The sequence below is a fragment of the Flavobacterium cucumis genome, from assembly GCF_900148835.1.
GTDB classification, from domain to species: domain Bacteria; phylum Bacteroidota; class Bacteroidia; order Flavobacteriales; family Flavobacteriaceae; genus Flavobacterium; species Flavobacterium cucumis.
In genome coordinates, this window is sequence record NZ_FRYK01000002.1 from 230687 (window position 1) to 597348 (window position 366662).

Annotated in this window: 334 protein-coding genes, 4 tRNA genes, 2 rRNA genes and 3 pseudogenes (1 of these 343 cut by a window edge); 157 read left to right on the forward strand and 186 right to left on the reverse strand. The window is 33.0% G+C overall.

Annotation, left to right across the window (positions count from 1 at the left end; translation table 11 throughout):
* From secDF to BUE95_RS07105, 8 genes are all read right to left on the reverse strand, one after another.
* Nucleotides 1–2028 carry the 5' portion of a protein translocase subunit SecDF gene (gene secDF / locus BUE95_RS07070; RefSeq protein WP_073582886.1) on the reverse strand. Its footprint begins 894 nt before the window's first position, so 2028 of the gene's 2922 nt are visible here — the first part of the coding sequence; its start codon is at nucleotides 2026–2028; its stop codon lies beyond the left edge, outside the window.
* Between the two features lie 302 nt (nucleotides 2029–2330).
* On the reverse strand, nucleotides 2331–3263 hold the full coding sequence (gene mdh, locus BUE95_RS07075) for a malate dehydrogenase (RefSeq protein ID WP_073582888.1): 933 nt from the start codon (nucleotides 3261–3263) through the stop codon (nucleotides 2331–2333).
* Nucleotides 3264–3382: 119 nt separating this feature from the next.
* Nucleotides 3383–5323, reverse strand: a complete 1941-nt coding sequence (gyrB, locus tag BUE95_RS07080; RefSeq protein ID WP_073582890.1) for a DNA topoisomerase (ATP-hydrolyzing) subunit B — start codon at nucleotides 5321–5323, stop codon at nucleotides 3383–3385.
* A 258-nt stretch (nucleotides 5324–5581) separates the two neighbouring features.
* On the reverse strand, nucleotides 5582–7198 hold the full coding sequence (asnB, locus tag BUE95_RS07085) for an asparagine synthase B (RefSeq protein ID WP_073582892.1): 1617 nt from the start codon (nucleotides 7196–7198) through the stop codon (nucleotides 5582–5584).
* Nucleotides 7199–7433: 235 nt separating this feature from the next.
* Complete coding sequence (locus tag BUE95_RS07090; RefSeq protein ID WP_073582894.1) at nucleotides 7434–7883, reverse strand: GreA/GreB family elongation factor; 450 nt, start codon at nucleotides 7881–7883, stop codon at nucleotides 7434–7436.
* 45 nt (nucleotides 7884–7928) lie between these two features.
* Complete coding sequence (locus BUE95_RS07095; protein ID WP_143165240.1) at nucleotides 7929–8321, reverse strand: hypothetical protein; 393 nt, start codon at nucleotides 8319–8321, stop codon at nucleotides 7929–7931.
* A 169-nt stretch (nucleotides 8322–8490) separates the two neighbouring features.
* Nucleotides 8491–10242, reverse strand: coding sequence for a porin family protein (locus BUE95_RS07100; RefSeq protein WP_073582898.1), 1752 nt, complete (start codon nucleotides 10240–10242; stop codon nucleotides 8491–8493).
* Nucleotides 10243–10301: 59 nt separating this feature from the next.
* Nucleotides 10302–13313, reverse strand: coding sequence for a tetratricopeptide repeat protein (locus tag BUE95_RS07105; protein ID WP_143165241.1), 3012 nt, complete (start codon nucleotides 13311–13313; stop codon nucleotides 10302–10304).
* A gap of 187 nt (nucleotides 13314–13500) precedes the next feature.
* On the opposite strand from BUE95_RS07105, the gene BUE95_RS07110 reads away from it, so the two are divergent.
* The 4 genes from BUE95_RS07110 (at nucleotide 13501) to BUE95_RS07125 (ending at nucleotide 16743) form a co-directional block, all read left to right on the forward strand.
* Nucleotides 13501–14184, forward strand: coding sequence for a cell division ATP-binding protein FtsE (locus BUE95_RS07110; protein WP_073582900.1), 684 nt, complete (start codon nucleotides 13501–13503; stop codon nucleotides 14182–14184).
* Nucleotides 14185–15081 carry a glycosyltransferase family 2 protein gene (locus BUE95_RS07115; protein ID WP_073582902.1) on the forward strand — a complete coding sequence of 299 codons (897 nt, stop codon included), beginning with the start codon at nucleotides 14185–14187 and terminating at the stop codon, nucleotides 15079–15081.
* A 163-nt stretch (nucleotides 15082–15244) separates the two neighbouring features.
* Nucleotides 15245–15805 (forward strand): class I SAM-dependent methyltransferase, encoded by a 561-nt coding sequence (locus BUE95_RS07120; protein WP_234977637.1) that lies wholly within the window; start codon nucleotides 15245–15247, stop codon nucleotides 15803–15805.
* A gap of 2 nt (nucleotides 15806–15807) precedes the next feature.
* The gene (locus tag BUE95_RS07125; protein ID WP_073582908.1) at nucleotides 15808–16743 is read left to right on the forward strand and encodes a glycosyltransferase family 2 protein; all 936 of its coding nucleotides are present in this window, start codon (nucleotides 15808–15810) and stop codon (nucleotides 16741–16743) included.
* On the opposite strand, the gene BUE95_RS07130 is transcribed toward BUE95_RS07125, so the two are convergent.
* Nucleotides 16727–17131, reverse strand: a complete 405-nt coding sequence (locus BUE95_RS07130) for a sugar 3,4-ketoisomerase (protein WP_073582910.1) — start codon at nucleotides 17129–17131, stop codon at nucleotides 16727–16729. The two genes, BUE95_RS07125 and BUE95_RS07130, sit on opposite strands and share 17 nt — an antisense overlap.
* Nucleotides 17121–18185, reverse strand: coding sequence for a glycosyltransferase (locus BUE95_RS07135; protein WP_073582912.1), 1065 nt, complete (start codon nucleotides 18183–18185; stop codon nucleotides 17121–17123). Before BUE95_RS07135 ends, BUE95_RS07130 begins: the two co-directional genes overlap by 11 nt.
* Nucleotides 18186–18238: 53 nt before the next feature.
* On the opposite strand from BUE95_RS07135, the gene BUE95_RS07140 reads away from it, so the two are divergent.
* On the forward strand, nucleotides 18239–19114 hold the full coding sequence (locus tag BUE95_RS07140) for a glycosyltransferase family 2 protein (RefSeq protein WP_073582914.1): 876 nt from the start codon (nucleotides 18239–18241) through the stop codon (nucleotides 19112–19114).
* Here the strand turns inward: BUE95_RS07140 and BUE95_RS07145 are convergent.
* The 4 genes from BUE95_RS07145 to BUE95_RS07160 are packed head-to-tail and all read right to left on the reverse strand — an operon-like array spanning nucleotide 19109 to nucleotide 23380.
* The gene (locus BUE95_RS07145; protein ID WP_073582916.1) at nucleotides 19109–19813 is read right to left on the reverse strand and encodes an acyltransferase; all 705 of its coding nucleotides are present in this window, start codon (nucleotides 19811–19813) and stop codon (nucleotides 19109–19111) included. The genes BUE95_RS07140 and BUE95_RS07145 overlap by 6 nt on opposite strands.
* Nucleotides 19810–21282 carry an oligosaccharide flippase family protein gene (locus BUE95_RS07150; protein ID WP_159433498.1) on the reverse strand — a complete coding sequence of 491 codons (1473 nt, stop codon included), beginning with the start codon at nucleotides 21280–21282 and terminating at the stop codon, nucleotides 19810–19812. The genes BUE95_RS07145 and BUE95_RS07150 overlap by 4 nt, the downstream gene beginning before the upstream one ends.
* Nucleotides 21283–21284: 2 nt before the next feature.
* Nucleotides 21285–22403, reverse strand: coding sequence for a DegT/DnrJ/EryC1/StrS family aminotransferase (locus tag BUE95_RS07155; protein ID WP_073582920.1), 1119 nt, complete (start codon nucleotides 22401–22403; stop codon nucleotides 21285–21287).
* Nucleotides 22400–23380: a GNAT family N-acetyltransferase gene (locus BUE95_RS07160; RefSeq protein WP_073582922.1), complete on the reverse strand. Its 981-nt coding sequence runs from the start codon at nucleotides 23378–23380 to the stop codon at nucleotides 22400–22402. Before BUE95_RS07160 ends, BUE95_RS07155 begins: the two co-directional genes overlap by 4 nt.
* A 109-nt stretch (nucleotides 23381–23489) precedes the next feature.
* On the opposite strand from BUE95_RS07160, the gene BUE95_RS07165 reads away from it, so the two are divergent.
* The 14 genes from BUE95_RS07165 to BUE95_RS13495 all read left to right on the forward strand — a co-directional run bounded on the left by BUE95_RS07165 (nucleotide 23490) and on the right by BUE95_RS13495 (nucleotide 44964).
* Nucleotides 23490–25316 carry a T9SS type B sorting domain-containing protein gene (locus tag BUE95_RS07165; protein ID WP_073582924.1) on the forward strand — a complete coding sequence of 609 codons (1827 nt, stop codon included), beginning with the start codon at nucleotides 23490–23492 and terminating at the stop codon, nucleotides 25314–25316.
* Nucleotides 25317–25415: 99 nt separating this feature from the next.
* Complete coding sequence (locus BUE95_RS07170; protein ID WP_073582926.1) at nucleotides 25416–28445, forward strand: amidohydrolase family protein; 3030 nt, start codon at nucleotides 25416–25418, stop codon at nucleotides 28443–28445.
* 2 nt (nucleotides 28446–28447) lie between these two features.
* Complete coding sequence (locus BUE95_RS07175) at nucleotides 28448–29740, forward strand: amidohydrolase family protein (protein WP_073582928.1); 1293 nt, start codon at nucleotides 28448–28450, stop codon at nucleotides 29738–29740.
* 140 nt (nucleotides 29741–29880) lie between these two features.
* Nucleotides 29881–30675 (forward strand): TrmH family RNA methyltransferase, encoded by a 795-nt coding sequence (locus tag BUE95_RS07180; RefSeq protein ID WP_073582930.1) that lies wholly within the window; start codon nucleotides 29881–29883, stop codon nucleotides 30673–30675.
* A gap of 116 nt (nucleotides 30676–30791) precedes the next feature.
* Nucleotides 30792–33011: a RelA/SpoT family protein gene (locus BUE95_RS07185; RefSeq protein WP_073582932.1), complete on the forward strand. Its 2220-nt coding sequence runs from the start codon at nucleotides 30792–30794 to the stop codon at nucleotides 33009–33011.
* A 223-nt stretch (nucleotides 33012–33234) separates the two neighbouring features.
* Nucleotides 33235–33675, forward strand: coding sequence for a Fur family transcriptional regulator (locus tag BUE95_RS07190; protein WP_073582934.1), 441 nt, complete (start codon nucleotides 33235–33237; stop codon nucleotides 33673–33675).
* A gap of 66 nt (nucleotides 33676–33741) precedes the next feature.
* Nucleotides 33742–35013, forward strand: a complete 1272-nt coding sequence (locus BUE95_RS07195; RefSeq protein ID WP_073583514.1) for an adenylosuccinate synthase — start codon at nucleotides 33742–33744, stop codon at nucleotides 35011–35013.
* Between the two features lie 116 nt (nucleotides 35014–35129).
* On the forward strand, nucleotides 35130–36824 hold the full coding sequence (locus tag BUE95_RS07200; RefSeq protein WP_073583515.1) for an OstA-like protein: 1695 nt from the start codon (nucleotides 35130–35132) through the stop codon (nucleotides 36822–36824).
* Between the two features lie 10 nt (nucleotides 36825–36834).
* Entirely contained in the window at nucleotides 36835–38025 is a 1191-nt protein-coding gene (locus BUE95_RS07205) for an aspartate aminotransferase family protein (RefSeq protein ID WP_073582936.1), read from the forward strand.
* A 171-nt stretch (nucleotides 38026–38196) separates the two neighbouring features.
* Nucleotides 38197–39591: a tetratricopeptide repeat protein gene (locus BUE95_RS07210; protein WP_073582938.1), complete on the forward strand. Its 1395-nt coding sequence runs from the start codon at nucleotides 38197–38199 to the stop codon at nucleotides 39589–39591.
* Nucleotides 39592–39737: 146 nt separating this feature from the next.
* The gene (locus BUE95_RS07215) at nucleotides 39738–40706 is read left to right on the forward strand and encodes a DUF368 domain-containing protein (protein ID WP_073582940.1); all 969 of its coding nucleotides are present in this window, start codon (nucleotides 39738–39740) and stop codon (nucleotides 40704–40706) included.
* Between the two features lie 82 nt (nucleotides 40707–40788).
* Nucleotides 40789–41544 carry a shikimate dehydrogenase family protein gene (locus BUE95_RS07220; protein WP_073582942.1) on the forward strand — a complete coding sequence of 252 codons (756 nt, stop codon included), beginning with the start codon at nucleotides 40789–40791 and terminating at the stop codon, nucleotides 41542–41544.
* 511 nt (nucleotides 41545–42055) lie between these two features.
* Nucleotides 42056–43939, forward strand: a complete 1884-nt coding sequence (locus BUE95_RS07225; RefSeq protein WP_073582944.1) for a DUF349 domain-containing protein — start codon at nucleotides 42056–42058, stop codon at nucleotides 43937–43939.
* A 116-nt stretch (nucleotides 43940–44055) separates the two neighbouring features.
* Entirely contained in the window at nucleotides 44056–44964 is a 909-nt protein-coding gene (locus tag BUE95_RS13495; protein ID WP_234977638.1) for a TIR domain-containing protein, read from the forward strand.
* A gap of 392 nt (nucleotides 44965–45356) precedes the next feature.
* On the opposite strand, the gene BUE95_RS07235 is transcribed toward BUE95_RS13495, so the two are convergent.
* The 4 genes from BUE95_RS07235 to def form a co-directional block, all read right to left on the reverse strand.
* Nucleotides 45357–45644, reverse strand: a complete 288-nt coding sequence (locus tag BUE95_RS07235; RefSeq protein ID WP_073582946.1) for an antibiotic biosynthesis monooxygenase family protein — start codon at nucleotides 45642–45644, stop codon at nucleotides 45357–45359.
* A 166-nt stretch (nucleotides 45645–45810) separates the two neighbouring features.
* Nucleotides 45811–46584, reverse strand: a complete 774-nt coding sequence (gene mazG / locus BUE95_RS07240; RefSeq protein ID WP_073582948.1) for a nucleoside triphosphate pyrophosphohydrolase — start codon at nucleotides 46582–46584, stop codon at nucleotides 45811–45813.
* 134 nt (nucleotides 46585–46718) lie between these two features.
* Nucleotides 46719–47153, reverse strand: coding sequence for a DUF5606 family protein (locus BUE95_RS07245; RefSeq protein WP_073582950.1), 435 nt, complete (start codon nucleotides 47151–47153; stop codon nucleotides 46719–46721).
* A gap of 115 nt (nucleotides 47154–47268) precedes the next feature.
* Entirely contained in the window at nucleotides 47269–47856 is a 588-nt protein-coding gene (gene def / locus BUE95_RS07250) for a peptide deformylase (RefSeq protein WP_073582952.1), read from the reverse strand.
* Between the two features lie 180 nt (nucleotides 47857–48036).
* Between def and BUE95_RS07255 the strand changes: the two genes are divergently transcribed.
* From BUE95_RS07255 to argH, 8 genes are read left to right on the forward strand one after another with little or no spacing between them, the layout of a single operon-like run.
* Complete coding sequence (locus tag BUE95_RS07255) at nucleotides 48037–48618, forward strand: GNAT family N-acetyltransferase (RefSeq protein ID WP_073582954.1); 582 nt, start codon at nucleotides 48037–48039, stop codon at nucleotides 48616–48618.
* The gene (locus BUE95_RS07260; RefSeq protein WP_073582956.1) at nucleotides 48593–49792 is read left to right on the forward strand and encodes an argininosuccinate synthase; all 1200 of its coding nucleotides are present in this window, start codon (nucleotides 48593–48595) and stop codon (nucleotides 49790–49792) included. Before BUE95_RS07255 ends, BUE95_RS07260 begins: the two co-directional genes overlap by 26 nt.
* Before the next feature lie 5 nt (nucleotides 49793–49797).
* On the forward strand, nucleotides 49798–50772 hold the full coding sequence (gene argC, locus BUE95_RS07265; RefSeq protein WP_073582958.1) for an N-acetyl-gamma-glutamyl-phosphate reductase: 975 nt from the start codon (nucleotides 49798–49800) through the stop codon (nucleotides 50770–50772).
* A gap of 10 nt (nucleotides 50773–50782) precedes the next feature.
* On the forward strand, nucleotides 50783–51919 hold the full coding sequence (locus BUE95_RS07270) for an aspartate aminotransferase family protein (RefSeq protein WP_073582960.1): 1137 nt from the start codon (nucleotides 50783–50785) through the stop codon (nucleotides 51917–51919).
* Nucleotides 51920–51921: 2 nt separating this feature from the next.
* A complete protein-coding gene (locus BUE95_RS07275) occupies nucleotides 51922–52881 on the forward strand; it encodes an N-acetylornithine carbamoyltransferase (RefSeq protein WP_073583517.1) in 960 nt (319 codons plus the stop codon).
* The gene (gene argB / locus BUE95_RS07280) at nucleotides 52868–53668 is read left to right on the forward strand and encodes an acetylglutamate kinase (protein WP_073582962.1); all 801 of its coding nucleotides are present in this window, start codon (nucleotides 52868–52870) and stop codon (nucleotides 53666–53668) included. The genes BUE95_RS07275 and argB overlap by 14 nt, the downstream gene beginning before the upstream one ends.
* Nucleotides 53637–54707 carry a M20 family metallo-hydrolase gene (locus BUE95_RS07285; protein ID WP_073582964.1) on the forward strand — a complete coding sequence of 357 codons (1071 nt, stop codon included), beginning with the start codon at nucleotides 53637–53639 and terminating at the stop codon, nucleotides 54705–54707. The genes argB and BUE95_RS07285 overlap by 32 nt, the downstream gene beginning before the upstream one ends.
* Before the next feature lie 2 nt (nucleotides 54708–54709).
* The gene (argH, locus tag BUE95_RS07290) at nucleotides 54710–56020 is read left to right on the forward strand and encodes an argininosuccinate lyase (protein WP_073582966.1); all 1311 of its coding nucleotides are present in this window, start codon (nucleotides 54710–54712) and stop codon (nucleotides 56018–56020) included.
* On the opposite strand, the gene BUE95_RS07295 is transcribed toward argH, so the two are convergent.
* From BUE95_RS07295 to BUE95_RS07305, 3 genes are read right to left on the reverse strand one after another with little or no spacing between them, the layout of a single operon-like run.
* Nucleotides 56017–56493: an Lrp/AsnC family transcriptional regulator gene (locus tag BUE95_RS07295; protein ID WP_073582968.1), complete on the reverse strand. Its 477-nt coding sequence runs from the start codon at nucleotides 56491–56493 to the stop codon at nucleotides 56017–56019. The two genes, argH and BUE95_RS07295, sit on opposite strands and share 4 nt — an antisense overlap.
* Before the next feature lie 31 nt (nucleotides 56494–56524).
* Nucleotides 56525–56935 carry a Holliday junction resolvase RuvX gene (ruvX, locus tag BUE95_RS07300; RefSeq protein WP_073582970.1) on the reverse strand — a complete coding sequence of 137 codons (411 nt, stop codon included), beginning with the start codon at nucleotides 56933–56935 and terminating at the stop codon, nucleotides 56525–56527.
* A gap of 31 nt (nucleotides 56936–56966) precedes the next feature.
* A complete protein-coding gene (locus BUE95_RS07305; protein WP_084530243.1) occupies nucleotides 56967–57818 on the reverse strand; it encodes an META domain-containing protein in 852 nt (283 codons plus the stop codon).
* A 106-nt stretch (nucleotides 57819–57924) separates the two neighbouring features.
* Between BUE95_RS07305 and BUE95_RS07310 the strand changes: the two genes are divergently transcribed.
* The gene (locus BUE95_RS07310; RefSeq protein ID WP_073582972.1) at nucleotides 57925–58740 is read left to right on the forward strand and encodes a 2,3,4,5-tetrahydropyridine-2,6-dicarboxylate N-succinyltransferase; all 816 of its coding nucleotides are present in this window, start codon (nucleotides 57925–57927) and stop codon (nucleotides 58738–58740) included.
* A gap of 20 nt (nucleotides 58741–58760) precedes the next feature.
* On the forward strand, nucleotides 58761–59819 hold the full coding sequence (locus tag BUE95_RS07315) for a glycosyltransferase family 9 protein (RefSeq protein WP_073582974.1): 1059 nt from the start codon (nucleotides 58761–58763) through the stop codon (nucleotides 59817–59819).
* Here the strand turns inward: BUE95_RS07315 and BUE95_RS07320 are convergent.
* The 3 genes from BUE95_RS07320 to BUE95_RS07330 form a co-directional block, all read right to left on the reverse strand.
* The gene (locus tag BUE95_RS07320; protein WP_073582976.1) at nucleotides 59803–60627 is read right to left on the reverse strand and encodes a glycosyltransferase family 2 protein; all 825 of its coding nucleotides are present in this window, start codon (nucleotides 60625–60627) and stop codon (nucleotides 59803–59805) included. The two genes, BUE95_RS07315 and BUE95_RS07320, sit on opposite strands and share 17 nt — an antisense overlap.
* A 99-nt stretch (nucleotides 60628–60726) precedes the next feature.
* Nucleotides 60727–61494 (reverse strand): lipopolysaccharide kinase InaA family protein, encoded by a 768-nt coding sequence (locus tag BUE95_RS07325; RefSeq protein WP_073582978.1) that lies wholly within the window; start codon nucleotides 61492–61494, stop codon nucleotides 60727–60729.
* Nucleotides 61495–61496: 2 nt separating this feature from the next.
* A complete protein-coding gene (locus BUE95_RS07330; RefSeq protein ID WP_073582980.1) occupies nucleotides 61497–62147 on the reverse strand; it encodes a class I SAM-dependent methyltransferase in 651 nt (216 codons plus the stop codon).
* A gap of 96 nt (nucleotides 62148–62243) precedes the next feature.
* Between BUE95_RS07330 and BUE95_RS07335 the strand changes: the two genes are divergently transcribed.
* From BUE95_RS07335 to BUE95_RS07360, 6 genes are all read left to right on the forward strand, one after another.
* Nucleotides 62244–63032 (forward strand): glycosyltransferase family 2 protein, encoded by a 789-nt coding sequence (locus BUE95_RS07335; RefSeq protein ID WP_073582982.1) that lies wholly within the window; start codon nucleotides 62244–62246, stop codon nucleotides 63030–63032.
* Nucleotides 63032–63946, forward strand: coding sequence for a glycosyltransferase family 2 protein (locus BUE95_RS07340; RefSeq protein WP_073582984.1), 915 nt, complete (start codon nucleotides 63032–63034; stop codon nucleotides 63944–63946). The genes BUE95_RS07335 and BUE95_RS07340 overlap by 1 nt, the downstream gene beginning before the upstream one ends.
* A gap of 16 nt (nucleotides 63947–63962) precedes the next feature.
* Nucleotides 63963–64529 carry an L-threonylcarbamoyladenylate synthase gene (locus BUE95_RS07345; protein ID WP_073582986.1) on the forward strand — a complete coding sequence of 189 codons (567 nt, stop codon included), beginning with the start codon at nucleotides 63963–63965 and terminating at the stop codon, nucleotides 64527–64529.
* A gap of 93 nt (nucleotides 64530–64622) precedes the next feature.
* The gene (locus BUE95_RS07350) at nucleotides 64623–66038 is read left to right on the forward strand and encodes a CCA tRNA nucleotidyltransferase (RefSeq protein ID WP_073582988.1); all 1416 of its coding nucleotides are present in this window, start codon (nucleotides 64623–64625) and stop codon (nucleotides 66036–66038) included.
* Between the two features lie 74 nt (nucleotides 66039–66112).
* A complete protein-coding gene (locus BUE95_RS07355; RefSeq protein WP_073582990.1) occupies nucleotides 66113–67132 on the forward strand; it encodes a COX15/CtaA family protein in 1020 nt (339 codons plus the stop codon).
* Nucleotides 67133–67174: 42 nt separating this feature from the next.
* Nucleotides 67175–67945 carry a CDP-alcohol phosphatidyltransferase family protein gene (locus BUE95_RS07360; protein ID WP_073582992.1) on the forward strand — a complete coding sequence of 257 codons (771 nt, stop codon included), beginning with the start codon at nucleotides 67175–67177 and terminating at the stop codon, nucleotides 67943–67945.
* Nucleotides 67946–67999: 54 nt separating this feature from the next.
* Here BUE95_RS07360 and BUE95_RS07365 read toward each other — a convergent pair whose 3' ends face one another.
* The 8 genes from BUE95_RS07365 to BUE95_RS07400 all read right to left on the reverse strand — a co-directional run bounded on the left by BUE95_RS07365 (nucleotide 68000) and on the right by BUE95_RS07400 (nucleotide 74911).
* Nucleotides 68000–68593: a thioredoxin family protein gene (locus tag BUE95_RS07365; protein WP_073582994.1), complete on the reverse strand. Its 594-nt coding sequence runs from the start codon at nucleotides 68591–68593 to the stop codon at nucleotides 68000–68002.
* A gap of 4 nt (nucleotides 68594–68597) precedes the next feature.
* Nucleotides 68598–69086 (reverse strand): TlpA family protein disulfide reductase, encoded by a 489-nt coding sequence (locus BUE95_RS07370; protein ID WP_073582996.1) that lies wholly within the window; start codon nucleotides 69084–69086, stop codon nucleotides 68598–68600.
* Nucleotides 69087–69148: 62 nt separating this feature from the next.
* A complete protein-coding gene (locus tag BUE95_RS07375; protein ID WP_073582998.1) occupies nucleotides 69149–69904 on the reverse strand; it encodes a LytR/AlgR family response regulator transcription factor in 756 nt (251 codons plus the stop codon).
* A gap of 74 nt (nucleotides 69905–69978) precedes the next feature.
* A complete protein-coding gene (locus BUE95_RS07380) occupies nucleotides 69979–70287 on the reverse strand; it encodes a 2TM domain-containing protein (RefSeq protein ID WP_073583000.1) in 309 nt (102 codons plus the stop codon).
* Nucleotides 70288–70341: 54 nt separating this feature from the next.
* On the reverse strand, nucleotides 70342–70638 hold the full coding sequence (locus tag BUE95_RS07385) for a 2TM domain-containing protein (RefSeq protein WP_073583002.1): 297 nt from the start codon (nucleotides 70636–70638) through the stop codon (nucleotides 70342–70344).
* 2 nt (nucleotides 70639–70640) lie between these two features.
* Complete coding sequence (locus tag BUE95_RS07390) at nucleotides 70641–71978, reverse strand: 2TM domain-containing protein (protein WP_073583004.1); 1338 nt, start codon at nucleotides 71976–71978, stop codon at nucleotides 70641–70643.
* 8 nt (nucleotides 71979–71986) lie between these two features.
* On the reverse strand, nucleotides 71987–72607 hold the full coding sequence (locus BUE95_RS07395; protein WP_073583006.1) for a hypothetical protein: 621 nt from the start codon (nucleotides 72605–72607) through the stop codon (nucleotides 71987–71989).
* A 165-nt stretch (nucleotides 72608–72772) separates the two neighbouring features.
* Nucleotides 72773–74911 carry a TonB-dependent receptor gene (locus BUE95_RS07400; protein WP_073583008.1) on the reverse strand — a complete coding sequence of 713 codons (2139 nt, stop codon included), beginning with the start codon at nucleotides 74909–74911 and terminating at the stop codon, nucleotides 72773–72775.
* Between the two features lie 169 nt (nucleotides 74912–75080).
* On the opposite strand from BUE95_RS07400, the gene BUE95_RS07405 reads away from it, so the two are divergent.
* From BUE95_RS07405 to BUE95_RS07470, 14 genes are all read left to right on the forward strand, one after another.
* A complete protein-coding gene (locus BUE95_RS07405; protein WP_073583010.1) occupies nucleotides 75081–76376 on the forward strand; it encodes a chloride channel protein in 1296 nt (431 codons plus the stop codon).
* Nucleotides 76355–76954: an HPP family protein gene (locus BUE95_RS07410; RefSeq protein WP_073583012.1), complete on the forward strand. Its 600-nt coding sequence runs from the start codon at nucleotides 76355–76357 to the stop codon at nucleotides 76952–76954. The genes BUE95_RS07405 and BUE95_RS07410 overlap by 22 nt, the downstream gene beginning before the upstream one ends.
* 27 nt (nucleotides 76955–76981) lie before the next feature.
* Complete coding sequence (locus BUE95_RS07415) at nucleotides 76982–77896, forward strand: glutaminase (protein ID WP_073583014.1); 915 nt, start codon at nucleotides 76982–76984, stop codon at nucleotides 77894–77896.
* A gap of 81 nt (nucleotides 77897–77977) precedes the next feature.
* Nucleotides 77978–78529 carry an IS1096 element passenger TnpR family protein gene (locus BUE95_RS07420; protein ID WP_073583016.1) on the forward strand — a complete coding sequence of 184 codons (552 nt, stop codon included), beginning with the start codon at nucleotides 77978–77980 and terminating at the stop codon, nucleotides 78527–78529.
* Between the two features lie 107 nt (nucleotides 78530–78636).
* Complete coding sequence (locus tag BUE95_RS07425) at nucleotides 78637–79695, forward strand: nucleoid-associated protein (RefSeq protein WP_073583018.1); 1059 nt, start codon at nucleotides 78637–78639, stop codon at nucleotides 79693–79695.
* A gap of 141 nt (nucleotides 79696–79836) precedes the next feature.
* Nucleotides 79837–80496, forward strand: coding sequence for a TetR/AcrR family transcriptional regulator (locus tag BUE95_RS07430; protein ID WP_073583020.1), 660 nt, complete (start codon nucleotides 79837–79839; stop codon nucleotides 80494–80496).
* An 11-nt stretch (nucleotides 80497–80507) separates the two neighbouring features.
* Entirely contained in the window at nucleotides 80508–81818 is a 1311-nt protein-coding gene (locus BUE95_RS07435; protein WP_073583022.1) for an ABC1 kinase family protein, read from the forward strand.
* A 132-nt stretch (nucleotides 81819–81950) separates the two neighbouring features.
* The gene (locus BUE95_RS07440) at nucleotides 81951–82847 is read left to right on the forward strand and encodes an ABC transporter ATP-binding protein (protein ID WP_073583024.1); all 897 of its coding nucleotides are present in this window, start codon (nucleotides 81951–81953) and stop codon (nucleotides 82845–82847) included.
* Nucleotides 82848–82854: 7 nt separating this feature from the next.
* Nucleotides 82855–83706, forward strand: a complete 852-nt coding sequence (locus BUE95_RS07445) for an ABC transporter permease (protein ID WP_073583026.1) — start codon at nucleotides 82855–82857, stop codon at nucleotides 83704–83706.
* 15 nt (nucleotides 83707–83721) lie between these two features.
* Nucleotides 83722–85740, forward strand: a complete 2019-nt coding sequence (locus BUE95_RS07450; RefSeq protein ID WP_073583028.1) for a T9SS type B sorting domain-containing protein — start codon at nucleotides 83722–83724, stop codon at nucleotides 85738–85740.
* A gap of 44 nt (nucleotides 85741–85784) precedes the next feature.
* Complete coding sequence (locus BUE95_RS07455; RefSeq protein ID WP_073583030.1) at nucleotides 85785–86795, forward strand: DHH family phosphoesterase; 1011 nt, start codon at nucleotides 85785–85787, stop codon at nucleotides 86793–86795.
* A 2-nt stretch (nucleotides 86796–86797) separates the two neighbouring features.
* Nucleotides 86798–87358 (forward strand): gliding motility-associated peptidyl-prolyl isomerase GldI, encoded by a 561-nt coding sequence (gene gldI / locus BUE95_RS07460; RefSeq protein ID WP_073583032.1) that lies wholly within the window; start codon nucleotides 86798–86800, stop codon nucleotides 87356–87358.
* A gap of 1 nt (nucleotide 87359) precedes the next feature.
* Nucleotides 87360–88451, forward strand: a complete 1092-nt coding sequence (locus BUE95_RS07465) for a peptidylprolyl isomerase (RefSeq protein WP_073583034.1) — start codon at nucleotides 87360–87362, stop codon at nucleotides 88449–88451.
* Nucleotides 88452–88459: 8 nt separating this feature from the next.
* On the forward strand, nucleotides 88460–89470 hold the full coding sequence (locus tag BUE95_RS07470) for a peptidylprolyl isomerase (protein WP_084530244.1): 1011 nt from the start codon (nucleotides 88460–88462) through the stop codon (nucleotides 89468–89470).
* Nucleotides 89471–89520: 50 nt separating this feature from the next.
* Here the strand turns inward: BUE95_RS07470 and BUE95_RS07475 are convergent, their stop codons facing one another.
* The 6 genes from BUE95_RS07475 to proS form a co-directional block, all read right to left on the reverse strand.
* Nucleotides 89521–89952 carry a hypothetical protein gene (locus BUE95_RS07475; RefSeq protein ID WP_073583036.1) on the reverse strand — a complete coding sequence of 144 codons (432 nt, stop codon included), beginning with the start codon at nucleotides 89950–89952 and terminating at the stop codon, nucleotides 89521–89523.
* A gap of 45 nt (nucleotides 89953–89997) precedes the next feature.
* Nucleotides 89998–91797 carry a translational GTPase TypA gene (gene typA / locus BUE95_RS07480; RefSeq protein ID WP_073583038.1) on the reverse strand — a complete coding sequence of 600 codons (1800 nt, stop codon included), beginning with the start codon at nucleotides 91795–91797 and terminating at the stop codon, nucleotides 89998–90000.
* 144 nt (nucleotides 91798–91941) lie between these two features.
* On the reverse strand, nucleotides 91942–92193 hold the full coding sequence (gene rpsT, locus BUE95_RS07485) for a 30S ribosomal protein S20 (protein ID WP_073583040.1): 252 nt from the start codon (nucleotides 92191–92193) through the stop codon (nucleotides 91942–91944).
* A gap of 156 nt (nucleotides 92194–92349) precedes the next feature.
* Nucleotides 92350–92421: transfer RNA gene (locus tag BUE95_RS07490), tRNA-Glu, on the reverse strand.
* 25 nt (nucleotides 92422–92446) lie between these two features.
* Nucleotides 92447–92518 (reverse strand) — tRNA-Glu (locus tag BUE95_RS07495).
* A gap of 116 nt (nucleotides 92519–92634) precedes the next feature.
* Entirely contained in the window at nucleotides 92635–94113 is a 1479-nt protein-coding gene (proS, locus tag BUE95_RS07500) for a proline--tRNA ligase (RefSeq protein ID WP_073583042.1), read from the reverse strand.
* A 101-nt stretch (nucleotides 94114–94214) separates the two neighbouring features.
* On the opposite strand from proS, the gene BUE95_RS07505 reads away from it, so the two are divergent.
* The 5 genes from BUE95_RS07505 (at nucleotide 94215) to BUE95_RS07525 (ending at nucleotide 98998) form a co-directional block, all read left to right on the forward strand.
* Nucleotides 94215–95231 (forward strand): hypothetical protein, encoded by a 1017-nt coding sequence (locus BUE95_RS07505; protein WP_073583044.1) that lies wholly within the window; start codon nucleotides 94215–94217, stop codon nucleotides 95229–95231.
* 44 nt (nucleotides 95232–95275) lie between these two features.
* The gene (locus BUE95_RS07510) at nucleotides 95276–96823 is read left to right on the forward strand and encodes an OmpP1/FadL family transporter (RefSeq protein ID WP_073583046.1); all 1548 of its coding nucleotides are present in this window, start codon (nucleotides 95276–95278) and stop codon (nucleotides 96821–96823) included.
* 182 nt (nucleotides 96824–97005) lie between these two features.
* The gene (rimO, locus tag BUE95_RS07515) at nucleotides 97006–98310 is read left to right on the forward strand and encodes a 30S ribosomal protein S12 methylthiotransferase RimO (RefSeq protein WP_073583048.1); all 1305 of its coding nucleotides are present in this window, start codon (nucleotides 97006–97008) and stop codon (nucleotides 98308–98310) included.
* A gap of 3 nt (nucleotides 98311–98313) precedes the next feature.
* Complete coding sequence (locus BUE95_RS07520; protein ID WP_073583050.1) at nucleotides 98314–98688, forward strand: hypothetical protein; 375 nt, start codon at nucleotides 98314–98316, stop codon at nucleotides 98686–98688.
* A 73-nt stretch (nucleotides 98689–98761) separates the two neighbouring features.
* Entirely contained in the window at nucleotides 98762–98998 is a 237-nt protein-coding gene (locus BUE95_RS07525) for an HP1242/YdcH family protein (protein ID WP_073583052.1), read from the forward strand.
* A 216-nt stretch (nucleotides 98999–99214) separates the two neighbouring features.
* Here BUE95_RS07525 and BUE95_RS07530 read toward each other — a convergent pair.
* The 6 genes from BUE95_RS07530 to idi all read right to left on the reverse strand — a co-directional run bounded on the left by BUE95_RS07530 (nucleotide 99215) and on the right by idi (nucleotide 102205).
* Nucleotides 99215–99288 (reverse strand) — tRNA-Thr (locus BUE95_RS07530).
* Between the two features lie 75 nt (nucleotides 99289–99363).
* Nucleotides 99364–99633, reverse strand: a complete 270-nt coding sequence (locus BUE95_RS07535; RefSeq protein WP_026724519.1) for a hypothetical protein — start codon at nucleotides 99631–99633, stop codon at nucleotides 99364–99366.
* Nucleotides 99634–99690: 57 nt separating this feature from the next.
* Nucleotides 99691–100650: a type I phosphomannose isomerase catalytic subunit gene (locus BUE95_RS07540; protein ID WP_073583054.1), complete on the reverse strand. Its 960-nt coding sequence runs from the start codon at nucleotides 100648–100650 to the stop codon at nucleotides 99691–99693.
* A gap of 70 nt (nucleotides 100651–100720) precedes the next feature.
* On the reverse strand, nucleotides 100721–101173 hold the full coding sequence (locus BUE95_RS07545; protein WP_073583056.1) for a peroxiredoxin: 453 nt from the start codon (nucleotides 101171–101173) through the stop codon (nucleotides 100721–100723).
* A 1-nt stretch (nucleotide 101174) separates the two neighbouring features.
* A complete protein-coding gene (locus BUE95_RS07550) occupies nucleotides 101175–101585 on the reverse strand; it encodes a 6-pyruvoyl trahydropterin synthase family protein (RefSeq protein WP_073583058.1) in 411 nt (136 codons plus the stop codon).
* 92 nt (nucleotides 101586–101677) lie between these two features.
* Entirely contained in the window at nucleotides 101678–102205 is a 528-nt protein-coding gene (gene idi, locus BUE95_RS07555) for an isopentenyl-diphosphate Delta-isomerase (protein WP_073583060.1), read from the reverse strand.
* Between the two features lie 304 nt (nucleotides 102206–102509).
* Between idi and BUE95_RS07560 the strand changes: the two genes are divergently transcribed.
* A complete protein-coding gene (locus BUE95_RS07560; protein WP_073583062.1) occupies nucleotides 102510–102956 on the forward strand; it encodes a cold-shock protein in 447 nt (148 codons plus the stop codon).
* Nucleotides 102957–103035: 79 nt separating this feature from the next.
* Nucleotides 103036–103926: a phospholipase A gene (locus BUE95_RS07565; protein ID WP_073583064.1), complete on the forward strand. Its 891-nt coding sequence runs from the start codon at nucleotides 103036–103038 to the stop codon at nucleotides 103924–103926.
* A gap of 4 nt (nucleotides 103927–103930) precedes the next feature.
* Here BUE95_RS07565 and BUE95_RS07570 read toward each other — a convergent pair whose 3' ends face one another.
* Nucleotides 103931–105490, reverse strand: coding sequence for an NAD(P)/FAD-dependent oxidoreductase (locus BUE95_RS07570; RefSeq protein WP_073583520.1), 1560 nt, complete (start codon nucleotides 105488–105490; stop codon nucleotides 103931–103933).
* Nucleotides 105491–105515: 25 nt separating this feature from the next.
* Entirely contained in the window at nucleotides 105516–106574 is a 1059-nt protein-coding gene (locus BUE95_RS07575) for a DUF2891 domain-containing protein (RefSeq protein ID WP_073583065.1), read from the reverse strand.
* Between the two features lie 58 nt (nucleotides 106575–106632).
* On the opposite strand from BUE95_RS07575, the gene BUE95_RS07580 reads away from it, so the two are divergent.
* The gene (locus BUE95_RS07580) at nucleotides 106633–106875 is read left to right on the forward strand and encodes a hypothetical protein (RefSeq protein ID WP_073583066.1); all 243 of its coding nucleotides are present in this window, start codon (nucleotides 106633–106635) and stop codon (nucleotides 106873–106875) included.
* A 3-nt stretch (nucleotides 106876–106878) separates the two neighbouring features.
* Entirely contained in the window at nucleotides 106879–107241 is a 363-nt protein-coding gene (locus tag BUE95_RS07585) for a DUF983 domain-containing protein (protein WP_073583067.1), read from the forward strand.
* A 99-nt stretch (nucleotides 107242–107340) separates the two neighbouring features.
* Here the strand turns inward: BUE95_RS07585 and recQ are convergent, their stop codons facing one another.
* On the reverse strand, nucleotides 107341–109536 hold the full coding sequence (recQ, locus tag BUE95_RS07590) for a DNA helicase RecQ (protein WP_073583068.1): 2196 nt from the start codon (nucleotides 109534–109536) through the stop codon (nucleotides 107341–107343).
* Between the two features lie 85 nt (nucleotides 109537–109621).
* On the opposite strand from recQ, the gene BUE95_RS07595 reads away from it, so the two are divergent.
* The 4 genes from BUE95_RS07595 to lptB all read left to right on the forward strand — a co-directional run bounded on the left by BUE95_RS07595 (nucleotide 109622) and on the right by lptB (nucleotide 112726).
* Complete coding sequence (locus BUE95_RS07595; RefSeq protein ID WP_073583069.1) at nucleotides 109622–110587, forward strand: KpsF/GutQ family sugar-phosphate isomerase; 966 nt, start codon at nucleotides 109622–109624, stop codon at nucleotides 110585–110587.
* A complete protein-coding gene (tatC, locus tag BUE95_RS07600) occupies nucleotides 110587–111408 on the forward strand; it encodes a twin-arginine translocase subunit TatC (RefSeq protein ID WP_200778604.1) in 822 nt (273 codons plus the stop codon). Before BUE95_RS07595 ends, tatC begins: the two co-directional genes overlap by 1 nt.
* A gap of 5 nt (nucleotides 111409–111413) precedes the next feature.
* Nucleotides 111414–111764 (forward strand): carboxymuconolactone decarboxylase family protein, encoded by a 351-nt coding sequence (locus tag BUE95_RS07605; protein ID WP_073583070.1) that lies wholly within the window; start codon nucleotides 111414–111416, stop codon nucleotides 111762–111764.
* Nucleotides 111765–111928: 164 nt separating this feature from the next.
* Complete coding sequence (gene lptB, locus BUE95_RS07610; RefSeq protein WP_073583071.1) at nucleotides 111929–112726, forward strand: LPS export ABC transporter ATP-binding protein; 798 nt, start codon at nucleotides 111929–111931, stop codon at nucleotides 112724–112726.
* 210 nt (nucleotides 112727–112936) lie between these two features.
* Here the strand turns inward: lptB and BUE95_RS07615 are convergent, their stop codons facing one another.
* The 4 genes and pseudogenes from BUE95_RS07615 to BUE95_RS07625 all read right to left on the reverse strand — a co-directional run bounded on the left by BUE95_RS07615 (nucleotide 112937) and on the right by BUE95_RS07625 (nucleotide 115269).
* Nucleotides 112937–113788 (reverse strand): glycoside hydrolase family 25 protein, encoded by an 852-nt coding sequence (locus BUE95_RS07615; RefSeq protein ID WP_073583072.1) that lies wholly within the window; start codon nucleotides 113786–113788, stop codon nucleotides 112937–112939.
* Nucleotides 113788–114528: a CDP-alcohol phosphatidyltransferase family protein gene (locus BUE95_RS07620; protein WP_200778605.1), complete on the reverse strand. Its 741-nt coding sequence runs from the start codon at nucleotides 114526–114528 to the stop codon at nucleotides 113788–113790. Before BUE95_RS07620 ends, BUE95_RS07615 begins: the two co-directional genes overlap by 1 nt.
* An 18-nt stretch (nucleotides 114529–114546) precedes the next feature.
* Nucleotides 114547–114699: a hypothetical protein gene (locus BUE95_RS13725; protein WP_178138327.1), complete on the reverse strand. Its 153-nt coding sequence runs from the start codon at nucleotides 114697–114699 to the stop codon at nucleotides 114547–114549.
* Nucleotides 114686–115269: pseudogene (locus tag BUE95_RS07625) on the reverse strand (zeta toxin family protein). Before BUE95_RS07625 ends, BUE95_RS13725 begins: the two are co-directional and overlap by 14 nt.
* Before the next feature lie 136 nt (nucleotides 115270–115405).
* Here BUE95_RS07625 and BUE95_RS07630 point away from each other — a divergent pair.
* Entirely contained in the window at nucleotides 115406–116479 is a 1074-nt protein-coding gene (locus BUE95_RS07630; RefSeq protein ID WP_449403970.1) for a putative type IX sorting system protein PorV2, read from the forward strand.
* A 259-nt stretch (nucleotides 116480–116738) separates the two neighbouring features.
* Nucleotides 116739–117860, forward strand: coding sequence for a lipoprotein N-acyltransferase Lnb domain-containing protein (locus BUE95_RS07635; RefSeq protein WP_073583074.1), 1122 nt, complete (start codon nucleotides 116739–116741; stop codon nucleotides 117858–117860).
* Nucleotides 117861–117894: 34 nt separating this feature from the next.
* Here the strand turns inward: BUE95_RS07635 and BUE95_RS07640 are convergent, their stop codons facing one another.
* The 11 genes from BUE95_RS07640 to BUE95_RS07690 form a co-directional block, all read right to left on the reverse strand.
* Nucleotides 117895–119274: an exopolysaccharide biosynthesis polyprenyl glycosylphosphotransferase gene (locus tag BUE95_RS07640; RefSeq protein ID WP_317041530.1), complete on the reverse strand. Its 1380-nt coding sequence runs from the start codon at nucleotides 119272–119274 to the stop codon at nucleotides 117895–117897.
* Nucleotides 119275–119369: 95 nt separating this feature from the next.
* Nucleotides 119370–120377: a glycosyltransferase family 4 protein gene (locus BUE95_RS07645; RefSeq protein WP_073583524.1), complete on the reverse strand. Its 1008-nt coding sequence runs from the start codon at nucleotides 120375–120377 to the stop codon at nucleotides 119370–119372.
* On the reverse strand, nucleotides 120343–121704 hold the full coding sequence (locus BUE95_RS07650; RefSeq protein WP_073583076.1) for an O-antigen ligase family protein: 1362 nt from the start codon (nucleotides 121702–121704) through the stop codon (nucleotides 120343–120345). The genes BUE95_RS07645 and BUE95_RS07650 overlap by 35 nt, the downstream gene beginning before the upstream one ends.
* The gene (locus BUE95_RS07655; protein WP_084530245.1) at nucleotides 121701–122792 is read right to left on the reverse strand and encodes a glycosyltransferase; all 1092 of its coding nucleotides are present in this window, start codon (nucleotides 122790–122792) and stop codon (nucleotides 121701–121703) included. The genes BUE95_RS07650 and BUE95_RS07655 overlap by 4 nt, the downstream gene beginning before the upstream one ends.
* Nucleotides 122793–122882: 90 nt before the next feature.
* Nucleotides 122883–124037 carry a glycosyltransferase gene (locus BUE95_RS07660; RefSeq protein ID WP_073583078.1) on the reverse strand — a complete coding sequence of 385 codons (1155 nt, stop codon included), beginning with the start codon at nucleotides 124035–124037 and terminating at the stop codon, nucleotides 122883–122885.
* Nucleotides 124038–124095: 58 nt separating this feature from the next.
* On the reverse strand, nucleotides 124096–124647 hold the full coding sequence (locus tag BUE95_RS07665; RefSeq protein WP_073583526.1) for a serine O-acetyltransferase: 552 nt from the start codon (nucleotides 124645–124647) through the stop codon (nucleotides 124096–124098).
* A gap of 68 nt (nucleotides 124648–124715) precedes the next feature.
* Nucleotides 124716–125108 carry a response regulator gene (locus BUE95_RS07670; RefSeq protein ID WP_073583080.1) on the reverse strand — a complete coding sequence of 131 codons (393 nt, stop codon included), beginning with the start codon at nucleotides 125106–125108 and terminating at the stop codon, nucleotides 124716–124718.
* A gap of 25 nt (nucleotides 125109–125133) precedes the next feature.
* On the reverse strand, nucleotides 125134–125889 hold the full coding sequence (locus BUE95_RS07675; RefSeq protein WP_073583082.1) for a LytR/AlgR family response regulator transcription factor: 756 nt from the start codon (nucleotides 125887–125889) through the stop codon (nucleotides 125134–125136).
* A 282-nt stretch (nucleotides 125890–126171) separates the two neighbouring features.
* Complete coding sequence (locus tag BUE95_RS07680; protein WP_073583084.1) at nucleotides 126172–127368, reverse strand: sensor histidine kinase; 1197 nt, start codon at nucleotides 127366–127368, stop codon at nucleotides 126172–126174.
* 237 nt (nucleotides 127369–127605) lie between these two features.
* On the reverse strand, nucleotides 127606–128535 hold the full coding sequence (locus tag BUE95_RS07685) for a PorP/SprF family type IX secretion system membrane protein (protein WP_073583086.1): 930 nt from the start codon (nucleotides 128533–128535) through the stop codon (nucleotides 127606–127608).
* Nucleotides 128536–129299: 764 nt separating this feature from the next.
* Entirely contained in the window at nucleotides 129300–133307 is a 4008-nt protein-coding gene (locus BUE95_RS07690; protein WP_084530247.1) for a T9SS type B sorting domain-containing protein, read from the reverse strand.
* A gap of 413 nt (nucleotides 133308–133720) precedes the next feature.
* Here BUE95_RS07690 and BUE95_RS07695 point away from each other — a divergent pair, with 413 nt between their 5' ends.
* The 5 genes from BUE95_RS07695 to BUE95_RS07720 all read left to right on the forward strand — a co-directional run bounded on the left by BUE95_RS07695 (nucleotide 133721) and on the right by BUE95_RS07720 (nucleotide 141808).
* Complete coding sequence (locus BUE95_RS07695; protein ID WP_073583090.1) at nucleotides 133721–135130, forward strand: PAS domain-containing protein; 1410 nt, start codon at nucleotides 133721–133723, stop codon at nucleotides 135128–135130.
* 27 nt (nucleotides 135131–135157) lie between these two features.
* Nucleotides 135158–139264, forward strand: coding sequence for a PAS domain-containing protein (locus BUE95_RS07700; protein ID WP_073583092.1), 4107 nt, complete (start codon nucleotides 135158–135160; stop codon nucleotides 139262–139264).
* Nucleotides 139261–140865: an ATP-binding protein gene (locus tag BUE95_RS13500; protein WP_084530248.1), complete on the forward strand. Its 1605-nt coding sequence runs from the start codon at nucleotides 139261–139263 to the stop codon at nucleotides 140863–140865. The genes BUE95_RS07700 and BUE95_RS13500 overlap by 4 nt, the downstream gene beginning before the upstream one ends.
* Before the next feature lie 102 nt (nucleotides 140866–140967).
* On the forward strand, nucleotides 140968–141402 hold the full coding sequence (locus BUE95_RS07715; protein WP_073583094.1) for a response regulator: 435 nt from the start codon (nucleotides 140968–140970) through the stop codon (nucleotides 141400–141402).
* 1 nt (nucleotide 141403) lies between these two features.
* Nucleotides 141404–141808 (forward strand): response regulator, encoded by a 405-nt coding sequence (locus BUE95_RS07720; RefSeq protein ID WP_073583096.1) that lies wholly within the window; start codon nucleotides 141404–141406, stop codon nucleotides 141806–141808.
* Nucleotides 141809–141838: 30 nt separating this feature from the next.
* On the opposite strand, the gene BUE95_RS07725 is transcribed toward BUE95_RS07720, so the two are convergent.
* The 8 genes from BUE95_RS07725 to BUE95_RS07755 form a co-directional block, all read right to left on the reverse strand.
* The gene (locus tag BUE95_RS07725; RefSeq protein WP_073583098.1) at nucleotides 141839–142990 is read right to left on the reverse strand and encodes a glycosyltransferase family 4 protein; all 1152 of its coding nucleotides are present in this window, start codon (nucleotides 142988–142990) and stop codon (nucleotides 141839–141841) included.
* A complete protein-coding gene (locus tag BUE95_RS07730; protein ID WP_073583100.1) occupies nucleotides 142991–144370 on the reverse strand; it encodes a hypothetical protein in 1380 nt (459 codons plus the stop codon).
* Nucleotides 144363–145247, reverse strand: coding sequence for a hypothetical protein (locus BUE95_RS07735; protein WP_073583102.1), 885 nt, complete (start codon nucleotides 145245–145247; stop codon nucleotides 144363–144365). Before BUE95_RS07735 ends, BUE95_RS07730 begins: the two co-directional genes overlap by 8 nt.
* Complete coding sequence (locus tag BUE95_RS07740) at nucleotides 145247–146680, reverse strand: MBOAT family O-acyltransferase (RefSeq protein ID WP_073583104.1); 1434 nt, start codon at nucleotides 146678–146680, stop codon at nucleotides 145247–145249. The genes BUE95_RS07735 and BUE95_RS07740 overlap by 1 nt, the downstream gene beginning before the upstream one ends.
* Complete coding sequence (gene neuC / locus BUE95_RS07745; RefSeq protein ID WP_073583106.1) at nucleotides 146681–147805, reverse strand: UDP-N-acetylglucosamine 2-epimerase; 1125 nt, start codon at nucleotides 147803–147805, stop codon at nucleotides 146681–146683.
* A 197-nt stretch (nucleotides 147806–148002) separates the two neighbouring features.
* On the reverse strand, nucleotides 148003–149043 hold the full coding sequence (locus tag BUE95_RS07750) for an N-acetylneuraminate synthase family protein (protein ID WP_073583108.1): 1041 nt from the start codon (nucleotides 149041–149043) through the stop codon (nucleotides 148003–148005).
* 317 nt (nucleotides 149044–149360) lie between these two features.
* Entirely contained in the window at nucleotides 149361–149519 is a 159-nt protein-coding gene (locus tag BUE95_RS13640) for a hypothetical protein (RefSeq protein ID WP_159433499.1), read from the reverse strand.
* Nucleotides 149520–149743: 224 nt separating this feature from the next.
* A complete protein-coding gene (locus tag BUE95_RS07755; protein ID WP_073583110.1) occupies nucleotides 149744–153859 on the reverse strand; it encodes a PAS domain S-box protein in 4116 nt (1371 codons plus the stop codon).
* Between the two features lie 726 nt (nucleotides 153860–154585).
* Here BUE95_RS07755 and BUE95_RS07760 point away from each other — a divergent pair.
* Nucleotides 154586–155329 carry a tyrosine-protein phosphatase gene (locus BUE95_RS07760; RefSeq protein WP_073583528.1) on the forward strand — a complete coding sequence of 248 codons (744 nt, stop codon included), beginning with the start codon at nucleotides 154586–154588 and terminating at the stop codon, nucleotides 155327–155329.
* Between the two features lie 150 nt (nucleotides 155330–155479).
* Here BUE95_RS07760 and BUE95_RS07765 read toward each other — a convergent pair whose 3' ends face one another.
* From BUE95_RS07765 to BUE95_RS07785, 5 genes are all read right to left on the reverse strand, one after another.
* Nucleotides 155480–157840, reverse strand: a complete 2361-nt coding sequence (locus tag BUE95_RS07765) for a GumC family protein (RefSeq protein ID WP_073583112.1) — start codon at nucleotides 157838–157840, stop codon at nucleotides 155480–155482.
* Nucleotide 157841: 1 nt separating this feature from the next.
* Nucleotides 157842–158621 carry a polysaccharide biosynthesis/export family protein gene (locus BUE95_RS07770; RefSeq protein WP_073583114.1) on the reverse strand — a complete coding sequence of 260 codons (780 nt, stop codon included), beginning with the start codon at nucleotides 158619–158621 and terminating at the stop codon, nucleotides 157842–157844.
* Between the two features lie 53 nt (nucleotides 158622–158674).
* A complete protein-coding gene (locus tag BUE95_RS07775; protein ID WP_073583116.1) occupies nucleotides 158675–160627 on the reverse strand; it encodes a polysaccharide biosynthesis protein in 1953 nt (650 codons plus the stop codon).
* A gap of 20 nt (nucleotides 160628–160647) precedes the next feature.
* Nucleotides 160648–161781, reverse strand: coding sequence for a DegT/DnrJ/EryC1/StrS family aminotransferase (locus tag BUE95_RS07780; RefSeq protein ID WP_073583118.1), 1134 nt, complete (start codon nucleotides 161779–161781; stop codon nucleotides 160648–160650).
* Between the two features lie 124 nt (nucleotides 161782–161905).
* Nucleotides 161906–162460, reverse strand: a complete 555-nt coding sequence (locus tag BUE95_RS07785; RefSeq protein WP_234977639.1) for a sugar transferase — start codon at nucleotides 162458–162460, stop codon at nucleotides 161906–161908.
* A 355-nt stretch (nucleotides 162461–162815) separates the two neighbouring features.
* On the opposite strand from BUE95_RS07785, the gene BUE95_RS07790 reads away from it, so the two are divergent.
* Complete coding sequence (locus BUE95_RS07790) at nucleotides 162816–163364, forward strand: DUF3575 domain-containing protein (protein ID WP_073583120.1); 549 nt, start codon at nucleotides 162816–162818, stop codon at nucleotides 163362–163364.
* Between the two features lie 263 nt (nucleotides 163365–163627).
* On the opposite strand, the gene BUE95_RS07795 is transcribed toward BUE95_RS07790, so the two are convergent.
* Nucleotides 163628–164050: a lipocalin family protein gene (locus tag BUE95_RS07795; RefSeq protein ID WP_073583122.1), complete on the reverse strand. Its 423-nt coding sequence runs from the start codon at nucleotides 164048–164050 to the stop codon at nucleotides 163628–163630.
* Nucleotides 164051–164277: 227 nt separating this feature from the next.
* Here BUE95_RS07795 and BUE95_RS07800 point away from each other — a divergent pair, with 227 nt between their 5' ends.
* The 14 genes from BUE95_RS07800 (at nucleotide 164278) to BUE95_RS07855 (ending at nucleotide 174642) form a co-directional block, all read left to right on the forward strand.
* Nucleotides 164278–164619 (forward strand): cupin domain-containing protein, encoded by a 342-nt coding sequence (locus tag BUE95_RS07800; RefSeq protein ID WP_073583124.1) that lies wholly within the window; start codon nucleotides 164278–164280, stop codon nucleotides 164617–164619.
* A gap of 46 nt (nucleotides 164620–164665) precedes the next feature.
* Nucleotides 164666–165226: a helix-turn-helix domain-containing protein gene (locus BUE95_RS07805; RefSeq protein ID WP_073583126.1), complete on the forward strand. Its 561-nt coding sequence runs from the start codon at nucleotides 164666–164668 to the stop codon at nucleotides 165224–165226.
* A 103-nt stretch (nucleotides 165227–165329) separates the two neighbouring features.
* Nucleotides 165330–165875 carry a helix-turn-helix domain-containing protein gene (locus BUE95_RS07810; RefSeq protein WP_073583128.1) on the forward strand — a complete coding sequence of 182 codons (546 nt, stop codon included), beginning with the start codon at nucleotides 165330–165332 and terminating at the stop codon, nucleotides 165873–165875.
* A 325-nt stretch (nucleotides 165876–166200) separates the two neighbouring features.
* Nucleotides 166201–167673 carry an OmpA family protein gene (locus BUE95_RS07815; protein ID WP_073583130.1) on the forward strand — a complete coding sequence of 491 codons (1473 nt, stop codon included), beginning with the start codon at nucleotides 166201–166203 and terminating at the stop codon, nucleotides 167671–167673.
* Nucleotides 167674–167838: 165 nt separating this feature from the next.
* Nucleotides 167839–168531, forward strand: coding sequence for a hypothetical protein (locus BUE95_RS07820; protein ID WP_073583132.1), 693 nt, complete (start codon nucleotides 167839–167841; stop codon nucleotides 168529–168531).
* A gap of 183 nt (nucleotides 168532–168714) precedes the next feature.
* Complete coding sequence (locus BUE95_RS07825; protein WP_073583134.1) at nucleotides 168715–169752, forward strand: glycoside hydrolase family 130 protein; 1038 nt, start codon at nucleotides 168715–168717, stop codon at nucleotides 169750–169752.
* 16 nt (nucleotides 169753–169768) lie between these two features.
* The gene (locus BUE95_RS07830) at nucleotides 169769–172063 is read left to right on the forward strand and encodes a glycosyltransferase (RefSeq protein ID WP_073583136.1); all 2295 of its coding nucleotides are present in this window, start codon (nucleotides 169769–169771) and stop codon (nucleotides 172061–172063) included.
* 11 nt (nucleotides 172064–172074) lie between these two features.
* Nucleotides 172075–172230 carry a hypothetical protein gene (locus BUE95_RS13645; protein ID WP_159433500.1) on the forward strand — a complete coding sequence of 52 codons (156 nt, stop codon included), beginning with the start codon at nucleotides 172075–172077 and terminating at the stop codon, nucleotides 172228–172230.
* A gap of 109 nt (nucleotides 172231–172339) precedes the next feature.
* Nucleotides 172340–172828, forward strand: coding sequence for a hypothetical protein (locus tag BUE95_RS07835; protein WP_073583138.1), 489 nt, complete (start codon nucleotides 172340–172342; stop codon nucleotides 172826–172828).
* Between the two features lie 87 nt (nucleotides 172829–172915).
* Nucleotides 172916–173380 carry a hypothetical protein gene (locus BUE95_RS07840; RefSeq protein ID WP_143165242.1) on the forward strand — a complete coding sequence of 155 codons (465 nt, stop codon included), beginning with the start codon at nucleotides 172916–172918 and terminating at the stop codon, nucleotides 173378–173380.
* Between the two features lie 5 nt (nucleotides 173381–173385).
* On the forward strand, nucleotides 173386–173538 hold the full coding sequence (locus BUE95_RS13560; RefSeq protein WP_143165243.1) for a lmo0937 family membrane protein: 153 nt from the start codon (nucleotides 173386–173388) through the stop codon (nucleotides 173536–173538).
* Between the two features lie 22 nt (nucleotides 173539–173560).
* Complete coding sequence (locus BUE95_RS07845) at nucleotides 173561–173797, forward strand: YtxH domain-containing protein (RefSeq protein ID WP_073583142.1); 237 nt, start codon at nucleotides 173561–173563, stop codon at nucleotides 173795–173797.
* A 6-nt stretch (nucleotides 173798–173803) separates the two neighbouring features.
* Entirely contained in the window at nucleotides 173804–174157 is a 354-nt protein-coding gene (locus BUE95_RS07850; protein WP_073583144.1) for a phage holin family protein, read from the forward strand.
* Nucleotides 174158–174312: 155 nt separating this feature from the next.
* Nucleotides 174313–174642, forward strand: coding sequence for a hypothetical protein (locus tag BUE95_RS07855; protein WP_143165244.1), 330 nt, complete (start codon nucleotides 174313–174315; stop codon nucleotides 174640–174642).
* A gap of 682 nt (nucleotides 174643–175324) precedes the next feature.
* On the opposite strand, the gene BUE95_RS13650 is transcribed toward BUE95_RS07855, so the two are convergent.
* Both BUE95_RS13650 and BUE95_RS07865 read right to left on the reverse strand, forming a co-directional pair.
* Nucleotides 175325–175501, reverse strand: coding sequence for a hypothetical protein (locus BUE95_RS13650; protein ID WP_159433501.1), 177 nt, complete (start codon nucleotides 175499–175501; stop codon nucleotides 175325–175327).
* 209 nt (nucleotides 175502–175710) lie between these two features.
* Nucleotides 175711–176490 carry a LuxR C-terminal-related transcriptional regulator gene (locus BUE95_RS07865; RefSeq protein ID WP_159433502.1) on the reverse strand — a complete coding sequence of 260 codons (780 nt, stop codon included), beginning with the start codon at nucleotides 176488–176490 and terminating at the stop codon, nucleotides 175711–175713.
* Between the two features lie 84 nt (nucleotides 176491–176574).
* Here BUE95_RS07865 and BUE95_RS07870 point away from each other — a divergent pair, with 84 nt between their 5' ends.
* The 12 genes from BUE95_RS07870 to BUE95_RS07925 all read left to right on the forward strand — a co-directional run bounded on the left by BUE95_RS07870 (nucleotide 176575) and on the right by BUE95_RS07925 (nucleotide 188840).
* On the forward strand, nucleotides 176575–177012 hold the full coding sequence (locus BUE95_RS07870) for a hypothetical protein (RefSeq protein WP_073583150.1): 438 nt from the start codon (nucleotides 176575–176577) through the stop codon (nucleotides 177010–177012).
* Between the two features lie 185 nt (nucleotides 177013–177197).
* On the forward strand, nucleotides 177198–177752 hold the full coding sequence (locus BUE95_RS07875; RefSeq protein WP_073583152.1) for a hypothetical protein: 555 nt from the start codon (nucleotides 177198–177200) through the stop codon (nucleotides 177750–177752).
* A gap of 16 nt (nucleotides 177753–177768) precedes the next feature.
* On the forward strand, nucleotides 177769–178851 hold the full coding sequence (locus BUE95_RS07880; protein WP_143165245.1) for a hypothetical protein: 1083 nt from the start codon (nucleotides 177769–177771) through the stop codon (nucleotides 178849–178851).
* Nucleotides 178852–178860: 9 nt separating this feature from the next.
* Entirely contained in the window at nucleotides 178861–180693 is a 1833-nt protein-coding gene (locus tag BUE95_RS07885; RefSeq protein WP_143165246.1) for a hypothetical protein, read from the forward strand.
* Between the two features lie 2 nt (nucleotides 180694–180695).
* On the forward strand, nucleotides 180696–182387 hold the full coding sequence (locus BUE95_RS07890; protein WP_073583158.1) for an MORN repeat-containing protein: 1692 nt from the start codon (nucleotides 180696–180698) through the stop codon (nucleotides 182385–182387).
* A gap of 11 nt (nucleotides 182388–182398) precedes the next feature.
* A complete protein-coding gene (locus BUE95_RS07895) occupies nucleotides 182399–182932 on the forward strand; it encodes a hypothetical protein (protein WP_073583160.1) in 534 nt (177 codons plus the stop codon).
* Entirely contained in the window at nucleotides 182925–183383 is a 459-nt protein-coding gene (locus BUE95_RS07900; protein ID WP_143165247.1) for a hypothetical protein, read from the forward strand. Before BUE95_RS07895 ends, BUE95_RS07900 begins: the two co-directional genes overlap by 8 nt.
* Nucleotides 183384–183827 carry a hypothetical protein gene (locus tag BUE95_RS07905; RefSeq protein WP_073583164.1) on the forward strand — a complete coding sequence of 148 codons (444 nt, stop codon included), beginning with the start codon at nucleotides 183384–183386 and terminating at the stop codon, nucleotides 183825–183827.
* 15 nt (nucleotides 183828–183842) lie between these two features.
* Nucleotides 183843–185231: a T9SS type A sorting domain-containing protein gene (locus tag BUE95_RS07910; protein ID WP_073583166.1), complete on the forward strand. Its 1389-nt coding sequence runs from the start codon at nucleotides 183843–183845 to the stop codon at nucleotides 185229–185231.
* A gap of 157 nt (nucleotides 185232–185388) precedes the next feature.
* Nucleotides 185389–186024, forward strand: coding sequence for a hypothetical protein (locus BUE95_RS07915; protein WP_073583168.1), 636 nt, complete (start codon nucleotides 185389–185391; stop codon nucleotides 186022–186024).
* A 29-nt stretch (nucleotides 186025–186053) separates the two neighbouring features.
* A complete protein-coding gene (locus BUE95_RS07920) occupies nucleotides 186054–188171 on the forward strand; it encodes a tetratricopeptide repeat-containing sensor histidine kinase (RefSeq protein ID WP_073583170.1) in 2118 nt (705 codons plus the stop codon).
* A 36-nt stretch (nucleotides 188172–188207) separates the two neighbouring features.
* A complete protein-coding gene (locus BUE95_RS07925; RefSeq protein WP_073583172.1) occupies nucleotides 188208–188840 on the forward strand; it encodes a response regulator transcription factor in 633 nt (210 codons plus the stop codon).
* Nucleotides 188841–189462: 622 nt separating this feature from the next.
* On the opposite strand, the gene BUE95_RS07930 is transcribed toward BUE95_RS07925, so the two are convergent.
* Genes BUE95_RS07930 through BUE95_RS07940 form a run of 3 tightly spaced genes read right to left on the reverse strand, consistent with a single transcriptional unit; the run spans nucleotide 189463 to nucleotide 196429 of the window.
* The gene (locus BUE95_RS07930; RefSeq protein WP_073583174.1) at nucleotides 189463–192024 is read right to left on the reverse strand and encodes an alpha/beta hydrolase family protein; all 2562 of its coding nucleotides are present in this window, start codon (nucleotides 192022–192024) and stop codon (nucleotides 189463–189465) included.
* Nucleotides 192025–193401 carry a RagB/SusD family nutrient uptake outer membrane protein gene (locus BUE95_RS07935; protein ID WP_073583176.1) on the reverse strand — a complete coding sequence of 459 codons (1377 nt, stop codon included), beginning with the start codon at nucleotides 193399–193401 and terminating at the stop codon, nucleotides 192025–192027. It lies immediately after the preceding gene.
* 19 nt (nucleotides 193402–193420) lie between these two features.
* Nucleotides 193421–196429, reverse strand: coding sequence for a SusC/RagA family TonB-linked outer membrane protein (locus tag BUE95_RS07940; RefSeq protein ID WP_073583178.1), 3009 nt, complete (start codon nucleotides 196427–196429; stop codon nucleotides 193421–193423).
* Between the two features lie 671 nt (nucleotides 196430–197100).
* Here BUE95_RS07940 and BUE95_RS07945 point away from each other — a divergent pair.
* From BUE95_RS07945 to BUE95_RS07975, 7 genes are all read left to right on the forward strand, one after another.
* Nucleotides 197101–197355, forward strand: a complete 255-nt coding sequence (locus tag BUE95_RS07945; RefSeq protein ID WP_073583180.1) for a helix-turn-helix domain-containing protein — start codon at nucleotides 197101–197103, stop codon at nucleotides 197353–197355.
* A gap of 238 nt (nucleotides 197356–197593) precedes the next feature.
* Complete coding sequence (locus BUE95_RS07950) at nucleotides 197594–198145, forward strand: hypothetical protein (protein WP_073583182.1); 552 nt, start codon at nucleotides 197594–197596, stop codon at nucleotides 198143–198145.
* On the forward strand, nucleotides 198142–198690 hold the full coding sequence (locus tag BUE95_RS07955) for a hypothetical protein (protein WP_073583184.1): 549 nt from the start codon (nucleotides 198142–198144) through the stop codon (nucleotides 198688–198690). Before BUE95_RS07950 ends, BUE95_RS07955 begins: the two co-directional genes overlap by 4 nt.
* Before the next feature lie 31 nt (nucleotides 198691–198721).
* Complete coding sequence (locus BUE95_RS07960) at nucleotides 198722–199474, forward strand: DUF2971 domain-containing protein (protein WP_073583186.1); 753 nt, start codon at nucleotides 198722–198724, stop codon at nucleotides 199472–199474.
* A gap of 649 nt (nucleotides 199475–200123) precedes the next feature.
* On the forward strand, nucleotides 200124–201110 hold the full coding sequence (locus tag BUE95_RS07965) for an SMEK domain-containing protein (RefSeq protein ID WP_073583188.1): 987 nt from the start codon (nucleotides 200124–200126) through the stop codon (nucleotides 201108–201110).
* Entirely contained in the window at nucleotides 201107–201337 is a 231-nt protein-coding gene (locus BUE95_RS07970; RefSeq protein ID WP_073583190.1) for an ABC-three component system middle component 6, read from the forward strand. Before BUE95_RS07965 ends, BUE95_RS07970 begins: the two co-directional genes overlap by 4 nt.
* Nucleotides 201312–203027, forward strand: a complete 1716-nt coding sequence (locus BUE95_RS07975) for a DUF2326 domain-containing protein (protein WP_073583192.1) — start codon at nucleotides 201312–201314, stop codon at nucleotides 203025–203027. Before BUE95_RS07970 ends, BUE95_RS07975 begins: the two co-directional genes overlap by 26 nt.
* A 401-nt stretch (nucleotides 203028–203428) precedes the next feature.
* Here BUE95_RS07975 and BUE95_RS07980 read toward each other — a convergent pair whose 3' ends face one another.
* The gene (locus tag BUE95_RS07980) at nucleotides 203429–203785 is read right to left on the reverse strand and encodes a helix-turn-helix domain-containing protein (RefSeq protein WP_073583194.1); all 357 of its coding nucleotides are present in this window, start codon (nucleotides 203783–203785) and stop codon (nucleotides 203429–203431) included.
* A 2-nt stretch (nucleotides 203786–203787) separates the two neighbouring features.
* Nucleotides 203788–204066, reverse strand: coding sequence for a type II toxin-antitoxin system HigB family toxin (locus BUE95_RS07985; protein ID WP_234977640.1), 279 nt, complete (start codon nucleotides 204064–204066; stop codon nucleotides 203788–203790).
* Between the two features lie 846 nt (nucleotides 204067–204912).
* Here BUE95_RS07985 and BUE95_RS07990 point away from each other — a divergent pair.
* The 6 genes from BUE95_RS07990 to BUE95_RS08020 all read left to right on the forward strand — a co-directional run bounded on the left by BUE95_RS07990 (nucleotide 204913) and on the right by BUE95_RS08020 (nucleotide 217356).
* Nucleotides 204913–205671: a T9SS type A sorting domain-containing protein gene (locus BUE95_RS07990; protein ID WP_073583198.1), complete on the forward strand. Its 759-nt coding sequence runs from the start codon at nucleotides 204913–204915 to the stop codon at nucleotides 205669–205671.
* A 651-nt stretch (nucleotides 205672–206322) separates the two neighbouring features.
* Nucleotides 206323–206799 carry a DUF5675 family protein gene (locus BUE95_RS08000; RefSeq protein WP_143165248.1) on the forward strand — a complete coding sequence of 159 codons (477 nt, stop codon included), beginning with the start codon at nucleotides 206323–206325 and terminating at the stop codon, nucleotides 206797–206799.
* 7 nt (nucleotides 206800–206806) lie between these two features.
* Nucleotides 206807–208537: a hypothetical protein gene (locus BUE95_RS08005; RefSeq protein WP_073583204.1), complete on the forward strand. Its 1731-nt coding sequence runs from the start codon at nucleotides 206807–206809 to the stop codon at nucleotides 208535–208537.
* Between the two features lie 403 nt (nucleotides 208538–208940).
* Nucleotides 208941–210599, forward strand: a complete 1659-nt coding sequence (locus BUE95_RS08010) for a T9SS type A sorting domain-containing protein (protein WP_084530250.1) — start codon at nucleotides 208941–208943, stop codon at nucleotides 210597–210599.
* A 1-nt stretch (nucleotide 210600) separates the two neighbouring features.
* Nucleotides 210601–213897 carry an RHS repeat protein gene (locus tag BUE95_RS08015; RefSeq protein WP_073583206.1) on the forward strand — a complete coding sequence of 1099 codons (3297 nt, stop codon included), beginning with the start codon at nucleotides 210601–210603 and terminating at the stop codon, nucleotides 213895–213897.
* Nucleotides 213898–213909: 12 nt separating this feature from the next.
* Entirely contained in the window at nucleotides 213910–217356 is a 3447-nt protein-coding gene (locus BUE95_RS08020; protein ID WP_073583208.1) for a DUF6443 domain-containing protein, read from the forward strand.
* Nucleotides 217357–217930: 574 nt separating this feature from the next.
* On the opposite strand, the gene BUE95_RS08030 is transcribed toward BUE95_RS08020, so the two are convergent.
* Complete coding sequence (locus BUE95_RS08030; protein WP_073583212.1) at nucleotides 217931–218653, reverse strand: hypothetical protein; 723 nt, start codon at nucleotides 218651–218653, stop codon at nucleotides 217931–217933.
* Nucleotides 218654–220044: 1391 nt separating this feature from the next.
* Here BUE95_RS08030 and BUE95_RS08035 point away from each other — a divergent pair.
* The 9 genes from BUE95_RS08035 (at nucleotide 220045) to BUE95_RS08075 (ending at nucleotide 227863) form a co-directional block, all read left to right on the forward strand.
* Complete coding sequence (locus BUE95_RS08035; protein ID WP_073583214.1) at nucleotides 220045–220620, forward strand: tyrosine-type recombinase/integrase; 576 nt, start codon at nucleotides 220045–220047, stop codon at nucleotides 220618–220620.
* Between the two features lie 499 nt (nucleotides 220621–221119).
* Nucleotides 221120–221683: a hypothetical protein gene (locus BUE95_RS08040; RefSeq protein ID WP_073583216.1), complete on the forward strand. Its 564-nt coding sequence runs from the start codon at nucleotides 221120–221122 to the stop codon at nucleotides 221681–221683.
* A 5-nt stretch (nucleotides 221684–221688) separates the two neighbouring features.
* On the forward strand, nucleotides 221689–223359 hold the full coding sequence (locus BUE95_RS08045; RefSeq protein WP_073583218.1) for a P-loop NTPase family protein: 1671 nt from the start codon (nucleotides 221689–221691) through the stop codon (nucleotides 223357–223359).
* Nucleotides 223360–223481: 122 nt separating this feature from the next.
* Nucleotides 223482–224399, forward strand: a complete 918-nt coding sequence (locus BUE95_RS08050) for a tyrosine-type recombinase/integrase (protein WP_073583220.1) — start codon at nucleotides 223482–223484, stop codon at nucleotides 224397–224399.
* A gap of 9 nt (nucleotides 224400–224408) precedes the next feature.
* Nucleotides 224409–225278 (forward strand): tyrosine-type recombinase/integrase, encoded by an 870-nt coding sequence (locus tag BUE95_RS08055; RefSeq protein ID WP_073583222.1) that lies wholly within the window; start codon nucleotides 224409–224411, stop codon nucleotides 225276–225278.
* Between the two features lie 228 nt (nucleotides 225279–225506).
* Nucleotides 225507–225728, forward strand: coding sequence for a DUF2188 domain-containing protein (locus BUE95_RS08060; RefSeq protein WP_073583224.1), 222 nt, complete (start codon nucleotides 225507–225509; stop codon nucleotides 225726–225728).
* Nucleotides 225729–225733: 5 nt separating this feature from the next.
* Nucleotides 225734–226408 carry a hypothetical protein gene (locus tag BUE95_RS08065; protein ID WP_073583226.1) on the forward strand — a complete coding sequence of 225 codons (675 nt, stop codon included), beginning with the start codon at nucleotides 225734–225736 and terminating at the stop codon, nucleotides 226406–226408.
* 212 nt (nucleotides 226409–226620) lie between these two features.
* The gene (locus BUE95_RS13505; RefSeq protein ID WP_234977641.1) at nucleotides 226621–227439 is read left to right on the forward strand and encodes an RHS repeat-associated core domain-containing protein; all 819 of its coding nucleotides are present in this window, start codon (nucleotides 226621–226623) and stop codon (nucleotides 227437–227439) included.
* Nucleotides 227408–227863 (forward strand): hypothetical protein, encoded by a 456-nt coding sequence (locus BUE95_RS08075; protein ID WP_073583228.1) that lies wholly within the window; start codon nucleotides 227408–227410, stop codon nucleotides 227861–227863. The genes BUE95_RS13505 and BUE95_RS08075 overlap by 32 nt, the downstream gene beginning before the upstream one ends.
* Nucleotides 227864–228086: 223 nt before the next feature.
* On the opposite strand, the gene BUE95_RS13655 is transcribed toward BUE95_RS08075, so the two are convergent.
* From BUE95_RS13655 to BUE95_RS08085, 3 genes and pseudogenes are all read right to left on the reverse strand, one after another.
* A complete protein-coding gene (locus tag BUE95_RS13655; RefSeq protein ID WP_159433503.1) occupies nucleotides 228087–228245 on the reverse strand; it encodes a hypothetical protein in 159 nt (52 codons plus the stop codon).
* Nucleotides 228235–228747: pseudogene (locus tag BUE95_RS08080) on the reverse strand (IS3 family transposase); the annotation flags it as partial. The pseudogene BUE95_RS08080 and the gene BUE95_RS13655, both read right to left, overlap by 11 nt.
* A 161-nt stretch (nucleotides 228748–228908) precedes the next feature.
* A complete protein-coding gene (locus tag BUE95_RS08085) occupies nucleotides 228909–229133 on the reverse strand; it encodes a hypothetical protein (protein WP_073583230.1) in 225 nt (74 codons plus the stop codon).
* A gap of 383 nt (nucleotides 229134–229516) precedes the next feature.
* Here BUE95_RS08085 and BUE95_RS08090 point away from each other — a divergent pair, with 383 nt between their 5' ends.
* From BUE95_RS08090 to BUE95_RS08100, 3 genes are read left to right on the forward strand one after another with little or no spacing between them, the layout of a single operon-like run.
* Nucleotides 229517–230410, forward strand: a complete 894-nt coding sequence (locus tag BUE95_RS08090) for a DUF6607 family protein (protein WP_073583232.1) — start codon at nucleotides 229517–229519, stop codon at nucleotides 230408–230410.
* Nucleotides 230410–232482 carry a TonB-dependent receptor plug domain-containing protein gene (locus BUE95_RS08095; RefSeq protein ID WP_073583234.1) on the forward strand — a complete coding sequence of 691 codons (2073 nt, stop codon included), beginning with the start codon at nucleotides 230410–230412 and terminating at the stop codon, nucleotides 232480–232482. The genes BUE95_RS08090 and BUE95_RS08095 overlap by 1 nt, the downstream gene beginning before the upstream one ends.
* 27 nt (nucleotides 232483–232509) lie before the next feature.
* Nucleotides 232510–233136, forward strand: coding sequence for an HmuY family protein (locus tag BUE95_RS08100; RefSeq protein ID WP_073583236.1), 627 nt, complete (start codon nucleotides 232510–232512; stop codon nucleotides 233134–233136).
* A gap of 806 nt (nucleotides 233137–233942) precedes the next feature.
* On the opposite strand, the gene BUE95_RS08105 is transcribed toward BUE95_RS08100, so the two are convergent.
* From BUE95_RS08105 to recR, 24 genes and pseudogenes are all read right to left on the reverse strand, one after another.
* Nucleotides 233943–234209, reverse strand: coding sequence for a hypothetical protein (locus BUE95_RS08105; RefSeq protein WP_073583238.1), 267 nt, complete (start codon nucleotides 234207–234209; stop codon nucleotides 233943–233945).
* A gap of 478 nt (nucleotides 234210–234687) precedes the next feature.
* Nucleotides 234688–235314 (reverse strand): acetyltransferase, encoded by a 627-nt coding sequence (locus BUE95_RS13730; RefSeq protein ID WP_234977645.1) that lies wholly within the window; start codon nucleotides 235312–235314, stop codon nucleotides 234688–234690.
* A pseudogene (locus tag BUE95_RS13735) lies at nucleotides 235294–235893 on the reverse strand (sugar transferase); the annotation flags it as partial. The pseudogene BUE95_RS13735 and the gene BUE95_RS13730, both read right to left, overlap by 21 nt.
* Nucleotides 235893–236924 carry a PDDEXK nuclease domain-containing protein gene (locus BUE95_RS08115; protein WP_073583242.1) on the reverse strand — a complete coding sequence of 344 codons (1032 nt, stop codon included), beginning with the start codon at nucleotides 236922–236924 and terminating at the stop codon, nucleotides 235893–235895. The gene BUE95_RS08115 and the pseudogene BUE95_RS13735, both read right to left, overlap by 1 nt.
* Before the next feature lie 593 nt (nucleotides 236925–237517).
* The gene (locus BUE95_RS08120; RefSeq protein WP_143165249.1) at nucleotides 237518–237706 is read right to left on the reverse strand and encodes a hypothetical protein; all 189 of its coding nucleotides are present in this window, start codon (nucleotides 237704–237706) and stop codon (nucleotides 237518–237520) included.
* Between the two features lie 80 nt (nucleotides 237707–237786).
* A complete protein-coding gene (locus BUE95_RS08125; protein WP_200778606.1) occupies nucleotides 237787–238953 on the reverse strand; it encodes a glycosyltransferase family 4 protein in 1167 nt (388 codons plus the stop codon).
* Nucleotides 238954–239175: 222 nt separating this feature from the next.
* The gene (locus BUE95_RS08130; protein WP_073583246.1) at nucleotides 239176–240225 is read right to left on the reverse strand and encodes an ATP-grasp domain-containing protein; all 1050 of its coding nucleotides are present in this window, start codon (nucleotides 240223–240225) and stop codon (nucleotides 239176–239178) included.
* Nucleotides 240226–240228: 3 nt separating this feature from the next.
* Nucleotides 240229–241368: a CapA family protein gene (locus tag BUE95_RS08135; protein ID WP_073583248.1), complete on the reverse strand. Its 1140-nt coding sequence runs from the start codon at nucleotides 241366–241368 to the stop codon at nucleotides 240229–240231.
* The gene (locus BUE95_RS08140; protein ID WP_073583250.1) at nucleotides 241365–242507 is read right to left on the reverse strand and encodes a glycosyltransferase; all 1143 of its coding nucleotides are present in this window, start codon (nucleotides 242505–242507) and stop codon (nucleotides 241365–241367) included. Before BUE95_RS08140 ends, BUE95_RS08135 begins: the two co-directional genes overlap by 4 nt.
* A complete protein-coding gene (wecB, locus tag BUE95_RS08145; protein WP_073583252.1) occupies nucleotides 242497–243633 on the reverse strand; it encodes a non-hydrolyzing UDP-N-acetylglucosamine 2-epimerase in 1137 nt (378 codons plus the stop codon). The genes BUE95_RS08140 and wecB overlap by 11 nt, the downstream gene beginning before the upstream one ends.
* 31 nt (nucleotides 243634–243664) lie before the next feature.
* Nucleotides 243665–244837: a capsular polysaccharide biosynthesis protein CapF gene (locus tag BUE95_RS08150; protein WP_073583254.1), complete on the reverse strand. Its 1173-nt coding sequence runs from the start codon at nucleotides 244835–244837 to the stop codon at nucleotides 243665–243667.
* Nucleotides 244838–244840: 3 nt separating this feature from the next.
* A complete protein-coding gene (locus tag BUE95_RS08155; protein ID WP_073583256.1) occupies nucleotides 244841–245269 on the reverse strand; it encodes a WxcM-like domain-containing protein in 429 nt (142 codons plus the stop codon).
* A gap of 22 nt (nucleotides 245270–245291) precedes the next feature.
* Nucleotides 245292–246326, reverse strand: a complete 1035-nt coding sequence (locus BUE95_RS08160; protein WP_073583258.1) for a polysaccharide biosynthesis protein — start codon at nucleotides 246324–246326, stop codon at nucleotides 245292–245294.
* Nucleotides 246327–246408: 82 nt separating this feature from the next.
* On the reverse strand, nucleotides 246409–247614 hold the full coding sequence (locus tag BUE95_RS08165) for a glycosyltransferase (protein WP_073583260.1): 1206 nt from the start codon (nucleotides 247612–247614) through the stop codon (nucleotides 246409–246411).
* A complete protein-coding gene (locus BUE95_RS08170; protein WP_073583262.1) occupies nucleotides 247614–248816 on the reverse strand; it encodes a hypothetical protein in 1203 nt (400 codons plus the stop codon). The genes BUE95_RS08165 and BUE95_RS08170 overlap by 1 nt, the downstream gene beginning before the upstream one ends.
* Nucleotides 248797–250140: a lipopolysaccharide biosynthesis protein gene (locus BUE95_RS08175; RefSeq protein WP_073583264.1), complete on the reverse strand. Its 1344-nt coding sequence runs from the start codon at nucleotides 250138–250140 to the stop codon at nucleotides 248797–248799. Before BUE95_RS08175 ends, BUE95_RS08170 begins: the two co-directional genes overlap by 20 nt.
* 224 nt (nucleotides 250141–250364) lie before the next feature.
* Complete coding sequence (locus tag BUE95_RS08180; RefSeq protein ID WP_143165250.1) at nucleotides 250365–251690, reverse strand: nucleotide sugar dehydrogenase; 1326 nt, start codon at nucleotides 251688–251690, stop codon at nucleotides 250365–250367.
* A gap of 932 nt (nucleotides 251691–252622) precedes the next feature.
* Nucleotides 252623–252886: a hypothetical protein gene (locus BUE95_RS08185; RefSeq protein WP_073583266.1), complete on the reverse strand. Its 264-nt coding sequence runs from the start codon at nucleotides 252884–252886 to the stop codon at nucleotides 252623–252625.
* Nucleotides 252887–252942: 56 nt separating this feature from the next.
* Nucleotides 252943–254334: a UDP-glucose 6-dehydrogenase gene (locus BUE95_RS08190; protein ID WP_073583268.1), complete on the reverse strand. Its 1392-nt coding sequence runs from the start codon at nucleotides 254332–254334 to the stop codon at nucleotides 252943–252945.
* A 190-nt stretch (nucleotides 254335–254524) separates the two neighbouring features.
* Nucleotides 254525–254671 (reverse strand): hypothetical protein, encoded by a 147-nt coding sequence (locus BUE95_RS13665; RefSeq protein WP_159433505.1) that lies wholly within the window; start codon nucleotides 254669–254671, stop codon nucleotides 254525–254527.
* Nucleotides 254672–255092: 421 nt separating this feature from the next.
* Nucleotides 255093–256076, reverse strand: a complete 984-nt coding sequence (locus BUE95_RS08200) for an SDR family oxidoreductase (RefSeq protein ID WP_073583272.1) — start codon at nucleotides 256074–256076, stop codon at nucleotides 255093–255095.
* Between the two features lie 7 nt (nucleotides 256077–256083).
* Nucleotides 256084–258531, reverse strand: a complete 2448-nt coding sequence (locus BUE95_RS08205) for a polysaccharide biosynthesis tyrosine autokinase (RefSeq protein WP_073583274.1) — start codon at nucleotides 258529–258531, stop codon at nucleotides 256084–256086.
* 5 nt (nucleotides 258532–258536) lie between these two features.
* Nucleotides 258537–259322: a polysaccharide biosynthesis/export family protein gene (locus BUE95_RS08210; RefSeq protein ID WP_073583276.1), complete on the reverse strand. Its 786-nt coding sequence runs from the start codon at nucleotides 259320–259322 to the stop codon at nucleotides 258537–258539.
* A 140-nt stretch (nucleotides 259323–259462) separates the two neighbouring features.
* Nucleotides 259463–260080 carry a recombination mediator RecR gene (gene recR, locus BUE95_RS08215; protein ID WP_073583278.1) on the reverse strand — a complete coding sequence of 206 codons (618 nt, stop codon included), beginning with the start codon at nucleotides 260078–260080 and terminating at the stop codon, nucleotides 259463–259465.
* Between the two features lie 139 nt (nucleotides 260081–260219).
* Here recR and BUE95_RS08220 point away from each other — a divergent pair, with 139 nt between their 5' ends.
* Nucleotides 260220–261716 (forward strand): sodium:solute symporter, encoded by a 1497-nt coding sequence (locus BUE95_RS08220; RefSeq protein ID WP_073583280.1) that lies wholly within the window; start codon nucleotides 260220–260222, stop codon nucleotides 261714–261716.
* Here BUE95_RS08220 and BUE95_RS08225 read toward each other — a convergent pair.
* Entirely contained in the window at nucleotides 261713–262069 is a 357-nt protein-coding gene (locus BUE95_RS08225) for a CoA-binding protein (RefSeq protein WP_073583282.1), read from the reverse strand. The genes BUE95_RS08220 and BUE95_RS08225 overlap by 4 nt on opposite strands.
* 103 nt (nucleotides 262070–262172) lie before the next feature.
* On the opposite strand from BUE95_RS08225, the gene BUE95_RS08230 reads away from it, so the two are divergent.
* From BUE95_RS08230 to BUE95_RS08240, 3 genes are all read left to right on the forward strand, one after another.
* Nucleotides 262173–262604: a hypothetical protein gene (locus BUE95_RS08230; RefSeq protein WP_073583284.1), complete on the forward strand. Its 432-nt coding sequence runs from the start codon at nucleotides 262173–262175 to the stop codon at nucleotides 262602–262604.
* A 135-nt stretch (nucleotides 262605–262739) separates the two neighbouring features.
* On the forward strand, nucleotides 262740–263363 hold the full coding sequence (locus tag BUE95_RS08235) for a MarC family NAAT transporter (protein WP_073583286.1): 624 nt from the start codon (nucleotides 262740–262742) through the stop codon (nucleotides 263361–263363).
* A gap of 72 nt (nucleotides 263364–263435) precedes the next feature.
* Nucleotides 263436–264857, forward strand: coding sequence for an SDR family oxidoreductase (locus BUE95_RS08240; RefSeq protein WP_073583288.1), 1422 nt, complete (start codon nucleotides 263436–263438; stop codon nucleotides 264855–264857).
* 62 nt (nucleotides 264858–264919) lie between these two features.
* Here the strand turns inward: BUE95_RS08240 and ctlX are convergent, their stop codons facing one another.
* Nucleotides 264920–265855 (reverse strand): citrulline utilization hydrolase CtlX, encoded by a 936-nt coding sequence (gene ctlX, locus BUE95_RS08245; protein ID WP_073583290.1) that lies wholly within the window; start codon nucleotides 265853–265855, stop codon nucleotides 264920–264922.
* Nucleotides 265856–265911: 56 nt separating this feature from the next.
* Nucleotides 265912–266826, reverse strand: coding sequence for a dimethylarginine dimethylaminohydrolase family protein (locus tag BUE95_RS08250; protein WP_073583292.1), 915 nt, complete (start codon nucleotides 266824–266826; stop codon nucleotides 265912–265914).
* Between the two features lie 132 nt (nucleotides 266827–266958).
* Here BUE95_RS08250 and BUE95_RS08255 point away from each other — a divergent pair, with 132 nt between their 5' ends.
* Entirely contained in the window at nucleotides 266959–267324 is a 366-nt protein-coding gene (locus BUE95_RS08255) for a hypothetical protein (protein WP_073583294.1), read from the forward strand.
* Nucleotides 267325–267359: 35 nt separating this feature from the next.
* Here BUE95_RS08255 and BUE95_RS08260 read toward each other — a convergent pair whose 3' ends face one another.
* The 35 genes from BUE95_RS08260 to rpsL form a co-directional block, all read right to left on the reverse strand.
* Nucleotides 267360–268643 (reverse strand): citrate synthase, encoded by a 1284-nt coding sequence (locus BUE95_RS08260; protein WP_073583296.1) that lies wholly within the window; start codon nucleotides 268641–268643, stop codon nucleotides 267360–267362.
* A gap of 209 nt (nucleotides 268644–268852) precedes the next feature.
* Nucleotides 268853–270148, reverse strand: a complete 1296-nt coding sequence (gene eno / locus BUE95_RS08265; RefSeq protein ID WP_073583298.1) for a phosphopyruvate hydratase — start codon at nucleotides 270146–270148, stop codon at nucleotides 268853–268855.
* Nucleotides 270149–270249: 101 nt separating this feature from the next.
* A complete protein-coding gene (gene carA / locus BUE95_RS08270; RefSeq protein WP_073583300.1) occupies nucleotides 270250–271359 on the reverse strand; it encodes a glutamine-hydrolyzing carbamoyl-phosphate synthase small subunit in 1110 nt (369 codons plus the stop codon).
* Nucleotides 271360–271492: 133 nt separating this feature from the next.
* Nucleotides 271493–271978 carry a 50S ribosomal protein L17 gene (gene rplQ, locus BUE95_RS08275; protein ID WP_073583302.1) on the reverse strand — a complete coding sequence of 162 codons (486 nt, stop codon included), beginning with the start codon at nucleotides 271976–271978 and terminating at the stop codon, nucleotides 271493–271495.
* A gap of 60 nt (nucleotides 271979–272038) precedes the next feature.
* Entirely contained in the window at nucleotides 272039–273031 is a 993-nt protein-coding gene (locus tag BUE95_RS08280; RefSeq protein ID WP_073583304.1) for a DNA-directed RNA polymerase subunit alpha, read from the reverse strand.
* A 20-nt stretch (nucleotides 273032–273051) separates the two neighbouring features.
* Complete coding sequence (rpsD, locus tag BUE95_RS08285) at nucleotides 273052–273657, reverse strand: 30S ribosomal protein S4 (RefSeq protein WP_026725624.1); 606 nt, start codon at nucleotides 273655–273657, stop codon at nucleotides 273052–273054.
* A gap of 83 nt (nucleotides 273658–273740) precedes the next feature.
* Complete coding sequence (gene rpsK / locus BUE95_RS08290; protein WP_008254446.1) at nucleotides 273741–274124, reverse strand: 30S ribosomal protein S11; 384 nt, start codon at nucleotides 274122–274124, stop codon at nucleotides 273741–273743.
* A gap of 11 nt (nucleotides 274125–274135) precedes the next feature.
* Entirely contained in the window at nucleotides 274136–274510 is a 375-nt protein-coding gene (rpsM, locus tag BUE95_RS08295; protein WP_073583306.1) for a 30S ribosomal protein S13, read from the reverse strand.
* A gap of 2 nt (nucleotides 274511–274512) precedes the next feature.
* Nucleotides 274513–274629: a type B 50S ribosomal protein L36 gene (ykgO, locus tag BUE95_RS08300; RefSeq protein WP_002987490.1), complete on the reverse strand. Its 117-nt coding sequence runs from the start codon at nucleotides 274627–274629 to the stop codon at nucleotides 274513–274515.
* A 10-nt stretch (nucleotides 274630–274639) separates the two neighbouring features.
* Entirely contained in the window at nucleotides 274640–274855 is a 216-nt protein-coding gene (gene infA / locus BUE95_RS08305; protein ID WP_026725626.1) for a translation initiation factor IF-1, read from the reverse strand.
* A gap of 5 nt (nucleotides 274856–274860) precedes the next feature.
* Nucleotides 274861–276210 carry a preprotein translocase subunit SecY gene (gene secY / locus BUE95_RS08310; RefSeq protein ID WP_073583308.1) on the reverse strand — a complete coding sequence of 450 codons (1350 nt, stop codon included), beginning with the start codon at nucleotides 276208–276210 and terminating at the stop codon, nucleotides 274861–274863.
* 12 nt (nucleotides 276211–276222) lie between these two features.
* Nucleotides 276223–276675 carry a 50S ribosomal protein L15 gene (gene rplO, locus BUE95_RS08315; protein WP_073583310.1) on the reverse strand — a complete coding sequence of 151 codons (453 nt, stop codon included), beginning with the start codon at nucleotides 276673–276675 and terminating at the stop codon, nucleotides 276223–276225.
* Between the two features lie 12 nt (nucleotides 276676–276687).
* A complete protein-coding gene (gene rpmD, locus BUE95_RS08320) occupies nucleotides 276688–276870 on the reverse strand; it encodes a 50S ribosomal protein L30 (RefSeq protein ID WP_026725629.1) in 183 nt (60 codons plus the stop codon).
* A gap of 13 nt (nucleotides 276871–276883) precedes the next feature.
* Nucleotides 276884–277408, reverse strand: coding sequence for a 30S ribosomal protein S5 (rpsE, locus tag BUE95_RS08325; RefSeq protein ID WP_035693159.1), 525 nt, complete (start codon nucleotides 277406–277408; stop codon nucleotides 276884–276886).
* A 6-nt stretch (nucleotides 277409–277414) separates the two neighbouring features.
* Nucleotides 277415–277765, reverse strand: a complete 351-nt coding sequence (gene rplR / locus BUE95_RS08330) for a 50S ribosomal protein L18 (RefSeq protein WP_073583312.1) — start codon at nucleotides 277763–277765, stop codon at nucleotides 277415–277417.
* Nucleotides 277766–277776: 11 nt separating this feature from the next.
* A complete protein-coding gene (gene rplF, locus BUE95_RS08335; RefSeq protein ID WP_073583314.1) occupies nucleotides 277777–278319 on the reverse strand; it encodes a 50S ribosomal protein L6 in 543 nt (180 codons plus the stop codon).
* A gap of 15 nt (nucleotides 278320–278334) precedes the next feature.
* Nucleotides 278335–278733, reverse strand: coding sequence for a 30S ribosomal protein S8 (rpsH, locus tag BUE95_RS08340; RefSeq protein WP_073583316.1), 399 nt, complete (start codon nucleotides 278731–278733; stop codon nucleotides 278335–278337).
* 104 nt (nucleotides 278734–278837) lie between these two features.
* Nucleotides 278838–279107, reverse strand: coding sequence for a 30S ribosomal protein S14 (gene rpsN / locus BUE95_RS08345; RefSeq protein WP_014387709.1), 270 nt, complete (start codon nucleotides 279105–279107; stop codon nucleotides 278838–278840).
* A 3-nt stretch (nucleotides 279108–279110) separates the two neighbouring features.
* A complete protein-coding gene (rplE, locus tag BUE95_RS08350; protein WP_073583318.1) occupies nucleotides 279111–279662 on the reverse strand; it encodes a 50S ribosomal protein L5 in 552 nt (183 codons plus the stop codon).
* A gap of 2 nt (nucleotides 279663–279664) precedes the next feature.
* Nucleotides 279665–279979 carry a 50S ribosomal protein L24 gene (gene rplX / locus BUE95_RS08355; protein ID WP_026725635.1) on the reverse strand — a complete coding sequence of 105 codons (315 nt, stop codon included), beginning with the start codon at nucleotides 279977–279979 and terminating at the stop codon, nucleotides 279665–279667.
* 11 nt (nucleotides 279980–279990) lie between these two features.
* Nucleotides 279991–280359, reverse strand: a complete 369-nt coding sequence (gene rplN / locus BUE95_RS08360; RefSeq protein ID WP_007803649.1) for a 50S ribosomal protein L14 — start codon at nucleotides 280357–280359, stop codon at nucleotides 279991–279993.
* Between the two features lie 2 nt (nucleotides 280360–280361).
* Nucleotides 280362–280619 (reverse strand): 30S ribosomal protein S17, encoded by a 258-nt coding sequence (rpsQ, locus tag BUE95_RS08365; protein WP_026725636.1) that lies wholly within the window; start codon nucleotides 280617–280619, stop codon nucleotides 280362–280364.
* Between the two features lie 18 nt (nucleotides 280620–280637).
* Entirely contained in the window at nucleotides 280638–280829 is a 192-nt protein-coding gene (gene rpmC / locus BUE95_RS08370; RefSeq protein ID WP_073583320.1) for a 50S ribosomal protein L29, read from the reverse strand.
* A gap of 12 nt (nucleotides 280830–280841) precedes the next feature.
* Complete coding sequence (rplP, locus tag BUE95_RS08375) at nucleotides 280842–281261, reverse strand: 50S ribosomal protein L16 (RefSeq protein ID WP_008254483.1); 420 nt, start codon at nucleotides 281259–281261, stop codon at nucleotides 280842–280844.
* A 19-nt stretch (nucleotides 281262–281280) separates the two neighbouring features.
* Nucleotides 281281–282012, reverse strand: a complete 732-nt coding sequence (gene rpsC / locus BUE95_RS08380) for a 30S ribosomal protein S3 (RefSeq protein ID WP_073583322.1) — start codon at nucleotides 282010–282012, stop codon at nucleotides 281281–281283.
* Between the two features lie 8 nt (nucleotides 282013–282020).
* The gene (gene rplV / locus BUE95_RS08385; RefSeq protein WP_073583324.1) at nucleotides 282021–282431 is read right to left on the reverse strand and encodes a 50S ribosomal protein L22; all 411 of its coding nucleotides are present in this window, start codon (nucleotides 282429–282431) and stop codon (nucleotides 282021–282023) included.
* 9 nt (nucleotides 282432–282440) lie between these two features.
* On the reverse strand, nucleotides 282441–282719 hold the full coding sequence (gene rpsS, locus BUE95_RS08390; RefSeq protein WP_073583326.1) for a 30S ribosomal protein S19: 279 nt from the start codon (nucleotides 282717–282719) through the stop codon (nucleotides 282441–282443).
* A 10-nt stretch (nucleotides 282720–282729) separates the two neighbouring features.
* Entirely contained in the window at nucleotides 282730–283554 is an 825-nt protein-coding gene (gene rplB / locus BUE95_RS08395) for a 50S ribosomal protein L2 (RefSeq protein ID WP_073583328.1), read from the reverse strand.
* Between the two features lie 6 nt (nucleotides 283555–283560).
* On the reverse strand, nucleotides 283561–283851 hold the full coding sequence (rplW, locus tag BUE95_RS08400; RefSeq protein ID WP_073583330.1) for a 50S ribosomal protein L23: 291 nt from the start codon (nucleotides 283849–283851) through the stop codon (nucleotides 283561–283563).
* 7 nt (nucleotides 283852–283858) lie between these two features.
* Nucleotides 283859–284488: a 50S ribosomal protein L4 gene (rplD, locus tag BUE95_RS08405; RefSeq protein ID WP_026725642.1), complete on the reverse strand. Its 630-nt coding sequence runs from the start codon at nucleotides 284486–284488 to the stop codon at nucleotides 283859–283861.
* Entirely contained in the window at nucleotides 284488–285105 is a 618-nt protein-coding gene (gene rplC, locus BUE95_RS08410; protein ID WP_073583332.1) for a 50S ribosomal protein L3, read from the reverse strand. Before rplC ends, rplD begins: the two co-directional genes overlap by 1 nt.
* Nucleotides 285106–285340: 235 nt before the next feature.
* Entirely contained in the window at nucleotides 285341–285646 is a 306-nt protein-coding gene (rpsJ, locus tag BUE95_RS08415; protein WP_008254495.1) for a 30S ribosomal protein S10, read from the reverse strand.
* Nucleotides 285647–285657: 11 nt separating this feature from the next.
* Complete coding sequence (fusA, locus tag BUE95_RS08420) at nucleotides 285658–287814, reverse strand: elongation factor G (protein ID WP_073583334.1); 2157 nt, start codon at nucleotides 287812–287814, stop codon at nucleotides 285658–285660.
* A gap of 11 nt (nucleotides 287815–287825) precedes the next feature.
* A complete protein-coding gene (gene rpsG / locus BUE95_RS08425) occupies nucleotides 287826–288302 on the reverse strand; it encodes a 30S ribosomal protein S7 (protein WP_073583337.1) in 477 nt (158 codons plus the stop codon).
* 24 nt (nucleotides 288303–288326) lie between these two features.
* On the reverse strand, nucleotides 288327–288734 hold the full coding sequence (gene rpsL / locus BUE95_RS08430; RefSeq protein WP_026725646.1) for a 30S ribosomal protein S12: 408 nt from the start codon (nucleotides 288732–288734) through the stop codon (nucleotides 288327–288329).
* Nucleotides 288735–288948: 214 nt separating this feature from the next.
* On the opposite strand from rpsL, the gene BUE95_RS08435 reads away from it, so the two are divergent.
* From BUE95_RS08435 to rlmB, 4 genes are all read left to right on the forward strand, one after another.
* Nucleotides 288949–290610, forward strand: coding sequence for a BamA/TamA family outer membrane protein (locus BUE95_RS08435; protein ID WP_073583339.1), 1662 nt, complete (start codon nucleotides 288949–288951; stop codon nucleotides 290608–290610).
* A 73-nt stretch (nucleotides 290611–290683) separates the two neighbouring features.
* Nucleotides 290684–293794: a SusC/RagA family TonB-linked outer membrane protein gene (locus BUE95_RS08440; protein WP_073583341.1), complete on the forward strand. Its 3111-nt coding sequence runs from the start codon at nucleotides 290684–290686 to the stop codon at nucleotides 293792–293794.
* 11 nt (nucleotides 293795–293805) lie between these two features.
* Nucleotides 293806–295347, forward strand: coding sequence for a RagB/SusD family nutrient uptake outer membrane protein (locus tag BUE95_RS08445; RefSeq protein ID WP_073583534.1), 1542 nt, complete (start codon nucleotides 293806–293808; stop codon nucleotides 295345–295347).
* Nucleotides 295348–295425: 78 nt separating this feature from the next.
* The gene (rlmB, locus tag BUE95_RS08450; RefSeq protein ID WP_073583343.1) at nucleotides 295426–296163 is read left to right on the forward strand and encodes a 23S rRNA (guanosine(2251)-2'-O)-methyltransferase RlmB; all 738 of its coding nucleotides are present in this window, start codon (nucleotides 295426–295428) and stop codon (nucleotides 296161–296163) included.
* A gap of 81 nt (nucleotides 296164–296244) precedes the next feature.
* Here the strand turns inward: rlmB and BUE95_RS08455 are convergent, their stop codons facing one another.
* The gene (locus tag BUE95_RS08455) at nucleotides 296245–296997 is read right to left on the reverse strand and encodes a rhomboid family intramembrane serine protease (RefSeq protein ID WP_073583345.1); all 753 of its coding nucleotides are present in this window, start codon (nucleotides 296995–296997) and stop codon (nucleotides 296245–296247) included.
* Between the two features lie 72 nt (nucleotides 296998–297069).
* Here BUE95_RS08455 and BUE95_RS08460 point away from each other — a divergent pair, with 72 nt between their 5' ends.
* Entirely contained in the window at nucleotides 297070–298347 is a 1278-nt protein-coding gene (locus BUE95_RS08460) for a replication-associated recombination protein A (RefSeq protein WP_073583347.1), read from the forward strand.
* A gap of 15 nt (nucleotides 298348–298362) precedes the next feature.
* Here the strand turns inward: BUE95_RS08460 and BUE95_RS08465 are convergent, their stop codons facing one another.
* The 8 genes from BUE95_RS08465 to radC all read right to left on the reverse strand — a co-directional run bounded on the left by BUE95_RS08465 (nucleotide 298363) and on the right by radC (nucleotide 304452).
* Nucleotides 298363–299064: a hypothetical protein gene (locus BUE95_RS08465; RefSeq protein WP_073583349.1), complete on the reverse strand. Its 702-nt coding sequence runs from the start codon at nucleotides 299062–299064 to the stop codon at nucleotides 298363–298365.
* A 2-nt stretch (nucleotides 299065–299066) separates the two neighbouring features.
* A complete protein-coding gene (locus BUE95_RS08470; protein WP_073583351.1) occupies nucleotides 299067–299759 on the reverse strand; it encodes a YjjG family noncanonical pyrimidine nucleotidase in 693 nt (230 codons plus the stop codon).
* Nucleotides 299760–299933: 174 nt separating this feature from the next.
* Nucleotides 299934–300422, reverse strand: a complete 489-nt coding sequence (locus tag BUE95_RS08475; protein ID WP_073583353.1) for a hypothetical protein — start codon at nucleotides 300420–300422, stop codon at nucleotides 299934–299936.
* Nucleotides 300415–301674 carry an ABC transporter permease gene (locus BUE95_RS08480; protein ID WP_073583355.1) on the reverse strand — a complete coding sequence of 420 codons (1260 nt, stop codon included), beginning with the start codon at nucleotides 301672–301674 and terminating at the stop codon, nucleotides 300415–300417. The genes BUE95_RS08475 and BUE95_RS08480 overlap by 8 nt, the downstream gene beginning before the upstream one ends.
* Nucleotides 301671–302300 (reverse strand): ABC transporter ATP-binding protein, encoded by a 630-nt coding sequence (locus BUE95_RS08485; protein ID WP_073583357.1) that lies wholly within the window; start codon nucleotides 302298–302300, stop codon nucleotides 301671–301673. The genes BUE95_RS08480 and BUE95_RS08485 overlap by 4 nt, the downstream gene beginning before the upstream one ends.
* A 114-nt stretch (nucleotides 302301–302414) precedes the next feature.
* Nucleotides 302415–303083 (reverse strand): superoxide dismutase, encoded by a 669-nt coding sequence (locus tag BUE95_RS08490; RefSeq protein ID WP_073583359.1) that lies wholly within the window; start codon nucleotides 303081–303083, stop codon nucleotides 302415–302417.
* A gap of 243 nt (nucleotides 303084–303326) precedes the next feature.
* On the reverse strand, nucleotides 303327–303731 hold the full coding sequence (locus BUE95_RS08495; protein WP_073583361.1) for a GxxExxY protein: 405 nt from the start codon (nucleotides 303729–303731) through the stop codon (nucleotides 303327–303329).
* A gap of 37 nt (nucleotides 303732–303768) precedes the next feature.
* Nucleotides 303769–304452, reverse strand: a complete 684-nt coding sequence (gene radC, locus BUE95_RS08500; RefSeq protein ID WP_073583363.1) for a RadC family protein — start codon at nucleotides 304450–304452, stop codon at nucleotides 303769–303771.
* Nucleotides 304453–304711: 259 nt separating this feature from the next.
* On the opposite strand from radC, the gene BUE95_RS08505 reads away from it, so the two are divergent.
* Entirely contained in the window at nucleotides 304712–305353 is a 642-nt protein-coding gene (locus BUE95_RS08505) for a DUF1287 domain-containing protein (protein WP_073583535.1), read from the forward strand.
* Nucleotides 305354–305417: 64 nt separating this feature from the next.
* On the opposite strand, the gene BUE95_RS08510 is transcribed toward BUE95_RS08505, so the two are convergent.
* Entirely contained in the window at nucleotides 305418–306773 is a 1356-nt protein-coding gene (locus tag BUE95_RS08510; RefSeq protein ID WP_073583365.1) for a UDP-N-acetylmuramate--L-alanine ligase, read from the reverse strand.
* 71 nt (nucleotides 306774–306844) lie between these two features.
* On the reverse strand, nucleotides 306845–307534 hold the full coding sequence (locus BUE95_RS08515; RefSeq protein WP_073583367.1) for a tetratricopeptide repeat protein: 690 nt from the start codon (nucleotides 307532–307534) through the stop codon (nucleotides 306845–306847).
* Nucleotides 307535–307645: 111 nt separating this feature from the next.
* Between BUE95_RS08515 and BUE95_RS08520 the strand changes: the two genes are divergently transcribed.
* Nucleotides 307646–314167 carry an alpha-2-macroglobulin family protein gene (locus BUE95_RS08520; protein WP_073583369.1) on the forward strand — a complete coding sequence of 2174 codons (6522 nt, stop codon included), beginning with the start codon at nucleotides 307646–307648 and terminating at the stop codon, nucleotides 314165–314167.
* A 56-nt stretch (nucleotides 314168–314223) separates the two neighbouring features.
* On the opposite strand, the gene BUE95_RS08525 is transcribed toward BUE95_RS08520, so the two are convergent.
* The 5 genes from BUE95_RS08525 to hpt form a co-directional block, all read right to left on the reverse strand.
* Nucleotides 314224–316371 (reverse strand): S46 family peptidase, encoded by a 2148-nt coding sequence (locus BUE95_RS08525; protein WP_073583371.1) that lies wholly within the window; start codon nucleotides 316369–316371, stop codon nucleotides 314224–314226.
* A gap of 180 nt (nucleotides 316372–316551) precedes the next feature.
* Nucleotides 316552–317562, reverse strand: coding sequence for a GTPase ObgE (gene obgE / locus BUE95_RS08530; protein WP_073583373.1), 1011 nt, complete (start codon nucleotides 317560–317562; stop codon nucleotides 316552–316554).
* Between the two features lie 138 nt (nucleotides 317563–317700).
* Nucleotides 317701–318924: a hemolysin family protein gene (locus tag BUE95_RS08535; RefSeq protein ID WP_234977646.1), complete on the reverse strand. Its 1224-nt coding sequence runs from the start codon at nucleotides 318922–318924 to the stop codon at nucleotides 317701–317703.
* 170 nt (nucleotides 318925–319094) lie between these two features.
* Nucleotides 319095–319667, reverse strand: coding sequence for an adenylate kinase (locus BUE95_RS13800; protein WP_073583377.1), 573 nt, complete (start codon nucleotides 319665–319667; stop codon nucleotides 319095–319097).
* Between the two features lie 51 nt (nucleotides 319668–319718).
* Nucleotides 319719–320249, reverse strand: coding sequence for a hypoxanthine phosphoribosyltransferase (gene hpt / locus BUE95_RS13805; RefSeq protein ID WP_073583379.1), 531 nt, complete (start codon nucleotides 320247–320249; stop codon nucleotides 319719–319721).
* A gap of 109 nt (nucleotides 320250–320358) precedes the next feature.
* On the opposite strand from hpt, the gene BUE95_RS08550 reads away from it, so the two are divergent.
* From BUE95_RS08550 to BUE95_RS08595, 9 genes are all read left to right on the forward strand, one after another.
* On the forward strand, nucleotides 320359–320895 hold the full coding sequence (locus BUE95_RS08550; protein WP_143165251.1) for a hypothetical protein: 537 nt from the start codon (nucleotides 320359–320361) through the stop codon (nucleotides 320893–320895).
* 122 nt (nucleotides 320896–321017) lie between these two features.
* On the forward strand, nucleotides 321018–322196 hold the full coding sequence (locus BUE95_RS08555; protein ID WP_073583536.1) for a 5-(carboxyamino)imidazole ribonucleotide synthase: 1179 nt from the start codon (nucleotides 321018–321020) through the stop codon (nucleotides 322194–322196).
* Nucleotides 322197–322541: 345 nt separating this feature from the next.
* A complete protein-coding gene (purE, locus tag BUE95_RS08560) occupies nucleotides 322542–323024 on the forward strand; it encodes a 5-(carboxyamino)imidazole ribonucleotide mutase (RefSeq protein WP_073583537.1) in 483 nt (160 codons plus the stop codon).
* A 156-nt stretch (nucleotides 323025–323180) separates the two neighbouring features.
* Complete coding sequence (locus tag BUE95_RS08565; RefSeq protein WP_073583383.1) at nucleotides 323181–325205, forward strand: M3 family metallopeptidase; 2025 nt, start codon at nucleotides 323181–323183, stop codon at nucleotides 325203–325205.
* 122 nt (nucleotides 325206–325327) lie between these two features.
* The gene (locus tag BUE95_RS08570) at nucleotides 325328–325831 is read left to right on the forward strand and encodes a GbsR/MarR family transcriptional regulator (RefSeq protein ID WP_073583385.1); all 504 of its coding nucleotides are present in this window, start codon (nucleotides 325328–325330) and stop codon (nucleotides 325829–325831) included.
* Between the two features lie 56 nt (nucleotides 325832–325887).
* A complete protein-coding gene (locus BUE95_RS08575; protein WP_073583387.1) occupies nucleotides 325888–326220 on the forward strand; it encodes a hypothetical protein in 333 nt (110 codons plus the stop codon).
* Between the two features lie 5 nt (nucleotides 326221–326225).
* Nucleotides 326226–326942, forward strand: a complete 717-nt coding sequence (locus tag BUE95_RS08580) for a YqjF family protein (RefSeq protein WP_073583538.1) — start codon at nucleotides 326226–326228, stop codon at nucleotides 326940–326942.
* Nucleotides 326939–327379, forward strand: a complete 441-nt coding sequence (locus BUE95_RS08585) for a hypothetical protein (protein WP_073583389.1) — start codon at nucleotides 326939–326941, stop codon at nucleotides 327377–327379. The genes BUE95_RS08580 and BUE95_RS08585 overlap by 4 nt, the downstream gene beginning before the upstream one ends.
* A 371-nt stretch (nucleotides 327380–327750) precedes the next feature.
* Nucleotides 327751–328236, forward strand: coding sequence for an SRPBCC family protein (locus BUE95_RS08595; protein WP_073583393.1), 486 nt, complete (start codon nucleotides 327751–327753; stop codon nucleotides 328234–328236).
* On the opposite strand, the gene BUE95_RS08600 is transcribed toward BUE95_RS08595, so the two are convergent.
* Nucleotides 328189–329004, reverse strand: a complete 816-nt coding sequence (locus BUE95_RS08600) for a UbiA prenyltransferase family protein (RefSeq protein WP_073583395.1) — start codon at nucleotides 329002–329004, stop codon at nucleotides 328189–328191. The two genes, BUE95_RS08595 and BUE95_RS08600, sit on opposite strands and share 48 nt — an antisense overlap.
* 150 nt (nucleotides 329005–329154) lie before the next feature.
* Between BUE95_RS08600 and gcvP the strand changes: the two genes are divergently transcribed.
* The 10 genes from gcvP (at nucleotide 329155) to BUE95_RS08650 (ending at nucleotide 340453) form a co-directional block, all read left to right on the forward strand.
* Nucleotides 329155–331998, forward strand: coding sequence for an aminomethyl-transferring glycine dehydrogenase (gcvP, locus tag BUE95_RS08605; protein ID WP_073583397.1), 2844 nt, complete (start codon nucleotides 329155–329157; stop codon nucleotides 331996–331998).
* A 128-nt stretch (nucleotides 331999–332126) separates the two neighbouring features.
* Complete coding sequence (locus tag BUE95_RS08610; RefSeq protein WP_073583399.1) at nucleotides 332127–332498, forward strand: group III truncated hemoglobin; 372 nt, start codon at nucleotides 332127–332129, stop codon at nucleotides 332496–332498.
* 134 nt (nucleotides 332499–332632) lie between these two features.
* The gene (locus BUE95_RS08615) at nucleotides 332633–333691 is read left to right on the forward strand and encodes a 3-oxoacyl-ACP synthase III family protein (RefSeq protein ID WP_073583430.1); all 1059 of its coding nucleotides are present in this window, start codon (nucleotides 332633–332635) and stop codon (nucleotides 333689–333691) included.
* A 127-nt stretch (nucleotides 333692–333818) separates the two neighbouring features.
* The gene (locus BUE95_RS08620) at nucleotides 333819–334352 is read left to right on the forward strand and encodes a class I SAM-dependent methyltransferase (RefSeq protein ID WP_073583433.1); all 534 of its coding nucleotides are present in this window, start codon (nucleotides 333819–333821) and stop codon (nucleotides 334350–334352) included.
* 15 nt (nucleotides 334353–334367) lie between these two features.
* Entirely contained in the window at nucleotides 334368–335216 is an 849-nt protein-coding gene (locus tag BUE95_RS08625) for a glycosyltransferase family 2 protein (protein WP_073583540.1), read from the forward strand.
* Nucleotides 335217–335226: 10 nt separating this feature from the next.
* Nucleotides 335227–336141 (forward strand): hypothetical protein, encoded by a 915-nt coding sequence (locus BUE95_RS08630; RefSeq protein ID WP_026725685.1) that lies wholly within the window; start codon nucleotides 335227–335229, stop codon nucleotides 336139–336141.
* Between the two features lie 4 nt (nucleotides 336142–336145).
* Complete coding sequence (locus BUE95_RS08635; protein ID WP_143165253.1) at nucleotides 336146–337159, forward strand: hypothetical protein; 1014 nt, start codon at nucleotides 336146–336148, stop codon at nucleotides 337157–337159.
* A 26-nt stretch (nucleotides 337160–337185) separates the two neighbouring features.
* Nucleotides 337186–338859, forward strand: coding sequence for a S41 family peptidase (locus tag BUE95_RS08640; protein WP_084530253.1), 1674 nt, complete (start codon nucleotides 337186–337188; stop codon nucleotides 338857–338859).
* Between the two features lie 74 nt (nucleotides 338860–338933).
* Nucleotides 338934–339680: an MlaE family ABC transporter permease gene (locus tag BUE95_RS08645; protein WP_073583439.1), complete on the forward strand. Its 747-nt coding sequence runs from the start codon at nucleotides 338934–338936 to the stop codon at nucleotides 339678–339680.
* Nucleotides 339680–340453 (forward strand): ABC transporter ATP-binding protein, encoded by a 774-nt coding sequence (locus BUE95_RS08650; protein ID WP_073583442.1) that lies wholly within the window; start codon nucleotides 339680–339682, stop codon nucleotides 340451–340453. Before BUE95_RS08645 ends, BUE95_RS08650 begins: the two co-directional genes overlap by 1 nt.
* Here BUE95_RS08650 and BUE95_RS08655 read toward each other — a convergent pair.
* The 10 genes from BUE95_RS08655 to porU form a co-directional block, all read right to left on the reverse strand.
* Nucleotides 340443–341765 carry a DUF389 domain-containing protein gene (locus tag BUE95_RS08655; protein ID WP_073583444.1) on the reverse strand — a complete coding sequence of 441 codons (1323 nt, stop codon included), beginning with the start codon at nucleotides 341763–341765 and terminating at the stop codon, nucleotides 340443–340445. The genes BUE95_RS08650 and BUE95_RS08655 overlap by 11 nt on opposite strands.
* A 3-nt stretch (nucleotides 341766–341768) precedes the next feature.
* Nucleotides 341769–342827 carry a mannose-1-phosphate guanylyltransferase gene (locus BUE95_RS08660; RefSeq protein ID WP_073583447.1) on the reverse strand — a complete coding sequence of 353 codons (1059 nt, stop codon included), beginning with the start codon at nucleotides 342825–342827 and terminating at the stop codon, nucleotides 341769–341771.
* Between the two features lie 18 nt (nucleotides 342828–342845).
* Entirely contained in the window at nucleotides 342846–343454 is a 609-nt protein-coding gene (locus tag BUE95_RS08665; RefSeq protein WP_073583449.1) for a SprT-like domain-containing protein, read from the reverse strand.
* Nucleotides 343455–343456: 2 nt separating this feature from the next.
* Nucleotides 343457–344140, reverse strand: coding sequence for an SDR family NAD(P)-dependent oxidoreductase (locus tag BUE95_RS08670; RefSeq protein ID WP_073583452.1), 684 nt, complete (start codon nucleotides 344138–344140; stop codon nucleotides 343457–343459).
* Nucleotides 344130–345095: a M20/M25/M40 family metallo-hydrolase gene (locus BUE95_RS08675; protein WP_073583455.1), complete on the reverse strand. Its 966-nt coding sequence runs from the start codon at nucleotides 345093–345095 to the stop codon at nucleotides 344130–344132. The genes BUE95_RS08670 and BUE95_RS08675 overlap by 11 nt, the downstream gene beginning before the upstream one ends.
* A gap of 72 nt (nucleotides 345096–345167) precedes the next feature.
* Nucleotides 345168–346760, reverse strand: a complete 1593-nt coding sequence (locus tag BUE95_RS08680) for a 2-oxo acid dehydrogenase subunit E2 (protein ID WP_073583458.1) — start codon at nucleotides 346758–346760, stop codon at nucleotides 345168–345170.
* Between the two features lie 5 nt (nucleotides 346761–346765).
* On the reverse strand, nucleotides 346766–347764 hold the full coding sequence (gene pdhA, locus BUE95_RS08685; RefSeq protein WP_073583460.1) for a pyruvate dehydrogenase (acetyl-transferring) E1 component subunit alpha: 999 nt from the start codon (nucleotides 347762–347764) through the stop codon (nucleotides 346766–346768).
* Between the two features lie 160 nt (nucleotides 347765–347924).
* Entirely contained in the window at nucleotides 347925–348404 is a 480-nt protein-coding gene (gene cdd / locus BUE95_RS08690; RefSeq protein ID WP_073583462.1) for a cytidine deaminase, read from the reverse strand.
* A 66-nt stretch (nucleotides 348405–348470) separates the two neighbouring features.
* The gene (gene porV, locus BUE95_RS08695; RefSeq protein WP_073583464.1) at nucleotides 348471–349688 is read right to left on the reverse strand and encodes a type IX secretion system outer membrane channel protein PorV; all 1218 of its coding nucleotides are present in this window, start codon (nucleotides 349686–349688) and stop codon (nucleotides 348471–348473) included.
* A 39-nt stretch (nucleotides 349689–349727) separates the two neighbouring features.
* Entirely contained in the window at nucleotides 349728–353603 is a 3876-nt protein-coding gene (gene porU, locus BUE95_RS08700; RefSeq protein WP_073583466.1) for a type IX secretion system sortase PorU, read from the reverse strand.
* Nucleotides 353604–353813: 210 nt separating this feature from the next.
* On the opposite strand from porU, the gene gldJ reads away from it, so the two are divergent.
* Together gldJ and BUE95_RS08710 are read left to right on the forward strand one after the other, a co-directional pair.
* A complete protein-coding gene (gene gldJ / locus BUE95_RS08705) occupies nucleotides 353814–355517 on the forward strand; it encodes a gliding motility lipoprotein GldJ (RefSeq protein ID WP_073583468.1) in 1704 nt (567 codons plus the stop codon).
* Nucleotides 355518–355600: 83 nt separating this feature from the next.
* A complete protein-coding gene (locus tag BUE95_RS08710) occupies nucleotides 355601–356881 on the forward strand; it encodes a UDP-N-acetylmuramoyl-tripeptide--D-alanyl-D-alanine ligase (RefSeq protein WP_073583470.1) in 1281 nt (426 codons plus the stop codon).
* A 319-nt stretch (nucleotides 356882–357200) separates the two neighbouring features.
* Here the strand turns inward: BUE95_RS08710 and BUE95_RS08715 are convergent.
* From BUE95_RS08715 to BUE95_RS08750, 8 genes are all read right to left on the reverse strand, one after another.
* Nucleotides 357201–357275: transfer RNA gene (locus BUE95_RS08715), tRNA-Val, on the reverse strand.
* Nucleotides 357276–357357: 82 nt separating this feature from the next.
* Complete coding sequence (locus BUE95_RS08720) at nucleotides 357358–358572, reverse strand: bifunctional folylpolyglutamate synthase/dihydrofolate synthase (protein ID WP_073583472.1); 1215 nt, start codon at nucleotides 358570–358572, stop codon at nucleotides 357358–357360.
* A 24-nt stretch (nucleotides 358573–358596) separates the two neighbouring features.
* A complete protein-coding gene (locus tag BUE95_RS08725) occupies nucleotides 358597–359379 on the reverse strand; it encodes an energy transducer TonB (RefSeq protein WP_073583474.1) in 783 nt (260 codons plus the stop codon).
* Nucleotides 359380–359385: 6 nt separating this feature from the next.
* Nucleotides 359386–359781, reverse strand: a complete 396-nt coding sequence (locus tag BUE95_RS08730) for an ExbD/TolR family protein (RefSeq protein WP_073583476.1) — start codon at nucleotides 359779–359781, stop codon at nucleotides 359386–359388.
* Entirely contained in the window at nucleotides 359781–360485 is a 705-nt protein-coding gene (locus BUE95_RS08735; protein ID WP_073583478.1) for a MotA/TolQ/ExbB proton channel family protein, read from the reverse strand. Before BUE95_RS08735 ends, BUE95_RS08730 begins: the two co-directional genes overlap by 1 nt.
* 48 nt (nucleotides 360486–360533) lie before the next feature.
* Complete coding sequence (gene nhaD, locus BUE95_RS08740; protein ID WP_073583480.1) at nucleotides 360534–361901, reverse strand: sodium:proton antiporter NhaD; 1368 nt, start codon at nucleotides 361899–361901, stop codon at nucleotides 360534–360536.
* A gap of 12 nt (nucleotides 361902–361913) precedes the next feature.
* Nucleotides 361914–363140, reverse strand: a complete 1227-nt coding sequence (locus tag BUE95_RS08745; protein WP_073583482.1) for a Glu/Leu/Phe/Val dehydrogenase dimerization domain-containing protein — start codon at nucleotides 363138–363140, stop codon at nucleotides 361914–361916.
* Between the two features lie 88 nt (nucleotides 363141–363228).
* Nucleotides 363229–364290: an anhydro-N-acetylmuramic acid kinase gene (locus BUE95_RS08750; protein ID WP_073583484.1), complete on the reverse strand. Its 1062-nt coding sequence runs from the start codon at nucleotides 364288–364290 to the stop codon at nucleotides 363229–363231.
* 96 nt (nucleotides 364291–364386) lie between these two features.
* On the opposite strand from BUE95_RS08750, the gene BUE95_RS08755 reads away from it, so the two are divergent.
* Together BUE95_RS08755 and BUE95_RS08760 are read left to right on the forward strand one after the other, a co-directional pair.
* On the forward strand, nucleotides 364387–365526 hold the full coding sequence (locus BUE95_RS08755) for an acyl-CoA dehydrogenase (protein WP_073583486.1): 1140 nt from the start codon (nucleotides 364387–364389) through the stop codon (nucleotides 365524–365526).
* A 73-nt stretch (nucleotides 365527–365599) separates the two neighbouring features.
* A complete protein-coding gene (locus BUE95_RS08760) occupies nucleotides 365600–366235 on the forward strand; it encodes an endonuclease III domain-containing protein (protein ID WP_073583488.1) in 636 nt (211 codons plus the stop codon).
* A 92-nt stretch (nucleotides 366236–366327) separates the two neighbouring features.
* Here the strand turns inward: BUE95_RS08760 and rrf are convergent.
* Together rrf and BUE95_RS08770 are read right to left on the reverse strand one after the other, a co-directional pair.
* A 5S ribosomal RNA gene (rrf, locus tag BUE95_RS08765) occupies nucleotides 366328–366437 on the reverse strand.
* Nucleotides 366438–366569: 132 nt separating this feature from the next.
* Nucleotides 366570–366662 (reverse strand): 23S ribosomal RNA (locus BUE95_RS08770); the annotation flags it as partial.

The following is a 366662-nucleotide window of genomic DNA, read 5'->3' on the forward strand; positions in this document are numbered from 1 at the left end:
TAAAGAAAAAATACTAAAAACAACCAAAACAGCAGAAATAGCATACGCAATTTTCTTTTTACCCAAGAAATCAATATTCAAGTTTTTAAACCATTCTTTAGTCAGAGATGTTGAAAAAGTCAAACTTTCATTACGACTTAAACTCCAATCTAAAATCATTCTTGTTACAAATACAGCTGTAAAAACAGAGGTAATAATACCAATTAACAATGTAGTAGCAAAACCTTTTATAGGACCTGTACCAAAAACCAATAAAATAATTGCTGTAATAGCCGTTGTTACGTTGGCATCAACAATAGACGATAAAGCCCCTTTCCATGTAAAAGCATAATCGGTTGCCTCTTGAACACTTCGTCCATTGTCTAATTCTTCTTTAGCTCTTTCAAATATAATTACGTTAGCATCAACTGCCATACCAATTGTCAAAACAATACCTGCGATACCTGGTAAGGTCAATACAGCACCAAAACTAGCTAAAGCACCAAATATGAATAAAATATTAACTAATAAAGCTAAATTAGCATAGAATCCTGATTTTCCGTAATACACCACCATCCACAATAAAACCAAGCCAAATCCAATAACAAAAGATAACATACCGCTATTGATAGCTTCCTTACCTAAAGATGGTCCAACAACATCAGACTGAACAATTTCAGCAGCCGCTGGCAATTTACCTGCTCTCAATATATTAGCTAAATCTTTAGTTTCTTCAATTGTGAAATTTCCAGAAATTTCAGATTGACCACCAGTAATAGCACCTTTACTAACTCCAGGAGCTGAATAAACAATATTATCTAAAACAATAGCAATCGCATTTCCTTGTTGGGAAACAGCACCTGTAATTTGTTCCCATTTTTTCGAACCGTTTCCATTCATCTGCATGGAAACAGCAGGTTTACCAAACTGATCAAATGTATCTTTAGCATCTACAATAACACCTCCACTTAATGGCGCAACGTTATCTCTACTTCCCTTTAACACATATAAATCGGTAATATCTGGATTTTTTTCAGTTGTTTTTCCCCAAACAAACTTAGCATATGACAAATTAGATGGCAATAATGCTTTAACATCTGCTCTTTTCAAATAACCATTAATTACAGCAGTATCTTTAGTACTAAAAGTTGCAATATGAGGGGCTCCTTGTTGCGCTGGCGCTAACATTTTACCTAAGAAAGGACTTAAAGCTGCAGCAGTTGTATCTTTTTTATCTGTCAATAATGAATCAATTCCTGAAGTTTTTACTGGAGCTACTTTTGCAGTTACTTCAGTTTTCTTTAATAATTCATCAGCAGCTAATAAAAACTGACCTACTTCTTCAATTTTATAAGTTTCCCAGAATTCTAATTGAGCTGTTCCTTGTAATAATTTCTTAATACGATCTACATCTTTTGCACCAGGTAATTCAACTAAAATTCTCCCTGAATTTCCTAACAATTGAATATTAGGTTGTGTTACACCAAATTGATCAATACGTTTTCTTAAAACCTCAAATGCACTTTCTACAGATTCTAAAACCTTTTGCTTGATAATTGGCTCAACCTGCTTGTTTGTCATATCAAATTTGATAACATCATCTAAATTTCTGTTACCAAACACATCGACATCAGCTAATTTTAAATTTGAGTTGTTTGCAGCGACAAAAAAAGCGTCTATATAATCCTGATTCCCTTGTTGATTAGCCTTAGCATCAGCTAAAGCTTTGTTAAACGCTGGATTTTTAGTGTTGTTTGCTAATCCTTCAAGAATTTGTTTTACGGAAATTTGAAGAATTACGTTGATTCCGCCTTCTAAATCAAGTCCTTTATTAATTTGGTTATCAACTACCTCTTTATAAGTGTGTCCTAAATACACTTTTTGTTTCCCAATGGAATCCAAATAACGTAACTCTTTTTTAGTATCTCCATTAGCGAATGACTTAGCATCGTTTGCAATACTATTAGCTACAAAGGTAAATGAAAGTTGGTACACACATACCAAGGCAAAGATAATTGCGAAAAATTTAATTAGTCCTCTATTCTGCATTACTCTATAATTTATTATTTTATTTTTATTAAAACGGACAAATATATAATTTACAATAGGATTAAACAATTTTATTTTTGATTAAAATAGCGATTTTAAACAAGTTTCCGCAAAAGCTACTACTATACTCTAATTATGAAACACTTACAATAAGAAAAAGCATATTAAAATTCAAAATTTAATATTAAAAAACAATTAATTTATACGTCAATATTATTATTCTAGCCGTATTTAAAAATAAGAATAACAAAAAAAAACTGCCAATTTCTTGACAGTTTTTCAATTTTATTTTTAATGTAAAATTACAGTACTGATTTCAAATCAGCATTCATATTACGAACTGCTTCTGCACTCTTAGCGAATAACGCTTTTTCAGCATCATTTAATTGCACATCAACAATTTTCTCAACACCGTTTTTACCAATTATACATGGAACTCCCATGCAAATATCCTCTTGTCCGTATTCTCCTTCTAAAAAAACCGAACATGGAATCATACGCTTTTGATCGTTCAAAATACTGTCTACTAAATACGCTACAGAAGCTCCTGGCGCATACCATGCAGAAGTACCCAATAAACCTGTTAAAGTTGCTCCACCTACCATAGTATCAGCCGCTACTTTATCTAACTCAGCTTGAGATAAAAAATTAGAAACAGGCACACCATTATAGGATGCCAAACGAGTTAATGGAATCATAGTAGTATCACCATGTCCTCCAATTACCATCCCCTGAACATCATTAGCTGGTTTATCTAAAGCTTTTGATAAGAAATATTTGAAACGCGAACTATCCAAAGCACCTCCCATACCAATTACTCTGTTCTTAGGCAATCCTGTAGCTTTTAAGGTTAAGTACGTCATTGTATCCATTGGATTAGATACTACAACAATAATTGCATTAGGAGAATGTGTTAAAACATTATCGGCAACCGATTTAACAATTCCTGCATTGATTCCGATTAACTCTTCACGAGTCATTCCTGGTTTTCTTGGAATTCCAGAAGTAATTACTACCACATCACTCCCTGCAGTTTTAGAATAATCTCCAGTTGTTCCGCTTAATTGCGTATTGAATACTGTTGTTGTAGCACATTGCATGATATCCATCGCTTTACCCTCAGCAAAACCTTCTTTGATATCTACTAATACAACTTCGCTAGCGATTCCTCTGTACGAAATAACATCTGCACATGTTGCACCTACGTTACCCGCACCTACTATCGTTACTTTCATTTTTTATTGTGTGTTATATTGAACAATTATATTTTTTACAAATTTATCAAATTAATACTATTTTTTTATCAAAATAATACTAATTTAATATCGGTTTGAAAAAGATCTTCACCAGAAAATTAGGCATCAATTTTTGCGTAAGCAGCATTTTTTTCGATGAACTCTCTACGAGGTGGTACCTCATCACCCATCAACATTGAAAAAACACGATCTGCTTCTGTCAAACTATCTATTGTAACCTGACGCAATGTTCTGTATTCAGGATTTAATGTAGTTTCCCATAATTGTTCAGCATTCATCTCTCCAAGACCTTTATAACGTTGAATTGCGGCACTACCCCCCATTCTTTCATTAGCTATATCACGTTGATCATCATTCCAAGCATACTCCTTTTTATTTCCTTTTTTAACCAAATACAAAGGCGGTGTTGCAATATAAACATGCCCCCCTTCAATTAACTCCTTCATAAATCTGAAGAAGAAAGTTAAAATTAGCGTTGAAATATGAGAACCATCGACATCAGCATCACACATAATCACCACTTTGTGGTAACGTAATTTAGAAAGGTTTAAAGCTTTGCTATCCTCTTCAGTACCAATAGTAACCCCTAAAGCTGTAAAAATATTCCTAATCTCTTCATTTTCAAACACCTTATGTTGCATAGCTTTTTCAACATTCAAAATCTTACCTCTTAACGGCAAAATAGCTTGAAATGCTCTATCACGTCCTTGTTTTGCAGTTCCTCCTGCCGAGTCACCCTCAACAAGGAAAATTTCACATTTTTGTGGGTCTTGCTCAGAACAATCTGACAATTTACCAGGTAATCCACCTCCACCCATTACGGTTTTACGCTGAACCATTTCACGTGCTTTTTTTGCAGCATGACGCGCTTGTGCAGCTAAAATTACTTTTTGAACTATGATTTTGGCATCATTTGGATTCTCTTCCAAATAATTTTCCAACATTTCAGAAACCGCTTGAGATACAGGAGAAACAACTTCTCTATTTCCCAATTTGGTTTTCGTTTGGCCTTCAAATTGAGGCTCTTGAACTTTAACAGATATAATTGCAGTTAATCCTTCACGAAAATCATCACCAGAAATCTCAAATTTCAATTTATCCAACAATCCAGAAGCATCAGCATATTTTTTCAACGTACGCGTTAACCCCATTCGAAAACCTTGTAAATGCGTTCCACCCTCGTGCGTATTGATATTATTTACATATGAAAAAATATTCTCCGAATAACTATCATTATAAATAAGCGCTACTTCAACTGGAATTTCGCTTTTTTCGTTTTCCATTGAAATTACGTGACCAATAATTGGCACACGGTTTCCATCTAAAAACTTAACGAATTCTTTTAAACCCTCTTTCGAATGGAAGGTTTCTGTTCTAGGCTGCCCTTTAACATCGATATCACGTTTATCTGTTAAAGTGATTGTAATGCCCTTATTTAAGAATGAAAGTTCTCGTAAACGAGCCGCTAAAGTATCATATGAATACTCTAAAGTCTGTGTAAAAATAGTACCATCAGGCTTAAAAGTAACGATTGTTCCTCTTTTATCTGTAGTACCAATTTGCTTCACTGGGTAAAGCGCTTTTCCTTTTTCGTATTCTTGTTCGTATACTTTACCTTCTCTGTGAACTGTAGCTCTTAAATGGTCAGAAAGCGCGTTAACACACGATACCCCAACCCCGTGAAGACCTCCAGAAACCTTGTAAGAATCTTTGTCGAACTTACCTCCTGCTCCAATTTTAGTCATTACCACCTCAAGAGCTGAAACACCTTCTTTTTTATGAAGATCAACTGGAATTCCCCGGCCGTTATCTTCAACAGAAACAGAATTATCTTCATTAATTGCTACATAAATGGTATCACAATGTCCCGCTAAAGCCTCATCAATTGAGTTGTCTACCACTTCATAAACTAAATGGTGTAATCCACGAACTCCTGTATCACCAATATACATGGAAGGACGCATTCTTACGTGCTCCATTCCTTCTAACGCCTGAATACTATCTGCTGAATAACTACCTTTCTTATTTTCTTCACTCATAATATTATGCTAAATAAAGTATTTTAATATCAACAAATATAAGGAAATAGATAAAAAGAAGAAATAAAAACCACAGCAACTAATTGTCAAGTTATCAACATTTGTTAATTTTAAACAAAAGTGGCTTAAATCAAATAAAAAACACCTTATTTTTAATTTTTAATATTTTTTTTATTTCCTCAAAACAGAAGAAATAAAAAAAACCTCTTTAAAACGGAATTAAAGAGGTCTTTCAAAACAACAAACCTAATAAAAAAACTAAACCACTTCTTTTTCCAGTGCAATAGACACATCCGCTTTCACATGAGCTGCATTAGCTCTTCCGCTTGGATCTTGGTTTTCCTGCCATTTTGGAATCCATTTGCGAACGGTTTGAGCGGCACTTTCTTGTGGAAAATGCTTATGGAAAATCGTTCTGTAATAAAAAGCCTCTTTTGTAACAGGAGTATTATATGGAAATAAAACTTTTGCATTTTCAAAAGCCTCATCCGTAACTTGGCTTGAACAATAGGCAATTAAAGCATCAATCCAGTTGTAACCTACTCCGTCAGAAAACTGTTCTTTTTGTCGCCATAAAATCTCTTTTGGAAGATACGGTCTTTCTGAGGTATCGAAGGCTTTTCGTAAAATATATTTTTCAATTCCATTATATGCTTTTGGCATCTTTTCTTCTGGTTGAATTTTGATTGCCAAATCCAAAAATGCTTTATCTAAAAACGGCACTCTTGCTTCTAATCCATGGGCCATAGTTGATTTATCGGCGCGAAGTAAATCGGCAGTAAATAACTTTTGAACGCGTTCTATGGTTTCTTTTTGAAAATCCAATACCGATGGCGCATTTCTAAAATACAAATAACCTCCGAAAATTTCATCCGCACCTTCACCTGATAATACCATTTTGATTCCTTTTTCGGTAATCGCTTTCGATAAGAAATACATTGGTGTACTCGCACGAATTGACGTTACGTCATAGGTTTCCAAATGCCAAATCAATTTATCTAAAATTTCAATTCCTTGTTCAACTGTAAAATGAATTTCATGATGTGTGGTTCCAATAAAATCTGCTACTTTTTTTGCTGCTACTAAATCTGGAGCCGAAGCATCTAATCCGATTGAAAACGAATGCAATTCTTGACCACTTCCTTCTAACAATCTTGAAGTGATTGAAGCAATTAAAGAGGAATCTAATCCACCAGAAAGCAATACACCAAAAGGAACATCACACATTAATCGTTTCTCCACCGCTTGCGTCAAACTTGCATTTAAAGCTTGCAAATCTAATTTTTCAACTCCCTTTTCGTATGCTTCCCATTCTGGTTTGTAATATTTTACGAAACCTGTTTTTTCGGTATAATAATGTCCTGGAGGAAAAGTGGAAAACGACTTACATTGGTCGGCAATCACTTTCATTTCGGAAGCAAAATACAACCGTCCTCTTTCGTCCATTCCGTAGTATAAAGGTTTTACACCGAGCGGATCGCGAGCTACAATATAATCGTCACCATCGATAACAACTAAAGCAAAAATCCCGTCCAACATATCACAAAAATCATAGCCAAATTCTTCATACAAATGCACAATAACTTCTGAATCTGAAGTTGTTCTAAACGTGTGATGTTTTAACGTTGTTTCTCTTAACTTTTTGTGATTGTATATTTCACCATTATGAACCATCCAAGCGGAATCGGTTCCTTGAATGGGTTGTTTTCCAGTGTGTAAATCAACAATTGACAAACGTTCGTGCGCCAAAATGTGACCTTTCTCCGTAACATGAATATCACTTTCATCTGGACCACGATGACTCATTCTTTTTGACAATTGTTGCACTAATGTTGCTTCTTTTCCTTTTCCTATAATGGCTAATATTCCGCACATAACTTTTTAGTTTAATTGTTGAAATGTTTAATTGTTTAAGCGAAAGAATTAATTCACTTAATTTGATGAAGCAAAATTGAACATATAAGTTTAAATAATGAACCTTAAAATTAATTTTAGTTATAAATTAAAACTAAAAAATGGTTTTTTAATTAAATTATAAACCTTAAAAGTGGTTTTGAGTTTGTTTTGGTTACAAATCATAAAAAAACCACTCGATTGAGTGGTTTACATTTTATTCAATAGCCTTTATTTGAAATCGATTGGCGTTTATTACAACCTCATCTCCGACACTTTTTCCCATTAATTGACTTCCTAATGGTGATTGCGGAGAAACTGCAATTATGACCTTAGTTTCGAGTTGGATTTTAGGCAAAGCAGCACTAATATAAAATAACATGTCATTGGTTTGAACCAAACTTCCGAGTGCTATTTTAGTGTGAATTGCATCAGCATCAATCTTATCCACAATATTTTTTTGTTCTATGATTTCAGCTAATTTTTGATTGAGTTTTTCTTGTTCTAAATGCATCATAGACAAAGCGGTTTCGTGCTTATCGCCAGCCGAACCTTTCGCATCGTTTTGCGCATCTTGAGCCAAATCGGAAATCATGAAACGCAATTCGCTTATTTTCTCTGATAGTAGGTTTTGATAATGGGACTTTATTTTTTGTTTGAATGTCATGGTTTAAATACAAAATTCGCAAAGAAGGCGCTATTGGTGCGAGGATTATTGTTTTTCATTTTTAAATAATTCTTCAGCTTCTTTTCTTGATTTTTCAAAAATATCTTTCCCAAACTTATCTAAAACTAAATCATTCATAGTCTTAGAATAACATTGAGAATATTCAGTAATTACACAACCTGCATTCTTTGTATCAATACCATATTTATTTTTTGTGTAGTTTCGAATAAAGGCACTTAATTCAGGATTCCTGTCGAAAATTAAACCGTACGAATAACAATTATAAATCCCCTTATCAAAATCAATTTTTGCATGTTCAGTTCCACTCTCACACGTTACTTTTCTCCAAACTATAGAATCACTTGTCTTAGAATTTACATTTTGAGAAAATGACAATCCAAATAGTAGATGAAATGATATGTAAATAAACTTTTTCATAAATTATTTCAGAGATGCTATAACTTCATTGAATCTTCGATTTCAGCATGAACGTTGTTGGAAAACCTAATAAAACCAATTACCCAAATTCAAAATTCGTTGTTCAAAATTGAATATTCAACATTCTTTAACATTGAACAACGAACTTGGAATTTTGAATGTTGAAGTTTTAGAAATCAAACTTATAATTTGCTCCTAGCAACACCTGAATGCCTTGTACTGGGAAATTTGACCAACGGTTGTATTCTTGATTCGCTAAGTTGTTTCCTTTTAAGAAAGCGGTTAACCTTGCGTTGTATTTATAACCAACGTGTGCATTCAAATCGAAATAGCTATCTAAAGTTACTGTTTCTCGAACATAGGAAGGTGTGGGGAATATTAGTTCTTGTTTGGTTATCAAATCTTTTCTTTCGCCTACAAAAAACACATTCGCCCCTGCGTACCATTTTTCATTGATATCAAAATCTATTGTTGAACCAATTTTTAATTGTGGCAAATTCCACGCTTCCGCTTGTGTATCAGTTGAATAATTATTGTAGGTTCCGTTGATTCCAAAAGTTACATTTTTAGAAAAATCGGCTTTCAATTCTCCGAAAATACTCAACGTATTTAAATCGTCATACACAATTCCGAATGAGTTTCCGTAAGCATAACCATTAGTGTTTGTTCCTGTTCCATCAAAACCATTACTTACAAATAAGGCTCTATCTGCCTGATTTTTGTTGGAAGCCCTAACATTGAACGCAACGGAGTTGGCTAATTTTCCTTTCATCCCAACGTAAATATCAAACTTATTATCGGTTGGTGATACAAATAGCGTTGGTGATACAAACGGATTTTGATCAACAAAATCAGCGTATGAATTTTGCTCCAAATCACCTTCTGCACCTGCATAAGCTATTAAAATATCCCCTACTAATTTGTAAGACGCTTTAATATTTGGATAAATGAAAATTTTCCCATCGGTTGCCCCATTTACTTTTGTAGTGGCATAAAAAACACCAACACCTAAATGTACTGACAAATCATCTTGTTGGTATAAAATACTAGGCTTTGTTCCCGCTATTATTGTACTGTATTTTAGTTCCGAATCTTCAGTGTAAGTTCTATTGAAAGTACCTCCAACATAATCTACTATAAAATCAGCTTTTACTTTTTGATTCATCACATCAAAATCAAAATTCGGCTTCACAAAAAAGCGATTTTCTCCTGAATCCAATCCGTCTGAAAAACGCTTGAATTGCATGCTCGCATCATTAAAAATCCCGTCTTTGAAACTCATTTTCCCGCCAAGTGCAATCGTATTATACGTTTGTTTTGAATCGATTCCTGCAATCGTTGGATCGTCAAAGAAAATAGTTGCAGTTGGCAAACCATACCAGTTATAAATTTGATTCTTCACACCCAAATCAACATTCCAACTCATATTGCGCTCACGAACCCCATACGTCACATCTAAACTTGTATTAGCATATTTGTCATCTAAAACCACCCCATCAATTCCTCCTTGAGAAGAAAGATGGCGAAACATTCCACCTACATAATTGCTTCGGCTTAAATTTTGTGTAATGAACAACTCTGCGTTGATAGTTGGATAATTTCCAAAACCTAAAGTTGCATAATTGTTGTATAATTTTTCTTTTTCAGTTTTGTCTACTCCTGCTGCTTTTCCTTTTGCTGGCGTAAATGTTGATGCTACTGGAAAGGAAAAAATATTATACTGAATAGGTTGTTTCTTTTGTTCTTCCCCATCTTCTAAAACAGGTGTTTCTTTTACTTTGAAAGCATCTGAAATAGTAGGTGTATAAGGTTTTACAATATTTACCACTTCCGAACCAATATTTTCATCTTTTACTTGAGCAAAAGAAAATTGGATTCCGAATACGACAAAAAATAAGGCGATTATATTTAATTTCTTCATGTTCTATATTTTTAAATGAGATACTAAAACAAGTTCAGCATGACAATGAAATAAGATTATTAATTTGTGATTGATGAATTGCGTTTTGCTTCTTCTCCTTTGATGAAATCAAGTTCGTTTTGCGCTTCTTCGATAACATCCTTGTACTCTTGAAAGTTTTCAATTACACTTTCTAAAATATAGGTTGCTTGGAAACTATCTTTTAATCCGTAGAAATTTTTCGCCATTATTATCAAGCTTTTTGCACCAAAATATTTATAACCTGAATAATCTTTAGCAATTTTTTGTACCACTACATTAGAAGATTCGTACTTGCCTTCTTTATTTTTAAAATACGCATCGTAATACAAAGCTTCGGCTGCTAATTCTCCTTTTGCGATTTTTTGCAATTTAGCATACGCTTCTTTTGCTTTTGCTTCATCATTGGTCTTTATAGCCGAACGCGCTACTATGATTTGAGCATCACTCTTAATTCTGTCATCTACTTTGTCGTTTTTTAACACTTTATCCGCATACACAACTGCACTTGTAAAATCTTGTTTTTCATAATATGATTTCATCAAGTTTGATTGCGCATACGTTATGTTTTGAGGAAACTCCGCCTCCGTTTCCAAACGCTTCAAAACAGGAATTGCACTATCAAAACTTTTGGTCTTTAAATGTACTTGACACAAACGCGCTAAGGCTTGTTCCGTAAATTCGTTTCTTGATTTAGAGACCACAAACTCATAATGCTTTACTGAATTTGCTTCCAAATTGTCTGCAAAGTACAATTGTGCTAAATAGAAATTTGCTTTCAATGCATGCAATCCGTTTGGAAATTTACTTACATAACTTGTAAACCCAGAAATCGCTTGCTTATTATTGTTTTGCAAATATTGCTTCTCAGCAGAATCGTAAGTATCATTATCTAAATCTGCATCTGAAACTTCAATAAATGACAACGTTTTAACCCAATCGGCATATTGATCTACTTGTCCTTTATCTAGATAAATTAATCGAGCAGATGAGACCGCTTCTACAGATTCTGGAGAATTTGGATATTCTGCTACTACTTTTTTGAACTTTGTTAAAGCTAAATCTACTTTATTAGAATTATAATAAATTAATCCTTGTTTTAAAATCGCTTTTGCAACATAAGAACTCGTTTTATAACTATTAATTAATTTATCGTAAGCAGAAATCCCCTTTTCATTTTGATTTTGATTTACATAGGTATTTCCTAGCTCATACAAAGCATCATCAGCATATTTTGAATTTGGAAAGCTTTTTGAAAATTTTTCTAAATCTTCAATTTTTCGGTCAGGTTTACTTACAAATCCATAACTAATTCCTTTTTGAAAAGCAGCGTAATCGGCATCAACACTCTTGAGATCTATAGCTTTATTATAAGCATCCATGGCTGGCCAATATTTTGCTGCCATGAAATTACAATCCCCAAGTCTCAGATAAGCATCTGTCAAACGAACTCTATCCTCTTTAGAAGATTTGGTGAAAGTGTCAAAATATTGAATTGCATTTTCATATTCTTTTAATTTGAAATACGAATACGCTAAGTTGTAATTCGCGTTCTTGAATTCAGGCGTATTTGAAGCTTCAGCCGAATTTAAAAACTGTTTGAAACTCAATTTTGCATCTTCAAATTGGTCTAAATTGTATTCGGTCTCTGCTTTCCAAAAAGTAGCTCTTGCAGTGAATTTCGCCTCTTTATTTTCGGCTATCGATTTTTTAAATAAGGCGTACGCTCCTTTGTAATCGCCATCAGTGTACAACTCTAAACCTCTGTAAAACGTTACTTTTTGATACGCTAATTTGTTTTCTGGAGATTTACTTTTTTCCAATAAAACCAATGCTTCTTTATAATTTTTAGAAGTAATATATGAACTAATCAACAACGTATTGATTTCCGACTTATAAGGCGTATTTGGATATTTCGCCATATAATCATTCATCACTTCCGGAACCGATTTGTATGGATTTCCGATTTCATAACTTAATTTCGCATAATTCAAATACGCATCTTCTTGAATTTTCAAATCAAATTCCATTTCAGAAGCTGTTTTGAAAGCATTTAAGGCCTGTTGCTTTTTATCGGTTTTTAAATAACTTTCTGCTAAGTGATAATAGGCATTTTGAGCAACTGCATCATTCCCACCAATAATTTTATTGAATTGAGAAATCGCATTTTCATAATCTTTTTGTTGGTAATAGGTGTAACCAAATTGATAAAAATCGGTATTTGTCCATTTTCCTTTTTTCCCTTTGTAATCTAATAAATAGGGAAGTGCTTTGTCGTACTGTTTCAAATTGAAATAACTCTCTCCAATGATTTTCGACAATTCGCTTTTCTCTTCACCTTTTGATTTAGGCATTTGTTCTAAACCTAAATCGATAGCATTTTGAAAATTCCCAAGCTTAAAATTCATATCCGCCTGAAAATATCCCATTTTTTCTTTATACTTATCTTGATCAGACACTTGTTCAAAATATTCATTTGCGCTCTTATAGTCGTCGGTCTCGTAGGACATATAGCCTAAGTAATATTTTGCCTGACTACCAAATGTTTTTGAATTCACAACTTGATTGAAGTATTTCGTAGCTTCCTTGGTGTTTTTGGCAGTAAAATGAGCATACCCTTTTTGAAAATTGTATTTCTCTCTGTCGGCTAGTGACATATTGTTGGAATCTGCCTTGTCAAACCACTCTAAAGCTTTTGGATAGTTCCCTTCATCAAAATAGTAATGTGCCACTTCAATGTAAGCCTGATTGGTTTTAGTACTCGTTGGATAATCTGTTACAAAACTTTCTACCAAAACATCAGCACCCATTTGATTTAAGCGAATAGCGCAATTTGCAATATAATAAGCACAATCCGATGCTACTTCCATGTTATCGGTTGATGATTTAACGTTATCAAACAGAATCTGTGCTGATTGATATTGTTTGTTTTTATACAATTCTAACGCACGATTAAATTCCGTTAATTCATGAGTATATACAGAAGATTGTTGGGCTGTAAGTGTTGCAGAAAAGAACACCAATAAAAAAGAAAGTTTTAAATACTTTATCATTTGATTCGTTATTTATAAGTTCCAAATATAAGGCTTATTGTAAGTAATAACGAAGGTTCTTAACATATTATTGTACACTTTATCGGGTGCCTTTTTCTCCAAACACAGTATTTTTTATTGAATTTCCCTTAAAATTTTGATTCAGAAGCATAAGTTACTACTTTTACGTTTTAAAAATATATTTAATATGTCAGAAGTAGTTCTATCCTTAAAAAACGCAACCATATATCAAGATAAAAACCCTGTATTAACAGATGTAAATATTGAGGTAAAAAATGGAGAATTTTTATATTTAATTGGCAGAACTGGTTCAGGAAAAAGTAGTTTCTTAAAAACCTTATATGCCGATCTAGCCCTAACAGACGGAGAAGGAAGTGTAGTAAACTACGATTTAAAAACATTAAGAGAAAGCGACATCCCTTATTTAAGAAGGAAATTAGGTGTAGTTTTCCAAGATTTCAAATTACTCTCTGATCGAAATGTAAAAGAAAATCTCTTATTTGTATTGAAAGCAACAGGTTGGACTGAAAAAGAAGAGATGGATGTTAAAATTGAAGAAGTTTTAGACAAAGTTGGGATGAAAGGTTTTGCCTTCAAGATGCCACATCAACTATCAGGTGGAGAGCAACAACGTATAGGTATCGCAAGAGCCTTACTTAATGACCCAGAATTGATTTTAGCCGATGAACCTACGGGAAATTTAGATCCGCAAACAAGTGTCGAAATTATGGAAGTACTCCGAAAAATCAACACGAATGGAAAAACTATTTTAATGGCGACGCACGACTATGCTTTGGTTTTAAAATACCCTTCAAAAACATTAAAATTTGAAGGCGGAAAAATGTTTGAAGTAGTTCAAAGAACAGTATAAATGCTATCGGTTTTAATTCCAACATACAATTACAACGTTTATCCTTTAGTTATAGCATTAAAAAGTCAAGCAGATGTATTAGATATCGCTTATGAAATTTTAGTACTAGATGACGGAGGTTCTCTGTATTTAGAAGAAAATCGAAAAATAAATGATTTGGAAAATTGTTTTTTCTTTGAAAACAAAATAAATTCTGGTAGAAGTAAAGTGCGAAATTCATTAAGTAGTAGAGCAAAATTTAATTGGCTATTATTTCTCGATTCAGATACCTTTCCTAAAAATTCAGATTTTATTCGAAAATATATCCAACATATTTCACCTAAAACAGAAGTTATTTATGGTGGTATTGAATATCAAAAGGAAGAACCAGAAAAAAACAAATTGCTTCGATGGGTTTATGGAAAAAAAAGAGAAACCTTATCTGTAAAAAAAAGAAATAAAAACAAATACCTTACTTTTCTAACACTTAATTTCTTGATTAAAAAAAGTGTTTTCAATAGCGTAAAATTTAACGAAAACATCCCAAATCTAAGACATGAAGACACCCTGTTTTCATATGATTTATACCAAAACAACATTCCTATTAATCACATAAAAAATGTTGTAATACATCTTGGATTAGATGACAACATGGTTTTTTTAAAAAAATCAAAAGAATCCATTGAAGGCTTATTTTTTTTACTAAACAAGAATTTAATTGACAACAATTATGTCAAACTTTCAAAATATGGAAGCATTATAATTAATTTACATCTTTCTTTTTTATTGATCTTTTTTTTTAAAATTTTCGAAGTAAAAATTGAACGAAACTTACTATCTAAAAAGCCAAATTTATTTCTATTTGATTTTTATAGATTATGCTACTTTTGTTTACTCAATCAAAAACGACATGTATAATTCGTTAAAAAACAAAATAATACGATTTATTCCTAAAAAAATACTTTTTAGATTTGAACCTTTTTTTAGAAAATGCTTTTCGTTATTTAAAAAAGGAAACAATCATGAATGTATAATTTGTGACTTCAAAGCTTCAAATTGGATAAATTTACCAGATCAAAATATGCTTTGTCCTAATTGCGGAAGTCTTGCAAGAGATAGACGGTTATGGCAAATTTTAAAAAAACACTATATTAAACCTAATATTCAAATTTTAGACTTTTCACCATCAAGAAGCTTGTATCGTAAATGGAAAAAGGAAAAGAATGTCAATCATATTGCATCTGATTTATCAGGTGATTTTATGGCTGATCTTGCTTATGATATCACTCAAATCCCAGAAAAGGATAACCAGTTTGATTTAATTATTTGCTATCATATTTTAGAGCATGTAATTGAAGATCTTAAAGCTATGTGCGAATTATATCGAGTTATAAAAGCTAATGGAACCGTTCTAATTCAAACTCCATTCAAAGAAGGTGAAATTTATGAGGATTATTCTATAACTTCAGAGACCGAACGATTAAACCATTTTGGTCAAGAAGATCATGTTAGAGTTTACTCTGTTGAAGGACTAAAAACAAGATTAGAATCGGTAGGATTTAAGGTAATCGTAAAACGATTTGAGAAAGATGCATATCTAGGGTTTAGCGAGAATGAATTAGTAATTTTAGCTTCAAAATAATTATGCCAAAAATTAGCGTGGTTATACCATTATACAATAAAGAAAATTTCATTAAAGAAACTTTAGATTCAGTCTTACAACAAACGTTTACTGATTTTGAAATAATTATTATAAACGACGGTTCAACAGATAATAGTTTTAAAATTATTTCGCAATTTGTTGATGATAGAATTACACTATACAATCAAGAAAACAAAGGGGTTTCAAAAACCAGAAATGTAGGGATTGAATATGCAAAAAGTGACTTAATTGCTTTCTTAGATGCCGACGATTATTGGTATCCAAATCATTTGGAAGAACTAATTCGACTGCATGAAGATTTCCCAAATTGTGGTATTTATGGGAGTCGATATTTTATGAAAATATCTAGTAATAACATATTAAAAACATCTTATTTACCAGCTGTTTCAAACGATTATAGAGGTGTTCTACCTGATTACTTTTTAGCTAGTTTACGAAGTCGCGTTGGATTAACTTCAGCACTTATGATCCCTAAAAGAATAGTATTGCAATTTGCTTGTTTCAACACTTCATTAAACGGTCACGAAGATTTGGAGCTATTTACAAAAATTGCTATTGAACATCAAGTTGCAGTAACAAATAGCTACACCGTTGAATATAATTTTGCTGTTGAAAACCAATTGTCTAAAATTCAATTCTTACAAAATAGAATTATCAATTTGGATCAATTTTTGGCCATAGAAAAAACCAAACCAAACTTAAAAAAATTCATTGACCTTTACCGTTTAGAATACGCTTTACAATACAGAATAATAGGTGCTTATGATAAATCTAAGCATTTATTAAATCATATTTCAACTAAAACACCTATAAAAGCAAGAATTTTATTTAATCTCCCTCCTTTTCTTTTACGTTTTCTACTAAAAACTAAACGATATTTAAGAAAAAAAGGATTTGATTTTACCGTTTATCATTAAATTTTGATTTTATAAAAGTATCAAAATCTCTTATATAATCTTCTTCTATATATATATCAGAGGCAACTACTAGGCAAACTGCTCCTGATGAAAAATTTTTTAATTCACGCCAAATACCACTTGTAATTAATAAGCCTTCGAATGGTTTATTCAAAGTTACTACTTTCTCGTCATCTCCATCATTTAAAACAACATCAAAACTTCCAGAAAGTGCCACCAATAACTCCTGTTGTTCCTTATGAGAATGCCCTCCTCGTTCAGCACCGCTTGGAACATCATACAAATAATAAACCCGTTTAATTTCATAAGGAATTACATCACTTTCTATTACTGACAAATTCCCTCTAGGATCTTCTATTTTTGGAATATTTATAATCTTAATTTCCATTAATCAGTATTTGCAACCATTGATTTAAAATTTCACTTTCTTGAAACTTCGAAACACTTTCAATAGCATTTTTTTTACACTTTTGATACAAAATAGTATCTTTAACAAATGTATTCATTTTATCAATCAATTCATCAAAATTTTGATTTTCCACTAAGATTCCATTGAAATTATCTTGAATAATTTCGTTTGGCCCACTCTCACAATTAAAAGAAACGACTGGTGTTCCTAAACTTAAAGCTTCCAGAAGAACCATTGGAAAACCTTCATATAAACTGGTTAAAACTAAAAAATGTGCTTGAGAAATATAAGCAATTGGATTTTCATTATAACCAACTAAATGAACAAAATCAGTAAGCTTAAGTGCACTCACTTTAGCCTTTATTTTATTTAATTCTGGACCATTGCCAACAATTACTAAATGAAAATCTTTTTTTGGCAATTCAGATAAGGAATAACTCTCAATTAATTGAAGAAATTGTTTTAATTTAACTAATCGTCCAACAGCAACAATAAACTTAAACGGTATTTCATTTACTTGATTAGTTTCAAATTTAGAAATAGCGTTATAAATAACTTCTGTTTGATTGTAATTGTATTTTTTTTGGATTTTATCATGTATGCCCATAGAAACTGCAATTATTTTGTTCTTGAGAATTTTTGCAGCTATCCACTTATTCGAAGTAAAATATTCCTCTAAATTACTGCTATGAACAGTATAAATAATTTTAGTTTTAGCATAAATATAATTTAAAAACAAGAATTCCATTAGAGGATTAATTCGATAACGAAAATCAATTACTTGTGGTATTTTATTTTTTTTGAGATATAATTTTAATTTAAAATATTTTACAAATTTTGAATACTTACCCAAAACTAACAACTTGCCTGAATACTTATAAGTGAATTTGCTTTCTAATATAATCGTGTGAACTTCAACTCCATTTTCATGCAATAGATTCGTAAGATTTGCAAATACTCGTTCCAAACCACCATCAGCCAACTTATAGCCTATTATGGCTACTTTTATCTGTTTTTTTTGGCCGTTTTCCATTTAGGTTCAATTTGTTTTATAATTTAGCATAAAAATAGATTTAAAAAAACGAAATGCAAAATTTTCCACTAGTAAGTATTATTTGTTTATCATATAACCATGAAGCTTATGTAGTTGAAGCCTTGAATTCTGTTATTAATCAAACCTATCCAAATATTGAATTACTCATCGCAGATGATTGCAGTATCGATTCATCAGCAATTGTGATACAAAATTGGTTAAAAAAACATCCTAACGTATATTTTCAAGCAAATGCTAAGAATTTAGGTAATACAAAAACTTTCAATCAATTAGTAGAAAAAGCTAAGGGCAAATATATAATCGATTTAGCTGCAGACGATCTATTATTACCTGATTGCGTTACAAAACAAGTAACAACTTTTCAAAACACTAAAAATAAAAACCTGGGTGTTGTCTATGGAAATTTAAAAGAAATTGATGAAAATGGTTTTTTTTTAACTGATTATTACACTGAGAAAGACAATCCAAAAAGTGGTAATATTTATGAAATGGTTATCAGTAATGCTACTAAAATTTGTTCCGTTTCATGTATGATCAAACGAGAAGTTTTTGAATCTCTTGGGTATTATAACGAAAGTCTATTTTATGAAGATTTAGACCTATGGGTTAGAGTCTCAAGAAAATATGACTTTGAATACATATCTGATTTTTTGGTAAAAAAAAGGGTTTTACCTCAATCATTAGGGGCACACTTTTATAAGAAAAATAATAAAATAACAAAACAACTGCATTATTCTACATTAGTGATTCTGAAAAATGCCTATTATTTAAATCATTCTAAAAGCGAATTCAAAGCTTTACTAGGTAGAATAAAATATGAATTTATTATATTTTTAAAATCTCGAGAATACACGCTTTTATTCCGATTACTTTTTTTAGGTATAAAAACGAAATGGAAAAGCTTATAAATTTTCAACATCCCAATTTCTTTTTATATTTTTATTCAAAAGTTGGGCAGGAATACCTCCTATTAAAACATTCTCACCCAAAACAGTATAATCTTTACTACACAATGTGTTTGAAGCGATGGTACAATAATTTGGTGTTTTAGTTTTTGAAAGAAGTGTAACTCTATTACTAATAAAATTATAATTTCCAATTACGATAGGCGCTGTCACTTTATAAACTGCATTTGTTTCGGTATTTATCATTTCATGAAAATTAGTATCAATAACCTGAGATTCTGAGCCTATTCTTGCATAATTACCAAAAGTAATACTTTCAGTACAAATGATTTTACCTCTTGAACCAATAGAAGATTTATCGCCCATTTCAAGAACTGCACCTTCTTTTACATACAAAAAATTATCCTTTCCGAATTGTACTTTACCGTTAAAAATAACCTTCCCTTCTATCATTATTTCCGCTAATCCAATACTAACTGAGTTCATTTCATAAGGTTCACCAAAACCAATCATAGCTCTTTTAATTGGAGCATTTAAAATGATTTCGCCTTTAATGCTTTGAAATTTTACTTTTCCATAAAAAACAACGGGAAGTTTTACTGCAACATCAAAAGGGAACTTTCTAAAATTGAAATACAATGTTTTTATCCAATTTACTTTTGAAACAAATGAAATTTTATTTTTAAATCGATTTACAATCATTTTTCTTCTCTATTAAAATAACTAAAAATTGACACCTTTTTATTTAATGTGACTAGTGAATAAATTAAAGAACTCACTAAAACAAAAGATTTTAATACTAATAAAAATGGAATCTCACTGTAAAAACTTAGCGTAAAGATTGTTGTACAAAACAATAAATTGATAAAGAAAATTTGGAGTGTACTTTTTACTAATTTCAGATGATAACGTCTTGATGAAATCAAATATACGCCAATAAGATGTATAAAATAATAAATTAAAAACGAACACCCTAAACCATCAAATCCTTTAAGATAATACCCTGTAATACAAAAAATTACAAAAATAAAATTAAAAAAAAGAGAGGTCTTTACAAAGACTTTCGAATCTGCTTTAGCAATAAACACATAGCCAATTGGGAAAGAAACAGCCTTAAACAGCATAGCAAAAATTGCCCAATCCAGCATTGGAACAAGAGGAATAAATGCTGATGAAAAGAATATTTTTATAAAAAACGCACTAAAAATTGAAAATAAAATTAGAATTGGTGTAATAATCAAAAGAGAAATTTCAATTTGCTTGTTTACAGAACTGGATAATTTTTTAAAATCTGAAATTTGAGCCACTAAACGTGGATAATATTCCATAGACATTGCACTAAATATAAAGCCCACATAAGTATTTAGAATTACTATTCCAACATTAAACAAACCCACTTCATTCAACCCATCAATTCTTCCTATAAAAATCTGGACAATATAATTAGCTAATACAGGTAAAAATGACAAAAGCATTAATAAACTTCCAAACTTGATAATGTTCTCTCCACTTTCAATAGCAGATTTAAAACTAATTTTTACATCAGGATTAAAGAGAAAACGCAAAAAATAATTACTTATAAAATAGTTTACCAATGCTGTAAGTATAATCACATAAATTATTGCCTCAATTTTAAAAAAATAAAAAAAAGGAATGATTAAAACTAAGCCAATTATATTTGAAATTAAATTAGACTTTGCTAATTGACTGAACTTACTACTACCTTGTAAAATTGCGTTATTCCCTGCAGTCAAGCAATTCAAAAAAATTGCAACAGCTAAAAAGAAAAAAAGATACCAATAACTACTACTTGAAAAAATAATAGTACTTAAAAAAAAGGATAATGTCGTTGCTAATAAAAAACCTATAAAACCAGAAATGAGAACAAGTTTAGAAATAACAGCGATATTGTGTTGTACTTCATTTTCGCTCTTAATTGAATTTTCCTCTGCAATTTTTCTTACTCCGCTTACATCTATACCAACCAATGAAATTTGCTTAATTAAATCGGAAGTATGAAGCAAAACGCTATACACACCATAACCATAAGAACCAATTAATGTAGCAATAATTTTAGATTTAATAATAGCAGTAACAATAGTAACCAATTGAACACTACCGAAAATCGAAGTTGATTTTAAAATTGTTTTGTATGAATTTTTATTATCCAAAATCAATAGTGATTTAAAACGGTTATAATATGTTGGATTTCGGAAGCTTTCAAACCCGAATTCAATGGAATACTCAAAACCTCATCGTGAATTTTCTCTGTGATTGGGAATGATGACAGATTCCAATTCGTTAAGGCCTTTTGTTTATGTGGTGGAATGGGATAATGAATCATGGTATCAATTCCATTCTCCTTTAGATATTTTTGTAAATCTAATCGGTTTGAAGTTCGAATCACAAACAAATGAAACACGTGATTTTGAGACAAATCCCATGTTGGTAATATTACTTTATTATTTTTAATTTCAGACAGATAGCGTCTCGCTATGCTTCTTCTAGACTCGTTTTCCGAATCTAATTGTTTTAATTTAATGTTTAAAAAAGCCGCTTGTAATTCATCTAATCTAGAATTCACACCCATAATTTCGTTTTCATATTTTACTTTTGAACCATAATTTCGAATTGAAAATAGTACTTCAGCTAGTTCATCATCATTAGTAGTAATAGCACCTCCATCGCCTAAAGCACCAAGATTTTTTCCAGGATAAAAGCTAAAGGCCGCAGCATGACTTAAATTTCCTGCTCTTGCTTCATCAAGCTTCCAACTTCCAGCTTCCAACTTACTACCATGTGCTTGCGCTGCATCTTCGATAACCAATAAATTATGCTTTTGAGCGATATTATGTATTGCTTTCATTTCGCACAATTGCCCGTATAAATGAACTGGTAAAATAGCTTTGATGTTTGACGTTATTTTAGCTTCAATTTCTTCTGGATTGATATTATAAGTTTCTAATCTCGGCTCTATTAAAACAGGAACTAAATCGGCTTGTAAAACTGCTAAAATACTTGCGATATAGGTATTTGCTGGAACGATTACTTCATCGCCTTTTTGAAGCTTTCCTAAATGAATATAAGCTTTAAAAATTAGCACTAAAGCATCCAAACCATTTCCTACTCCAATACAATGTTTTGCACCGCAATAAGTAGCAAAATCGGTTTCAAATTGTTTTACTTCGTTACCTAAAATATACCACCCACCTTCTAAGAATTGCTTCATTTTATTCTGAAAAGCAGCTTCAAAAGGTTGGTTCAACTTTTTTAAATTTAAGAAGTGTATCATAGTAAAACCTTATCCAACAATTTGTAATTTTTAATTTCAATTTCATAAAAATCTTGTGTAATAGAACGTGCTCCAAAACTTTCCTTCCAATACAATAAACCTTCATTTATATTTCGTCCCTCGCTTTCATTTGAAATTCCAAAATCAAAATAGTCTTTATCTTTAAAAACATTTGAAATTAAATAATCATGTAAAAAGTCTAAACTACCCAATTCATTTTTTTTAGTATTAGCCGAAATATATTGTGAGTGTGCTACAAAATTACTTTCAAAAACAGTAGTTCCAGCAACAATTTTATCGTTTTGGTAAACATTAAATTGTCGAATATTCTTTGGAAATCTATTATGCAAATGTTGAATCTCTTCCAATGAATGCACTGGTTTTACTTGATATTTATCGACTAAATTGGGAATTAAGATTTCGCTCCAAAAAAGTTCGAAATTAGCTTCTTCTTTGACAATTAAATCATTTTTAATTCCACGTTTAATGCCATTTTTTCTATCACGAGAATACGTAAATTTGGCTTTTAAATCAAGCACAGACAAAACATCTCTTCTAACCAGCTTTCCTTGCATTAAAAATACCAGATATTGAAACTCGTTTGAGGGAATCTGGTGATAAATTGTTGGTATTTCTTTAAAAGTTGCTTTTTGAACCCCTTTTTGATTCCAATATTCAAAAACTTCTTTGGCAATTAAAATAAAATCGGAAAGGCGTGTTTTCTGATTAATAAGAATACCTCCATAAGTTAAGCCTTGATGCGAAAAAACGTGTTGGTTAGAAATATTAGCTGGAACTAATGCTTGTAATTTATGATTTTCATCAAAAACTAACAAAGAATAATCCTCAAATCGATCTTGATGGTATTCCATAAAATCGCGGTGAAACAAAAAAGTAGCATTTTTGGCTTGTGCTACAAATTCGTTCCAAACATCATAATTTTCTGATTTATACTTCTGTATGTGATATTGTTTCAACTTTTAAATATAAAGTGGAAATTTACTAATTTTTTTATTGTTAGGATTTAAATCCTACTTTTTTTAAAAAAAAATAGTACATTAGAACCGTTGATATCACTAAACCAATATGTTAAAAAAGGTAGGCTACTTTTTATTTTTGGTCCAAATTCTAATTCCAAGCGTTATTAATGCGCAGGATATTTCTTTGTTTACGCAGATCAACGGCAGGTATGATTTTACCTTCATAGGAAACACCTTAAATCCTTCCGAAAACAACAATTCGACACCTTCTTTTTTATTAACATCATCATCTGCAACGCTGAATCTTAGCAGCGATGACAGGATTGAAAGAGCTTATTTATATTGGGCAGGTAGTGGATCAGGTGATGCGAATGTAAAATTAAATGGATTTGATATCACACCCGATCAATTAAGTAATGTTACCGGTTCTTTTAGCAACTTCACCTACTTTAGTGCATTTAAAGACATAACACTTTTAGTACAGTCTATTGGGAATGGAACCTATACCCTTTCAGATTTTGATATTAATAACTTAGTGGCAACTTATGCCACTAACGCAACACAATTTGCAGGTTGGGCAATATTGATTGTCTATGAAAACCCAAATTTAACTTTAAATCAAATCAATATTTATCAAGGCTTAGAAGCGCTGTCACCAAATCCTTTTGTAATTCCTGCTATAATAGACAATATGGAAATTCAATTGGATAATTTATATTTAATCAGCAATACAGGAGCAAAAATTGGATTCATTGCTTGGGAAGGAGATCGATTAATACAGGAAAGTGAACGCCTTAGTTTTTCTGCTAATGGAACAACAACAATTTTAAGCAATCCTTTAAATCCAGGCAACAACGCTTTTAATGGAACCCACACAGAAACAAACGCTACTAATCTATTCAATATGGATTTAGATGTTTATTCAATTGAAAATTATATAGTGCCCGGTACTACTGCCGCAACAGTATCGCTGCAATCAGGTCAAGATTATGTTATGTTAAACACTGTTGTCACAAAACTGAACAGTCAATTACCGGACGCAACCATTCTACTAGACACCCCTATTTCCAGTTGTAATTCAAGAGAAGTCACAATTAATTTTACCGTTTCAAATTTAAATAGTACCGAAGTTCTTCAAACCAACACTCCTATTACTTTTTATGCAGAAAACCAAGTAATTACTACTATCTACACTCAAAATGAAATTCCAATAGGTGGGTTTGAAAATGGAACTATAACACTATCCATTCCATCAACAATTCCGTTAAATTTTACACTTATTGCAAATGTTGATGACATCGATAATGGAACTGGAATAATCCCCGAATTAATTGAGAATAACAATTCTTTTCAAATTGAAATCGAGTTGATTGTAAATCCAATTTTCAACAACTTAAATTCTTTAACTACGTGTAACCTCGGATTAACTCGAGGTCTTTTTGATTTTTCAAATTATTCAGAAGCTGTTAAAACAGATCCGAATCATGTTGTTTCGTTTCATGAAAGCTTTGAAGACGCCGTACAAAACACAAGTCCAATTACAAACATTTCAAACTACGATGCAGTAACAACTCCAAAAGAAATTTTCGTACGAATCGATAACGGATGTTTTTCTGTTACTTCATTTTTATTGTTGACCGAGAATTGTCCCCCTACGGTTTACAACGCCGTTTCTCCAAATAATGATTTTTCAAATGATACTTTTTTTATCGAGGGCCTTCGCGACATTTTCACAAATTTTGAATTATTAATTTACAACCGTTGGGGCAAACTCCTATGGACTGGAAACAACAATAAACCAGACTGGGATGGCTATGTTGAAGACGGCGTAGGAAGTACCTTAGCACCCTCAGGCACTTACTATTACATACTATATCTAAATGACACAAATTATCCTGAACCATTAACAGGTTATTTGTATATAAATCGATAAATAGTGCTTAACAAAAGTTAAAATTTCTTAAATACGATTCCTACAATATTAAAATCGAAGATAATTTTTATCTTTAGCCATTACTAAACCAAAAAAAACATGAGATACTTATCGTTATTGTTACTATTCTTGCTAACAGCTACTAGTCAAGCGCAAGAATATTTTCCAAAAAATGATGGCGTAAAACAAAGCTTCAAAAATTTTGTAGCGATTACTAATGCCACCGTGTATGTTTCGGCAACACAAAAAATTGAAAAAGCAACATTGCTAATTAAAGAAAACAAAATTGTAGAAGTAGGAACAAACGTTTCAATCCCTAAAAATGCTACAATTATTGATGGCTCAGGAAAAACAATCTATCCTTCTTTTATTGAATTGTATAGTGAGTTCGGAATCAGCAAACCTACCCCAAGACCTAATGGTAATTTCACACCACAATACGATACCAATCGTGAAGGATATTATTGGAATGACCATATCAAACCTGAATACAATGCTTATGAAAATCTAAACTACGACGCAAAAGCAGCAGGAAGTTTAAGAGAAGCTGGGTTTGGAACAATTCTTAGCCATCACAATGACGGAGTAATAGCTGGTACTGGATTATTATGGACACTAAATGACTTTGGAACAAATGCTGATAGAATGTTAAAAGAAAAAGTGTCGCAACATTTCTCTTTTAGTAAGAGTAAATTTTCAAAACAAAGCTATCCATCATCTATGATGGGAAGTATGGCGCTAATTCGTCAGGTTTTCCATGATTCGAAATGGTATGCGCAAGGAAATGCAACTAATAAAGATTTATCTTTAGAAGCCTTCAACACAAACAAAACTTTACTTCAAATATTTAACGCTGGAGACAAATTAAATGCGTTAAGAGCCGATAAATTAGGTGACGAGTTCGGCGTAAATTACCTTATAAAAGGAAGTGGAAATGAATTTGAACGTATCGATGAAATCAAAAAAACAGGTGCTACTTTTATCATTCCTCTTAATTTTCCAGATGCATACGATGTTTCGGACCCTTATTTAGCGCAACAAGTAAGCTTGAGTGATATGAAGTTTTGGAATCAAGCTCCATTTAACTTAAAAATATTAGCTGAAAACAATGTTCCTTTTGTGCTTTCGACTGTTGATTTAAAAGACCCTAAATCATTTTTATCTAACTTAAAGAAAGCTGTTTCATATGGTTTACCAAAAGATAAAGCTTTATTAGCTTTAACTGAAATCCCTGCTAAATTGGTAAATCAATTTGATAAAGTAGGATCCATTTCAAAAGGAAAATTAGCGAACTTTATTATTGTATCTGATGATATTTTTGAAGAAAAAAGTAAAATTTTAGAAAATTGGGTACAAGGGAATCGAAATATAATTGACAAAATCAATCCTACAGATATTAGAGGAACTTACGATTTAGTTTTTGACAATCATAAATTCGAATTAAAGATCGAAGGCGAAACTTCAAAATTCGAAGCAAAAGCGATAAAAGACAGCATCAACTTTGGAACAAAAATCCAATTTAATGATCCTTGGGTGAATTTGGTAATCAAAAATCAAGACACTACAAAAGCGAATTTCGTAAGACTTTCTGGAACATTCGTAAAAGACATGATGCAAGGAAAAGCTGTTTTAGAGAACGGAAAAGAAACTACTTGGACCGCAACAAAAAGAGCAAATGAAAATAAAGAAGACAAAAAGAAGGACACTAAGAAAGACGAACCAAAAATTCCTTCAATGTATGCGGTAACATATCCAAATGTATCCTTTGGAACTCCGGAAAAACCTAAACAAGAAACCATTCTATTCAAAAACACAACGGTTTGGACAGGTGAAAAAGAAGGAATTTTAAAAGAAACCGACGTACTAATTCAGAACGGTAAAATTGTAAAAATTGGCAAAAACCTACCTTCTAATGGGGCAAAAGTTGTTGATGGAACAGGAAAACATTTAACCGCTGGAATTATAGACGAACACTCACACATTGCTATTTCAAATGGAGTAAATGAAGGAGGTCAAAATTCATCAGCTGAAGTTACAATCGAAGATGTCGTAAATTCAGACGATATTAATATTTACAGAAATTTAGCTGGGGGGGTTACTTCGGCCAATTTATTGCATGGTTCTGCCAATCCGATTGGAGGTCGTGCCGCGTTTATCAAATTAAAATGGGGGTATTCTCCAGATGAAATGTTAGTAAAAGATGCTCCAAAATACATCAAATTCGCATTAGGTGAAAACGTAAAACAGTCTAATTGGGGCGATTTTGCTCGCAACCGTTTCCCTCAATCGCGAATGGGAGTTGAGCAAGTCTATGAAGATTATTTCACAAGAGCCATTGAATACAAAAACGAATGGGATGCATACAAATCAGGCAAAGGAAAAAATAAAATTATGCCAAGATTTGATGTAGAAATGGAAGTTTTGGGCGAGATTTTAGCAAAAAAACGTTTCATCACTTGTCACTCTTATGTACAATCAGAAATCAACATGCTTATCAAATTAGCAGAACGTTATAATTTCAAAATTCAAACGTTTACACATATTTTAGAAGGATACAAATTAGCAGATAAAATGTCGGCTCATGGGGTTGCCGGTTCAACATTTGCCGATTGGTGGTCTTATAAATATGAAGTAAATGATGCTATTCCTTATAATGCCGCTATAATGATGAACGAAGGGGTTAAGGTTTCTATAAATTCTGATGATGCAGAAATGTCAAGACGTTTGAATCAAGAAGCAGCTAAAACGGTTAAATATGGAAACGTAACCGAAGAAGAAGCTTGGAATTTTGTAACCTTAAATCCAGCTAAAATCCTTCAAATAGATAACAAAGTAGGAAGTATCAAAGAAGGAAAAGATGCCGATGTGGTACTTTGGTCTGACAGCCCATTATCAATCTACACAAGAGCAGAAAAAACATTAGTGGATGGAATTATTTTCTATGAATTAGAAAAAGAAACGGAGACTTTAGCAAATATTCAAAAAGAACGTGCAGCGTTGATCAATTTAATGTTAGATGCTAAAAACAAAGGATTGAAAACACAATTGCCAAAGAAAAAAGAAAACGGTCATTACCACTGTGATACTTTAGGTGAAAATTGTAAAGAGTCGCACTACAAATACAATTAATTATGAGAAAATATATAGTTCTTTTATTTATTTCTTTGTTTGGGTTTGCCCAACAAACGCCAGCGCCAAAACAAAGCAAATCAATTTTAATCTTAGGTGCCAAAGCGCATTTAGGGAACGGACAAGTAATTGAAAACAGTTTAATTTCAATTATAGATGGAAAAATTGCAGCCATTGGGGATGCAACTGTAATGAGACCAGCCAAACATGATATTACAATTGAAGCTTACGGAAAACATGTTTATCCTGGGTTTATTGCACCAAATTCAACTCTTGGTTTAGTAGAAATTGATGCTGTTCGAGCTTCTGATGATGAAAGCGAAATTGGAGAATTCAACCCTCACGTAAGAAGCATTATTGCTTATAATGCAGAATCTAAATTGGTTGAAACTACGCGTCCAAATGGCGTTTTATTAGCTCAAATAACACCTAGAGGAGGCAGGATTTCAGGAACTTCATCTGTTGTTCAGTTGGATGCTTGGAACTGGGAAGATGCAACTATCAAAACAAATGACGGTATTCACTTAAACTGGCCAAGAAGCTACTCAAGGGCAGGTTGGTGGGCAGAACCAGGAGGAATTGAATTAAACAAAAATTATGAGCCTCAAGTGAAAGCGATTCAGGAGTATTTTGATAACGCATTTGCTTATTTAGGTAGTAATAATTCGAAAAAAGACATCCCTTTTGAAGCAATGAAAGGTTTACAAACAGGTGAAAAAGCTTTGTATGTGAATGCAAATGGCGAAAAAGAAATTATCGATGCCGTTTTATTTAAAAAGAAAAACAACATCAAAAAAATGGTAATTGTAGGGGGATATTATGCCTTCAAAGTGGCGAATTTATTAAAGGAAAACGAAGTAGCCGTTTTGTTAAATCGTGTACACAGCTTACCATTATTAGAAGATGAAGACGTGAATTTGCCTTATAAAAATGCCAAATTATTAGTAGATGCAGGTGTTTTAGTTGGTTTACAAAATGCTGGTGATATGGAACGTATGCAAACTAGAAATCTTCCCTTTTATGCTGGAACTTGTGCTGCCTGGGGATTAACCAAAGAACAGGCTTTGCAATTAATTTCTGGAAATTCTGCTAAAATTTTAGGAATTGACAACCAGTATGGAACCTTAGAATCTGGAAAAAGCGCCACATTATTCATTTCTGAAGGCGATGCTTTAGACATGAAAACCAATATTATCTCATTCGCGTTTATTGATGGAAGACAAATTAGTTTGGAAAGCCATCATACCGAATTGTACAAACGATATAAAGGAAAATTCGAACAACAAAAAAAATAATTTATAGCCACAAAGACTCAAAGCCACAAAGAAATTAAAACTTTGTGGCTTTTTTATTTGTTGAAAATAGACAACAAAACAATATCTTTGCAAAAACTTTGTGTCTTAGTGCCTTAGTGGCTAAACCTGTGTCTTAGAATATGAAACAAATCTCCTCGGTTCAAAATCCGTTTATCAAATCATTAGTTCAATTACAGGAAAAAGCTAAAGTTAGAAAACAAACAGGCACTTTTTTAATTGAAGGACAAAGAGAAATTGAATTAGCACTAAAAGGTGACTATGAATTAGAAACGATTTTATTTTTATCTGAAATTATTTCTGAAACAGAAATAAAAAATCTCATTAAATCTAGTGTAGTTGAACTTATCGAAATTTCAAAAGAAATCTATCAAAAATTAGCGTATCGGGATACAACTGAAGGAGTTTTAGCCATAGCAAAAACCAAATCCTTATCTTTATCCGATTTAAAACTTTCTGAAAACCCATTAATTTTGGTTGGAGAATCATTAGAAAAACCCGGAAACGTGGGAGCTATTTTAAGGACTGCTGATGCTGCTAACATTGACGCCGTGATTATTGCAAATCCAAAAAGCGATTTATACAATCCCAATATTGTTCGCTCTAGTGTAGGTTGCTTATTTACAAGACAAATTGCTGTTGGAACTACGGACGAAGTTATTGCATATTTGAAAGGCAATAATATCAACATCTATTCAGCCACATTACAAGATTCTACTGAATATCACACGCAGAACTACACTACACCAACCGCATTAGTCGTGGGTACAGAAGCCACGGGTTTATCTGAAAAATGGAGAACCCAAAGCACCAAAAATATCATCATCCCAATGCAAGGCGAAATCGATTCAATGAATGTTTCCGTAGCAGCAGCAATTTTATTATTTGAAGCGAAAAGACAAAGACAATTTCAATAGCTATCCTCAAGCTTTAGAATAAAAATTTACTTCAAGAGTTTGTTTATATTTTTCGCTAATTTCTCTCTTGCACAATTCGAAAAATTAGCTTACTTTTAAGTGGTTAAAGAAAATGTATGACAGAGTTAGAATTAGAAGCCGAAAACAAAGCCATCGCGCAAGAATATAAAGAATTACTTCGCATCAGTTATCAAACCCTTTCTGATGAAGACAAAAAAATCATCCGTAAAGCATTTGATGTAGCTGTTGACGCCCACAAAGATCAGCGCAGAAAATCTGGGGAAGCCTATATTTTCCATCCTATCGCAGTGGCAAAAATTGTAGCACGTGACATTGGTTTGGGAGCGACTTCAATTGCGGCAGCTTTAATGCACGATGTTGTTGAAGATACTGATATAACCGTTCAAGATATTGAAAAAATGTTCAATCCTAAAATCGCTCAGTTGGTAGAAGGATTAACTAAAATTGCTAAAGTTAAAACAGATCAAGAAATATCAGTACAAGCGGAGAATTTTCGTAAAATGTTATTAACCCTAAACGATGATGTTCGCGTAATTCTTATTAAAATAGCCGACAGATTGCATAATATGCAAACCATGGGAAGCATGGTGGATTATAAACAAGCCAAAATTGCATCAGAAACGTTGTATATCTATGCCCCCCTTGCACACCGTTTAGGACTATACAATATCAAAACACAATTAGAAGATTTAGGATTAAAATATACCGAACCCGAAGTCTATGATGATATAGTTAGTAAGATTAAAGAAACTAAGGAAGAACAAGATGCTTACATCAAAACTATTTCTGGGGTATTAAGCAAATCATTAATAGAAGAAGGCATTCAATTTACTATTAAAGGAAGACCAAAATCGATTTATTCGATTCGTAGAAAAATGAAAGCTCAAGGCGTGACGTTTGATGAAGTATATGATAAGTTTGCGCTTCGAATTATTTATAAAGCCAACCAACATGATGAAAAATTCATAGCCTGGAAAATTTATTCAGTAGTTACTGACCATTATCGTCCTTCTCCAAGCAGGTTGCGCGATTGGATTTCGTCACCAAAATCAACAGGTTATGAAGCACTTCACATAACCGTTATGGGACCAAAAGGGCGTTGGGTAGAAATTCAAGTCCGAAGTGAACGCATGGACGAAATTGCAGAAAAAGGCTATGCGGCGCACTATAAATACAAAAATGGAGCTACCGAAGAACATGGCTTGGAAATTTGGTTGAACCAATTAAAAGAAGCCTTAGAAAACTCAACAGCCAATGCCGTTGATTTTGTCGAAGATTTTAAACTGAATTTATATTCTAAGGAAATTTATGTTTTTACACCAAAAGGCGAAATCAAATCCCTTCCTAAAGGGGCAACTTCGCTTGATTTTGCTTTTAGTATTCACTCCGAGATAGGAGTAAAAACCAGAGGAACACGAGTAAATGGAAAATTAGTTCCCTTAAATCATGTGTTAAATAGTGGCGACCAAGTTGAAATTATCACTTCTGCAAATCAGAAACCCACTTCGCAATGGTTGGACTATGTGACAACATCCAGAGCAAAAAATAAAATTAAAAATGTTTTAAACGAAAACACCAAGAAGATAGCCGAAGAAGGAAAAGAGCTGTTAGAACGTAAACTCCGCCACTTAAAAATTACACTTAACGAAAATACTATCAATGAACTTGTCAACTTCTTTAAACTTCAAACCAGTTTAGATTTATTTTACAGAGCCGGTATTGGATCAATTGAAAACCAACAACTAAAAGAATATGCTGCTCAAAAAAGTAATACTTTAGTCAATTTCTTTAAGAAAACGATGAAGCGTTCGCCTACGAACCAACCTGAAAAAGTATTTAAAAATGAAATCAGTAAAAAGTATGATTTATTAGTTTTTGGTACAGAACAAGACAAATTAGATTACAAACTTTCCACCTGTTGCAATCCAATTCCAGGAGATGAAGTGTTTGGTTTTGTTACTATTAATGACGGAATCAAAGTACATAGAAAAGATTGTCCGAATGCTATTAGCATGCAATCCAACTATGCATACCGAATTATTCCTGCCAAATGGATAGACTCGTCACAAGAAGAATTTAAGGCCGTATTAAAAATTACTGGAATGGATATTTTAGGACTTACTAATGAACTTACCAAAGTAATTTCAAGTCAAATGAACGTTAATATTCAAAGCATTTCCTTAAGTAGTGAGGCTGGAATATTCAACGGACAAGTTGCTGTAGTAGTTCAAAATAATACGATCTTAAAAAAACTGATCGAAAACATCAAAAAAGTGGATGGAATTGATAAGGTGACAAGGGTTTACAATAATTAGTTTATTCTGAATGAGAAAAATTTAAATCGGACTTGTTTCACCATCTAAATCTGATATTGACATGTGGGACTATAGAAAGGTTGGATGGAGTGATAAAATTTTCTTTGGAATATATTTTCTGATTATAATAAGTTTATCTTAATAACTCTGTTTAAAAAAACTCCCAACTCCTAACTTCTAACTTCTAACTTTCACTATCTTTGCCAATATTTCATTTATCAATATGATGGAAAACAAAAATCAAGAAATTGTAAAGAACGTTTTTACTAAATTTCTAGAAGAAAAAGCACACCGTAAAACACCTGAACGCTATGCTATTCTTCAAGAAATTTACAATACTGACGAACATTTTGATATCGAATCTTTATATATCAAAATGAAAAATAAAAACTACCGCGTAAGTAGAGCAACCCTTTACAATACAATCGAACTTTTATTGGAATGTGGTTTGGTGCGTCGTCATCAGTTTGGGCAAAATCAGGCACATTACGAAAAATCGTATTTCGACAAACAACACGATCACATTATTTTAACTGACTCTGGTGAGGTTATCGAATTTTGTGATCCAAGAATTCAGCTAATAAAACAAACCATGGAAGAAATGTTTGGAATTGATATCTCACACCATTCGCTTTATTTCTATGGAACAAAAAAACAACAATAGAATTTTAATTAATTAAGCGCAGATGCTGCAATGCAACATCTCGACAACAACAAACAACACAACACAATGACTGTAGATTTACTACTTGGATTACAATGGGGAGACGAAGGAAAAGGAAAAATCGTTGACGTTCTTACCTCAAAATATGATATTATCGCAAGATTTCAGGGAGGTCCAAATGCCGGACATACTTTAGAATTTGATGGAATAAAACACGTTTTAAGAACCATTCCATCGGGAATTTTCCATAAAAATGCAATTAATATTATTGGAAATGGAGTGGTAATCGACCCAGTAGTTTTTCAAAAAGAAATTGAAGGTTTAGCTAAATTCAATATGGATGTTACCGCTAAATTGTTCATTTCTAGAAAAGCACACTTAATTTTACCAACACACCGTTTGTTAGATGCCGCGTCTGAAGCATCAAAAGGAAAAGCTAAAATTGGTTCTACTTTGAAAGGTATTGGACCAACTTACATGGACAAAACTGGAAGAAACGGATTAAGAGTTGGTGATATCGAATTAGAAGATTTCAAAGAAAGATACAGAACTTTAGCTGACAAGCACGAAGCTATGATTGCTTTCTACGATGTAGAATTACAATACAATTTAAAAGAAATGGAAGACGAGTTTTTTACAGCAGTAGAAGACTTAAAAAAATTAACTTTCATTGACAGTGAGGAATATTTAAACAAAGCCTTAAAGGAAGGAAAATCAATCTTAGCAGAAGGAGCACAAGGTTCTTTATTAGATGTTGATTTTGGAACCTATCCTTATGTTACTTCTTCAAATACAACTGCAGCGGGAGCTTGTACAGGATTAGGAATTGCACCAAACAAAGTTAAAGACGTTTTCGGAATTTTTAAAGCATACACAACTCGTGTAGGTAGCGGACCTTTCCCAACAGAAGATTTCAAAGAAGCTGGACAAACAATGGCAAAAGTAGGAAACGAATTTGGTTCGGTTACAGGACGCGCGCGTCGTTGTGGCTGGTTAGATTTAGTCGCTTTAAAATATGCCGTTCAAGTAAATGGCGTAACCCAATTATACATGATGAAAGGCGATGTTCTTTCTGGATTTGACACCTTACAAGTTTGTACAGGTTACAATTACAAAGGACAAACAATTCAACATTTACCATACAATATTGAACCTGAAAATGTAACACCAATTTTTACCGAAATGAAAGGTTGGAAAGCAGATTTAACAGGAATGACAACATATGATGAATTACCTCAAGAATTAAAAACATACATCGAATTCATTGAAAAAGAAGTGGAAGTGCCAATCAAAGTAATTTCAGTTGGACCAGACAGAAAACAAACGATAATGAAATAATTACAAAAAAACGCTTTTTTAGAAAGCGTTTTTTTATCTCTCTTAATGATAAAATATTCTTAATTATCAGTGGCTTTTCCAGTTTTTACTTAAATTTGGCTCAAAATAAATTCGTCTTGAAAAAATTAGTTTCGTTAATCACTTTCACACTCTTTTTAGCAACTTACAGTAATGCACAAGAGAACAAGGAAATCATCATTGAAAATTCAGATTTTATTGATATGAATCAAAATGAAATCCCTGGAGCTATCGTGTTTACTGGGAATGTTCGTGTATTACACAATGGTGTAAAAATAAACTGTAATAAAGCCTATCATTTTAAAGATGAAAAGTACATAAAAGCCTTTGGAAATGTTCAAATAAACCAAGGAGACACCATTTTTATGAACAGTCGCTACGCAGAATACAATGGAAAAATTGAATTTGCGTTCGCTACCGGTGATGTTTCATTACGCTCTCCAGAATCAACTTTAGTGACAGACACCATCTATTTTGATAAAAAAAATCAAGAAGCTTTTTACAATTCCTTCGGAACTATTCAAAACAAAGACAATACATTAAAAAGTAAATCAGGCAGGTATTTCATTGATCAAAAGAAGTATAAATTTACAACTGAAGTTACGGTAACCAATCCTCAATCCACAATTAAAACAAATAATTTAGATTTTTACGAAAATTCAGGACATGCTTATGTTTTTGGTCCTTCAACTATTACTAGTAAAGAAAACGTAATTTATACTGAAAATGGATTTTACGATACTAAAAATAATGTTGGAAAACTAACCAAAAATTCTAAAATCACCTACGACAACAAGATTATAGAAGGTGATGATTTGTTTTATGACCGAAATAACAATTATTCAAGAGGAATTAACAATGTAAAAATCACTGATACGGTTAATAAAGTAATTGCCACAGGACACTTTGCAGAGCTTTATCGAAATCTTGAAACCAAAAAAGACTCCATGGTCTTAACTAAAAAAGCGCTAGTTAAAACCCTAGTTGAAAAAGACACCATGTACATGCACGGTAAAAAAATCATCGTTTCAGGACCTCCAACAGACCGAGTAATCAGAGCATTTAACAATGTTCGTTTTTATAAAACAGATATGAGCGGAAAATGCGACTCGCTTCACTCTAGTACCAAAAACGAGTTAACGCAACTCATTGGAAAACCAATTCTTTGGAACAATGACAATCAGATGACAGGAGACGTCATGCACTTAATAGGCAATAACAAAACAGAACAATTGGATTCTTTAAAAGTCATTAACAATGCTTTTTTAATTCAAAAAGACAGCTTAAGCAAGAACGGATTTAACCAAATGAAAGGTCAAAATTTATTTGGAAGATTTGAGGATAATAAATTAAGAGAAGTTGACATTATTAAAAACGCAGAATCCATATATTACATCTATAACGATAACAACGAGTTTGTAGGTATTCGAAAATCGGTTTGTAGTCGAATAAACATGGAAATGAACGAAAATAAAATTGAAACAATTACAGGTTATAAAGATGCCGAAAGCAATATTTATCCCGAGAATGAATTTCCTGAAAATGCAAGAAAGTTAAGGGGTTTTAATTGGCGTGGTGACGAACGAATTACAAGCAAAGAAGCTATTTTCCCTGATGAAGAAATTGCTTTAGACGATAAAATTCAATTGGAAGCCAAAAAGCGAGCTATTGAAACTGAAAAACCTATGGAAGTAAGAAAAGAGACTTTAGACTACGATATAAAAGACAAACCCGAAAAGAAAAAATCGGAAAAAAAAATAGTATCAAAGAAAAACACATTACAAAAAAAATAAAGTTCAATTCATGATTGAAGATTTTTTTAAATACCAAGCACAAACTTCACCTCACCCTCTAGCTATGGAAATTTCCCATGCTGAGGGTTCATATATTTATGATACAGATGGCAATGCCTATTTGGACATGGTTGCCGGAGTTTCAGCAAACACTTTAGGGCATCAACCACAACGCGTAAATGATGCCATCAAAAAACAATTAGACACCTATTCACATGTCATGGTGTATGGCGAATATGCACAACATCCAGCAACAGAATTGTGTAAAATATTAGCACAACATCTTCCCTACCCTCTCACGAAAACATATTTGGTAAATTCAGGAACAGAAGCTATTGAAGGTGCTTTGAAATTAGCCAGAAGAGTTACGGGGAGAAGTCAATTAATTTCGTGCCACAATGCTTATCATGGAAATACAATGGGAAGCATGAGTGTCATGGGATTTGAAGAACGGAAACAAATTTTTCGTCCTTTAATTCCTGATGTGGATTTTATTACGTTTAATAATGAGGCCGATTTAGAAAAAATTACCCCTAAAACAGCTGGAGTTTTGTTGGAAACGATTCAAGGTGGCGCGGGTTTTATTGAGCCTCAAAATGATTTTCTTAAAAAAGTACGCCAACGTTGTAATGAAGTGGGTGCCATCATGATATTAGATGAAATCCAACCTGGATTTGGGCGAACTGGAAAACTTTTCGGATTTCAAAACTACGATGTCATTCCAGATGTTGTAGTAATGGGTAAAGGAATGGGTGGTGGAATGCCTGTTGGTGCTTTCACTGCTTCTGCAGAAATGATGGATTTACTAAGTCACGATCCAAAATTAGGCCATATTACCACTTTTGGCGGACACCCTGTCATAGCGGCAGCGAGTTTGGCTACCTTACAAGAGGTTACCGAAACCCATTTAATGCAAGAAGCATTAGCGAAAGAACAACTTTTCAAAAAGTTACTAGTACACCCTTTAATTAAAGAAATTCGAGGTCGAGGTCTTATGCTAGCTGCGATGACGGATTCGCCTGAAATTACAAATGAAGTCATTTTACGCTGTCACAAAAGAGGTGTTATTTTATTCTGGCTTCTTTTCGAAGGTTGCGCCGTTCGAATAACCCCACCACTAACCATTAGTAACGAAGAAATCGCAAAAGGATGTGGCATTATTATTGAGGTATTAAATGAGATAGAAAGAGAAATGAAGTAGGAATTTGGAAGATGAGCGTTTTTACTGTTGTAGATTTTTAGCACGAACTTTATAATTGTTCTTGCCTTTAAAAATTGTTAATTAAATTGTTTACAACAATTCAGCACCCCAACCACTACCCCAATATTATTCCTTAATTTTAATTAGGATAAAATCATAAAACAAAGCGCTATGAATTTGAGTCACGAAGAAGAAGATAACAGCTTGTCCTTATCTAAATTTGAATCAATGTTAAAGACTAACAAAGTTTTTTTCTTTGATTCAGAAGAATTTGAAGATATTATTCTTCACTATATGGATACAGGTCGATTGAATTTGGCAAAAAAAGCGCTTAAGTTAGGTTTAGAGCAACATCCAAAATCAACTGGATTAAAATTAGTCCAAGTAGAAATGTTGGTTTATGAAGACAAACTCGAAATAGCTGAAAAGTTATTGAATGAGTTATACGCTATTGAACCTACTAATGAAGAAATATACATACAAAAAGCAAATATACACTCCAAAAGAGACGAACACGAAAAGGCAATTTCATTTCTCAAAATAGCTTTAAAATACACAGATGATTATGCAGATGTATATTCCATGATTGGAATGGAATATCTGTTCATGGACAACTTGGAGATGGCTAAAGAAAATTTCATCAAATGCTTAGATGAAGACACCGAAGATTACTCGGCACTTTACAATGTGGTATATTGTTTCGATTTCTTAGACCAAAATGAAGAAGCCATCGTTTATCTAAACCGATTCATTGACAGAAATCCGTACAGCGAAGTCGCTTGGCATCAATTGGGACGTCAATATTACGCATTAAAAAACTATGAAAAAGCAGTTTGGGCTTTTGATTATGCAACTTTAATTGACGAAACCTTCTTGGGCGCGTACATGGAAAAAGCAAAATCATACGAAAAACTTAAAAAATATCAAGAAGCGATTGACTGTTATAATGTTACATTAGAATTAGATGATCCCTCTTCATTTGTTTTACTTCGTGTGGCTAAATGTTACGAACGATTAGGCAATACAGAATTTGCTCTGAATTATTACTTAAAAACCGTTCACGAAGACCCTTTATTAGACAAAGGCTGGATAGCGATTACTGATTTTTACATTCGTCAAAAAAACTTCCAAAAAGCATTATACTATGTTAATAAAGCGATTGGGATTGATGGCGACAATTCATTATACTGGAAACGTTTTGCAGCCGTAAACAGTGCTTTGCATTTCTTTGAAGAAGCAGAATATGGTTATCGAAAAGCATTTGAATGCGGCGATATCAATTTAGACACCTTCACACTTTGGACAGATGTGTTACAATTTTTAGGCGAATTTGAAACCGCTATCGAAATTCTTCTAGAAGCAAGTAATGCATTACCAAATGAATACGAGATTGAATACCGTTTAGCGGGATTGTATTTTCTAATGGACGATGTTACAAAAGGAAATCTACATTTAATCAATGGAATAAAATTACAACCAAAACACCTAACTTTGTTCCAAGAATTGTTTCCAGTAGTTTGGGCAAGAACCGAAGTTCAGAAAACGATTTCAAAATATAAAAAATAGAACTACTAAAAACATATAGTAAAAAACTTTTTTGTAAAGCTGAACTTGTTTCAGCTTCTTTTATGAAATAATTCAAGATGTTGAAAAAATCCCGAAGCTTCTGGAGAATAACAACTGTTAACTGATGAAATCTACTATTTATTGAAATGAGAAAACTATTTCCTGATTATTTAATTATCACGCTCAAAGGTTTAGCTATGGGAGCGGCTGATGTTGTTCCGGGTGTATCTGGAGGAACAATTGCGTTTATTTCTGGAATTTATCAAGAATTGATTGATAGCATTAACAACGTTAATGTTTCAGTGCTAAAAACATTAAAAAAAGAAGGCCTAAAAGCTGCTTGGAAACAAGTAAACGGCAGTTTTTTATTGGCTTTAGTAACCGGAATTGGAATCAGTATTTTAACCTTTTCAAAAATTATCACGCATTTATTGGAAACCCAACCCATATTAGTTTGGTCTTTTTTCTTTGGGTTAATTATTGCTAGTATTGCTTTGATTTGGAAAGAAATTACCCAATGGAAAGCAGTAGACATTATATTTTTAATAATTGGAATTGCCATTTCCTATTACATTACTATTGCACGTCCAGTAAGTTCACCTGAAAGTTATTGGTATCTATTTTTATCTGGATTTATAGCGATTATTGCCATGATTTTACCCGGAATTTCGGGTGCTTTTATTTTACTTTTAATGGGTTCCTATGAAACGGTAATTGGAACAATCAATACCTTCAGAGAAGGATTAACTTCAGCAAATTCTGAAATATTAATACAAGCTTTATTAAAATTAGGCGTATTCGCAATTGGAGCTATAATTGGTTTAAAATCATTCTCTAAAATATTACATTGGATGTTTGAACATCATAAAAACACAACATTATCATTATTAGTTGGATTTATGATTGGTTCGCTAAATAAAGTTTGGCCATGGAAACAAGTTTTAGAAACTAGAATAAACAGTCATGGTGAAGTAGTCCCTTATATTGACAAAAGTATTTTACCACAGAATTTTAATGGCGATCCGCAAATTTATATGGCCGTAGTTTTGGCAATTTTAGGCTTTGTTTTAATTTTTGGAATGGAAAAATTAGCTGGCAGATTAGGTAAAAACTAAATTAGAAAAAATAACATTCTTATAACAATTAAAATTGAGAGTCTGATTATATTTGATGAATTGTAATTTAATTCACTAGATAATGAAAAAGGAAACAAAAAAACAGTTGAAATTTGGACTAATCGGTCGAAACATTAGCTATTCTTTTTCAAAAAAGTATTTCAACGAGAAATTTGAAATGGGTCATTTTGACAACTGTGAATATAAAAATTATGATATTGAAAATATAAAAGAATTTCCTAGAATAATCGGAGAAGTCAAAGGTTTACGTGGTTTAAATGTTACGATCCCTTACAAAGAAGAGATCATTCCGTATTTGGATAAATTATCCAAGACAGCAGAAAAAATTGGCGCGGTAAATTGCATTACGATTTCCAAGAAGAAAAAACTAAAAGGGTACAATACCGATTATTACGGCTTCAAAAAGTCGATACAACCCCTGTTAAAAGAGCATCATAAAAAAGCCTTGATTCTAGGAACAGGAGGCGCTAGCAAAGCAATTGCCTATGCCCTACGAAGCCTTAAAATCGAATATGATTTTGTTTCGAGAACAGCAGATGAATTCCAATACAAATATGAAGAATTAGATGCAGCTGTTTTTGAAGAATATACCATTATTATCAACACCACTCCTGTAGGAACCCATCCTAATGTGGACGATTGCCCAAATTTAAATTATAGTTTGTTTACCAAAAAGCACATTGCTTACGACTTAATTTACAACCCAGAAGAAACCGCATTTTTAAGAAAAGCCAAAGAACACGATGCAACTATTAAAAACGGATACGAAATGTTGGTTTTACAGGCGGAGAAAGCTTGGAAAATTTGGAACGAGTAGATTAGCACGCAGATGACACGGGTTTTCAAGCGCAGATTATAACTGATTTTTATTTTAAACACACAATAGAAAAACTATGTGTTGATTTTAGACGTTGCACTTGGCATAGACAACATAAAATTTAACCGCAAAGAGCGCAAAAGGTTCACTCAAAGTTCGCAAAGGTTTTTCACGCACAGTTTGTCATGCTGTTAAGCATCTCTTTTATGTCATCCCTATGGGATTTTTTTCTTATTCATTTCATTAATTACCTAGATGTAATGCCTAACGGCATTTTTAAGTTAGTTTAATGAAAAAAAATGCTTTAAAAACCAATCCCAAGAATGCCTTTTGATGGCTCTCTAACCCCGACAGGAGCGACACCTTGTAAAGCGGATAGCGGAAAAGGGATGGCAAGTACACCCAAAACATCCGTTTCAAAGAAAATAAGCGATAATTAGTCGATTTTTTTTGAATTTTCGTGGTGCTTTAGTATCTTCACATCTTATTAGTAACCTTAAGCATTTACACAATGTCAGAAGCAACACATGATAACCTGCACAATGCAGATGGACAAGACCAAATGGAACAATTAGATGGTGTTAGCATCATTAGTCAATCGGTATTAGAGGAAATAGACAATTCCAATGCAGAAGAAAGCGAAGATGATTCGATAAAAGAGAAGCACGAAATTCCAGTATTGGATTATGATGCGATGTCGATGGAAGCCTTGACTGATGAGTTAGAAAAATTAGTCAACAACGAAAAAGTAATGGCGATTAAGGACCATGTGGAAAGCATTAAAAAAGCTTTTTCGGACAAATACCACCATTTTATAGACGAGAAAAAAGAAGAGTTCTTAGCTCAAAACAACGAAGATGGTTTAGATTTTGAGTATCACTTTCCTTTAAAAAATAAGTTTGACGGCATTTACAACTCGTACAAAGCAAGTAAAGCAAAACATTTCAAGCAATTACAAAACAATTTAGAGCAGAATTTTGCAGTTCGTGAAGGTATAATCGAGGAGTTGAAAAACTTAATCGATTCAGATGACACGAGCATTAGCGATATGTTCAAAAAAGTAAACGAAATTCGTGAACGTTGGAAAAATGCAGGTGCCATCCCAAGAGACAAATACAACATCTTGTGGAACAACTACCATTTTCATATGGAGCGTTTTTACGATATCATGCACTTAGATAAAGAAGCGCGTGATTTAGATTTGAAACACAATTTAGAACAAAAACAATTGATTATTGCTAAAGCGAAAGAATTGTTGATCGAAGAAGACGTAATGAAAGCGTTCCGCGAATTGCAATTGTTACACCGCGTTTGGAAAGAAGAGATAGGTCCAGTAGATCGTGAACACAGAGAAGCGATTTGGAACGAATTCAGTGAGATCACCAAACAAATGCACGATAAACGGGAAGCTTTATACGCATTAGCGAGAGGAAAAGAAACCGAAAACTTAGCTATTAAAAACGAAATTATTTCACAAATCATTGCTTTAGGAAACGAGAAAATCGATTCGCACAGTGGATGGCAAGCGCAAATTCAGAAAATGGAAGCATTACGTGAAGCGTTCTTTAAAGCAGGGAAAGTACCTGCGGAAGTAACTGAGGAAACTTGGGCGAACTTTAAAAATGCGGTTCGTTCTTTTAATGCCAACAAAAACGTTTTCTATAAAGACATCAAACACGAGCAACACGAGAATTTAACTAAAAAATTGGAATTAGTTGAAAAAGCAAAATCGTTAAAAGAAAGTACTGATTTCGCTGCGACTACCCCAATTATGAAGAAAATTCAGGACGATTGGAAAAAAATTGGACACGTGCCTCGTAAATATTCGGATAGCATTTGGAAAGAATTTAAAGATGCTTGTAACGCCTATTTTGATAGAATGCACGAAGCAAGAAATGCCGAAACAGATGAAGAAGTAGAAGCCTTTGAAAAGAAAAAGGCATTCTTAGAAGAGTTGAAATCGTTTACTTTAACTGGCGAACACAAAGCCGATTTAGATGCAATAAAAGAGCACATTGCGACTTGGAAAACCTTTGGAAAAGTGCCTTTCAACAGAAGACACATCGAAGGAAAGTTCAATAAGATTTTAGATGCCTTGTTTGAAAAACTAAGCATGTCTAAAAAAGACACTGAAATGATGCGTTTTAGCAACCGTTTAGAGCAATTATCGGAAGGTGACGACCGCAGAGCTTTAGAACAAGAGCAATTCTTCATCAGAAAGAAAATCGACGAAGTACAAAGCGAAATTTTCCAATTAGAAAACAACATTCAGTTTATTAGCAGTAGTTCGAAAGGTGAAAATCCTTTTATTAAAGAAGTTCAGAAAAACATTGAACGCCACAAAGACGACTTGAAATTGTGGAAAGAAAAGCTACAGCAAATTAAAAATATGTAAGATTGAATCCCGAGTTTAGCTCGGGATTTTTTTTGATAATTTCAAAAACGCAACAATTAAGTTTGTAAGATTTTCGTTATATTTGAAATTCATTATCAATTAAAAAATCATCAAAAATGAGTATCGATATAAAACCGAAATATGAAATTTTATTTAGTGATTTAAAAAACCATTTAATTGGTGATTATTTAATTTCTAGAGAATTCAAAATGTTCATGTCAAAAAATGAGTTTTACGAATCTTGGAATGAAACATATGAAAAAATTAAAGACAAACGTAACTATATTTCTATTGGATTTGATCATAATAGAGCTGACAATATAGATACTTTAGCAGCATATTTAAATGTAATTCATGAAGTTGGCGGAATTGAAGAAATAATTACTTCAATAATTGTAGATTTTATAAATTTTAAAAAAACTAATGAAGACTTTAATGATATAATTGAGTCTTGTACAGTTGCAAATTTTGATAAAAAAAACATACTAAAAATTAAAAATGCTTTTGAAATTCATAGAAAAAAATCACTTCCAAACAAAGAAGTTAAAAATAAAGAGATAATAAAAACAAATACTACAAAAGACAAAGAGAATGTTTTTATTGTACATGGACACAATGAAGAATTGAAAGAAAAAGTTGCAAGAACTTTGGAAAAACTAAAGTTAAAACCAATTATTCTTCATGAACAGACTAATGAAGGTCTAACCATAATTGAAAAATTCGAGAAACATTCTAATGTAGATTTTGCAGTTGTCTTACTTACTTATGACGATTTTGGAAATGTTAAATCAAGTAATGAAAAAAACAAAAGATCAAGACAAAATGTAATTCTAGAACTAGGCTACTTTATAGGAAAATTAGGAAGAAACAAAGTCATGCCTCTTTATGAAAAAGAAGTCGAATTACCTAGTGATATAGCTGGAGTAATTTATACTATTATTGATGATAGTGAAAATTGGAAAATACGATTAGTAAAAGAATTAAAAGCTTCAGGATATAAAGTAGATGCTAATGACATTCTTTAAAATAATATTACTAAAGTATTACAATCAAAAATATTTAATTAGGTATAAAAAAATACCGTCCCTACTGGACTTCCTAATTTTTGTGTTTATTTATTACCCATATTACGTTCCTACGGAACTAAAAAAAGTGAATACAACTATTTGAAAATGCCGTTAGGCATGAAATATAGGTAACTTAATGTAGTAGCATTGGTAAAAATCCCGTAGGGATGGCATAAAAGAGATGCTTAACAGCATGATAAACTGGGCGTGATGTGCGTTATGAGATGCTTCGTTACCTCAGCATGACAAACTGGGTGGTAAAACTTTGTGTGCTTAGTGCCTTCTTTGTGCTCCTTGTGTTTAGAAGAGATGCTTAACAGCATGACAAACGAAACGGTGAAACTTTGCGTTTAAAACTCATATTCTCTTTCCACTTTAGCAATTCTTACTTTGTAATTTTTGTACCAAGTGGTTTTACCTTTTTCTTGCGCTTCTACATGTTCCATATTAGCTTTCCAGTTTTTTATGGCTTCCAAGCTTTCCCAATACGAAACGGTAATTCCAATTTCGCTTCGAGCGCTTTCCATGCCTATATATCCAGGTTGGGCTTTGGCTAGTTCTACCATTTTTGTTGCCATTTCGGCATAACCTGCTTCCACTTCGGTTCTGGTAGAGGTAAAAATTACTGCGTAGTACATGATTAAAATTTTAAATTATAGAATCGCTAATGTGTTCTATGCCAAGTGAAACGCCTAAAAAAATATAGACAAAGTATTTCTATTGTGACTATGTGTTTAAACAAGAGATGCTTTCAGCATGACAAACTAAACGTTAAAACCGAACACTGAGACTGACCACTGAACACTACAATTTCTTCGCTTCTTCCCAAAAAACATCCATTTCCGCCAATGTCATATCCATTAAAGGTTTGCCTAATTCGGTGGCTTTGTTTTCTAAATATTGGAAACGTTTAATGAATTTTTTATTGGTGCGTTCTAAAGCGTCTTCTGGGTTTACTTTTAAGAATCGGGCATAATTGATCATGGAAAACAAAACGTCGCCAAATTCGGCTTCTATTTTATCTTGGTTACCGGCTTGTACCTCAACTTGGAGTTCGTTAAGTTCTTCTTGTACTTTGTCCCACACTTGGTGCGGTTCTTCCCAATCAAATCCAACGCCTTTTACCTTATCTTGAATGCGACTTGCTTTTACTAATGCAGGCAAACTTTTAGGCACACCTTCTAAAACCGATTTTTTGCCTTCTTTCAATTTTAGTTTCTCCCAATTTTGCTTTACCTCCTCTTCGTCAGCCACTACCACATCGCCATAAATATGCGGATGACGATCGATTAATTTATCACAAATCGAATTCGCTACATCGCCAATATCAAATGCATTGGTTTCGCTTCCAATTTTTGAATAAAACACAATGTGCAACAATACATCGCCCAACTCTTTCTTGATTTCCTGCAAATCGTTGTCTAAAATGGCATCGCCTAATTCATAGGTTTCTTCAATCGTTAAATGACGCAGACTTTCAAGTGTTTGCTTTTTATCCCACGGACATTTTTCTCGTAAATCGTCCATAATATCTAAAAGGCGGTTGAAAGCTTGTAGTTGTTGTTGGCGTGTGTTCATGTTTTCTGGTTTTGTTTCAGGTTTCAAGTTTCAGGTTTGAATTTGTTCTTGAACTTGAATTTATTCTTGCTTCCGTAAAAATAAAAAATCCCACGTGGAAAACGCAGGATTTTAAAGTATAATTTTCCCAATGCTTATTCAGCAGCTGGAGTTTCTTCTTCTTGTTTGATTTCTTTAGATAACGCTTCTACAGAAACGAAACCTTTAGGTTGTAACAAATTGTACCAGTTTAAGATTTTCTTGATATCAGAAGTATATACTCTGTCTTCGTCAAATTCTGGTAAAATTTCTCTGAAATATGCTTTTAATTTAGCATCATCTTCTTTGTGAGACATTGCCATACCGTCGTTTTCTTTTGTAGCGATTGCTTTGAAAACTTCCGCTAAACGCACTTCTTCAGAATACGTATACACTGCAATTTCTGACAACAAACTTACGTTAGCTCTCATTCCAACAGTTATTTTTTTTCCGTCTAATAAAGATTCGGCAACAAATCCTGTACGCGTTTGAATTTTTAATTCATATAAACCTGGTTTCCCAGAAATAGCTAATATTTTTTGAATGCTCATATTTCTTACTTATTAAGGTTGGCAAATATATTATTTTAAAGTAAAAAGTGAAACGTAAAAAGTAAAAAGTTTAAAGAAAAACTGAATACTAAAAACTGAACACTGAATACTGTAATTAACGTCCTTTTTTGTTTACAAATTTCATTTTATAATCGGGTCTTGCTTTACCATCCATAATGTTTTGCAATTTTTTCCCTATCAATTTCTTTTTCAGTATTGACAAATGATCCGTGAATAAAATTCCTTCGATGTGGTCATACTCATGCTGGATAACACGTGCGATTAAACCATCATAGACTTCTGTTTTCTTATTGAAATCTTCATCAAAATATTCAATCGTAATGGTGTCATGACGAAAAACATCTTCTCTAACATCAGGAATACTCAAACACCCTTCGTTGAATCCCCAAATATCACCTTCTTCTTTAATGATTTTCGCATTAATAAATGTCTTTTTAAAATCTTTCATTAATGCAGCTTCTTCTTTAGAAACATCATCACTATCGCTAAAAGGCTCGGTATCCACAACAAACAATCGAATTGGCAACCCTACTTGTGGAGCCGCCAAACCAACCCCATGAGCATGATACATGGTATCATACATATTCGCAATTGTTTCTTTCAAATTCGGATATTCTGGAGTAATATCATCTGCTACTTTACGTAAAACCGGTTCTCCATACCCGTAAATTGGTAAAATCATAATCTTAAAATTGAGGGTACAAAAATAGTAAAATATAAAGACAATAAAACAGTTATAACAAATAAATAACAACCATATATAAAGATTTATAATCTTATTAAATTTATTAAAAAAGATAATTTATCTAATTTTTATTGTTTAATAAATAATTTTATTTAGTTTTGCCGAAATTTTAAAGAAATGACGATTAAAATTGAGCAGACGAATTCTCAACATTTGATTTTCTGTGAAGCCATAATAGAAGAAATGGAACTTTCGGCAAAAGTGAGAGGGACAGGAATCGCCAAGCGTTCGACAGAATACTTAAGTAAAAAAATTATTGATGGAAACGGAATAATCGCCCTTACCGAAGAAAACGAATGGGCGGGATTTTGTTACATCGAAACGTGGAGTCATGAAAAGTTTGTAGCAAACTCAGGCTTAATTGTAGCTCCAAAATTCAGGAAACACGGATTGGCACGTAAAATCAAGAAAGCCATTTTTTCATTGTCACAAAGTAAATTTCCAAATGCTAAAATCTTTGGACTCACGACTGGTTTGGCGGTAATGAAAATCAATAGCGAATTGGGCTACGAACCTGTAACCTATTCCGAATTAACACAAGATGAAAATTTCTGGAACGGATGCAAAAGCTGTATCAATTATGAAATTCTAATCGCAAAAGAAAAGAAAAACTGTTTGTGCACTGCCATGTTGTATGAACCCAAAATAGCATTAATTCCAAATCAAGAGAACCATGAAAAAAGTAGTTTTAGCATATAGTGGAGGATTAGACACTTCGTTTTGTGCTGTTTATTTATCTAAAAAGTTAGGATATGAAATTCACGCTGTTACTGTTAATACAGGTGGATTTTCAGCTGAAGAAATAAAGGATATTGAAAAACGTGCTTTACTTCTTGGCGTAAATACTTATACGTGCATTGACGCTGTAGAAAGTTATTATAACTCTTGTGTAAAGTACTTAATCTATGGGAATGTTTTAAAAAACAATACTTATCCTCTTTCTGTGAGTGCTGAACGGACTATTCAAGCAAAATCTATAGCAGATTATGCCAAAAAAATCAATGCCGATGCAGTGGCGCATGGAAGTACAGGGGCAGGAAATGATCAAGTACGATTTGATGTAATTTTTAATATTCTTTGTCCCAATATTGAAATCATCACCCCTATTCGTGATTTGAAACTTTCGAGAGAAGCCGAAATTGAATTCCTAAAGGAAAATCAGGTAGAAATGAATTTCGAAAAAGCAATGTATTCTATAAACAAAGGGCTTTGGGGAACTTCTGTTGGTGGGAAAGAAACCTTAACATCCCATCAATATTTACCAGAAACGGCTTTCCCATCGCAATTAGAAAAATCAGAAGCCGATAAAACGGAAGTGATTTTACATTTCAAAGAAGGAGAAATCATTGGGATTAATGAAACCCTATTTTCACATCCAAGTGAAGCTATTTTACATTTAGAGTATTTAGCTGCTCCATTTGCTATTGGAAGAGATATCCATGTAGGGGATACCATTGTTGGAATTAAAGGGAGAGTCGGATTTGAAGCGGCGTCAGCTTTAATTATTCTAAAAGCGCATCATTTATTGGAAAAACATACCCTTTCTAAATTTCAATTGAATTTAAAAAGTCAACTAGCCGATTGGTATGGCAGCTGGTTACATGAAGGTTTGTTTTTAGATCCTGCATTGCGCGACATTGAAACTTTCTTTACCAACACACAAAAAACGGTGAGTGGGAAAGTAATCGTAACACTACTACCGTATCGTTTTATCCTTAACGGAATTGAATCGGAGAACGATTTAATGGCATCGAAATTTGGAAGCTATGGTGAAATGAATTTAGGCTGGTCTGGTGAAGATGTAAAAGGATATTCAAAAATAATTAGTAATTCACTTACCATTTATCATCAGGTAAACGAGAACAAAATATAAATCAAATGGAATCAAAAATAAAAGTTGGGATAATGGGAGCTGCAGGTTATACTGGTGGCGAATTGATTCGTTTGCTTTTAAATCATCCAAAAACCGAAATAACATTTGCGTCTAGCAGAAGTCAAAATGGAAAAGAGATAAGCAGTATTCATACCGATTTAATTGGAGAAACGAATTTGACGTTTACCAATAAATTTTCCCCAGAGATTGATGCTTTATTTTTGTGTCTTCCACACAAAGAAAGTAAAATCTGGCTACAAAATAATGCGGTTAACAAAACTACTAAAATCATCGATTTAGGAAATGATTTTAGAATTGACGGCACATTTAAAAACGGAAATTTCACATATGGTTTATCCGAAATCAATAAGGAAGCCATAGAAAAAAGCAATTATATTGCCAACCCAGGTTGTTTTGCTACAGCAATTCAATTAGCCTTACTCCCACTTGCTAAAGCCAAAATTTTAAAAACAGTTTATACAACCGGAATTACAGGTTCAACTGGCGCAGGGATACAATTGCAAGACACGACACATTTTACTTGGAGAGCCAATAATATTTCGGCATACAAAACTTTACAACACCAACATGTAGCTGAAATTTGTAAAACGCTAAATGATTTAAATGAGGAAAAAGTAAACTTAGAATTTGTGCCTTGGCGGGGTGATTTTACTAGAGGAATTTTTACAAGTTCTACGATACAAACAAAAATGAATTTACAAGAAATACAATCGCTTTATGAAGATTTTTACAGGAATAATCCATTTGTATTTCTTTCTAAAACCAATATTGATTTAAAACAAGTAGTAAACACGAATAAATGTTTACTCTTTATTGAAAAAGACGAAAATCATGTGGTAGTCCACTCCGTTATAGATAATTTATTAAAAGGTGCTTCTGGACAAGCGATTCAAAATATGAATTTGATGTTTGGCTGGGAAGCTACGCTGGGATTAAAATTAAAAGCCTCAGCATTTTAAAAAAAGAAAAATGAAATTATTTGATGTATATCCGTTATTTGACCTAAACTTTGTAAAAGCAGAAGGAAGTTATTTGTGGAACGATAAAAACGAAAAATATCTCGATTTATATGGAGGTCATGCCGTGATTTCAATTGGGCATAGCCATCCTACTTACGTACAAAGAGTCACAGAACAATTACACAATATTGGTTTTTATTCGAATTCGGTTAAAATTCCAATTCAAGAAGAGGTTGCACAAAAATTAGGTAAAATTAGTGGGTATGAAGATTATTCACTTTTCATGTGCAATTCAGGTGCCGAAGCGAACGAGAACGCAATTAAACTAGCTTCGTTTCACACACAAAAGAAAAAGAACATTTGCTTCATCAAGGCTTTTCATGGAAGAACTGCGGCTGCCGTTGCGGCAACTGACAACAAAAGTATAATTGCTCCTACGAATGAATCGGATAACTTTATTTTTGTTCCTTTTAACAACACAACTGCGTTAGAAGAAGCTTTTAAAAATCATGAAATTTCTTCTGTGATCATTGAAGGAATTCAGGGTGTAGGCGGTGTTCAAATTCCGGAACCAAGCTTCTTAGAGAAAATTAGAAGTTTGTGTGACGAACATGAGGCGGTTTTCATTTGCGATGAAATTCAATCAGGTTATGGAAGAACGGGTAAGTTTTTTGCGCACCAACATGCCAGTGTAAAAGCTGATATCATTACAATTGCAAAAGGGATGGGAAATGGTTTTCCTGTTGGTGGCGTTTTAATTTCACCCAAATTTCAAGCAAAACACGGTTTGTTAGGAACCACTTTCGGTGGTAACTATTTGGCTTGCGCAGCTTCATTAGCCGTTTTGGAAACCATCGAAAAAGAAAATTTACTACAAAACGCAACCGATTTAGGAGACTATTTGTACGAAGCATTGATAGACGATCCGTTGATTCACGAAATCCGCTATCAAGGTTTAATGTTTGGCATCGAACTTAAAGTTCCTTGTGCACCTTTACGAAACAAATTATTGAGCGAATTCAATATGCTAACAGGAAATGCATCGTGCCCAAAAACATTGCGAATTCTTCCAGCTTTAAACATTACAAAAACAGAATTAGATGCCTTTATAGAAGCATTTAAAATTCTATCTAAATCCAATTTATGAATATGAAACGATTTTTCTCTATAGATGATATAGCTAATCTTGATGCATTTATTCAAGAAGCAATCCAAATAAAAAAAACACCCTTACAAAAAAGCGAATTAGGTAAAGGAAAGACACTGGGCTTGGTTTTTCTAAATTCAAGTTTAAGAACAAGATTAAGCACACAAAAAGCAGCTCAAAATTTGGGTTTAAATACCATTGTTTTAAATGCCAATCAAGAAGCTTGGACATGGGAATTTGAAGATGGTGCTATTATGAATGGCGGAACAGTCGAACACATCAAAGATGCGGCTCAGGTTTTGAGCCAGTATTGCGATATTATTGGTATTCGTTGTTTTGCAGGTTTGGCAAATAAAGAAGAAGATACTTCCGAAAAGGTATTTTCGTTGTTTGAAAAATATGCAACTGTACCTCTCATTTCTTTAGAATCAGCGACCTTACATCCGTTACAAAGTTTAGCTGATTGTATAACTATAGAAGAACAGAAACCCATGAACAAGAAACCAAAAGTGGTTTTGACGTGGGCACCTCATATCAAATCGATTCCGCATGCCGTTGGAAATTCGTTTGCCCAATGGATGAACAAAACCGATTGCGAATTTGTAATTACGCATCCAAAAGGATATGAATTGGACCCAAAATTCACGCAACATGCAACCATTGAATACAATCAAGAAGTAGCGCTACAAGATGCTGATTTTGTATATATCAAAAACTGGTCGTCATTTGAAGAATATGGAAAAATTCTAGAGACAACTAACGATTGGATGTTAACCAATGAAAAATTAAAAGTTACGAATAATGCTAAAATTATGCATTGTTTGCCCGTTCGTAGAAATGTAGAAGTAAGTGATGAAGTTTTGGATAGCGAAAACGCTTTAATTTATCAGCAAGCCAATAATAGAACGTATGCCGCACAAATTGTGCTTCAGAAAATACTAGAATCAAATGAAAACGCTTAACGTAATCAAAATTGGTGGTAATGTTATAGATGATGAGTCGCAATTAAATGATTTCATCAAATCACTAGCGGTTTTAAACGAACCGTTTATTCTCGTACATGGCGGAGGAAAATTAGCAACGGATTTAGCTACAAGACTCAACATACCGCAACAATTGATAGAAGGAAGAAGAGTTACAGATGCAGAGACTTTAAAAATTGCCACAATGGTTTATGCAGGTTACATCAACAAAAATATTGTTGCAAAACTTCAAAAGCATACCCTTAATAGTATTGGATTATCAGGGGCGGATGGAAATTTAATTACGGCAACAAAAAGAATTGATGAGAAAATCGATTACGGATTTGTAGGTGATCTTTCAATTGAAAATGTGAATTCTAATTTCCTAAAGTTATTACTTGAAAATGGATTAACACCCGTAATTTGTGCTATTACTCACGACAATCAAGGGCAATTACTTAATACAAATGCCGATACCATTGCAAGTGTTTTGGGTTCGGCTTTAGCGACGACATTTCAAGTAAAATTAACTTATTGCTTTGAGAAAAAAGGGGTATTATTTAATCCTGAAGATAATAATTCGGTTATTAAAAACTTGAATTTAGAAACCTTTCAAAAATTAAAAGAAGAAGGCATCATCAACAAAGGAATGGTACCAAAAATTAAAAATGCGTTTGATGCTTTGGCAAATGGTGTTGAAGATGTGGGAATAACATCAGCCGAAAACTTCACAAATTTCATAAAAAATAAGACCTATGAAGGAACAAGAATTACATCATCTTTTTGAATCCGCTTACGAATTATTGAAGACATTAATTTCAATTCCTTCTTTCAGTAAAAGTGAAGACAAAACAGCGGATTGCATTGAAAAATTCTTTGCAACAAATAACATCCCAACGAATCGTGAAATGAATAATATTTGGGCATTCAATCAATTTTATGATGCCTCAAAACCGACAATTCTGTTAAATTCACATCACGATACAGTAAAACCTAATGCTAGTTACACCTTAAATCCATTTGAAGCTATTGAAAAAGACGGCAAATTGTATGGCTTGGGAAGTAACGATGCCGGTGGTTGTTTGGTGAGTTTAATCGCAACATTCCTTTATTTTTATAACCAAGAAAATCTAAAATACAATTTCGTTTTAGCAGCCACGGCTGAAGAAGAAATTTCTGGTGTTAATGGAATAGAATCGATATTCAAGAAATTAGGCCCAATCGATTTTGCTATTGTAGGCGAACCTACAGAAATGAACTTAGCTATTGCCGAAAAAGGATTATTGGTTCTAGATTGTGTCGCAAAAGGAACTTCCTCGCATGCTGCACACCCGAATCATGACAATGCCATTTTGAATGCTCTGGATGATATCCAATGGTTCAACACCTATAAATTCGATAAAGTTTCCGATTTGTTGGGCGAAGTAAAAATGACAGTAACCATCATCAATAGCGGTTCGCAACACAATGTAGTTCCCGATTCGTGCCAGTTTACAGTTGATGTTAGAACTACCGAAATGTATTCCAATACTGAAATCTTCGATATTATACAACAAAATATAAGAAGTAAAGTTACACCACGTTCCCTACGACTGAATTCATCTTCAATTCCATTATCGCATCCTTTTGTTCAAGCGGGTTTGAAAATGGGACGAACCTATTATGGTTCACCAACTTCTTCCGATCAAGCGGTAATTCCTTGTCCCTCTTTAAAAATGGGACCAGGATTGTCAACGCGTTCGCATAGTAGTGATGAATTTATTTATATACAAGAAATTAAAGAAGCAATTCAAATTTACAATTCCGTTTTAACCCAAATCTTATAGTTATGGCAGAAAAAATATGGCAAAAAGCAGCAAGTAACAATACACTTCATACTAAAATAGTAGAAAAATTTACGGTTGGAAATGATGTCCAGTTTGACTATGCGTTAGCAAAACACGATGTTTTGGGTTCATTAGCACATTGCGAAATGTTGTATTCCATCAATTTATTGAAAACTGAGGAATGGCTATTGCTAGAAATCGAACTTCAAAAGATTTTAGGAGAAATCGAGCAAAATCAATTTGAAATCGAACCTGGAATTGAAGATGTACATTCGCAAGTAGAGCATTTGTTAATTCAAAGAATTGGTGCTATTGGAAAAAAAATTCACAGCGGTCGCTCGAGAAATGATCAAGTTTTAACAGATTTAAAATTATACTTAAAAGCAGAAATTTTAGAAATCAAATCACTTACGGAAGTTGTTTTTTCATCCTTAATTCAACTCAGTAACCAGCATAAAGAGGTATTACTTCCGGGTTATACTCATTTGCAAATTGCCATGCCATCTTCGTTTGGATTGTGGTTTGGTGCTTATGCCGAAAGTCTCGTAGATGACCTAGAATTGCTATTGGCAAGTTATAACATTATCAATAAAAACCCATTGGGTTCAGGGGCTGGATATGGAACCTCATTTCCCCTTAATAGAATGTTGACAACTGAATTGTTAAAATTTGAAACATTAAATGTAAATTCGGTTTATGCGCAAATGACCAGAGGAAAATCAGAAAAAGTGATGGCGATGGCGATGGCAGGTTTGGCAGGAACTTTAAGTAAATTGTCCTACGACATGTGTTTGTATCTAAATCAAAATTTTGGATTCATTTCTTTTCCCGATTCGTTAACTACAGGCAGTAGTATCATGCCGCATAAGAAAAATCCAGATGTTTTTGAAATTATGAGAGCACGTTGTAATCGAATTCAAGCTTTACCTAACGAATTGATTTTATTGACCAATAATCTCCCTTCAGGTTATCACAGAGATGTACAACTGACAAAAGAAGCTTTATTTCCAGCAATACAATCATTAAAAGAATGCCTTGAAATGTTGCATTTCATGTTAGAACATATTGAGATTAAAAAAGAGATCGTGAAAGATGTTAAGTACAACTACATGTTTAGTGTAGAAAGTGTGAACCAACAAGTATTAGAGGGAATAGCATTTAGAGATGCTTATAAAAACATTGGATTAGCAATTGAAAACAATACATTTATACCAAATTATGATCTTGACCATACTCATGAAGGTAGTATAGGAAATCTAAGAAATGATTTGATTGAAGATGCATTTAAAAAAGTAATTTCCAAATTTAACTAGTCCCCTTTTGGTAACATATAAGCCGTTTCCTTTTTTGTCTCGTTAAGAACAATACTGCTATGATATTGTCCAATATTTGGAATATTTGAAATTACATTTACCACAAAATCATTGTATGATGTAATGTCCTCTGCAATGATTTTGAGCATGTAATCATAATTCCCAGACAAACTAATAACTTCTTGAACCTGAGGTATGGCTACAATAGTTTGTTCAAAAGCATCAAGGGCTTCTTTTGATTGTTCTTTCAAGGTAACATTACAATAAACAACTATTTGCACCCCAATTTTAAATCGATCAACTAGAGCTACGTACTTTGTAATTACTTGATTTTTTTCTAAATTTTTGATTCTTTCATATGTTGGAGTAAAGGAAAGCCCAACACGTTCGCCAATATCTTTGACCGAAATTCTTGAATCTTGTTGTAAAATTTCTAAAATAGCTTGATCTTTTGCGTCTAATTGATGTTTCATTCAGTAGTAAAATTGAAATATAAAAATACTATTATTTTTTATAATGTAAATAGTCCTGGAGCATAATTGTTGCGGCAATTTCGTCTACTAGTGCCTTGTTTTGACGTTGTTTCTTTTTTAACCCGCTATCTATCATCGTTTGAAATGCCATTTTAGAAGTAAAACGTTCGTCTACCCTATCCACGGGCATCTCTGGAAAAGCGGCATGAAATTTAGCTACAAAAGCATTGATGATTTCAGCACTTTGCGAAGGTGTTCCATCCATTTGCTTAGGTTCGCCTACAATTACTCTTTCTACTTTTTCTTTCGAAAAATAGTCTTTTAAAAAAGTAATCGCTGTATCGGATGGAATTGTGGTTAGCCCAAAAGCTATCATCTGCATTTCATCGGTAACGGCAATTCCAGTTCGTTTGATTCCGTAATCTATGGCTAAAATTCGCATTGTTTGTTATTTTCAACAAATATACGCTCATTTATTTGATAATTTCAAACTCGGCTAAAGGTACCATTCTAGCTTTATTTAGTTTTAGCGTTTTACCATCGAAATTGTAATTATCGACAATTTCTAAAACTTTAGCGAATTCTTGTTCCGTTACCATATCTTCACAAGCCATCATAGTTGAAGCTACTTTTGAAAATTTAATACGGCTAACATCTTCCTGCAATTCATAACTTCCCGCCATATTATTACAACCTGCAAAAGCTGAAAATCTTCCGTCTGAATAAAATGTAATTCCGTGTTCTTTTTTGGCATCTTTACTTATAGGAACGTCTTTACCATTTAATTTCACCAAACGCCATTTGGAATTTTTCAATTCCACTTTAGCAACTTCTTTAGTTTTTGTTTCTTCTTTTTGAACAGAACCTATTGGTTCTGATATTTCAATTCTCGACAATTGGTATTTTGAAGCCAAATTACCTTTAATACGTTTTCCATCAGCATCCAAATGAAACAAAACATTTTCACCAACAAAATATTGATTTGGTGCAGATGAACTCAAAAGTGTAATGGTAGTTCCAGCTTCATTCCAAGTAAATTTTCCAGTTTCTTTGAACACTTTACTCGATTTTTCTTTGTAAACCGTTTCCTTGATATACGAATCTTGGGTTAATGAAATTTTAGTTTCAATAGATTCGCAATCGGCACAAGGTAGATTTCCTTGATAAATTCCTTGGTAATCTAAACTGCTTTTGGCATTATGTCCCTCAACTTGAACAGCGGTTTTATCTGCTGCTGTTTTTACTTCTGTCTCTTGTCCTGCTTCTTTTTTACAAGAAATAAAACTAAAAGCTATCATAATTAGAAATAGAAAACTTTTTTTCATGTTGTTTGCTTTTTTGTGATTAATGTAAATTTACGTCTTATTTCTTATATCAAAAAGAATTCCAAAATTCATAAAACACTATATTTGCACAACAAAATTTAGCATTATGACCAATTTACAAACAACAATAGAACAAGCATGGGAAAATCGTGCTTTATTACAAGAGGAGACGACACAAAAAGCAATCAGAGAAGTTATTGAATTGTTAGATAGCGGAAAAATTCGTGTGGCCGAACCATTAGCTAATGGTTGGCAAGTGAACGAATGGGTTAAAAAAGCAGTGGTGATGTACTTCCCTATTCAAAAAATGGAAACCTGGGAATCCGGTATTTTTGAATATCACGATAAAATGTTGTTGAAACGCAATTATGCCGAAAAAGGAATTCGTGTAGTTCCAAATGCCGTTGCGAGATATGGCGCTTATATTTCGTCAGGAGTTATTTTAATGCCGAGTTATGTTAATATTGGTGCTTATGTTGATGAAGGGACAATGGTAGACACTTGGGCAACCGTAGGAAGTTGTGCACAGATTGGAAAACATGTTCACTTATCGGGTGGTGTTGGAATTGGTGGAGTTTTAGAACCTTTACAAGCTGCTCCGGTAATTATTGAAGATGGTGCATTCATTGGTTCCAGATGTATCGTAGTTGAAGGTGTTCACGTTGGAAAAGAGGCGGTTTTAGGTGCAAATGTATGTTTAACAGGCTCTACAAAAATCATTGACGTTACAGGTGATGAACCTATTGAATATAAAGGAGTTGTACCAGCGCGTTCAGTAGTAATTCCAGGAAGTTATACGAAAAAATTCCCAGCGGGTGATTATCAAGTGCCTTGTGCTATTATTATTGGACAAAGAAAACCTTCAACTGATTTGAAGACTTCGTTGAATGATGCGTTGAGAGAATATAACGTAGCCGTTTAATCATTATTGATGCCACATTCATGAAGATATTAGTAATACAGCAAAAAATGATTGGAGATGTTCTAGCATCTTCAATCATTTGCAATAATCTAAAAAAAATGTATCCTGATGCTAATGTGGATTATATGGTTTACAAGCACACGATTCCTGTTATCGAAAACAACCCAAACATCAATGAAATCCTGATTTTTGAAGAGAAGTACAGACAAAGTAAATGGGATTTTTTCAAGTTCCTACTTCAAATCAGAAAACGAAAGTATGATATTGTCATTGACGTCTACGGAAAAATAGAAAGTAATCTTATGGTGCTTTTTTCGGGTGCTGATAAGAAAATTGGTTTGTACAAAAAAAGATCTTCATTTTTATTTACCGACACGGTTATTGAAAATTACAGTGCAACATCAGAAGCTGGAGCTGCAATTGACAATCGTTTAAATCTTCTGAGTCCTTTACAGCCAAAAATTGCCTTAGACAATAAACCTAAAATATTTTTAACGGAGAAAGAAATCCAAAATGGAAAAGAGGTTTTACTTCAAAACAATATAGATTTTTCCAAAAAAATATTCATGATTTCCATTGTGGGAAGTGAAGTCAAAAAAACATATCCCAAAGAATACATGGCAAAAGTATTGGATTTCATTGTGGCTAAAACAGATGCAACACTTCTTTTTAACTACATTCCAAAACAATACGATACCGTTAAAGAAATTGTAGCTTTATGTACTCCATCAACTCAAAATAATTCTAAAATTGAGATTGTTCCTGGAAGTATTCGAGATTTTTTATCGATTACATATCATTGTAATGCTTTGATTGGCAACGAAGGTGGTGCTGTGAATATGGCCAAAGCAATTGATATACCTACGTTTACCATTTTCTCTACATGGATCATTAAAGAAGCATGGAATTCTTTTGAAAATAGCGCAACAAATGTTTCAGTTCATTTACAAGATTTCAAACCAGAAATATACAAAGGAAAATATGCTTTTGAATTTAAAAATGAAGCATTGCGTTTTTATCAAGAATTTACGCCTGATTTATTCGAAGACCAACTGCTACAATTTATTCAGAATAACTAACATTTGAGATTCCGTTAGGAGTAAAAGTAACCTTATTTTTTTGGGTATTTTCTCGTATTTCGTTGTTCTTTTTCCAAACTTCTTCAGAAACATAACCACGAGCGTGATCCAAGTGAACACAAATAGCAAAGTAGCGAATTTGTTTGGATTTTAATCCTGAATTAATCAAACGTTCCCCTAGCTCTCTGTCTTCTCCGCCGTATTTCATATCATTATTAAATCCATTTACTTTTACTAAATCCGATTTATAAGCCGAAGCATTATGTCCGTTCCAAGAGGGCGTTGTGGGCGTTACCATATTTAAGATTGAAGTAATCAATTTAGATGATAATAGCTTTATGAATTTCAAATTGAACTTCATATGATTCTTTAACAACCAGGATATCGAAAAACAATCTTGATTTTTAATATTTTCAGGTGTAATAGCTTTTGAAGTTGCCATCGAAAGTTTAAAATAACCTCCAGATAAAAAACAATTCGCTTCTCTATATTTCAAATGAGTGGCTACAAAATCTTTTCTCGGAATACAATCTCCATCCGTAAAAATTAGATAATCTGCAGCTGAAGCTAGAATTGCTTTGTTTAGAATTTTTGTTTTTTGAAAGCCGTCATCTTCTTGCCAAACGTGCTTAATTGGGATATTAATTTGTGTTCGCAAGCTATCAATTTTAGCTTTGGTTTTTTCGTCCGAACCATCATCAGCAATTACGATTTCAAAATCGCGCTCAGTTTGATTATCAAAACCGATAATCACTTTCTCTAACCATTCGACCGCATTATAAGTACTAAATATTACTGAAGCTTTCATTTTATAATTGTTAATTCCCTTTTTTATTTGGATGATTTTATTTTTTTGATTGTAGCAAAAATGACAACCGATAAGTGTTTTGGATAATAAATTATTGGATTACTTTTTCCAGAATTTTAATTTCTTTTTTATATTCTTTTTTCGATGAAAACGAAATTGAAAATCAGAAGTAAATTGCCACATAGCATCAAAAACGACATCCTCTGCTTCACCAGAAAGTTTAGCATATTCGCTAGCCATTATAACAATCATTTCCTTCTGAGGTGTAAGACGCGATAAGTTTTTCATTCGACTTTGAAAATCCATTTTTTCATGAAACTTCATACGATTTAAATCTACAAGATAAAAAGAGTAAGAGCCATCATTATTATTTTTAATAAGTGTATTTCCTGGTGAATGATCTAAAAATTCCACGCCACTTTCATGCATTTTAAATGAGAACTGGATAAATTGTCTAATAATTTCATCTCTATTCGCTATATCTAATCTTTGAACCAAAGCTCTAAATTCAAATACATCTTCAAGATGTTCACATACATAAAAACTATCCCTCAATCCTAAAAAATCAAAATTCTCATAATATGCTATGGGATTAGGAGTTCCAATTCCCAAATTCATTAATTTTGACGCATATTCAAAGGAACGTCTTGCTTTAGATTTTCTAAAATAGCGATAAACGATTTTATTTATAAAATTCGGATTTTTGAAAGATTTTATATTAAGAAGTGTGTTATCAATCTTAAAAAGGCGAATGACATTTCTATTTCCCTCAATAAAAACATCTCCTCTTGTTTTGAAGTTACGAATGTTTTCAAGGATTTCGTTTTTTAGCGATTGAAATTGGGCACTAGTTACAAAATTACTCATTATTAACGCTTTACAGAAACAACAGTAGCATATTGTAAATATCTAATATCCATCTGTGTAAAAAGAACCAAAACATTAAATAAAAGAGGTTTTAAAGATCTTGTTACATTCAATGGCTCATGAAGTTGAATTTTATATCCTAAATCTTCATACATACGTTTTATAGTTTTACTTGTAAAAAATCGTAGATGTGTTTTATCCATAACCCCAAAATCATCATATTTCCAATCTTTACCAAAAACAACCCTTGCAAATGTTTTGTAAAATCGAACATTTGGAATAGAACTTACAATTACACCATCAGGCGATAATTTTTGTTTGATACGTTCTAAAACATTATGAGGGTCTACCAAATGCTCCAGTACATCGTTAAAATAAATAACATCAAAATAATTATCAGGTAAATTATCTATAAAGTTTTCACAAGGACCAATAAAAACCTTATCTAATTTAGGTGTAGCCTCTAATCCTTCACTCTCCATCAACTCAATTCCCCAAACTTCGGCTTTATTTTTATTTTTAATAAGTTCTGCTAAGACACCTCTTCCACATCCAACATCTAATATTCTAGTTGCATTTTCCGGCAAATATTTTAACATTTCCAATCTTGCATTATCATAATATCCTGAGGGCTTATCTTTATAATCTATCATAAATATAAATTTGTTTGTTTAAATAGCTTCCAAATATACTAAAATTTTAGTATTGTTATTTTTTTCATAATTTTACCCAAAACAAATCCAATTCAAATGATTGAATGTTCTCTTGTTACTCCTACCTATAATTGGCCAAATGCGCTTGAACTACTACTTTTGAGTATAAAAAACCAAACTGTATTGCCAAACGAAGTCATTATTGCAGATGATGGTTCTAAACCTGAAACGACAGAATTAATTAAAAAATTTCAACAAAATTTCCCGGTCCCTTTAATTCATATCTGGCATGAAGACAATGGCAACCAAAAACCAAAAATAATGAATAAGGCTATCGCAAAAGCCAAATACGATTATATTATTGAAATTGATGGCGACATCATCATGCACCCTAATTTCGTAGAAGATCATTTAAACTACGCCGAAAAAGGAGTTTATTTGTTTGGCTCAAGAGTGAATATTCAAAAATCCATTTTAGAGACTATTTTTAAGGACAAAAAAACCTCTTTTAACTTCTTTTCAAAAGGAATAAAAAAAAGAGGAAGGACATTACGTATTCCATATTTTATGAATTCTGCAAAACTTCACGATGAGCGCTCATCTAAACTTAGAGGTTGCAATATGTCGTTTTGGAGAGAAGATTTCATAAAAATTAATGGCTTTAATGAAGGTTTAGTCGGCTGGGGCATTGACGATTCTGAAATGATTCAAAGGCTTCATAACATAGGAATTAAAGGCAAAAGATTGAAGAATGTTGGGATCGCCTATCACATTTATCACAAAGAGCAAGATAAAAGTCATATCGAGGTAAACCAAATTATTGAAAGAGAAACAACCGAAAAGAAAATTACTTTTATCGAGAAAGGAATAAATCAATATTTATAATGAATACAATAGCCGTTATTTTAATCAATTACAATTCTGCAAAATATACAATAGATTGCATCAAAAGTATTTGGGATAAAACCGCAAAAGATCTTGATTACGAAATTATTGTAGTTGATAATAATTCGGAGATTGATGATTTAAATTTAGTTGAAACATTTGTAAACCAACAAAATAAAGATTCTTTAAAATTAGTAAAAAGTAAAATTAACACTGGTTTTGGAGGTGGAAATATGATTGGAGCTCAAGTAGCAAACTCAAAATATTTAGCATTTGTCAATAACGACTCCATTTTCATGAACGATTGTTTATCGCTTTTATTTAAAGCGATGGAATCAAATGAAAATTATGGTATTTGTGGACCAAAAGCCTACAAAGAAGACGGTTCTATTTTACCAACACTGGATCACTTTACATCGCTTTCAAAAGAATTTTTAGGCAGATCCATGTTAGAAAAAATAAATCCAAACAAGTATCCCAATCGTAAAAAAAACTACACTACACATCAGAAAGGACAATTTGTTTCTGGAAGTTTTATGATGGTGAGAACAAACGATTTTTGGAAAGCAGGGGGGTTTGATACTACTATTTTTCTCTATCACGAAGAAACTGATTTGTGTAAAAGAATTAACAAACTGAACAAACACGCTTATTTAATTCCTGAGGCCGAATTTATTCATTATCATGGAGCAAGCACACCAAAATCAATAGCGATAAAAACAGAGCTTAAACTTTCACAATTATATGTTATTAGAAAGCATGACGGTTATTTAAAGTTCAAAGTATTATTAACATTTTTTCAAATTAAATACCTATTTTCTTCTTTAGTGAAACCTAAATACTGGAAATTATTCAAAATTTTATTAAAAGGAGCTCATGTATCGGACTCCTTAAAACAAAAACAGTTTTCATAATTTAAATTAGATTATTTTGGACATCAATACTGAAATACACAACGCATTCGAAGTTATTAAAAGCGGAGGCATTATCTTGTATCCAACCGATACCGTTTGGGGAATTGGCTGCGATGCTACAAACGAAGAAGCGGTAAAAAAAATCTACGCTTTAAAACAACGTGAAGAAACCAAAAGCATGATTGTTTTACTAAATGGCGAGCGCATGATGTACAATGTTTTTAAAGAAATTCCTGAGGTAGCTTGGCAAATTTTAGATTTATCAGAGAAACCAACGACTTTAATCTTAGACAATCCTAGAAATGTTGCGAAAAACATAGTAGCTGAAGACAACACGTTAGGCGTTCGAATAGTTACAGAACCTTTCTGTTTCAAACTAATGGAACGCATGAAAAAACCATTAGTTTCTACCTCAGCCAATATATCAGGCGAACCTACGCCAAAAACTTTCAAAGAAATTAGTCCCGAAATTATAAAAGGTGTTGACTATGTAGTAAATTTGCACCACGATAAAGTTTGCAAAAATCCTTCTACAATAATCAAATTAGGTTTAGATAGCCAAGTAAAAGTGATTCGCAAATAAAATGTGCCAATATTTCGATTTGTCAATCAGCCAAAGATGTTGTTTGCTAAATTATTGGCACATTGACTAATTGTCAAATTGACTAATTAAAAAATGAATTACAAACAACATTTAGAACATAACATCTTCAAAATCATATCAAAAGCAGCACTAGAACTGGACTTAGAATGCTATGTGATTGGTGGTTTTGTACGCGATATTTTATTAAACAGAGACCATAAAAAAGACATCGATATCGTTGCGGTGGGTAGCGGAATCGAATTAGCTTTAAAAGTTTCCGAATTAATTCCGTTCCATCCAAAAGTGCAAATTTTTAAAAACTATGGGACGGCAATGTTACGCTACGATGATATCGATGTGGAATTTGTGGGTGCTCGAAAAGAATCGTATACACATGATAGCCGAAATCCACAAGTTGAAAACGGAACGTTAAAAGACGACCAAGAGCGAAGAGATTTCACAATTAATGCGTTAGCTTTTTCATTAACTTCTGAAAATTTTGGGGACTTGGTAGATCCATTTAATGGTGTGGAAGATTTAAAAAATAAAATCATCAAAACACCTTTAAATCCAGACATTACCTATTCTGATGATCCGTTGCGTATGATGCGGGCCATTCGTTTTGCAACCCAATTGAATTTTGAAATTGAATCGGAATCCCTTGAAGCGATTTCTAAAAACAAAGACCGAATCCACATCATTTCAGGTGAACGTATTGTAGATGAATTGCATAAAATTTTAGCTTCGGATAAACCTTCAATTGGTTTTTTACATTTGTACCAAACGGGTTTGTTAGATATCATTCTACCTGAATTAACTGCATTAAATAACGTCGAAGAAGTTGAAGGTCACACACACAAAAACAATTTTTATCACACCTTAGAAGTGGTAGATAATATTTGTCCAAATACGGATGACGTTTGGTTGCGTTGGGCCGCACTGTTACATGATATTGGCAAAGCACCAACCAAAAGATTCAACAAAAAACAAGGTTGGACCTTCCATGGACATGAATTTTTAGGTGGTAAAATGGTCAAAAAAATATTTGAACGTTTGCACATGCCTTTGAATCATAAGATGAAATTCGTGCAAAAAATGGTGATGATGAGTTCGCGTCCAATTGTAATTGCGGAAGATATTGTTACAGATAGTGCCGTTCGTCGTTTGGTTTTTGATGCAGGAGAAGATATTGATAGTTTGATGACCTTATGTAAAGCCGATATCACAACAAAAAATCCAAAGAAATTTCAGAAATACCACAAGAATTTCGACATCGTAAAAGAAAAGATTGTAGAAGTAGAAGAGAAAGACCGAGTTCGTGTTTTCCAACCTCCTATTTCGGGTGAAGAAATCATGGAACTATTCGGTTTAAAACCTTGCAGAGAAATTGGCGTTTTAAAAGAAGCGGTTAAAGAAGCCATTTTAGAAGGTGAAATTCCAAATGAGTATCAAGCGGCAAAAGATTTTGTCTTAAACAAAGCTTCAAAAATGGGATTGAAAAAGGTATAAAAATTATAATCTGTTAAAGCACTTTTCAAATGCGCATTGTGTAAATTTGAGGTGCTTTTTGAATATCAAAAAATATGAAAACTAATAGATCCGTTATTTACTGGCTACTTTCGGGATGCGTTTTGTTATTTATTATGGTAACAGTGGGTGGAATTACGCGTTTAACCAATTCTGGATTATCCATGACCGATTGGCATTTAATCAACGATACTTTCCCTCCTATGTCGGAAGAAAAATGGGTGGAAGCATTTGAAGAATACAAAAAATATCCAGAATACCAATTAATCAATAAACACAAAGATTTCCAACTAGACGATTACAAATTCATCTTCTTCTGGGAATGGTTTCACCGTTTTATTGGACGTATCATTGGAATCGTTTTCATTGTTCCGTTTGTTTACTTCTTAATCAAAAAGGAATTAGACTACGAAACGATCAAAAAATGTTTCATTTTATTAGGAATGGGTGCTTTTCAAGGATTTTTAGGTTGGTTCATGGTAGCTAGCGGTTTAAAAGACATGCCCGATGTGAGTCACTTTAGATTAGCAATTCACCTTACATTTGCTTTCATTACGTTCGCCTATACACTCTGGGTAGCATTAGATTTAATTTACCCTGAACGAAAATTACCTGTATTAGAATTAAGAAAAATCGCTCGAATTGCCTTAGTAATTCTAATCATCCAAATTATTTACGGAGGATTTGTTGCAGGTTTAAATGCAGGTTTAATACACAATCATTGGCCTTTAATGAGTGACGGACAATTTTTCCATGAAAGTATAAAATTAGAACAATCAAATTTATTGTTATCCTTTACAGAAGGAAAAAGCGGTGTACAATTTATTCACCGAACGTTTGCTTATATTGTAGTTTTTTCAATAATTTATTTATTCCTAAAAAGTAGAAAAATTGTTTTGGATAAAGCACAAGATAATGGCGTTAAAACGTTATTAGCCTTTGTATTTATCCAATTCATTTTAGGAATTTTTACGCTGTTATTCCATGTGCCTCTATGGCTAGGATTAGCACATCAAATTATGGCGTTCTTTTTATTAACAGCAATGACATTTACATTGCATCGTTTTACAAAATAATATTTTCGACTATATTGTCACAGTTCTTTTTATTAACTTTAAATGTCAAAACTTAACGCTTCAGACAAATTTCTAGATTTATCTGATTATGGAAGATCTTTTGGGAGATTTTTCGCTTTACAACTAAAAGAAACACGATTTACACCTATTCATGTAACGCTATTGTTTGGGATTTCTGGACTGATTGCTATTTATTGTATCCTAAACGAACACTATTTTGCAGCTGCTTTCTTTATTATTTTAAAATCTGGAATTGATGCTGCAGATGGCGAATTAGCCCGACTGAAAAACACACCTTCTTACGTGGGAAGATATCTCGATAGTGTGTTCGATTTTATCTTAAATTTTCTTTTTTTAATGGCTATTTGCTACATTTCAAAAACACCTATAGGGTCAGCATTTTTAGCATTTATTAGTATTCAATTACAGGGAACGCTTTATAATTATTACTATGTGATTTTGAGAAATAAATCTGTGGGCGGTGATAGCACCAGTAAAATATTTGAATATAAAACACCAAAGGCTTTACCCGGAGAAACACAACGAGCTGTGAATATATTATTTGGAATTTACACTATTGTTTACGGCATATTTGATAAAATTATTCACTTTCTAGATCCTGAAGCCTATAAAGTAAAAACATTTCCAAATTGGTTTATGACTTTACTTTCGCTCTACGGATTGGGTTTTCAACTACTGATTATTGCCCTTATGCTCCTTTTTGGAGGAATTGATTTTATTGCCCCATTCTTTATTATTTATTCGTTGTTAATCTTTGTGTTGATTGGTATTCGAAAAGCTTTAATCAAATAAATTTTAAAATAAAAAAAAGAGTGAAATGTAATGTTTCACTCTTTTTACTAAAATTTACTTTTTCACTTTAATCGTACAGCCAATTGCTTTCGTTGTACTTGGTGTTGGTTCCTGACCTTTTTCCAAAGCTGCAATAGCATTTTCTAAATATTTTTCTTTGACTTGAGAAGCATCTTCTACGTTATCATCGATTGCACCAATATATTTTACTACTAAATTTTTGTCTAATAAAAATACATGAGGCGTTTTGGTTGCGCCGTATTGCGGATAGATTTTTTGCCCTTCATCAAACAAATACGGGAATGTGAACTTCTTCTCTTTTGCTCTTTTTTGCATCAATTCAAAACTGTCTTCTGGCTGGGCAGCTGGATCATTTGGATTAATCGCTAACAGAACATAACCTTTTGATTTGTATTTTTTGGCCAAATCAATAATTCGATCTTCATATTTTACAGCAAACGGACAATGGTTACATGTGAACACAACGATAAATCCTTTTGCGTCTTTGTAATCCGCCATGCTATACATTTTATTATCAACCGATTTTAATTTGAAATCGGTAGCTTTATCTCCTACTTTATAACCTATAGGATTCGTAAAACTCATTAAAACGCCCATTAATAAGGCAAAAAATCCAATTCTTTTCATAGTATTAATTTAATTTAGTTAGTGATTCATTTACAAACTGGTTCAATTCTTCAAACGAAGCAAATTCTTGTTCCACGAAAATACCTTTATTACCATTGATTATCCAAGTAGCAGGAATAGAGCCTGACCAATTTTCATCGACTTTTGAAATCCAATTGTTGAATTTTTTATCCGCCATATAAGTTGTAACAAAAGTGTAATTCTTCTTTTTCAAAAAAGGTTTCAATTTACTTGCTACTTGTTTATCAAAATCTAAACTTACGGTTACGACTTTTACATTTGCATTCTCTTGATGTAATTTTTGAAAATAAGGCAATTCTTTTACACAAGGCGCGCACCAAGTCGCCCAAAAATTAACAACCAAAGGCTTTTCAGAGTTATTTTGAATATAAGTATTCAATTCGTCAAAATTTTGAAACGTAATCAAATCCTGAGCTTTAGTTGAAAAACTCAAAAAGAAAAGGAAAAGTGCTATAAAACGAAAATATCTCATCTAGTTTTTTATCAAAAATAGTGAGATATTTATTTTTTTTGTTGTTAATTAACAATTCTTTATCAACCGATCCAGTCTTTAAAATCACTAACGCGTTCTCTAGCAACAATAACCTCATCGTCTTTATAGGTAGGTAAAATGATTTTTAATCTTGAATTCGAATACACCTGAATTTCTTTAACCGCTTTTAACGGAACAATGAATTTTCGATTTACACGATAAAAGTCCTTTGGATTAATTTCAGTTTCCAAAACCTCTAAAGTGGAATCGATCAAATAATCTCGATTATCAAAAGTATGTATGTAAGTTCCTTTATTTTCGCTAAAAAAACACTCCACTTCTTCAATGGAAATCACTTTTAGTTGTTGCCCAATTTTTACTGAAAAACGTTTTTTATATTCCTTTTCTAATGGATTAACCAACATACGCTTTATCGCTTCAAAATCTAAACTCGAAATCGTGTTTTTTTGAAATTGATTTTTGAATTTTGAAATTGCAATTGCAAGTTCCTCTTCATCAATTGGTTTTAATAGATAATCAATACTATTTAGTTTAAAAGCTCGCAGCGCATATTCATCATAAGCAGTTGTAAAAATCACAGCACTTTTAATATCAATTTGTTCAAATATCTCAAACGATAAACCATCTGACAATTGAATATCTAAAAAAATCAAATCAGGGTGTGAATTATTTTGAAACCAAGCTATTGATTCTTCTACAGAATGTAGCATACAATTTACTTGCAAACCTAATTTTTCTACTTTGCGTTGCAACAATCGTGCTGCTGGTTTTTCGTCTTCGATTATTAATATATTCATTGTTATTTTTGTTTCAAGTTTTAAGTTTCAGGTTCTTGTGTTATCTGTCAACTGCGACTGAAAACTGCGACTAGTTACTCCCACTTATTTGCTTTCTCTTTCTCCATAAATTCTCTGATCTTACGCTCCTCCCAATTCTGTCCCATAATCCAATTGGGCATAAAAACAGAAAGCCCGTGTGCCACCAAACCAATTCCCCAGAAAAATGCAGTCATGAAATTTTTGAATTGAAAATAAGATTCCCCTTCGTCCAAATCTTGAACATTGATAATAACAATCATAATATTAATTATTACATATACTACTGCATGTGAGTAAAAACCTTTGATTTTTTTTACTCTTTTTAAAGCTTCTTGATATTTAATTTCGTCTTGTGTATTCATAATTTTTTATTTAAAGTTTCAAGTCTAGAGTTTTTTACTATAAACTGTGACTATTTACTCCCATTTGGAGTTATCTTTTTCTAATATTTCATTGATTTTGTTTTGCTCCCATTCTTTTCCTAAAAACGGAAACATGTTAAAAACACCTAAAGCATGAAAAAGAAGGCCAACACCCCAACCCAGCATAGGCCAATAAAACCAAATGTGCATTGGAGAAAAAAATAAGTTGATAAAAATTAGAACTGGTATAACTACCACATAACTCGCTAAATGACTGTAAAATCCTTTAAGCTCTTTTACCCTTTTTTTAGCTTTTTCATATTTTTCGCTATCAAATTGATTTACTTCCATGATTATTTCCAATTTTTAGTTTGGTTTTCTTTGTTCATTAACTCATTTATTTTACGCTCCTCCCAAGATTTTCCATATCCAAAAGTTTCTAACGCATGGAATGTTAATCCCATTCCCCAACCTAACATAGGAAACCAAAACCATTGAAAATCAGAAGTACTCAAATTGATAAAAATCAAAAATGGAATAACAACACAATACGAAATTAAATTGCCATAAAATCCTTTTAATTGTTCTACTTTGTCTTTTGCTCGTTGATAAGCTAAATTCTCGTTATAAATATTTTGTGTTTCCATGATGGTAATTTGTTTGGTTAAAATAGGTAGAAAAATCTTAAATTCTTGTTTGCTTTCTTCTACCAAAACAGTTCTTTTTGTTAATATAGCATAGCGATTGACAATATTTTGCAATCCAACGCCTCTTCGGTCAGACAATACTTCTTTTCTTTGTAAATTGTTTGTCACAACTAACTGATTATTCTCGATACTAATTTTTACATGCAGTGGTTTGGACTCACTAACTACATTATGCTTTATACAGTTTTCCAATAACAATTGTAATGATAAAGGAACTACTTTTGCTTCTTCGTTATCAAAACCTTCTGGAATTTCAAAAGTGATGCTGTTTTCGAATCGCATTTTTAGCAAGTTCATATAGGTTTTAGCAAATTGTAATTCTTCTGCTACCGAAACCAATTCTTTGTCTTTTTGCTCCAAAACATAGCGATATACTTTTGAAAGCGAAGTGGTAAATTTTTGAGCACTTTCGGGATTTTCTTCAATTAACGAACTCAATACATTCAAACTATTAAACAAAAAATGTGGATCGATTTGATTTTTTAAACTTTCAAACTGAGCAGAAGCTGTTCCTGCTATGATTTTTTGCTCTTTTAATTTATTTTCCTGGAAGGCTTTGTAAAAATAAAAGGCGTGAATGGCTAAGGTTACAACAAATGTAATTATTACAGAAACTATATAATTGGAAGGTTTTTCATTTGCTAAGAACATCTGGATTGTTCTTCCCTCTATTACTACATCTTCTACAATTCGAAGTAAAAAAATCACAAAAACAGACACGATGAACGAAAGAGTAAAACCGAGAGCAATTCTATTTCTTGAAAATCTATCAGTTTGATAAACATCGTCTAGTTTTACAAAAATAATTGCATTAGCATAATAAAGCGTGTATCCGTAAAGCATTGTGAAGAAAAATTGCCATGCTAATCCTTTATCCAATCCTACAGAACCTCCCGAAAGCCATCTTATGATAATTAAAACTACAAATACAAGTAACATTATAAAAGTAGCTCTCGGGAATTGTTTTATTAACTTATCAATCATAATTGATTTTATTTACATTTTTTTAATTCAGCTTGTGCGCGTTCTAATCCCCAATTTGGATGCCATGCACTTTCAGGTTTAAAAGTAGCAAAAAGTTCAATTGCTTTTTCAATTTGCGCACACATTGGTTCAATATCTTGTCCAAAATATTGCGCCATTCCAATTTCAAACGAAGCCTTTTGAAAAACTACTCTCGGATTTTCAGGAGCCAGTTTATAGGCCTTATTTAAGATATACATTACATCTCCTGACAATTTCTGTCCGTTTGTCATAGGATCATAAACAATCCAAGCGGTATGAATCATAGCCTGCATAACCAAAACCTCTGGGTTCTCTAAAACTAATTCATTACAAATATCTTGAGCCTTTTGAGCAGATTCTAATAAAGCTTCCATTTTAACTTTATCTTTTTCAACAAAAGCTTGAGTGGTGTTAATAAAAGCAATGTAATAATTTGGCAACCAATTTGTTTTTTCAGCTGAGGCAATTCGCTCTAATAGTGCTACAGCCTCAGATGGTCTTCCCTCTTTCCAGGTTTGTAATGCCTTGCCCATACCTTGATCAAACTGTGATTGTGAACTTACAACCGAAGCTACAAATAATGCGATGATAGTGATAATTTTTGTCATGATATTTTCTTTTTTTTGGTTAATAATTTATTATTTGATGATTCAAATTTCCGTTAGATTTTTAGCTTTTAAAATTGAACCTTACCGAACTGTAATTTTTTGAGGATGAATTGTAGATTTAGTAATAATTTGTTTTTCCTCCTTCTGAAAAAAACATCAAGTAGACTACAAATTTTCCAAATTATTCGTTTTCTTATTATCACTAATAGTCCAAAATAGCCCCACAAAAATGAAACGATTAGCGGGTTGGGTTATCGCTTGACGTTGAAATTGTCCTGACACATCTGGTGAATCGGCATATTGATAACCAAATACATTTTCAGTTCCTAACAAATTAGTTACCGATAGAAAAAGTATTTTCTGTTGGGAAACCAAATAGGCCCAACTCAAGCTTAAATTATTGAATGATTTTGTTTTATCCGACATAAATTCAGTAACATTTGGATTGTCATAAGGTCTCCCTGAATTAAAAGAATAAGTGGCACTAATTTGCGATCTCCAGTCACTCACAAAATATTTTGTAACCAATGAAAAGTTATGATTCGCAACAAATGAAGGTGTAACTTGTGATTCATAATTTCTAAAATCTCGTTTCGAGTCTATAAACGAATAGGAAACCCAATATTCTAAATTTTTAATAGTTTTACTATCTCTCCAAAACAAGTCCAACCCTTTTGCAAAACCAAAACCTTTATTATTATAATTACTATTAAAATTAGCCTGAATTCCATCGTATTTTACCAAGCTTTCATAATCTTTAAAATAGGTTTCTGCTCGAAACATTCTTCCGTCTTTATTGTACATGTAATTTAGAATGTAATGGGAAGTGGTTTCATAATCTAAATTGGAATCATATTTTAAATAATCTTGTCGAACGGTTTGATTAAAACTCCCATAAGCTAATGAAAACTGACTATTATCAGCTACTTTGTAAGCAAAAGAAACTCTTGGCTCAACTGTAAATTCATCAACAACTGAAGCATTTGAAGAACGCAATCCAAGATTAAAAGCTACTTTTTTTGACAATAAAACTTCTGCTTCAGAATAGAATGCAAGGGAATTATTCTGATAGCCATAACCAAAAACATTAAAATTCTCATCAAAATTAGTATGGAACAAATCGGCACCAACACTTAATTTGAATCGGTTTGAAAAGGAGTTTCTCAGTTTAAATTTAGTATGTAATGTTCGCTCTTCATTCTCAACGTTATCTGCTGAAATTCCGATTTTATTTTGTGCATATCCATAACTAAATCCGGTTTGAAGTTGTAAATTATCATTCAAATAACCTTTATACGAAGTATTGAAATACAAGTTATTATTCTGCAAATCAAAACGAATTTTCTCATCAAAATTGATATTTTTCTGATTCAAATCGAAGGTAGCATAATCAAAAGCTCCATAGACTTTTAAAATGCCGTTTTTAAATTGATATCGAAAAATACTTTCACCTGAAATGGATTGTACAGGCTTATTCCAATCTAAATTTTGAGGAACAATTTTTTGATAAGGTGCTAAATTGATGTAACTCGTATTAAAAGTAAACGAACTTTTCTCCCACTTCTTGGTTTTACCCAATCCAACCCCAACAGACATAATAGAAATATCCGTTTGGTTTTGAGTAGGCTCATCAATAGTATTGAGCAACAAAACACTCGATAAGGCATCACCAAATTCAGCGCTGTAACCTCCCGTTGAAAAGGTAATTCCACTAAATAAAAAAGGAGAGAATCGCCCTCTTGTTGGTACATTATTGGCACTTACTCCATAAGGTTGCCCAACACGAATACCATCGACATACGTTTGGGTCTCGTCCGCTTCACCTCCACGGACAAACAATCTACCGCTCTCTCCAACAGTTTGAGTCCCAGGTAAGGTTTCTAATGCCGCAATAATATTTCCAGCCGATCCTGCGGTGGTCACAATATCCATTGCTTTTAAAGCAGTTGCTTTACTATTGTCTCCAGCTTTAAACGTTCCTGCAGTAACTTCAACAACATTCAAAGAATTGATACTTTCCTTAATAGTAAAAACCTTTGGTTTATAGGCCTCAATTACAAAATCGTGTATTAACGTCTCAAAAGATAAAAAACTAATTTGTAATTGTTGGTTACCTTTAGCTGATGTTGTAAAACTAAAGTTCCCATCCGCATCTGAGTTTGTGCCATCATAAGTACCTTTTACAAAAACATTAGCCCCAAAAAAAGGCTTCCCATTTTCGTCGATGATTTTGCCCTTTATTTCGGTTTGACCAAAAGAACTCAATGAAGTTAATACGAATAAAAAAGATAAAATTGATTTCATTTTATTTGAATTTGATACAACAAAATTGCCCTCAATTAAAATCAAATAAAACTTAAACTAACTCATTTGTTATATTTAAAGGATGAACTGTATTTTTTTAAAAGTATTATGAACCGTTTTATTTTATTAGACTTAAATTTGCATTTCTTTTCATTTTTAAACCAGATTTATGAGCAATATAACTCAAGTAAAAAAGCATTTTGTTTACATTAAATATCAAAAACTTATTATTGCAGCTTTGATAATTGGTTTTTTGTCGGCTTTTTTAGCAATCTCTCTCAAGAGAGGAACAGAGCATTATGAAGAATTACTTTTCAATCAAGCCTCTAAAAACAGTATCTTACTTTTTATGTTTCCACTAATAGGTTTGACCATAATTGCCATGTTGCGATATTATTTATTTAATAAAAAAACAAATAAAGGCATAAAAGAGATTTTTGAAACAACAGAAAAAAGGAAAAATAGTCTGCCCATCTATAAAATTCCTTCACATTTCATTAATGGATTATTTACCGTAATATTTGGAGGTTCTACAGGTATTGAAGTTTCAACAGTTGTCGCATCAGCCACTATTGGGTCTATTACCCAAAAAAAAGAAAACCTACTGAATCGTCACAAAGTTGAATTAATATGTGCCGGTGTAGCTTCAGGAATTACAGCATTATTTTTCAGTCCGGTTGCTGGATTTCTATTTGCATACGAGGTAATTTCTAAGAAAATATCTAAAACATTTATGTTGGTCACTACAATTTCAGTTTCAATATCTATAATAATTTGCCTATTGTTAGATGAGAAACCATTATTCCAAGTGACCATTAAAGAGTGGCATTGGAGAGCATTTCCTTATTTCATATTATTAGGCGTCATATCTGGAATGAATGGGGTTTATCTAACAAAAACGGTTTTATTTATAAAAGAAAGATTTCTTTCTTTCAAAAAAAGTAGTACTAAAATAATAATAAGCGCTACATTGATTAGCTTGGGATTATTCATTTTACCTCAATTATATGGTGATGGATATCATGCAATAAAAGAGAATTTAGCACATTCGAATCATTTCGTATTAACGATTCCAATTTTCATTACTATCTTGAGTATTATAATTTTCAAACCAATTATTACTTCTCTAACACTAGCAGGAGGAGGTGATGGTGGTGTTTTTGCTCCAAGTATTTTTATTGGTGGATTTGTAGGCTTGCTACTTGCAGTGGTGCTTAATACATTTTTAGAAACCAATGTCATCCCGTTAAATTTTATGATTATCGGAATGGGAGCTATGCTGAGTGCTAGCATTCACGCCCCTCTTACAGCCATTTTTATAACCTGTGGTTTAATACATGATTACAGCTTACTATTTCCTATTATAGTAACTTGCATGGTGGCAAAATATGTTTCTAAAACAATCTACCCCTTTACAGTTTATAGTTTTTCAAAAAATAAAGCATGTCTTCAACAAAGAAATTAAAACGCAATTACAGAAAAGCAAAATATGTTTTATACAAAGAGACTTTAGTTGATTTTAGAGAACACTTTTGGGCTTTTATAGGATCATTTGTTGGTTTAGGAATCATTAGTCTTCTACAATTTAGAATCTTTACTTCAACAGATATGGTGTTCTTAATAGGTTCGTTTGGAGCTTCATGTGTTTTGGTATATGGGGTAATCGAAAGTCCTTTAGCCCAACCCAGAAATCTTATTGGAGGCCATGTGATTTCGGCAATAATTGGTGTTAGTATTTATAAATTATTACCCGATTTAATTTGGGTAGCGGCTCCTTTAGCTGTTTCCTTATCAATTGTATTAATGCAAATAACAAAAACCTTACATCCACCGGGTGGAGCTACCGCTTTGATAGCTATTGCAGGTTCTGATAAAATAAAAGAATTGGGATATTTCTATGTGATTTCGCCCGTTTTATCTGGTGCTATTATTCTTTTGATAACCGCTTTAATTTTCAACAATATGCCTTCTAAAAGGCACTATCCGTCAAAAGGTAATTTTTTATCAAAAAAAGAGCTCAAAAAACGCATTCCTTTTTTGTAAGTTATTACTTTTACTAAAATTAGTTTCATGGCATACCAAGATATTTTAGACGGAATTTACAACGAAGTCATCCAAATCGAAAACACCGGAAAAGTAGCCGATTACATTCCGGAATTAGCAAAAGTTGATGCTAATAAATTCGGAATTGCATTGGTAGATAAACATCAAAACGTGTTTACAAAAGGTGATGCTTTGGAGAAATTTTCGATTCAAAGTATTTCAAAAGTCATTACCACTTCGCTTATTTTCTCTAAAATTGGAAACGATTTATGGGAACGCGTAGGTTATGAACCTTCTGGAAATTCGTTTAATTCCTTGGTACAACTAGAAAATGAAAATGGTATTCCAAGAAATCCGTTTATCAATGCTGGTGCTTTGGTTATTGCCGATTTAATGTTAGATCATTTTGAAAATCCAAAAAAATTCCTTCTTGATTTCGTAAGAGATCTAACAGAAAATCCAAATATCAATTACAACGAAAATGTCGCTCAATCCGAAAAAGCTTTTGGTTACCGAAATGCTGCTTTGGTCAACTTTATAAAATCCTTTGGCAACATCAAAAACGAACCCGAAGCGGTTTTAGATTTTTATTACCATCAATGTTCTATAGAAATGACTTGCGTTGATTTAGCCAAATGTTTTCAAGTATTTTCGAATAATGGTGTAATTCCAAAAAGTGATAAAAAATTCCTTTCTACCAGCAAATGCAAACGCATGAATGCCTTAATGCAAATGTGTGGTTTTTACGATCAAGCGGGTGAATTCACGTTTAAAGTTGGGCTTCCTGGAAAAAGTGGTGTTGGCGGTGGCGTAGTTGCGGTTTTCCCAAATCATTACACGGTAGCCGTTTGGAGTCCGAAGTTAAATAAGAAAGGAAATTCGTTTTATGGCTTAGAAACCTTAGAACGATTAACGACTGAAACGTCATTATCCATATTTTAAAATCTTATCAACAAATCGCAAAAGCAAAAAAGTTTCTCGTAAATAATAATTACTTTTGCAGTTCTTAAAATTTCAACGATTATGATTTATAAATTCCGAGTGATTCTCGATGCTGAAGAAGATATTTTTAGAGATATTGCCATTGAAAGCGACAACACCTTAGAAGATTTACACAATGCTATCGTAAACGCTTTTGGTTTTGATGGAACAGAAACAGGTTCGTTCTTTACTTGTGAAGACGACTGGACTTGGAACGAAGAAGATGAAATTCCATTGTTTGACACGGGCGAAGTTCCAGGAGAAATGAAAACGATGATAGATTTCAAAATTGATGATTTGATGCACCAAGACAATACCAAAATGGTATACGTGTATGATTTCTTTAGTATGTGGACATTCTTCCTTGAATTAGCTGCAATTGAAGAAGAAAAAGAAGCTGGAGAAATTTATCCCGCTTTATTATTTTCTCATGGCGAATTACCCGCAGAAGCAGGTCAAAGTGGATTAAGAGGCGATTTATCAGACGAAGATATCTATGGTGACTTTGAAGACGATTTCGACGACAATGATTTCGACATGTTTGATGGTGACGATAGCTTCGAAGACATGGGATTTGAAGAAAATTGGAATTAAAAAATGGGTTAAAAGTTGATAGGTTAAAAGTTTATAAGGAAGAAAATACTCCTTACAAACTCTTTTAAACTTCTAAACTCCTAACCTTTTAAACTTAAACTATAAAAATGATCAACTTATTTAACGCACATATCGAAAACCTATCGATTCATAGAGTAGGAAATAAAAGTAGAAACGAAGCCATTTTCTTATCGGAAAATCCATACGGGTTGAATGATGAAATCATGCCTTTGTTGAAGGAATTTTTCTTTAAGCCTTTTAGAGAAAAAGAAGAAAACTACTTCCAGTTTGCTCATGAAGTAGATTTAGAATACAACGAAATGTACAATTTTGCTACCGAAGTTTTCAATAACCCAAGCGAAATTCACAACGTTTCAAAAAAAATCACAAAACACCTTTTTGAGCAATCGAATCATCCACATATTAAAAACGGAGAAGTATATATAGCTTATTTTACACACGTTTCTATTGATAATAATGTAGTAGATGCTATCGGAGTTTTCAAAAGTGAAATACAAACCGATTTCTTACAATTCGAAGAAAACGGAAACAACTTAGAAATGATTTTACAACAAGGAATCAACTTGAATAAGTTGGACAAAGGTTGTATCATTTTCAACTACAAAAAAGAAGAAGGCTACAAAATTTTAACTGTAGATAGCAACCGTTACGATGCGCGTTATTGGTTAGAGCATTTCTTATCCGTTGATGCGTTTCAAGATGAAAACTTCATGACGAAGAAATACTTAAAATTCTGTCAAGAGTTCGCAAAAGAAGTAGTTTTACCTGCCGAAGACAAGCAACAAGAAGTATTGTTCATGAACCGTGCTATCAATCACTTTGCAAAAAATGATGAATTTGAAGAAACGGCTTTCTTAAACGAAGTAATGCAAAATCCAGAATTCATTCCAGAATTCAAAAATTATAAAGTAGATAAAGGTGCCAAATATAGCATCGAAGACGTTTCAAGTTTCCCCATTGCCAATGCTGCGGTAACTGACGTTCGTCGTTCGTTAAAAAATACGATTCAATTAGACACGAATATCCAAATCAAATTGGATTTCATCAATCCAGAAAGTGCGGAGAAATTCGTTGAAAAAGGTTGGGACGAAGAAAAACAAATGTATTATTACTTGGTTTACTTTAACAAAGAGCAGAAATCGTAAGGTATTTACATAGAAACATTAAACCTCAATTACAACTTGTACTTGAGGTTTTTTTCTGAAAGAACTTTAACAAAATATTTTGTTTAGCTTTTTTGATTTTAAATTAAACATTCTGTATCTTTGAGAAAAATATTTAAAATCATGGCAAAAAAGAAAGAAATAAACAAAGAAGGGATTTTAAGTTTATACATCGATTATTTCTTAGAACACAACAAGCAACCACAATCGGTTTATTTGTTTGCCAAACATGCTGGTTTTGAGGAAGGTTTGTTTTACAAACACTACGCCTCTTTTAATCAAATTGAGCAAAACTTTTTCACTTCGCTATTCGACAATACTCTAGAATTATTAGGAAATAGTGAAGAATTCGTTTCATACGATGCTCGCACGCAACTGTTAAGTTTCTATTTCACGTATTTCGAAATGTTAACCGCCAATAGAAGTTTTGTAGTAGCCTTATTGAAAGAAGACAAAAACAAATTGAAAAGTTTGTCAAAATTGAGCGAATTAAGAAAAAATTTCAAACAGTTTTACGATACTTTAGACATTGAAAAAATCGATTTAAAACAAGAAAAGTTAATCGAAATTCAAGAGAAAACCATGAGCGAAATGGCTTGGTTTCAATTCTTATTCACTTTAAAGTTTTGGATTGAAGACACATCAATTTCATTCGAAAAAACCGATATTTTCATTGAAAAATCAGTCAATACTAGTTTTGATTTAATGGATACTACTCCATTCAAAAGTCTAATTGATTTTGGTAAATTCATGTGGAAAGAAAGAGGCTCATTTAAAATGTAAGCAAAAACCATATGAAAACAATAGATAGTATCCCAACATCAAAAATCCAACGCGCTTCTAAACTGATTCAAACCGGTGCAAAAGTAGGCGTGAATTATCTCAAATATTACGGTGATAAAATCACCAAAACCGAAGAAGAAGCCAAAGAATCGCTTAACAAAAATAACGCAGCCGACATTTACGACAGTTTAAAGCAACTGAAAGGAAGTGCTTTGAAGGTCGCACAAATGTTGAGTATGGACAAAAATATTTTACCAAGAGCTTACGTGGAGAAATTCTCTTTGGCACAATTTTCGGTTCCGCCGTTGTCGGCTCCTTTGGTGAACAAAACCTTTAAAAATTACTTTGGCAAACAACCAAACGAAATATACGATACCTTCAATGCCACTTCTATAAATGCGGCTAGCATTGGTCAAGTGCACCAAGCCACCAAGGATGGGAAAAAACTTGCTGTGAAAATTCAATATCCAGGAGTGGCAGAAAGTATTAGTTCGGATTTAGCTTTAGTGAAGCCTATTGCCATAAAAATGTTCAATATTAAAGGAAAAGATTCCGATAAATATTTCAAAGAAGTTGAAGACAAATTGATTGAAGAAACCAATTACATCAACGAAGTAAAACAAAGTATAGAAATGGCAGAAGCTTGCCAAAATATTCCAAATTTGATTTTTCCTAAATATTATCCAGAATGGTCTTCGGAAAAAATCATTACAATGGATTGGATGACGGGTGAACATTTATCAGAATTCACCGCTCATAATACCGATGCTGAGAAATCAAATATTTTAGGACAAACGCTTTGGGATTTTTACATGTACCAAATGCACAATTTAAGAAAAGTACATGCGGATCCGCATCCAGGAAACTTCTTAATTACCAAAGACACGAAATTAGTAGCTTTAGATTTTGGTTGCATAAAAGAAGTTCCGAATGATTTTTATGTGCCATATTTCGAATTAGCGAAAAAAGAAAACTTGAACAACCCTGAATTCTTCCAGTCAAAATTATACGAATTGGAAATATTAAGAAAAGAAGACACCAAAGAAGAAGTGGAATTCTTTACCGAAATGTTCCATGAATTATTAAGTCTATTCGCGAGACCTTTTCATGCAGAAGAATTCGACTTTTCGGATGAAGAATTTTTCGGTCAAATCGCCGATTTAGGAGAACGTTATTCAAAAAACACCGAACTACGTAACATGAATGGAAATCGCGGTTCCAAACATTTTATTTACATCAACCGAACTTTCTTTGGCTTGTACAATTTAATGCACGATTTAAAAGCTACAAAAGTTAAAATCAACAACTTTATTCAATATTAATTTTGCCCCAAGCAATACCTTTAAATCCCTAACCAAGCCATAATGTTAGGTTTTTTTTATTTGACATCGATTCCCGTTCGTAACAAATCTGAAATTCGTTCGTCTTATCTTTAAATCAAAAAACGAACAAACTTGGAAACCATTTTAAAAATCTCGAACCTTCACAAGATTTTCAATAAACACTTGCATGCCGTTAAAAATGTTTCTTTCGAAATCAAAAAAGGAAATGTTTACGGAATATTAGGTCCAAACGGCTCAGGAAAATCAACTACTTTAGGAATTGTATTAAACGTTGTCAACAAAACTTCAGGCGATTTTGAATGGTTTGGAGGAAAAGTCGCTACGCATGACGCCTTAAAAAAAGTAGGTGCCATTATCGAAAGACCCAACTTTTACCCATACATGACGGCCAAAGAAAATTTGGAATTGGTTTGTAAAATTAAAGGAACAGCTTTTTCAAAAGTGGATGAAAAGTTAGAATTGGTTGGTCTTTTAGAACGTAAAAACGACAAATTTAAAACGTATTCTTTAGGAATGAAACAGCGTTTAGCCATCGCTTCTGCCCTATTAAATGATCCAGAAATTTTAATTTTAGACGAACCAACAAACGGTTTAGACCCACAAGGAATTCGTCAAATTCGAGATATTATCAAAGCAATTGCATCACAAGGAACAACTATTTTATTGGCTTCGCATTTATTAGATGAAGTGGAAAAAGTGTGCAGTCATGTGGTAGTTTTACGAAAAGGCGAAATGTTGTATCAAGGAACCGTGCACAACATGATTGAGAATAACAGTTTCTTCGAACTGAAATCAAAGGATATGGTTCGATTGAAAACCGTTTTAGACGAACAATCTTTTGTAGAAAACACCATTGAAGAAGACGGAAAACTTTTGGTGTATTTAAAACAAGACATTGCCGCTCAAGATTTGAATTCGCATTTATTTGAGCAAAATATTGTTTTAGAACACTTAGTAAAAAGAAAAAACAGCCTTGAAGAACAATTCCTTGAACTAACAAAAAACTAACCCACCGATGAAAAGATTACTTTCTATAGAATTTCAAAAAATTTGGAAAAACAAAGCTAGTCGCGTTTTATTATTAACCTACTTTGTTTTATTAAGTTTCATTGCTTTAATTGCTTCTATCAAATTTAGCATTGGAACTTTTGAAATCAGAATTGCTGACCAAGGCATTTTCAATTTCCCATACATTTGGCATTTCAACACATATGTTGCGGCATTTTTCAAAATATTCTTAGCCATTGTTATTGTTTCTATGATGGCAAATGAATACACTTACGGAACGCTAAAGCAAAACCTTATTGATGGATTAAGCAAAAAAGAATTTATTCTTTCAAAATTTCTTGTAGTAGCTAGTTTTACTGTAGCTTCAACTGTTTTCGTATTCATCATGTCATTAATATTAGGGTTTTCATTCTCATCTTACAATGAATTGTCTATTGTATTTACTGACTTAGAATATTTATTAGCCTTTTTCATCAAACTTTTTGCTTTTTTCTCTTTTTGTTTGTTCTTGGGGATTTTAGTAAAGCGAAGTGCATTTGCTCTTGGATTCTTATTCGTTTGGTTTGTTGCCGAAAACATATTTTATTGGATTATAAAATTTGTTATTTTGGGCGGAGATGATAAACACAAAAATTTTGGAGACACTATCATTCAATATTTCCCAATAGAAGCCATGAGCAATCTAGTAAAAGAACCTATTACTCGTCTTAGCGCAATCAAAACTATTGAAAATGCTGTTGGAGGTGCCCAAACAGCTAAAGACTATAGTATTCATTTCTCGCAAATTAGCATCGTTTTAGTTTGGACTTTTATATTTATTTTAACATCTTATTACATTTTGAAAAAGCGTGATTTATAGTATCTTTGCGATATTATGAAGAGACTAAAAAACACGTTCTACAGTTTTTTGTTTTTGTGTGGATTTTTTATAAGTTTTGCACAAAATATAACAGTTGACGAGGGATTTACCCCACAATATCTTGTAAACGACATTCTAGTTAACAGTAGCTGTGCAAATGTTCTAAACGTTAGCGTTTCTGGAGGAAATTTTGCAAGTGGTGAAAAAAGCTTTGGTTTTTTTGATGCTACTGGCACTTCTTTCCCATTTCAAAATGGTATTGTATTATCAACTGGAAAAATTGTAAACGCACAAGGTCCAAACGCTACCCTATCTGATGATGGTGGAAACATGGGTTGGGATGGCGATCCGGACTTAAACCAAGCCCTTGGATTGAGTAATTCTTTTAATGCTACAATTTTAGAATTTGATTTCGTCCCTTTAGGCAATAAAATTAGTTTTGACTATATTTTTTCATCAGAACAATATTTATTGAATCCATCCTCTGGGCAATGTAATTTCACGGATGGTTTTGTTTTTTTGTTAAGAAGAAATGGAGATTTAAATTATCAGAACTTAGCCGTAGTTCCAAACACCAACATACCTGTAAAAGTAAATACTGTAAGAGGGGCTGGAACCATTTGTCCCCCAGCAAATGAATCCTATTTTGATGCTTTTAATGACATAAATCACCCAACAAATTTCAACGGTCAAACCAAAGTTTTAACCGCATCGTCCGATGTAATTCCGGGCGAAACATATCACATCAAATTAGTTATCGCTGACGAAGGAAATCACCGCTTTGACTCAGCCATATTCTTAGGAGGTGGGAGTTTTAATTTCGGTATCGATATTGGAGACGATCGTTTGATTGCAACTGGAAACCCATTATGCCCAAACGAAACGCTAACAGTAGACGCAACGCAAATTGGCGCTACATCCTATCAGTGGTTTCAAGACACGAATTTAATTCTAGGTGCTACAAATCCAACGTTTGACATTACAACTGCAGGAGATTATTTGGTTGAAATTAATTACGGAGCTTCCTGTCAAACAACAGGAACAATTAAAGTTGAATATGCTGAAGCCTTAGTCCTAAATCAAAATTCATTTACTGAGTGTGATGCGGATAACAATCAAGACGGAATTACTACTTTTAACTTAGATGCCATTAGAGGCCAATTGTTTACAAATCTTCCTGCAAACTATATCGTATCTTTTTTTGAAAGTCAAACCAGCACTTCTTCATTACCTTCAAATTATACCAATACAAATCCAGACAGCGAAACAATCTATGCAAGAATCATGAATATCCAAGGTTGTTACACTGATTTTCCAATAAATTTAACGATAAATACTTTCGATGAAATTCTAGTAGATGAAACTGTTGGACTGTGTGAAAATGGTATCATAACATTAGATGCTGGTAGCGGTTTTTCAACCTATTTATGGAATACAAATCCACCACAATTTACTCAAGAAATTTCGGTAACTTCAGGGGGAACTTATGAAGTTATTCTAACCAATGCTTTAAACTGTTCTAAAACAAAAACTTTTACAGTTGAAACTTCAAGTATTGCGTTCATAGAAGAGATTATCATTAATGATTTCCAAGAAAATAATTCGGCAACCGTCCAAATTGCAACTTCTAGTCTTGGAGATTATGAATTTTCATTAGATGGCATCAATTATCAAGATTCTAATGTGTTTTTAAATTTACAACCAGGTGAGTACATAGTATATGTACAAGACAAAAAAGGATGTGGCATTTCATTTGAATCCTTTTACATATTAGACTATCCCAAATTTTTTACTCCTAACGGTGATGGCTACAACGACACTTGGACTATAAAAAACTTAGACAAACGAAATTTACAAAATAATATCATTTCTGTATTTGATCGATATGGAAAACTTTTAAAACAATTTGTTGGTTTAGGAGAAGGATGGAATGGGACTTTTAATGGCAGTGCATTGCCCGCCACAGATTACTGGTTTGAAATGAAATTAGAAAATGGAAAATCATTAAAAGGTCATTTTGCATTAAAACGTTAGGCATAATTATTGCAGAATAGATTACAAAATAATATATTCGCAGTATGATGCAAATACACGAAATTGAAGCTATAAAATCACTTTTAGCTACAACAAAAGAAATTACAATTATACCCCATAGAAACCCAGACGGAGACGCAATGGGGGCTACTTTAGGATTATACCACACGCTAAAACAATTACAACACAATGTAGTCGTTATGGCACCAAACGAGTTTCCTGATTTCTTAGCTTGGCTACCCGAAAGTGAAAAAGTGGTTATTTTTGAACGTAGTTTTGATACATGCAAAAGAATTTTAGAAAAAACGGAATTACTTTTCACTTTAGATTTTAATGCATTGCATCGTACTGGCGAGCAAATGGAAAATGTGCTTAAAACACTAACGGTTCCAAGTATAATGATTGATCACCATCAAGCCCCAGACAATTATGCAACGCATACTTTTTCTGACACATCTTATGGCTCAACTTGTGAAATGGTCTTCGATTTCATACACCAATTAAGTCTTGAAAATCTAATTAACAAAACAGTTGCTACATGTTTATATACCGGTATTGTTACTGATTCTGGTAGTTTTCGTTTTCCTAAAACAACAAGCAAAACTCACAAATGTGTAGCCGAACTCATTGACAAAGGGATAAATAACAGTGAAATTCACAATTTACTTTTTGACAACTCTTCCTTAAATCGTTTGTTGCTGTTAGGTAAAGCGCTTCAAAATTTGAAAATGCTACCCGAATATAAAACTACATATATCACTCTTACACAAGAGGAATTAAACGAATTTGGTCATCAAAAAGGAGATACAGAAGGAATCGTTAATTATGGATTAAGCATAAAAGGGATTGATTTTACCGCTATTTTCATAGAAAATAAAGAAGAGGGAATAATCAAAATTTCATTCCGTTCTCAAGGCGCTTTTGATGTAAATGATTTTGCAAGAAATCATTTTAGTGGTGGCGGTCATATTAATGCTGCTGGTGGAAAATCTTTTTTATCTCTTGAAGAAACCGTACAACAATTTATTGCTATTTTAGCAAAAGAAAAAAAGTAATTATGAATATAAAAAATAGTATTCTTTTCGGACTGTTTGTTTTGCTTACAAGTTGTTCACAACAACAACAAGCTAGAAAACCAATATCACATTCTTCGGGAACTTTTATAAAAGAGTCCATTGAAAGAAATATAAAATTAGTAGCTTCAGAAGAAAAGATAATTGATTCAATCATTAAAAATGATACCCTAAAAGAATATCTAGCTTCGAACAAAGGATATTGGTACAAATATGAAACTAAAGTTAACACCATTTCAACTCCCCCAAAAAGAGGAGATATCGCCTATTTTGACTACGAAGTAAAAGATATCTTAAGTAGAATCATTTACACTAAAGAAGACACAAAACCTCAAGAATATTTCGTAGACAAAGAAAATATAATGATGGGATTACGAGATGGAATAAAATTAATGAAAAAAGGCGAAACAGTTACTTTTATATTTCCGTCACACATGGCGTATGGCTATCACGGAGATAATAAAAAAATTGGAACAAATGAGCCTCTCATATGTACTGTTACTTTAAATGATATAAAAATCGATACCCCAACAAAAAACAACTAAAATGAAATCAATCCACATTCTTTTTCTAGGCTTACTCATTTTTTTCACATCCTGTTCTAAATCTTATGACAAACTAAAAGAAGGTATCTATGCGGATATAGAGACCTCAAAAGGGAATATTATTATTAAACTTGAATATCAAAAAGTTCCAAACACGGTTGCGAACTTCATCACGCTTGCAGAAGGTAAAAATCCGTTTGTAAGTAACGAATTCAAAAACAAACCTTTTTATGATGGTTTAAAATTCCATAGAGTCATTCCTGACTTTATGATACAAGGTGGTGATCCAAATGGCGATGGCTCTGGTGGTCCTGGCTACAAATTCAAAGATGAATTTCATCCAAATTTAAGACACTCTAAAGCCGGGATAGTATCGATGGCTAATGCAGGACCTAATACAAATGGAAGTCAATTTTTTATTACACACAAAGAGACACCATGGTTAGATAACGTTCATAGTGTGTTTGGCGAAGTTGTAGAAGGCTTAGAAATCATAAACACAATTCAAGCTGATGATGTTATTGAAAATTTAAAAATCATACGCATCGGAAATGAAGCAAAAAAATTTGACGCACTAAAAATATTTAAAAATTACTATTCAACTGTAGCAAAAGAAATTAAAGAAGCAGAAGAAAAAGCAAAAGAAATTACTGAAAACAAAGCAAAAGAAATTGCCAAATTAAAAGCCACTGGTACAAAAACATCATCAGGTCTTATTTATCAGGTCTTATCTAAAGGGAATGAAAAAAAACCTGCAAATGGAGCGCAAGTATTTATAAATTATGCTGGATTTTTAGAAAACGGACAACTATTTGACACCAGCATTGAAAGTGTTGCTAAATTTTTTGGAAAATATAACGTACAAAGAGCACAACAAGGAGGCTACACTCCTATCCCTTCTACTATAGGAAATTTACAATTTATCCCCGGATTTGTTGAAGGCATCAATATGATGAATTTTGGAGACAAACTTATGCTATATATTCCATCGCAATTAGGATACGGAGAACAAGGCGCTGGGGATGTAATCCCTCCAAATGCAAACATAATTTTTGAAGTTGAACTTTTAGAAAATAACACACCAAACAAATAAGTCTAAAAATGAAAAATATTTTAAGTACAATTCTTTTTGTAGTTGGATTTTTAAATTTAACAATTGCACAAAACAAAGAAAAAGATAGTATCCTTGCCGAAATCAATACTTCCAAAGGTAAAATTATAGTAAAATTAGAATACAAAAAGACACCAGTAACGGTAGCCAATTTTATTTCTCTTGCTGAAGGGAAAAATACAAAAGTGAAAGAAACATTAAAAGGAAAACCCTTCTATAACGGACTTAAATTTCACCGAGTTATTTCTGACTTTATGATTCAGGGTGGTTGTCCAGAAGGAACTGGAATGGGAGACCCTGGGTACAAATTTGATGACGAAATTGTAGGAGATTTAAAACATTCTGGAAAAGGAATTCTATCAATGGCTAATGCTGGACCTGCAACAAATGGCAGTCAATTTTTTATTACTCATAAAGCAACACCGCATTTGGATGGAAGACATACCGTTTTTGGACATGTTATTAGTGGACAAGAAGTGGTTGATAAAATAGTAAAAGATGATGTAATTACTTCGATAAAGATTATACGAATTGGTAAAGCTGCCAAAAAATTCAATGCCGAAAAAACGTTTGCAGATTACTTTGTAAAAAAAGAAGAAGCAGACAAATTAGCTGCTGAAAAACAAAAAGAAGCTAAAGAAAAGGCACTAAAAGAATTTGCAAATGCGGCTACAACGCCTAGCGGATTAAAATATATCGTTTTACAAGCTGGAACAGGGAACAAACCAGTTGCCACAAGCAATGTTAAAGTACACTATACAGGAATGTTTCTAGACGGAAAAATTTTTGACAGCAGTGTACAAAGAGGTCAAACAATTGATTTTGGCTTAAATCAAGTAATTAAAGGATGGACAGAAGGCGTTCAATTAATGCCCGAAGGTTCTAAATACAAATTCTACATACCTTCCAGTTTAGCTTATGGTGAAAGAGGAGCAGGTGGCGTAATTCCTCCAAATACTGATTTAATTTTTGAAATTGAATTAATCAAAATAAACCAATAATATAAAATAGAAAAGCCGCTAAAATTAAATTTAGCGGCTTTTCTATATTTCTAAAATCTCCAATCAAATTCGTCCTTATCACTAAAAACAGCACCTATTTCAATCTTAACGATTTCGTTATAATCTACATGAAAGAACAACCAGTTTTCTTCGTTAAAATAACTTATCATACCTTCAACTGTATCCGTCTCAAAAGGTTTAATTTTATTTTTCTCTAAAAGAGGATAAATATCACTCCAATTTTTACCAATTACAGTGGTATTAAACAGCTTAACAATTGGATTAGTGGTTGTCATATATCCCAATCTAAAATCTTCCTCCTTATAAAAAATCAAACGAAGTTTTCTAACGTTATACATGAAAACAACATTTTCTTCTTCATCCTTGTATTTTGTATCGGGTTTACCCAAAATTTTAGTAACATCTTGCTCTTTCATTCCGAAAAGCAAATTGTCAATTCCATACTTTAATTTAATTTCCATCCGTATTTTTGCTAAAAAATCCCGATTTTCATCGGGATTTAAAAATTATGCTATTTTAAAACGTTTTCTATCGTTTTCATTCAAATAGATTTTACGTAAACGTAACGATTTTGGCGTTACCTCAACATACTCGTCTTTTTGAATGTACTCTAATGCTTCTTCTAATGAGAATTTTATTGCAGGAATAATTCTTGCTTTATCGTCATTACCAGAAGAACGTACGTTTGTTAATTTTTTAGTTTTAGTTACATTCACCACCATATCATCTCCACGTGAATTTTCACCAATTACCTGACCTTCGTAGATATCCTCATTAGGATCAACGAAGAATTTACCTCTATCTTGTAATTTATCAATAGAATAAGGAATTGCTTTTCCGTTTTCCATAGAAATTAATGAACCACCTAAACGTCCTGGTATTTCACCTTTGAATGGTTGATAATCAATAAAACGGTGCGACATGATAGCTTCACCAGCAGTAGCAGTTAACAATTGATTTCTCAATCCGATAATTCCACGAGATGGAATGTTGAATTTGATAATCATACGTTCCCCTTTAGGCTCCATAGATAACATTTCACCTTTACGAATAGTTACAAATTCAACCGCTCTACCTGAAAGATTTTCTGGTAAATCAACAGTTAATTCTTCAATTGGCTCACATTTTACACCATCTATTTCTTTAATGATTACTTGTGGTTGTCCAATTTGTAACTCATATCCTTCTCTTCTCATGGTTTCAATTAAAACCGATAAGTGCAGTACGCCACGACCAAATACTAAGAATTTATCTGCAGAATCAGTTTCGTTAACTCTTAATGCTAAGTTTTTCTCTAATTCTTTATTCAAACGATCTTTAATGTGACGAGACGTTACAAATTTACCTTCTTTCCCAAAGAAAGGAGAATCGTTAATGGTAAACAACATACTCATTGTTGGCTCATCAATAGCGATAGAAGTCAAAGCTTCTGGATTTTCAAAATCAGCAACTGTATCACCAATTTCAAAACCTTCTAAACCTACAATAGCACAGATATCACCTGCAACAACTTCTTCTACTTTTTTACGTCCTAAACCTTCAAAAGTATGTAACTCTTTAATTTTGGATTTACTTATTTTTCCATCTCTTTTTACCAAAGAAATATTCATCCCTTCACGTAAAACACCTCTTTGCAAACGACCAATCGCAATACGACCTGTAAACGAAGAGAAATCCAAAGATGTGATTAACATTTGAGGTGTACCTTCAGAAACTTTAGGAGCTGGAACATGTTCTAAAACCATGTCTAATAATGGTTCAATGTTTTCTGTTTGATTTTTCCAATCATCAGACATCCAGTTGTTTTTTGCCGAACCGTAAACTGTTGGGAAATCTAACTGCTCTTCTGTTGCACCTAATTCAAACATTAAGTCGAAAACTTTTTCGTGAACTTCTTCTGGAGTACAATTTTCTTTATCTACTTTATTAATAACCACACAAGGTTTTAAACCTAAGTCAATCGCTTTTTGTAATACGAAACGCGTTTGTGGCATTGGTCCTTCAAAAGCATCTACTAAAAGACAAACACCATCTGCCATATTAAGTACACGTTCTACCTCACCACCAAAATCGGCGTGACCAGGAGTATCGATAATATTGATTTTTGTTCCTTTGTAAGTTACAGAAACGTTTTTAGAAGTAATAGTAATTCCTCTTTCACGCTCTAAGTCATTATTATCTAAGATCAAATCTCCCGTGTTTTCGTTTTCACGAAACAACTGACAGTGATACATAATTTTATCAACCAAAGTAGTTTTACCGTGGTCAACGTGGGCAATAATTGCGATGTTTCTAATAGAAGTCATTTATAAAATTTTTGAAGGTGCAAAGGTAATGTTTATTTTTATAAAAACACTATAGTAATCAATACTTTAGTAAAAATAACATAATAATAATATACAAAAAAAGCTCTCAAAATGAGAGCTTTAGTATATTTTAACAACAGTAGATTACAAAGAAGCTACATGTTTAGTTAATTTAGATTTTAAGTTAGAAGCTTTATTATCGTGGATAATATTCTTCTTAGCTAATTTATCAATCATAGAAATTACAGTTGATAATTTTGCAGAAGCCTCAGCTTTATCAGTAGCTAAACGAATAGCTTTGATAGCATTACGAGTTGTTTTGTGTTGGTATCTGTTTAACACTCTTTTTTTCTCGTTACTTCTAATTCTTTTTAAAGCAGATTTATGATTTGCCATTTTGTTCTTTTTTTAATTGTAATAATTGTTATAAACTACTAGTTAAAAAAGAAAAACCTCCCACATTCACCCAGGCGAACACTTTGGTTTTAACTAATAAAACAATAACCGAGACACCAATTATTATTTTATAAAACTTATTTACAACTAATTTTGTAGCCCGTAGGGGAATCGAACCCCTCTTACCAGGATGAAAACCTGGCGTCCTAACCGATAGACGAACGGGCCATTAACCTATTCTATTTCAAAATTGTAGCCCGTAGGGGAATCGAACCCCTCTTACCAGGATGAAAACCTGGCGTCCTAACCGATAGACGAACGGGCCATCTCGTACTTCGAACTCTAATAGAACTCATTTCCGTAATGCGAGTGCAAAGATAAACACATTTTTTATTCCTGCAATAGCATCAATATTTTTTTTTCGCTTTTTTTACTATTTTTTTAGTAAGCCTTTGCAAATAACACTCTTCCAATCGAAGGCTTTCCTGTTAAAACACAAGTTCCCGCTTCTTCTACTCTATCTAAAGCAATACAACGAATAGTTGCTTTTGTCAATTCTTTGATTTTTTCTTCAGTTTCTGCAGTTCCATCCCAATGTGCCGCTAAAAAACCACCTTTTGTTTCCAAAACTTCTTTAAACTCATCAAAAGAATTTACTTCCGTAATATGAGCATCTCTATAATCCAATGCCTTAGCAAATAAATCATTCTGAATAGTAGTCAATAAATTTTGGATATAAGCCGCTACTCCATCCCTAGAAACCACTTCTTTTGATAAATCATCTCTACGAGCGATTTCGTAAGTTCCGTTTTCCAAATCGTTTGGTCCAACAGCAATTCGAACTGGAACTCCTTTCAATTCCCATTCTGCAAATTTAAACCCTGGCTTTTGAGTATCTCTGTTATCGTACTTAACCGAAATTCCTAATTTTCTTAATTCAACAACCAAACCGTTTACTTGCTCTGAAATGGCATCAAATTGTTCGTCTGTTTTATAAATCGGAACAATCACAACCTGAATTGGTGCTAAATTCGGAGGCAATACTAACCCTTTATCATCAGAATGCGTCATTACTAAAGCCCCCATCAAACGCGTTGAAACACCCCAAGAAGTTCCCCAAACGTGTTCTTGCTTCCCTTCTTTATTGGCAAATTTAACATCAAAAGCTTTGGCAAAATTCTGACCTAAAAAATGCGAAGTTCCTGCTTGTAATGCTTTTCCGTCTTGCATTAAGGCTTCAATACAATAGGTTTCATCTGCTCCAGCAAAACGCTCTGTTTCTGTTTTCAAACCTTTAATTACTGGAATTGCCATGAAATTTTGAACAAAATCAGCATACACATTCATCATTTTCTCCGATTCTTCAATCGCCTCTTGACGCGTTGCATGTGCCGTATGACCTTCTTGCCATAAAAATTCAGCTGTTCTTAAAAACAAACGCGTTCTCATTTCCCAACGAACCACATTAGCCCATTGATTAATCAGCAAAGGTAAATCACGGTAAGATTGCACCCAACCTTTGTAAGTTGACCAAATAATTGCCTCAGAAGTTGGACGAACGATTAATTCTTCCTCCAATTTAGCATTTGGATCAACCATTAATTTCCCTGGTCTTTCTTCGTCATTTTTCAAACGATAATGAGTTACAATAGCACACTCTTTTGCAAAACCTTCTGCATTTTTTTCTTCTGCCTCAAACATACTTTTTGGAACAAACAAGGGGAAATAAGCATTACTATGTCCGGTTTCTTTAAACATTCTATCTAGTTCAGCTTGCATTTTTTCCCAAATTGCATAGCCATACGGCTTAATTACCATACAGCCTCTAACACCTGAATTTTCCGCTAAATCAGCCTTTACGACTAGTTCGTTATACCATTTGGAATAATCTTCCGCTCTTGTTGTTAAGTTCTTGCTCATTATGAATATTTTGGCACAAAAATTGTTTATATAAATTTTAACTAAGTTTGAATGCAAAAATAGTTAAATTTGAAGTGTGCAACAATAAAAAAATAAGAGTTATGAAAACTTACTATCTATTCAATCAAAAAAGAGTTGCTTTTACCTCAATATGGGTAATTATGATTTTTTTAAATTCATGCGGTTCTTATCAAAATGTTTCTTATTATGATAACGACGGTGTTTATGGTACTACTAGACCAACAGAGCCTGTTGTAAACAAATATAGTGAGCAAAATATGGAGAGTTCCAATGTGTATTCGCAAAGATTTAGAGCAATGCAAGATGATTTTGGTTACTTTACCGATGTAGACAACTATAATTCTCAAAATCAAGATACTGTTGTAACTGTTTATAATAACGAGTACGACAATCAAAATTATGCTGGATGGGGAAACAATGCAACTTCTGTTTCAATCAATTATTACGACAATTGGGGCTGGAATAATTGGTATTCACCTTATTGGGGAACTGGATGGAACTGGGGATGGAATTCTTGGTATGGAAACAACTGGGGTTGGGGATGGAACTCTTGGTATGGCCCTAATTGGGGTTGGGGCTGGAATTCTTGGTATGGTCCAGGCTGGAACTCTTGGTACGGAAACAATTGGGGTTGGAACGGTTATTATGGGAGAGATGTAGTATACAACAGAGGCAGAAGAGGAGGCAATGGTTACTACAACATTGGAAACCGAAGAAATGATGACTTTAACTACAATGACATAAGAACAAATAGAAATTACAGTAACAATAGAGGCAACACCACTACTCGAAATAATTTCAGCCCAAGAAGAAATCAAAATATAGTTACACCAAGAAATTCCTCTACGCAACCAAGAAATTACACGCCCAGAAACCAAGCACCGAGAGAAAATAACTACACTCCAAGAAACCAAGCGCCAAGAGAAAATAACTACACGCCAAGAAACCAAGCGCCAAGGGAAAATAACCACACACCAAGAAACAACAACTACTCTAGTCCTAGAAGTTCTTCAGGAGGCGGTTTTGGTGGAGGTCGTTCCGGTGGCAGCTCAGGCGGAGGTCGTTCTGGTGGTGGAGGAAGAGGCGGAAGAGGCTAATCTTGAATACTTACATTTGACCCATTAAAAAAATAAAAATTGCAATGAAAAAAATATTTTTATCCTTTCTTTTGGTTAACTCCTTAGTTTCTATTGGACAAGAAACCACAATAGATGACGCATTAAGATATGCTACAACCAACTTAACCGGTACGGCACGTTTTCGAGGAATGAGCGGAGCTTTTGGAGCTGTAGGTGGTGATTTATCTTCCATCTCTGTGAATCCTGCTGGATCTATATTGTTCAACAACAATTTTGCTAGTTTTTCCGGCTCTAATTTCAACAACAATAACAAATCAAATTATTTTGGAGATAACACTAAAGAATCTTTTAGCACACTTGACTTGAACCAAATAGGTGCTGTCTTGGTTTTTAATGACACTTCTGGAAAATCAGAATGGAACAAAATTGCTGTTGCTCTAAATTATGAAAACACCAACAACTTTGACAACAGTATTTTTTCAGCCGGAATCAATCCTAACAATTCTATTGGGAATTATTTCTTAAATAAGGCACAAGGGCTACCTCTTGAATTTTTAGAATTACAACCCGGTGAAAGTATTACAGAATTGTATTCATATTTAGGCCAAACTATTGGGTTAGGATTCCCTGCACAACAAGCGATGCTAGGATACCAAGGCTTTCTTTTTGAAGCAAATGACCCTAATAATCCAGACAACACCGAATATTACACAAACATACCAACTGATGGAAATTATTATCAAGAAAACTATATTAAGTCTCTTGGATTCAATGGAAAGTTAACCGCAAACTTAGCAACATCGTACAAGAATAGACTTTTTTTAGGAGTAAACCTTAATGCCCATTTTACGGATTATACTAGAGTAAGTTCGGTCTATGAAGGGAACAACAATCCTATATTTAGCACTGGCACAACCGTAACAGAACTTCAATTTGACAACGAATTATACACCTATGGAAATGGTTTTTCATTTAATTTAGGTGCAATCGCAAAAGTTTCTGACAAGATTAGAATAGGATTAGCATATGAATCTCCAACATGGTATAGATTAAACGATGAATTATCACAACGATTAATTGTAAATTCAACAGACGGAACTAATGATTTTCAAGATGTTATAGCTCCAAACGTAGTAAACATTTATGAAACTTATAAATTACAAACACCTAGCAAATGGACATTAAGCGGTAGTTATATTTTTGATAAAAAGGGATTACTAAGTGTTGATTTTACCAAAAAAAATTATGGTAATACTCGATTTAAGCCTACAAATGATGATGTATTTAATACAATAAACACGCAAATAGACCTCAATCTTCAAAACGCCTATGAACTTAGAATTGGTGGTGAATACAAAATAAAACAATGGAGTTTAAGAGGAGGTTATCGTTTTGAAGAAAGCCCATATAAAGTAGATTTTGCAATGGGTGACTTAACTGGTTACTCTGCAGGAATAGGATATAATTTTGGAGAAAGTAGATTAGACTTTGCTTTCTCAAATTCACATAGAAATTACACTCAAAGTTTTGTTTCATCTGGTATGAATGATACCGCTAGAATAAGGAATGTTCAAAATATAGGAACGCTAACTTATTCAATAAATTTCTAGAAAACAAATAAGCAAGCCACTTCACAAATCGAAGTGGTTTTTTTATACCCAAACTATAGCTAATAGCTCCGATGGGTGCGAAAACTTTTATAGCGGACAGCAAGACAGACCATTAAAAAATTCCTAAACGCTGATGCTTCTACTAATTATTTTATGTAATTTTGCACCTCAAATTTAAAAGCATGAGAACCAAATCGTTAAAGAAAAATAAAATCAATGTAATTACGCTTGGATGTTCTAAAAATACTTACGACAGTGAAGTCTTAATGGGACAATTAAAAGCTAACGGAAAAGACGTAGCACATGAAGAAGAAGGCAACATAGTTGTAATTAATACCTGTGGTTTTATTGACAATGCAAAGGAAGAGTCTGTAAATACGATATTGGAATATGTAGACAAAAAAGATCAAGGTATAGTTGACAAGGTATTTGTTACGGGCTGTCTATCCGAAAGATATCGTCCTGATTTAGAGAAAGAAATTCCAGATGTAGACCAATATTTTGGAACAACCGAATTACCCTTATTATTAAAAGCTTTAGGAGCGGATTACAAACATGAATTACTTGGCGAACGTTTAACGACAACTCCAAAAAACTACGCTTACTTGAAAATTGCAGAAGGCTGCGATAGACCTTGTAGTTTTTGTGCGATTCCACTTATGCGGGGAAAACACGTTTCGCAACCTATTGAAAAACTGGTTAAAGAAGCGGAAGGTTTAGCTAAAAAAGGAGTTAAAGAATTAATCTTAATTGCACAAGATTTAACCTATTACGGATTGGATTTATACAAAAAACGTAATCTTGCCGAATTACTAGAAAACTTAGTTAAAGTAGAAGGTATTGAATGGATTCGGCTACATTATGCTTTCCCAAGTGGCTTTCCAATGGACGTTTTAGACGTAATGAAACGTGAACCAAAAATTTGTAATTATATTGATATTCCGTTGCAACATATTTCAGATGATATTTTGAAATCGATGAAACGTGGTACAACTAAAGAGAAAACGACTAAATTATTACAAGAATTTAGAGAGCGTGTTCCTGGAATGGCAATTAGAACTACTTTAATAGTTGGTTATCCTGGTGAAACACAAGAAGACTTTGAAATTCTTCGTGATTGGGTTCAAGAAATGAAATTCGAGCGTTTAGGTTGTTTTACGTATTCGCATGAAGAAAATACAGGTGCTTTTACTTTAGAAGACGACGTACCACAAGAAGTAAAACAAGCACGTGCTGCTGAAATTATGGACTTACAATCACAAATTTCTTGGGATTTAAATCAAGAGAAAATTGGACAAACTTTCAAATGTGTTATTGATAGAAAAGAAGGACAATATTTCATAGGGAGAACCGAATTTGATAGTCCAGACGTAGATAATGAAGTATTAGTTGATGCTTCAAAACACTATTTAAAGACTGGCGATTTTGTAAACTTAAAAATAATTGACGCTACAGAATTTGATTTGTATGCAGAACCAATAGTATAAACTATGAAAAAAACACTTTTTTTAATCCTAATAAGTTTTTCATTTTTCCACTCAAGTGCCCAAGTCGACAGAAGAATCGGGACTGGACAGTACAGTAATGGAAATCAAAATAAAGAAGTAGACATGGTAGAAACCACAGTTGAAAATTTAAAAGAAAAACTTGCACTAGATGGATTTCAAGAAGCGGTTGTTCGAAATCTAATAAAAGACAACCAAGCTAAATCAAAAGTAATTATCGAGACCACTTCACTTTCAAATATAGAAAAACGAGCTCAATTAGAGGAGCTTGGTGAAAAATTCAACACGGAAGTAAAGAAAATACTATCCCCTGAACAAATCAAAAAATACGATAAATTAATAGCTAAAAACAAGAGATAGAACATAAATATGACATTTGTCATTTATTAATTGGAAAACTGATGGTAATTTTGAACAATTTAAATAGACAATCATGATTACCAAACATCCCATTTACCAAGAATTTCCTGAATATGCCGAAAAGATTCAATTCTTATATCACAACGATGATGAATTTCAGGTTTTGCTTAATTCCTACTCCAATTTAGATGAAAAAATTTATAAAATCGAAAAAGATGAAGAGTTAGCCATGGATGAGGAATTAACCCGAATGAGAAAAAATAGGGTTTTCTTAAAAGACGAAATTTTCAATTTTCTAAAAAACTTGTAATTTATAGACAATAAAACAAACAAAAACCATCATTACATGATGGTTTTTGTTTGTTTCGTATTTAGAAACATAGAATTCTTTCTTTTTAGACTTACAAATTTATATGCATAATTTATCAAATCCACAGGTTTTGGACTTGATCCGACTTGATCCTTTTTCATTTCTAAAAAAGACATAAAAAAAACCACCACATTTCTGTGGTGGTAATTACTTTAGAGCCGATGGAGGGACTCGAACCCACGACCTGCTGATTACAAATCAGCTGCTCTAGCCAGCTGAGCTACACCGGCAACTCTATTGCGGTGCAAATATACTTCTGAAATTTAAATTTCCAAAAAAAATTCGCACTTTTTTATCGCAATTTTTTAGTTTAATTCGTTTATTTTCGCAACAAATTGATTAGCAGCCGCTTCGTAATCTTTACGAATTTGTTTAAAATGCGCTTTTTTGTTCTCAACGTCTTTTTGATTCGCTCTAGTCATTAAAGTATCAAAAGTTTCGTAGATTTCATCAACTAATTTATCAGATGCTTCAGTTGGTTTTCCAGCTGTAGACATTTCCCAAATGTAAACGATGTTTACAATATCCCCTAAAACATAGTTGATTTCTTTTTTCAAGTTTTTAACGCTTGCCATTTTGTATAAATTTAAAATTTGAAGCAAAATTACATAATATATTTTGTTCTCAATACATTATATAGAAATTTCTAACAAAGTAGCTTTTCCTTTAACGGTTAAGTTTTCAATACAAGCCGGAATCAAAATGGTATCCCCCATCCGGTATCTTAGAATTTCTCCATTTACTACCATTTCAAACTGTCCATTGGTACACATGAAAACGGTAAAAGCTTGATTTGTTCGTTTCCAAATAAAACGATCTTGTAAGGCTATAATATTAGTAACAAAATAAGGACAATTTACCACTGAGGTACTTTGATTGATCTCTTCCTTATACACAACTTTTGAGTAAGTCGCCTTATAATTAATTGCATCTAAAGCCAACTCAGTATGCAATTCCCTGCCTTGACCATTAGCATCTACTCGATCCCAATCGTAAAGACGATACGTTATATCACTTGTTTGTTGAATTTCCGCTACCACTACTCCTGCTCCAATAGCATGAATGGTTCCAGTTTCTAAAAAGAAAACATCGCCTTTTTTTACGGGTGATTCATTCAATAAAGCGACTAGATTTTTATTTTCTAAATGTGCTAAATACTCTTTTTGAGTAGAATCTTTCTTAAACCCAACAACCAAACGAGCCGATTCATCTGCTTGCATTACATACCACATTTCGGTTTTCCCAAAGGAATCATGACGTTCTTTAGCTAACGTATCATTTGGATGCAATTGAATCGACAAATCTTCTTTCGCATCAATAAATTTAAATAACAATGGAAATTGTTTACCAAAACGGTCGATTACTGATTTCCCTAAAATCTCTTCAGGATACAAATCAATAATTTCATTAATGCTTTTCCCTTTTAAAACACCATTATTAACCACACTAATATCACCAGGAACGGTTGAAATCTCCCAACTTTCACCAGTAGTTTCAGAAACTATTGGTTTATTGAGATACGTTTTCAATTTGGTTCCGCCCCAAATGCGGTCTTTAAGTATCGGTGTAAACGTTAAAGGATAAAACTTCATAGTCAAATAATGAAGTACAAAGATGCGAAAAACAATTAGAATCCTAAAATTTAGATTTTTTTTGGACTTATTATTTCGTTTTCTGAATAGCTTTCAATGCTCTTTCAATATGCTTTCTAGCACTCATACTGTCAAAAATATAAATACAGTACCCCTTTGCATCAAACACATAGGTTACTCTTCCCGGCAACAACCCGAAAAGTGCGGATGGCACACCAAATAAACGACGTAGTTTTCGATCAACATCCGAAAGTAAAATAAAAGGTAATTTATACTTCTGTTGAAAACTCTGATGCGAAATAGCTGAATCACCGCTTACTCCAATCACCTCTGCACCTAGATCTTGAAAGTCTTGATAGGCATCTCTAAAACTACATGCTTGTGAAGTACATCCTGGTGTAAAATCTTTTGGATAAAAATAAATAACAACCGGTTTTTGATTAATTTCATTACTATCAAAAGAACTACCGTCTTGTCTCGCTGCCGAAAAATGGGGTAATTTATCTCCTATCTGAATTGCCATATTACAAACCCTTATACGTTACAAAATTACGAGGAGTTTCATAAAGTGTGATTTCCAACTCCTTATCAACATCAATTAGTACTCGAAGTTTATTCCAAATAACATAAGCAATATGCTCAGCTGTTGGATTCAAATCTTTGAATTCTAACACATCTTCATTTAAATTTTTGTGATCAAAAGCCTCTTCAATATGCTCTTTGATTAAATCAGATAAGATCTTGGTATCAATCACATAACCTGTCTCCTTATCCACTACACCTGTCACTGAAACAATTAACTCGTAATTATGTCCATGAAAATTTGGATTGTTACACTTTCCAAATACATCCTGATTTTTTTCCATAGACCAATCCTTACGATACAAACGATGTGCAGCATTAAAATGGGCTTTTCTCGAAACAGTTACTCTCATAATTTGGGTTTTAAGTAATGGATAAAAGGTTTTGGACTTTAAATTTTTAAAATTTATCCAATTTTATCAATCTGTGTTCCTTTAAATGAAATTTATAATTTATGATCTTCTAGATAATGATAAAACTCATCAAAAATAATTTTAAACCAAACGGTATAAATACCTGGATTTACAATCATGTCTTTTTTAATCGCTTCAATAGTCATCCACTTCCAACTTTCCACTTCATCTAAATTGATAATCGGAGCATCATTGTAATAACCGATCATTACATGATCTAGTTCATGTTCAGTCAAACCGTTATCAAATGGCGCTTTGTAAATAAAATGGAACAATTCTTTCAGCTCGGTTTGAAATCCCATCTCTTCAAACAAACGACGTTTACCAGCTTCAATATTAGTCTCGTTTGCACGTTGATGACTACAACAAGTATTGGTCCATAATAGCGGAGAATGATATTTATGATGGGCACGTTGCTGTAACATCACTTCATTTTTATCATTTAAAATAAATACTGAAAAAGCCCTATGCAAAACAGCTTTCTCATGGGCTTCCATTTTATTCATAAGCCCAATGGGCTCATCTTGCTCGTTGACTAAAATTACTTGCTCTTCTATCATATCGGGTTGTAATACTTGTCAAAAATACGAAAAAAGATAGGATTTAATGCTAGTTTTAGAGTTTGTGATAAGTTTAACTTGTGTTGAATTACGTATAGTACACAAATAAAAAAACGATATTATATTGGTTTTTAACATAATGAGTACATTTTTTTACTACCTTTGTATCATTAGTAATGATATAAATTTCTTCTCGCAATACTTTGGCTAAAAGTACAGTATAAATTTCTTGTTTATTTCGCTTGTGTGTTTTTATTCTTTTACTTTTAAAACTTATACTAATTAAATTTATTTAAAAAAATTAATGGCAAGACCTCAGGAAACCTTTAACAAAAAAGAACAAGAAAAACTTCGAGCAAAAAAACGAAAAGAGAAACAAGAAAAAAAAGAAGCTCGTAAAGCCAATCCTAAATTATCAGGTGATGATTTATATGTGTATGTAGACGAAAACGGTCATTTAACAAGTACTCCACCAGACCCATCTAAACGAATAGTGGTAGATGTTGAAAGTATTGAAATTGGAATTTCAAGACGAACCGAAACAGATGAAGCTCCCGTAGAACGAAGAGGTACCATTGATTTTTTCAACGATTCAAAAGGATTTGGTTTTATTAAAGCAGTAGAAACTGGAGAAAAATACTTTGTACACGTTAGCGGCTTATTAGATGATGTAAAAGAAGGGAATCTCGTAACATATGATTTAGAAAAAGGCGCTAAAGGCATGAATGCTGTAAACGTCAAAAAAATATAGTTTAAACAAAACTGAAAAGTTAAAATCACAGTGAGAACTGTGATTTTTTTTTATTACTTTGTTCTAGAAAACTTACTGTATGAAAAAAATAATCGTTGGAATTACATCCTTTCTAACATTTGGACTAGAAAGTTATGCGCAAAAAAAAACAGTAGACACACTTGATATTATCAGAAAAACGTATGACCAACTTTGGGAATTGGGAGAAAACAACCAAAAAGGCACTTTTAGATTAATCTCATACAAACCCATTTATGTTACAGCAGGAAGGGTTTCAAGCAATCCAAACGAAAAACCAACTAGCGAAAACCCATCTTACGCAGCTAATGAAGCAGAAGAATTCAATAAAGTCGAAGCTAAATTTCAATTGAGTTTCAAAACCAAAATCATACAAGGCTTGTTTTGGAATAAAGGGGACTTTTGGATCGGCTATACACAAAAAGCCCATTGGCAGGTTTATAACAAAAAAATATCAAGAGCCTTTAGAGAAATCAATTACGAACCCGAAATTATTTTTAGATATCCTGTAAAGATGAAAGTTTTTAACGGAGAATTTAAATCTATTGGATTTGCATTTAATCACCAATCTAACGGAAGAGACTTACCGCTATCCAGAAGCTGGAACAGAATTATTTTCCATATCGGTTACGAAATCGACAACTGGATTATTACACTTAATCCATGGATAAGAAGTTCAGATAGTGATGATGAAAATCCAAACATAACAAAATATATTGGAAATGGAGAAATCAATGTCTCATACAACTACAACAGGCACGAATTTTATGCTATTGGAACACACCCTTTTGACCGATGGAGAGGTGGAAGCATTCAACTTAATTATGTGTTCCCAATAAAAGGACATCTAAGAGGACATGTCCAATTTTTTAATGGATATGGAGAAACCATGATTGATTATAATCACAAACAAACTACAATTGGAGTTGGGGTATCCTTTGCGAATTGGTAAGTTTCTATGCTAAACAGGCTGCAATTTTCAAAGCACATTTTTCCCCGTCAATTGCAGCAGAAATAATCCCACCAGCATACCCAGCGCCTTCACCACAGGGATACAAACCTTTAATTTGAACATGCTCAAGTGAAATGGGATCTCTTGGAATTCGTACTGGCGAAGAAGTTCGGCTTTCTGGCGCATGTAATACAGCGTCATTAGTCATGTAACCACGCATCGATTTTCCAAATTGTACAAAACCTTCTCGCATAATTTGAGTCAAAAATCCCGGAAAAACTTGTCCTAACTCCACAGAAGTTGTCCCTGGAACATAAGAAGTCTGTGGAATGTCCTTTGAAACTTTATTTTGCGTAAAATCAACCATCCGTTGCGCAGGGACTTTTTGAGTTTCTCCTGCTAAATGCCATGCTTTTTGTTCGATAGCTTTTTGAAATTCCATTCCGGCTAACGGTCCGAATTTTGCATAAGGTTTAAAATCTTCTAATTTTAATTCGACTACTATTCCTGAATTGGCTGTGGCTTGGTCGCGTTTAGAGGGCGACCAACCATTAGTAACTACCTCTCCTGGAGCCGTAGCGCAAGGTGCAATAACACCACCCGGACACATACAAAACGAATACATACCACGACCATTCACTTGTTTCACAATGGAATATGGTGCTGGTGGTAAATAATCACCTCTAAAATCACATGAATATTGAATTTGGTCAATCAATTCCTGTGGATGTTCTGCACGAACACCTAAAGCAAAAGGCTTTGCTTCAATCTGAACGCCTTTTTTATGCAACAATTCAAAAATATCACGTGCCGAATGTCCAGTAGCTAAAATAACTTTATTAGCTGAAATCACATTGCCATTTTGAATCACAACACCTTGCATTTCGTTGTTTTTGATGATGAAGTCAGTCACACGAGTTTCAAACAATACTTGTCCGCCACACGCGATGATTCTCTCTCTGATGTCTTGAATAATTTGTGGTAATTTATTGGTTCCAATGTGCGGATGTGCTTCTACCATAATTTCTGGCGTGGCTCCAAAACCTACCAAAAGTTCCAAAATTCTATCAACATCACCGCGCTTTTTTGAACGCGTGTATAATTTTCCGTCGGAATACGTTCCTGCTCCACCTTCTCCAAAACAATAATTGGAATCTTCGTTTACGATACCATCACGATTAATCGCTTTTAAATCGCGACGACGACCACGAACATCTTTTCCGCGTTCCAAAACGATAGGTTTCAAACCTAATTCAATTAATTGTAAAGCAGCAAATAATCCAGCTGGACCTGCTCCTACAACGATTACTTCTTGTTTATTGGCAACATTTGGATAATCAGGTAATTCGATTTTTTGCTCGACAAAAGGTTCTCCAACCAAAAACACATTGGCTTTAACATTGATTTTTATCGCTTTTTGACGCGCATCAATCGAACGTTTTACAACCACCACTTTCTGAATTTCTTTTGGACTAACCTGAAATAACTTCGCTACATGTTGAGCTAACAAACTTTCGTTTGCCGCTACTTCGGGTGAAACTTGAAATTGAAATTCGCGTGGCATAATGTTAAAAATTTGGGCAAATATACTACTTGATTTTCGATTTTTCTTCAAAAGCACGCAACGCAAAAGAAGCCAACCAATGTTCGCCTTCGTAATTACCATCTACAATAGAAGGTAACGAGAAAGACAAATGCGTATCAGCCAAAGGTTTCAAATGCGAAAATTGTTTAGGATACTGACGAATTAAAAAATAAAAATTCCAAGCTCGGCTGAAATTCAAGCCATCTAAATGCACCAAATGACCATCAGTTCTGTCTGAAACGCGCGCAACTTCCCATTGCCATTTTTTAGAAAACAATTGGGGCGAAAACTTTTTCAACCATGGAAGAAATTCATTTTCTGGTAAAATACGCTGCATAATAGCAACTTCTTCCATACAAGCCGATAAGAAATCGGTACCACTAGGTTCCCAATAAAACGGACAATTTTCATCTTTTAAAAACAATCGTTTAGCATGTTCCGCTATACTTTTTTGTAATTCAATTTTACCAGAATAAATCGCATAATCCCATGCATTGGTTAATCCGTAAGCAGTATTAGAATGTGTTCCAACACGAATCGGATATAATAATTTCGGTAAAAACTCGATATAACGTTTGACAATTAAATCGGTTAAAGGAAGTAAATTTTGAGCTAATTCTTCAGCAAAAGGTTCTTTTGAGATTTCTAATTCATGTTGTAATTTGAGTAACCAATTCCATCCATAAGTACGCTCAAAGGATTTCTCGTGTGCCTTTTCAAAATATAGGATTTCTTGAGCAATATTTTCTTTAGAAAGATTAACTTTTAACTTTTCGATGATTTGCTCTCGATCTTTTATGTCTTTAAAATGAGTCAACAAATACACTAAACTCCAATGACCATGTACCGAAGAATGCCAATCGAAACAACCATAAAACGCAGGATGCAAGACTTTTGGGGACAACAACTCGGTTTCGTTAAGTAAAAGTTGATTGAGTTTATTTGGATATTCTTGCTGCAAACATTTTACAGGTAAACTCGCCAAATGATTCGCTTGTTCTAATGTAAGTTGTTGGGAAAACGAAAAAATACCAACAAAAAATAAGGCAAATAAAACTTTCATATCTATTTAGTTTTTTCAAATGTACTAAAAACTTACCTTTGATTTTTATTTCAAAAACATGAACAGAAAAATAAAACTAATTTGGGATTTCAGAGGGGAAGCAGCTGCAAAAACCGCAGAACATCACGATGCTCATTTGAACGAATACTTAGATAAAGAGAAAATCACACTAGAAAAAACAGGCTTTGAAATCATCAATGAAATGCACGCGATCGCTTTCATCGTTGTGGAAGAGAAAGATATGATTACATTCAGAGATGTTTTAAAACCGCATCGTGGCGAAATTTATACCACAAATTAAATTATGATAAGAACGCTTATAAATATGTTTGGGAACAAATGTCCCAATTGCAACAAAGGAAAGATTTTTGAAAAAGGATTATTGCATTTTAGTTTTAGTTTCCCAAAAATGCATGAAAATTGTTCAAAATGCGGAACAAAATTTGAAAAAGAACCAGGATTTTTCTTCGGAGCGATGTTTGTTAGTTACGCTTTGGGCGTTGCTGAAGCTTTAATGACTTATTTTATTTGCATGCCGTTTTTTGAAGAAACCTTCGATTTGCGAATTATTCCAATTATTGGAGTTGTGATTCTAAGTCTAACCTTAGTCAACATCAAACTCTCACGAATCATTTGGATTTATATGTTTAAGGAGTATTCGATGTAAAAAGAAAATCCAAATTCTCTAAAATAGAATTTGGATTTTCTTTTTTTAAAATTTCTCAAATTTTTCCAATCGATGTTCCTCATTTCAAAAAACTAAGAATTAATTCGCTACTTCACTAATAAACTTAATTCGCATTAAACGCAGTTCTTCGATATCGTAATCGCCATCAAATTCTTTTAAAGCGTCTTTGATATTATCGGATTCCGAATCCATGAAATAATCGTGGATTTCCTCCTGTTGGTCTTCGTCTAAAATTTCATCAATCCAATAGCGAATATTCAATTTGGTTCCCGAATATACGATTTGTTCCATCTCTTTCAACAAACCATCCATATCCAAACCTTTTGCTTTCGCAATGTCGTCTAAGCCCAGTTTACGATCCACATTCTGAATAATATACAACTTCAGACCTGAATTAGCACCAGTAGATTTTACTACTAAATCATCAGGACGAATTATATCATTATCTTCAACATAGCGATTGATTAAATCAACAAATGGTTTTCCGTATTTCTTAGCCTTACCTTCTCCCACCCCATGAACATTACTCAATTCATCAATAGAAATTGGATATTTTAACGCCATATCTTCCAAAGAAGGATCTTGGAAAATAACAAATGGTGGAACACCTAACTTTTTAGCTTCTTTTTTACGTAAATCGCGCAACATGGCCATTAAAGCTTCATCAGCAGTTCCTGTAGATTTAGCTGCAGTTACGATTGCTTCATCTTCTTCTTCATTATATTCATGGTCTTCTGACATCATAAAAGAAACGGGCTTTCTAATGAACGCCTCGCCTTTTTCTGACATCTTTAGCACGCCATAAGTCTCAATATCTTTAGTCAACAAACCATCTACTAAAACTTGTCGAATTAACGCCATCCAATATTTCTCATCAAAACCAGAACCGCTACCAAAATAAGGTTGTGCATCAATTTTTTGAGCTTTAATTATCGCATTTACTTTACCAACAAGCGCTAAAACCACCTCTTTCGATTTGAACAATTGCTTGGTATCGCGGACTACTTTTAACAAAGTAACAACTTGATCTTGTGCTTCGACTTTTTTCTTTGGATTGCGAACATTGTCATCCATATCGGCACCATCTCCGTTGACATCATCGAATTCTTCACCAAAATAATGCAACAAGAATTTACGACGCGACATAGAAGTTTCAGCATAAGCCACCACTTCTTGCAACAACGCAAAACCAATTTCTTGTTCAGCAACTGGTTTTCCTGAAAGAAATTTTTCTAACTTTTCAATATCTTTATACGAATAATAAGCCAAACAATGCCCTTCACCTCCATCGCGACCTGCACGACCCGTTTCTTGATAGTAACTTTCTAATGATTTTGGAATATCGTGGTGAATTACAAAACGAACATCTGGCTTATCGATTCCCATACCAAAAGCAATAGTTGCCACTACAACTTCCACATCTTCCATCAAGAACATATCTTGATGTTTCGCTCTAGTTTTAGCATCTAAACCCGCATGATAAGGAACCGCGCTAATGCCATTGACTTGTAAAACTTGTGCAATTTCTTCCACTTTCTTACGACTCAAACAGTAAATAACTCCTGACTTCCCTTTATGCTGTTTGATAAATCGAATAATATCCGATTCTACATTTTTGGTTTTGGTACGTACTTCGTAATATAAATTAGGACGATTAAAAGAAGCTTTGAATGTATTCGCATCCGGCATGTCTAAATTTTTCAAGATATCTTCTTGTACCTTTGGCGTTGCTGTGGCTGTTAAACCAATCATCGGTACATCGCCTAAAAGACGAACAATATTTCTTAAATTGCGATACTCAGGACGAAAATCATGCCCCCATTCTGAAATACAATGTGCCTCATCAATAGCTACAAAAGATAATTTTACACTATTTAAAAAATCAATGTATTCTTCTTTTGTCAAAGATTCTGGAGCAACATATAACAATTTAGTAATTCCAGAAGTAATATCCTTCTTTACTTGATTAACTTCAGTTTTATTTAATGAAGAATTCAAAACGTGAGCAATTCCAGGTTCTGAACTCAAGCTTCGTATAGCATCAACTTGATTTTTCATAAGTGCTATTAAAGGAGAAACTACAATAGCGGTTCCGTCTAACACTAACGCTGGTAATTGATAACAAAGTGATTTTCCCCCACCAGTAGGCATAATTACAAAAGTATTATTTCCTGTGATGATGCTTTTAACTACTTGTTCCTGAAGTCCCTTGAATTGGTTAAAACCAAAATATTTCTTTAATTCTTTATGTAAATCAATTTCGTTTGGATTCATTCTCTATTAATATGATTTTACCTAAATTTGCAAACATAAAGATACGATTTTCTTTTACACATACAAATTTTTTAAAATTTCTATTTTGAGCACAACAGAAACGATTTTAGCAACCGCAAAAAAAACTTTACTCTCTGAAAGTAAGAGTATTGAAAACTTAACAAATTATCTTGATGAAGACTTTGCCAAAAGTGTTACTGAAATTTACAATACCAAAGGCAGATTAGTAGTAACAGGAATAGGTAAAAGCGCTTTAATCGCTCAAAAGATTGTAGCTACTTTAAACTCAACAGGAACACCCTCAATGTTTTTACACGCTGCAGAAGCAGTGCATGGTGATTTAGGTATGGTACAACCCGAAGACATCATCATTTGTATTTCAAAAAGCGGTAACAGTCCCGAAATTAAAGTATTGGCACCGTTATTAAAACGTTTTGGAAATATACTAATCGGAATGACAGCTGATAAAAATTCATTCTTAGGGAAAGAAGCGCACTACATTTTACATGCTTTTGTAGAAAGCGAAGCATGCCCAAACAACTTAGCACCAACCAATAGCACTACCGCTCAATTAGTTCTTGGCGATGCTTTAGCGGTATGTTTAATGGAAATGCGCAACTTTAAAAGTGAAGATTTTGCGGTATACCATCCCGGTGGAGCACTAGGAAAGAAATTACTTCTTCGCGTAAAAGACATGTTGGATACGACTCACAAACCAATGGTAACTCCAGACGCTTCTATCAAAAAAGTAATTATGGAAATTTCTGAAAAACGTTTGGGTGTAACTGCGGTTATTGAAAACAATCAAGTAGTAGGAATTGTAACTGACGGAGACATTCGTCGCATGTTAAACACCCGTGATACTTTTGCAGACCTAACAGCACAAGATATCATGACTAAAAATCCAAAAAATATCAATTCTAATATTTTAGTTTCAGAAGCGTTGAATATTTTAGAAAACAATTCCATTACCCAATTAGTTGTAATTGACAACAACGAATACAAAGGAATACTTCACTTACACGATATTTTAAAAGAAGGAATCGTATAATGGCAGAAAAAAACATGAAAGAGATGTCGTTCTTAGACCATCTCGAAGAATTGCGTTGGTTATTAGTAAGAAGTTCGGCAGCCATCATTTTATGCGGAATTGTCGCATTCTTTTTTAGCGATTTTATTTTTAATGAAATTATTTTTGGGCCAAAAAGCCCCAATTTCATTACATATCAACTCTTTTGTAACCTAGGAAAACAGTTTGATATGGCTGATTCGATGTGCATCACCGAAATCAACCTGCCCATTCAAAACAGAGAAATGGGCGGACAGTTTTCAATGCATATGTGGACCTCCATTACAGTAGGATTTATTTTCGCATTCCCTTTTATTTTATGGGAAATTTGGAAATTTATCAGTCCAGCCTTATACGATAAGGAAAAAAAATATGCCGCTTCATTTATAATCGTTTCTTCAATACTTTTTTTCGTTGGAGTATTATTTGGTTACTATTTAATTGCGCCTTTGTCAGTACAATTCTTTGCGAGTTATATTGTGAGTCCAGAAATCAACAACGCAATTGATATTGATTCGTATATCAGCTTGATGAAAACATCAGCAATTGCCAGTGGATTACTATTTGAATTGCCTATCATTATTTTCTTTTTAACCAAAATAGGATTAGTCAATCCTGAATTTTTAAGAAAATATCGAAAATACACTTTGGTAATTGTACTAATTTTATCAGCAATTATAACACCCCCAGACGTTATAAGTCAGGTAATTGTTGCTATACCAATAATGATATTATATGAAGTTAGTATTTTTATTAGCGTATTCGTAATAAAAAATCAAGAAAGAGAAAAATTAAAACCTTAAAAAAAATGGCAGATTTAGTTAAAGAATTCAACGATTACCGTTCAAAAATGAACGAAAAATTATTAGCAGATAACAATAAAGTTATCAAAAGAATTTTCAATGTAGACACCAATGCTTACATGGAAGGCGCTTTAGACGTTAAAACTAAAGAACTTCTAGGTTTAGTAGCTTCAGCTGTTTTACGCTGTGATGATTGTATAAAATATCATTTAGAAACCGCTCACAAAAACGGAGTAAACAAAGAAGAAATGATGGAAGCTATGGGAATTGCCACATTAGTAGGCGGAACTATCGTTATTCCTCATTTAAGAAGAGCCTACGAGTTTTGGGAAGCTTTAGAAAACGAGCCAGTTTAGCAATACACCAATAAGACAATGAGCGAATGAGTTAATAGGGATTTATACAATTAACAATTAATTGGCACATTGACAAATTGTCTAATTGACACATTATTTCTTATTTTTACAAAATATTACAGTATTGACACATTGTCTCATTGTCTAATTGACACATCATCATAATGAAATTAAGAGCAGAAAATTTAGTTAAAACCTATAAAAAAAGAAGTGTAGTTAAAGGGATTTCCGTTGAAGTAAACCAAGGAGAAATCGTAGGTTTATTAGGACCAAATGGTGCTGGAAAAACAACTTCGTTCTACATGATTGTAGGTTTAGTAAAACCAAATAGCGGGAATATCTATTTAGACGACATGGATATTACAAACTTCCCAATGTACAAACGTGCCCAACACGGTATTGGATATTTGGCACAAGAAGCATCTGTTTTTAGAAAATTGAGTATTGAAGATAACATTTTAAGTGTACTACAATTAACAAATCTTTCAAAAGCCGAACAAGAAGCAAAAATGGAGGCCTTAATTGATGAATTTGCACTACAACACATCCGCACTAATCGCGGAGATTTACTTTCTGGAGGAGAGCGTCGTCGTACCGAAATCGCAAGAGCTTTAGCAACCGATCCTAAATTTATTCTGTTAGATGAACCTTTCGCAGGTGTAGACCCCGTTGCCGTAGAGGACATTCAACGTATTGTAGCCCAATTAAAAAACAAAAACATCGGAATTTTAATTACCGACCACAACGTACAAGAAACCTTAGCCATTACAGACAAAACCTATTTAATGTTTGAAGGCGGTATTTTAAAAGCCGGTAAACCAGAAGAATTAGTCGAAGACGAAATGGTTAGACGTGTATATCTAGGGCAAAATTTCGAACTCCGTAAAAAGAAAATCGATTTTGAAGCTCCCAAAACAACTATCATTCACGGTAAAGGAGAATTGAATTTTAACAAAGAATAGTTTTTTTGTAGCACAAAGTTTCACCAAGTTTAACACAAAGTCACACAAAGTTTTTTGTTTTTCATCTTATCCTATGTATTCAAGAGATGTTTGACCACATGACAAATTATACATATAGTTTAATGCAAACTATGGAAAGTGCAACGCCTTAATCGTTATAAAGTAACCTATAGTATCTATGTGTTTTAATTAATTGCACCTTTACGAAAACTATCGAATACACTTCAACAACAACTTATTCTTATCCCCATTAAAAATATTGACATCCACCATCCCCTCAATTCCTTGAATTTGAGCTTTTTCAGTAAATTGCCAAAACATCCAATCATCTTCTAAATGATTGCGCCAAAAATTATAATTGGCAATCCAAAGCGGATAATCCGAAAACTCTTTTTTTAAAAAATCATTGTAATAACTTTCTCCTGAGTAAATAATAGGCCTAACATTATAATGCTGCTCTACTTTTTTCAACCAGCGACGCAATCCCACTTTTAGACTATCAATTGATTGCGATTTTGGTAATTTTTCTATGTCCAAAACGGGTGGTAAATCTCCTTTTTGCAGCTTTACGGTCTTGATAAAATTCTCAGCTTGCGCTATGGAATTTTCATTGGGACGATAATAATGATATGCCCCACGAATCAATTGACGCTCTTTAGAAGCTTTCCAATTTTCGTTGAATCGCAAATCTACTTTATCTTTTCCAGCAGTAGCTCTAACAAAAACAAAACACAATTCAAACGATTCATCAATATGATACGTTTGTTCCCAATCGATTTCACTTTGGTATTCAGACACATCAAAACCTATAGCCTTGTCATCGTGTTTGTGCAACACTTCATAAATTCGGATATCGGCTAATTTCCGTTCTTCTCTGGAAAGTGCGGCAACATTTTTATCGGTCTTAAAACCCAAATAATACAAAAAGCCATCGCGAAATTTATAAATCCCAATCGCAACAAAACAAAACAATACAAAAGAAATAACATAGAAAATCCATTTGTTAGCGCTAGTGGATTTTCTTTTAGAAACAGGTTTACGTCTGTAGCTTTTGGACGCCATTACGCCTTACTCGTCATTTTATTACTGATGATAGAAACTAGTACATAACTAATAATAATCAACGGAATAGCTACAAATCCTAGAATAAAAAAGGATAATAAAGAACCAATTAAAAACAAGATTTGCATTTTATATTTCGCCCAAGTAAACTCTTTTATTTTCAAAGAAAACAATGGAATTTCGGCGTTTAAAATATAAGCACTAATTAAAGTAATCACTAGCAAAACATAAGGATTGTATAAAACAGCCGTCAATATCTCGAAATCATTTGCATATTGAATCATTGGAATACTCATAATAACTAAAGCATTTGCTGGAGTTGGCAATCCTATAAAAGAATCTGTCTGACGGGTATCAATATTAAAATTCGCCAAACGATAACAGGAGGCAATGGTGATTAAAAAACCCAAATAAGGTACAAATCCCATATAAAACGTTTCTTCTGTCAACATGTACTCGGGTTGGGTTTGCTGAATATCTTCAAAAAGGCGAAACATCATCAATCCCGGAACTACACCACAAGTAACCATATCGGCTAAAGAATCCAACTGCACACCTAAAGGGCCAGCCACATTGAATTTTCTAGCTAAAAATCCATCCCAAAAATCAAGAAAAATCCCCAAACAAACAAAAATAAAGGCTTCATCAAAATAACCTCTAAAAATGGCAATAATAGCCAATAAACCTGTTGACAAGTTCAATAAGGTAATAGCGTTAGGAATGTGTTTTTTAATTTGCATATTCAAAATTTAGAAGGATTATTCAGGTTTTATATGTACAATTTTTTTCCCTTTCAAAACAACTAAATCACTATTCATCTGTTTCTTGAATAAGATTAACTTTTCATAAACTTTGTCCATACCAGCCAAAATCTTAACTTGTTGTTCCGAAATATTTTTATTTTTTTTCATAATAACTTTTTAAAAAATTAAACTTTTGTTCGTTTAAAACGATAAGAGAAGACATTGTTGATTTTGAAGCTATTAATTCAGATTTCATTTGAGAATTATCAAAAATCATCAATTCATCGACAATAGGCATATAAATTGAAAATAAATTCTTAATCCCATTAATATATCTTCTTTCAATAACATCTTTTGGAATGTTATGTCCTCCTTCTAAAACGCGCGTGGCTACTCTTTCTTTTGCCAGATCTATAGTCTGCAACCAAAAAAAGAGTAAAGTAACAGTATAGCCTTTATTTCTTGCCAATAAATTTTATTTTTATAACTCTTAGTTGCTAAAGTAGTTTCAAATGCAAAACTTAATTTATCTTCTAATAAATTATTTATTCGACTAATCATGATTCTACCAGCTTTAACAGCAACCTTCTCAGGTTGAAATGGCGACGAACCTTTTGCTATTTCATCAGCATTAACAAACTCTTTACAATCCAAAATCTCTGGTAATATGATAAAAGATGCAGTAGTTTTACCCGCACCATTGCATCCAGCGATGACATAAAGATTTTTATTTTCCATCACAACAAATATACCATTTTTGAAAAACAACAAAGAATACCTATTCTTAATTTAGAACAAAGGTAATACAATAAGTTAATACTTTTAGAGTTTACTATTTGAGAAATTTATTTCATCTTTGTAAAAAAAATTGGCATTGAAAAAGATCACTTTATACCTTCTAATTTGTCTTAGTTGCATTTCATATAGCCAAACCGTTCGAAAATATTCCAATGAATTCATGAATATTGGAGTAGACGCTGCGGCTTTGGGAATGTCAAATGCCGTAGTATCGCATACAGGTGATGTCAACTCAGGTTATTGGAATCCTGCAGGTTTATTGAAATTAGAAGACAAGCAATTCGCGCTAATGCATGCTAATTATTTTGCAAATATTGCCCAATACGATTATGCTGGTTTCGCAATGCCTATAGATGATAGAAGTGCAGTAGGAATTTCACTAATTCGTTTTGGTGTTGATGATATCTTGAATACTACCCAATTAATAGACAGCGAAGGTAACATTGATTACAATAGAATTTCTCTTTTCTCAACAGCTGATTATGGGTTAACCGTTTCGTATGCCAGAAGCTTACCCATCGAAGGATTAAATTACGGGGTAAATGCAAAAGTGATTCGAAGAATTATTGGAGATTTTGCCAATTCTTGGGGTTTTGGATTAGATCTTGGAATTCAATATATCAGCGAGGATGAAGACTGGAAATTTGGCTTAATGATTCGCGATATAACTACCACTTACAACACTTGGACCATTGACGAAGTAAAATATCAAGAGATTGCAGACGCCGTTCCAGGAGAAAATCAAGAATTACCTGAAACAAGCGAAATCACCCTTCCAAAAGCGCAATTTGGAATATCTAAAAAATGGATTATTCGCTATGACTACAGTTTGTTAGCAGCAACCAATTTAAACATGCAATTTACAAGAACAAACGATATTATTTCAACCAATACCGTGAGTATTGACCCAGCACTTGGTCTAGAGTTTGGGTACATCGATTTAGTTTATTTAAGAGCAGGAGTTGGAAATTTCCAACAAATTACCCAAATCGATAATTCAAACAAGTTAAGCTTTCAACCCAATATCGGATTAGGATTCAAATACAAAGGCATACAAGTAGATTACGCTTTAACCGATTTGGGCGACCAAAGCGCGGCTTTGTATTCAAATATTTTCTCCTTAAAAGTCGATTGGGAATTGTTTAGATAATGAGTTATGGGTATTTGTTTATAGGTAATGGGTCATAGGCAAACAAACTTGAAACTCGGAACCTGAATTGGAACCTGAAACAAAAACAATGCAAATCTAATGTGAGCTATGTCAAGTGAAACGTTTAAAACATATACAAAGTAAATCCTAATGCCTCTATGTGTTGAAAAAATCCGCTAAAACCATTGATTCGCCCAAGCGAACCCGTTTCATTCACCTGCCAAAAACCTGAAACTTGAAACTTGAAACAAAATACTGTATGACTAAAAAACTACTTTTCACCATTTTCACTATACTAAGCACCATCGCTTACTCCCAAAACATTTCGCTTTCCGAAAAAGCAAAAGTTAGCATTCTAACTTGTGGAACTGGTCCAGAATCGTATGCTATGTATGGTCATACGGGAATTCGTATTCAAGACAGTACAAAAGGAATTGATGTGGTGTACAATTATGGTGCTTTTGATTTTAGAACACCAAATTTCATTGGAAAATTCATAAAAGGTGATTTACAATATTTTGTAACCAATGGCAGTTTTATCGATTTCTATTACAATTATCAAGCGGAAAATAGAGAAATTATGGAACAAGAATTGCAACTGAACCCTACCCAAATCAATCGTTTGTTCCAACAATTAAACCATTCGGTTTATAGTGACGAACGCTTTTATACCTATAAATTTATTGATAGAAATTGCACTACAATGGTGGTTGATAAAATCAATGGAATCTTAGGAAAAGAATACATAAAATCGAACACTTCCAATCAATCCTATAGAGAAATTCTGTATCCGTATATGACCGATTTTTACATGAAATTAGGAATTCAATTGATTTTTGGTGCTAAAGTTGACGAACCTGCCACACGATTATTCCTCCCTTACGAATTCAAAGAAGCGATTTCGTACACTAAAGTTAACGGTAATGCAATAGAAAAGAGCAATAAAAGAATTTTGGAAGTCAGTAAACCAGAAGTGCCTTTCAATTGGATGAACTCAATATATTCCTTAATCGCCATCCTATTAGCTTTAGTATTAGCAAACAAAAAATGGATTCAAATCAGTTATTTTGTTTTCGCAGGTATATTGGGATTATTTTTCGCTTTAGTAGGCTTATACTCCCTTCACGAAGAAGTGTTGTGGAATTACAACATTTTGTTGTTCAATCCGCTTTTATTGGTATTCGCTTGGTACCTAAAAAAAGGAATTAAAGAAAGAATCGTACTGTCGGGACAAATCATTTTGGCGATGTTATTACTATATCTCGCCTACATGACCACAAAAATTCATTTAGAAATTGTTTGGCCCTTTATCGCCTTACATTTTTATTGGATAGCAAAAATTGTGTTACAGATTAAAAAATCAAAATTAGCAAGCGGATAAAACTGACTACTGAATACTGATAACTGAACACTAGTTACTGTCCTCTAAAAAACAAAACAGTACTGATCGTTTTTAAAAGAATATTGAGATCTAAGAATAAACTTCTATGCTTAATATAAAACAGATCATAACGAAGCTTCATTAAACTATCGTCTAAATTTGAGCCGTAAGGATAATTAACCTGTGCCCAACCGGTAAGCCCAGGTTTAATAACGTGACGCGTTTGATAAAGCGGAATTTGCTCTGCAATTTGCTCTACAAATATAGGGCGTTCAGGTCTTGGACCAATAATAGCCATTTCCCCTTTTAAAACATTAATAAACTGTGGAAATTCATCCAATCGCGTTTTTCGTAGAAATTTACCAAAAGGGGTAACCCGAACATCATTTACAGTTGAAAAAACAGCTCCATTAGTCTCTGCATTTTGAATCATGGTTCTCAGTTTATAAATGGTAAAAGGAATACCATTTTTCCCAACACGCTCCTGTGTATAAAAAAAACTTCCTTTATTTATAAACAGATTCACAAACCATAAGAAAGGAACCATTAAAATAAAAATGAATAAACCCAAAATTGAAAAAAATACATCAAAAAAACGGCTAAAAGAGACATATAATTTGTTATGGTTACTTCTACTGAAAGGAAAAAACTTATACAACTCTCGATCTTCAAAATGAATAGGCAAACGATAAGTGCTATATTCATAAATTTGATTGTACTTCCTAATTACCAATCCATTTTCAAGTAATCGTAATAATTTTTTATATAACGATGCAGATGTTAACTTATGTTTAGAACTTGTAATTACAATTTCAGAGATAAAATGACGCGCTATAAAAACTTCTAAATCTTCCTCTGAAATTTTAAAAATTTTAGTCTCTTTTGGAAATTCATCTACTGCAATATAACCTACAACTTTATAATGTGGATTAAAATTAGATAACTCCTCAATTAGTTGATCTACATCTTTACTATTTCCAATGAATAATACATTCTTTAAAAAACGATTTGAAGCTAAAAAAACAATGTAAAAATAGCGCCATGCCAATAAAGAAAAGAAAATCGAAGAGAAAAAAAACAAAATTTGCAATCGATTAGAAGGCAACGTTGGGGTAAAAAAAGGTGTCAAAAGATAAAATAAAACCGTAAAACTTGATGTCAACACAACACTCTTGAAAATCTGAAATTGATTACTAGCTGTCTGTAAATTATACATTTCAAAAATGGAACCAAAGAAAAGCAAATAAAAACCCAATACTAAGGTCCAATAAAAACTATTTTGTGTAACTCTAAAATAATCAAATTCAAAAAAATGACCTATCAACACCAGAGTAAAAACAGGAAATAACACATCTATAACACGCAAAAGTACTTTGCGCTCAGAAACTTCAAAATGTATTTTACTTGATGACATCACCATTGTATTAAGTCCTATGCAAAGTAAAGATTTTTTAAATTAAAATCAGGAGCGATTTTTACTTTAAATTTTTAAAAAATTGTGAATATCTGTTACTTAAACAAAACTTTCCATTTCTCTTTAATCTTGTCCCAATCCATTTGAGAAACAAATTCCCGAGCACTTTTCTGATTTTTTTTTGCGACTTCTCCATGCGTGATTAAAAAATCTATGGCTTCGGCCATTTGGACACTATTCCCGTCATCCACTAAAAAAGCATTCTTTTGGTGAGTTAATAAAAAGGGGATGCCTCCTACACTTGTACTCACTACAACCAATCCCATAGCCATTGCCTCCATAATACTCACAGGGGTGTTGTCAAAATGAGAGGTGTTTATGAAAATATCGTGTTCTTGCGCCAATTCCCACCAAACTTCTTTCTCGAGTTGTCCTGTAAAAGAAATCGAGACGCCTAACCGATTCGCTAGATCTTTTGTTTTTTGCAAACTTCCATCTTTATCAGGACCCACCATTGTAAGCATAGCGTCAGGATATTTTTGTTTTAAAAGCACCATAACTTCAACTGCCATTTCAGGGTTATAAATAGAAGCAAAAGCCCTGACCCAAAGTAATTTTGGGGCCAATTGCGCTCTTTCTTTGTAAACATATTTTTTGATTTCAATTGAATTGGGAATGAGTATAACATTCTTAAAACCTTCGCTCTCAAATATACTTTTCAAATAATTAGATGGGGCAACATTTTGATAAGCATTATCAAATATCATTTTTGAAATGCGTGGATTATTCTTTAATCTATTTGGCAAATTACCACCATGTAAAATCGGAAGATATCGTATTTTGAAAAATCGAGCCAATTGACTACAAATAAAAGCATACCAAAAAGCGGAAGTACTATAGGTGTCAATAATCAAGTACGAAACTGTATTCCTATACTTAAAAATCGCCAATACCATTCGGAATAATCGCAACACCGCATTTCTCTTATCAGAAGCACAATAAACCGTAAAACCAAGAGTCCGCAATTGCTCACTTAAAGTATCAATTGTAGTCTTATTAAAACCGTGTTTAGACAGCTGATTCCCTAGATAAAGAAGTTTCATTTTCATCAATAAAGTTAACTTTCAAAAGTGAAAGTGCATAAACAAAAGCAGGAGCCGCTAAACGCATGGCGGCATGATTAATGGTTAGCAACCAAAAAACAAGAAAAGAAATTACAAAAATATTTTGCCTATTATTCAAATACAAGAAAAACGGAGTAAACAGCAATATGACTAAGGCGAGGAGCCCAAACAAACCGTGCTCGGCTAACATTCGAGTAATTTCATTGTGAGAAGCAGCATCTACTCCAGTTGTCTCTAAACGATACTCCTTGTTTTTACCCACTCCTATTCCCAAAACAGGGTTATCCAAAAACATTTTAAATTCCGATGCTATCAAGCGCTCTCTTCCTGTTAATTTGCTCACTTTCTCCCTACCTCTTGCATCTTGATTTGCATAACGTTTATCAATCAAACCACTAGTCTGCACAGAACTATATAACCAAATTCCAACCAAAGAAAATACACCAAAGACTACCAAACCAATAACTTTAGTTTTAGCATGTGATTTTGTATACCAAAGTATGAGCAACACCACTACAATAATCATCACAAAACCGGTGATAATACCCCCTCTAGAAAATGTAACGATCCCTCTAAAGGTAATTACTATAAAAAAAAGAATATTGATATATCGAATAATCGTGGTTTTAGAGTTCAAAACAATTTTAACAAAAAACAAAAAAATTCCAAAACCAAGTATTGTGGACACTTGATTGGGTCCAAACCCCCCCGAAGTTTCAAAATTCGACTCAGTATTCGTTACCACATCTTTTATACTAGGTGTGTAGAGAAACATATACACTAAAGTAGCCATTAAAGGATATGTAAAGGTATCCAACAACGAAATCATTTGTTTATATGTCATCCTTCTTTCGTAACAATAGATAGCGCAAATCGCTAAAGTTACCGGACCAATGATATTAAATGTAATTGCTTTTCTTATATCGGTTTCAAAATTCAAGGTAAAAAAAGAAACCATTACCCCCGGAATAAGTAACAACCCAAAAACCCAATACAAGACAGCATTTTTGGAAAATCCTCTATAAAACATCCCGATAATCAATATTCCGATAACACCATATTTTGCAAACTGTTCAAAAAAATTCCCTTCTGTCATTCTTAAAAAAACCTCAGCTGCCACCAAGTAGGCAGCAACATATAAAGCTTCATTGTTGGCATTTTTTCTTAAAATCACATAACGATATCCTACCAAAATAATTAAAATAGCGTATATTTTTGAAACAACTGGCACAAAAAATATAGCCAATCCAATAATTAAATGGATAAAAACAAGTTGTACATAATTAAAAGTTTCGTTTTTACTCATATGCTTTTTTGATAGCTAAAACAGATCTTGGGCATTACCGCTTCAGGAGTGAATGTTGATTGAACAAAAGTATTCAAATTTTTAGCCATGATTTGATTTTTCTCCGGTTGATTTGAAATCGCTATAAAAGCCTCTTTCAATGCCATTTCATCATTAGGTGGAATTAATCTTCCAGAAAAATCATTTTGTATAATAGCACTACAATATCCAACATCGGAACAAATAACAGTTAATCCTGCCAATCCATATTCCAATAAAGATAATGGAAAAGCTTCATAACTTGAAACTAAAATTCCAATTTTAGCTTGTTGCAAAACAAATGAAATATCATCACAAGAACCATAAATATAGATATGACTTTGCATTGCATGTTCTTGAATAAAGATTTTCAATTCCTTAGAATAAGCATCTTCTTTATCTTTTCCAACCAAGTGAAGTGTCCATCCTTTACTAGCAATTTCACTTTCTAAAAAAGCTTTTAAAGCTAATATATGATTTTTAGGTTGATGCAGATTTGCCAAAAAAACAATCTTTTTATGCGGTTCTCCTTTCAAAAATGTTTTCCCTACTGGAGATGGATCAGAAACTGAAAAATTAGGAATAAATTTCACTTGAGAACAAAACAATTTTTGCTCAGCCCATATTTTAAGCGATTCGTTAACCGTAAAAACACCTTTAAAAAAAAAGGAGCAAAATCGTAACAAGAAAAAAGAGTTAGCATTGGAACTACGATTCCCAAAATGATCATGCCAAAAAACGTGAAGAGACGGAAGAAGCATTTTTAAAAGAACAGCAAAAAAAAAGGAACTTCCGTGCGCATGAATGATAGTTATTTTATTTTTCCTAACATAACGTCGTAAACGAAATAACGCTGCAAAATCAACAACTCTTGATCTTTTTAAGAAAAGATAATTTACATCTGCTACAATTGCATTTTTAAGTTGGCCTTCTAATCTAGTTGTTACCAATCCAGAAAAAGCAACACTATTAACCAATTCATTTGCAAGATTAACAGCCATACGTTCGGCTCCTCCTGGTTCTAAACTGTCAATTAATTGAACTACACGTATTTCTTTTGAAAGAATCAATGGTATTAATTTTTTTTATAGAATTAAAACAGTAAAAATAGGAAAAGAAAACTACAGTAGTAAATCTTTATTTTGTAAAAAAATATTGGATCAGGTTAAAAGCAATTTCTTTATTTCCGATTCAAACACATCAGTAGTGAATTGACGAGACCATTTCATGGCTTCCAAAACAACATGGTCATAAACTTCAGGATTAATAAAAACAGCTTCTAATTGCAATACATCAGCGGTTAAGTCTTCTTTTAAAACTATTCCTCTTTTGCCATAATCCAACATAAAAGGCACACAAGAAACAGCAGTTGCTATAGGAAAACACCCCCAAAACATGGCTTCAGCAACTACTTTAGGCCATCCCTCGCTTTTTGAGGGTAAGATTAAAAAATGGCTGGTTTGATAAGCTTTCAAAACAACTTCCTTTGTTTGATTCCCCTTTAAAGCTACGATATGTGCTAAATTATTTTGAATAATGTACGATTCTAAATCCTGTCGCAAAACACCTTCCCCATATAGGTCAAGACTCACATTTTTCCCTTTCTTATATAACTCTTCAACCAATTGAATAGCAAATAAAGGTTGCTTTCCAGGTGAAAGTGTACCAACAAACAAAAACTTGAATGGGATTTCATGAGTTCTCAACGCCACTCGAAGTGACAACTTGTCCTGAATTCTAAATTCTGAATTCTGAATTTCACTTTCGCTATAGGTGGCTGTAAAAAAAGACCTCACATTTTTTGAGCTTCCTTCCCAATCACCATAAACCAAGACTTGCGTATTTCGCGTTAAAAAAGGATTAGATAAAATCCATTTCTGCAAACGATACGTAAAAGGCTGGCTACTTTTGGGGTCCCAATTCCCAGCATATTTAACTGTTTTCTTTTTCTTTGGATAAAACAACTGAACAAAAGCAGCGATCAACCCCATATTTCCTGGACAACGAAGATGAATGTAATCAGCTTCTTTAAAGGCTTTGAAAAGCTGTATACTAATCTTAAATACTTTAGGAATCGCTTTTAGTGTACTTAAAAACGTTTTAATATCAAATTCTTGTAAAACTATAGTAGGAACAATTGGAAATGTTATAGGTGTTATTAACAATGTTTTATCCTCGTACCAAACGGGACAACAAAATTGAATCTCACAAACATGTTTTGACCACAGTTGCATCTCCTTTTCATAAGGAGCATACAAATAAGATTTATTATTTATAACTATTACGGGAGCAGATGAAATAATTAAAAGTTTCAAATTATTAAATTTACAAGATCAAAAATATAGAAAATTACAATTTAAATTAAATTTCTATTTATATATATCCTTCTGAACCATTTGTTGAAATAGCAACAGCTGGTACTCCTAACATAACTGCATTCCGTGAAACGTTTTTATTAATAAGTGAATTGGCTCCTATCAATACATTATCTTCTACAACAATATTACCTACTAAAACTGCATTAGCTCCTATGTAGACATTATTTCCAACAACAGGAACACCTCTATCATTTCTTTGTCCTGAAACACCAATAGTAACTCCTTGTGAGACATTGCAATTATCTCCTATGATTGTCCTTGCATTCATAATAATACCCCCAAAATGTCCAATATAAAAAGAATGTCCAACTTGAACAGAAGCCGGTATAGATATCCCAGTAGTTATTTCAACAATTTTTTGCCAAAACAAACATCCAATTTGTAGAATTTGTTTTATCAATGGTATTTTCATTTTGAAAACTTCATTGGCAACCCTGTACTGTAAAATAGCCCAAAAACCTTGTGTAAAAAACACTATGGTAATAAAATTACCTCCATACTTTTTATACTTTTTAAAATCAGAAGAAATATATTTAAAAAGTTTCATATTCATTTGAATTTGATACTATCATATTACCTAAAAAAGAAGGGGCACAGTTATATAATTTTGACGAATTAAAAAATCAAGGACGCTATAAACTCTTTTGAAATAGGCTTACTAGTAAAAAGCACATTGGCATCGAGCTTAGCTTTATTGATATAATAATCATCAATGGTAGAAGACACAATACAAATTTTTGTATAATCGGTTAAAACTTTAGAAAATTGATTAAAATGCTCTATAAATTCAAAACCATCCATTAATGGCATATAAATATCTAAGAAAATAAGATTGGGCAATTTTTGGGTATCGTTCTGGAATTCTTGTAAATATTGCAATGCCGTAACCGAGGAATTAAATTCCATAATGTCAATCGTATCATCGTGACTATTAATCAACTTTGAAGTAATGTAACAATCGAATTCATTATCATCAATTATCATTATGCTCTTTAAACGCTTAGTCATATTCTTATGTTTAATTAACCTTCTTTTACAATTTTATAAATCTAACAAACTCTTCTTGTCTTCTTTTCGCAATTGGCAATGAAATACCATTTGTAAACTCACAATAAAGACCATCCTTTTTATTAATCTTAACAATATGCTTTATGTTTATAACATAAGAATGATGTATTCTAAAGAAATAAGCAATAGGCAATATATCTTTGTATTCACCAAGATTTTTACTAGACAAAAACCTAGCCCCATTTTTCATATAAAATTCTGTATAGGAACCTTCTGCCTTGCAAAAAACAATTTCATCAATTTTAATTAACTCAATCTTATCCACAAAAGAAATAGCAAGAAACTCACTAGAATGTGATGCCGTATTAATCGCATTGATTTGAAACAATTTTTGATTTTGAAAACTCACCTCCATTTCAATGGTTTTAATTGCCTTATACACAGAAACTATCAAATCATTAAACTCAAGAGGTTTCAATAAAAAATCAATCGCATTAAATCGATAAGCATCATAAGCTAACGCTTTTTCATCTGAAATAAAAATGATCTTTGGGAGATTAAAGTTCAACTCTTTTAAAAATCCAAAATCAGCTAAATTGGATGCCGTTGGATTCATAAAAAGTAATTCAGGCTTTTCCTCTTTTATCTGACTAATACCATTCTTAATAGAATCTGAAAAACCGCAAAGTGTAATTATAATGGCGTTGTCCTCGGCAAACTTTTTGAGTTGCTGAAGGCTTTCTTCATTTTCTTCTAGTACGAAGGCTTTTACTAACTTCATTGATTAGATACTATTCATAAACAGAAACTAAGGTACACAAAAAAAAATTAAAACCGAATTTTAGAAATAATTTATTTAACCCATTAGATATAATGTGTTTTAATAAATAAATTTAAGGGATTACAAATTTTTAATTTTTTCAATTACAATGACGCTTTCATAAGTTCCATGTTTTGCAAATGTAGCACCTTAGAGTTACAATTGCAAAAGATAGTATTTAAGACCTGGAAAAACGAAATTCTTAATGAGTTGTATATTTTTTTACAATTTCATCAAACAAACTTATTTAGGAAATGCAATAGTAAAAGTAGTGCCAATATCTTTTTGAGAACGAACAGTGATTGTTCCTTTAAGCCTATCAATATGCTTCTTAACTGTCGCAAGACCTAGCCCAGTTCCTGCAAATTCTGATTGCGCATGCAGTCTTCTGAAGGGTTTCAAAATGGTTTCAAAATGCGACTCTTCAATACCAATTCCATTATCAGAAACATCAAAAACGTGTTGATCCAAAGTTTGTGAGTATTGAATGCTAACTTCTGGAACAACATTTGGCTTTTGATACTTCAATGCATTCTCGATTAAATTACTAAAAATTAATGTCAAAGCTAATTTAGATTTTTCAATCGTTGGAAGTGTATTATGAATCAATTTTGGCGCATTTACGAGTTCCTCTTTACAAAGGGAATTAAAAATTTCAGGAACAAAATCCTCTAAATTGATGCTTTCCACATCCTCTAAATCTTTATCCGATTTTGCAAAATTCAATAAAGCTACTATAAGCGCGTCCATTCTGCCCACATTATCAAAAACAAACTTAAAATACTTCATTTCTTTTTCAGACCATTCCTCTGGACGGCCCGATTCTATAAGCTTTAAAAAAGAAGTTATAGAACGTAGTGGCGATCGCAAATCATGTGCTGCTGTATAAGCAAAGTCTTCAATATCTGCAGCATAAGTATCAACTAATTGCTGATAGGATTCCAACAGTAGATTCTTTTTTCTAAGTTCTAATAAATAAACCACTTGTCTAGACAACTTTTTCAACGCTTCTTTTTGCTCTTCTCCTAAAAGTAAAACTTCATTATTACTCAATACACACAAAGTACCAAAAGAAATTCCTTGATCGTTAGATAGTGGAACGCCATAATAAGAAACCAAATTAGGAGCTTGTGTAACAAGTGGATTGTTCCTAAATCGCTCATCTATCCTTAAATCATTAACCGCAAAAAAATCAGCATCTGACATAATAGCGTGATAACAAACGGAATATTCTATTGGTGTTCCTGTTAAATCAATTCCGTGATGAGATTTAAAAAATTGTCTTTTATCGTCAACTAAGCTTATTAAAGAAATAGGCATGTTACAGATAGCAGAAGCTATAGCTGTAATATCATCATACATGGCCTCTGGTAAGGTGTCTAGAATTTGATACGCATCCAAAACTCTTGAACGCAATGCTTCTTGTGTTGCTATACTCATTTTTCTAAAATTTATGAAATGCCTATTTTTTTGTATTACTGCTATCACAAAAAACAAGCTAAAATTGCTAATAGTAATAACAATAAATAATTTCTATTTATAATCCACCATACTATCTAATCTCAAATATACCCAAAAATAATTGGATCTCAATTGCATATTAACCTTAAATTAAGAAAATATCCACACTCATTTACATTCGAAATAGTCTTTGAATGAGATAAAACAAATTCCAAATCAAAAAAATCTTGGCGAATATATTTTATTTGATGAATTGAAAATTTCAAACCTTAAAAACAACTCGTGCGACCCTGAATTATAGTTGGCTAATTTAGACGTTTCAGCATCATAAGAATAACCTAAAAAAATCTGGTCGGAAACTTGAAAACCCACCAAACCGCTAAATGACGATTCCAAACGATAGGCAATTCCCAAAGTCAATTTTTCAAACAAAAGAAAATTAGAGGTCAAATCCAATTGCATTGGAAAACCAGCTCTAAACTTTGATAATAATGCAGGCTTAAATTGTATATGCTCATTCAAATCAAACACATGTCCTGCCATAAAATAATAATGCAATCGCTCCTCAACTAATGAGGTAGAATTGTCATCATAATGACTGGTTTCTAAAAAATTAGGAATTGAAAAACCTAAATAAAACCGATCGGTATACCAATAAACTCCTGCACCAATATTAGGAGAAAATCGGTTGTCTATATTGTTCTGATATTGCGGATCTGTAGGGTCATCAATCAATAACTTAGAATAATCTATGTTTAATAAATGTCCTGAAGCTTTAATTCCAAAAGACAATTTTGAATCCATCGGCAAATCAAACTTATACGATATATCAATCCCAATCGTATTATCTACAGACGGACCAATCTCTTCGTTTAAGAAGGAGACTCCTAATCCTAAATTGGAATATCCTAAAGGGGTCTGCATCGAAAACGAACTCGTTACAGGCGCACCGTCGAGTCCTACCCATTGGGAACGGTGATGACCGAAAAAACTAACCACTTCCCTTGTACCAGCATAAGCTGGATTAAAAACTATGGGATTATACATATAGTTTGTGTACAAAGGATCTTGCTGTCCTATGAGTACAAAAGGTAATCCTAAAAACATTAGCAATACCATCGCTCTAAATCGGGGGATGTAATTCATGGGGGAAATAATTTAAAGGTTTTACAAAATCGTGGTAGTTTAGTTGCTCACGCGCCTGAAGGAGTTGTTACACTCCCTCTGGCTGTGAGTCCCCTAAATTTCCCCACGAAATTTATTTTTAATATTTTAATTCTCTTGCTGCTTCTCTTCTGTAATTCTCGTAGCGATTTTTGTTGCTCACGCGCCCGAAGGAGCTGTTACACTCCCTCTGGCTGTGAGTCCCCTAAATTTCCCCACGAAATTTATTTTTAATATTTTAATTCTCTTGTTATTTCTCTTCTGTAATTCTCGTAGCGATTTTTGTTGCTCACGCGCCCGAAGGAGCTGTTACACTCCCTCTGGCTGTGAGTCCCCTAAATTTCCCCACGAAATTTACTTTTAATATTTTAATCTCTTGTTTCTGCTGCAATTCTCGTAGCGATTTTTGTTGCTTACGCGCCCGAAGGAGCTGTTACACTCCCTCTGGCTGTGAGTCCCCTAAATTTCCCCACGAAATTTATTTTTAATATTTTAATTCTCTTGTTATTTCTCTTCTGTAATTCTCGTAGCGATTTTTGTTGCTCACGCGCCCGAAGGAGCTGTTACACTCCCTCTGGCTGTGAGTCCCCTAAATTTCCCCACGAAATTTACTTTTAATATTTTAATCTCTTGTTTCTGCTGCAATTCTCGTAGCGATTTTTGTTGCTCACGCGCCCGAAGGAGCTGTTACACTCCCTCTGGCTGTGAGTCCCCTAAATTTCCCCACGAAATTTATCTTTAATTCTTTACTCTTTTTTAATATACAAATAACCGGATTGCTCCTTACGAGAAACACCTTCACTTGTTTCAAATCCATATTCATAATTCAACACATAAAAATAAGTACCTGTTGGTAATGTTGTATTAGTATTTGACATTGCTGTAGAGGTACCATTAAAAACATTACTTCGATTATCATATCCTGATACTTCAAAAACTTTTTCTCCATAACGATTAAAGATCGTAATTGAATTATTCGGATAACATTCAATTCCTTCTAATAATAACAAATCATTTTTTCCGTCACCATCTGGAGATAAAGCATTATATACTTTCACATCACATGCTACGTGCAAGGTTTGTGTTAATTCTGAAACATTACCACATTCATCAGTTGCACTCCAAGTTCTAATCACCTTATTAAGACTAGTACAATCGCCACCAATAGTTGTTTCTTCATATCGAATAGTAACATTACTCAAATCATCAAGTGCAATAACTTCAGGTACACTAGGAATTTCGTTACAACTAATGTATAAATTCGGAACAATCTGCGAAGAAAAAACGGGAGCAACCTGATCCTGAATTTGTACAATTTGAGTAAAGAAACTTTCATTTCCACACAAATCAACAGCAACCCATTTTCTAACAACTTTGTAACTACCAACACACAATCCTTCCTCAATAATCTCATCATACGACATCGCAACATCACCGCAGGTATCTGTTGCAAAAATTAAATCAGAAGACGGAATTGCATCAATAGTATCTAAATTCAAAACGGTTTCATAATCCGCTGAAAAAACAGGAGCAATTGTATCCACTATCTCAAATATTTGAGAGCATGTAAAAACTTCTAAAACTGAAGTTTCATTCGTTTCTCTACTTCCATTAGAATTAGTATCTTCATACAATGTTATAGTATAGGTGCGTGTTATAAGAGTCCCACATGACAACTCCCCTACATTTTCAGCAATAATTTCAACAATACCACAATCACTTCCCGAAATAATACCACCCCCATTTCCAAGCGCCTCAAATTCCGCTATAGTTAACACTGTTGCTGTGGGAATTGCTGAAGCACAAGAAACCGAAGTAGCTGTAAAAACAGGGCAACTTACTTCAAATTCGCAAACAGGTACGTATAAGGATAAACTAATCAAAGCAGCATTTGATACATTTCCCTGATAATCCTTAACGGTATAATATTGTGGTTGTGGCACGCCAGTGAAACCCAACACAGGAGTAAAATCAATCGTTCCTGTTAAAGTGTTTACGGTCCAAACGCCTTCATTAGCAACAAGGATTTCATTTGTTGTACCATTTGCATAAACCAAAGCTATGGTTTGAGGATCCACTAAATCTCCTTGTATATCATTTTGTAAAACAAGTAAAGAAGTAGATACTCCTGCTGTATACGCTAAAGCATCATTTGTTGCAATAGGCATGGCGTCAAAAGTAATAGAGGCTTGATTACTTACTGTACCATTGAAATCTTTGATGGTATAATTAATCGCAGTTGGTGTTCCTGTAAAACTTGAAAAAGGAATAAAACCAACCATTCCATTCCCACTATTTACAGACCAAGTTCCCTCGTTAGGGATATCCAAACCTTTTATTTCTCCAAGCGAATTCAAAATCAAATTAATAGCAGTTGATGGCGCTACAAGTTGAACAGTTGATGGATCCACTAATGCCCCTTGAACATCATTTAAACTTACATCAAAATAAACCGGGGTTCCATTAGTATACAAAACCAAATCATCACTTGCAATTGGACAAACTGGAGCTTGAAAAACAACGGTAATGGCATTACTATTGGAACACTGCGTTGCATTATCAGTAAAAATAAAATGATAGCTACCGGCCAAAAGTTGATCAACCGTAAATGTTGGAGTAACTCCTGTATAGATGGTATTGGTTGTCGTTTCTTCAATTTTCCAATTTGTAGGCAAACCTGAAAAAGTTACAGCACCAAAATCGGATAAACAAGTAGGCTGAACTACGTTTGCGATGGCAGCATCTGGTGCCTCATACACCAAAAACTGTTGCGAAAATTCTCTACCACATGCATCTTTCACTTTTGCAGTATAAGTTACTCCTCCTACAAGATTTGTAAACGTAGCAGATGTTTGATAAGGCGCTAATAGAGTAGAACCAGAAGCATCTAACAAAGCAAACTCATAAGGAGCCCCACCTCCTGTTGCTACTAAATCAACCGTCGTGTGACAAGCATCGATAGAGGAAAAATGAAAAGGTATTAATTCAGTTCTAAACTTGTATTCATAAAGATACCCTCCAACCAATCTTGGTAAAGCATTCAAACCTCCTAATTGAATTGGTCCTGAAGGGGCATCAAGAGCGCTTACACCTCCATATCTAAAAAAATAATCCTGATTGTTTGGCAAACTTGCTTTTATTGAGATGTTGTTACCTCCCGAGTGAAAAAAATAAAAAGGAGCACCTGAAGTTACAGTACCATTCAAAGCTACAGAACCATCCGAATTATAAATCGTAACATTTTTACCTGCTAAATTTTTAGGCATCGTTATATAAACTTCAACCATTTCATTAACATCCCCACAATAATTTAGCGCATGAGTTATTGTAGTGTTTCTTGCACAGGTTGTAGTATAATCAAAAGTATTGGTTTTCCCACAAGCATCTGTAACTGTAAAATTATAGGTACCAGGAGCAAATGCAAAACTGTTATCATAGGTCAACAAAGTGGACAGGTTAGCAGAAGGCAAAACTATAGAATAAGGATACTGAATTGCATTTGATGTAGTAACAGCTACACCATCACCTGATTGTGTTGTGTATTCTGCTGGTCCTGAATTAAAAGTTACTGTTAAAGGACCCACAGCCAAACTCGATATAGGCAATTCGTTAAAATTCAAATAGGTAACATCGTCAAAATAAGGAAAATAATCATAAAAAACATAACCGGCACCACAACTCACTGAAGGTTGAAAAGGAACACTTTGTTGTTTTAACTCTTGTTGTATAGTAACCCCACAAGCATCAACCAGTGTAACCACATAATCAACATCAAAGCGTAAACCTAAACTCACTGGAACAGAACCACCAGCTGCTACCATATTCACATGAGTCAAATCTACTAGTTGAGGCACTATAGGTTGGTTGTAAATATTTAAAGCTACTGCATTGGGTTGATCTCGCTCAACCACAGAAATTTGTACGGGATTAGTAGTGTTATTTCTAAAAAATTTTAAATCAAACCCCATAGAACAAATAGCATTAGGATTGCTCGCATCTTTAATTCTCGGCGTATCAAATACTATGTCTTGAACAGAGGGAAATGTTACATTACCCCCAACAAGTGATCCGCATAAATTAGATACAGCATATTGTAAGTCACTATTATTAAAAAAGGAAAAGGGCAAAACAATATCAAAGGTAGCCCAACTAAAGCCTGGCAGCGGATTGGATTGCGTAATAGTATTAGTGAAAGACATTGTTGCTCCCAAATTATTTGTAAAAACATAGGTTAAACTCCCTCCAGTCCCTGTAGACAATGTACTTACTTTATATTTTAAAAGTGCTCCACAAGTTGAACTTGATGGGTCTGCAAACCTATCTTTCATTAAGATTTCAGTTCTCAAAATCGCTGAATTGGTGCTCGGATTAATAACGCTAATCGCTTTATCTGAACTATTTCCACCACAAGCATCCATGATATCAACCACATAATTTCCAGCAACTAAACCCGAAATGGTAAAATTTGAAGCATTTGATGGAATAACAAAATGCATAGGAGCACCTGGCCCAGACAAAACACGAACAGTAAATAACGAATTTGTAAAATCAGCCGAACCTAAAATAGATGAAATGTTAGCGATACGAATTTCCCCATCATTACCACCAAAACATCTCGGTGACCAAGTAGTTAATGTAAAATTATCCGAAGGACGCACGTTAGAATCTACACATTGTGCAAAAGAACTTACTTTTACAAAGAATAAAAGTAAAAACACGAAAAGTAACGGATGTGGGGATAATTTCAGATTCATAATTTCGTATTTTTAGGGGAACATAGACATCTCTTTTTCTTAAATTGTTAATCAAAGTTGTGACTATTTAAAGTGGTATTCAATCTAAATTTGATAAGTGTACTTAAAATGAGAATAAGTGTGTTTTTAAAAAATGGCCCAATTCCAAACAAACACCCCCTTTTTATCAACACATTAAAAGAAAAAATTTTTCAGCTGCTCGAAAGCAGATTAAGGAATCATCTGTGAAAAAACAATCCAAAAAGACAAAGCACAAACAACAAACGATGTTTATCCAATAGCGCTGGCACCCAATAAAATGAGTGCAAAAAAAAGAGTACAATAGTGATAAAAAAATTAAAATTGTATTATATTTACAAAAGAGAACAGCAAGCCAACTTGCTTATTAGCATTATTTTAATAGTTTTTTTTCCATGCACAACAAAAAAAGTAATCCTGAAGAAAGCAAAGCAAAATTACTTCTAGAACAAACAGAAGCAATTGCAAAAACAGGAAGTTGGGAACTCGATTTAACTACACAAGAACTCTATTGGTCTGATGGCGTATTCTTGATATTAGAATATGTACCGCAAAGTTTTAAAGTTTCCTTTGAATTTGGAATGAGTGTTATCCATCCAGATGATAGAGAAGCTGCGCTTCAAGAAATGAATGAAGCAATAAATCAAAACAAAGAATACAGTATTAAAAAACGATTTGTCACAAAAAATGGAACAATCAAACACATCCTGTCATCTGGAAAACTGCTAAAAGATAAAGACGACCAACCTTATAAAATTATTGGCGTTTTTCAAGATATAACGGATTTTGTAAAAACAACAGAAAAACTCCATACAGTAAAATCTCGACTAGAGGTAATATCTTCAACTATTGATGGAATATTATGGGAAGCTGATGCAAACACTTTTGAATTTACTTATGTAAGCAAACAAGTAGAGAAAATCTTAGGATATACTCCTAACGAATGGCTTGAAGAAAGAAACTTTTGGCAAAACAAAATCCATCCCGATGACTTAGACTTTGCCCTTAATTTTTGCCACAGTGAAACCTTAAAAGGTCGTGATCACGTTTTCGAATATCGCATGCTGAAAAAAGATGGTCAATACATTTGGCTTCAAGATCGTGTAAGTGTAATAAGTTCAAATAATAAACCTAAGACCCTCAGCGGCCTTCTTATTGATATTACAAATGAAAAAAACATTCTAAAAAACTTAGAGGAAGAGAAAAATTTAAACAAAGAAATAATTGAAAAACTTCCGAATGTGATTTTTATTTTTGATGAAAATAGAAAATTCTTATTATGGAATGAAAAACTCTTACAATTGAGTGGATATACGCATGAGGAGATGAAAAAATTAAAACCTATCGATTTTTTTGATAAAAAAAATGAAGAGGAGCTAATAGCACACACGCAATTTGTTGAAAAAGTAGGCTATGGAGAAATAGAAACCGAATTCTTAACCAAATCTAAGAAAACCAAACCCATGTTGTTTATCTCTTCAACATTTTATTACAAAGGAATGAAATGCTTTTACGGAATAGGGATTGATTTAACACAAAGAAATAGTTTGCTTGAAAAACAAAAAAAATTAAACAAATCAATAGAAGATATTATTCAATTTGCTCCAGAAAGTCTTGTAGTACTAACCAAAAAATTAGAGATATTTAAAGAAAATAATGCCTTTGATGAACTTATCAAGTCTTATGCTTCAAAACTAAATTATACTAATGAAGAACTAAAGGCTCAGATTCTCAATCAAATCAATCCAACAAAAGACAATAAAAAAACGCTTACCTTACATATCAAAAGAAAGTCAGAAAGCTAAAATCCGCTCCAAACACTTAAAAAAAAAATGAGAAAAGCGAAAGAAAATAAAATCGATGAAATTATCTTAGAATACAGCATTGCCAAACTATCGCTTCATGACAATGAAGAAGAAAATACCATTATAGCACTTAAAGACATTACTGAAAAAGTAATCAACGAAAATAAAATAAGCGATAGTGAAAAAAGATACAAAGCACTTGTGCAACATGGTGCAGACCTAACAGCTGTTCTTGACACAATTGGCAATTACACTTTTATAAGTCCCAATCATTTAAATATTCTCGGTTACACCGAGAAAGATTTAATTGGTTATAATGGATTTGATTTCATCCATCCAGACGATGTACCATTAATTCAAAGTGAATTCCAACAAATTTTAGCATCTGGACGTATTCAATCTTCTCCTTATCGATTTAAAAAGAAAGACAATACATGGTGTTGGGTTCAATCTACAGGAACAAATTTATTAAACGATCCCGCTGTTGGAGGCATTGTCATAAACAGCCTTGAAGTCTCTAATTTAATTAATACCCAACAAACCCTACAACGAAGTAACGAAAGATTCGAATTACTTAACAAAATTACCAAAGATATCATCTATGAATGGGATGTCGTTCAAGATGAGTTTCACTGGGGAGAAAGTTTTTCAAGAATCTTTGGCTATGAAATAACTAACAAAAAGTTTCGAAATCACGATCTTTCCGAAATCATGCACCCTATTGATAGTGAAAGAACCAAAGATTCATGGTTTGAATACCTTCACAATCCCAATCAAAATCAATGGACAAACGAATTTAGACTAAGACGAAAAGACGGGTCGTATGCTTATGTTGAAGAGTCTTCCATAATCATACGAAATGAATTAGGTGCGCCTTTAAAAATGATTGGAGTGATTCGGGATACTTCCGAAAAAAAAATCATAGAAATTCAAAAAACAGCACAAAACCAATTCTCAATTTTATTCAGCCAAAATAAAAAACTAAAGGAGCTTCTAAGAGATGCTTTGCGTTTTTTAATTACCTATGGCGAATTCTTAGGTGCAGAATTGTGGCTATTGGACAATCAAAATAACGTTTTAAAACAAGTTTGTGCTGAAAGTAGACCCGAAAACAAAAATCACATCTTAAATAAAAAAATAAAAATATATAAAAAAGGAGATGGTTTACCCGGTCGTGTCTGGGAAACAGGTGAAATTGAAAACAGGTTTGAAAAAACAAACCATGAAAACAATCCATCGCAAAACACTCAAAAAAATATTACGGCTCTAGGATTACCTATTACACACAATTCTAATTTTGAAGGGGTTTTAATCGTTTATGCTAATGAAAACATAGCGAAGGATTTTACCAAAACGGATCCGCTACTAAATTTAGGAAACCTGCTCAACACCGAAATAAAGAGAAAACACCAAGAAGAAATGCATTTCTTGATGTTTCAAAGTGCTCCCGATATCATTGCCACAGTCAATCAAGAGGGTTACTTTACCAAAGTAAATCCCGCTTTTTGTAAACTTCTTGGATATGCAGAAGAGGAGATTACGTCTCAACCCTTCTCAAACTTTATCCATCAAGAAGATTTAATAGCTTCTAAGAAAGAATATAAAAAAACAATAAATGGTTTTAGAAATGCTTTTAATTTTGTCAATCGATATCGCACAAAAAATGGTGATTATAAATGGATTTCTTGGAGTTCATCAGACCCCTTTGGCGATGAAAAATTAGCATTTGCTTATGGAAGACACATTACAGACATCATTGAACTTCAAAAATTGTTTAGTGAAACCGCCAAACTAGCCGAAATTGGAAGTTGGGAATTTTCTTTTGAAAAAAAGGAGCAACATATTTATTTGTCAAACGTCATCAAAGATCTTTTCGATTTAGATCGTGAAGACGAAGTCACTTTTGATGAATTCATCCAATTCTTTCACAACGAAGACAAAGCCAAAATAAACAATCTGATTCAGAAATTAATTCACTCAGGAAATAAATTTGATACCGAATTTCAAATTAAAACCAAAGACGGCAACTTGAAATGGATTAGATGCATCGCCCAATCTGAAATGAATACTAAAAAGGAATGTAAAAAAATATTTGGTAGTATTCAAAATATTGAAAAACAAAAAAACAACGAATTAGATTTAGCTAAAAAAAACAACTATCTAGCAGCTATAACTCAAATCAATACCGAACTATTACAAACAGAAGATTGGAAACAATCCATCAACAATATTTTAGAAACAACAGCTAAAATAATGAATGCAGATGGTGTTCAATTTTTAGAAATCCATGAAAACAAAAAAAGAAACAAAATCCTATACATTCAAAAGTTTGAATGGTTAAAAAATGGAAAAAAAAATTCCAAGAAATTTCCAACATTAAAAGAGATTAATAAAGAAACGTCTATCTACAAAACGTTACAAAGAGGGGTAACTTATTTTGGTTCCAATGCCGAACTGTTGAATGGAAAAGCAACGACAAAAAAACTAAAGTCAGTTATCATTCTTCCCATAATGATAAACAACGCTTTATATGGCGGCATTGTCTTTATCGATAATAATTTAGAACGCAAATGGAACATCAGTGAAACATCATTCTTGTTTAATATTGCTGTAAATCTTACTACAAAAATTCAAAGAACCAACTCGAAAAAAGAACTAGAGAATTCGTTAAACGAACGCAATAACATTCTAGAAAGTATTGGTGATGCTTTTTTTACGGTAGACAATAATTGGATCATCACCTACTGGAATAAAGAATCCGAGAGAGTAACAGGATACAACCGGAATTATGTAATTGGAAAGAACTTTTGGGAAGCTTGTGCTAAATTAATTGGGAAAAAATATCAAGAGAAGCGTTTTCAAAACATGAAAAAAGATAAAAACATTGCTTTTCAAGACTATTTTGAGGATTTAAATGCTTGGCTTGACATCAATATTTATCCTTCAGATTCTGGTTTGTCAGTATATTTCAAAGATATTACTAAAACAAAAAAATACGAAGAAGAAATAATCGCCTCCAACGAACGCTTTGAAAAATCAACTTCCGCAACCAATGACGCCATCTGGGATTGGAACATGGAAATAAATCTCTTATACAGAGGAAGAGGTTTTAGAAAATTATTTGGACACGAAATCCCAAGAAAAACTTACAATTCAAATGTCATACAACTAATCGAATCATCAATGCATCCTGAGGATGCAACGGGTGTTGTAGCATCACTTAAAAAAGCAATAGCCAATGCTGAAATCAAAAATTGGGAAGCAGAATATCGTTATAAAAGAGCAGATGGAACCTATGCGTATGTAGTAAACCGATGTGTACTCATAAGAGACAAATTTGGAATGGCAACCCGTATTGTCGGTGCCATCCAAGACATTACGGAAAGAAAAAAACAAGAAGAATCCTTAAAACTCTTAAATAAAAAATTAGAAGCACAAACCAAAGAACTAATTAGCTCGAATGAAGAATTAGAACAGTTTGCCAATATAGCGTCTCACGACTTGCAAGAACCTTTGCGAATGATAACCAGTTTTTTAACACAACTTGAGAAAAAATATTACAACCAACTCGACGATAAAGGAAAACAATATATTCAGTTTGCTGTAGATGGCGCTCTGAGAATGCGAAATATCATTTTAGACATCCTAGAATACTCAAAAATTGGAAAAGATGCCGATATTGAAATGGAAAGCATCGATATAAAAGCAATAATTAACGATATTTGGAAAATAAATAATAAAACGGTTGAAGAAACTAAGGCTAAAATTCAATATCAGGATTTGCCTGTTATCCATTCATTCAAAACACCAATAATGCAAATTTTTCACAATTTAATTGGAAATGCCCTTAAATATAAAACCCCACAAACAAAGCCTATAATAAAAGTTGTTGCTCATGACAAAGAAAGTCACTGGCTTTTTAGTGTAGAAGATAACGGAATCGGAATCCAAAAGGAATTCCAACAAAAAATCTTTGAAATTTTTCAAAGACTTCACACTAAAAACGAATTCAGTGGTACCGGAATCGGACTGGCTATAGTAAAAAAACAAATTGAAAATTTAGGCGGTACAATTTGGGTAGATTCAGAATTCGGAAAAGGAAGCACCTTTTATTTTACACTACCAAAAAAATGAAAAAAATCAATCTATCGTTTGGTTATGGACCAAACCAATTAGCACTCTTAGCTTTCATCATATTGCTAGCAATTACACAATCTATTGCTTACAAAATTTTTTGTATTGAAAAAGACAACCAATTCAATATAGCAAAAGAAGAAGCCACTCACATAAAAAACCAATTAAATAGCGCTATCAATTATAGCTACAACGCTACTAAAATTGTTGCTTTTTTAGTTGAAAAAAATTTATATGAAGAAAACTTTGAAACTGTCGCTAAAGACCTGCTGTCTGAAAATAAATTTATTGATGCTTTGCAAATTGTTGAAGGAACTAAAATCTTAAAAACATACCCCATTAAAGGAAACGAAGCTGCTATCGGTTTTGATATTAAAACGGAAAAAGAGCATTTAGATGCCATTGAAAATGCGGTAAAACATAACAAAATTTATTTTGAAGGTCCCATTAATTTAGTGCAAGGAGGCAAAGGAATTCTAGGTCGTGAACCTATCTATAAAAACAACAAACTTTGGGGTTTTGCTGTTATCTTAATCAGACTTGAAACCTTACTAGAAACCATTAAAATGGATGAAAAAGGGCTAAACAAAAATTTCACCTATCAAATTGTCAAAAACAGCACTGAAGACAGTGAAATAAAGACTTTTTTTAATAATAAAATCGATACCAAAAAAGACATTTACCACAAGACTTATCTTTCTTCTGGCGAATGGTTTCTGTATGTAAAACTAAACAATCCCGTACACCATAAAAGAGCTCTTGAATTCTCGCTTCAAGGACTATTATTATGCTTAATCTTAACTCTTTTTATTCGTCACTTGGCCGAACAACCTTTAGTACTCAAAAAATTGGTAGCGGAAAAAACGAAGGATCTAGAGAACTTAAATCAGGTATTGAATGACCGTGCTCAAGAATTGGCGAATGTAAATAAAGAGCTAGAATACTTTGCTTATATTATATCGCATGATTTACAAGAACCCTTGCGAATGATAACCAACTTTTTAACCCAACTGGAAAAAAAATACGACCATTTACTAGATGAAAAAGGAAGAAAATACATCTTCTTTGCTGTAGATGGCGCCAAAAGAATGAAAAACATTATCTTAGACATCTTAGAGTTCTCAAAAGCAGGAAAACATTCAGATAAACCTGAAAAAATAAAAGTAAGTGAGGTGATCGATCAAATTATTGCATACAACAAGGCAACCATTGAAACAAAAGAAATTCAAATATCGTTTCAAAATTTACCTGAAATAAAGGGCTATCGTTCTCCTATTTCACAAATTTTTCAAAATTTAATAGGGAATGCAATTAAATATTCAAGAGATAATGTTGCGTCAACTATCGAAATATCCGAATTCAATGCTGGCGATAAAATGTGGGGTTTTGCTGTTAAAGACAATGGTTTAGGAATTGACAAATCTTACTTTGAAAAAATATTTGTACTGTTTCAAAGAGTTCATCCAACTGAAATACAAACGGGAAGCGGAATAGGGTTGGCCATTGTTAAAAAATTGATTGAAAATCTAGGGGGCAAAATATGGTTAGAATCAGAAGTAAATCAAGGTAGTGTCTTTTATTTTACACTTCCTAAAAATTAATTAGAAAAAAACTAAATAAAATACAATTCATTATTTTTTTTTATTAGTAATCAATAAAAAGTATACCTTTAGATAAAATTAAAAACATAAACACATTAAAACATGAAGAAATTTGAAATCTTACTGGTGGAGGACAACGAAGGAGATATTGTTTTAACGGCGGAAGCATTTGAAGAGTGTCAAATAGATTCCAATTTAAATGTAGTTAAAAACGGAAAAGAGGCATTGAATTATTTGGGCATTGAAACCGATCAAAAACCAAAAAATGCATATCCAGACATCATATTATTAGATATTAATTTGCCGCTATTAAATGGCCATGAAGTACTCTACCAAATAAAAAATAACGAAAAAACAAAACACATCCCCGTCATTATCTTAACGACTTCATCGGCATCTGTTGACATCAATAAAACGTATGAAAATTATGCCAATTGTTTCATTACTAAACCTACCGACATTAACGACTTTTTCGAAACCATCAAAATATTGAGTAAATTTTGGTTTCAAACCGTAATGCTATCGGGTAAAAATTAATATGTTTAAAGACACACAAAATTATAACCTTGCAGTTATAGAAGATAATGAAGGTGACTTTTTTCTACTGCAAGAATACATATCTGAAAAAGTCAATAAAATCACAATTACTCGTTTTATACGTTTTTCAGATTTTGATAGTTACATTCAAAACCAACCAAAGTCGGTTGATGTTGTTATATTAGACTTATCGCTTCCTGATAAAAATGGTTTAGAATTAGTTCAATCTGTTTTAGAAAAATCCCCTAATACCCCCGTAATAGTACTAACAGGATATTCCGATGTAAAAGTTGCAGAAAAGTCAATTGATTTGGGCGTATCGCTTTATCTCTTAAAAGACGAAATAAATAGTGAAAGCCTTTACAACAGTTTAACACTTACACTTGGTACACAAGAAATTTTATAACTCCAAAAAAATTACAACTAAAACGATTATTTAAAGCGCTGTTACAATACTTCCATAAAACCTAAGATTTTTTGTCAAAACAGCCTCTTTTTCAAATTGTTTCATAACGGAAATTCTTGCCTGCTTTCCGATACTAACGACTGCTTCTTGATGCTTTAAAACATACATTATTTTGCTTGCTAGATCAGCAGTATCATGTGGATTGCAAAGAAAACCAGTTTGTCCATCAACTATTACTTCCTGACCCGGACCTAATGCTGTGAAAATGACAACTTTTTCCATCGCCATTGCCTCTGGGGCAACTAATCCTAAAGTTTCCATGTGGGAAGGAAACACACAAACCGCAGCCTTTGCATAAACACCCGGTATCGCATCAAAAGCAATAGCACCATGAAAGTGAACATCTTTTGAAAAAACACCTAACTCAGGTAATACGGTCTCTTGCAACATTTTAATGTAAGAACGCCCGTCTGGAAAAAACCAATCCCTTCCATATAAGTTCAAAACAGCATTAGGAAAGTGTTCTTTTACTAATCGAAAAGCTTGTAGCAATTGCCGAACACCTTTCTTCTCACAAATAGTACCCGCAAAAGTAATGTTGTTAGCATCTTGTAACATAGCAATGGGATGAAACAAATCATGATTAATTGGATTAAAAATAACTTCTATAGGCTTATTATGATAACTCAAATACTTGGCCGTATGACTTTTAACATAACGAGAAACAGCTACAAAAGCATCTGCCTTAGCAAAAGAGCGTTTTTCTTGAAATCCTTTCCATTTAGCAATGCCTCTATTTTCCGCTTCTGCAAAAAAATGATGCCCTCCATGCAGCCGAATCACATAGGAAATCCCTTTAATCTTAGGTAAAAAAGCAAAAGCCAACTCGGCTCCTTCTATTATATGTATAGGATTTTTGCTGTGAATTGCTGCAATAGTTTTCGCTATTCTTCTCGAATTAAAATACCAAGCCAATCCTTTTACTTTACTTTTTCGAATTCGAATTACGTTCACACCATCAACATTTTCGGTTTCATCAGAAGGCACATAATTCAATCCTACAACGGTAACTTGATTTCCTTTAGCTACCAAAGCTGCTGCCAAAGTTTTTACAAAACTACCTACTCCACCATGAGGAAAGCCTGTTTTTGGATATTCGTTGGTTAGGAAACAGATGTGCATTTAGTTATGAATTACATTAGTAATGTTTCTAGATGAATGTTTAAAATCTTCAAGTATAGTTTTTATCCAACGATGAGTAACCTCATTATATTGCAAATCAAAGAGTAAATTGGATAATTCTTCTTTTTTTGTCCACCACTTAACAACGTCAGTGCTTGGCATACTTTTAAAATGTTGAAAATTATATATATTGTGTACCGACCAATTTACATCCACTTTATACTTTTGATCATAATTGATATAAATACAAGGCTTTTCAAACATCCCAAAATCAAACGCCATTGTAGAACCTAAATTAACAACTACTTCGCTATAATAAACCGTTGAAACCAATAATTTTACATCTTCAGGTAACGGATAAATGGTAGTCCAACTACCATTGGGTTCAAAATGCCATAAAGGAGGCGCCTGCTTTATTAAATTAGGATATTTCGCAACAATTGTCTCAAATCTCCCTGAAATATCTACTGGACAACGCCTCAACAATATTTGGTATTCAGAATCTAAATTATTTTTTACTAACTCGTCTGCTAAATCATCCAAGTATTGAGGATCATCTGGACAAGTTTTAACATCATCACCTGAATAACAAATAATTTTTTTGTGGATATCTAAATTATATCTTTCATAAAAAACTTCTTTCGGAATTATGTTTTCAGGCTGGTGATAACATTCAAATTGAGGTGTTCCTGTTACAAAAATTTGTGGTTCTTTAATTTCAGGATAATACATTTTTAATTCCTGTTTCATATAATCTGACCAAACCAAATACTTGTTTGCTTGTAACGCCATTCTTGCTTTTGGCAAATTGTCCCATGAATAAATTACTGTAATGGTTTCAATTCCTAAATCTTTTGCAGCAGCAAAAATAGGGGCACATTGAACACCTCGTTGATGGGAACAAAATATTTTTTTAGGCGCAGTAGCAATTAGAATTTCTCGCACTTCATCATAAAAATTCGAATTTCTAATGGCTTCTTGATACCTTTTTTCAAGTTTTAAGATACGTTGATAACTCGAAAATCCATACGATGCTAATTCGATAGATTTATAAAATAACTTCTTTAAAAAACCTTTATGATTGGTGTTCCAATTGGTTAAAATAGTAGGATTATTTACGAGTTTAGCATTGTGCTTCAAACGAACCAAACAAATTAACTCTCTGAGAAACTTTTCTTTTAAGGATTCTGAATATTTAGGAATAGTAAGAGTACTTTGAATTTTTGTGATTGCTGTTACTTCCTTTTCTGCCTTAGAATCAAACGCATGAAATAAAAACAAATCAGCTTCTCTTCCTTTAAACACATGGGAATACAAATAATTTCGTATCCCAACACCATCGGGAAAAAGAAGCATTATTTTTCGTTTGGTTTCACTCATTTTTAAAATCTAACGCTTTAATAATTGTAGCCGTAAACAACCTCGCCCCTTTGTCATTCAAGTGACCACATGAAGAAAAATATTCATCTCCTTCTACTACATGTTCAAATTCCTTAATTTCCGGATACAACGCTTTTACCTTTTTAAAATAATCCATTCCCTTTACATTCGCACACATAGGAGTCGTTACCGCAATCAAATGGATATCATTTGCCTTACAAATTTGCTTAATTTCTTCGTAATACCGATTACGTAAAGGCACTAAACCTTCAATATTATTTTTCATGTTGGCCTTCGGATTAAACCCAAGCGGATAATACCCTTTATGATGCAAGATATTAGTAGGTTCATTAATCAAAGTTTTATACCAAGCCCGAAACCCTACTTTTGCATCAAATCGAATATAACGATAAAACGGAATATAATACAATTCTGTAAAATCATTTTCATTTTTAAAATGCTCCGTAATGGTTTTCGATTGATGAAGAAACGGCATGAAACGACCGAAAGTTCCATCATCACGCTTTTCATTAGACAAATTCAAATCGGTCTCCACGATAACATTTTTTATTTTCCATCCGCGTTCTACCATTAATTTCAACAGCAATGACGTTTCAAATAAATGCGAACCACTCATACCATAATTAAAGGTTTTCAAGCCCTCTTTTTCAAACAACTCCGATACAAAATGGTTATTGGCTCTTGAGGTTCCTAAAACAATTACATCATACTTTTGTGGTTTAGAGTTGATCACATTTTCCACCTTATTCCGAGTATCAGATTGCGCAAATACTAGGGTATAAATAAAATCCAATGCAATCGCAGAAAGCAAAAGCACTAAAATAATTTTTCCGATAAATAATAAAAACTGTTTCATTAGAATTGAAAATAAATAAATGCTTTATAATCGGAATATACCCCTAAAGCTAACAAAGCAATAATTGCCAAAGTCACTTTTATCCAACTTGCTTTTCCCGACAAAGGTTCAATTTTGGAACGATTGAACCATTCCACCAAAACAAAAACAAGGACTAAAAATACCAATTCAAAATTGTACCGTTCATTACTCAAATACTGCGAATCAAACTGAAAATCAGTCACCATTTTTTGAATATATCCAAGTGCTTCCGAAATCGATCGTGCTCTGAAAAAAATCCATGCTAGGGTAGTCAAAATAAAGGTACCTAAAATATTTAGGATGGTTTTCACACTATTGAAATCCCAACCCATCACGATTTCACCCATATTAGAACGATTCTTATTTTGTAGTAATAAAGGCAAAAAATACATCGCATTCAAAAACCCCCACACAATAAAAGTCCAGTTAGCACCATGCCAAAACCCGCTCACTAAGAAGATGATAAAAGTGTTTCGCACTTTCATCCATATACCGCCTTGACTTCCGCCTAACGGAATGTACAAATAATCGCGAAACCAAGACGACAACGAAATGTGCCAACGACGCCAAAACTCGGCAATATCTCTTGAAAAATAGGGATAATTGAAATTCTTTAATAAATCGATACCAAATAATTTTGAAGTTCCCAAAGCGATATCCGAATACCCTGAAAAATCGCCATAAATCTGAAAGGCAAAATAAACCGCACCTAATGCCAAAGACAACGAATTCATCGATTCATAATTATCAAAAACAGCATTGGCATATGTAGCACAACTATCCGCTATCACTACTTTTTTTACTAAACCCCAAAGAATTTGATATATCCCTTCTTTAGCCTTTTCAAAATTAAAATGGCGCTTAATCTTTACCTGAGGTAATAAATGGGTAGCTCTTTCAATTGGTCCCGCTACCAATAGCGGAAAATAACTTACAAACAGGGAATAATCTATAAAATTACGTTCTGCAGTAATACGTTTGTAGTAAATATCAATTACATAAGACAATCCATGAAAGGTGTAAAAGGATATTCCAACAGGTAAGATCAACTGCAACAAAACAGGATTCGTTTGAAATCCAAAACCCGTTAACAAATCGGCAAACGACTGGGCAAAGAAATCGTAATATTTAAAAACACCTAAAAATCCTAAGTTTATTCCAATAGTCAACCACAACCACAACTTTCGTCTTTTATCAGAAGTACTGTCCTCCATCATGATAGCACTGAAATAATCCAGCAAAGTAGAAAATACTAATAAGAATAAAAAACGCCAATCCCAACACGAGTAGAAATAATAACTCGCTACAATCAATACCGCATTTTGTGTGGTTTTGTTTTTATTGAAAACAAACCAATACAGTAAAAATACGATGGGTAAAAAAATAGCAAAGGATAGGGAATTGAAGAACATTTAAATATCTCTAAATTGTTTTTGATGATTGAGTTGCCAAATGGCTGGTTGTAAAAGGGATTTCAAAAATAATTCAGCACTATTTCCTTTACCAAAATCGCTTTCTGTTGGTTGTGTTTTATGAATAGCAATATTACGCAAAGCTGCTGTTATACTTGCTGTGGAATAATCCACATTGATAATGTCTGCATGCAACGCTCTATTTTGCTGACGTGTCCCAATGTTGATAATAGGCAATCCATAATACGGAGCCTCACGTATTCCAGCACTACTATTCCCAATAACAAACTGGGCATTTTTCAATAATGTTAAAAAATATTCGAAACGCAACGATGGAAAAATACGAAATCGAGAATTATTGCTAAGCTTTTCATAGGATTTCAAAATGGTTTGGCTTCCCAAATCATTATTGGGATATACCACCACATAATTGTGATGATCCGTTAATAAAGCTTCTACAAAATTAGCTGCATAGTCTTGCATGAATGTAGCTTCTGTTGTCACTGGATGAAACATGGCTACTGCATACGCATCATAGGCAATCTCATAATATTCTTTGACGGTTGTAAGCTCGGGAAGTGTGTCAGAAAACATAATATCTACATCAGGTGATCCAATGATAAAAATAGCATCCTCTAATTCTCCCATTTGAATCAATCGCTTCTTTGCTTGTTGATTTGCAACAAAATGCACATGACTCATTTTACTAGTCGAATGACGAAGTAATTCATCAATCGTGCCCGAAACTTCTCCTCCTTCAACATGAGCAACTAAAATATTATTTAAACTCCCCACGATAGCTCCTGCCAAAGCTTCAACCCGATCACCATGAATCACGATCATATCAGGCTTACAAGATTTCACATAAGCAGAAAGTCCTTCAATAGTCTTAGCCAAAGTTAAATCCATCGTAGTTTCATGTGTATGATTTTCAAAAGTGTGCAGATTCAAAAAACCACAACGCTCAACCTCTAACACTGTATAACCGTATTCTTTTTGCAAATGCATACCCGTCACAAAAATAAAAGGCTCAAATTCTGGATGAACTACCAAAGTTTGAATAAGGGACTTCATTTTACCAAAATCAGCACGTGTACCAGTAAGAAATAGGATTTTTTTGGACATTTTGTTACAACTATCGTGTTGCAAATATAGGATATTTGGTTAAGGATTTAAAATGTGTTTTTTTAATACATTTTGTTTGTCATATGAAGCGAAATTGAGATTAATTTGTTTTCTTTAAAAGAGTCTCGTCTTCGTTTTACTTCACGAGACCACACTTCAAATTACAATCTAGAAATAACGAATTAAAAACGTTAATCTTACGCAAAATCCCCAAAATCTAATTGTTCATCCGCAGCAATATACCTAGTCGCTCTTTTTCCTAATAAAGAATCAAAATGTTCCGCCAGAATCTTTCCCGTTCCAGGACGCTTTACCCAAATATTCTCTTTGGTTAATAACGCTCCCTTTTCAATGGAAGCAATAGAACAAACAGTCGCAAAAGCAAAATCGATAGTTACTTGCTCTTCTTTAGCAGGATTTTTAGTCCCTCCTCGCATCAGAGCAATTTCAGCAGAAGCAACTCGCAATTCGCGACAAGCTTGTGCATCCATACTACACACAATATCGGGTCCTGTTCGACCCATATGGTCCGTAAAATGACGTTCCAATATGGAAGCCCCTAAAGCTACTGCTCCCAAACAAGCATTGTTGTTTAGTGTATGATCAGATAACCCAAATACTTTATCAGGAAAAGCCTGATGCATTTCCATCATGGCCCCAAAACGAACCAAATGAATTGGAGTAGGATATAAATTAGTAGTATGCAGTAAAGCCACAGGCACTTGATGCTTGTCAAAAATAGCTACTGCTTTTTGAATACTTGCGATAGTATTCATACCTGTACTCAAAATAACAGGCTTCCCAAAAGAAGCAATATGCTCCAATAACGGATAATTATTACACTCCCCTGATCCAATTTTATAAGCTGGAATATCAAATTTTCGCAACCGTTCCGCTGCTGCGCGTGAAAAAGGAGTAGAAATAAAAATCATCCCTCTACTTTCCACATAATCTTTCAACGCTAATTCATCGGATTCATTTAAAGCACATCGTTCCATAATTTCATAAATGGAAACATTGGCATTACCAGGTATGACTTTCTTAGCAGCACCACTCATTTCGTCAGCCACAATATGCGTTTGATGCTTCACAACTTCAACTCCAGCACTATAAGCAGCATCAACCATTTCTTTGGCTACTGCTAACGAACCTTCATGATTAATCCCAATTTCGGCAATCACCAAAGGAGGATAATCCTGACCAATTTTTCTTCCTGCTATCTCTATATAAGGTTTCATCTATGCAACTTGTTTTTATTTTTCAAATATAGTAAACATTGTAGTTCTTTAAAAATGATTCCGTGCCCAAGAACTTAACATCCAAAATCTAAAAAAACAATCACTTTACCACCATAATTTTTTCCATTCCTAAATTTCCCAAATCCGTGTTCCTAAAAATCCGTCAACATCCGCCTTCGCTTTAGCGAACCCTATTTAACCACAAAGTTAAACAAAGAAAAATCCGTAACCATCCATCAAATCCGTGTCATCCGCGTTCCAAATTTCAAAGATTCCTCCCCCAATTAAAATTGTAAAAATTTTCAAAATCCGTGTTCCTAAAATCCGTAACCATCCGCCTTCGCTTTAGCAAATCCGTCATCATCAGCGTTTTGCCAAAGCAAATCCGTGTCATCCGCGTTCCAAATTTCAAAGATTCCTCCCCCAATTAAAATTTCTAAAATTTTCAAGATCTGTGTTCCAAAATCCGTCACCATCCGCCTTCGCTTTAGCGAACCTTATTTAATTACAAAGCTAAACAAAGAAAAATCCGTAACCATCCATCAAATCCGTGTCATCCGCGTTCCAAATTTTAAAAATTTCCAAAATTTCCCCAATCTGTGTTCCCAAAAAACCTGAAACTTGAAACATGAAATCACACAAAGATTTTTCCAATTCCTAAAATTTTAAAAATCCGTGTTCCAAAAACACGTTTGAAAAACTAAGGAATCGCTAAAGAAAAATAAAACGTGGTACCCGCTCCTACTTCAGAAGTCAATCCAATCTTACCTCCTAACGATTCAATTACTTTTTTCACTACCGCCAAACCAATACCGGTTCCTTCATGCTTTTTTTCGTGCTCCAATCGTTGAAAAATAACAAAAATTTTACTGAAATATTCGGATGCAATTCCAACACCATTATCACATACTTCGAAATAATAACGCCCCGATCTTTCCTCTATTGAAACTTGAATTTGTGGTGGTACATTGGGTTTCGCATATTTTATAGCATTATCTAATAAATTGTAAATAATTTGAACTAGCGGTGTTCTATAACTATTAATTTTAGCTGGACCAACATAGTTAATAAGAACCTTATTTTCATGCATAATCTCTCTTCTCAAAAATTTATATTCTTCAAAAAAATCAAACATATCAATCGCTTCAGATGTTCTCGAAGCCGCTCCTATCTTAGAGTATTCTAACAAATCCATAAGAATTTGCTTCATTTTTTTGGCTCCTTCGTTTGCAAAATTGATATACTGATTCGCTTTCTCATCCAATTGTGTATGATATTTCAATTGTAACAAGGTTAAAAAACTAGAAATCATTCGCAACGGCTCTTGCAAATCATGTGAAGCCACATAAGCAAATTGTTCTAACTGTTCATTGGTTAATTCTAGTTCTTGAATATGGGTTTTAAGCATATTATTCAAATAACGAAGCTCTTGTTCGTGCTTTTTATAATCACTAATATCATTAATTGCACCCACCATTCGTATTGCTTTACCCGATTCGTTTCGAATAATCATCCCTTTATCAAAAACCGATTTAATCGCTCCACTGGCATGACAAATTCGGTATTCCATTTCCCAAAATTCACAATTAGGGTCATCTAAACTTTGTTGTAAACTTTTTTTAATTACTTCCAAATCCTCAGGAAAAAAATGATCGTTCCAAAACTCATCACTCTTGAGGTTTTTAGACACTTCTATGCCAAATAATTTTTCAAAACCATTCCCTCTGTAAAGAATATCGGTTTCTAAATCCCAATCCCATATCGCGTCTGTAGTAGCTTGTGTTACTTTTTCAAAACGTTCATTGGCTTGTAAAACTTTAATATCAGTTCGCTTTCTTAATGTTATATCTTTAAAATAAATCGAAAGACCCTCCGAACTTGGATAAGCAGAAACTTCAAACCATTTATCTAATGTAGGATAATACGCTTCAAAACTGACATTTTCTGAAGTAGCCATCGCTTTATGATAATACCTGTAAAAATCAGAATCCACTGCATCAACATATATATCCCACAAATTTTTACCAACAATAGCCTCTCGTTGTAACCCTAATACTTTTTCAGCTTCTTTGTTCCAATAAGTAACAATCCAATTCGTATCCAGTGCAAAAAAAGCATCTCCAATACTCTCTAAAATTCGATTTTTTTCCTCAAATGCTAACAACAAACGTTGATCTGCTTCTTTTTTTAATGTAATATCTCGAAAAAAAACAGAAATCCCTTCATCAGAGGGATAAGCATTAACCTCCAACCATACACCATAATAATCCTCAAAAGTCATTGGTTTACGTGTTCTCAGTACTTCTTTGTAATTGCTAAATGAAGGCAAATGAACTGCATCAGGAAATAAACTCCATAGATTTTTCCCCAAAATAGTTTCCCTTTTTATGTTTAGTATACGTTCCGCTGTCTGATTCCAATAGGTAACCTCAAAATTGGAGTTCAATGTAAAAAAAGCATCCCCAATGCTCTCTAATATCTTAATTTTATCTTCATACTCTTTTTTAAGGATTTCAGCTGCTCTTTTTCGCTCATCTATATTTTTAAAATAACAAGAAATCCCACCGTTTGAAGGATACACATGCACTTCATACCACCGATCATCAGCTGGATATCGATATTCCAAATTCTGAGCACTACCCGATTTTGCAACACTTCGATAAACAGCTTCAAGAGAAGTCCCCAAAACTAATGGAAATACCTCCCAAAAATTCTTACCAACAACAGCAACTCTTTTTTCTAAAAGTAAATTTTCGGCTTCTTTATTAAAATAAGTAATGTTCCAATTGCGATCTAATGCATAAAAAGCGTCTGAAATACTTCCTAAAATTTCTTCCAATTGAAGAGTAGTAGTCTTGATTTTGTGGATGTCTTGAAAGCTTCCGAAAATCTTTGTACAAACACCATTCACCCGTTCACTATTCCCAATACAACGTATCCACCTTTCTTTACCCGTTTTAGTAATTAACAGCAACTCTTCGTCAAATTCAATTCCTGTCGCAATAAGATCCGCTACTGCAGTAACAATTCTTTGCCTACTAGCTGTTTCAAAAAAATCAAACCCTCCAGAAAGCGTCGCTACAAAATCTGGTGCCACTTCTAAAATCGATTTGACCATTGGGGACCAGTACATAAAATCAGTATCATTATGATGGTTTAATTCAAGTTCCCAACTCCCAATTTTAGCCATTTGTGAAGCTTCCTCATACAACTGATGGGATTTTTTTTCTTCCGTACTGTTTTTGGCAGAAGCATAAATCACCTTTTCTTCCTCCATTATATTACAATGCCATCGCAACCAAATAATCTTACCCGATCTTGTTAAGTAGCGATTTTCAAACTGAAAAATGGTTTGGTTAGGTTTTAATTTTTGCAAGGTATCACTCAAAACATCCACATCGGAAGGATGAATAAAAACATCGGAAGCGATACCCACTAGCTCTTTTTCTGTATATTCCAACAAATCACAACCCGATTGATTAATTTTAAGAAAAGTCCCCTCAAAATCCATCAAACAAATCAAATCAGGAAGTGCTTTAAACAACTCTACATAATCACTTTCTAATTGCTTCCTATTGAGCTCAGAACCTATGAATTGTTCTAAATCATTAAAAATGGGCTCATATTTTTTTATTTTAGTCTCTGATTCCTGAGTTCCTATAACTAAAACACCAACCATCCGTCCTAAGTGAGTCAACGGAATTCCTAAAACACTATGAATTCCTGCCTCAGCCGCTGCTTCTTTTCTAACAAAACTTGTCTTCAAGGTTGGACCATGCCACAAAAGCATAGTTTTACTGTTCCAAACGGCACCTAACAACCCTTCCTCAAAAGAAATCTCTTCAATGTGCTTCGCTTTACTATAAAATTTTTCACCTATACTATCGTTCGTAAAAGAACCACTTAATCGAAGTGCTGTTCCTTTTATATTCGGAACCCAAACTTCACAAAAATTAAACTTACCAAATGCAACCAACAATTCACATAAATGCAATAATGACGATAAAAAATCAGGAGACTGATTGAAAACTGTAGTAACTTTAGCTAAGAGATCTTTTTTGATTTGTTCGTTCTTAGCCAACGTGACATCTCTTATAATTGCTATCCAATGGGTAAATTGACCTTCTTCATCAGCTACAGGAGAAACAGAAACTTGATTCCAAAATTCCTCACCGTTCTTCTTGTAATTTAAAACCGTAATTTCACATGGTTTCCAATCTTGCATGGCTTGAGTGAGTTTATCCAATTCCTCCTTTTCAGAATCGGGACCATGCAAAAACTTGGGTGGTTGTCCAATAACTTCATCCACTGTGTAACCTGTCATCTTTGAAAAAGCCTGATTAACATACAAAATCCGAGGACCTGAATCATCAACTGGAATCGCTTCAGTAATTATAACGGCATCATTCGCGTTCTTGATAACACTTTCGAGAAGTTTTAAGTGGTGTTCTTCTTTTTTCTTTTCTGTTATATCTAGATAAGTTACTAAAATACAATTACGATTCTGAAAAACAACTTTATAACCATTTACCTCTACCAAAACAGTCATACCATTTTTCTTCTTATGAACAAAAATTCCAAAATTTATGTTCTCGGTAGTAACACCCACCTTAGATAAAGCTTTATAAAGTTTAGGAACTTCTGTTTCTGGACGCAAATCTTTAAGATTCATAGATAATAACTCCAAACGAGTGTAACCATAAAAAGCTATAGCAGCCTGATTTACCTCCAAAATTTCATAAGTTTCACTATCATAAACCAAATTAGGTAAAGGATTATAGTGAAATAAAGAATCTAAACTATTTTGTTCTTTCACACAGCTTTTTTTTTAAATGATAACAGAATTAAAAAGACATTGCTTTTGCAATATGAAGATAATAAAAAAATATCAGGTAGTCTAATTCTAATTTGAAATTCAATAAAAGTAAAAATAAAAGCATTACAGGTCTGTTTCTTATTTTTTTTAAGGTTTTTACACTCTAATACGCTTTGCCCTTAAATTGTTACTCAAAATTTCACCCTATCAAATAAACCCAAAATCACCCACTAACCCTACTCCATCCGCCTGCCAAAACACAACTATTTTTCAAAACCATAAAAGTTACACAAGAAAAGCATCCACAAGACTTTAAATTAATTAAAGTGCACAAAAGATTATAAAGATTCCTCCCAAATTAAAATTCTGAAAATTCCCAAAATTTCCCTAATCCCTGTTCCAAAAAATCCGCCCCAATCCCCTTCACTTTAGCGAATCCGTCACCATCAGCGTTTTGCCAGAGCAAACCTGCGTCATCCGCGTTCCAAATTTTAAAGATTTCCCCAATCCCTGTTCCAAAAAATCCGCCCCAATCCCCTTCGCTTTAGCGAATCCGTCACCATCAGCGTTTTGCCAAAGCAAACCAGCGTCATCCGCGTTCCAAATTTTAAAGATTTCCCCAAATTAAAATTTTAAAAATTTCTAAAATTTTCAAGATCCGTGTTCCAAAAAACCCGAAACTTGAAAAACAGAAAAAAAACCTTAATTTTGCACAAATTCCAAATCATGTTATCCCTATTCAAAAGCAAACCACTTTTAAAAGACCTAATCCCTACGAATTACGTTGACATCCACGCTCACTTCCTTCCTGGAATTGATGACGGTGCCCAAAACTTATCTGAAACCAAACAACTTCTCGAAGCAATGAAAGAATTGGGATTTAGCCAATGCATCGCAACACCGCATACAATGAAAAATGTGTGGAATAATACCACTCAAAGCATTCAAGCAGCAGTTACTAATGTTAAAACAAACTTACCTACTCTAAGTAAAGATTTACAAATAAAAGCCGCTTCTGAATATTTTCTAGATGAAAATATAATCCTGCAAGTACAGGAAGACAAACTTTTAACACTAAAAGACAATTTGCTTTTAGTTGAAATGTCTTACTTAAATGCACCCCTTCAATTATTTGATTTTTTGTTTGAACTCCAATTAAAAGGGTATCAGTTAATTTTAGCGCACCCTGAGCGGTACACCTACTACCATGAAAGCAGAAGCAATTTTGACAAATTAAAAAAAGCGGGCTGCTTATTTCAATTGAACTTATTGGCAACAGTAGGCTATTATGGAAAAGAGGTAGCGGAAATTGCAAACTATCTGCTAAACCATCAAATGTATGATTTTGTAGGATCAGATATCCACCATTTAAATCACATCAAGGCCTTTCAAAACAAAATTGTCATAAAAAACCAAAAAGAATTGATGCAAGTAATAGAAAAAAACAGGTTTTTTTCGCAATCTTTATAAAATTTTGAAGTGCTAATAAAAACGGTATCAAATAAAATAGAAACCCACTAGACACAAAAAAATAACTTTTTTATACTTGTAAATCCTTTTATTCACAAGTACAAAATAGAGGAAAATAGTAAAAAAAAGTAGAAAGCTGCGAAAAAAAACCTATTTTCTTAATAAAAACGATAAAAACCGCTCGAAAATATTTTTTTGTACCGTCTTCACTCCATACCCATACCCATAACCCTTTTTGTGATCCGTATCGTTTAATAAAATAGCCATATTTGGTAACTTCTTCTCCTGATAAAGTTTTTCAGGAAGTGATAACATGCGTTTATCCAAAACTTTAGAGCGCACTACGTATAAAAACGCATCTGCATATTTTGAAATAAGTAGCGTATCAGTTACCAAACTCACTGGAGCTGTATCTACAATGATATAATCATATTGCTTTCTCAATTTTTCAAAAAAAGAACCTACCTTCTTACTCATCAACAACTCTGCTGGATTAGGTGGTATAATTCCCGCTGGCAAAACATGGAAATGATCATACCCCTCAATTGTTGTTATAAAAGATTCCAGTTCCAAACCTTCTTTTGAAGAAAAATAGCTGGTAATTCCTGAGTTGGGAAGTGTAAAATATTCATCCAATTTAGGATTTCGAATATCCATACCCACGAGCAAAACTCTTTTACCCGACAAAGCTATAGTCGCCGCTATATTAACCGAAACAAAAGTTTTTCCTTCACCCGGAAAAGTAGAAGTTAAAAAGATAATTTTAGCAACACCATCTTGAACATTATTCAATAAGAACTCTAAATTAGTACGAATAATTCGCAATCCTTCCGCTACACTTGTTCTACTATTGGTTTGAATCACTTTTTCATCTGCATCAGACTTAGGCACATCTCCAATATAAGGCATAGAGGTAGCAGCTTCAACATCAGCACGTGATTTTACTTTAGTATCTAATAATTTCGAAACATAAATACATCCAAAAGGGATAAGTAGCCCAACCAAAAGCGCTCCTAAATAAACAATAGAACTCTTAGGGGAAACCGGAATTTTAGAAGCGATAGCAATATCAATAATCTTAGCATTTGGAGCTGTTACAGCTAAAGAAATAGCCGTTTCCTCTCTTTTTTGAAGCAAATACAAATACAAAGATTCTTTAATAGTTTGTTTTCTACTAATATCTCGGAACAACTTCTCCTGAGTCGGAATTTGTGCTATTTTCCCGCCCAAAACATTATTCTGGTAGGCCAAATCTTTTCTTTTGATCTCTAATGCCGTTCGCATACTTTGCAAAGCAGAAACGATATTAGCACGTAAAGACTCTATTTTGTTCTCTAGATTTAGAACCAAAGCATTCTGTTCACCAGCCGTTTTCAACAAACGATTACGCTCTAAAATCAATTGATTGTATTCTCCTATTAAGGTAGCTGCTCCTTCTTGTGTAGGAAGCACATTCGCTGGAATCAAATCCGCATTTGAAGCCGCATTTACGTAACCTAACATTGAGGCTACTACTTTTAATTGGGTCTCTGTTTCAATCTCTCGCTTTTCAAACTCACTCGCATTCTCTATAAACAAACCTGACTCTGAAACCAAATCCGTTACACGATTCGATTTTTTGAAACGCTCTACATCGGTTTCAACGTCTTTTAATTCTTCACTAATCAAATTCAATCGCGACTCAATAAATTGAGCCGTATTTTCAGAAATGAATTTTTTATCCGCAATTGCATCATTGTTGTAATTTGTAACCAACATGTCCAAAAAATCCTCTGCCTTTTCCGCAATCGGATCTACAAAAGACAACTCAACCACACTTGTATTCTTCCCAAATGGAGAAACGGTCAAACGTGTTTTATAACTTTCAACCAAATCCGATAATGGAATATGCTCAACATCAATATCAAAGGATGCATTAGACTTCCATTTTGTATCTTTAACCACCTGTAAAGCACATCCTTCTTCAAAAGAAACAATTGAATTGTACTTAAATTCACCTATCAAGGAACGCTCCTTATCAGATAAAATAAAAGTAGTAGCGTCTTTAGATTCGATAGTAAACTTTCTTGTCTTTTCTAAAAAAACAGGGGTTGTTTTTAAAAAAGTTACAGTTATAGGCTTATTTTTATACAACTCCGCTTGCTTAACTCTTCCGTTAGTTTTATAAACCACACCCAAACGAAGTGCTTTAATAGAAGAAGCTATAAGCGTTCGAGATTTTATGACTTCTATTTCATTATCCACATTATTCGTCATTCCCGACATCATACCTAAGTCCGAAAAAGTAGCCAATTCAGAAGCTAACCCGCCTTTTTTATCATCCTTCACCATGATAGTAGTAGCAGCCTTGTATTGAGGTACAGCATAACGCAAATACAAGTAGGCTACAGTCAAGGAAAGTATCCCAACCAATAAAAACCATTTCCAATGATAGAGATAACTTTCTACATCTTCTCTTAGGTTAAAATCTTGATGAGTGGAATACGAAGTGTAATGTTCTTGATTTTGCATATTATCGGGTAACTAATACAATTACAGTAATGATTAAAGAAACTATGGAAATACCAACAGTAACATTAGGACCAATGACAGATGAGTTTATACGCGTTTTATTAGGCTCCACATAAACAACATCATTTTGGGTTAAATAATAGAAAGGAGAGGTTAAAAAATCACTTTGCGTAATATCTACACGATTCATAGTTTTAACTCCATCCACTTCACGAACGATTAAAAGATTTTTACGATTCCCATAAATAGTTAAATCGCCTGCCATACCAAGAGCTTCTAACAACGTAATTCGCTCACTTGAAATCGTTATAGCACCCGGCTTGTTCACTTCTCCCAAAACCGTCACCTTATAATTTAAAATGCGCAAATTAATAACAGCATCTTTAACATGATCTTTTAATTTGTCTTTCAAAAGTGCTATCGCTTGCGCTTTAGTAAGTCCCCCAACTTTAATCATTCCCAACAATGGAAAATCGATATGTCCTTGCTTGTCAACAATGTATGTTTGCATCTGCTCACGACCAATTGTACCCGCTTCGGTTGTATTTAAAATACTATACGCTTTCAAATTATAGGGAGCGGATACTTCTGCATTTTCTGAAGCAATCAACAACAAGAGCACATCATCCGGTTGAATTGTAGTTTCGTAACTAGAAACCGATTCAGTAGCTGTCGATGCAGCAGTACTTTGTAGATACAAAAAGTCTTTTTTAGAGGCACACGAAGTCATTATTAATACCACTAGCACCCATAAAAAAGAACAGATTTTCACAAATTTCATACTGTAGGAATTTTTGGCAAATATAAGAATAATGTTAGAGAAAGGAAAATATATTAGACATCCAATTGCTCAAAAGCCGAATTCTTACTCTTAAATTCAGGAACAATCTGTTTCATAGCGGCAACTAAGTCATAAACGTTTCCTTGCTCGGCAATGGCAACCAAATCTTCAATATCAACTTTAATTCCATTAAAATCAGTACAACTATCTCTACATACCATGATTTTTTCATGATGGGTAGGCAAAGTAGTCGACGAATCATGCAGCAACTCTTCATACAATTTTTCTCCTGGTCGCAATCCCGTAAATTGGATCGCAATATCTTTATAGGGTACAAAACCTGCTAAACGAATCATTTTTTCAGCTAAATCTACTATTCGAACGGGTTGCCCCATATCAAAGATATAGATTTCACCTCCGTTACCCATTGCTCCTGCTTCTAAAACCAATTGACAAGCCTCAGGTATCGTCATAAAATAACGCAAAACCTCAGGATGCGTAACTGTAACGGGCCCCCCAGTGGTAATCTGTTTTTCGAAAAGGGGGACTACCGAACCGTTTGAACCCAACACATTTCCAAAACGGGTGGTGATAAACTTTGTAGTTAATTTTATATTTGAATTAAAATCTAAAGCATACGACTGTACATACTTCTCAGCTATACGCTTACTAGCTCCCATAACATTTGTTGGATTTACAGCCTTATCTGTAGACACCATTACAAATCGAGACACGCCATAAGCAACCGCCAAATCCGCTAAATTTTTAGTTCCTATAACATTCGTTTGCACCGCCTGTATAGGATTACCCTCCATAAGAGGCACATGCTTATATGCCGCAGCATGAAAAACCAAATTAGGTTGATACTCCCTAAAAACGTACTCCAATTGTTTCTTATCTCGAATATCGGCTAATATAGACAAACATAAAATTTTAGTGCTTTTTTTCAACTCTAAATCAAGTTCATGCAAAGGGGTTTCAGCCTGATCTAATAATAAAATTGCTTTAGGTTCAAACAATAATAACTGCCGAACAATCTCACTTCCTATCGAACCCGCAGCTCCAGTTACCAAAACCACTTGATCCGAAATTGTTGAGGAAATATTATCAGTAGCCAATTCAATGGGCTTGCGCTCTAACAAATCTTGTATTTCAAAAGTCTTGATTTTCTTAGCAATATTCTTAACATCCTCCCAATCAGAAATCAAAGGAACCGTTAATAATTTAATACCTCGCTCCAAACATTTATGTATAATGCGATCCCGTTGCTCATTAGACTCTGCATGAGGTGTCAAAATCAAAGTAGTAGCTCCTAAACCACTCATGCTTTTAAAAAATGTTTTCTTGTAAGCAAGTACAGGTAAATTTAATAAGGTCTCATTCAAGAAAAAATTATTTTTATTCGGCTCTATAAAAGCGACCAATTTATACTTTTGATCCACATCCATTAATAAGGCATTCGCCAAAGCGACCGCTTTATCATCCGTTCCAAATACTACCACCTTCTCATATCGTGTTGACTTACCCAATTCTACATAAACCTGATAAGCTACTTTGATGAGAATTCTGAACGAAATCAAAAAGATAAAGGTTATGAAAAAATGCATGAGCAACCCAGGCATCAAATAAATCTTCGTCCCGTAAAAATACAAACTAGAATAATTAAAAAGGGTAAGTGTTAACAAAGCACAAAAAGTAGCCTTAAACAAATTAAACCCATCATATAAAGTGGAGTGCCGAACAATTCCAGAATAGGTTTTAAACTTGTAAAAAAACAAAGTATAAATCACAATTTGCAATCCAAAACGCTCCGCTATGGTCAACGTTGGATAAAAATCCACATTTAAGTTAACAATAATCAAATAGTAAACTAAACTCGCAAAATTAAGCAATGCAATATCTATGGCAAAAATAGTCCATCGGGGCAAATAACGCCTAGAAACACGTCTAGCATTGTTTTGAAAGCTAGACTTGATAGTGGCTTTTGTCAATTTAAATTTTGGCATAAACAAAAAAGAATTCGAAATTATTTTTCAAAAAAAGAAATTAAAACTTGCGCAATACGCTCAAAATCTGAGTCCGTTAAATTTGATCCCGATGGCAGGCACAATCCTTTAGCAAATAAATCAGCCGCAGTGGTACCTCCATAAAACGCATACTTTTCAAAAACGGGCTGTAAGTGCATAGGTTTCCATAAAGGTCGCGTTTCAATAGCCTGTGCTTCAAACGCCAATCGCAAAGCCTCTCGCTCCTCAAACGAATTCAAAACAACAGCACTTAACCAATGATTAGAGTAGAAATCCATATTGGGCTCGTGTAACACTTGAGTTCCCTCTTGTCTGTCAAAAAAATCTTTGTAAAACTGATGGGCTTTTCGTCTCAAAGCTACATGGGCATCTAAAACTTCCATTTGCCCCCTGCCTATTCCCGCACAAATATTACTCATGCGATAATTATAACCCACCTCACTATGCTGATAATGGGGCGCTTCATCTCTTGCTTGGGTCGCTAAAAAAATAGCTCTCTCCTTTACTTTCAAATCAGAAGTCACCAAAGCACCTCCTCCTGAGGTAGTTATAATTTTATTTCCATTGAAGGACAAAATACTAAGAGCTCCAAAGGTACCACACTTTTGCCCTTTGTACGAACTCCCTAATGCTTCCGCACTATCTTCTATCAAAGGAATGGCGTACTTCTTAGAAAGTGCTAAAATCTCTGTCATTTTAGCCGGCATCCCATACAAATGAACAACAATGATGGCTTTGGGCGTTTTTCCATTTGCAATCCTATCCAATAGTGCTGCTTCTAATGCAATCGGACATAGATTCCAAGTCTCATTTTCACTGTCAATAAATACAGGAGTAGCACCTACATAACGTATCGGATTAGCTGAAGCTGAAAAAGTCATACTCTGACAAAGCACCTCATCTCCCGCTTGTACACCCAATAACAATAAAGCCAAATGCAACGCAGCCGTTCCCGAACTCAAAGCTGCCACTTGATGCTCATTACCTAAATATGCCTGTAAATCAGTTTCGAAACCCGTCACATTAGGTCCAAGGGGGGCAACCCAATTGCTATCAAAAGCTTGTTGTACGAATTTTTGTTCCCCTCCTCCCATATGAGGGGACGACAACCATATTTTTGAAAATGAAGTCATGACTTTAAATTTCAACAAAAATAGAAATTAATACCATATTTTAGGTACGGTTTTACGTAATTGAAGAAAAAAAATTAACAATTTAGAATTGTTTTATTAAAATTCAAGTAAAAGCAACTAGAAACTAAAAACTTCGCAATACAGTTTTCCACACAATAATTACATCACCCCAAAAAGTACGATCGTAATAATACGCCAAATTCATCCTCACTTTATCAGGAAAAATTACAGTGTCATTATAAACTAAAGGAGCCTCCTTACTTGCTAACAAGACTTCTTCATGGGCATATTTGAGACTCGCCTCACAGGTGAGACCAGGCTTAAGTGCTAAAATTTTACGAGCATCGCCCTCCAATCGATCATAATATCCTGGGACATCAGGTCGAGGCCCAACGACGCTCATCTCTCCTACTAAAACATTCCAAAGTTGTGGTAATTCATCCAATTTAGTAGCTCTAAGAAAATACCCAAATCGAGTTACTTTTCTAGATTGCGAATGAAAGGTTTTAAATTTTATAATAGTAAAAGACCGACCAAACTGACCAATTCGTGTCTGAAAAAACAAACCGTTAGATGAAGTATCTAAACTTGCACCAACATAAATAAAAAGCATAATCCCACCACACAACAACAAGGCTATGAGCGCAAAAATAAAATCAAAAATACGTTTTAGTATCAAGTATAATGGGTTTGATTACGAAACTACAAAGTAAAGAAAAAAGTGAGGCAAAACTTCAAAACAAATCACGTTTTCAAGAATGCATATCGCGCTTGGTTTTGTAACCCCAAAAACAACAAAGCAAAACGCACATCAAAAGAAAATAAAACCTAGTAAAATTTATGTCCTCTCTAATAAAATCTATTGAAACGAAGTGCTACGCATTACAAAACATTGTGCAACTTTTGTGCTAAATATTATGTAACGTTGAGCAACCCCATTAAAGTTGCACTACACAAAAAAATCCCAATTTCAAGATAATTGAAGCTACTTTTCAAAAATAATGATACTTTTATACCCAATAAATTCCTACCAAATGAAATACAGATTTCTTACTTTACTTTTTTGCTTCGCCATAATCACTTTTGGACAAGATAGAATTGCTGTAAATGCCACTACACTTGCCGGTTTTCCTGCTGTTGGATATGAAAAAATTCTTGGCAAACACACCAGCTTTCAAATAGATGCCATAGGCTCCTTGTTCAATCAATACAATGATGCCCCATTGCGATTCTTAATGATCACTCCCGAATTTAGATACTATTTCAAATCGGGTGCCACCGGTTTTTATGTAGGAGGTCACATCGGAGGCGGTATCTTCGAACTCCAAAAACCGCAATACCAAAATACCAATTACTACCAAAAAGGACTTCACTACAGAATGGGAGTTAGCGTAGGGTATCTATTCAAATTATCAGAACGATTAGGCTTGGAAATTTTTGCAGGAGGAGGAAACGTCCAAAGTTTTTACAAAGGCTACGACCTTACAACCAACACCCGTTATGAAGACGCAAAAGATTACAACAAAAGCGGCGAATGGATGCCATACAGAGGAGGATGTTCTTTGGTAATCAACCTAGAATAATTTTTTTTATAGCAAACAAAGCAACCCACAACAGTTGTCACGCAATCGTTAACATCTCATGTACTACTAAAATACTACAAAACAAAGATTGAAAAAGCTTTAGAAACTTCAATCAACAATTAGTCTTACTATTTTATGCTGTAACTCGTTAGTTTAAAAATAGCTAATTGTTTTTTAAATAAAGATTACATTAATTTAGTGTATTTAAAAAAAATATGGAACCAGTTTAAAAACTAGCTCCATATTTTGCATAAACAGCAAAGTTATCTAATATAAACCTCAATATTTCCATTGCTGTCCTTCAGTTTTAATTCATGAAGGGTTAAGTTAACAATATCCTGAACCTTTGTAACACCATCTATAACTCTAGTTAAATTATTATGCGATCTTGAATAAATACCATTATCCATCACTACTGCACAATCACTAATCGTTGAATCATAATCCCCTTCAATTACGGTATTATCTATTTTAAGATCCATAAAATCTTTATCACATCCCGTCTGATTTTGTGGGGCATCCATCAAAGTTTCTGTACCCAAAATTGTGGTACCAATTTTATTAATATTCCATTTACCAGCCAAAGGAGCGAGTGTTTCCCCTTCATTACTATCATCGCTATTACAAGAAGTCGCAAGTAATCCAATGCATAATACCAAAGCTAAAAACCTACCATGATTTTTCATATCTAATTTATTTAAATTGTTAAGTGCGAAATTACTTCTTAACAACTTGTCAATTGTTACACTATTATATAATTTACTTTCATGATTAGTTATAGATTTTATAGAAAATAAGTTTTGATAATTTTGATTTGTTTAACCAATTTTTATCACCACCTTTGTCTGTAAATATTTCTTTTTCAACACAATCGCTTATTGCGGAAATTGAATTATAGAATGTTTTTGACAAAATGGAACTTTCAGAATTAGAAAAAGAAAAATCGCATATTGTTGTAGAAATCATACAATACATTCCAAATGCGGTTCTGAGTAAAACTATATTAAAAAAATTAACAGGAAATATAACTGTTTCTTCTTTTGATGCAGGGGAAGAACTTGCCGAAAAAACTTCACCCTTTGATAATTACATCCAGATTATTGATGGTACAGCCGAAATCATAATTAATGAAGTTCCCCATAAACTTACTTTAGGCCAAGGAATTATTATCCCCGCACATGCAAAACATTGCTTTAATGCGAATGTTCAATTTAAAATGCTATCTACCATTATTAAAAGTGGTTACGAAGAGTAAAGAAACAATAATTAGTAACTAGTTAATCAAAAATAGCGGACAATAAATGAAACTTTATATTAAGTATATGGTTAGTCTCCGCTGTAAAATGGTGGTAAAAGAGGCCTTGAAAAAAATTGGTATTCAAAATGCTGTTCTAGATTTAGGTATGGTTGAAACAATAGAGGATTTAACAGAACAACAACGTGAAGATTTACATCATCTGCTTTTAAAGTTTGGATTAGAACTCATGGACGATAAAAAAGCAATGTTGATAGAAAAAATTAAGAACATCATCATTGAAATGGTTCATTATACCGATGAAATTCCTAAAATAAATTATTCAGATTATATAAGTGAAAAATTGGGTTTAGAGTACACACACATCTCAAAAATATTCTCTGAAGTAAAAGGAATTACAATTGAACACTTTATTATATCCCACAAAATTGAACGAGTAAAAGAATTATTGCTTTATAATGAATTAAATTTAACTCAAATCTCCTATCTAATGAACTACAGTAGCGTAGCGCATTTATCTAAACAATTCAAAAAAGTAACAGGATTAACACCCAGTTTCTTCAAAAAATTGAGACATAAAAAAAGAATCGCACTGGAAAACATCTGAATTGTGTAACTTATTTACGGTAAAGTACCACAAACTTCCTTATAAAAGTTTCAACTTTGATTTAATTATTAAAGCAATAACTTTGAAACTTTATATCAAACACATGGTAAGCAACCGTTGTAAAATTACGGTTAGAGACGAATTGAAAAAATTAGGTCTTCACTTAATTGTGATTGATTTAGGTGAAATTGAAATTAGGGAAGATATTTCTTTACAAAAAAGGTTATTATTGGCCCAAGGATTGTACTCATCCGGTTTAGAATTAATTGATGACAAAAAATCGATTTTAATTGAAAGAATCAAAACTATAATTGTTCAAATGGTACATTATTCTGATGTAACCATGAAAATTAATTTTTCAGATTATTTATCCGAAAAATTAAATCACAATTATACTTACTTAGCTAATTTATTTTCAGAAAATCAAGGAATCACCATTGAACAATTTATAATTTCACACAAAATTGAACGTGTAAAAGAATTGATGATTTACAACGAACTAAATATAACTCAAATCGCTTGGAAGATGAATTATAGTAGCGTTGCTCATTTATCAAGTCAATTTAAAAAAGTCACCGGATTTTCTCCTTCGCATTTTAAGCAATTAAAAAACAAATCCCGATGCCCAATTGAAAATATTGGAGAATAACTTTTCTAGAACTAAAAAAAATCAGAGGACAGTCTATTAAAAGTGTATAAATTAATAAGAATCGGATTTGACATTTTAATTATAGTTGAACCTTTTTTTTCAAATACAATTCCACACCTCAATCAATACAATTTAATAATAATTGTAAAGTCTCAAATTTACAATTATAAAAAAATAATAAAAATGGCAGCAATGCTTTTCAAATAATCTTCAAAAAGTTTTTATTAAAAAACCTATGAATATAACAACTTTTGATGAAAGTTATGTAACACAATTATAAGATAAGCAAATGATATTTGTATGAATAATTTAAACAAACTACATTATGAAAAAATTACTATTTCTATGCATATGTATTGCTTGTACATTTGCATCAAGTGGACAAACAGAAGAGAAAAAATGGAATATAGGCCTTCATGGAGGTGTTACGCAATATAACGGAGATTTGGGAAGGGATTGGTACAAAACAAATAACACCACATATGGTTTTGGGGGTATTTCAGTCTCCAGATATTTAGGCAAATTATTCGATGCTAATCTATTATTATCAAAAGGAACAATTGGTTATAACACTGGAACATCAGCTGGTTTTAAATCGGATTTTAATGCTATTGCGTTAAACTTGCGTTTCAACATTGTGGCTCCAGAATATGTCATAAGACCTTATGTCTTTGTTGGAGCAGGTGCAATCTTATTCGACAATCAATTGAATTTTCACACAGAAAATTATGATTATATATTACCAAGTGCAGGGGGTGGAATCAATTTCCGACTGTCACCATCCATTATGTTAAACTTACAAGAGTCATTTTTATTCTCTAATAAAGACAGAAGAGATGGTATTGATAATGCTGATGGAGATTTTAAGAAAAAAGACGCTTACTTAACACATATGGTTGGATTAACTTTCAACTTAGGTGATACTCAAGACACAGATAATGACGGGGTTGCAGACAAAAAAGATAACTGCCCAGATACCCCTACAAATGTAAAAGTAGATAAGACAGGCTGTCCTATTGATAGCGATTCTGATGGAATTGCAGATTATTTAGATGCATGTCCTGATATTTCAGGTTCAAAAATACTAAATGGCTGCCCAGACAAAGACAATGATGGAGTTGAAGATGCTAAAGATCGATGTCCAGATCAAGCAGGAATCAGTACCCTATTAGGATGCCCAGATGCTGATAGAGATGGAGTTGCAGACATAGATGACAAATGTGCGAATACTAAACTAGGTACAAAAGTAGATAAATTGGGTTGCCCAATAGATAGCGACTACGATGGTGTAACAGACGACCTAGATCGATGTCCCGATACAAAAGGAATAATCAGTTTAAACGGATGTCCTGATGCAGATGGCGATGGAATAGCAGATATAGATGATAAATGTCCAAATACAAAAGGAACATCTGTAAATAAAGGCTGTCCCGAAATTGCTAAAGCTGATATTGTAAGAATTACTTATATCGGAAGTAAAATTTTCTTTGAAAATAACTCAGATAAATTAAAAGTGGCTTCACTATCTCAATTAGACGAATTGTCGAAAATATTATACAAATATGAAGGAGCTATTCTAACTATTGAAGGACACACAGATAGTGTAGGTGCAGAAGAGTTTAACATGACGCTTTCTAAAAAACGCTCAGAATCGGTTCGCGAATACTTAATAGGAAAAGGAATTTCAGATGCTAGGATAATTTCAATTGGATTTGGAGAAACAAAACCTGTAGCAACAAATACTACATCGCTAGGAAAAGCTAAAAACAGAAGAGTAGAGTTAAAAACAAATTATTAAAATTTGGGTGGGGTTTTTATGTAGGAAAGGCTGTCAATTTAAACTTGGCAGTCTTTTTTATTCCTAAAACCTACTAACAGAACTATACAACAAAAACCAAAAATTATATAACTAATAAGGTGGAGCATTCAAGTACTTTTATAAGAATATTAAAATATAAAAATTATGAAAAAAAGTGTATTAAAATTAGGAGCTTTATCTGTAGTACTTTTAGGAATAGTTTCATGTACTAACAAAGAAAAAGAAGTGGCTGACAAAAAGATAGACGAATTAGAAAACTATATCGATTCAATAGCTACATTGTCTGCAGAGAGTCGTCAAACAAATTGGGATCAAATTGAAGCGGATTACCAAACTAAAAACACAAGCGCAAATGAAGTGCTATTGAACCTGAATCAAGACGACAAAGAGTCATTACAAGAAAAAGTGAATGCCTCAAATACAAAATATAATGATATTAAATATTCTGTTATTACTGTTAAAGAATCAGAAGCAATAATGAAGGAAAACAATGCGAATAATAATTCTTCCCAATTGTTAAGGGATCGATTATTTGGAGCTGGTAAAATTGGCTCGGATATGAGTTTTAATTGGGTAAATAAAGACAACATTTTATCGGTTTATGAAAACTTTTTCGAATCCTATAAACAAAATAAAAGCGATTTCACTCGTGAAGATTACGATGAAGTAAAATTACTTTTTGAAGCCTTGGATAGTAGAAAAAATACGGTTGAAAAAGAAGGTCTGTCGTCAGAAGATAACAATCAGATTGCTTCTATTAAGTTAAAATTCTCTCCTATGTTTAAGATGAATAGGATTGGAGCTAAAAGCCGAGAAAATCAAGAGGCTAAAGAATAATTGTAGCACTTAGTTAAAGTAGTAGAACTAAAATGTCAATCCATAATGGTTGACATTTTTTATTTCAAATTAAAGAACATGCGAATTATATAATTTAATAAAATAGTTCTGTAACTTTTTTAAAAATAATTAATCGTTCTTTATAATACACATATAATCATTTTATTATAAAATAATTAAGCCATGATTAAAGTAAAAAAAGAGGGGATTGTTTTAGAAAAAAGAACTTTAGGTTTTGAATGGGAAGGGGTGTTAAATCCGGCAGTAATAAAACATGCAGATCATATTCATGTTTTTTATCGTGCGGTTGCAAAAAGAAATTATTCCAGCATAGGTTATGCAAAATTCAAAAGTCCTTTTGAAATTTTGGAACGTACCGATGTACCGCTCATATTTCCTCAATTTGATTACGAAGAACACGGCATAGAAGATGGAAGAATTGTTTTAATTGACGATGTGTTTTATTTCTCCTATTGTGCGTATGATGGCGTAAATGCTTTAGGAGCATTAGCCACTTCTAAAGACCTTGTTCATTGGGAAAAGAAAGGCATCATAGTACCTCAAATCATGTTTCACGAGTTTAAACGATTGGCCGAGACTAAAGGTAAAATAAATGAAAAATACATTCGATACAATGAGCACGATCAAATTAGAGAACGCAAAGGAAAAAAAGTACTAGTTTGGGATAAAAATGTTGTTTTTTTTCCGAGAAAAATCAATGGAAAATTATGTTTCTTACATCGTATAAAGCCAGATATACAAATTGTTAGTATCGAGAAAATAAGCGAGTTGAATACAGACTTTTGGCAAAACTATCTTTTAAAATTTAAAGATAATATAGTGTTAGCGCCAAAATTTGAGCATGAAATTAGTTACATAGGCGCAGGCTGTCCACCAATAGAAACAAAAGAAGGTTGGTTACTAATTTATCATGGTGTTCATGATACCGTAAAAGGGTATGTGTACTGTGCATGTGCAGCCTTGTTAGAATTAGAAAATCCTAAAAATGAAATAGTCCGATTGCCCTATCCCCTTTTTGGTCCTGAATTAATTTGGGAAATTAAAGGAGAGGTTAATAACGTTTGTTTTCCTACAGGAACAATTATTCAAGACGACACCTTACATATTTATTACGGTGCTGCCGATTCTCGAATTGGTTGTGCTACTGTTTCACTATCCGAATTATTGACAGAATTATTACGTCATTTAAAATACTACTAAATTAAAATTTCTTACTATGAAAATTATAAAAAAAACTCCCGAAATTTTATTTATTACTTCTTATCCACCTCGTGAATGTGGAATTGCTACATATTCCCAAGACTTAATTATTGCACTAAATAATAAATTTACAGCTTCTTTTAATATTACAATTTGTGCTTTAGAAACCTCCCTTGAAAAATATAAATATACAAAGGAAGTAAAAACGGTATTAGAAACCGATAATTCTAATTCATATAAAGAACTAGCTAAAGAATGTAATGAAAATAATGCTATTTCAATGGTTTTAATCCAACACGAGTTCGGACTTTTTAAATCAAATGAAAAGGATTTTATTCAGCTTTTACAGGACATCAACAAACCCATAATTATAGTTTTTCATACCGTTTTGCCTAATCCAGATGATAGGTTACTACAAATGGTTCAAAACATGAATACCTATGTAGATTCTTTTATTGTGATGACTAAAAATTCTCTAAAAATAGTAGTAAAAGATTATCAAATAAATCCCAATAAAGTTTCTGTAATTCCACATGGAACACATTTAGTACAACATTCTGATAAAGATATGCTCAAAGAAAAATTTAATATAGTGGGTAGAAAAGTATTAGCAACTTTTGGATTGTTAAGTTCCGGAAAATGTATTGAAACTTCAATTGAAGCCCTCCAAATTATCGTAAAAAAAAATCCTGAGGTGCTCTTTTTAATAATAGGAAAAACACACCCCAATATTGTAAAAAAGGAAGGTGAAAAATATCGATTAAGTTTAGAAGCTAGAATTAATCAGTTACAATTAAATAAAAATGCAGCATTCATCAATCAATATTTACCTTTACATGATCTACTAGAATATTTGCAATTAACGGATGTCTATTTGTTCACATCAAAAGACAGAAATCAAGCAGTTTCAGGAACTTTTTCTTATGCAATTAGTTGTGGTTGTCCTATCATTTCAACACCAATTCCACATGCCATTGAAGTATTGAGTGATGGAACAGGGATAATTATAGATTTTGAAAATAGTGAACAACTAGCTAAACAGGTCAACCATCTACTAGAAAACGAGCAAATGAGAGCTACAATTTCATCTAATGGAATTCATAAACTGGCACCAACCGCTTGGGAAAATACGGCTATTTCACATGCTGTTTTATTTCAAAACGTTAGCAATAATAGATTAGATTTAAATTATAAAATTCCACCCATTAACCTGAGTCATTTTAAAAAATTAACTACTGATTTTGGTATGATTCAATTTTCCATTATCAATCAGCCCAACATCAAATCAGGTTACACTCTAGATGATAACGCCAGAGCGTTAATAGCCATTTGTGAACACTTCATACAAAAAAAAGATCAAAACGATTTAGCATTTATTTATACATATTTCCACTTTATTAAATTTTGCCTGCAACCTGAGGGCTATTTCTTAAATTATGTTGATGAGCATAAAAAGTTTACAAAACAAAATTCAGAAAATCTTGCCGATGCTAATGGCAGAGCTATATGGGCATTAGGTTATTTACTCTCAATTAGTCCTGTTTTACCCATTAAATTAGTAAAAAGTGCTAAAGAAACGTTGCAATTAGCCCTGATCAACGTCTGTAAAATTCACTCTCCTAGAGCAATGGCATTCATTATCAAAGGAATTTATTATAATCATTTGCAACACCCTTCAGAAAATAATGTGTTGCTCTTAAAAGATTTATCGGATAAGTTGGTTCAAATGTATAAACATGAAAATAGCGAAAACTGGCATTGGTTTGAAAGTTATCTAACTTATGGGAATAGCATTTTACCAGAAGCTTTGTTGTGTGCTTATTCAACAACTAAAAACGAAAATTATAAAATAATTGCTAAAACATCCTTTGAATTTTTATTGTCAAAAATATTCGCTAATGAGGTCATTAAAGTGATTTCAAACAAAGGCTGGTTGAAAAATGATAGCAATTCAATAACGGCACCAATAGGTGGCGAACAACCCATAGATGTGGCTTATACCATAATTGCCTTAAATAAGTTTTATGAAATTTTCAAAGAAGATGTCTATTTGGAAAAAATGGAGGTAGCATTTGATTGGTTTTTAGGCAAAAATCATTTGCATCAAATTATCTACAATCCCCGCACGGGTGGTTGTTATGACGGTTTAGAAGATACTTATATCAATTTAAATCAAGGAGCAGAATCAACAGTAAGCTATTTGATGGCTCGTTTAATAATGGAAAAACATCTTACTCAGAAAGAAAAAACTACGGTGAAACAGAAAAGTTACTCCAAAAAGAAAAGTAAAAATCAAACGATTGTAATTTAATTAATAGAGCTATGACAACTAAAAAAAAGCAAATTATTGCTTCTAAAAAAAGCGATAAAAAAAAACAGAGCGACAAAGTTCAAAAGAAAATTCAACAAAACCCAGACAGAAAAAAAGAAGAAAAACAAACGAATTTGGAGAGGAAGACTCCTTATGAAAAAATATGAAATCAATAGTAATATCTAGGAATTGTATAACTATTCTTTAAAATTCTATAACATAAAAATAGTATTTAGTAACCACCTTTACATTATAAACAATAATAAATACTCAGTCATGAAAAAAATAATTTTAGTCGCTAGTATGTTAATCGGATTATCATTTAGTACTCAAGCACAAAATACTTCAAAAAACGCACTAGGGTTACGTTTAGGAGACAATGACGGATTTGGGGGTGAAATATCCTATCAAAGAAAACTAGCCGCTAACAATAGATTAGAATTTGATTTGGGATGGAGAAACAGTAACCAGGTAGACGCCCTAAAATTAGTAGGATTGTATCAATGGATTTGGAATATCGAGGGAGGCTTCAATTGGTATGCAGGTCTTGGTGGTGGATTAGGAACTTGGAGTACCGACAATAATGACAATAACGATAAGGGAACATTTGCTTTAGTGGCTGGTGATATTGGTATCGAATATAATTTTGATATTCCATTACAACTTTCATTAGATTTTAGACCAGAAATATATTTTAATTCGAATGATTTCAGAGAAGATAGTTTCGGACCCGATATTGCTTTAGGAATTAGATACCGCTTTTAAAATTGAAACTTCAAATTACTTCGAGAAGATCAAAAGTAAAGTTACAAAAACTCAAAAAAAAACGTATAAACTATTAAAATCAATAAAATGAACAAATTAATTTTAGGTCTTGCTATAGCAGTGTTTATGGTAGGAAATGTATTTACAAGTTGTAAATCCAACACAGAAAAAGAAGCAGATGCTATTGAAAACGTTCAAGAAGCAGAGGAAAATCTGGATAATGTTACTAATGACATTAACAATGACGCCATAACAAAAGCTAACGATGCAGAATGGCAAGCGTATAAAGCTGAAGCTTACAAAAGTATTACTGAAAACGAAACCCGTATTGTAGCACTCAAAAAAGCAATGAATAAATCGGGAACTACATTTGATGCTAATTACAAAAAAAACATTGATGCTCTGGAAGAACGTAATGAGACATTAAAAAATAAAATCTCAGATTATGAAAACAATCAAACCGATTGGGAATCATTCAAACGAGAATTTAACTCGGATATGTCAGAATTAGGGAATGCACTAAAAGATTTAACCGTTAACAATAAAAATTAAGGAAAATGAGTAATTTATTGTATACAATTGCAGTGATTTTGGTCATTCTATGGGCTGTAGGTTATTTTGCTTATAGTGCTGGATCAATTATTCACATCTTATTAGTCATCGCAGTCATCGCTGTTTTATTTCGACTTATTCAAGGAAAAAAAATATAGATTAAATTTAAAAATAGAAATTATGGAATCAGGAAAAACAGCTTTAGGGCTATTATTAGGGGTTGGAGTTGGCGTTCTATTGGGGGTTTTGTTTGCCCCAGCTAAAGGTTCTAAAACCAGAAAAAAAATCATGGCTAAAGGTCAGGACTACGCAGATGAACTAAAGAATAAATTTGAAGGTTTATATGATGAAGCTTCTGGCAAATACGATGGTTTAGTAGACGATGTAAAAACTATGGTTACACCAAACAAAATTTAAATTAAAATGAAAAACAACACGGCAACAATTGAAAACCTGCTTGAAAAAGCAGCAACTTATAGTAAAACATCACTAGAATTAATAAAAAGCGAAGCTGTTTATAAACTTTCAGATATCGTTTCTAATTTAGCGGTGAAATTGGCTATGACTATTGTTGCTGTTGTTGTTTTACTTTTTATGAATATTGCATTAGCGCTTTTCCTGGGCGATTATTTAGGAGCTAAGTATTACGGCTTTCTTGCTGTAGGCTTCATCTATTTCTTTATAGCCATTCTGCTCTATACTTTTAAAGAAAAATGGATCAAAACTCCTGTTAGTAATTTTATTATCCGTAAGATAATCGATAAGATTTCGATATAAAATTGGCTTCAACTATAGTATATTCAAACAATTGAAAATCATAAAGCCCAGATAAAATAATTAAATATAATATAGAGGCCAAACAATTAAAAAAGAGATACAACTACTAGTCCCAATTTTTCAAAATGATACCGCTAAAAATAAAATGTTACGATATGAAAGCTATCAATCAAAAAAAAGCATTAGAGATGAGAATTCTTGCTTTAAGAGAGAAAAAAGCGATGGATTTTTTGACTCTTGAAGAGCAATATAGTATAACAATTGATAACTTAAAAACAATTAATTTAATTACGAATGTAATGGAAAAACTGATGATCCCATTTGGTTCAAAATCAGTCTTGATGAAACTTGTAATTCAAGTTAGCGCTAATTACTTGGATAAAAACTTTTTTGACAATACATCTAAAAATCCTATCAGAAAAAGTTTAAAAAATTTATTTATAATCACACAACTTTTACTCAAAACACCACAAAGGTTTTTCTAATTTCTAAAATTTTAAAAACTTCTCCCCAAATTAAAATTTTAAAAATTCCCAAAATTTCACTAATCTGTGTTCCAAAAAAACCTGAAACTTGAAACTTGAAACCACACAAAGATTTTTCTAATTTCTAAAATTTTTAAGATCTGTATTCCTAAAAAATCCACCACCATCCCTCTTCGCTTTAGTAAACCCTATTTAACCACAAAACAAGCCAAAGAAAAACCCGCGACCATCCGTTAAATATGTTTCATCCACGTTCCAAATTTTAACCATTCCTCCCCAATTAAATTTTTAAAAATTCCCAAAATTCCTCCAATCTGTGTTCCAAAAAAACCGAAAACCTGAAACTTGAAACCATACAAAGATTTTTCTAATTTCTAAAATTTTTAAGATCTGTATTCCAAAAAATCCGCCACCATCCGCCTTCGCTTTAGTGAATCCGTCACCATCCGCGTTTTGCAAAAGTAAATCAGCGTCATCCGCGTTCCAAATTTTAAATTTTAAAGATTTCTCAAATTATTACAATCTGTGTTCCTAAAAAACCTGGAACTTGAAACCTGAAACCACGTAAAGATTTCTCAAATTTCTCTAATCTGTGTTCCTAAAAATCCGTCACCACCAGCCTTCGCTTTAGCGAATCCAAATTAAAAACAAAGCAAGCCAAACAAAAACCCGCGACCATCCGTTAAATCCGCGTCATCCGCGTTCCAAATTTCAAAGATTCCTCCTCAATTAAAATTTCTCTAATCTGTGTTCCAAAAAATCCGTCACCATCCGCCTTCGCTTTAGCGAATCCGTCACCATCCGCGTTTTGCCAAAGCAAACCCGTGTCATCCGCGTTCCAAATTTTAAAAACTCCCAAAATTTCCCAAATCCGTGTTCCCAAAAATCCGCCACCATCTAAATCCTAAAAACAAGTGAAACGCCTAAATGCTCTTTTTTAAACCCTCCACTTCAAATTCAACACAAAGCTAAAAAAGCCTATGTCTATCTGTATTCCAAAAAACTTGAGACAACATTAACTTACTCACAAAGCTAAACAAAGTATCTATTTACCTCCACTATATCAAATTAAAGTATGTTTTGTGTAACTGCTCTAAACAACAATTCAGAATTTGTCCTACAATTAGTCTTTCTTAATATATTTTTTCTATGACTATCAACTGTATGTTTACTAATGAATAAAATTGCTGCAATTTCATTACTTGTATTCCCATTAACAATTAACTTTAGAATCTCTTTCTCACGGATAGTTAAAAGCATAGGCTCTGGAGGAATATCAATTACTTCATCTACCGCAACGTTAATATAGGAAGGAGCTCCATCTAAACCTATAAAAGAAAGCCCCGATGGAATGTTGTCTGGCTTCAAATGGGTAACATCAGTATGAACTCCTAGAACGCGAATTACAGCCCCGTTTTCATCACTTTGAATGGTGGTAACCTGTTGCAAAATCCATTTATAAGTCCCATCCGAACACTTTATTCGGTAATCATAACTTACCTTATACTTCATTACCAAATCTGGTGATAATCCATTAAAAAACGAAGTTACTTTCTGTTCGAAAGCTATAAATCTATTTTTATCACCAGGATGAATGTTATCAAAAATATATTCAACAGAAAAATCTGATGTTTCATTGAGTTTTAAAACTTTTTTTACATTATCACTCAAAAACTCAAACTCAACCTTAAAAAGATTACAAATGTAATAGTAGTAGTCTCCTATATGAAAAATATCAAGCAATTTCTTGTGAATTTCCAACTCATATTCAATATCCATCGCTTTGTCTTGGTAACGAGCAATCTCGTACCAAGTTTTCTTCATATCATCATATTTGAGTTTCTCCATAGACATAATTCATTAAAAATCACTACAAATAGGGATTTTATGACACTATCAAAAATAATAAATTTGATACTAAAATAAAAATATATGAAAAAATTTATGCGCAACAATGTTAAAATGCTAATGATAGTAACTGTTTTTTTAACAGTATCTAACAAAATTCAAGCACAATTATCTTGTGATGATAAAGGCTATTTTTATTTTAAAGCCTACGACCCGCATTCAAAAACAGTATATATGAGCAACATCATCAATGGTGACGCTTACTATTGTAGTGGTGGCAAAAAAGTAATGTTTGACAACAAAAAAGTTCAAATTTTTAGAAATGCTGTAAAAGAAAAAGACGCTAATGCTAATACCATAATGGATTTTATAATTCCAAACAATTACGGAAGTAATCGTAGAGGAAATAAACTACCTAACGATTTTGAAGCTGTCAAAAAAGAGTATGAAACGGATAAAGCTTCGGTAAGAAGTCCAGACAAAATCGTCATTGTAACTCTAGCAGAAGAATTATTCAAGTAAAATCCTTACTTCTTTACGCCACTTTCAAAGCTATAAAAGTCATAAAACCTAAGATGTCAGAAGCCACTACATCGCTCTATGGTTTCTGAAAAAAAGTACTCATCCAATTATTCTTAAAAAATGATTTCCTAGATTATTGAAATCATGTACTTGATTTAATCAATTAACTCATAAAACTTATAACTATGAAAACAATTAAAATACTATTTCTTTTCTTAGGGATTTTAGTAGCTAGCAAATTAAACGCACAAAAAAACCACAGCGAATGGCGCTATCTTAGAGGAGACAAACCAGTACAATTTCAGTTAGAAAAAACAAAAGTGGTGGGAAACAAAGTGTTCTACAAAATTCACTTACGCCTTAATAAAGAAGGTGCTGGCTATTGCACCCATGAATTGTGCTATGGCTACGTCATTTATTTACCCATTTATGAATACGATACGGATACTAAAACAGGAAAAGCAACCGATTTACATTTTAAAATACCTAAAGAGTTTGCTGGAGAATACATTATTCCAACAGAATTTTATACGGTAAACAAAGCGGAATCCAATGGTGTCATTTCGTATTGGGATCACGAAAAAAATTACCCCATGCAGAAAGTGATATCCAATGGAGAAATAAGACAACAACTAGAATTTTTAAGAGGTTGTGTTGATACCAAAAGGGTAAATAAACCCTACAATGATTATTGCAATAACAAAGGTTTTGTAGAATCAGAAGCTGTTGAAATTAAATAAATTAATTTGCAAAAAAATGAAAACAATAAAAATATTTTTCCTTTTGATAGGAATATCAGTAAGTAGTCTATTGTATGCACAAGATGGTCATTTAAAATGTGCCCCCGGATGTGTCTATGCTCAACAATTACAAGGTAAAAACACAGTCTCCTGCATTGATAGAGTATGCTCTATTTGCCATGAAAAACTAGAAAAAGAACGCAAAGAAAAACTAGAAGCCGACAAACTAGCGGCTCAAAAAAGAGCCCAACAAGCTGAACAACGAAAACAACAACAAACTAAATTGATTGCCGACCAAAAAAAACAAGTAGCTATCCAAATACAAAAAGCGAAAGACAATGAAATGGTTTTGGTCGCGCCAAAACAGAAATCTAACAATCTAATAATAGAAACAAAAAAGAAAGCCAAAAATAATATTGAAAAATTTCCATTGTGGACTCCTGTAAAAGATGAAACATCAGGACTGATAGGATTTAAAGATAAAAATGGCAAAAATGATCATTGGAAAATTCAGCCTCAATTTGTTGAAGCTATTATGCGTAATACAAGTTCTTTTGAAGCTGGATGCGAATATGCCATTGTGACAATAACAAAAGGCAATAGAACTACAGGCCAATGTGGTAATGAAACATTTACACACGAACAAGCTCTTATTGACAGAAAAGGAAATATTATTTTGAGTTCTGGAGAGGGGAATGAACTGGAATTTTTTTATGATAGGGATTTACCATTCATACTAAAGTTAGTTAGCACTGGTCCTGCTTATTCTTGTTCACAAGAAATTTATTCAATAAAAGAAAAAAAAGTTGTTGCGACCATTAGTGGGAATTTTTTGAATTCTAAAGGTAATACTATATTATTCCATGGAATTGACATATATATTAATTCGCTCAGCACAAGCAGTCTCAATGAAAACACTATTAATAAACTTAAAGAAATCTACATAGAAAAAACATATGATTATGCCAAAATACACTATCTAAATTCAAAAGGTTGGGACGACCCAAAATATAACGATGGTATTTGGACTGCTTATTTGATGAATAAAAGTGGAGATTTTAAAATAGTTAAAGGTGAAGGGCCTATTTATTTAAAATAACGATAAATTATGGAAAAGCAAATATTTATAATCATCATATGTTTTATATGCAATACAGTTTCTGCACAACAAAATACTTATTTGGATGCACTGAAGCTAAAGGAAATTTATGAGCAACATAGAAATAGAAACTTAGATTACATAAAATTAAAGAATGAAATTAATTCTATTTTATCTCAATACAATTTAAATCTTGACGAATTCAATGCATTCAATAGTAACCCTTTTTTGTCCAATGATTTTTTTCCATATCCTAAACCATTAACAAATAAAAATGGGACTGGAGGTAAAAAAAATGATTCGAATAATTTTGAATCTGTACAATTTGATATTGCAGATTTTAGTGCATCCGCAACTAGTCAACCAAGCTGGCAAACACTAATAATCAAAGGAACATCAGACTTTTTAGCAGATAGATTTACAGCAGAGCTAATCAGTATGGCTACAAATAAATCATTTCAAAAAATAAAAGATTTACAAACAGTCAAAAGTCTTTTTCCTAATTCAATGCAGTTAATTAATGAAATTACAGACAAAAACTCTAATACAACTACTTATGCATTAGATTTTAACATACTGAAAAATCTGGTAAAGAAAGATATTGCGGAAATACCCAAAAACATTCCTTCTCTTACAGGTCTAAATCCAACACAAAAAGATTTTTACAATATCGGTTATCATATAGCAACACAAACAAAAGAAGGTTACTCTATTCAACAAATAATTGAAAATTTATCCAATTCTAATGAGATAATTAACCAAGATTTACAGCTTGCATTAAAGCGTTTGAATATCTTATCAATAGCTTTACAAAACAAACAAGGTGCAGCTACCATTTGGGTAAATCCATCTAATGATTTGAATTTTTTAAATACTAAAAATGATAAGGAATTGGTTGCTAGATATTTTTATGGTTTGCTATATGAACAATTAAAAGATGATCCTATTTTCAAACCTTACACTGAAAATCCAATTCAGTTTGTTGAAATGGTTCAAAGTTTTGGTTCTCTTTTTAACCAATTAAATAGCACTTACGAACTACTTAAAAGTAAAGACTTTAATCTAAAAACTACTGAAGATTTCATTACTTACAGTACCAATATAACAAAAAGCATTAATGTTTTTCTAAATACTAAAATCATCAACGATTATTTGAAGATTGACAATATAACTTTTACTTATCTAAATTCTTTTTTAAGTATTTATGAAGCTATCTTAAATAAAGATTATCAAACAGCACTGATTAATACGTATTTCATGCTAAAAGAAACAATGAACCTCGAAGACCTGAGAGGTTTAACCTTTTTATCAGAAATTGCAATGGTAGAAAAATCAGAAGACGTTAGGAAGATTTTAGAATCTTATACACTACCTATTGGCAGCTCATCAATCAAGCGTAAATCAAGTTTTAATATCTCAATCAATGGATATGTTGGTTTATCAGGTGGTATAGAACGAGCTTACATAAACGGCAATAGAGATCGTGGAAACTTTGGTTTAACAGCCCCAATTGGTTTTACTATTTCGACAAGTGATAAAAAAAGGGCGAATTTTTCTGCGTTTTTTAGTGTAATAGATTTAGGAACAATGGTTAATGCTCGATTTAATGATACTGAAATTGAAAATCAAGATGTAAAGATTGAACAGTTCTTTGCACCAGGCTTAGGGATTTACTACAATATACAAAAAACGCCAATAAGTTTAGGACTGCATTATAGCTACATCAAAAATCTAAAAGAGTTTACACAAAACAATTCAACAGTCGAAAATAACTTTGGGGTAGGAAGATTCAATTTTTCCATATTAGTCGACATTCCATTTTTTAACATTTACACCCACTAATCATGAAAAAAATATCAATATATATACTTTTAATTATCCCGTTTTTTTGTTTCTCGCAAAAAATATTCAAAGATGAACTAGGCAACACTTACTCAGGTGAATTCATTGAAAATGATTTTACTGGCAAAGGAACCTGCACCTATTCTAATGGCGAAACCTATGAAGGAGAATGGAAAGACGGTGTTTTCTCTGGAAGGGGAACATTAAAATTTCCAAATGGCGAGCGATATGAAGGAAATTGGTCGAATGGATTACAAGAAGGTAAAGGAATATATTATTATCAAAATGGAGAAAAGTACGAGGGAAATTGGAAAGAGGGAAACATAAGTGGTTTTGGGGATTTATTAAAAGCAAATAATGTTATCATATATACAGGTTACTGGAAAAATAATAGGTATGATGGAGAGGGTAAACTTTTTTCGAGTGCTATTGAAGTTTATGAAGGTCAATTCCGTAACGGCGAATTTAACAAAGGAAAATTAACTGTAAGCTACAATAACGGCAGTAAAATTATTTTTGATGGTGACTTTAAAGATGGAGACATTTATCAAGGTAAAATATATTTCCCAGATGGTAGTATTTATTCAGGTAAAATTGCAAACAGAGCACCAAGTGAAACAGGCACTTTTGAAATTAAATTTGAAGACGGTAAATATGTTGGAGAACTTGGAAGTTCTTTACAAGACGGCAACGGTAAAATGACCTACAAAAATGGAGACGTCTATGATGGAGAATGGCGTAAGGGTTACAAAAATGGAAGAGGTTCTATGAAATATGCTAATGGAAATTATTATTGGGGCTCATGGGGAAATGATGTTCGATGGGATGGTGAATTAACAAAAACCAATGGAGATTATTTTAAAGGAACTTTTAAAGGTAATAATATTTACACTGGGGAAATCAAAACGACTTTAAAGGATGGAAGTAAATACATCGGAGATTATGAAGAAGATGCTTTCACAGGCAATGCTAAAATTGAATATACAAACGGCGACCGCTATGAAGGATTGGTCTTGGATGGCAAAAGAAATGGAGCAGGGACTTTGTATCTTTATAATGGAAATTGGATACAAGGAACATGGGAAGCAGATAAAAAAATCAAAGGTAGAAAACGTTACAAACAGAGTATAGATCTTGGTGCTAATTATTTTTCAGTAAATTACTCTGGTTTGCCATTGTCCATTTCAAATGATGAAGAGCATACACAAATAAATCATCCAATTAATGGTACATTTAATTATGGATATCTTGGTAGATGGTTTAATGTAGGAATTGGTGTTGGTTATTTTCAACAAAATGAATTATTTCAGCTTTTTGATACTTCAACTTCTGAGATCACACTTCATGATTATAGCAATCTTTATCTAGCAGTAAACGCAGGACCCACCATTGCTTTATTCAAAGACCACATCATTTTTAAACTAAATTATGAATTGGGTTATTTAATAGGAAAGAAAGATCAATATGATACTTCCGATTTTTCTGATGTAATAGTAGATACCAAACCAATTTTAGCTCATAATATTCAGCCTGAGGTCATGTTCAGATGGGGTCAAATGGGGATTGGAGCTTATTACAAAATATCCTCTTTTTCTGATCCTAATAAAGAAGAACCTGATGAAAAAATTTCTAGATATTTTGGGTTTCCAAAGCAATCAACTCAAATAGGATTCAGATTAACAGCACTTTTTTAAAACTATAAATGATGAGAAAAATATTTAAGTACTTTGCCTGTTTGTTGATTTCAATCTCCTACTCCCAAACCACCACCATCACCCAAATCCTTCAAAAAACTTTGCAACAGGAAAACGAGGCACGCAAAATGGTGTTCACAGAGGTGGATACATTGGGCAATGAAATAGGATTATTACAAATGGACATCGATTCCTTAGAAGTAACCGAGCCGTTTGTCATCAAAAACGATACCCTCTATTACACCACCAAACACCATTTTGGATTTGAAAAAGGATATTACCTCGACCAGCAAATAGTTGCACTCAAAGATGTAATAGCAGTAACCAAAGACATGGGAATCTTTTTTGAAACCACACCCGATAAAGTAACCCTCATCCGAAAAGAATATTTTGACGATGGTAATTACACGAAATCAAGTACAACCAAGGATTTGTTTCGCACCCACTTTGTATCGTTACGACAAAATGAATATTTGGCAGATGAATTAATAAAAGCCTTCAAAAAAGCAGGCTATAAAATAGAAAAAGGATATTGGTATGATTAAGAAAATGAAAGTTAGCTTTGTTTTTGTATTACTTTTTACGAGTATCATGTTTGCCCAAAACAAAAGCCACATCGACAGCTTATACCAAGTAAAAAACTACTTGTTAGACCTTAGAAGTACTGTAATCAAAAATGATGGGAACACAAATGAGCAACTCATAAAAGTAGCTCAACTCATGGAAAAAGGTAAGGTTTATGAAAAGCAATTTCCCATTTGGCTCAAAGCTGTCCTCAATGAAGACAGTTGGCACTATACGGAAATGAAACGACAATTCACACTTATTTTACAAACCCTTGCGTTATACAAATCCGACCTAAAAGCCAAGCCAAATCAACGTCCTAATAATTTGGATGATTTGAAATTTTTGAACAATAGCATTCCTAAACTCGTTGATGAAATTTACTATTATTGTAAATTAGCTGAAGAAGAACGCTTGAAAAAAACACATTAAATGCAAGAACGCTTCCAAGACCAAAATTTCCGACTCAAAGACTTCCAAGAGGAAGTAGCTGTAGCGTGTCCAAAATGCCAAAAAAAAGCATTGGCAACCGTTAACTATGAAGAAAAGAAAGCCAAACTCACTTGCACGCATTGTGGTTTTCACGATGTAAAAGACACTTTGTTAACCCATCTGGGCTATACCGCTAACTACAAGGCTGATGCTAGTGCTTATTTTGATGTGGAAACTTGGTATTTGGCCCCTTTTAAAAACGACTTCTTTTTTGCTTACAACGAAGCGCATTTACTCTATTTAGAACAATACATCGGTGCTAAACTTCGTGAACACAAAGACCGCTCCCATTTTACACTTTTGGAAAAACTACCCAAGTTTTACCACGAAGCTAAAAACCGTGAACCGCTTTTAAAATTGATTGATAAATTGAAAAATAAATAATTAAACTAAATTAACATGATTAAAAAAATACTTTTCAGTTGTATTACATTAGTAACACTTGAAGTTGCTTTAGCACAAGACGGAAGTCTTGATGCTACTTTTGATGTAGGATTAGGTACAGATGCTAATATAGAAACAACAGCACTACAACCTGATGGGAAAATACTAATTGGTGGTACTTTTTCTTCTTACAATGGTGTTACCCAAAATAGAATTGCTCGACTAAATTCGGATGGAAGTCTTGATAATAGTTTTAATGCAGGTGGCATTGGAGCCAATAATTCTGTTAATTCTATAATAGTTCAACCTGATGGTAAAATATTAATCTGCGGCGCTTTTGAATTTTATAACAACATTCCAGTTTCTAAAATAATACGTTTAAATTCAGATGGAAGTTTAGATAGTAGTTTTACTAATAGTACAATTTCGAGTAATTACATTTACAATATGGCCTTACAATCCGATGGAAAGATATTAATTGCTACTCAATATGACAATATGTTTAGGAGAATTGAACGATTGAATTCCAATGGAAGCTTAGACGCAACATTTAATTTAGGAGTTGGAAGTAATTTGGATATCTTATCAATTGTAACACTTTCCGATGGTAAAATTCTAATAGGTGGTAATTTTACATCTTATAATTCAGTTAGTACGGGTAATATTGCTAAACTCAATAGTGATGGTACTTTAGATACATCTTTTAACTCGGGCACAGGGTTTAATGGCTACGTACACAAAATGGTTGTACAATCGGATAACAAAATTTTAGTAGGTGGCTATTTTTCAAATTATAACGGGACTAATGTAAATAATTTTACAAGAATTAATCCTGATGGGAGCATTGACAACTCATTTAATACAGGAACTGGAACTTCAAATTATGTTTTAAGCATTGCTATACAATCTGACAATAAAATTCTAATCGGAGGAGGTTTCTATGTTTACAACGGATTGCCTATAACTCAATTAGCTAGAATTAATCAAGACGGTAGTTTAGACAGTGGTTTTTCTCCAGGTAGCGGACCTAGTGGACCTATATTTTCCATTCTAATTCCTTCAAATGAAAAAGCTATTGTAGCCGGTAATTTTACTACTTACAACAGTGCCGATAGAAGACGAATAGCAAGAATACTAGCAAATTCAACTCCTTTAAGTATTGATGATCCCAAAATGACAACGCTAAAGTATTATCCAAATCCAATTGAAGACACATTTTATATCGAATCACAAAATCAAATCAATAATATAACAATGACGAATCTTTTGGGCCAAAAGTTACTAACGCTCGAAGGAAATGATAATAGTATTGAGGTACAAGTAGCACAATTACCATTAGGAGTTTATGAAGTTAATGTGGTTTCAGGTGAAAAAACTGAAAGCTTCAAAGTAATTAAAAAGTAGTCCATGTGAGAAATTGAATTAAAAAAATATAGGTTTACTTCTCGTAAGCATAAAATTACTAATCATCATTTTAGTTAGCTTAAAATCTTTTAAGGAACAGGAGACAAACTTCATCAATACAAACAGTTGAATTAACTTAAAATTACATCAAGCAACCATGCATCCTTTTTTAGTCTATTATCACAATCCAGCCACAACGCATGAAACTCTGGAACAAAAAGCCTTCGAGTTTCAAAGTTTAAAAGGAACTGCTGTTCACACTTTAGCAGAGGCCTTTGTGGCAGATTACGCTCGTGCCGAAGCCTATTTTTTGTTGCAAATCATACAAGAACAAGGTAGCAAAACAGAAGCTGAATTGCTATATGAAGCGTGTGTTGTCAACCATCGTTTAAAAGAAAAGGTGTCAGCACAACTTTTGGAAACTTTTGGCAAATTAAAATATGAACCCGCTTTTAAAATGCTGTATCATTATGCTTTGGAGGCACTTCAACCCAAAGATTATTACACCAACATGTACGCAGTTTTTGGGCTTATTGCCTACCAACCTCAAGGTCTAGACGAAGTAATTAAAAAAGCCATTACCACCACTTTTGGGCAAACCTTCTTTTGTGAATACTTGCCCGCACTTGCACTTTTATTACCACCCAATGATGCTATTGCCCAACCCATTTACGAATCGTACATCAATCATTGTGCGGAAGATTGCAGTGCCGGCTATAAAATGGCATTAGAACATTTGGAGCAACACAAACCTAAAGAGGAAAGTTTATTCGAAAAGCTTGTAAACGGCTAATTTAGAAACGGATTTTAAACATAAGTAAAATGAAAATTCAGATAATACAACAACTTAAAATGAAATATACTGCTCGTTTAAAATGCGTTGTAATTTTATTTTTATTAGTGCCTATTTTTACTTTTAGTCAAGTATCGCAACTAGAAACCCAACTAAAAACAGCAGCTCATGATTCAATACGCTGTGAAATTTTGAATGATTTCATTCAAGAATCCGATGATAATACAATCCAGCTATACTACAATCAGCAGTTAGAGAAATTAGTCCAAAAAAATCTCAATCAAACTAAAGTCGGATCACCCGAACATAAAAAATTCTTGTTCTACAAAGCAGAAATACTTCTTAATTATGCCGACTATTATCAAAGCTTAAGTCCTCCTAATGATAGCATTACTTTACTTTACAATAAAAAATATTTAGCCGTTCAAAAACAGCTGAATAATGAGAAAGGTATTGCGGATGGATATCTAAACATGGCAGCAACACATCATTATCTCAATAATTTTGAAGAGGCCCTTTATAATTATAAGCAAGCATTAAAGTTTTTTAAAAAATTTAAAGATCGTAAAAGTGAAGCCCGTTGTCTTAACAATATTGGATTGGTTTATGAAAGCCAAGGAAAATATCCTGAAGCTTTGAAATATTATTATAATTCTTTAAGCGTAAAAGAAAAACTAAAAGACAAAAAAGGAATTGCCAACGCCTATTCTAATATAGCAACTGTATTTTGGCAACAGGAAAAACTTGATGATGCCCTGATAAAATACAAAACTGCTTTGAACTATTTTAAAGAAGCAAATGATACATTGGGAATTGCTGATGTACATACAAATATAGGCATCCTATACATTGACCAAAAAAAATACCAATCGGCCATTGAGTACCATACTAAAGCGCTTCAAATTTATGAAAAAGAGCAAAACTTAAGCGGTATGGGAACAGCTTATGGAAATCTGGCCAGTGCTTATCTCTACCAAGGGAATGCCAAAAAAGCAAAAGAAATTTATTTGAAAGCCTTAACCATAAGAGAAAAACTGGGCAATAAAAAAGGAATTGCTTATTCTTATTTAGGATTAGGAATGTCCGAACTCCAACTTAAAAATCCAACGGCTTCCAAAAAATACCTACAACAAACTTTAGCTTTATCAAAAAAATTAGGCGTAAGAACACTTATCAAAAGTAGTTACAATAATTTAGCCAAAGCGGATAGTGCATTATTTAATTATAAAGAAGCCTACGAACATTATAAATTGTTCATAAGCTACCGTGACAGTATCAATAATGAAGAAAACGAGAAGAAAAGTTTGCAAACGGTAATGCAACATGAATATGAAAAGAAAGCAACACTTTTAAAACAACAAAATGAAAAAGAAAAGGCGCAACAAAAAAGCAGGTATATCATCCTAATTTCCTCATTACTATTTGTTGCTACGTTTTCTTTGATTTGGTTTTTATTTTATAAAAAAAAGCAAGCCTCTCAAAAAATATTAAGAGAAACCTTCTTGAAGCTTGAAATTGCTGAGCAAGAAAGACGCCGTATTTCAGCAGATCTTCACGATGATTTAGGTGCTGGCATCTCAACCATTAGCTTATTAGGAAACCGAATAAAAAGTCAAGATGATATTGAAAAAATCAAAGCCGATGCTGATACCATTATCAAAAGTACCAAAAAAGTAAGTGAAAAGTTAACAGAGGTAATTTGGGAACTAAATGCCGAACACAATAATCTTGAAAACCTTTTACTTTTTATTCAAAAACAAGGCAATATTCTTTTTAAAGAAACCCCAATCTCATTTAGTATGTTATTACCTATAGATATACCAAAAGTCTCTATTCCTAGTCACAACAGAAAACAAATGTATTTATCAGTAAAAGAATGCTTTCATAACGTAATAAAACATGCAGAAGCGACAAAAGTTAGTTGCAACGTTACATTTGATAAGGAATTAAAAATAAGCATTAAAGATGATGGAAAAGGATTTAACGTGGTAGAAAATCTTAAAAATGGTTTTGGTGAAGGCATAAATAACTTGAAGTATCGATTGGATGGTGTAAAAGGAAAAGTAACCTTTGAATCATCAGACATAGGAACTACCGTAATTTTACAAGTCCCCCTAAACTTTGAAAATCAAAATGAAAAATTATAATACTATTATTTTTTAAAATCTAATTAACCTGTTCGGATGAAAAAAATTGTAATATTAGAGGACGATACTTCATTTCGAGAAGTTATTGTCTCCGAAATTGATAAAAACCCTGAAATGGAATGTATTGGTTCTTTCTCAAAAATTAAGGACCTTACCAAAAATCTCCCAGAATTATTCCCCGATTTATTTTGGTTAGATATTAGTCTACCTGACGGATTGATTACAAATCATATCGTTAAAATAAAACAATTATATCCCAATTCACTGTGCCTAATTTGTTCCATGCACGATGATGATGAAAAGGTTTTTGCAGCAATTAAATCGGGAGCCGACGGCTATATATTAAAAAACAGTTCCTTAGAAACTATGATGACGGCATTAGACGAACTCTTTGCAGGCGGATCACCAATGAGTCCATTCATTGCCAGAAAAGTAATCAACTACATGCAGGATGATGTCACAGAAAAAGCAATGCTATTAAATTTAACCAAGAGAGAACAAGAAATTCTTTCCAATTTAGCCTTAGGATTTCAGTACAAAGAAGTAGCTGAACAATTAAGCGTAAGTTTAGAAACAATAAAAAAACACGTACAAAACATCTACAAAAAACTGCACGTACAAAACCGAACAGAAGCAATAAATAAATTTAACAAATTGAATTTATTGTAAATCAACAAAGACAGTCAATAAAACAAATTGAAATTATGTTCAGTATCACTGATAATTTCACGTGTAATAACTTAAAACATAGGAGTCATAAAAGACCGTGTCAACACAACATAACATTAATCAAAGTATACAAAGGATTATAAAAATTACTCAAATTCCCTTAATCCGTGTTCCAAAAAAACTTGAAACCTGAAACTTGAAACCTAAAACCAAACAAAGATTTTTTAAATTACTCCCATTTCTAAAATCTGTGTTCCAAAAAATCCGCCACCATCCGCCTTCGCTTTAGCGAACCCTATTTAACCACAAAGCTAAAGAAAGAAAAATCTACGACCATGCTTCATCAGCGCTCCAAATTTTAACCATTCCTCCCCAATTAAAACTCTAAAATTTCTATAATTTCTCCAATCCGTGTTCCTAAAAAACTGAAACCAAGCAAAGATTTTTCTAATTTCTAAAATCTGTGTTCCTAAAAAATCCGTCATGATCTGCCATCGCTTTAGCGAACCCTATTTAACCACAAAGCAATGTCTTGTCCTGAACCTCTTTACAGAAAACAATAAGTTGCGTTCTGTATTTAAAAAGACAATGCCGGAACGGTATTTATTCCGGCATTGTTGCTTTATTGTTTTAGGTGAACCTCAAACCATTTTTTAATTTCATGCGTAAGCAATACTTGATTTTCAGGTGAATTAATGGTGTGTCCTTCTTTTGGAAACAACAGCAATCTATTTTTCTTCTGCAAACGCCTTAAAGCCATATGAAGATAAATACTTTGGTTCCAATCTACATTATAATCTTCCTTTCCAGTCCAAATCAAAACAGGGGTACTAATTTTAGTAACATTAGCAATGGGTGAATTATTTTTGTAACCTTCACTATTTTCAAAAGGATTGGATCCCATTCGCATCTGCTGCGATTCAAATCGCCAAGCTTGGGTTCGGTTCCAAGACCAATTCATCTGAACATACAGATTATTTAAGTCCGTAACACCAGAACCCACTACAGCCGCTTTAAAAAGATCCGTTTGCGTAATAATCGACGCTACTTGATACCCGCCAAAGGAATGCCCATATAGACCAATGCGATTTTCATCCACTACCTTTCTTTTTAAAACTTCGTTCACAGCACTTACCACACAATCTTTTGCTGCTATTCCGGGATTCCCAACTTCATACACTATGTCGGGTAATAACACAAAATAACCGTCATGAATATAATTGGCCACAGCAAAACCACCTCTGTTATAAAGGGTTGGATATTCATATTGATGCAAGCGATGGGACAATTTTTCATAAATGTAGGTAATCATGGGATACTTTTTAGCTTCATCATACCCTACAGGATAATACAAAACGCCTTGTAAGGAATCGCCACGGGTATTGACATAGTGAATTAATTCTGCCTTTCTTGATTCAAATCGATCATACTGCTTGTTGGACTGATAAATAACTTTTGAATTTTTATCTCTATTGGATTGCCACACAATCCTTGGTGGCACATTACAAGCTTCTTCTATCCAAATCATTTCCTGATTTTTTGCAGTAGTTTTGATTTTACTCGATTTTGAAGTGTTGTGATGCACTTTTTTTAATCCTTTTGTTTCGCTCCAAAAGTAATAGCCCCAGTTTTTATTTTTATCAAATGCCGATACGATTATGCCCTCCCTTTTATCAAATGTATGCGTTAAGAATTCAATACTTCCGCGAAAGGATTGACTTACATACAAATCGTCTTCAACCCTAAATTTGGTTGCAGTTGCTCTTCCATTTGTTATTCTCGTTCGCTCTTTTCCATCGGGGGTTATTTTCCAAATGTCATATTCATCATAAATAAAAACATGTCGATTGTCTGATGACCATCCCGCACAACCAAAAGCATATTTTGGACCTGCTTCGTCTTGTTTGTAATTTTCTACGGTATAGGGTAACTTTTTCGTAATGTTAGTATGGGTTTTCTTGTGCATATCATATACCCACCAATTCTGATCCCTATAGTAATGCAAGTAGCTCCCTTGTGATGATGCACCAAAGGTCTGTACTTTTTGAGATTGTTTTTTCAGTAACAATACCGTTTCATTTGTTTTTAAGTCGGTTAAGTAAAGATCAACTGGCCCCGAAAGTTCAAATTGGGGTTCATAAGCTATTGGGTTAAAGCTAATAATATAATTGCTATCCGGACAAACTATGGTTCTTGGCCTATCATTTGTAGCCAATACACGAATTTTATTTTTTTGCGGCCACCAAACGGCTAATTTGTTTTGAGTCTCAAAAGCACCTTCTGTAATTTGTGACGGGTATTCAAGCGGCGAATCATATTCCCAAACCTCCATTTTCACCTCTTCCCTCTTGGCCTTCTCACGGGCATTCAAGTAAAAAAATACTTTGTCTTCATGGGGTTCCAACAGCATGCCTTTTTGACCAAAAGGCTTTACAATACTTTTATCTCGTAATTCCGGAAAATCATCGGTATTTAGGGTGTACAGCTTTTGGGTTGCTATATCGTAATACCCAATAGCATGATTTTGATTGGCTGTAGCAACGGTTTCTTGATTTTCAAAAAAAGCCACTCCTTTATCTTGATTCCAAATTACATTTTTAAAACCCAATGAATTGTGCGCAATGATTATCGCAACCAAAGGATTATCGGTAGTGAAAAGCACTACCGATGTATCCTTGACCACCACGATATCCCCCTTAGAACTAAACTCAAATGCTTTAACATTGGAAAGATATTGGCGCTTTTTGGTTTTTACTTGTTGTAAAAGCAAAGTGTCTGTATGGGTTAGGATGCCAATGCGATTACCACTGGCGTCTAACTGATATTTCTTTACCTTTTTAAATTCGTCTTTCGTTTCCTTTTCAAGATCGAAAAGTACTACCTCATCCCTATCATTCTGACAGCTAAACCAGTTGGAATCGAAGCTAAATTGACCATTGAAATACTGCGGAAAAATAAACTGCTTATCGCCTTTACTTGCTCTTAGCACCAATGTGTCATTCGCATTCTCATACTGCAATTTGAAAGCAATCCAATTCCCATTTGGAGCCATACTTTCATCCTCGAGTGTATGCCATAGTTTGTAATCCTGCTCCCTAAGTACCTTTTTTGTACTTTGTCCAAACACCATTTGACAGCCCAAAACCAAAATGAAAACGATACTTTGTATGGCAAAATTTCTCATTTAGTATCCTGTATTTTGGGGTAATAGATTGGAATTCAAAAGGAGCTCAGCTTCTGGAAGTGGAAAAACAATATGGGTGTTTTGCCAGTTGGGTTTGATAGGACTTAATACCGCTGCTGCATTTCCTGTTCGCTTTAAATCCAACCAACGATGTCCTTGCTCAGTGAACAACTCCATTTTTCTTTCTTGCAATACAGCCGCTAGAATTTGCGCTTTTGTTACAGCGATACTATTTGCAAGTCCTGCTCGATTTCTCACTTTATTAAGATCTTCCAATGCCGCAGTCGTATTATCCTGTTCTGCTCTTGCCTCAGCGCGAATCAAATACAACTCTGCCAAACGAAACAAAATTGTATACTCTTGTGAGGTACCCGTATTTAAAGTTTTCTTGTATTTGTAAGCATGATACCAAGATTGACTCCCATTTGTTATCGTTCTTGTCCAATTGGTCCTTCTCGTATCATTAAGTTCAAATTCATTGATTAAATCTTGTGATAAAGCTGGCCTTGTAGGCGGACCTATTGAGAAAACAAATGTTCTTGCATCTTTGGTATTTAATCCTGCAATTCCAGGGTGCAAAGCCCATATAATGCCAGGATTCTCTTTTAAAAATACGTTTGCCACATTCAATTCCCAAGTATAAACGCCACTATTTAGTACGGCTGTTGCCGCTGATTCAGCTTGTTCCCAATTGCCCAAATACAAATGCTGACGCGCCAACATAGCTTTTGCTACGTATTTATTGGCTCTAACGCGCTCTGATGATGGATAATTTAAAGGCAACAAAGCTATTGCATCTTCTAAATCTTGTACAATATTTTGATTAACCTCAGCAATACTGTTCTTAGATACTGTTGCATTTTGTAAATAGTTTGTAGTGGTAATGTAGGGAATTTCTCCAAAGCAATTGGTCAAGTAAAAATGAATGTAGGCTCTTAAAAATAGGGCTTCCCCCTTAAGCTTCTCCTTGTCTTCTTCTGCAATAGCACTTGTGTTATCCAATCCTTCTATAATCGAATTAAGAGCATACAATTGGCTGTAACTCGTATTCCAAAGGGTAGCCAGAAAAGAATTACTAGGTACTAACGTGTGATTATTAAAACTTTGAAAAGAAGTATTGCTTCCATAAAAGGTGAGTTCGTCGGCATAATTTCCCAACAAATGGGAAAGGCCAAAGGCTGTGCCCGTTACCATGCCTTCTTCACGAAGTCGGGCGTAGGCATTCACCAGTGCTGCATTTGCCGTATTGACATCTTCAAAAACCGCAGGCCCTGTAAGTTGCGATTGGGGCACCTCAATTTCAGTAAAACTTTCACAACTCGTTACTACCATTAGTAAAAGGAATACAAAACAGTACAGTTTAAATAATGTTTTCATATTTTTATTTTTTTTAAGATTATAAATTGAATTGGATACCAAGCGTCCATTGTTTTAATGGAGGGAGAAATCCTGAGGTTTGATTTTCAGGGTCGGCACCGCGATATTGGGTAAAAGTCAAAAGGTTTTGTCCTTGCAAATAAATACGACCCGAAAAAGAACCAGAACCTATTTTAGGTAAATTGTAGGACAAGCTAACGCTTTTTAGTCGCACAAATGAAGCATCACTAAGAATGCCATTACTATCCCTATAATAAGAAAAAGCTTGCACTGCTGCTGGATTAGCACCCGATGTGTAAAGTTGCGATACCGCACCAGCACCATTAGTTGCCCAATTGTTGACCACCTCAGAAGGTTGATTGGAAAAACTACCCGGCGCAGAAAAGAAATACCCAAAATTTCGTCCTTCTTGTTTCACAAATTGAAAAAGAAAATCCAATTCCCACTTTTTATAGCTTAGCTGATTGCCCAGACCACCAAACCACTCTGGATTCAAATTACCAACCACTTGACGGTCATTTGGTGCTGATAGTTGACCATCGTTATCGTAATCTTGAAATTGGTAAACGCCACTCCCTGCATCAATTCCGGTAAGGTTGTAAAGCTTTATAATGTTTAATGGCTGTCCTACAACTAATGTATTGGCATAGGTGGAACCTGCTAAATTTTTAAAGGCTATTAATTCGTTTTTGGGTTGTGTAAAGTTGAAGGTAGTTGTCCATTTGAAATTATTCTTACTAATGTTTACGGTTCTTACGTCAATTTCAATTCCCGTATTTTGCACAGTGGCATCAAAATTTGCTTGTATGGAAGGGAAACCCGTTGTGCCAGGAAGTGGCACGCCTACCAACTGATTGTCGGAACGATTTGAAAAATAGGCAGTGGTTACAAAAATACGATCCTGCCAAAGCCCTAGTTCTAATGCTAACTCCATTTTTTTATTGGTTTCCCAACCAAAATTTGGATTAAACAAGCGTGTGGGTTGTAGTCCTATTATTCCCTGATAATTATTCGCAGTAATGCTATACGTATCTAAAAATTGATAGTCTCCTATTTGGTCATTACCCGTAGTTCCTATACTGCCTCTTAGTTTTCCAAAACTGATAACAGGAACATGATTTTTTATAAAATTTTCATTTGAAAACACCCACGCAGCTCCAATGGCTCCAAAATTGGCAAAGCGATTTCCAGGACCAAAACGACTGGAACCATCTCGTCTTCCGGTTAGGTTTAAAAGGTACTTTTCGTCCCAATTCAAATTCAACCTCCCAAAAAACGCATGGTATTTATAAAGGATTTCATCGTGATTTAGCACTTCTCGGTTGCTAGCAGCGGCTAAAGTATTGATTAGCGCATTACTGGTAAACCCAGAACCCGATTGCACCAATTGCTGCGCCAAGTCTTTTTGAAAGGTAGTACCCATTAAGGCATCGATTTTCAAAGCACTCCATTGGTTGCTCCAATGAAGCTGCGGTTCTATAATCCAAGATTGACGGTTACTGTTGTTTAGGTATAAAGTAGCCCTATCATTTGTTATTACATCAAACGGATTATACGCGGTGGTTGGGATAGTTCTGCGTTCCATGATGCGCGTATCGGTATACCCGAGATTGGATTTCAACTCCAATGTAGGCAACAATTTGTATCCCAATTGAAGATTTGAAAGCAACGTATTGGTATTGGATCGATAAGTAGCATTTAAAAACCCAAGAGGATTGTCAAAAGTACCGTTCTCCCAATTCAAGCTCCCATCTTCCTGATACAAGGCGGGAGCATTAGGGGCTAATGTATAGGCAAATCGCGTAAGATCTACTCCTGGCAAGGTGTTTTTATCAGCACTGTAATTGGCACTAAACTGCAAATTGAATTTAGCATCGTCTGATAGGTGATTGATATTGGTGTTTATAACCCCTCGCTTGTAATCGTTCTCTCCAGGAAATACTGTGGTTTCATTCCTTAACGTTCCACCAATAAGATATTGGGTTTGACCACTACCGCCTGATAAAGTACCTTGCAAATTGTTAATGATTGCAGTGCCCCCAATAAGTTCTTTTTGCCAATCGGTATAACGGTTGCTATCCCAAGTACCGTTACTATCATAAGCATCAACAGGCAAGGTACTAATACCATCATTAGCAAATGCTTGTTGCCGCATCGCTACATATGCATTGGTGTTTAGCAAATCCAGTTTTCGGGTGATCGTTCCTACGGTTGTAAAGGCTTGTCCTGTAAATTGTGTCTTTCCTTGTTTTCCTTTTTTGGTGGTAATTAAGACCACACCATTGGCGCCTCTCGAACCATAAATAGCGGTAGCATCGGCATCTTTTAATACTTCGATGCTTTCAATGTCTGCTGGATTGATGGTGTTCAACGGATTGTTGGTATTGGGTAATATTCCAGAGATTAAAGTAGTATTGCCCAGCGTTTGCGAAGCATAAGGCATACCGTTCACAATATACAAGGGCTCGTTACCTTCGGCTCGTATACTATTGGTTCCTCTGATTCTAATATTGAAACCTCCTCCTGCGGTTCCCGATTCTTGTGTGATGTACACCCCCGTCATTCTTCCTTGCATCGCCGCAAGCGGATTGGCCACAGGTTGTTGGGCTATTTCTTTGGCTTTTACTTTGGCGATACTTCCAGTGCGTTCTTTTTCTTTTACGTTATAATATCCAGCGTTTATGGTGATTTCTTTGAGTGTTGTAGTAGCTTCTTGTAGTTTTACCTGTATGGGATTTGTAGAAGTAAGGAGCACTTCCTGAGTTTGATAACCAATGAAGGAAAAAACCAGGACATCGTTTACTTGGGCTTGGATTTGAAAATTGCCACTAAAATCGGTTAAAGCACCCGCTTTAGCACCTTTAATGGTGATAGTTACTCCTGCTAAAGGTCCTAAATGGTCGGATACCGTGCCTTTAATACTGTTGTTTTGTGCTTGTGTAGTCATGGTGGTTAACACCAGTAAAGCGATGATGAGATTGGGCATAAGTTGGGTTGCCCAATACCTAAAGAATGCATTTTTATTCATACTTTTGTGTTGGTTAAATGAAACATTGGTTTTGTTTATTCTGGTCCTCTAGCTTGTTTGCCGACGGTTTAGGGGACTTTTTTTGAGTTGCTAAGACTCTTTTTTTGCCACTTATGCATTGATTTTTGACGCTTCGCTTTTTGGTTTGCTCGCAAAGTCGCAGAGACGCAAAGATTTTTGTGGCTGAGCTTTTTCTTGTTTTTATACCATAGGCTACTTGTTTTAAGGGTTACGGAAAGTATGCCGCTCGTGCTTGTTGCAGCCAAGGTTGAGCGGCATCTTTCCCACTAACTAAAAAATTAATTGATGAGACCTATTGCGAAACTTTTTGAAAATAAAGCAGTGCTTAGAATGAAGTGAGTATCGATTGGGGAAATAAAAAAAGCGTGGAACTCAACTTAAACGTTTCAGAGGTACTGGTATACCCTACACACGAATAAGAGAGCCCACGCCGCAGGACGTGAGCATCATACTTATTATCTCGTGTGTTAAAAATTACCAGTTTTCTGAAACGAGATTCTAAGCGAATGCTTCAATGTTTTTTGAAGAATCGCAAAATTACATCTTACTATGTAATTAAAAGCAAATATATCAAACTTTTTTAAATAGTGGGATATATCCCAATAGTATTTTTGTTAAAATAATGCAATTTGCTTCTAAATGAAGTAAACATGGACATTAGCAAAGACTTACAAAAACACATAGGAAATAAATTGACTGAAATCAGAATTAAAAATAAACAAACTCAACATGATATTGAGTTTATAACTGGAATTGATTCAGGAGAAGTGAGTAAATATGAGCAAGGAAAAAGAAATTTGACCATAAAAACCTTGGCTAAATTTGCATTAGCACTAAATGTACATCCGAAAGATTTATTTGGTTTTGAATTCGATATTCAGAAATATAAAGCAGAAAATGAATAAATTCATTTGTTAGTTTGTAAATATTTCAATTAATAAAAAAAGATGCATATGCATCTTTTTTTATTAATTGAGTTTACGGAAAATCGAAAATGATTCTATTTTAATTAAGTTTTTGAAAAATAAGTATTTATACCCGATTGTTAAATTGAGTTATTTACTACTTTAGTGATAAGAAATTTAAATAATCTAAAAAATCATTAAATGTCTTATATTATAAATTTGTTAACCGTAATATAAAATGACTCGATACGAAACTGCCTTAGAAGAATATGAAAGTGAAAATGAAGATGGAAAACATAAGACCATTTACGCATATTTTGGACTTGCTATCTATTTTGGTCAAATTTTAGAAGAGACATTCTCAACAATGTTGTGGCTTGATGGAATATTTAAAAATAAGGTAAAAACTAATAAAGAAGTAAGAGAAATAATAGACGCGATTGAAAACTCAAAAAAAACAATGGGTAAATATATTAACGATGTTAAAAATAGCTACCAACTTTCTGAAAAAACGATTAGGGATTTAGAAACTATTTTAGAGAAAAGAAACTATCTAGTACACAAATACTTTAAAATAGAGATTCAAAAAAGCTACTCAGAACTGGGAAGAAAGGAAATGTTGAAATATTTCTGCGATTTCATTGAACAATCAGAAAATTTAGATTCTACATTAACTTCCTATTATAAGGAATACAAGTTAAAAATGGGATTTACTGATGAAAAAATTGAAGAGCTTGTGAAACAAATGAAAAATGACGAATTAAAAAGAGAAAAAAATAATAAAGCATGACAAATATAGAAATAGTTACATTAGTTGGAATTGGTTTAACTTTTATAGTTGGTTCGATAAACCTCTACATTACTTTTAATAATTCTAAAAAAACTACTTTTATTAATTCAGTAACCGCATCAAGAATTAAATATATACAAGAATTAAGAGAGAGTATTTCAAGATTCTGTGCATTAGCCACCAGTTATAGTAATCGAATTTCAAAACTTTCTTATGAGCAGTATTGGGAACTTCACAAAGAATCAGATTCACTTAAATATTTAATTAGGTTGTATCTAAATCCAATGGATGATTACTGGGACAATCAAATTATCTTATTGACAAATGAAGTGATGCTTAAGTCTGACAAAGATCCATCTGAAACAATTGAACGTCTTATCGAACTAACACAGTTTCTTTTGAAACTAGAATGGGAAGGTGCAAAAAAAGAATCCGAAGTTGGAATTCTTACACATAAGCAAAAGAAAGAGATTTACGATAAATATGTAGCCCTTCATAAAAGCGTCATTACCAGTAAAAATGTAGACAAAAATAAAATTAATTGATAGTTAGCAACAATATTTCAGCATACTTATTATGGAGAAAAACTTTTTAAATTTTAAAGAGGAAGATATTGACAAACCCATATTTAGATTTCTAACCGTAGAAAGATTATTTGAGATTTTCAGAACTCATCAGAATGTCCTAGTCAGTCCAAAACTTTGGGAAGATCCATTTGAAAATCACATAATGAGTTCTTTCATTAATCAAAAAACTGAAGACGAAAGAGATATTTGTATTGGTTTCAGAGACAATTTTTATGGACAATGTTGGACACAAACTCGTGAAAGTGATGCCATGTGGCGAATATATTCTCCAAATAAAAATGGTGCAAGAATTACTACAACACCAAGGAAATTATTAAAATCATTGTTTATTGATACAGGAAATCAAATTAACGATTTTAGTTGTTTTTTAGGAAAAGTACAATACTATTCAACAACTAAACTTTGTCAACATTTAGATAAAAATGCAATACATTGGTTAATTGAGCCAACAGGTAAGGGCATGATTCAATCTCTCTTATTTAAAAGATTACCTTTCAAGCATGAAAATGAAGTACGATTAATAATTAATACCAAATTTAAACCTCAAAGAGCAAAAATTAACATATATCCTTATTTGTTCAATCCATTAGAAATAATAGACGACATTGTTTTTGATCCAAGAATAAATTACGAAGAATATCAAAATTACAAGATTCAACTTAGAAAACTTCGTTTCACCAATAGAATTGTAAAATCAATACTCTATGATATGCCAAAATTTACAATTAAAACACAATTTTAAAATGCTTTTATTTTTCTTGAATATCTTTTGTTGTACAAATTTAAAATGAAACTTCTATTGAATTGAACTACTATACTTTCAGTTTAATTGTTACAAAATTTGACGAGTATTTTAATAATTTTTAAAGTTCTTTTTTACTTATCAAATTGGGATAACTTCTTGTCAATTCGGGTGTAACTGCTTTGAGAATACTAGTATTCTCAAAGCACTGTTCTATTTTTGAGGAATGGAATGGTATAAAATTTTAGGTTTAGTTGTTATGTGGTTTGTGGGTCTTTATCTAAGGGGTAGGATTTATGAGGAGCGGAATGGGTATAAACGGAATGATAGATGGAGGAAGAAAAAATAGGTGCTTAGGTATCTATTTTTTTGTTTAAGAACTTATCAATTCAGGATGATTTGTAAGAAAAAATAAATATATTTGATTATAATATAAAGGGAAACAAAGCTTCGTCAATCTACTCGATTTTGGGTGTATATGAGAAGGTTTGTCTCGGATATATAAGTTATCGCTCAGTGTAAAAGCCGACTGCACAAACGGAAAAACTAACTTTGAAAAGTAAGTGTGAAATTAGAATAAATTAATTATCCTGCAACATTTGTATCTTTGCAAAGTCAATAAAACTTTTTTTAAAATAGAAATAAAACAATGATTGATTTAAGACAGGAAGCATTTAATAGTATTAGTCGAGTATTAGCCATAACAAGATATGATATTGAACAGCGTCAATTAATCAATGAATATGGTTTAAATATTCACGGAGAAAACTATTTTAGAGATGTGTTTAAATTCGTTTATGATAAAAATTACGAAAATGAAAATTTTGACAGTCAAAATAATTCTTGTATAGATTTAGTTGATAAAACTGAAAAACTAGCATTGCAAATTACAACGACTAGAACTAGAGAAAAAATTGATAATACTTTTAATGCACTAAAGTTTGAGAAATATGAAGGTTACTCAATTAAAATATTTTATCTATTAGACAAATCAAAACCTAATAAAGACACGATTGAGGAATACAAAAAAAAATATGGTGTTGATTTAAATGATTGTTTATTTGATTACACCGATTTAATTAAGAAAATTGAAAGTCTGGAAACTTCAAAATTAATAGAATTAAACAATAAATATTTCAAAAAGAATACTGAAAAATACACTGATGAAATTGTTTTAAATCTTGTTTTTAAGCATTTAATTAAAAATTTTACAAATAAAAAACCAAACTATGATGACGATTTTGGGACAATTGATACAAATGATAAAATTAAATTGAACAACCTAAATAGTCGAATAGAAAGTGAGATTAATAAAGGTTTAGATTACATAAGTTTAGTAAATAATGAAGACAATATTTTAGATGATTTGAGAAAATTTTTAGTTGATGATTTATATAAACAAATTTTATTTGACTTATTATTGTCAAAAGTATCTAAAATAGAATTGGAGAGGAAAACATTAGCAGAGTTAAGCGATTTATGTCAAATTCATAAGATAGATTTTAATAAAATTATCAGTAATTTACATACTAGCTTGGAAAGTAAGATAGATATTAAAGATTTTAATTCAATGTCTATTAGTTGGATTATAATTTCTTTCTTTTTTGAAATTTGTGATATTGGTTTAAAAAAATGATATTACCTACAAAAACAATACAGCCAGTTGACAGTCTATTAAGTATTTCAGCTTTAATTATTGAAATATTAAAAGAAAAAGAGATGACTTTAGATGACTTATTTGATGAGTTCAATAAAAGATACTATAAAAAAATAACAATAGAAAAATTGATACTGTCTGTTGATTTTCTATATATAACAAATAAAGTAATGGAGAACAATGCAATTATTAAAATTAACGTCTAGTAATCCAAAATTTAAAACAATAAACTTTGAAAAAGGTTTAAATATTGTTGTTGGTACTCAATTGACTAAAGAGCAAAAAAAGTCAATTAATGGTATCGGCAAAAGTATGTCATTGTCTTTAATTCATTACTTATTTGGTTCAAAGTTTAAATCAAAATCAGAAATAAAACTTAAAGAATTTTTGTCTAAATATGGAGATTTTGAACTTTCCTTTATTCATAAAGGTAAAGAACACATCATAAAAAAGAACTTTTCACAAAAAGAATATTATTTAGATGGTAAAAAAAATACTCAAACAAATTTTCCTAAAGAATTAAATAAATTATTTCTTGGTAATGAAGAGGCAAAACCATCTTTTAAACAAATTTTAAATTGTTTTGCAAGAAAACATAGCAGCGAGACAGGTTATTACAGCAATATTTTAACACAACAGGCTCGACCTATTGAAGACTACTACCAAAGGTATGTTAATCTATTCTTACTTAAATTAGATTTGAAATTGGTTGAAGAAAGTTTCTCTGTAAAAAACAAGTTAGAAAAATTAGAGAAAGCTAAAACTACAATTCAAGAATATAAAAAGGCACTAGATAGTTCTAATATAAATGATTTAAAAGATGAAATTATTAAGTTAGAAGGACAATTAAAAAACTTCATTATAGCTGAAAACTTTGATTTGTTAAAACAAAAAGCTGATGACCTAACAGCACAGTTAAATGAAATTAGAAATAAAATGTTTTTTAATGATAAAATTTTAAAAAGAAAAGAACTTAGCTTAGAAGATTCAAAAAACACCAATATTGATAATTCAAAAATTGAAAATATTTTTAGTGAAGCTAATTTCTTTTTCAAAGAAATGGTTACAAAAAAGCTGGAAGAAGCACAGGAATTTCATAAAAATTTAATCAGCAATAGAAAAAAAAGGTTAACAATTGAAATTAATGAGTTAAAACTTTTATTAATAAAACTTCAGGCTGATAAAGAAATTATTTCTACTGAAAGAGATTCTATTTTAAAAGACTTAAATAATAGTGGTGCACTAGAAGAACGCGATAGTATTAAAGATAGAATTAAAACTCTTGAAAATCAAAAAAATGATTTAGAAAAATATGAAAATATACTAAGTGATTTTAAAAAGGACAAAAGTAATTTGGATGTTAGGAATGCAGTTTTAAAACAAGAAAGCATTGTCTATCTTGATAAAAACCAAAAGGAACATAATGAAATAGAGAAAATATTCAGAGATTTAGTAAAGCAATTTTACGATAATCAAGGTGGCTCATTTAAAATTGAAGAAGCTCCTTCTGCTAAGTATCTTTTCAATATCAACTCTCACATTCCAAAAGAAGGCTCCCAGGGCGTTGGAGAGGTAAAAATATTTTGTTATGATGTTCTATTATATTTATTAAACAAAAATTTACTGAATTTTTTAGCGCACGATGGTTGCATTTTTTCTGAAATGGATCCAAGGCAAAAAACTACAATATTTAAAGTGATTCTTGAGCTTGTGAAGGATGATAATTTTCAGTATTTTTTAAATATTGGAGAGAATACATTAAATGAAATTTTAGATGATAATAATCAAATAAATATTTTAACGGAAGTAGAAAAAGAAAAAATAAGGAAAAGTATTAGATTAACATTATCTGACAAAGAAGAGAAAAATTGGTTGTTTGGTGAAAGTTTTGACTAGTAATATGCCAACGGTTCCCCCGCTGGTGTGCGAATCCTTTCGAGTTCCATGAACTCCAAATAAATCATCACAAGCCAAAAAACAATTGGTTTCATTTTAATTTTAGAGTTGTCAAATCCGCATAACTTCTTGTTAATTAAGAATTAAAACATTTTAGCACTACTTCATTTCTCTATTCTATTCTATTTTTGAGAAATGGAATGGTATAAAATTTTAGGTTTAGTTGCTGTGTGGGTTGTGGGTCTTTATTTGAGAGGTAGGATTTATGAGGGGAGGAATGGGTATAAACGAAATGATAATTGTAAAGAAAAGAAATAGATGCCTCAGCCTCTATTTTATTTTACAAATGATAAAAAAGTTGTTTATATTTGATGGTATTTACTAGTTAGCAAAAATGCTATTTACGCACTGTGTAAAAAGACTTCTGCAGGAATTTTAAAATAATCTTTTAGCTTCTGCGCCATTTTTAAAGTGATTTCTCTTTTGCCTGATAAAATTGCAGAAACGTGACCTTTGCTTCCAATAATTGGTTCAAGATCTTTTGCCTTTATTCCCATTTCCTGCATTTTATATTTGATTACTTCCAAAGCGTCTAACTGAGGTAATTGATAATGCTTTTCATCATAATCTTTGACTAAAACAATAAGCAAATCCAATTCATCACTTTCAGGAGTATTAGGTTCTGCGTTAAATATCTCCATCATTCGTATTGAAGCTTTGTTATAATCGTCTTCTGTTTTTAATACTTTCCAGTTCATAATTAAATCATTTTGTTTGTTAAAATTGTTGTGTCAAAAGCAATTGTTTCAACATTGATTTTGTCATATTCTTTATGCGTTCCAAACCAAATTACATAGCAAGCAGCTTGTAAAAAATTCGCGGAAACAATCAACCTAAAATCATTTCCTTTAATGTTGAAAACAATGCGGCTATTGTTTACTATGCTTGCATTACCATAAACATTCTTAACCTCATTGAAATTATTAAATTCATGTTTAGAAAACTCATTATACCAAATTAGCAATTGTGTTTCTGCCATTGGATATTTTTTGATGTAATATAAAATTGTTTTCTTTACAAGGATTTTCATATGGCAAATATAACAAAAGTTTTCAATTTGCAAACTATTTTATATCAAATATTATAAATTAAGCACATTTGCTAACCACGGTTTTACCCCGCTGGTACGCAAATCCTTTCGCGTTCCATGAACTCCAAATAAATCATAATGAGTTAGAAAAAAACACATCATTATTTTCAATTTTTAAAGTTGTCAAATCCGCATAACTTATTGTTAATTAAGCATTAAAACATTTTAGCACTACTTCATTTCTCTATTCTATTCTATTTTTGAGAAATGGAATGGTATGAAATTATAGGTTTTGTTGCTGTGTGGGGTGTGGGGCTTTATCTGCGGGTTAGGATTTATGAGGGGAGGAATGGGTATAAACGATGGATGGGAAAGAAATAGAGATTATTGTGTAACTTAAAAAGAAGAAATCAAAAGTGCAATAATACTCAAATGATAAAAAAAAGATATATTTGATAAGTCATTAATAAGTTACTGATAATCTTACATCTAACCTTGATATAAATTTAAACTTACAGTTTACCAAAGAAGTAAATCAAACAGGTGTAAGATATAGATTATTTGTAGCGGGGAAAATAAGCCGAACAGAAACCCGAAAATAATAGTAGGCAATCAATAAATATTAAATATATGAAAAAAATCTTCACTTTCATTTTGTTTTTAATTGTTTCTTTTACTTTCGGACAAGTTGCATCCGGATGTGGTTCAACTAATTAGCCTTCTAACGTCCCAGTAAGTTCTGGTGTTTCATTTAGTGTTCCTGCAGGAACCGGAACAGGATGGACATACGTTTGGGTGGTATCACCATCAACTAAATTAACTATTTTATCCGGTCAGGGAACTCCTACTGTAATTTTGAAAGGTGTTACAGGAGCCTCTGGCACTGCAAATGTTTATGTTACAAAATACAAAGACGGTATAAGCGCTTGTTCAGACATGAAAACCGTAACAGTTGGCAGTAGCACTGGAGATTTATGTAGCTTTACACTAGGAATTTTAGACGAATATGTAGATGGCACTCAAAGCGGATCCGATACAGTCCACCTAAGTGTTAGTGGTAACTATCCTACAGGTACAACTTATTCCTGGACAATTACAAGACAAGATGGTTCAGTTCAGTATTATCCACCACAAGCAACAAGAGTAAGAATAGTTGCTGCATCTATAGACAATAGAATAACTGATGCTACAGTTGAAGCAATTTACCAAAATTGCACAAGTGTAATATCTAAAAATTTTAGATGTGCAATCCCTAATGCAGATATTTATGGTAATTTATTTCCAGAATGCCAAGGGATCAATTACAATGGTCTGTTCAGACAAGCAACAGATATTAAAATCGCTCCAAATCCTACAAATGCAACAATCACTTTTGAAGGAAAAGATTTGAAAAATCATAAAGTAACGATATATGATAGTAACGGTGTGGAGATAATTAAAAACTCAAAAATCGACCAGAATATTAGTCTTGAAAAACAAAATAAGGGAATTTATTTCTATGTAATCACGGATGAAAATGGATTTCAACAAAAAGGAAAAATAATAAAAGAATAAAACTCATCTAAAACTCTCATCCGAATTTGTGTGAGAGTTTTTTTTTACACTAAACAATGCATTAAATATTCCTAAATCAATAGTTAACAAGTTGTTACAAAAATACTTTTGTATATAATTCAAGTCAAGGAAACCAACATAAACAAGAAAAAAACTAGATATCTTTTTTTAGTATGTAGAATTGTATAATAGCCCGACTTCCCTAGATTAAGCCCTAAAAACCTCTCATGTACTTTTTGCTTACCACTACTCTATTTGGAGGAATGGTATGAAATTACAGATTTGATTGTTGCTTGGGTTGTGGGGCTTTATCTGAGGGGGAGGATTTATATGATAAGAGTGGACATAATCAATGGAAAAAAACAGGTTACTGAGGCATCTTTTTTTAAAGTAATTGATATTCAATTTGCTAGTTTGAAACAAAAAGAACAGCGTAAAACGAACTGGATTAGCAAAGGCAAACAATATTGTAAAACACTCATTTATAGATAATAAAGTATTTTATTTTTGAATATAATACATCTTTAAAAACATAAAATTTGTATTTTTATTGCAGCTATTTAACTATATTTGTTAATAGGATTTTTAGATTTTTTGAAATCTCTTCCTAGAGTAATAAAAAAAACTGACAAACACCAAAAGCAAGAAAATATGAAATCAATAAAATTCACAGCATTGATAATGGTTTTCTTTTCATCAATTGGTTATTCCCAAGACAATTTTACAGTAACAATTGAAAGACAATTTTCATCGAATAACTGTACAATGGGTTATCTAATAACTAATAATGATGTTCTTTGTTACACATTAGAACTGCCTTGGGCAGATAATTCAAACAACATTAGCTGCATTCCAAATGGATCATACAATGGAATTTTAAGATATGACAAAAAAGATGGCTGGAGAATTCAACTTGACAATGTACCAAACAGAACTGGAGTTCAAATACATATGGGAAACTATACAAGCGAAATTCAAGGATGTATTTTGGTTGGTACAAATGCTAACATTGACAACTGTAATGTTCAAAATAGCGCCACGGCTTACTTAAAATTAAAAAAAGCTTTTTATGGAACTGAAACACCAAATAGCACGCCCAATAAAAAAATAGTTGTAACTTTTAAATAATCGAATTATGAAAAACATCAATTTAATTTTTGTAGCCATTGGATTTTACACAATAGCAACATTTGCCCAAGTAACTCCAAATTCTATTCGATTTGATGTAGAAAACTATATTGCAATCGACAACTCTAGTCGTTATTATCCATATACTTCACATGGATTCTATGAAAATTCTACTGGTACTACAAAACCTCGGATATTCATATTACCAAACTTCAAACTGGAATTGAACAAAATAAAATATTTAGATAATCAAGGGCGTGAAACATATCAAGATGACCAAAACATCCGCTCAATGATAATTCCAGTAACACAAGACTTGTCGCTTCCAAATGAAAGTCAAAAAGCAGCAATTATTGCAACAATTAGCAAGAATACCACAATTCAAGCATTTTATCCACAAATTGCAAAGAACAACTTGGGATTTCCCCTAATGAACTCTAATTTACTTCCTGTAATTTCTAACCAGTTAATCGCAATGGCTAATCAGTATGAAGCAAGCTTAATTATCCCTCAACAGCAACTTATTAATGAGTATAATACCCGTTACAATGCTGAGATAATATCTTTGACTGAATTAGAAGTAATTGTAGAAGTTGGAAGCGAAATTGTGTATTCGAAAAGGATGCCTAATACATGGATTACAACTGGGGGTACTTTAAAAAATATTGTTATTGATAATCCAACAGAATATATTAAAAATGTAATTGCTGGTGGAAATGGACAAATATTAGTTAGCTATAAATTTAGAGATTCTAAAAAAAGTTCAATCAGTGCTAACATAAATGCAACAGCAATTATCGACCAGTTTTTAAGTGAAGCTTATCAAAGTAGCGTTAGCCAACGTTCAAGTGGTTGGTCATTTTTAGGATTGGGAAGTAGTAAAAAATCAATTAAATCGTCTTTTGACCAGCAAGTAAACCAACAATATTCATCAAATAGCATCGCGAATACAACAATAGAAATGTACGATGCAGATGATCAAATGATCAAACAATTTGAGAGTACTTTTTTCCCCAGTTTAACTCAACAAGAAGCAATTCAAAATCATGCAAATGCAGCAGAAAAAGCTAAAGCTGATGGGAATCTAGCTTTACAAGAATTACACCTAAAATATATAGAGGAACTTAAAAGTAATAACCCAAATTTAACACCAAATATTGATGCTGCTCTTGCTGCTTTAGGTAAAAATGACTATGTAGGCTTTTTAGCACATGGAGTAAGATGGGGTAATCAATCAGGAAGTGGAAATAATTCTTTCAGAAGAGTGTTAAATAGCAGTGAAATGGCAAGTATGACTCAGAATTGGAACCAAACAAAAATAATATCTCTTCAACATACAGTTACCCAACCTGTATTAGTTTCTGAAGAAGTAAAATTTAAAGCTTCATTAGGTGCTATTGATGGCATTTCATTTCAGAATAATTTGTACATGACAAACGGATATAGTGGAAGCTGGCAGAACGTTAATGGTGTAATCATAGGACCAATAACATTGGGTGGCGTATTACATCAAAACAATATTCTAGCAGGTAGTTTAATGACCAAAATAGGGCCACACAACGTATATAGTCCACAAACTTTGAATGACGCTATTTCCAGATATAGTCCTGGTGACAGGGTTTATCTTACAATGATTGTACAAGTAGGCAGCACAAATATTTATCCTGCTGGTGTTGTTCCAGTGTATCAAGAACAAAGAACACAAGTAACCTTAGGGGCGTATCCTAAAACAGAATAAAAATGAAATGCTTTCATCGGCAAATCATGTTTCTCAACTACGGTTTTTCTGAGACAATCCCCAAGATTATAAAATTAATCCTCTTTTAAGTCTTTAAAAGAGTCTGCTTTATTGTGCAAAAATTAGAATAGCTTATACTCGAGTTTTTGTAGTTCAATTTTAATTTTAAGACTGGCACTAAAATGCCGATTTAGTTAGCTAACCACCTGTACTAATATAAAAATTAATTTCCAATATCCTAACTTTAGCCCTACTCTATCTCCTAATCAGTCTTAATTACCTCAAAGACAAACAAGTTTAACATAACGTATATTGAAAGTTTACTTTATGTTAAAGTTTTCATTTAATTTTTTTTATCATTTTTTTTGTCAGATTTTTAGCCATTTAATTTAAATTTCATTAAATGACACACAACTACTCTTTAACAACAACCGTTGTAAAAGCAATGGCACTGTTGTTTTTCCCCAGTCTTTTGTTTGGTCAAGACATTCTTTGGGAGCGCTCCTATGGAGGCAAACATGCGGAATATTTATATGACGCCATTCCAACACCCGATTATGGTTTTATTTTAGCAGGGAGCTCCATATCCGATAAAAACGGTAATAAAACCGATATTAATAAAGGGGATTTGGATTATTGGATTTGGAAAATGGACGAACGTGGCACTCCCGAATGGCAGAAAAGTTACGGAGGAAGTCAAATGGATATTTTACACAGTGTTACCATTACTGCTGATGGCGGTTTCATCTTAGCAGGAGAATCGTATTCAAATAAAGGATTCGACAAAAAAGAAGATAGCAAAGGGCTGTCTGATTTTTGGGTGATAAAGTTAGATGCCAAAGGAAACGAAATGTGGCAACGCACTATTGGCGGTACAGGGCAAGAGAAACTGTTGCGCATTGCCCAAACCAAAGAGGGAGGTTACATCCTTGGTGGTTCTTCCAGTTCTTCCAAATCCCAAGCCGATGCTAAGGGAATAGTAGACCCATTTGGTAAATCGGAAGATGCTTGGGGGAGCTTGGATTATTGGGTTATTAAGCTCAATAAGGATGGCGAAAAGCAATGGGACAAAACCTTAGGAGGAAAATACTATGACGAGCTTAAGAGTATAGAGCAAACTACTGATGGGGGATATATTTTAGGAGGGTATTCCAATTCGCCTGTATCAGGAGACAAAACAGAAAGCAACAGTGGCTTAGGCGATTATTGGGTGGTACAATTAAATCCTGATGGTGAAGTACTGTGGCAACGCACCTTAGGCGGAGACAAAGACGATAATTTAGCCGTACTTACCCAAACCAAAGACCATGGATTTATTCTGGGAGGAAGTTCCAACTCGGGCGCTACCGATAGCAAAACAAAATCGAGTAGAAACGGTACTGATTTTTGGGTGGTGAAATTGGATAACATAGGTAATGTGCTGTGGCAAGAAACGTATGATTACGGGAAGTTTGATGCCTTAACATCCATTGTAGAGAATCCAGATGGAAGTTACTTGATTGGCGGTTATGCCCAGTCAGAGAAAGGCGCTGGTGATGCACCAAAAGTTTTAGGCAAAGCGATTGCGAAACCAAGTAAAAACCAAGAAGGCATTAGCGATTACTTGGCATTAAAAATAAATGCTAAGGGCGAGGAAGTTTGGACACAAACCGTGGGGAGTAATGGAGATGAAGTGCTGAAGAAGCTTTTTGAAACACGCGATGGGGGTTACATTTTAGCAGGCACCTCTAGTGGCACCATTTCTAGAGACAAAAACTCAATGAAAGGGGGTAGTGATTTTTGGATCGTGAAACTCAAAGACAAAGAAAAGAAGGAGAAAGAACGCCAATTGATTGAAGCTTTTCCTAATCCAGCGGTATCGTACAGCAATATTGTGGTAGGTTATGAATACAAGGAAGGTTTTGTTACGGTTTTTGACATTAACGGTCGTTTGATTCAAACGATTCAAATAGCTGGTGAGCGAACCGTTCCTGTTGGTCTGAGCGGACTCTCCCAAGGGGTGTATATCATCGAGGTAAAAACGGATGTGAGTAAAGATAGTGTTAAAGTGATAAAAAAGTAAGATGAGAAAAAAAATTATACTACCAATTATTTGTTTTGTTGTAAGTAGTGTTTTTGCACAAGAAATGCCTAAAATAATACCACCTAGTCCTGAAGCGTCTTCTTTTTCAAAATTCACAGAAGTGCCAATATCGCTGTATACAGGAGTGCCTAATATTTCGATACCAATTTTTCAAATAAGTGTAAAAGATCTAAGTATTCCTATTACTGTAGATTACCATTCTAGAGGAATTAATGTAGGTGAAATTGCCTCAAGAGTAGGTTTGGGTTGGAATTTAAATTATGGAGGTTCAATATCAAGACAGACCAGAGGATTATCAGATGAGGATGCATATGGATTTTTAAATAACAATACATCGAAAGAGGAGTTTTTTAATAATCCAACTCTTAGACATAATATACGACAGACTTACATTAATAACCCAAGTTATGATTTTACCCCCGATCAATTTTTTTTTAATGCAAACGGCTTGAGTGGAAAGTTTGTTTTTGATCAAAATGACGGCAAACCTGTAATACAGAAATTTGGTGATATTGATATTAATTATGCCATAGAGAATGGACAAATTAAAAGTTTTGTTTTAAAAGACGGTAAAGGAAATACGTACTATTATGGGAAATCTAAGGACGGAACACGATTTGCCGCTGATAAAGACAATGTATCAAGAAGTATCGTTATTGGAGAAGTCAATACTAGACCTGCTATTAATAATGAAAATAATACGTCTTATTACAACACTTGGCATTTAATGGATATTGAAACCAATTTAGGAAAACAAATAAGTTTTCATTATGGCAGTCAAGAGCAAATCATTTATTACAGTAAATCTGCGGATGTACTCGAGTATAATACTTCGAGCTCACCAGAAGGTGGTTTTCCAACCATGACGAGCGAATACAAAAGTTATATGAGCGAAATCAGAAGTGATCAATACAGATTAGAAGAGATTGTATATGAAGGTGGTAAAGTAGATTGTATTTATTCAACAACAACAAGACAAGATTTAAGAAATTCTAATTTTTTAGAAAAAATAATAATCAGTGATTTCAAAAATAAAATTACGAAAGAATATAAGTTTAGCTATAACTATACAACAAGTCCCGACGATAACAATCAACTTAGTTTTTTAAAGAATTCTGAACCAGAAGCAGCAAAAAGACTATTTTTAAAAAGTATACAACAGATAAATGTATCAGATAATAAAGTATTACCCAGTCACCAATTTGAGTATAGCAATCAAATACTACCAAACAGACATTCTACTTCGCAGGACATCTGGGGATATTACAATGGGAAGAACAATGGTGGTTTTCTAAAATTTTATAATTCTGAGTTAGGTGGTAGAACAGTTGACACTGTAAAAGCTGAAGCAGGGTTGTTAAAAAAAATCATTTTACCAGAGGGAGGAACTACTTCTTTTCATTATGAACATAATAAGGTTTTAAATACATTTCCTAGAAAATTAATTTTTCTATCCCCAAATCCAATTGTAAACAAAACGGCATGGTTAACCCATTTAAGTTATAGTAGTAATTTTCAAAATGGATCGTATGTTAAACAATTTAGTGTTGGGAATAATAAGATAGGAAGTTCAAGTTATCGTGTACGATTTGATGATACTGTAGGTTGTGGTTATCCTAATAATACATATGAATGTAAATTTTTAGTTTCTGTAAGACATATTGAAAATAATCAGACTTTTCAAATGTTTTTAGGTGAAAGAACAATAACATTGAGACCAGGAACATATGAACTAAAAGTTACACCTCTAGACCCTTATCATGATCCTATTCAAATGGGACATGGGTTTGGTGTAGATATTTTTTGGAATGAAGAATTAGAAAGTCCGAATGAAATGGTATTTGCCGGTGGAAAAAGAATTAAAAAGATCGAATATAGAGATTCTGATGACCAAATATCTTTAGTTAAATCCTATGGATATAGTAATCCAAATACAGGAATTACTAGCGGTCAACTTCTTGGGCTTCCTAACTTTTTATCATTAAATACTAGATATTCAGAGGAAGGTTTTAACGTCACTGAACCCTATGGCTGTTTGCCTGGAAAACCATTATCTACCTATCAAGGAAATTCAGTAGGTTATGCATTTGTTACAGAATATTATGGAGATAAAAACGCTAACATCGGCAAAACGGTACATGAATTTTCGATGACTCCTGACTCAGGTCTATATTATGAATTTCCTTATCATATGCCTACTGACAATGAATGGCTTAGAGGTAAAGAATTAGAGACAACCTATTTTTTAAAGTCTGCAACTGGGTATTCTCCTGTAAAAAAAGTTACCAACAAGTACCTTTTTGGAGACCAGATTATAGAAGGTGGTTACTCTATTCCTAATATTTTTACTCCAATTCCTATTCGATTACTTATTAACGAAGACCTTACAGTAAATTCTCTAACTTATTCAAAAAATAAGAGAATGGTTAGACTACCAATTATTACTTACGCGAATTACTCATTAGAATATGGTCCAGGTGTTGTGGTTCATTATAAAACATATCACTTAACAGGTGGAACTCTAGATTTATTATCGAGTACAACTGTTGATTACATGACAAATAGTGATGAAATTATCGCTGCGATTAATTACAAATATAATTATGATCATCATTATAATATTGCTAGTGTAGAACAGAAAGATAGTAATAATCAAATGCAAAAAACGGAGTACAATTATGCTTCAGATTTGAATAATCAAGTATTGAAAGACAAGAGAATTCTTGAAATACCACTTATTACTAAAACGTTTAAAGAGAATCAGTTATTATCAACCACAGAAACCCAATATAAAAATTGGGGTAACAATTTATTAGCACCTGAGATTATTAAAACGGCTAAAGGAAATCTTCCAGTGGAAGACAGAATTAAGTATACCATTTTAGATAATACAAATGGGAATCCTATAGAAATCGAACAAGTTGGTGGTGTTAAAATCATTTACATCTGGGGTTATAATAAAACCCAACCTATTGCTAAGATTGAGAATGCTACTTATGCTAGTGTTCAAGGGTATGTCTCCAATTTACAAACCCTTTCAAACGGTGCTGATGAACAAGGCTTAATATCAGCTTTAAACAATTTGCGAACTGTTTTACCCAATGCTATGGTAACCACTTACACCTACAAACCTTTAGTAGGAATTAGTACGGTAACCGATCCTAAGGGCGATAAACAAACCTATCACTACGATAGTTTTAACCGTTTGCAGTTTGTAAAAGATGCTCAAGGGAATATTTTAAGCGAAAACCAATACCATTACAGAACGCAAAACTAAAGCAAGCTATTTATGAAAAGAATATTATACTTGGTAGTGTTACTTCCTGTTCTTGCTTTAGGACAAAGTACCGATCAAAATTATGTTAAGTCGACGACTTATAAAAAACCTACTTCGCAAGGGACTCTAGACCCAACCGACCCCGCTAATGCTGTGATTCAGGTGCGTTATTTTGATGGATTGGGCAGACCCATTCAGCAAGTAGCCCATAAACAATCCAATACAGGGAAAGACATTGTTACGCACATTGCCTATGACCAATATGGCAGGCAAACCAAAGAATTTTTACCTTATGTAAACACGGGTGCTTCACAAAATTTTATATCTGCGCTCGAAGGAACACTCTTAAATTTTTATGCTAGTCCTAGTGCTTCACAAACAGGCAATCCCTTTTTTGAAGCTACAACGAATCCTTTTAGTGAAAAACAATTGGAGAGTTCGCCCTTAAATCGTGTACTGAAACAAGCTGCACCAGGAAATGTTTGGAAAATGGGCGATGGAAAGGAAATTAAATTTGACTATCAAACCAATGGATTTGAAGAAGTCAAGTTCTTCAAAGTAACTGCTTTGGATGAATCAAATGGAGTGTACGAACCCTCACTTGTTCAAACTGGATATTATGCTTTGAATCAATTGTACAAAACGATTACCAAAGACGAGAATTGGGTTTCTGGTAAAAACAATACCACAGAAGAGTTCAAAAACAAAGAAGGTCAGGTGGTTTTAAAGAGAACCTATGCAGATATTAGAATAGATAATCAATTAATTGAAAGTGAAGCCAAGCATGATACGTATTATATCTATGATCAATTTGGCAACCTAACTTATGTTATTCCGCCCTTAGCGGAAGGTGATGCTTCTCAAACCAAATTAGATAATTTAGGTTACCAATACAAGTATGACAGTAGAAACCGTTTGGTAGAAAAAAAATTACCGGGTAAAGATTGGGAATTTATTGTGTATGACAAACTCGATCGTCCAGTTGCTACAGGTCCTGCATTTGATCCCTATGGGACACAAACCACAGGTTGGATGATTACCCAGTATGATGTTTTTGGAAGAGTAACACAAACGGGTTGGAAAAATGCAACTGTAACTGACGTTACTCGATACACAAATCAAACAAGCGTGAATAGTGGTGGTAATCCATTTACTTTGACACAAAATGAAATTTTAACCAAGAATTATTATGATGATTATACTTTTGCTAGCGGACCATCATTCCCAGTAACAGTAGAAGGACAACCAGCAACAACAGCTGTTAAAGGCATGCCAACAGGTTCTTGGGTAAAAGTACTAGATGCTGTGGGAAGTACTTCTTCTGAAACTACCTATACGTTGTACGATGCCAAATACCGACCTATTCGTGTCAGAACAACCAACTTTTTAGGCGGTTACACAGAAGTTGACACCCAACTAGACTGGGCAGGAAAAGTACTAAAAAGCGTTACCAAACACAAATACAACAGTAATGCAGCGGTAGTAACTACCACAGAAACTTTTAGCTATTCTGCGCAAGACAAATTGGTGTTGCACAAGCATAAGATAAATTCGCAAAGCGAAGAATTGATTGCGAAAAATACCTATGATGAACTTGGGCAACTGATTAGTAAGAATGTAGGCGGTTCAAACACTACAGGAGCAACAGGATTACAAAAAGTAGATTATAAGTACAACATTAGAGGTTGGTTAAAAGAGATTAACGATGTGGCTAATTTAAACACCGATAATGATTTGTTTGCTTTTAAGATTCATTACAATGAAGGCGTAACACCCTTGTTCAATGGCAACATCTCCGAAACGTTTTGGAGAAGTGGCAGTGACAATATTTTGAGAAAGTATGCTTATCAGTATGATAAATTGAATCGTTTGTTGGAAGCTAATTATAGTAAACCTGGATCTTCTGTTTATGTAGACAGTTATTTAGAGAAATTATCTTATGATAAAAACGGGAATATAGTAAGTTTACAGCGTAATGGCGGAATGGATGATAATAACTATGCTCATGAAATTGATGATTTGGTGTATACTTATGATGCTGACAACAAAAACCAATTGAAGAAAGTAGTTGATGGTTCTCCTTCCGATGACGGATTTAAAGATGGAATCAATACGGATGATGATTATAGCTATGATGTTTATGGCAACATGACTAAAGATCAAAACAAGAACATCACGTTAATCAAGTACAACCATTTGAGTTTGCCAACGGAGATTCAATTTGGTACTCTTGGAAATATTAAATACATTTACAATGCTACGGGCCAAAAAGTGAGTAAAATTGTGAGCGAGAACAGTGTTATAACCACACATCATTACCAATCGGGTTATCAGTATGAGAATGGAAACTTGCAGTTCTTTCCTCATGCGGAGGGGTATGTAAATGTGGTAAGTGGTGCTGTTCCTACCTACAATTATGTATACCAATATAAAGACCATTTGGGGAACAACCGTTTGAGTTATGCCACTACAACCCAAGCTTCACAAACGCAGTTAACCATTTTAGAAGAAAGCCATTATTACCCATTTGGGTTAAAACACGCCCAGTATAACAGCGACCATTATCAATTTATACCGCCTGCAAATGGAAATAACGTAGCTTTGTTACCAGCAGGACAAACTGGGAATTATCAGTATAAGTACAATGGTAAAGAACTGCAAGATGAACTAGGACTTAACATGTACGATTACGGAGCAAGGAATTATGACCCAGCTTTAGGTAGATGGATGAATATTGACCCGTTGGCGGAGAAAATGAGAAGACATAGTCCGTATAACTATGCTTTTGATAACCCTGTGTTTTTTATTGACCCCGATGGAATGGCTCCAGAACCACCAAAAAATGGAATTCCTCAATTTATTGATGATACGGGCACTTATTTTTGGGATAGTAGTAAAAAATCATACGAACATTTTTCTCCTAAAGATGGTTCTTTTCAAGGATATTATAAAGTAAATTCTAATAGTAAAGCAGTTGGAAAATCTGTTTCTATAGATAATAATAAACCAGCAACAATAACAGAACCGAGCTTATCCGAACAATTAACTAATTTTGGTCACAAAATGGATGCTAAGGTTAGGTCTTTACAAGGAGATTCAGGTTTAAGAGAAGTTGCATCAGGAATGCAAGATTGGGGTGATGGCACAGCATTGGTAGGATACGGATTAACAGTTTCTGTTGTTGGTGCAGAAGTCGGAATTCCTCTTGCTGCAACTGGCAACATTGTTTCGACAATAGGAAGTGTAATTGAAATAGGTTTAGACTTTAAGGAAAATAACGAAGGTAAAGCATTAATGAATCTTGCTATTGAAGGTGGAGCGGAAATTTTAACTCATAAAATTGATAAAATACCAGGTGTAGAAAATGCAACGAAAGAAATTTTGAAACAAAATGTTAATTTGAAATCTAATGCTATTCCTAGGGTTATTGAAGCAAATGAAAAAAAACAAAATAAATAGGGATGGATTATAAGAATCTACTTATAGGGATTACAAGTTTCGTTATTGGAATTTTATATTTGGTAAATCTAAAAAAGAGACTAAATAAAGAATATGTGAACAATATGAATTCATTTGATAAATCAATGAAGTTTAAAGGATTTCTTGCTGGATTCGGATTTGTAATTATTGGTATTATTATGATATATAGAGAAATTAAAATGCTTTTTTAATTAATGAATATGGAAATAGTTAGATTATTAATCCCTTTATTGGGAGTTATATTTGGGTTTGCGATTAAAAATTCAAATAAAGAGCAGTTTGTATCAGTTAAAAAATACTGGTTATTATTTGTTCTTATGGGTGCTTTTATGTTTGTATTTAGACTTTATAAGTATCTTAATTGAATAGCTTCAGGAAATAGGGTAATGTTTCATCTTTAACAATACAACCATTCAAAAATCCTAAATTAAAATAGGATTAGTTAACTAGTTCGCAAAAAAATAAACGGCATTGATGTATGATTCAGAAATGCCGTTTTTTAATAGTAAAAACAAGAAATCCTAACCGTTAAAAGTTAGGATTCTTTATTATTTTATAAACGTCCGCTAGCACGTAATCCTTCTTTTATTACATGTATGTCGCTCCAAAAAAGCTCAAATCTATTTCGATTATAAACTTGAATTAAACCATTAATTCCTTCAGGTGTTAATTTATCTTTGAAATAATTGTTGGTTAAAATGTGATACTTAGTTGATATTAGTGTGGTATCTTCATTACTATTCTTGAAAAAGAAATTATATTTTTCTCTTAATTTTTCCTTTAACAAATCATTGTCGGCTTGGTTTGAATCATCGATTAAAATTTCTTCAGGAACTTTATTTTCAACTGTTGTTTGTTCTTCAGGTTGATTTGGTTCTTCTACCTCATCAGGTTCGTTTTCGGGTTCATTTAAGTTTTCATAAAATGCGGTTTTCGAACGATTTAATTTGAGATATTTTTCAAATTTATCAACGTCAATTTTAATTTCATGCGTTGAAGTGTAGCCGTTTTCACCTTTTTTGTTGCCTAGCTGTATGCTTGAAAAAAAATCGAATTTCTTTGAAGTTGAAATAGTTTTTCTTATACCGCTTTCTGTTAGTCCTAATTGGTCAGCAATATATTTATTTTTTGCTGTTAGCGTTTTGCCTTTTTTTTGCCAGCCTATAATGTAGCTGAAAAAGATTTTTTGTGTTGAATTGATTTTTTTTACCGAGATTCTTCTTAATGAATCGTTTACTTGGGTAAAATTTTGTTTGATGTTTTCACTAGGTTTCATTTTTAATGTTTGTATTTCCTAATTGTTATTCCCTGCTTTTTTACTTGGTTAGGAAAGCTGGGCAGTATGCCTACTGTTGAACCCCAGCACCCAAGACAATCAAAAGTTGATTATGCTTAAATTTAGTCCTAATTATTGAATAAGTCAATGATTTTGGACAACAAAATGGTGGTTGAGATGCGTTTTTTTATTGTTTGACTAACTTACTCCAAAAAGTCTTTGCTGTCAAGTTGAAATGCATTTTTTTCTGAATTGTCCCACAGGACAGATTTAGTAATTTGGTTTGTCCTAGAGGACAATATCATGTCCCACAGGACAAAAGTAGTGTCCCCAAGCACAATATAGTTGTCCCACAGCACGGTTAAAAACGTCCTACAGTAACCCTATATTAGATTATATATTAAATTAATAATAAGAATATATATAATACTATTTATTAAGGAAATTAAGTTTTTTGTTGAATTTATCTTTTAATAAAAATTGGATTTCAACTTGAAATGAAGATTTACTTCAACTTAAATTTATTTATTGAAAAGAAACAATATCAACTAAAGGAAATGGCGGAGCCAACTCATATTCAACTTAAAATAAGTCCATACATCAACTAAAAGAAATTGGCGAAGCCAACATATATTCAACTTGAAATAAGTCTTCATATCAACTCAAAAGAAGTACTCATTTCAACCACCCGAAGGGAATCCATCTCAACCCCTACGGGAAGTAGACCCAGCCCGCCAGCCCTTTTAAAGCATCTATTGACATCCCATTTTCACTGTCACTAGCACCTAAAAGCTAAAGGTTTGAAATACACAAATCCAACCCCTCGTATCTAAAAACAGCCCTTCCCCCCTGTAAACGAATTCAAAAATTGGGAAATGCGTTTTTTAGATTTTACCGCCTAACTATGTGAATACTTACTTATGTATTATAGTGTCCATAAAGTCGCTCAAAAATTTTCTAGGAAAAATTTAGAAATCAAAATTCGAGATATTTATTAGTAAATACAGAATATGAAAATTACTATAACACTCAAACAATTAAAAAGGGTGCTTCGCACACAACCAACAAAACCAGTTGTTTTTAAAGTCGGCAATTTCAACGAAAGGGAAATGTTGGAATTATCAAAAATGTTTCAACGAAAAGAACGAAGTTAACGCTTCGTTTTTTTATGCCTAAAAATGACCCAAAATCTCGCAAGCCCAGGAAAATCCAGGATTCCTGGTTTTTTCCTTTTTTAATCCAAAATTTCCCTGGATATTTGTTTCACTATTTCAAAGAAGTGAAGGTTGAAGAAAAAAACCAGTAAAATCAAGGGTTCGCAAAGGTTGGTAAAACGACCACTTTCACTAAGGATAGAAAACTAATAAAAGTGAAACTAAAATTGTAAAATTATGGCATTAAAAGGACAAAAAACAACGAGTGATTTTTTAGAGTGGGAAAAGATGCAATCACTAGTATTGAAATTGGAGCGTGATGGTGAATTGAAATTTGCGCTATTGATTGCAACGGGTAGTTACATCGGTTTACGTATATCGGATTTACTTCAATTACGTTGGAATCAGGTTTTAGACCAAGATTATTTTACCATCACTGAAAAGAAAACCAAGAAAACACGTAAAGTAACCATTAACCCTGAGTTGAAAACAATTCTTAATCGTTTGTTTATTCAACTAGGAGCCAAAGAAAATGATTTAATGTTCGTGAACCGCTTCGGGGATAAACCATTTTCAATCCAATACGTGAACTCAAAACTAAAAGACATATTTTCTACTTACAAGATAAAAGGACAATATAGCTCCCACTTTATGAGAAAAACACTAGGTCGTAGAATTTGGGAAGTGAATAAATATAGTGACCAAGCGTTGTTGTTATTATCTCAATTGTTCAATCATGCGAGCGTATCAACAACCAAAATTTACTTAGGAATTCGTGAAACGGAGATTAGTAACCTGTATTTAAGTGTATAATTATACGCTTAAATTGGGTGTTAATTTGCTAAATTATTTAATTTGAATACGTTACAGGTGTTTTTAGAAAATATGTCAAAAAATTATTCGTAAAAATTCAGGTCATTTTTAATGGTTTTTTGCAGATTATTCAAGAAATGAAAAAAATAGCCAAATTAAACAATTCAGATATTTTTAAAGTATTGATTTTTAATAACTTATGTAAAAGTTACAAAAAACGAAAAAAATCGATTGAAAATTCAATAAAAGTGCATTTTTGCCCGTTTTTTAGTCTCATTTTTAGCCTGTATATTTGTAAAAGGAAATCCAAGAAAAACGAAACATCTAACCTAACTCCTAGCTACAGCGAGGTTTAAGTTTCAATAAAGTTGATTGTATAGCTAAACAATTCAACTAAGAAAAATCATAATTAATTTATCAGATTATAGGTTCGGTGAAATACCCGAAGCAGGATTCTTATGTCCAAAATTTTACGTCAAACCTTTAAAAAATAAAGCTTATGGAAACACTCGATACCTTGTTTAAATCCTTTGAAATGGGACTTAGAATGCCAAAGGCGGTAAAGCCAAAAGAATACCTTAAAAGCTTAGGGTTGGATTATACCGATTTACGTATTGGTTTTAATTCGGGTCAGTTTCACCACAATATAAGCCAAGAGTTAAAAGACAATTACGAGGCATTGGGAGTAATCCAAAAAAGTAACGCTGGAGTAAGTAAAGAAGGAATGACCGCTTACACAGTGTTTGGTAGGTATAGTGTTGTGTTTCCGCTACTGAATCAAAAAAACGAGGTTGTTAATCTTTTTGCGATACGTTTTGATATGGAAACCCAACAAGAAGAATACCTCAACAACGAAGGGATTTATCCAAACTATCCGCCACCATTAACCAAACGATTGTATTTAGTTCCAACGGTTTTGGATTGTGCCAGCCTTTTACAAAGCAAGATATTGGAGAACAGGGATTCGGTCATGGCACTACATAACGGGGAACTATTTCCACAGCATTTGGAAGCTATCAAAACATTGCACGAATTGGAAGAAATCATCATCATTAAAAATTAAGCACTATGGAAAATATCAAATCAAAATTACACGCATTACGCCCTGAGTTGCCAATTACCATGATTCAGTTACCTGATGGCGAAAACTTAAATACCATGTGGCTTAATTATGGTGCTGATGGAATCCTACAATTAATCAATGATTCAAAAGCGGATTTACAAAGTAATTCATTGGAAATCATAAACGATTTTAAAATTGGATTCAAGGGTAAAACAGGTGAATTTTTTGTTATTGGTCAGTTGCCAATGGACTTGGGAAATCTAAGAGTAACGCTCCAAATTGTAAACCACCACAATCAAAAGAAAACCCGATTGAAAATTGATTTGTACGACTTTGTGAGTGTTCAGAACCAATGCAGGGAGCTATCCGAAAAGCAAGGTTTCGACATCAATCTACTAGAAGCGGATTTGATTCAGTTAACCGACCTATTGGAAGAGTACAGGGAATCGCTTTTTGATGCTGAAATTAACCCGATAACGGACAAATTTTCTGAAATGGAACTAACACCCCAAGCCAACGAAAAAGCGGTGCAATTCCTTTCTAATAAACGCTTATTGGAGAATATCGATAAACTTTTGGAACAATCGGGAATCGTTGGAGAAGAAGAAAACAGAAAATTACTTTTCATTTTAGCCAGCAGTTACAAAATGCCGTATTTGTTGCATGCGCTGATTCAAGGAACATCGGGCGAAGGTAAAAGTCATTTGCTTAATTCAATTGCAGAATGCATGCCACAGGAAGACGTTATGAATCTAACGAGAATCACAAGTAAATCATTGTACCACTACAGGGAAAAAGAGCTGATGAATAAACTGATTTTGATACAGGATTTTGATGGATTGGACGAAGAGGCACAATTTGCTTTTAGAGAAATGCAATCCGCTAAATTCCTGAGTAGCTCAACGGTGGTAAAAGATATGTTTGGGCAAACACGAGGCAAGATGAAACAAGTACAAGCCCATTTTTCAAGTCTGACCGCCACCACTAAAGCTGAGGTGTATTATGATAATATGAGCCGTTCGGTGGTCTTGGGTGTGGATGAATCACAGGAACAAACCCTAAGAATCATAAAGCAACAAAACATGAAAATCGCAGGAATTAGTAGCTCAGAATCGGAGCAACAAGCCAAACAACTACTAAGAAATGCAATGCGGGTGCTAAAGAGTTACGAAGTGGTGAATCCGTATGCGGATAAACTCATGTTGCCTCTTGAAGCTAAGATGTTAAGACGACTAAACAGCCAGTTCCAAAACTTTGTTTCTCAGATTACAATCTTGCACCAGTTCCAACGTAAAACGGATGACAAAGGCAGGCTAATCGCTACTAAAGAAGACATTCAAAAAGCCGTTGAAATATTTTTCAGCAGTATTGTAATCAAAGTGGATGAATTGGATAAAAGCACAAGACAATTCTTTGAACGATTGAAAGGCTACGTGAAAAGCCAACCCAACGGAACAACGCACCGTTTCTGCATTCGTGAAGTAAGGCAAGATTTGAACATGAGCAAAACATCAGCAAACAAATACTTTCAAACCTTACAAGAACTAGAATACATTCAAGCGGTGGAAGGTTCGGTGAACAAAGGTTTTAAATACCAAGTTTGCTATTGGGACAACATGGAAAAGCTAAAAGCCAAAATCAAAGAGGACTTAAACAAACAGCTGTTCGCTTTTTAGAAACGCAAAAAAAACACGTGAAGCCCAGTAACCACAGCCTATATAACGCTAGCGTTCCTCGTTTTCAAAAGTGCGCCTATAGAACAATTTTCAAATGATGTTTTTAACCAAAAGAAATTAAGATGAAAAAAACGATACAAACACCAGCATTTACAAACCTTTACAACGAGTTTGAAAGTTTTGTTAGAGTTAGAAACTACAAACAAGGCAAAAGCAAAATGTATCAAAGTGTGGTATCTGAATTTTTAGCATGGTTGGAACAAAACGGAATCACCAAAATCAAAGAGGTTAGCTCTGAAATCTCAATCCAATATTTTGATTATCTAATCACAAGACCCAAACTAAGAGCCGAAGGCACACTTTCTGAAAAGTCAATCAAATTTCATTTGTTCGTATTGGGATTGTTTGTGCTAAACCTTTTAGAAAGCAACCAAATTGAAAAAGCGTTTTACATTCCAAGCTACAGCGGAGCAAACGAGAAACCAAGAAATATTATTTCGGTTGCTGAGGTTCAAATACTGTACAGGAGCGCACAAAACGAACTTGAAAAGGCATTGTTATCGGTTGCGTATGGTTGTGGTCTTAGAAGGTCTGAAATTCACTCGCTAGATGTAAAAGATGTGCAACTATCCACAGGAATGCTAATTGTTAGAAAAGGTAAAAATTCCAAACGTAGAGAAGTTCCCATGAGTGATAATGTGATAAGCCATTTAAGAAAATACATCACCGAAGAACGCTACGAGCGATTAGAAGGAAAACCCCAATTGGAAGATGCTTTTTTCATCAACAACAAAGGCAAACGAATGAGTGGGGAGCATCTCAATGATACGCTAAAGAATCTAATTGAAAGCACCAATAATTACGAGCTGATTCAAAAGGAAATAACGCTTCATTGTCTAAGGCATAGTATTGCGTTCCATTTAGCAGAAAACAACGCAGGAATCGATTTTATACGCAGGTTTTTGGGGCATTCACAAATCAATACCACGTATTTGTATGCCATCAAAAACAAAAAACGAAAACCAACAACAACCTTTTAATTTTTGCCTATGAAAACACCAACGTTAGAAATGTTTTTAAACGAAATGTTGACCACCAAAACCGCTGAAAGCTATTTGTACACCATCAATCATTTTATTAAAACCAATCCAAAAGCCAAGCGTTACAAGTTTAAAGAAGTGGTTAACTACATGGAACGGGTAAACCAAAAACAATCCAATCCACAATACAGAATCCGAATCCTATCCGCCATAAAAAAGTATTACGATTATTTGATAATTACAGGGCAACGAAGTGACCACCCTTGCAAGAAACTAAACATCAAAAGAAATAGTAATCAAGCCATTCAAACACAAGATTTATTTTCTAGCGAAGAATTGGAGCTACTACTCCAAAGAGAAAACCGTTATTGGTTTTTAGAATTACGTAATCAAGTTCTTTTGGGATTACTGATTTATCAAGGTTTATCCAGCGAGGAACTAATACGACTGGAGCTAAAAGATATTGATTTGGATAACGGAACAATCTACGTTAAAGCTTCAAAGAATCTCAATCGAAGAACGCTAGAACTCAAACCAAAACAAATTATTCCGTTAGCCAAGTATATTGATGAGGTTAGACCAAAAATGCTGATGATGAGAACCGATATACTGGTATTAAACAAACTAGGAAAACCTTTTACCGTTGATGGCGTTGGGTCGATAATTGAACCGTTGAAGTGTTTGTTCCCTGACAGGAAACTCAATCCACAAACTATCCGTATGAGCGTTATTTGCAATTGGTTAAACGAACGTAAATTGACATTGGAGCAAACGCAAGAACTCGCAGGTCATAAATGGATTGGAACAACGGAGAAATACATCAAATCGGATGCTAAAAACGAACGGGAATTGATAAACAGTTATTTCCCAATTGACTAAATGTCACTGACATTAATAAAAAAAACCGCCAATAAGGCAGTTAATTATATATAATACAACTTTGGCTCAGTTTTTGCAATGAAAAACTGATTGATTTTTCTCAAAAGTTTAATTTAAACTTGGGTATGAGAAGTTAAAGTGATTTGGTTTTGCACTGCAAATGTACATTAACTTTTGAATTATCCAAGTTTTTTTAAAAAATGTTTAACAATTTAAATTTAAGAAGACATGAAAAAAAATGTACATGTTGTAAAAAATGCAGACGGATGGGCTGTAAAATCTGAGGGTAGCCAAAAAGCTTACAGGAATGTAAGTACTCAAAAAGAAGCTATTGAAATTGGAAAAAAAGTAGCTAGTAACAATAGTTCAGAACTATTAATTCACGGAGTTAATGGGAAAATTAGAGAAAAGAACAGTTACGGAAACGATAAATTTCCACCTAAAGGTTAGTTGTTATGAGAGGATGTAATATTTCACTAAACCAGCTAGCCGTCTTTTCTAAAGGAACTGAATCCAAAAAGAAAAGCATTGTTAATCAACAGAAAACTCCTAACACTTTTAAAATTGCTTATTACCAATTAGCAAAAGCAAGAATTAAAAAAGCATTTGCTTCTAAAGGTGATATTCAGCCAGTTTTAGATGGAATTGAAGAGTTAAAACTGAGGAAATTAACAAAAAAAAGACAAATTAATGATAGGATAGTTTCATTAGAAGCTCTTCAAAGGTTTGTTAGTTTTAAAATTCCAGCAGTTCTAAAAAATTATGATTATAAAATTTTGAAGAATGTTCAAAGTAAGTCCATTTTCATGAAGGGAGTTGAAGTAATTATTTCTCCTGATTTGATTATAGAGATTGAAATTGATGGGATTAAGTATTTAGGCGCAGTTAAGACTCATATTGCTAAAGGCGACAAGTTTGACAGAAGCCAGCAACTTTATGTTGCAAGTGCACTTCACAAATATTTAGAAACTGAGATTGCTAAAAAAGGGGAAAAAGTTTTGCCTGAGCTATGTCTTTCGATAGATGTTTTTGGAGAAGGTATAGTTTCTTCACCTGTAGATGTTTCAAAAAAAATAAAAGAAATTGAAGTGATGTGCGAAGAAATTAGAATTTTGTGGGATGCCGCTTAATTAAACTAGAGAAAAATTAATCATTAATAAGCCGAGTCAAAACTGATTCGGCTTTTTTATGCCTAAATGCTAGGAAAACATTAAGATTAACCTTATTTTCGTTATTCAGAAAATGAGGTTGGAACGTTCTTATTTGATAAAAAGTTGAGGTGCTTTATGTGGTAAAGTCAAGTTTCACAAAGGCGTATAAGTATAAGTATAACGGTAAGGAGTTGCAAGACGAACTAGGGCTTAACATGTACGATTACGGAGCAAGGAATTATGACCCTGCTTTAGGTAGATGGATAAATATTGACCCGAAAGCAGAACTAATGCGTAGATTTAGTCCATTTAATTATTGTTTTAATAATCCTTTAAGGTTTACTGACCCTGATGGGATGGCTCCAGAAGATTATCCTATCATTAGAATTACTAAGCAGAAAACAGGACAAACTACTGACCAAAGAGTTTTGGGTTATAGTGGAGGTGTAACAACTAAAGTAGATTTATATAAAGTTGTAGTTACTGATACAGAAGATTCAAATTTTAAGATGGAATTTTCTGTAACAAGAGATGCTTGGACGGTAGAAAATCCAGGTAGTAATACAGCTTCAAATGTTGCTTTTGAACCAAAAGATGGTAATTTAAATCATTTTACAGGTAACGTAATGAATGGAGGATACCCAAAAGGGAATGGTACTGAAGCTTTAAAGTTAACTCAGAAAGGTTCGGAGGTTGTTCATGCAGAACCTAACCAAACTTCAGTAAATATGGGATATAGAAATGAAGATGACGTTGCAGCAGGAGTTATGATACATGTAGGTGGAAATTATGATTACAATGGAAGTAGTAAGGTTGCAGCTTCTGAGGGGTGTTTTGGTATTGTTAATAATAATAATTCTAGCACAAATACATCTAATACAGAAACAAATAATGTTTTAAGTGCTATCCAAACACAAGCAAATAAAAGTCAAAGTAATCCAGGGCATATAAGAGTAATAATTGAAAAAAGAGTAGGCAATGAATATCCAACAAGTCAAAAAGTTAACTAATTTTATATTTTTATTATCAATAATATTATTTTTTACGGGATGTAATGCTCAAAATAAAATAGTATTTATTGAAATATTAACAGGGGTTGAAGTACAAAATAATATATATGATTATTCTGAAGAATCTTTTTTTATCCTTAATGATATTAAATATTCATTAAGAAGTAAAGCTAAATATGATATAAATGGAGATATTCAACAACTTATGGTTTATAAATCAGACGGGATATTGATTTATGAAAAAAATCAATTATTAGAAAATAAAGATTTAATAAGTTATTATAATGTCCCAGCACATCAAAATTTTAGTTATTTAAACGAAGGTTTATTAATTAGTAACAACGAGAAAATAAAAGTTGTATCAATAGGAGATTATATAATTAAAAAAAATAAAAAAATAATTTATTTCTATAGATTAAAGTAATTATGTAAAATCAATAAAATAAAAATTGAGGCGATTCCTAACCGTTTCGCCTAAATCCACAAAGTCATTACAAAGCCCATAAACCACACCAAAAATCTAAACCAACACACAATCATTCAAACGATTTAAAAGGTCTTAAATGAGCCGTATTGAGGTTGTGAATGCTGAAAGGGTAAGGCTATAAAACAAAAAATCCTAAGTATTGAACTTAGGATTTTTTTATTCATTCAAATAGCTGTCTTTTGCCATATTCGCCATTGATATAGGTTTCAATCATTGCTCTTTTTTTCCATTCATCAGTAACCTCATCTACGTAAGTAAAATACTTAGAAAGTACCTTATGGATATGCAAATAAAAAGTACAGTTTAAGTTAAGCGACATTTTTGTAAATGTTGTTTTGATTATTAAATTCTTCGATTGTTTTGTAATTCAGCGCACCGTGTCTTCTTTTTTTGTTGTACCAGATTTCTATGTATTCAAAGATTTCTAGTTCCATTTGTTCTTTATCTATGAGTTTATTACCGTAAATTAATTCTGTTTTTAATGATTTAAAGAAGCTCTCAGCTACTGCATTATCCCAGCAGTTTCCTTTTCTACTCATGCTTCTAATCACGCCATAAGATTCAATTGTATTGGCAAATTTCTTATTTGCATATTGAACGCCTCTATCAGAGTGAAAAATTAATTCTTTCTGAACGTTTCGGTTTCTTATTGCCATTTTCCAAGCTGCAAGAGTTGTTTCTTCGGTATTCATTCCGTTACTTAAACTCCAACCAATCATTTTTCGGTCGTATAAATCAATAATTGTTGTTAGGTATAAAAATCCTTCTTTAGTTTGGATATAAGTTATGTCGGAAACCCAAACTCTTGATGGATTAGTTACCATGGATATGCAAATAAAAATTACAGTTTAAATTAAGCGATATTTTTGTAAATACTGTTTTGATTATTAAATTCTTCGAATTGTTTTGTAATTTAATGCACCGTGTCTAGATATACTAATTTACGCAAAGCAACACAAAGATTTTTTAAATTACCCCATTTCTAAAATCCGTGTTCCAAAAAATCCGCCACCATCCACCATCGCTTTAGCGAATCCGTCACCATCCGCGTTTTGCCAAAGCAAACCCGTGTCATCCGCGTTCCAAATTTTAAAGATTCATCCCCAATTAAAATTTCTAAAATTTCTAAAATCCGTGTTCCAAAAAATCCGTCCCAATCCCCCTTCGCTTTAGCGAATCCGTCACCATCTGCGTTTTGCCAAAGCAAATCTGCGTCATCCGCGTTCCAAATTTTAAAGATTTATCCACAAAAAAAATTCTCAAATTTCTCAAATTTCCACAATCTGTGTTCCAAAATTTAACCACAAAGCACACCAAGATTTAACCGCAAAGTGCGCCAAGATTATTTTAAATTATTAAAATTCCTCCAATCTGTGTTCCTAAAAACAGACCAAAACCAATTCTACCCTTAACTTGAACAAGAAACGGAATCAGTTGATTCATACTTCCATTTACTATTTCAATACGTTTAAGAACATATTTCAACACTATTTAGAATAATTAAAAATAATAAATATATTATTTGGATTTATTCTAAATAATATTATAAATTTGCACTGTTTAGAATCAGTCTAATTTAAAATACTAAAAATGAAGAACTATTTATTACTTACAATTTTGTTTTTATCAGTTTCAACTTACGCTCAAAAAACTGAAGACATTAAATCGATTAAAGCAATGTGTGGTTGCTATGAAATCAAATTCAAATTTGCGGAAACGTTCAACTACCCTAAAGATTCTGCAAATTACAAAGCGTCTAAAGTAAAGCATGAAACCGCTTTAGAATGGGCACAATTGATTGAAGATGAGTCTAACAAAATTTCAATTCAGCATTTATTAATTGTTGGAAAAGGTCACATTGTAAAGCACTGGAGACAAGATTGGTTATTTGAAAACACAAAATTGTATGACTACAACGGCTTTGAAGATTGGAAATTTAAATCACTTCCAAAAGATAAAGTAATAGGGCAATGGACACAAAAAGTATATGAAGTTGACGATAAACCTAGATATGAAGGAAGTGCTTCATGGATTCATGCAGATGGACGCCACTATTGGGAAAACACTACAAACGCACCACTTCCAAGAAGAGAATATACGCAAAGAAGCGATTACAACATTACAAAAAGAACTAACGTACACGAAATTATCAAGAATGGCTGGATTCACGACCAGGACAACGATAAAATTATTAGAGACGAAAAAGGTAATGACTATGTTTTAGCTCAAGAAAAAGGTCATAACACCTACACAAAAGTAGATGATTCAAAATGTGAAGCGGCTCAAAAATGGTGGGTTGAAAACCAAGAGTTTTGGAAAAAAGTTCGCACAAAATGGAATGCTGAATTTGCAAAAAACAAAGACATAAAACTAAAAAGTGATATTGATGGAAAACCATTATACATGCACTTAAGTAAATTAAAAAGAGACGCAAGCCAAGAGGAAATCAATACAGTAATTGACAGTTTTATAGTTTCAAAATAATGCAATTCAAAAAAAACATAGGCATACTATTTTTCATTTCTTGTAGTCAATTTTTAATAGCTCAAGTTGAGAATGATTCTATTAAAACGAGTCATCTTAAAGAAGTTATTATAACAGGAACAAGAACCGAAAGAAACGTTGCAACACTACCTTTGCCAACACAAATTATAACTGGCGAAAGTATTCGCAAGTCAGGCTTAAGCCGTTTAAATGAAATTATTCAAGAGCAAACAGGTTTAATTACTGTACCTGATTTTGGTGGTGGCGAAGGTATTCAAATGCAGGGTTTAGATGCAGCCTATGTTATGATTTTAATTGATGGTCAACCCCTTTTTGGAAGAAGTGCAGGAACTTTGGATTTAAGCAGAATTTCGGTTAACAACATCGAAAAAATTGAAATTGTAAAAGGGGCTTCGTCAAGTTTGTACGGTTCAGAAGCATTAGCTGGAGTTGTAAATATTATTACAAAGAAAACTATAACTACAGAACAATTAAAAGGCAATATCAACTACAAACTAGCTACATTCAATACGCATGATATTGCAACTTCACTTGAATTTGGTAAGAAAAAAATCGGATTCGAATTGTTTGGGAATTATTTTAAAACAGACGGTTATAATCTTTCGGAAAGTAACTTTGTTCAAACAGTTGAACCCTATTCAAATTTTACTATTCAACCAAAAGTAAAAATTAATTTTTCTAACAAGTTGAATTTATTACTAAACTCGAGAATTTACAATCAAAACCAGGATTATAAAACAGAAGTTGGAACAGATAAATTCAGAGGAAAAAGTAAAATTAAAGAATGGAATAATTCTATTTTATTAAATCATGCCGTTTCTGAGAAATTCAAATTAGTTTATGATGTATATGCAACGAACTATAAAGCAGATGAATTTTTAAAAGATGAAAACAATGAACTGTTTGAAGAAAGTAATTTTAACCAATGGTTTTATAGACCTGAAATCCGATCACATTACAAAATAGATAAAAACACACTTACAACCGGAATTGGTGTAAATTACGAAACGCTAGAAAGAACCTATTTTGAAGAGAAAGTAACCTTAAATTCGGAGTATTTATTTAGTCAATTCGAATGGTTCTTAAAAGAAAAATGGAATATATTGGTAGGTTTTCGTTATGATAACCATCATCAATATCAATCACAATTTAGTCCAAAAATTGGGTTAAATTATAAATGGAATGAACACTTTTCTTTAAAAACCGCTATAGGTTATGGCTACAAAGCGCCCGATTTAAGACAATTGTATTTTGATTTCACCAATTCATCCGTGGGTTACACTGTTTTAGGCTATAATGTAGCAGCAGAAAAGCTTGCTGAATTACAAAGTCAAGGGCAAATATTATTTACAAACGGTTACGATTTTTCAAATCCGCTTAAACCAGAAAGTTCCATAAACATCAATTTTGGTGGATACTACAAAAAAAATAAGCTTTCTGTTGATTATAATTTTTTTTACAATACCATAGAAAATTTAATTGACACAAGAGCAATTGCACAAAGAACAAACGGTCAAAATGTTTTTTCTTATTTCAATATTGACAAAATTTTTACTTATGGTTTAGAATTAAACGGAACATATAAAATGAATTCCAATTTCTCAATAAGTTCAGGTTACCAATACTTGATTGCTAAAGACCAAACCATAGTAGATAAAATTGAACGAGGCGAAATTTTCGCAAGAGACCCAATAACATTGTCCTCTTTCAGGCTAAAAGCTAGTGACTATTTCGGACTATACAATCGTTCAAAACATACAGCAAATATCAAACTAAATTATCATATCCCATCAATTGAAACATCAATTAATGCTCGTGTTTTTTATAGAAGTAAATACGGAATTTTCGACTCAAACAACAATGCCATTTTAGATAAATACGATGAATTTGTCAAAGGTTATTTTTTAACCAATCTGACCATAAATAAAGATTTTAAATATCGTTTTTCAGCTCAATTTGGAGTAAACAACTTGTTTGATTATAAAGATGAAAGGAATATTCCAAATGTATCAGGAAGACAATTATTTACAAGAATTCAATATCAATTTTAAAACAATTAATCAATAAATTTTATAATTATGACCAAATCAAATTTTTTTAAATCAGTTTTACTACTTTCAGTTTTTAGTTTCTTTACCGCTTGTTCTAATGACGATGATAACACATCAGGAACAGCAAATTTAGAAACCAAAACATTCTCAAATTTATATGCACCTCAAACAGGTGGAATGGGTACACCAGTTGGAGGGGAATTCACAAAATTTAGTTTCTCGCAAAACGCAGTTGTAACAAATGATACATGGGATATTGCATTTCGTGGCACAACAATTATTGTAAATGGTGGTACATCCATTGGAATTACAGATGAGCCAACTCGCACAGGTAATGGAGCTGTAAGCATTATTTCTAATACTTTAGATGCAGTTACTACAATTCCAAATGCTTCAACTTTCAATCAAGATGGTACAAATACTTACGCGATTCCAACAGGAAGTGGTAATGGATGGTACAATTATGATGGAGCAACAAACTTAGTTACTCCAATTGCAGGAAAAGTATTTGTTGTAAAAACGCACGATGGAAAATATGCTAAAATGGAAATTATTAGCTATTACAAAGATGCTCCAGCAAATCCAGAAGCTACTTCGTTAACAAGATATTTTACATTTAAATATGTTTACCAACCAAACGGAACAAATTTCTAATAAATAATATACCAGAATACTACAATGCAATGTAATCTATTACTAGAATAATAGGTTATATTGCATTATGCCAATTGCCAAATATAGATATTAATCTTACTTTGAAAATATTGTTTTAAAATTTATCTTAAAAAACAATTCCATAAAAAAAATGAGTTGTAAAGCTACTTTAATTTCACACATAAATTTATAAACTTATTTTAGGCAAGATCTAAAAAAACACATCATCAGCACATGAAAACCCTATCATCCGAGTTCTAAAACAAACCATCACTTAACCACAAAGCAAAAAAAAACTCGCGACCATCCGTTAAATCAGCCTCATCCGCGTTCCAAATTTTAAAAATTCCCAAAATTTCTCTAATCCGTGTTCCAAAAAAACCTGAAACTTGAAACCTGAAACCACTCAAAGATTTCTCAAATTCCCCCAATCCGTGTTCCTAAAAAATCCGTCACCATCCGCCTTCGCTTTAGCGAATCCGTCACCATCCGCGTTTTGTCAAAGCAAACCCGTGTCATCCGCGTTCCAAATTTTAACCATTCCTCCACAATTAAAATTTTAAAAATTCCTAAAATTTCTCCAATCCGTGTTCCTAAAAAAACTGAAACCAAGCAAAGATTTTTCTAAAATTTCTAAAATTTCTAAAATCTGTGTTCCTAAAAAATCCGTCACCATCCGCCTTCGCTTTAGCGAACTATATTTAACCACAAAGCAAGCCAAAGAAAAACCCGCGACCATTCGTTAAATCCGTTTCATCCACGTTCCAAATTTCAAAGATTCCTCCCAAATTAAAACTCTAAAATTTCTATAATTTCTCCAATCCATGTTCCAAAAACTTGAAACCTGAAACCTGAAACTTGAAACCACTCAAAGATTTCTCAAATTCCCCCAATCCGTGTTCCCAAAAATCCGCCACCATCGGCCTTCGCTTTAGCGAATCCGTCACCATCCGCGTTTTGTCAAAGCAAACCCGTGTCATCCGCGTTCCAAATTTCAAAGATTCCTCCCCAATTAAAATTTTAAAAACCACCAAAATTTCTCCAATCCATGTTCCTAAAAAAACTGAAACCAAGCAAAAATTTTTCTAATTTCTAAAATTTCTAAAATCTGTGTTCCTAAAAAATCCGTCACCATCCGCCTTCGCTTTAGCGAACTCAATTTAACCACAAAGCAAGCCAAAGAAAAACCCGCGACCATCCGTTAAATCAGCGTCATCCGCGTTCCAAATTTCAAAGATTCCTCCTCAATTAAAATTTTAAAAACCACCAAAATTTCTCTAATCCGTGTTCCAAAAACTTGAAACCTGAAACTTGAAACCTGAAACCACTCAAAGATTTCTCAAATTCCCCCAATCCGTGTTACAAAAAATCCGCCACCATCGGCCTTCGCTTTAGCGAATCCGTCACCATCCGCGTTTTGTCAAAGCAAACCCGTTTCATCCGCGTTCCAAATTTTAAAGATCTCCCCTATTAAAATTTTAAAAATTCCTAAAATTTCTCCAATCCGTGTTCCTAAAAAAACTGAAACCAAAAAAAATCCGCAAATGCGGATTAATGAAATTTTATAATTTTAGCAGGAACACCCACCGCCGTACAGTTATCAGGAAGATCATCTAATACTACAGCACCAGCTCCAACGATAACACTTTTACCAATAACTACATTTTGCTTGATACTAGCCCCTATCCCTATATGCGTTTTTGCGCCTACTTTAACATTCCCTCCTAAAGTAGCATTGGGAGCTACATGCACATAATCCTCTAATTCACAATCATGTTCTACTATAGCACCTGTATTAACAATACAATGATTGCCAATTTTTGCCCCAGCATTTATAACCGCTGTCGCAAAAACTTGACACCCTACTCCTAATTCAGCATGATTCGATACTACGGCACTTGGATGAATTGTCATAATAAAATTAGTTTTAAGTTGTTGTACCAAACCTTCTCGATGCAATGGATTTCCAATAGCAACAATTGCATCAAAAGATACATAATCACTATTTTTATTTCGTAAATCAACATCATAACCCCCTATAAACTGAGAAACTTCTGCATCGTCTAAAACAGCCTTAATGGAATGCTTCCCTTCTACCTCTATGCAATCCACCACCACCTTGGCATGACCTCCAGCACCAAAAACAAGCAGATTAGAATTTCCTCTAAACGGCTCCATAGTGACTCCTTGATTCGCATTGATACCTTCCGACTGAACAACCTTCTGAATAGTTTTCAGTAAAATCTTCAAATCTAAAAGCAAAGAACAATGTTCAACATACCAAACATCATAGGCAAACTTCTGCTCCCAACTGATTGCATTTCTACCATTCACTTGTGCCCAACCTGTAATTCCAGGACGAACATCATGACGCTTTTTTTGCACTGCATTATATAAAGGCAGGTACTGAACCAACAAAGGCCTCGGCCCTATCAAACTCATATCGCCTTTCAAAACATTCAACAATTGCGGTATCTCATCTAAAGAGGTTTTACGTACAAAACGACCAATTGTAGTCAAACGCTCCGCATCGGATAACAAGTTCCCCTCACTATCTTTTTTTTCATTCATGGTCTTGAACTTCACAATTCGAAACAGCTTTTCATTTTTACCTGGGCGGGTTTGAAAGAAAAAAGGCTTCCCTTGGGTGGCAAAAAATAATCCAATAGTAACCAAAATAAATAACGGACTTAACAGTAACAAACCAAATAAGGCGACTGTAAAATCAAAGAGGCGTTTAAGGTAGTTTTTGTACATTATGGCAATTTTGTTACATCTTCTTTTAAAACATGTTCCACCTCCTCAACTAACGTTTTTTTATCAGGAAGTATGGTTACATATTTTGAAGCAAATACTTTATTTTGAAATCCATCTAATATATATTCTGCTGTAATTTCATCTTTTTCAGCACACAGAATGATACCTATCGGTGGATTATCATCAGATTCATTTATTTCTGTTCTGTAATAATTAAGGTATGTATTTAATTGACCACCATCAGCAATATTAAGTTTTGTTGTTTTCAGTTCGATAAGAATGTAGCTTCTTAATATCTTGTTGTAAAATACCATATCTACATAATAATGCGTGTTATTAATGGTAATTCTTTGTTGCGATCCAACAAACATAAACCCTCTACCTAATTCTAATAAAAATTCTTCTATATGCCGAATGAGTTTAGCTTCAAACTCTTTTTCGAGCAAAGGTTTGTTTTCTGGGATTCCAAGGAATTCAAAAACATAAGGGTCTTTTATCAAATCTTCTGGCTGGCTGAGTTCTTGACCTTTTTGAGCTAATTGTAATACTTTTTCTTTATTATTTTTTCCTTGGGAAAGCAAAAGTCTCTCATACAACGAACTGTTAATTTGCCTTTTTAATTCACGAACAGACCACGAAGAATTTACACTTTCCTTTTCATAAAAACTTCGCTTATCGTTATCTTCTATGATTAACAACTCACAAATATGCGTCCATGACAAATGTCCAGTCAGTGACTGGACGTCTGGATAGGTAATGTAAAATTTTCGCATATTAAACAAGTTAGCCCTTGAAAATCCTTTACCTATTTCATTGGTTAATATTTTCGACAACCTCAATATAATTTGTCTTGAAGTAGTACTGTCTATTTTATTCTTTTGTTCCGCCGCAACTATTTCACTTCCAATTTGCCAATACGTTAGGATAAGTTGTTGATTTACCTTTTGATATATGTTTTTTCGTGAAGTAGAAATAATACTTTTTATGATCTCGGATAAATTACTTCCTATATTTTCTAAATTTTCTTGCATAAACTACTACTAAATGTAAAGATAAAGATAGTTACAATGGCTAAGATAAAAAATCACTATAACTTAAATAAAAAAAATTAGCTTATTTCCTAAAAACAAACCTAAAGTAACTACAATGAATAACGGACTTACTGGATATGCAAACAAAAAGTACAATTAAAGTTAAGCGGCATTTTTATAAATGTTGTTTTGATTATTAAATTCTTCGATTGTCTTGTAATGCAATGCCACGTGTCTAGATATACTAATTTATGCAAAGCAACACAAAGATTTTTTAAATTACCCCCATTTTTAAAATCCGTGTTCCAAAAAATCCGCCACCATCCACCATCGCTTTAGCGAATCCGTCACTATCCGCGTTTTGCCAAAGCAAACCCGTGTCATCCGCGTTCCAAATTTTAAAGATTTATCTCCAATTAAAATTTTCAAAATCCGTGTTCCCAAAAATCCGTCACCACCCTCCTTCGCTTTAGCGAACCCTATTCAACTGTAATCCCGATAGCTATCGGGAGCAAAGCAAGCCAAAGAAAAACCCGCGACCATCCGTTAAATCAGCGTCATCCGCGTTCCAAATTTCAAATTTTAAAAATTTCTCAAATTTCTCCAATCTGTGTTCCAAAAAACTTGAAACCTGAAACTTGAAACCACGCAGATATTTCTAAAATTCCCCCAATCCGTGTTCCCAAAAATCCGTCACCATCCACCTTCGCTTTAGCGAATCCGTCACCATCCGCGTTTTGCCAAAGCAAACCCGTGTCATCCGCGTTCCAAATTTTAACCATTCCTCCCAAATTAAAATTTCTATAATTTCCCCAATCCGTGTTCCTAAAAAACTTGAATCCTAAAACTTAAAACCAAAACCCTACTCAATTTCCAATAACAACCTTTTATACTCCTCTAACAAAGCATCCCAAACCACTCGCTGTTCATAACGCGATTGTATCATTCGCCTCGCATTTTGTCGTAGTTGGTTATAATACGCTATATCAGAACACATTTTTTGCATGGCTTGCACAATTGCCGCTACATTTTTCACGGGTATGATAGTTCCGTTTTCACCTTCAATAATGATCTCATTACATCCATTGATATCCGTAACAATTGAAGGAAGCCCCATTGCCCCCGCTTGCATCACCACATTAGGAAATCCTTCACGATAACTAGGAAAAACCAAACAATCACTGATAGCAAAATAAGGACGAACGTCCGACTGAAAACCAACAGAAATTATATTTGGATTAGTTTCGATTGCTTTTAATGTTTCGGATTGTAAAGGATCTAATTCACCCTCTAACGATCCTACCAATAAAAGCTTCAAGCTTAAAGTTTCAGGTTTCAAATGAGTAAATCCTGAAATTAACTCATTGATTCCCTTATCACCTACCAAGCGCCCTACAAAAACAAAAACAAAATCGTTAGGTTGTAAAAGTAACGATTGCTTCAATTCCAGTTTTTGAACTTCACTAAATAAAGCGGGATCAAAATAATGGGTGTCTATTCCGTTAGATGAGCCATTGGCGATAACCTTTAATTTTTCTTTTTTAGTATAGTTATTAGCTAAAATAAAATCGTATAATCCAGTAGAATTAGGATATACCTTAGTAGCACAACGATAGGTCAGTTTTTCTACAAAATCTAACAAGCTTCGCTTTATTCCAGTTGCTTCCATTAAGGGCAATCCTGCTACCGTGTGCAAACGCACAGGAACACCTGCTAATTTCGCACCTAACATCCCTACAATACCCGCTTTAGGTGTATGTGAATGTACAATGGTAGGACGCTCTCGTTTACATAATTTATAAAATTCCCACAAGGATTTTAAATCATTAATAGGCGAAATGGTTCGAGTCATTTCTAAAGCAGCCACACAAACATTTTCATTTTGAGCTACATCTTGCAACTCCTTACCTGAACTCGACACCCCCAAGACATCAAATCCTTGTTGTGTCATGAAACGATGTTGTCCTTTTAACAACGTTTTTAACGATATGGGTACAGTAGTAATACGAATGAGTTTAGAGGTAGTCATTTTATACGATGTAGTAATTTATTTATTTTAAATTTCTTTCAATAAAAATTGGCAATATGCAGATGTACTAATCCCTCAACATATGCTTACCAAAATATGTCAATCGTGACCAACACAGATTTTAATGGACATAAAATGATTCCATTTTGAAAACAAACTGTTTTTCAACTAATTAATGTTATTTAAGTGATAACAATTAAAATAAAAGCATCAAAAAAATAATTATTGATTTTTCGATTTGATAATCAATCGTTTCAAAATCTCATTTGGAACATTAAACGCATTATCAAACCACACTCCTTCTCTGTTAAAGTAACCATCTGCTGCTAAAACAGCATGATGAGAAAATCCGTAACTAATTTCAATAATTTTACCTTCACCTGATTTACTATCAACAACATAATCATATCCCATACATTCAAATCCTAGCTTATCAGAAGTTTTGAAAGCCGAGTCAATTACATTTTTAGTAACTTTTGTACGATCGTAAAACAAATCACCACCTCCTGATGCTCTAAATTCTCCTTGGCGAATATTCCTCCCTATAAAGGAAAGTTTATCTCCTACAACAACAATTTTCAAATCATAGCCATCATTGGGAATAAATTCTTGTAAATAAACATATCCTCGCTCTACATTAAACTTTTTAGCATTAGCTAAAGATCTCAAAAATTCAGGAATTCTTTTAGCCCTACTAATAAATGTCTTTAAACTTTTTGAAGATTGAATATTAGATGAGGCTTTGTAAAGCAAACTTGGAGCGCTACTTATCCCAGAGGAAAACATTTTCTTACCATAATCAAGCAATTCTTTCGCAGCATCTATCTTTTTTACATTATGCGATCCTGAACCATTTCTGAGTTTAGCAACAATAGGAAATGAAATTTCTTTATTTTGTATAGCCCTCTTTAAAGCTTCAATATCAAAATAATAAAATGATTTAGGAATTGGAGCATGAATACTTTCTAACAAATAGGTCTCTGATAATTTATCATCAAAATGCCAAGCATCATTAAAAGATGGAAATACTTTTTTTCCATGAAACGCTAACGTGTTTAATATATTCTTCGCCATAAGCATATCCTTAAACGAATAATTACTATAATGCCAAAGCACAATGTCAAATTGCATCAAAATAAGAACTACACCTATTTCATAAGGATTTATAACGCTATACTCTAAATTATTCTTTTTGCAATAATCCTCCCATTCTAAACTCCAATTAGTCGAATGTAGCTTTTCTGATTTATTATATAGGATCGCAATTTTCATAGTCTATTTTTTAGAATTTAGAATCTCTTTTGAAATTTCATGATGTGCTTCACATCTCATTAAATTTAAAATTAATTTATTATGTTTAGATCTTAACAAACTAATTGGAAGTAATTTTTTAAAAAACAATACCCTAATCAACAAGTTTTTTATGTAAATACTTGATAGATAAAAAACTTCTTGTGTTTTTAAATAGTTATACCATTCTTCAAAAAAGGATTTATCATCAGAAATTTTCTTACTCAACAAATCTAATTTCTCTAAAAAATCTAATTTCTCTTGACCTTTTAAAAGGGTAAGGGCACTATTTTTTTGACGACCCTGAAAATGAGGAATTAATTCTATTTCGAAATTCTTTTCTTTTTCTTTTAAAGACAAAATAACACTCATTCCTTCTGTCCAAATCCCTTTTTGATATTTCTTTTTATAATCAAAAATGAAATTCCCTAGACTATAAACAATTGGTTTACCTTCGTATATTTCGTTACCACTGACACAGTGCGTATGATGACCCACAACTGCATCTGCACCAATTTCAATAAAATATCTAAATCGCTTTCTTTGTTCTGGCGTAGGTAATTGATAATGCTCTCTACCTCCGTGATAAATAACTATCAATTTATCTACCTGTCCTCTTAAATTCTGAATTGCCTTGGTATTTTCAATAAAATCAAAAGTATATGCTCCTGGTACAGTATCAGTTGCTCCGCAAAATTCATTTTCAGCAATATTTAAAAACCCTACTTTTATTCCGTTGATATTTGATATAAAAGGTCTTGAGGATTCAAATCTGTCTTTTCCAGCACCTACAAAATCGAATCCTAAATCTTGTGCATGATTCATGGTATCTAAAACACCTTGACCCGAATAATCTTGTATATGATTATTCGCTAGTGTTAACAAATTAAAACCTGCATATTTTAGCGCCTTTAAAGCATTAATATCTTCCGTTTTTAAGCACGGACCAGTTTTTTCAATTTTTGTATTGGATGTTGTAACAGGACATTCAAAGTTTACTATCGCATAATCTACTCCTTTAACTATATTTTCATATCCATTGAATAAATCTTTATAGTTTTCGTTCACAAGATATTCTTTTGTTCTTCCTGTTGGGCAATAATCTCCAGCTATTAATATTCTCATTTTTTAAATGCTTTTAAAAAGGCTCTCAAATTAACAGATTGTTGTCTGTAATTGAAAACACTTAAAGTTAAATCATAACCTTTTGTAGCTATAGCTAATGCTTTATCATAATTATTGAGCATATAGGACAACTCATTAGCAAACAAGCTGTTATCATCTGGCGCAACTAAAAATGCATTTTCTCTACTTTTTAAATATTTAGGAATATCTCCAACAGCAGTTACAATCACTGGCTTTTTTGTAGATAAGTATTCTCCTAATTTTGTCGGAAATCCTCCAGAAGATTGTAAACTACTTGGTCTAGCAAGTGCCAAAATCTTAGAGTTAACTAAATAAAATGGTATTTCATCTCTCGAAACTTGACCTTTAAAAATAACGCGATTTGGCGCAATAGCATTTGCATAATCCACAATTTCTTTAAATTCAGAGTCTGTTGCTGTTCCTAATAATAATAATTGTATCGAAGGATGCTGTTCCTGAATCAAAGAAAAAGCTTCAATTAAATTTTTCACTCCATCTTTATTCCCTCCCATATAACCACAATAGGTAATACAATTTGAATATTCATCAGTTCTATCTACGTTTTTAAATCTATCAACATCAACTGTCATGGGCATCAAAAACATCTTACACTTTTTATTTGTTTTACCCTTAAAATACTCCAATAAGGGCTGGGTCATAACAATCATCCCATCAAACAACCTATAAATATAGTTAATGTAAAAATCAGCTATTTTCTTTTTTAAAAAACCTCTGTAATTCAACACAAAAGGAAATTCACTTTTTTCTTGGATATATGTAATATTTTTAATTTTACAGACTAAAAACAAAAGTGATATCAAGAAAGCGTTATTGGAGACTAAGATTAAAAAATCGTATTTGTTTTTTAAAATTTTAATACAAACCTTCAAAATACCAAATAATATTGTAAAAATTTTAAATCTTAAATTTGCACCCAAATTAAAATATTTTACTCCTGAAATTATCCCTCTCCTATCAGAGGAATATGCTAAAGTTAAAACATCGACATTATAATCTAACTCTTTCAAACCTTTACTGTAGGATAAGATTCTATTATTGGATGCTAAACCGCTTGGAAATTTTTGAGCTGTAACTACGCAAACATTATTACCCTTCATGCCAAACAGTCCTTTTTATATAATCCGTATAAGAAATAATAATTCTAACCACTTTCTCGGAAACATTCGGCATCGAATAATCTGCAACGGGTCTAAAATTTCGTGCTAATCCCACTTCTTGTCGCAATACTTGTGTTAAACCTTGCAAAATTCGTTCGGGAGACAGTCCAACCATCATTACAGAGGCTTCTTCCATAGCCTCCGGACGCTCATGTGCTTGGCGAATATTAAGTGCTCTGAAATTTAAAATAGAAGACTCTTCTGAAATAGTTCCTGAATCTGACAATACAGCATACGCTTGTTTTTGCAAGGCATTGTAATCGTGAAAACCAAGCGGTTTCAAGAATTGAATTTCAGGACGCATTTCAATTTTCATTTTCTCAATCATGTTTCTAGTTCTTGGATGAGTTGAAACAATGATTGGAAATTTATATTTTTCCGCTACCTGATTTAAAGTAGCCATTAGGTTTGTGAAATTTTTCTCGTTATTGATGTTTTCCTCTCTATGAGAAGATACCACAAAGAACTTCCCTTCTTCTAAATTTAATTTTTCTAAAACAGTTGAAGCTTCAATTTGTGGTAAATAGTGATGTAGTACCTCAAACATAGGAGAACCTGTTTTGATAACCCTGTCCGCTGATAATCCTTCTCGCAATAAATACTCACGTGCTATATCTGAATAGGTTAAATTGATATCCGATACATGATCTACAATTTTACGATTCGTTTCTTCAGGAACTCTTTGATCAAAACAACGATTCCCAGCCTCCATGTGAAAAATAGGAATATGCCTTTTCTTCGCAGCTATTGCACACAAACAAGAATTGGTATCTCCAAGTACTAAAAAGGCATCGGGCTTTTCTTTTTCCAACACTGGATCAATGTTGATTAAAATTTGTCCCGCCGTAGTAGTAGCATTCGAACCTGCTGCATTGAGAAAATGATTTGGCTTGCGCAAGCCTAAATCTTCAAAAAACACTTCGTTAAGCTCATAGTCATAGTTCTGACCAGTGTGCACTAAAATGTGTTCGATTGCTTCAGATTGATCCAATGCAATTAATACTCTTGATAAACGAATTATTTCCGGACGTGTACCTACAACGGTTAAGACTTTTAATTTTTTCATACTGTGTTTTTTCTAGATCTGCAATGATAATTTATACTTCCTCAAAAAAAGTGTCGGGGCGATTTGGATCGAAACTTTCATTTGCCCACATAAAAGTAACCATATCTTCTGTTTCTGAAAGATTGATAATGTTGTGGGTATAACCTGGAATCATTTCTACCACTTCAATTTTTTCGCCACTCACATAAAATTCGTTAACTGGGAAATCATTGCCATTTTCATCTTTTCCAACTTTTCTCAATTGAATGAGACCTTTTCCACTAACAACCACAAATTTTTCGTTTTTTGTATGGTGCCAATGTTGACCTTTTGTGATTCCTGGTTTTGAAATATTTACTGAAAACTGTCCCCTTTCGGGTGTTCGAATAATTTCGGTAAAACTTCCTCTTTGGTCGATATTCATTTTTAGAGGATAGGAAAATTTCTCTGCTGGTAAATAACTCAAATAGGTAGCGTATAATTTCTTTTCAAAAGCGTTATGTGTGACATTCGGCACAGTTAAATTTTCGCGTTGCTCTTTAAAACCATATAGTAAGTCGACAATTTGTCCAAGTTTCAGCTGATGAACAGTTGGGACAATGCAAAAATCACCATTTCTGGTTGCTTCATTCGTTAATGCACCTATTAACTCTTCTACTACATCATCTATATAAACTAAAGTCATTTCTACATTCGGGTCGTTGACAGAAATGGGTAAATCATTTGCAATGTTATTACAAAAAGTAGCTACCGCACTGTTGTAATTGGGTTTACACCATTTTCCAAAAATATTGGGAAAGCGATAAATAAGTGCCTTTTCTCCGCGTTCCTGTGGAGAAAAATGAGACCTTACAGCATCTTCTCCTGCTTTTTTGCTGATGCCGTAAGGATTATCCAGCTCAGCTTGAGTGGAAGAAGCAAGTACGATGGGACAATTGTTATTGTTCTCTTTCAGTTTTTCTAATAGGGCTGTAGTAAAGCCAAAGTTACCAATCATAAACTCACTTTGCTCTATTGGGCGATTTACTCCGGCTAAATGAAAAACAAAATCAACATCTTTACAAGCTTCTTCTAAAACCGAAAAATCGGAATCCCGCTTGTATTCAATGATGTGTAAATCAGTTCCTAAAACAGGATGTTTCGCCTTTCCTGCTTTAATGTTGTTCAATTGTGCAACTAAGTTTTTACCAACGAAACCAGTGGCTCCAGTTATCAATATTTTCATAAACTATTCTATTGTTAAAAAATCATCGGGATGATATTCAAATCTAAATTCATCGTCGACTTCACCCACCTTATAATCTGCTAAGACGAGCAATTTAGCACCAACTTCCTGTGCTTGAATACTACTTACAAACCCTGCTGGAACATGCAAAATATCCATTTTATCAGCCTTCAATACAAAGCAATAAGGTTTTAAGTCTTTTAATCCTTTTTCAAAATAATCAATGGATAGTATTTGAATTTTAAAAGTCCCATTGATTGCTGAAAACCAACGTTGTTCAATCTTATGCCCTTGCCATCCTCTAATGGAATATACATCTGCATTTTCGATGGTATACATTCTTTTGATGGAAGTCGCATCAAAATCATTATTAAAAGTAAGTGTTCCTCTAATGTCAGAATGGGAACCTCCAGGAATGAGTTTCGGAATCATGATTTTTTAGTGTTTTAATCTATTAACCATGTAGCTGTTCCACATCTTCACCAAAAACCTCTTTTCGTATCAGTGGCAATGTAGAAATAAGCTTCTTCAGACCTTCGACATCTTTTTGATTGGTGTTGTGCGAATGATAATCCTCTATTCTAGAAACATCTTCTTCCCCTTCAGAGAAATACTTTGCATAATTCAAATCACGATTATCCGCTGGTACACGATAAAAATTCCCCATGTCCTCAGCTTTCATCATCTCTTCCCTAGTACAAAGAGTTTCGTACAATTTTTCACCATGACGTGTCCCAATTACCTTAATAGGAACATCCTTTCCTGTTAACGTAATTAAAGCCTTTGCTAAATCCCCTATAGTTCCTGCTGGAGCTTTATTCACAAACAAATCACCAGAATTCCCATTCTCAAAAGCAAATAAAACCAAATCCACAGCATCGTCGAGCGACATAAAAAAACGAGACATATTTGGATCTGTAATCGTTATAGGTTCTCCTTTTTGAATTTGATTCAAAAATAAAGGAATCACGGAACCACGCGATGCCATAACATTGCCATAACGCGTTAAACAAACCACCGTATCCGTCAAATTTCTCGATTCTGCTACCGCAACTTTCTCCATCATCGCTTTAGAAATTCCCATCGCATTGATAGGATAAGCAGCCTTGTCTGTGGACAAACAAATAACTTTTTGAACACCATTACTTGCTGCAGCTCGAATAACATTTTGAGTTCCCTCAACATTTGTTTTAACAGCTTGCATTGGGAAAAATTCGCACGAAGGTACTTGCTTTAAAGCAGCCGCATGAAAAACATAATCCACACCACGTGTAGCAGGCTCAACAGAGGAATAATCCCTAACATCACCTATGTAATATTTAATTTTATCAGTCTTATACAAATTACGCATGTCGTCTTGTTTCTTCTCATCTCGAGAAAAAATACGAATCTCTTTAAAATGGTCTGTCGTTAAAAAACGATTAAGGACCGCAGTTCCGAAAGAACCGGTGCCACCTGTGATTAGGAGGATTTTATTTTGTATTTTCATATTCACAAATTCAAATATTCTTCAAAATTAATCTTTTTATTTTTTTAAGGCTAACATAGTATAAAATCTATTAAATTAGCAATCATGCTCTATTTATCAATTCAACTATCTTAATAACCTGATTTTTAGGATTTTTTTCTCTCAAAATAAAATCACTTGCTTTTCTACCAATTCTTTCGTTAACTTCAGTTGGTAATGATAATATGTAAGAAATTTTCTTGGAAAGTGCATCAATTGTAAGTTCATCTAATGTATAACAATAATCAAAATATTCAATAGGCACACCCGGTAATTTATACATAAGTACGGGTCTACCTGAAGCAAAATATTCCATTGTCTTGGAAGGAAAAGAAAACTTAGTATACTCGCCTTCTGGAGTTCTTGGGTTTACCAATAGCGATGCTTTTTTTTGAATAGCTAGTATTGACTCATGGGAAACCTTACCTAAATAAAGTATTCTATTATCTGTTAAAGCCTTTTCTTGTACCATCTCTTTAGCATCTCCATCACCGCAAATTACCAAGCGATAACTAGAATCTGGAATTAATAAAAATGCTTCTATTAAATTATCAATTCCATACTTTTGTGACAATGCTCCAGTGTATAACACAACTTTTGTGTCTGCTTCAAATTCAAAATTCTCAATAACCTGTGAATTAGAATTAAAGATACCCTCCATCACAACAAACTCATGATTATCTAACCCCAAAGGCACAGACATGGCTTCACTTAACAAAACAAAATTATTGAAATAAGAAATATTGTTATATATCCATTTTATATTCCTTTCTTTCAATCCAAGAGCATTATAAATGGGGTTACTACCCATATATTCGGGTAAATCTGGAACAATTACAGTTAACTCAACATCTTTAAATCTTTTTTTAGCTTTAATAGCGATATCCATTAAATTAGAATTTAACGAATAAACAAGAATATGTTTGTTACCATTATGTGAACGACACCATTCGAAAACATCCTTTTTAGCAGTGCTCAAAAACTGTTGCAAAAATGGAATATTTACAAACGATGTACATTTAGTTGATACAATACCATTAAACTTTGAAAAATCATATTTAACAATTGGCTTTCTATAACCTAACGGAAATGTACTTAAAAAAGGAATCGTAACAATCGAAATATTGATTTTATTTTGAATAAATCCTTCAACTAATGCTTCCTGTAAATTTTGTGCCGCAAACTGATATCCCCTTTTACTATTCTTAAAAATGTCAACCTTATGGGGTTGGGGATAAATTCCACATAAAAAAAGTGTTTGCATGGTCATTAATTATTTTTTTTTGAGTGAATCATAATTGATTTATAGCTTATAGCCAAAAAAATTGAAGCGTAAATAAATTTATAATATATGATAACTGGTAAAGCAAACTCAAAAAGAATTGTAGGAAATAAAAAATATAAGAAATCTATAGAAAAATTGTTTTTAGCAAACTTATACAAAGAAAAGTACATAGCGCCCATAAACAAGAAACCTCCCATAGTATAATACACTAAATAACCCGAATCAGAGTAAGTTAAATTATTTACAATATTAAAACCTATATGAAAATTGTCTTCTAAATACTTTAAATTCAAATTAAGAGTCCCAGAATTAGTATATCTCCCTCTAAAACCATTTGCTTCACTGTTAAAACTCTCAAAATAATATTCAATCAACTCAACATTTAATAAAACTTTATAAATAGTTGCGATGATCAACAAAATAAAAAGAATTTTTAAATTGTTACTTTTACTAGATTTAAAAACATAATAAGACATTATAATAGAAAAGACAAAAGCTGTATTAGATACCAACATTATATTTACAATTAGAAGTAATATCATGTAAACATAATATATTTTATTATTTGTTATTTTAAACAAAATCTTGTTAATAAAAAAGAAAAGAAAATAGAAATAACTTGCAAATGTGTAAATACCAAAAGACATCACGGGTCTATTTTTTATAAACATATTTGAAGTTGCTTCTTCGTAAAGTTGTGTATACTTAGAAATTGTAAACTCTTTTATTGAAGGATTATCAACAATAATTAGAAGATTCCAAACTAAAAAAATAATCATAAAAACGTGAACAAGTAACTTAACTATTCTTATGGATATAGTTGTATTAACTTGAAGCATACTCAAACCAAGAAAACAGACTACTGGTGCTAATCTAGATATTGAAAATTGTGCAGAGGGGTCAAATCGATTTGAAATTATTGTTATAATTATCATATAGACAATTGTAATTGCAAAAACAATGAAATGACTTAAGTTTAAATTTGAGAACTTAATAATTCCTATAAAAATTGTAACACACAAAATAGTCCAACTTACAATTATCTCATCCAGTCCTGGTAAAGTACCATTTGAAGAAGTTGGAGCTAAAACAAACATGAAAAACACAAAAAAATAGTATATCGAACCAAAAGAAGTGTACTTTTCATTATCCGCTGGTTCAATATTTTTACTTACTCCAAATCCCATTATCTCTTCCTTTTAAAATCTTATCAAGTTGAATGTGCCCAATAATTGCTTGACACAAATAGACCAAAGATGTTACCGTTATAATTCCATAATACCCCCAATGACCTGTAAAAAAAAACATCAACGGTATTGAAATAAATGCAAAAATTAGATATACAATCATTTGTACTACTACTTTTCCAATTCCATTCAAACACATCATATATAAATTAGCTCGAGATAAAATAATCATATTAAAACCCATTGCTAAAGACAATTTAAAACTAATCTCCAAATCTTTTGCTAGCCAATACTTATATACAAAAGGTGAGAAAAAAAATAAAATAACAAATATTAAAATGGTTAAACTCCAAATTTTTGACAATTTTCTATAAGTGAGTTTCATCCAAGAAAGCTCATTTTTAGTATAGGCATCAGTAAATGCCGACCAAAAAGGCAAAAAAATAATACCCATTACAATATAGATTATGCTAAAATAACGATAAACAACCGTATAATTCGTTACTGCTTCGGCACCCATAATCCTTATTATTACAAAATTAGCAAACTGAAAAACAAATAACATTGAAAGCTGAATTACAAAAAACTTCCCACCCAATCCTAGAATGTCTTTTGACAAACTCCAGTTAATGTTACTTATTGAAGGGCTATAGTCTTTAAATTTAGTATTAAAGAAAAAAAATGAAATAATAACTAAAGTAATTGTTGGTACTCCTATCATTGCGAATGCCAAATAAATAAGGTTCCCTTCTGAAAATAATGTAAATAAATAAACTACTATTAATGCAAAAAATTGTCCTAAAGTAACAATTGCAGCGGAAAATGCTGGCTTTTGGTCAGCTAATAATAGAGTCGTAAATAAGTTAAAAACCATCTGAATCGAAAAAAAGACTACTAACAAAACAAAAACCCAATGCAAAGTAACATCTAATGAGTTGTCTACCCCCAAAATATAGCTCCAACTTAACCATTGATTTACAATCAAACATAACATCATTATACTAAAAAAAATGAGTGATAACAAAGCATAACTTGTGGCTATATATTGTTTAGCTAAAGGCAAGTCGCCTTTTGCTTTTGAACTTGCAAAGCCATTTCTAAACCCATGAGTTAAACCAAAGTCAAAATATACCATCCAGGACACCAATGAACTTAATGCAATCCAAATACCATACTGTTTAGGATTCACATATCCAATTGTAGCAGGAATAAGCTGAAGAGAAATAATAGCAGCAAATAACTTATTTACAAACAAAAATAGGATGTTCTTTTGAGCTAGTCTTGTTCGAATATCATCCGCTTTAAAAAATTTTAATATATTCATCTATGAAATCTCAATATTAAGCATCTCTTTTCTTTTAAAGAAAAGCAATACCATTAAGGTAAAATAAGTTTTTAGTCCAAAAGTTAAAGCAGAACGATTAGTCAAAAATTATTTTAATAACTAGTTATTAGCATTTGTAATCACAAAATTTAATTTAATGATTTTTTTGTATTTATAACATAAATACCAAAAAATATAAAACTAATCTAACAGGTTACACAAACTTACAACTTCCCATCAACATTCATCCCCAATACCCCCTTCACATCATACACCACCGCATTTTCATTCTTCAGAGGTTCTAAATCCAAAGAAGTGAAAACAGTATGTGCAACCCCTAAAACAAGGGCATCAAATTTAGATGCTGCGTCAAGTTCAGCATGACAAATTAAACCATATTCGTGTCGTACTTCATCAGGATTCGCCCACGGGTCATAAACAGTCACTTGAACACTATAGCTCTCCAAAGCTTTGATAACATCTACTATTTTCGTATTGCGAACATCGGGACAATTCTCTTTGAAAGTGATGCCCAACATCAAAATCTGAGCACCGTTCACCTTAATATTCTTCTTAATCATCGTTTTGATGATCTGTGACGCCACATACTCCCCCATACTATCATTCAAACGACGACCCGCCAAAATAATCTCAGGATGATACCCGTGTTCTTGCGCTTTCTGTGCCAAATAATACGGATCAACCCCTATACAATGCCCCCCTACCAATCCTGGCTTAAAGGGTAAAAAATTCCATTTCGTTCCAGCAGCTTCAAGTACCGCATGGGTGTCAATATCCAAAATATTAAAAATCTTAGCCAACTCATTAACAAACGCAATGTTAATATCACGCTGCGAATTCTCAATCACTTTAGCCGCCTCTGCCACTTTTATGGTCGGAGCCAAATGAGTACCTGCCGTAATAATACTGCGATACAATGCATCCACTTTTTGCCCCACTTCTGGAGTGGATCCTGCCGTAACTTTTAATATCTTATCAACCGTATGCTCCTTATCTCCCGGATTAATGCGCTCTGGCGAATACCCCGCAAAAAAATCTTCGTTAAACTTCAATCCCGATATACGCTCCAAAACAGGAACACACTCCTCCTCCGTTACCCCCGGATATACCGTAGATTCATAAATGACAATATCCCCTTTTTGCAACACCTTCCCCACCGTTTCACTAGCCTTGTACAACGGAGTTAAATCAGGACGATTGTGCTTATCCACTGGAGTAGGAACGGTTACTATATAATAATTACAACTAGCGATATCCTCCAATTGGTTCGAACAATACAAACCTACCGCATCAGGCCCAACACCTTCCATCACCACACTAGAGTCAACCAAAACTGATTGTAACAAATTGGCTTCTACTTCTAAAGTAACATCTATTCCAGCATTCAGTTGTTGAATGCGTTGCAAATTAATATCAAATCCAACTACAGGATATTTTGTAGCAAACAGTCTTGCCAAAGGCAACCCAACATATCCAAGTCCAATAACCGCCACACGAGGCGTTGTCGTAATAAGATGATTCGCTCCCATTAAACACTCCTTTTTTGAGATGCAACAATCATTTTAACTAACACTTCTAATACCATTTTATATTTATATTAAGTACCCTACTGGGTATAAACCTTTTACATCTTAAACCAAAACACTGTTCCATCCTCATTAATAAATAAGTTCAACAGCCATCACTTCTCCTTAACAATATTTTTTTAAAACCTCAAATTTACAAAGGCAAAAACTATTGAGAACTATAAAAACGAAATTTATTCCTCCAAAGTATAAAAAAACCCAAAAACATCCTCAAAACACAAAACATTAATACTAAAAAAAATCTCTTATTGCACTTATAAAAGCCAATAAAAGATTTCTCAAATTTCTCAAATCCGTATTCCAAAAAAATCCGACAACATCCGCCTTTGCTTTAGCGAACACTATTTAACCACAAAGCTAAACTAAGAAAAAGCCGAGACCATCGGTTAAATCAGTGTCATCCGTGTTCCAAATTTTAAAGATTCCTCCCTAATTAAAATTCTAAAAATTTCTAAAATCCGTGTTCCTAAAATCCGTCACCATCAGCTTTCGCTTTAGCGAATCCGTCACCATCAGCGTTTTGCCAATGTAAATCCGCATCATCCGCGTGCAAATTCTAAAGATTTCTAAAATTCCTCCAATCCGTGTTCCAAAAAACCTGAAACCTGAAACCTGAAACTTGAAACCTGAAACCACCTCAAGATGATTTCCATTCTCAAAATTCCCCCAATCCGAGTTCCAAAAAATCCGTCACCACCTCCTTCGCTTTAGCGAATCCGTCACCATCAGCGTTTTGCCAACGCAAATCCATATCATCCGCGTGCAAATTCTAAAGATTTCTAAAATTCCCCCAATCCGTGTTCCAAAAAACCTGAAACTTGAAACCTGAAACTTGAAACCTAAAACCTGAAACCTGAAACCACCTCAAGATGATTTCAATCCCCAAAATTCCCCCAATCCGTGTTCCAAAAATCCGTCACCATCCCCTTCGCTTTAGCAAATCCGTCACCATCAGCGTTTTGCCAATGTAAATCCGCATCATCCGCGTTCCAAAAAACCTGAAACCTGAAACCTGAAACCTGAAACCACCTCAAGATGATTTCCATTCTCAAAATCCCCCCCAATCCGTGTTCCAAAAAATCCGTCACCATCCCCTTCGCTTTAGCGAATCCGTCACCATCAGCGTTTTGCCAATGCAAATCCGCATCATCCGCGTTCCAAAAAACCTGAAACCTGAAACCTGAAACTTGAAACCCTAACTCCCAATCCCTTGATAAACAAAACCAATCCTTTCCAATTCCTCCCCGTTCAAAACATTTCTACCATCAAAAACAAAGGCAGGCTTCAACATATTATCATATATTTTTTGCCAATCATACGTTTTAAACGCATCCCATTCCGTAAGCACAGCAATCGCATGAGCATTATGACACGCTTCATACGGATCGACAGCTACCTGAACCCCGTTTTTATTATCACTTTCAGAACGCGTTTCTAAATAATTCAAATCAAATAGAATCTGAGTCGCTTCCACCTTAGGATCAAAAACACTAATTGATGCTTGTTCACTCAACAAATCATCCGCAACATAAATAGCCGCTGATTCACGAGTATCGTTGGTGTCTTTTTTGAACGCCCAACCCAAGAAAGCAATTTTCTTTCCAGAAACCGTATTGTATAAAGTCTTAATAATATTTTTAGCAAAACGTCTTTTTTGATGATCATTCATGATGATAACCTGTTCCCAATAATCCGCAACCTCATGCAACCCATACGATTTAGCAATATAAACCAAATTCAGAATATCCTTTTGAAAACAAGAACCTCCAAAACCAACAGACGCTTTTAAAAATTTAGGCCCTATTCTACTATCCATCCCAATAGCTCTTGCCACCTCATTAACATCTGCTCCTGTTTTTTCACACAACTCACTCAATGCATTGATAGAAGATACGCGTTGCGCTAAAAAAGCATTTGCCGTTAATTTTGACAATTCAGAAGACCAAACATTTGTAGTTAAAATGCGCTCTTTAGGAACCCAATTCGCATACACATCTACCAAAGCCTGAATCGCATGCTGTCCTTCAGTCGTAGTATCACCACCAATCAAAACACGATCAGGAGCAAACAAATCTGCAATAGCAGTTCCTTCAGCTAAAAACTCTGGATTCGATAAAATTTGAAAATTCACACCATTTCCAGTATGATCCAAAATTTCTTTAATCGCACTAGCCGTTCTAACAGGCAATGTAGATTTTTCAACTACAATCTTATCCGTTTTAGCTACGCGAGCAATTTGACGAGCACACAATTCAATATATTTCAAATCAGCCGCCATTCCTTTACCAACACCATACGTTTTAGTAGGTGTATTTACTGAAATAAAAATCATTTCCGCTTCTTCAATAGCCTTATCTACTTCCGTAGAAAAAAACAAATTGCGCCCTCTAGCCTCACTCACAACAGCATCTAAACCCGGCTCATAGACTGGCAATTTAGACAAATCCAAATCATTCCAAGCCTGTATCCTAGCTTCATTCAAATCAACTACAGTCACTTTTATGTGTGGACACTTTTGTGCAATAACTGCCATCGTTGGTCCCCCAACATACCCCGCACCAATACAACAAATATTTTTAATATTCATAAACCAAATTTTTAAAAAAACGACAGCTAGACCACTGCCATTACGACACTAATTATATATTTTTAACTAAATCTTAAATTTCTCATCCAACAACAATAGCAAGCCAAACAAAGAATCAAATCACCATCACACAACTTTCAACCAACTCCCAAAACTTGAAACCTAAACCTGAAACTTGAAACCTGAAACCTTAAACTTGAAACCACCTCAAGATCATTTCCATTCCCAAAATTCCTCTTATCCGTGTTCCAAAAAAATCCGTCACCATCCCCTTCGCTTTAGCGAATCCGTCACCATCAGCGTTTTGCCAATGCAAATCCGCATCATCCGCGTGCAAATTCTAAAGATTCCTCCCCAATTAAAATTTTAAAAATTCCCAAAATCCCTCCAATCCGTGTTCCAAAAACCTGAAACTTGAAACCTGAAACTTGAAACCTGAAACTTGAAACCTGAAACTTGAAACTTGAAACCACCTCAAGATCATTTCCATTCCCAAAATTTCCCCCCAAGCCGTGTTTCAAAAAAATCCATCATCATCCGCTTTCACTTTAGCGAAGCCTATTTAACCACAAAGCAAACCAAAGAAAAACCCGAGAACATCCGTTAAATCGGTGTCATCCGCGTTCCAAATTTTAAAAATTCCCCAAATTTCTCCAATCTCTGTTCCTAAAAACCTGAAACTTGAAACCTGAAACTTGAAACCAAAAACTTAGAACACCCTGAAGCTTAGTATATAAAAACCATCACAACAAACAGAACTAAATTTTTCTCGTTTCCCAATACCATTTAACAGCTTCCTTCAACCCCTCTCGCATCGAAAATTTTGGATCATAACCTAGTAATCGTTTCGCTTTATCTACACTAGCTAACGAATGCGGTATATCCCCCACTCTATTTTGTCCATGAATCACAGGAACAGTAGCAATCTCAGGATCATAAACCGATAAAAACTCCTTTAAAGCACTAACCAACTCATTCAAAGTAGTTCTTTCTCCAAAAGCAGTATTATAAACCGTATTTACAGCTTCTTTATCCGTGGTTACCATGGCTAATTCATTCATTTGAATAACATTATCAATATAAGTAAAATCTCTAGAATAATTACCATCTCCATTAATCACAGGGCTTTGATGCGCCAAGAGTTGCGCTACAAATTTAGGAATTACAGCTGCATAAGCACCATTAGGATCCTGATTTCTTCCAAAAACATTAAAATAGCGTAGTCCAATAGTTTCTATTCCATAAGTCTTACTAAATACATCTGCATACAATTCGTTAACATATTTAGTAACTGCGTAAGGAGAAAGCGGTTTTCCAATATGCTCCTCAATCTTAGGCAAACGCTCTGAATCCCCATAAGTCGAAGAACTTGCTGCATAAATGAAACGTTTAACATTTGCATTTCGCGCAGCTGTTAACATGTTTAAAAAACCTGAAACATTCACATCATTAGAAGTAATGGGATCGTTAATAGAACGAGGAACACTCCCCAAAGCAGCTTGATGCAACACAAAATCAACTCCTAAAACCGCCTTTTCACAAGTCTCAAAATCTCTAATATCACCTTCAATTAGTGTAAAATTAGGATGACTTAAAAACCTATTGATATTATGTTTGAAACCTGTAGCAAAATTATCTAGACATATTACTTTATTACGCTTTAAAAAATAATCACATAAATTAGATCCTATAAAACCCGCACCACCCGTTATTAATATTTTCTTATCAACAATTTGATTCATTTTTACTTTAAATTTTACTTTTAATTTTTTGAATTATTTTTTTCCATCCTTTTGGTTCTTCCCTGTCATTATAGTATCCTTCTCCATAAGCTCCATAACCATACCCGTAGTTGTAGCCATATTTTGCAGTATTCTTAAACCCATTCAATAAAATACTGATATTATGTAACTCTCCTCTTTTATGTTTTTCGTTCACAACGCTCAACATCCCTTTTTTGGTAAAACCTTGTCTGGTTATATATAAAGTAGCGTCGCAAAAATGAGCCAATTCTAAAGCATCGGATACCAAACCAACGGGAGGTGTATCGAGAATAATATAATCGTATTGCAACTTTAAAGCGGCGATCATCTCACCCATGGTTTCACCCATAAGAAGTTCAGAGGGATTGGGAGGAATTGGACCTGATGGTATAACATCAAGATTAGGAATATGGGTTTTTTGAATGACCTCATCAATTGATTTCTGACCAATTAAATAGTTTACTACTCCTACTATATTATCAATATTAAAATCACCAAAAATTCTTGGCTTCCTTAAATCCAATCCTAGAATAACAGTTTTCTTATCGCTCATAGCAAAAACCGTAGCTAAATTTATAGAACAAAAAGTCTTCCCTTCTCCACTGACAGAGGATGTTAACATTAATGTCTTTGCTCCTTGTCTATTCTGTTTTTTATAGAGAAATTGCAATGAAGAACGAATAGCCCTAAATGATTCTGAAAGAGGTGATTTTGGTTTTTCAAAAACGGATAAATTATTCAGGGTATTCTTTTTACCCACCACACCTATTACAGGAATTTTGGTCAATTTTTGAATATCTTCAATAGTATTGATATTATTGTCTAGTAAAGTCATTAAAAAGACTACCATCAAAGGAATGAAAAAACCTAAAAAAGCCGCTAAAATGTAATTAATACTTGTCTTTGGTCCACGTAAGCCTCCTCCAACATCTTTAGCTTTATCCAAAAAATTGATATCTGAAATATTTGCCGCTTTAACAATTTCAGCTTCACTTCTTTTCTCTAAAAAAGTACTGTAAATTTTATCCTTTAAATTGTATTTACGAGTTATTTTAAGATGTTCCTGTTTTTGTTCGGGTAACAAACTTGCTTGACCTTCTGCAATACTCAAGTTTTTATTTACGATAGAAAGATCTATCAGCAAAGCACTTTTTGAACTGGCAATATTCTCTAACAATACGCTTTTGACTGCCTCTATATCGCTATCAAAATCAGAAAACATGTCTTTGTTTTTAACAGCATAAGCCATTTTTGAGCGCTCAGTAGACAATTGAATCAATCGAGAAACATTTCCAATGATATTAGGATCTTCAATTCCTGCAACTGTTGGAGCAGGTAATTTTGAATAATCAGTACTTTTTATTAAATAATTTTTTAATAAATTATAATAGGCTAACTTTCTATCAATTTCATCTTTTTGCAAATCATAAGAAGACAATTTTTCCGACAGCATACTGCTTCCTTCTTCTAGTCCAAGTATATTTTTACCTTTCCTAAATTCTTTTAATTCACCCTCTGCTTCTTTTATTTGCCCTTCCATTTGAACCAAAGTACTATCAATAAAATTAATGGTGTTATTCGCAAAAAGATTTTTGCTATCTAACTGATTTTTCCTTAGTACATCTACTGTAACATTTAAATACTCTACCAATCTGTGTTTATTTGGCCCCTCTAATTGAAGCCTGACAACAGATAAAGCTTTTGCATCAGCAGCAACATCAATGCTCTTATAAGCAGCAACTGTAGCATTAAAATCATCAAACTGCACATAATATTCTGATCCAACATAATCAAATGCCTCAGGATGTACAAGTAATTCTAAGTGCAGAAAAGGCAGCTTTATATTTTGTCCAACTTTAAAAATTTGCTTAAATTCTTTATTTTGTACTTTAAATTCACTTACTGATAAGTCTGCATAATGCATTAAAGGTACTACTGTGCTTTCATCAAAAGCAACACTAAGCTCATATTGGGTTGGACTTAAAAACTTTATTTTGATAGGTCTTCCAAAAAGTTGCCCTTTACTTTTGTCTATTTTGACATAAAAGGGTACTTCACCATATGCATCTTGAAAAAAATATTCTCCTTGTTTTAAGTATTTAATATAATACTGAAGTTTATCAACTACTACCTCATTATGTGATCTTGATTTTAAAGCTGTAATAATAGTTTGTACTTTATCTGAAGTTCCTCCCCAATTAAAAACCAAGCTTGTATTCGATGTAAAAAAAGGATTATTTTGATCTTCTACAACGATTAAAGACTCCATCCCGTAGATTTTTTCCTTTCTTATATTAACATTATAAGCTATTGAAAAAGAGATCAATAATGAAACCAAAAACCATTTCCAATAACTTATAACTTTTAGAAAAAATCCTTTGAAATCAAAATTATTTTGGGATTCAAGGAAATTGAAATCTCTAGTTTCTAACATATCTTTTAAAGATTTTTACTTAATAAAATAACTGTCGTAACCAATGTTAATGCAGAAACTACTGTAGTGATAGTTTGTACTCCTGTAGTTCCAGTTCCCCATGATTTTTGTTTTAATGGCTTTACAATTATATAATCATTAGGTTGTACATAAAAATAAGGCGAGTCCATCGTTTTAGCATCCGTTAAATCCAAGTAATGGGTTTCGAATCCGTGTGGAAACTTTCTTATTACTTGAACTTCTTTTCGATTTCCCGTGAGCGTTATATCTCCAGAATTAGCAATAGCTTCCATTATCGTAACTTTATCTTGATAAAGAACATTTGTACCAGGCGAACCTACCTCGCCGTTAATAGTATAGCGTAGTCCTGCTAATTTTACCGTTACAAATATATTCGCTTCGGTCTTAAAGTAATCATCGAGCAACTTCTTTTCAATTGTATTTCGAATCTCCTCCATAGTGTATCCCAATACGTTTAGTTCTCCGAGTACAGGAACACGAATATTGCCATGATCATCAACAGTATATCCATTAAAATAAAGTGCTTGTTGAGAATTTGCTTGATTTTGATCTGATGAAATGGTAAACATGCTTACCAACTTTTGATCAATAGCTTTTATTGTGATGGATAGCATGTCATTTACTTGAGCTCTATAAGGCTTAGAGACTTCTTGCTTTATTTCTATCGCATCCTTATCTGTATTCTTTTCTTGGAGATATATCAAATCTTTGTTTGGAATACAAGAGACAAAAAAGGAAGTTATTAGTAATACAAAAACTGTTTTTTTCATAAGATACAAAACGTAATAAAGCTAACAAAATGGTTTCGTGCTTTTGACGATCAAACAATTAGCCTAATTTAGGAAACAAATATAGTTTTTACAATTAAAATAAAGAAGCTATTCCTTCAAATTGATTGAGAATTGAAAGATTATTGTTTTATTGAGGTTTCAAAAGGTATTCTATTAAGTAAACTCCGACCTAGAGTGACTTCGTCAGCATATTCCAATTCATCACCAACTGCAATTCCTCTTGCTATGGTTGAAGTTTTCAGCTCACAATCTTTTATCTGTCTATAAATATAAAAATTAGTTGTGTCGCCTTCCATTGTAGAACTCAATGCGAAAATTATTTCAGAAATATTCCCTCCTTTCACCTTATCAACCAATGAAGTAATTTTTAACTGACTCGGCCCTATACCTTCAATTGGAGAGATTTTACCCCCTAAAACATGATAAACCCCCTTAAACATTCCCGTATTTTCAATAGCCATAACATCTCGAACATCCTCTACCACACAAATAATGGATTTGTCACGAGAAGGATTTGAACAAATACCACAAATTTCATCATCAGCAATCGTATGACACGCTTTGCAAAATTGAATATCATTTCGCATTGCCGTTAAAGCAGAAGATAATAATTCGGTTTGTTCAACTGGTTGTTTTAATAAATGCAAAAGTAAACGCAATGCAGTCCGTTTACCAATTCCTGGTAATTGAGACATTTCATTAACCGCGTTTTCTAGTAATTTAGATGGTAATTCCATTTAGCAAAAGTAAAAAAAAGTTAGGAGATTGCGGTTGGTAATTAGGAGTTTCCAAAAATATTTAAAAAAGAACTTTCTTTTGTCTTGTTACGACAAACTTCTATCTTTTTGTTATTTTAGCACATTCAAAAACCAAAATATGACGTCAGGAACTATTTTAACCATTATTATAATCTACTTCGGAATTCTGATTTTAATTTCGAATGTTGTTACTAAAAAAGACAGTAGTAATGATGCTTTTTTTAAAGCCAATAAAAATGCAAAATGGTATTTAGTTGCTTTTGGAATGATTGGTACTGCGCTTTCTGGTGTAACTTTTATTTCCGTTCCTGGTGAAGTTGGGAATCCTGATTTTCAGTTTAAATATTTTCAGTTTGTTCTCGGAAACGCCATAGGTTTTATAATCATCGCAACCGTATTACTTCCTTTATACTACCGAATGAATCTAACTTCGATTTACAGTTATATCGAACAACGATTAGGTGTTGTGAGTTACAAAACAGCAGCTACCATTTTCTTGATTAGTAGAACTATTGGTTCGGCATTTCGTTTGTATTTGGTTGTAATTGTATTGCAACGCTTTGTTTTTGATGATTTTGGAATTTCTTTTGGGGTTACAGTTTTGATTTCGCTTGCACTTATATTCGCCTACACCTATCGTGGCGGTTTAAAAACTATTATTATTACCGATACTTTACAAACCTTTTTCTTAGTTTTATCTGTTTTTTTAACCATCATTTTTATTTGCGATAGCTTAGATTTAAGTTTTATAGATGCATTTGAAACTGTAAAAAATAGTAACTATTCAAAAGTATTTTTCTATGAAGATTACTTGAAAGGGAATTATGTAATAAAACAAATTCTAGGAGGAATCTTCGTAACCATAGCAATGGTAGGATTAGATCAAGACCTGATGCAAAAAAACTTGAGTTGCGCTAACATTGGCGAAGCGCAAAAAAACATGTTCACGTTTACCGGAATTTTTGTAATCATCAATATTTTTTTCTTGAGTGTTGGTGCTTTATTATATTTATATGCAGAGAAAAATGGCATTTCGGTTCCAATGGTTGACGGGGTAAAACGCACCGATTTACTTTTTCCTGAAATTGCTTTTAATCATTTGAATATGGTTCCCGCAGTGGTTTTTTTATTAGGATTAACAGCTGCTACTTTTGCTACCACTGACTCTGCTTTGACTGCTTTGACAACTTCATTTTGCGTAGATTTCCTTGGAATGGATAAAGCGGAAAACCAAAACAAACCTAACGTAGTCAGAAAACGTTATTTGGTTCATATTGGATTTTCATTCTTAATGTTTATAGTAATAATTATCTTCAATTCACTAAATGATAAATCAGTAGTAACAATGATTTTTAAAGTGGCTAGTTACACGTATGGACCGCTTTTAGGATTGTATGCTTTTGGTTTATTCATGAAATCAAAAACTGTTCACGATAAATTAGTCCCAATCGTCTGTGTTATTTCTCCACTGATTTGTTTTTTGTTAACCAAAAATTCGACAGCATTTTTTGGAGATTATGTGATTGATAACGAATTAATTATCGTAAACGGAATCATTACTTTTATAGGCTTGCTACTAATTAGTAAACCAGCCACTAGTCAAACTAAATTTTAATATTGATTGGTTGCTAATAAAACCAAGGTACAAGCTACTTCATATTGAATATTGTTAGCTTCTAATATTTTATAAAATTCAGAATTTTCAGTTCCTGGATTAAAAATAACGCGTCTTGGTTTTAAAGAAAGAATATAATCGTAATAGTCAACTTGCGCTTTTGGATTAAGATATAGCGTCACGGTATCAACGGCATGAAAGTCGAGTTTTTCCGTTTCTATTGGAATATCAAATGCCATACCCTTTTTGGCACCAATAGCTACTACTTGGTGACTCTTATCTACCAGGCTATGAATAGCTTTGTAGGAATAACGCTCTTTATTAGTAGAAGCTCCCAATACTAGTGTTTTCATCTGTAGTGCTTTTAAGAAGTTTAAAGTTACGATAAATAAACAAATAATAAAAATTTACTAAAGTCTAAATACGAAGAAAAATTTAATGTAATTTTAAATAAAAATGCTTTTTAACATCTCCTACAACAATCCAAAAAACATCAAACAAATTAATGCTTTAGTTGGAAAGCCTTATTCATTATTAGAAAACTTGAAAAAAGGAGGTATAGGCTCTCCGAAACTTTTCATAACCCGATGCAGTCAAGAAATTTATGATTTATTGCATGTTAATGAATCTGTAAAGTTTTGCAACATAGAACTTCGTCCAAAGGGTATTATTGTGGGCTTCCAATCGCGATTAGATGTGTATGCATTAGTAATCCCATATTACAAATTGGTCTTTTTTAAACCTGGGAATACTATTACAATTCATGTAGACCAACATTACATCAGTATAGACTTTTCCAAAAACAGTAAAAGTGTGCATAAATTTTTTGAGAAAATTGAATTTGAAAAAAATAAAAATATGCCATATTCACCATTAGATGCATATTAATTTTAATCCTTCTCAACTCATTTAAAATAAATAAAAGTTTTTTAGATATCGGAAATTAAAATAATAAGTATAACTTTGAGATTACGTTATTTTAATATGCTTTCAAAAAAGCGCAATTATCTTTGTAAAAAAACTATGGATTTATTTATTTATGTTTTCGCCGCTTTATTTTCTGTCTTAAATCCGCTTGGAGCGGTACCAATTTTTGTAGGACTAACACAAGATGATTCCAAACAAGAACGTTCAAGAATCTCACTTTGGACAGGCATCAATGTGTTTATCATTTTAACAATTTCTTACTTTATTGGAAAATATGCCTTAGTTTTTTTTGGAATTAGTATTGATGCACTTCGAATTGCAGGTGGAATCGTAATTGTAACATCAGGGTTTGCATTGTTAACTGGAAACTTTAGCAAAAAAAGAGGCGTTAACAAAAAAGTAGCATCAGATGCTATGCAACGTAATGATATTGCATTATCACCATTAGCAATTCCAATGCTAGCTGGACCTGGATCTATGTCATTATTAATTGCAATGTATCAAGAACATACAGAAGTAGCACAAAAAGTTGCTACTTGTTTAGCAATCTTAGCCGTAGCTTTTTGTATCTTTTTAATTCTTAAGAGTGCACATTATATATCAAGAATTTTAGGATCATCTGGAATAGTTGCCATTTCAAGAGTTATTGGATTCATTGTAATTGCAATTGGTGTGCAGTATATCGCTAATGGTGTAGTTACTATTTTTAAAATTGTATAAACAAATCTTAATTTTTATCAAGGTTCGCATTAGCTTATTTTTTTTCATTAAATTTAATGAAATTTCAATTGTATGCGAATTCTATTAACTGGTGCAAATGGTTATGTAGGCAGAAGATTACTCCCTGAACTCCTAGCTCTTGGCCATGAAGTTATTTGTTGTGTTCGTGATAGGAATCGACTTGGTTTAGATCAAATCACTCTTGAAAAAGTGACGATTTGGGAAGTTGATTTTTTACATCAAATCAACTTCAATAACCTCCCTAAAAAGATTGATGTTGCTTATTATTTGATTCATTCTATGACGTCATCTACTTCCAACTTTGATGTAATGGAAGTAAAATCGGCTCAAAACTTCAATTTATACATGAATAAAATTGGAGTAGAACAAGTTATTTATTTAAGCGGTATTGTAAACAATCCTGAACTTTCTAAACATTTGCAATCAAGAAAAAATGTAGAAGATATTTTATTTGAAGGCAACTTCAACACTACGGTACTTCGAGCAGGAATAATTGTAGGATCGGGAAGTTCTTCCTTTGAAATCATCCGTGATTTATGCGAAAAATTACCTGTCATGATAACTCCAAAATGGGTTTTAACCAAATGCCAACCTATAGCTATTCGAGATGTTATTCATTATTTAACTGGAATACTACGTAAGACCGAACACTATAATAAATCCTATGATATTGGTGGACCAAATATAATTACCTATAAAGAAATGATGCTTTTGTATTCCAAAACTAGAGGAATTAAACTTTGGATTTTTACGCTTCCTATAATGTCACCTAAACTTTCCTCTTACTGGCTATATTTTGTAACGGCTACATCATATAAATTAGCCGTAAACTTAGTTGACAGCATGAAGATGGAGGTCGTTTGTCAAAACAATAATCTTCAAAAAGCATTAGGGATAAAGCCTATTACTTATGTAGATGCTATAAAATTAGCTTTTCTAAAAATCGAACAAAATCTAGTGATTTCAAGCTGGAAAGACAGTTTGGTAAGTAGTAGATTTAAAGAAAATTTTTCAGAATTTATTCAGATTCCTACTTATGGTTGTCTAAAAGATCACAAAATCAAATCGGTAACAAATATTGAACAAACATTAGATAATATTTGGTCTATCGGTGGTGACAAAGGTTGGTATTACGGAAATTGGATGTGGAAAATTCGCGGGCTCTTAGACAAACTCTTTGGAGGTGTTGGATTAAGAAGAGGCAGAACACACCCTACACATTTGGATAACGGGGACGCACTTGATTTTTGGCGTGTTTTAGTAGCCAACAGGGAAGAAAAAAGACTGCTCCTTTATGCCGAGATGCGACTTCCAGGCGAGGCTTGGTTAGAATTCAGAATTGATCGCGAGAATAAACTACATCAAATTGCCACTTTTAGACCTAAAGGACTTTTAGGAAGATTATATTGGTACAGTTTAGTTCCCTTTCATTTTTTTATTTTTGGCGGTATGATTCGGAATATCACTAAATAAAAAACCTGATGTCATTTATTTAGAATCAGGTTTTTTAAAATCATCCGTTCAAGCAAAATGCATTAAGCTTTTGGCAAGAAAATTTCCGCCATCATACAACGTGCACTGCCGCCGCCACAAGCTTCAACAGTATCTAAACTTGAACTTACTATCGTTACATGTTCTTCTAATTGTGCGATTTGCTTTTTAGTTAAACTTTGGTGTGCTGAAGCACTCATGATTAAATATCTTCTATCGTCATTACCTTTTACTTCCAACATATTACCAGCGAAGTTATTCACTTGGTCTTCTGTAATAAGAATTACTTCTTTTTCATCACCTTTCAAGCTATCTAAAACCATTTTACGTTCTTTTTTGTCATCTATACAATCTGCACAAATAACCGCAAAACTCTCGCCCACACACATAATTACGTTAGTATGATAAATATGTTTTCTTTCTCCGTTGACCGTTTGGAAAGCCTCAAAAATTACAGGGGTAAATTCGAAATCTTCACAAAATTCAATAAACAATTCTTCATCTGCTCTTGGAGATAAAGCGCAATAGGCTTTTCCATTAGCTCTATCTAAAACGATACTTCCAGTTCCTTCTAAAAAAACATCATCTTCTTCAGCCGAAGTATAATCCATAATTTCGTTAATTACGAATCCCTTTTCTTCTAAGGTATCTAAAATATCTTCTCTTCTTTCTAAACGACGATTTTCAGCAAACATAGGATATAAAACTACATCTCCATTCTCGTGAAATGATATCCAGTTGTTTGGAAAAATACTATCTGGCGTATCTGGACTTAAGGTGTCTTCAATCACCACCACATTTAAGCCTATCATCTTAAGTTTTTGCACAAAAGTATCAAACTCTTCTTGTGCCTTTGCGTTTACTGAAGCAGGTGTTAAATTATCCATTACTTTTTGGTAGTAATTGTTCACCGCTGTTTGTTCGTTCATACGGAATGCTACCGGACGAATCATCAATATGGAGTTAGTTGTTTGGTTCATGTTTTATTTATGTTTGAAGTTTCAGGTTTCAGGTTTTACAACTTGAAACAAAGTTTTTAATCTCGAATTAAAGGCAAGGTTGAACATCTTAACAACCCTTCTTGTTTTGCAATTTCTGCATAAGGAATTTCTTCTACTGTAAATCCGTTTTCACGTAACCAATTATTTAATCTAGTAAAATTCTTTTCTGAAACTACTACATCTGGAGCAATAGAAAACACATTGGAATTCATGTGATACATCTCTTCTCTTTCGATATGGAATAAATTCTCTTTACCGAATAAATTCACTAAAAACATATAATCTGCCTCTTCACGAAAACCACTTTTATAAATGATTCCTTTGTTAGTTCCTACAGGTTGAAAGCAACAATCTAAGTGTAAAGCATTATCTCGGGGTTCAATTTTAGATTTTACCAAATCAAATTCTTTAACAATTTTATTTGGAAACATTTCCTTAAGATAGTTAACTCCTTGTATATTAGTTCTAGCTGTGATGTAATCTTTATAATCTGAACCTTTATAAGTCCCTACAAAAATATAATCATTCCATGGCATTACATCACCCCCTTCAATATGAACTTCTTCTGGAGGACGAACCACTTTCTTTGGGTCTATTTGATCGATTACGTATTGAATAGCATTCAATTCACGTTCTCTATCAGGTAAAATATTAGCTTTAATAAAAATATCGTCAATAACAAATCCGATATCTCTGGCAAAAATTTGATTATAATCCTCAATAATTTGAGGTCTAAAGACTTGAACATCATATTTTTGGAAAACTGTATTAAAAGCTTCCATTTCCTTTACCATATCTTCTTCTACTGGATAGGTTCCGGCTTTAATATGCTCTAATGATTTAGGGTCATAGGCTTCATCAATGGTGGGTGTTGGTCCGTTACTGATAGCGGTACCTAACACCACGGCCCTCAATCGAGAGGTTTCATTTTTTACATTTAGTCGTAACATAGCTTTTGGCTTTTGGCAAATATAGAAAAAGGAAATGATAATTTTTATCCTACAGCAGTTATAAATTCATTTAAAATATGTTCAATTCCCTTTTAAATGATTAAATTTGAGTAAACTAAAAACAAATGAATTATGGGACTATCAAATTTTTTTAATTCTCTTTTTGGAAAAGCTAAGGAGAAAGCAGAAACAGCAAAAGAAAACCTAAACGAAATTGTGGAAAACGTAACAGAAAAGGCAGCGGATGTCGCAGAAGATATTAAAGAGACCGTTGAAGATGTTACTGAAAAAGCAACTCAAAAATTAGAAGAATTAAAAGTTAATGAAAAAGTTGCAGAAGTTTTAGAAACTGCAAAAGAGAAAACAGCTGAAGCAGCTGAGTGGGTTGAAGAAAAAGCACATAAATTAAAAGAATCTCTTCAAAACACAAATGATACTGTTGAAAATAAAACAGAAGAATTAACCACAAAAGTAGAGGAACAAAAATCCACCGAGTAAAAAAAATCCCACTTTTCAGTGGGATTTTTTATAAACTATCTATCTTTTACTTCTTTAAAAGAACGTAGTGGATAACCAGTATATACTTGTCTTGGACGACCAATTGGTTCTTTATTGATTCTCATTTCTTTCCATTGTGCAATCCAACCCGGTAAACGACCAATAGCAAATAAGACGGTAAACATTTCAACAGGGATTCCCATAGCACGATAGATGATTCCCGAGTAGAAATCTACGTTTGGATATAAGTTTCTTGATTTGAAGTATTCGTCTTCCAATGCTACTTTTTCTAATTGTTTTGCAATATCTAGTAACGGATCATCAACACCTAATGCAGTTAATACATCATCAGCCGCTTTCTTAATAATTGTTGCTCTTGGATCAAAATTTTTGTAAACTCTATGCCCAAATCCCATTAAACGGAATGGATCGTCTTTATCTTTTGCTTTTAAAACAAACTTAGCTACATCTCCCCCATTATTGTGAATTTCTTGTAGCATTTCCAGAACAGCTTGGTTAGCACCACCATGCAATGGACCCCATAGCGCAGAAACACCTGCAGAAATAGAAGCAAATAAACCCGCATGAGAAGAACCAACAATTCTTACTGTAGAAGTTGAACAGTTTTGCTCGTGGTCTGCATGTAGAATGAATAACTTATCTAATGCATCAATTACTTTTTTATCTGCTTTATAAGGTCCTGTTGGCAATTCAAACATTAAACGCATGAAATTCTCAACATAACCTTTTGTATTGTCATAATAATTTAATGGATATCCCATTGTTTTTCTATAAGTCCAAGTTGCAATTACAAGGAATTTACCCATTGTCTTACAAACAGCCTCATACATTTCTTTTTCATTATGAGGATTAACTGATTTTGGATTAAAAGCCGTTAAAGCACTTGTTAAAGAAGCTAAAACACCCATTGGATGAGCCGTTTTTGGAAAACCATCTATGATGTTTTTCATTTCCTCATTAACCAAAGTATATTTACGGATATCGTTTTCAAATTTTTCCAATTGTGCTGCTGTTGGAAGTTCTCCAAAAATCAACAAATAAGAAACTTCTAAGAAATCAGCTTTATCAGCCAATTCCTCAATTGAATATCCTCTGTAACGCAAAATCCCTTCTTCACCATCTAAAAAAGTAATCTCACTTGTACATGAACCTGAATTCTTATAACCAGGATCAATTGTAATAGCACCAGATGCACTTCGCAACTTGTCTATGTCGATAGCAACCTCATTCTCAGTCCCTACGATTACAGGGAACTCATACTTTTTGCCATCAAGCTCTAATATTGCAGTTTTTGACATATTATTTATGTGGTATTTTATGATAAAATTAATGTGAATTGCGAATTTAACAAATAATAATCAAACAATAAAGAAATTTATTATAATTTATGGTTAAATAATATACATGAAAAACCCTTTCAAAATTTTCATTCTGAAAGGGTTAAATTAATACACACGAAAACAATCCGGAAGTTTCAAGACATTTTTATGAATAATATATTGCAGTATTATCTTTTAACTTTAAAAGCATTCATACCAGGAAAATAAGCTACATCAGCTAATTCTTCTTCAATTCTTAATAATTGATTGTATTTTGCCATACGATCAGAACGAGAAGCTGAACCAGTTTTGATTTGTCCACAGTTTAAAGCCACAGCTAAATCAGCAATTGTGTTATCTTCTGTTTCTCCAGAACGGTGTGACATTACCGAAGTATATCCTGCATTATGAGCCATATTTACAGCTGCAATTGTTTCAGTTAAAGTTCCAATTTGGTTTACTTTTATCAAAATAGAATTTGCAATACCTTGGCTAATTCCACGAGACAATCTTTCCACATTGGTTACGAATAAATCATCGCCTACTAATTGTACTTTATCACCGATTTTCTCCGTTAATAATTTCCAACCTTCCCAATCGTCTTCATACATTCCGTCTTCAATTGAAATAATTGGATAATTAGCTGCTAATTCTGCTAAATATTCCGCTTGCTCTTCAGATGTTCTAATTTTTCCTGTTTCACCTTCAAATTTAGTGTAATCATATTTTCCGTTTACATAAAATTCAGAGGCTGCACAATCTAAAGCTATCATTACATCATCGCCAAAAGTATAACCTGCATTGGTAACCGCTAATTTGATTGAATCTAAAGCGTCTTCAGTTCCACCAGCTAAATTTGGAGCAAATCCTCCTTCATCACCTACAGCGGTAGATAAATGTCTATCGTGTAATACTTTTTTCAAGTTGTGGAAAATTTCAGTTCCCATTTGCATTGCATGAGTGAAATCTTTAGCCTTAACAGGCATAATCATAAATTCTTGAAACGCAATTGGAGCATCAGAATGCGAACCACCATTGATTATGTTCATCATTGGAACTGGCAACGTATTTGCAGAAACACCACCAACATAACGATATAAAGGCATTCCTAATTCGTTAGCTGCAGCTTTTGCCACCGCCAGAGAAACTCCTAAAATGGCATTTGCCCCTAAGTTCGATTTATTTGCTGTTCCGTCTAATTCAATCATCATTTTGTCGATTAAATTTTGCTCGAAAACCGACATTCCTACAATTGCTTCAGCTATTTTTGTATTTACGTTTTCAACTGCTTTTAAAACACCTTTCCCCATGAAAGTTTTACCACCATCACGAAGTTCCACTGCTTCATGTTCACCAGTAGAAGCACCACTTGGAACAGCTGCTCTTCCTAAAATTCCGTTATCTGTAACTACATCAACTTCTATTGTTGGATTTCCACGCGAATCTAAAATCTGTCTAGCGTGAACTTTGATAATTATACTCATTTTATTCTTTTTTAAGTTACTATCTTGTGAATAATAACAAATTTATAATTTAAACCATAATGATGTTGAAAAACTCAAAAAAACTTATAAACGATAACGTTTTAGTTACCAGCAGTTTTTATATTTTCAATAAATTGGTCAAATAAATAACTTGAATCATGTGGCCCAGGACTCGCTTCTGGGTGATATTGTACTGAGAAACAGTTTTTAGATTTCATTCGCATTCCAGCCACAGTTCCATCATTCAAATGTTCGTGTGTCAACTCGAAATCAGGATGCTTGTCCAATTCTTCTCTTACGATAGCAAAACCATGATTTTGAGAAGTAATTTCGCCTTTTCCAGTAATCACATTTTTAACTGGATGATTGATTCCGCGGTGTCCGTTGAACATTTTATAAGTTGAAATTCCGTTTGCCAATCCTATAATTTGGTGCCCTAAACAAATTCCGAATAACGGTTTATTTTCGTTTAAAATTTGTTTAGCAACTTCTTGAGCGGTTTCCAAAGGTTCTGGATCTCCAGGACCGTTTGACAAGAAATAACCGTCTGGATTGAATGCTTTTAAATCCACAAATGAGGCATTGTATGGGAAAACTTTGATGTAGCAATCTCTCTTCGCTAAGTTTCTAAGGATATTGGTTTTAATTCCTAAATCTAAAGCTGAAATTTTATATTTTGCTGTTTCTTCACCAAAGAAGTAAGGTTCCTTAGTAGAAACTTTTGAAGCTAATTCCAAACCATTCATATCTGGAACATGTGCTAATCTTTCTTTTAATTCTTCGATTGGAGTTCCATCTGTACAAATAACCGCATTCATAGCTCCGTTATCTCTGATGTAACTTACTAATGCTCTTGTATCAACATCTGAAATTACGATAAGATTTTGTTTGCTTAAATAATCAAACAAACTTTCAGAAGCATCTACTCGAGAATAATTAAAACTGAAGTTTTTACAAACTAATCCGGAAATTTTAACGGAATCAGACTCTACTTCTTTATCATTTACACCATAATTTCCAATATGAGCATTAGTAGTAACCATGATTTGACCAAAGTAAGAAGGATCAGTAAAAATTTCTTGATAACCTGTTGTTCCAGTATTAAAAGCGACTTCACCAAAAGTAATTCCTTCAATTCCTATTGATTTTCCATAAAAAATTGTTCCGTCTTTTAGAAGCAAAACGGCCTTAGAACGATTGTTGTATTTCATTGTGTTGTGTTGTTGAATATGCAAATTTAGTTATAAAAGTTATCTTAAGAAAATGTTTGATTCGTAAAACCAAAAAAAAAGGATAAACTTAAAAAAGTCTATCCTTATTATTTTTACATGAATACTTTCATGATTATTCTGTAGCTTCATTATTTTCAGAAGTTTCTGCAGCTGGAGCTTCTGGTGCAGCACCTTCAGCTTTTTTCGCTTTTCCACGACGAGTTGTTTTCTTAACTTCTTTTTTACCACCACTGTACAAGGTGTTAAAATCTACTAACTCAATCATTGCCATATCTGCGTTATCTCCTAAACGGTTACCTAACTTGATGATACGTGTATATCCTCCTGGACGGTCACCTACTTTAGCAGCAACTTCCCTGAAAAGCTCAGTAACTGCATATTTGTTTCTTAAGTAAGAGAAACAAATACGACGGTTATGAGTAGTATCTTCTTTCGATTTTGTAACTAATGGTTCAACAAATTGCTTTAAAGCTTTTGCTTTAGCCACAGTAGTGTTGATACGTTTATGCTCGATTAAAGAACAAGCCATGTTTGCTAACATAGCAGCTCTATGCCCTTTTTGTCTACTTAAATGATTGAATTTTTTTCCGTGTCTCATGACGTCTTTTATTTATCTTCATCTTGCATCAATCCTTTCGGAGCGCAAAATATGAAGCAATTATTCTTTATCTAACTTATATTTAGTTAAATCCATTCCAAAAGTTAGGTTCTTATTAGCTACTAACTCATCTAATTCTGTTAAAGATTTTTTACCAAAATTACGGAACTTCATTAAGTCGTTCTTGTTGAAAGATACTAGATCACCTAATGTATCAACTTCAGCCGCTTTTAAACAATTTAATGCTCTAACAGATAAATCCATATCAACCAATTTAGTTTTCAATAGTTGTCTCATATGAAGAGATTCCTCGTCATAAGATTCTGTTTGTGCAATTTCATCTGCCTCAAGAGTAATTCTTTCATCAGAGAACAACATGAAGTGGTGTATTAACGTCTTAGCAGCTTCAGTCAATGCATCTTTAGGATGTATAGATCCATCAGTAATGATTTCAAAAACTAATTTTTCATAATCCGTTTTTTGTTCCACACGGAAATTCTCAATTGTATACTTAACATTCTTTACAGGTGTGTAAATAGAATCTGTAAAAATTGTACCAATTGGAGCATTTGATTTTTTGTTCTCTTCAGCTGGAACATATCCTCTACCTTTTTCAATAGAAAGTTCCATATTGATATTTGTCTTGCTGTCTAAATTACAGATTACTAAATCCGGATTTAAAACTTGAAAACCAGAGATGAATTTTTGAAAATCACCTGCTGTAATTTTTTCTTTACCTGAAAGAGCGATAGAAACAGATTCATTATCGATATCTTCAATTTGACGTTTAAAACGTACTTGTTTAAGATTCAAGATAATCTCAGTAACATCTTCAACAACACCAGGAATAGTAGAGAATTCATGTTCCACTCCTTCTATTCTTACTGATGTAATTGCATAACCTTCTAGCGAAGAAAGCAAAACTCTTCTAAGTGCATTACCAACAGTCAATCCGTAACCAGGTTCCAAAGGTCTAAATTCAAATTTACCTTCGAAATCCGTAGAATCGATCATGATAACTTTATCGGGCTTTTGAAAATTAAATATTGCCATATTTCGACTAATGTCAATTATTATTTGTTATACAACTCAACGATTAGTTGTTCTTTAATATTTTCAGGAATTTGAAGTCTTTGAGGTACAGAAACAAAAGTTCCCTCTTTGGTATCATTATTCCATGTAATCCACTCATAAACTTGAGAAGATGCAGCTAAAGAACGATCAATAGCTTCAAGAGATTTTGATTTTTCACGTACAGCAACTTTATCACCAGCTTTTAAGTGGTAAGAAGGTACATTAACAACTTCACCATTTACAGTGATATGTCTGTGAGATACAATTTGACGAGCAGCTCTACGAGATGGAGCTATACCCATTCTGTAAACAACATTATCTAAACGCGCTTCACACAACTGTAATAAAATTTCACCTGTAACTCCAGATGCAGCAGATGCTTTTTTAAATAAGTTTCTGAATTGTTTCTCTAAAATACCATAAGTATATTTAGCTTTTTGCTTTTCCATTAACTGAACAGCATATTCAGATTTCTTACCTCTCTTTTTTGCTAAACCATGTTGCCCAGGAGGGTAATTTCTTTTTTCGAAGGCTTTGTCATCTCCGAATATTGCTTCGCCAAATTTACGAGCAATCTTTGTTTTTGGACCAGTATATCTTGCCATTTTAAAAAATTAAAAAAGGTAGGAATTATGAATTCAGGTCTATATCCTTCGATAATTTTAAACCTACCCGTGTTATACTTAAATTATACTCTTCTTCTTTTCGGAGGACGACATCCGTTATGTGGCATTGGAGTTACATCAATAATTTCAGTAACTTCAACTCCAGAATTATGGATAGATCTAATAGCAGATTCTCTACCATTTCCTGGACCTTTCACATATACTTTCACTTTTTTTAGTCCAGCTTCAAGAGCTACTTTACTACAATCTTCTGCTGCCATTTGAGCTGCATAAGGAGTATTCTTCTTAGAACCTCTAAAGCCCATTTTACCAGCTGAAGACCAAGAAATTACTTCACCTTTCTTGTTTGTTAAAGAAATGATGATGTTGTTAAAAGTAGCATTAATATGTGCTTCTCCCGAAGATTCAACGATAACTTTACGTTTTTTTGCAGTTGCTTTAGCCATATTATTACGTATTATTTAGTTGCTTTTTTCTTGTTAGCAACAGTTTTTCTCTTACCTTTTCTAGTTCTAGAGTTGTTTTTTGTTCTTTGACCTCTTAATGGAAGTCCAGCTCTGTGACGAATACCTCTTTGACATCCAATATCCATTAAACGCTTAATGTTTAATTGAACTTCTGAACGCAATTCTCCTTCAATTTTGTAATATGATACCGCATCACGGATAGCTCCGATTTCGTCATCATTCCAATCTTGAACTTTCTTATCTTCGCTCACTTGAGCTTTAGCTAAAATATCTTTAGCTCTGCTTTTACCAATACCAAAAATGTATGTTAAAGCAATGATTCCTCTTTTTTGTTTAGGTATATCTACCCCTGCAATTCTTGCCATAATTATCCTTGTCTTTGTTTAAATCTAGGATTCTTTTTGTTAATAACGTATAATCTTCCTTTTCTACGTACAATAATGCACTCGGCACTTCTCTTTTTAACTGATGCTCTTACTTTCATTTTAATAGCTTTAGTATCTATAAGTAATTCTTGCTTTAGACAAATCATAAGGACTCATTTCAAGTTTCACCTTGTCTCCTGGTAATAATTTAATATAATGCATACGCATCTTACCAGAAATATGAGCAATTACAACATGTCCATTCTCTAACTCTACACGAAACATAGCATTTGACAATGCCTCTATAATTGTTCCGTCTTGTTCTATTGCTGATTGTTTTGCCATAAAAATTAAGCTACTGCTTTTCTATTTTTACCACTTTTCATCAAACCATCATAGTGTTTATTCAATAAATAAGAATTTATTTGTTGAATAGTATCTATTGCAACTCCAACCATGATTAACAAAGAAGTACCTCCATAAAAATACCCCCAAGCACCTTGAACACCTAACAAACTTACTGCAACAGCTGGGAACACAGCTATTAATGCAAGAAATAAGGACCCAGGAAATGTTATTAAGGACATTATCTTATCTAGGTAGTCTCCTGTTTCAACACCTGGCTTAACACCCGGTATGAAACCACCACTTCTCTTTAAATCATCAGCCATCTTATTTGTTGGTACAGTAATTGCGGTGTAAAAATACGTAAAAATTACAATTAACAAAGCAAAAACAATATTATATACCAAACCAAATGGGTCGTTAAACATAGATGCTAAAGAAATTGCTCCTTCTGATTTTGATAAACCAGAAACAGCTGCTGGAATAAACATAATAGCTTGAGCAAAAATAATAGGCATAACCCCAGAAGCATTCAACTTCAAAGGAATAAACTGACGATTATTGCCGCCTAACATATCTTGCTCAAAGTCACCCGAAACTGTACGTCTCGCGTACTGAACAGGGATCTTTCTTACAGCCATTACCAATAAGATACATGCTATAATAACCAAAAACCATAATATCAACTCAATAACAATCATCATAATACCACCATTTGACTGTGATGTCCTAGACGAAAACTCTTGAATAAAAGCTTGAGGCATTCTTGCAATAATACCAACCATGATCAACAAAGAAATACCATTTCCAATACCTTTATCAGTAATTTTTTCTCCTAACCACATTGCAAATATTGTACCTGTAACTAAGATTAAAACCGAAGAAAATAAAAACGGAAATGAACCTGAACCTAAAAGAAAAGCTTCCCTAGGTAAAGTATTGTATAAATTGTAAATATAACCAGGCCCTTGAACCAAAGTAATTACAATTGTTAACCATCTAGTAATTTGATTGATTTTTTTTCTACCACTTTCACCATCTTTTTGAAGCTTTTGTAAATAAGGAACAGCTATCCCCATTAATTGAACAACAATAGATGCAGAAATATAAGGCATAATACCCAACGCAAATACAGAAGCTTGCGAAAAAGCACCTCCTGTAAATACATTGATTAACCATCCAATACCTTCATTAGTTTGGTTTGTAAGATTTGTCAATTTAGTAGCATCAATCCCCGGAAGGGTAACTTGTGCACCAAAACGATACACTAATAACAACCCAAGAGTTAATAAAATACGATTTTTTAACTCTTCGATTTTCCAAACGTTGATGAATGAATCTATAAATTTCTTCATTTTACTAAAGGATTATAAAGTTACAGCCTCGCCACCAGCTGCTTCAATTGCAGCTTTAGCTGATGCTGTAAATTTGTGAGCACTCACTTTAAGTTTTGTTTTTAGCTCACCTCTTCCTAAAATCTTTACTAAGCTATTTTTTGTAGCCAAACGCGTGTCAACAAATACAGAAAAATCAACTGTATCAGTTACAACACCATTATCTACTAATAATTGTAACGAATCAAGATTGATACCTTGATATTCTACTCTATTAATGTTCTTGAAACCAAACTTAGGAACACGTCTTTGAAGTGGCATTTGACCACCCTCAAAACCAATTTTCTTAGAGTATCCAGAACGAGACTTTGCTCCTTTGTGACCACGTGCAGCAGTACCACCTTTACCAGAACCTTCTCCTCTACCTACTCTTTTATTTTGGTTGTGTACTGAACCTTCAGCTGGTTGTAAGTTACTTAAATTCATAACTGTATAGTGTTATTTAGTTTCTTCTACAGAAACTAAGTGTTTTACTTTATTTACCATTCCAAGGATAGCAGGATTTGCATCATGCTCAACAACTTGTCCCATTTTACGAAGACCTAAAGCTTCCAAAGTTCTCTTTTGATCAAGAGGACAATTGATTTTACTTCTTACTTGTTTTACTATTAATTTTGCCATGATTTCCTGTTAATTAACCTTTGAATACTTTTTCTAAAGATACTCCTCTTTGTTTAGCTACAGTAGCAGCACTTCTCATTTGTAATAAAGCATCAAAAGTTGCTTTTACCACATTGTGAGGGTTAGATGAACCTTGCGATTTAGATAATACATCGTGAACACCTACAGATTCCAATACCGCACGAACAGCACCACCAGCAATAACCCCAGTACCGTGTGAAGCAGGCATTAAGAATACTCTAGCACCACCAAATTTACCTTTTTGCTCATGAGGTACAGATTGTCCTTGAAGTGGAATTCTAACTAAATTTTTCTTTGCATCTTCCACTGCCTTAGCAATAGCTTCAGAAACATCTTTAGATTTTCCTAATCCATGACCAACTACACCGTTTTCATCACCAACTACTACGATAGCAGAAAAACCAAATGCTCTACCTCCTTTAGTAACTTTAGTAACACGATTTACACTCACCAAACGATCTTTTAATTCAAGACCTCCTGGTTTTACAATCTCTACGTTTTTATAATTATGATACATAATTTCTTAGAATTTAAGTCCAGCTTCTCTAGCGCCTTCAGCTAATGATTTCACACGTCCATGATATAAATACCCACCTCTATCAAAAGAGATTGTTGAAATACCAGCCTTAAGTGCTTTTTCAGCAACTAATTTACCAACTGCTTTTGCAGTTTCAACAGCAGTTCCTTGAGCAACCCCTTTATCTCTCGATGAAGCAGCTACTAAAGTTGTACCGTTTACATCATCTATGATTTGAGCATAGATTTCTTTATTACTTCTGAACACAGAAAGTCTTGGTTGAGCAGCTGTTCCGCTTACAATCTTTCTGATTCTGAACTTAATTCTTTGTCTTCTTTCAGATTTCGTTAATGACATAGTCTTAATTTTTAAGCTGATTTACCTGCTTTTCTTCTTAGTTCTTCTCCTACAAACTTAACTCCTTTTCCTTTATACGGCTCAGGTTTGCGGAAACCTCTGATCTTCGCAGCTACTTGACCTAATAATTGTTTGTCGAATGATGATAATTTCACTATCGGATTTTTACCTTTTTCTGAAATAGTTTCTACTACTACTTCTTTTACAACTTCTAGTACTATATTGTGAGAAAATCCTAAAGCTAAATCAAGTTTTTGACCTTGATTAGATGCTCTATAACCTACACCCACTAGTTCTAATTGTTTTGTAAAGCCCTCAGAAACTCCAATAATCATATTATTGATTAATGAACGATAAAGTCCGTGTTTCGCTCTCTCATCTTTGTGATCTGATGAACGTTCAACGATAACTTGGTTATCTTCGATTTTTACGGTTACATCAGAAAATTCTTGAGTAAGCTCGCCTAATTTTCCTTTTACTGTAACTACAGCATCTTTAACCTCTACAGTTACTCCAGCTGGAATTGCAATTGGATTTTTACCTATTCTTGACATTGTCTCGTCTTTTTATTAATATACGTAACAAATAACCTCGCCACCAACATTTAATTGCTTCGCTTGTTTTCCAGTCATCAATCCTTTTGATGTAGAAACAATAGCAATACCTAAACCATTCAAGATTCTTGGTAAGTCTGATGAACCAGCATATTTACGTAAACCTGGTTTACTAATTCTTTGGATATCTTTGATTACAGACTCTTTCGTGTCTTTATCATATTTAAGTGCAATTTTAATTGTACCTTGTACGGTAGTGTCATCAAATTTGTAACTTAAGATATATCCTTGATCGAATAAAATCTTTGTGATTTCTTTCTTCATATTAGAAGCAGGAATTTCAACCACTTTGTGATTGGCTCTTACTGCATTTCTAACACGAGTTAGATAATCTGCAATTGGATCTGTATACATATGTATAGATTTGCGGCTATGGTTTTCAATCCGCCCTCAGCGGATTGAACCTTTAACCAATTAAACTTATTTTTGGATTGCAAAAGTAATAACTTTTTTTGGAATTACCAAGATGCTTTTTTAACACCTGGAATTAATCCTTGATTTGCCATTTCACGGAATGTTACACGAGAAATACCAAACTGACGCATATAACCTCTTGGTCTACCTGTTAATTTACAACGATTGTGCACTCTAACTGGACAAGAATTTTTTGGTAACTTTTGTAAACCTTCGAAATCACCAGCTTCTTTTAAAGCTTTTCTTTTCTCAGCATACTTTTCTACTAATGCAATTCTTTTCACCTCACGGGCTTTCATTGATTCTTTAGCCATGTCTTAATTCTTTTTAAAAGGTAATCCTAATTCCGCTAATAATGCTTTTGCTTCTTTATCAGTTTCAGCCGAAGTTACAAAAGTAATATCAAAACCAGCAATTTTATTTACTTTATCAATATCAATTTCTGGGAAAATGATTTGTTCTAACACTCCTAAATTGTAGTTTCCTCTACCATCAAATCCAGTTGATTTGATTCCGCTGAAGTCTCTAACACGTGGTAAAGATGAAGTAATCAATCTATCTAAGAATTCATACATTCTTTCTCCGCGTAAGGTTACTTTAGCACCAATTGGCATACCTTTTCTTAATTTGAAAGACGCAACGTCTTTTTTAGAAATAGTAGCAACTGCTTTTTGCCCAGTAATTTTTGTTAATTCTTCAACAGCGTAATCTACTAATTTTTTATCAGATACAGCTGCACCAACTCCACGGCTTACAACAATTTTTTCAAGTTTAGGAACTTGCATTACATTTTTGTAACCGAACTCTTCTGTAAGAGCAGCAATAACTCTACCCTTATATTCTTCTTTTAGTCTAGGAATATATGCCATAACTATAGTACTTGATTAGATTTTTTTGAAAATCTCACTTTCTTATCTCCTTCTTGCTTGAAACCAACTTTAGTCACTTCTTTTGACTTAGGATCAATTAAAGACAAGTTAGACACATGAATAGGAGCTTCTTTCTTAACGATTCCTCCTTGAGGGTTTTTAGCACTTGGTTTTGTATGTTTCGAAACCATGTTAACTCCTTCAACAACCGCTTTGTTTTTCTCACGAAGAACTCTAAGAACTTTACCTTCAGAACCTTTGTGGTCTCCAGCAATAACTCTTACGATATCTCCTGATTTAATTTTTAGCTTTATCATTTGTATAAGAATTAAAGCACTTCAGGTGCTAATGATACAATTTTCATGAATTGTTTTTCACGAAGTTCTCTGGCAACCGGACCAAAAACACGAGTTCCTCTCATTTCTCCTGCAGCGTTTAACAATACACATGCGTTATCGTCAAAACGGATGTAAGATCCATCAGCTCTTCTCACTTCTTTTTTGGTACGTACAACTACTGCAGTTGATACCGCTCCTTTTTTAACGTTTCCGTTTGGAGTTGCATCTTTAATTGAAACTACAATTTTGTCACCAACAGAGGCATAACGACGTTTCGTTCCTCCTAAAACACGGATCGTAAGAACTTCTTTCGCTCCTGTGTTATCTGCTACTTTTAATCTTGACTCTTGTTGTACCATAATTACTTCGCTCTTTCAATGATTTCAACTAATCTCCAACACTTAGATTTACTCAATGGACGTGTCTCCATAATTCTTACAGTATCTCCAATGTTACAATCGTTTGTTTCGTCGTGCGCTACATATTTCTTAGTTTTCAACACGAACTTACCGTATAATGGGTGTTTCACTTTTGTAGTTTGTGACACAACAATAGATTTCTCCATTTTGTTTGAAGTCACCACACCAATTCTCTCTTTTCTTAAATTTCTTTTTTCCATCTTTCAGCTAGTGTACAATTATTGTAACTCTCTTTTAGTTAACTCTGTGTGTAATCTCGCAACTGATCTCCTTAAAGTTCTTAACTGAAGAGGATTTTGAATTGGAGATATTGCATGAGCATTTTTTAGGTCGGTATACGTTTTCTTTAACTGACTAAGTTGTTCTTGTAACTCAGCTGCAGATAGATTTTTAATTTCTGATTGTTTCATAATAAATTTTGATTATGCTTCGAAATCTCTAGCAACGATAAACTTAGTTTTAACAGGAAGTTTTTGAGCTGCTAAGCGTAATGCTTCTTTAGCAACTGATAGAGGCACGCCTCCAACTTCAAACATAATTTTACCAGGTTTAACAACTGCAGCCCAATATTCAACTGCACCTTTACCTTTACCCATACGTACTTCTAATGGTTTCTTTGTAATAGGCTTATCTGGAAATATTTTGATCCATAATTGACCCTCTCTTTTCATGAAACGTGTTGCTGCAATACGAGCTGCTTCAATTTGACGAGAAGTAATAAATGAAGAATCTAAAGATTTAATACCAAACATTCCATTTGAAAGCTCGTGTCCTCTTTGAGAAACGCCTTTCATTCTACCTTTCTGTACCTTACGGTATTTTGTTCTTTTAGGCTGTAACATTTTTCTTTAGTTTAAATAATTACTTTCTTTTGCGTGCGTTTGGTTTACCATCTCTCTTAGGAGCAGAAGATCCTGAAGGTTTAGACTTTTGTTTGTCCATTCCTACTAACGGAGAAAGATCTCTTTTTCCATAAACCTCACCTTTCATTATCCACACTTTGATACCCATTCTACCATAAGTAGTATGCGCTTCACCTAATGAATAATCAATATCAGCTCTGAAAGTTGACAATGGAATTCTTCCTTCTTTGAAGTTTTCTGAACGAGCCATTTCAGCTCCATTCAAACGACCAGAAATTTGCACTTTAATACCTTCTGCGTTCATACGCATTGCAGCAGCAATAGCCATTTTGATTGCACGTCTGTATGAAATTCTACTTTCAATTTGACGAGCGATACTTGTAGCTACTAAATAAGCATCTAATTCAGGTCTTTTAATTTCAAAGATGTTGATTTGAACTTCTTTGTCAGTAATTTTCTTAAGTTCTTCTTTTAACTTGTCTACCTCTTGACCACCTTTTCCGATAATGATACCAGGTCTAGCAGTAGTGATAGTAACGGTTACAAGTTTTAAAGTTCTCTCGATAATTATTTTAGATACACTAGCTTTAGATAAACGTGCATGGATATACTTACGGATTTTAGCATCTTCAGCGATTTTATCACCGTAGTCATTTCCTCCATACCAGTTTGAGTCCCATCCTCTGATGATACCAAGTCTATTTCCGATTGGATTTGTCTTTTGTCCCATACTGTTTATTAATTGCTTTGTGTGTTATTATTTGATCCTAACACGATTGTTACGTGGTTAGAACGCTTTCTAATTCTGTGTGCACGACCTTGTGGAGCTGGACGAAGTCTTTTTAACATCATACCACCATCTACTGTAATCGTTTTTACAAATAAGCCTGCTTCTTCTAAATTAGCATCTTCGTTTTTCTGTACATAATTATTTATGGCAGATAATAACAATTTCTCTAATTTTCTTGAAGCTTCTTTTTGACTAAATCTTAATATATTAAGAGCTAATTCAACTTTCTGACCTCTTACTAAATCTGCTACTAAACGCATTTTTCTAGGTGAAGTTGGACAGTTATTTAATTTAGCAAAAGCAACTTGTTTTTTTGCTTCCTTAGTCTGCTCTGCTCTTTCTCTTTTACGAACTCCCATAGCTTCCTATTATTTTTTACCTTTATTTTTAGCCCCAGCATGACCTCTAAAAGATCTTGTTGGTGAAAACTCTCCTAATTTGTGTCCTACCATGTTCTCAGTTACATAAACTGGAACAAATTGACGACCATTGTGAACTGCGATAGTTTGCCCAACAAAATCAGGAGTAATCATTGATGCTCTTGACCAAGTCTTAACAACACCTTTATTACCTCCTGCGATATTTTCTTGAACTTTCTTCTCTAATTTATAGTGTACGAATGGTCCTTTTTTTAATGAACGTGCCATGTCTATCTAATTATTTCTTTCTACGTTCTACAATATACTTATTACTCGGGTTAACTTTAGAACGAGTTCTATAACCTTTAGCAGGTAAACCTTTTCTTGAACGTGGGTGACCTCCAGATGAACGTCCTTCTCCACCTCCCATTGGGTGATCAACTGGGTTCATTGCTACTGGTCTTGTTCTAGGTCTTCTACCTAACCATCTTGATCTACCAGCTTTACCTGATACGATTAATTGGTGGTCTGAGTTAGAAACAGCTCCAATTGTAGCCATACATGTCAACAAGATCAATCTTGTTTCTCCAGAAGGCATTTTAATTGTTGCATATTTTCCATCTCTAGCCATCAACTGAGCAAAAGTTCCTGCCGAACGAGCGATTACAGCTCCTTGACCTGGTCTTAATTCGATACACGAAATAACAGTTCCTAGAGGAATTTTACTTAAAGGCATAGCATTTCCAATTTCCGGAGATGCTTCTTCACCAGAAACTACGGTTTGTCCAACTTGTAATCCATTTTGAGCTATGATGTAAGTTTTAGCTCCATCTGCATAGTACAATAACGAAATAAAAGCGGAACGATTTGGATCATACTCGATTGTTTTTACTGTAGCCGGAATACCAACTTTAGTTCTTTTAAAATCAATGATACGATACTTTTGTTTGTGACCACCGCCTGTATAACGCATGGTCATTTTTCCTTGACTATTTCTACCTCCAGAGTTTTTTTTCGGTGCGATCAAAGAACGCTCCGGCTTATCAGTTGTAATAGTGTCAAAGCTATTAACAACTCTAAATCGCTGACCCGGGGTAATAGGTTTTAATTTTCTAACTGACATTTTCTATTAGATATTAGTATAAAAATCTATTGTTTCTCCCTCTTGAACTTGAACAACTGCTTTCTTGTAAGCATTTGTTTTTCCACTGATTAAACCACTTTTAGTATATTTAACACTTCTATCAGCTCTGTAGTTCATAGTATTAACTGCAACAACATTCACACCAAAAGTAGCTTCAATAGCATTTTTGATTTGAATTTTATTAGCAGTTTTTGCAACTACAAAACCAAAACGGTTAAAAATTTCACCATCTTTAGTTATTTTCTCAGTTATAATAGGCTTAATTATGATGCTCATAATCTTATTATTTACTTAAATTAGCTTCAATTCCATCTACAGCACCTTCTAAAAGAACCAAACTTTTTGCATTTAAAATTGCATAAGTACTTAATTCTGAAGTGGTTACAACGCTAGACGCCTTTAAATTGCGTGACGACAAATATACGTTTTTATTTGTATCGCCCAACACAAATAAAGATTTTTTATTCTCTAACCCTAAAGCTTTCAATACGTTAATGAAATTTTTAGTGTTTGGTGTTTCAAATGTAAAATCTTCAACTACCACTAAATTTGACTCATTTACTTTTAAAGATAATGCTGATTTACGAGCTAATCTTTTTAAGTTTTTGTTCAATTTAAATGAATAGCTTCTTGGTCTTGGTCCAAAAACTGTACCCCCACCTTTAAACAATGGATTTTTAGCAGATCCAGCACGAGCCGTACCTGTCCCTTTTTGCTTTTTAATTTTACGAGTACTACCCGCAACCTCAGCTCTCTCTTTTGCTTTGTGAGTACCTTGTCTTTGATTAGCCAAATATTGCTTTACATCTAAGTAAACAGCATGTTTATTAGGCTCAATTGCGAAAACTGAATCAGAAAGTTGAACTTTTCTCCCAGTTTCTTTTCCGTTGATATCTAAAACTTTTACTTCCATTACTTCTGAATGATTACATAAGAGTTTTTATGACCAGGAACACAACCTTTTACTACTAAAAGATTTTTCTCACCAACCACCTTTAAAACTCTAAGGTTTTGTACTGTTACATTTTCTCCTCCAGTTCTTCCAGCCATACGCATTCCCTTGAATACTCTTGATGGATAAGACGAAGCTCCTACAGAACCAGGCGCTCTCAAACGATTATGCTGACCATGCGTAGCCTGTCCAACACCTCCAAAACCATGACGTTTTACAACCCCTTGGAATCCTTTTCCTTTTGATACACCAACAACATCAACAAATTCACCTTCAGCGAATAAGTCAACAGCGATTACATCGCCTAATTTGTACTCCTCTTCAAAACCTTTGAATTCAACGACTTTTTTCTTCGCAGCTGTTCCCGCTTTTTTAAAGTGACCTAACTCAGCTTTAATTGAACGCTTTTCAGCTTTGTCATCGAAACCTAACTGAATAGCAGAATATCCGTCTACTTCATTGGTTCTGACTTGGGTAACAACGCATGGACCACACTCGATAACTGTACAAGGAATATTTTTCCCGTTCTCATCAAAGATGCTAGTCATGCCAATTTTTCTTCCGATTAACCCAGACATATTAAACTAATTATTAATTAAACTCTTATTTATAATACAAATAGTATTCGCACACTACTCATTTTGAGGGTGCAAATATATAAATTATTTTTTAATTATCGCAAAAATAAATAGTTAAGCAAAATTTACTCAAAAAAAGAGATTTTACTAACTCAAAATGATAAGAAAAAAAACCGTAATGCTTTCACATTAACGGTTTTTATAGTATATCATTGCTTTTTTGCAATGGTGTTCATCACACTTTGATTTCTACTTCAACTCCTGAAGGTAATTCTAATTTCATTAAAGCATCGATAGTTTTAGAAGAAGAACTGTAGATATCCAACAACCTCTTGTATGAACTTAATTCGAATTGCTCTCTTGATTTTTTATTAACGTGTGGAGAACGTAATACAGTAAAAATCTTTTTGTGAGTAGGTAATGGGATTGGTCCCGTTACCACAGCACCTGTACTTTTTACAGTTTTTACAATCTTTTCTGCCGATTTATCAACCAACATGTGATCGTAAGATTTTAATTTTATTCTGATTTTTTGACTCATCTCTTTAAAAATTAAGCGTTACCTTTTGCTTTTTTGATTACAGCTTCTGAAATGTTAGAAGGTGTTTCTTCATAGTGAGAAAACTCCATTGTAGATGTAGCTCTACCAGATGATAATGTTCTTAATGTAGTAACATAACCAAACATTTCTGATAAAGGAACATTAGCTTTGATTGTTTTTGCACCATTTCTATCACCCATATCATTTACTTGTCCTCTACGACGGTTCAGGTCACCTACGATATCCCCCATATTTTCTTCCGGAGTAATAACTTCGATTTTCATGATTGGTTCAAGAATAACAGCTCCTGCAGCTTTAGCTACTTCTTTATAACCCATTTTAGCTGCTAATTCAAATGACAAAGCATCAGAATCTACAGGGTGGAATGAACCATCTAATAAAGTAACTTTTAAACTATCTACTGCATAACCAGCTAAAGGACCTTGCTTCATAGCTTCCCTAAATCCTTTTTCTACAGCAGGAATATATTCTTTTGGTACGTTACCCCCTTTTACTTCATTAACAAACTGTAATCCCATAGGAGCTTTACCGTCAACTAAATCAGCAGGTTCTAAACGGAATACAATATCACCAAATTTACCACGACCTCCCGATTGTTTTTTATAAACTTCTCTGTGTTGTGCCGCTTTAGTAAACGCTTCTTTATATTCTACTTGTGGCTCACCTTGGTTAACCTCAACTTTAAATTCACGTTTCATACGATCTACAAGAATATCTAAGTGTAACTCACCCATACCTGAAATAATCGTTTGACCTGATGCCTCATCCGTTCTAACTGTAAATGTAGGATCTTCCTCAGCTAACTTAGCTAAAGCCATACCCATTTTATCTACATCAGCTTTTGTTTTAGGCTCAATCGCAATACCAATTACAGGATCAGGGAATTTCATTGACTCAAGAATAATTGGGTGTTTTTCATCACACATTGTATCTCCAGTCTTGATATCTTTAAATCCTACAGCAGCTCCAATATCTCCAGCCTCAATATATTCGATTGGATTTTGTTTGTTAGCATGCATTTGATAGATACGAGAAATACGCTCTTTGTTTCCAGAACGCGTATTCAATATATAAGAACCAGCATCTAAACGACCTGAATAAGCACGAAAGAAAGCTAAACGACCAACATAAGGGTCTGTAGCGATTTTGAATGCTAAAGCCGCAAAAGGCTCTTTAGTATCAGGACGACGGATAATTTTCTTTTGATCTTCTTCTAACAAATCAGCATCATCAGGATGAATACCTTCGATACCTTCTTTATCTAACGGAGATGGTAAATACTTACAAACTGCATCTAACATAAATTGAACTCCTTTATTTTTAAAAGAAGATCCAGCAATCATAGGAATGATAGCCATGTCGATTGTAGCAGCTCTTAAAGCATTGTTGATTTCTTCCTCAGTAATTGAGTTTTCATCCTCCATATACTTCTCAAGTAAGTTCTCGTCGTAAGTAGCAATCTCTTCAATCAAAATTGAACGATACTGCTTCACTTCATCAACCATATCAGCTGGGATGTCAATAATATCGAAAGTTGCACCTTGAGTTTCATCATGCCATACAATAGCTTGATTTTTAACTAAGTCTACAACTCCTCTGAAATCAGCCTCTTCTCCAATTGGCAAAGTGATTGCAACTGCATTTGATTTCAACATATCTTTAACTTGCTGACATACTCCCAAGAAGTTAGAACCTTGACGGTCCATTTTATTAACGAACCCCATTCGAGGAACTCTATATTGATCAGCTAATCTCCAGTTTGTTTCAGATTGTGGCTCAACACCATCAACCGCACTAAATAAGAAAACTAAACCATCTAATACACGTAACGAACGGTTTACCTCTACTGTAAAGTCAACGTGACCAGGTGTATCAATAATGTTAAAATGATACGATTTAGACTCAGGCACAACTTTGCCCTGATTTGTTGGAAAATTCCACTCACAAGTTGTTGCAGCAGAAGTAATAGTAATACCTCTTTCTTGCTCTTGCGCCATCCAGTCCATTGTTGCAGCACCATCATGTACCTCACCAATTTTGTGCGATTTCCCTGTATAGAATAAGATACGCTCAGTTGTTGTTGTTTTACCAGCATCAATGTGAGCAGCAATTCCTATATTTCTTGTATATTTTAAATCTCTAGCCATTTCTATACGAATTAAAATCTAAAGTGAGAGAATGCTTTATTAGCATCTGCCATTTTGTGAGTATCCATTCTTTTCTTAACAGCAGCACCTTCTTCTTTAGCCGCAGCTAAGATTTCAGAAGCTAATTTACCTGCCATTGATTTTTCATTTCTTCTTCTTGCATATAGAATCATCCATTTGATAGCGTAAGAAATTTTTCTATCTGGACGAATTTGCATTGGAATTTGAAATGTAGCTCCACCCACTCTACGTGAACGAACTTCTACGTGAGGCATAACATTTGTTAATGCATCTTTCCAAATCTCTAAAGCAGATTTTTCTGCATCTTGCTTTTTAGTTTCAACGATTTCTAATGCATCATAAAAAACTTTAAAAGCTGTTGATTTTTTACCATCCCACATTAAGTTATTCACAAAACGTGTTACTAACTGATCGTTAAATTTTGGATCCGGTAAAAGGGGTCTTTTTTTGGCCGCTCTTTTTCTCATGTCTTTTCTTTAAAAGATTTTAAATTACTTTTTCTTTCCAGTTGGTGCAGGTGCTTGTCCTGGTTTTGGACGTTTTGCTCCATACTTAGATCTACGTTGTGTTCTTCCTGCAACACCAGCAGTATCTAATGCTCCACGCACGATGTGGTAACGCACACCTGGTAAATCTTTTACTCTTCCACCTCTAACTAATACTATCGAGTGCTCTTGTAGATTGTGACCTTCTCCAGGAATGTATGCATTCACCTCGTTACCGTTTGTTAAACGAACCCTAGCCACCTTTCTCATTGCTGAGTTTGGTTTTTTAGGAGTTGTTGTGTAAACACGAGTACAAACACCTCTTCTTTGAGGACAAGAATCTAAAGCAGCCGATTTACTCTTCTTAGTTATTTGGGTTCTCCCTGTTCTTACTAATTGTTGAATTGTTGGCATAATTAAATACTAAAAATTTTTACTGTTTAAAATTCCCGCTTTTTACGGGGTTGCAAATGTAAGAATTATTTTTTACTTTCCAAATCATAATTTATTAATTTTCAATACAATTACCTTTTAGTAGTGATTTGATTTATATGATGTTACAAAAAATGAAGAATATCAGACTTGAACCAATAAAATTTATTTTGCATTTTTTCGTTTCTTTACAGTTATGAAATTTATTATTCTTTTAATTGTATGCTTTTATTTCCAAATTTCGCTGGGACAAAATTTCTATTTAAAAATAGAGGGAATATCTAAAAAAGAAAACAGCACCATCGACAGCATAGAGTACAAATCCAAACACGTTTCGGTTGTACAAATTTTGGAAGAACAAAAAAGATTTGAAAACAAACTAACCAATCAAGGCTTTTTTGATTGGATACTGCTAGAACAAAAAAAAACAAACGACAGTAGTTTTATCTTCAAATATTCCTTAGGCAATTCAATAAAAAACATAACCATACACACTGGTAATCTTGCTGCCGAAGAAAAATCACTTTTACAATTAAAGAATGATACCATAACTATCATAAGTAATGAAATTGAAAATTTCATGAAAACCAAAATAAACCTATTAGAAAAAAAGGGTTATGCATTAGCAAATTTAAAACTAGCAAATCAACGAAGAATTAAAAATAGTTTAATTTCAGATTTACAACTAAAGCTAAACTCAAAAAGAAACATTACAGATATTATTATTGTCGGTTACGAAAAATTTCCAACAGGAATAAAAAAAGCAATTACAAAAAAAGCCAAGAAAGCAACTTTTAATAAGGACAATTTAAAACAAATTAATGACACCTTTAAACAGCTACAATTTGTAAACCAACTCAAATATCCTGAAATCTTATTCACCCAAGATTCGACAAAGATTTTTGTTTACATTGAAAAATCAAAACCAAATAAATTTGATGGATTTATTGGATTTTCAAACGATAACCAAAACAAATTGACTTTTAACGGATATTTGGATTTGAAATTACAAAACATTCTAAACACTGGAGAAAAATTCAATCTATATTGGAAAAACGATGGGAACCGACAAACTTCCTTTAATATTGGAACCGAATTACCATATATTTTTAAAACCCCGATTGGAATTAAAGCAAATTTGAGAATTTTTAAACAAGACTCAACTTTTCAGAATACAATTACCGACTTAAATCTAGGCTACTATTTCAATTACAATACAAAAGCTTTTATTGGCTACCAAAAATCCACTTCTATTGATATACAAAATTCAAATTCATTTCGTTTGAATGACTTTACCAATACCTTCATAACAACAAGCTTTGAATATACAGATTTTAACAACGAAAATTTCATCTTTCCAGAAAAAGCAAGAATATACTTAAAAACAGGCTTGGGTAATCGAAACATTACATCTAAAAAAACAAGTCAGTTTTTCACCCAATTAGACTTGAATTACAACTTTAACCTAAATTCAAAAAATAGCATTTATTTAAGAAATCAGACTTTCTATTTACAAAGCGATGATTATGTGATTAATGAGCTTTTTCGATTCGGAGGAATCAATTCGATTAGAGGTTTTAATGAAAATAGTTTGCAAGCCAATGCTTACTCAGGAATTTTAGCCGAATATCGTTATTTGATTGCCTCAAATTTATATTTACATTCTATTACCGATTTCGGATATTTCCAAGACAAGACCTCAAATGTAGAAGATCAATTATTTGGATTTGGATTTGGATTTGGATTATTTACCCAAAATGGGTTTTTTAATTTGGTTTACGCCAACGGGAGTACTAACAAACAAGACATAAAACTCAACAATTCAATATTTCATATTAGTTTTAAAACTATTTTTTAAAAAAAAAATGTTTTTAATTTAAAAATTAACATTTTTTTTAGATATTTGACACAAACTAACTTAAAACAAAAATATGAAATCTAAAATTTTAGGACTTTTAACACTTTTTATAGTGTTGTTTGGACAAATGATTTTTGCCCAAACCATGACAGTTTCCGGAACAGTTTCTGACAGTAATGGCGAACCAATAATTGGTGCTGCTGTTCAAGTAAAAGGAACAAAAAACGGTGTTCAAACTGACTTTAATGGAAAATACGTTATTAAAGCCAATAATTCTGAAGTTCTTATATTCAGCTATCTTGGCATGAAAACACAAGAAATCTTAATCACGTCAAACAACATTAATGTCAAAATGTTAGATGACGCAGCTCAACTAGCCGAAGTTGTTGTTGTTGGTTATGGAGTTCAAAAAAGAAGTGAAGTAACTGGATCTATTTCTAAAATTCAAGCAAAAGATATTCAAAATTTGGTTACCCCTAGTTTTGATAGTCAATTAGCCGGTAGAGCTTCAGGTGTACAAGTAACAACTAGTAATGGTATAATTGGAGAAGCACCTAGAATTAGAATTAGGGGAATTGCTTCAATTGGAAGTGGAACTTACCCCCTAATTATTGTTGATGGAATGCCAATCTATACTGGTGATTTAGGAGGTCAAGCAAGCAACAATGCCCTTGGAGACATCAACCCATCCGACATTGAATCTTTCGAAATTTTAAAGGATGGTGCTGCAACAGCAATTTATGGTTCTAGAGCTGCTAATGGAGTAATTATTATAACAACAAAAAAGGGAAAAAAAGGCTCATTAGAAGTAAATTACAATAATACAATAGGTTTTGCAAGCGCAATTAAAACCTTTGATTTATTAAAGACTAGTGATTTTTTAACTATCGCAAATGAAAAAAGAACCAATCGATCTCAAGCGCCATGGGCAATAGGTAATACATATGATACTGATTGGCAAGATGCCGTTTTAAACAATAGCGCTGCACAAATTGATCATAATTTATCATTCAATGGAGGCAGTGATAATACACGTTACTATCTATCTTTTGGATATACTGAACAAGATGGAGTAGCAAAATCCAATTCCATGGATCGTTACACTCTGAGAACTAACCTTGAACATGACGTTAATAAATGGATGAAGATCGGAGGAAATGTAGCTTTAACAAGAACTTCATATTCTGGGCTAAATACAGGTAGAAGTTCACTTTCTGGAAACATGTTTAATGCAATAAGACAACTTCCAAACACTCCAATATATAATCCAAACCACCCTACTGGTTATAATTTAGCTGGAGGAACTAACAACAATAGTTTTGTAGGACAATGGGACAATACCGATCCAGTTGGTGATAACATATCAAATATTGTTTACGTTTTAGACAACAATCGTTTCAAATCTGAAGTAAACAGAACATTAATAAACACGTTTGCATCTGCAAAAATATCTGAAAGTGTAAATTACAGAATGCAAATTGCAGTTGATAAAGCATCAACAAATGGTTTCTTATATTGGAATCCTATTCATGGAGATGGTGAAGGCTTTAGAGGTTATATTCAAAACGATAACACGGATCTAACAAGATGGAATTGGCAACATATAATAAATTACAATAAAACATTTTTCGAAAAACATAACGTTACCATAACTGCAGTTGCAGAATATCAAAAGGAAACAAACAAATCATTCTTTGGAAGAGGTAAAGGGTTACTTGATTCTTTTTACAATCAAAACTTAGTTACTGGCTCATATGAAACACAAGAATCTGGAGGTAGTGTCACTGAATCAGGAATCATGTCATATATTGGAAGATTAAATTATAATTTTGAAGAAAAATATTTTTTTCAGGCATCTATAAGAAGAGATGGAATTTCGAAATTAAGCCCTGAAACTAGATGGAATAATTTTACAGGTTTTTCTGCAGGTTGGAACATTGCCAAAGAATCATTTTTTTCCAACTTAAACAAACACATAAATGAACTAAAATTAAGAGGGTCTTATTCAGAAGTTGGAAATACAGATATCGGTTCTTACCCATATCTAGGCCTAACCTCAGCATCTCCTTATGCATCAAGTAATGGTATAGCCTTTACACAATTTGGAAATGACGCTTTATTATGGGAAACAAGTTCTAAAACCGACTTTGGTATTGACTTAGCTTTTTTCAACAATAGACTTTCCATTACAGCCGATTACTACAATAATGATATTGACGGATTAATACTTCAAGTCCCTGTTGCTCCTACCTTAGGTATCCCTAGCAATATAATAAGACAAAATATTGGATCAATGTACAATAGAGGATATGAGTTTAACGTAAATTTAAACGCTATTGATAAAGAAAAATTTAGTTGGAATATAAATGCAAATTTAACTCTTGACAAAAATAAAGTGACATCGTTACCGAATGGTCAAGATATTTTAGGAGGCACTTTTACTGATGTAAATATTGCACCAAACCTAATCATAAGAGAAGGTGAATCTTTAAATTCAATATATGGAATTAAATACTGGGGAGTTAACCCTGCAAATGGAAATCCAGTATATTACAAAGCTGACGGCTCCTTAGTTCAAGGAAACTTAAGCACTCAAACTTACAGAGTTTTCGATCCAAATAACCCAAGCGATATTTCTCAATCAGCTACATTAAACTTCAATACAGATAAAGTAATCCTAGGCAATACTTTGCCTACATACTTTGGAGGTATAACAAATACCTTCCGATATAAAAACTTAGATTTGTCATTTCTAGTTCGTTTTAGTGGTGGAAATAAAATATTCAATTCCACTGCAAGAGAATTAATGACACAAAATTTAAACAATAACAGCACGGATATTTTAGGAAGATGGCAAAGCGTTGATAATCCAGGAGATGGTATTACTCCTAGATTATGGGCTAGTACTAACACATTTACTAACCTAACTGGCCATGCTACTTCGAGATTCTTGGAAGATGGTGATTTTATTAGCTTAGATAATATTTCCTTGGGATATAATCTACCTAAAAGCCTTACAGACAAAATTCGCGTCTCTAACTTTAGATTTTTTATTCAAGCTCAAAATATGCTAATTTTCACAAAGTATAACGGTTTAAACCCTGAAATGGAAACTGGGGGTGTTGACTTGAATGGAACTCCTAGAGCTAAAATTATATCAATGGGATTGAATGTTAAACTATAAAAAAAATGAAAATGAAAAATATAAAAAAAATAGTCTATATTTCGATAATTGGACTTATTCTAACTTCGTGTTCAGAAGATTCTTTACTAGATCTTTCACCAATCAACAATATTTCTGTAAATGACGCCTTTTCTACTCCGTCTTTGATAGAGAATTCAGTAAACGGCATGTACAATGCCGCAGCTGTAGGCCAATACAATTCAACCGCTCCTAATGGAGGTCGTGGATATATTTGGGGAGCAGCTTTCGTTCAACAAAATGACAACAGAGGCGAAGACGTAGTTAATACTGCAACTTTCTACCAACTAACTTATACTGGAACATATGATGCAACTACAGCAAATAATGTTTATTATTGGGTTGATGGTTATCGATTAATAAATCGATGCAATTTAGTTATTGAAGGAGTTACTAATGCTGTTAATTCAGGTATAATAAGCAGCGCTATTGGCGATAATTATATAGGACAAGCTAAATTTTTAAGAGCAATAACTCACTTTGAATTGTTAATTCATTTTGCTAGACCTTATCAATTCAGTCCAGGAGGTAATCATCAAGGAATACCTTATAGAGAAGTAGGTGTTGACACTCAAACAGAAATTGATTCTGAATTACTAAAACCTAGAAATTCTGTATCAGAGTGTTATGATAAAGTTATAGCAGACTTAAATGAAGCTGAAAACCTTATAACCTCAACCAATTTAAATTATGCTTCAAAAAATGCTGCAATTGCATTTAAAACAAGAGTTTATTTACATAAGAGAGATTGGGACAATGTAATTACAGAAGGAAACAAATTAACATCTTATACCTTAACTCCTACTCCTGATGGTCCATTCACCAACAGTTACTCCAATACAGAGTCAATTTTCTCAATAAAACACTCAGCAGCGGTTAACCCAGGAGTAAATGGCGCATTAGCTTCACAGTACAAAAGAAGATTGTTGGTTGCTATTAGTCCAATAATTTGGAGAGATCCATCTTGGTTAGCGGATGATAAAAGAAGAGAAGAAGGAGTAATGGTACACACTTCATCTGGTAGAAAGTACACATACAAATACAAAGATGAGACTAATTATACAGATGCATCACCGGTAATACGATATGCAGAAGTACTTCTAAACATGGCTGAAGCACAAGCTAGAAAATCTTCTCCAGACCTTACAGCATCACTAAATCTTTTAAACCAAGTAAGAAACAGATCTTTAGCTGATGTAACAACTCAAGCCTATACTAGCACTAGCTTCACAAATGCAACTGCTTTAGTTGGAGCTATCTTAAAAGAGAGGAGAATCGAATTTTTAATGGAAGGTAGACGATGGGGAGATATACATAGACTTCAAGGAGACGACATGCATCCTATTGATGGAATACCTGCAAAAATAGCAAATGGAAACCCTCCAGCAGCTGATTACACACTTGGATCACCATACACAGGAGCTCTTGGAGTAGCTGCAATTCCTGGTTCTGATTTCAAATTTTTATGGCCAATACCACAAATTGAAATAAATGTTAATCCTACCTTAGCTGATCAACAAAACCCTGGGTGGTAAAATTAAATTTTTTATTGAATTAGTTATATTTCTAAAACCATCACTTTTTAAGTGATGGTTTTTCTTTATCTTTACCCCATGGAAAAAGACAACCAAATATTCGGGATTAGAGCAATAATTGAAGCAATTAACGCTAAAAAGGAAATTGATAAAGTATTCGTTCAAAAAGATGCACAAGGCGACTTGATGCAAGATTTGATGAAAACAATGAAAAGAAATAACATCAACTTCTCATACGTTCCCGTTGAAAAACTAAACCGATTAACGCCAAACAATCACCAAGGTGCTGTGGCAACCATTGCTCCTATTTCTTTTGTTTCATTAGAAACTATGGTTGAAAGTGTTATTGAAAGTGGTAAAAAACCTTTATTCCTAATTTTAGATCAATTGTCAGATGCACGTAACTTTGGCGCTATCATTAGAACAGCAGAATGCACAGGCGTTGATGGAATCATCATACAAAAACAAGGTTCAGCTCCTGTGAATGGTGATACGGTTAAAACTTCGGCTGGAGCAGTTTTTAATGTCCCAATTTGCAAAGTTGATCACATAAAAGATGCTATTTTCTATTTGCAAGGGAGCGGAATCAAGACCGTTGCTGCCACTGAAAAAACAGACCAACATATTTACGACATCAACTTCAACGAAGGTGTTGCAATCATTATGGGTAGCGAAGATAGAGGTGTTAATCCTTCAGTATTGAAAATTGTAGATGAAAAAGCAAAATTACCAATGTTTGGAACTATCGAATCGTTGAATGTTTCTGTGGCTTGCGGTGCTTTTTTGTATGAAGCCTTGAGACAGAGACTTAATTAGTCGATTTTTCAATGTGACAATGTGCCAATAGTTTTTGAGTAAATCAATTTAATTGGCTAATTAACTCATTGCCACATTGACTCATTTTTTCCCACCCAAAAACTCATACACCACTTTCATTGAAGAATTAAAATATTCTCGAATAACTTCTTCTGGTTTTGGTGGTGGAGAAAAATTTCCTTTTTCGTCAAAATTTTTCATAAACGGATCGAGTTCTGGATTGAAATCGGGTTTTTCCCATTCGTAGAAAAAAGGTTTAGAAAATTGGGGTGTTTTTAAAACTAAAGCCAAGGCTAATCCAACAAAAAATCCTGCTAAATGCCCTTCCCAAGAAATACCTTCTTTCACATTCGGAAACATGTACCAAACACTTCCACCATATAAAATTACAATGGTGAATGACAAAGCAACTAATCGGTAATATTTGGTAAAGATTCCTTTGAAGAAAATAAAACTTACTAAAACATAGATTAATCCGCTGGCGCCAATGTGGTAACTTGGCCTTCCTAACAACCAAGTTCCCAATCCTGAAAAAAGAATTCCCAAAAACAACACAACAAACGATTGTTCTTTGTAGAAATACCTCAATATTGGCAACATCACTAATAAGGCAACGGAATTATTAGCTAAATGTTCAATATCACCATGCAAAAATGGACTAAATAAAATTCCTTTTAATCCATAAACTTCTCTTGGATAAATTCCAAAATGCGACAAGTTATCTTGAAATTGCAATTCGTACCAAAAAACCGACCATAAAGTCAATACAAAAAATAACGGCAATAAAATGACCGCTTTTGTAAACTGAAAAGGATTATCGTGCTGTTTTTCCATATTGATTTGAATTCAAAGATAAAGCCAAAAATATTTCTATGCACATTTGTCATAAAATTGTAATTTTACGACATGAATCAACCATTAGCCGAACGCATTCGCCCACAACAATTATCGGATTACATCAGCCAATTGCATTTAGTTGGACCTGAGGGTTCATTAACGCAACAAATTGCCAAAGGATTAATTCCAAGTTTGATTTTATGGGGACCACCAGGAACTGGAAAAACCACCTTAGCTCAAATCATGGCACAAGAAAGCAAACGTCCGTTTTACCAACTGAGTGCGATACATTCTGGCGTGAAAGACATTCGTGAGGTAATTGAAAAAGCGAAACAAAGCAGTGGTTTATTTACAGCCAAAAATCCCATTTTATTTATTGATGAGATTCATCGTTTTAGCAAATCACAACAAGATTCTTTGTTGGCAGCAGTGGAAAAAGGTTGGGTAACATTGATTGGTGCGACGACTGAAAATCCTAGTTTTGAAGTCATTCCCGCTTTATTGTCAAGATGTCAGGTTTATGTTTTGAACGCGTTTACCAAAGACGATTTAGAAGCCTTATTGCATCGTGCAATGAAAACCGATGTAGAACTTCAAAATAAAAATATCCAATTAAAAGAAACCGAAGCTTTATTGCGACTTTCGGGTGGTGATGGTAGAAAGTTATTGAATATTTTTGAATTGGTAATTAATGCAACCGAAAGCGATACCATTGAAATTACAAATGAAAAAGTAATGCAATTGGTGCAAAAAAACACAGTGTTGTATGACAAAACGGGTGAACAACATTATGATATTGTTTCCGCATTCATCAAATCAATTCGTGGAAGTGACCCAAATGGCGCGGTGTATTGGTTAGCCCGAATGATTGAAGGTGGCGAAGATGTAAAATTCATCGCCCGAAGAATGCTAATTTTAGCCAGTGAAGATATAGGAAATGCGAATCCAACAGCTTTGATTATGGCAAATAATACGTTTCAAGCCGTAACCACCATTGGTTACCCTGAAAGTCGAATTATTTTGAGTCAGTGTGCTATTTATTTAGCAACATCGCCTAAAAGCAATGCAAGTTATATAGCCATCGGAAAAGCGCAACAAATGGTGAAACAAACTGGAGATTTATCAGTTCCCATTCATTTACGAAACGCACCAACTAAATTAATGAAGGAATTAGGCTACGGAGAAGAATACAAATACGCGCACGACTTCCCAAACAACTTTGCCGAACAAGAATTTTTACCAACCGAAATTTCGGAAACTAAATTCTTTGAACCTGGTGAAAACGCGCGTGAAAAAGAATTACGTCAGTTTTTAAAGAATCGTTGGAAGGATAAATACGGGTATTAACTTCATATTCCATTTTTAAAACTTGACGTCCACTACTTCTGAAATTAAATTCTCTCCCTCATAATGTTCAAATAACCATTGATCATTTTTCTTTATAAAAACACCTTTAATTTCTCCTTTAATAGCTAAAAAAACGAAATTATCAGAAGTTTTATATAGTAAAAAAACAGTTTCGGGCTTTTCATTTACTAATTTATACCCCGTGGATGTTGTAATTGCAAAAAGACGGTATGGAAGTTCCTTTGATTTTGAAACAACCTCTTTTCCAGATTTTAAAATCAAGTCCTTATTAGAATCAGATTTTTTAAAATCCAGTTTACTCTTAATGGAATTTAGAGCCTTACCAAAAGCTTCATTAAATGCTTTCTTGTAATCCTTTTCTCTACTAGTACCTAATTCACTTTTTATAAGAACATTATTGGAACAATCCTTAACTTCAAAATATACTTTAGTTAAAAAAAGAGAACTCTCTTCGAAAGCATCTACATAAATTGATGCACATCGATTCTCAGATAATTCATCAGGTAAAATATCACTGTTGAAATACACTTCAAAGCCTTGGTTTTCAAAGAAAGATTTAGTTATCACGTTTAAGTCATATTTATTTTCCTCTTTAAAAAAATTGAATTTTTTTGGGATGATAGCGTATTTATAACTTTCTTGAGCAAAAGAAAGACAATTAACCAATAAAACAATTAATAAAACTAATTTCTTCATAACTACAATACATTTTTTAAATCTAATAGATGCTTTACTTGAAAAACCGGATAATCTACCTGTAAATTATGTTCATTAAAAAAAACAGCTTCTATCCCAGCTGCTTGAGCACCAATGATATCAGCCTCATAACTATCACCTATCATTAAACTCTCTTCTTTTGAGGCATTTGCCAAAGATAAAGCAAAATCAAATATGTTTTTATGTGGTTTTTTTACTCCTGCCATTTCGGAATTTGTTATGCTTTCAAAATAATGATCAATTTTTGAATTCTTTATTTTTCTGGCTTGTACCGATGCAAAACCATTGGTAATTATATGCAATTGATATTTAGGTTTTAAATAATCTAACAGCTCAATAGCACCATCAAAAAGATGATTGTACTTAGGTAGATACTCGATGTACTGTTCCGATAAATGATGTATCATTTTATCAGAAACTTCAAATTGTAATGCATCAAAAACATCTTTTAAGCGATAATAACGTAAATCATTATGTGAAATCTGATTGTCTTGATACAATTTCCAATAATATTGATTTCTTGGAATATAAATATTGAGAAAATCCGATAATTCAATATCAAAACCTTGTTGTTTGAAAATGGCATCAAATGCAAAGCCTGAATTTTTATCAAAATCCCAAAGGGTATGATCTAAATCGAAAAAGAGATGTTTTTTATGATGAAATGATTTCATTTTATTTTTAACCACAAATTTCACAAATTGTCATCAATTTTGAATTTCGAGAAAGTTTTAATTTACTATAGATTTCTTGTCCTTATGATTGTTACAACCCCGATGGGAGCAACATCTTATATAGCATATAGTAGTTACAAACCATTAAAAAATCCAAATGATTGGGCTTCAAAATTAATTACTTTGAGATATGATTACGGCGTCTTCGATATGGTAAATCCAATCCTCAACATCAGTCTCATTATACCTAAAAGTTCCTTTTAAAGTAACGTAAGTATCGGTTTTTAATTTTGGGGTTGCCCCTTTAAATTTAATACCAGCAATAGTTTCAGGTCCAGATTTCCCACAAAAGAAACAAGCAGCAAAAACGTTTTTACTCAAAGCATAGCTTTTATTATCGATTGGCACTATAAAACCACTCATGTAAACCGTTTTCTTTTGCATCGCTTTTAACTTCATATTTACTTGTGGAAATTCCACTTCTCCATAAGTAGCATGTTTTTTTCTAGTATATTTAATGTCACCCAAAATTTTCCATGTTAAAGTATCGTTAGCTACAGAGGTATCAAAAGTAGATTTTAGAGTTGTAGTCTTAGAATCTGTGAAGCTCATTAATGATATGAATACCACGAAAGCTAAACTTAATTTAATGTAATTACGCATTGGTTAATGTTTTTGAAATGTTTAAATTATAAGCTTTTACGGCAGGAATTAATGCTGCAATAAAGCCTACAAATATAGTTAGTAAAAATAAAGTCCCTTCTTTTTCCCATATAAATTCGTATGGATCAAAACTCATTTTGAAATCTTCTTCGGCTGAGTTGGACAACACACTTAATCCTACTCTCCCTAAAATCGTACCAAAAATAAATCCAACCACACATAAAAGCAAACTTTCAATCATTACAACTTTTAAAAGCTGTAATCTTTTGGCTCCGTTCACACGCATTAAGGCAAATTCGTTTTCGCGTTCTTTCAATGTATTATATAGAGCTATAAAAATAGAAATCCCAGAAATCAGCATGATTCCATATGCCAAATATTGCAGGGCTGAAATCCCAATTCCAAATAAGGAAAACAAACGATTCACTTCAATTGCAGGAGAAGCAACTTGCATTTTAGTATTTTGCGCAATGATTCTTGGCCAGGTTACAATTCCCATTTTATTGCGGAATTTTAGTAAAACAGCTGTGATTTCCATTCCAGGTTCATCTAGAGTCATATCCGCTTCTTTGTGATGTTCTTCTCCTTCTATATGAACATGACCTTCTTCTCCATGAGCGGGATTTTCTTCTTCACCATGACTTCCGTGCATTTGCCAAACACTTGGAATTGTGCACAGAATCAAATTATCTACTACTTTTCCTGTTGGTTTTGCAATTCCGACAACTTTGTATTCGTAATGATCATGAACTTCTCCTTCCGCAGCATCACCATGAGAACCGAAAAACGCATCTCCAATTTTTAAACTTAATTTTTGAGCGATATCACTACCGATCACAACTTCGAAATTCTTTTCGAAAAGCTTTCCTTCTGAAATTTCTGCACCATATTTTTCTAAATAATCAGGTGTTGTTCCTAAGATTTTATAACCCCGATAATTATCCCCAAAAGCTAATGGAATAGCTTTTTGAACAAACGGATGTTGCATCCAAACTTTTGCCGAATCATAGCTAATATTTCCTGTTGGAGAATCTACCTGGTAAACCGAAGATAATATCAATTGCAACGGACTTCCTTGCGCTCCCATTACCAAATCTACTCCATCTATATTGCTTGAGAATTTCTCTTCAAATTGTTTTTCGACCAAAACTAAAGTCGTAATAATTGCAACACTAGAGGTTAGCAAAACAACACTCAAGATGGTATTTAATGGTTTGAACCATATATTTTTCCATGCTAATTTTGCTATCATATCAAGGTAATTTTATTGATAAATCGTTCTTTAATTCGGTTGTCGTGCGTAACGATTAGTAAAGCTGCTTTGTATTCTTTTGATAAAAAAGTTAGCAATTCGATTACTTTTTCCGCATTTTTATCGTCTAAACTAGATGTGGGTTCATCTGCTAACAAGACTTTTGGTTCGTTCATCAACGCGCGGGCAATTGAAACACGTTGTTGTTGCCCAATACTTAACTGCGAAGGCAATTTAAACGCCTGGTTTTCAATTCCCAATTGTTCTAATAATTTCTTAGCTCGCTTCGTATGTTTTTTCCCCGTAGCTAACCAACTTGCCATTTCTAAATTTTCTAAAACGGTTAAAGCACCAATAAAATGGGATTTTTGAAAAACTACACCAATGTGCTTTCCGCGAAATGTATCAGTTGCTTTTTCAGAAAGTAATACAATATTGGTTTTATCGATTTCGATTTCACCTGTTTTTGGCTTTAACAAACCTGCTAAAATATGCAAATACGTAGTTTTCCCTTTACCAGAATCTCCTGTTATTAAAATAGTATTGCCAGCTTCACAATACAAATCAGGAAAAATAAACTCCTGTGTTTTATTGTAAGAAAATCGTATGTTTTTAGTACTAATCATTCTTCTAATTATACGGTATTAAAATGCAAATCTCATATTCGAAAAACAAGAAGAAAACCTTGCTTCAAAAAAAGTAACAAGGTTTTAATATATTGCTTTTATTGTAAAACATCGCTATTGTTTAATTGCAGCAGCATATCTTTTACTCACTTCAGTCCAATTCACCACACTCCACAAAGCCGATAAATAATCACCTCTTTTGTTTTGATATTTTAAATAATAAGCATGCTCCCAAACATCAATTCCGAAAATTGGTGTTCCTTTCACTTCAGCAACATCCATTAATGGATTATCTTGATTTGGAGTTGAACTCACTACTAATTTTCCTTCTTTAGTCACAACCAACCAAGCCCAACCTGAACCAAAACGACTTGCTCCTGCTGCATTCAATTTTTCTTTCAATCCGTCTAAACTTCCAAAAGTTTCATTTACCGCTTTTTCTAACTCAGCCGACATTTTAGTGTTTTTCTCAGGTGTTAAAACTGACCAAAACAACTCATGGTTATAATGTCCGCCACCGTTATTACGAACTGCTACTGGCATAGTAGAAATCTTTGCAAAAATTTCATTCAAGCTTAATTTTTCATCCGCAGTTCCTGCTAATGCTGTATTTAGATTTTTAACATAAGCTGCATGATGCTTGCTGTAATGAATTTCCATAGTTTGTGCATCTACAAATGGCTCCAAAGCATTATAAGCATAAGGTAAAGCTTTTTGTGTAAACTGCGCCGAAGCAGTAAGAGTTACCAAAAGTGTCGCTACTAAAAGTTTTATGTTTTTCATAATATTTTAATTTTTGATAAAAATACGGCTTATCGATTAGATAAAAAATTAAGAATTCTTAAAATTTCCATAATTATTGGTTTAAACGCAAAGAGCGTTAAGTTTTTTCGCAAAGTTCGCTAAGGAAAAATTAATTAAGAACTATGTGCCTATGTGTTTAATTGTTTTTTTTAAACACATAGCCACATAAGTTTATGTTAGCGTGTAAAAGCCGTTTCACTCTGACAATAGATAAGCATAGCTTTATGGTAAATTTCTGTAGATTTCATTTACGAATGTTTTTTGTCCTTCTTTGAAAATATTTTTACAATAAAAATTTATCAAAATTCCTTTTGGAGCATTGAGTAAATTCATATAAGTCAAAATTTGAGAATCAAAAACTTTATGCACTTCTACAGTAGATTTTAATTCTACTACAATAAGGTTTTCGATATACAAATCGCATCTTAAATTAGCTTCTAACTGATTTCCTTTGTAAATAATTGGCACTATTTTCTCTGTGTGAAAATTTATTTTCCTCAATCGCAACTCTTCTTTCATACATTCATGATAAACCGATTCTAACAAACCCGCTCCCAAATTTTTATGCACTTCAATTGCCGCTCCAATTATCTGAAACCACAAATTATCAATATCCTTTTTTGTCATAATAAAAAAACTATGTGACTATGTGTTTCAAAAAAAATCAAAAAATCCCTTCATCCTGAAAACTCAAATAGCCATTTTCGGTAATGATGATGTGATCTAAAACTTGAATTTCTAATGTTTGTCCTGCTTCTTTGATGCGCTTAGTGATTTTCAAATCGGCTTCACTAGCAATTAATTTTCCTGAGGGATGATTATGTGACAGAATTAAACCAGTTGCATTTTGTTCGAATGCTATTTTGAAGATTATGCGAATATCAACAACTGTTCCTGTAATTCCGCCTTTTGAGAGTTGGGCTTTGTAGATGACTTTATTGGAATTATTGAGATACAATACCCAAAATTCTTCATGAGGCAATTCACCAATGATGGGTTGCATAATATCGAAAACCGCTTTGCTGGAAGTGATTTTTTTGAGTTCGACAGCTTCCTCAGCTCTTCGTCTTCTACCTAATTCTAAAGCGGCGGCGATAGAAATAGCTTTAGCTTCACCAATTCCTTTAAATTGCATGAGTTGGGCAACCGACATTTTTCCTAAAGTATTCAGATTGTTTTCAGAGGAAGCTAAAATGCGTTGACACAGTTGCACCGCACTCTCATTTCGAGAACCGGAACCAATTAAAATAGCGAGTAATTCGGAATCAGATAAGGTAGATTTACCTTTTAGAAGAAATTTTTCACGTGGGCGATCGTCTTCAGCCCATTGGTTGATTGGCGTGTACATAAAATTTTATTTTGGCGTTTATAAAAACAAAGCTAATTAAAAATTCTAAAAAATAAAAAAAATCTAAACTTTTACCACATAGAAACATAGGTTTGCTTTTCATTTAATTAGGCATTTTATTTTAGATAGGTTACAGAGAAACTAAATGAATCAATTTATTGACTATGAAATTCTTATTTTTCTATGTTTCTATGTGGTTTTTAAAACCTTCAAAATAAATGGCTCAAAAATTGCGTTTGAAATAATAAAATGCAAAAATATGAAACTATTTATTCCTCTACTTTTAATCTGCTTTTCTTTTGGATGTAAAAAATCTGAAACTTTTGCAGAAAACGTATCTGAATCAAAACCCAAAACTCAACTCATTGAAAACCCAACCGATTTCTATGAAAAGTTATCCAATGCAGCGATTTCAATAATTGATCCTGAAGTGGTTTACACGCCGGCTTATGTTGGGATAAAATATCCAAATGGTGATGTTCCTGCAAAAACTGGGGTTTGTACTGATGTGGTGATTCGTGCGTATCGAAAATTAGGAATAGATTTACAGAAAGAAGTTCATGAAGATATGAAAGCTAATTTTTCTTTGTATCCGAATTTAAAAAAATGGGGAATGAAATCTACTGATAAAAACATCGACCACCGAAGAGTTCCTAATTTAGAAGTTTTCTTTTCACGAAAAGGAACAACTTTACCGATTACACAAAATCCTAAAGATTACAAAACAGGTGATTTGGTTACTTGGATGATTGGAGATAAACTACCCCATATTGGTATAGTAACGCATATCAAATCAGAAAATGGTAACCCTATGATTGTCCACAACGTAGGAAGCGGACAAGTTTTAGAAGATTGTTTGCTTGATTGGAAAATTGTGGGACATTATAAATACAGTAATTAGACAATTTTCAATGTGCCAATTATATCTCGAGAAAAATTGACACATTGACTAATTAGCATATTGACTAATTGATTAACCCTTTTACCTCATCAAAATTCAATCCGCCGTAATTTCCTGAACTCATTAATAATAAAGCTGAATTTTCTAAATTTTGACTGAATAAAAAGTCTTTGAACTCGGTTGGATTGGTGTAAATGATTAAATCTTCTCTTTGGAACGATTGTGCAATTTGGTCATAAGTTACTTCCTCCAAACGTTTGATTTTAACCGCATCTGGTGAATAGAAAACAACGGCAACATCGGCCGCGTCTAAAGCACCTTGGTATTCTTTTAAGAACTCAGCATTTAAACTGCTGTAGGTGTGCAATTCTAAACAAGCGATTACTTTTCTATCTGGATATTGAGCTTTTACCGCTTTTGTGGTAGCTGAAACTTTACTTGGTGAGTGTGCAAAATCTTTATACGCAACTTTATTAGCACTTTCGGCAATTTTTTCTAAACGTTTAGAAGCACCTTTGAAACTGGCGATGGCTTCGTAAAATTCAGCTTCGTCCACACCCATGCATTGGCAAATCCATTTGGCGCCAGCTAAGTTACTTAGATTATGTGCGCCGAAAACTTCAATTGGCATAGGACCTTCTGGCGTATCTAATAACGTAGTTCCGTTTTCAACGGTGTAACTTGGAGTTTGATACGCAATTTTTCGGATTGGATTTTCGGTTCCTTCGGCTACTGCTTTTACTGCTTCGTCTTCTTCGTTATAGACTAAAATTCCGCCACGCGTGATTTGGTTGGCAAAAATTCTAAATTGTTCTACATAATTATCAAACGTTGGAAACACATTGATATGATCCCAAGCAATTCCCGACAACAAAGCAATATTCGGTTGATACAAATGGAATTTTGGTCGCAAATCTATTGGAGAAGTTAAATATTCATCACCTTCCAAAACAATAAAATCATTGTCTTCGGTTAAATGCACCATCGTATCAAAACCTTCTAATTGGGCTCCCACCATATAATCCACTTCGATATTGTGATAATGCATTACGTGTAAAATCATCGAAGTAATTGTCGTTTTTCCATGTGAACCACCAATCACCACTCGGGTTTTGTTTTTAGATTGCTCGTATAAAAATTCGGGATACGAATATATTTTCAACCCTAATTCTTGTGCTTTCAATAATTCAGGATTATCAGCTTTTGCATGCATTCCTAAAATAATTGCTTCGATATCGGTTGTGATTTTTTCAGGAAACCAACCTTCTTCTGCTGGCAACAACCCTTTTTTCTCTAAACGTGATTTGGATGGTTCGAAAATAGCATCATCACTACCTGTTACGTGATATCCCTTATTGTGTAAGGCCAATGCTAAGTTGTGCATCGCTGCTCCGCCTATTGCTATGAAATGTGTACGCATTTTGAAATTCCAATATTTAAAAATCCAAATTCCAAACGTGAGCCGAATTGGAATTTGGAATTTGATTTTTATTATTTTTTCTCGAATTCAGTTTTTAACTTATTCGCTTTTGCTTTATCTTTTAACTTATTTAAATATAAGTCATATAATTTTTCGAAAGTAGTTTTTGAATTACCAATTTCGTGTGCTTTTTTATAATGGATTTCCGCTTTCGCATAGCGACTGAAATACACATCAATATATCCTTTTGCTAAATAACCATCGACTTTTGAAAGTACCATTAATTCATCGGCATATTTTTGAGCTTTTTTCTCGCTTCCGCCAATTATTCCCGGTAATTCCAAGTATAGCATAACCAATGCCCAGCGTGCACCAATATGCTTTTTATCTAAGTTTGCTGCTGTATTGAAAGCTTTTTCAATATCATCAACCATTCCTAATGCTTTAAATTTATTAGCAGATCGTGCCAACATACCTAGAGAACCACCATATTTGTACCAATATTCTGCATTTTTAGGATGTATTTCAATTAGCTTTTTGTAGTAATATTGACCTTCTTCCCAATTGTTTAGAAAACCTCCAATATCGCCCAAATATTCCATAGTCTTAATATGATTAGACTGTGATTTTAGATGCGACAGAAGTAGTGGTTTTGCCTCATTATATTTTTTTTGAAAAAACAATTTTTCTGCCTTTTCAAACGTTGATTGTGAAAAGACTGAAAACGAAAATATTAGAAAAAAGATTTGGATAGTTTTCATCTTTCAAAAATACTAAATTGATTTTAGTTAATTTTACTTACAAATAATTTATTTTCATAAATTCCCAACCATTTACTGATTTCTAAACTCTATTATTAAAAACATTATATTATGCGTAAAATAGTATTCCTATTAATTTTAATTAATTCCTTTAATTTATTTGCTCAATACGAAGATAAATGGAAAGAGGTATATCAGTTTGAGCTCGAAGGTAAAATAAAATCCGCTCAAGAAAGGGTTGAAGAAATTTATAAAAAAGCAAAGCGTAAAAAGGATGAAATTCAAATCATAAAATGTTTTTTTTATCAATCAAAATTCGAACAAGTTTTTGATGAAAAAGCACAAACTATAATCATAAATAATGTTCAGAAAGAAATTAATGAAGCGAAACCTGTTTCAAAAGCTCTTTTAAGTTTTATATACATAACCATTTTAGAAGATTACTATAAAAATAATTATGGTATCATCAAAAACAGAACCAACATAGAAACAAAAAAAAGCAAAGATTTTTTAACATGGACTGTTATTGATTTTAGTAAAGAAATTAATCAATATTATGAGCATCTATTGGTAAATGAAAAGGAATTAAGAGAAACAAATATTAAAATTTATAATGCTATTTTTGATATTTCACCAAGTGTAGATATAAAAAATTACTCTATTTATGATTTTCTAGCTCAAAAAAAAGGCAACTATTTAAAGTCTAAAATTACTTCATGGAAACAAAAAAAATCTAGTGATTTTGAAAAAGAATTAGAAACTTTTTATGATAAACCAGAAGTTTTTGTGAAATACGATACAAAAAAATTACAAGACAAAAACTTTAGAAAATTAATTTCATTTTTACAGAATAATGAAAAATATTATTTAGAACAAAATAATTATGAAAAATTAGATTTTGCTTACTTTGAAAGACTGAAATATGTTAGAGAATCTATTTGGAATGAAGAATATTATCTTGACAAAGTTGAAGATATAGAAAAATCAACAACCAATATTTTTCTAAAACAATTTTTACGAATTGAAAGATTAAAATATTATCAAACGAAAACCTTTAAAAATGGTGAAATTAATTTATATAATAATGCCTTAGCGCTTGTTGATACAATTTTAAACACAAAAGTTAACATTAATGCTCTTGCTGAAGCTGAAAATATTAAACTTGAAATTCTAAAAAAATCATTATCAGTTTCGATTCCAAAAACCAGTTATTCTGAACAAAATACAAGAGCTTTTATAAATTTTAAGAATGTTGATTCCATAACTATCTCCTATTTTGAGTTCCCTCAAAAATGGAATTATGTTTTTAAAAATTATTACTATTCAACTTCTGAAAAATGGATGAATAAAGACTCGATTATTCAAACTTTTGTTAAAAATAACAAACCATTAAAATCACAAAAAATCAAACTCCCTAATAAGCACGACTATTTTGAATATTCAACTGAAATTTTATTAGAAAAATTAAACCTTGGTAATTACTTAGTTTACGTTGAAACAAAAAACGATTCTGTTTCTAAAGAAAAAGTATATGCTTATGATAAAATTACAGTAACAAACATGTATGTAATTGAAGATGATGAAAACAACAAAGACACCTTTTATATTTATGATAGAAAAACTGGTAAGCCATTAGAAAATGTATTGATATCAAGTGAAGATGAAAAAACTAAAACCAATACAAACGGAAGTGCTTTCTTAAAACACAAAAAAAGAAAAAAAGACTACAAGTATAATTCTGAAGTTTCTATAATATCAAATGCTGATTCATTAAACATAAATTATGATAGAGATTTCTTAATTGATCCTTCTGAAGAATTTGAAGATGACTATGAAAATTGGGAAGCAAAAGCAATGGTTTATTTTGACCGTTCTATTTACAGGCCAGGACAAAAAATGTATTATAAAGGTATAATTATACAAAAAAAAGACAAGGTAAAAAGTGTTGTTCCTTTTGTTACTGTACAAGTATCTATTAGAGATGTGAATAACACAATTTTAAAAGAATTTGATGTTCAAACAAATGAATATGGTAGTTTTTCAGGAGAATTTGATATTCCAAAAAACACCTTAACGGGATCATTTAGCATAGAAATTGACGAACCAGATGATTATAAGCAAGATTCAAAATACTACGATAAAAAAGAAGAAGAACATAAATTTTGGGATAATGTTGATTTTGAAAGTTACACCGATTTTGATTTCAAAGTAGAGGAATACAAACGCCCAACATTTGAGGTAACTTTTGATGAAATTAAAGAAAATTACACTATTGGTGATTCCATTAAAATAACAGGTAATGCAAAAGCGTTAGCAGGCAACAATCTAACTAATGCTAAAGTTACTTATTCAATTACAAAAAGCGGCTACAGCAAAACGAGAAGCATTCCACATCAAGAAAATTATATAATTTCAGACACTAAAACGGATGAAAACGGAAATTTCAAAATTTTATTTTCAGCAACAGAACCATCCATTTCTAACGAGGAAATAAATTCATTAACTTACACAATAAAAGTTGATGTAACTGATATTCAAGGAGAAACTAGAGAGGCTTCAAAAACAGTACGAGTTAGTCAAGAAATGCTACAACTAAATCTTTCAGTACAACGAGAGTTATTTGTTGAAGATTTAAATAAAATTCAAATCACTACAACTACTTTGAATAATTTTCCAATTGAAGCTAAAGGAAGTCTTAAAATTTATGAGCTGAAAAACAAAAAATTCTTAAAAAACAGAGAAAATCCAATACCAGAAATTCAAGTTATTCCAAGAGACGAATTTCAAAAATTGTTTCCTCACGAACCTTATGAGAACTCTGATACAGAGCAACAAGAGGTATTAATAAAAACAATTCCTTTTGACACCAAAATAGCTAAAGAAATAACATTAGACTTTTTAAAAAGCTATAGAAATACAGAATTCAAAATTATCGCAGAAGCTTATGATATTAAAAACAATTTAATCTCAGATGAAACAGTATTTAATGTAAAATCAAAACAACATCCTTATTCAGAAAAAGAGTTATTTACATATAAAGATATTTCGGAACCTGAATCAAAACAATACACTATTGAAATACATTCTATAATTCCGAACTTATATATAACTTCTCGTTTTTATGTTGATGAAAACCCAGTTAATGAAGTAAAAACCATTCAATTAGTTAACGGCAAAGGAATTTTCAAATTTGATAAAAACAGTACATTTAAAAACAATCTCACTTTTCATTTTTCAAGTGTTTGGGAAAATGATGGCTATGAAAAATTCTATCAAATTAATAGTGAAAGTATAGAAAACACATTGCAATTTGAAATTGAAAGCATAAGAAACAAAATTGAACCAGGAAGCATTGAAAATTGGTCATTTAAAGTAATCAATCAAAAACTTGAAACCGAAATTCTTGCAAGTATGTATGATAGCTCCTTAGATCAATTTTCAAATGACTTTTGGAATAGCCTAAGTTTTAGAGAGTATAATTCATATCATAGAACTCCAGTAATGAAAAACTATAATGAATCTGTTAATTTAAATTTCTACAATTTTAAAATCCAAAAAAATTACTTTGCAATTTATGAAAGAGACCCAGAACTATACTGGTTTGGATTTTATTTTAGCGACCCAAAAAATTATACTGTTCAAAAAAATTATCAGAAAAAAATCTATTATTATTTTGGAATACCAAAAAATGCAAAGTTAATTTCTGGAATTGTACAAGATGAACTTGGACCTATTGCAGGAGCAAATGTACACATCAAAGGAACCAACAGAGGCACTACAACCGATTTTGATGGAGAATTTTCTATTGAGGCGGCTAAAGGAGAAATTATTGTAGTCAGTTATACAGGTAAAAAATCAGAAGAAATAACTATAGAACAAGCAAAAAATCTAGAAATTAGCTTAAATGATGATGTAGTCTCTGGATCAGAAGTTGTTGTTACAGGATATGGAAAAACGACAAAAGAAGCTCACGTAGGAACAGCCACATCTTATAATCGTGAAAACTCATTTGACGATGACGGTTATTTATCTCAGGCACTAAGAGGTAAAATTGCAGGAGTTTCCGTAAAAAATGACACGCTATCAAATGGAAGAATTATGATTAGAGGCTTTGGTTCTGTAAACGGAAACAAAAATCCACTATATATTATTGATGGCGTTCCTGTTTCTGGAGATGCTTTGAATATAGACCCAAATAATATTGAATCATTAAATATTTTAAAAGATGCAGCTGCAACATCTATCTATGGTTCAAAAGGTGCAAATGGAGTTATTTTAATTACTACGAAAAACGCTATTAAAGAGTTAGCGCAAGTTAAAACGAGAAGTAATTTTAACGAAACGGCTTTCTTTTATCCTCATATTAAAACAGATCGTAATGGGGAATTTTCTTTCCAATTTACCACTCCCGAATCCTTAACCAAATGGAAATTACGCCTATTAGGTCATAATAAAAATTCGGAATCTGGCTATTTTGAATCGAGTATTATTTCACAAAAAGATGTTATGATTCAAACTAATATGCCGCGATTTGTTAGGGAAAAAGATGAAATTACGTTAACAGCAAAAGTGGTCAATTTAACTCATGAAGTAAAATCTGGTAATGCTATGTTATTGCTATTTGATGCAACCAATATGCAACCGATTGATGCAATTGCAAAAAATAATTCCAATGTAAAAGCATTTAATTGTAACTCAAAAGAAAGTGTTCCTGTAAGTTGGACAATTACAATTCCTGAAGGTGTTCAAGGATTACAATATAAAATCGTAGCCAAATCAGGTAATTTTTCTGATGGTGAAGAAAATATTTTACCCGTAATGAGTAATAAAGTTTTACTTACGGAAAGTATTCCGATTTGGGTTAAAGGAAATTCTAAAAAAGAATATGTATTTGATAACCTTACAAACAATGATTCTAAAACTTTAAAAAACCATTTATTTACTTTAGAATATACTTCAAACCCAACATGGCTTGCACTTCAATCCTTACCCTATTTAATGGAATACGAACATGAATGTGCCGAACAAATTTTCTCAAGATATTATGGAAACTTTATCGCTACTGAAATTATTTCAAGTAATCCCAAAATAGCTTCTTTGTTTGAGTCATGGAAAAACAATCCAAAAGCGGTTTCAAAACTTACTCAAAACGAAGAATTAAAATCTATTGTTTTAAATGAAACGCCATGGTTATTAGATGTCGAAAGTGAAGAACTAAAAAACAAACGTTTGGCGCTTTTAATGGATTTGAACACCATGAAAGAATCACAAGACAAGACCATTAAAAAAATGGAAGAAAAGCAATTAGCTTCTGGCGGATTTGCATGGTTTGATGGCGGAGAGGAAAATATTTTCATCTCCCAACATATTGTTTCTGGATTTGGACATTTAAGCAAACTATTTCCTGAAAAAAAATCGGAATTTAAAAATATTACATCAAAAGCAATTCCTTATTTAGATAGTAAATATATTAGTCAAAGTACGCTTAAAAATGATCGTATAAATTATTTCATTTATTCAAATTTACATTATTTATATGCCAGAAGTTTCTATTTAGAAGAGTTTCCAATTTCTAAAAAAATTGATTCTATTATTAACATTCAAAAAGTAGAGTTTAAAGCCAATTGGTTAAATTATTCTTTATACCAAAAAGGATTATTAGCTTTAACGATGAATCGATTTGGTGATAAAAAATTCGCAGAGAAAATCATTTCAAATTTAAAAGAAACAGTAGCTCGAAATGATGATTTTGGCATGTATTGGATTGAAAATAAAAATGGCTATTATTGGTACCAATCGGCTATAGAAACTCAAGCTTTACTAATAGAAGCTTTTTCTGAAATAGAAAAAGACAAAAAGTTTGTAGATGAAATGAAAGTTTGGCTGTTAAAACAAAAACAATTAAAACATTGGCCTACAACAAAAGCCACAACCGAAGCCATTTATGCGCTATTATTACAAGGAACCGACTGGACAAGTATAAAAGATAATACCAAATTTAAAATTGGAAACGAAAAAGTATTATCAAAAAAATTATCCGAAAAAGATAAAGATGCAAATACGGGTTACATAAAAATGAATTGGAAACCTGATGAAATTTCAAAAGAAATTGGACAAATATCCGTTGAAAACAAATCGGATGTAGCTGGTTTTGGCGGCTTATATTTGCAATATTTTGAAGATTTAGAAGCAATAAAATCGGATAGTACCTCAGCGCTATCGATTACAAAAAAACTTTATAAAAAAATCAAAACTTCAGAAGGAGAAAAACTTGTCGACATAAATTCTGAAAATGTAAAAATTGGTGATTTAATTACTATTCGAATCATAATAAAAACCGAAAATGATTTAGAATTTGTTCATTTGAAAGATTTAAGAGCAGCTTGTTTTGAACCTGTTGATGTAATTTCGAAATACGAATGGAAAAATGGCATTAGTTATTACCGAAGTACAAAAGATGTTGCAACTCATTTCTTTTTTGATAAAATTAAAACTGGAACTTACGTTTTTGAATATGATGTTAGAGTAAATAATTCAGGAATATTTAATGACGGAATTGCAACTATTCAAAGCATGTATGCTCCAGAATTCTCGAGTCATTCAACAAATACGAAACTAAGCATTCAAAAGTAAGCCATAAAAAAAGTCCCGATTTAATCGGGACGTTTCTATTTATATTGATTTGGAAATTACTTAACAACAGTCATTTCATCCACAATGTGTTTCGCTCCTGAGAAATTCTCAATTACCCATAAAACGTAACGAATATCAACGTTGATTGTTCTTTGTAATTTTTTGTCAAAGATTACGTCACCAGCCATAGCTTCGATGTTTCCATCAAATGCTAAACCGATTAACTCACCTTTTCCGTTTAATACTGGCGAACCTGAATTTCCACCTGTAATATCGTTGTCCGTTAAGAAATTTACGTGTAAAGAACCATCTTTATCAGCATAACGACCAAAGTCTTTAGCGGCGTTCATTTGTAATACTCTTTCTGGTAAATCAAATTCTAAATCACCTTTCTTGTATTTTTTAACTTGACCTGCTAAGGTAGTGTAGTTGTTAATTGTGGCATCATTACGTTTGTCTGCTGGTAAAGAACGAACTTTCCCATAAGTTAAACGTAATGTAGAGTTTGCATCTGGATATTTAATTTCACCAATTTTAGATTCTCTCAAACCTTCAACTAATAAACGGAAAGAAGCACCAAAATCGTTTTGAGATTGAATCAATTCTTCACTTCTAAAAGTATAGTGATTTAACAAATCATTCGTCAATACATAAAGTGGATCGTTTTTAAGTAATTCTTCAGATGGTAAATCTAAGAAAGCTTTTACTCTATCAACGGAAGTAAAAATACTTAAATCGAATGCTGCATTTACATATTTTGTAAAGTCTCCATTATTTTCTGCGGCTAATTTCTCAACCATAGGAGCTAATTTATATCCTGCTTTTTTAGTATATAAATTTAATTGAGCTGTTAAAATGTCTTTTTCAGCTGGAATATGTAATTCACTGTGCATTCCTTGAGCCATTTCTAAAATAGCTGGAGCCATTTGCGCTCTCTTAGTTGCATCTGCTTTAGCATAGTTTTCCAACTGTCTTCCTAAACCTCTGCTCACTGTTCCAAAAGCAGAAGTTCTAAACAATTGCATCATATAGTTATCATGACGCGATTTTTCATTTGTTAAAGCATAATATTTGTTGATTGTAGGAACTACATTACCATATTTTGATTTATTCTCAGGTTTATTAGCCCATTTATGGAATTTAGCCTCTTGAGCTGCTTTTGTTTTAGCTGTACCAAACTTAGTTAGTGCATCAATCATTCCTTGACGGTTTTTCCAATAATTAGCTACACCAGCAAATTTTGAAGCATAAATTAAGTTTAAAGCATCAGACTGAACCATGTATTTTTTCATGTTGTCCATACCTACTTTTGAACCTTCTACCCAAGCTGGGTAAGCAAATTTTACGTTTTGCTCAATTCCACCTGCTGGCATCCAACGATTTGTTCTACCAGGATAACCTAAAATCATAGCAAAGTCATTTTCTTTAACGCCACCAATATTCACTGGTAAATGATGTTTTGGTTTTAATGGAACGTTGTTGGTTGAATAATCCGCTGGATTTCCATTTGCATCAGCATAAACTCTGAATAAAGAGAAATCAGCAGTGTGACGAGGCCACTCCCAGTTGTCTGTATCTCCACCAAATTTCCCTAAACTTTCCGGTGGCGTTCCTACTAAACGAACGTCTTTATAATCTTGGTAAACAAAATAGTAATATTCATTCCCTTGGAAAAATGGACGAACAGAAACGGTATATTTTCCGCCTTCATTATTTTCTTTTTCAATTTTAGCGATTTCAGCGTTGATAGCTTTCTCTCTATCTGCCTCACTCATACTTGGATTAACTACAGACAAAATTCTTTTTGAACAGTCATCCATACGCACGAAGAAACGCACATATAAACTCGAAGGTTTCAATTCCTCAGCTCTATTTTTAGCCCAATATCCATTTTTCAAATAATTTTTATCCGCTGAAGATAATTCTGCAATAGCATCATATCCACAATGATGATTTGTTAAAACTAATCCGTCTTTAGAAATCATCTCAGCAGTACATCCTCCATTGAATTGTACAATAGCATCTTTTAAACTGTGATTGTTGATGCTATAAATTTCATCGGCTGTTAATTGCAAGCCCATTTTTTGCATGTCGCGGTGATTTAAACGCTCAATGAACATTAAAAACCACATTCCTTCATCTGCCTTTACCGAAGCCGGCACAAGCATTATTGTAGAAATGATAAATAATAATAATTTTTTCATAATAAATCTGTGTTCTTTTGATTTGTGTGGCGAATATACTCAAAAATACGATTTCGTTAAAATTATCATTTCAAAATCAGTTTAGATTGAAGCAATTTTAACTTTTAATTATAATAATTGCATTAAAAACAAAAAAGCACCTTCAAATGGAGGTGCTTTTTCTAACTTTCTGAGATACTTTTATTTTTCTTCAGCATTCAACATTTGCCACAATTTATCCTTCAACTCTTGTAAACCTTGTTGTGCAACAGATGAAATAAACATATAAGGAGTTCCTTTTAATTCTTTATCCAATTGATTTTTCAATTCTACTTTTAATTCATCGTCCAACATATCACATTTTGAAATTACTACCAAACGATCTTTATCTAACATTTCTGGATTGTAACGACGCAATTCATCTAACAGAATTTCGTATTCCTTCTTAATATCATCGGCATCTGCAGGAACTAAAAACAACAAAGTCGAATTACGTTCAATATGTCGTAAGAAGTAATGCCCTAAACCTTTTCCTTCTGCTGCACCCTCAATAATTCCAGGTATATCAGCCATTACAAAGGATTGAAAATCTCTGTAAGCGACAATACCTAAATTTGGCTTTAAAGTAGTAAATGGATAATCCGCGATTTTAGGTTTAGCCGAAGTTAGAACAGAAAGCAAAGTTGATTTTCCTGCATTAGGAAAACCTACTAAACCAACATCTGCTAGAACTTTTAATTCTAATGTAACATCAACCTCTTTTACAGGCATACCAGGCTGAGCATAACGAGGTGTTTGATTAGTAGCACTTCTAAAGTGCCAATTTCCTAAACCTCCTTTTCCTCCTTCTGCTAAAATTCTCACCTCATCATGTCCTGTAATTTCAAACAAAACATCACCTGTTTCCTGATCTTTTACAACCGTTCCAAGTGGCACCTCGATATACCTATCTTCACCATCATGTCCTGTACTTCTTGAGCTTCCTCCATCACCTCCATGACCCGCACGAACGTGTTTCAAAAATTTTAAGTGGAATAAAGTCCAGAGATTTTTATTTCCCTTTATATATACGTGTCCTCCACGACCACCATCTCCACCATCAGGCCCACCTTTTTCAATAAATTTTTCTCTGTGTAAATGCGAAGACCCTTTCCCTCCTTTTCCGGAAGAAACATATATTTTTACGTAGTCTACAAAATTTCCCTCTGTCATCTTTTTTAGTGTTCAGTCATCAAAGCTAAGTGTTTCGCGATTTTAAAATCTAAAAATTTATTCTGATGACAATTTATGATTCTTAATGTGTACTATCTAGAAGTAATTCCTAAACACCAAACACTGAATTCCTAATTATTATTCTTTTAAATTGGTAATTAAAACTTTATCAATTTTAACACCGTCCATATCGATAACTTCAAACTCTAGTTTGTTCCAAATTAACTTTTGTCCTTGTTTTGGAATTATTCCTAATTCTGTTATGATTAATCCACTTACGGTTGTAACTTCATAATCTCCAATCAACTCATCCATATCAAAATAAGTTAAAAAATCGTGAAGTGAATAATGTCCATCAACTAACCACGAACCATCTTCTCTAGCCACTAATTTGAATTCATCTTCATAAAAATCAGCTGCATCTCCCACCAATGCTTCTAAAATATCATTTAAAGTAATAATCCCCTGAAAAACACCATGCTCATCTGTAACTAAAGCATAATGTACTTTTGATATTTTAAAATTTTCCAATGCTTTATAAGCAGAAGTATGCTCAATAAAATAAACCGGTTCTTGTTTTATTTTCTTTAAATCAAAATTTCCTTGCTCAAAACTAGCAAATAAATCTTTTAGTGAAACTATTCCTTCAACATCATCTAAATTATCTTCACAAACAGGATAAACCGAATGCAGTTCGTCTAAAACTTTTGCTTTAATTTCTTCAACAGAATCTTCATAAGACAAATAAACGATTGAATTTCGATGCGTCATTAACGAATTAACTTTTCTATCGCCAATATGAAAAACACGCTCTACTATATCTTGTTCTATTTCCTGAACTTCACCAACTTCTGTACCTTCTTTAATAATTGCCTTAATTTCCTCTTCTGTAACCTTTCCATCTGCAGTTGGCTTAATTTGAAAAATTTTCAATAAAAATTCAGTAGATGTAGTCAACAACCATATAAAGGGCATCGTGATGGTTGAAACCAACTTCATTGGAACTGCAACAGCTTTGGCAATTCCTTCTGGGAAGTTTAATCCAATTCTTTTTGGCAATAACTCGCCTAAAACTAAAGAGAAAAAGGTAAGAACTACGACAACAATTCCAACTGATATCGATTCTGAATAGGCCTCCAAATCTTCAAAACCCGCAATAAAATGCTGCACATCAGTAGTAATTTTATCTCCTGAATAAATACCCGTTAAAATTCCAATTAGAGTAATTCCAATTTGAACAGTTGATAAAAATTCGTTGGGTGAATTAGCCAAATCCAATGCCACTTTAGCATTTTTATTTCCCTTCTTAGCCGCTGTTTCTAATCTATTTTTACGCGCTGATATCAAAGCGATTTCTGACATCGAAAAAACTCCATTAAGGAGAATCAAAAAGAGTATGATTAAAATTTCCATAGTTAAAATTATAAAAAAAGAGCTAAAATCCCAAATTACGGAAATAGCTCCTTTTCTGTTTGCAAATATCGAAAAAAAAATCGAAAGCCCGAAATTTATCTCATCGGCTTGTTTGTATATTAAAAGGTATCTAAAACCAAACTCAATCTTTCCGTGACTTCTTCGATAGTTCCTATTCCATCAACTGCATAAAATTTATTTTGCGCTTTATAATAATCCATTAACGGCGCAGTTTTTTCATTGTATTCTTGATAACGATTTCTAATTTTTTCTTCATCTTGATCATCAGGTCTTCCTGAAGTTTTTCCTCTTTCTAATAAACGTTGCACTAAGATTTCATCATTAGCTTCTAAAGCAACTGTAGCCGTAATTTCTTGATTTTTATCTGCTAAAAACTCATCTAAAGCTTCTGCTTGCGCAATTGTTCTTGGAAAACCATCAAATAAAAAACCTGCAGCTTGAGGATTTTTATCCACTTCGCTTTGCAACATTTTTATAGTTACTTCATCAGGAACTAAATCCCCTTTATCCATAAACGTTTTGGCTAATCTTCCTAATTCTGTATCATTTTTTATATTAAATCTAAAAATATCACCTGTAGATAAATGTACTAAATTGTATTTGTGCTTTAAAAAATCGGCTTGCGTTCCTTTCCCTGCTCCTGGTTTACCAAATAATACGATATTGATCATTTTTATCTCGTTTGTTATTAGTTGTTATTTGTTTATTTTCAAGTTTAAAATCTATTCTGAAAGTTGGTAGATGTCTTTTAAATTCCTACCCAAACCATCGTAGTCTAAACCATATCCTACAATAAATTTATTAGGAATTCGAATCCCTACATAATCTAATTTAATATCTTTTGTGTAGGCTTCTGGTTTTAGAAATAAAGTAGCAATTTTGAAATGCTTCACATTGTGTTGTTTCATAATTGTCTTTAATTCTTCAATCGTATTTCCGGTATCTACAATGTCTTCCACGATAATTACAGAACGACCTTCTAAGCTTTGGTTCAAACCAATCAGTTCTTTTACTTCATTTGTAGTTTGCGTTCCTTCATACGAAGCCATTTTTACAAACGAAACTTCGCAATTATGACTGTATTTTTTTAATAAATCAGCTACTACCATGAAAGCGCCATTCAACACTCCAATAAAAACAGGCACATCATCGCAAAAATCGTCTTCAATTTGTTTTACCATGTTTTCGATGGCGAAGTTAATTTCCTCTCCCGAGATAAAAACTTCAAATTTTTTATCGTGTAGTTGTATCACTTTTAGTTAGCTTTAGAAATAAACAACAAATTTAAGAAAGTCAAATGAATAGCTACAAAGTATTTCAACTTTTTTGCAAATTTGATATATTTACCAAATGAAAAGCCAAATGTATCAGAAAATCGAAGCAAGTACTTGCCATGTTGTTAGCCGAAAAATGGTGAGTAATTTTGCTATGAAAGATGAAAAAAATCTTAGCGAAATGATTGAACTAGCTTTTGACATCAAAAATGAATTACATGTAAAAGCGTTTTGGAGTTTAGATTTAGTTTGTGAAAAGAAATTAAAACAATTTGTTCCTTATATAGAAGATTTCTGCGCTATTCTTCCAAAAATAAAAGATGATTCAGCATTGCGACCAGCGACTAAAATCGCTTATTTTCTTACCAAAAGTAATCATCGAAAAAACGGCATTTCTCTCACACAAGAACAAGAACACAATTTAATAGAAGCCCTGATTGACCGTTTAATTCAAGACGAAAAAGTAGCAGCAAAAGTGTATGCTATGAAAGCACTTTTTGTTTTAGGCAAGAAATACGATTGGGTTCACGAAGAATTAAAAATGATAATTGAACAAGATTATTCGAATCATTCTGCGGCTTACCAAGCGGCGACGAGAAACCTCTTGAAAAAACTCAACAAGTAGTATTTTCTGAATTCTAAATTCTGAATTCTAAATTCTTACTCTTATCTTTGCGCAAACAACAACACACATGACTCGAGCGAAGCGACCGCATGAGACAAATAAAAAACAATAACTACGACGAAATGAATTATTTTTCTTCTGATTTTAAATTAGGAATTTTAGGAGGCGGTCAATTAGGGAAAATGCTTTTGACTGAAACTCGAAAATTCGACATCCAAACTTTAGTTTTAGAACCAAGTGAAGAAGCACCAGCACGATACAGTTGCAACGGATTTTACAAAGGCAGTTTAATGGATTTTGATACGGTGTACCAGTTTGGTAAAATGGTCAACTTATTAACCATCGAAATCGAAAATGTAAATCTAGACGCTTTAGATAAATTGGAAGAAGAAGGATTACCAATTTACCCTTCACCAAAAACTTTACGTTTAATTCAAAACAAAGGAAAACAAAAAGATTATTACGTTTCAAACGACATTCCTACTTCGCCACATCAACGATTTGTTGATTTAAACGACTTAAGAAATGCTTTAGCAAAAGACGAATTAGAATTCCCATTCGTTTGGAAATGTGCGCAGTTTGGATATGATGGAAATGGTGTTAAAATTTGTCGCTCTGCATTAGACTTGGTAAAATTACCCGATGTAGAATGTATTGCTGAAGAAATGGTTCCATTTAAAAATGAGTTGGCGGTGATTGTAGCGCGTTCGGTTTCTGGAGAAGTAAAAACCTATCCAGTGGTAGAAATGGAATTTCATCCTGAGGCCAATCAAGTAGAATATGTAATTTGTCCAGCACGTATTGATGAAAAAGTAGCACAAAAAGCTACCGAAGTTGCTTTGAAAGTTTCAGAAGCGTTTCATCATGTTGGATTGTTAGCAGTAGAAATGTTCCAAACGGAAAATGATGAAATTTTAGTAAACGAAGTCGCTCCTCGCCCGCATAATTCTGGACATTATTCGATTGAAGCGAGTTATACTTCGCAATTTGAAAATCATTTACGTGCGATTTTAAACTTACCTTTAGGAAATACCGATAGTAAAGTTGCCGGAATTATGGTAAATTTGGTAGGTGAAGAAGGTTTTTCTGGACAAGTAGTTTACGAAAACATAGAAAAAATCATGGCAATTAATGGCGTAACACCTCACATTTACGGAAAAAGAGAAACACGCCCTTTCCGAAAAATGGGACACGTTACAATTGTAAATGAAGACATGACAGAAGCAAGAAGAATTGCAGAGGAAGTGAAGAATTCAATTAGAGTTATTAGTAGCCCCCTAACCCCCAAAGGGGGAATTTAAAACCGAATTGAAAATGACAAAAAAGATTTTACATATTATTTTTTATTCGACAATTTTGTTTTGTATTTTGTCGTTTATATCTTTTCTGTTTTCTTTGGTTTTTAATACTATAAATAGAACTTCTCCTAATTTAAAAATTGGATTTCCACTAAATTATTATAATCAACTAGCATTCAGTGACAATTGTAATGGGATTGATTTATTACACGGTTCAAATTTTAAAAATTTCATTTTAAATTATATAATTTGTTTTTTAACAATTTTAATTTTAAGAATAAAACTAACAAAAAAAATAAACCCTACTCACCCCTAGTAGGAATTCCCCCTTTGGGGGTTAGGGGGCTAATTATGAAAGTAGCCATAATAATGGGCAGCATTTCGGACATGCCGGTAATGCAAGAAGCCATCGACATATTAAAAGGATTTGATATCGAAACCGAAGTAGATATTGTTTCGGCTCATCGTACACCTGAAAAATTATTTGATTTCAGTAAAAATGCACACGAAAGAGGCATTTCAGTAATTATTGCTGGTGCTGGTGGTGCGGCTCATCTACCTGGAATGGTTGCTTCTATGTCGCCGCTTCCTGTTATTGGTGTTCCAGTGAAATCTAGTAATTCTATTGATGGTTGGGATTCGGTTTTATCGATTTTACAAATGCCTGGTGGAGTTCCTGTAGCAACAGTTGCCTTAAACGGAGCTAAAAATGCCGGAATCTTAGCAGCACAAATTATAGGAAGTAATGACAAATGCGTGTTAGACAAAATCATTACTTACAAAGAAGGATTAAAACAAGCCGTCTTAAAAGCTTCGGAAGGATTAAAATAAAACAGAAAACCCCAAATGAATCATTTGGGGTTTCTACTCACAATTAAGTGACAACTATAAAAAAATTCTACTCTCTCTCTGATTTGGGACAAAAAGGATGTTTCGACATCGTTTCATCGACAAAATTATACACTTTATCGGTAAAAACAAATTTTTATGACACTTTTTTTAAAAAAATTTACAACAAAGCACAATACAGCACCTTTTAGTAAGATTAACCTTTCAGATTACAAAGAAGCTTTTGAAAAAACAATCGAACTTGCTCGTACTGAAATCGATAGCATTGTAAAAAACACAGAAACACCTACTTTTTCGAATACAATTGAAGCTTTAGATTATTCAGGCGAACAATTGGATCGTTTATCTAATATTTTCTTCAATTTGAATTCGGCGGAAACTTGTGATGAAATGCAAAAAATCGCACAAGAAGTTTCACCTTTACTTACATCTTTTAGTAATGATATTGCTTTGAACGAAGACTTATTCAAACGTGTCAAAGCCATTTATGATCAAAAAGACACTTTGACATTAACTACTGAACAAGCAACATTATTAGATAAAAAATTCAAAGGTTTTTCTAGAAATGGAGCTTTACTGAATGAAGAAGATAAATTAAAACTACGCGAAATTGATACCGAATTAGCCAAAATCAAACTGACTTTCGGAGAAAATGTTTTGGCAGAAACCAATAACTATCAATTACACATTACCAAAGAAGCCGATTTAAAAGGTTTACCTGATGGCGCTAAAGAAATGGCGGCAAGTTTGGCAAAATCGAAAAACTTGAAAGGTTGGGTTTTTACTTTAGATTTCCCAAGTTATTTACCTTTTGTAACTTATGTCGAAAATCGGGAACTGCGAAAAGAAATCGCTATTGCTGCTGGAAAAAAAGCATTTCAAGATAACGAATTCGATAATCAAGAAAACGTAAAACGCATTGTAGAATTACGTCACAAACGTGCTAATTTATTGGGGTATCAATCGCATGCACATTTTGTTTTAGAAGAACGAATGGCACAAAATCCAGAAAAAGTACAATCGTTTTTGAATGATTTGTTGGAAAAAGCAAAACCAGCAGCTCTAAAAGAATTTGCTGAATTAACTGCTTTTGCCAAAGAGTTTGACGGAATTGACCAATTAGAAAAATGGGATGGCGCTTATTATTCGGAAAAATTGAAACAAAAATTATTCAGTTTAGATGATGAGTTATTGAAACCCTATTTCAAATTAGAAAATGTATTGAATGGTGCTTTCACGATTGCAGAAAAATTATTCGGAATCACGTTTAAAGAAGTTTTTGATATTGATAAGTATCATAAAGATGTTCAGACTTTTGAAGTATTAGACTTTGAAGGACAATTAGTTGCTATTTTCTATTCGGATTTCTTCCCGAGAAAAGGAAAACGAAACGGCGCTTGGATGACATCCTACAAACCACAATATAATAAGAACGGAATCAACGAACGACCACATGTTTCAATCGTTTGTAATTTCACACCGCCAACCGAAACAAAACCATCGTTATTGACTTTCAACGAAGTAACAACATTGTTTCACGAATTTGGGCACGCTTTACACGGCATGTTAGCGAATACAACTTATCCAAGTTTATCGGGAACTTCAGTGTATTGGGATTTTGTGGAATTACCAAGTCAAGTGATGGAAAACTGGTGTTACGAACCTGAAGCGTTGGCTTTGTTTGCGAAACATTACGAAACGGGTGAAATTATTCCGCAACAATACGTAGAAAAAATCAAAGAAAGTGCGAGTTTCTTAGAAGGAATGGCTACTTTAAGACAATTGAGTTTCGGAATTTTAGATATGACCTATCACGGAAAATCGCAAACTATTGACGATGTGAAAGCCTTTGAAAAACAAGCTATGGAAGGCACAAGTTTATATCCAGATGTAGCTGAAAATTGTATGAGTACTTCGTTCTCGCATATTTTTCAAGGTGGTTATTCTTCTGGCTATTACAGCTACAAATGGGCGGAAGTTTTAGATGCCGATGCGTTTGCGTATTTCCAAGAAAAAGGGATTTTCAATAAAGAAGTAGCAACCAAATTCAAAGACAACGTACTTTCAAAAGGCGGTACCGAATTACCAATGGAATTGTATAAAAAATTCAGAGGTCAGGAACCGAAAGTGGAGGCACTTTTGAAGAGAGCTGGGTTGATTTAGATTATTAGAATTTTAGATATTTAGAAACCGAAGTTTCTTTTAAAAACAAACTTTCATTTTTTTTTGAAACTTTAAAAACTTTTACTTAACTTTGTCCTGTTAAAATGAAATAATTCTAAAAAATGGAATTCAAAGAAGCAAAAAATAAATTCGTACAAACTTGGGGAGCTTTAGGTTCTCAATGGGGCATTAACAAAACCATGGCACAGATTCATGCGTTGTTGATGGTTTCGCACGAACCCGTTTCAATGGAAGACATTATGGAAGAATTACAAATTTCGCGCGGAAATGCTTCTATGAATTTAAGGGCGTTAATGGATTGGGGCATCGTTTACAAAGAATACAAAGCAGGCGAAAGACGTGAATTTTTCACCGCCGAAAAAGATTTAGATGAATTAGCCGTAAAAATTTCAAGAGAAAGAAGCAAACGTGAAATCAAACCCGCTTTGAAAGTTTTAAAAGAAGTTTCTACAATCAAATCGGATGGTACAGAAGCAGAAAGACATTTCGTCGATCAAACCACAAAATTGTACGATTTCGTATTAAAAGCCGATAACGTTCTGGATAAAATCACAGAATACAAAGACAATTGGTTGGCAAAATTAGTTGTTAAAATCATGAAGTAACTTTTTTTTTAATCAAAACTTTCAATTATTTCTGAAAGTTTAAAATAATAAATACTATGAAAAATTTAAAATTAACTAATTCAATCGCAATAATAATTCCTTTATTCCTTGGGGTTTTGGGAATTGTAGAACCAATCAGTTTATATTTTGCGGCATATTCAACAATGTTAACAGGTTTACTACAAATAATTGTTGGAATCTTTTTCTGGAAAAACCATAAAGAAAATATTCACATAAAAATATATTTTCTACTAGTAACCACATTTTTTAGTTTGTGGTATTATAACGTGAATGTAAACTATATAGATGCTCTGACTTGGCCGTTAATTTTTACTCCATTGGTGCTTTGTATTTATATTTCAATTATTATTTATTCAACAAAAAAATAACTAACATGAGCTTCTTAACCGCACAATGGAAAAACTTAGCATTATTCAATTATGAAGTTGATGCTAAAATCTTAGAACAATACATTCCAAAAGGAACAGAGATAGATATTTGGAATGGAAAATGTTACATAAGTTTAGTTGGATTTATGTTTGAGAATGTAAAATTATTGGGATTGAAAATTCCGTTTCATATCAATTTTGAAGAAGTCAATTTACGATTTTATGTAAAACGTTTTGAAAATAGTGAATGGAAACGCGGTGTTGTTTTTATTAAAGAAATTGTCCCAAAACCAGCACTAACAATTGTAGCAAATACAATCTACAAAGAACATTATCAAACATTACAAATGAATCACTCAATTACTGAAAACAAGCTAAAAAAAGTAGATTACGTTTATCAATGGAAAACAAAAAACAAATGGAACACCATTTTAGTTGAAACTGAAAAAACTCCAACTGAAATTGAAGCAAATTCTGAGGCTGAATTTATAACCGAACATTACTATGGTTACACTAAAGTAAACCATGAAAAAACATTTGAATATGAAGTTAAACATCCAAGATGGCAGCAATACAAAGTAACAAATCATTATTTAGATATTGATTTCAAAAAAACTTATGGTGAAGCGTTTGAATTTCTAAACAATCAAAAACCAATTTCAGTCATGCTTGCAGTTGGCTCTGAAATTAGCGTTGAAAATAAAAAACAAATAAAATCATGAACTATAACATCCCAAATTGGCTAATTATCACAAGCGGAATTGGTCAAATATTTACAGCTTTAATTTACCCTTACATTCGCCATCAAGTTTTTGATTGGTATAACGATGTGAAACAACTAAAACCATTAAATCAAGAAATTGCAAAAACCTACGGAAGATATATACAAGGTTTAAATTTCTCTTTCGGATTAATTGCAATTTTATTTACAAATGAATTAAAAGGACAATCTGCATTGGCTGTGGCATTAACAGGATTAATTACTGCGTATTGGGTTGGGAAAGTAGCCACTCAAATTGCTTATTATCCAATGTATGATATTCCTAAAAGAAAATTATTTAAAGTTGGAAGCTATTTTATGAATACGCTATTTGTGCTTTTTGCAGTGGTGAATACTATTCTTTTTATTAATAATTTGATAGGTCATTATAAATTATAAAATTATGAATTGGAGTTACTTAATTAAACATTGGTTTTCAACTTTACTAGTTGCGCCAATACTTTCAGTTATAATAAATTACTATTATACTGATATAGAAACTTTATTCAATCTAACTTCTGTCTATCCAATTACAGTAATATTTGGATTATTTTTTTCACTACCAACTTATATCATTCTTGGAATTACATATTACATATTGGATAAAAAAGGCATAAAACCTATTTACATAAAGCCTATATTACTAGGTTTTTGTACAATTGGAATTATTATATCCTTCGTTATCATTTTCAATAATAGAGAAGAAAACACCGTTCTAGCCTATTCACTAACATCAATATTTTTTGGCTTGATTTATAAAATAGAAAACAATGACACAAATAAAAATCACCACAAAAATCAAAGCTCCAATTGAAATTGTTTTTGATAATTGCAGAAATATCGACATCCACCAATATTCAGCTAGTAAAACAAATGAAAAAGCAATTGCAGGAAGAACTTCAGGATTAATTAACAAAGGAGAAACTGTAACTTGGAAAGGAAAACATTTTGGTATTAATCTTAATCATCAAAGCATGATTACTAAAATGGATTTTCCGAACTATTTCGTTGACGAACAATTAAAAGGGCATTTTAAAAACTTCAAACATCAACATTTTTTTACCCAAAAAGAAAACCAAACTATAATGACTGATATTTTAGATTATGAAACTCCGTTTGGTTTTGTTGGAAAGCTATTTGACAAATTACTCTTAAAAAATCATCTAATTAAATTCATAATTTATCGAAATGCTATTTTAAAAGAACTATCAGAAAACCACCAAAACCAACCACCACAAAATCGGAACGCTTTCTAACCAAAATGATGCATAATATCTCGAACGGTTTTCATTCGCAAAAAAGAGAAAAATAGCAATCGTTCCGCAAACCAAAAGTTTGAAAAAGAATGGTAAAAAGTGATGATTATTGGTATAGAAAAATTCTAAAATCAAGAGTAAAAACAACAGGAGATAACCTAGTCTTTTCGTCAGCTCCACTCCTATTTTTTGGGGAACGGTTTGTAATTGAATATCGTCATGTTTTACATCTACAATATCAAACACCAAAACTATTGAGAAAACTAATAAAAAACGTTGCATCGCCATTAAAAGAACATCCATAGAAAAAGGAATTCCAGCTTCTACCAAAGGCAAAATCACAGTTACTCCAACCCAAGTAATTCCAACGATGTAGATTTTTACGCCTTTCCAATTTCGAGCGTTTTGTTTGTTTGGAAAAAAAGGTAATGTGTATAAAAGAGTCAGTCCAAAAAAAGCAAAAGCACTTAGTTTTGTTGCCCAACTCAATTGCAAGAAAAAATAAAAACAAGCCAACAACGAAATAAAACTCAAAAAAACGATAGCTTTGAGTTCTTTTTTGATTTCGGTTCTGTTTAACCTTGCTATGGCATCATACTTCACAAAATTATAACCCACTACTGTCCCAAAAAAAGCGAATAAAGCTACCGAAAAATCGCCGTCAATACCGAAGAAATATTGCGTCATCGACACTAAAGCAAAAGCTGATAATGCTACATGCAAACTACTATTGATGTAAAAATCGAGAATTTTCTTAAAAACCACCATTCAACAAAATTAATCAATCTGTTAATAAGACTTGAAATTAGTTGATAAAATTACAAAATTTCACATTTTAAAAACAAAAAAATACAAGATTAATAATTACTTTTGTTGTCCAAAACAACACATAATAACACACATACACATTTTTAATAAATGAGAACAGATGCATTCGCTTTGAGACATTTAGGGCCACGTGAAAGTGACTTAAATCACATGTTTAAAACGGTTGGTGTAGAATCTTTAGACCAATTAATTTTTGAAACAATTCCAGATGATATTCGTTTAAAAAACGACTTAAATTTAGACGCTCCTATGACAGAGTATGAGTATTTAACTCACATTCAAGAATTAGGAAAGAAAAATAAAGTATTCAAATCATACATTGGCTTAGGATATCACCCAGCGATCGTTCCTGCGGTTATTCAGAGAAATATTTTTGAAAACCCTGGATGGTACACAGCTTACACACCTTATCAAGCGGAAATTGCGCAAGGTCGTTTAGAAGCAATTTTGAATTTCCAAACTACAGTTATCGAATTAACCGGAATGGAAATCGCAAATGCATCGTTACTTGATGAAGGAACAGCTGCTGCGGAAGCAATGGCATTGTTATTCGATGTAAGAACACGCGATCAAAAGAAAAATAATGTGTCGAAATTCTTCGTTTCAGAAGAAATTTTACCACAAACTTTATCAGTTTTACAAACGCGTTCAACTCCATTAAATATTGAATTAGTAGTTGGAAATCATGAAACTTTTGATTTCTCAACTGATTTCTTTGGTGCTATTTTACAATATCCAGGAAAATACGGTCAAGTTTATGACTATGCGGGATTCATTGCAAAAGCTACAGAAAACGAAATCAAAGTAGCAGTTGCTGCTGATATTTTATCATTAGCAAAATTAACGCCTCCAGGTGAAATGGGCGCTGCAGTTGTAGTTGGAACTACACAACGTTTTGGTATTCCAATGGGTTACGGTGGGCCACACGCTGGTTATTTCGCAACAAAAGAAGAATTCAAACGTTCGATGCCAGGAAGAATCATCGGTGTTTCTATCGATGCGAACGGAAACCGTGCATTACGTATGGCGTTAGGAACTCGCGAGCAACACATCAAACGTGAAAAAGCAACTTCAAACATCTGTACTGCTCAAGTTTTATTAGCGGTTATGGCTGGAATGTATGCGGTGTATCATGGACCAAAAGGTTTACAATATATTGCTGATAAAGTTCATGCTTCTGCTGTTACTACTGCTGACGCTTTAAATAAATTAGGGGTTTACCAAACAAACTCTGCTTTCTTCGATACAATTTTAGTAAAAGCCGATGCAGCTAAAGTAAAAGCGATTGCTGAAAAACACGAAGTAAACTTCTTCTATCCAGATGCTGAAACGATTTCGATTTCATTCAACGAAACGACTTCTGTAAATGACATCAATCAAATTATTGCAATTTTTGCTGAAGCTACTGGAAAAGATACATTTACAGTAAATCAATTAGCAAATGAAGTAATGGTTCCTGAAAATTTAGTGAGAAAATCAACTTTCTTACAATATGATGTTTTCAATAACCATCATTCAGAATCGCAATTGATGCGTTACATCAAAAAATTAGAACGTAAAGATTTATCGTTGAACCACTCAATGATTTCGTTAGGTTCTTGTACGATGAAATTAAATGCTGCTGCTGAAATGTTACCTTTATCTATGGCAAACTGGAACAGCATTCACCCTTTTGCACCAATTGAACAAGCAGAAGGTTACCAAATCATGTTGAAAAAATTAGAGCAACAATTGAATGTAGTAACTGGTTTCCAAGGAACAACGTTACAACCAAATTCAGGTGCTCAAGGTGAATACGCTGGTTTGATGGCGATTCGTGCTTATCACCAATCAAGAGGCGATAACCACAGAAATGTGTGTTTAATTCCAGCTTCTGCTCACGGAACGAATCCAGCTTCTGCTGCTATGGCAGGAATGGAAATCATCGTAACTAAAACCATGGATAATGGTAATATCGATGTAGAAGATTTGAGAGCAAAAGCAATCTTACATAAAGACAACTTATCTTGTTTGATGGTAACGTATCCATCAACTCACGGAGTTTTTGAAAGTGCTATCATCGAAATTACAAATATCATTCATGAAAATGGTGGTTTAGTGTATATGGATGGTGCGAACATGAATGCACAAGTTGGATTAACGAATCCTGCTACTATTGGTGCTGATGTTTGTCACTTAAACTTACACAAAACGTTTGCTATCCCTCACGGTGGTGGTGGACCTGGTGTTGGACCAATTTGTGTGAACGAAAAATTAGTTCCATTCTTACCAACAAATCCAGTTATTCCAACAGGAGGAAGTCAAGCAATCACAGCGATTTCTTCTGCGCCTTATGGCTCAGCTTTAGTTTGTTTGATTTCTTATGGCTACATCACAATGTTAGGTGCTGAAGGCTTAACTAACGCTACTAAATATGCTATCTTAAATGCAAATTATATGAAAGCGCGTTTAGAAGCACATTATCCAGTATTATATTCTGGAGAAATGGGAAGAGCGGCTCACGAAATGATTTTAGATTGTAGAGCTTTCGAAGAAAAAGGAATCAAAGTAACGGATATCGCAAAACGTTTAATGGATTATGGTTTCCATGCTCCAACGGTTTCTTTCCCAGTAGCTGGAACCTTAATGATTGAACCAACTGAATCAGAAGATTTAGCGGAATTAGATCGTTTTTGTGATGCGATGATTTCAATTCGTAAAGAAATTGAAGCTTCTTCAAAAGATGATGCCAATAACATTTTAAGAAATGCACCTCATACTTTAGCTATGGTTACAGCTAACGAATGGGTTTTCCCTTATACAAGAGAACAAGCTGCTTATGCATTGGATTACATTGCTGAGAATAAATTTTGGCCAACAGTTCGTCGTATTGACGAAGCGTATGGCGATAGAAATTTAGTTTGTTCATGTGCTCCAATTGAGGCTTACATGTAAAAAAATAAATTTTCAATAGTTAAAAATCCCAAATTCCAATTCAGGTTTTTGGGATTTTTTTAAACATGATAAAAGTCAATTGCTTCAAAAAGTATTGTTGTAAATTTGTGCAATCATAAAATCTAAAAATGAAAGACATTGAAACTCAAGAAGATATTTTACTTATCATGAGAAAGTTTTACGACAAACTTTTATCCGATGATTCAATTAATTTTTTCTTTACCAAAGTAACATCTGTTGACCAACATTTAGAAGCACATTTTGATATTCTAGCAACTTTTTGGGAACAATCTTTATTCTTAAAAGGAGGTTATTACAACAATATGTTTTCTATTCATAAAGAGGTTCATGACAAACATGCTTTTACTAAAGAACACTTTGAAACTTGGCTAACACATTTCAATTCAACTATTGATGAGCATTTCGCAGGAAAATATGCCGAACAAATGAAAACGCAAGCGTTGAGTATGGCGACTATAATGAAGATAAAATTCAATTAATGGCAGTTAATTTTAGAATTTCACTTTTTTAAACCTATTTCACTACGATATTCACAAAAATGGCAAAAACCATTAGTTTATCAAATTATTAACAAACAATTATTTGTAATTTAGGTGTACAAAAGAACAATAGAATGAATATCAAAATAACAGGTTCAGGAAGCTATATTCCTACCGAAGTAGTTTCCAATATCGATTTTGCCCAACACACTTTTTTAAATGATGACGGAACTCCGTTTCCTTATCCAAATGATGTCGTTGCTCAAAAATTCTTAGAAATTACAGGAATTCACGAACGCCGTTATGTAACAGATGATTTATGCACTTCAGATATTGCATTAATCGCTGCAGAAAAAGCAATTGAAGATGCTAAAATTGACAGAGAAACCTTAGATTATATCATTTTAGCACACAATTTTGGTGATGTAAAAAAAGGAGCCATTCAATCGGATATTTTACCAAGTTTAGCCACTAGAGTAAAACATGGATTAAAAATTAAAAATCCAAAATGTGTTGCTTATGATATTCTTTTTGGTTGCCCTGGCTGGGTAGAAGGAGTTATACAAGCTTATGCCTTTATCAAAGCGGGAATGGCTAAAAAATGCTTGGTAATCGGTGCCGAAACTTTATCAAGAGTGGTTGATTTACACGACCGAGATTCCATGATTTATTCCGATGGCGCTGGGGCTACAATAGTAGAAGCAAGCGATGACGAAGGCGGAATTTTGGCACACGAAACCGCTTCATTTACTTATGACGAAGCTTATTATTTGTTTTTTGGAAATTCTTTCAACAAAGACCATGACCCAGATGTGCGTTACATTAAAATGCACGGAAGAAAAATTTATGAATTTGCTCTTAGTAATGTTCCGAAAGCAATGGCATCGTGTTTAGAAAAGAGTGGCGTTCCAATAGAAAAAGTCAAAAAAGTATTGATTCATCAAGCTAATGAAAAAATGGACGAAGCTATTATTCATCGATTTTTCAAACAATATAAGCAATCCCCACCAGAAGGTATTATGCCAATGAGTATTCATAAATTAGGAAATTCTAGTGTTGCCACGGTTCCTACCCTTTTCGATTTAATGATGAAAGGCAAATTAGAAAACCAAGAACTTAGCAAAGGTGATGTAATTATTTTTGCATCGGTTGGTTCCGGAATGAATATCAATGCTATGGTGTATAAAATATAATTTTTTGTCCCAAGTTTAAAGTTTTAGGTTTCAAGTTAAATTGCTAATTTTACCAACTGTTTTCAACTTGAAACTTTAAACTTGACTCAAGGCAATGCCGAACTGAGCGAAGCTAAACAAATTTATAATGTACGAAAAAACATATCCGAGCAAACGATTCAATATCACTTTAGATTTTCTAAAAAAACATATCAAAACTTCTGAAACTATTTTTGATTTAGGCGTTCCTAATCCTTTTTCAAAAATTATGGTAGATAATGGTTATACAGTTATCAACACACATGGAGAAGACATTGACAACAATCAATCGGCACTTCAAACAGAAAAATACGATGTGTTTACAGGTTTTGAGATTTTCGAACATTTACTAAATCCCTATACGGTTTTACAAAACGTAAAAGCAGACAAAGTTTTAATTTCAATTCCTTTGCGTTTGTGGTTTTCTTCTGCTTACAGGAGTAAAACAGACATGTGGGACAGACACTACCACGAATTTGAAGATTGGCAATTGGATTGGCTGCTTGAAAAAGCAGGCTTTAAAATTGTTGACCGAGTGAAATTCACACATCCCGTTAAAAAAATTGGTTTTAGACCTTTGTTGAGATGGTTTACACCGAGATATTATTTGGTTTACGCAGAAAGAGTGAAAAGTGATAAGTAAAAAGTGACAAGCCAAATGAAATATTACATTATCATTCCTGCCTACAATGAAGAAGCTTTTATGAGCTTAACTTTGCAATCGTTAGTAGAACAAACTGTTTTAGCAACAAAAATTGTAGTGGTGAATGATAATTCTACCGATAAAACTCCGGAAATTGTTTCTGAATTTGCTTCCAAATATCCATTTATTACTTTAGTGAATAAAAAATCGGATGCTATTCATTTACCTGGAAGTAAAGTGATTCAAGCATTCCATGAAGGAGAAAAAAACATCGACGACAATTACGATATCATTGTAAAAGCAGATGCTGATTTGATTTTTCCAAAGAATTACTTCGAAACCATTATCAAACATTTCCAATCGAATAAGAGAATTGGAATGGTTGGTGGCTTTTGTTACATCGAAAAAAATGGGAATTGGGTTTTAGAGAACTTAACCGATAAAAATCATATTCGTGGCGCATTGAAAGCGTATCGAAAAGAAACCTTCAAACAAATTGACGGATTAAAACCGCAAATGGGTTGGGATACCGTTGACGAATTACTTTGTAAATTTTACCATTGGAAAGTGGTAACTGATGAAAGTTTACACGTAAAACACCTAAAACCTACAGGTGCTAGCTACAATCAAGCTGCAAGATTCAAACAAGGAGAAGCTTTTTATACCTTAGGTTATGGCTTTTTCATCACAGCCGTTGCTTCTTTAAAACTAGCCATGCGAAAAGGAAAACCTTTATTATTTTTAGATTACATCAAAGGTTTTTGGAAAGCAAAAAGAGAAAATAAAACTATGTTGGTCACACCTGAACAAGCAAAATTTGTTAGAAAATATCGTTGGAAGAAGATGAAAGAGAAGTTGTTTTAATTCTTAGTAAATGAAAAATATTATCTTATTTACACTTCTTTTTGTCAGTAATGTTTTTTCTCAAAAAAAAATCACAGTTGCTTCTACTTTAAAATCTCCAATTACAGATGCGTTACTAATTGTTAACAATTCTCCTAAATATATTACAGATAGTTTAGGAAGTGTTACAATAAAAGAAGTAGACTTAAACGCTTCAATTTTAATAAGACATGTAAAATATAAACTAAAAACATTTGATAATATAACAAATCAAGACACTTTATTTCTAGAAGAAAAACTTGAAGAATTGAAAGATATTGAAATAATTGTGTCTTCTAAAACTAAAAAGAGAACAGAATCATTATTTCCGAAGATTTCATCAAGAAATATTCTACCTGAAAACTTTGGAAAAAGTAGTTCAATTGGTAGTAACATAGAAATTGCACTTTATTTTCCAAATGAAAAAAAACAAAGCAATATTATTCAAAAATTAAAGATTTACACCAATGATTATAAAGTTCTGGAAAACCTAGAAACTAAAAAAACTAATAAAAGAAGAAATGCTAAGTTTAGCCCTATTCAAGTAAATTTTTATACTGTTGATTCTATTTATGAAGTTCCAAATGAAAAAATATTTAAAAAAAACCTCTTAGTTTCATGTCAAATTGATGATGATTATGCTATTTTAGAACTTTCAGAAGAAGAAGAATTTGAATTTCCTACAAATGGTATTTTCGTTACCATTAAAAATCTTTCTAAAGAAGACTATCAAGCATTAGGATTTGATTATCCTCCTGGAATAACCACAATTGGAGTTTCAAAAGACAACAAAATTATACCTTATTTTAGATATCTTCATGAAGGTGAAACTGCTTTATGGAAAAAATATGATTATATGATTAAAAGACAAAACACATATAAAGTTGGGATTGAGTTTAAAAATTAAATCAATGATATATATATTAGTATTTTTAGTAACAACTTTATTAACCTCTAGCACCAGAAAAGACAAATCAAATCTTTATTTAAACTATTCTTTAAGTGTAAATCAAGCCGAATCTTTTATTTTAAAAGAAAATTATTCAGAAGCGCTTCTACATTACAAAAAAGCTTTTTCAATTAATGTAAAACCAATAGCAAAAAACTGTTTTACAGCTATGCAAGTAGCAACAATTGAAAACGATATAAAATTCTTTAAAAACTCACTAAAAAAAGGATTTGAAAGAGGATTGATTCCTGAATATTTAACTAATGATAGTTTAATTGGAAATTATATTTCTAAACATAATCTTGATAAATTCATAAAATCCCAATTTAAAATATTAAATAAGAAATACAAGGAAAGCATCAATTATGCATTACTTGATTCTATCAACAAATTATCCAATTTAGACAATAAGTGGAAAATATATTACTTGGATTCGTTGAGCACTTATGATTCAAAAAACAAGGATATTTATTGGAAGAAATATGATAGTATTATTTCAGATATTGTTGATGTAAAATTAATTCCACTAATTACAAAATATGGATTCCCAGAAGAAAGAAACATCGATTTGAATTATCTAGGCATTAAAAGTTTATCGAATAAACCAAATTACGACTATTCGTTTGGAAACAATAAAGCTAAACTTATTTTACTTCACTATTATTCCTATCCAAGAGACAAAAGTTATAATCAGTTATTAAAAAACGAAGTATTTAAAGGAAACTTACAACCTGAAATCTATGCCTCAATAATGGATTTTCAATCTAAATTCAGCAATATAGACGAATACTACAATGAATGGCATCAAACAGAAGATACTAATAAATTTGTAGCTATAAACAAAAGAAGATTTGAAATTGGATTGCTTCCATTTGAAGAAAAAAATCTTAAATTTAAGCGAGGACAAAAAATCTGTAAAGAAAAAAGAGAAAATAAAAATCACAAACAAGTTAGACTTTTTTATTGGTGTGGTTAAAATTAACAAGCTTTAAAAATTAACGAATGAAAATAAAACATATCGTAGTTTTGTTTTCTGTATTTAGCTGGTCAAGTCTAATACAAGGACAAAACATTGAGAACTCAAAACCAAATGAGAATGAAATAAAAAACTTTTATAATCTATGTAAAGTATGGGGATTTCTCAAATATTATCATCCAAATGTAGCCAAAGGGAGTTTTAACTGGGATGAGCATTTATTAACCATTTTACCTAAAATTGAAAAGGCTAAAAATACTCAAGAAATATCCAAAATCTATATTGATTGGATTGATAGTTTAGGAGATATTAAAGAATGTAAAACTTGTAAAACCATTAATTCAAAACATTCATTTGATAAAAATTTTAATCTTTCTTGGACCCAAGACCGGAATGTATTTTCTGATGAACTAACAAAAAAATTAAAGTATATAGAGAATAATAGGTTTCAAGGAAAAAGCTACTACATATCTGCTGCTAGCAATGGTAATATTGTAGTTGGAAATGAGCCAGAATACAAAGATTTTGAGTATCCAAGTAGAAATTTTCGATTGCTAAGCTTGTTTAAATATTGGAATACTATAGAATATTTTTATCCATATAAATATTTAACAGATCAAAACTGGGATAAAGTCTTATTAGAGATGATACCCAGATTCATTGATTCAAAATCAGAAATGGAGTATCACTTAGCTATGTTGGAAACAGTCGTTAAGCTAGATGATGGTCATGGCCTTTTTAAAACTAAATTTACAATAGATTTTTTTGGATCAAAATTCATACCAGCAAAATTAAAAATTATCGAGAACAAAGCAATTGTGACTGGCTTTTACAATGATTCATTATCAAAAATCAATAACTTACAAATAGGTGATATTATTGAAAAAATCAATGATAAATCAATTAAAGACATTATTGCGGAAAAATTAAAATATATTCATGGTTCAAATCCGAAAAGTAAAACAAGAGATACATACTATACAATTGCAAACGGGAATACTGATAGTTTAGTTTTTTACATAGAACGAAATGGTAAAAAGTACAACAAAACTATTCATCGATATCCTTTTGATTTAATTTTTAAAACGAATTATAAAAAAGAAAAATACAAAATAATTGAAAACAATATTGGATATGTAGATATGTCAACCCTAGAAATGAAAGATGTAGATCAAATGATGAAAACTTTTGAAAACACTAAAGCCATTATTATCGACATTAGAAATTATCCTAACTTTATTCCATATTTGATTTCTAACTATTTAAATTCAGAAAAGAAAGACTTTGTTAAAATAAGTATTCCTGATTTAAAATATCCTGGAAAATTTATTTGGAAACAAAATGGTATGACTGGAAAAAAGAATAAGGATTTTTATAAAGGAAAAGTTGTTTTGTTGGTAAACGAGGAAACCCAAAGTAGGGCGGAATTTTCTGTAATGTGCCTACAAACTGCAAATAATGTGATAACAATAGGAAGTCAAACTGCAGGTGCTGATGGAAATTTAAGTTTTACTAAATTTATTGGTGATTATAAATCATTTTTCTCAGGAACTGGAATTTATTATCCAGATGGAACTATTGCTCAAAGAAAAGGAGTTAAAATAGATATTGAAGTTAATCAAACAATTAAAGGCATTCAAGAAGGTCGAGATGAAATTCTTGAAAGAGCAATAGAATACTTGGGACATAAGTTAGATTAAAAGAAGTATAAGAAATTGATTGTAAAATTGTATTTTTACTGCTTACTAGAAACTGAATACTGAACACTATAAAAATGATGCTCATTCGCTACTTATCGCAAATAGGAAAATACTTCATTATGTTGAAAGAAATTTTCAACAAGCCTACTAAATGGTCGGCCATGAAACAATTAATCTTTAAAGAAGTTGATGATTTAATTATCGATTCGCTTGGAATTGTATCTTTCATATCATTTTTCGTTGGTGGTGTTGTGGCTATTCAAACAGCATTAAACTTAACGAATCCGTTAATTCCTAAATTTTTAATTGGATTTGCAACACGTCAATCAGTTATATTAGAGTTCGCCCCAACTTTTATTTCGATCATCATGGCAGGTAAAATGGGTTCGTTCATTACTTCTAGTATCGGAACGATGCGCGTTACGGAACAAATTGATGCCTTAGAAGTTATGGGGGTTAATTCCTTAAATTATTTGGTTTTCCCTAAAATAATTGCCCTACTGTTATATCCATTTGTGATTGGAATGAGTATGTTTTTAGGAGTTTTTGGTGGTTGGATGGCTGCTGTTTATGGTGGATTTACTACTAGTTTCGAATTCACAACCGGACTTCAAGCGGAGTTTATACCATTTCATATTGCTTATGCTTTTATTAAAACCATTGTTTTTGCTTTCATTTTAGCTACGATTCCTTCCTTCCATGGGTATTACATGAAAGGCGGTGCTTTAGAAGTGGGTAAAGCAAGTACCGTTTCTTTCGTTTGGACATCGGTAGTTATCATTTTAATGAATTTTATATTAACACAACTTCTTTTAAGCTAATGATTGAGGTAAAAAATATTGTAAAAAAATTTGGTGAACAAACCGTATTAAAAGGAGTTTCTACTCGCTTTGAAGCTGGAATGACCAATCTAATCATTGGACAAAGTGGTTCTGGAAAAACCGTTTTCTTAAAATCGTTATTAGGAATTCACACCCCTGATAGCGGGACCATTTCTTTTGACGGTAGAATTTATTCCGAACTTTCAAACGACGAAAGACGTGAGTTAAGAACCGAAATCGGAATGGTATTTCAAGGAAGTGCTCTTTTTGACAGTATGACCGTTGAAGAAAACATTGGATTTCCATTAAAAATGTTTACCAATAAATCGACAAAAGAAATTAAAGAGCGTGTTGATTTTGTAATCGATAGGGTTCACTTAGTCAATGCACATCACAAAAGACCCTCAGAAATTTCTGGAGGAATGCAAAAACGTGTTGCCATTGCCAGAGCTATTGTAAACAATCCAAAATATCTGTTTTGTGATGAACCAAATTCAGGTTTGGATCCAAAAACGGCAATTGTAATTGACAATTTGATTCAGGAAATCACTCAAGAATATAATATCACTACCGTGATTAATACGCACGACATGAACTCCGTTATGGAAATAGGAGAGAAAATTGTTTTCTTAAAAAATGGATTATTGGAATGGGAAGGTTCAAACAAAGAAATCTTTAAAACCGACAACGAAGCTGTTACTGATTTTGTGTATTCTTCTGAATTATTCAAACGTGTTCGAAAAATGTATTTAGAAGACGATGTTATTGAATAGCTTGAACTTTTAACTTTGAATTACTTGTTTTCACTCTTAACCAATTTTGTATTTGATCATTTCTTAGTGAGACATTTTCAGTTTCGGTTCTCCATTTAATATAAAAGGTGGGAATTGTATCTATTTTATCAAAATTTGATTTTAAAATTCTACCATAAGAAACCTCAACAATACTAGTGTCAATTGCGTGTATCTCTTTGCTTATCTCCTCGAATACGGAAGCAATTGGATATTGATTATTAGCAATTTTTTGAGAAGTTAATAAAATCTTCTCATCCTCATTCAAACTTTTATTCCCATCACTTTCTTGATAATTCTTAATGAGGTTAATTTTTACGTTCTCATATCCTTTCTTTGATAAATTAACTTTTAAATCATTTAAATCACTTTGATTTACCTTATTGCCAATAATCGCAAATGAAATTTCTTTTTGAGAATAGTCTTTTTCAATATCAAAAATCAAGACGCCTTTTTTCTCTTTTTGTTCTTGAATAAAATGACTTATAGTTTGGTTAAAGTCAGACTGTCTATATAATTTATAGAAGAAAAAAATACTCGGTATTAAAATTACAAAAGCTGAGATATAAATAACATTTGAAATGATTTTTTCCCTCTTAGAATCAAGATATTGCTCAAAAGGAAACTTCAAAAATCTAACGATTACAAATGTTGCGGTAGCAATAAAAATAGTATTAATTGAAAATAAAAACATTGCTCCTCCAAAAAAATGCCACTTCCCGGTTGCTAAACCAAAACCCGCAGTACACAAAGGGGGCATCAAAGCAGTAGCAATAGCAACTCCAGATATGGTAGTTATCGCTTTAGAACGCCTACTAAATGCAATAATTAATGCCAAACCTCCAGAGAAAGCAATAATAACATCTCTTACATCAGGACCAGTTCTAGCGATTAATTCGGGTGTTTCATTTTGGAAGACAGGAATGCTAAAATATAAAAAAGATGTAATCAAACTCAAAGCCACCATAATTCCGAAATTTTTGACCGCTTTTCGGAGTAAAAAAATATCATTAATTCCTAATGACAACCCTATTCCCATAATAGGCCCCATTAAAGGTGAAATCAACATGGCACCAATAACAACAGCAGACGAACTTGTATTTAATCCCGCAGACGCGATTAAAATCGAAAAGATTAAAACCCATGCAGTTTGGCCTTTAATAGGAATCCCCGCTTTTACATCATCAATTGTCGCATTAACATCAGTATCATCAAAAATATTAAAAGTCTCTTTTAAAAATAATGTAATACCTTGAAGCATGCTTTTTCTAGGATTTTCTTTACCGTTTTCCATCAACTACTCGTTCAATTTAGAAACTATTTGCTTAATGTTTTGCTCCTTATTTTTTGGATAAATCAACAAAACATCGTCTTTATCTACTATAATATAATCGGTCAAACCGTCAATTACAACAAGCTTTTTCCCTTCAGTTCTAATGATATTATTAGTGGCATTCTCTAAATAAACGGAAGCATTTACGACAGCATTTTCTTGTTCGTCTTTTGGTAATTTATCATATAACGATCCCCAAGTCCCTAAATCATTCCAATCGAAAGTTGCAGGTAGCACGTAAACATTTTGTGCCTTTTCTAGAATGGCATAATCTACCGAAATATTTTGTGCTAATGGATAATTATCTTTTATAAAAGCTTCCTCTTTTGGTGTATTTAAGGCCTCATATCCATTCATAAAATGATCATACATCACAGGCTGAAACTCCTTATACGCTTTTAAAACTGATTTTGCACTCCAAACGAAAATCCCCGCATTCCAGAGGAAATTTCGGCTTTGAATAAACTTTCTTGCAGTTGCATAATCTGGCTTTTCTCTGAATTGTTTTACCTTTTTTATAGGACGTGAATCTAATTTATCGAATTCAATATAACCGTAACCCGTATTAGCAAACGTTGGTAAAATTCCCAAGGTCATTAAGTTCTCATCGCGCTCACAAAAATCAAAAGTGTATTGAAGATTAGAACAAAACTGTACTTCATCTTCAATCCAATGATCCGAAGGCGCAACCACCATAATGGCATCAGGATTTTGTTTTTTTATTTTTAAAGAAGCATATAGAATACAAGGTGCTGTATTTCTCATAGCTGGTTCTAAAACAATTTGCTCTTGTTGAATCATGGGTAATTGCTCTAAAACGATGTCATTGTAAACCTCGTTCGTAAGAATCAAAATATTTTCTTTAGGAATAATCTGAGACAATCTTGTGAAAGTCTTTTGAATTAACGTTTCGCCCGTCCCTAACATATCGTGAAATTGCTTAGGAAACTCGGTTGTGCTCACTGGCCAAAATCGAGAACCAACTCCACCAGCCATTATAATTGCGTAATAATTTTTATTCATTTTGTACTTTTTTTGTTGCTACGTATTATTCGGCAACAATTCCACTTCAGCATTAGGTTGAAACAGATACAATCGTCCAGAACTTATTTCTAAACATTCGTATCGCTTAACTCGCAATGCAATTTTTTTGAAAATTTTTCCATTGTGAATTCTAAAATGACTTCCCATCGGAATTTCAAAGATATAATTTTTATCGGTTTCTTTTTGGTCAAATTGCTTTAATGCAATGGCTAATTTTGCATCAGTATCGCTACTTGCTTTTGGATTTCTAAAATGTTTAGCAAGTAATGGCAACAATAGATTTGGGAATATTTCAGGTCGAATAAACGGCACCATCAAACGTTGAAATGTAAGTTTCCATTCTTCTCCATGCGGTTTTATGTTTCGACCATATTTTTCAAATGCTACCAAATGGGCGATTTCGTGAATTAGAGTTATTAAAAATCGGTATTTATTCAAACTGGCATTCACAGTAATTAAATGAAAGCCTTGAGCATCTTTCCGATAATCGCCATGACGTGTTTGACGTTCGTTGACGATTTTAAGATGCACATGATTCGCTTTGATTAACTCAAAACAATGATGAACTGCGTGTTCAGGTAAATACTTTTTTAAAACGTCGCTCAATTTTAAGGCGTTGAAGATGAAACTTGCAATACTTTACCGTTATAATATTTGTTTCCAGTTAAAGCGAAATCGAAAATATAATCTGCCATTTCTTTTGCTGAAAGTGGCGCTTGATATCCTGGAAAAGCTTCTTGTAACATTTCTGTATTGACCGCTCCAAGTGCCAGAACATTAAAAGCAATTCCTTTTTCTTTATATTCTTCAGCTAATAATTCCGACAACGTAATCACGGCTCCTTTACTTGATGAATATGCAGCTAAACCAGCGAATTTCATACTTCCTTGAATGCCTCCCATAGAACTAATCGTTACTACATGACTGCCTTTTTCCATAAAGGGAATAGATATTCTTGTCAATTCCGCAACTGCAAAAACATTGACTTTGTATATATTTTGAAATTCTTCTGATGTAATTTGCGTAAAAGGTTTATTTAACAAACTTCCAGCATTGTGAATCAAAACATCAACCTTTTTCCAAGTTTGCGTAATAAATTTTTCTACTTGTATTACCTCATCTGGATTTGAAATATCAATTGACAGGCAAGTAATGTTTGGATTTTCGATTAACGCTTTTGGTGTTTTTCTAGAAAGAGCTAATACTTGATGTCCGGCATTTGCAAATTGCAAGGCTAATTCGTAACCTATTCCACGCGAAGTTCCCGTTATAATGATGTTTTTACTTTTCATTTAATTTGATTTCTTTTTTTGAGGCATTTATCATTTTTTCTAAAACTGGAATTGTTTTGGAAATTACAGTCGTCATGTGTTTGGTATCCATCAATTCAAACTCATCATCTGGTTGGTGATAGAATTGAAAATTTTCAAAATCAAAAGTAGACACCGTCTGAGCTGGAACATTAAATTCAGTGAAAAACGGATAATTGTCAGAAGCTCTAAACAACATATATTTGGTTTCAATTGGTAAATATCCTACTAACTTTTCTCCTGCATATTCATTCATTGTGGTTGCCATATTAGATTTACCAAAACCAGTCAAATAGAAATCCATTCCTTTGTCTTTCATTGGCACTCCAATCATTTCAAAATTGAACATGAAATACAGGTCCATTTTTTGTTCTTTCAATTTAGCAGCCAAATGCTTTGACCCTAAAAGGCCTTTTTCCTCGGCAGAAAAGAATACAAAAAGTACACTTCGCTTGTTATTTTTGAATTTCGCAAAATACTTAGCTACTTCAGTAACCGCTGTGGTTCCTGTTGCGTTATCATTAGCTCCATTTACAATTACATCACCATTCACACCATTTTGCAACATTCCAATATGATCATAATGTGCCCCGATTACAACGAACTCATTTTTTAATTTTTTATCCGTTCCTTCGATATAGCCTACAATATTGAAAGCAGGCTTATCAAAATTTGATAACGTATCGCGATAGGTTTTGAAATAAGGTTTTATTCCGTTTTCTTGAAGTAAATTTTCCAAATAAACTGCTGCTTTTTCAATTCCTTCACTACCCGAATCTCTTCCTTCTAGTTCATCAGAAGTTAAATAAGACAAAGTTTTAATTACATTTTCTTCAGCAACTTGATAGTTTACTTTTGAAATATTCTTAGAAGTAACATTGGTTTGTGCATGCAATGATAATCCAACGAAAGAAATTAGGAATACGATTTTTTTCATAGTTTTTAGTTTTAAGTAAAAATAAAAAAATCCCGAGTAAATCGGGATTTTGTATGATAAATTTAACACTTATTAGGCTAACATCGTTACTGGATTTTCCATAAACGCTTTGAACGTTTGTAAGAATTGAGCTCCTGTTGCTCCGTCCACTGTTCTGTGGTCGCAAGCTAAAGTAACTGTCATTGTATTTCCAACTACGATTTGTCCGTTTTTAACTACTGGTTTTTCAATAATAGCACCAACAGATAAAATAGCTGAATTTGGTTGATTGATAATTGAAGTGAATGATTGAATTCCGAACATTCCTAAATTAGAAATCGTAAATGTACTTCCTTCCATTTCTGCTGGTTGAATTTTTTTAGATTTTGCTTTTCCAGCTAAGTCTTTCACATTTGCACCAATTTGAGTTAAACTCATTTGGTCTGTAAATTTCAATACTGGAACCATTAATCCGTCCTCAACTGCTACTGCTACTCCAATGTTCACGTGGTGATTGATTACCATAGCATCATCTCTCCATTGAGAATTTACTTGAGGATGTTTTTTCAATGCCATAGCACTTGCTTTGATTACCATATCATTGAAAGAAACTTTCGTATCTGGTAATCCGTTAATCATATTTCTTGAAGCAATTGCATTGTCCATATCTAACTCGATTGTTAAATAGTAATGCGGTGCGGTAAATTTAGATTCTGATAATCGTCTCGCAATGGTTTTACGCATTTGCGAATTTTTGATTTCTTCTTGGAATACTTCTCCTGCTGGAACAAATGGTTTAACTGCTGCAACTGCATTTGTAGCTTCTGCAACGGCTTGAGATGGAGTTGCAACTGCTGATGGAGAGAAATTCTCCACATCCGATTTTACAATTCTTCCATTTTCACCTGACCCCTTTACTTGAGACAAATTGATTCCTTTATCTTGAGCAATTTTTTTAGCTAATGGAGAAGCAAAAACTCTACCTAAAGTAGCTTGTTCTGTTACTACAACTGCTTGAGCAGCTTCTTTTACTTCTTCTGCTTTTGGAGCTTCAACAACAGCACCAACTTTATAATTAGCCGCAATTCCTGAAACATCAGTTCCTGCTGGACCTAAAATAGCTAAAATTGTATCTACTGGAGCAGAATCACCTTCTTGAACTCCGATATATAATAAAGTTCCTGAGTTGAAAGATTCGAATTCCATTGTAGCTTTATCCGTTTCGATTTCAGCTAATATATCACCTTCTTTTACAGTATCTCCTACTTTTTTTAACCAAGTTGCAACGGTTCCTGTTGTCATTGTATCTGATAAACGAGGCATGGTCACTACTTTTACACCAGCTGGAATTTCTAATGCTTCAGAAATTGGTTTTGCTTCTTCAACTAATTTTTCTTCTTTAGTTTCAGTCGCTGTTCCACCATTCAATAACGCAGAAATATCTTCACCTGCCGATCCAATAATTGCTAACAAAGAATCTACTGGAGCCGATTGACCTTCTTGAATTCCGATGTGTAATAAAACACCGTCATAGAAAGATTCGAATTCCATTGTAGCTTTATCTGTTTCAATTTCGGCAAGAATATCACCTGTTTTGATTGTTTCACCTACTTTTTTTAACCAAGTTGCTACAACTCCTTCAGTCATCGTATCACTCAAACGGGGCATTGTTATTATTTGTGCCATAGTTCTTATAATTTATGTGGAATGAAAGGATAATTCTCTTGTTCGTACACTACATCATATAACTGTTGTGCTTCAGGAAATGGAGATTCTTCAGCGAATTTTTCACATTCAGCCACTAAATCCGCTACTCTTTGATCGATTACTTCGATTTCAGCATCTGTAGCATACCCATTTTCCTTGATAATATCTAAAACTTGAGTTATAGGGTCGATTTTTTTGTACTCCTCAACCTCATCTTTTGTTCTATATAACTGTGCATCAGACATTGAATGTCCTCTGTAACGGTACGTTTTCATTTCTAAGAAAGTGGGGCCGTCACCACGACGTGCTCTCTCCATGGCTTCGTGCATTGCTTCTGCCACTTTTACTGGATTCATCCCATCAACTGGTCCACAAGGCATTTCATAACCTAAACCAAGTTTCCAAATATCGGTATGATTTGCAGTTCTTTCAACAGAAGTTCCCATAGCATATCCATTATTTTCACAAATGAAAACAACTGGCAATTTCCAATTCATCGCCATATTGAACGCTTCATGTAGAGAACCTTGACGAGCAGCACCATCTCCAAAATAAGTCAAAGTAACACCTCCAGTTTCAAAATATTTATCTGCAAAAGCAATACCAGCACCTACTGGAATTTGCGCTCCAACGATACCGTGTCCACCATAAAAACCATGTTCTTTAGAAAAAATGTGCATCGATCCACCCATCCCTTTTGAAGTACCCGTAGCCTTTCCGTACAATTCAGCCATTACTTTTCTTGGATCAACACCCATTCCAATTGGCTGAACATGATTACGGTAAGCAGTAATCATTTTATCTTTAGACAAGTCCATTGCATGTAAAGCTCCAGCTAAAACAGCTTCTTGTCCATTGTATAAATGCAAAAATCCTCTAACTTTTTGTTGGATATAAACAGCAGCAAGTTTATCTTCAAACTTTCTCCAAAATAGCATATCCTCATACCATTTTAAGTAAACTTCTCTTGTAATTGGTTTCATTTTTAGTTTGTTTTAATACAATTGAATTACAAATAATACGATGTAATTATTCGCAATTTTACGAAAAGCAAAAATACTACATAGAACCTTATTGAAAAAATTAAATTCTACGATTTTTGTATTTTTTATAACAAAATCGATAAAAAAAGTTACGAAATCGTTATAGGTGATTCTTATCAAAAACCAATGGCAATAAATTCTTCAAAGAATCTGACTTGTAAATATCACCCTTTGCACCCATAAAGAAAATAACTATTGGCAAATCTTGTTTAAACTCGTATTCAGCAATCGACTGACGACAACTTCCACAAGGCGGAATAGGCTCTTCTAAATCTCTATCCTTAGGAGAAGCCGTGATAAACATTTTTACGATTTTAGCATTTGGGTAAGTAGCGCCTGCATAAAAAATGGCTACCCGTTCTGCACACAAACCCGATGGATAAGCTGCATTTTCTTGGTTAGAACCTTGAATTATTTCGTCATTATCTAAAAGAATAGCAGCTCCAACTGTAAAATTGGAATAGGGTGCATAAGCTTTACTTCTAGCCTCAATAGCACAAGACATTAATTTTTTTTCTTCTTGAGATAATTCTTCTTTTGATAGCACCGAAATGGTAGCATTTATTGAAATTTGCTTCATATGTAAGGAAAAAAAATCCAAATTCTAAATGCAAGAATTTGGATTGTTAGTTAATTTATTTTCTATTTATAATTCATCATAATTATCTCCAAAATTAAATGTCAGAGAAAATCGCAACGTATTCTCTAAAGGGTTTCTAACTTTTGAAGCAGAAAACAAGTAGGAAATATCAACCTTAACAACATTATATTTAAAACCCGCACCAAGAGAAAAAAACTTCCTAGCTCCTTTTAGCTCATTTTCATTAAAATAACCCAAACGTAATGCAAAAGAATCTTGATAAGAATATTCTGCTCCTAATGCCCATGTAAACTCTTTTAATTCTTCCGACATCCCCCCAGGCGCATCTCCAAATGATTTGAAAATTCCATCAGTCCAACTTATTTTTCTATATTCAGAATTTGCAAGATTATTTGCAGCTATTGCATCCGATGATGAAACATCTCCTGCATCATCAAAATCTCCATCACCATTTGAATCAAATTCCTCCACTCTTAATGGCGGGGTAGGAACCAAAAGTTTAGTAACTTCAGCTGTTACACCAATCTTATTGTAGTCATCAAAAATAAAATCAAACCCACCGCCCAATCGCATGTTTGCTGGCAAAAAATTTGAGCTATCATCTGTTGAATTACCATTGTCATAATTAATTTTAGGGCCTAAATTTTGAAAATTAAAGCCTGCTCTCCATCTTCCATTAAAATCATCATACGCCAATTCTTCCGATTGATAATAACCCGAAACATCTACTGCAAATGATGATGCTGGCGTTGCATCAGTATTATCACTAGCTATTTTTAAATTCGATCTAATATACCTTGCTCCAATTCCCATTGCAAATCGTTCACTCAATTTTAAAGAATAAGAACCATCTAAAGCAAACTCATTCGGACTAACAGTTGTCAAGGGAGTTCCAATCGCATCTGTTAACTGAATATCTCCTAATCCAAAAAAACGCAAGGATCCAGCAAAAGCACTTCTCTCATTAATTCTATTAAAATAAGTAATTTGACCGAGTGAAATATCATTTGCTATACTTGTCAAATAAGGCGTATAACTCACAGAAAATCCTTGTTCTTGTAAAGAAAACGCATATTTTGAAGGGTTATATTGCTGTGAATAAGCATCCGCAGAAGTTGCAACCCCCATATCAGCCATTCCTGCTGATCTAGCATCTGCAGCAATTAATAAAAAAGGAACTCCTGTGGTAATTGCTCTGTTTTCCTGAGCTTTCGTTGAATAAACAACAAGAAAAATAGTTAATAAAAAAGCAATTTTTTTCATTTTATACATAGAAATTAATTTGACAAATATAGTATATTCTTAGAGTATTACAAGTTTCTCATATTTTTCAACAGATTTACCCGTATTTAAAGATTTAACTCGCAACTTGTAAACATAGACTCCTTTTCCAATTTTATCTCCAAAATCATCTCGACCATCCCATACAATTTCTCTGCTTAAGAAACCATCAGTTATTACCTGCTGATTTATGGTCTTAACCACCTTCCCAGAAACCGTTAAAATTTGAACTTGAACATCTAAAGGTTCAAAAGGCATGTTATGATGAAACCAAAATTCGGTATAATTTACGAATGGATTTGGATAATTCAAAACCTTATCAATTTCAAGACCTTCATCAGAGCAAATGGCATTAAATTGAATTTCCGAAGTAACCAGATTGTTATAGACATCCCAAGCCTTAAACAATATGGTATGCACCCCAGGCGATAAATCTCTAAACGGGAATCGAACAAAACCACGGGTATAATCATCATTCTCTGTCTCATAATATTCATTTAAGACATATGGATTTGTTTCATCTCCATCTAAAATTGCCACGATATCGTGTCCTATACCACTTGCCGTATTAATTCCATTCTCATCTTGTAAAAAAGCTAATAGGATCGGTGAACAATTAGTTATTCCTCCTGAAACAAAACTTTCGTCATTCATATGCAATCTGACCGTTGGAGGATTTGTATCGCTTGCAGCATTAACATTTACCCCACCTATTTGTATAGACTGATCAAATCCTGTTTGGTTTTCTAGGCCTTGAAAATTACGTTTCGCATAGAAACTAATTTTACCATTACCAATTGGAACTCTAATATCTTGAGGCACTACAAAACTAAACTCAAACTTTCCATTAATTACTGAAACATTACCTCTAAAGACGGTCTCCCCTAAAGTCGAAAAATTCATAATTATCAAACCTCCAGAATTTACAGCACCATTATTTCCTAAAGTTGATCTGTTTATATCTTTATCGAAAATTTGAACTGCCAAGTCTCCATTATAATCGGAAATCAAATTTTCATTTTCGTCCCTCAATTCACCTGCGATTCTAACCAAACTCAATGCCTGAAGCACAGGTAGAGGTTGTGATGTAGAAACACCATTTACTTCAGTAAGAACCACTTTCGATTTAGGAATAGCTAACTTCAAAGCAGGATCACCAATACAAAAAACCACTCTCTTATTATCCGATCCAGTATTAATTTTAGTCCTTCTCAGCGCCTCACCAATGGATGGATAATCAGTTGAGCCGAATGCATATAAATCTTCTGTCAAAAGATTATTCATTACAGAACCTGTCGTAACCCCAATTTGTCTAGTTGTTGCTATCAAACCTATAGCTCCTCCAGACTTGTTCCAAAACATAAACTCACCTCCAGTAAATCTGTTAGGGTCATCAAAACGAGTGAATTCACATGTAATCGTAATAAACAAAGGATAACGATATCTATTGGTCAAATTTTGAGCATCCAGTTTTTCAAATAGTCGTTCTCTCCCCAAAAACTCCTCATTACCATGTCCATAATAATTAAAAACTAAAGCCCCTAAAGCTAAAGCATCTAAAAAATCACTTTTTGCTTCAGGATATCGCTCTCCTCCAGCCGCAACTTGCTGAACATAAGAATCTGTATGTATTTTTTTTACATTAACAAATGGTTTTTGTGTTGTTAGTGTATTTGCTAATCCATCTAAATCAAATTGTAAGCCCGCATCCGAAGCATCATCAGCATCATCAGAATAAATAACATAATTGTTTCTCCATCTACCAAAGGATTGCTCATCATGATACTCAATCACTTTGTTAACCATATCAGAGGCTTGATTCGTTGAAGATACCAGCATACGTCCAACCGCTATATCAATACCGTCAAAAACATTAACCATTGTACCTTCATTGTCATCCATTAGACCATAGAAATCATCAGACATAAATGATGAAAATAATGAAAAATTAGAAGTATTATTTGTTTGAGGTGCATTTGGATTAAAACCATGAAAAACCGGAACAATATTAGTATTATTCGGAATTCTATTCTTATAATCATAAGAAGCATCACCAAAAAGATTTAAATATTTCAGTCTTTTATCTGGACTAGATGCATTCCAATATACATATTTAACAAAATTACGAATAGCTGCAACGTCTGGTTTCCCTGAAGAAAACTCTTGATAAATATTTTCTAAAGCAACTACTTTAACAACCAAACCCGAATTATTCCGATGGAAATTAGCTAAAGTCTCGGCTTGGCTTACTAAAAAACGAGGCGTTACAATTAAATAATCAATATCCTGAAAATTACCCGAATTATCACTAAAAATAGTTCCTTTTATATCTTGATTAAAAACAACACTATTCGATTCCTTCAACGGAACATAAGTATCGGCCAAATCAAGAGCTACATACTTTCTAGTCGTACCCAGATCAACTTTAAAAGAAAAATTAGTTCCTGAATTATTTACATACTTAGTAACATCATACAAATCTGTTACGTCCCATACCTGAGCTATTCCAGAAGCATTTGTTAGATTATATTGCCCTATGCCGATGTTATTTTGAGCTTCATTATTTGAAAACAAAAACTGTTTGTTGTAACCTACTAAATTTCGCTTCATTCTCAACTCAATAAAATCTAAAAAACCATTTGAACTAGGAACACCACCATTGTCATAAGTAAGTTCTACAGAAATTGTATTTGTATTGGTATTAAATACACCAGAAATTGCAGATTCATATCCTTCAACACCACTTGAAGCTACTAAGGGTATTGTATAATTAATACTTCCCACATTTTGATTGTTTATTTTAATACCAAAAGAAGACAAACCAAAAGATTTTGAAGCTGTATTGATACGATAAGAAACAGGAAAAGAAGTATCCAAATTAGGAATTATAAAATCAAAATTCTGAGAATTTTGTATATTAAATTGCTCACCAAACCATCTTCTTCCTACTTTTCCAGGATTTACTAAATCTTTTTCGTGATAACGAACATCATCAAAATTAGAAAAAACCACAGAGGCAACACCAGATGGCTGAACTGCCGTTGCAATTCGCTTCCCTCCATTTGAACTACTCGTAACATAGTAATAGGATTTTTCAGAAAAAAGATTAAGACTAGTTAAGCTCTCTGTATTCCATGTATCAACTCCTTCAGCATAAAACAAGATATAATCATTATTGTCAAAAACACCATCTTCTTCGCCAACAACTTGTATCGCATTCTCTACCAAATCATTCGGATATGGAACAGAATTTAACAATGGTAACATTCTACCACCATTCCCATAAATACTAATATTTCTGGGATCAGAATTCACATCGAAACCCAAACTTTGCAAAAAAGATTTAGTGATTTTATATACACCTGATTTCTCAACATAAAATTTATACCATGAACCTGAAGCCAAAACAGAATTGTTGATTGACATCACTTGATTACTAGCTGTAAAACGATTAGCATTGCTTGTAGAATAAGAATAGCTAAATGAGACTAGTTTCTTAAAACCAAAGGAATCCTTAATCAAAGGACTAATAACCAAAACTGTCTTCAATTCATCTCTTGCTTTACTTATCTGAAGTGATGCACTTATAGTTGAAGGAATTTTGGATGAATCCAAATCTCCTAACTCAATTTCAGATATAGACTCATATGCTATATTGCTAATTTCAAGACTATTCGGATCAATATTAGACGAAACTTTCAATATCCTTTTATATAAAATACGCTTTTGAGAAATATCAAAATCAAAATATTGAAAATCAAATTGAGGTGTTTTTAGGCTATATTCACCAATATTAAAAGGAGCTGTTAATTTCCAATTAATTGTAATACGCTCTTTCTGTTGTGCAACAAATGAGGAAAAATAAAAAAATAAAAAATAAGAAAGTAGTTTTTTCATCGAAATAAGAACGCAAATAAATTATTAATATTACAAAGAGAAAAAATAATTTTCATATTGCACTGTTTTTCACAATAAAAACTTAACAAAAGCGTTATAGAAGAAAGAAATTAACATTTCTTTAATTTTTTTTTATAATTTTTTAAAAACATGTTGCATATTAATAGTTAATTATTATCTTGCGACACTAAATTTATTACCTACTAAAGTATGAAAATTAAGAAAATTATGGCTCTAAAATCGCTGGTAATATTAGCGCTAGTGGTTAGTTTTACTGGTTGTAGCAAAAAAGGAAGTACGAGTGGAGCTTCAACAGCTACTGGCTGGAAAATCAACGACAAGAAAGGTGGTTTTCAGTTTAATGACAAGTTCAAAAAGCAAGAAACTCCTCCTGGAATGGTACCTGTAGAAGGTGGTACATTTACAATGGGTAAAGTACAAGACGATGTGATGCATGATTGGAATAATAGCCCAAATCAGCAACACGTTCAATCTTTTTTCATGGACGAACATGAAGTTACCAATAAAATGTATTCTGAATACTTATATTGGATGAAAACTGTTTTCCCTCCAACTGAAGAAAATTATAAAAACATTTATTACGGTGCAATTCCTGACACATTGGTTTGGAGAAACCGCCTTGGTTATAACGAAACCATGACCAACAACTATTTAAGACATCCTGCATATGCGGATTACCCAGTGGTAGGTGTAAATTGGATTCAAGCTACAGAGTTTAGTAAATGGAGAACTGATCGTGTAAATGAAAATATTCTTGAACGTGAAGGATACCTAAAAAAAGACGCTAAAATTAATGACGTTTCAGCTGAAGCAAATTTTAGTACTGAAACTTACTTAAATGCTCCATCCAATGCAATGGGAGGTAATGAAGATATCGTTATCAAAGGAGGAAGAAGTAATAAAAGAGTTAACGACTCATCTCAAAACGTTTACGCTCAAAGAAGTTCTGGTTTAATTTTACCTGAATACAGATTACCAACTGAGGCAGAATGGGAATACGCAGCACTTGCACTAGTAGGAAATAGAGAATTTAATATTTACAAAGGACAAAAAAAATACCCTTGGTCTGGTCAATACACTCGTTCTGGCAAAAGACAAAGCAGAGGCGATCAATTAGCCAACTTTAAACAAGGAAAAGGAGACTACGGAGGAATTGCAGGTTGGTCTGATGACGGAGCTGATATTACAAATAAAGTGAAAAGCTACAATCCTAACGATTTTGGTTTATATGATATGGCTGGAAACGTTGCAGAATGGGTTCAAGACGTTTACAGACCTGTGGTTGATGATGAGGCTAATGACTTCAATTACTTTAGAGGAAACGTTTACACTAAAAATAAAATTGGAGAAGATGGTACAGTTGAGTTAGTAACTGCTGACAATATCACATACGATACTTTGAGTAACGGTAGGATAATGGCAAGAAATTTCCCTGGACAAATTGCACAAGTTCCAGTGGACGAAAACGAAACATATTTAAGAACTCAATTCTCTACATCAGACAACAGAAATTATAGAGATGGAGACAGACAATCTACTCGCTATTTCAAATTCAATAGTAATGATGAAGAAAAAACTGAAGGTGAAGAAGAGAAATTCAGAATGTATGAAGCACCTAAACATAAAATTTCTTCAGTAGTAGATTCAACTAGTTCTGAGAAAAAAATCATAAAACAATATGACAAATCAGAAAAAAGAACGACTTTAATAGACGACAATGTAAGAGTTTACAAAGGAGGATCTTGGAGAGATAGAGCTTATTGGTTAGATCCAGCATCAAGAAGATTTTTCCCTCAAGATATGGCAACTGATTTCATTGGATTTAGATGTGCTATGTCAAAAGTAGGACCAAAATCTAACAAAAAATCTGCTAGAGGAAACCCTAAACAATAACATTTTTTTAAAATACCATACTAAGCCCTTTTCGACAAAAGGGCTTTTTTTATAATTTAGCTACTTATTAAATTTTACATGAAATGAATATTAAAGCATTACATTCTCTATTTTTAAAATGCTCTAATGTATGTATTGATACGAGAAAAATTGAAAAAAACTCCCTATTTATAGCTTTGAAAGGGGAAAATTTTGACGCAAATACATTTGCATATGAGGCACTAGCTAAAGGAGCCAAGTATGTAGTAATTGACAATCCTGAGTACAAAATAGATGATCGTATGCTATTAGTAGAAAATTCTCTTTTAGCACTACAAGAACTAGCTAAATTTCACAGAAATCAGCTAAAAACACCAATTATAGCCTTAACCGGTAGTAATGGAAAAACAACTACAAAAGAGCTAATACATACTGTTCTTTCAAAAAAGTTTAATACAATCGCTACAATTGGAAACCTAAATAATCACATCGGTGTACCTCTTACACTTCTCAGATTAAAAAGCAACACCCAAATAGGCATAGTAGAAATGGGTGCAAATCATCAAAAAGAAATTGAATTTTTATGCAAAATAGCACAACCTGATTATGGTTATATAACCAATTTCGGAAAAGCTCACTTAGAAGGCTTTGGAGGCATAGAAGGTGTAATAAAAGGCAAATGCGAAATGTATAATTACATCCAAGAAGAAAATAAAATTGCTTTTGTAAATCTTGACGACTCGATTCAAGAAGAAAAAACAAGCAAGCTAAGAAAATATACTTTTTCAACAAAAAGTATTGGAGATATTCAAATTGATAATGTTGAAGCAAATCCAATGGTCAACGTAAATTACAACGGATTCACTATAAAATCCAATTTAATAGGAATTTACAACGCAAACAATATAAATGCTGCAATAACAATTGGAAATTACTTTAAAGTAGCTGATGAATTAATCAAAGAAGCTATTGAAAATTATATTCCAGAAAACAACCGCTCACAACTCATTAAAAAAAACGATAATGAAATTATTTTAGATGCATACAACGCCAATCCGAGTAGCATGTTAGCAGCAATAACTAATTTAATTCAAATAGAGAAAAAAAACAAAACAGCTATTCTTGGCGATATGTTTGAGCTAGGTATTGAAAGTCTATCTGAGCACAAGAAAATCATTGAATTATTAGAACAACAACCTTATTTAACCTCATATTGTATTGGCAAACATTTCTATTCAAACAAAATAAAAAGCAACCATATTTTCTTCTTTGAAGATTTTATTTCTTTTTCAAAGTACTTACTCGAAAATAAAATTTTTAAAAATTTCATTTTAATAAAAGGTTCTAGAGGAATGGAACTTGAAAAAACCTTAGATCTTTTATGATGTTTCTTAAAGCAAAACAACTATCGTAGTATTCTTTCAACTTGACAGACTACTATAATTTTAAAGTAGAGATCTTACCTTCAGTTTGTTCTAATCTGCTGAAAGAAAGTAAGCACTCTAAATATGCTTAGATTCCAATCAATTATTAATACAAACCTTAAATTTCTATAGAACTTAATTTTGTAGGCAATTTTGTTCCGTTTTCGAAAAGAGGTTAAAACCCCCTCCCGATAAAATCGGAATGCATCTGAACCACCTTAAATCTTGACCAATGATCTTAAAAACAAAAAATCCTACACTTCTGTAGGATTTAATTTTGTGGGCGATGAGGGGTTCGAACCCCCGACCCCCTCGGTGTAAACGAGGTGCTCTGAACCAGCTGAGCTAATCGCCCCAATAAGACACAATACTAATACCGTATTGCGAGTGCAAATATACAAGTATTATTTGTATCTGCAAGTACTTTTGAAAAAAAATTACACAATTTCTGCAACAACAAACGTACTTCCTCCTATATAGATAAAATCAGATTCTTTAGCTGAATTCACAGCCTCAACATAAGCTTCTGATACCGAATTAAATACTTCTCCAAACAAACCAAAACCACTTGCCTTTAACATTAATTCTTCAACATCCAATCCGCGAGGAACATTAGGCTTACAGAAATAATATTTTGCATTTTTTGGAAATAAGGGTAAAATCGAATCTAAATCTTTGTCATTTACGACACCTAAAACCATATGAAGATTTTCAAAAGAATGTTTTTCAATTTGATTCAACACTATTTTTAACCCGTGACTGTTGTGAGCTGTATCACAAACGGTGAAAGGTTGTTGTGTCAAAATTTGCCATCTACCGAGTAATCCTGTATTTTGAATAACATTTTTCAATCCTAACTTAATATGATTTTTACTTACATTTAATTGTGATTGTAAAACTTCAATAGCCTTTAGAACGGTTTTTTTGTTATGCACTTGATAATCTCCTAACAATGCACAATCGTAAGCAACTTCTGGATTATCTTGAGCGAAGTAAATTGGAGCATTTTCAAATTTTGCTTTAGCAATAAAAACTGCTTTTGTTTCTTCTGAATATTCACCAATCACTACTGGAATATTCGATTTGATAATTCCAGCTTTTTCAGTAGCTATTTTTGATAATGTATCACCTAAAAATTGAGTATGATCAAAACCAATATTCGTAATTATAGAAACCAAAGGCGTAATCACATTGGTAGAATCTAATCTTCCTCCCATCCCAACTTCAATCACTGCTATATCGACTTGCTCTTTGGCAAAATAATCGAAGGCTAAACCAACAGTCATTTCAAAAAAACTTAATTGATTCGCTTCAAAAAACAACTTATTTTCCAAAATAAAATCCACTACAAAATCTTCGGAAATCATTTCACCATTAATACGGATGCGTTCACGAAAATCTTTTAAATGAGGTGAAGTATACAATCCTACTTTGTATCCTGCCTCTTGAAGAATTGAAGCAATCATAGATGACGTAGAACCTTTACCATTAGTACCCGCCACATGAATCGATTTAAATTTAGTTTCGGGATGTTGCAAATGTTCTACCAACAACAAAGTATTTGTCAAATCTTTTTTATAGGCTGAAGCGCCTTGCATTTGAAACATAGGTAACTGGTTAAATAACCATGTTGTCGTTTCTTGATACGTCATTTTGAATGGGATAACAAAGAATTATTATTCTCCTACTTGGAAATTCACTACCACAAAACCAATTTGCGTTTCTGGCGCATTGGTATCTGGTTGCCATCTAAAAGTTCTTGCCGTTTCTAATGCGGGATTAACCAAACAAGGATTCGTATTAGTAGTTCCTTGGGTTCTTTCTGCACGAATAACATTCCCTTGACGGTTTACCCAAATTTTAACCACTACTTTACCAGACTCATTACAATCTTGAATACGCTTACTATTTCCTGCTAACTTTCTTCCCGCTAATCCCCAACCAGTTCCTTTACCAGTACCAGTACCATCACCAGTACCATTTCCATAAAAACTATTGGCATACAAACTACCGTTAAGATTCCCTTTATCGCCACCTTCTTCATCATCTCCATGACCTGATTGAGAAGCACCATCTCGCTTAGGGCCTTTAATAATACTATTTAAAGCACTATTGGTTGGCTCTGTAGGTTTGGACTCAGCAGGCTTAGTTACAGGTTTTGTCTTTTCTTTTTTTGGAAGTGTAATCGGCGCCTCATCATCTTGTGTCAACACATTATCTTCATCAACCGGAACAGGCTTTGATTGCGCTTTCTCTGGAGCAGATTGAACAGGCTCAGCAGGTTGCATTTCACCGCTACCTGTTTCGCTAGTCCCAAAGTTAATAGCGATTCCATTTTCAGGTGGTGGATCCATATATTTTAGACCCATGTAGAAAAAAAACAACAAGAACATAATCACAAAAATGATACTTGTGATAGCAAATGATTTTTTCTCCTCGGGTGATTCTAAAAATTTCATTATGGTTTATTTTGGGCTGACAGCAACAACCATTTTGATTTGATTACGATAGGCTATATCCATAACCTGAACAACCTTCTCATGTGGTACCGACTTTTCAGCACGTAAAACGATGGCCTTATTTTCAGAATTAGCAAACAAAGCCAATAGTTGATTTTCCAAATCGGCTTCGTTTACCTTTTCTGTATCAATAAAAAAGTTTAAATCTTTATCTATACTTACAGATGTACTTTTATTACTATCCGTTTTCCCTTTGGCTTTAGGCAAAACCAAATCCAACGCATTAGTAGTTACCATTGTGGAAGTAAGCATAAAAAATATAAGTAACAAAAACACAATGTCTGTCATTGACGACATGTTGAATTCTGTTGAAACTTTATTTCTTGTTTTTCCTAGTTTCATTATACTGGCTCATTTAATAAGTCTAAGAAATCAACAGCATTTGCCTCCATTTGATTTACGACTTTATTAGTTCTAACCACTAAATGGTTATATCCCACATAAGCAATAATTCCAACAACCAATCCAACAACTGTTGTAGTCATTGCTGTGTAAATTCCTTCAGCTAAAGCCCCAACTTCTATTTGACCACCTCCACTAGCCATTTCATGAAAGGCAAGAATCATACCAAGAACAGTTCCAAGAAAACCAATCATAGGACCTGCTCCAGAAATAGTTGCCAACATACTGGTATTTTTCTCTAACTTATATAACTCTAAATTGCCTGCATTCTCAATTGCGGTATTAATATCTTCTAAAGGTTTTCCAATTCGTGAGATTCCCTTCTCGATTAATCGTGCTACAGGGGAATTGGTTTGAGCACATAACATTTTAGCTGCGTCAATTTTTCCCGACATAATATTCATTTTTATATTATTCATAAAATTAGCATCAATCTTGGAAGCATTGTTTATTGCCATTAATCTTTCAAAATAAAGAAACAAAGCTGCAAACAAAAGCGCAAATAAAACTATCATTATAATTTGCCCTCCTATTCCACCACTAGTTAACAAACTCCACACGGAGAGTGTTTTTTCTGATGACTGCACTTCAGAAGCAATTTGACTAGAAATAGCAAGACTATCGGCTTGAAGAAATAAACTCATATTGTATACCTATTTTATAATAAAAACGAAAATAAAATTTAATTATTGTTAATGAGCATTAAGCAAAAAATCTCTCAAAAGAATAAAAACAGCACTTCCAGCTAAAAACCCAAGCAAAGCAAGACCTCCAATCTTTTTAAGATACCAGAAAAAATCAATTTTTTCCATACCCATTGCCACTACACCAGCTGCAGAACCTATTACTAAAATACTTCCACCAGTACCGGCTGCATATGCAATGAAGTGCCACTCAGGAGCATCTAATCCCATTGAAAACATTCCAATACTCGCAGCAACTAAAGGTACATTGTCTATAATTGCTGAACCAGCACCCAATAATAACACTACTAAATCTGATAATACAGTTGTGCCGTGTTCTGTTCCTAACATTGGAACTCCCTTTTCTAAAATTCCAGCAAACTCATATAACATTCCTAATGATTCTAAAGCAGCCACTGCCATCAAAATTCCTAAGAAAAATAAAATACTTGGCATTTCAATTTTTGAAAGTGATTTATGAACTGGACTATGTTGTGGTTCATTAATACCATGACCTGAAGTAGCACCTGCTATAGAAAATTCATAATTACTAAGATACTCTGCCACAGCAGAAATAATCGCCAAAGAAAGCATCATCCCAACATAAGGAGGTAAATGAGTGAATGTTTTAAAAATAGGAACAAATAAAATTCCACCCAATCCTAAATAAAACATAGTAGAACCATATTTTGACTTAGGAGAAGTGTCTTCACTCAAATCACTATCGATATGTCCTTTAAAAATCTTTAATCTAGATGCAATTAACGAAGGTATTGCGTAACATGCAATGGATGGTAATAAAACATGAGCAACTAATTGAGTAGGGGTTACTTTATTAGCAATCCAAAGCATCGTTGTTGTAACATCTCCAATCGGAGACCAAGCCCCCCCAGCATTTGCAGCAATAACAATAAGACCTGCAAACCAAAGTCTTATTTCTCTTTCCTTAATAATTTTTTGTAAAATTGTTATTAGTACAATTGTAGCTGTCAAGTTGTCGATAATTGCCGACAAAACAAAAGCTAAAGTAGAAAACAACCACAAAAGCTTTATCTTACTTTTTGTTTTAATAAACGTTTTAATTGTCGAAAAACCATCAAAATAATCAATAATCTCAACAATAGTCATAGCCCCCATTAAGAAAAACAAAATCTCAGCTGTTTTACCCAAATGGTGTAATAAAACACTTTCAACGTGATGACTTTCTTTACCCACCCCAGGAATAATTTCAAAAACCTCCAAGTGGTTTACAGCAATTAAAGCCCATAAAATAGCCATCATTCCTAATGCGGGGATCAATTTATCAACCTTAACACTGTGTTCAAAAGCAATCCCTAAATATCCTAAAATAAAGACCGCAATAATTACTATTTCCATTTTTTAAATTAATTATACTAGTTGTTTTAGAGCAATTTCAAAAGCGGTAGCACTAATATTCTTCTTTTCAGAATTTAAAGTATGTGCTTTTTGAATTGCATTTTTTATTGTGTTTGAAGTATCTGAGAAAATTGCCTCGTCTGTCATTTGCACTTTTTTCTCCATGAAATAAGCAAAAACTCTTGCCATTCCACAGTTTGCAATGAAGTCAGGAATTAAACTCACTTTTTTATCCGTCTCTTCCATAATTGGACCAAAGAAAATTTCTTTATCAGCAAAAGGGACATTAGCACCACTTGAAATCACTTCTAATCCAGAAGCCACCATCTTATCTACTTGTTCCTTAGTAACCAATCTTGAAGCTGCACATGGAGCGAAAACTTGGGCTCCAATTGACCAAATTTTCTCATTGATTTCTGCAAAAGGAATCATCTTATCCGCAACTAATTTATTTCCGTCTTTTTTAAGGAATAAATCTTTAATTTCTTCAAAAGAAAATCCGTTTTCGTTGATAACACCTCCATCTCTGTCGATGATTCCAACTACTTTCGCACCCATTTGAGCTAAATAAAAGGCGGCTGCAGAACCTACGTTTCCAAAACCTTGAACGATAGCTTTTTTACCCACAATGCTTCCTCCATAAATGTCATAATAATGACGAGCCGCTTCGGCAACACCATAACCTGTAATCATGTCGGCAACTGTATATTTTCTATTTACATCAGGTGAAAAATTCGGGTTTTCAATTACTTTAACAACCCCTTGTCGTAATTGTCCAATTCTATTGATTTTATCCGCTTCAGTTGGTTTGAAATGACCATTAAAAACACCTTCTTGTGGATGCCAAACACCACAATCTTCCGTCATTGGTATAACTTCGTGAATTTCATCTACATTTAAATCGCCACCAGTCCCGTAATAATTTTTTAATAAGGGAGAAACAGCTTTATACCATCTTTCCAAAACCCCTTTTTTTCTAGGATCGTTTGGGTCAAAATTAATTCCCGATTTAGCACCACCAATTGCTGGTCCTGAAACGGAAAACTTAACTTCCATTGTTTTAGCTAATGAAAGTACTTCATTCATATCTAATCCCTTACGCATACGAGTTCCACCACCAGCAGCACCACCTCTTAATGAGTTAATTACCGTCCATCCTTCTGCTTCTGTTTCGGGATCTTTCCAATTAAATACTATTTCTGGTTCTTTTTCTTCAAATTTCTTTAATAAATCTTTCATTGTGTTGGTTAAATTTTCTGTTTTACAAATATACATAATCTGTTGAAGCACTAAAGCCTAAACACCTTTTTTTAGTTTTTTATAACATTTAATAAAATACGACACCCGAAGAATGATTTTTACTAGCACCTGTCACTGAAGACAATACATTAATTTCATTTCTTAATTTTAAAACCCCCAAAAATGCAAAAATCAAAGCTTCTTTAAATTGAATGGTTGTATCCTCTGGAATTACCACTTTTGTTGTAGGCAAATAATTACACAATCTATCAATTAGAAATTGATTATAAACACCTCCACCCGTTATAAATAATTTCGCATACGGCTTCGAACAAATTTTTGCAATTTGAATAGCAATATGCTCCACAAAAGTGCAAAGTTTATCTATAGTATCAATTGAAAAAGTGTTCATTAAAGGAAAAATTTCAGTATTAACGAATTCCATTCCAAGTGATTTTGGATACGGTGCTTTGTAAAAATCCAAATCATTCAATTTTTGCAATAAATCTCTTTTAACGTTTCCTAATTTTGCTAAATTTCCAGCAGTATCATACGGCAAACCCAATTCATTCGCATAGAAATTCAAAACGGTATTCACCGGAGAAATATCAAATGCAATTCGATTTCCATTTTCATTAAATGATACATTCGAAAAGCCGCCTAAATTCAAACAATAATCATATTCAGAAAAAAGCAATTCATCCCCAATAGGAACTAATGGTGCGCCTTGCCCTCCTAATTGGACATCTTGGACTCTAAAATCACAAACTATGGTCTGATTTACCAAAACGCGTATTAATGGAAGATTTCCTATTTGAAGTGTAAATCCATTTTGAGGCTGGTGCAGAATAGTATGACCATGACTACAAACGGCATCAATTTCAGTCAAATTATTCTTAGAAATAAAATCAGAAATTATCGTAGCTAGAAGTTGGGTATAAGCAACGTTCAATTCTTCTAACGCTGTCTTATTAAAATGAATAGCATTTTTCAATTTATTTAACCATTTTTCAGAGTATGAAATCGTTTCAGATTGAAAAATTTCAAACGTCCAATGGCCTGAATAATTGAATTTTATGTAAGCTAAATCAACTCCATCTAACGATGTGCCTGACATAACTCCGATAACGTTATAGTTTTCTTTAAACATGGGTTAAAATTACAAATTGTTATTGAAAATTTGCTAATTAATCTTTACATTTGGTTCCTGAAATTACAAAATAATCAAACATTACATCTAAATAATATGGATTTTAAATTAACCGAAGAGCATTTAATGATTCAGCAAGCAGCGCGAGATTTTGCTCAAACAGAATTATTACCTGGAGTTATTGAAAGAGATGAACATTCAAAATTTCCAACCGAACAAGTAAAAATGATGGCCGAACTTGGTTTCATGGGTATGATGGTGGATCCAAAATACGGTGGAGCTGGATTAGATAGTTTATCTTATGTTTTAGCGATGGAAGAAATTGCAAAAGTGGATGCTTCTGCAGCGGTTATCATGTCGGTAAACAACTCGTTGGTTTGTGCTGGTTTAGAAAAATACGGTTCAGAAGAACAAAAAATAAAATACTTAACTCCGTTAGCTAAAGGAGAAAAAATTGGAGCATTCTGTTTATCCGAGCCAGAGGCAGGTTCAGATGCTACGTCGCAAAGAACTACTGCTATCGATATGGGTGACCATTATTTAGTAAATGGAACTAAAAACTGGATTACGAATGGTGGAACAGCTTCTACTTATTTAGTAATAGCTCAAACGGATGCCTCTAAAGGACACAAAGGAATTAACGTTCTTATTGTTGAAAAAGGAATGCCAGGTTTTGAAGTGGGGCCAAAAGAAAAGAAAATGGGAATCCGTGGATCAGACACACATACTTTATTGTTTAACGATGTAAAAGTTCCAAAAGAAAATAGAATCGGTGCTGACGGATTTGGATTCGCTTTCGCCATGTCAACTTTAAACGGAGGACGTATTGGAATTGCATCTCAAGCGTTAGGAATTGCACAAGGAGCATACGAATTAGCATTAAAATATTCGCAAGAACGAGTTGCTTTTGGGAAACCAATTTTCAACCACCAAGCAATTGCTTTCAAATTAGCTGATATGCATGTAAAAATTACATGTGCTAGATTGTTAATTCACAAAGCCGCAACTGAAAAAGATAATGGAGAAGATATTGCTCATTCTGGTGCTATGGCAAAATTATATGCTTCAGAAATCGCATTAGAAGTAGCAAACGAAGCCGTACAAATTCACGGTGGAAATGGTTACGTAAGCGAATACCACGTAGAAAGAATGATGCGTGATGCAAAAATCACTCAAATTTACGAAGGAACTTCAGAAATCCAAAGAATTGTAATTTCAAGAGGTTTAGTAAAATAGTTAAAATAAATAATTCACAAAAGGAGTTCAATAATCAAGTTGAACTCCTTTTTTTATTACTTTTAAAATAAAAATGTTATTTGAAAATTGGAAAGAAAATCTAGAGCCATTAATTGATAAATATAAAGGAAGAAAACATCCTTTAGATTATAAAAAAACCTATCAATTACTGATAATGGTGATTTTGTCCGCTCAAGATTCAGATGCCAATATTAACAATATCACTATTCCTTTTTTTGAAAAATATCCTAATCTGGAAAGCATATCGAATTCAAGCATTGAAGAGATAGCCCCTTACCTTACAAAGGTTAAAAATTATCCAACAAAAACAACTTGGATATATGAATTAGCCAAACTTTTAAAAACTGACAATAATATCCCAACAAACTTAAAAGAATTAATTAATTTCAAAGGTATTGGAAGAAAATCTGCAAATGTAATATTGAGAGAAACCAATCAAAAAGCAGAAGGCATAATAGTTGACTTACATGTTATTAGAGTTGCACCAAGAATTGGTTTAACACCAAAATATGAAGACGGAAATAAAATCGAAAAACTATTAATGCAACAACTCCCATATGAAATTTGGAGCGAAATTGGAATGGCTTTCTCTTTTTTAGGCAGAGAAATTTGCCGACCAACCAATCCAAAATGTGATTATTGTCCGATAAATATACATTGCAACTATTTCAAGAATTCAAACCAATAAAAACCACCCTTTAGCGGTGGTTTTTCAGTCCCAGAGGTATGGGATTATTAGTAACAAAAAACCCCTCATCGATAGATGAAGGGTTTTCAAAAGAAAGGCGGCGACATACTCTCCCACATAAATGCAGTACCATCTGCGCAGTCGGGCTTAACTTCTCTGTTCGGAATGGGAAGAGGTGAGCCCCGACGCAATAACCACCTTAAGAGGTTAAATTGCTTTGAGCAATTTTTCAATCGTTAATTACCTTACGATAATTATCCATTGAACAATATCTTAACATACTGAGATAAATAAATTTAAAAGAAAGTTGCCCTGCGCCCGAAGGCGCAGAATTGTACATAAGCTAACGGGTTATTAGTACTACTCGACTATGACATTACTGCCTTTACATCTATAGCCTATCGACCTAGTCATCTTCTAGGACCCT

What these genes read in the sequence shown, in the direction of transcription:
- BUE95_RS08675 (WP_073583455.1), bottom strand. Translation starts at nt 345,095, where the DNA reads ATGAAAAAAATCGTATTCCTAATTTCTTTCGTTGGATTATCATTGCAT.
- wecB (WP_073583252.1), bottom strand. Translation starts at nt 243,633, where the DNA reads ATGAAAAAATTAAAAGTCTTAACCGTTGTAGGTACACGTCCGGAAATA.
- BUE95_RS07895 (WP_073583160.1), top strand. Translation starts at nt 182,399, where the DNA reads ATGAGAAAAATATTTAAGTACTTTGCCTGTTTGTTGATTTCAATCTCC.
- BUE95_RS07095 (WP_143165240.1), bottom strand. Translation starts at nt 8,321, where the DNA reads ATGAAAAAGTTTATTTACATATCATTTCATCTACTATTTGGATTGTCA.
- fusA (WP_073583334.1), bottom strand. Translation starts at nt 287,814, where the DNA reads ATGGCTAGAGATTTAAAATATACAAGAAATATAGGAATTGCTGCTCAC.
- BUE95_RS07635 (WP_073583074.1), top strand. Translation starts at nt 116,739, where the DNA reads ATGACTAAAAAACTACTTTTCACCATTTTCACTATACTAAGCACCATC.
- BUE95_RS07335 (WP_073582982.1), top strand. Translation starts at nt 62,244, where the DNA reads ATGATTGAATGTTCTCTTGTTACTCCTACCTATAATTGGCCAAATGCG.
- BUE95_RS08150 (WP_073583254.1), bottom strand. Translation starts at nt 244,837, where the DNA reads ATGAAAATATTGATAACTGGAGCCACTGGTTTCGTTGGTAAAAACTTA.
- BUE95_RS07310 (WP_073582972.1), top strand. Translation starts at nt 57,925, where the DNA reads ATGACCAATTTACAAACAACAATAGAACAAGCATGGGAAAATCGTGCT.
- BUE95_RS07510 (WP_073583046.1), top strand. Translation starts at nt 95,276, where the DNA reads ATGAAAAAAATATTTTTATCCTTTCTTTTGGTTAACTCCTTAGTTTCT.
- BUE95_RS08035 (WP_073583214.1), top strand. Translation starts at nt 220,045, where the DNA reads ATGGCATTAAAAGGACAAAAAACAACGAGTGATTTTTTAGAGTGGGAA.
- BUE95_RS07905 (WP_073583164.1), top strand. Translation starts at nt 183,384, where the DNA reads ATGCAAGAACGCTTCCAAGACCAAAATTTCCGACTCAAAGACTTCCAA.
- rplV (WP_073583324.1), bottom strand. Translation starts at nt 282,431, where the DNA reads ATGGGAGTTCGTAAAAGAGAAAGAGCAGAGCAGACTAAGGAAGCAAAA.
- BUE95_RS07155 (WP_073582920.1), bottom strand. Translation starts at nt 22,403, where the DNA reads ATGATACACTTCTTAAATTTAAAAAAGTTGAACCAACCTTTTGAAGCT.
- rplB (WP_073583328.1), bottom strand. Translation starts at nt 283,554, where the DNA reads ATGTCAGTTAGAAAATTAAAACCTATTACCCCGGGTCAGCGATTTAGA.
- BUE95_RS07140 (WP_073582914.1), top strand. Translation starts at nt 18,239, where the DNA reads ATGCAAAATTTTCCACTAGTAAGTATTATTTGTTTATCATATAACCAT.
- ykgO (WP_002987490.1), bottom strand. Translation starts at nt 274,629, where the DNA reads ATGAAAGTAAGAGCATCAGTTAAAAAGAGAAGTGCCGAGTGCATTATT.
- BUE95_RS07110 (WP_073582900.1), top strand. Translation starts at nt 13,501, where the DNA reads ATGTCAGAAGTAGTTCTATCCTTAAAAAACGCAACCATATATCAAGAT.
- ctlX (WP_073583290.1), bottom strand. Translation starts at nt 265,855, where the DNA reads ATGAACCAAACAACTAACTCCATATTGATGATTCGTCCGGTAGCATTC.
- BUE95_RS08580 (WP_073583538.1), top strand. Translation starts at nt 326,226, where the DNA reads ATGAGCTTCTTAACCGCACAATGGAAAAACTTAGCATTATTCAATTAT.
- porU (WP_073583466.1), bottom strand. Translation starts at nt 353,603, where the DNA reads ATGAAAAAACTACTTTCTTATTTTTTATTTTTTTATTTTTCCTCATTT.
- BUE95_RS08440 (WP_073583341.1), top strand. Translation starts at nt 290,684, where the DNA reads ATGAAATCTAAAATTTTAGGACTTTTAACACTTTTTATAGTGTTGTTT.
- BUE95_RS08555 (WP_073583536.1), top strand. Translation starts at nt 321,018, where the DNA reads ATGAATTATTTTTCTTCTGATTTTAAATTAGGAATTTTAGGAGGCGGT.
- BUE95_RS07410 (WP_073583012.1), top strand. Translation starts at nt 76,355, where the DNA reads ATGTCTTCAACAAAGAAATTAAAACGCAATTACAGAAAAGCAAAATAT.
- BUE95_RS07130 (WP_073582910.1), bottom strand. Translation starts at nt 17,131, where the DNA reads ATGGAAATTAAGATTATAAATATTCCAAAAATAGAAGATCCTAGAGGG.
- BUE95_RS08750 (WP_073583484.1), bottom strand. Translation starts at nt 364,290, where the DNA reads ATGTTTAAAGAAAACTATAACGTTATCGGAGTTATGTCAGGCACATCG.
- asnB (WP_073582892.1), bottom strand. Translation starts at nt 7,198, where the DNA reads ATGTGCGGAATATTAGCCATTATAGGAAAAGGAAAAGAAGCAACATTA.
- BUE95_RS07970 (WP_073583190.1), top strand. Translation starts at nt 201,107, where the DNA reads ATGATATTACCTACAAAAACAATACAGCCAGTTGACAGTCTATTAAGT.
- infA (WP_026725626.1), bottom strand. Translation starts at nt 274,855, where the DNA reads ATGGCAAAACAATCAGCAATAGAACAAGACGGAACAATTATAGAGGCA.
- BUE95_RS08225 (WP_073583282.1), bottom strand. Translation starts at nt 262,069, where the DNA reads ATGAAAACACTAGTATTGGGAGCTTCTACTAATAAAGAGCGTTATTCC.
- rpsE (WP_035693159.1), bottom strand. Translation starts at nt 277,408, where the DNA reads ATGTATCATAATTATAAAAACGTAGAGATTGTAAAACCAGGAGGTCTT.
- BUE95_RS08055 (WP_073583222.1), top strand. Translation starts at nt 224,409, where the DNA reads ATGAAAACACCAACGTTAGAAATGTTTTTAAACGAAATGTTGACCACC.
- BUE95_RS07365 (WP_073582994.1), bottom strand. Translation starts at nt 68,593, where the DNA reads ATGAAAAGAATTGGATTTTTTGCCTTATTAATGGGCGTTTTAATGAGT.
- mdh (WP_073582888.1), bottom strand. Translation starts at nt 3,263, where the DNA reads ATGAAAGTAACGATAGTAGGTGCGGGTAACGTAGGTGCAACATGTGCA.
- BUE95_RS07220 (WP_073582942.1), top strand. Translation starts at nt 40,789, where the DNA reads ATGAAAAAGGAAACAAAAAAACAGTTGAAATTTGGACTAATCGGTCGA.
- BUE95_RS08645 (WP_073583439.1), top strand. Translation starts at nt 338,934, where the DNA reads ATGATGCTCATTCGCTACTTATCGCAAATAGGAAAATACTTCATTATG.
- tatC (WP_200778604.1), top strand. Translation starts at nt 110,587, where the DNA reads ATGGCAGAAAAAAACATGAAAGAGATGTCGTTCTTAGACCATCTCGAA.
- BUE95_RS07960 (WP_073583186.1), top strand. Translation starts at nt 198,722, where the DNA reads ATGGAGAAAAACTTTTTAAATTTTAAAGAGGAAGATATTGACAAACCC.
- BUE95_RS07370 (WP_073582996.1), bottom strand. Translation starts at nt 69,086, where the DNA reads ATGAGATATTTTCGTTTTATAGCACTTTTCCTTTTCTTTTTGAGTTTT.
- BUE95_RS07550 (WP_073583058.1), bottom strand. Translation starts at nt 101,585, where the DNA reads ATGAGAGTAACTGTTTCGAGAAAAGCCCATTTTAATGCTGCACATCGT.
- BUE95_RS07125 (WP_073582908.1), top strand. Translation starts at nt 15,808, where the DNA reads ATGCCAAAAATTAGCGTGGTTATACCATTATACAATAAAGAAAATTTC.
- BUE95_RS07715 (WP_073583094.1), top strand. Translation starts at nt 140,968, where the DNA reads ATGAAGAAATTTGAAATCTTACTGGTGGAGGACAACGAAGGAGATATT.
- BUE95_RS07820 (WP_073583132.1), top strand. Translation starts at nt 167,839, where the DNA reads ATGAAAAAAAGTGTATTAAAATTAGGAGCTTTATCTGTAGTACTTTTA.
- BUE95_RS08045 (WP_073583218.1), top strand. Translation starts at nt 221,689, where the DNA reads ATGGAAAATATCAAATCAAAATTACACGCATTACGCCCTGAGTTGCCA.
- BUE95_RS07105 (WP_143165241.1), bottom strand. Translation starts at nt 13,313, where the DNA reads ATGATAAAGTATTTAAAACTTTCTTTTTTATTGGTGTTCTTTTCTGCA.
- BUE95_RS08180 (WP_143165250.1), bottom strand. Translation starts at nt 251,690, where the DNA reads ATGGGAGCGAATCATCTTATTACGACAACGCCTCGTGTGGCGGTTATT.
- BUE95_RS07750 (WP_073583108.1), bottom strand. Translation starts at nt 149,043, where the DNA reads ATGAAACCTTATATAGAGATAGCAGGAAGAAAAATTGGTCAGGATTAT.
- BUE95_RS08575 (WP_073583387.1), top strand. Translation starts at nt 325,888, where the DNA reads ATGAAAAATTTAAAATTAACTAATTCAATCGCAATAATAATTCCTTTA.
- BUE95_RS07965 (WP_073583188.1), top strand. Translation starts at nt 200,124, where the DNA reads ATGATTGATTTAAGACAGGAAGCATTTAATAGTATTAGTCGAGTATTA.
- BUE95_RS07575 (WP_073583065.1), bottom strand. Translation starts at nt 106,574, where the DNA reads ATGAAAGTTTTATTTGCCTTATTTTTTGTTGGTATTTTTTCGTTTTCC.
- BUE95_RS08480 (WP_073583355.1), bottom strand. Translation starts at nt 301,674, where the DNA reads ATGATAGCAAAATTAGCATGGAAAAATATATGGTTCAAACCATTAAAT.
- BUE95_RS07180 (WP_073582930.1), top strand. Translation starts at nt 29,881, where the DNA reads ATGAAACAAATCTCCTCGGTTCAAAATCCGTTTATCAAATCATTAGTT.
- BUE95_RS07620 (WP_200778605.1), bottom strand. Translation starts at nt 114,528, where the DNA reads ATGCAAATTAAAAAACACATTCCTAACGCTATTACCTTATTGAACTTG.
- carA (WP_073583300.1), bottom strand. Translation starts at nt 271,359, where the DNA reads ATGAAATACAACAATCGTTCTAAGGCCGTTTTGCTTCTAAAAGACGGA.
- BUE95_RS07360 (WP_073582992.1), top strand. Translation starts at nt 67,175, where the DNA reads ATGTCAAAACTTAACGCTTCAGACAAATTTCTAGATTTATCTGATTAT.
- BUE95_RS08050 (WP_073583220.1), top strand. Translation starts at nt 223,482, where the DNA reads ATGAAAAAAACGATACAAACACCAGCATTTACAAACCTTTACAACGAG.
- BUE95_RS07270 (WP_073582960.1), top strand. Translation starts at nt 50,783, where the DNA reads ATGAAATTATTTGATGTATATCCGTTATTTGACCTAAACTTTGTAAAA.
- rpsJ (WP_008254495.1), bottom strand. Translation starts at nt 285,646, where the DNA reads ATGAGTCAAAAAATCAGAATAAAATTAAAATCTTACGATCACATGTTG.
- rplX (WP_026725635.1), bottom strand. Translation starts at nt 279,979, where the DNA reads ATGATAAAGCTAAAAATTAAATCAGGAGATATCGTAAGAGTTATTGCT.
- BUE95_RS07835 (WP_073583138.1), top strand. Translation starts at nt 172,340, where the DNA reads ATGAAAAAAATAATTTTAGTCGCTAGTATGTTAATCGGATTATCATTT.
- BUE95_RS13730 (WP_234977645.1), bottom strand. Translation starts at nt 235,314, where the DNA reads ATGGAGCCGTTTAGAGGAAATTCTAATCTGCTTGTTTTTGGTGCTGGA.
- BUE95_RS08095 (WP_073583234.1), top strand. Translation starts at nt 230,410, where the DNA reads ATGCAATTCAAAAAAAACATAGGCATACTATTTTTCATTTCTTGTAGT.
- BUE95_RS07430 (WP_073583020.1), top strand. Translation starts at nt 79,837, where the DNA reads ATGGCAAAAAAGAAAGAAATAAACAAAGAAGGGATTTTAAGTTTATAC.
- BUE95_RS07855 (WP_143165244.1), top strand. Translation starts at nt 174,313, where the DNA reads ATGAAAGCTATCAATCAAAAAAAAGCATTAGAGATGAGAATTCTTGCT.
- lptB (WP_073583071.1), top strand. Translation starts at nt 111,929, where the DNA reads ATGAAATTAAGAGCAGAAAATTTAGTTAAAACCTATAAAAAAAGAAGT.
- BUE95_RS07885 (WP_143165246.1), top strand. Translation starts at nt 178,861, where the DNA reads ATGGAAAAGCAAATATTTATAATCATCATATGTTTTATATGCAATACA.
- BUE95_RS07320 (WP_073582976.1), bottom strand. Translation starts at nt 60,627, where the DNA reads ATGAAAGCTTCAGTAATATTTAGTACTTATAATGCGGTCGAATGGTTA.
- BUE95_RS07185 (WP_073582932.1), top strand. Translation starts at nt 30,792, where the DNA reads ATGACAGAGTTAGAATTAGAAGCCGAAAACAAAGCCATCGCGCAAGAA.
- def (WP_073582952.1), bottom strand. Translation starts at nt 47,856, where the DNA reads ATGATTTTACCAATTTACGGGTATGGAGAACCGGTTTTACGTAAAGTA.
- rpsH (WP_073583316.1), bottom strand. Translation starts at nt 278,733, where the DNA reads ATGTATACAGATCCAATTGCAGATTATCTAACTCGTGTTAGAAATGCA.
- BUE95_RS07680 (WP_073583084.1), bottom strand. Translation starts at nt 127,368, where the DNA reads ATGAGTATAGCAACACAAGAAGCATTGCGTTCAAGAGTTTTGGATGCG.
- BUE95_RS08570 (WP_073583385.1), top strand. Translation starts at nt 325,328, where the DNA reads ATGGAATTCAAAGAAGCAAAAAATAAATTCGTACAAACTTGGGGAGCT.
- BUE95_RS07585 (WP_073583067.1), top strand. Translation starts at nt 106,879, where the DNA reads ATGATAAGAACGCTTATAAATATGTTTGGGAACAAATGTCCCAATTGC.
- BUE95_RS07695 (WP_073583090.1), top strand. Translation starts at nt 133,721, where the DNA reads ATGCACAACAAAAAAAGTAATCCTGAAGAAAGCAAAGCAAAATTACTT.
- rpsQ (WP_026725636.1), bottom strand. Translation starts at nt 280,619, where the DNA reads ATGGAAAAAAGAAATTTAAGAAAAGAGAGAATTGGTGTGGTGACTTCA.
- idi (WP_073583060.1), bottom strand. Translation starts at nt 102,205, where the DNA reads ATGATAGAAGAGCAAGTAATTTTAGTCAACGAGCAAGATGAGCCCATT.
- rplP (WP_008254483.1), bottom strand. Translation starts at nt 281,261, where the DNA reads ATGTTACAGCCTAAAAGAACAAAATACCGTAAGGTACAGAAAGGTAGA.
- BUE95_RS07910 (WP_073583166.1), top strand. Translation starts at nt 183,843, where the DNA reads ATGATTAAAAAAATACTTTTCAGTTGTATTACATTAGTAACACTTGAA.
- BUE95_RS07735 (WP_073583102.1), bottom strand. Translation starts at nt 145,247, where the DNA reads ATGAAACAGTTTTTATTATTTATCGGAAAAATTATTTTAGTGCTTTTG.
- BUE95_RS08165 (WP_073583260.1), bottom strand. Translation starts at nt 247,614, where the DNA reads ATGACCATGCAAACACTTTTTTTATGTGGAATTTATCCCCAACCCCAT.
- BUE95_RS08755 (WP_073583486.1), top strand. Translation starts at nt 364,387, where the DNA reads ATGGATTTTAAATTAACCGAAGAGCATTTAATGATTCAGCAAGCAGCG.
- BUE95_RS08535 (WP_234977646.1), bottom strand. Translation starts at nt 318,924, where the DNA reads ATGTCAGAAATCGCTTTGATATCAGCGCGTAAAAATAGATTAGAAACA.
- BUE95_RS13500 (WP_084530248.1), top strand. Translation starts at nt 139,261, where the DNA reads ATGAAAAAAATCAATCTATCGTTTGGTTATGGACCAAACCAATTAGCA.
- BUE95_RS07325 (WP_073582978.1), bottom strand. Translation starts at nt 61,494, where the DNA reads ATGAGTAATTTTGTAACTAGTGCCCAATTTCAATCGCTAAAAAACGAA.
- BUE95_RS07305 (WP_084530243.1), bottom strand. Translation starts at nt 57,818, where the DNA reads ATGAAAAAAAGTTTTCTATTTCTAATTATGATAGCTTTTAGTTTTATT.
- BUE95_RS07165 (WP_073582924.1), top strand. Translation starts at nt 23,490, where the DNA reads ATGTTAAAAAAGGTAGGCTACTTTTTATTTTTGGTCCAAATTCTAATT.
- BUE95_RS07330 (WP_073582980.1), bottom strand. Translation starts at nt 62,147, where the DNA reads ATGATAGATTATAAAGATAAGCCCTCAGGATATTATGATAATGCAAGA.
- BUE95_RS08510 (WP_073583365.1), bottom strand. Translation starts at nt 306,773, where the DNA reads ATGCGTACACATTTCATAGCAATAGGCGGAGCAGCGATGCACAACTTA.
- rplC (WP_073583332.1), bottom strand. Translation starts at nt 285,105, where the DNA reads ATGTCTGGGTTAATCGGAAGAAAAATTGGCATGACTAGCATCTTTGAT.
- BUE95_RS07395 (WP_073583006.1), bottom strand. Translation starts at nt 72,607, where the DNA reads ATGACAAAAATTATCACTATCATCGCATTATTTGTAGCTTCGGTTGTA.
- BUE95_RS08005 (WP_073583204.1), top strand. Translation starts at nt 206,807, where the DNA reads ATGAAAAACATCAATTTAATTTTTGTAGCCATTGGATTTTACACAATA.
- BUE95_RS07815 (WP_073583130.1), top strand. Translation starts at nt 166,201, where the DNA reads ATGAAAAAATTACTATTTCTATGCATATGTATTGCTTGTACATTTGCA.
- recR (WP_073583278.1), bottom strand. Translation starts at nt 260,080, where the DNA reads ATGGAATTACCATCTAAATTACTAGAAAACGCGGTTAATGAAATGTCT.
- BUE95_RS08760 (WP_073583488.1), top strand. Translation starts at nt 365,600, where the DNA reads ATGTTATTTGAAAATTGGAAAGAAAATCTAGAGCCATTAATTGATAAA.
- BUE95_RS07100 (WP_073582898.1), bottom strand. Translation starts at nt 10,242, where the DNA reads ATGAAGAAATTAAATATAATCGCCTTATTTTTTGTCGTATTCGGAATC.
- rplE (WP_073583318.1), bottom strand. Translation starts at nt 279,662, where the DNA reads ATGGCATATATTCCTAGACTAAAAGAAGAATATAAGGGTAGAGTTATT.
- BUE95_RS13495 (WP_234977638.1), top strand. Translation starts at nt 44,056, where the DNA reads ATGAGTATCGATATAAAACCGAAATATGAAATTTTATTTAGTGATTTA.
- BUE95_RS07810 (WP_073583128.1), top strand. Translation starts at nt 165,330, where the DNA reads ATGGTAAGCAACCGTTGTAAAATTACGGTTAGAGACGAATTGAAAAAA.
- BUE95_RS07935 (WP_073583176.1), bottom strand. Translation starts at nt 193,401, where the DNA reads ATGAAAACATTATTTAAACTGTACTGTTTTGTATTCCTTTTACTAATG.
- BUE95_RS07415 (WP_073583014.1), top strand. Translation starts at nt 76,982, where the DNA reads ATGGCATACCAAGATATTTTAGACGGAATTTACAACGAAGTCATCCAA.
- BUE95_RS08190 (WP_073583268.1), bottom strand. Translation starts at nt 254,334, where the DNA reads ATGAATATTAAAAATATTTGTTGTATTGGTGCGGGGTATGTTGGGGGA.
- BUE95_RS07450 (WP_073583028.1), top strand. Translation starts at nt 83,722, where the DNA reads ATGAAGAGACTAAAAAACACGTTCTACAGTTTTTTGTTTTTGTGTGGA.
- BUE95_RS08655 (WP_073583444.1), bottom strand. Translation starts at nt 341,765, where the DNA reads ATGGAAAACGGTAAAGAAAATCCTAGAAAAAGCATGCTTCAAGGTATT.
- BUE95_RS07190 (WP_073582934.1), top strand. Translation starts at nt 33,235, where the DNA reads ATGATGGAAAACAAAAATCAAGAAATTGTAAAGAACGTTTTTACTAAA.
- obgE (WP_073583373.1), bottom strand. Translation starts at nt 317,562, where the DNA reads ATGACAGAGGGAAATTTTGTAGACTACGTAAAAATATATGTTTCTTCC.
- BUE95_RS08495 (WP_073583361.1), bottom strand. Translation starts at nt 303,731, where the DNA reads ATGACAAAAAAGGATATTGATAATTTGTGGTTTCAGATAATTGGAGCG.
- secY (WP_073583308.1), bottom strand. Translation starts at nt 276,210, where the DNA reads ATGAAGAAATTTATAGATTCATTCATCAACGTTTGGAAAATCGAAGAG.
- BUE95_RS07650 (WP_073583076.1), bottom strand. Translation starts at nt 121,704, where the DNA reads ATGAGTAAAAACGAAACTTTTAATTATGTACAACTTGTTTTTATCCAT.
- BUE95_RS13655 (WP_159433503.1), bottom strand. Translation starts at nt 228,245, where the DNA reads ATGTCGCTTAACTTAAACTGTACTTTTTATTTGCATATCCATAAGGTA.
- BUE95_RS07135 (WP_073582912.1), bottom strand. Translation starts at nt 18,185, where the DNA reads ATGGAAAACGGCCAAAAAAAACAGATAAAAGTAGCCATAATAGGCTAT.
- rplR (WP_073583312.1), bottom strand. Translation starts at nt 277,765, where the DNA reads ATGTCATTAACGAAATCTGAAAGAAGACAAAGAATTAAGTTCAGAATC.
- gldJ (WP_073583468.1), top strand. Translation starts at nt 353,814, where the DNA reads ATGAAAATTAAGAAAATTATGGCTCTAAAATCGCTGGTAATATTAGCG.
- BUE95_RS08745 (WP_073583482.1), bottom strand. Translation starts at nt 363,140, where the DNA reads ATGAAAGATTTATTAAAGAAATTTGAAGAAAAAGAACCAGAAATAGTA.
- BUE95_RS07245 (WP_073582950.1), bottom strand. Translation starts at nt 47,153, where the DNA reads ATGAGCATTCAAAAAATATTAGCTATTTCTGGGAAACCAGGTTTATAT.
- BUE95_RS13725 (WP_178138327.1), bottom strand. Translation starts at nt 114,699, where the DNA reads ATGAAAAAAAATAAAAATATTTCGGAACAACAAGTTAAGATTTTGGCT.
- BUE95_RS08125 (WP_200778606.1), bottom strand. Translation starts at nt 238,953, where the DNA reads ATGACTACCTCTAAACTCATTCGTATTACTACTGTACCCATATCGTTA.
- BUE95_RS07195 (WP_073583514.1), top strand. Translation starts at nt 33,742, where the DNA reads ATGACTGTAGATTTACTACTTGGATTACAATGGGGAGACGAAGGAAAA.
- BUE95_RS08600 (WP_073583395.1), bottom strand. Translation starts at nt 329,004, where the DNA reads ATGGTGGTTTTTAAGAAAATTCTCGATTTTTACATCAATAGTAGTTTG.
- BUE95_RS08735 (WP_073583478.1), bottom strand. Translation starts at nt 360,485, where the DNA reads ATGAGTTTATTTCTTCAAGCCGATAGTCTTGCTATTTCTAGTCAAATT.
- BUE95_RS07765 (WP_073583112.1), bottom strand. Translation starts at nt 157,840, where the DNA reads ATGCAAAATCAAGAACATTACACTTCGTATTCCACTCATCAAGATTTT.
- BUE95_RS08100 (WP_073583236.1), top strand. Translation starts at nt 232,510, where the DNA reads ATGACCAAATCAAATTTTTTTAAATCAGTTTTACTACTTTCAGTTTTT.
- BUE95_RS08635 (WP_143165253.1), top strand. Translation starts at nt 336,146, where the DNA reads ATGATATATATATTAGTATTTTTAGTAACAACTTTATTAACCTCTAGC.
- BUE95_RS08725 (WP_073583474.1), bottom strand. Translation starts at nt 359,379, where the DNA reads ATGAAATTTTTAGAATCACCCGAGGAGAAAAAATCATTTGCTATCACA.
- BUE95_RS07840 (WP_143165242.1), top strand. Translation starts at nt 172,916, where the DNA reads ATGAACAAATTAATTTTAGGTCTTGCTATAGCAGTGTTTATGGTAGGA.
- BUE95_RS08200 (WP_073583272.1), bottom strand. Translation starts at nt 256,076, where the DNA reads ATGAATCAAATTGTTGATAAGAAAATATTAATAACGGGTGGTGCGGGT.
- mazG (WP_073582948.1), bottom strand. Translation starts at nt 46,584, where the DNA reads ATGAACACACGCCAACAACAACTACAAGCTTTCAACCGCCTTTTAGAT.
- BUE95_RS07775 (WP_073583116.1), bottom strand. Translation starts at nt 160,627, where the DNA reads ATGCCAAAATTTAAATTGACAAAAGCCACTATCAAGTCTAGCTTTCAA.
- argH (WP_073582966.1), top strand. Translation starts at nt 54,710, where the DNA reads ATGGCAGAAAAAATATGGCAAAAAGCAGCAAGTAACAATACACTTCAT.
- BUE95_RS07210 (WP_073582938.1), top strand. Translation starts at nt 38,197, where the DNA reads ATGAATTTGAGTCACGAAGAAGAAGATAACAGCTTGTCCTTATCTAAA.
- proS (WP_073583042.1), bottom strand. Translation starts at nt 94,113, where the DNA reads ATGAGCAAGAACTTAACAACAAGAGCGGAAGATTATTCCAAATGGTAT.
- BUE95_RS07845 (WP_073583142.1), top strand. Translation starts at nt 173,561, where the DNA reads ATGGAATCAGGAAAAACAGCTTTAGGGCTATTATTAGGGGTTGGAGTT.
- BUE95_RS07255 (WP_073582954.1), top strand. Translation starts at nt 48,037, where the DNA reads ATGACGATTAAAATTGAGCAGACGAATTCTCAACATTTGATTTTCTGT.
- BUE95_RS07420 (WP_073583016.1), top strand. Translation starts at nt 77,978, where the DNA reads ATGATTTATAAATTCCGAGTGATTCTCGATGCTGAAGAAGATATTTTT.
- BUE95_RS07830 (WP_073583136.1), top strand. Translation starts at nt 169,769, where the DNA reads ATGAAAATTATAAAAAAAACTCCCGAAATTTTATTTATTACTTCTTAT.
- BUE95_RS08640 (WP_084530253.1), top strand. Translation starts at nt 337,186, where the DNA reads ATGAAAATAAAACATATCGTAGTTTTGTTTTCTGTATTTAGCTGGTCA.
- BUE95_RS07400 (WP_073583008.1), bottom strand. Translation starts at nt 74,911, where the DNA reads ATGAAATCAATTTTATCTTTTTTATTCGTATTAACTTCATTGAGTTCT.
- BUE95_RS08720 (WP_073583472.1), bottom strand. Translation starts at nt 358,572, where the DNA reads ATGACGTATCAAGAAACGACAACATGGTTATTTAACCAGTTACCTATG.
- BUE95_RS07740 (WP_073583104.1), bottom strand. Translation starts at nt 146,680, where the DNA reads ATGTTCTTCAATTCCCTATCCTTTGCTATTTTTTTACCCATCGTATTT.
- BUE95_RS07445 (WP_073583026.1), top strand. Translation starts at nt 82,855, where the DNA reads ATGAAAAGATTACTTTCTATAGAATTTCAAAAAATTTGGAAAAACAAA.
- BUE95_RS07205 (WP_073582936.1), top strand. Translation starts at nt 36,835, where the DNA reads ATGATTGAAGATTTTTTTAAATACCAAGCACAAACTTCACCTCACCCT.
- BUE95_RS08435 (WP_073583339.1), top strand. Translation starts at nt 288,949, where the DNA reads ATGAAATTTATTATTCTTTTAATTGTATGCTTTTATTTCCAAATTTCG.
- BUE95_RS07215 (WP_073582940.1), top strand. Translation starts at nt 39,738, where the DNA reads ATGAGAAAACTATTTCCTGATTATTTAATTATCACGCTCAAAGGTTTA.
- BUE95_RS07465 (WP_073583034.1), top strand. Translation starts at nt 87,360, where the DNA reads ATGAAATCAATCCACATTCTTTTTCTAGGCTTACTCATTTTTTTCACA.
- BUE95_RS07375 (WP_073582998.1), bottom strand. Translation starts at nt 69,904, where the DNA reads ATGAATATATTAATAATCGAAGACGAAAAACCAGCAGCACGATTGTTG.
- BUE95_RS07690 (WP_084530247.1), bottom strand. Translation starts at nt 133,307, where the DNA reads ATGAATCTGAAATTATCCCCACATCCGTTACTTTTCGTGTTTTTACTT.
- BUE95_RS07260 (WP_073582956.1), top strand. Translation starts at nt 48,593, where the DNA reads ATGAAAAAAGTAGTTTTAGCATATAGTGGAGGATTAGACACTTCGTTT.
- typA (WP_073583038.1), bottom strand. Translation starts at nt 91,797, where the DNA reads ATGACTTCTATTAGAAACATCGCAATTATTGCCCACGTTGACCACGGT.
- BUE95_RS07570 (WP_073583520.1), bottom strand. Translation starts at nt 105,490, where the DNA reads ATGCCACGCGAATTTCAATTTCAAGTTTCACCCGAAGTAGCGGCAAAC.
- BUE95_RS08000 (WP_143165248.1), top strand. Translation starts at nt 206,323, where the DNA reads ATGAAATCAATAAAATTCACAGCATTGATAATGGTTTTCTTTTCATCA.
- BUE95_RS08030 (WP_073583212.1), bottom strand. Translation starts at nt 218,653, where the DNA reads ATGAAACCTAGTGAAAACATCAAACAAAATTTTACCCAAGTAAACGAT.
- rpsM (WP_073583306.1), bottom strand. Translation starts at nt 274,510, where the DNA reads ATGGCAAGAATTGCAGGGGTAGATATACCTAAACAAAAAAGAGGAATC.
- BUE95_RS08565 (WP_073583383.1), top strand. Translation starts at nt 323,181, where the DNA reads ATGACACTTTTTTTAAAAAAATTTACAACAAAGCACAATACAGCACCT.
- BUE95_RS07890 (WP_073583158.1), top strand. Translation starts at nt 180,696, where the DNA reads ATGAAAAAAATATCAATATATATACTTTTAATTATCCCGTTTTTTTGT.
- BUE95_RS08515 (WP_073583367.1), bottom strand. Translation starts at nt 307,534, where the DNA reads ATGAAAACTATCCAAATCTTTTTTCTAATATTTTCGTTTTCAGTCTTT.
- rpsK (WP_008254446.1), bottom strand. Translation starts at nt 274,124, where the DNA reads ATGGCTAAAGCAACTGCAAAAAAACGTAAAGTTATCGTTGAATCTTCG.
- BUE95_RS07540 (WP_073583054.1), bottom strand. Translation starts at nt 100,650, where the DNA reads ATGAAGTTTTATCCTTTAACGTTTACACCGATACTTAAAGACCGCATT.
- BUE95_RS07850 (WP_073583144.1), top strand. Translation starts at nt 173,804, where the DNA reads ATGAAAAACAACACGGCAACAATTGAAAACCTGCTTGAAAAAGCAGCA.
- BUE95_RS08250 (WP_073583292.1), bottom strand. Translation starts at nt 266,826, where the DNA reads ATGTTACGACTAAATGTAAAAAATGAAACCTCTCGATTGAGGGCCGTG.
- BUE95_RS08610 (WP_073583399.1), top strand. Translation starts at nt 332,127, where the DNA reads ATGAAAGACATTGAAACTCAAGAAGATATTTTACTTATCATGAGAAAG.
- BUE95_RS07615 (WP_073583072.1), bottom strand. Translation starts at nt 113,788, where the DNA reads ATGGCGTCCAAAAGCTACAGACGTAAACCTGTTTCTAAAAGAAAATCC.
- BUE95_RS07640 (WP_317041530.1), bottom strand. Translation starts at nt 119,274, where the DNA reads ATGTCATCAAGTAAAATACATTTTGAAGTTTCTGAGCGCAAAGTACTT.
- BUE95_RS07920 (WP_073583170.1), top strand. Translation starts at nt 186,054, where the DNA reads ATGAAAATTCAGATAATACAACAACTTAAAATGAAATATACTGCTCGT.
- BUE95_RS07475 (WP_073583036.1), bottom strand. Translation starts at nt 89,952, where the DNA reads ATGGAAATTAAATTAAAGTATGGAATTGACAATTTGCTTTTCGGAATG.
- rplD (WP_026725642.1), bottom strand. Translation starts at nt 284,488, where the DNA reads ATGGAAGTAAAAGTTTTAGATATCAACGGAAAAGAAACTGGGAGAAAA.
- BUE95_RS07795 (WP_073583122.1), bottom strand. Translation starts at nt 164,050, where the DNA reads ATGAAAAATCATGGTAGGTTTTTAGCTTTGGTATTATGCATTGGATTA.
- BUE95_RS07950 (WP_073583182.1), top strand. Translation starts at nt 197,594, where the DNA reads ATGACTCGATACGAAACTGCCTTAGAAGAATATGAAAGTGAAAATGAA.
- gyrB (WP_073582890.1), bottom strand. Translation starts at nt 5,323, where the DNA reads ATGAGTGAAGAAAATAAGAAAGGTAGTTATTCAGCAGATAGTATTCAG.
- BUE95_RS08230 (WP_073583284.1), top strand. Translation starts at nt 262,173, where the DNA reads ATGCTTTTTAACATCTCCTACAACAATCCAAAAAACATCAAACAAATT.
- BUE95_RS08470 (WP_073583351.1), bottom strand. Translation starts at nt 299,759, where the DNA reads ATGAAATCATTTCATCATAAAAAACATCTCTTTTTCGATTTAGATCAT.
- rplF (WP_073583314.1), bottom strand. Translation starts at nt 278,319, where the DNA reads ATGTCAAGAATAGGTAAAAATCCAATTGCAATTCCAGCTGGAGTAACT.
- BUE95_RS07560 (WP_073583062.1), top strand. Translation starts at nt 102,510, where the DNA reads ATGGCAAGACCTCAGGAAACCTTTAACAAAAAAGAACAAGAAAAACTT.
- BUE95_RS07115 (WP_073582902.1), top strand. Translation starts at nt 14,185, where the DNA reads ATGCTATCGGTTTTAATTCCAACATACAATTACAACGTTTATCCTTTA.
- BUE95_RS08730 (WP_073583476.1), bottom strand. Translation starts at nt 359,781, where the DNA reads ATGAAACTAGGAAAAACAAGAAATAAAGTTTCAACAGAATTCAACATG.
- BUE95_RS08660 (WP_073583447.1), bottom strand. Translation starts at nt 342,827, where the DNA reads ATGAATAAAAATTATTACGCAATTATAATGGCTGGTGGAGTTGGTTCT.
- BUE95_RS13645 (WP_159433500.1), top strand. Translation starts at nt 172,075, where the DNA reads ATGACAACTAAAAAAAAGCAAATTATTGCTTCTAAAAAAAGCGATAAA.
- BUE95_RS07790 (WP_073583120.1), top strand. Translation starts at nt 162,816, where the DNA reads ATGAAATACAGATTTCTTACTTTACTTTTTTGCTTCGCCATAATCACT.
- BUE95_RS07275 (WP_073583517.1), top strand. Translation starts at nt 51,922, where the DNA reads ATGAAACGATTTTTCTCTATAGATGATATAGCTAATCTTGATGCATTT.
- rimO (WP_073583048.1), top strand. Translation starts at nt 97,006, where the DNA reads ATGAGAACCAAATCGTTAAAGAAAAATAAAATCAATGTAATTACGCTT.
- BUE95_RS07930 (WP_073583174.1), bottom strand. Translation starts at nt 192,024, where the DNA reads ATGAGAAATTTTGCCATACAAAGTATCGTTTTCATTTTGGTTTTGGGC.
- BUE95_RS08460 (WP_073583347.1), top strand. Translation starts at nt 297,070, where the DNA reads ATGAATCAACCATTAGCCGAACGCATTCGCCCACAACAATTATCGGAT.
- BUE95_RS07175 (WP_073582928.1), top strand. Translation starts at nt 28,448, where the DNA reads ATGAGAAAATATATAGTTCTTTTATTTATTTCTTTGTTTGGGTTTGCC.
- BUE95_RS07800 (WP_073583124.1), top strand. Translation starts at nt 164,278, where the DNA reads ATGGAACTTTCAGAATTAGAAAAAGAAAAATCGCATATTGTTGTAGAA.
- porV (WP_073583464.1), bottom strand. Translation starts at nt 349,688, where the DNA reads ATGAAAAAAATTGCTTTTTTATTAACTATTTTTCTTGTTGTTTATTCA.
- BUE95_RS08175 (WP_073583264.1), bottom strand. Translation starts at nt 250,140, where the DNA reads ATGAATATATTAAAATTTTTTAAAGCGGATGATATTCGAACAAGACTA.
- BUE95_RS07825 (WP_073583134.1), top strand. Translation starts at nt 168,715, where the DNA reads ATGATTAAAGTAAAAAAAGAGGGGATTGTTTTAGAAAAAAGAACTTTA.
- BUE95_RS07225 (WP_073582944.1), top strand. Translation starts at nt 42,056, where the DNA reads ATGTCAGAAGCAACACATGATAACCTGCACAATGCAGATGGACAAGAC.
- BUE95_RS07770 (WP_073583114.1), bottom strand. Translation starts at nt 158,621, where the DNA reads ATGAAATTTGTGAAAATCTGTTCTTTTTTATGGGTGCTAGTGGTATTA.
- BUE95_RS07505 (WP_073583044.1), top strand. Translation starts at nt 94,215, where the DNA reads ATGAAAACTTACTATCTATTCAATCAAAAAAGAGTTGCTTTTACCTCA.
- BUE95_RS07915 (WP_073583168.1), top strand. Translation starts at nt 185,389, where the DNA reads ATGCATCCTTTTTTAGTCTATTATCACAATCCAGCCACAACGCATGAA.
- BUE95_RS07405 (WP_073583010.1), top strand. Translation starts at nt 75,081, where the DNA reads ATGAGCAATATAACTCAAGTAAAAAAGCATTTTGTTTACATTAAATAT.
- BUE95_RS08220 (WP_073583280.1), top strand. Translation starts at nt 260,220, where the DNA reads ATGACGTCAGGAACTATTTTAACCATTATTATAATCTACTTCGGAATT.
- BUE95_RS07535 (WP_026724519.1), bottom strand. Translation starts at nt 99,633, where the DNA reads ATGGCAAGCGTTAAAAACTTGAAAAAAGAAATCAACTATGTTTTAGGG.
- BUE95_RS13640 (WP_159433499.1), bottom strand. Translation starts at nt 149,519, where the DNA reads ATGGTGACGGATTTTGGAACACAGATCTTGAAAATTTTAGAAATTTTA.
- BUE95_RS07985 (WP_234977640.1), bottom strand. Translation starts at nt 204,066, where the DNA reads ATGGCAGAAACACAATTGCTAATTTGGTATAATGAGTTTTCTAAACAT.
- BUE95_RS07455 (WP_073583030.1), top strand. Translation starts at nt 85,785, where the DNA reads ATGATGCAAATACACGAAATTGAAGCTATAAAATCACTTTTAGCTACA.
- BUE95_RS13560 (WP_143165243.1), top strand. Translation starts at nt 173,386, where the DNA reads ATGAGTAATTTATTGTATACAATTGCAGTGATTTTGGTCATTCTATGG.
- eno (WP_073583298.1), bottom strand. Translation starts at nt 270,148, where the DNA reads ATGAGTATAATTATCAAAGTTCACGCTAGACAGATTTTAGATTCGCGT.
- BUE95_RS08670 (WP_073583452.1), bottom strand. Translation starts at nt 344,140, where the DNA reads ATGAAAAGTAAAAACATCATTATAACGGGAACTTCGCGTGGAATAGGT.
- neuC (WP_073583106.1), bottom strand. Translation starts at nt 147,805, where the DNA reads ATGTCCAAAAAAATCCTATTTCTTACTGGTACACGTGCTGATTTTGGT.
- BUE95_RS07285 (WP_073582964.1), top strand. Translation starts at nt 53,637, where the DNA reads ATGAAGGAACAAGAATTACATCATCTTTTTGAATCCGCTTACGAATTA.
- rplW (WP_073583330.1), bottom strand. Translation starts at nt 283,851, where the DNA reads ATGAGCATCATAATTAAGCCTATTATAACTGAGAAAATAACTAAAGAT.
- BUE95_RS07435 (WP_073583022.1), top strand. Translation starts at nt 80,508, where the DNA reads ATGAAAACAATAGATAGTATCCCAACATCAAAAATCCAACGCGCTTCT.
- BUE95_RS08485 (WP_073583357.1), bottom strand. Translation starts at nt 302,300, where the DNA reads ATGATTAGTACTAAAAACATACGATTTTCTTACAATAAAACACAGGAG.
- BUE95_RS08280 (WP_073583304.1), bottom strand. Translation starts at nt 273,031, where the DNA reads ATGGCAATATTTAATTTTCAAAAGCCCGATAAAGTTATCATGATCGAT.
- argC (WP_073582958.1), top strand. Translation starts at nt 49,798, where the DNA reads ATGGAATCAAAAATAAAAGTTGGGATAATGGGAGCTGCAGGTTATACT.
- BUE95_RS07875 (WP_073583152.1), top strand. Translation starts at nt 177,198, where the DNA reads ATGAAAACAATTAAAATACTATTTCTTTTCTTAGGGATTTTAGTAGCT.
- rpsG (WP_073583337.1), bottom strand. Translation starts at nt 288,302, where the DNA reads ATGAGAAAAAGAGCGGCCAAAAAAAGACCCCTTTTACCGGATCCAAAA.
- BUE95_RS07870 (WP_073583150.1), top strand. Translation starts at nt 176,575, where the DNA reads ATGAAAAAATTTATGCGCAACAATGTTAAAATGCTAATGATAGTAACT.
- BUE95_RS08130 (WP_073583246.1), bottom strand. Translation starts at nt 240,225, where the DNA reads ATGAAAATTGCGATCCTATATAATAAATCAGAAAAGCTACATTCGACT.
- BUE95_RS07720 (WP_073583096.1), top strand. Translation starts at nt 141,404, where the DNA reads ATGTTTAAAGACACACAAAATTATAACCTTGCAGTTATAGAAGATAAT.
- BUE95_RS08625 (WP_073583540.1), top strand. Translation starts at nt 334,368, where the DNA reads ATGAAATATTACATTATCATTCCTGCCTACAATGAAGAAGCTTTTATG.
- BUE95_RS07120 (WP_234977637.1), top strand. Translation starts at nt 15,245, where the DNA reads ATGCTTTGTCCTAATTGCGGAAGTCTTGCAAGAGATAGACGGTTATGG.
- BUE95_RS08445 (WP_073583534.1), top strand. Translation starts at nt 293,806, where the DNA reads ATGAAAAATATAAAAAAAATAGTCTATATTTCGATAATTGGACTTATT.
- BUE95_RS08060 (WP_073583224.1), top strand. Translation starts at nt 225,507, where the DNA reads ATGAAAAAAAATGTACATGTTGTAAAAAATGCAGACGGATGGGCTGTA.
- rpsL (WP_026725646.1), bottom strand. Translation starts at nt 288,734, where the DNA reads ATGCCAACAATTCAACAATTAGTAAGAACAGGGAGAACCCAAATAACT.
- recQ (WP_073583068.1), bottom strand. Translation starts at nt 109,536, where the DNA reads ATGAATCCAAACGAAATTGATTTACATAAAGAATTAAAGAAATATTTT.
- BUE95_RS07940 (WP_073583178.1), bottom strand. Translation starts at nt 196,429, where the DNA reads ATGAATAAAAATGCATTCTTTAGGTATTGGGCAACCCAACTTATGCCC.
- BUE95_RS08550 (WP_143165251.1), top strand. Translation starts at nt 320,359, where the DNA reads ATGTATCAGAAAATCGAAGCAAGTACTTGCCATGTTGTTAGCCGAAAA.
- BUE95_RS08710 (WP_073583470.1), top strand. Translation starts at nt 355,601, where the DNA reads ATGAATATTAAAGCATTACATTCTCTATTTTTAAAATGCTCTAATGTA.
- BUE95_RS08210 (WP_073583276.1), bottom strand. Translation starts at nt 259,322, where the DNA reads ATGAAAAAAACAGTTTTTGTATTACTAATAACTTCCTTTTTTGTCTCT.
- BUE95_RS07685 (WP_073583086.1), bottom strand. Translation starts at nt 128,535, where the DNA reads ATGAATTACATCCCCCGATTTAGAGCGATGGTATTGCTAATGTTTTTA.
- argB (WP_073582962.1), top strand. Translation starts at nt 52,868, where the DNA reads ATGAAAACGCTTAACGTAATCAAAATTGGTGGTAATGTTATAGATGAT.
- BUE95_RS08120 (WP_143165249.1), bottom strand. Translation starts at nt 237,706, where the DNA reads ATGGTTAAAATTTGGAACGCGGATGACACGGGTTTGCTTTGGCAAAAC.
- rplN (WP_007803649.1), bottom strand. Translation starts at nt 280,359, where the DNA reads ATGGTACAACAAGAGTCAAGATTAAAAGTAGCAGATAACACAGGAGCG.
- BUE95_RS13800 (WP_073583377.1), bottom strand. Translation starts at nt 319,667, where the DNA reads ATGATCAATATCGTATTATTTGGTAAACCAGGAGCAGGGAAAGGAACG.
- BUE95_RS07605 (WP_073583070.1), top strand. Translation starts at nt 111,414, where the DNA reads ATGGCAGATTTAGTTAAAGAATTCAACGATTACCGTTCAAAAATGAAC.
- BUE95_RS08680 (WP_073583458.1), bottom strand. Translation starts at nt 346,760, where the DNA reads ATGGCACAAATAATAACAATGCCCCGTTTGAGTGATACGATGACTGAA.
- gcvP (WP_073583397.1), top strand. Translation starts at nt 329,155, where the DNA reads ATGAGAACAGATGCATTCGCTTTGAGACATTTAGGGCCACGTGAAAGT.
- nhaD (WP_073583480.1), bottom strand. Translation starts at nt 361,901, where the DNA reads ATGGAAATAGTAATTATTGCGGTCTTTATTTTAGGATATTTAGGGATT.
- BUE95_RS07865 (WP_159433502.1), bottom strand. Translation starts at nt 176,490, where the DNA reads ATGGAGAAACTCAAATATGATGATATGAAGAAAACTTGGTACGAGATT.
- BUE95_RS08015 (WP_073583206.1), top strand. Translation starts at nt 210,601, where the DNA reads ATGAGAAAAAAAATTATACTACCAATTATTTGTTTTGTTGTAAGTAGT.
- BUE95_RS07235 (WP_073582946.1), bottom strand. Translation starts at nt 45,644, where the DNA reads ATGTACTACGCAGTAATTTTTACCTCTACCAGAACCGAAGTGGAAGCA.
- BUE95_RS08115 (WP_073583242.1), bottom strand. Translation starts at nt 236,924, where the DNA reads ATGCAAGAAAATTTAGAAAATATAGGAAGTAATTTATCCGAGATCATA.
- rpmD (WP_026725629.1), bottom strand. Translation starts at nt 276,870, where the DNA reads ATGGCAAAATTAATAGTAAAACAAGTAAGAAGTAAAATCAATTGTCCT.
- BUE95_RS08135 (WP_073583248.1), bottom strand. Translation starts at nt 241,368, where the DNA reads ATGAGAATATTAATAGCTGGAGATTATTGCCCAACAGGAAGAACAAAA.
- BUE95_RS07385 (WP_073583002.1), bottom strand. Translation starts at nt 70,638, where the DNA reads ATGGAAGTAAATCAATTTGATAGCGAAAAATATGAAAAAGCTAAAAAA.
- BUE95_RS07145 (WP_073582916.1), bottom strand. Translation starts at nt 19,813, where the DNA reads ATGATTGTAAATCGATTTAAAAATAAAATTTCATTTGTTTCAAAAGTA.
- BUE95_RS07090 (WP_073582894.1), bottom strand. Translation starts at nt 7,883, where the DNA reads ATGACATTCAAACAAAAAATAAAGTCCCATTATCAAAACCTACTATCA.
- BUE95_RS08240 (WP_073583288.1), top strand. Translation starts at nt 263,436, where the DNA reads ATGCGAATTCTATTAACTGGTGCAAATGGTTATGTAGGCAGAAGATTA.
- ruvX (WP_073582970.1), bottom strand. Translation starts at nt 56,935, where the DNA reads ATGCGAATTTTAGCCATAGATTACGGAATCAAACGAACTGGAATTGCC.
- BUE95_RS08090 (WP_073583232.1), top strand. Translation starts at nt 229,517, where the DNA reads ATGAAGAACTATTTATTACTTACAATTTTGTTTTTATCAGTTTCAACT.
- BUE95_RS07170 (WP_073582926.1), top strand. Translation starts at nt 25,416, where the DNA reads ATGAGATACTTATCGTTATTGTTACTATTCTTGCTAACAGCTACTAGT.
- rpsT (WP_073583040.1), bottom strand. Translation starts at nt 92,193, where the DNA reads ATGGCAAATCATAAATCTGCTTTAAAAAGAATTAGAAGTAACGAGAAA.
- gldI (WP_073583032.1), top strand. Translation starts at nt 86,798, where the DNA reads ATGAATATAAAAAATAGTATTCTTTTCGGACTGTTTGTTTTGCTTACA.
- BUE95_RS08615 (WP_073583430.1), top strand. Translation starts at nt 332,633, where the DNA reads ATGAATATCAAAATAACAGGTTCAGGAAGCTATATTCCTACCGAAGTA.
- BUE95_RS08505 (WP_073583535.1), top strand. Translation starts at nt 304,712, where the DNA reads ATGAAACTATTTATTCCTCTACTTTTAATCTGCTTTTCTTTTGGATGT.
- BUE95_RS08255 (WP_073583294.1), top strand. Translation starts at nt 266,959, where the DNA reads ATGGGACTATCAAATTTTTTTAATTCTCTTTTTGGAAAAGCTAAGGAG.
- BUE95_RS08650 (WP_073583442.1), top strand. Translation starts at nt 339,680, where the DNA reads ATGATTGAGGTAAAAAATATTGTAAAAAAATTTGGTGAACAAACCGTA.
- BUE95_RS07425 (WP_073583018.1), top strand. Translation starts at nt 78,637, where the DNA reads ATGATCAACTTATTTAACGCACATATCGAAAACCTATCGATTCATAGA.
- BUE95_RS07900 (WP_143165247.1), top strand. Translation starts at nt 182,925, where the DNA reads ATGATTAAGAAAATGAAAGTTAGCTTTGTTTTTGTATTACTTTTTACG.
- BUE95_RS08020 (WP_073583208.1), top strand. Translation starts at nt 213,910, where the DNA reads ATGAAAAGAATATTATACTTGGTAGTGTTACTTCCTGTTCTTGCTTTA.
- BUE95_RS07980 (WP_073583194.1), bottom strand. Translation starts at nt 203,785, where the DNA reads ATGAACTGGAAAGTATTAAAAACAGAAGACGATTATAACAAAGCTTCA.
- BUE95_RS08595 (WP_073583393.1), top strand. Translation starts at nt 327,751, where the DNA reads ATGACACAAATAAAAATCACCACAAAAATCAAAGCTCCAATTGAAATT.
- BUE95_RS08525 (WP_073583371.1), bottom strand. Translation starts at nt 316,371, where the DNA reads ATGAAAAAATTATTATTATTTATCATTTCTACAATAATGCTTGTGCCG.
- rplQ (WP_073583302.1), bottom strand. Translation starts at nt 271,978, where the DNA reads ATGAGACACGGAAAAAAATTCAATCATTTAAGTAGACAAAAAGGGCAT.
- BUE95_RS08235 (WP_073583286.1), top strand. Translation starts at nt 262,740, where the DNA reads ATGGATTTATTTATTTATGTTTTCGCCGCTTTATTTTCTGTCTTAAAT.
- rlmB (WP_073583343.1), top strand. Translation starts at nt 295,426, where the DNA reads ATGGAAAAAGACAACCAAATATTCGGGATTAGAGCAATAATTGAAGCA.
- BUE95_RS07565 (WP_073583064.1), top strand. Translation starts at nt 103,036, where the DNA reads ATGAAAAAAATAATCGTTGGAATTACATCCTTTCTAACATTTGGACTA.
- BUE95_RS08490 (WP_073583359.1), bottom strand. Translation starts at nt 303,083, where the DNA reads ATGAAAAACATAAAACTTTTAGTAGCGACACTTTTGGTAACTCTTACT.
- BUE95_RS07780 (WP_073583118.1), bottom strand. Translation starts at nt 161,781, where the DNA reads ATGACTTCATTTTCAAAAATATGGTTGTCGTCCCCTCATATGGGAGGA.
- BUE95_RS08155 (WP_073583256.1), bottom strand. Translation starts at nt 245,269, where the DNA reads ATGATTCCGAAACTCATTCCTGGAGGTTCCCATTCTGACATTAGAGGA.
- BUE95_RS07955 (WP_073583184.1), top strand. Translation starts at nt 198,142, where the DNA reads ATGACAAATATAGAAATAGTTACATTAGTTGGAATTGGTTTAACTTTT.
- BUE95_RS07350 (WP_073582988.1), top strand. Translation starts at nt 64,623, where the DNA reads ATGAATTACAAACAACATTTAGAACATAACATCTTCAAAATCATATCA.
- rpsD (WP_026725624.1), bottom strand. Translation starts at nt 273,657, where the DNA reads ATGGCAAGATATACTGGTCCAAAAACAAAGATTGCTCGTAAATTTGGC.
- BUE95_RS08010 (WP_084530250.1), top strand. Translation starts at nt 208,941, where the DNA reads ATGACACACAACTACTCTTTAACAACAACCGTTGTAAAAGCAATGGCA.
- BUE95_RS07545 (WP_073583056.1), bottom strand. Translation starts at nt 101,173, where the DNA reads ATGGCAATTCAGATAGGAGATAAATTACCCCATTTTTCGGCAGCGAGA.
- BUE95_RS07760 (WP_073583528.1), top strand. Translation starts at nt 154,586, where the DNA reads ATGTTATCCCTATTCAAAAGCAAACCACTTTTAAAAGACCTAATCCCT.
- BUE95_RS07520 (WP_073583050.1), top strand. Translation starts at nt 98,314, where the DNA reads ATGAAAAAAACACTTTTTTTAATCCTAATAAGTTTTTCATTTTTCCAC.
- BUE95_RS08075 (WP_073583228.1), top strand. Translation starts at nt 227,408, where the DNA reads ATGAATATCCAACAAGTCAAAAAGTTAACTAATTTTATATTTTTATTA.
- rpsS (WP_073583326.1), bottom strand. Translation starts at nt 282,719, where the DNA reads ATGGCACGTTCATTAAAAAAAGGACCATTCGTACACTATAAATTAGAG.
- BUE95_RS07925 (WP_073583172.1), top strand. Translation starts at nt 188,208, where the DNA reads ATGAAAAAAATTGTAATATTAGAGGACGATACTTCATTTCGAGAAGTT.
- rplO (WP_073583310.1), bottom strand. Translation starts at nt 276,675, where the DNA reads ATGAATTTAAGTAACTTACAACCAGCTGAAGGTTCAGTACACAACCAA.
- BUE95_RS07380 (WP_073583000.1), bottom strand. Translation starts at nt 70,287, where the DNA reads ATGAATACACAAGACGAAATTAAATATCAAGAAGCTTTAAAAAGAGTA.
- radC (WP_073583363.1), bottom strand. Translation starts at nt 304,452, where the DNA reads ATGTACACGCCAATCAACCAATGGGCTGAAGACGATCGCCCACGTGAA.
- BUE95_RS08205 (WP_073583274.1), bottom strand. Translation starts at nt 258,531, where the DNA reads ATGTTAGAAACTAGAGATTTCAATTTCCTTGAATCCCAAAATAATTTT.
- BUE95_RS08040 (WP_073583216.1), top strand. Translation starts at nt 221,120, where the DNA reads ATGGAAACACTCGATACCTTGTTTAAATCCTTTGAAATGGGACTTAGA.
- BUE95_RS07805 (WP_073583126.1), top strand. Translation starts at nt 164,666, where the DNA reads ATGAAACTTTATATTAAGTATATGGTTAGTCTCCGCTGTAAAATGGTG.
- BUE95_RS08260 (WP_073583296.1), bottom strand. Translation starts at nt 268,643, where the DNA reads ATGTCAAAAACTGCAATATTAGAGCTTGATGGCAAAAAGTATGAGTTC.
- rpmC (WP_073583320.1), bottom strand. Translation starts at nt 280,829, where the DNA reads ATGAAACAATCAGAAATTAAAAATCTATCTGCAGCTGAGTTACAAGAA.
- BUE95_RS08475 (WP_073583353.1), bottom strand. Translation starts at nt 300,422, where the DNA reads ATGCGTAATTACATTAAATTAAGTTTAGCTTTCGTGGTATTCATATCA.
- BUE95_RS07670 (WP_073583080.1), bottom strand. Translation starts at nt 125,108, where the DNA reads ATGACTAAGCGTTTAAAGAGCATAATGATAATTGATGATAATGAATTC.
- BUE95_RS07355 (WP_073582990.1), top strand. Translation starts at nt 66,113, where the DNA reads ATGAAAACTAATAGATCCGTTATTTACTGGCTACTTTCGGGATGCGTT.
- BUE95_RS07470 (WP_084530244.1), top strand. Translation starts at nt 88,460, where the DNA reads ATGAAAAATATTTTAAGTACAATTCTTTTTGTAGTTGGATTTTTAAAT.
- BUE95_RS07675 (WP_073583082.1), bottom strand. Translation starts at nt 125,889, where the DNA reads ATGAAGTTAGTAAAAGCCTTCGTACTAGAAGAAAATGAAGAAAGCCTT.
- BUE95_RS08140 (WP_073583250.1), bottom strand. Translation starts at nt 242,507, where the DNA reads ATGAAGGGTAATAATGTTTGCGTAGTTACAGCTCAAAAATTTCCAAGC.
- BUE95_RS07975 (WP_073583192.1), top strand. Translation starts at nt 201,312, where the DNA reads ATGCAATTATTAAAATTAACGTCTAGTAATCCAAAATTTAAAACAATA.
- BUE95_RS08455 (WP_073583345.1), bottom strand. Translation starts at nt 296,997, where the DNA reads ATGGAAAAACAGCACGATAATCCTTTTCAGTTTACAAAAGCGGTCATT.
- BUE95_RS08585 (WP_073583389.1), top strand. Translation starts at nt 326,939, where the DNA reads ATGAACTATAACATCCCAAATTGGCTAATTATCACAAGCGGAATTGGT.
- BUE95_RS08630 (WP_026725685.1), top strand. Translation starts at nt 335,227, where the DNA reads ATGAAAAATATTATCTTATTTACACTTCTTTTTGTCAGTAATGTTTTT.
- BUE95_RS08620 (WP_073583433.1), top strand. Translation starts at nt 333,819, where the DNA reads ATGTACGAAAAAACATATCCGAGCAAACGATTCAATATCACTTTAGAT.
- BUE95_RS07880 (WP_143165245.1), top strand. Translation starts at nt 177,769, where the DNA reads ATGAAAACAATAAAAATATTTTTCCTTTTGATAGGAATATCAGTAAGT.
- BUE95_RS08065 (WP_073583226.1), top strand. Translation starts at nt 225,734, where the DNA reads ATGAGAGGATGTAATATTTCACTAAACCAGCTAGCCGTCTTTTCTAAA.
- BUE95_RS07730 (WP_073583100.1), bottom strand. Translation starts at nt 144,370, where the DNA reads ATGAGTGAAACCAAACGAAAAATAATGCTTCTTTTTCCCGATGGTGTT.
- BUE95_RS07580 (WP_073583066.1), top strand. Translation starts at nt 106,633, where the DNA reads ATGAACAGAAAAATAAAACTAATTTGGGATTTCAGAGGGGAAGCAGCT.
- BUE95_RS08520 (WP_073583369.1), top strand. Translation starts at nt 307,646, where the DNA reads ATGCGTAAAATAGTATTCCTATTAATTTTAATTAATTCCTTTAATTTA.
- rpsC (WP_073583322.1), bottom strand. Translation starts at nt 282,012, where the DNA reads ATGGGACAAAAGACAAATCCAATCGGAAATAGACTTGGTATCATCAGA.
- BUE95_RS07525 (WP_073583052.1), top strand. Translation starts at nt 98,762, where the DNA reads ATGATTACCAAACATCCCATTTACCAAGAATTTCCTGAATATGCCGAA.
- BUE95_RS07390 (WP_073583004.1), bottom strand. Translation starts at nt 71,978, where the DNA reads ATGATTGATAAGTTAATAAAACAATTCCCGAGAGCTACTTTTATAATG.
- BUE95_RS07315 (WP_073582974.1), top strand. Translation starts at nt 58,761, where the DNA reads ATGAAGATATTAGTAATACAGCAAAAAATGATTGGAGATGTTCTAGCA.
- BUE95_RS08170 (WP_073583262.1), bottom strand. Translation starts at nt 248,816, where the DNA reads ATGGGATTTGGAGTAAGTAAAAATATTGAACCAGCGGATAATGAAAAG.
- BUE95_RS08160 (WP_073583258.1), bottom strand. Translation starts at nt 246,326, where the DNA reads ATGAAAATACAAAATAAAATCCTCCTAATCACAGGTGGCACCGGTTCT.
- cdd (WP_073583462.1), bottom strand. Translation starts at nt 348,404, where the DNA reads ATGAAGCAAATTTCAATAAATGCTACCATTTCGGTGCTATCAAAAGAA.
- BUE95_RS07945 (WP_073583180.1), top strand. Translation starts at nt 197,101, where the DNA reads ATGGACATTAGCAAAGACTTACAAAAACACATAGGAAATAAATTGACT.
- BUE95_RS07295 (WP_073582968.1), bottom strand. Translation starts at nt 56,493, where the DNA reads ATGAAACATCAATTAGACGCAAAAGATCAAGCTATTTTAGAAATTTTA.
- BUE95_RS07725 (WP_073583098.1), bottom strand. Translation starts at nt 142,990, where the DNA reads ATGCACATCTGTTTCCTAACCAACGAATATCCAAAAACAGGCTTTCCT.
- BUE95_RS07645 (WP_073583524.1), bottom strand. Translation starts at nt 120,377, where the DNA reads ATGAAACTTCTTTATCTAGGGAATCAGCTGTCTAAACACGGTTTTAAT.
- rpsN (WP_014387709.1), bottom strand. Translation starts at nt 279,107, where the DNA reads ATGGCTAAAGAATCAATGAAAGCCCGTGAGGTGAAAAGAATTGCATTA.
- BUE95_RS07700 (WP_073583092.1), top strand. Translation starts at nt 135,158, where the DNA reads ATGAGAAAAGCGAAAGAAAATAAAATCGATGAAATTATCTTAGAATAC.
- BUE95_RS07340 (WP_073582984.1), top strand. Translation starts at nt 63,032, where the DNA reads ATGAATACAATAGCCGTTATTTTAATCAATTACAATTCTGCAAAATAT.
- BUE95_RS08465 (WP_073583349.1), bottom strand. Translation starts at nt 299,064, where the DNA reads ATGAAGAAATTAGTTTTATTAATTGTTTTATTGGTTAATTGTCTTTCT.
- pdhA (WP_073583460.1), bottom strand. Translation starts at nt 347,764, where the DNA reads ATGAAACCAATTACAAGAGAAGTTTACTTAAAATGGTATGAGGATATG.
- BUE95_RS07665 (WP_073583526.1), bottom strand. Translation starts at nt 124,647, where the DNA reads ATGAAACTTTTTAAATATATTTCTTCTGATTTTAAAAAGTATAAAAAG.